We start from the raw sequence: 371,854 nt of genomic DNA, 5'->3' as shown, positions 1-371,854 counted from the left end.
GAGATGATTTCCTCGGGTTTGTAGCGCTTCGCGCCCATCGCTCTTCTCCTGCAGACAAGCCATTCTTTCACTCAGACTGGCTGCGTTCAAAGGGGACGGGTCATATCCCGACCAGGCGCCCTCGCGTTGGGAGATGGCCGAGCTCGAGGAAGAAGCGACCGTCGACACGTTCGACAAATTCATGGACGGTTCCGGGCCGTGATTCGCCATGAGGCCCGGTTAGGACCGCCAATGAACTGACAAAGCGCATACGCAGATTTGCGCGGCTCTTCGCACAGGCCGCAGGATTCCACAAATCATTGATATACTTGTGTTTTCTTGATTTCGCGATACCATTCGGGCATCATCTCAATCGCGAAAAGTCGCCATGTCGTCCAATCCAAAAGGCCCGATTTCCGGGCCCAATCCCCTGTGCCCTGAGCGCATGTCGCCTGAGGCGCGCCTTGAAGAAATCGGCCGCATCCTCGCTGGTGGCCTGGTGCGTGTTCTAGCCGACAAGTCCAGCTCTTTATCTGCCGAAACCGGAGACCGTTTCGTGGACTTACCGCCCCGAAAGAGCGGTGGTCGTCGCAGGAAACGTATCCGCATCGGAGGAATTGATGAAGCATCAGAGTAAGATAACACCGCCCGCGCCGGGCCAGGATGCAAGCCTGGATCAAACGGTCCTGTCGCGCCTGGCCGCCTTGAAGACCCTGTCCGTCAAGGAATTGAAAGCTGAGTGGGAAAACCTGATGGGCAGCTCAGCGCCCAACAACAGCCGCGCATTTCTGGAGGGCCGGCTCGCCTATCGCATTCAGGAACTGACCTACGGCGGGCCAGATCGTGAAACGCGGCGCATGCTCGATTTGCTCGCTGACGAGGTCGAAGGGATCGCTCGCCGCAAGCATCAGATCACGGATCCTCGCAATCCCGTCCCGGGCACGCAGCTCATCCGCGACTGGAACGGCGTCGAGCATACGGTGACCGTTTTGAAAGACGGGTTCGATTGGCAGGGTCGCAAGTACAAGTCGCTCTCCGGCATCGCTCGCGAGATCACCGGTACGCGCTGGAACGGCTACCGTTTCTTCGGCCTGCAAACCCGTTCGCGGGACGTGTGACCATGGACAGTAAAACAAGTCCGAACCGCCGCTTGCGCTGCGCGATCTACACCCGCAAGTCCACCGAGGAAGGGCTCGACATGGAGTTCAACAGCCTCGATGCGCAGCGCGAGGCTTGCGAGGCCTATATCGCCAGTCAGCGCTCCGAGGGCTGGGCCTGCCTGCGCGAGCGTTACGACGACGGTGGGTTTTCCGGTGGCACTCTGGACCGCCCGGCATTGAAACAGCTGATCGCCGATGTCGAAGACGGCCTCGTTGATGTGATCGTGGTCTACAAGATCGACCGCCTCAGCCGCGCCCTGATGGATTTTTCGAAGCTGGTCGAGCTTTTTGACCGGCACGGTGTGACTTTCGTGTCGGTGACCCAGTCCTTCAACACGACAACGTCGATGGGGCGGCTCACACTGAACATCCTGCTCAGCTTTGCGCAATTCGAGCGTGAGGTCACGGCCGAGCGGATCCGCGACAAGGTCGCCGCCTCGAGGAAGAAGGGCATGTGGATGGGCGGCTATGTCCCCCTCGGGTACGATGTCGTCGACCGCAAGCTCATCGTGAACGAGGCCGAGGCGGCGCAGGTGCAGCGGATATTCGGGCGCTTCGTCGAACTTGGGTCCGCCACCGTGCTGGTGCGAGAGCTCCGTCGCGAAGGGGCCCGCAACAAACAGGGGACGCTGATCGACAAGGGCTATCTCTACCGGTTGCTCAAGAACCGGGTTTATCGCGGTGAAGCCGTCCACAAGGGCAAACCCTATCCCGGGGAGCATGATGCCATCATCGACAAGGCCCTATGGGACCGCGCCCACGCCATCCTGCAGGAGAGTCCCCGCAAACGCGCCAACAACACCCGCGCGCAGACACCGGCGCTGCTAAAGGGTCTGATATTCTCTGAAACCGGTGCGGCCATGACGCCCACCACCACGAAGAAAGGCCCAAAACTCTACCGGTACTACGTGTCCATGGACGTGATCCGGAACCGAGATACCGGCGACGAGACCGCGCCAACGCGGCTGGCCGCCGGGATGGTCGAGGACGCGGTGGTGACCGAAATCCGCCGGATCCTGCAGACACCGGAGGTCGTCACGCAGGTATTGGCGGCGCTCAAAACCAAAACCGCCGAAATTTCCGAAGCCGACGCCTTGGGGGCGCTCCACGAGTTCGACACCCTCTGGAGCCAACTCTTCCCCGCCGAGCAAGCCCGAATTGTTCAACTCCTTGTTCGGCGCATCACGGTAACGGCCGCCGGGCTCGAGGTCGATATCCGGCGCGAGGGCATCGCCGGGGTCATCCGCGAGATGTTCGCCCCGCGCGAGATAGAGGCCGCCGCATGACTAATTTCAATGACACCATCCGCATTCTGATCCCTCTCAAGGTATGCAAGAAAAACGGGCGAGCGAAGATCCTGCCTCCCGCCGACCATGGACCGAGCGCGGATCAAGCGCAGGACCCGCACATCCTACGCGCCATCGGCCGGGCATGGGGCTGGCGGCGGCGCATGGAGGCAGGCGAGTTCGCCACGATCCAGGAACTGGCCGAGGCCGTCGGCTTGGCCGAACGCCATGTCAGCCGCCAGCTGCGCCTCGCCTATCTGGCGCCAGAGGTGCTGAAGCGCCTAACCTGCGGCCGCGAAGCGTCGTCGGTCAGTCTTTACGACCTGTGCTTTCTGGCGGGGGAGACATGGCAGGAGCAGGCTGAGCGGGCGTTTCGCTGACCCTCAATGAAAACTCGCCTGAAAGGACGTCGCGGTCAGCGAGACATGCGCGTCCAGCGGTGGGTGCAGCTCGAACGCCTTCGGCTCGCGCGCGAAGTTCCAGAGCCGGAACAGGGACCATTCCGAACGCCGCTCCTCGGCCACGGCCAGTTCATTGCGGCTGATGTGGAAGGGTGTGCGTTCCCAGCCATTCGTCGTCTTCACCTCGACTAGGCGCAGGCGGCCATCCGGCGCGAAGCTGGCGATATCATAGCCCGCACCATCGCCATCCTCCTCCGACACCCACCGAACCCTCCGCGCAAGGTCGTCGCGGCCCGCTGATTTAAGGGTTGCACGCTCGTGCGCTAGGACGCGCTCCTCACCGGCACGGCCGAGGGTGCGGTTTCTCTCGTCTCTCGCCGCGACATCGAATTTTCGGGCGATGTGCAGCATCTGCTCCAGCTCCTGCGGCGGCGGCTGGTTCGACAACGTGGGCGGCGGCCCGATCCAGATTGGCACGGCTTCGGCCAGGCCGGTCGGCGCTCCTGCACCCGCACGGCGGCCGAGCCACGCCGGGTTCAACGCCAGCCAGCGCGCCACGGCATCAACCAGCGTCATCTGGAAATTGAAAGCAGGCTTGTAGCCAGGGATCCAGTCCTCACCGAGCCCCTTCAGCACGGCGCTGATGTTCTGGTGCTTGAACTCGACCGATCCCTCAGATCTATCGTTCAGCAAAGGCAGTAGCGCCCGTCGATGCTCGGCCTTGTTGTAGCGGTGCCCAGCGATGTCATCGGCCAGCATCGCAAAGTAATCTGCGACGATCAGATCGTTTTCTTCGTCTGTCCAGGGCCCATTTGACATGCCGCCAGGCTATGAGCGGAAAGTCTCTTTGTCATCAGAGACTTCTCGTGGTCATTCGCGCCAACACGCACAACCACGCCGCCTTCGGGTGTCTCTGTTCGCATTAAAAGCGGTCGGACCTACTTCAACTGCGGCGCAACCCATTCCCAGCAACAACCTGAAAAGGCGTTACTTTTTGAATCCGTCCCGGTCCAGGTGAAGGGCGGGTGGAAAGAGACGCCGGGCTTTGGGAGACCAATTTCAGGCCAACGGCCAGTCTCCACAAGTCGGGTGCTTTCCTTAAACCCCTTTGAACCAAAAAGAAAAAAGGCCCACGCTGGGGCCTCGTCTCGGGTTCGCGAATAGTTTGTGGCGGAGGAGGAGGGATTCGAACCCCCGGGACGCGTAAACGCCCAACGGTTTTCAAGACCGCCGCATTCGACCACTCTGCCACTCCTCCGGCCGAAGGGTCCGGATAGCGGAGCGGCGCGCGGAACGAAAGGGGGGGCGTCTCAGAACCGCCGCGAGACCGTAAAACCCAGTGTTCGCGGACGCTGCGGCGTTTGCTGTGGGGTGACGTCGAAACTGAACGGGTTTCCGAAAGCGAAGGTGTTGGCACGGTTGTCCAAGAGGTTCATCGCGCGGGCCTCGACCCGCCAAGGGCCTCTCTCGCCCCCAAGGCGCAGGTCGATCCGCCTCACATCGTCCGAACGAGGGGACGTGCCCTCGGAAAAGAGGAGCGCGGACCCTTCCTGATATAGAGTATCAGCGGAGAGGGTGACGGACCATCCTTTGGTCTTGAAGGCTTGCCAATCAGCCGCGAGACTTGCGGCGAAGCGCGGGACACTGGGCAGCCGCGCGCCGGGTTCGGCGGCAAGGAAGGGGCTCGGCTCGGTAAGGGCAGCGTCATTGGCGAACATGGCACCTGAAAGAGCGAGCCGCTCGTGCAACTGCCAGTCAAATTCGAACTCTACACCGAAGACCTCGGCGTCACCTGCATTGCTGACGAAAGGCAGCCCTGAGGGAAGGAGCTGGTCGGTCTGGATATCCCTCCAGTCGAGATGGTAGGCCGATGCAGAAACATGGGAGCGGCCATCTCTCGCCTCGCGACGAATTCCAACCTCCTTATTCAGCACACGGTCGGAAAGGAATTGCGTGGGATCGCCCGGCAGGAAAGGATCGACCTGGTTGAGAAAATCGAGATCGCTGATCGCGAAGGCGAAATTCGTGGTGAACAGATCATCATCGCTTTGTTCGATGAAGGCCACCACGGGCGTATTGATGTTGAGGCCGCCGAGCCGCGAGGCGGCCTTGGCTTCGACATAGAAAACCGTCTGCGGATCCAAATCGACGGTGATCGCCGCGCGGGGCAGCAGGTCCCGTTCAGCCCTGTCATTGACGAGGCGGCTGACTCCGAAATTGAGGCTGCCCGACACGTTCAACTCTGCTGCAAGATCCGCATACTGGGCGCGAACACCACCGAGAAGCGTGATTCCGCTTGTGAAGTGGTAGCTGAACTCGCCGTAGATGGCGGCTTCGCGGTTGATGAGGTTGGCATCGGTCACGAAGGCTTCCGCGCGATTGAAGGCAACGAAGAGGTCCGTCTTCGCGGTTTCCTCCCGGCGGGAGGCATAGGCGCCGAGATGCCATGAAAAACGTCCGCGCTCACCTTCGATCCGCTGCTCGGCGTTCAGCGCGTCGATGTTCCGCGCTTCGGTGAACTGAATTGGGAGGATTGTCCCCTCGTCGAATTCTGTACCAAGGAGGATGGAGCTTGCGTCCTGGGTAAGGTTGGTCTTCCGCGCCGTGAAGCCGATCGAGGATCGGAGCGCGATTGCATCGCGGTCGTGCCGTGCTTCGAGGGACCAGAGGCGAAGCACGTCGCCATAGGGCTCGGCGTAAAGAGTCTGGCGGGTCAGGCCACCTGTTGCATACTGACTGTCGGCGAGTCTGACTTCGTGGATCGCAGCTGAAGAATCGAGCGCGGTCCGTTGGTCCGGCTGCCAGCGGAGCGCAGCTCTGAGGCCTTCGATCCTCGCGCTGTTGACGTCGTCCAAATTGCGCAGGCTGTCGTCAATGAAGCCGCCTCGGTCTTCGCGGTAGCCGCTGATGCGTGCTGCGAGCTTTCCCGAGACGAGGGGCAGGTTGAGGTAACCGGCGGTGTGCCAACTCCCTTCGCCGTCGGCGGTGCTCGCTTGTCCAGCCGCGATGGCGCCATGGACCGCCTTGGGATCAGGCCGGGCAGGGACGATACGCACCATGCCGCCAAGGCTGCTCGGACCGATTGCGGTGCTTTGCGGGCCTTTGAGAATTTCAACGCCAGCGACGTCGTACAGGAGAAGCTCTGGTGTCGTGTCGCTGAAAATAACAGGTACGGAGCCAATCAGTAGGCCGACGGTGGACTGGGTGCGGTCGGCGAATGCGCCATCGGACAAACCACGGATGAAAAGCTTGTTCCGTCCGGGTCCCAGATTGGTTGTCGTGAGTCCCGCTGTGACGCGGCCAAGGTCCTGGACCGTCTCGATCGACCGCGCATCGATCATTTTTGCAGAGACCTGCGAAACAGTCCCTGCATGGCCGGGGCGGAGGCGGTCCGGCTCATCCTCGGCGCGCACGAGGATGATGTCCTCGGGAATCTCGACGCCTGCGGGCAGGTCAGTGCGCCGCACTCCATCCTCGGTACGCGGCATGAGGATGAAAGCCCCTGGAGCAATCTCGTCCACGGTGTAGCGCGTCCCGGACAGGGCCTGGGCAAAGCCTTCCTCAGCGGTTTCGGGACCGAGCACCCAACCGCTCTCTTCGCTCGCAAGATCGACGCCGCCGAGCGAAAGCGACACTTGTCCCGAGCGCGCGATCTGTGAGAGCACCTCTGCCAAAGGGGAAGGGGGAAGCTGGAGGCTTCGCAGGGGCGGCTCCTGCGCGAACGCTCCCGCGACAAGCACGGACCACGCTGCCAGCCCCGACGCTGTCGCCCCAACGCCCCGCATGGCTACTCAGCAGGCGGATCGCTGGGAGCAGCGAGCGTGATGATGCCGGCCTCTTCGAAGGCGTCAACCCCGAAATAGGCCGAGAGCTGCTGCGCCGTTGCCGCAGGCGTGCTGAGCGAGAGGACGCCGCTGAAGCGGTTTGCCGGCGTCAGGCCTGGCGCGATCCGGAAAGTCTCACGCCCGAAATAGGTGTTCAGCGCGGCCGTGACCTCCGCGAGCGGAGCGTTATCAAATTCGAGGACGCCATCGCGCCAAGGTGCTATGGTCTCCAATGCCGTGTCGAGGACTTTCGGGGGAGCGGCGATCGTATCGGCAAGAAGCTGTCCCGGCACAAGCTCGATGCGCGTGCCTGTTTCGCCTTCATAGGCGACGCGGCCCTCGACCACGCCGACACGGGTTACAGCGGGGGTCTGCCTGATCTCGAATTCCGTACCCAGAACGCGGACCTCGCCTTCGGCAAGCGAGACGATGAACGGTCGTCCGTCTCCGGCGACATCGAAATAGGCCAGCCCCTTCAGCGCAGAGACGCGCCGCGTCTTCCGGTCGTAGTTGATGGAAAGGCTGCTGCCCGGAGCGAGGATGATCCTGCTGCCGTCGCCAAGCTCGGTCACCGAGCGCTCAAGGTCTGTCTCGGCGTAGATCTGCGCCTCGTACGGCTTGTCCGCAAACGGATTGAAGACCAGTGCCAGACCGAGGGCAACGATCCCAATCCCTGCAGCGAGCGCTGGCCACGGAACGGCAAGTCCGCCCGCCGCATTGTCGTTTGCCGGTTCGGCTTCCGCGTCCAGGGAGAGGCCGTCGAGGGAGCTGTCGAACGCTTCGACCAGCGCAAAGGCATCGTAGTGCGCAGGATCCGCCGTCAGCCAGTCGGTGAACGCCGCATCATCCGCGCGGCCATCACCCGCGGTCATCCGCGCGTGCCAGGCCAGCGCCGCTTCGCGGACGTGCTCGTCGATGCTCTGCCAGTCGCTCAGCTTCACGGGTTCTTCGGCTCCTCACCCTGATGACGGAGCGGCGGTGCGCCTGCCTCCATGCCGTCTCCCGAGAGGCGGTCGAGGAGGTGGCGCATGGCCTTCGCCACGTGTTTTTCGACAGTGCTGCGGCTCAGCCCGAGACGCTCTGCGACCTCGGCCTGAGGCAGGCCTTCCGCGCGGTGGAGGAGGAAGGCGTTGCGCACCGAAGGCGAGAGCTCGCGAAGCAGGGCCAGGACTTCGCCAAGCTCCTGCCGGGCCATCAGGGCCTGGTCGGCAGGCGGCGGCTGGTCCGGTCCCCGGCTGTCTGTCCATTCGCGTTCTCGGGCGTCGCGGCTCTGGTTGCTGCGCTGCCTGTCGGTGGCAGCGTTGAGCGCGGCCTTAACGAGGTAAGCGCCGGGGTTCTCGACCACTTTTTCTGCTGGAAGCTCCATCACCCGCAGCACCGCGTCCTGCAGCGCGTCCTCGGCATCGGCCCATGACCCCAAGCGGCGGGCGAGGATGCGCAGGGCCACCGGACGGTGGCGCTCGAACACAGCTATCTGAAGCTTCTCGGCCTCGCTCATGGCTCCGGCGTCGTTTCTTCCTGACGTGACAGGACCTGTCTCGCGCGTCTGCGTCAATTGCGGGTGAAGATTTCACAGGCAAGCCCAGCGGGGTGACGTAGGTCTGCGCCCGAGAAAAACATTCAGACACCGTAGAGGATTTGCGGCAAGCTCTCCGTCAACTCAGTGATCGCGCGGTTCAGGGGCTGTCTCGCGCGGAGTTGGGTAGGAGACGAGCATGGCGACCAGAACCGGATTTGCGCGGATCGCGCTGACCGTCATGGCCTGCATAAGCCTCGCTGCATGCGGCGGCGGTGGTGGAGGCGACACAGGGGGCGGCACCCCGCCGCCAACGGGGGGTGGAGGCGGAGGCCAGACACCGCCGCCAGCGCCGCAGCCTGCCTCGGACGCTTTCGAGACGGAGGACAAGACAGCCCGCTTCCTCGCGCAGGCGACGTTCGGTCCGACGCCTCAGGATATTGCCACTCTCACGGGAACCGATGCCGTCGACTGGATCCTGGCCGAGTTCGACAAGCCGGTAACGCTCAGCCTGCCGATCACGCAGGATCTGCGGCAGCGGGCGACGCAGACCTTTGACGGGCAGTTCTATACCGCCAGCAACACGAATGCGTTCTGGACCACGGCCCTGACGGCGGACGACCAGCTGCGCCAGAGGGTGGCCTTCGCACTCTCGGAAATCTTCGTCGTCTCGAACGCGCCCATGGGAGTCCTGTTCGACTACCCCGATGGCATTGCTTCGTATCATGACATTCTGAAGCGCAACGCCTTTGGCAATTACCGTGAGCTGATCGAGGAGATCACCTACTCACCGCCGATGGGGTTTTACCTCACCTATGCCTACAACCAGAAGGCGGACCCTTCGACCGGTCGGATGCCGGACGAGAACTATGCGCGGGAGATCCTACAGCTGTTCTCGATTGGCGTGGTGCCGCTCAACCGTGACGGCAGCGTTCAGCAGGGCGCGGGGGAGCTTTATGATAACACCGATATCACAGGCCTCGCGCGCGTGTTCACCGGGCTCGTCTTCGACGGCGAGATCGAGCGCTTCTTCGGCCGCGACGATGCGGCTTATGGCAACCAGGTGCTCGCGCGCCCGATGGTGACATGGGACGCGATCCACGAGGCCGGCGAGAAAAACTTCCTCGGCACGACGATCCCCGCAGGGACGAATGCAGCAGCCAGCGTCGATGCGGCTCTCGATACCATTGCGAACCATCCCAATGTGGCGCCGTTCCTTGCGCGGCAGCTGATTCAGCGCCTCGTCAGCAGTGATCCTGAGCCGGACTATATCGACCGGGTTGCGGCCGCTTTCGAGCAGGGCAGCTACGCCTTACCAGGAGGGACGCAGGTCGGCACGGGGAAGCGTGGGGACCTCAAGGCCACGGTCGCGGCCGTGCTGTTCGATCGCGACGCTCGTGACACGACGAGCATCGATCCGAACCGCTCGGGCAAGATCCGCGAGCCGATCATCCGTTTCACCAACTGGGCAAGGGCGTTCGGTGCAAACGTGGCACCGGAATACGTCCAGATACTCTGGTTCATCGACCGAACCGGGCCCTTGGGCCAGCATCCCTTCCGCAGCCCGTCAGTCTTCAATTTCTTCCGCCCCGGCTATATCGCGCCGGGTACGCAGAGCGGTGCAGCCGGCCTGACGGTCCCGGAGCTGCAGATCACGAACTCGGCGACCATTCCGGGCTACGCCAACTTCATGACCGCCTTCGTCTTCGGAGGGCAGGTCGGGAATGACACCTCCGGAATCGCGGATCTGTTCGCGCGCGAAGGGGTCACCGGGTATAATGATGCAGAGGCGCGGGCGGCGTTCCAGGCCGACCTCAGCGCCGAGGTCGCGCTGGCGGACGACATCCCTGCGCTGCTCGATCATCTCGATACGAAGCTGACCTATGGCCAGCTGACGCCCGAAACCCGCGCCCTTATCACCGAGGCGATCCAGGGCATCGATGTCTCCGGACCGGGTACGGATGAAGAGCTTCTGGTGGCGAGGATCGCAGTCCTGATGATCCTGACGTCCCCTGACTTCGTTGTGCAGCGCTAGGAGAAGGCCATGAGACTTTCGCGACGCAATTTCCTCAAGACCGCCACGGCTAGCGCAGCGGCGACCGGAGTGTCCTCGGCACTGCTCAACTTCACGGCGGCTCGGGCAGCGAACACGGCCGGGTACAAGGCGTTGGTCTGTGTCTTCCTCTTCGGAGGCATGGACCAGAACGACACGGTCTTCTCATTCGATCAGCCTACTTACGACCAGCTCGTCCAGACGCGGCAAAGCCTGTTCGACCAGTACCAAGGCGCGCGGGACCGTCAGTTCCTGCAGCCGCTGACGCTTTCCAACCAGGCGAGCTTCGGCGCGCGGGAGTTTGCTCTGGCGCCGGAGATGCCGGGGCTGCGGGGTCTCTTCAACCAAGGGAAGGCCGCGATCATTGGGAATGTCGGGCCGTTGATCCAGCCGACAACGGAACAGCAGTTTTTCGACAACTCCGTACCCCTCCCGGCGCGGCTGTTCTCGCATAATGACCAGCAGTCGACATGGCAGGCGAGTGCGCCCGAGGGCGCGCAGCTTGGTTGGGGAGGGCTGTTCGCCGATGCTGCGATGGCCTCCGGCCTGGGACAGGCAGCGCAGTTCTCGACCATAACGACGGGCGGCAATGAGCTGTTCCTCACAGGTAACCAGGTGTTCCCGTTCCAAGTCTCAAGCAGCGGGCCGGCAGAGTTTTTTGCCCTGAAGGATGCTGCAATGCGACGGAATGAGCCGGGTGGGGAGGAGTACTACCAGGTCCTCCGCCGTCACTTCACTGGGCTCGATTTTCAGTCCTCGAACCTCATTGCACGCGATATCAAGTCAGCCTTCGAGGCGACGGTCGTGAACAACGAGACCTACAACGCAGCGCGCGGAACCGTGGACAGGGTGTCGACCAGCTTCCCGGCGGGCAAGCTGGGCAGTGACCTGAAGGCGATTGCAGAGACAATTGCGATAAGGGGTGTGCTGAACGTTAGCAGGCAGGTCTTCTTTGTGGGGATCGGAGGCTTCGACACGCACTCGGCGCAGGCGCAAGACCTGCCGGGGCTGCAAGGCCAAATCGACGGAGCAATCGTGGCCTTCCAAGCGGCGATGGAGGAGCTGGGCGTCGACCAGGACGTCACGCTTTTCACGGCTTCGGATTTCGGCCGGACCCTTGCAGTCAATGGCGATGGCACGGATCACGGCTGGGCATCCAACCACTTTGTCGTCGGCGGCGCGGTCAATGGCGGACGCATCCTCGGCGATATCCCAGAGCCTGTTCTGGGTACGGAGTTCCAACCGGAAGCCGGACGCTTTGTGCCGTCGGTGTCGGTGGAGGAAATGGCCGCACCGATGGGGCGCTGGTTCGGCCTCACCGATGCGGAGCTGAACGCCGCGTTGCCCAACCTTGCGAATTTCGCAGGGCGCCCCGCGCTCAACTTCCTCGATCCTGATCCGCTATCTACCTGATGGATCGGGTCAGGCGCGAAAGAGGCCTTCGGTCTTTCGCGCGGACCCCGTACCCGGAAGGACCTCGCGTTCGACATAGCCCTCACTGATGCCGAGATGGTCGATGAGGACGGCCTTGAACAGCCCTTCGGTCGAGTTGGCGGGAAAGAGATCGCGACCCTGATACATGTCCTGGCTACGTAGGCCGGGCCAATCGCCGACGATCCTCCCGCCGCGCACCGCGCCGCCTGCGAGAAAGCTGGTGCCAGCCGTTCCGTGGTCGGAGCCGGCGCTGCCGTTCTCACGCACGGTTCGGCCGAATTCGGAGACAGTCATGACAACTGTGTCCTCCCACGCCGGGCCCATCGAGTCCTTCAATGTCGTGATCGTCCGTGCAAGGTCCTTGAAGAGGTTGCGTGAGCGGTAAAGAAGGCCGTCATGGTGGTCCCAGCCGGTCGATTCGAGGACGGCGACCCTCGGGCCATCGGCCATCGCCAGCATGGCGCCGACATTCGCCGCGGCGAGGGAGAGGTCCTTCCCCTTGTTGATCCGCATCGCGTCCTTGTTCGAGACATCCATCTCTGCCGCAGGCATCATGGCCGCCGCCAGCGTGTCCGACAGGACCTCATCGCCGGAATAGGCAAAGGCGAGCCGCGCGAGGAAATCATCGCTCGCTTTTGGCAGGACGCTCGGTGCCCATGACTGGACTTGCGCCTTACCCTGAAGAATGAGTGGCGCGGACATCCCCACGGTGAGGCCGAGCCGGTCCTTCGCATCACCCAGCCCGAGCAGCGCACGGTTCAGGAAGCCCGACGTGGTGCCAAACGGCTCGCCGGAGCCGTTCTCCAACAGGTTCTGGCCATCGAAGTGCGAGCGCTTGCGATAGCGCGTGGCGACAGCGGGAAGGGCGATCAGTTCACCCGAAGCATAAAGCTGCCTGAGCGGCGCAAGCTCCGGATGCAGGCCGAAGAGCCCGTCGAGCTTGACGACGCCATTCTCCTGGCCGGGTTTCGGCAGGCCCACGCGGGGACGGACAGCGTAGTATGCAGGATCGCCATAGGGCGGCAGGGCGTGCAGGCCATCCTGCGCACCGCGCTGGATGATGAGCACGAAGCGCTTATCGGTTGGCGCCTTGGCGAGGGTGACCCCGCCCATGGCCAGAACGCTGACCGCGCCAGCGGATTGCAGGAAAAGGCGTCTGTCGATCATCGCCTACCTCCTCTGGAATTCGCGCGAGGCGAGGACAAAAGCGATGGCATCGGTGCTCGAGGGTGCGCCGCGGACGACCTGGCGAATCTCTTCGCTCGCTACTGGCCCGATCGTCTGTTCAAGGACGTTCCGCGGATTCCAGCCCTTGCCGAGCTTCTTGCTGATCTGGCGCGACCACTCGATCCGACGCATCAGCGAGGCGGGGTTGAACCAGGCCGTCTCTTCGTCCGGCCAGCCCTGCGGCGAGGGCGCGCTGTGCAGCTTCTGGCCCATGATGTTCATGCCGGGCAGCAGGATCGGTGCCTCGGCATTGTCGGCCTGCAGGGCCCGGAAGGTCGCCACGGCGAAATCGTGTGGGGACTTCGCCTTTGGCAGGGGTTCGAGCCACGCTTCCTCCAGCTGGACCAGGGCGAGGCTGACCTGCGCGAGATCGCCATTGGTCTGCATGAAGACGTTGGCGATTTTGTTCACTGCGATCAGGGGAGGATTGTCATCAACGAAATGACGGCAGAGCTTGGTAGCGATGAAGGTCGCCGTGGAGGGATGGGCGGCGAGGTCATCGACCACCCGGCGCAGCTCCTGCGGCCCCTCTTCCTCGTAGGTCTTGCCGAGGACCGTTTTAGGTCCCGGCTCATGGACCAGAGGGAAGTACTCGCCGTAGCCGATCCGCCTGCTGAATTCCTGATTGGGGAACTTGTCCGCGAAGCGGTTCTTCACCCGCGCCATCTGCGGCGACATCAGCCCCCAGCCGGTGAGGATCTTGGCCAGCTCCTCGACATCCTCCTGGGTATAACCGCCATTGACCCCCAAGGTGTAAAGCTCGAGCGTTTCACGGGCGAGGTTTTCGTTGATCTTTGCCTTGCGCCGCTTGCCGATCGGCGAATTGGGGCCGAACGAGTTGCCGTTGTCGAGATATTCGACCATTCCTGGATGGGTGATCGCGGAGAAGGCAAGCTCGTTAAACGATCCGAACACGTACGGCCTGATCGCCTCGCGCTCATAAGCGTGGACGAGGTCCTTGGTCATCGCACGGCCAGCGGTCACGCTGAAATGGTTGGCCCAGAAAGCGACCATACGCTCAGCAAAAGGACGATTCGTCGTCACCTTTACGCGCATGGTTTCGAGGTCTTCGGCGCGCTGCTGCTTGCGCAGTTCCTGCTTGAAAGTTTTCCGTGTTTCCTGGCCGGAAAGGCTGAGCTTCGTCGTGATCTCTTCACTGGAGGGAAAGCGTTCGAAGGATTTTGGCAGCGGCACCGGGCCGATCTGTGCCGCGACCCAGCCTTGCGGGTCCTTGGCGATCGTCTTCAGCTCCCCCGGCCTCGGGCCGAGGCCGAAGCGATGGGCGGCAATGAACGCTGCCTTGCTGGTCATTCCGGCTCCCCTGACATCTGCCGAGCGATGTGATTGTCCCACGGAGAGGGGCTGTCCCGCAAGGGAAGCGATGTACCAAAGTGTAGAAGGGTAAACGGAAACTGGGCGGCCAGTCGATTTGACCGGCCGCCCAGTGTCCATGCGGGCTAGGCCGCGTCTTCAGTTCTCTCGACCTTGGAGATGTTGTTCTCCGGGCGCCGGTCGATGAGCTTGTTGTAAGGATCGACACCGCCGTGGGCGGGCTCCTCGTCCACCGTCAGGGTGATGGTTTGCTTGCCTGACACGATCTCTTGGCGTTCGAAAGCAAGGATGTGCTCATTGCCGTCTTTCACCTCACGCGGGTGTTTTGAGAACACACCGACATCCATCATCATGCTGAGCGGCTCTTCGGTTTCGTTGCCCGCGCCGTCCGCGACCAGCTTCTTTGCGTCGACGGTGAGGGTGACGTCCCACTTGCCGTCGGCGCGCTGTTCCGCCGTTGCGTCCGTGACATCGACATCCCAAAGGACGATCCGCTCGAAGAGGTCATGGATGAGCTCTTCGTGCTCCGGTCCCGCCTCGTCTCGGAGGATCGCGAGATAGTCGGTCGAGCGCGGATAGGGATCCGAGCGGTAGCCCCACTCCTCGATCATGCGCTTCAGCGAGCGGTTCACGACATCCTCGCCGATCTGGTCCTTGAGAAGCCACATCACGATCGAACCCTTGCGGTAGTGGATGTATTGCTGGTTTTCGACGAGATAGAGAGGCATCTCCTCGATTGGCTCGTTGGCCCTGCCCGAGAGATAGGAGTCGAGCTCGTAGCGCAGGAAACGGCGCATGTGCTCTGGGCCATAGAGGTCCTCCATCACAAGCAGCGCGGCATACTGAGCGAATGTCTCGATCAGCATGGTGCTGCCCTGGACCGAAGCCGCCGAGAGCTGATGGCCGAACCACTGGTGCGCGACCTCATGCGCGGTGACGTAGGTCACGGGATCGATGGCGTCAGGATTGCTTTCGTCGAGCTTGATGATGAAGCCAATGTTCTCAGAATACGGAACAGTGTTCGGGAAGCTCTGCGCGAAACTTGCGTAGGGGAACTCCTGAATTCGCATCTGCCGATACTGGAAGGGGGTGAAGACCTCGGTGAACTTGTCAAAGCTCAACTTCATGGCCTCGATCATCCGGTCGACGTTGAACGGATGCATGTCGTCGTAGAAGACCTGGAGCTTGATGTCGTCCATGCCATCAGGTGCTTCCCAGACGTCCTCCGAAACTTCGTAGCGGGCCGACTGGACCGAGTAGAAATTCTGGATCGGCACGTCCTGTTCGTAGACGAACGTCTTCCTGTCACCCTCCAAGCGCTCCTCGGCGAGATAGCCCGGAGCGATGGCGATCTGGTCGGCGTCTGTGGTGATCTCCGCGCGGAAATCGACCCAGTCAGCGCCGCCGAGGAGTCCGACATTGATGTAATACGGATCATCAATCGCCGGGACACGCGGAAGCTCGTCGAGGCCCCGCTTCCTGCGTTCCGAGCGGTCGGTCAGGATCTTGTCCTGTCCCCAGTCGATGGCAGCGAAGACGCCGGAATTGAGGAACGTGCCATTGCGCCGGACAGGGCTGTTCTGGCCGCTGTTGCGGAAGCCCTCATTGTCGATCTCGACGGTAGAGATCATGGTCCGCTTCTCGCCGGGCTGCAGCGCCGGTTCGAACCGGAAGACATAGTGGGCGAATTCCTCGTCGGCCTCCGCCAGCCTTGCCCCTTCCACCGTATGGTCGATGACGTTCACGTTGAAGCCGTAGTCGACATCCATCCGCTCTATCGGAGCGTCGGTGGTGTTCTCGAGCAAGTACTCGGTTGTCCCGACCATGCGCCGGTCATCAGGGAAGAGCTCGACGTCGACATCCACCGAGACGATCTGCGGTCGCGGCGCGAACTGGAATTGCCGGTACTTCTCCTCGAAGGCCTGTTGCCGGTCACGGTTCATCTCGTCCGTGCGGTACGTGTTCAGGACATTGGTGTTGTAGAAAACCCACGCGCCCGTCCCGGCGAAGGCCACGGTCGCAAGGCCAAGGGCTGCGGCCGAGCCTCCCTTGAGCCTGTTCGGGATCTGCCCGATCCGGTGACGGATCGGATCGAGACTGCCGCGGCTCCACAGGGCAAAGGTGATGAGACCGAGGATGACCGCAAACAGACCCCAGTAGATCGACATCGTGACCGTGGGCAGCATGTACGGACCGTAGCGGTTCATGTCCGAATAGACGATCTCGATGCCCCCACCGAGAGTGTAGAGGATGTGATCGAAACCGACCTGGCTCATCACGATCGAGACGACGAAGTAGGCGAGGATCACGCCGATCCCCAGCCACTTGTTGTTCGTCACCACTTGCACGAACAGGGCAAGCGTCGTCAGCAGGCCGAAGTTGACGACGAAAGTGAAGAACAGCCGCACCGCGTACTGATCGAGCTCGAACAGCGTATAGCCCCGCACGACTTGGGAGATCACTGCGGTCAGTGTGGCCACGGCGCACATCAGGATGAGCACGAAGATCACCGTCGCGTATTTCGCACCGACGAAGACCCAGGACGGGGTCGGCGTCGCATCGATGATCTCGTTGAACTTCACCGTCCGCTCACGCCAGACGAGCTCTGCGGTGTAGTAGACCGCGATGACGATCGGAACGAACGCAAAGGCGCCTTCGATCTGGTTCACCATCAGCCGGGTCAGCGGATAGCTGCTCGATCCGTACATGTTCTGCAGGAAGAACAGCGCGCCGACGGTGTTGAGAATAGAGAGCACGAGGACGATCCAGAACGCGACCGACCGGACGATGCCAGCGGTCTCGAACCGAAGCCTGCGGAAGAACTGTTGGAGGTTCGACGTGTAGAGCGGGGCGGGTTCGACCCTTGGCAGCTTCACGCGCTGGAGTTCGGCTCCCAGAGGGCTCTTCGACGGTTTCTTGAACCGCGCCAGTGAAGGCCCGCGAATGCCGCTCGGGAAAGCGAGGTTGAAAGCGAAAAGCGCCAGCGCCACGCCGCCCCAGATCAGACGGTTCTGGAGGAACAGCCCCGAGAGCTCGGCAACCTGCGTGTTGCGTTCGGCCGCGGTCCAGTAGCGCGTGACCTCGCCGTGAGCGACGATGCCGAACGGGTCGAGCAGCGCTGCGAATTCCCGCGCTTCCATCTCGCCGGCCATCGACAGCCCAACGAAGTATCCCACGAGAACGGTGACCAGCGCCACCCAGGTCGCGATCATCGAACGGGTCATGTTCGCCACGGTGAACATCAGCGTGCCGATGATCAGCATATTCAGAACACCGAACACGAGGTAGTAGTAGAGGACCGGGAAGAAGCTGTGCGGACCAACCTGCTCCTGATCGAGCCATGGCATGAAGGAGCCGATATAGAAGGCAAGCGGCACGGCGAAGAAACAGAGGCATGAAGCCAGCAATCCGCCGAAATAGCGTCCGATCATCATTGCCCGTGGACTGACGGGGAGAGAGCCGAAGACCTCGGCCGTTTTCAGCGATGCGTCACGTGTGACACCCGTCGCCATGAAGACCACGGGGATAAACAGCCCGAAGATCGACATGATGCTGATGGTCGTCGCGGCTGCAGACGGGGAGTTGATATTGACGGCGTCCGAGCTGCCAATCTGGAGCTGATCGACCGTGACGGCGCCGAAGACGAGCAGGAAGAACAGCGCGAAGACGGCAATGAACCCTGCGCCCCGCATCTGGTATGCGAGTTCGAAGCGGAAAATGGACGGGATCATCTTATGCGGCCTCGGCTTGCTGGCCGTTGTTGATGGCGCCGCGGATGGTCGCGAAATACACGTCCTCGAGGTTCGGCTCGACGGGCTCGAAGCCGTCGCCGGGGTCCGACACTGAATAGGCGCGGATGACGGTCTGGCCCTGGACGAGGCGTGCACTGACAACCTTGTGACGCTTCTGGTGCGCCTCGAGGTCAGCCTTTTCGATGACCTTGCGCCAGATCTTGCCGCGAACCGTCTCGACGAGTTCTGATGGCTGGCCCTTTGCCGCGATGCGGCCCTGGTTCATGATCGCCATGTCACGGCAGAGGTCAGCCACGTCTTCGACGATGTGGGTCGAGAGGATGACGACGACGTTCTCGCCGATCTCTGAAAGCAGGTTGTGGAAGCGGTTGCGCTCTTCCGGGTCGAGGCCTGCCGTCGGTTCATCGACGATGATGAGTTTCGGGTCACCGAGCAGCGCCTGGGCAATGCCGAAGCGCTGGCGCATGCCGCCGGAATAGGTCGAGGGCGCTTTCTTGCGCACGTCCCAGAGGTTTGTCTGACGCAGGAGCTCGTGGACGACTTCCTTGCGCTCTTTCCCGTTCGAGATGCCCTTCAGAACCGCGATATGGTCGAGAAGCTTGATGGCGGAGATCCGGGGATAGACGCCGAAATCCTGCGGCAGGTAACCGAGCTGCCTGCGCACGGGGTCGGGGTCCTTGAGGACGTCGATGTCGCCGAACTGGACCGAACCGCGGTCCGCACCCTGCAGCGTGGCGATCGTGCGCATCAGGGACGACTTGCCCGCACCGTTGGGGCCCAGAAGGCCGAACATGCCGAGGCCGATGTCGAGATCGACCCCGTCTAGGGCTTTGACGCCATTGGGATAAGTCTTGGTGAGCCCCGAAATCTTGAGCACTGGCCTGCCTCCTGCCGAATTGCCGAACGGTAACACATATCGAAAAGCGGTAAACCGCTTTCAAGGCAGGAAAGTGGCAATGGCTCAAATATTTGGCCTCACCGCCGCCAGGGCCTCGACATCGCCGCCGCAGATTTCCCTCTCATGGGTGACGATCGTCTCGATGGGCCAGTCCCACCAGGCGATCTGGGTGAGGCGCTCGATCTCTTCATCGCTGAACCGTCTACGGATCACCTGCGAAGGGTTGCCGCCGACCATCGCGTAGTCCGGGATCTCTCCGCGAACGACGGAACCCGCGCCGATGATGACCCCGTCGCCAATCCTCGCACCGGGCAGGATGGTCGCGCCTGATCCGATCCATACGTCATTGCCGATGACCGTGTCCGGCCCCGGATCGGGCATGGACGGGCGACCCGTGGCGTCACCCGGCGTGAAGATCATGAACGGATAAGACGATATGCCGTCATAGCGGTGGTTGGCCGAGGACGTGATGATCCTGACGCTGTCAGCAATCTGACAGAACCTGCCGATCGTGAGCTTCTCAGGCGAGAAATCATAGAGGTAGGGCGCAAGCCTCGCCGCCCAGTCCTCCGGCGGATCGAAGGCATGGGCGTAGCTGTAATCGCCGATCTCCATGCGTGGATGGTCGATGACGGCGTTGAGGAACACCGTTCCCTGATGGGTGCTGCCATCGGGCAGGGTCAGGGGATGCGTGGTCTCGGGCTTGGGGAAGCCGGGTGTGTTCGCAGACATGAAAAGTCCTTGGGCAGAATTCTGATCGAAAAGGCGGTCAGATCGCGGACTTGTTCATCGTCCCCTCCACTGGGCTAACTGAGAGATGAGGGCGTGCCCTCATCCCGTCAAGGCATCACTTACCCGGCTCGAACTTCTTCGCGCCTTCGATCAGGCTATCGACGACCGCAGGTTCAGCCAGCGTCGAGGTGTCGCCGAGCTGGTCAGGGTGGCCTTCCGCGATTTTTCTTAGGATACGGCGCATGATCTTGCCGGAGCGGGTCTTGGGCAGGCCGGGGGCGATTTGCATGCGGTCAGGCGTGGCGACCGGACCAATCTCGGTGCGGACGGCCTGCTTCAGCTCCTCGGCCAGTTCTTCGGTGGCTGCGACGCCCTGCTTGAGGATGACGTAGCAGTGCACGCCCTGGCCCTTGATGTCGTGGGGATAGCCAACGACGGCTGCCTCGGCAGTCGCGGGGTGGGCGACGAGGGCACTTTCAATTTCTGCCGTGCCCATACGGTGCCCACTGACGTTCAGGACGTCATCGACACGCCCGGTGATCCAGTAGTCGCCGTCCTCGTCCCGCCGCGCGCCGTCGCCGGTGAAGTAGCGGCCCGGATAGGTGGTGAAATAGGTCTGGATGAAGCGTTCCTGGTCGCCCCAGACCCCGCGGGCCTGACCCGGCCAGCTTTCCAGCAGCACAAGGTTGCCTTCCGTCGCCCCTTCGAGAATGTGACCGTCATTGTCGACCAGCGCCGGGACGATGCCCGGGAGGGGCTTTGTCGCGGATCCGGGCTTGTCCATGGCGTCGCCGGGGAGGGGGGAGATCATCACGCCGCCCGTCTCGGTCTGCCACCAGGTATCGACCACGGGGCAGCGTCCATCGCCCACCACGTCATGGTACCAGCGCCACGCTTCGGGATTGATCGGCTCGCCCACTGTCCCGAGCAGCTTGAGCGAGCCCCGGTCAGTTTTCTTTACGAACTCGTCGCCCTCGCGCATCAGGGCGCGGATCGCCGTTGGCGCTGTGTAGAGCTGGGCCACCCGGTGCTTGTCCACCACCTGCCACATGCGGCTGGCGTCGGGGTAGGTCGGCACGCCTTCGAACATCAGGGTCGTCACGCCATTGGCAAGCGGTCCGTAGACGATGTAGCTGTGCCCCGTGATCCAGCCGACATCGGCCGTGCACCAGTAGACGTCCTGCTCCTCCACCTGGAACACGAGCTCATGGGTGTAGCTGGCATAGGTCATGTAGCCGCCGGTCGTGTGGACCACGCCCTTCGGCTTTCCGGTCGATCCTGACGTGTAGAGGATGAAGAGAGGGTCTTCGGCCGCCATCTTCTCGGGCGGGCAGTAACGGGTGACGTCGTCCCGGCTCGTGTGCCACCACAGGTCGCGGCCATCCTCGAAGTTGACCTTCGCGCCGGTGACACGAACCGTCAGCACAAGGCGCACGGCCTCCCCTGCCGCCCCGGCCTTCTCGATCGCGGCGTCGACATTTTTCTTGAGCGGCACGGTCTTTCCGCCACGGCGCGCTTCGTCCGCCGTGATGACGGCCACGGCGCCGCAATCCTCGATCCGGCTCGCAAGGGCTTCGGGCGAGAAGCCCCCGAAGACGACGGAATGGACCGCGCCGATCCTTGCGCAGGCGAGCATGGCGTAAGCCGCCTCGGGGACCATCGGCATGTAAATGATGACCCGGTCGCCCTTCCGCACGCCGCGCGCCTTCAGGACGTTGCCCATCCGCGAGACTTCTTCGTGGACCTCGCGATAGGTGATCTTCTCGCTGACCGAGGGGTCATCGCCCTCCCAGATGATCGCCGTCTTGTCGCCCCGCCGCAGGAGGTGCCGGTCGAGACATTGGTAGGAGGCGTTGAGCACGCCGTCCTCGAACCACTTGATGTGGAAGTCTTTGGCGTCCCAGCTGACGTCACCGCTCTTCGTTGGCTCCTTGAACCACTCCAGCCGCTTTGACTGTTCGAGCCAAAAGGCTTGCCGGTCTTGGGGCTGTTGGCGTGTCGTCATGGGCGCGTCCTTTTCTCTCGGTCGTTCGTACAGGAGGAACCTATGCCCTCCTGCGCTGTCGTAAACTCTGTGCTGCAGTGCACCCGCGCGGTTTCGTCGAGGTGACGGCCCGAGCCACACGGCTTATCTCCTGCGCACGTTCCGGGAGTGTACCCATGGCAGACAACAAACGCGACACAGGCGGCCTTGCAGTGCCCACGCGGCGCTTGGGAAGGCTGGCGCGTTTTGGTGGCCTCGGCACGTCGATCGCCGGCAACATGCTGGTGGAGGGCGCCAAGACCATGGCGCGCGGCGAGCGGCTCGACCTCGAAAAGCTCCTCTATACCAAGGGCAACGCCGAAAAGGTCACCGACCAGCTTTCGAAGCTTCGCGGCGCGGCGATGAAGCTCGGCCAGCTCATGTCGATGGGCGGTGAGGACATGCTGCCGCCGGAGCTTGCGGAGATCCTCGGCAAGCTGCGCGAACAGGCGCACCACATGCCACCATCCCAGCTCCGCCGTGTGCTGAACGATGAGTGGGGGCGTGACTGGATGAAGAAACTCCAGAAGTTCGATCCCCGTCCGATCGCGGCTGCCTCCATTGGCCAGGTGCACCGCGCCGTGACCAAGGACGGCAGGGACCTTGCCATCAAGATCCAGTATCCCGGCGTGCGCGAGTCGATCGACAGCGACATCGACAATGTCGTTGCCCTGATCCGTATGACTGGCCAGCTGCCCAAGGACACCGACATGAAGCCAGTCTTCGAGGAGGCGAAACGCCAGCTCCACGAAGAGGCCGACTACCTGCGCGAAGGCAGATATATGCGTCGATTCAAGGAGCTCCTCGCGGATACGAAGCATTTCATCGTGCCCGATTTTTACGAAGAGCTGACGACGAAGAACGTGCTTGCCATGTCGTTCGAGCGTGGCCAGCCAATCGACGACCTTCAGCACGCGGACCAGGAAACCAAGAACGAAGTCATCACGCATCTCTTCGAGCTGGTCATCCGCGAGCTTTTCGATTTCAGGCTGATGCAGACGGATCCGAATTTCGCAAACTACCGCTACCGGCCCGAGGGCAAGGAGATTGTCCTGCTCGACTTCGGCGCAACGCGAGAGATCGACGAGGAGCTGTCCCAAGGCTACCGCAGGCTGGTCGCTGCGGACCTCACAGGCGACTGGACGGAGATTGACCGCGCAGCGCGGGGTATCAACCTCTATTCCGGGGAGTTGCCGCCCAAGGTCGAAGATGCGCTGGAGGACATTTTCCTCGCAGCCGTCGAGCCGATGAACACCGATGCGCCCTTCGACTTCGCCAACAGCGACGTGACGCTAAGGATGCGGGAGGCAGGCATACGCTTGCGGCAGGAGAAGTTCGCCCACACGCCGAATCCGGTCGCTCTTTTCCTGCACCGCAAGATCGGCGGCATGTATCTGCTGGCAGGACGCCTGGGCGCGAAGGTGAACGTGCGCGCGATCCTGAGAGAGCACGGATTTCACTGATCCTATCGTCGTGATCCCTTGCGGAGCCGCGTTAGTTCGTTTCATTTGAAACGATGCTGTCCGTCCTCGATCTTTTCCGCGTCGGTATTGGTCCCTCGAGTTCCCACACCGTGGGACCGATGCGGATCGCGCGCCGGTTCTTGGCCCAGCTTTCAAGAGAGGAGCGCGAGCGGATTGCCGAGGTCTTCGTAGAGCTTCAAGGTTCTCTCGCGCTGACGGGCGAAGGGCACGGGACGCTGACCGCGACGGCGCTCGGACTGATGGGGCAGGATCCCGAAACCTATAACCCGGAGGCGGGCGAAGCGGGCCTCAAGCGCATCGACGAGGAAGGCAAGCTCCGCCTGTTCGGCGAGCATGATGTCCCTTTTGTCTGGAAGCGGAATATCGACCTTGCGGGGCACATCATTCCCGACCTGCATCCCAATGGCATGAAGCTCCGCGCGCTTGGCCGGGATGGTGACGTGGTGGCCGAAGGCCAGTTCTTCTCCACCGGCGGCGGCTTCATTGCGTCGGAGACGCAGCTCAGGACGCCCGCCAAGGATGACATCATACCTACACGGAAGGAAGTCCCATATCCCTTCGCGTCGGGCAAGGAACTGCTGGAACTCTGCAAGCGTGAAGGGCTGACGATCGCCGAACTCGTCCTTGCCAACGAAGACGCCTATCGCGACCAGCAGGAAACCGCCCAAAAGCTCGACGCCATCGCGCAGGTCATGTTCGACTGCATCAATCGCGGCCTGAACACCACCGGCGTCCTGCCCGGCGGGCTCGGGGTGAAGCGCCGCGCGCCGGGCCTCTACAGGAAGGTCATGGACACGCCGCTCGCGAACGAGCCCGAGCGGCTGTTCGACATCCTCAACCTCTACGCCATGGCGGTGAACGAGGAGAACGCCGCAGGCGGCAAGGTCGTCACGGCACCGACGAATGGCGCGGCGGGGATCATTCCCGCGGTTTTGCGAAAGTATTGCGGCCCCGAGGACGCCACTGATGAGATGCGCCGGCGCTTTATCCTGACCGCAGGCGGCATCGGTCTCCTCTACAAGCAGCGCGCTTCCATATCCGGTGCCGAGATGGGCTGCCAGGGTGAGGTGGGCGTGGCCTGCTCGATGGCTGCGGCGGGTCTCGCCGCGGTCTGGGGAGGGACGCCGGAGCAGTGCGCCTGCGCGGCGGAGATCGGCATGGAACACAATCTCGGCCTCACCTGCGACCCGGTCGGCGGGCTCGTGCAGATCCCCTGCATCGAGCGCAACGCCATTGGCGCGGTGAAGGCGGTCAACGCCGCCCGCCTTGCGCTGCAAGGGGACGGGACCGGCAAGGTCTCCCTCGACCAGGTCATCGAGACCATGCGCCAGACCGGCCTCGATATGTCCAACAAATACAAAGAGACGAGCCAGGGCGGCCTCGCCGTCAACGTCATCGAGTGCTGACAGGGTCAGCGAAACCCGACCGGATTTCTTCGGTTTTGAGTGAACGGCTGAACCGCGGAGCAAACTACGTCGGCTAGATCCGTGGCACGTTGAATCGAAAAGGGGCGGGGGAGCGACAGATGGTCGGTCGTCGAGAAGCGCAGGGTACAGTCGACAAGTTTCAGCGATTGGCTTGCTACGAAGCCGTCAAACGCAACCGCATCGTCACGCCCGAAGACGTGACCCGGTGGTGCGCGCTGCCCATGTCCGATGTGCTCCGTCACCTTGGCTCTCTCAAGAACGAGGGCAAGATCGTCGAGAAAAACGGCGTCTTCAGCACCAAAGAACAACGCCAGGCCGGCTAGTCGATCACGAATTCCGATAGCCTGTGTCCCGGATCGGGATGTTGCGGATTCATGTCTTCGAGAACACCGCGCACGAGACGTCCGACGAGGGCGTTGCGGCGGGTCTTGCTTTCTGAAGGGACGACATACCACGGCGCATGAGGGGTTGAGCAGCGCTGTACCATGGTCTCATAGGCCGCCATGAAATCGTCCCAGTTCTGACGGTCGTCAAGATCGCCGGGGTTGAACTTCCACCGCTTGTGCGGTTTCTCCAACCGGTCACGCAGGCGCTCGCCCTGTTCCTCCCGCGAGATATACAGCATGCATTTGATGATGGTGACGCCATTCTGGGTCAGGTGCTCTTCGAAGGCGTTGATCTGGTCATAGCGCTTCTCGATCTCCTCCGCAGGGGCGAGGCTGCGGACCTTCACCACGAGAACATCTTCGTATTGAGAGCGGTCGAAGATGCCGATGAAGCCTTTTCTCGGCACGGCGTTGTGGACCCGCCAGAGGTAGTCCCGCGCCATCTCTTCGGCGGAGGGTTTCTTGAAGGCCTTCACCGTCATGCCCAGTGGCGAGGTCGCTTGGAACACCGACTTGATCGTGCCGGACTTGCCTGCCGTGTCCATGCCCTGGAGAACCAGGAGCAGCGCACGTGAACCTTCAGCATAAAGACGGTCTTGTAGCTCGTCGATCTTGACGGCGTCGGCCGCAACGGAGGCCGCGGCATCGTCCTTGTCGGGGAAGAGATCCTTGTCCCTCGTCGGACGGTCTTGAAGGGCGAAAGCCTCGCCAGGTCGGGCGATCAGAGCTTCTTGGACATGGGCGCACTCGGGCTGGTTCTTGGCCATCGAGAGAGGCTAGTGCGCGCAGCGAGCCTTGGCCAGCCTAACGCTCATGCGGAAGGTCGGCGTAGGTCCGCTCTTTTTCTTCGTCCTTGTAGATCAGCAGCCCGACCTGGTCGGCGACATGGCCGGGGCCCTTGTCAGAGGGGTGGTTCACACCGTCGATCACCGGCACGACCTCGAAATCGAAAGGGCTCAGGCCTTCGAGGCAAGCGGCGTTCACGCCCACCCGCTTCGGGTTCGAGCGCCGCTGATGGTGCGTGTAGATCCCGCAAGTGCCGCAGAAATAGTGCTTCGCCGTATGCGTGCCGAAACTGTAGAGCCTGAGGGTCTCGAAGCCTTGCCGCACCTTGAGGTCAGCGACATTGGCCGTCAGCGCCACGGCACCGCGCATCCTGCAATAGGAGCAGTTGCAACGCGTCGCGCTTTCCAAACCGCCGAGGAGCGTCACGTCGAACTTCACGGCACCGCAATGGCAGCGGCCTTCATAGGTCTCACTCATGGGTCTTCGAGCTACGCCAGTTCGCGGGTTCGTGAAAGCAGCGATGGCAGGCGTCTAGATGACACCGAGCTCCTTGCCGACCTTCGTGAAGGCCGCCACGGCCTCGCGTACCTGCTCCTCCGTATGCGCAGCGTTCATCTGCGTCCGGATCCGGGCCTGGCCGCGGGGAACGACCGGGAAGCTGAAGCCTGTGACGAAGACGCCCTCGTCGAGGAGGCGTGCCGCCATCGTCTGCGCCTTTTTGGCATCGTAGAGCATGACCGGGATGATCGGGTGCTCGCCTTCGAGAAGATCGAAGCCCGCTTCCGTCATAAGCGAGCGGAAAAGCCTGGCATTCGCGAACAGGCGCTTCCTGAGGTCGTCTCCTTCCCGGACCAGCTGCAGCGCCTTCCGCGCGCCTTCCACGAGGGCAGGGGCAAGGGCGTTGGAGAAGAGATAGGGCCGTGCCCGCTGGCGGAGGAGGTCCACGACCTCCTGCCGTGCACAGATGAAACCGCCCATGCCGCCGCCGAGGGCCTTGCCCAGCGTTCCGGTGATGATGTCGACCTTGCCCATGACGCCGCAATGCTCATGGGTGCCGCGGCCGCCGTCGCCCATGAAGCCGGTGGCGTGGCAGTCATCGACCATGACCAGGGCGCCGTACTGCTCCGCCAGTTCGCAGATACGGCCGAGCTGCGCGATGTAGCCGTCCATGGAGAAAACGCCGTCGGTGACGATCAGCTTCGTCCGCGCGCCCGCTGCGTCGGCAGCCTTCAGCTGCTCTTCCAGCGAGGCCATGTCGTTGTTGTCATAGCGGAAGCGCTGCGCCTTACACAGACGAACCCCATCGATGATCGAGGCATGGTTGAGGCTGTCAGAGATGATCGCGTCTTCCTTGCCGAGGAGCGGCTCGAAGACAGCGCCATTGGCATCGAAACACGCCGCGAAGGTGATCGAGTCCTCAAAGCCCAGCCATTCCGCGATCTCGCGCTCGAGCTTTCGGTGGATCTCCTGAGTGCCGCAAATGAAGCGCACCGAGGCCATGCCATAGCCATGCTCTGCCGCCCCTGCCTGCGCTGCAGCGATGAGGTCGGGATGGGCGGCGAGGCCGAGATAGTTGTTGGCGCAGAAATTGAGCACCCGGATTTCGCGGCCCTCATGGCTGAGCGTGACCTCGGGACCCTGCTTCGACGTGATCAGCCGCTCGGGCTTGGTCAGACCCTCGTCGTCGATCTCCTGCAGGGTGTCGCGGATGCGGGCGTAGAATGCGTCGGTCATGGCAGCCTTGTGCCCAAGCCGGGCGCAGTTGGCCAGCATCGGGTGCGCAACGTGCTGACGCATTCCTCCCGCTTTGCCTAGCGGACCTTCTCGCCTTTCGGGGCACGGGCGGCGGCGAAGAACGTCTTCCAGTTCGCGTTGCCGCCGGCCTGCAGGATGCCTGCGCGGTAGATCCGGCCCATGAAGGTCAGCATCATTGCCACCACCACGATCAGCATCGCTGTCGCGCCAAGGATCTCCCATAGCGGCGGCGAACCCGATAGCCGCAGCATCAACGCATAGTGCGTGTAGAATGGGATCCACGTGAAGATCCTTGCGAACAGCCCATTTGGATCCTCGATCACCGACATGATGAACGGCGCGGGCAGCAGCATGATGATCGTCAGCGGCGTCGACAGGCTCTGCGCATCCTGGATGGACGAGCAAAGCGCACCGATCGCGAGATAGATCGACGCGTAGAGCAGGTAGCCGAGCAAGAAGTAGAAGAAGAAGAGCGGCACCAGCGGGCTCGCCAGCATCACCTCCTTAAGTGTCGCCAGGACTTCGTTGCCCGCTCCCAAAATGCTGATCAGGGCAAAGCCAAGGCCGGCGAAGATCACCATCGGCGTGACCCCGACCAGGGCAAGGCCGATCAGCTTGCCGATCATCAGTTGCGAGGCTGACACGGATGACAGCAGCATCTCGACGATCTTGTTCGACTTCTCCTCGATCGTGTTGGTCAGCATCATGCTGCCCACCGAAAGGACCACGAAGAAAAGGATGTAGGTCAGGCCGAGCGGAAGGCCGAATTCAATCGTATCACGCAGGCGCTGGGCCTCGTCCTCGGCGCTCGATCCCGCCTTCACCTTGCTCAGGCCCGGGCTGAGGGCGTTGATCGCGGCCACGTCCTCGACGCTCAGGCCGCGCGCGACGAAGGCGTCGTTGCGCAGCTTCTCCCTGAACACCCCGCGCAGGAAGGCCCGCAATTCGTCATCTGCCATGTTGTCCGTCAGGTAGACCGCATTCGGACCATCCTCGGCACCGTAGCCTTCGGGAATGACAACGACTGCGGTCAACCTCCCGCCGCCGGGGATCTCTTTTTCGCCGCGCATGTAGGGGAGGTAAGCCGTTCCGATCGCCTGGTCGTCCGCATCGGGAGCGATTTCGACCAGCGGGTCGATCCTCCTGAAGTCCCGGCGCGGTTCCTCGAGGGGTGGGAGTTCCATCGAGGTCAGGGCGGCAAGACGCCTGCGGCCCTCGGCCAAGCCGCCAGCGGCGAAGAAGGCTTCGCGCCGCTCGGCATCCACGGGTCCGGGCGCGAAAGGGGGCTCCAGGGCTTCGGCATCGACAAGCCCGCTTGCCGTCAGCCCCATGACGAAGTCGTCCCAGCGCCCGATAATGGCGCGCTGGTGTTGTTCCTCGAGCGCTTCATCGACCACGTCTGCCCAACCGCCGTCGCGGTCAATCAGGACGAATGTCTTCGCGGCCTTGGTAGCGTCCTGCAGGAACGATGCGCTCGCGCCAAGGAGCGACATGACCGGAATGATCAGCAGGAAGAGGAGGAAGCCGCGGGTGAAGATATAGCGCCGGTATTCGTGACTGACGATCTCGAAAATGCCCCTCATGCCGCGTCCTCCTCGCCAGCGCCCGCAAAGCGGAAGAATATTTCGTGCAAGGAGGCCTCCTCCAGGCCGAAGCTTTTGACGGTGATCCCGAGTTCAAGACAGGCGGCGAGCACGGCCTGCATGTCGCTCCCTTCGCTGACGGTCAGGGCATAGCGGTCGCGGCCGATCGGGGTGATCGCCGTCACGCCGGCACGTCCCTGCAAGGGTGAAGGGTCGTCGGGCGTCGCAAGAATGATGCGCTGTTCATACGCCTCCCGCGCCTCGTCGATCGTCCCCTCGAAAACTTTCTCGCCGCCCTTGATCATCACGAAGCGGTCGCACAGCCGCTCGGCGTGTTCCATCGTGTGGGTCGAGAACAGAACCGTTGCCCCCTCGTCACGCAGGTCACCGATCAGGTCTTCGAGAAGCTTCTGGTTCACCGGATCGAGGCCCGAGAACGGCTCGTCGAGGATCAGGAACTCCGGCTCGTGAGTCAGCACCGACAGCAGCTGGATTTTCTGCGCGTTGCCCTTGGAAAGGGTTTCGATCTTGTTGTTCGCATACTGAGTCATGCCGAAGCGCTCGAGCAGCTCATGGGCCTTGGCCTTCGCCTTCCCGCCGGGAACGCCCTTGAGCCTGCCGAAATAGGCGATGATGTCGATCGCTTTCATCTTGCGATAGAGGCCCCGCTCTTCGGGAAGGAAGCCGACCCGCAACCGGCCCTTGCGCAGGTCGGTGCTACCGAACAGCTCGACCGAGCCGCTGGTAACGGGCAGGATATCCATCACCATACGGAGGGTTGTGGTCTTCCCCGCGCCGTTCTGCCCAAGGAAGCCTACGATCTCGCCCTTGTCGACCGAAAAGGAGAGGTCGGAGACAGCGCGGAAATCGCCAAACTCCTTCGTCACCCTGTTGATTGAGAGAACCATCTCACCCCGCCCCGTCCATTCACGCGCCCGTTTCCGGCCTGATACCGCAAATCGGTAAAACTGAGACCTAAGCATGTTGGAAAGGGATTACAGCCCCGAAAGGAGAAATGCCTTCCTCAGGCCGTCCGCTGTTCATCGCTCGGGTAGGGGATCACCATGCGGAACCTGAGCCCGTCGGGGGTCAAGGCGCGCTCCGTCTCCGCGCCCAGGGTCGATGCGCATTGCTGGACCAGAACGGAACCAAAGCGTCGGCTCTCCAGCGCGTCAGCCGGGATTGCACGACCTCCGACCGGCGCATCACCCGTGTACTCGTTCCATATAAAAGTGATCTTGCCGTCTTTCTGGGTGATGGCGACTTCGAGCTTGCCGCCGCGCTCTCCCAGCGGTCCGTGCTTCGCTGCATTCGTCGCGAGCTCGTACACCAGCATGGCGACCGGAGAGATCATCGCGCTTGGCAGCACAATATTTTCAGGCGAGTCGATGGAGACGGTGACCGAGCCGTTATCGGCAGGCCGCTCCATCCACGGCTTGAGAGCTGTGTTGAGAATGTCCTGCAACGGAACATTGCCGGAGCTCCCCTCGCTATGGCTGAGCTTCGCCGACAGGGCATGGGCCTCGGCCATGGCGATCGCCTGGGCTTCGAGCGTACTCGCGAGGCTCTGGACGTCAACGGCGGACTTGCTCGCGAGGCGGATCAGGGCGCGCATCACGGCGAATGCATTCTTTACCCGGTGATCCATTTCGGAGGCCAGCATACCAAGCTTGCGCTCGTGCTCCTTCTCCTCCGACATGTCCCAGTTGACCCCGAGCATACGCAGCGCCCGTCCGTCCTCGGCGCGGGCGACCACGCGCCCCCGCGCACCAAGCCATAGCTCCGGCTGGTTCGCGCCGCGGGCAATCCTGAATTCGGTGTGATACTCGACGTCATCGTCAAGAGCGGCCTCGACCGCCTTGCGCACCGCGGCTTCATCGTCCGGGTGCATCGCCTTGAAGATGCGCTCCACGGGCCAGGGCTGGGGCACGTCGTCCAGCTCGAAATAGGTGCCGACGATCGGGTCGCCGGTGACCGTCCCGCCTTCGATGTCCCATTCCCAGCTGCCCATTTTCCCTGCGGCGAGAGCAAGCGTCGCGCGGCTCGCAGCATCGTTTTGCGCCGGAACGGCTTTCGAAGGTGTGCGTCGCGACGCGGCCAAGGGGGTGTCTCCACGGCAGAACCACGCGCTTTCTCGATCGATGGCGCGCGCGTATGGGAAGGAGCCTAGCGGGAGCGAGATGCCTTAGCCAATCAGTTGGCTCAGGGCTCCGACAATGCTTTCGGATGGTGCTGGTTTGTCCAATGCCATCGCCGTCGGGAAGTCCCTGGCAATGTTGAGGTGACCGAGATGCGCCGAATGGAAGATCACGGGAACGCCTCGCTCGATCAAAACGCGCGCCAGCGGGAACACGTCCGTGTCTCCGAGGCGGATGTCGAGGATGGCAGCGTCGAAACCGTCCCTCGATGCAGAAAGCGCCGTGAAACCGTCATCGAGGCTCATAGCGGTCGTGACCTCGGCCCCTTCCTCTTCGACAACCTGTTGGATATCAAGGGCAATGAAGAACTCATCCTCCACCACGAGGATACGCCTGCCGGACAGCTTTCCCTGCTGGGTGGTGTTTCGAGTCTGGACATCGCTGACGGAAGACGCCGTCGACATTCATTCCTCTCCAATAGGCTGCGTCGGTCGTAATGCCCGACACCGATAAGAACTCTGCTGCCACGATCTAGTTCGCTGGCTACACTATCACATAATTATTTTCGACCCGTTCGATCGATCCCGCCTTTGCGTGACACGGCGGGCGCAGGGTAGGGTGCAGTATGGACCAACTCTCCTTCCCAGATGTTTCCGTGCTTGCGGCTCCCCTTTATTTGATCCTGATCGCAACCGAGATCTGGGTGCTGAGCCGCCTCGGGCGAAAGGAAGAGGTCACGAAGGACCTTTGGACCAACCTCGCCATGGGGACAGGCAACGCGATCGCCAGTGTCACCCTTTTCGGCGGTGTGGCGGCGCTTTTCCTCCTCGCCTGGGAGTTCAGGATCGCTGACCTCGGCATCAACGCTTGGTCCTTCCTGTTCGCGATGGTGGCGAAGGATTTCACCTATTACTGGGTCCACCGTTTCCAGCACAGGATCCGATGGGGCTGGGCCAGCCATGTCGTCCACCACTCGAGCCAAGGCTACAACCTGTCCACGGCGCTGCGCCAACCCTGGTTCAGCGTCACAACAGGAACCTATCTTCTGGGCCTGCCGTGGATCATCCTCGGCATCCACCCGGCGCTCTGGGCCTTCTGCGGCGGTTTGAACCTGTTCTACCAGTTCTTCATCCACACCCAGTCGGTGAAGAAACTACCGGGCTGGTTCGAAGCGATCTTCAACACACCCAGCCACCATCGCGTCCATCACGCGACCAACCCGAGATACCTCGATACCAACTACGCCGGCATCCTGATCATCTGGGACAAGCTGTTCGGGACCTTCGTTCCCGAGGACGATGCCGAGCCATGCAAGTTTGGCCTCGTCTCCAACATCTCGACGCAAAACCCGCTCCGGGTCGCGACTCACGAATATGTCGCCATCGCCAAAGACGTGACGAAGAAGGGGCTGACGCCGATCGAGCGCTTCCGTTACGCCTTCGCGCCGCCGGGTTACAGCCATGATGGATCGAGGCTTTCCACGGCTGAGATCAAAAGACGTGCAGGCGTCCGGTTGTCGGGCGGACAGAGTGCTTATATGGCCGAGGATCACGAAGCCGGAGCGCTAGAGCATTGAACGCCATCTTTCTGCTGATCCTTGCGATCCTCGACCTTTATAAACTCGTCCTGATCATCACCATCGTCATGAGCTGGCTGTTCACCTTCGGGGTGATCAACCGCTACAATCAGGTCGTCGATGCGGTCTGGAACGTCTGCACGGCGCTGACCGAACCGGTGCTGCGGCCGATCAGGAACATCCTGCCATCGATGGGCGGGCTCGACCTGTCACCCTTGGTGGTCTTTTTCGCGATCCTCTTCCTGCAGAATTTCATCCGCTACGACCTGATGCCGGCGCTCACCTGAGGACAGGCCCATGACCGCAGAACTGATCGACGGGAAAGCCGCGGCGGCTTCCCTCCGTCACGCCGTCGGCGAAGCCGCCCTGACCCTTCCGCGCAAGCCCGGCCTCGCCGTGGTGCTGGTCGGCGACGATCCGGCGAGCCAGGTCTATGTCGGCTCCAAGGAGAAGGCTGCGGGCAAGGCCAATATCGTCGGCTCTGTGCGCCGGATGCCGGGCTCGTCGACCCAGGAAGAGGTGCTTTCGGTCGTCCGGGAACTCGCCGCGGATGACCATGTCGACGGCATCCTCGTCCAGCTCCCGCTTCCCGAAGGTCTTGACGCGGACGAAATCCTCTCCGCCATCCCCGCCGAGAAAGACGTGGACGGGCTGACCGCGCCCAGCGCGGGCGCATTGGTGCTGGGGCAGGAGGGCCTCACCCCTTGCACGCCCCAGGGATCGATGCGCCTCATCAAGGCCGTCGAGAGCGATCTTTCGGGCAAGAAGGCTGTGGTTGTCGGCCGCTCGATCCTCGTCGGCAAGCCGCTCGCACTGATGCTGCTCGACGCCAATGCCACGGTGACGATCGCCCATTCGCGGACGAAGGATCTCGGCGCCGTGTGCCGTGAGGCGGACATCCTGTGCGTGGCCGTCGGGCGGCCCGAGATGGTGACCGCGGACATGATCAAGCCCGGTGCGATCGTCATCGATGTCGGCATCAACCGGATCGAGCGTGACGGTACGAGGAAACTGGTCGGCGATGTGGAGTTCGACGGAGCAAGAGAGGTCGCTGGCCACATCACCCCGGTCCCCGGCGGCGTCGGCCCGATGACCATCGCCTGCCTCCTGCGCAACACCGTTGTCGCCTCGGCGCGGCGGCAGGGTGTGCCTGTGCCCGAGGCGCTGCTCTAGGCAGCTTTCAGCAGGAACACCCCAAACCATTCGCGGGGGTCGGTCCAGACCCTTTCGACCTCCCAGCCGGCAGCCCTGGCGATCCGGTCCATGCTTTCGCGTGTGTATTTGTGCGAATTTTCCGTGTGGATCATCTCGCCCTTCTCGATGCTGATGCGCTCCCCACCGAGATTGATGGCCTGCGGCGCGAGGGCGACCACGCCCAGTTCCATCCGCGCTTCAGTGGGGTTCCAGAGAGCCACCGCCTCGAATTTCGACAGGTCCACGCCAGCATCAAGCTCCCTGTTCATTCGTTCAAGGACGTTGAGGGTGAACTGCCGGGTGATGCCCTCGCTGTCGTCATAGGCGGCGAGCAGGATATCCTCGTCCTTCACGAGGTCCGCGCCGATCAGGAACAACGCGCCCTTGCCAAGGCTCTCCCTGCTGCGCGCGAGAAAATCCTGCGCGCCGCCTGCTTCGAAGTTCCCAATCGTCGACCCCGGAAAGAAGCCCATCCGGCATTCATTCTCAAGGAAGCTCGACGGCAGCGCCACCGTGCCCGAAAAGTCACCGACCACGCCGTGCACTTCGGTGTCCGGGAAGAGGGAGCGCATCTTTTCGGCCGATGCCTTGAGGAATTCCTCCGCCACATCGATCATGACGTATACGGAAGGCTTGAGGGCGTCGACCAGCCGCTGCGACTTGACCCCGGCGCCTGAGCCGAACTCCGCGATCGCCGCACCGGGCGGGCAGAACTCAGGCAACTCGCCATAGACCGTTTCCATGATCCCGGCCTCGGTCCGGGTGACGTAATAGTCTTCGGTCCTGGTGATCGCCTCGAAAAGCTCCGAACCCACCGCATCGTAGAGATATTTCGGCGGAATGGATTTCTGGGGCTTGCTCAGCCCTTCACGCAGGTCGCGCAGGAATTCGTCGTTCACAGGTCAACAGGCCGGTTGCACGCCAGGATCGACGCAAGGGCAGAGGCTAACACGCAGGACCCCGAGGGCAACCGCCTGCCTCAGTTTCCGTAATATTCTTTGTACCAATCGACAAACTTGCCAAGGCCATCCTTGAGGCTCGTTTTTGGATCATAGCCGAGCAGGTCCCGCGCACGGCTGATATCCGCCCAGGTCCGGCGCACATCGCCGGGCTGCATCGGGAGGAAGTTCTTCTGCGCCTTTCGGCCCAGATGCTCCTCGAGATAGCCGATGAAGTCGCCAAGGCTCTCCGGTTGGTCGTTGCCGAGGTTGAAGACCCGGTGCGCAGGATCGCCGTCGGGCGGGTTGTCGAGCGAAGCGATGATTCCTGCGACGCAGTCATCGACATAGGTGAAGTCGCGGCCCATCTCTCCCTCGCCGAAGACATCAATCGGCTCGCCCGCCATGATCTTCCGGGCAAAGATCATGTAGGCCATGTCCGGGCGTCCCATGGGGCCGTACACCGTGAAGAACCTGAGACCGGTGAGCTTCAGGCCATAGAGCCGGGCATAGCTCTCCGAAAGGAGCTCGCAGCTCTTCTTCGTTGCGCCGTAAAAACTGACAGGGCTGTCCGTGCGGTCGTCTTCCGCGAAGGGGATCTTGGTGTTCGCACCGTAAACGGATGAAGACGAGGCATAGACCATGTGCTGGGGCTTCAGCGCACGCGCAAGCTCCAGCATCTCCGTCTGCCCTGCGATGTTGGAGTGGGTGTAGGAGCGGGGGCTCTCGATCGAAAACCGCACCCCGGCCTGTGCCGCGAGGTGGATGATCCGGTCGATGCCGAGGCCTGACAGCTTGTCCTGGATGGAGGGCTCGGCGATGTCGGCCTTGATGAAGGTGAAGCGGTCATGCTCCCGAAGCTGCTTGAGGCGCGTTTCCTTCAGGCCGACGTCGTAGTAATCATTGAGGTTATCGACACCGATGATGGTCTCGCCGCGGGCAAGGAGCGCCGTGGCGGTGTGGGAGCCGATGAACCCGGCGGCACCGGTGATGAGAATCGTCATGGTCGCCGTATCGCGCTTTCAGGGGGGAACTTTCGTCGTGAGCAGGACCGCAATAGGGCTTCTTGGCGGGTCGTTCAATCCGCCGCATTCCGGTCACCGCGCTCTTGTGCGCCACGCGATGAAGCGGCTCCATCTGCGAGGGATGCGGGTTCTCGTCTCGCCGCAAAACCCGCTGAAATCGGCTGGTGATTATGCGCCCCTCGAAGAGCGCATCGCGGCGACCAGAGAGATGATGCGTGGCCTGCCCAATGTCAGGGTCGAACCCGAGGCCGCCGAAGGGCCGACATTCGCTGTCGATTCGATCGCCAAACGGGTGCTCAGGGAACCCCACACCGATTTCATCTACGTCATGGGGGCGGATAGTTTTGCCGGACTGCATCGCTGGCGGCGGTGGCAGGCGCTGATGGAGATGGTCCCGATTGCCGTGGTCTCGCGCCCCGGTTTCCGGCTGGAGGCCTTGCAAAGCCCGGCTGCACGCGCATTCGCCAAGGCCCAGGTTCCCGAGCGCCTGGCGCTGACACTGCATCGTCGGACGGCCCCTGCCTGGTGCTTCCTGACCGGGCTCGACCGGGAAGAAAGCTCGACCGCGATAAGAGCGCGCGAAGACCCCTCCAAATTCGGCATGGAAAGTGCTACCTAAGGAACGCTCCCGCAGAGTGGAGTGCAAATCGGAGAAAAGTGCTGATTTCCCAGCAGAGTATGGGTGGCAAGGCTGCCCCGAACCCCGCCGAGATGGGCGACGCTGACGTCCCCGCCTTGGATATCACCGCCGCCGAGATCGTCAGCCAGGTCCTGACCCGGCTCGATGAGGAGAAGGCCGAGGAGATCGTCACCATCGATCTTCAGGGCAAATCGGATGTAGCGGACACTCTCGTCATAGCTTCGGGCCGTTCCCAGCGTCACGTCGGTGCGCTGGCGGACAAGCTTCTGCGCGCCCTGAAAGAGATGGGTGTGCAGGGCGTGAAGTGCGAAGGCCTACCGGCTGCCGACTGGGTGCTCCTCGATGCCGGCGACGTCATCGTGCACCTGTTCCGCCCGGAGGTTCGCGACTTCTACAATCTCGAGCGGATCTGGGCGCCCGAGCGGTTCGCTCCGGCGGCGCAGTAGTGCGTCTCCAGCTCCTCGCGATTGCGCGGGAGCAGAAGCGCGACCCCCTCGACGAGGCGGCGAAGGAATATCTGAAGCGCGCGGCGGGTGCCGCGCCCCAGCTCGGGCTGAAAGGCCCGGAAGAGCGCTTCATCGCCCCCGCCAAGGGTAATGATCCCGCGCGGGAAGCCGAAACCCTGCGCCAAGCCATCGCGGGCCAGGCCGTGCTGCTTGACGAACGGGGCAAGCAGATGTCCTCCCCTGAAATAGCCCGGATGATTGCCGCGAAGCGCGATGCGGGCGTGCCGGCGCTGGCTTTCTGCATCGGCGGCGCGGACGGCTTCGATCCGGCCTTCCGTGACGAGATCCTGAGGGCAGGGGGACAGGCCCTCGCTTTCGGGCGCGCCGTCTGGCCCCACGCCTTGTGCAGAACTATGCTGGCCGAGCAGCTCTACCGGGCTCTCGCGATCCTCGGCGGGCATCCTTACCATCGCGGACAATGATGATTCTCGTTCTCGCCTTCCTTTTGTCATCGATCCAGCAGCCCGATGAAGAATCGCGGCTCGAGGATCTCGAGCGCCAGATCGAGGAGCGCGAGCGCTCCGCCGAAGAGATCCGTGAGCGGACCGAGGAGATGGAGGACGCCCTCGATCGCCTTCGCGACCAGCTCGCGTCCACGGCATCGGCGCTGCAGGCCGCCGAAAGCCGGGCAACGGAACTCGAGCAGGACCTGCAGGACATCGAAGCGCGTGAGGCCATCGCTCTTGAAGAGCGCGATGCCCGGGCGATGGAGCTGAGCCGCGTTCTTGCTGCGCTCCAGAATCTCGAGCGCTCGAGGCCGCCTGCGCTCGTGGTGTCCCCCGATGATGCGCAGAGGGCGGCGCTGGCAGCCGTGACGCTGTCATCGATCAGCCCGCGGCTGGCCGAGATCGTCGAGGCTCGCAAGCAGGAGATCATTGATCTCGAACGGCTGCGCTCGGAGAAGCGCGCCGCTCGCCGCGCGCTCGATGACACCAATGCTTCGCTGGGCGAACGTCGCAGGCTGCTTCAGGGTCTCCTTGATGAACGCCAGTCCGCCTATCAGCAGGACCGCGCCGAGCTCGCGCGGGTGGAGGCGGAGGCCCGGCGCCTCGCTGCCGAGGCATCGAACATCCGGGAGCTCCTGCGCAGGCTGCGCGACCTGCCGTCCGCAGAGGAGGTGGTCGAGCGCTATCGCCAGAGCCGCCGTGACCGGCAGCTTCCGGGGACCTTCGCTGAGGCACGTGGCCGGCTCGAACGCCCCGTCGCCGGGGTCGTGACAGGACAGTTCGGCCAGCGCGACGAAGTGGGCGAGCAGCGTGACGCGGTGCAGATGACCACCCGGCCCGGTGCCGTCGTCACGGCTCCCTATTCGGGAATTGTCCAGTGGGCGTCGAATTTCGGCACCCTCGGCAACGTCCTGATCATCGATGTCGGCGACGGCTACACCAACATCTTCATCGGCCTCGACCGCTTTGTCGTCCGCAAGGGCCAGCGGGTGGGCGCGGGTGAGCCGGTGGGCGTCATGGCCAATGGCGCACAGGCGCCGAGCCTCCGCTTCCAGGTCAGGAAACGTGGGCAACCGGTGGATCCCACCCCTTGGTTCGAGCCTTCCTGAGAGCTGTCAAGATGACCGCAAGCGGCCTTGGTTCCGTTCCGGGCGCGACATTCCGCCTGAGAAGTTGTCCATATTTTACGGGACGAGGGTGTTCCGCTTGGACAAGCGGGGGTTCAAATGACAGATTTAAGAGCGCAGCAAGGTAGCCGTGCACCTATACCGGGTGCCCGAGCGACAGAAAGAGCGGCTAGGTGATGATGAAGCGATCGAAGATTGAGCTCGGCGACGGACGCCGGAGCGTTTCCTCCATGGCGATCGGTGCCGTCCTCGGCGGCGCGATCACGGCCGGCCTCCTTACGGCAGGCTTCGCGCGTTCCGCCTTCGACGCCGAGACCTTCCGCCAGCTCGACCTCTTCGGTGAGGCATTCGAGACAGTGCACCGCAACTATGTTGAAGAGCCTGACGACCGCGAACTGATGGAAGGCGCGATCGAGGGCATGCTCAATTCCCTCGATCCCCATTCGAGCTACCTGCCGCCACGTGATCTCGAGACAATGCAGGAGCAGACGCGTGGCACCTTCGGTGGCCTCGGTATCCAGGTGACCCAGGAGCGTGAAGGCATAGGCCGCGGCCTCGTTCGCGTCATCTCGCCGATTGACGATACCCCGGCCGCGCGTGCGGGTATCGAGCCCGGCGACCTGATCTTCGAAATCGACGGCAAGTCCGTGTTCGGCATGTCGCTGACCGAAGCGACCGACCTGATGAAGGGCGACAAGGGCACCGAGGTCACGCTGCGCGTTGCCCGCGAGGGCGTCGACGAACCCCTCGAATTCTCGTTGACGCGCGACATCATCACCGTGAACCCCGTCGCTTCGCGGGTGGAGCAGGACCGCTTCGGCTATATCCGCCTTGCGAGCTTCACCGCCCAGACGAACGGCAAGATGCTCGACGCGATCCGCGAGCTCGAAAAGGAAACCGGCGGACTCGAAGGCATCGTTCTCGACCTCCGCTCCAATCCGGGCGGACTTCTCGACCAGGCCGTGGCCGTGTCGGATGCCTTCCTCGATGGCGGTGAGATCGTTTCGACCCGCGGTCGCAGCGGGAAGGAATCGATGCGCGAGCTCGGCAAGAAGGGCGACGTCCTCGAGGGCAAGCCCATCGTTGTTCTCGTCAATGGCGGCTCGGCCTCGGCCTCGGAAATCGTCGCGGGTGCCCTGCAGGACCGCAACCGCGCGCTGATCCTTGGGACCAAGACCTTTGGCAAGGGCTCGGTGCAGACGATCCTTCCGCTCAATCGCGGCGATTCGGGCGCGCTCCGCCTGACCACGGCCCGCTACTACACTCCGTCCGGCCGTTCGATCCAGGCGCAGGGCATTGTCCCTGACATCGTCATGCCGATCACTCGTCCGGGTCAGGACGAGCCAGTCAAGCGCCGCTCGGAAGCGGACCTCGACGGTGCACTCGACGTGGACAAGGACGAACCCGTTGGCCTTGGCGAGCCGGGCGAGAACTCCTCGTCGGCCTCGGTGCAGGAAATCCTGATGGAAGGCCAGGAGGCTCTCCGCGAGAAGGAGCGCGAGGAAGAGAACGCCACGGCGCTCTTCATCGAGCCTGTCGAGTGCGAGGAAGGCAAGGATTGCCAGCTTGAGCGGGCGCTCGAACTGCTTGCCGACCAGGCGCAATTCGGCCAGCTCCTCGCCGATGCAGGTGCGATCCAGCGCTAGGAGAGGCGCGAAGACCAGCGTGAACGGGCCACAGCCGCGGCGGGTGATCCTCGCCGCGGGTTTTTCCGGTGAAGCGATCGAGCTCTCGGACGTTCGTGACGTCTGGAGCTGCGACCATGATGAGCTGCCCGGAGCCCGTCCGTTCGAGGCCCTGCGCGAAGCTGAAGCCTCGCTTCGGGAAGGCGACGTTCTCGCAGGTTATTTCGGCTATGAATGCGCGGTGGAACCGGAACCCGGTCTCGACCTGCCGCCACCGCCGCTCGGCGCGCCTGCGGCCTGGTTTGGCGTCTTCGGCAGGGCGCAGAGGGTGCAAGACGACCTTCCGCTCCCCGAACACATGCCCGCACCCTTGCGGCTTGATGAGGGCGACACGCCCGAGGCTTACGCGGAAAAGGCAAAGGACGTTCGTCGTCGGATCGCGGCGGGCGATGTCTTCCAGGTCAATGTTTCCCATCGTCAGTCTGCGGAGTTCGGCGGGGAGGGCCGTGTCATCGACCAATTGCCCTGGCGCGAAGCCCTGACCGCCCGTTTCGGCGCGCTGCTCGATCTCGGCGAGCACGCTATCGTCAGTGCATCGCCCGAACTGTTCCTTGCACTTGAAGGCCGCCGCCTTGCAACCGAGCCGATCAAGGGCACCCGTCCGAGGTCGGAGGACCCCATCGAGGACGCAAGGCTGCTCGAAGACCTGCTGGCTGATCCGAAAGACCGTGCCGAGAACATCATGATCGCGGATCTCATGCGCAATGATCTCGCCAAGGTCTGTGCCGACGGTTCGATCGCGGAACCCGAGATTTGCGGAGCGCGCAGCCTCGATCACGTCCACCACCTCTATTCGCGCATTGAGGGACACTTGCGCGAAGGTCTCCTCTTCGCCGACGCCCTCCGCGCAGCCTTTCCTTGCGGCTCGGTCACGGGCGCGCCGAAGCTCGCCGCGATGGACGCCATCGCCGCACTCGAAGGCGAGGGCAGGGGCGCCTATTGCGGCTCGGTCTTCTACACGGACGGCAAGCGCGCTGCCGCCAGCGTCGCGATCCGCACCGCGGTGATCGATGAGGAATGCCGAAGGCTCGATGTCCGCTCCGGCGGTGGCGTCACGATTCTTTCCGATCCGCACAAGGAATATATCGAAGCTCTCGACAAGGGCTATCTCTTCCGCATGCTGGCGGGTCGGTCATGATTCTCATCATCGATAATTACGACAGCTTCGTTGAAACCCTCGCGCGCTATGTCCGCGAAGCCGGGTTCGCGACCGATGTCGTCCGTAACGATCAGCTCACGGTGGAAGACGTGGCGGAGATCGCTCCTGGAGGCATGATCCTCAGCCCCGGACCCTACACCCCTGCGGAAGCCGGCATCTGCCGAGCCCTGCCGCCAGCCTTTCCCGATACGCCGATCCTCGGTGTCTGTCTCGGCCATCTTGCCATTGCCGAGGCTTATGGCGGCCGCACTGTGCGCGCCAGAACGCCGATGCACGGACGACCCTCGGCCATCAGCCATACCGGCGACCCGCTTTTCGCGGGTCTCGCCAATCCGTTTCAGGCGGGTCGCTACCACGCCTTGGTCAGCGATATTGCGGATACAGATCTTCGCGAGACTGCAAGGTCCGAGGATGACGAACTCATGGCCTTCCGCCATAATGCGCGACCGCATGTCGGCGTGCAATTCCACCCGGAGTCGATCCTCACACCCGAGGGCCGGAGGCTGCTCGGAAACTTCCTGGAGCTTTGCCGATGATTGCGCTTCTCGACGGCCAAAGGATTGACGGCGACGCGCCTGCGCTACCCGTCACCGACCGGGGGTTCCTTCTCGGCGACGGCCTGTTCAGCACGCTCCGTGTCGAGGGTGGCCGCGCGCTCCTGCTTTCCCGGCACCTCGACCGGTTGGATCAAAGCGGCGCCATTCTCGAGCTTCCAGTGGACCGCCACGCCATCGAAGCCGACATCGCCGCCGCCATCGAGGCCCATGGCGACGCGCCTGGCTCCATGCGCATCACCCTCAGCCGCGGAACAGGCCCGAGAGGCCTTCTGCCGCCGCCAGGACCCTCCGTGCGCCGCGTCATCACCATCGCTCCGGCAGGGCCGCGCCGCTGCGAACCGGTTTCCGCGATCGTCAGCACCCACCGCAGGAACGACTTTTCCCCGCTCAGCCGGATGAAAAGCCTCAGCTACCAGGACCAGGTTCTCGCGCGGATGGAGGCAGCCGGGAAGGGCGCCAGCGACGCCGTCATGCTCAACACGCGCAGCGAGCCGGCGAGCACGTCGATGGCCAACCTCCTTGCGCGGACGAAAAACGGCTGGGTCACCCCTCCTGTCTGTGCCGGGATCCTGCCCGGGATCGTCCGGGCGGTCCTGCTCGAAGCCCGCGAAGTCACCGAGGCTGCGATCTCGCAGGCGGACCTCGCATCCCTGCCGCTCGCCCGCACCAATTCTCTCGTCGGCGTCGAACCGCTGGCGCTGCAAGGCGGCGCCCTTCCCGACATCGAAGGTGTCCGGCGCTTGACGCAGGCCCTCGAGGCTGCCGAGAAAGCGGCGTCATGAAGAGCTTCACCTTCTCCGAAGAGCAGATCAGCAAGATCCTCGCATCGCTCATCGCTGATGAGCTGGCGCGACGGCACAAGCGCTATACCGAAACGCTGGTCCATTCGGGTTGGGGTGCCGAGACCAAGCTCGGCAAGGGCGGTATCGCCTTGACCCCGGAACAGCTCGAAGGCTGCGCCGCCCGCGCCACCGAGTATTTCGGCCGAGACCATGCCGACTTGCCCGCAGAGCCCGGCACCACCATCGGTGACTGGGCGCGCGAGCTCTCCAAGCTTGCGCGCGACGAGCTCATCAGTTTCAGCTTCTATCCCTCGACCCAGACGAACGAGGCCGCGACCCGCCACGCCGCCGACGACATGTTCCAGGACGGCGCGGCCGTGGCTTCGCTGCTTTCCGGACGCAGGCGGACGATCTCCATGGTTCCGCCGCACACGCTGCTCGGGCTCATCGGTGTCGTCATTGCACCGAATATCCAGCGCATCCCCGTGATCGACGCGCGGACCAAGACCCCGGACGAGCTGTCGGAGATGCTGCGCTTCGGTGATCTCGTTGTCGCCACACCGACGCTTTGGCGCTACCTCGCCGATACCTTGCCGGAAATCCCCGGCAACGTGCTCGCGCTCAGCTTCGGTGAAGCGCTGACCATGGATCTCGCCCAGAAGCTTCGCCAGCGCGGCCTCGGCGCGCTGCGGGAGCTCTACGGGTCGACAGAGACCGGCGTCATCGCATGGCGCGACAGCCAGTCCGAGCCTTTCATCCTGTTCGATCACTGGGACCGGGAGGGGGATGCCCTGATCCGTCAGCGTCCGGACGGGCGCACCCTGACGACCGTGCCGATGGATGAGATCGAATGGGAGGGGAAGCGTTCGTTCCGTCTCGGTCCACGGCGTGACGGCGCCGTGCAGATCGGCGCGGTGAACGTCTATCCGGCCCATATCGCGGAGATCATCGCCGAGAGCCCCGGTGTCGAGAAATGCGAGGTGCGCCTCAGCCGTCGGCCCGGATTTCTCGATCGCCTGATCGCCGACATTGTCGTCGCACCGGGTCTGGAGCCGGACCAGGACATGGCATGGGCTATCGACGAGTGGTGCCGGGAGCGTCTGCGTCCGGCCGAACGGCCACGGATCTACCATTTCATCCCGTCCGCCGACACTTGAGTCGAGCGGCTCTCTCAACCGATCCTTAGCGCGTCTCGGCTAGGCAACGTCCCATGCCGAAAAGACCGACCATGACCGCCCGCAGCCGCAGATGGTTCAGCGCTATGGACTGGTCGTTCCTTACCGTATTATTGATTGTTGTCCTCGCAGCGATACTCTCGTCTTAACCATAATTTGGAAGCTTCAGACTAAGCACACATGGCTAAGAGTGTTGGGAGCCTGTTCGTGCGTCGTCGTCTTTCCATTCTCTTAATCGATACATTCGTCCTGACCGGCCTCGCGCTCGTGGGCGCGTTCCTGTTCCGGTTGGAGACATCACCGACGCAGGCTGCGGAGAGCTCAGCCGAGGTGAAGCACCTCCAAGCGAGCACGGAGGTGACCGAAGCCCTGCCGCGCGGCGTCGTGCAGGTGAGCGCCCGCGTCGTGCCCGAGCCTTCGCGCGATATCATCATGCCGGGCGACCGCGTCGACCTCGCCAAGCGCCCGGGTGCCCCGGCAGTTCTTGCCGATGCGAGGGTCCTGTCGATCGAGCCGCCCCTGATGGAGGGGGACGACCGTCTGCACATCACCTTCGCGCTCGAGACCACCGACGCCTCTAGGCTTCGCGACATGCGTGAAGTGAGCCTCCTCTTCGTGCGCCTCGCGCAAGTCGGCACCAACGCGCCGGCGCAGGCTTCCTTCGAGCCCTTGCGCAAGAACGAGGTCCTCAACCTCCATTTCGAAGACGCCGGTTGGCAACGCCGCATCGAAGCATACTGAGCTTGCCGCGGGCGGCGGCTTTGCTTAGCCCTTGGCGCGTAGCCGCTGCCGGAGCCCGCCTTGCCCCAACCTCCCGTCCAGTCCGCCGCTGACCGTGCCGAAGCCGCGACGCCGCTCTTTCTCCTGAACCGGGACGACAAGCTCCCCGAAGGAGCGGAGCAAGCCGCCGCCCTCGCGCAGTTCAAGGGCGAGCTCGACCAGATGGCGATCACGCCTGCAGGGGTCCTGATCGGCGCAGGGGACGGCGACGAACCGCTGGCGCTCGGCACGGCAGGCGCGAAGTTGCCTGAGGGGGACTACAGGGTTGCAGCACTCCCGAAGGGGTTCGACGAAACCCTGGCGGCGCTCGGCTTCGCCCTCGGTGCCTATCGCTACGATCGCTATGGCAAGCCTTCGGAGCATCCGGTCCTGCTGATCGACGATGGTGGCCGCGCGGAGGCGGTCTCCCGCGAGGCGGCCACGGTGGGGCTCGGCCGCGACCTTATCAACACGCCGGCGGAAGAGATGGGCCCCGATGCGCTCGAAGATGAAGCGCGCAAGCTCGCCGACGCGTTCGGGGCCACGGTGAAAGTCCACAAGGGCGAGGGCTTCGCGGAGGAGTTTCCGCTGATCCACGCCGTGGGCCGAGCGGCGGCGATCGAGCCGCGCCTGATCGAGCTCGAATGGGACGGCGGCGGCGAGCATAGCTTCGCGCTGGTCGGTAAGGGTGTCTGCTTTGATTCAGGTGGCCTGAATCTCAAGCCGGGCAACGCCATGGCTCTCATGAAAAAGGACATGGGCGGAGCTGCGACGTCCATCGCGCTGGCCCGGCGGATCATGGAGGAGAACCTGCCGATCAAGCTGCGGCTCCTCGTTCCCGCCGTGGAGAACCTGATCTCGGGCAACGCCTTCCGCCCCGGCGATGTGTTCCGCAGCCGTCAGGGCCAGACCGTCGAGATCTCGAACACCGATGCGGAAGGCCGCCTGATCCTTGCCGACGCCCTGGCGCTCGCGACCGAGGGCAAACCAGACCGTATACTCACTCTGGCAACGCTGACCGGCGCGGCGCGGGTCGCCCTCGGCCCGGACCTGCCGCCGATCTACTCGACCGAGCCTGCATTCCAGCAGCGGGTCATCGACGCCGGAACGAGGATCAGTGACCCGCTCTGGCCGATGCCCTTCTGGGACCGCTATGGCAGCTATCTCAAATCCGACATTGCCGATGTGAATCACGCGGCGGATACGCCATTCGCCGGCTCGATCACTGCGGCGCTGTTCCTCAAGCGTTTCGTCGGCGATATTCCCTACACCCACATCGACACCTTCGCCTGGGTTCCCGCTGCGAGGCCCGGCAGGCCCAAGGGTGGCGACGTGCTGGCAATGCGTGCGCTGTTCCGTGCACTGCGGGAACAAGTTGCCGCGTGACCGGAGATCATCCTTGGGCGGCTCGGGCCGTCCGGGATGACAGGGCAGGGAACCGGCGACTCCGGCAACCTGCAAAACGTGTTGATGATGGCTCTTTCGCCTGACGGGCGAACATGCCTAAGAATCCATTCACACTGTTTAACGCGTTGTTAGCCATTTCGGTGGTGTGACAGTTGTTAACGCCACGAGTCCGACTCGCATCAGGGGACGCCCGCCATGAATGCCGCCATCAAAGGAAGCGTAATCGCCGTACTTGCTGCCCTCGTGGTCAGTGTGTCGGTGTTCCTTATGCAGAACGGCAGCGCGGACGTGCTGGGCGAAGGCACCCTGGCCATTGATCCCAACCTGGCCGTGACCCTCGGCGCGGTGTTCTTCGCCATCGGGGCCCTGATCTGGGCCCTGCGCGCGACCTCCGCATCGTCGCACCTCACCCGCGATTGGTCGAAGAGCCTCGCGCAGATGGAGGCGCAGCTCGAGAAGTCGGAGTCGATTCTCGCTAGTCATCCCGGCCTTGTCCTCGTCTGGGCCGAGAGCGATGCCGCGGTAAATGATGGCTGGGGTAACCCTCGCGTCCTCGGTGGTCCGGCGGCGCTGGCCAGTCTCATCACCTTTGCCTCCAAGGACCCCGAAGCCTTCTTCCGTCCGGCGGAGAGCCTTCTCGATGCTTTTGGCGACCTGCCGCTGACCGATGACCGTTCCTCGACCAAGACCGCGACCCTGCGCGAGAAGGTGCATCTTCTCCGCTCCGAAGGGCTCAGCTTCTCAGGATCGCTCGTCACGGAGGAGGGGCGTTCGATCGAGTGCGATGGCCGCGTCGCTGGCGATCAGGTCACCCTGTGGCTGACCGATCCCGCCGTGCGCCTCGCCGAGGAAGCTGGCGTCATGGGCCAGGCCCGTGACCGCGCCTCGGATCTCCACGGCGCGTTCAATGCCCTCGACAAGGCACCCATTGCCGCCTGGCGCCGCTCGCCCGACCTCAAGCTCGAATGGGTCAACAAGGCCTATGTGGAGATGGTCGAGGCCATCAACATGGAAGAGGTCATTGCCGAGCAGAAGGAAATCGACCCCGCCTGCGTGAAGGTGGCCGAGAAAGCCAAGACCGAGCATGCCCGCTCTGGCCGCAAGGCCGCCGACGACCTCATCCGCGTCAACATCCGCGGCCAGCGCCGTGTGCTGAGGATCATCGAGCAGCCGATGCACGCCTCGGGCGACCGGGTGTCGATGGCTGGTATCGCCATCGACGTGACGCGCGAGGACAAGGCCAATGAAGAGCTGCGTCGCCACCAGGAAGCGCACCGCCAGACCATCGACCAACTGCGCACCGCTGTCGCGGTCTTCGGCCCCAACCAGTCGCTCGAATACTACAACCAGAGCTTCGTCGAGCTCTGGGGCCTCGAAGAGGCGGACCTGCTGCACAAGCCGAGCCATGCGGAAATTCTCGACCGCCTGCGTCACCTCGAGAAACTACCGGCCCAGTCCGACTTCGCGGAGTGGAAACGCAAGCAGCTGACGATCTACACCGACGATGATGGCCAGCGTCCTGACGAAACGTGGAACCTCCCCTCGGGCCGAACCCTCCGCGTGGCCCAGGGGCGCCATGCGCTTGGCGGTGTGGCTGTCGTGTTCGAGGACATCACCAAGACCGTCAAGCTGCAGACGCTCTATCAGACGCAGATCAAGGTGCAGGCCGCGACCCTCAACAACCTGACCGAGGGCGTGGCCGTGTTCGGTGCCGATGGGCGCCTTGCGCTGTTCAACAAGGCATTCGAGGAAATGTGGGCACTCAGCGACGAACAGCTCGCCGATGCTCCGCACTTCGACAGTCTGGCATCGGAGTTTATTGCCCTCGCACCGCGCGCGACCGACGATTTCAACGACATGAAGCGCCGCATTGTCAGCTTTTCGCCCCAGGACCGCGCCACGCGCACCGGTGGGCCGTTCAAGCTGAAGGACGGCCGCTGGATGGCCTATGCCACCTCGCCGCTTCCCGATGGTGCGACCCTGGTCAGCTTCATCGACGTGACGGATGCGCAGGAGCGTCAGAAGGAACTGGAAGTCCGCAACCAGATCCTCGAAGAAGCCGACCGCATCAAGACGCGCTTCACCAACCACATTTCCTACCAGCTCCGTGACCCGCTCAACGTCATCAAGGGCTTCGCCGAGGTTCTCGAGAACGAGTTCGCCGGTCCGCTGACGGATCGCCAGAAGGACTATACCGCCGCGATCGTCGCCAGCTCCCTGAAGCTGCTCGATCTTGTCAATGACATCATCGACCTCGCGGCCGTGGATGCCGGGCAGCTCGACCTCGACATGGGCGAGGTGGACCTCCGTGAGCTGATGGACAACGCCAAGACCTATGCCGCGTTGAAAGCCGAGGACAGCCAGATCAAGCTTGTCATCGACTGCGACAGCAATATCGGCATGATCCGTGGCGACGAGCGCCGCCTCAAGCAGGTGATCTTCAACCTTCTCTCTAATGCCTTCCAGTTCACCGAGCCGGGCGGCGAAGTGACCCTCGGCGCGGAGCGCGAAGGCGAGATGGTCCGGCTCTGGGTCTCCGACACCGGGCGCGGCGTCACGCCCGCCGACCAGGCCAAGGTGTTCGAGCGCTACGAGGCGGCTGGTCCCGGCGCAGGCGCAGGCGTGGGGCTCGCCCTCGTCGACAGCTTCGTCAGCCTGCATGGCGGCTTCGTGAAGCTCTCGAGCCGCGAGGACGAGGGCACCACCGTGACCTGCCACCTGCCGGTGGATGGCGTGGTTCCCCAGCCCGACACCGCCAGCCTCGCCGCGGAGTGAGCCTGCGGCGACAGGCCCGTGCGCCAGCTGCCTGATTACGCTATGACATCACCCGGAGGCGAGGGCGCGACAGACGTCCAGCCGATCGGGAGGAAATCATGTTGAAGCGCATCGGCCTAGCTCTGGCCTCGTTCGTCCTTGTTCTCTGGGCGATCCTTGCCTTCAAGGCGAACAGCGACCGCCAGGCGAAGATCGAGCATCTTGGCAGCTATGGCCCTCCGGCAGCATTCAAGATCGAGCGTGACGCGTTTGGTGTTCCGTCGGTCTATGGCGCGACCGATGCGGCGGTGGCCTACGGTCTGGCCTACGCGCACGCCGAGGATGACTTCGAGACCATCCAGATGCGGATGGCGCCGATCGTCGGCCAGCTCGGTGCGATCACCGGGAAGGAGGGCGCGAAGATCGATTACGTCAATGAGCTCCTCCAGACCCAGAAAGTCGCAGCTCGGAAAATAGGTGAGCTGAGCGAAGAAGCGCGCGCCATGGCAAAGGCTTATGCCTACGGCCTCAACCGATATGCCGCGGACCACCCCGACGAGATCATCCGCCACCAGCTCTTCCCGGTCACCGAGCAGGACGTGATCGCAGGCTTCGTCCTGATCTCCCCCTTCTTCTTCGGCCTCGACGACATCATTGGCGACCTTGCCGAAGGCAATGTCCCGGAAGAGGCACCGGAAATCGCCCGCGGCTCGAACGCCTTCGCCATCGCGCCGACCAAGATGGCGGATGGCTCCACCGTCCTGATCTCCAACTCGCACCAGCCTTGGGAAGGCCCGCTCGCCTGGTACGAGGCGCGCATTGCGTCGGGCGAGGGCTGGTCCATGGCAGGCCCCTTGTTCCCCGGCGTGCCGTTCATCCTGATGGGGTATAATGAACACCTGTCCTGGACGAACACGGTCAACGTCCCGGACCTGACCGATATCTACAAGCTCACTCTCGACGACAGTGGCGACCGATACCTGTTCGACGGTGAGTGGCGGGACCTCGAGAAAACGAGTTTCTGGATCAAGGTGAAGTTCGGCCCGTTCCTCGTTCCCGTTCGCCAGACGGTCGAGCACTCCGTGCACGGCCCGGTCATGCGCAACGACAAGGGCGCCTATGCCTTCCGTTATGGCGGCATGGGCGAAGTGCGCCACTTTGAGCAATACTACCGCCTCAACCACGCCAAGTCCTTTGACGACTGGATGGACGCGATGAAAATGCAGGCAATCCCATCGACCAATTTCGTCTATGCGGACAGGGAAGGGAACATCGCCTATCTCTACAACGCGGCATTTCCGAAACGCGATCCGTCCGTCGATTGGTCGGGTGTCCTGCCGGGCGACGATCCGGCTTTGGTGTGGACGGAGTATGAGCCGTTCGACGCGATTCCTTCCTATGTGAATCCGGAGAGCGGGTATCTCGTCAATGCGAACAACACGCCTTTCCTTGCGACGGCCTCTGACGAAAACCTCAGCGAAGAGCGGTTCAGCAAACTCGTGGGCATCGAGGACAAGGTGACGAACCGCATCGTCCGGGCCCTGACGCTCCTCGAGAAGCATGAGGGCCCGCTGACCCATGCGGACCTTCACCGCATCAAATACGACACCGCCTATGATCCCGAGAGCCCGCTCGGCGCTAAGTTCGTAGATCTCGTCTCCGATGAGAACCTCTCCGAGTATGACGAGGAAGCCGCCGCGCTCCTACGCCAGTTCGACTATGACCTCGACGGTCGGGGGGCGGCAGATTCGCTGGCCGCGCTTGTCATCTATGACCTCTATCTCGGCATGCGCGGCTGGCACGCCATGCCCACCCATGAAGAGGCGATCACCGAGGCGGCGGATCACCTGCGCGCGACGTTTGGCAGGCTTGATCCTCCGTTCGAGAATCTGTCCCGGCTGCGCCGGGGCGAAAAGGACTTGCCGCTCACCGGCGGGCCCGACGCGCTGAAGGCTCTTTATTGGGGCTTCGACGAGGATGGCCGGCTCTATGGCCTCAACGGTGACAGCTATATCGCCTATGTGCGCTGGGACGCAGACGGGGGGTTGAGCGCCGAGACCATCTATCCCTTCGGCGCCGCGATGGGGCGTCCAGGCTCTCCCCATTACGCCGACCAGGCGCCACTGTTCGCAGAAGGGCGGATGAAGCCTGCGCCACTTCCCGACTGGCGGGAAGCCGCTGCGCTCGCGGGCAAGTAGACGTTTTTCGGCCTCTGGGGAGTTTCGCTTTCTTGGCCGGTCGTCCGCCATCCCGGAAAGCCGAAGGCTTATACGGATGACGGAGGAGGGGTCAGCGCGTTGAGCCACCCGTGGGTGGTTGTGGGAAAATCAGGTAACGGAGCGGACGCTAGGGCTCGCTTCTCGTATAATTTGTAGGCGGGCCTTTTGCGTCCGCTCCCGGTGTTTTTCTGCGAGGGCTCACAGAGCACTTTAAGCCCTCGGCCAGCGCCCAAGGGTTGTCATCCCAGGGCGATGGAACACCGCCCCGCTGCCAAACCGTGACGAACCCGGATTGTCCTGAAGAGCAGCAGGGACAGAGAGGATAGACTGGCTGGAGCGGAGGGGGATAAGTCTTCCCACCCGCGCTCCCCACGGCCTGGCATCCGGGGCGTTTGCGCCCTCCGGGAGGCGATCCAGTCTGTCCTAGCTCACGGCTCGGATCGGGCGGGGAAGGGCCGGGGCTTCGCGGCTCTTGCGTTCTTTTCTTGAAGTCGAGGGCTGGAATGCCAGCTGCGAGTGATAGGCGCAGTAGGGTTTGCCGCCGGTCGCGCCTTGGCCACAGAAGTGGAAGTCCTCCGACGCCGGATCACCAATCGGCCATTTGCATTGGTCTGTGCCGATCGAGCTCACGGTCAGCCGACTCGACCCAAGATCCGTGAGCGGAGGGAGGTCGCGCAGCACGCTTCGGACCGCAGGGCGCTCCGGCGCTTCCGATGCGGTCGCCACGGCCGCGGAAACCCTCGGTTCATGGTGCACGGCTTTCGGCTTTGCAGGTGCCGCTCGACCGGAGAGGCCGAGCCGGTGCACCTTGCCGATCACCGCGTTTCTCGTGACGCCGCCCATACGCGCAGCAATTTGACTGGCTGAATGCCCCTCTGCCCAGAGTTTCTTCAGCTCCTCAACACGCTCTTCCGTCCACGCCATCGGTCTTCCTCCTGGTCCTCCTGGGGTCCCAGACCGTGACCCTATATCTGGTAAGGCCGCAATCTGTGTCCCCATATGTTGTGACCTTTCGCGAAGCTCAGCACAAGATGAATGGTCACCGAGTTATTAAGGTCCAGATCTTGTCCGCGTCGTTTTTCTCCACAGATGAGGCTGTATCCTGCCTCCCATAGCGGTAAGGGGCTGGACCGCGACGGAAAGGTTTCCCCATGGCGCGTGACACTGCATCACCAGAGGCCGTTGAGGCTCCTGCCTTCGGCGAGAGACGATTCGGCCGTATGAACTGGCTGGGTCTGTGGACCCTCTACAAAAAGGAAGTGATGCGTTATCTGAAGGTCGCCGCGCAAACCGTCCTTGCGCCGATCATCACGACGATGCTGTACCTCACGGTTTTTCTCGTGGCCTTCGGCGCGGATCGCGACGTGACGATGGAAGGGCAGGTCATTCCCTTCGCCGCCTTCCTGCCGCCCGGCCTCATCATGATGGCGGTGCTGAACAACGCGTTCCAGAACGCATCGAGCTCCCTGATCATCGGCAAGGTTCAGGGGTCGGTGGTCGATATCCTGATGCCGCCGCTCTCCGCCGCAGAGCTGACCATCGCTTTCGTCATGGGCGCCGCCACGCGCGGCCTGATGGTCGGCTTCGTCACGGCCGTGACCATCGCGCTGTTCATGGTCGCGACGGGTGGGCCTTTTGGCATCCACAACGCCGCTGCGGTCATCTATTTCTCGCTGACGGCATCCATCATGCTGGGGGCGGTTGGCGCGATCGCCGGGATGTGGGCTGAGAAGTTCGACCAGCTGGCGCTCATCACCAACTTCGTCATCACGCCCCTGACCTTCCTGTCGGGAACGTTCTACTCGGTGAAGAAAGAGGGCCTGCCCGGCTGGGTCGAGGACGTTTCGTCCTTCAACCCGCTGTTCTACCTGATCGATGGTTTCCGCTATGGCTTCATCGGCGTCAGCGACGCGCCCGTAGCTAGAGGAGCTGTCATCTCGCTGGGGTTGTCATTCCTAGCCTGCGCCATCACCTACATCCTCTTCAAGCGCGGCTACAAACTGAAAGCATAGACCATGTTCGACGAAGCGCCCCGGCGAGGCGGCAGCTCCGATGATATCATCCTTCCCTTCCAGGTCGGCGAATCTGCGGTGCGCGGACGCCTCGTGCGCCTGGGTCCGGCCATCGACGACCTCCTGAAGCGTCATGATTTCCCCCTGCCTGTGCAGCAGCTGGTGGGCGAGGCCGCGGCCCTGGTCGCGATGCTCGGCGCTTCGCTGAAGTTCGACGGCAAGCTGATCCTGCAGGCCCATGGCGACGGTCCCGTCTCGATGGTGGTCGCCGATTACACCGTCGGCGGAGCCCTCCGCGCGACGGCAACGCTGCAGTCTGGCCATGAGGATGTGGCGGCCCAGGCCCAGGGACCGGAACTTCACTTCCTGCTGCGCAAGGGTCACATGGCCATGACCATTGACCAAGGCGCGGACATGGAACGCTACCAGGGCGTCGTTCCGCTCGAAGGCCCGAACCTCGCCAAGGCGACGGTGAAATACTTCGCGCAGTCGGAGCAGATCCCGACGGCGATCGAGCTGGCCGTCGGCCAGATCACGGATGCTGACGGCAACACGACCTGGCGTGCTGGCGGGATCATGGCCCAGTTCATGCCGGGCGAGGGCGGTACCCGCGAGCGCGGCGAGGAAGTGTTGATGGAGGCGGAGGACCACGACGCATGGAACCGAGCGGCGATCCTCCTCGACACGGTGAACGCGGACGAACTGCTCGATCCAACGGTCTCACCGGAGCAACTTCTCTTCCGCCTCTACCACGAAGACGGCGTGCGGGTCTTCGATCCGTCGACGGTGCACTTCGGATGCACCTGCAACCGGGAAAAGATTGCGGCCGTCCTGGCGCAGTACTCACGGGCGGACATCGATGACATGATCGAGGATGAGGCAATCGAGGTCACCTGCGACTTCTGCCGTGAGGTGTACCGCTTCGAGCTCGATGAAACCGGCGAGCAGTTCAAAGACAGCTAGGGCCGAACCCAGCCTGGGAAAAGAAAAAGGCGACGCCGCGGCGTCGCCTTTTTTGTGAATGGGCAGGCCGTTCAGGCGCGACGCTTTCTCCGTGCGATCTGGAGGGCAATCAGGCCCGTCGGCAGGAGAAGCGCACCTGCCGGAATCGGGACGGCCTGGACCGAGAAGGCGTCGATGTCGAAGCCGTCAGAGCTCCGCGTGTTCGAGAAGGTCGTCTGCGAAACGTCGATGAAGCGGATGAACGAAAACGGACCAGCACCGACATTGAACATCGAAGCTTGCAGGCTTGAGGTGCTGCCTTGGTTATCGACCGTTGTCACGAAGCTGAAGTTGACGCCGTCGGAAGAGACGTAGATCTCTGCTGCTTCATTGTGTGAGCTGCTGGCGCCGCCGAAGGTCACCTCGACCACGACGCCGTTGCCGGTAAACTGAGGATTGATCTCGAACGTCGCCGAGCCGCCAAGGCCGAGGGAGAAGAAGTCGCCGTCACCAGCCGTCGAGAACTCGACATTGCCGAGGTTGCGCCGGGCGTTATCCGTGGCGCAGGTGACGCCCGCTGGCGGCGTAAGGCCGATTTCGCAGTCCGCGGTGGCGTTTACGATTGCAGCGTTTGCAGAGCCGACCATGCCGACGACCGCTACTGTAGAATAGATAAGCTTTTTCATCATTTTCCCCCGGAGGGACTGTCCCGAGTCATCTCGGGAATCCCGCCTTCCAACGGAAAGATGTTAACTGAATGGCTCGAATACTTCAACCGGACATATCAATGCAGATAGATCCTTCTGCAGTGAAGTTCTCAGAAACGGCAGGGTTTCTTATCTTTGGTGTCATGCGCCGGCCAGCGGGATCCAGAGTGGCAAGCTGAGAAACGTTAGCACCGTCGTGACAGTCACATGGCCGGCGGTCAGCTCTGCGTTGCCGCCCAGTTCCTTGGCTAGGACGTAGCTCGACGCCGCGCCAGGGGCCGCACCGATGGCGGCCAGCACGACGATCACCTCGCGCGGCGCGGCGAACATGTGCCCGATGGCGATGAAGACTGCCGGGGCGACAATCAGCTTCAGGGCGACGGCGACCGCGAGAAGGCGCGGCTTCGCTCCGATGGCGGAGAAATCGAGCCCCGCGCCGATGGTCAGCAGGATGAGGGGAAGGGCGCCTCTTCCGACCAGCTCCGCCGTTTCGAGCAGCAGTGGAGCGCGCAGGACCGGGACGACGCTGGCGAGGGCACCCAGCGCGCAACCGACGATCAGCGGATTGGTGACGATCCTGAAGCCGACGCGGCCCGCGCTGACCTGACCCTCATTCGCTCCCCATACGGAGAGTGCCGCGACACAGAGGACATTGATGAGCGGGACGGTGGGCGCGAACACGATGGCGACCAGCGCGGCCTGCTCCGCTGAGAGGCTGGCCTGCGCCAGCGCGAGGATGACGAAACCGTTCCACCGCACCGCGCCCTGGAAGACACTGGTGAAGTCCGGCCCGGAAGCACGCAGCAGCGGTTTGAGCGCTACGGCAATGAGAGCCATCGCGAGGAAAGCGACCGTCGCCGCGGCAAGGAATGTCCCCGTGCCCATACCGCTGAAGCCTGCGCGCGCGATCGTCGCGTAGAGGAGCGCCGGGAGCAGGACGAGGTAGGCGAGCTTGTTCACTCCGGGCCAGAACTCGGCCCGCATCAGGCCCGATCGGCGCGCCGCCCAACCAAGGCCAATCGCCGCGGCGATGGGAACAAGACCGGAGAGAATGGGACTCAAGGCAGGATCCGTTCGTGTCGGGCTGGTCCCCACCAGGCGAGCGTGCAGCGGCGAGCCCGAAGGCCCGCCCTATGCGCAGTTTCAGAGGCCGAGCGAGCGATAGCTTTCGGCAATGTCCTTCAGCGAGACATAATAGGCCGCGGTACGCATGTCTTCGATCGCATCGACCGAGCGCCACGCTTCCCGCATGGTTTGGTAAGCAAGGCGCATGGTGTCATCGAGACCTGACCGGACGAGGTCAATCTCATCCGCACCCCGACCGAACTTCGCGACGAATTCCGGCGAAAACTTCTGTCCGGTCATCTTCTCGAGCTCCTGGAGAAGAAGCATCTTCTGCTTCTCGTCCTCCCGGCGCTGCATGCGACCGAAGCGGATATGGCTGAGGTTCTTGACCCATTCGAAATAGGAAACCGTCACGCCGCCGGCGTTGGCGTACATGTCGGGAATGATGACCACGCCCTTCTCGCGGAGGATGGTGTCGGCATTCGCTGTGATCGGGCCGTTCGCGGCCTCGATGATAAGCTTCGCTTGCACGTTGGGCGCGTTGCCGCGCCAGATCGAGCCCTCGACCGCAGCCGGGATGAGGATGTCGCAATCCTCTTCCAGCAGCTTGGTGCCATCGGTGATACAGGTACCATGGGGGTACCCACGGACGCCGCCGGTCTTGTTGATGAACTGCCTGAGAGCTTCGACATCGATGCCCTTTTCGTCGTAAATGCCGCCGTCACGCTCGGCGACGCCAATGATCAGTGCACCATCTTCTTCGGACAGGAATTTCGCAGCGTGATAGCCCACATTGCCGAGGCCTTGGACGATCACCCGCTTGCCCTCGAGATCGCCCTGCATCCGCGCTTCGCGGACGTCCTCGTCGTGGCGGAAGAACTCGTGCAGCGCGAACTGGACACCGCGCCCCGTCGCTTCGACACGACCGGCGATACCGCCAGCGCTCAGGGGCTTGCCCGTGACGCAGGCCAGGCTGTCGATGTCGGTCGGGTGCAGGCGGCGGTACTGGTCAGCCATCCATGCCATCTCGCGCTCGCCCGTGCCCATGTCCGGTGCCGGCACGTTTTGCGAGGGGTGGATCAGGTCACGCTTGGCGAGTTCTGAGGTGAACCGGCGCGTGATCCGCTCGAGTTCTTCCTCGTCCCAGTCCTTGGGATTGATGTTCAGGCCGCCTTTCGAGCCGCCGAAAGGCACCTGGACCAGGGCACATTTATAGGTCATTAGCGCCGCCAGCGCCTCGACCTCGTCCTGGTCCACGGACAGGGCGTAGCGGATACCGCCCTTGACGGGTTCCTTATGCTCGGAGTGGACGGCGCGGTACCCGGTGAAGGTGTGGATGTCCCCGCGAAGGCGGACACCGAAGCGCACGGCGTAGACCGAATTGCAGACCTTGATCTTGTGCTTCAGGCCCTCGGAGATATCGAGGTGCGCCGCGGCACGGTCGAACATGATGTCGACGCTCTCGCGGAACGTTGTTTCGCGTTCCAGTTCATCCAGTGCCATCGGGCTTCCTCACTTCTTCTTTTGGTTTCTTCTTTGGTTTGTTGGTCTTTGTCCGGTCTTAGTGCCGGAAGTGTCGCAGGCCAGTAAACACCATGGCGAGACCTGCATCGTCGGCAGCAGCAATCACTTCATCATCCCGCATGGAGCCTCCCGGCTGGATCACGGCCGTGGCGCCGGCATCCGCCGCAGCCAGAAGGCCGTCGGCGAAGGGGAAGAAGGCGTCGGAGGCGACCACCGAGCCTTTGACCAGCGGCTCCTTGAGACCCGCAGCCTCGGCGGCGTCCTGTGACTTGCGAGCGGCGATGCGCGATGAGTCGAGGCGGCTCATCTGCCCTGCGCCCACACCGACGGTGGCGCCGTCCTTGGCGTAGACGATCGCGTTCGATTTGACGTGCTTCGCCACCGTGAAGGCGAAGCGGAGATCCGCCATCTCCTTCTCGGAAGGCGCGCGTTTCGTGACGACTTTCAGCTCGTCTGCGAAAACGATCGTGTCATGGTCCTGCATCAGGAAGCCGCCGGCGATCGGGCGAAGGATCTTTCTCGGCTGGGCCGGATCGGGGAGTTCCGGAATCATCAGGAGGCGGAGGTTTTTCTTCTTCGCGAAGAGCTCTTTCGCATCCTCATCGATGCCGGGGGCGATCACGACTTCGGTGAAGATCTTCGTGATCTCTTCCGCAGCCTGACGGTCGATCCTCCGGGTCGATGCGATGATGCCGCCAAAGGCCGACACCGGATCGCAACGGAGCGCGCGGGTATAAGCCTCGGCGATGCTGTCGCCCGTCGCGACGCCGCAGGGATTGGCATGTTTGACGATCACGACTGCTGGCCGGTCGCGGAACTCCGCTGCCAGCTCCAGCGCGGCATCCGTGTCGTTGAGGTTGTTGTAGCTGAGCTCCTTGCCCTGGAGCTGTTCGGCGGAGAGAACGCCGATGCGCTCCTCCGCAGTCGTGTAGGAAGCGCTCTTCTGGTGCGGGTTTTCGCCATAGCGCAGGGTGCTGGCAAGGCGACCGACGGACCCCGTGCGGCGCGGCGGTTCTTCGCCTTCATGGAGCTGCTGGGAGATGAGGAGGTCGTACTGGGCAGTTCGTCCGTAGGCGATCGAAGACTGTTGCTTGCGGAAGGACCTGGTCGTGCCGCCTTCATCAAGCTGGGCGAGAAGCGGGACGTAGTCTTCGGGATCGGTGATGACGCAGACCCGCTCGAAGTTCTTCGCAGCGGCACGGATCATCGCCGGGCCGCCGATATCGATGGTCTCGACCAGCCCGGCCTCGTCAGCGCCCTTGCGGACGCTCTCTTCGAAGGGATAGAGATTGACCACCAGAAGGTCGATCGGCGCGATGCCGTGTTCCTTCATCGCCGCGTCGTCGATTCCCTCGCGGCCAAGCAAGCCTCCGTGAACGGAAGGGTGCAGGGTCTTGACCCGGCCATCCATGATCTCTGGGAAGCCGGTGACGTCGGAAACGTCGGTCACATCGAGCCCCGCCTCGCGCAGTGCCTTCGCCGTACCGCCGGTCGACAGCAGCACCACGCCGTGGCTTGAGAGCTTCTGAGCGAAAGGGATGAGTCCGTTCTTGTCGGAAACGGAGAGAAGGGCGCGGCGCGGCATGTGGCGGGCGGACATCGGGGGCAGCAAGCTCCTTGGGCGGTCGAGTTTCCGCGCTTGTGCTCGCCGTTTCGCTGCTTCGCAAGGGCGCTGCCGCACTTCGGCATGATCTAGTGCAAGGAGGGGTCCGGCTTGGCCGAAGCGGCTCAGACCGCCTTTTTGATGGCGTCGTTTGCTGCCTCTGCCGCGCCGACACCGGCAGCATCGGCTTTGAATTCCGGCACCAAGTGATGCACCGCTTCGAGCAGCGCGTCAGCCTTGCCAGAGCGGGCGTAGCGGATGACGTCGGAGAACCGGGGCACGAGGAGCGGTAGGTCGATCATCGTCGGGCTGGCCAGCAGCACGCCATCCGTACCTGTCTCGAGAAGCTTCTCGAGCGAGTGGAAGATTTCCTCGAACAGCTTCTCACCCGGCCGCAGCTTGGTGAAGGTGATGTCGATGTCCTTGTAGGGACGCAGGCCCGCGGCCTCGATCATGCGCTCGGCCAGCGTCACGATCTTGATAGGATCGCCCATGTCGAGGACGAAGATACGGCCGTCATTGCTGAGAACGCCGTTCTCGCTCTCAAGCGACGCTGCCTTGAGGACGAGCTTCGCCGCCTCCTGGGTCGTCATGAAGTAGCGCTGGACGTCGGGGTGCGTGACCGTCACCGGGCCGCCATTCTTGATCTGGCGGATGAAGAGGGGGGCCACGGAGCCAGTCGAGCCGAGAACATTGCCGAAGCGCACGGTGACAAACCGCGTATCGGTCTGGGCGACATCGAGAGCCTGGGCGTAGAGTTCGGCCAGCCGCTTGGTCGCGCCCATGAAAGAGGAGGGGTTCACGGCCTTGTCGGTCGAGATGAAGACAACCGTCCGTGCACCGAACTCGGTCGCAGCATCGAAGACGTTCTTCGCCCCGAGAACGTTGACCAGCGCCGCCGCACAGGGGTTCATCTCGACGATCGGCACGTGTTTCAGCGCCGCAGCGTGAAGGACCACCGAAGGCTTCGAGGCCTTGAAAAGGCCCATCACGTGGTCGCGCTGGCACACATCCACCAGCTGCGGGACCAGCACCTCGCCGAAGCCGTCCTCGGTCAGTTCCCGTTCGATGGAGTAGAGATTGAACTCGCCATTATCGGCAAGGATAAGTTGCCTTGGCCCGAGGCGCGCGATCTGTCGGCAGAGCTCGGAGCCGATCGTCCCGCCCGCGCCTGTGACGAGGACGCTCTCACCCTCGATCATCTGGCGGGTCATGGCGAGGTTCACCGAGCGGGGTCTGCGTCCCAGCAGGTGTTCACAGTCAAGATCGATTTCGCGACAGACCGGATCTTCATGCTTTTCCGCAGGTTGGCCAGCATTTTTCCTTCTATTCCAGAACATGCTGGCCTTCCCCATTCACAACCGTGCCCTATCAGAGTCGGTCACAATCCGAAAGCATTGATAGCGGTAGTTACAGTTTCAGACACATGCCTTTCGGTATGGTTTCCGATTCGTGATCATGCCGACGCCGACACCCTGAGCGTGTCGATGGCCTCGCGATAGCTGCCAAGGCCCGAGCGGAAGACGGCCGTGCCGGCCACCAGTGCATGTGCGCCGGCCGCAAGGACCTTGGGCGCGGTCTCTGCGTTGATGCCACCGTCGACCTCGAGGATGGTCTGCAACCCAAGGTCGTCAATCCGCCTACGGATATGCTCGATCCGGGGGAGGGACGCGCTGATGAACTTTTGGCCACCGAAGCCGGGATTGACCGACATCACGAGAATGAGATCGCACAGCTCGTAAAGGGGCTCGATGACCTCGAGGGGTGTGCCGGGGTTGATCGCCAGACCGGCCCTCTTGCCCAGATTGCGGATCGACTGCAGCGTTCTGTGAATGTGGGGATCGGGTTCGGGGTGAACGGAGATGATGTCCGAACCCGCCTCGGCGAAGGCTTCGATATAGGCCGGGTTCGGCGCGATCATGAGGTGCGTGTCGAAAGTCTTCTTCGACAACGGGCGAAGAGCCTTCACCACGTCGGGGCCTACCGTGATGTTCGGGACGAAGTGGCCGTCCATGATGTCGAGATGGATCATGTCGGCGCCGGCTTCATCGACGGCTTTCACCTCGTCACCGAGGCGGGAGAAATCCGAAGCGAGGATGGAGGGGCTGATGAGAACGGTCATGACCGCCCGGTAGACCTGTTAAGGCGCCGCGCCAAGGGTCAGGATGCGCGACCGGTGCCAGCGTCACCGCAGCCCGTCTCCTGAGCACGCCGGAGCGGGGCGCAAGCCTCGGGATGGCCGGCGCAGCAATCATTGACCAGCGCGTCGATCATGCTCGTCACCACCGGGATTTCGACCGTGTAGATGATGCTGCGGCCATCGCGCCGCTGGCTGGTCAGCCCGGCCCGGCACAATACGGTGAGATGCGCGCTCAGCGTGTTGGGCGCGACGTCGAGGCTGCGGGCGAGTTCACCGGCGCTGACCCCGTCGGGACCGGCTTGCATCAGCGCCTTGAACACGCCGAGCCGGGTCGGCTGGGCGAGGGCGTTGAGCTGGGCAACCGTGTCTGCTTCCGACTGGACCATGCGGCAGAATTGCGCGGGGTTGCAAAAGGTTGCAAGAACCCGTGACGATTCTGCGACAATTCAGGAAGCATTGAAATAATGGCGTCTGTGGACTAGCTGGCGCTGGTCGACAAGGAAGGCACGCACTTCATGGGTATCTTCGAGCGTTGTCTCAGCCTCTGGGTCGCATCCGCGATCGCGCTTGGCATCCTCCTCGGCCAGCTTTTCCCCGGTCTCTTCGCGGGCCTTGCGGGTCTCGAGGTCGCCAATGTCAATCTCGCAGTGGCGCTGCTGATCTGGGCGATGATCTATCCGATGATGATCGCGGTCGACTGGGCCGGGCTCAGGCAGGTCGCGAAGGAGCCCAAGGGCATCTTCGTCACGCTCGCCGTCAACTGGGTCGTGAAGCCCTTCACCATGGCCGCGCTCGGCGTCCTGTTCTTCCGTCATGTCTTTGCCGGACTCATCCCGCCTGCCGACGCCGAAGGCTATATTGCGGGCCTCATTCTGCTCGGCGCTGCTCCGTGTACGGCGATGGTATTTGTCTGGTCGCAACTGACCAAGGGTGATCCGAATTATACTCTCGCCCAGGTCAGCGTGAACGATGCGATCATGGTGGTGCTGTTCGCGCCGATCGTGGCTTTCCTTCTTGGCGTGACGGAGATTGCCGTTCCATGGACGACGCTCCTCCTGTCCGTCGTCCTCTATGTCGTCCTGCCGCTGACGGCGGGGGCCGTGACCCGGCGTGTCCTTCTCAGGAAAGGCGAGGGGGCCGTCCAAGCCTTCCAGGCGAGGCTCAGGCATGTTGGCCCAGCAGGGCTCATCCTCACCGTGGTCCTTCTGTTCGGCTTCCAGGGAAGCGTGATCCTCGAACGCCCACTCGTGATCGCGCTCATCGCCGCGCCCATCCTGATCCAGTCCTACGGCATCTTCGCCATTGCCTACGGTGCGGCCTTCGCGCTCCGTGTGCCTCACAGGGTTGCCGCGCCCTGCGCGCTTATCGGGACGTCGAATTTCTTCGAGCTTGCGGTGGCCGTTGCGATCAGCCTCTACGGGCTGGGTAGCCCGGCGGCCCTCGCCACGGTGGTTGGCGTCCTCGTCGAAGTGCCTGTCATGCTGAGCCTCGTTGCCTTCGCCAACAGAACCCGGCACCGCTTCGAGATCAATGAAGCCAAGGCCCGGAGGGAGCAGCCCGCAGAATGATCGTGATCCACCACAACCCCGACTGCGGCACCTCGCGCAATGTCGTGCAGATCGTGCGGGATGCAGGCTACGATCCCGTCATCATCGAGTATCTCAAGACCGGCTGGACCCGCCCGCAGCTCCTCGGCCTCTTCGCCGCCGCGGACCTGACCCTGCGTCAGGCGTTGCGGGAGAAACGTTCCCCTGCTGAGGAGCTGGGCCTCCTCGAAGAGGGCGTCTCGGACGAGACGATCCTCGATGCGATGGTCGAGCATCCGGTGCTGGTGAACCGGCCGATCGTCTGCTCGCCGAAGGGCGTAAAGCTCTGCCGTCCGTCGGAGACGGTGCTCGACCTCCTCGATCGATGGCCGGCCGGGCCCTACGAGAACAAGGAAGGCGAGCTCATCATAGACGCCGACGGCAGGCGGGTTCGATAACCCTGCCGCCCGCCAACCGGCGGAGCCTCCCTACCTGCCGAGGCCCGGCCAGGAACGATTTCCACCCCGCCGGGCACAACATTCCAAGAAAGACGCGAATTTTAGCGCCCGACCCGCTTGCATCCCTCGATCCCATGCGGCATAGGCGAGCGCTCAGCACCGGTAGCTCAGCTGGATAGAGCACGTGACTACGAATCACGGGGTCGGGAGTTCGAATCTTCCCCGGTGCGCCATTTCCCCTCTTTTGGTGTTTCGCTCTGCTTGGGTCCGTCTCATCGGGGTTAGTTTCGCCTGCGGCGGTCATCTGGCACTTCTGGGCGGTAGAAGAGCGCGTAATCCTGATCGGCGTAGAGGCGTGCGAAGCCATTGGCTTCAAGCCATGTGCGGCTGGGGTAGGGCTGGCTTTGTTCGATCACGATGGCCAGGGGACGCCCAAGACGCTCCATGCGCTGGAGGGCGGGCGACCACTGGGCCGTGTCAGTGCTGAAAAAGGCTTCGAGGGTTCCGACGCGCTGCCTGAACTCCGCCCGGTCGTGGCCCTTCACCGAGAGCAATAGGTAACGAAGCTCGAGCCCGATGCCCTGCGGGATGCCGCTGGGCTTATAGGGGGCATAGACGGCGCGACGGGTGAAGCCGGGAAGGTGGACATCCTGGACCGGGGCCACGATGACCGCCTTGGTATCTGTCCCTGTACGGATGGAATCTGTTACTCCTGCAAGCGGATGCGGATGCAGGAGGCGGAGGTCCGTCCCGTCCGCCGTAACCGACAGCAGCCCCTCCGGTCGGGAGCCGAAGTCGAAGGCTTTGGGGAGCGCGGGCAGGATGCATAAGGCCGAGACGGCTGCGAACAGCATCCCCCTGCGCCGGGGGTTGAGCGAAGCGGTGATGCTGCCGAGCGCCACCGGGACCAGCGGGGACAGCAGGACGCTTGCCGCGAGGATGAACTTGTACTCGTTCCGCCAGTGCGGGATCGTCACCACGACGTGGAGCGCGCCGAGGCCGAGGGCAATCAGCACAAAGAGCATCGTCTCGCGCCGTCGCTCTGGCCACTGATTGACGACGAGCCAGCCGAGAGCGGCGAGGGGGAGGGCGAGGCTGAACAGCGTATGGGGCACCTTGCGCAGGACGTAGTAGGAGATGTCGAGACTGACGCCTGTTCCTGAGACCCGGTCGCCTGTCACGATGGCGTAATAGATCACGAAGAGACCGAGCGCGCCGCCTACGAACAGTAACGTCCACAGAATGTCCGTGCGGAACTCCTTCAACGGCACCGCGGGCTTGGCGAGGAGCCCCGCGACGATCCTCGCCCCAATGACGCCAAGGCCCACCGGCAGGAAGAGCGGATACACCACGGCCAGCGCGAGAAGCAAGGTGGCGAGGAGCCCCGCCCGAGCCCGGCTCCCGATCCTGTCATCGGGCAGGAGCACGCCGAGCAGCATCGCCGTCAGGAGGACATAGGACAGCGACATCTGGTTGAAGAGGTAGAATTTGCGCAGGAACGAGGAATAGCGCGGATCGCCCGTCAGTGGGCTGAACGCTGTCTCCGGCGTGAGAAGCCTGAGGCCCGTTCCGACCGGGTTGACCGCGAAGGCCATGAACAACGGCGCCGAAGCCCGCGCGAGCAGGTCGCCGCCCAGCGCCTTCACCACAGAAACGGACAGCAGCGAGAGCGCGAGCAGGAAGGCGACATTCGACCAGACGAAGGCGCTGGCCGGAGCGAGGTCGAGCGCAAGGCTCGCCACCGCCTGGAAGGCATGGGCCGCCCACGGGTAGCCGTTGATGATCCCGGCCAACGCCATCTCCTCGGGGATGAGCGCACCGTTGAGAAACCCGTTGACGATATCCGAGTGCAGGAAATTGTGGGACCGAAGGGCGCGGGTGTTCTCGTCGAGGATGCCGACCATCAGCACGGCCAACGGCACCCCGGTCCCCAGCGCGTAAAGGGCCAGCGCCTTCCCGCGCGGCCAGACGAAAGCGCTCCTTTGCCGCCACAGGATGGCCAAGGCTGGAAGGGAGAGCAGGAGAACAACCCAAAGCGCGTCGCCGGGAGCGACCCCCGCCAGTCTCGCCGCGATGAAAATGGCCGCGACCACCACGGGCGAGAGCGCGACGGACATTCCCAGCCGCACCCAACCGGAGAACCCCTTGGTCAGGGGGGAGAAGCCGATCCACGCGCCCGGAAGCGTGACGATAGCCAGAAACGCCGCGACCCCGAGAATTTCACGCACAATCCCCTCCAGAACGCCCCGTGCCCGAAAGGCAGGGAACCCGGCGAGAGAGCAAAAGGCAAGCCTCTCCTGTGCCAATGTTCAAGCTCGCCACAGAGGAAGAGCATGACCTGCTCCAATAACGGCTTCATGCAGATGAAGTCATAGCTGCCGAAGACCCTCGTCAGGCTTCCCACTTCTTTGTAGCGTCAGGCACTGGGAAGGAAGACAGGGGGATGTCATGCAGCAGGCTGCAACTTGCAGCGTGCTAGTGGTCACAGGCAGCGCGCACAAGGCGCCTCTCGCAGATGGCGTGGACCCGCTGGTGATCGGCGGCCGGAGCATATGGGGTCCCGGAACCGGTCAACCCGAGAGGACGGGCGATCGCAGGGCGGCGGCACTGGTTCGCCAGAACTGCGCTATCGCCTTGCGGCCAGCGGGCGAATTGAGGGGGAGCGTGTGAGCAGGCCCGAACGCATCGATCGGCTTGCGCGTCCTGCGAAAACGCCGGGTGCCAAGGTCCGGGACATTGCCGAGGAGCGTGCCCGGTCAATGCTTCGCGAAGAGCCTGTCCTTTCCCTGATTGTCCCCATGCTGAATGAAGAAGAGATGGTCCCCGTCTTCCATGAAAGGCTGTCCGATGTCCTCGAGGGTATCGGAGAGACCTATGAGGTCATCTGCATAGACGACGGCTCCAGCGACGGCACTTTCGAGGCGCTTGCGGCCATCCACGCCCGCGACCGGCGCTGGAAGACGATCCGCTTCTCGCGCAATTTCGGCAAGGAGATCGCTCTCTCCGCCGGGATCAAACACGCCCGCGGCGCGGCGGTCATCCCGATCGACGCCGACCTCCAAGACCCGCCGGAGCTGATCGCCGAGATGCTCGAGAAGTGGCGGGAGGGTTACGACGTCGTCTGTGCCGTCCGCAGGCGGAGGGATGAGGACACTTGGTTGAAAAAGACTTCGGCGAGCCTGTTCTACCGTATCATGGGCCGGGTCACGAACATTCACATGACACCGAACGCCGGTGATTTCCGCCTCATGGATCGCCGTGTCGTCGCTGCGATCAACCGGCTGCCCGAGCGCAACCGCTTCATGAAGGGCCTTTTCGCCTGGGTCGGTTTCGAGCAGGCGATTATCGAATATGCCCGCCCCCAGCGCGCGGCGGGCAAGAGCAAGTTCAACTTCTGGCGGCTGTGGAATTTCTCCCTCGACGGGATTACCAGCTTCACCACCCTGCCGCTCAGGATCTCGGGCTATCTCGGCGGGGTCATCGCGACGCTGGCAATGGTCTACGGCGTCATCCTGATCGCCCGCCATGCCATCTTCGGCGCGGACGTGCCGGGTTACACCTCGATCATGGTCGCCGTCCTTGCCCTCGGTGGCCTGCAGCTCGTGATCCTCGGGGTCATCGGCGAGTATCTCGGCAGGCTCTACACGGAGACCAAGCGAAGGCCGCTCTACGTCATTGACGCGGCCCTCGGCTTCGATGAGCCGACCGTGCCGCCGGTCAGTGGTTCCTGATCGCGTCGATCAGTACGTCCTTGTCCATCTTGGAACGGCCATCGATGTCCAGTTCCTGGGCCCGTGCATAGAGCTCGTCCTTCGTCCGGTCCTCGAGGTTCGACGCCTTGCCGCCCTTCTCTGACGGGTTCATGTCGTCACTTGCTTGTGCGTTCGCGATGCGCGCCGCCTTCTCCTTGCTGGCACCGTCCTCGCGCAGGGCTTCGTAGGTTTCTTCGTCCTTGATGCTCGGTCGGTTCTTGTCAGCCATAGGTGCTCTCCTTTTTTGAAGGGAACACCGGAGGAGGCGCGAAGCTCCCGAAGTCCCGGCCGCGCTCCCGAGACATAACCATGTTGATAACCCGCGCTTGCCGGAACCCGCTTCGACCGGGAAACCTCGGGGCTCAGGATTTATCCGCAGTGTTTCAGGAGAACCGGCATGGCTGACGGCAGCGCAGGCTTTGAGCCGCAAGGCACCCAAACCGTCGCGGGCGAACGCCTGCGCCTCTTCATCGAACGGGTCGAGAACCTCGAGGAAGAGAAGAAAGAGATCATGGACCAGGTCAAGGAGGTCTATGCCGAGATGAAAGGCGAGGGCTACGATACCAAGGTCGTTCGCCAGATCGTTCGCCTCCGCAAGATGGACCGCGCCGACCGGCAGGAGCAGGAGGCGCTCCTCGATCTCTACCTTTCGGCCATCGGCGAAGCCTGATCAGGCGAACTTCTTATGAAAAAAAGCCCGGCGCGAGCCGGGCTTTTTTTGTCTGTTTCCTGGCTTCAGCGGCCCGGCGGGAGCGCGAGACAGTCCTGGCGCTGGCGCTTGAGCTGGTCGCAGACCGCTTCGGCTTCTCCGGCCGTCACCCTGGCGTAGCGGGCGCGGTAGAGGGTGCGGCCGCGGCTGACATTGGGAACGACGACACGGTCGGCGTTCGGCGCAATGCCGGAGATCTGGTTCGCCATTTCCGCAAGGCGGGCGAGGGCTTGGTCCTGCTTGCGGTAGGCGCCGACCTGCACCGACCAGTCCCGAGGATCGTCGGCATCGGTATCGCCCTGGCCGATCTCGGCCTCCGCAGTCACGTCGATGTTGGACACAGCCTGGGCGAGGACCTGGAAGTTGAGATCATCCGCCGTCACGAAGTCGGGGTCGAGGCTCGCGCTGGCCAGCGTCACATTGGTCAGGCCCGGCTTGAGCGCGGGGACCGGCGTGCGCAGATAGGCCGTCTTGATCCGGGAGGGGCGCGATTTGATGGCGGCGAAACTGCGGGTCAGGATATCACGCATGTGCCGGTCACGGGTCGCGCCTGACCGTCCGCCGAGGACCACGCCAATCAGCTTGTGCCCGTCGCGCTCGGCGGTAGTGGCGAGATTGTAGCCCGAGGCACGGGTATAACCCGTCTTCAGCCCGGTCGCGCCTTCGTAATAGAGCGCCACCTTGTTGTGCGAGCGGTAGGTCCGTCCGTTCCAGGTGAAGCTCTTCTTCTGGAAATACGGTTGGTACTGCGGGAAATCCTGGCGCAGACGCTGGGCCAGCTTGGCCATGTCGCGTGCTGTCGTGACCTGGCGGCTGTTGGGGAGGCCGGAGGCGTTGCGAAAGCTGGTCGAGCGCATGCCGAGATCCCGTGCCGTCCGTGTCATGCGGCGGGCAAACGCCACCTCGCTGCCGGAGACATGCTCGGCCACGGCCGAGGCGACGTCATTGGCCGACTTGATGATGAGGGCTTCGATCGCCGTCTCGACGTCGATCGTGGTGCCAGCCCGCAGGCCCAGCTTCGAGGCGGGCTGGCGTGCGGCGTAGGATGAAACCTTGATCTTGTCGTCGAGCTTGATGCGCCCCGCTTCGATGTCCTCGAACAGGACATAAAGCGTCATCATCTTGGTCAGGGACGCAGGGTAGCGGCGCGAGTCCGCGTAGCGTGAAAAAAGGACATCGCCGGTCCCTTCATGCATGACGAAGGCCGCGTATTTCGGGTTCGCCTGAGCGACGCCCCCGAGGCCAAGACCGGCCACCGCGATACAAAATGCTCCGACAACGCCAAGAAGACTGCGCATCAATCCAAATCCGCCCCGAAAACCCGAGAGTTAAGCTAAGCTCACCACGCTGTGATTGCACCTTGCAAAAGCGACACGATCACGGTTTCCAGCCTATGCGAAACGTCCTAATCAAAGTCTTAATGAGCCCTGCACAGAGCAGGCCAAATGCGGACTTGTGAGCGGGTCCAGAAAACACGCAAAACGTGTTTGTGCAGCGCAGCAAGACCCCTTGACGAAGCGCGAAACACTGCATATGTTGCAGCGCAGCATGAGGCGAATGGAGTTCATTCAGCGTTCATGCCGCTGGCCGCCGTCAGGGAACCTTTCAAGGGGCGGGGGTCGGTGAACCAAACGAACGAATTCACTGGAGTGACACCATGAGCGCCACGCGCAAAACCAAAGCGGCAGCTGAAGAAACGGTCTTCACCGCTGCCAACCAAGCCCAGACGACCATCAATGAAGGCGTCGAGCGCATGACCAAAGGCCTGAGCCAGATGGGCACCTTCGCCCAAGAGAACACCGAAGCTGTCATGCAGGCCGCTTCGACCGTTGCGAAAGGCTTCGAGAAAGTGGCTCAAGAGAACGTCGACTACGCCAAGTCGCAGTTCGAGACTGCTTCGGAGAAGTTCCAGTCGCTGACGAAAGCGAAAACCCCGCAAGAGTTCTTCGAAGCTCAGGCGGAGCTCTTCCGCGCTTCGATGGAAGCCCAGATCTCGCAGGCCAACAAGGTCAGCGACATGATGATTGCCACCGCGAAGGACGCTGCCCAGCCGCTTTCCAAGCGCTACAGCGCCCTCGTGGAGCTGATGCAGCAGCGCTAAGCGCCTGCCGCATCAGCGCACCAAGTTGCGTCGAACCCCGTCGGCCCCGCCGGCGGGGTTTTCTTTTTGGGGCCAATGCGAAAGGCCGGGCGGGGAAGCTTTGCGAATTTGCCCGAACCCTCCATAAAGGCGGCAACGTCTAGGGAGGGTCCTTCCGTGAGATCCATGCTTTCCGGCATCGCTGCCGCCGTTCTGTCGCTCTCCGCGATCGCCGAAGCGCAGGAAGTGCCGATCTATCCGGCTGAGGCGTTTTTCGAGACCGCGCGCTACCGCCTCGCAGGGCCGGGCGGTGCCTGGACCACAGATGGCCGCTACCTCCTGATGAGCTCGGACGAGACGGGTATCTTCAACGCCTACCGCTTCGATACCGAGACCGGTGAGAAGCAACCGCTCACCCGTTCGCGCGACCGCTCGATCTTCGTGGTCAGCTGGATGCCCGACGACCAGAGCTTCATCTATTCAGCCGACAATGGCGGGGACGAGCTCAACCACCTCTATCTCCAGCGTCCCGACGGTCTCGTTATCGACCTCACCCCCGGCAAGGACGTCAAAGCCGACTTTCTCGGCTGGGAGCGCGGCAAGCGCGGCTTCTTCGTCTCGACCAATCGCCGCGACAGCTCCGCCTTCGACATCTACCGCTACGATGCCTTCAGCCTCGATAGCGAGAGGTTGTTCGAGAACGACATGAAGCTGGGCCAGCTGACGGTCAGCCCGGATGGCACCATGGCCGCTGGCGTCCTCGAGAAGGGCGCGGCAGACAATGACGTCTATCTCATCGATCTCGACGGCAACGACGCGCCGCGCCTCTTGACCGAGCACGAGGGCGATATCAGCCATTCGATCAACGCCTTCGATCCGCGCAGCGAGCGTCTCATCATCGGCACCAATGCAGGTTCGGAGTTCGAGCAGGCCGTCGCCATCGACCTGCGGCGGGGCGCCAGCTCGACCCTGATCGCGGAGCCGTGGGACGTTTCCTATGTCAGCTATTCGCCCAGCGGCCGCTACCGCGTCAGCGCGATCAACGAGGACGGCACGACGAAGGCGACGATCTTCGACCGTATGCGGAACAGGGAAGTCCGCATCCCCGGCAATATCCGTCGCTCGAACCTCAGCCAGGTCCGCTTCACGCCAAACGAGCGCAAGGTCGCACTCCTCAGCAGCACCAGCGCCACGCCTGCCAATATCATGACCATGGATATGGGCGCTGGCGGCCGGGCGGAACAATTGACCGACGCCCTCCGAGACCGGATCGACCCCGATCACCTGGTCGAGGCAGAGGTCATCCGCTATCCGAGCTATGACGGGCTCGAGATCCCCGCGATCCAATACAAGCCACATGCGGCCAGTGCGAAGAACAAGGTCCCTGCCATCGTCCTCGTCCACGGTGGCCCCGGCGGGCAGAGCCGCGCCAGCTACAACCCGATGGTGCAACACCTCGTCAACAACGGGTATGGCGTCCTTGCGGCCAACAACCGCGGCTCGTCCGGCTACGGGAAGACTTTCTACCACCTCGATGACAGGCGCCACGGCGACGTCGATCTCAAGGACATCGTCGCGGCACGCGGCTATCTCGAAGATCTCGACTGGGTCGATCCGGACAAGATCGTCGTCATGGGCGGCAGCTATGGCGGATACATGACCATGGCCGCTCTGGCCTTCCACCCGGAGGTGTTCGATGCCGGCATCAACATCTTCGGCGTCACCAATTGGGAACGCACGCTCAGCTCGATCCCGCCATGGTGGGGCAGCTTTCGCACGCGCCTTTACGACGAGATGGGTGATCCGGCCACGGATCGGGAGCGTCACCGCCGCATCTCGCCGCTCTTCTTCGCGGACCAGGTCACCAAGCCGGTCCTGATCGTTCAAGGTGCCAATGACCCCCGCGTCCTGCAGGTCGAGAGCGACGAGATGGTCGAGGAGCTGCGCAAGAACGGCGTGCCGGTCGAATACGTTCTCTTTCCCGACGAAGGCCACGGATTCCAGAAGCGGGACAACCGCATCACGGCGTCGAAGGCCTATGTCCGCTTCCTCGACAGGCACCTCTACGGCGACGAATAAGCCGAGAGATCAGGGCGTCCGGCCCGCGGGGCGCTCATGCTCCGTCCCCAGTTCCTGATCGAGAACCTCGTGCAGTTTCTCGAACGCGGCGGAGTAGGGCTGCACCACGTCGCGCAGGAAACCGTCGTAAAGGTCGAAATTGATCGACGTCGCGCTGAAGAAGCCGGGCGCCGCCCGCATAGCTTCGAGGTCACAGGCGTAGTGGACGGTGACCTCGGTTCCGTCCACCTGCTCCGGCGCCGGCCTGATATAGGCGATGACCTGCACCGCTTCGGGATAGCGGTCTGATAGAACGACTGGCTTGGGCAGGAGGTCCGTCCGCTCCCTCATCGTCTTCAGGACCTGGCTCAGGCGCGCGATCGCCTCGGCCAGCTCTTCGTCGCGGATGATCCCGACACGATTATTTGCCTGCAGACGGTCAAGGCTGGGCAGTGCCGCGTTGCCGAGGCTGAAGATGAAGCTGCCGCCTATGGCCATGCACTCCTCATCGGTGAGTGTGCGTGGAGGCGTCTCTCCGCTCAGCAGTTCGAGCGCCGATCCCATCGCCTCCTGAACGGCAAGGCGCGCCGCCAGCTTGTCCCTGTAGACACTCGCTCCGGTCGAGAGCTCTCCATGCAGCTCGCTCAGGAAAGCCGCTTCCTCTGCCCGGTCCTGCCGCGCCGTGTTCCAGTTGCCGAGCTGGATGCCCGCGAAGACCCCGAAGACCACGATGCCGAAATCGATAGCCACTGCCAGCCAGTTCTGGCCTTTGACATGCTTGAACATGCGGCGCAGCAGCATCGGCCGGGCCTCCTCTTAGGAACCGCTAGCGCTAGCACAGTTTCGCCCAGCCCTTCAAAGACGTGCTGGCCGTCCCTATCTCTTGGACAACGAACCCCATCACAATCCACTGGCCGTTCCCGCATCCGTTAACCAACGGGTTGCGATGATGCGGCGAAGAACCAGATACTATCCTCCGACGGACATCGATATTCTCAGGGCGGCATGAGCGAAGAACGCGACGACGAACGCGGCTACGGCACGGGCACGATCACCAAAGCCGAGCCAAAGACGAAAAAGCCGAACCTCTACAAGGTTCTGCTGCTGAATGACGACTACACGCCGCAGGAATTTGTGGTGTGGCTGCTCGAGGCGGTCTTCAACAAGGACCGTGAGAGCGCGACCAGGATCATGCTGCACGTCCATCAGACGGGCGTCGGCATCTGCGGCATCTACACCTTCGAGGTTGCCGAAACAAAAGTGGCGCAGGTCCTTGAACTGGCCCGGCGCAACGAACACCCTCTTCAGTGCACGATGGAAAAGGAGTAGCCCATGGCCAGTTTCGCATCAGGTCTCGAACGGGCAATCCACCAGGCAATCGCCATGGCAACCGAGCGCCGTCAGGAGCTCGCCACCCTCGAACACCTTCTCTACGCACTTCTGGATGACCCCGACGCCAAGGCGCTTCTCGTCGCCTGCGCCGTCGATCTCTCGGAGCTGCGCGAAACCCTCACCGAATACATCGAGGACGACCTCGCCAACCTCATCGTCGAGGAGCTGGACGAGGCCAAGCCCACCACCAGCTTCCACCGCGTCGTCCAGCGCGCGCTGATCCACGTCGAAACGTCGGGCAGGGCGGAAGTCACCGGCGCCAACATCATCGTCGCCATTTTCGCCGAGCGCGAAAGCCACGCCGCCTATTTCCTGCAGAGCCAGGGCATGACCCGCTATGACGCGGTGAACTACATCTCCCACGGCCTCGCCAAGAACGGCGTCAGCCAGCCCAAGGCCCCCCGCGGGACCGAGGACGAGGAAGAGCCGCAGGCCAAGCAGGGCCCGGAGGCTCTCGAGGCCTACTGCGTCAACCTCAACGACAAGGCCCGCAAGGGCGACGTCGATCCGCTCATCGGCCGCCAGAAGGAAGTCGAACGCGCGATCCAGATCCTCTGCCGCCGGCGCAAGAACAATCCGCTCTTCGTCGGCGACCCCGGCGTCGGCAAGACCGCCATCGCTGAGGGCCTCGCCCGCCAGATCGTCGACGAGCAGGTGCCCGAGGTCCTGGCCGAAGCCACGATCTTCAGCCTCGACATGGGCGCGCTCCTCGCCGGCACCCGCTACCGCGGCGACTTCGAAGAGCGCCTGAAGGCCGTCATCAAGGAGTGCGAGGCGCACCACCACGCGATCCTCTTCATCGACGAGATCCACACCATCATCGGCGCAGGCGCGACCAGCGGCGGCGCGATGGATGCCTCGAACCTCCTCAAGCCCGCCCTCCAGCAGGGCACGCTCAAATGCATGGGCTCGACCACCTTCAAGGAGTACAAGCAGCACTTCGAGAAGGACCGCGCCCTCTCACGCCGCTTCCAGAAGATCGACGTCATGGAGCCGAGCGTTCCGGACACGATCGAAATCCTCCGCGGCCTGCGTCCTGCGTTCGAGAAGCACCACAACCTGACGTACTCGGACGAAGCGATCAAAACCGCAGTCGAGCTGTCGGCCAAATACATGACCGACCGCAAGCTGCCGGACAAGGCCATCGACGTCATCGACGAGGCTGGCGCCCGCCAGATGCTTTTCGACGAGGACAAGCGCGTCAAGGAGATCGGCACCCACGAGGTCGAGGAGATCGTCGCGGTCATGGCCCGCATCCCTCCGAAATCCGTCTCGAAGTCGGACACAGAGCGTCTCAAGGCCCTCGATGCCGACATCAAGCGCGTGGTCTTTGGCCAGGACGAGGCGATCGACCAGCTCGCCGCCGCGATCAAGCTCGCCCGTGCGGGCCTGCGCGAGCCGGACAAGCCCATCGGCAACTACCTCTTCGCCGGCCCCACCGGCGTCGGTAAGACCGAGGTCGCGAAGCAGCTCGCCAAGATGATGGGCGTCGAGCTCCTGCGCTTCGACATGTCCGAATATATGGAGCGGCACACCGTCAGCCGTCTGATCGGTGCGCCTCCGGGCTATGTCGGCTTTGACCAGGGCGGCGGCCTTCTGACCGATGCCGTGGACCAGAACCCGCACGCCGTCGTCCTGCTCGATGAGATCGAAAAGGCGCACCCGGAGATCTTCAACATCCTCCTCCAGGTGATGGACAACGGTCAGCTCACGGACAGCCACGGCAAGAAGATCGACTTCCGCAACATCATCGTCATCATGACGACGAATGCGGGCGCCGCCGATGCCGGGCGCATGGAGATCGGCTTTGGCCGTGGTCGTGCGCAGTCGGAGCAGGAGACGGCGATCAACAAGCTCTTCACGCCGGAATTCCGCAACCGTCTGGACGCGGTCATTCCGTTCGCGGGGCTGTCGAAGCCGATCATCGACCGCATCGTCGCCAAGTTCGTCCTCCAGCTCGAGGCCCAGCTCGCCGACCGCAACGTCACCTTCGAACTCACCGACGAGGCCACGCGTTGGCTCTCCGAGCGCGGCTTCGACGAGGAAATGGGCGCAAGACCGCTCGCCCGGACGATCCAAGAGCACATCAAAAAGCCGATCGCGGACGAAATCCTCTTCGGCTCCTTACGCCACGGCGGCGTCGTCCGCGTCACTCTGGGCAAGGACGAAAAACTCGCCTTCGAATTCATCCCCGAAGACCCAAGCCGGGTGGAAGAGCCGAACGGCGAAGGGCAGGGGGATGAAGAGGAGAAGGAGCGGGTGCGGTAGTAGTTGATCTGTGGGTATTTCAGAGCGCGACGCAAAAATACTATGGGGAAAGGCGGCAGGTCACTGCTCCAACCCGGGGTGTGGTCAATCTTGCATCGTTGATCTGCAGTCAGGCGCAGTGACTGTCGGCGAAATGGCGCACCAGATAGCAAGTAAAGCCTAAGCCAGTGACGGAGCCGTCGATCGCCGAACGCATTGAGGTCAGCTTCCCCGATGGCTGCCGGTTGTCCCTGCCTGCGGAGACGCCGGTGAAAAGACTCGCGGCCCTGATGAAGGCAATGCGCTCGTGAGCCTGAGCTTTCCGTCGGGAACGAAGGTGTGGCTTGCTGCTGGAGTGACGGACATGCGCCGCGGCTTCGACGGGCTGAGCGCTCAGGCCGCGACGGTCTTGAAGGAGAACCCTCTTTCCGGGCACGTCTTCGTCTTCAGGGGAAGGTCGGGCGATCGGGTGAAGGTGCTCTTCTGGGACGGTCAGGGGATGTGTCTCTTCTACAAGCGGCTCGAGAAGGGCAGCTTCGTGTGGCCGAGGGCGAAGGAGGGGAAGATCTCGATCTCGGGCTCCCAGCTCGCAACGCTTCTCGACGGTATCGACTGGCGGCTGACGCGAGTGCCGCCCGCGGTTCGCCAGCCCACCCGGGTGGTGTAGCCTCACCGCTTCGTCACCTTGCTCTTTGACATCGTTGATTCCATCGGGCGGCGAAGCGCTTCAAGTGTTGCGTATGCCGACGAAGCCTCCCTCCGATCTCCCCGAAGACGTCGGGGCCCTGCAGGGTCTGGTCGTCCACCAGGCGCTCGAGATCGAGAAGCTCAAGCACCAGCTCGCCATCCTTCGGCGGCACAGGTTCGGAACGAAGAGCGAAGGACTGGATCAGCTCGAACTCGGCATCGAGGATCTTGAAGAGACAGCTGCAGAAGCTGGCGCATCAGCCTCTTCGGACGACCCTGCCTCTTCAGAGAGTGCCGATCCGAAGAAGAAGCCAAGGCGCAAACCCTTGCCCGAGCACCTGCCGCGCCAGGATGTGGTCCATGAGCCGCAGAGCGCCTGTTCGGACTGCGGCAAGCCGATGAGGCACCTCGGTGAGGACATCCGCGAGGTTCTGGACTATGTCCCCGGACGCTTTGTGGTGCACCGGCACGTGCGACCCAAGCTGTCGTGCCGCGACTGCGGGACGATCGCCCAGAAGCCGATGCCGAGCCTGCCCATCGTGCGCGGCATGCCGGGTCCCGGCCTCCTGGCTCACGTGCTGGTCTCAAAGTACGCAGATCACCTTCCCCTCCATCGCCAGTCGCAGATCTACGGCCGGGAGGGCATCGATCTCGATCGCTCAACGATGGCGGACTGGGTAGGCCAGTGTTCGCGCTTGCTTCGCCCCCTGGTCGATACTATCGGGAAGCACGCACTGGGCGGCGAGGCGCTCTTCACTGATGACACGCCGGTGCCGGTCCTCGACCCTGGCCGGGGGCGCACCAAGACCGGGCGGCTGTGGACCTATGTTAGAGACGAACGACCTTGGGCGGGACCGGCACCACCTGCTGCCTTCTACCGCTACTCACCGGACCGGAAGGGCGAGAGGCCGAAGGATCACCTTCGCAGCTTCGAAGGCTTTATGCACGCCGATGGGTACGGCGGGTACGACAAGATCTACGGCAAGGAGATCGTCGAGGTGGCGTGCATGGCGCACGCCCGCAGAAAGTTGTTCGACATCGCCAAGAGCACGGGCTCACCTATCGCGAAGGAGGCGGTGGAGCGTATTGCAGAGCTCTACGCGGTCGAAAAAGAGGCTCGCGGCAAGAGCCCTGCCACCCGTGTCGCCATCCGCAAGGAGAAGGCCGAGCCGATCTTCGATGACCTCGAGGCCTGGCTGCACCAAACCCTTCCGCAGCTGCCCGGAAAGGGTGAGCTGGCCAAGGCCATCCGCTACACCCTCGGACGGATGAAGCGCATGCGGAGCTATCTTGAGCACGGAGAATGCGAGTTGGATAACAACACCGCAGAACGCTCTCTGCGCGGTATAGCCGTCGGACGGAAAAACTGGACCTTCGCCGGGTCCGACGTCGGAGGTGACCGTGCTGCTGCGATCTATACCCTCACCGAGACCGCCAAGCTCAATCGCGTCAATCCGCAAGCCTGGCTCACCGATGTCCTCACTCGCATCGCCGACCACCCGGTGAACAAGGTCCACGAGCTGCTGCCCTGGCACCTCGCGTCGGACAGTTGACGGTCATCACCGGACGGATACGGGCCGGTGGTCAGCTGTCCGTGACGGCTGCCTTCGTGCGTGAGCTGATGTTCGGCCGTGCGAGGGATCGTCTGCCACCGGTGAGGCGCGTCGCTCGTGGTTTGAGCTCCTTCAGACCACGGCGGACCCCTAGAATGAGAATCAGCAAGTGCCGTGGTCAGGCGGCGCGCCTCGTCCCCGCACCCCGCAAGCGGCCATCCGCGTGCGTCCTAAAGCTATCCGCCCTACAGCGCCGCGGAGAAACCAAGCGTCCGACCGGACGCCGGGCGGCCAGCCCGCCCCGTCGGAGGCGCCGCGCGCCGTGAGACACAACAAACCCTAGGCGGCCAGCCCGCCCGCCGGGAGACCAGAAAATGCCCCGCAACCACCGCCAAAAAGCCTCCCGCAAGAAACGCGACGAACGCATCAAGCGCGCCAATCTCGACGACCCCTTCAACGGCGACACCGAGGCCCTGAAGGCGCACCTGATCGCCAAGCTCGCGCACCACGCCCGCACCCTCGGCCGGGAGGAGCTCCTCCGCCGGGTGAGGGAGCGCGGCCTCGAACCGCCTGCCTCGGCGCAGGAGCTTCTCGATGCCTTGAGGGTCCGCCCCGACGACCCACCAACGGCGCTCGATCGACAAAATTGAAATCGCGGTTTCGCCGAACCATCCCCGCCTGGTGCAGATGAGGCACGATAGTCCCGTCGGCAGGCCAGCCGGAGCGGCTAACCGTTCAGGGCGCCGATCGTCGGTACCCCGCGCTGCAGGCCCTTGTCGTCCATGCCGTAGCCCACGAGAAACGCGTCGGCCGGTGCTTCGAAGAGGGCGTAGTCAGCATCGACCGGGACCGCGCGTTCCTTGTCCTTGCGGACAGCGACCGCGATCGCCACGCGGGCGGCCTTGCGCTCCCGCAGCATGGTCTGGCCATGGGCGAGGCTGCGCCCTGAATCGAGGACGTCGTCGACGAGGAGGACCGTGCGGCCGGCCAGATCCAGGGTGAAATCCTTCACCACGCGGACGAGGCCCGAACTTTCGCGGCCGTGGCCGTAGGAGGCGAGCTGCACGAAATCGATCTCCGGATCGGCGCCGGCCTTCACCAGCGCCCGCGCGAGGTCGGCTCCGAAGATGAACCCGCCTGTCAGGACCGGCGCGAGGACGAACCGCTTGCCCAGATCGGCGACGATGCTTGCGGCCAGCTCGTCAGCCCGTGCACGGATGTCCGCTTCGGTGAACAGGGTGCGCATGGGAAATGGGTCCTTCGTGGCGAAAGCGAAGCCATGCCACGCCGCGCCCTGTCGTTCCAGAGCCGATCTCGGAGGCGGAGATCGCGATGTGAGATTTCCGCTAGGAGGGACATTCGGACGCAGAGTAGGGTGCCTTCCTTGTGATGCAGGGAGGAACGACCATGAAACCGGGTATTCTCTTCTGGATCGTCGGCGTGCTGGCGCTCCTGTTCAACGGGTATGGCTGCTTCGATTACTTCATGACCGTCTCGGCGGGGACCGACTACCTCGCCTCCCAGGGCTGGTCCCAGGAACAGATCGCCTATTGGGAAGCCATGCCTGCATGGCGCGTCGCGCTCTGGGCGATCGGTGTTTTCTCCGGGCTTCTCGCGGCCATCCTGTTCCTGATGCGCAAGGCTTTCGCGGTTCTGCTCTTTGCCATCGGGCCGGTGGTGTTCGTCCTCAACCTCCTTGCCACGCTGTTCGATGGCGGCCCCGAGGTCATGGGAGCATCCTATTACGTCGCCAGCATGGTGGTCCTCGCGATCATCGTCTTTTTTTGGTGGTACGCCCGTCGCCAGAAGAAAAAAGGCGTCCTCGCCTGAGCGGTCGCGCAGGACTGTTTCCGCGGCGGGCTGCTGCGCGAACTTGTCAAATGCTAAGAAGCATCCACTGATGCCTGCGAAGCCTAGGTTTGCAGGAGGGACACCAGCATGGGCATTATCGATGAGTTCAAGGAGTTCGCGGTCAAGGGCAACGCGGTTGACCTTGCGGTCGGCATCATTCTCGGCGGTGCGTTCTCGACGATCGTGAAATCTCTGGTCAATGACGTCATCATGCCGCCGATCGGGTATATCGCTGGCGGTATCGACTTCGCGGATCTCTACTGGAACCCGTTGGGCGAGCGGTATGAATCCCTTGAGGCGGCGCGGGAGGCCGGCGCGCCGGTCATCGCTTATGGCCTCTTCATCAACAACGTCATCTCCTTCCTGATCGTCGCTTGGGCCGTGTTCCTGCTGGTCAAGGGCATGAACAGCCTGCAGCGCAAGGCGGAGGAAGAGCCGGAGGCAACGCCGGCCGAGCCTCCGAAAGAGATCCAACTCCTCACCGAGATCCGCGACGCGTTGAAATCGCAGTCCAACTGAGCAGGTGCAAAATGAGGCTGGCGGGGCGATTGAAACCCCCGCCGGACCCCGCTATGCGCCCGCATGGACCAACAGCACGCTGCCCAGCATCATGAGCGCATCCTGATCGTCGATTTCGGCTCTCAGGTGACGCAGCTCATCGCCCGCCGCCTGCGCGAAGACGGCATTTACTGCGAGATCCATCCGTACACGAAGACGGATGACGCTTTCCTGAAAGACTATGCGCCGAAGGGGATCATCCTCTCCGGTGGCCCGAAATCGGTGACAAGCGCCGATCGCCCGAACGTTTCCAATCTGCTTGGCTATGGCGTGCCTGTGCTCGGCATCTGCTACGGCCAGCAGGTGATGGTGAAGGAACTCGGTGGCGAGGTCGAAGTCTCCGGCGAGCGCGAATTCGGTCGTGCCGAGGTGAAAGCGACCGACCACTGCTCCCTGTTCCAGACCGTCTGGACAAAGGGCGGCAGCTACCCCGTCTGGATGAGCCACGGCGACCGGGTCATCAGCCTGCCGGAGGGCTTTTCCGTCGTCGGAACGAGCGAAAACGCCCCTTATGCGGTGATCGCCGACGAGGTGCGCCAGTTCTACGGCGTGCAGTTCCACCCAGAGGTGGTCCACACCCTCGACGGCGCGCGGCTGCTGTCGAACTTCACGCGCAATATCTGCGGTCTTTCCGGCGACTGGACCATGGCCGCCTTCCGGGATGAGATGATCGCGAAGATCCGCGAGCAGGTCGGCGACGGCAAGGTCATCTGTGGCCTCTCCGGCGGCGTCGACAGCGCGGTGGCGGCCGTCCTGATCCACGAAGCGATCGGCGACCAGCTGACCTGCGTCTTCGTCGATACGGGCCTGATGCGGATGGACGAGGGCAAGCAAGTCGTCGAGCTGTTCCGCAACAGCTACAACATCCCGCTGATCCACGTCGAAGCCGAGGGCCTGTTCCTCAGTGAGCTGAAGGGCGTCGACGACCCGGAGCAGAAGCGCAAGATCATCGGCCGTCTTTTCGTGGAGATCTTCGAGAAGGAAGCCGGCAAGGTCGAGGGCGCGAAGTTCCTTGCCCAAGGCACACTTTACCCGGACGTGATCGAGTCGGTCTCCGCGACCGGCGGCCCCTCGGTCACGATCAAGTCGCACCACAATGTCGGTGGACTGCCCGAGCGCATGGGCCTCGACCTCGTCGAGCCGCTGCGCGAGCTGTTCAAGGACGAGGTGCGGGCGCTCGGCCGGGAGCTTGGCCTTCCTGACGCCTTCGTAAAGCGCCATCCGTTCCCTGGGCCCGGCCTTGCGATCCGCATCCCTGGCGAGGTCGACAAGGAAAGTGCTGACCTCTTGCGCAAGGCCGACAAGATCTATCTCGACGCCATCCGCGAGGAGGGACTTTACGACGAGATCTGGCAGGCCTTCGCCGTGCTGCTTCCCGTGCGGACAGTCGGCGTGATGGGCGATGCGCGGACCTATGACCGTGTCCTCGGCCTGCGCGCCGTGACCTCGACTGATGGCATGACGGCGGACACCTATCCGTTCACGCATGATTTCCTGAGCCGGGTCTCGACAAAGATCATCAACAACTGCGTCGGCATTGGCCGCGTGGTCTACGACATCACGTCGAAGCCGCCAGGCACGATCGAGTGGGAGTGAGCCTCAGGGCTTGATATCGAAGTGGAGGACGTCCTCGCGCGTCCCCAGCTTCGTGTAGAGCGCGATCGCCTCATCGTCGCCGTGGTCAGCCTGCACGAAAATCGTCCAGGCACCACAAGCCTGCGCAATCAGGCGCAGCTCATCGATCAGCGCAGTTGCGATGCCCTTGCGCCTGTGCCGCGCATCAACGGCGAGATCGTAGATATAGATCTCACTGCGCTGCTGTTCGAACTTTAGCAGCTCATAGGCGCAGAGGCCGCCGACCACCTTGCCCTTCGCCAGCGCCGCGAGCGCGAAGAACGTCGGATCCCCGAGCCGCTCACGCTGGTAGGCAGCGCTCACTCCCTCCGCCGAATAGTTCCCAGGCTCCACGAACGCCTCCCCAAACATCCTCATCATCTTCCGGAAGAGAGAAACATCGTCCGGGCCAAGCCGTTTGATTTCAGCCATGGCGCACCTCCTCCCTGAAAGGTCATGATCCAGCGCCGAGGATCAACCATCACCGGCAGCCGCGGTTGACAGTCCGGGCGATGCAGGGTCCGGTATGCCGGTCATGGCAGAACCCCGGATCTCCGCGCGCGAGGCGGCTGCGAAGTCGAAGGCGCAGCTCATCGGCCTGTTCCTCGGGCCTGCAGTCTTTGTCGTCCTCATGCTCATCGGCGCTCCGGCGGAGCTTGGCTTCTCCGGTTGGGTGGTCGTCGCTCTCCTTTCGCTGATGGCGATCTGGTGGGTCACCGAGGCGATCCCCATCCCGATCACCTCGCTGTTACCGCTCGTGGTCCTGCCCATGTTCGGCGTGCGGAACATTCAAGAGGCCGCTGCGCCTTATGCCGACAGGATTATCATCCTGCTGCTTGGCGGCTTCATCATCGCAAAGTCCGTCGAGCGCTGGGGGCTTCATGAGCGCCTCGCATTGCTTACGGTCAGCCAAGCGGGCGCGAAGCCAGCCGGGCTGTGCCTCGGCTTCCTGATCGCTTCGGCGGTGCTGTCCGCGTGGATTTCCAACACCGCCACGACGATCATGCTGATGCCCGTGGCGCTCTCCGTGGCCCAGAGCCTTGGCGCGAAGAAGGGTGAGGGCGCACCGCTCGCGGTGGCTCTCTGCCTCTCTGTCGCCTATGGAGCGTCGATCGGCGGACTGGCCACGCCAGTGGGCACGCCTACGAACCTGATCGTCATCGGCGCGCTGGAGCAGGTCGGTGATGACCGCCTCGACTTTGCCACCTGGATGAGCTTCGGTGTCCCCACGGTCCTCCTGATGATCCCGGCGGCGTGGTTCGTCCTGACGAAGCTGTCAGGTCCGATCGGCACGCCTGCCGGCAACCCCCAGAAGGTCGTCCGCGAACGGCTCGAAGCCCTCGGTGACTGGACCAGGCCAGAGATCCGCACGCTGATCGTCTTCAGCGTGATCGCATTCTTCTGGATCTTCCGGCGGGCATTCATCCAGGACCTGACGCTCTTTGGTGTCGCACCTTTCGCGGGGCTCACGGACCACGTCATCGCCATAGCGGGTGCCATCGCGATGTTCCTCGTGCCGGCGGGCTGCAAGCAAGACCGGGGCGCGATGCTGCTCGACTGGGACACCGCGAAGGACATTCCCTGGGATGTGGTCCTCCTCTTTGGCGGAGGCCTGAGCATCGCCGCGGCGATGACCTCCACGGGCCTCGGCACTTACCTCGCGGACCAGATGGCGGGACTCACCTCGCTGCCCGGCGTGCTCCTGATCCTCGTCTTCGCGATGTTCGTGATCTTCTGGACCGAAGTGACATCCAACGTCGCCACGGCTGCAGCGCTCATGCCTGTGATCGTGGCGGTTGCTGCCGCGGCAGAGATGGACTTGGCAGCGCTTGCCATCCCGGTGGCGCTGTCGGCGTCCTGCGCCTTCATGTTCCCGATGGCGACTGCGCCGAACGCCATTGCGTTTGCTACCCACGAGGTTTCCATCGCGCGCATGGCGAGGATCGGGATCAAGCTCAACCTCATTGCCGTACTGATTATCACGCTGGTCGCTTCGGTGCTCACGCCCCTGATTATCCGCTAGCGCTTACAGGGGGCTGTTCCGGGTCATGGAGAAGGTGCTCGACGCTGGCCGGAAGCGGGGGGCAACTGACTGCCGGGGTTGGGGCCATCGGCGATCATCGCAGTCTTCTCTTCGGATCATGACCACCTAAGGTGTAAGACGTCTCCTTTCGTGCCGCGGCGCTCGCCCTTGCCTGCCGTGCGTGCTACTTCTCTTTCTGGTTTTTCCAGGGAGGGGCTGATGAAAGCCTGGCCGCGTTTTGTCGTCCTCGTGACGCTCGTTATCGCACTTTCGGTTCTGGTCGTGATCTATGGCTACAATTGGGGCCTCTGGGGGCTCGGGGCAGTCTTCGGCATGTTCCGGAACCCGATCGTGCTGGGGGCGCTCGGCATTGGTGCCCTTGGCAGCGTCGCCGCCGCCGGTGTCCTGCTTGCGCGCAGGAGTTTCCTCGCAGGGGTCGCTGCTTTCGCGGTCGCCCTGACGGCGGGCGGCCTTGGCTACCTGCCGATCTGGATGAAGGCGCAGGCGGAAAGCGTGCCGCCGATCCACGACATCACGACCGACTGGGTAAATCCGCCCGAATTCGTGGCGATCCTTCCCCTGCGCGCCGATGCCCCGAACCCGCCCGAGTATGACGGGACCCAGACCGAACAGCAGCTCGAAGCCTATCCGGACATCAAGCCTTTGGTGATGCAGAAGCCACTGCCCGAAGCGTGGGAGATCGCCATGGATGCGGTGAAGAAGGAAGGCCTGCGCATTGTCGCTGCCGAGCCTGCCGAGGGGCGGATCGAGGCCTATGCGACGGTGCCGCTCTTCGGGTTCAAGGATGACGTAGTTATCCGCCTGCGGAACGCTCACAATGTCGCTACCGTTGTCGATATCCGTTCCAAGTCGCGGGTGGGCAGGTCCGACCTCGGCTTCAACGCGCGACGGATCCGAAGCCTGCTCGCCGAGATGGAGAAGCAGGGCGGTCGCATCACCATGGAAGAAGACACTGTGCCCGAGGACGACGCGAACTAACTCGGGTTCCGTGCCGTCTCTCCGTAAAAGCCTCGATCGCAAGGCGAGTTTTCTCTACCGGCTGCCCTTCGGCTTCGCTTTCGAGGCAGCGGCCTGGCGCCACCGTGCGAAGCCCCTGCCGGACCTCCGATTCCTGATTGTCGCGCAGGGGCGGACGGGCAGCACGTTCCTCACGTCCAGTCTCAACAGCCATCCGCAGCTTGTTTGTGCCGACGAGATCCTCGATCGCCCCATGCTCCTCCCGCGGGCCTATGCCGAGAACCGCGCCCGTGGTGCCGGGGGCCTTGGATTCGGCTTCCACACGAAGCCGATGGACCACCTCGTCCGTATGCAGCGCGAACAGGATGTCCGCCGCTTTCTCTCGGCGATGCACGGCGATGGCTGGAAGATCATTCATCTCTGCCGCGCCCATCACCTCGCTCATCTCATCAGCTTGCAGGTCGCGAGAGAGAACCGGGTCTATCATGTCACGGAGAGCAAGCAGCTCCGCAAGAAGACCGTCTCCCTCGACCCTGACAAGATCACGCGGCGCGTGGCCGGCCGCGCCGATGCCATGGCGTGGGAGCGGAGGCTGCTGGAAGACATCCCCCACCTTGCCCTCGAGTACGGACGGGACATCAAGTCACCTGAGGTCCAGGACCAGACGCTCCTCCGTATCCAGAACTTCCTGGGGATCGAGCCCATGCCGACCTCAACGCCACTGAAGAAAGCGGTCACCAAACCGCTGTCCGATACTGTCGAGAACTGGCCTGAGGTCGAGCGGGCGCTCAGCGGCACCGAATACGCTTACCTGTTGACGGAGGCGGAAGGGGTAAAACCCTAGGCTTTGGCGACCTTTTTGGGTTCGTTGTCGTTGCGCGGCGGTTCGTCACGAAGGGTACGGAAGATCTGGTCCGCGCGCACGGAGCGTCGGTACTCGGTCGAAGCGAGTTTCTCGAGAAGCTCTCTGGTTTTTGACCTTTGATCAGTCATCCCTGCGACCCTGAACGATTTCCTTTACCGCTCATTAATGTGAGACGTGCGCCCTTGTCCTTAACGAAAGGTGAACCGCGTCGTCCCGGCAATCAAGAGCCCGTAAGTTAGAAAAGAACCGTTGCAGACTTGCCAACAACGACGCGTGATTTTGTTTCGAAATCGAATGCCCGCAGTTACTCCGCACGCACCTTGACGTAGGACCCTGGTGCGTCCTCGATCGGCGTCAGCTCACCGTCGCCGGGCCGTGGCGCAGGGATCTCGCCGCCGGACCTCTCGTTCAGCCACTCGATCCAGTAGGGCCACCAGCTGTACTGGTGCATCTCGGCATCGGCTTTCCAGGCATCGAGACTGTCGGGCAGGTTCTCATTGGTCCGGTAGTGGTACTTCTTCTTGTCCGGGTGGTTGATGACCCCTGCGATGTGGCCGGACCCAGCCAGCATATAGGTCACGTCGCCCCCGAAGAGCTTCGCCGAACGGTAGACCGAGTTGGGCGGCGCGATATGGTCCTTCTCGCCGGCCTGCATGAAGACAGGCGTGTTCACGGCGGTCAGGTCGATCGGCACCCCCTCGATCTCCAGCTCGCCCTTGGCCAGTTTGTTGTCGCGGTAGAAATTCTTGAGGTAATAGAGGTGGCACGCCTTTGTCATCCGCGTGCTGTCGGCATTCCAGTAAAGAAGGTCGAACTTCTTCGCTTCCTTGCCGAGATAATAGTTGTCGACGAAGGCCGACCAGATGAGGTCGTTCGGCCGCAGCATGTTGAAGGTCCGCGCCATGGCAGAGCCTTCGAGCACGCCGCCTGACGCGTCGATCTGCTTCTCGATGTTGGCCAGTTGCTTGTCGTCGATGAAGAGAAGGAGGTCGCCGGCCTCGCTGAAATCCGTCTGTGCGGTGAAGAAGGTCGCGGTATTGATCCGCTCATCACCCTGCTGCGCCATGTAGCCCAGCGTTGTCGCCAGCAGCGTGCCGCCAATGCAGTAGCCGATCGTATCGTAGCTCTCCGCGCCGGTGGCGCGGGTGACGGCTTCGAGGGCTTCGTAGACGCCTTCGCGCATATAGTCCGGGAACGACTTGTCTTTCAGCTCCGGCCCCGGATTCACCCAGGAGACGACGAACACCGTCCGGCCCTGGTCGACGAGCCAGCGTATGAAACTGTTCGAAGGCTGAAGGTCGAGGATGTAGAACTTGTTGATCCACGGCGGGAAGATCACCATGGGCCGCTCGGCCACGGTTTCTGTCGTCGGCTCGTACTGGATGAGCTGCATGAGGTCGTTCTGGTAGACGACCTTGCCCGGCGTGGTGGCGAGGTTTTCGCCAACCTTGAAAAAATCGAGATCGGCCTGCCTGATCGCCAGCTCGCCGTGGCCGCGCTCGAGGTCGGCCATGAAATTCTCGAGGCCCTTGATGAAATTGGCGCCCTTCGTCGCCATCGCCTCCTCGACCACGTCGGGATTGAGGGCGGGGACATTGGTGGGCGACATGGCCGAAAGGAACTGGTCCGCATGGAACTGCGCCCGCCGCTTGGTGGCGTCGTCGATCCCTTCGGCCTTGTCGATGGCCTCATAGACCCAGCGCGACAGGATCAGGTAGCTCTGCTTGACGAAGTCGAGGGCCGGGTTCTCCTCCCACGCCTTGTTCTGGAAGCGGCGGTCCGAAGGGCTCGGTTCGACGACCGGTTCGGCGTCCTTGTTGCCAGAGAGCTTCTCGGTCATGGTCGCGAAGAGCTTGGTGTAATTGTCCCACAGCGACATCTGCAGGTTCATCACCTTCAACGGGTCGGAGGTGATGGCGGTGACCACCTCGCTCGTCGCCTCGGCAACGTTCAGGGGGTCTGCCGGCTCGACGGTTCCGCGCAGGCCCCTGTCGATCCGGCGCTCGGCCGCATCGCGCAGGACCTCCTGCGCCTTGATGTTGATGTCGGCCATCGTCCGCGCGAGCTGGGCCATATCCGTATAAGGACCAAGATCGGCAGCGACAGCGCCTGCAAAGGGATTGTTCGCGGGCGGATTCTTCACCTGCTCGGCGGGGATGGGACCCTTCTTCGGGGCAGCTTCTTTCGGTGTGGACTTCTTGGGAGTGGCCTTGCTGACGCTGGCCTTTTTCGCATGCGCCTTGCGGGGAGCTGCCTTCTTCGCGGGCGCTTTCCGGGCAGGCGCCTTCTTCGCCGCGCTCTTCTTCGCGACCGCTTTTTTCGCGGCAGGCTTTTTCGTGGTCGGCTTGTCGTCGGCCATGTCGGCAGCCTTCTCGCTTGTGGCTTTGGTTGTCCTACGACGCGGAGGCGTCGTCGGCGCAGTGGTCTTTTGCGTCCTGGACATCGAAAAACCTCTTAATTTTTACCCGCTGGTCGTTTCCGACGAACATGTTCAAAAGCGAAGCAGGAGCTGAATGCAACCGGAAGGCTCAGATGCAGCGCACACTTTTCGTATTGGGAATCGTCATGCTGGCGTCGTGCGCTTCGAAACCTCCGGTCACGGAGGCTGAAGCCCGGTTCGAAAGGCTGGCCGAGGTGCGACAGAAAGAAGAGCGCTACCCGGTGCTTGTCCCACTCCCCGGCGAAGCGGCCGTGGTCGGCAGAGGCATTCCCGGCGAACAGGCAGGCGAGCTTCGCAGCGCAGCATCGGAATTCGAGGCCTTGCGCCAGCGCGCGGCGATCAGCGACGACCCGCTCTCCACCGACGCCACCGTGGCCGAACTGAAGGCTCTCATCGCGCAACTGAAGAGCCAGCAGGAGCTTGGACCGGCCATCGATGTCGGGGCGCTCGACTTCCCGACACCGCCGCCGCTGGATTGACGGGGGGAGGCAAGCCCTGTTCGCGGTCAGTCGATCAGGTCCAGGGCCGGATACTCCCATTCCCACGGCACGCCGGTCTCGCCCAGGGTTTCGCGGATGATCTTCGGGAAGCCCCGCTCGGCACGCACGTCATTGGCGAGGATTACCGTGCATTGCTGCCTCTCGATCAGGCACACAGCCATGTTCCCGGTGATGTTGTTGTGCCCGCCCTTGAAGAGGACCGTGCCCTGCGGGCCTTCAATGACATAACCGCCGATCGCGGCGGCGAGGGTCGGGTATTGCTCGTCCTCGGGCCCGTCTTCCTGCATCAGCGGGAAGAGCGACTTCGTCCGGATCAAGAAGGACGGCTTGGTCAGCTCTTCGCAGGAACTCTTGGAAAGACCCTCACAAGCTGCCATGGCGCTGAAGAGGCGCGAGACATCCTTGATCGTCGTGTCCATGGACCCCGAGGCCCGGACCTTGGATCGGTCATCATGGGGCTCGGGCTCACCGTTGATGTCCCAGCCATCGGCCAAGTTCTCGGCGAAGTCGTCCCGCCATATCAGGTCGGTCTTTTCCATGCCCAGCGGACGGAAGATCCGCTCTCGGAACTCTTCGCCGACATCAACACCAAGACCCTGTTCAAGCGCGAACTGGAGGAGGATGAACGCATCGCCTGAATAGCTGAACCGCGTGCCGGGATCGAAGTGGATGTCCACCGTCCCGTTGTCCCAGTTGAGCTCGCCTTCGAGCGTCACGAAGTTGAAGTTCCTGAACCCAGTCGTGTGGGTCAAGGCCATGCGCGGCGTGATCCGCCGCCAGCGCTCGTCATCCAGGGTCTCCCACGGCGCGTGTGTGTTCCGGAAGCCCTCATACTCAGGCAGCGGCTTGGGCAGCATTGCTGCGATGGGTCGGTCTAGCTCGAGGAGCCCGTCATCTACCAGCATGAGGACCAAATAACCGAAAGCCGACTTGGTCAGCGATGCTCCGTACATCACCGTTTCGGAGGTGAGGGGATCGCCAGCCTCGTTCCGTTCGCCCCGAGCCACGGTCAGCACCGTCTCCCGGTCCGCACCCGTCGTCGAGACAGCAAGACCTCGGGCGCCGGTCTCTTCCATGACCTCGGTCATGGTGTCGCCCAGCTGCGGCTCCGATACCGTCGCGCAGGCCGCGGTCATGGCGAGCACGCAAGCGCCCGCAGAAAGCATTTGGAATCCCACGCAATCCTCCCGGACCCGCAGTTGGGTAAGGCGTCGGAACCTTTCAACCTCGTCATGTGCTTGCCGCACCTGCGAAACGGCTGTTAGTGCAGGTCTGTCAGAGAGGAGGCCACCCCATGTCGCAACTTCGTCTAGCCATTGCCGGCCTTGGAACCGTGGGCACCGGCCTGATCCAGATCACGGACGAGGACCGCTTCTCCGACATGCTTCAGGTCATCTCGGTTTCAGCTCGGTCGAGGGACCGCGAGCGCGACGTGGACATTTCGCGCTTTGAATGGTTCGACGATCCCGTCGCCATGGCCTCCGCCGATGGCACCGATGTCTTCATCGAGCTGATGGGCGGCGAGGACGGCGTCGCCAAGGCCGCCATCGAAGCCGCCCTTCACGCGGGCAAGCACGTCGTCACCGCCAACAAGGCCCTGATCGCCAAGCACGGCCTCGCCCTCGCAAGGCTCGCCGAGGAGAAAGGCGTCGCCCTCCGCTTCGAGGCCGCCGTCGCGGGCGGCGTGCCCGTCATCCGTGGCCTGCGCGATGGCCTCTCCGGCTCGAAGGTCACGAAGCTCCAGGGCGTGCTCAACGGCACCTGCAACTTCATCCTCGCGGCGATGGAGGAAGGGCGCACCTATGACGACACCCTCGCCGAGGCCCAGCGCATCGGCTTCGCGGAGGCTGACCCCAGCTTTGATGTCGACGGCATCGACGCCGCGCAGAAGCTCGCCATCCTCGGCGCGCTCGCCTTCGGTGCCATGCCCAGCCTCGACCAGATTGCGCCGAAAGGCATCTCCACGGTCAGCCCCGAAGACCTTGCCGCCGCCAAGACCCTCGGTCTACGGATGAAGCTCGTGGCTGTCCTCCGCCGGGACGGGCAGGGCCTTGCCGCCCGCGTTGCCCCGGCGCTCGTGCCGCTGACCTCCGCGCTCGATATCGGAGGGGGCGGCGAGAACATCGTCGTTGCGGACTCAGACCCCCTCGGCCGCGTCGCTTTCTCAGGCCCTGGCGCAGGGCGCGGCCCCACCGCAGCGGCCTGCGTCGCCGATCTCGTCACCATCTCCCGCGGCTCCACAGGCCCGGTCTTCGCCCGCCCCACGGGCACCATCGACCAGAGCCCGGACGTCAGCCCCGACGCAGAGCCCGTGCCTCACTTCCTCCGCTTCGAGGTCGAGGACGTCCCCGGCGTCCTTGCTTCCCTGGCCGACATCCTCGCCAAAGAGAACATCAGCGTCGAGACCATCCGCCAGAGCCCTGCCGATAACGGCGCCTCCCGCGTCGAAGTCGTCATCACCACCCACGAGGCGCCCACCGCGGCGCTCCTCGAAGCTGCCAGGCATGCCGAGAGCCTGGATCACGTGCTCTCTCGGCCTTCCGTCTACCCCATTCTTCGAGAGGATACCTGACCAATGGCAGACCAGAACGCCTATCTAGACCGCATCCTGACGATTGAGCTCGGCCGCTGCACCGAGGCCGCCGCCGTCGCTGCCTCCACCATGATCGGTCGCGGCGACAAGATGGCCGCCGACCAGGCCGCCGTCGATGCCCTGCGCACCGCGCTCAACAAGCTCGACATTTCCGGCACCGTCGTCATCGGCGAGGGCGAGATGGACGAGGCGCCGATGCTCTATATCGGTGAGAAAGTCGGCCAGGGCGGGCCGGAGATCGACATCGCCCTCGACCCGCTGGAGGGCACGACCCTCACCGCCAAGGCCATGTCCGACGCCCTCGCCGTCGTCGCCATGTCCACCAAGGGCGGCCTCCTCCACGCGCCGGACGTCTACATGGACAAGATCGCCATTGGCCCCGGCTATCCCGAAGGCACGGTCGATCTCGACGCCACGCCGGAAGACAACATCCAGAGCCTTGCCAAGGCCAAGGGCGTCGATCCGAGCCAGCTCACCATCTGCTGCCTCGACCGCGAGCGGCACAACGACATCATCAATGCCGCGCGCAAGCTCAACGCCCGTGTCTTCCTCATCCCCGACGGCGATGTCGCCGGCGTCTTTCACGTGACGAACCCGGAAAACACCGGCGTTGACATGTATATGGGCTCAGGCGGCGCCCCCGAAGGCGTCCTCGCCGCTGCCGCCCTCCGCTGCGTCGGCGGTCAGATGCAGGGCCGCCTCAAATTCGCCGACGACGCAGAGCTCGCCCGCGCCGAGAAGGCAGGCATCACCGACCTCAACAAGAAATACGACCTCATGGACCTCGCCGGAGGCGATGTCATGTTCGCCGCCACGGGCGTCACCGACGGCACCATGCTCAAAGGCGTCAAATGGCGCGGCGACAAAGTCACCACACAGACGATGGTCATGCGGAGTAAGTCCGGGACAGTGCGTGTTATTGATGCTGTGAGCAAGGCGGATAGCTTTAATCTGGGGTATCGGGGGTGAGCGTAATCTGTCCCATATGTCGGAACAGTCTCGGAACGAAGTGCACGCGACTTGGCGTCCATGGACTAACCCATCGCTATGGATGCGATCGCTGTGGGGACTTCAAGATTGACGATGAGACGCTTGATGATTTTCAGATGGTATCTGGAGATCGTTTGAACGAGGTCACTCGTGCGTCGCTCAGCAGGTGGGTTCGACTTCGCCAGCACGTTGAGAATGGTCCGTTTCTCAGCGCACAACAGGTAGAGAGACATCGCAACGAGCCTGATTTGCCGCTTCCCCCCGAGCAGGCGAAAATTGCGATCGAGATTGTCGGCGAGTATTTCAAACGTTTCCGTAAGCCACTACCAAAGTTTGAGGCTGCGGACTTTGCTATTCTCGGACTGGTGGACTTGGGTCCGTTCGATGAGCTTTTCCACGATCTAAAATCTCGTGGCGTTGTGACCGGTTTTCGGTCTCAATCGCTTGGCGTAGAGTTTTCATTTTCAGAGATGGCGCTCACGGTTTCGGGCTGGGACGTCTTCGACGAAATCGTGTCTGGGCGGGTGACTGCTAGTCGCGGCTTCATCGCTATGAAGTTTAATGACGATACGCTCGAACAGCTTGTTGCCGCCCACATAAAGCCTGCGATCAAGAACGAACTCTCACGAGACCTCGTTGATACCCGAGATGACGCGCGAGCCGGCATCATCGACAATCTAATGCGTCAGCTAATTCGAGACTCTGCATTTGTCATCGTTGATCTCACTCATGATAACGCTGGTGCCTATTGGGAAGCGGGCTACGCCGAGGGGTTGGGTAAACCCGTGATTTATATTTGTGAGGCCGGGAAGTTCGCTCAGGCGCAAACTCACTTCGACACCAATCATTCAACGACAGTTTTATGGGAAAGTGGAAGCGAAGACAATTTCGTTGCCGAGCTCATTGCAACCATTCGACGCTCAATCGGAGACGACTGACGAACGCACCTCAGCAAAGGCGCTTACACGGAGTAGGGCGGAACGCGGAGCGATCCGCCTGGGCCTTTCCGCTGGCTCTGGTGGATGGATCGGACGGCGGATCGGTGGCGCGTTCCGCCCTACGCTGTGCTTCGTTCTTGAAATGTTCTTGTGGCGGCTTTACGGGGCGGGATGCCGAATTACCGCCGCATGTATGGAGAAGGGGGCACCTTCGCCTTCACCCTCTGCCTCGCCGACCGGCGGCGGCGTACACTGACGGACCGGATCGACATCATCCGCGAGGCCTATCGCGCCACATGCGCCGCGCGGCCGTTCCGGACCGAGGCGTTCTGTGTGCTGCCGGATCATCTTCATGCGGTGTGGACCCTGCCGGAGGGGGATACGGATTATCCGGGGCGGTGGCGCGGGTTCAAACTGCGCGTGACGAACGCCCTCGGCGAGCGCATCTGGCAACCGCGCTACTGGGAACACACCATCCGCTCAGACGAGGATTTCGCGAACCACGTCAATTACGTCCACTACAACCCGGTGAAGCACGGGCTGGTCCGCGACATGGATGAGTGGCCCCATTCGACATGGCACCGCTGGAAGCGCGAGAACGGCCTCACCTGGGAAATGCCGCCAGAGGACATGCACCTGTAGGGCGGAACGCGCAGCGATCCGCCGTCGGTGGTGATGCTGGCTGATGGATCGCATGGCGGATCGCTGCGCGTTCCGCCCTACGGCTCCGCACCCAAACCTTATCCCCGCCACCTGACCCTCTGCTAACCTCACCCCATCGCACCAGGCATGGGGATGGCCGGATCCGTCATCGGTCCGTCTGGTGCACCGGTCGTCTCCTGAGACCCATGGAGCGGGAACGCTCCGGGGGTCCTGACGGCATCGGTTGGGCGTGAGTTGATGTTCGGCCGTCCACCGGTCGCGAGGCCGCCGGTTCCGGCGCGGGGCGGGGTAGGAACCCTCGGACCGCAGCGTCAAAATCTAACCTCCAGCCGCGGTCACCCGCGCCGGGGTCCTCATCTTTGAAGCCCTACCGCTTCGCTGTTTGAGGGCAGACTGAATGCCCTGCCGCTTCGCCGCTTGAGGGCAGACTGAATGCCCTGCCGCTTCGCCGCTTGAGGGCAGACTGAATGCCCTGCCACTCCGCCAGTTGAGGGCGGGGGGACCACCGCCCAAGGTCGGCTTTTCGTGCTGCGTCCATTCCTGACAGGGCCCGCCATCCGCGCTAGCTTGGCGGGATGCCCCAGACCACCGACAACCTCGCCACCGACATTCTCAAATACTGGTTCGAGGAGCTTCCGCCTGAAAAGCACTTCACCAAGGACGAGAAGGTCGATGACGAGATCCGCCGCCGCTTTGGCGATCTGCATACGGATCTTTCGCGGGAGATTCCTGCCGACTGGCGCGCCACCCGCCACCGCAGGCTGGCGGCGATCATCCTGCTCGACCAGTTCAGCCGCAATCTCTACCGCGGCGACAGAAGGGCCTTCGCCCAGGACGCTGTTGCGCTTGATCTTGCCAACCAGGCGATCGCGTCCGGCGACCTCGACCACGTCCCCGGTCCGCGCGGCGCCTATATCGTGATGCCGCTGATGCATGCGGAAAACGTTACCGATGTGCGCCGCTCGATCACGCTCCTCCAGCGCATCGGCCAGCATGAGAACGCCCGCTATGGCCGGCTGCATCTCTACGTGATCGAGCGCTTTGGACGCTATCCGGGCCGCAATGGAGCGCTTGGGCGGGCGAACACGCCTGCCGAGGAAGCCTATCTCGCAGCAGGCGGCGGCTTCTGACATCAGCGCGACCTATAGCGCTCATCACAGCGAAGGGGTTGGCCAAATCGGTCACGCACCGTAACTCTGCGCCCAACAGTAACGCCAACAATGGAGGGAACCCCATGTCGTTCTCCGGCACCTACAACATCGAAATCAACACCCCGATGGGCAAGCAGGAAGGCACCCTGACCCTCGTCGAGGACGGTGGCGCGCTCACTGGCACCATGGCTGCGCAAGGCGACACCGCCGAAATCAAGAACGGCTCGGTCAATGGCGACAAAGCCATGTGGGACGTCGATGTCTCCAAGCCGATGCCGCTGACCCTGTCCTTCGAAGGCACCAAGGACGGCGACAACATCACGGGCAACGTCAAGCTTGGCGCTTTCGGCTCGTCGACCTTCACGGCGACCGCACAGTAAGCATCCTCGCAGATCACAAACTGCGCCAAGGTGGAGCCGCTTCCCGTGGGGGGCGGCTCTTTTCATGTGCATCCGGCCTTCGAAGGGGTTTGCCTTGGCAGGGCAGAATTTGTTACGCGCCCGATGGATTTGCCGAGGAACAAGCATGGCTGACGCATCGAACCCCGCCAGCAACTACTCCGCGACGAAGGAGGAGCTGCTCGAATACTACCGCATGATGCTGCTCATTCGCCGCTTCGAGGAGAAGGCGGGACAGCTCTACGGCATGGGTCACATCGGGGGGTTCTGCCACCTCTACATCGGCCAGGAAGCGGTCGTGACCGGCCTCGAGGCGCTCCGCCAAGAAGGCGACCAGGTCATCACCGGCTACCGCGACCACGGCCACATGCTGGCCTGCGGCATGGACCCGAAGGGTGTCATGGCCGAGCTGACCGGCCGCGAAGGCGGCTACTCCAAGGGCAAGGGCGGCTCGATGCACATGTTTTCCGCGGAGAAGAAATTCTACGGCGGTCACGGCATTGTCGGCGCGCAGGTGCCTATCGGCACCGGCCTGGCCTTCAACAACAAGTATCGCGGCAATGACAATGTGAGCTTCGCCTATTTCGGCGATGGTGCCGCGAATCAGGGCCAGGTCTTCGAAGCCATGAACATGGCGGAGCTCTGGGACCTGCCCGTGGTCTTCGTGATCGAGAACAATCAGTATGCGATGGGGACGAGCGTCAAGCGCGCCTCGGCCGAGACCCATCTCTACCGCCGCGGTGCCAGCTTCGGCATTCCCGGCAAGGAAGTCGACGGCATGGACGTTGTCGCCGTGCGCGAGGAAAGCCGCGAGGCGGTCGATCACGCACGCAATGGTGATGGGCCCTTCGTCCTCGAGATGAAGACCTATCGCTATCGTGGCCACTCGATGTCCGACCCGGCGAAGTACCGCACGCGAGACGAGGTCGAAGATGTGCGCTCCAAGTCCGACCCGATCGAGCGGTGCAAGGTGCGCCTGACCGATGCCGGGGTCTCCGAAGAGGAACTCAAGGAGATCGACAAGGAGATCAAGGCCGAGGTGAAGGCAGCCGCAGACTTTGCCCTCGAAAGCCCAGAACCTGATCCGAAAGAGCTTTACACGGACGTTCTGGCCGAATTCTAGACTGCCATGTGGCGACCGGTCTCGGAGTATGCCGAGCGTCGGCTTGCCGCGATGCTCTATGAGGGCGTGGGGAGCGAGGAGCTGTTCCTGCGCCCGTCTGGCGAAGCGGGTTTCGTCCCTGCAGACAGCCTGACAGCCCGTATCTACGCCGTGCCGCTGACCGTCTTCATCGGCGGAATTGCAGCCGTGATCCTCGAGCTCGCCGAGCCGAGGGTCAGGCACGGGGTGTGGGACCATTCCATCTTTCCCAGCGATCCGGTGCTCCGCTTGCGGAGGACAGGACTGGCTGCGATGGTGACCTTTTATGGTGCCCGCAGTGTCGCGGAGGATATGATTGCGGCGGTAAGAAAGAAGCACGCTGCGGTCACTGGCGTCACGGACAGCGGCGAGGCCTATCGCGCCAATGATCCCCAGCTTCTCAAATGGGTCCAGGCGACGGCAGCCTACGGTTTCATCGGAGCCTATGATCGGTATGCAGAAAACCTGCGCGATGCCGACTGGGACAGAGCCCTGGCGGAGGCCCGGCCCGTGGCTGAGGCCTATGGGGTGAGCGATCCGCCTATGTCGAGGCAAAAGCTCGATGCGCTGCTGGCGGACATGCTGCCGCGGCTCGAGCCATCGCAAACCCTGCACGATTTTTTTGCCATCATGCGCACCGCGCCCGCATTGCCGCAGCCGGGAAAGGCGCTGCAGCCGCTCTTCGTCCGTGGGGCGGTCTCCCTGCTTCCCCAGGCAATCCGGGAACGGATTGATCTGCTGGAGGGCGGCCTGCGACCGGGTGAGGAGGCTGTCCTGAAGACGATCGTCAAAGGCTCTCGGCTCCTGAGCCTCCGCAACCATCCCGCGGCGCTTCAGGAGAAACGGCTGGCTGTTCATCATCCCGGAGAGCGCGAAAGCGTTCCCTCAGGATGAAGGACGAGGAACCTCGCCAGAATCTCCGCCGCTTCCCTTCGCCCCCGCACTCCTCTAGACCGCCCCTTCGCTGAAGGATCCGAAGATCGATGACTGTCCACGTCCGTTTCGCACCGTCCCCGACTGGCAAGCTCCATGTCGGCAATGTCCGCGCCGCGCTGTTCAACTACCTCCTCGCCAAGGCGAATGACGGCGTGTTCCTGCTGCGCTCGGACGACACTGACCAGGCGCGATCGACGAAGGAGTTCGAGGACGGCATCCAGAAAGACCTGCGCTGGCTCGGTATTGTCTGGGACGAGTTCGCGCGGCAGTCGGAGCGGTTCTCCGTCTACGAAGATGTTGCCGAGCACCTGAAATCCGAGGGGCTTCTTTATCCCTGCTATGAGACCGCCGAAGAACTCGACCGCAAGCGGAAGCTCCAGCGCGCCCGTGGCCTGCCTCCGGTCTACGATCGCGCTGCGCTCGAGCTGAGCGAAAAGGACAAAGCGGCTCTCGAAGCCGAAGGTCGTCGGCCGCACTGGCGTTTCAAGCTCGCACAGCAGGAAGTGGGCTGGAATGACCTCGTCCGCGGCGAGCAGAAATTCGACACCGGGACGATGTCCGATCCGGTCCTGATCCGCGAGGATGGCGCATTCCTCTACACGCTGCCGAGCTGCATCGACGATGTCGATTTCGGCATCACCCATGTCGTGCGCGGCGAGGACCACGTCACGAACACGGCTGCGCAGATCGAAATCTTCAACGCGATCATCGCCTATCGCGGCGAAGGCCAGATCCCGACCTTCGCCCACCACTCGCTGCTGGTCGGCAAGGATGGCGAGGGTCTGTCGAAACGCCTCGGCTCGCTCTCGGTCGAGGGGATGCGGGAGGAAGGCATCGAACCCGAGGCCATCACCAGCCTCCTCGCCCGTCTCGGCACGAGCCAGCCTGTCGAGCCGGTGCTCGACATGGAGGAACTGGCGAAAGGCTTCAGCTTCGACATCCTTGGCCGCGCGCCTGCGCGCTTCGATCCTGAAGAGCTGAAGCTTCTCAATTCAAAGGTCCTGCACGAGATGCCTTACGAGCGCGTCGCGGACCGACTTAAGCGAATGGGCGTCAGCCAGAAGGTCTGGAATGCCGTGCGCGGGAACATCGACACGCTCAAAGATGCCGCCGTCTGGCGCGAGATCCTCGAAGGGGAGATTAACCCGGTGATCGCTGAGGAAGACCGGGAATTCTGCGCCGTCGCAGCAGACAAGGTCGGGGGAGTGACCGCCGACGCGGCAGGCTGGTCCGAACTCGTCTCCGAGCTGAAATCCGCCACCGGCCGCAAGGGCAAGGGCTTGTTCATGCCGCTCCGCAAGGCACTCACCGGCCAGACCAGCGGGCCCGAGATGCCCGACGTCTTTGCGCTGATCGGAAAAGAGAAAGCCGCCCGGCGCTTTCGCGGCGAGAGGGCTTAACTGATAGGGCGGTTCCGAGAGGAGGCGCCCATGAATAGCCCGTTCCCCGCGCATGAGCTGTCAGGCATCGATGCGCTCAGCACGACGATCGTCCCGCGCGCGCGCGACCTTGGCGGGTTTTCCGTCCGCCGCGCCCTGCCTTCGCCCCAGCGGCAGATGGTCGGGCCCTTCATCTTTTTCGACCAGATGGGCCCGGCTGAATTCGGCAAGGGAACGGAGCTCGACGTGCGCCCGCACCCGCATATCGGGCTGGCCACCGTGACCTACCTCTTTGACGGCCGGATCAGGCACCGCGACAGCCTCGGAACGACCCAAGACATCGAGCCGGGCGCGGTCAACTGGATGACGGCGGGGAAGGGGATCACCCACTCCGAGCGGACGCCCGATGACCTTCGAGGCAAGGTCCACAAGATGTTTGGCATCCAGACCTGGATCGCCCTGCCGAAAAACAAGGAAGAGGCGGACCCGGATTTCGTGCACCATCCGGAGACGGACCTTCCGCTTCTCTCCGGGGAAGGCATCGACGGCAGGCTCATCCTTGGCGACGCCCACGGAATGTCCTCCCCTGTGAGAACGGCGTCGGAAACGCTCTATGCCGATATCCAGCTTGCGCCTGGGATACTCCTGCCCCTGCCGGACAACCACGAGGACCGTGGCATCTACGTGGCCGAAGGCACGGTGCAGCTTGCCGACAAGGAATTCGGCGCAGCGCAGATGCTGGTTTTCAGCGACGGTGCCCATGCGATCAAGGCCGGGCCGGCCGGCGCGCGGGTCATGCTCTTTGGCGGGGCGGTGATGGATGGCCCCCGGCATATCTGGTGGAACTTCGTCGCCAGCGACAAAGAGATGATCGAGCAAGCCAAGCGGGAGTGGAAACAGGAAGGGCACGGACGGTTCCACCTGCCGCCGGATGACGGCCAGGAGTTCATTCCGATCAACGACTAACTCCCGTCTGTCGTCACCCGGACCTTGACGGAGGCCTTGCGACCTTTCTTGTCCACTGCGGCGAGCCGGTAAAAACCCGGCCCTGGCGGCTGCCACAGGACGTTTCCGGCCTCGTCGGCTGCCACCGGTTTTCCATCCGTATACCATAGGAGTTCGCCCTGCCCACGTCCGGCAAGGACGAAGGGCCCGCCATCGGCGCGAGGCCAGAGGGTGCTTCCATCGGGCGGAAAGATGATGATGGGCATCTCGCTCCGGGCCAGGCTTCGCAGTGTCTCGGGCGTTCGTGACTGCACACTGACTTCCGCGGCCAAGGTCACCGGACGCTCGATGGCATCGAAGGCTTCGAAGAGAACGGGGAGGGCTGTCTTGCGCCCTGTCGCTCCTGGCCGGGCGGCACCATCGGCACGGCCGATCCAGACGACCACGACATGTTCCTCGCTGACCCCGACGGCCCAGGCGTCGCGGAAGCCATAGGACGTACCTGTCTTGAACGCGATGCGCGGCGCCGAGCGCGCAAGGTCGGCGGGCATGCGGCCTTCGAGGGAGGGAGCGTCCCTTAGGATCTCAAGCACCTCGGCTGCTGCTTCTTGGCTGATGAGCCGAGTTCCGTTCGCGACGGGCTGGCTCTCATCACGACGGAGAGGCTTGACGATCCCGCCATCCCCGAGGGCTGCATAGAGCAGGGCGAGGTCCTCCGCTGTCAGCCCAAGCCCTCCGAGGGCGACAGCCAGCCCTTCCCCGGTATGCACCCCGCGCGGGACCGAGGCATCAATGCCGCCCGCGCGCAGTGCCCCGGTCAATCGCTCCGTGCCAAGAAGGTCGAGCAAGAGGACCGCAGGGACGTTCAAGGAGTGCTGCAGCGCTTCGGCTACGGTCAACTCGCCATGGAAAGAGCGACCGAAGTTCTGCGGCTCATAGGTGCCGAACCGCGACGGCAGGTCCGTGATCCGTGTCCCGCCCTCGACGAGTCCTTCCTGCATGGCGAGGGCATAGATCAGCGGCTTGAGCGTCGAGCCCGGCGACCGGTCCCGGTTTGTGAGGTCGAGCCAGCCGCCCGGACGGCGACGCGATGCCGATCCGACCGACGCGAGGATCGCGCGGTCCTCGATCCTGACGACGAGGCCCGCAGCCTGGACGGCCGGGCCTTCCCTCACGGCTGCTTCGCGAAGAATACGCTCGAGCGCAATCTGCGTCGGGCGCTCGATCAATGTTCCGACATGACCTCTACCGTCCGTGCGCGCTGATACGCGTTCTGCGAAGTGCCAGGCATCGCCGGGGAAAGGGAAGCGTCCTTGCGGCAACGGGTCGGTATGCGCCTCGGCCATGCGCTGTTCACTGAGGAAACCTCGCTCTGCCAGCTGGCGCAGGATAGCGAGGCGGGCTTCGGCAGCCGCTTGGGGGCGAAGGTCGGGCCGCCGGGCTTCGGGACTTTGGGGGAGGGCGATCAGGAGCGCGATCTCGCTATCGGTGAGCTGCTTCGGGTCCTTGCCGAAATAGGCGCGCGTGGCGGTGCGCAGGCCCTCGAGATTACCGCCATAGGGGGCGAGGGTGAGGTAGAGTTCGAGGATCTCCGCCTTGGTCAGGCGCCTTTCGATCTGACGGGCCCGGACCATCTCGACAAGCTTCGAACCCATCGTCCTTGGGCGTGGCTCCAGGAGGCGCGCGGTCTGCATGGTGAGAGTCGAGGCACCGGAGACGACCCTCCCCCTGCTGGCATTCGTCTTCGCGGCCCGGAGGACGGCGACGGGATCAACGCCCGGGTGGGTCTTGAAACGCTTGTCCTCGATCAGGAGCAGGGCGTCGATGAAGCGCGGGTCGATCTCCTCACTGTCGGCAGCGAGCCGCCACCTGCCGTCCTCGACAGGAAACGTGCGGAGTGGCAGACCGTCGCTGTCGTTCACGACGCGGGAAACCGCGATCCCTTCGATTGGCGGCGGGAAGGCGCGATCGAGACTGGCGAGCAGCGCGAAAGCCGCCGTCAGGCTCGTCCAGATGACCGCCATCAGCCTCACGGGCTGACCTGGAGCCTTGCCGATGCCGAACGCGCAAAACGGTCCGGGCGGTACATATCCTCCACGACGGCACCCGGGAAGGCGAATTCTCCGGGCGTCACGGCGCGAACAATATAGGCGAAGTGGAGAGGGTCAGCGCTCCGTGTGATGACGGACGCGACGAACCTGTCGTCGCCGGCTTCGGTGATGTCCGTCCGAGAGAGCGGATCGAGGAAATCATAGACCGCATTCGGCCCGGTGTCGCGGCGGTCGAGAATGGCTTCGATCTCGAACCCGGCCGGGAGAAGGTCGGCAATGACCAACTGGGCCTGCCTCGACGCCTCCGGTTCGACAGTCAGCGCGATGATGAACCTTTCGCCGCGCGCCACGCTCGATGGGTCTGCCGTGCTTCCATCGAGCTCGAGCAGGCGCTTGCGGACGCCGAGCCCCCTCGCCACGGGACCAGGCGGGGCGGTGGGAACGCCTCTCGTGAGCGCGGTGACGTAGATCGTCTCGTCCCCTTCATTGGTGAACGGAGCGTCGAGGTCGTCGGCCGGCGTCAGCACGGCGGCATTCACGAGGCTCCTGCCATACCGGATCTGCGCCTCGGTCCGACCGCTGGAGAGGGCGTGAGCCGCGCGGACGAGGAAAGCCTTCTCCTGCGTGGTCAGGCGTTCGACATCCGGGAAGCCGTCGTCAATCTGGTCGAGAAGCGAGACCGCGCGCTCGTCCTCTCTGGCTTCCGCGAAAAGGGCCATGACTGCGGCGCCGTCCCGGATCGGCGACTGGTACCAATCGCCGCCATTGCGGTAGCCGAGGGCGTCAAGCGTCCTGTCAAAAGCGTTCCGTGCACGTCCTTGGTCGCCAATGGCCGCAAGGCCCGCACCGATCTGGGCCCTGGCGAGGGGGCTCTCGATCTCGTCGATCCTGGCGTCATGCATGTAGCGCAGGCGGGAGCGGTCCACCCTGCCAGCCCTCGCAAGAACGTAGAGCGCATAGGCGGCACTGCGGTCGATCAGGCGCTCTCGTGTATCGGACGAGCGCCAGCCCCGCGGAAGCGAGCTGTCATATCCGTAGGCGCGGCCCGGCTCGCCCTTGCTGATCGGCTGGAGCGGCGCGTAGGCCCGGTCCATCGCGTCGTCAGGCACCGGCAGGCCCTGCGCCTTCGCGCGGCTCAGGAAGTCCACTGCGTAGGCGCCCAACCAGGGCGTCGCCCGCCGATCGCCGACACGCCACATACCGAAGGAACCATCAGGCCCCTGACGTTCGAGAAGCGTCTCTACAGCCCGGCGCAGGGTCGCGGTCTCTTCCGGCGTGCGCTGCGGCTTCAGCAGGATGGGGGTCGCGGAGCTGACGATCTGCTCGGTGCAGCCATAGGGATAGCGAACCAGCGATGCGGTCAGCGGCTGCAGGTCGATCGGTGACGGCGCTGCGGAGACGAGCAGTTCCGCCGAGCCTGCGAGCAAGCCATCGAAGACGCCCGTGCCGGGGGCGTAGCTTTCCCCGGGTGCCAGAGCGACGCGCCTCGTCCGGGTCTCCGGCAGGAATGCAGACCGGATCTCGATCGGGTAGCTCCGCGAAACCCCGAAGTCTCCGGGGCCATCGAGGCGAAGCTCTATTTCTGTCAAACCCGTCTGGGAAGCGGCGATCTCGACGCTGCGTTCGCTGCGCTCGCCCTGGTCGAGACTGATCGGGCTGAGAGACCCTCCCGCAGTGAGCGGGCTTCCTTGCGGTGTGAGGACTCGGGGAGCGTAGGAGCCGACCTGGCCCTCCACATTGTCCACTGTCAGCGTGGCGAGAGCGGTGTCGCCCGGGGCGAGGAAACGCGGCAGGACGAGCTCCGCGGGAACCGGGTCACGGACCGTGAGAGGCCTGGCGCCCGATCCGATCGCGCTGCGCGACCAGAGAACCGCCATGACACGCAACTCACCGTTGAAGTCTGGGATGTCGACCTCGATCTCGCCGCGACCATCGCGACCTAGCCGAACCGGGCCCCTGAAAAGAGCGACCGTCTTGGTGGGGACGACGGAGAGGCCGGCGCCGCCGATGCTGTCGCCGCCTGAGCGGAGCACGCCCATCTCTCCGGTGTCGGGGTCGAGCAGCCTTCCATAGTCATCGTAAATCTCGATCCCGAGGCGGGGCTTGCCAAAAAAGAAGGCGACGGGGTCGGGGGTCTGATGCTTCGTAAGGAGAAGGATGCCTTCGTCGACAGCGGCCATTGTGGCGAAGACGGTCTCGCCGTCAGCCTGCGGCCCCGCATCGATGCCGATGGCCAAAGGCTGTCCGGGCCTGACACGGTCTGGGATATCGAGGCTCACATCGAACGTTCGGTCAGCGGTATCGACAGGGATGTAGGCCGCGCCGATCGCTCGACGGGGGATCGGCTGCACGCCGGGCTCGCGCGGTGTGTAAACGCTGGCGAGGACATAGGCGCCGGCTCCCCATTCCTCCGAAACGGGCAGCGTCAGTTCCGTCCCGCCTTCCGGAACGTCGATGTGCTGGAGCGAGAGGACCGAGCCGCCCGCCACGACGACCTCTGCGGTTCCGGCATAGGGGGCCTGAATGGCGATGGTCACTTCGCCGCCCGTGGCGATGGGCCGATCGGGGGTCAGGACCCGGACGCTGTCCGGTGCTGGCGTGCCGTCAGCAGAGCGACCGCCGTAACCGACCCAGAAGTCCATTGAGGCGACATCCGTGCCGCCTTCGGAGAGGATGATCTCGTAATCGCCCCAATCAAGCTCCGGGCCTAAAATCGGGACCGGCCCGCTCACAGAGGTATCAAGAGCGCCCTCGGCAATCTTTACGATCCGCTCCGACCGGCGCCAGCGCCACTGCCCGCCTTCGTCCTGGAACCAGTCGTAGTCGTAGTCGCGGCGAATCAGGCGCCACCGGATCGGCAGCGCCGTTGCGGTGCCGAGCCTGTCGAAGGCAACCACTTCGAAGCGCACCGGATCCTCAGTCGAGGCACCGCCTTCGAAAAGCGAACGGATACCGACATAATGCTCTCTTGGCCGGTACGGGATCCGCAGGTCATCGGAGACGGCGCGGCCACCGGGCTCCTCCGCGGTGATGACGGTGCGCAGGCGAAGCGGAAGCACGGCGTCTTGACCTGCCTTTCCGGGGTCCAGCGGGAGCGTCGCGACGCCTTCGCCATCCGAAGTGGCCGGTGGCAGGTCGATGATCGTTTGCCTGAAGCCGCTCTTTGCAAGGCCGAAGCGGAATTGCTCGAAGCCCTCGAAGGGCGAAGGATCGGCTTCCACTCGGGCATAGCCGGTCACGCGCAGGCCCGATCCGGGAGCTCCGTAAAGAAAGCGCAGCCGCGCCTCGATCAGGCGTTGCTCGCCCGCGGTGAGGGGGGCCTCTGTGTCCGCTTCGAGTTCAAGGGCGAGACGCTGGGGAACAAAATCCTCAACGTTGAAGTCCACCTCGCCGACAACGCCCGAACCGTCGAGTTCCATTGAAAGGCGCCACACCCCTCTGCTGGCGGAGGAGGGCAGCGTGAACGGCGCGCTGAAGCTTCCTGCTTGACCCAGTCGATCAAACCGTTCGGTCAAGTAGAGCGTGCCATTCGGTCGATAGAGATTGAGCGCACCCGGCTGTCCGCTCGAGGCGTAGCCCGCGGCGTCCCTCAACAAAGCGGTGGCGTGGACGGTTTCGCCGGGACGATAGATGCCGCGATCGAGATAGAGAAATGCCCTGTCCCCGTCTCGGACCTGACGACCATTGACGGGCTGTGCCGAAAGATCGAGCGGCGCGCGGTCGAGATCGAGAAATGCAAAGTCTCCTGTCGGCCCCTCAATGGTCACGAGCTTCGGTCGATCCCCTTGTTCACCTGCCAGAAGCGGGGCGGAGAAATGAACACCACCCTCGCGATCGGTGTCTTCCGAAGCCAAAATTTTATTGCCCTGCGAAACCAAACGAACGGTAGACAGAGAAACCGGCTGCGCCGTTTCCAGGGACCGGACCGTGATGTCCAGCCCGGTGGCTCCGCGATACGCCACGGCGGCGAGGTCCGTCACAATGATCCACCGGCCGGCCCGAGCGGGGTTATACTCTCCGCGAAGCTCGGCCTCAGCGTCTCGGGCCTCGACGTAATAGGCACCTGCCTCCAGGTTTCCGACCGCTCGTTCGATTGGAAGGAGCGTGGTGGTCAGGGCATTGGTGGGCCCGGGCGTTTCCAGGACTCCTTCGTAGACGGGCGACGCGAGCTCGCCCGGTTCTTCGTCATAGGGCGTCCAGGAATAGCGACCCGCCTCACCCGTGAAGCCCTCTGTGATGGTTTTGAAGACGAGGGCACGGTCGGTGACATGGGTGATCCGGATCGAGACCTCATCGACATTAACGGTCTGGACGCCAAGGCCCCTTGCTTCTGAGCGAGGGAGGATGATGCCGTTGCCCGCGAAGCTGACGACCGGTGGACGGTCTTCGAATGTCAGCGAGACGGTCTCGTCGGTTTGGAGCTCGCCACCATCCGCGTCGGGCAGTCCGGCGAGGAGGGTGACCGTCGCAGTCTCGCCGTAGTCCAGACCCTCAATGCACAGCCTCTGACCCTGCACGGCCAAAGCAACCGAACGATCGGTAACAAGATAGGGAGCGTAGTCGACGTTCGGATCGAGCGCTTTGGTGAAGTGAAGACAGAGAGTCGGCTGCGGCGCGTCGGTATCGACGCTGGTCCGCTGGAACGCGAAAGCCGGCTCGATCTCCGCAGGCTGGTTGGTTCCGGATTGGGTCAGTTCCGACGGAGAGGTGCCATTTCCGGTTTGTCCGGGAGCTTCCATGCCTCCCGACGAGGGTCTGTCGCACGCCGCGAGGTTCAAAACCGCGCATAGGATCGCCGTCTGCTGCAAAAATTTCATGCTTGTCCCGCCCTGTCCTTGCCAGTTCGACGTTGCCACGCCGCCGAGTTTGATGGAAGCGACCGCGACTGTTGGAGGGCTCCATGGACTTTCTCGTAGCGCTTGCGTTCCAAGCTTCGCCTGGACTTACGGATTGGGAAGCAGAAGGGCGCGCAGCGCTCATGGCTGCGAAGGAAAAGCAGGTCATCGAGGGACCGGCGAAGAACGTCATCCTGTTCATCGCGGACGGCATGGACGTCACCACGTCGACCGCAGCGCGGATCCTGGCCGGCCAGCAGGCTGGCGGATCGGGGGAAGAGAACCTCCTGACCTTCGAAAGCCTGCCGTTCACGGGCTTTGCCAAGACCTACAACACCAACATGCAGGTGCCAGACTCAGCAGGCACAGCCACCGCGATCCTTTCCGGGCACAAAACCAAGGCCGGCGTCATCAATGTCAACCAGACGGTTCCGCGAGGCGATTGCGAGGCATCGAAGTCGGGACGTTTGCCGACGATTCTCGAAGTCGCACAGGACACCGAGCGGTCGATCGGCGTCGTCTCCACGGCGCGCCTCACCCATGCGACCCCCGCATCGCTCTACGCCAGCGCGGCGGACCGTGGCTGGGAAGCGGACCGAAACCTTCCCGAGGGCGTGGACTGCGAGGACATCGCCAGTCAGCTGATCGATGCGGCGCAGAACTACGAGCTGGTGGTGGCGCTGGGCGGCGGAAGGTCGAATTTCCTGCCCAAGGCAACACCAGACCCTGAATATCCCAACAGGACGGGCGCCCGTGAAGACGCACGCGACCTGATGGCGGGCTGGCGCGGGATCAGCCGCCGCCACAAGACGGTCACCACCCGAAGCGAGCTGCTCGAAGCGAGCAAGCGCGACAAGGTCCTTGGCCTCTTCGAGCCAAGCCACATGATGTATGAACACGACCGGACCGAGCGAGAAGCCGACGAGCCCTCGATCGCCGAAATGACTCGCTTCGCCATCGAACGCTTAAGCCGGGACAAGGATGGGTATTTTCTCCTTGTCGAGGGTGGCCGCGTCGACCATGCCCATCACAGCGGCAATGCCTACCGGGCGCTGACCGACGCCATCGCTTTCGACGAGGCGGTCAAGGTCGCCACCGAGATGACCGACCCTGAGGATACGCTGATCATCGTCACCGCCGACCACGGGCACACGATTTCCTTCAACGGCTACCCGCACCGGGGCAACCCGATCATGGGCGTCGTCAAAGGGCTGACCAGCGAAGGCGAGCCGTCCGAGCTGCCTGAACAGGCTGGCGACCAGCGGCCCTACACCACGCTCAGCTATGCCAATGGCCAAGGCGCGAAGGTGACACCGGCCATCGAAGGGCGTCCCGCTGGCCGTCCCTTCGTGGAAGAGGATGAGGCCCTCGATCCTGACTACAAGCAGCAGGCGCTGGTCCCGATGTTCTCGGAGACCCACGGTGGCCAGGACGTGGCGATCTATGCCCGTGGCCCGGGCGCGCATTACCTGACCGGCGTCAACGAGCAGAACTACATCTACTACGTGATGGAAGACGCTCTGCGTAAGTAGGCGGAAAATGATGATGACGGCGCGTGGCGGCTTCGCTATAGCGCCGGTCTTCGCGCGATTAGCTCAGTTGGTAGAGCGCTTCGTTTACACCGAAGATGTCGGCAGTTCGAGCCTGTCATCGCGCACCATTCGCAGCCGGTCCGCGCAAGCTTATCAAAACCTTCGCGGGAGGTTTTGAAGGCGGAGAATGCGGCTGCAGCCGCCAACTCGGCTCTCAGCATTGATGTCGGTCCGGCCGCGCCTGGTTTTTTGGTTTGTGGCCGCTACCGCTCGCTGTTTGAGTGGCGTCTCGGCTGCGCTCGCGAGCTCTCTGCGGAACCTGATTTGCTTCGGGCGCTTGGGCAGCGGGACCCAGCTTCGTGTCGGGTTGGCTAGACCGACCAGCGCGGCTGGGTTTGCTTCGGTCTGATTGCGGGTGCGCGGCCTTTGCCCAGCACCAGGTTCTTGCTGATCCCGAGGATGCCGAGGCTAGCAGCCAGGAAGGCTACGCCCTGGAGGAGCATGGCGGCGAGTTCCATAGAGCCGAGCTGTGAAGCCGTCATGGCGAGGGACTCGCGGACCGCTTCTCCGCTCGCGCCCGCGATCAGGACGAGAGCAATGGCCTGGATACGGCTCCAGATCGCTGCCCACATCGCCCCGAGGCTCCAGCCCACCGTCATCATGATCGCCATGCCGCGCTCGAGCCAACCGTCCAGCGAAGCCGGAAGGCCCAGCCCGTCGAGGGAGGCTGAGGCAACGGCTTCGACGCTCTCCGCTTTGCGCAGGTCATCGGGGAAATAGTCCGAGAAACCTGACCGCAGGATATCCCAGTATTCGGGCAGGCTCATGCCTTCATTGCCGATCAACACCGCCGCGGCGAGGGTCGCGGCGGAGAAGAACAGCATGGCGCCTTGAAAGTCCGAACGATCGGCCATCGGTGGTCCACTTCCGATACGTTAACGATCTCCCATGGCATTCGTTCGCTTGTCGCATTGCGGTTGCCGCTGGGAAGATTACATCGTCAACCCGCTTTGGAGGCTTCAGAGATGACCGAGACCAAGACCGCTGTCCTTGCCGGAGGCTGCTTCTGGGGCATGGAGGAGCTGATCCGCCACCAGCCAGGCGTCGTCAGCACGCGTGTCGGCTACACCGGCGGCACGCTCGACAAACCGACCTATAACGACGTGAAGACCGGCAAGACCGGCCATGCCGAGGCGATCGAGATCGTCTACGACCCGTCGGTGATGAGCTATGAGAAGCTGCTCCAGTGGTTCTTCCAGATCCACGACCCGACGACCAAGGACCGCCAGGGCAATGACATCGGCACGCAGTACCGCTCGGCGATCTGGTATCAGGATCAAGAGCAGAAAGAGACAGCGGAGAAGGTGATCGCCGCTGTCGAGGCGTCGGGCAAATGGCCGGGCAGGGTGGTGACGGAGGTCGCGCCGGCGCAGACGTTTTGGGAGGCGGAAGAATTCCACCAAGACTACCTGCAGAAATATCCGAACGGGTACACCTGCCACTACGTCCGCCCGGACTGGACGCTGGATGGGGCTGCAGCCTAACCGGTTAGCGCACCTAATCTAGTCATGGCGGCTGCAATCTCGCTTATTGCCTTCGCCCAGTTTGCGACTCGGTCTGCACGTGTCGGGTCTGCAGCTCGGCGTGGAACAACGGTAATTGAATTATTCGAGACCGGTCCGAGGTAGAAATTGACAGCTTGGACGGGTTTGAAAAAACGCCAAACGATCAACGATGTCGTAACTATGGCGCACCCGGTAAGGAGCATTCGCAGTCTTTCGTCGGTCATTGAATGGAATGCTTCCTGAACTCGGCTGAGTGGAAAGATAAACTGATTCGCCTCAGGCTACCTACGCCACGTACCGATCCTCACCCCTCAGGGCACGGAGGACCGCGACCCTTGCGGCGATGGTCGAGAGGCCGCCGAGGAGGATGGGGATCGAGAGGAGCCAGACCGCCGTTCCGGCGTCGATCGAAAAGGCGGGCAGGAAGCCGCCCGCGTCACCGGTGACCACTGCGAGGAACTTCGTCGCGAGCCATGCTGCCAGCGCGCCCACGCTTCCGCCGACGAGGCCGAGCATCAGGTAGCGGTTGCCAATCTGCTGGGCGATGAAGCTGTCGGTCGCGCCGACGAGGTGCAGGACCTCGACGATGTTCCGGTGCGCGGCGAGGCCAGCGCGCGCGGCGAAGACGATGACGGCGGACGATGCAAGGATCACCAGCACGAAGGCCATGAAGGCGAGGCCGCGGATACGGCTGGCGGCGGCGACCAGTTGGTCCGTCCACGCACCATGGTCGTTGAGACTGGCACTCGGCACCGCCTCGACGAGGGTCTGGCGCAGAGAGCCGAGATCGGCGCGCAGCTCGGGCGTCACATCGGCGGTGATGAGGACCGGCAGGGGAAGGTCGTCTGGCAGGTTGTCCATGCCTAGCCATGGTTCGAGCAGGGCTTCGGCTTCTTCCTGGGGGAGGCGGGTGACATTGCTGAGACCCTCGGTCGAGCGGAGAATCTCCTCGGCAGCGTCGGCGCCGATGCGGATCTCTTCGGGGGTCATGCCGCGCACCTGGACCGTGATCGTTCCAGTCAGCTCCCCGGACCAGCCGCTGACCGCAGCATCGACGGCGAAGAAGCCCGTGAGGGCGATGCCTGCGAGAAAGGCGAGGACCCCGATGACGATGGCAAGGGAGAAGCCACTGACACCGCTTTCGGGGATGATTGGCGTGTTGCCACTTTTCACGTCGGCGAGGCTGTCTTCGTAGTCGCTCACTGCGCCCCCTCCGGTTCTCTCGCTGGCGTCTCGTCGGGGATCGGACCGTGGAGGGTGACCTTCCCGTCCTTCAGCCTGAGGATATTCTGCTTGAGGCCCCGGACGAGGCCGAGGTCGTGGGTCGCGACGATGATAGCCGTGCCGAGACGGTTGAGCTCGAGCAGCAGGCGCATGATCTTCTCGCCCATCACCGGGTCGACATTGCCCGTGGGTTCGTCGGCAAGGATGAGGTCGGGCTTGGAGACCAGCGCACGGGCGAGAGCCACCCGCTGTTTCTCTCCGCCGGACAGCACCGTGGGCGGCGCGTCGATCCTGTGCGCAAGGCCGACCCAGCTTAACAGTTCGATTACGTCATCCCGATAACTATTAGGGTTAACGCCCAGCACGCGCATTGGCAGGGCCACGTTCTCGAAGGCGGTCAGATGATCGAGAAGGCGGAATTCCTGGAACACCACGCCGATCCGGCGCCGGAGTTTCGGCATTTCTTCGGACGGCATGTCCAGGAGATCGTTGCCGAAAACCTCGACTCGGCCCGTCGTGGGACGATGCGCCGCGTAAATGAGCTTCAGCAGGCTCGTCTTGCCGGCCCCCGAGGGCCCGGTAAGGAACCGGAAGTCACCAGGGCGCAGCGTAAAGTCCGTACCGCGCAGAACTTCGCGCACCCCATCATAGGTCAGGTGGACATCCTCGAACGTCACAATGGCCTGGGAATTCTGATCGGTCACCATAGACGGGGTTTGCCCGTTTTCGGAGGTGAAGTGCAATGACTCTTCCCGCATGGCGAGATGAACAGCCGGAATGGCACGAATTGCCGGAGCCCCGGCTGAGGAAAAAGCCCGAAGCACGTCCGGGCGCAGGCACTTCCCCTGCGAATCAGTTGCTGGCGATGCTGGAGGAGGCGAGCCTTCCCGGTGCCGGTCAGCGCGCGAAGAAACGGCTCCGCAAGCCCGATCTTCAAAAACTCAAGCTTCCGCCCGTGCCGTCGATGCCGAAGCTGCCGTCGATCCCTGCGCCTTCGCTGGCGCTGCCGAAGAAGCTGGCCAGCTGGCTCCTTGGTTGGTCGGTCGCGGCGATGGCGCTCAGCCTGTCCTATCTCACCTTCGAGACCCTCAACACGGGCTCGGTCGAGACGCCGGACAGGCCCGCGCTCGATTTCTCCGACGTGCAGACACGCTATGTCCAGTCGAGCGAGGGGCCTGCGATCGAGCTGTCGGGCGTGGTCCGCAATGAGGGCGACAGGCTTGTCGAGCCTGAAGTGGTGCTGCAGCTCGCAGGGTCCCGCGTCGCGATCGAGGAGCCCGTCCGCCTTGGCGGTGCGGCACTTCCTCCGAAGGCCGAACGTCCGTTCACGCTGCGGGTGGTGATCCCGGAGGGGGTGAAGACCGTTCGCCTGCTCCCGCCGGATACGGAGGCGGCTCGTCCGCGCCCGATGCCGTTGGTGTCGCCGGCCTGGACGGCGGAACCCAGCCTCTAGAACCGCTCAAGAAGGCTTTCGAGATATTCCCTTTCGGCCTCTCCGAGGTCGGGATCGCGGAGCCGTCGCCTGATCTGGGCAAGGAGTTCGCGGATGCGCTCGGGGTCGTAAAGGCCGAAATCTTCAGGGTCAGGACCTTCAGAGCCACTGAAAGCACGGCCCAGCGGATCGGAACCTTCACCCGGCTCATCGGTCGCTTCGCCGATCGCCTCGGCCAGTTCGGTGCCCGCATCACGGAGCTGTTGCAGGGCCCGTTCCTGCAGCGACTGCGCCATGCCGAGATTGCCGTTCTCGAGCGCCCGCGCCGCCCTTTCCATCGTTTCCTCGGCCCGCTCATAGCCTTCGCGCGCACCCTCGGTGCCTTCGGGCAGGTCTTCCATCAGGTCACGGAGGGAATCTCCAAGGCTGCGCTGCTGCCCGGGAAGATCACCGACGCCGCGGTCGCCACGGCGGGCCGAGAATGTCTCGTCGGCCAGCTCGCGCTGCTGCTGGATCAGGTCACCTGTGCCCGAAAGGGCGCCTTCGCCCGGACTCTGACCGCTTTCGCCGCCTTCGCCCGAGGGTTGGCCCTGGCCTTGGCCCTGTTGCCCCTCGGCCTGCTGCTGGCCCTGGCCACCGCTCCCCTGGCTGAGCTGGAGCTGCTGGAGGAGGGCTTCGAGCTGGGCGAGGAGGCTCTCGGCTTCCTCGTTGGCGCCTTGCTCGGCGAGCTCCTCCATCCGGCGGAGGATTTCGTCGAGATCGGCTTCGCCAAGCTCGGTATCGCCCTCCTGGGGCTCGGCTTCGGCGAAACCGCTTTCCGCCAGTGCACGGATGTAATCATTCATCGCCTGGCGCAGCTCTGCGATTCGCTGGGCGATTTCGCTCTGGTCCGCGCCGTTGCGCAGGGCCTGGCGGAGCGCTTCTTCCGCCGCATCAAGGCGAGCACGGGCATAGGCGAGGCCGTCATCCTCGAGTTCGAGGGCGAGGGGCCAGAGGGACTCGATGATGTCGGGCACATCGCGAACCTTGGCAGTGCTGACGGCTTCGGCCGTTGCCTTCAACATGAGGTGTTCGGACGGATCGACGTCGAAGAGGTCCGGGGCGATGACCATCGCGCCGAAGAGTTCGGCCGACCTGTTGAGGCTGCCCGGTGCCATGGCCAGCTTGCGCCGCTCTTCGATGACGGCCTTGCTCATCGGATTGTAGAACATGCGCTCGGGCATGGTGAAGGCGAAGGGCTCGCTCTCTGCCGTCTGGCCGAGGCCATCGGTCACGCGAAGGACGGCCTTCACCAGAAGACCCGCCCAGGGATGTTCCTCCGTGCCCGCCTCGACCTGCCGCTCGCCGGGCTGGCCAGCGAGGGAGGGGAGATTGACCCGGTCCGGGCTCTGGATGACCTTCTCTTCAGGCATCGGTGCGTCACGGGAGATGCTCTGGCCCGGCAGGAGCGAGAGGACCAGTTCACCGCTGGCCAGGGGGTAGTCGTCCTCGGTGATGACATCCATGCGGATCACGCCCGTGGAGGTGTCGGGCTCACCCACCAGCCGGACCGAAGGCTCCGTGTCCGCACTGACGTAGACATCGAGTTGCCGTTGCTCGCCGCCTGCTGCGACCGCCAGAACCCCCGGCGCATCGAGCGGCACCACCACCGCGCTGCCGTCATCGCCCGATGGCCTGATCCGGCGACGGCCTTCGCTTTCAGTGGTGTAGGTGATGACGCCGCGAACCGGGCGACCGTCTTCCCGGCGGAGACGGATATGGAGCTGGCTGCCCGCAGCGGCACCGAGCGCGCTTCGCTCTGCAGTCAATTTCAGGATGCGCGACGGCAGCTCCGTATACGCTGGAGGCTCGATCCAGGCATCGACAACCACTGGTGCCTGCACCGGGAAAGGCGGCGTAAGGCTGGCTTTCAGTCCATCAGTTTCGCCACGCGTCAGGAGAAGTGCGGCGAAGACGGCGAGGAGGGCGAAGTAGCGGATGCCGAAGCGGTCCACCTGTGCCGCGCTGACCCTCGGGAGGGGCGCCTTCGGTTCGCCGATCTCCTGGATCAGGCGCTCGCGTGAGGCGATCCAGAGCGGGTCATCCTGCGCAGAGGCGAAGTTGGTCGCCCATGCTGAATCGAGAATACCTGTCTTGAGGCCATTGCGCTCCTCGATGCGCCGCAGCGCCTCCGCCCGCCGGGGAAAGCGGAAGCGCCTGCTGCCCCAGCTCGCAAGGAACAGGAGCACGGCTCCCGACAGCACAAGGCCTGCCAGATGCCAGGCCAGCGGGAGCTGCGCGAAGGCACCGGTCCAGATGAGCGCGAAGATGAAGGCTGCCGCGATGACCAGCGGCATGAACGCGGGAACCGCGCGTTCCCATGCGAGAACGGCGAAGGCGCGCTGGAGGGGAACTGAAACCGGCAACCTCATGGACTGAAACTAGAGCACAGCGAGGTTCACAGCGAATGAGCGTTCCTTCACCGGGAGAGCTCCCGCACCGTGGCGACAAGGCGGTCGATGTCCTCGGGTGTCGAGAGGCGGTGATCGCCACCTTTTACGAGCGTCGTGGTCAGGGACGGTGCCTCGATCCTGTCCGTCAGTTCGAGGACGTGGCTGGTTGGCACGACGTCGTCCGCGAGGCCGTGAAGGATCCTGACCGGGCAGGGCAGATTGATGCTCTCTCCCATGATGAGGTTCTGCCTGCCATCGACGAAGAGGTCTCGGGTATAGGTCTCGGCGGGATGCCCGCTGGTCCCGGTGCGCAGGACGCCATCGGCTTCAAGGGTGGTGCGCTGCTCGCTTGAAAAGCGCGGATAGACGAGTTTTTCGGTGAAGTCCGGCGCTGGCGCGATGAGGACTAGGCCAGCCAGCTCCTCGGGATGCCGCAGTGCATAGAGAAGCGTGATCCACGCGCCCATGGAAGAGCCGACCAGCACCTTGGGACCCGGTGCGGCCTGCGTGATCGCAGTTTCGGCATCGGCGAACCAGCGGGAGATCGTGCCTTCTTCAAAGGCCCCATCGCTCTCGCCATGGCCGGTGTAGTCGAAGCGGAGGAAGGCGCGACCGTCCTTCGCGGCAGCATCGGCCAGCGCCTGCGCCTTGGTGCCAAGCATGTCCGAGGCATAGCCGCCGAGCCAGACCCCGGTCGGTCCTTTGCCTTCCTGCAAACGGTAGGCGATCCGGCCATTGGGGCCCTCGATGAATTGCGGGTCGTTGTTTTCCATAGCGCAGTGCCGTAGCCGCGGTCTGTCTCATACGTAAACGGGGCCAGCTTGGATTTCTCTCAGCATACGCTTCTTCAGGTCATCCCGAAGCTCGAGGGCGGGGGCGCCGAGCGCACGACGCTCGAAGTCGGCCGTGCCTTCGTCGAAGCCGGTGGGCGCTCGCTCGTGGTGTCGAGCGGTGGAGGCATGGTCGATGAGCTGGAGGCTGGCGGCTCGGCCCATGTCGAGATGCCAGTCGAAAGTAAGAACCCGTTCCTGATCGCCCAGAACGCGCGGGACCTCGCGGCGTTGATCGCGAAGGAAAAGGTCAGCCTGATCCATGCCCGCAGCCGCGCCCCGGCGTGGAGCTGCCTGCAGGCTGCGCGAAGAACCGGCATTCCCTTCGTGACGACCTACCATGGGGCATACAGCGCGAAATCGGCGCTGAAGAAGCTCTACAATTCCGTGATGGTCAGGAGCGACGCCATCATCGCGAACTCTCAGTTCACCGCGGAGGCTGTCGCCGCGCAATATGAGGGCAAGCCTTATTTCGACCGGGCGAAAATGGTGACCATCCCGCGCGGGGCGGACCTGTCCCGGTTCGATCCGGAGGCCGTCTCCGAAGAGAGGATCGAGACGTTCAAGACCCTCTTCGGGCCCGGTTTCCGCATCGTCCTGCCGGGGCGTTTCACCGATTGGAAAGGCCAGCGTGAGGTGGTCGAAGCTGCGGCGATCCTCAAGAAGCAAAGACCTGATATCCGGGCCACATTCCTGATGGTCGGCCGGATGGACGAGAAGCCTGACTATGTGGAGGAGCTGCGCGAGCTGGTCGACCAGCGCGGGGTGACGGGGTCCGTCCAGCTCATCGGTCCCACCAAAGACGTTCCGGCTCTCCTGCTCGCCTCGGACGTTGTGCTCTCAGCGAGCACCAGGCCCGAAGCCTTCGGCCGGGTCGCTGTCGAAGCCCAGGCGGCTGGTCGCCCGGTCATAGCGACAGCCCATGGCGGTTCTCTCGAAACCGTGCGCGATGGCGAGACAGGGATCTTGGTGCCGCCCGGCGACTCGGAAGCCCTTGCAAAGGCGCTGATACGTCTTCACGATCTTAACCCTGAGGAACGCGCCGAGATGGGCAGGCGCGGCATGATGCATGCACACCAAAACTTCACGACGGAGGCGATGACCGCATCGACTTTGTCGGTTTATCAGAAGCTTATTGGTGGGCTGGGAGATGGAACGAATGGCAAGGGGTCTTAGAGGCGCGTCCCGCGTTCTTGTCGTGAAACGTGAAGGCATGCGCTCCTTCGTGGAGGCCGAGCCCATCTTCCAGGCGATCCGCGAAGCCCATCCGGATGCCACGATCGACCTTGTCACCGGACCCGCGCTGCAACGGCTGGCCAAGACCGCGCCCTATTTCGACCGCGTCGTTGCCACCCGCCCGAATCTCGCCCCGCAGGAGCGCAAGGAATTTTCCCGGCAGCTCAAGCGTGTCGGTTACGGCATGGCCTATGACCTCGATGGGACAAAGGAATCGATGGAGCTGCGGGCCGCCATGCGCGGGTTCCGAGCGCCGACATGGGTCGGCCCGAAAAAGCCCGTCGACAGGAACAAGCGCCTCTTGGCCAACTCGGCCCTGATGGGTCCGGGAATGCGGAAGATGCTGCGTGACAGCGGCCTGCCGCTGGAAGAACGGCTGCCGAGGCTGAGCTGGATGGGTGAGGACACCAATGCTTCGGCCAATCTCGATCCGAGCTGGTTCGGGATCTCGGGCCCCTTCGGGCTGTTCGTTCCCGCTTCGAACCCTGCGCACCGCTGGCCGGCCGAGCATTATGGCGAAGTCGCCGCCGCCATGGGCGGGGAGGGGATCACGCCCGTCATCGTCGGCGGACAGGATCTTGGCCCGTTTGCCTATGACGTGATGCAGCACGCCGCCGAACTCAGCAGGGCCACCGGCCGCGCCGCCATCGACCTGACGGGCAAGGCGGACGCAGCGCAGCTCGCCGTCCTCGCCAGGCATGCTCGGTTCTTCCTCGCAGGGCCGTCGGAAGAGCTGCACCTGATCGCGGCTTCGGGCACCCCGGGCGTGGTCCTCGTGCCCGCGTCCGAGGACATGCAGAGCGACGCCCTTTACGGCCGCGAGGTCGTCAAGCTGACGGCTTCCAACATGAAAAACCTCACCTCGGACCTCGCGATCATGACCCTGCGCAATATGGGCCTGATCCGTGGCCAGTCAGCGACAGGCGGAAGAGCTTTCGCCTGACATTGTGTGATTGCGCTTGCGGTTTCGATTGAACGCTGGCTCAGGTTTCCTTATCTATTTGCGCGGCAGAATGCTGCCCGTGAATAAGCTATAGAAGGAGACCAGCTCATCGCACGCCGACCCATGAACATGACCCCGCCGAAGCAGACGGGGCCGAGAATGAACGAAAACATCCGCGCACCCAAGATCCTCGTCATCGACGAAGACGGTGAGAAACGGGGTCCGATGTCCCCGCAGGATGGCATGGAACTGGCGGCTGCGGCAGGTCTCGACCTCGTCGAAGTGAATCAGGGCGAGGTCCCGGTTTGCAAGCTGATGGACTGGGGCAAGCACAAGTACCAGCAGCAGAAGAAGAAAGCCGAGGCCAAGAAGAAGCAAAAGGTCGTCGAGATCAAAGAGATCAAGATGCGCCCGAACATCGACAAGCACGACTACGAGGTGAAGACACGGGCCATGCGCAAGTTCTTCGAGGAGGGCGACAAGGTCAAAGTGACCCTTCGCTTCCGTGGCCGTGAGATGGCGCACCAGGAACGCGGTATGGACCTTCTGAACAGGGTTCGTGAAGAGTTCGAGGACGTGACCAAGGTCGAGGCGATGCCAAAACTCGAAGGCCGCCAAATGATGATGGTGCTGGCGCCGCGCTAGGCGCGACCAGCATTTTCAGGATAAAGAGGCACCCCGAGGGGTGCCTTTTTTGTTGGCGGCCCGGCGCCGTTTTGCGAAGAGGCCGGCGGGCATACAGGGCTGCGAGGCATGCGGAAGATCTTCATCGCGCTTGGCGGACTGGCGCTGCCGGTCCTCGGGACCTGCGGCACCAAGACCTTCGACACCGAAGCGCGTTCGCCGCTCAATGACTGGGCGGCGACCTGCGAGGACTGGGACGACTGGGACAAGCCGGGCCCTGCCTTCACCATCCACGGTAACACGCACTACGTCGGCACCTGCGGAATCGGGGCGTTTCTCGTCGCCGGTGACCAAGGCCACATCCTGATCGACGGCGGGCCGAAGAATGGCGGCCCCCTGATTGCCGCGAACATCGAAGAGCTGGGCTTCAGCGTCGACGATGTCAAAATCATTCTTCATACGCACGAACACCACGACCATGTTGGCGGCCTTGCCGAGCTCAAGGTGGCCTCGGGCGCGCGGGTGATAGCGTCGAAGGCGGCCGCACCAGTGCTCGAGCGGGGGCAGGTGGGCGTTGATGACCCGCAGTCTGCTGTGCACGAAGCTTTTGCTCCTGTGGCTGTTTCTTCCACTGTCCGTGATGGCGAGACGGTCACGCTCGGCGCGCTGTCCCTGACGGCGATCGCAACGCCGGGCCACACGCCGGGGGCGCTCAGTTGGCAGTGGGCGTCCTGTGCAGACGGAGACTGCAAGACGATCGTGGTAATGGACAGCCTGTCAGCCGTCAGTGCCGAGGGTTACCGTTTTTCGGAACACCCTGAAGTGGTCGCAAGTTTTCAGGACAGTATCGAGCGGGTCAGTGGCCTTGATTGCGATGTTCCCCTGACGCCGCACCCCTCGGCCAGCGGCATGCGCGAACGGATCCTGCAGCGCGGCGAGCTTGCCATTCCCGATGGCTGCCGCGCCTATGCCGCGAAAGTTGGCGACGCGCTCGAGCGTCGGCTTGCGAAAGAAAAGGCGAACGAATAGCCGGGCTTTGGCGCTTCCGGCTGACTTCGGCTACGATGCCAGCTGGGTGTCAGGGGAGAGCCGCATGGCTGCAACCATCCTTCCGCAGCTTACGCTTGCAGGCGGCGTGATCGCCGTGACGGCGGTGATCCATGCTGTCTTCATCGTGATGGTCCGTGATTGGCTGCGCTTGTCAGAGCCGAGACCGGGCGTGATTGATGAGATCGTAAGCGTCATCAAGCTGACTTTCATCTCGCTCTGGCTGATCGCCGCGCATGTCATGTCGGCGGGTGTCTGGGCCTTGGTCTATCTCCGCACAGGCACCAGTGAGGACTTCGAAGCGGCCCTCTATTTTGCGCTCTCGACCTATACGACGCTAGGCTTCGGTGATGTGCTGGCCCCGCGGGAGTGGGAGCTGCTGACAGGATTCGCCTCGCTCAATGGCCTTCTCATGTTCGGCTTGACGGCGGCCGTTCTTGTCGATGCCGCGGCGAGGCTCCGGACGCCGCGTCGCTGATCAGCCCGCGGAGCACTGCTTCTCGGCAAGAGAGGTCCTGACCTGCGCCGCCAGTGCAGGGGGGATCCAGCGGCTCCAATGGACCTGGTAGATCTTTCCATCCTCGCCGCGGTTCACGTACTGCCAGCTCAGCTTTCCGTCGCGGTCCATCTGCAGGACGCGGCCGTGGTTCTGTTCCTCGACGAAGAGTTCGCCATCGGGTAGGAGTTCCGAGCGCCCCTGCGTTGCGGAACGAATATTCTGGACCCTGAAGGCTTCATCGAAGGGACGGGTCACCTCGTCCGTTTCAAAGTTATAGACCGGGAAATTGTTATGACCGGCAACGACATAGCGCGGCCCGTGCGTGTTCGCGCGGTTGTCGAAGACCGCGATTTCCCGCTCGTTCAGGACATCGACATCATGCTGCATCAGCCACGGCCCCTGCCGCCACCAGACAATCTCGTCTGTTGACGGACGGTAGAGCGCGACCGCGGAGAGATTGCGGATGCTGAGAAAGACGTCGCCCGCCTTCCAGTAGGGCCCGTCGCTGGCAACCGGCTGAATATCGTTGAGATGAAGGGGATCTTCGGGTTCCACAGCGGGTGCAAGGATGGCGTATTCACGACCCGACCTGGAGACGATTTCCGCCAGAGAGCGTTCTAGCAGGATCTCTCCTTCGGGGCTTATCTTGGTAAGCGAGTCATCCCGGAACTCGTCGCTCACTCCGTTGAGCCTATGTGGGTAGAGAACGCCGGGCACCCAGTAATTCCCTTGCGGATCTTTCTCGATTGCATGGTGGAAGGCACCGTCCACGAGCCACTCGATTTGCGAGCAGGCATCGAGCTTGACCATCGCCGTCGACATGCCCGTGAAGATGATAGAGCCATCAGGTTCGACAAGCGGGTGGACCATGCCGAAGCGAAGCCTGTCGCGATCAGGCTCGAGATCGATGGTCGGGATACGCCGTCTGGTCTGGGAGTGGACGTATTGTTCGTCGACGGAGTAGATGTTGAGCACCGAACCGTCGGTGAGATCCACGATCTCGACGATGTTGCGCTGCTTGACCGGATCGAACCGGCTGAGCGCGAGGAGGCCGGGATCGCCCGATGCCGGCACGAACCGCTCGAACCCTGAAGCGCCGCCGAACCGGTCATGGCGTTTCGCGTGCATCGGGTGGTGGTCGTTCCTGATCGAACGGATGACCTTCATGGTCTCCGACGGGATGCGCGCGAAGCTGACGGCCGCCCTGGCGATGAGGTTGTCGCCGCCTGTCGCGCCATGCTCCACGGCCGCGCCGTAGGCGACGAGGCCAAGGACGATCGCGACCCCGCCGAGGACCGCATGCCACGCCTGGAAGCGGAGGCTGCGCCACCGCATCAGAAATTCTTCCACAATGTCCCCCTGGCGTGAGCCGATATCTCCCTTCGGCGATTATTCAGCCGAACAGCGTATCTCCGCGAGCGCTTTTCGCAGTTCCGCGGCCTGCTCGGGAGGAACGAAACGGCTCCAGCGCAGGAGATAGACCTTCCCATCGCTCGCCCTGTTCACATACTGCCAGACGATGTTGCCTTCGGTATCGAGAGCGAGCGCCCGTCCGTAGTTCTGTTCCTCCACGAACAGGTTGCCGTCCGGGAGAAGCTCGGCGCGCCCTTCGGTGACGGTCCGGATGTCGTGGCGCTCGAAGCCTGCTTCGAACGGCGTTTTCGCGGTTTTGGTGCTCAGGTCGAAGAAGACGGCATGATTTGTGCCGAGGACTTTTCACCGCTCCGCAGCTGCGCGGTGTTGTTGTCGAAGACCGAAATCCGGTGGTCGTCGATGACGTCGACATCGTGCTGCATCATCCAGTGACCTTCCTGGTGCCAGACAAGCTGATCCGTCGAAGGTCGGTAGAGCCACACCGACGAGGGATGGCGGAGGCTGAGAAGCAGGTCGCCTTTTTGCCAATGCGGCCCGTCGTCGGTCACGGGTTGGACATCATTCAGGTGGAAAGGATCATCCTTTCTCCCGGCCGGGACAAGGGCTTGGTGCTTCAGGCCACTGGCGATCGCGATCTGGGCGACTGAGCGTTTCCAGAGAACTTCGCCATCCGCCGAGACCTTGACGATGGCATCGTCGGCGAAGGTGTCACTTTGCCCACGGATGGTGGCGGGATAGAGAACGCTCGCGGTGTAGAAACCGCCATCCTCTGCGGGCTCGATGGCGTGATGGAAAATGTCGTCGGCGATCCACTCGATTCGGGAGCACGCATCGATCTTCACGAGGGGCGTGTACATGCCGTGGAAGACGAGACCGCCCTCCGGGGTCGCCACGGGATGGGATAGGAAAAAGCGCGAGCGGTCCTTGTCAGTCTGCGGATCGACCCAGGGGATTCGGGCCTTTGTCGTGGCGTGGATTTTCGCCTCGTCCACCGAGTAGGTGTGGAGGACCGAACCGTCCCGAAGGTCGAGGACCTCCACGATCCCGCGCTGCCGGTCACCATCGAAGCGAGACAGGAGCAGGAGGCCTTCCTCCCCGGTGGCGGGGGCAAAGCGTTGGAAGCCTGATTGCCCGGAGAAGCGCTGCTGGCCCGACCTTGCGGGGTGGCTCCGGCCGGATAGGGCTTTGAGCACCGTCTTGGCGTCGACTGGAATGCGCGCAACGGCGAGGGCGCTCTTGGCGAAGGGGCCTGCTCGGTCGGGCTTCGTTATGGCCCTGTGGACGCCGGCACCGAAGCCGACGACCAGCAGCGCGAATGCTGCGAGCACCAGCAGCAATTGCCAGTACCGGAAGGAAACCTCCCGCCTCGTCATCAGGAACTTTTCCAGCATATCCCCCTGCCGAAATGCTCTGTCAGTATGGTCCAGTATGGTCTTGCATAGATCAATAGAGAAGAGGCGGCGACTGCAAACTACAAAGTGCTGAGCTGCTGGACGGCCCAAGAAGCCGCGTCGCGGACCTCTTCGGAGGCATCCTGCTCAAGGCGCTCAGCCTCGGTCAGGAGGGCCGGATTACCGCTGTTCCCCATTGCGATAAGGACGTTTCGGACGAAGCGGTCGCGTCCGATACGCTTGATCGGTGATTTGCGGAACAGGGCGCGAAAGCCCGCATCGTCGAGCCGTGAGAGATCGGCCAGGGGAGGATCCCGCAGCTCCTCGCGGGCGTGCAACCTGGCTTCGCGGCCGAGCCCCGCGAACTTGTTCCAGGGGCACACGGCAAGGCAGTCATCGCAGCCATAGATCCGGTTGCCCATCGCCTTGCGGAACTCCTCCGGGATCGGGCCTTTGTGCTCGATGGTGAGGTAGCTGATGCACCTGCGGGCATCGAGCTTGTACGCAGCAGGGAAGGCGTGGGTGGGGCAGACGTCGAGGCAGCGGCGGCAGGAGCCGCAATGGTCGACCTCTGCAGGGTCCGGTTCGAGGTCCATGGCGACGTAGATTGCGCCGAGGAAGAGCCAGCTTCCATGCTCGCGGCTGACGAGGTTGGTGTGCTTGCCCTGCCAGCCGATCCCGGCTTGCTGGCCCAGCGGTTTCTCCGCCACCGGTGCCGTATCGACAAAGACTTTGAGCTCGCAGTCCCAGGTTTCCGCGATCCAGCGGCCGAGCTGCTTCAGGCGCTTCTTGATGACATCGTGATAGTCGTCGCCTTGGGCGTAGACCGATATATTGGCCTTCGTCCGCTCAAGGAGCTTCGCCAAAGGGTCCTGGTCGGGACCGTAGGACATGCCGAGCATGATGACAGACCGTGCGTCCTTCCAGAGCTTCTTCGGCTGGGCGCGTTTCTCGGCTCGGTCCTCGAGCCATGCCATCGTGCCTTGACGGCCCTCAGCGAGAGCTTCGAACAGGTGCTCATGGACGCTGGCAGGGAGCTCGGCCCGCGTGAAACCGACAGCGTCAAAGCCGAGGTCCCGGGCCGTTTTCCTGATGCTGTCTTCCTTGCTCGTCACTCTTTCCCGACTGCGAGGAAGTGCGGATTGTCGAAACCGCGTTCTTCCTTGCCATAGCGCAGCGGGTCGCCGCGCTCCTGATTGTCGAAGACATAGACTTCGCCGCCTGCGGCGCGAAGAACGGCATGTGCCGCAGCCGTATCCCACTCCATCGTCCGGCCAAGGCGCGGATAGAGATCGGCGCGGCCTTCGGCGATGGCGCAGAACTTCAGCGAGGAGCCGGCGGGCATGACGTCGGTGACCCCAAGGCGCTCGAGCATTTTACGGGTTTCCTCGGAGCCGTGGCTGCGTGACGTCATGGCGATGGCGCCGCTTTCCGGCCGTTTGCGGGCCGAGATGGCCTGCGCATCGCCATGGGGCTCTCCCGACATGAAATCGTACTGACGGACAGATGCGCCTTGGCCCACTTCGCCGAAAAAGAGCTGACCGCGGGCCGGAGTCGTGACGACCCCGGCGACGGGTTCGCCGTTTTCGATCAGGGCGATATTGACGGTGAACTCATCGGTGCCGCCCACGAAATCCTTCGTGCCGTCGAGAGGATCAACCAGAAGGAAGCGCTCGGTTGCCTTGGGCACCTGGCCACCGGCGACGGATTCCTCCGCGATGACAGGGATGTCGGGAATTCTCGAGTTCAAGATCTCGAGAATGGCAGCCTCGGCACGCTCGTCCGCTTCGGTCACAAGGGAGCCATCAGCCTTTTCCCGGCTCTCCGCGCCACGGCGGTAGACCTCGAGGACAATGCGGCTTCCAGCGATGGCGGCTTCCACCATCGCGTCGTTGATCTGGTTCACCCGGAGACCCCCCTTACGAAAACATCTATATCGGCTGGCCGGTGCAGCTTTTGTCGCGTAGCAGCAATAGTGTGGGGTACGAAGCTTGCTTCGGGATAAATCTGACGGGCATTTCGCGCCTGCAAAACGTGTATCTAGGGGGCATTCCGCCTGATGTCGACGACCACAGCGGATGAAGTTCAAAGCGTTCGTCGCAAGCGCCGCGGCATCTCTCGTGAGATGTGCTCGGATATCGTCGCGACGCTTCAGGTCCTGATCGTCACGGGCGCCGCGGCCCTCGCGACGCCGTTCGCCACGCTGACGGAGCTTCCCGATGGCTTCCTCATCGAAGCACGACCGATCGTTCTCATTTCCGCGGGTTTCCTGACCAGCCTCGTCTATGTCGAGGCGTTGCGACAGGGCGGCTATTTCCGCTTCGACCAGATGCTCGATCCCTGGGGCACCGCGCGAGGCGTCGCGTGGCGATTCGCCCTGATCCTGCTCAGCCTGATCGCTGCCTGTTATGCACTCAACCTGCCGCAGCTTCTATCGCGGGGCTGGCTCGTCGCGTGGGCTGTCATCGGCATAGCCGGTGTCGTCGCCTCGCGCTTCCTCGTCGCCCGGATCCTTCGCAAGCTGTCGGCCAGCGGCGGGCTGCTTTGCCGTCGGCTTGTCTTTGTCGGCGCACCGAACCGGACCCAGTATATCGCCCAGCGCGCGGCAGCCACCGAGGCCAGCGTCGAGATCGTCCACAGCTTCGACCAGGCGGCGCTGGAGGACCCAGAGAGCGACGAATTCATCACGCTCCAGCACATGGTCGAGGACGGTATGGTCGATGACATCATCGTCTGTCCAAAGGGCGATGACGACGACAATTCGATGACCAAGATTCTGGACCAGCTCCGGCGCCTCCCTGTCCATGTGAGCCTCGGCCCGCACCCGATCTGGGTGTCGCGGGGCGGGCGGCTCGAGACAGTTGGCGAGGTCCCGACCTATGTCGTGCAGCGCCGACCGATCTCCGGCTGGGGCCAGTTCACCAAGATGCTGGAGGACAAGGTGCTTGGCTTCCTGCTGTTGCTGGCGCTCTCTCCGGTCATGCTGGCCTGCGCCATTGCCGTGAAGCTCGACAGCAAGGGACCGGTCTTCTTCGTCCAGCGCAGGCAGGGCATGGCGGGCGACATCTTCCCAATCATCAAGTTCCGCTCGATGCGCGTGATGGAGGATGGCGACGACGTCCAGCAGGCAACCGAGGACGATGACCGCATTACCCGTGTCGGCAGGTTCCTTCGCCGCACCTCGCTGGATGAGCTGCCGCAGCTCTTCAACGTCCTCAAGGGCGAAATGAGCCTCGTCGGCCCGCGGCCGCACGCCCTCAAGCATGACGAGTATTATTCCGCGCTGATCAAGGACTATGCCGCCCGCCACCGGGTGAAGCCCGGCATGACCGGCTGGGCGCAGGTCAATGGCTTCCGCGGCGAGACGTCCGAGCCCGAGAAGATGGAGGCGCGGCTGCGCTACGACCTCCAATATATCGAGAACTGGAGCCTTTGGTTCGACCTCAGGATCCTCGTCCTCACGGTGAAAGCCGTCCTGAAACCCCAGAACGCATACTGATCCGGCTTCACGCGATTGCGATCTTGTCAGGCCGCCCGTTCTGCTGTTGCGGCGGCTCTAAACAGACACTAAGAGCGCCCGGATTTCTTTTGCTAAAGGGCGCTCTCCTATGAAGCTGATGATCCTCGGCGGTGATGGTTTTTGCGGTTGGCCGACTGCGCTGCACCTGTCTGCGCGTGGCCATGACGTGATGATCGTCGACAATCTCTCTCGCCGGAAGATCGACATCGAACTCGAAGTCGAGTCCCTGACGCCGATCGCAAGCCTTTCGGACCGCCTCGCAGCGTGGGAGCGGGTGTCGAACAACAAGATCGAAGCCCGCGTCCTCGACGTCGCGAAGGACTATGACGCCTTCCGCGAGCTGCTGCTCGAATACAAGCCGGACGCCATCGTTCACTTTGCCGAACAGCGCGCTGCGCCGTATTCGATGAAGACCGCGAAGCACAAGCGGTACACCGTCGACAACAATCTCAACGCCACCCACAACGTGCTTGCCGCCATCGTGGAGTCGGGCCTCGACATCCACGTTGTCCACCTCGGCACCATGGGCGTCTACGGCTACGGCACCGCCGGCATGAAGATCCCCGAGGGCTACCTCAAGGTGAAGGTCGATGCCGGCGAGAATGGCGAGGTCGAGCAGGAGATCCTGTACCCGGCCAATCCGGGCTCGATCTACCACATGACGAAGACGCAGGATGCGCTGTTCTTCCAGTACTACGCGAAGAACGACCAGCTGCGGATCACCGACCTGCACCAGGGCATCGTCTGGGGCACCCAGACCGAAGAGACTCGCAAGGACCCGGCGCTCATCAACCGCTTCGACTATGACGGCGATTACGGTACCGTGCTCAACCGCTTCCTGATGCAGGCGGCAATCGGCTACCCGCTCACGGTGCACGGAACAGGTGGCCAGACCCGTGCCTTCATCCACATCCAGGACACCTGCCGCTGCGTCGAGCTTGCGCTTGAGAACCCGCCGAAGCGTGGTGACCGCGTTCACATCATGAACCAGATGGTCGAAACCCACCGTGTCCGCGACCTCGCGAAAATGATCGCAGATATGACGGGTGCGGAGATCGACATGGTCAAGAACCCGCGCAACGAAGCTGACGAGAACGACCTCCACGTCGAGAACAAGAACTTCATCGACCTCGGTCTCGAGCCGATCACCCTCGACAAGGGCCTGTTCGAAGAAGTTACCGAGATTGCCAGGAAATACGCCGACCGCTGTGACACCCGCCGCATTCCGTGTGCGTCGCTCTGGAACAGTGTCGACGGCAACCCGAACGGCTAAGTTCGGTAGGCAGATGAAAAGAAAAGCGGCCCTCGGGCCGCTTTTTTTGTTAAGTGGTGTTCATCGCCGCAGGAACGGCATGTTGGCTACAAAAGTTATGAAGACGTTGGTCGCCTAGAAAGCATCGGCACTATGACCCGCCTCTCACGGCCTCGCTGCGTTTTCGCGCAACATGGCCGGGAGTCCGTCGAACGGAAGATTCCTACCAGCTGGTGTTTTCGCGGAGAAACCCGTCTTTCCGGGCAAATGCGATGTCGATTTGACCCAGGGCTTTGTCGAGCGGCCGGAACATGCCGTCGAGAAGATCGTAGACAGCGAATCCCTGATCGTTCATGAAGCTTACGATGTCGAAAAAATCGGGATGATGTTCGCCCCAAAAGCGAAACATTGATGCTTCGAGGATCACCACATCACACTGCGAGAGCGTGCTCAAGCCGCCCTTGATCACGTCAAGATCAGCGCCCTGACAGTCTGTTTTCAACAGCACATGCCCGCTGAGGTCCTCATCTTTCAGTCGCTCGTCAAGCGTTGAAACAGGAACCTTGATGACGTTGTCATCCTCTTGGCTCCTTTTGTGCATCATTGATGAGCCGTACAGGTCTGAATGCTTGAGAAGCAGGGCCTCTCCAGACTGGGCCATCAGCGCACACCGATGGATCTCGTGATCATAACCAGTCAGCGCTTCTGCAAGGGGTTGCTGAAACTCGGGAAGAGGTTCGAAAACGATGTGCTTGGCGTTTTTGAACGCTTGATAAATACTTGGGGTGCCATTGGCAGCGCCGACATCGATACAAACAGTCGGATCGAATCCGGAGCGCTTTAGATGAAAGAAAAATTCAGGGAACGACCTAGTGGCCTTCGGCATATGAGAATCGGACATTTCAATCGTCTAGCATCGGTTTAGATGAACGTAAACAAAGTGTAGATTATACTCCTTCAGCCCCCACATGCCTTCCGTGGAACATCCGGAAGCGGAAGATCATGATCGCGAGGACCACACCGCCCATCGCTGCGAGGACAAGGAACATCTCAGCCGGGTCGACGCCTGCATTCCTGAACACCGAGGCGAGGATCGCGCCCATCGTCGCGAAGAGGCCATTGGTCATGTTAGCCACGCCCATGATCCGGGCACTGATTGCTTTCGGGGCATTGGCCTGGAAGCTCGACAGCATCGGCACTGCGAAGACGCCATTCGCGGCAGACGAAATCACGAACAGGGCGAGGAGGGGATAGCCCTCAGGGCCGAAGAGGTCGAAATCCCCGGTGAACGGGACGCGCGTGTACCAGTAGACGCCGAGCAGGGCGGCCATGCCGACGACCAGCGCCACGGCGCTCATCTGCTTGGGCTCGCGGATGCGCGGAGCAACCACGCCTGCGATGATCGAGCCGAGGCCTGCGCCCAGGGCGAAGAAGGCGTTGAGCAGCGCATAGTCTTGGTTCGAGCCGCCGAGCTGGTCGCGCATGAAGATCGGCATGTGTGCCAGCAGGAGCGCGCCGACGAGCCAGAAATAGCCGTTGGCGAGGATCGGGAAGAACACGCCCGGCGTCTTTGCAGCTTCCTTCGTGTACCGATAGGCGATCAGCGGGATGTTCCAGTGGACCTTTTCATTCCCTGGAGGCGGGGCAGGCGGCAGCTTCGCAGCGAGAGCCGCGCCGAGAACCGCCGCACCGATCAGCATGGCACTGACAATGGTGCGGCCATTCTCGACCTCGAAGAAATAGCCGCCGACGCCGAGGCCCGTGACAATGGCGATGAAGGTGCCAGCCTGCATGATCCCGTTGGCGCGGTTTAGCCGCTCCGGCGGGAAATATTGCGGCATGAGGGCAAAACGCACCGGCTGGAAGAACGCGGTCTGCGCCCCCATCAGGGCGAGGGTCAGGACCAGCGGCAGCGCCTGGCCCAGGAAGAACCAGAGCGCAGCCAGCGACATCAGGATCAGCTCGAGGAACTTGAGCCGCCGTGCCATCACGTGGCGCGGATACCTGTCGGCCATTTGGCCCGACAGCATGGCGAACATGAAGATTGGCAAAGTGAAGCCGATGGAGACAATCGTGCCAGCCTCGTTGGCAAGTTCGCCGAAGAAATAGAAGTCCTCGCCACGCGACACGCTCGCTGCCGCGATGATCGCGACGATCGTCGCGTTGCGCAGGCAGTTGTCAGCAAAGGCGCCGAAGACCTGTGCTCCGAAGAGCATCCAGAACCGCGGCATCGCTACAAGGGGCGGCTGTTCAGTACTCAGCTTGTTTCTCCGCCGCTTCCTCGAGCGCCTTCATGACCTCTGGCGCTTCGTAGTTCTCGTCATGTCTGGCGAGGACCGTATCGGCGGTGAAGACTCCGTCGGAGCCAAGCTTGCCTTGGGCGATGACGCCTTCGTTTTCGGCGACGAGCGAAGGAAGGATGCCGGTGAAGGTCACCGGCACATCTGCCACGCCGTCGGTCACGATGAAGGCCACTTGGTTGTCTGCCCCTGTCCTCAGGCTGCCCTCCGCGACGAGGCCAGCCAGCCGTACTTCCCTAGTGCCGAGCTCCTGCCGCGTCGGCATGGTCGATGGGGCATAGGCGTAGACCTGAGTCTGCGAAATGGCCACAAGAGAAAGGGCCACCGCCCCGGCAAACGCCGGGAGAACCAGGGTGAGGAAGAGCTTGCGCTGCCTGCGCTTTTCGTAGGGAGTCGCCATCTCAGCGGCCTCGGTTCTGGTAGGCGCGCAGGGCCCAGATCGTGAGGGCGGCAAGGGTTGTCGCCGAAATGAGCCAAGCCAGCGCGATGTAGGGAGCCATGTTCGGGGTCATGAGGCAGGCGCCTCCTCGAGCCGTGCGGAGGAAGCCTTGCGTTGCGGCGCTTTCTTCTTCGCAAGGACCGTGTGGATCCGCATCAGCAGGAAGAAAACGAACAGACAGGTGTAGCCGAGCGCCATGATGAGAAGCGGGGTCAGCATCGAGGCGGGCATGGATGGCCCACCCTCCCGGATGACGGTCGCCTTCTGGTGGAGGCTGTCCCACCAATCGACGGAGAACTTGATGATCGGCAGGTTCACAGCGCCCAGCATGGCTAGGATTGCCGCGGCGCGTGCCGCAGTGAACTCGTTCTCGATCACCTGCCAGATGGCGATGTAACCGAGATAGAGGAAAACAAGGACCAGGACCGAGGTCATCCGCGGGTCCCAGTCCCAGAAGACACCCCATGTCACCTTGCCCCAGAGCCCGCCGGTGATGATGGCGAGAACGGCGAAGGCGAGGCCCATGGTGGCGGCTTCCCGCGCTGCGATGTCGGCAAGCCTGTGTTTCCAGACGAAGCCGACGAGGCTCGCGACAGCGATCATGGCGTAGGTTTGCAGCGCCATCCACGCGGCTGGCACGTGGACATACATGATCCGGACGCTCTCGCCCTGGCGGAAATCCGGGGGCGAGAAGAAGAGGGCGATCACCGAGCCCAGGAGCAGCAGGACCGCTGCCGCAGCGCCGAACGGCAGGATCAGCGGCCGCGTGCGGCGCGTGAACACTTCCGGGTTGGCGAGCTTTTCAAGGGCGTTCGGCATGGTCGTCCGGTTATGAGTGTGCCATCCATTTAAGCAAGTCCATGCGTGGTTTCACGCATGTTGCGGTGTCGCGGTCAGGGACGTGAAACCCGGCCAAAGCAGGACCAGCCCAACGCCCCGCGCAATCATGAAAAGCAGGAAGGCTGCCCAGAGGCCATGATTTGCGAAGACCGGGATCAGCACGAAGGCCGCGGTGACATAGACGGCTCCGGAGGCGGCCATCGTATTCCTGAGCGCAGCGCCCCGCGTCGCGCCGATATAGACGCCATCAAGGTGGAACGCGATGGCGACGGCGAGCGGAGAGGCGATGACCCAAGGGTAGTAGTGCATTGCTTCTTCGGCCAGCGCCGCATTGCCTTCGCCCTTGCCGATGGCGATGCCGAGGATCTGGTCTCCGAACAGGCTCAGGACAAGGAGCAGCGCGAGGGTCAGCATCGCCGTCAGTTCAGCGGTCTTCTGCCACGCCGCGCGGAACAACTCTCGTTTGCTCTTGCCTGCGCCGAGGGCCTGGCCGACCAGGGTTTCCGCCGCGATGGCCGCTCCGTCGAGGAGGAGGGTCGCCGTCAGCACGATGTTCAGCAGCACATGATTCGCTGCAACAGTGAGGTCTCCGAACCCCGCGCCGAGGCGCGTGAAGCTGGCGATGACGAGGGTGAGGATCGCTGTCCGGATGAAGATGTCGAGATTGAGCGAGATCACAGCGCTCGCGCCCTCACGGACCTTGGAGAGGCTCCACCCTGTCTTCAGCCCGCCGCGCTTCGTCAGGACGAAGGATGCCGAGGCGCATGCGATCAGGAAACCGGAAAGCTCGGAAAGGGCTGTGGCCGCGGCCAGCCCGGCAATCCCCTGATCGAGGCCGAGGACGAAGATGATGCTGAGCACCGCGTTGATCGCAGCGGTGGATATGGTGACGAGCATGAGGAGCCCGGTGCGGCCCTGTCCGGTGAACCAGCCGAGCATCGCCGTGGTGGTCAGGGCAAGCGGGGCGGCGAGCAGGCGAATGCCGAGATAGGTCCGCATCGCCTCGCCTGCCCTTGCTGAGGCTTCGGAGCTTTCGACCAGCAACCAATGGGCGCCCGCAATAACCAGGGGCGAGAGGAGAAGCAGGATCAGTCCGATGGCGAAGCCTAGCCCCGCGCCTTGGACGAGGTGGGCCCGCAGCCTCGGCTCGTCATTCGCGCCGATGGCTTGGGCCGCGAGGCCCGAAAGGCTCATCCGCAGGAAGCCGAAGGTCCAGTAGAGGACTGAAATAACGGCGCCGGCGAGCGAAGCTCCAGCCAGCGCATAGGTTTCAGCACCGCGCGCGAGCACGGCGATATCGATCAGGCCGAGAAGGGGGGTGACGATCGCAGCCAGACTGGCTGGCCAGGCGATCGCGAAGGCCGAACGGAGGGTCGCCGGCTTCGGCGCGGCTCCCTCCACGGCGGGGTCTTAGAGACCGAAGTTGCCGAACTTCGACTTGAACTTCGAAACGCGGCCCTTGTCGGAGATCTTGGCAGGGCCACCGGTCCATGCCGGATGGCTGGTCGGATCGATGTCGAGATTGAGTTTCGCGCCTTCCGAACCGTAGGTCGAACGGGTCTGGAACGTCGTGCCGTCAGTCATGGTGACGGTGATGAAGTGGTAGTCCGGGTGAATGTCTTTTTTCATCGGTCGGTCGCCTTCAAGCGGGTAATCCAAGAACGGCGGCGGCTAGCTTAGGTTCGCTTCTCTGACAAGACCCGAATTGCCCGGAAACGCCCGCGAAAGCCGGCTCGTTCAGCCCGGAGGAGCCGTGCCGTAGGCGTTACCTATCAGGACGATCCCGGCGATCTGTGCACCGACGCTCGTGAGCACGTTCAGGCTGACGATGACGAACGCCAGGAGCGCCGCGCGCCATAGCTTCGCCCAGCGTCCAATCCGGCAGATCGCGCCGCGATAGGCGGTCTGGAAATCGATCAACATCGTGACGATCGCAAGACCCACTCCGTAAAGGGTCAGCAGCCCACTGGGCGTTACCATCATCAACGTCATGAAGACCGGCATGAGGCTTGTGCTCGGCACGATGACGGCGAAGAGCTTCCGTTGCCTCAGTGCGATCGGCGTCCGCTCTCCCCAGAAGGGGAACAGCACTGTCAGCAGCACCATGGTGATGATCTGAAGGATCGGAATGGCCCCGAAGATGCCGAGCACGGCTTCTTGCCCGACATCGCGATAGGTCATGCCCTCGGGGAGGACGAGGTGCGCTGCCTCGAACCCGGCGGCATAGGCTTCGATCATCCCGTCATTGCCGCCGAGCCACCAAAATTTGAGGGCCGAATAGAGGGCGAAGAATGACAGCCAGAGCCTGATCGACGGGGTGTACCGGTCTTCAAGGTCCGGGGAACGGGCAGCCTCGAAGTACCGGGCGGGATGACGCCACAGCACCGCCACGGTCTTCAGCCCCCGGACATTGAGTCCAAAAAGGTCCTCCAAGACGGTATCGAGCGAGAGCGACGCCTCTCTCTTCTTGGCGATCTCCCCAACCGGCGCGAGAGCGTTGGCCACGCTAGGGCTCCATGCGGAGGAAACGCGCGGCGTTGTCGTGGAGGATCATCTTTTTCTGCTCATAGGTCAGGAAGGGCGCGTCGTTGATGGCATTGATGCCCTCGTCGATGAGGCCGGGCCAGTTCATCTGGTCGGTTCCGTACATGATCCTGTCGACGAACCCGGCATCAACGAGACGCTTGAGGAATGCATGGTACTCCGCCCTCGTTGTCGCGATCTGCAGGACCCCGGTGTCGACATAGAGTTGCGGGAAGGCATAAAGCATCGCCAGAAGATCGTCGGTGAACGGCCATCCTGCGTGAATGGCATAGACGCGCAAGGTCGGGTGCCGCTTGAGGACCGGTTCCAGGCTCCGAGGGCTCTGCAGGACGAAGTCGGGATAGAGGTGCGGCGAGCCCGGCAGCCCGACGCCGATATGGATGCCGACCGGCACGTCCAGCTCGGCGGCCATCTGCCAGTAGGGTTCGAGAACCGGATCGTCGGCCTTGATCCCCCGGTACTGGGTCGTGATCTCGGCGAAGACCTCGAGGTCGCCATTGGCAAAGCCGGTGCGAAGCTGCTGCAGGCTGGGATCATCGGCTGATCCACCGAAAGCCGGGCCGGGAATGAAGAGGTCGGGCGCGGCGGCCATCCATTCCTTCCTCAGGGCTTCCGGGCCCGACAGGACACCGATTGCCTTGTTCCGCCGGAGCGCTTCGATCGTGCTGTCGCGGACTTCGGCATCCGTCATCGCGCCGACGATTGCATCGCCGCCGCAGAAATCACTGAAGCCGCGCGCAACGAATGCCCGCGGCCAGGGATCCCTCGGATCGTAGCGGGCATCGGCAGCAAGCCCTGCGCAAACCTTCTGGCCCGGCGGCCCGTTCCCATTCGCCCTGAACGCATGGAGGTGCATGTCGATGATCGGGCCGTCATACCGTGCTGCGGGGACCGCAGCGTCCGGCACGGCCGCGCAAGCCGCGAGCAGCATCCCCAGCGCCGCCGATAGCCATGTTTTCGCCATGACGAGTCTCTCCCTCATGGCGGGCATACGGGAACTTGCCGCCATCTCGAACGCTCTCGCGCAGTTCCGAGGGACTCCCGCGGAACCTCTCACGCTGCGCTGCCGTTGCCGCAACATGAGCGAGCACTGTGATCCGGAGGGCATCGAACTCGGCAAGGGGCGCGGCCGCAAGGCGGCTGTCCCTTGGGCTATCCCTCCAAAGGGGTGGATAGACATTGCGCTCAGGTTCTGGCGGGGCTTCAACTCCGACAACCTGACCCTCGTGGCCGCTGGGGTGGCCTATTACACGCTTCTTGCGCTCTTTCCCGGCATCGTTCTCTTCGTGTCGATCTACGGGCTCGTCACTGACCCGATCAACGCGGCCGAAGACGCCAGGGCGATCTCCAGCGTTCTGCCGCCGCTCGCCGCGGAGTTCGTTTACGAGGAGATGCGCCGGGTCGCGTCGGCAGGGACGGGAGGGCTCTCACTGGTCTCCCTCGTCAGCCTGCTCGTTGCGCTTTTCGGCGCGGGGCGGGCCATCAAGTCGATGTTCCAGGCCCTGAATGTCGCCTATGGCGAAAGCGAGGACCGCAATCTTCTCAAAATCAACGCGCTTGGCTTTGTTTTCACCTTGGGGTTCATCGTCGCTGGCGCCATCGTCCTCGCCCTTGTGGTGGCCTTGCCAGCAGCGCTCAAGGCGCTCCACCTCCCCTTGAAGACGGAGACGCTGATTTCGTTTGCCCGTTGGCCCGTGCTGTTCTTTGGCATGGTTGCAGCGACGTCGCTCCTTTACCGAATCGGCCCGTCCCGCCGGGATCCGCAGTTCCGCTGGGTCTCTGTCGGTGCCGTGGCGTCATCGATCCTGTGGCTGCTGGTCAGCTGGGGGATCAGCTTCTACGCCTCGAACATCACCGATTTCAGTGGCACTTACGGCGCATTCGGAGCGATCATCCTGCTGCAGACCTGGCTCTGGGCGACGGCGCTGGTGATTCTCATCGGCGCCAAGATCAATGCCGAGATCGAACACCAGACCGCCTGCGACAGCACGATAGGCCCCGACCGCCCGATTGGTGAGCGTGGCGCGTGGGTTGCTGACGAGCTCGGCAGGCGATTCGGTCCGGCTGCATCCGACAAGGCGCCGGAAAGCGCGCGGTTGCTGGATGACGGGGCTCCTCCCACAACCTGAGCGAGACTTAACAAGATAACACCTCTGTCAAGACTTGCGTGAAACGTGGCGTGGCTCTTGAAAGGAGGCTGAGGGCAGCTCTCTGGGTGGGATCGATGCGGCTTTTCATGCCAATGGTTTTTGTGGTGGCGGCGGGCACCCTCGCGACCGCTGTGGCAACCATCTGGCTCGGCTATGTCTTCCATCAATTCGAGGAGTTCCCCGCCGAGGGGGACCTGACCTGTACACCGGTGGTCGGGATCACTGGGGCTTCCGACATTGCGCCGATCCCGAATCGGAACGTCGCGTTTCTCTCGGTCCACGACCAGCGCGGCAAGGCCGAGCGCGGCGGCATTGTCCGCTTCGATCTCGATGACCCCCTTGATGACAGTTCCTGGCGTGACCGCACGGGCGGTCGTCCGCGCGCCTTCGTGCCCGGCGGCATCGACCTTTGGGAGGAGCGCCTGCCGAGCGGACAGCTCCGCCATCGGCTTTTCGTGGTGAACCATGAAGGGCCGGAGGTCCTCATCTTCGACGTTGATGCGCAGGGTGACCTGACGCTGGCGGAGCGGTTCTCCGACCCGCGCCTGACCAGCCCGAACGACGTCGTCGCGACGGGCCCGCAGAGCTTCTACGTCACCAATGACACCTCGGCAGGACGAGACACGTGGCGCGGCCGTGCGGATTTCCTTGCAGGCCTGCCGACGGGTCAGATCTTCCATTATGACGGCAACAGCTGGGCCGTGATGGCGGACGGTCTCCAGTGGCCGAACGGGCTGGCGCTCTCGCGTGATGGCGATCGCCTCTACGTCGCCGAAATGCGGGCCGAGTCGGTGCGCAGCTTCGACCGTGACCCGGCGACGGACCGTCTCGAGCAGTCAGGACGCATCGCGCTGGGTTCATTCCCGAACAATCTCTCCGTGGACGAACAGGACCGGCTCCTCATTGGCTCGGTTCCCCAGCCCTTCGCGTTCAAGGCCTTCACCGAAAGCCTTCGCGACAATGCGCCGAGCCAGGTCCTGCGGGTCGAAGGCGGCGAGACAGAGGTGCTCTTCCAGGACACGGGCCGCGAAATTTCCGCCGCGACAGCTGCGAGCATTGTCGGCAACCGGACCGTGATCGGATCGGCGGCTGACGAGAAGTTCCTGATGTGCCGGGCACCGGCGGCGGGCTGATCTGGGGCTTTGCCCTTTCTGCAGTGCAGCGTAGTCTGGCCTCCTGACGCAGGATTCAGGGCTCTCGATGAAATATATCTCCACCCGCGGCGCTTCACCTGAAGCGAACTTCGACACGGTCCTCAGGAAGGCCCTTGCCCCGGACGGCGGTCTCTATCTCCCGAAGAGCTGGCCGGGGCCTCGCGACTGGCGCGCGATGAAGGGCGCAAGCTTCCCCGAGATCGCAGCGGAGGTCCTGCACCTGTTCGCTGGCGACGAGATGAGCCGCGAGGAAGCAGGCAGGCTCACCGAAGAAGCCTTTGCAACGTTCCGGCATCCCGACGTCACCCCTGTCGTCGATCTTGGCGGCGAGAAGGTGATGGAGCTGTTCCACGGCCCGACGCTCGCCTTCAAGGATGTGGCGATGCAGCTCATCGCCCGCCTGTTCGAGCGGAGCCTCGAGAAGAGCGGCGGGGCGATGACCGTCGTCGTGGCCACCTCCGGGGATACTGGCGGAGCCGCCGTCTCCGCGCTTGCCAACCGGGAGCACCTGTCGATCTGCGCCCTTCACCCGCATGAGCGGATCTCGGGTGTCCAGCGCCGCTTCATGACCACGAGCGGCGCGCCGAATGTCCTGAATCTCGCTGTCGAAGGTACGTTCGACGATTGCCAGGCGATCGTGAAAGAGCTTTTCGCCGACCGGGACTTTGCCGCGGAGGTCTCCCTTGGAGGGGTCAACTCGATCAACTGGGCCCGCATCACGGCGCAGGTCAGCTACTACATCTGGGCGTGTCTGGCGGTCGAAGGAGACGATATCCATTTCTCCGTCCCCACCGGGAATTTCGGCGATGTCTTTGCAGGCTGGGTCGCCAAGAAGCTCGGCGCGCCGGTGGGCAAGCTCATCATCGCCGTCAACGAGAACGACATTCTCGACCGCGCGCTCCGGGTCGGGATCTACGAGAAGCGGGGGGTCCTGCCGACCTCGTCGCCTTCCATGGATATCGAGATCGCCAGCAATTTCGAGCGTGCGATCTTCGAAGCTTCCGGACGGAACGCCGAGATGACCGCGGACCTCATGGCGTGCCTGCGCGAGACGGACCGCTTCCGCCTGAGTAAAGAGCTCCGGGCGGAACTTGCGAAGGATTTCGTGTCCTACAAGGCGGGGGAGCCCGAAGTCCGGGCCGTGATGGCGGTCTTCGCCGCCCATTACGGCACGCTGCTCGACCCGCACACGGCGATCGGCATCCACGGCGCGCGCCGGGCGAGGGAGGATGCACTCGAAGGGCCGATCGTGACGCTCGCCACGGCGCACCCGGCGAAATTCCCGGAAGCCGTCGCCGCCGCGACCGGAAAGACGCCTGATCTCCCGGTGTCATCGGAGCAGCTGTTCTCGCAAGACGAGGTCTTCAGCGTCGTGCCCTCCGACACAGCCGCGGTGAAGGAAGCGCTGCGCGGCCTGAAATAGGTTTCGTTAACAGATCCTTGGCGTCAATCTTGCGTTTCGAGAGTTTCTGGCTCAATTCTGTCCCTCTGGGGCAATATAACGAAAGATGGATGCGGTATGGGCGATCTGGGCAACGCCTTCTCATTTGACCGCTACGCGGACCTTCTGGCGCGTCGGGCGGCGATGGACCCTTCGGGTTTCTCGACGGTGGAGACAGCGACTCTGGGCGCGCTGGCAGTGGGGGCTCTCGGGCTGTTCGTCCTGATCTTCGCGCGCCGGTCGGGGACCGCTGCCGCCGGCTTTGCGCTTGTTGTCCTGACCGCTCTTTCCGAGGCCGTGCTGTTCGGCGGGCTCGACTTCGTCACGCCGGGCACCAAGACGCTGATCGGCTCGCTGACGGCGTCCGCGCTCCTGCTCTTCGTTAATGCCGTCCTTCATACCGGACGGGAAAACCTGCTGGTCGCGGGGATTTCGGCGGTCGTGATCGGGATCCTCCTCAGCCTTGGCGGCGCGACGGTTGCCGGCTTCGGCTACGCTGCAGAGGCGCAGCTCGCCATGCTCGCGGCAACCGCTCTGTCTGCAGGGCTCCTGGTCTTCGCCATGGTTCGCGACCCGCGCGGCAAGGCATTCCTTGGTCTCAGCGTGCTCCTTGCGATCCTTGCTTCGCTGCTGATGATCGATCCGGTAGCCGGCAGCCTTCAAAGCATGATGCCGGTGGTCACGCCGATCGTGGCCGTGGCTGCGGGCATTCTCCTCGCGACGCTTTCCGCGCCGTTTGTCGCTGACGACATCCGAGTGCCGTCGCGCAGCGAACGGCGCGCGGCGGAGGCCGGTCAGTACCGGCCGGTCTCGCTCTTCAATGACGACGGGTCTGTGTTCGACGATGTGCAGCGCAGCCCCCGCGCGCGTGAGCCTCGGGAGCGCCCCGAGCCGCGCTTCAGTCGGCATGAGAGCCAGCCTGCGCAAGCCTTCGACGCGCCACCGACCTTCCCGCAGGAGCCTTACGAACCTGCTGCCTTCGAAGCGGCAGCCGCTGCGACCGCAGCGGGTTACGCCGAAAGCGGTGACCCGGTTTCGAACTACTGGCATCAGGACCCGGCAGGCGCCGTCCTCGAGGCTGAACATGACGAATACATCTGGGACGCGCTGGCCCAGCCCGAGGTGCGGGCAGGGGACGACGTCCTCCGCGCGCTGCATGTGCAGCGTGCGGATGATCTCACCCCGGAAGGCCTGCGCAGCCGTCTTGCGCCCGAGGCCCTGCGCCTGTTTGACGAGGAAGTGCTCGGCGGTTCCGATCCCGTTTCCGGGCCTTTCGACGTGACGCTCCAGACCGGCGATGCCCGGTTCCAATTCCGCGGTCGCCGCCAGGTCGACCACGACGGCGTCCTCATGCGCCTCGATGCGGCCGTGACGGGCATCCAGCCGCTTTCCGCCGACCAGCCCGCGCAGCTGGAGGCTCCGTCCTACGCCGATGTGCCGTCCCATTTCCGGCCGGTTGCACTCCTCCGTGACCAGACGATCTCGGGTTTCGAAATCGGCATGCCGCCGGGACCGCTTTCCGAGGACGTGGTCAAGGAGACCATCGATGAAGCGGCCTCGATCCTGAAAGACCTCATGCAGGCTGGCGAGGTGAAGGGCCCGTTCGCCATTCTCGATGCATCCGCCCTCGACCTGCGCCCTGGCCAGATTGCCGCTGCTGTCGGCAAGGCCGTGCGGGTGCATGAGCTGCCGCGCGGCGCGCTGCTGGTGGGTGTCCGTCTGCCTGCGAACAAGGACATGAAGTCCTTCGCGCTCATGGCTGATGATATCCGCAAGGCAGGGGGCGGCATTGCTTTCATCGTTGATGATCCCCGCGCCCGTCCGGTGAAAGGCATCCAGCCGCAGATGGTCTGGGTCGATGCGAGCGACGTGATGACCCGGAAGCGTGGCCGGAAATCAGCGATCGACGCCATCGCGCGGAAGTTCGAAGCCCCCGTCCTCGTCCGTGAGCTTCGCGATCCGGAGGATGCATCGGACGCCCGTGAGGACGGCGCGCTCTTCGGTGTCGGCAATGCCTTCCGTGCGCTGCATATCCCGCTTCCGGAACAGCGCGGCCATGGCAGCCTCGCCGCACCGCGCGGCGGGGTGTCCTCTCTCCGGGCCAACGGCCTGCGATAGCGAAGGGGTCAGTTCGGCCTGATGACCGGGCTGTCCTGCCCTGCGAACAGGGCCGGATCGCTGATACCGAGGTGTTTCAGCGCCTCGTCCCATGCATCGGCTGGCCCGCCGAAGACTCGGTCTTCAGTCGCATCGATGCTCAGCCAGTCGTTGCGCTTGATTTCGTTCTCGAGCTGGCCACCGTCCCAACCGGCATGGCCCATCACCAGGCGCCATTTCTCCGGCGCGCGGTCGGAGGTGCATATCGCCTCGAGCGCGTCCTTGGTTGCGGTCAGTCCGATATTCGGACCGATGACCACGGTTTCGTCCTGCTTGAAATCGAGGGTATGGAGCACCGCGCCGCGCTGCAGGTCCACGGGACCACCGAAGAACACCGGCGCCCGCTCGGCACTCTCGTCAGCGTCAATATCCATTTGCGAGACGACTTCCGCCACGGTGATCCCGCTCATCGGTTTGTTGACGACGACGCCGAAGGCATGCTCGTCGTCATGGCTGCAGATCAGGCAAACGGCTTGCTCGAAAGGCGTATCGGCCAGATGCGGCATCGCAACGATCAATTTGCCGACAAAACCCTTGCTCAGGTCGATGGAGGGGATCGTTGAATGGGCCATGATATCGAATTAGCCCGCTGGCGGGCGGGTTCCATGCGACAACTTTCACGCTTCAGCGTCTTGGCGGATTGCAGGCCGGGGGCTTGTTCCCGAGAGCGGCTGGGCGCATTCGAACGCCAACGCAACAACTCGCCAGATCCACGAGGAGAATGTCACGATGATCGAACCAGGACAGGCTATCCCTACCGTCCAGATCTTCGAAGCCACCGATGAGGGGCCCAAGCCGGTCACCACTGACGAAGTCTTCGGCGGCAAGAAAACCGTCCTTTTCGCCGTTCCCGGTGCCTTCACGCCGACCTGCTCGGCACGGCATCTGCCTGGTTTCGTCGAAAAGATGGACGAATTCAAAGCCAAGGGCATCGACCAGATCGCCTGCATGTCCGTCAATGACGCCTTCGTCATGAAGGCTTGGGCTGACAGCGCGAACGCCGACGGCATCGTCATGCTGGCCGATGGCAACGCCGCCCTTACCGAAGCGCTCGGCCTCGAGATGGACGGTACGGCCTTTGGAATGGGCAAGCGTTGCCAGCGCTTTGCGATGATCCTTGACGGAACCAAGGTCGAGAAGATCTTCGTCGAGGAGCCGGGCGCCTTCGAGGTGAGCTCGGCCGAACACGTCCTCGCGAACCTGTAGCAAATCGTTCACCCTGCGACCTCAGGGCCTTTGCTTTTTCCGCGGTCTCTGCTCATCTATAACAGATGATCGCGGACATCACACGCCGCGAGGGTTCGGCCCTCGCCCACAGGCAGCGGCTGCAGGCTTTCTTCAGCTCGCTGGTGGTTTCGCTCGGCGCATTCCTCGCAGCCTTGGCTTTCGTTACGGCTGTCGTCGTCAGTCTGCCGCTCATGATCGCTGCGAGCGCCACCTACCAGCCGTCGAGCCGGAAGCGCCGTGGCTGGCAGGAGCTGGAACCGGTTGAGGCCTAGGTTTCCGGACCCAAAACGGCGAAGCGCGCCCTGAGGCGCGCTTTTTTATTGGCGGTTTCCAGATGAAGTCCGGCATGACTGCCTCACCACGCACGGAACACGCGACGCAAGTGCCAAGCGCTGACACAGCCGGCGCTCAAATAGCCGCGCGGCCAGCGGGGCGGTAGCGCCCAGCGAACTTAAAGAAGCCCGTCGCCGTCCGGGTCCAGGAACTCGTGCAGGTGGACGATGAAATACCGCGTATGAGCGCTGTCGACTGTGGCCTGCGCCTTGGCGCGCCAGGCTTTTTCCGCCTCGGCCTTGTTCGGGAAGATGCCCACGATGTCGAGCTTGTCGAGGTCGCGGAAGCGGGCTTCGCGGGGGCTGGTCAGCTCACCGCCGAAAACGAGGTGGAGGAGTTGCGGGGATTCGGTCTCGCTCATCGAAGTCTCTTATTTCTGGATGGAGCGCAGGTCAGCAGGGAGGTGCGACAGGCGCTGGATGACGTGCGGATAGAGGCCGGGTGCGGCGCACACAAGCCCCGGCTGTTCGGGTTTCGGTCTGTCGAACCGCAAAGGGCGCCCCAAGTGGTCGCTGACCTTCGCGCCTGCCTCTTCGGCAATCAGGGCGCCTGGTGCGGCATCCCAGTCCGCCTTGGGGACCAGGGCCAGCGTTCCGTCGAAGCGGCCCGCTGCGACGCCTGCCATCCGGTCGCTTGTCGAGTTGCGGTAGTGGATATCCATGGAGGGCCAGCGCTCGGGCCAGGCCGGGTGGTCGAACATTCTCTTCTGGGCGAGCATTCGGCACGCTTCGAGCCCTTCGCAATCGGACGCCGCGATCGGCTTGCCGTTGAGGGAGGCGCCCGCCCCCCGTGCCGCGGCGAAGATCTCGTCGCGGGCAGGGGCGTAGATCACCGACGCAATGACGTCCTTGCCTTCGGTGATGGCGAGGCAGACGGTGAAGCCGTCCTCGCCCTTCACGAAGGCCCGCGTTCCGTCGATGGGATCAACGATGATGGTCCGCTCCCGCTCCAGGCGTGACCGGTCGTCCGCGCATTCCTCGGAGAGCCACCCATAGTCGGCACGGGCACCGTGCAGCAGCACTTCCTTGAGGATCTGGTTTGCGCGGAGGTCAGCTTCCGAAACGGGGCTGTGGTCGTCCTTCGCCCAGACATCGAGGCTGACATCGCGCCACATCGGCATGATGGCGTGTCCAGCCTCCACCGCCGCGCCGATCAGGGCGTCGCGCTCGTTCTCGAATGTGGGCAGCGCATTGCGCTTAATTGCCAGCAATGGTCATCCGTTCGATCAGCAGGGTCGGCGCGTTGACCGAACCCTTGCGCTTGAGGTCGTTCCCGGCAGTGATCGAACCCCACATGTCGAGGAGGTTTCCGGCGATGGTGATCTCGCTGACGGGATAGGCGATCTCTCCATTCTCAATGGCAAAGCCTGAGCAACCGACAGAATAATCGCCCGTATTTCCATTAATTTGGGGCCCGAACATATCGGTGACAAGGAGACCATTGCCCGCATCCCTTATCAGCTCTTCCGGAGACTTGGTTCCTGGCAGGAGGTCGAGGTTCGACGGCCCGGAGGAGGGCGCACCGCCTGTTCCGCGCCGGGCCCGGCCATTGGTCTCGAGACCGAGCTGCCGCGCCTGGGCAGAGTTGAGGTACCACTGGGTCAGGACACCCTTGTCGATCAGGTCGAAGGGCTCGCAGGTCACGCCTTCGCCATCGAAGGGCTTCGAGCCGAAGCCCCGTTTCCGCAGCGGGTCATCCCGGACGATGATGGTCTCGGGGAAGAGGCGCTCGCCGAGTTTGTCCAGCAGGAACGAGGTCCTCCGCGCGATTGCCGCGCCATTGGCCGCGCTCGCCAGCGGACCCAGCAGGGAGGCGGCCAGCCGCTGCTCGAAAATGACCGGAGCCTGCTGGGACTTCATTTTCCGCGGGTTGAGGCGCCTCACAGTGCGCTCGCCCGCCTCTCGCCCGACATCGCGAGGATCACGCAGATCGGATAAGTGCACCGCCGCATCGCTCTCATAGTCCCGCTCCATCGCCGTGCCTTCACCAGCGAGGACGGAGACGCCGACCGAATGCGAACCGCCGTGCTTGCGGCCAAAAAAACCGTGCGACGTGGCGAAGAAGCTTTCGCCTGCCGAAACCGATGCTCCGGCTCCGGAGGAGTTGGTGACGCCTTCCACTGCACGCGCCGCATCCTCGCAGGCCTTGGCCCGCTCGGTCAGCTCTTCCGTCGTCGGCTCGTAGCCATCGGAGAGATCGAGGTCGGGGAAGGGCGGCTTGGCCAGCCGGTCCTCGGGGGCGAGGCCGGCATAGGGGTCGGACGGTGCGAGCCGTGCCATCTGCACGACCCGCTCGACCAGCGTGTCGAGGGCATCCTCCCGGAAGTTCGTCGAGCTCACCGACGCCTGCTTGTCGCCGATGAAGACCCGCAGGCCGAGGTCCTGGTTCTCCGACCGTTCAACCTCCTCTGTTTCGCCCAAGCGCACGGACACGTTGGACGACAGGCTTTTGTAGAGCAAAGCATCGGCGGCATCGGCGCCTTGGGCTTTGGCTTTGTCGAGGAGGGCGGTGAGAAGCTTCTCGGGATCTGCGCTCATAAGCTGCGGCCTAAAGGTGCTCTCACCCTCTGACAAGTTGACGTTCCGCCCAATCGCGGGCACTTCATGTCGGTGACGCATGGGCGTCGCGCTCCCCCGCGGGAGACATCGCACAACACCAGCGAGGCCGAAGGCGCAACCACCCCGGAAACGCTCAGGCAACAGGACCGCGGAGGGGCCGTAAAGGCTGGAAAAGGGCTGGCAGGCCCTGCCGAAGGAGCAAGTGGGACGTCCCGTCCTGCCGAATCTCTCAGGCGCTCTTGAAAAGAGGGCGAGGACAGCCGGGGCCGAAGCGGAGGATACCCCTCTCGCGATGGAGGCCTACGCCCTGTGAGTGATGATACGAAAAAACTGCCGCTGAACGATCTCCATGAAGAGCTCGGCGGAAAGATGGTGCCCTTTGCGGGCTACTCCATGCCCGTCCAGTTCCCGACCGGCGTCAAGGAAGAGCATCTCTGGGTGCGTGAGAACGCGGGCCTCTTCGACGTCAGCCACATGGGCCAGGCGTTCCTCTCGGTGGAAAGCGGCAACCATGGCGAGGTCGCGGGCCTCCTCGAAAAGCTCGTGCCGGGCGAGATCCAGAAGCTTGGCAAGGGCAGGATCCGCTACACGCTCCTGCTCAATGACGAAGGCGGCATTCTCGACGACCTGATGGTCACGCGCTTGCCGGAAAACCTGGATCGCGAGGGCCAGCTCTTCCTCGTCGTGAATGCGGCAGTGAAGGAGCAGGACTACAAATATATCGAAGAGCAGCTCGGGGATCGCGCCAAGCTGGAGGTGCTCGATCGCTGCCTCCTCGCCATTCAGGGTCCGAAGGCCCATGAGGTGATCGCAGGATTCGATCCTGAAGCGGCCGAAATGCCGTTCATGTCGGTGCGTGCTTCCAAGATCGACGGGGTGCCGGTCCTTCTCAGTCGCTGCGGCTACACCGGTGAGGACGGCTACGAGATCTCCGTCGCCAACGGGAATGCTGAGAAAATCGCGCGCCTTCTTCTCGATGACGAGCGGGTGAAGCCTATCGGCCTTGGCGCGCGGGACAGCTTGCGCCTCGAAGCGGGCCTCTGCCTCTACGGCCATGACATGAACCCGGAGATCTCGCCTGTCGGCGCAGCGCTGACTTTCGCCATCGGCAAGCGGCGCAGAGAAGAAGGCGGCTTTGCCGGCGCGGAACGCGTGCTCCGAGAACTGAACGAGGGCTGTAGCCCCATCCGTGTCGGCATCAAGCCGTCGGGCCGTGCGCCCGCTCGCGAAGGCGTCGAGATCAAGACTGCTGACGGCGAGACCATTGGCAAGGTGACCTCTGGCGGCTTCGGCCCGACGGTGGAAGGCCCGGTTGCCATGGGCTACGTTCCCGCTCAGTATGCGGAGGAGGGCACAGACATCATGCTCGACATCCGCGGCAAGCTTCATCCGGCGCAGGTGGTGCGCCTCCCCTTCATCGAACCGCGCTACTACCGAGGGCCCAAGAAATGACGACCAAGTTCACCAAAGACCACGAATGGATCCGCGTCGAAGGCGACACGGCCACTGTTGGCATCACCAAGCACGCCGCCGAACAGCTCGGCGATGTCGTGTTCGTCGAGCTGCCTGACGTCGGCAAGAGCTTCAGCCAGGGCGACGACATGGCAGTGGTTGAATCGGTCAAGGCAGCTTCGGACGTTTACGCACCAGTGTCCGGTGAAGTCATCGAGGTGAACCAGTCCATCGTCGATGCCCCGGAGGGCGTCAACGACGCGCCCGAAGGCGACGGCTGGTTCGTGAAACTCAAGCTTTCCGACCCTTCGCAACTCGACGGCCTGATGGACGAAGCTGCGTATAAAGAACACGTCGCGAATGCCTGAGAAGGAGCCCAAGTCCAACGCATGGCTCTTTGGCATGCCGACGGGCTTTGCCATTGGCGTGGGTCTCGCGACGGCTACGGACAACGTCGCGTTCGGGTTTGTCTGGGGTATCGGCCTCGGCGTAGTGGTGAGCCTGATCCTCAGGGCCGTCGCCAAGATCCCCGGCGGGCCAAGAAATGAATAGAACGCCTGCGATCGCCATCGCCATTGCCGTCGGCACAGGCGTTGGGGTCGCTCTCAACGACTGGGTCGTCGGCCTCGGGACGGGTGCGGCGATAGCGATATTGCTCCTGCTGTTCAGCAGGCTGAAGAAATAAGCAGCGTCGATCCGGAACGCCGACAGCGAGACCCGCTGCGCACCGGCCGGATCGACTTTTAGTGTGGTGGAACCGAAACATGAGATACCTACCCCTCACCGCGCAGGATCGGCAGGACATGCTGAAGACCGTCGGTGCTCGGAACATCGACGACCTCTTCAGCGACGTGCCGAAGGACGCGCTGAACCCGAAGCTGAACCTGCCCGACCACAAGAGCGAGTTCGAGGTCGAACGGCATCTTGGTGCCTATGCCAGGATGAATCATGCTGCGGGCGACGGTCCGTTCTTCGCGGGGGCAGGGGCCTACCGCCACCACGTCCCGGCGACGGTGGACCACATCATTCAGCGCTCGGAATTCCTGACGGCCTACACGCCCTACCAGCCCGAGATCGCTCAGGGTACGCTGCAATACCTTTTCGAATTCCAGACGCAGGTTGCAGAGCTCACCGGCATGGAGGTCGCCAACGCCTCCATGTATGACGGCTCCACCGCGACGGCCGAGGCCGCGCTCATGGCGCGCCGGATCACCAAGCGGAAAAAGGTCATCATGGCCGGGGGCCTGCACCCTCACTATGCCGAGGTTGTCCGCACCAATGAAGAGCTGATCGGCGACACGGTTCTCCAGGCTCCGGCCACGCCGGGTGCCGGCGCGATCGAAGGCATGATCGACGACGAAACCTCCTGTGTCATCGTTCAGTCCCCGGACGTCTTCGGCTTCCTCCGCGACCTCGCAGGGATCACCGAGAAGGCCCATCAGCACGGCGCGCTTGTCGTCGCCGTCGTGACGGAAGCGGTTTCGCTGGGCCTGCTCAAATCACCGGGCAGCCAAGGCGTCGATATCGTCGTCGGCGAGGGCCAGTCAATCGGCAACGCGCTCAACTTCGGCGGTCCGTATCTCGGCCTCTTTGCTGCGCGCCAGAAGCATATCCGGCACATGCCCGGCCGCCTTTGCGGCGAAACGGTGGACACGGAGGGCAAGCGCGGCTTCGTCCTGACACTCTCGACCCGTGAGCAGCATATCCGCCGCGACAAGGCGACGTCTAACATCTGCACGAACTCCGGCCTGTGCGCACTCGCCTTCACGGTCCACATGTCGCTGATGGGCGGCAAGGGGCTGCGGGAAGTCGCGACGCTCAGCCACGAGAACGCCTGCAAGACGGCCGATGCCCTCGAAGCCATCGACGGTGTCGAAGTCCTGAATGACGCCTTCTTCAACGAGTTCACCGTCCGCCTGCCGAAGAATGCCGGCGAGGTGGTCGATCAGCTCGCGGACCAAGGCATCATCGCCGGCGTCCCCGGCACCCGCCTTTGGCCGGGCCGTGAGGAGACCGAGAACCTCCTCATCGTCGCCGCCACCGAGCTGACCCAGGACAGCGATATTGAAGCCCTCGCGGACGGTCTCAAGACCGCGCTCGCGGCATAAGGGGGATCATCTGATGACGAACGAAACCTTCACCGGTCACAAGGCCCTGCAGCTCGAAGTCCCGCTCCTCTTCGAGGAAGGCTCCTACGAGAAATGTGGCATCGACACGCCTGCACCGTCGGGTATCAAGAGCCGCCTTGGTGGTCATGGTGCTGACGAACAGGTCAACCTGCCGGCGTTCACCGAGCCGCAGGCGATGCGCCATTTCGTGCGCCTGAGCCAGAAGAACTATGCCATCGACATGGGGATTTTCCCGCTTGGCTCGTGCACCATGAAGCACAATCCGCGTCTCAACGAAAAGATGGCGCGCCTGCCGGGCTTCGCGGACATTCACCCCCTCGCGCCCGAAAAGACCGTGCAGGGCGCGCTTGCGCTGATCCATGAGTTGCAGGAATGGCTCTGTGAGCTGACGGGCATGCCCGCCGTGGCGATGTCGCCCAAGGCCGGGGCCCACGGCGAGCTTTGCGGCATGATGGCGATCCGCGCAGCGATCGAGGCCAAGGGCGAGGGCAAGACCCGGACCCGCGTGCTGGTCCCGGAATCTGCTCACGGAACGAATCCGGCCACGGCTGCGCAGTGCGGTTTTTCCGTGGACCAGCTTCCGGCTACGGAAGATGGCCGGGTCGACCTCGAGGCGATGAAGGCGAAACTGGGTCCTGATGTCGCGGCGATCATGGTCACCAACCCCAACACCTGCGGCCTGTTCGAACGCGACATTCGCGCCATGGCCGATGCGGTGCACGAGGCGGGCGGCTACTTCTATTGCGACGGCGCGAATTTCAACGCGATCGTCGGCAAGGCGCGCCCCGGCGACCTCGGCGTCGACGCGATGCACATCAACCTGCACAAGACGTTCAGTACACCCCACGGTGGCGGCGGTCCGGGCTCGGGCCCGACGGTCCTCTCCGAAGCGCTCCGGCCCTTCGCGCCGATCCCCGCGATCGTGAAGGAGGGTGATACGTATCGGATCATCGAGGAAGAGACAGGCGACTTTGCCAAGAGCTTTGGCCGCATGGTCGCTTTCCATGGGCAGATGGGGATGTTCGTCCGGGCCCTGAGCTACATGCTCAGTCATGGCGCCGACGGTCTGAAGAAGGTGGGCGAGGACAGCGTTCTCAACGCGAACTATGTCCGTGTGCGCCTCGCCGAGGAAATGACCCAAGGCTATCCGGGGCTGTGCATGCACGAAGCTCTGTTCTCGGACAAATGGCTGAAGGATACGGGCATTGGCACGCTCGATTTCGCAAAGGCGATGATCGACGAGGGTTTCCACCCGATGACCATGTACTTCCCGCTGGTCGTTTCCGGTGCGATGCTGATCGAGCCGACCGAGACGGAATCGAAGCAGTCCCTCGACGAGTTCTGTGATTCGCTCCTTGCCCTCGCACGAGCCGCGAAAGCAGGCGAGACCGAGCGGTTCAAGAACGCTCCGCGCTTTGCCCCGCGTGGCCGTCTCGACGAGACCAGGGCAGCTCGCAAACCGGTGCTGCGCTGGACGCCGCCGAATCCCGAGGCGATGGCGGCAGAGTAGAACTGCCCTGATCGGACCGGGCGGAGAAAGCTTCAGGGTGAGGGGGCCAACCCCTCACCCGATCGGGAAAGCTCGACCGGTCGTGCTTACAGAACCGGCTCGACGGAACCCGGACTCGTCGGTTGCGGGCCTACGATCGGGGGCGGCTGGCATTCGGCGAACCCCTGACGCCATCCGGCGGCATAGCTCGGCTGCAATCTGAACAGTTCCTCGTTCCGGAAGCTGCGATTGTCGAATGCCGCACGGCGCGCCTCAGCCGTGCGGCAGCCATCGGAGAAGCCTTCGGTGTAGTAGGGGCCTTCGACCAGCTCCTTCGGCGCACCTGCGCAGGCGGCCAGAAGGGCGGTGAGGGCGAGAATCACAAATGGGCGCATGACACTTCTCCTAGTGGGGAACCAGCCTAGGCCACCCATCGATGATGCGCCAGACCATGCTGTTAGCCGCTTGTTCAATAGCTTGAGCCTAATTCGCGCGCTTGCAGGTTGACGCGCGCGTTTCATCTGCTTTTTTCCGGCCTCGCTGCGCAGCTATGGTGCTAGCGCGGCCCGAAACGAAGGCGGTCCCGCTTGCTGAGTTTTCTCAAGATCTCCGGTCGCCGCCTTGTTCTGATGCTGGCCCTGGCAGCGCTGTGGCTGCTGCTTTCAGGGTATTGGAACAAGGCGACGCTTGTCGGCTTCGGCGCCTTCTCGGTCGCCGTCACGCTCTGGTTCGCCGACCGGGCGGAAACGATTGACCGCGAAGGCGTGCCTACATCGGTCTTCCCGCGCATCATCAGCTACATGGCCTGGCTGATCCTCGAGATCGGTAAGGCAAACGTGATGGTCGTGCGCGAGGTCGTCCGGCCGCAAATCCGCCTGGCACCCAAGCTGATCCGCGTCCCCGCCACGCAGCCTTCGGACCTGACCAAGACGATCTTCGCCAATTCGGTCACCCTGACACCGGGCACGGTGACCGTTGACGTGCGGGAGGACTGCCTCCTGATCCATGCGCTCGACGAAAGCTTTGCGGATATTGACGGGATCAGCGCGATGGGCGCGAAGGTCTCGCGGCTTGAAGCCGGAAAGGGGAGCTGATGTTCACCGCTGCCGCCGCTGCGATCATCGTCGCGATGATCATCATGCTCTTCCGCGCCATCGCGGGACCAACCGTCTATGACCGCGTTCTCAGCGTGAACAGCTTCGGGACCAAGACCGTGCTGCTGCTTGCCGTGCTCGGCTTCCTGATGGGGAGACCGGCCTTCCTCGACATCGCGCTGCTTTATGCGCTGATCAATTTCATCGCGACGATCGCGATCCTGAAGTTCTTCCGGTACGGACGGCTGTCCGCCTCGATGGCCGATATGGACCTTATCAGAGGGGATCGCCGCTGATGGAGCTTCTGCTCGACATCCTTTCCTGGCCGCTCCTGCTTGCCGGGGGTGCTTTGGTCATCCTCGGCGCTGTTGGTGTGCTGAGGTTTCCTGACTTCTACACGCGAACCCATGCAGCCGGTGTGACCGATACATTCGGTGCGGACCTGATCCTCCTTGGCCTCCTGCTGCAGGTTCCCGATACGATGACGGGGATCAAGCTGGTCCTGATCTTCCTCTTCATGATGATGACGAGTCCCGTGGCCACACACTCGATCGCCCACGCCGCTTATGCTGGGCGGGAGGCTCCGCTGACCGGTAAGTTGCTCCTCAGGCAGAACGTCCCCGTAGACATCACCGCGGACGGAGAGATCAAGGAGGCCGCGGAATGATGCTGCTTGCCGAGGCCGTCGCCCCCGCCAGCGAACTCCTCGCCGAAAGCGAGTTTCCCGGCCTGTCCGCTGCCTTTGCGGTGGAGATCTTCATCCTCGCCATGCTCGCAGCGACGGCGTTCGCCATGATCCGCATGCGCCAGCTTTTCGGTGTCGCGATGTTGTCGGGCATCTATTCCCTGCTGTCCGCCGCCTTCTTCGTTGCCCTCGATGCCGTGGACGTGGCCTTCACGGAGGCTGCGGTCGGTGCCGGCGTCTCGACCGTGCTCGTCCTTTCAGGGATCGCCTTGACCGCCAAGCGCGAACTCCCGGTGGACCGGGAACGGACCTTCCTGCCGCTGGCGATCGTGCTCGTCGTGGGCGCAGCGCTTGTCTATGCGACCATCGACATGCCGGCTTTCGGCGATCCGAACGCGCCGGCAAACGTCTATGTCGGTGCGCAATACATCGAGAGGACGCCTGAGGATATCGAGGTCCCGAACATCGTCACGGCCGTGCTTGCCAGCTATCGCGGCTTCGATACGCTCGGCGAGACGGTCGTCGTCTTCACCGCTGGCCTTGCCTGCCTTCTCCTGCTTGGTGCGGGGTCGATCCGAGGCGGCGGCCGCCATGACGACGAGGAGCACTGAACGATGGGCCACCTGATCCTTCGCGTCACGATCAAGCTGCTCTTCGCGCCGATCATTCTGTTCGCGCTCTACGTGCAGTTCCACGGCGATTACGGTCCCGGCGGCGGGTTCCAGGCCGGGGTGACCCTCGCTGCGGCCTTCATCCTCCATGCTCTCGGTTTCGGTCTCGATCGCTGCCAGAAGGTGATTCCGCCGGGCTGGTTGCCGGTTGGCATGGCCCTCGGTGTGCTGATCTACGCCGGAACCGGAATCTACACGATGCTGCTTGGCGGCAATTTCCTCGACTACGACGTGATCCAGCCCGACAGCCACCACCATGCAGGCCAGCATATTGGTATCATCGTGGTCGAACTTGGCGTCGGCCTCGCCGTGGCTGCGACGATGCTGCAGATCTTTTACGCTTTCGCGGCGCGCGAGCCTGAACCGATGGACGACGCCTGGTAATGCTCGAATTCATCCTTGCACGCTATAACTACTGGATCGTCATCTGTTTGATGATGACGGGTCTTTATATCGTCTTTGCACGGGGCAACCTGGTGAAGACGCTGATAGGCTTGAACCTGTTCCAGACCTCAGTCTTCATTTTCTACATCACCGTGGGGAAGGTCATCGGCGGCACTGCCCCGATCCTGATCGAGAACAAAAAGAAGGACGGCACCCACGGCGGAGACCATGGCGCAGGCCACGGCGAGAGCCATTCCGAAGCGCCGGTCGGTTTCGTTTCGTCGGACGAAGCAGAACATCTCGTCTCAGAGGGCGCTGCCCATGAGGCGACCGATCCATCCGTCACCAATCAAATCGGCTACGGGCAGCCGGGTGCGGGCGGGCAGGCGACGGAGAGCCTGCACCTGCAGCCGCCGGCCACGCCAGCGAACGAGCTGTTCAAGGACGTCGCTGGCGACGCTGCCCATGCCGCGGGAGCCAGCAGCGACGCCGCGGCGGCGGCGACTGATATCCTTTACTCCAACCCTCTGCCCCATGTCCTCATCCTCACGGCCATCGTCGTCGGGGTGGCGACCACGGCTGTCGGTCTTTCGCTCGCGGTTCGGATCCGCGAGGCCTACGGAACAGTGGAGGAAGATGACCTCGAAAGCATGGACAACGCAGCCGAAGTCGCAGAGGTCGCGCGCTGATGTTGCTCGATGACCTCCCCGTCCTGCCGGTGATCCTGCCGCTCGTTGCGGCACCGGTCTGCCTACTCCTCCCCAACAACCGGCTTGCAGGCTCCTTCGCGACCCTCGTTGCGTGGATCGCGCTCGTCCTGTCGGCGATGCTGCTCCACACGGTCGCGGTCGTCGGGCCCGTGGAATACGCGTTGGGCGGATGGGCCAGCCCGCTCGGGATCATCTACCGTGTCGACCTGGCCGGCGCGATCGTCATGACGCTCGTCGCCCTGATGGCATCCGTCACCTTTCCGTATGCGATCGAAAGTGCGCGGGAGGAGATTGTCCCCAGCCAGACCAGCGCCTTTTTCGCGATGTTCCTCATCGTCTTTGCGGGGCTCATGGGCGTGGTCGCAACGGGGGATGCGTTCAACGTCTTCGTCTTCCTCGAGATCAGTTCGCTCTCGACCTATACCCTCGTCGCCATGGGGGCGAAGCGGGATCGCCGGGCGCTGACCGCCGCCTTTACCTATCTGGTGCTCGGCACGATCGGCGCGACGTTTTTCGTCATCGGCCTCGGCCTTCTCTATCAGGTGACCGGCACCCTCAACATGATCGACCTCCATGATCGCTTGGCGGGGGTCGACAACAAGGTCGTGCGCGCAGGTTATGCCTTCATCCTGACGGGGCTGGGGCTGAAGCTCGCCATGTTCCCGCTGCACCGTTGGCTCCCCGCCGCCTACACCTACGCGCCCTCTCCAGTGACCGCGTTCCTTGCCTCCACCAGCACGAAGGTCGCGATCTACGCGATGCTGCGGTTCCTCTTCACGGTGTTCGGCTTCAATTTCGGCTTCATCGATGTCGCCTTCACCTTCTTCCTGATCCTCGGCCTGATCGGCATGTTCTATGCCAGCCTGATCGCGATCTTCCGCGAGGACGTAAAGATGATCCTCGCCTATTCCTCGGTGGCGCAGATCGGCTACATGCTCCTCGGGATCAGCTTCGCGACGGTGGACGGTGTGGCCGCGGCCCTTGTCCATGTGGTCAACCATGCGGTGATGAAGACGACGCTGTTCCTCGCTGTCGGTGCGGTCTTCTATGCCCTCGGCTCGCACAGGCTCTCCGCATACAGAGGGCTCGGCAAGCGGATGCCTGTGACCACGGCCGTCTTCCTGATTGGCGGGCTGTCCCTGATCGGCGTACCGCTGACCGGCGGCTTCATCTCGAAGTGGGTGCTGGTGGCTGCCGCATTCAACAGCGTTCTCGCTGTGCCCTCTCTTGTCATTGTCCTGATGATTGTTGCCAGCTCTCTGCTCGCGGTCGCCTATATCGGTCGGATCGCGTGGACGATGCTGCTTGAAGAACCTGTGGGCAGGCAGCCGAAACCGGTCCCGATGATGATGGTCGTGCCGATGGTCCTGATGGCAGCGCTGACGATTTATCTCGGCATAGATGCCGCGACGCTTGTCAGCCTCTGCCGGCAGGCTGCGGAAACGCTTCTCTCCACCGGCCTCGGTTTCGGAGGGACAAGCTGATGGCAGGTCTCTTCCAGCTCCTTCCGCTCGAGACGGCGGTGGTGGTCAGCATGGCCGCTCCGCTCGTCGCCTTCTTCGTCGTCGCGCTTCTCGACCGTTCGCCGAACCTGCGCGAGGCTGCATCCATCACGGCTGGCCTTGTTACGTTCTACTGTGCCGTGACGATTTTTATCGGCGTGGGCGACGGCGCGCGGCCGGAGATCGACATCGTCGAGATGCTTCCCGGCCTGTCGCTCAAGCTCGCGGTGGAGCCGCTCGGCGCGCTCTTCGGCCTGATTGCTTCGGGCCTCTGGGTGGTGAACACCTGCTATTCGATCGGCTATATGCGCGGTCATCACGAGGGTGGGCAGACGCGCTTCTACATGGCGTTCTGTGTTGCGATTTCCGCGGCGCTGGGCATTGCCTATGCGGGCAATCTTCTCACCTTCTTTCTTTTCTATGAAGCGCTGACACTCTCGACATTTCCGCTCGTGACCCATGAACGGGATGAGGCGGCGAGGGCAGGGGGGCGGGTTTATCTCGGCATCCTGATGGGAACCTCCATCGGGCTCCTGCTCCCGGCGGTGGTGTGGGTGTACGGCCTGACCGGGACGACCGATTTCGCGCTCGGCGGGATATTGGGCCAGGTCTCGGCCAACATGCCGCTGGTCTTCTCGATCATCGTCTGCCTTTTCGCCTGGGGCACGGCGAAAGCGGCGTTGATGCCGTTCCACCCCTGGCTACCCAACGCCATGGTCGCGCCGACGCCCGTCTCGGCTTTCCTGCACGCCGTTGCTGTCGTGAAAGCCGGGGTGTTCGGTGTCCTGAAGATCTCGATCTACACCCTCGGCGCGGTGGAGCTGAGTCAGTCGGCGGCCGCGGATATCATTACCTATGTAGCGGCGGCGTCGATCCTGATCGCCTCGGCCATCGCGATGACCCAGGACAACCTCAAGGCCAGGCTTGCCTATTCGACCGTCAGCCAGCTGAGCTACGTGACGCTGGGCGCGATGATCGCGAGCCGCTATGGCATTCTCGGCGGGGGCGCCCAGATCGCGGCCCACGCCCTTGGCAAGATGACCCTGTTCATGTGCGCCGGTGCCATCGCCGTCGCCCATCACAAGAAGTACATTTCAGAGATGCGGGGCCTTGGCCGGGTCATGCCTTACACCTTCACGGCCTACATCATCGGCGCCTGTTCAATCATCGGTCTGCCTCCCTTCGCAGGAACATGGCCGAAGTTCCTCCTGATGCTCGGCTCGATCGAGACCGGTGATGCGATCCTGGTCGGTGTGCTGATCCTCTCGAGCCTGATGAACATTGTCTACCTGCTGACGCCGGCCGTCCGCGCATTCATGGACCCCGTTCCGGGCAACCAGGCGGCCGAGATCAAGGAAGCGCCTGCCTTCTGTCTGTTCCCGCCCTGGTTCACAGCCATCGGCTGCCTTGTCCTGTTCTTCTACATGGGTGACATCATCCGGTACCTCGAACCCCTTGTGGAGGGTCTATGAGCGACGAACAGCACCCGGACATCTTGCCCGAGGAGCGCTCGATTTTCGAAACGCCGGGCTGGATCCGTTTCATGTGGTTCTTCGTCCCTGGCACGGGCTTGTTCTTTGCGCTGATGAACATCGTGCTGGCGGTCCTGCACAAGACCCACCCTCATTTCGGCTGGCTTTTTGACAAGAACCCGGTGTTCTACGGCATCGTCGGCTTTGTCAGCTTCTCCTTCATCGTTCTCGTCGGCCAGCACCTGCGCAAGATCGTAATGCGGCCCGAGGACTATTACGACGGCCCGGAGGCAACGATGCCCCGGATCAATACTGACGACGAAGTCCGCATGCGGTCGATCAGCCTCGGGGAGACTGACGAGTGATCCCCTTCCTTCCTGCAGAGACGAACCCAGCCATCATCCTGATGGTCGCCGGCGTGCTCATGGTCTTCTTCGGCCCGCGGGGCAGGGGCATCATCGGCGTGATCGCCGTGGCGCTCGGCTTCCTGCAGATGTATTCCCTTGGTGTCGGGCCAATGGGCGACGCCCAGATGTATGGCATCACGGAAGTCGCAGGCTATGAGTTCATTCCCCTCCGCCTCGACAAGCTGTCCGTGGTCTTCGCCACCATCTTCCACATCGCTGCACTGGTGAACGTCATTTATGGCTGGCAGGGCGCGACCAAGGTCGAAGCCTCCATGGGCATCGTGTATGCCGGCTCCGCCATCGGCGGGGCTCTGGCTGGTGATCTCCTGACCCTCTTTGTCTTCTGGGAAATCGCGGCGATCTCGTCCGTGTTCATCATCTGGGCCGGTGGCGGGCATGCTGCTTTCAAGGCTGGCATGCGCTACCTCGTGATCCAGGTGATGTCGGGGCTCTTGCTGCTGGCTGGCATCGCGCTGCATCTCGTGCGCGGCGGCAGCTCCGAATTCGGTGCGTTCAAGCTTGTGGGTGAGGCCGGCGTCGATCCGGTGGCGGCGCTCATCCTCTTCGCCTTCGGTATCAAGGCCTGCTTCCCGATCCTCCACACCTGGCTGCAGGACAGCTACCCCAAAGCCTCTGGTGTTGGCGCCGTCATGCTCTCCGCATTCACCACGAAACTGGCGATCTATGCGCTGGCGCGGGGTTTCGCCGGTACGGACATCCTGATCCCGATCGGCGCGACCATGACGGTCTTTCCAGTCTTCTTCGCCCTCATCGAGAATGACCTGCGCAAGGTCCTGGCCTACTCGCTCAACAACCAGCTCGGCTTCATGGTTTGCGCCATCGGCATAGGCACGCCCTTGGCGATCAACGGTGCCGCAGCTCATGCCTTCGTGCACATCACCTACAAGGCGCTCCTGTTCATGGGCATGGGTGCGGTGCTCCTCCGGACGGGGACGACCAAGGCGACCGATCTCGGCGGCCTTCACAAGTCGATGCCCTGGACCACGGCCTTCACCATCGTTGGCGCCATGTCGATCTCGGCATTCCCTCTGTTCTCGGGCTTCGTGGCGAAGTCGATGATAACCCTCGCCGCAGCCGAGGAGCATATGTTGCTCGCATGGCTCGTGCTGCTCTTCGCCTCCGCGGGTGTGCTCGAACACTCGGGCATCAAGATCCCGTATTTCGCCTTCTTTGCCCATGACCGCTTCGCGCCGAGCCTACGCAACGGCGCTCCGCGTCCGAAGGAGGCACCGCTCAGCATGCTGATCGCGATGGGCTTGGCTGCGTTCCTGTGCCTGCTGGTCGGCTTCTACCCGCCGGTTCTTTATGGCCTGCTGCCTTACGAGACGGACTATCACGCCTACACGCTGGAGCATGTGGCGACGCAGATGCAGCTCCTGATGTTTGCGATCTTCGCCTTCATGCTGCTCGTGCGGTTCAAGCTCTATCCGCCGGAGGTGCGCAGCGTGAACCTCGATGTCGATTGGTTCTGGCGCGTGCCGGGGCGCAAGGCACTCATGGCTGCCGTTCAGATGACGGCCGATGTCTGGCACGCCATTTGGGCTGCGCTGCGGGATATCACTGGCCAAGTCCTGAGCGGGATCGGGGCAGTTCACAGGCCCGGCGGGCTCCTCGCGCGGTACTGGACCGTGGGTTATACGGCGCTGACAACGGCGGCGGTGCTGGCGGTCGCACTACTGCTCGCATTCCTGTCCTAGCGGGAACATGACAGCGGGCCGCGCTTCTGCTAGCGGCCCGCAGCTATGTTGAAACTCGCGATCATCGGCCGCCCGAATGTCGGCAAATCGACCCTGTTCAACCGCCTTGCCGGGCGGAAGCTGGCCATTGTGGATGACCAGCCGGGGGTGACGCGCGACCGGCGGGACCTCGACATCCAGTTCGGTGACTTCGAAGTCCGCCTGATGGATACGGCAGGGCTCGAAGACGCCGCCGACGGCTCGCTCCAGGCGCGGATGCGCCAAGGCACCGAACGGGCCGTGGCCGAGGCTGATGTGGCCTTCTTCATGATCGACGCGCGCTCTGGCCTCACGAGCCAGGACAGGAACCTCGCCGAGATCCTGCGCCAGAGCCCGACCCCGGTCATCGTCGTGGCGAACAAGACCGAAGGCCGCGGCGAGGAAGGCGCCTATGAAGCCTACGAGCTCGGCCTCGGCGATCCCGTGGCGATCTCCGCCGAGCACGGCGAGGGCATGGCCGACCTCTACCAGGCGCTGGTCGAGACCGTTGAGAAGCACGGCATCGATCCTGACAAGGACGAAGAGGAAGAGCCTGAGTTCAAGCCCCTCCGGGTTGCCATCGTGGGACGGCCCAATGCGGGGAAGAGTACCCTGATCAACAAGCTCCTCGAGGAAGACAGGTTACTCACCGGACCGGAGGCGGGGATAACCCGCGACTCGATCGAGGTCGACTGGGTCTGGAACGACGGTGAGCGAGACTGGCCGGTTGCCCTCTGGGACACCGCCGGTATGCGGAAGAAGGCGAAGGTTCAGGACAAGCTCGAAAAGCTCTCGGTCGGTGATACCCTCCGTGCGGTGAGGTTCTCCGAAGTGACGGTCCTTGTCATCGACGCAACCACGCCTTTCGAAAAGCAGGACCTTCAGATCGCGGACTTCATCGAGAAGGAAGGCCGGGCGGCTGTCGTCGTGGTCAACAAGTGGGACCTCGTCGAGGACACCGACCGCGCGGCAAAGGAGCTGCGGCTTGATGCCCTGCGGGCCTTCCCGCAATTCGGCGGGGTGCGGGTCGTTTTCCTGTCCGGCCTGACCGGACGGCATATCGACAAGCTGATGCCGGCAATCGTCGACGCCTATCGCGACTGGAACGCCAAGGTAAAGACCTCGGAGTTCAACAACTGGCTCGAAGGTGTCATCGCGCACCACCCGCCGCCTGCCGTTGCGGGACGCCGGATCAAGATGCGCTATGGCTCACAGATCAAGACGCGTCCACCGACATTCGTCATCAAGTGCCAGCGTGCGAACGAGGTCCCCGAAACCTACCGCCGTTATCTCGTGAACTCGATCCGGGAGAGCTTCGACCTCGAAGGGACACCCGTGCGTGTCTTCCTGCGAGCGGGTGACAATCCCTATGCGGACAAGGCGAAGCGTAAGCATTAGGCTTTTCTAGAGCGCTTGCCACGGCTGGACCGTGGCACTCAGCTCCTGACGCTCAAGCTAGCTCTGGTGTTCCGAGATGGGCACCACGGTCGAGCCGTGGAGAGCGCTTGAGAAGCGGGCAGCACTCTGGGTCGGCCCAAGGTCCGGTTTCTCGAAGGACGGGGTGTCCGGGCGCGAGATTGGCCGTGCTCAGAGTATTTATTGTATGCGCGGACAAACCCGCGCCCGGCGGTGATTTTGCGAGAGGCTCACAGAGCGCTTTAAGCTCTCGGGCAGGTCCGGGGTCGTGACGTCCCGTCGCCTGCCTCACCGCCTCCGAAGCCAAAACACGGAACGACCGGTCCGGCCCGCTTTCCTTCGGAGAACGGAGCAGTTGTAGCATGGTGGGTGAGGGCGGGGATAAGCGGGTGTTCGCTGTCATTCCGGGGCAGCCCCGAACTTGATCCGGGTATGAGCCCGGAACCCATACTCGGCCCTGTTTGGGTTCCGGGCCCGCTCTTCGAGCGTCCCGGAATGACGGTGTGAGGGCCGTCATCCCGGCCGGAGCGCAGCGGAGAGCCGGGACCCATGGCCTGTTGTTTGAGCTAGGCGCTCCTGGTCGCTCTTTCGGCCATGGGTCCCGGATAATCCCCGGATCAAGTCCGGGGCTTTCCGGGATGACGGCGTGGGTAGGCTGGTCCGTGGACGAAGGGTGAATTGGTTATCGTTCCGTCTTACGAATCTCGTTGCTCGCTAGCAGCCTGCTCGGTCGATCTGGAAGCAGAGCTCAGGTGCGTCGCGAATCCATCGTAGCGAGTAAAAAAGAAGGCTAGAATTGCGGAGTATCCTACCATCAACGCTATCGATGAGACGACATACTCTGCTTTCATGACCTCAGCTGCAAAGTCCATACGAACGAATGCTGCGATAATGCGTACAGAGATGGTTAGCGCATGTATGACGACTCCAGACGATATTATCGCGACTGGGATAACAAGGACACGGGTAGCGATTCTGATTTTTCGCCATTTTTTCAAAGTGTGTTTGTCAGTGGCTGGAAACGATTGCTCATACCGAATGATTTCCAGAAGTGCGTGATAGAAAAAATAGTAGAAGACATATGACACTATCCCGGCAATGAGGAATAGGATCACCGAGAGACAGACGCTCAAGGCGGAGAGAGCGATGTCGATCATTTAAAGCTCCAAGCGGTCTGGTTCATCACCGCTTCAGCTCTCTAATCGCCCGCTCCAGCCCCTCGAGCGTCAGCGGGAACATCCGCCCGTCGAAGAGCTGCTGGGTCAAATCAATCGACGGGGCCCATTTCCAGCGATCCTCCGGGATTGGATTAAGCCAGACGGCTTTCTCGTAGATCTGCAGCAGGCGCTTCATCCAGATCGCGCCGGCTTCCTTGTTGTAGTACTCGACCGAGCCGCCGGGCATGGTGATCTCGTAGGGGCTCATCGAGGCGTCGCCGATGAAGAGGACCATGTAGTCGCTGCCATAGGTATGCAGAACGTCCCAGGTCTCGGTTTTGTCCGACCACCGACGGTTGTTGTCCTTCCACACGAAGTCATAGAGGAAGTTGTGGAAGTAGAAATATTCGAGGTGCTTGAACTCTGACCGCACGGCGGAGAAGAGCTCTTCGCAGAGCTCGATATAGGGGTCCATGGACCCGCCGATGTCGAAGAAGACCAGGAGCTTGACCGCGTTGCGGCGCTCGGGCCGCATCTGGACGTCGAGGAAGCCGTGGCGGGCGGTGGCGTCGATGGTGCCATCGAGGTCGAACTCATCCGCCGCACCCTGACGAGCGAAGCGACGGAGCTTGCGTAGCGCGACCTTGATGTTCCTTGTGCCGAGTTCTTTCTGGTCGTCGAGGTTCTTGAACTGGCGCTTCTCCCAGACTTTCACCGCGCTCTTGTTCTTCGAGGTGCCGCCGATGCGAACGCCCTCGGGGTGGTAGCCTGAATTGCCAAAGGGGGAGGTGCCGCCGGTGCCGATCCACTTGTTGCCGCCCTCATGGCGGCCTTCCTGCTCCTTCAGGCGCTCCTCGAGCGTCTTCATCAGCTCTTCCCAGCCGCCGAGCTTTTCGATCTGGGCTTTCTCTTCCTCGGTCAGGTATTTTTCGTTCAGGGCACGGAGCCAGTCTTCGGGCAACTCCCGGCCCTCCGGCACCATCTCGCCGAGGCTCTCGATGCCCTTGAAGGTCTCGCCAAAGACGGCGTCGAAACGGTCGAGGTGGCGCTCGTCCTTCACCAGCGCGGCGCGGGAGAGATAGTAGAAGTTCTCGACCTTCATGTCGGCGAGGTCGTGCTTCATCGCCTCGAGCAGCGTCAGGTATTCCCGGAGGCTGACGGGCACGTCGCGGGCTTTGAGCGCATGGAAGAACTTCGTGAACATGCCCTGGCGTAACAGCCACGGGGCAGGGGTGCAAAGGAGGCTTCGCGCCGCGCCCGTTCGTCCCTATCTCTCAGGGGTCAAAGGGAGGACACGATGGGCGTTGCTGACGAAGTCGACTACGAGATCCACGGCCACGAGATGCAATATGTCGAGGTCGAGCTCGACCCCGGCGAGAGCGCCGTCGCCGAGGCGGGCTCGATGATGTACAAGGATGCGTCGATCAGCATGACGACGGTTTTCGGTGATGGCTCTGCGCAGACGGGCGGCATTCTCGGCGGCCTGCTCGGTGCAGGAAAGCGGCTCATCACTGGCGAGAGCCTGTTCACGACCGTGTTTACCCATAACGGCAAGGGCAAGGCGCGGGTCGCATTTGCCGGGCCGTTCCCCGGCTCCATCCTCGCGATCGACCTGTCCAAGCACGGAGGAAAGCTCGTCTGCCAGAAAGACAGCTTCCTCGCCGCGGCGAAGGGCGTCCAGATCGGGATCGACTTCCGTAAGCGGATAGGGGTCGGGCTCTTCGGCGGCGAAGGCTTCATCATGCAGTCGCTCGAAGGGGATGGCATGGTCTTCGTGCATTTCGGCGGCGCGATCCGAGAACGAACGCTGGCGCCCGGTGAAGAGCTGCATGTCGACACGGGCTGTCTGGCAGCGCTGGAGCCGAGCGTCGACTACGACGTGACGCTGGCTGGCGGCGTGAAGAGCGTGGTCTTCGGCGGCGAAGGCCTGTTTTTCGTCAAGCTGCGTGGTCCGGGCAAGGTCTGGCTGCAATCGCTGCCGTTCTCGCGTCTGGCTGGCCGTGTGCTGGCGAATGCGCGGCCGAGTGGTCAGGGCGAGAGCTCGGTGCTCGGCGGTGTTGGTGATCTCCTGCGCGGCGACTGATGATGTCGGGAGACTGTCAGGGGCACGTTCCCGGCCCCTGTTGGCCTGCAGCTTGCCTGCACAATAAGGATTGTCGCAAAAGGTGTGTAGGGAGAGAGGAGCTGGGCTGTCGCCTCGCTTGGGTAGCCTGTGCCTGAGACTTCCCGCAGCATCCGGGCCTGGGGGCGCGAGACCTTTGGCGACCCAGAGACGCTGGCGCCGCTGGTGGAGCGCGCGCGGCTGGAGCTTGATGAGCTTGCCGCGGCGGTAGCCGCTGGTGAGCCAGATGCTGCCGTGAAGCTCGAGGCCGCGGACGTGGCGATCCTGTTGCACCGGATCGTCGGCATTCTCGGCGGTGAGCTTTCGGATGCGGTGGATGCCAAGATGGCGATCAACCGCGCGCGGCGCTGGAACGTCTCCGGCGATGGGACTGGTTCGCACATCCCGGGCGATTGACTTGCGCGCAGCTCCGGCGAAAGGCTCACGCAGAGCATGGAGAGCGCGATGCTGGGCGTCTGTTATTATCCGGAGCATTGGCCGCGGAGCCTCTGGGCGCATGATGCGCAGCGCATGGCGGAGCTTGGGATCGGCTTCGCGCGGATCGGGGAATTCGCGTGGGCGCTGATGGAGCCCGAGCCCGGACAGTTCGAGTTCGGCTGGCTCGACGACGCGATCGGGACGCTCGGCGATGCCGGGCTCAAGGTGATGCTGGGCACGCCGACGGCCACGCCGCCGAAATGGCTGATTGATAGCGTGCCTGATGTCCTGGCCTATGATCGTGATGGCCGGGTTCGCGGCTTTGGCTCGCGGCGGCATTATTGTTTCTCGTCGGGGAATTATCGTCGCGAGAGCCGTCGGATCACGGAGGTCCTGGCCAAGCGCTATGGGGGTAACGGAACCGTCAGCATGTGGCAGACGGATAATGAGTTCGGCTGCCACGACACGGTGCGCAGCTATTCACCGATGGCGCGGGATGCGTTCAGGCTCTGGCTCAAGGCCAAGTACGGCGACATCGGTGCACTGAACGAGGCCTGGGGCAATGTGTTCTGGTCGATGCTCTACCGGAGCTTCGACGAGATCGAGCTGCCGAACCTGACGGTGACGGAGGCCAATCCCAGCCACTGGCTCGACTTCTACCGTTTCTCCTCGGACCAGGTGATCAGTTTCCATAGGGAACAGGCAGCGATCATTCGCGAGCATGCGCCGGATGCTCTCATCACGCATAATGCCATGGGGCATTTTACCGACTACGACCATTTCGCTCTGGGTGCTGAGGTCGATATCCTGACCTGGGACAGCTACCCGCTGGGGTTCCTGTCGCAGAGCCGGAAGCCCGATGGTTTCAAGGCCGAATACCTGCGTCAGGGCAATCCGGACTTCGCAGGATTCCACCATGACCTTTATCGTGGTTGCGGCAAGTGGGCGGTGATCGAGCAGCAGCCGGGTCCGGTGAACTGGGCACCGGATAACCCTGCCCCCCTGCCCGGCATGTTGAAGCTGTGGAGCCTCGAAGCGCTGGCGCATGGCGCGGAGTTCACCGCGCCGTTCCGCTGGCGGCAGGCGCCCTTCGCGCAGGAGCAGAACCACGCGGGCCTTCTGCGCCCGGACGATCAGCCCGCGGCGGGGTATGGGGAGATTGCCGAGGTCCGGGACGTCCTGCCTGCGCTCTCTGACGCCAAAGGTGAGGCGAAAGTGGCGCTCGTCTTCGATTATGACAGCCTCTGGATGGCGGAGATCCAGCCGCAGGGGTCGGGTTGGCACACCCTCGATATCTGCATGGAATGGTACGCAGCTGCGCGGAGCCTTGGTCTCGATGTCGACGTGGTCGCGCCAGGCAGGGATCTATCAGCCTACGACATGGTGCTGGTCCCTGCTCTTCTTCATGTGTCGCAGGGAGCGCTCGATGCCCTGAAAGCGAGCGGTGCACGCATTGTCGTCGGGCCGCGCTGCGGTTCGAAGGATGAGAACGGCAATGTGCCCGAAGGGCTGGCACCGGGCAGGCTGCGCGAGCTCATCCATCTGACCGTGGCGCGGAGCGAGACGGTGCCGGGGCATGGTGGCAACGCAGGGGTCGGTGCGTGGCATGTCTGGCGTGACGAGGTGGACACAGCGCTTGAGCCATCGCTTCAGGACACGGAGGGTCGGCCAATCCTCTACCAACATGGCCGAGTGCGGATGTTTACCGCCCTACCCGATGATGCCTTGCTGCGCTTTGTCGTGAAGCAGGCAGCGAGCGACGCCGGTCTTGAGGTGGTGGATCTTCCGGAAGGCTTGCGACTACGCACGGGCCGTGGCCAGCGCTTTGCATTCAATTATGCGAAGATGCCGCGGTCCCTGCCGGATGGCGTGGGGCCTGCAGATGGTTTTACCGTCGGTGGACGGATGGTCCCGCCCGGCGGGGCTGCTGTCTGGGAGGCCTAGTGGGTTGTGACCGGCTGGGGTTCCTGTTCGGGAACCTCGGCGCTTTCGTCATCGGAGCCTGAAACGACATACTGATCGCTCAGCCAGCGGTTAAGATCGACATCGGCGCAGCGCTTCGAACAGAATGGTTCGTAGGCACCGCTCATCGGCTTTCCGCAAATGGGACAAGGCGGTTTCGGGGTCATCAGCATACCTCCGTCACGTCGAACGTGTGCTGCCCGCCTTGGGACAGCGACACGCGGGCGCCGAACACCTCTGCCAGTGCTTCGCTAGCGCCCTGTTTCTCCCAGACCTTTCGGGCCGGTCCTGGCAAGCTGACAGCAAATCGCGCCGTGCGGTTCCCGCTGAGCGAGAGATGCGCGGCGCAATAAGCCCGCCATGCGAGCATGTCCGGCGCGAAAACGCGGCCTTCGCGGACGCTGGCAAGCTCGGTCGCCTGTGTCAAATCTTCGAGAATCGAGCGGCGGTCGCGCCCGAAGAGGAGGAAGACCAGCCCTTCCTTCGTCGCCGCGGGTATGCTGACAAGGCCGCTGGTCTTCAAGATTGCCGTCAGTTGCTCACGGAGCATTTTCGGGACGCGCACGGCGGCCCGCGGGAGATCGAGCACCACTTGACCGCCAAGTGCGCGCAGGGTGATGGCCCGGCCGAGGGTGGCAAAGGCGGCCCTGCGAAGATGGTCTGCCGCGCCCTTCTGCGACTGGCCACCGATATGACCAAGGTCAACATCGATCGCGGTCAGCGCTTCGGTCTCGTCGATGACGAGACTGCCGCCGCCCTCGAGGCCGACGACCCGTTCGAGAGCCTCGTCCTCCGCCTCCGAGATGACCTCCCCCGTCCGGTCGATGGTCTCAACGTCGATGTGGTCCGGCAGGAACGCCTTGAGCTGCGCCGCAAGGGCCCCTGAACTCGTTCCAATACGGTCGAGATCCCGCCGGGCGAGGGTCGTGACGAGAGCCACGGCCGGATGGACCGGAACGGCCGGACCCGGAGCTTTTGCAGGCTTTGCGAGTTGTTCGCGAAGGGATTTCGGGATGTCTTCCTGTCCAAGAATGCCAGGCCTGGCCTCGGCCTCCGGCGTATCCGCGCGCAGGACAGCCGCGGGAAGACGGAGCGACGGCTTGTCGGTGAGGACCACGCGCTTGTCACCGATCGCTTCGCGGCGGACACCGGCGAGGATGAGCTTGCCCTCGGGGTACTGACGGTCTTTCACCGGCAGCATGGCTTCCATGCCACCACCGAGGTCGAAAAGCTGGCTGCCGAGGCGCTTGTCACGCTTGCCAGCACTGGCCCAGACGAGATCGCCCGCGTGGTAGCCGGAACGGGTGGCAAAGCGGTGGGCGAGGCGCAGGGCCCTGCCCTCCGCATCCATCAGCAGGCCGCGAACGCCAAAAGGTGTTTCTTCAACGAGGATCGAGGTGCTCACGCGCCCTTCCCCAATGCTGCGGCGAGACAGTTCTCGGCTTCGTAAAGAGGCAGGCCGACAATCGCCGTGTAGCTGCCGGTCACGCTGACGATGTGGGCGGCGAAAGCGCCCTGGATGCCGTAGCCCCCGGCCTTCCCCTCCCACTCGCCGCTTTCGAGATAGGCTTCGATATGGGCATCGGTCAGCCTGCGGACCTTCACGCGCGCTTCGACGACGCGCTTGCGCATCTCAGGCCCCGGGCCGGAGACGCACATGCCGGTATAGACCCGGTGGCTGCGTCCCGACATCAGGCGCAGGCATTGCTCGGCATATTCGCGGGTTTCGGCCTTGTCGAGCAGGCGCCGGCCAAGCGCGACGACCGTATCGGCCGTCAGGATGACGTCGCCGGGGAAACGGTCGCGGATGGCTTCGGTTTTTTCGACAGCGAGACGCTCGGCCAGCCTGCGCGGCTCTTCTCCGGGCAGCGGGGTCTCGTCGATGTCGGCGGGACAGATCTCGTCCGGGACGTAGCCGATCTGCTTCAGCAGCTCGCGACGACGCGGGCTCGCGCTGGCGAGAACAAGCCGGGGCACGACCTATTTGAAGCGGTAAGTGATCCGGCCCTTGGTCAGATCGTAAGGGCTCATCTCCACGAGAACCTTGTCACCCGCGAGGACGCGGATGCGGTTCTTGCGCATCTTGCCCGCGGTGTGGGCGATGATTTCGTGGTCATTGTCGAGCTTCACGCGGAAGTTCGCGTTGGGGAGGAGTTCCTCCACCGTTCCCTGAAACTCGAGCAGTTCTTCCTTGGCCATTGGCACCCTTGGTCACTTTTGGAAGCGGACATGTGCGCTGTGCTGGGGCAGCGGTCAAGTCGCCTTGCGCTGACAGTCACGCAAAGAAAAGGGCAGTCAGAAAGACTGCCCTTTCGTCGGTCGCTCTGTCCCTGCTCAGTCGATCCAGGCGACCTGCACACCTTCGCTGGCGGCGTTCTGCGCAATCTGGTCCTGCACGGCGGCGACGACAGCCGCCGTGCAGCCTTCAAGAGCGCGCCTGTCGGAACCGATGTAGTTGTCTTCGCAATACTCGCGGGCCGCGATCCACAAGCGCTTTTCAAAAGCCTCTGCGGCATCGGCGCTGGCGAGTTCTTCGAGAACGACGTCGATCGCGAACGTATCGAGTTCCTCGGCCTGTGCAGGCGCTGCCATGAAGCCGATAGCGGCGAGGGCCGCGGCGGCGGGAATAAAGGTTTTGAATTTCAACATTATAAGACTCCGACAAAGTGGGCGGTTGGCCCTGGAAAAGCTGCGATGACACCCCCTTGGTTGCTTCGCGTCATTGAGCTGTCATTCATGTGTCATATCATTGTCACGTAACTGACGCAAAACTTTTGCGTTGCTGACATGAAAAATTTCCGTGAACGCCGAAATATCGCACAAGCCGTTGTTTTCTCTCGAACAGAGCGATGATTGGGCATGCGAAGAAGGAGCCTTCGAGGCTCCGGACAGGTGAGAATTCCTGCGAACACCCGTCATGCGGGTGCAGATATGCAACAGTAGGAGGCTGGTTGCGGCCGCGACGGGCCTAGTCGAGGAAACGGGCCCGAATTTTCTGCGCGAGATCATCGCGCAGGCGGGCATAGGCCATGCGGAGGTCGAACTCGCTGCCACGGGTGTCCGTGGGATTCTCGACCTCCCAGAACTCGACCTTCGGGTGGACCTTCCGCGCTTCTGACGCCGCTTCATGGGTCAGGGCGATGACCACGTCGTACTTGTTGGTGTCGCACTCGCCGAATTCGCGCGGCTCGGTCGCGTTGGGCTGGTAGCCCTCTTCGCGCAGCGCGTCCTGCACGAAAGGATCGATTGCGCCCTTGTAGACACCGCAGCTTCCGACCTTGAAGTCCGGACCCAAGACCTTCCGCGCGACGGCTTCAGCCATGGGTGAGCGGACCGAGTTCATGTTGCAGGCAAAAAGAACAGAGCGTTCCATTACGCGGTCCCCCTGCCCATGCGCATGGCGAGGGAACAGATGAGTGTAAAGATGCGGCGCGCGGTTTCGAAGTTGGTTTCGATCTTTCCGTCGAGGCGCTCGATCAGCGTTTCCGTGCCTTCATTGTGGACAGCGCGGCGGGCCATATCGATCGTCTCGAGCTTTTCGGGCTGGGCAGCCCGGATGGCGTCGTAATAGTTCTCGCAGAGAAGGAAGTAGTCCTTGATCGTCCGGCGCAGGGGCGCAAGCGACAGGTGATGGGCGACCAGCTCCTCGCCGTTCGCATCTCGTATGTCGAAGATCAGCCTGCCGTCACGCTCGGACAGATGGAGGGCGTAAGGCCCGTCCCGCGTGGCGCCGGCCGGGGCGAAGACGTTGTCCTGCAACAGGTCGTGCATCGCCACCTTGCGCTCATGGTCGATGTCGCCGGCGGCCTGGCCCAGCGATTTCTCGTCGAGGACGACCTTGCTGAGGTGCTTGTTCTTCATGCCGTCCCCGAACTGCTCGAAGGATGATCTAGTCTATTCTTCCAAACGGAAAGTCACCGAAGCCGCGTGGCTCGGCAAGCCCTCGATCTCAGCAAGGGTCGCCGCAACAGGGCCGATCTCACGGAATGCCTTCTCCGGGCATCCGGTGACCGACATGCGCTTGACGAAATCGAGGACCGAAAGACCCGAGCTGAAACGGGCCGCACGGCTGGTCGGCAGCACGTGGCTCGGCCCGCCGACATAGTCGCCGATGGCTTCGGGCGTGTGGCGTCCGAGAAAGACAGCACCCGCATGGTCGATCAGCGGCAGCAGCGCTTCGGGATCGCGCACGCAAAGCTCAAGGTGCTCGGGCGCGATGATGTTCGAGACACGGGCCGCGTCGGCGAGGTCCTCGCACATGATGATGGCGCCCTGCTCCCGCCAGGCGGTTTCGGCGATCTCGCGCCGCGGGTGCTCCGCGAGCTGATCCTCGACGGCCTTGGCCACGGCACTGGCGAGGACTTCGCTACAGCACAGGAGGATCGACTGGCTGAGCTTGTCGTGCTCGGTCTGGCTGAGGAGGTCGGCGGCGATGTGGCTGGCTTCGATGCCGCCCTCGGCGATGACCGTGATCTCGGAGGGGCCTGCGATCGAGTCGATGCCGACATGGCCGAAGACCTGCCTTTTGGCTTCGGCGACATAGGCATTGCCGGGACCGACGATCTTGTCGACCGGTTTGATCGTCTCCGTGCCATAGGCCAGCGCGGCAACGGCCTGCGCGCCGCCGATCTTGTAGATCTCCGTCACCCCAGCCCGCTTTGCCGCGGCGAGGACGAGGGGGTTGAGCTTGCCCTCACGGGCGGGTGTCACGATGACGATGCGCTTGACGCCCGCGACCTTCGCAGGGATTGCATTCATCAGCACACTGCTGGGATAGGCAGCGGTGCCGCCGGGGACGTAAAGGCCGACCGCGTCGAGAGGCGTCCAGCGCCAACCCAGGGTCACGCCAAGGTCATCTATCCAGCGCCGATCTTCGGGACGCTGCCGGTCGTGGTAAGCCTCGATCCGGCGCGCGGCGATTTCGAGGGCGTCGAGCGCTTCTTTCGAGCACGCCGCGATGGCCTGCTCGACCTCCTGCTCGGTGACAGCGAGGCCACAGGAGAGATCAGTCCGGTCTAACTTCCGGGTCAGCTCGACGAGCTTGGCGTCGCCGCCCCCGCGAACATCGGCGATAATGTTCCGCACGCTGTCAGAAATTCCCGCAACGGCTGCCTCGTCCCGCTGCAACAGCGCGCGGAGCTTCGCTTCGAATCCCTCTTCGGTGGTATCGAGGCGACGCATGTCAGGCTGTCTCGTGTTTGGGGCGCCGCGCGGCGCGCCAGGGCGGCGAGACATCCTTCACGTTGACATTGATGGCTTCGACGTCGAGCGCGATCGTGCCGCCGCCCGCAAGGTTGAGGGTGATGGTACCGCCATTCTCGTCGCCGTCATAATCTGTACACAGAATGTCTATGAAGGCCTCCTTCGCCTCCATCCGCACACCGCGGGCCTTCACCGCTGTCACGTCATCGAAATGCACGCCGGTGCGCACGCGCAGGCCGGGGCTCAGGAAGCCCGGCTTCTTCTCCCACACATAGCGGTTGGCCATGAAGACGAAGCGGCGCTCGTCAGGCAGGTACGCAGTATCGCCAAGCTTCACGATTGCGTCCTGGAGAAGCGCGGAAACCGCCTTGAGGTCTTCCGCATCCGCAGCCATCAGGGCCAGGGGCTTGTACGCTGCCATTGTTCAGTCCTCGTCCTTCACACGCTCGATCAGAGCGCCGACGCCTCGGAGCTTGTCATCGAGCCGTTCGAAGCCGCGGTCCAGATGGTAGACGCGGCTGATCATCGTCTGGCCTTCCGCGCAAAGGGCGGCAATGACGAGGCTCATCGACGCACGCAGGTCTGTCGCCATCACTGGTGCGCCTTTCAGCTTCGGCACGCCGTGCACGGTGGCGGTCCGTCCGTTCACGTGGATATCCGCACCGAGGCGCGCAAGCTCGGGCACATGCATGAAGCGGTTCTCGAAGATGGTTTCGGTGATCTCTGCCGTACCCGAACCCTTGGCCATCAGCGCCATGAACTGCGCCTGCAGGTCGGTGGCGAATCCGGGATAGGGCTCCGTGATCACCGATTGCGAGACGGTCGGCGTGCCCCAGCGGGAAACCCGCAGTCCGCGCGGGTCATCCTCGAGCTTGAGGCCGCATTCTTCGAGGACTTTGGCCGCCGAGCCGAGAAGGTCGCGGCGGCCGCGTTCGAGCAACAGCTCTCCGCCGACGGCGCCGACAGCCATGGCGTAGCTGCCCATCTCGATCCGGTCCGCAAGAACCTCATGAGTCGCGCCTGATAGGCGGTCGACGCCATGGATGGTGATGGTATCGGTGCCGTCGCCTTCGATCTTGGCACCCATGGCCCGCAGGCAATCGGCAAGATCGACGATCTCGGGTTCACGGGCGGCGTTCCTGAGGATGGTCGTGCCCTTGGCGAGAGTTGCGGCCATCATCACATGCTCGGTGGCGCCGACAGAAACGAACGGAAACGCGATCTCCGCGCCCTTGAGGCCACCTTTGGCACCAGCGAGGACATAGCCCTCCTCGAGCTCGATCTCCGCGCCCATCTTGCGGAAGGCGTCGAGATGGAGGTCCACCGGTCGCGCGCCGATCGCGCAGCCACCGGGCAGCGAGACCTTCGCCTCCCCTTCCCGCGCCAGGATCGGCCCGAGGACGTTGAAGCTCGCCCGCATCTTCCGGACGATTTCATAGGGCGCGACGGTCGAGGTGATCGCCCCGGCGTCGAGGGTCAGGCGATGGCCGTCCCGCTCGGCCTTCACGCCGTGGTTCTCGAGCAGCACGAGAAGCTGGCGCACGTCGGCGAGATCCGGGACCTCATCGAGGACGAGCGTCTCGTCGGTCAGGAGGCAGGCCGCCATGACCTTGAGGGCGGAATTCTTGGCTCCGGCGATCTTGAGATCACCATACAGCTCACGGCCGCCGATGATGGCGAGTTTGTCCAAGGGTCAGTCCTTCTTCGCTTTGCGGCGGCGGAGATTGTCGCGCAGGGCCTGGGCGAGCTTTTCCTCGCGGGTCAGGTCCTTGGATTCCTTTTTCCTGGCGCCGGGTTTCGGGCGCTCCTCCGGGGTCTCAGCCATCGCCGGGAGATGCCACGGGCGGGAACGGTTCTCAAGGCGTCTGGGATGTCCTGTCCGACAGGCCGCAGGCGAGAGGTTTTCCACAGCCCTTTTCACCCGTTGACGTCAGCGAAATCCCCGTTCATTACGCGGGCCTTCGATGCTGCTGTAGCTCAGAGGTAGAGCACTCCCTTGGTAAGGGAGAGGTCGAGAGTTCAATTCTCTCCAGCAGCACCATTTCCTTTATCTCACGCGCCGCAGGCGCTCCGATGGGGCGGCGAAGTTTCGCCGGGCCGCGCTTGCGGCCTTGGGCGCTTCGATCTGAGATTGAGGATGAGGGCTCTGGCCAAGCTTGCATGGTGGTGAGAGGATTAGCGGATGTTCCTCGTTCCCATCCTTGTCGGCGTCGTGTCGGCCGTTGTTCTTCTGTTGGCTGCCTCGACCGTCGGGATGCATCGCGACCGGGGTTTTTATGCGGCGTTGCTGATCGCGATTGCCTTTTTCTATCCGGTTTTCTCAGCGGAGCGGTTGGCGTTTGACGAGGCTGCGCTGCACGGCGCCGTGGGGGCGTTGTTCCTCATGGCAGCTCTCTATGGCTATCGGTCAGGGAGCGGAGCGATCCTTTTCGCCGCTTTCACGGCCCACGCGGTGTTCGATTCGGTGGGTTTCGTGATGGATTTCCATGCGCCGATGTTCTGGGCCGAGCTGTGCATCGGCTTCGACATCGTCCTCGCTGTCGCCGCGCGGACCTTCCTTCGCAGGAGCTGAAGCGCAACGCGGCCCCCAAGCGCCTGACCGGTCGCCGGGCGGTCAGCCCGCCCCGCCGGAGCACCCACCGCGCGTGAGGCAGGCGAACCTTTTCACGCCAGCATCTTGTCGATGTCGAGGACCAGGATCGCGCTGGCGCCGAGGCGTTTGAGCTCTTCGAGGACTTCCCAGACGACTTCTTCGCGGCAGACAGTGTGCACCGCCACCATGTCCGGGCGGCCAGCGAGTTCGAGGATCGTCGGATTGTCCGCTGATGGCAGGACGGCCGAGATCTTCTCGATGGCCGAGCGCGGCGCGTTCATCATCACGTATTTGGCGTCACGGCTGCGCTGCACGCCTTCGATGCGCAGCTTGAGGGCCTCGGCGATCTTCGCCTTTTCCTCGCTGAGCTTGCCGCCGATGAGGAGGGCTTCGGAATTGAGGATCGTTTCGGCCACTGCGAGGCCATTGGCGTCGAGGGTACCACCCGTGCTGACGATATCGCAGACGGCATCCGCCACGCCCAAGCGCGGGGCGATCTCGTGGGCGCCGTTCATGACGACGCTTTCGGCACCCTCGACGCCGTTGTCCGCGAGCCATTTGTCTGTCAGCGCAGGATAGCTGGTAGCGATCCGCATGCCGTCGAGGTCACGCGGGCCGGAGTAATTCTTCTCTTTGGGCAGGGCGATGCAGAGGCGGCAGCGCGAAAAGCCGAGCTTCTGGACCATCGGCACCCGGTCCTGCAGGCGGCCGCCTGCCCGCTCTTCCTCGAAGACATTACCGCCGACGATGCCAAGATCGCTGGCACCGCTGGCCACGAGAGCGGGAATGTCGTCGTCCCGCACGAGGAGGATGTCGATCGGCAGCTCCTGCACGCGAGCATAGAGGCGGTTCTTCGACTGGCTGAGGGTGAGGCCGCAGCGCTTGAGGAGGTCGAAGGTATCGTCCGCGAGACGCCCCTTTTTCTGGACCGCCAGCCGCAGATGTCCTGATGCGTCAAAGCCTTTGGTCACGGGTGTCATTCTCGTCCTCGCGGTTTCCTGGCGCGCGGTTAGCGCCTTCACTCCACGAGGGCCAGTGCCGGATTGGTTCGAACCTGTTGCACCAAATTGCCGCAGTTTTCACTTGTCCATGCCATCCTCGCTTGGAACACTGAACCTGTCAGGACACCGAGCGGGGCGGGCCATGTTGGCTTCTGGATGCATTGCGGCGGCACTCCTCCTCTCAGGGGGCGCGGCCACGACGGCGAGCTCCCTCGATGTTGACGGCCTCTGGTACACCCCGGACAGGAACTCGATCATCGAAATCCGCGACTGCGGTGACGGAACGCCCTGCGGTGTGGTGGCTTGGGTCGATCCCGGGCATGGCGGGATGACTTGGGACGAGAACAATCCCAATGAGCATCTGCGCGGCCGGCACATGGTGGGCGTGACGCTTCTCCATGGGTTCGAACGCCGGGACGACGTCTGGCGGTCGGGCGCCATCTACAATCCCAAGGACGGGCGGACATACCGCGCGAAAATCCAACGCCTTTCGGATGATGCGCTCGCTGTTTCCGGTTGCTTAGGACCAGTCTGCAAAAAGCTGGTCTGGGAGCGCGCCGAGGGCGGTGCCGAAAAGCTCCCCGAGGCCGGCTCCACGACGGCGGAGGTGGCCTCGCTCTGAAGGAGGCCTTCTATGTCCATGACTGCGGAGCGGCTGGCTGGCCGAGGCGGTGTTTCCATGCGCCAGGTCCTGATCGGCCTCGCCCCGGTGACGGTGCTGTGCCTCATTCTCCTTTTCAATTCGGAGATCCTGATCTCCGAGCCTGAGCGCGGACCTGCGCCGGAGTATTATCCTTCTGTCTCCATCGTCTTCGTCTCGACAACGAGTGAGGAGCGGGATGTCACGGTCGAAGGGATCGTCGATGCCGAGCGCCGGGTCGCCCTGCGCGCCGATACGGAGAGCAAAGTCCTCGCCGTGGGCGTCAATCCCGGCGATCGGGTGTCCCGCGGACAGAAGCTTTGCCTGCTCGAAGACACGTCGACCGGCGAGCAGAAGGTGCTGTTCAATTCGATCGACGGCGTCGTTTCCTCCGTCAACGGAGCGAAAGGAACTGTCCTGGGCAAGGGCAGCCCCTGCGTGACGATCATTGATGACAGCACGCTCGTGGCCATGTCGGCCCTGCCGCCGCGCCATGCCGATATCATCGCCGCGGGCGACACGGCCCGCGTCATGGTCGGCGGGGTCGAAACGCCCAGCGCCGTGCGGATCGTCTATCCCGAAGAAAGCCCGAGGGACCTGACCAACCGGACCTTCGAGGTCGCCCTGCCCGAAAACACGGACAAGCGGGTCGGTGATGAGGCGGACATCAAGATCACCACGGAACAGGTGATGCCGACCCTCATCCCCTTCCGTGCACTGATGCTTCATCCGAGCAAGGGCATGATCGCGCGGGTTGTCGACGGCTCCGGTCCCGCGGGCGAGCTGAAGACCGTGCCGGTCACGCTGGTCGCTGCGGCGAGCGGCGGCTTCTATGTCGAGGGCCTGCCCACCGAAGCGCGGCTCGTCGTGCGGGGCTCGGAATCGATGCCAGTCGAGGACGGCGAGACGGTCCGGATCCGGCGGGTGGAATAGAGCCGCCTCCCCGATGGGAAGCGGCCCCCGTTGTCTCAGAGAACTTCGAAAATGCCCGCGGCACCCTGGCCGCCGCCGACGCACATCGTGCAGCAGACATATTTGGCACCGAGGCGCTTGCCGGCGATCAAGGCGTGCATGACCATTCGTGCACCGGACATGCCATAGGGGTGGCCGATGGAGATCGCGCCGCCATCGACGTTCAGGCGGTCCATCGGGATGCCTAGCTCGTCCGCACACGCCAGAACCTGGCTGGCGAACGCTTCGTTAAGCTCCCACAGGCCGATGTCATCCATCTTGAGGCCCGCACGCTCGAGCGCTTTCGGCACGGCATAGATCGGGCCGATGCCCATCTCCGCCGGGTCCGTGCCTGCGACGGTCATGCCGACATAGCGGCCGAGGGGCTGGAGGCCCGCTTTCTCGGCGGCCTTTGCTTCCATCATGGTGACCGCGGCTGCGCCGTCGGAAAGCTGTGAAGCATTGCCGGCGGTGATGTACTTGCCTTCCTTCACGCGCTGGCCGTTGGCGAAGACTGGCTTCAGGCCCTGGAGCCCTTCAAGCGTCGTCTGCGGACGGTTGCCCTCGTCCTTTTCGAGGGTGACTTCGACCTGGCTGACCTCACCGGTTGCCTTGTCCTTTTTCTCCATCGTGGCCGTCATCGGGACGATTTCGTCCGCATAGTGACCGGCCTGTTGCGCTTCATGGGTGCGCATCTGGGACTGGTAGGCGTACTCGTCCTGCCGCTCGCGGGAGATGTTCCACTTCTCCGCCACGATCTCCGCGGTCTCGATCATGGCCATGTAGGTGGCCGGGATCTCTTTCACGAGCCACTGGTTCGGGAAGATGATCTGTGCATCGGGCGTCTGGTTCATCGAAATCGACTCGACGCCGCCAGCGACCACCGTGTCCATGTTGTCGACAATGATCTGCTTGGCCGCCGTGGCGATGGCCATCATGCCCGAGCCGCACTGGCGGTCCAGCGTCATGCCCGGCACGTCGAAGCTGAGCCCGGCCCGGAGGGCTGCCTGCCGTCCTAGGTTCATGCCGCCGGTGCGGAGCTGCAGCGCCTCGCCCATGACGCAGTCGTCGATTTTGTCCGTAGGCACCCCTGCCCGCTCGACCGCGTGCTTGATCGCGTGCCCTGCGAGCTCGACCGCGCCGGTGATGTTGAAGGCGCCTCGATACGCCTTGCCGATCGGGGTCCGGGCGGCGCTGACGATGACAGCATCTCTCATGGGATTTCCTCCATTTTCAAAGTTGCCGCCGTTGAAGCAGTCCCTTGCCCCAACGTCCACAAAGCGATGCTTCTGGTTAGCGGGCGGGAAAGCCTGTTGTTCTATTATCGCAGTGAGGAAATTCACTTGCTGGGCAGAGCCATGACCGTCATTCGCAGCACCCTTCTGATCGGCCTCGTCGCCCTGGCCGGGTGCATCTCAAAGCCTGACGACACCTATATCCTGCCGGTCAAAGGCACGGCGGACAGCCAGGCCCTGGGCGAGGGCCTGCTGCTTTCGTCGGAGAAGCCGCTCAAGGTCGTCGCAGCACGCGGTGGCCAGGTGATCGAGGTTTCCGGCAAGCGCGGCGAGGATCGGACGGTGATCGTCGACCATGGCGGCGGCGTGCACACGACCTATTCCAACCTGTCCAAAGTGTCAGTCGCCCGTGGGGCGTGGGTTAAGGCCGGACGCAAGATCGGCAAGGTCTCCAAAGGCGAGAACGACCTTGCGACCTTCGGCTTCGAGATGAGCCTGGCAGGGACGCAGATCGATCCGCTGATGGTCATCAACGCCCCGGATCTCGAGCTGAAAGAGAAGCCGCCTGTGAAGGTGCGCTTTGAGGACGAGGCTGAGCCGAAGAAGCAAGCCTCCGACCCGGCCTATCCTCCGGGCTATGACAAATACGGCCCGATCCCTGGCTATAAAGGTCCGGGCACGGATCTCGTCTCTTCTGGGCCCCAGGAGAAGAGCGCCGAGGGCAAGTATCCTCCGGGCCATGACAAGTACGGCCCGATCCCTGGCTGGAAGCCCTGATTTGCCCTCGCGCCTTCAGTAGCCCATCACCTCTGCCAGCCGCGTCATGTGAAAGTCGTGATCGCCGAAGAGCTCGTTGGCCACGCGGACGCGCTTCATGAAGAAGCCGACGTCGTACTCGTCAGTCATGCCAATGCCGCCGTGGAGCTGGACCGCTTCGTTGGTGGCGAGGCGGGCCACCTGCCCGATCTTGGCCTTGGCGAGGCTGACCGAGGCGCCGGCGGCGTCGAGATTGTTGTCCAGCTCGTCGAGCGCCTGATGTGCGACGGCCTTCGCCATCTCAAGCTCCGTATAGAGATGAGCCATGCGGTGCTGGAGCGCCTGGAAACGACCGATCTCGGTGCCGAACTGCTTGCGCTGCTTGAGGTAGTCGAGGGTCATGTCGAAGGCGGCTTCGGAGTTGCCAACCATTTCTGATGCGAGCCCTGCGCGCCCGACATTGAAGATTGTCTCGAGGCCCGCGAGGCCCTGGTCGACCTGACCGAGGACTGCGTCGCCATCGACCTCGACACCGTCGAGCCTGATCCGGGCAAATCCTCGGGCGTCGATCGTCTTCATGCGCTCTTTCTCGGCCTTCGATGCGTCGACGAGGAAGAGGGTGATGCCCTCCTTGTCGTTATCCGACCCCGCAGTCCGCGCCGCGACGATGAGCTGGTCCGCAGCAAAGCCCTCGGCGACGAAGGTCTTCTCGCCAGAAAGCTTGAAGCCGTTGCCAGAGCGCTCGGCGCGCATGGAGATGTGGTGCGGCTTGTGCTTTTTCGCCTCGTCCGACGCGATGGCGAAGACGGTCTCGCCAGCCGCGATCTTCGGCAGGTGGGCCGCTTTCTGGTCATCGCTGCCGAGCTTGTTCAGCGCCGTGGCGGCCATCATCGAGGTCGCGATATAGGGGCTGGCGGCCAGGGTCCGGCCGAGCTCCTGCGCCACGAGGCCTGCACCGACATAGCCAAATCCGGTCCCGCCATGCTCCTCGGGCACCAGAATGCCTGCAAGGCCAAGTTCCGCCATCTCTTCCCAGAGGGCCTTGTGAAAGCCGGTCTCGATATCCTCGTCACGCAGGCGGCGCAGTTCGGAAATCGGAGACTTCTCTTGGGCGAACCCGCGGGCGGTCTCCTGCAGCATCTGCTGCTCGTCATTCAGGACCAGGGCCATGGCATTTCCTCATCGGTTTATCGTTGGCAGCACATTGCCCCAGCGCGCTACGCGATGGAACCCGCGGGTTGCGCACACGGGCGGCTTCGGCTCTTTCGTCGCCATGCAGAAGCGGCGCCGCAATTACCTCCGGGTCGAAAGGCCCCTCGCCGACCGGGCCGTGAAGGTCGATCCGGGCGTGCGGCCCTGGATGGTCTACGTTCTGACCGAGTCCGGGCGAAAGCGGTTCTCGATCTCGATGGCCAAGGATGTGGATGCGCGCGTCTTCAGGCACCGCGAGCTGATCGATCCCGCGCTGAAGGCGCGGACGCCGCTCCTTGTCCATACCGAACCCTTCGCTGACAGGCACACGGCGATCGCCCGGATGAAGCGGCTACGGCTCTGGTCGGTGCGGGAGCTCTGTAAGCTGATCGAAGAGAAGAACCCGGACTGGCGGGACCTGTCCGGGCCGGTCGAGGAGGCGTCGTGAGCAAGCCCTTCATCGCAATCGTGGGCGCGGGGCCCGCGGGCCTCATGGCTGCCGAGGCCGCCGATGCGCGCGGCGCGAAGGTGGCGGTCTATGACCAGATGCCCTCCCCTGCGCGGAAGTTCCTGATGGCCGGGAAGAGCGGTCTTAACATCACCCATACGGAGGAGCCGCAGCACTTCCTCGAGCGCTACCGCGATGCGCGGATTGCGGACATCGTGCGGGATTTCGGCGGAGCGGACGCCGTGCGCGGATGGATGACGGGTCTCGGGATCGCGGAGACTGTCGGCTCCACGGGCCGGGTCTTCCCGAAGATGATGAAGGCGTCGCCCCTCCTTCGCGCGTGGCTGGCGCGGCTCGAAGGTGAAGGCGTCGAGATCTGGCGGAAGCATCGCCTGACCGGATGGAATGGCGCGAAGGCGCTGACCTTCGAGACCCCTGACGGGGTGGAAACAGTCGAAGCCGATGCCGTGATCTTCGCTGCGGGAGGCGGGAGCTGGCGCAGGTTGGGCAGCGATGGCGCGTGGGCGGAGATCTTTGCTTCTGCGGGTATCGAGGTCGCTCCGTTCCGGCCATCGAATGTCGGCCTCCTCGTGCCGTGGTCGGAGCATATGCTAGAGCGCTTCGAGGGCGCGCCAGTGAAGAATGTCCGCATCACCGCGCCAAATGGCGAGGAGAGCCGGGGCGAGTTCGTCATCACAAAGAGGGGAATCGAGAGCGGCGGGATCTATCCGGTCTCTCGGGCTGTCGATGAGGCTGGGGGTGATGTCAGCCTGCTGATCGACCTGGTACCCGATCGGAACGCCCAGGAGATCGCGGAGAGGCTGTCGCGGCAGAACCCGAAGCAGTCCCTGTCGAACCGCCTGCGCAAGGCGGTGAAGATCGCCGGGGTCAAGGCGGCGCTGTTCCGCGAGGGCGTGCCGCGGGAGGTGCTGACGGATGACGCGGCCATCGCCGCCGCGCTGAAAGCCGTGCCTCTGTCTGTGAGCGGAACGGTCCCGCTGGACGAGGCGATTTCCACCCGCGGCGGCGTGCCATGGGAGGCCCTGAACCCGCACCTGATGCTGAAAGATGCGCCCGGCGTCTATTGCGCAGGCGAGATGATCGATTGGGACGCGCCGACCGGCGGCTACCTCCTCACGGCGTGCCTCGCAACGGGTTGGCTGGCCGGGGAGGGTGCTGCTGCGCAGTAGCCCCTCCCCAGCGATGGTAGAGGGTTAGCTCGGCAGTTCAAGGATCCGCTTGGCAATGATGTTGAGCTGTATCTCGCTGGTGCCGCCTTCGATCGAGTTGGCCCGTGTACGGAGCCAGCTCCGCGCGCGGTCGCCGTCCTTGTTGCGGTCGGTCTCCCATTCGAGCTCGTCCGAGCCGCCAATATCCATCATCAGCTCGTAGCGGCGCTTGTTGAGCTCCGTGCCGTAATATTTGAGAGCCGACGACATAGCGCCGAGGGAATCCCCCGCCTCGGCCCGGTCCTTGATCGACTTCATCAGCGTGAGGAACGCCCAGCCGTCGAGGTCTGCCTGCGCGGCCCGTGCACGGAGCATATCGTCCTCGATGGCGCCGTTCTCGTCGGTGCCCAGTTCCTGCGCGGCGATCTGACCGATGAAGCGGGTCGCGCCACCGCCGAACATTCCTGAGATCATCTCGCGCTCATGGGTCAGCAGGTATGTCGCCACGCGCCAGCCCTCGCCGATCTCGCCGACGACCTCGAGGCCGGTCTTCGGCACTTTCACGTCGTCGAGGAAAGTCTCGCAGAACGGCGAGCGACCCGAGATCAGCTTGATCGGCTTGGTCGAGACGCCTTCGCTCTCCATCGAGAAGAGCATGAAAGTGATGCCCTGGTGCTTAGGCCCGGAATTGTCCGTCCGCGTCAGGCAGAATATCCAGTCGGCCTGGTCGGCATAGGAGGTCCAGACCTTCTGGCCATTGACGAGCCAGTGGTCGCCCTTGTCCTCGGCCTTGGTCTTCAGCGATGCGAGGTCGGATCCTGATCCGGGTTCGGAATAACCCTGGCACCAGCGGATTTCGCCGCGGGCGATAGGCGGCAGGAACTTCGCCTTTTGCTCATGGGTGCCGAACTTCAGGAGGGCCGGGCCGAGCATCGAGATGCCGAAATTCTCGTGCGGAGGGAACGCCTTGATGCGTTTCATCTCCTCACGGAGGATCTCGTTCTCTTCCTTGGTGAGGCCGCCGCCGCCATATTCCTTGGGCCAGGTCGGGACGGTCCAGCCCTTCTCCGCCATGCGCTCGAGCCAGACCTTCTGGTCTTCGGACTTGAAGACCCACTTCTTGCCGCCCCAGCAGGCGTCATCGGCGGTGTAGTCGCCGCGCATCGACTGCGGGCAGTTCTCTTCCAGCCACGCGCGCGTTTCCTGCCGGAATGTCTCGAGGTCGGTCATGGGGTGTCTCCTCGCCAGAGTTTTCTCGTTGCGAGGAGTCTAAGCACGATCCTTGGCCGCTGGCCATGCGGCGGCAGGCGGCACTTGTCCGCCTACAGGTTGAAGGCCGAGCGGAGCGCCGCGAGCTGGCCAGCCGCGTCGTTGTCGAGGTCGCGCGCCTCTTCGGGAGCGAAGATCTCGCGGTCGAGGCGCGTGATCCTTCCAAAGAGCGTGTCGGTATCCTCGACCAGGGCGATCATCCGCTCGGGCAGCCCTGCGGTCAGGCCGCGCGACAGCGCGCCTCCTTCGGGCGCGCCGATGCGGTACTTCTCCTGCCGGGCTTCGTCCTCGTGCATCTCGCCATCACGCACGGCGCGGAGGACGAGGAGCCACGAGGCGATCTGCATCAGCCGGGTGGTGAGGCGCATCGACATCCCTGCATAGGCGAGTGCGGCTTCGCGCGGCAGCGTCCGGGCCTGGTGCTTGCCGTCCTCGTCGAGGTAAAGCGCGGTCTCTTCGACCAGTTCCATGCCACTGGCGAAGAGGTTGTTGAACAGTTTGGAGGTGACGAACGGCCGGATGCCGCCCTGCCCGTCGCCACTCTGAATCGCATGCAGTCGTTCGCTGTTCACACCTGACCCCTTAACCCTAGCCATCTCATCACGGTGCTCCGGCCCGGCCTCGTCAGGGGCCAGTGTGGAGCGATGCTGCGTCAGGAGCAACATCTGCGCCAAAGGTTTGGGCGCCTAGTTTTCAGGGTGTGGTGTAGACGCGTCGACCGTTGCGGATCACCGGCCCGTCGGCCTGCTGATCCGACCGGGCGCCTGCGGTGTAGACCTTAACGCCGCCGGGAACGCCTTGGGGTGAAAGCGCACGGACAAGGCGCTGGACCGAGGGGTCTTCGAGTGCCTCGGCATCCGCGTAGAGAAAGAGCGGGTGGGACAGCGGGTAGGCGCTGGAACGGATCGTGCCCCTCGATGGGACGACGCCTTCCAGGCTCAATGCTCGCAGGCCGTGAGACCGCTCGAAACCGGGGAAGCCCAACACGCCGACAGCGTCGCGCACGCCCCGGAGAGCCGCAGCGACGGCATCCTCGTTCTGTCCGGCGTCCAGCCAAGCTTCATCCCGGCGGGGCATGATGGCACGCTCGAACGCAGCGGGGTCTCGACGCTCCAATTCCGCGAGGCAATCGATTTGGCGGGCGCCCTCCGCAAGGGCCCGGTCGACGAAAATCTGGCGGGCGCCTGAGCCGGTCGGTGGGCCGAAAATCCTGATCGGGCGGTCCGGCAGGTTCGGATTGACGTCCTGCCAACTCTCATTGGGGTTCGGGACGAGGATACAATTGTCGTCCTCCGGCACATAAGCCGCCGAGGCGAGGAAGAGATCGCGGAGGTCAAGGGAAAGGCCGCGCCCACGGCGGGACTGCGCGAGCACGATAGCGCTGAGGCCGACATCGATTTCCGCCAGGGTGCGCCTGCCGAATGCGGCGCAGCGCTCCATCTGCAAAGTGGAAAGCCGTCGGCTCGTGCCGATCACCGGCGAAGTCTGGTAGTGACACAGCGTGTCGAACACCTGGTCGGTCGCCGCCATGCTGAAGGCTTCTTCGAGCGTGCGGGATGTGGGCCGGGTGCGTTCTTCTACCGCCATTGAAGCCTGCGGCGCCTGACCAGTGGCGGCAGCCGTGGCCGCGAAAATCAAGGCAAGAGGCAGGGTCAGGGCGGAAAGCATCATCCGGCGTCCCGGGCGGTTGCGTCTTCTGGGATCGTAGCGCTGAGATATTGCGAGAAGATATCCGCCACCCTTTTCTTGCGAACCGGCTTGTGAATGACAGCCTGGAATCCTTCTTCGATCAGCCCGTGGACGTCCTCGGGCGCAATATGGGCTGTCACAGCGACAATCGGGGTGTGCCGGTTTGGCCCCTCCCCTGCACGGATGGCCCTGGTCGCGGCGATACCGTCCATGACGGGCATGGCGATGTCCATCAGGATCAGGTCGAACGCCTCTTCCGAGGCGGCTCGTACGGCCTCGCGGCCATTCGTGGCCATCACCCCGCGTGCGCCAAGCATCTTCATCATCGCATCGACGACGAGGCGATTGGGTGTGTTGTCGTCCACCACGAGGACCAGCGGGTTGGCTTCGCGGCACCATGAAGCTCCGTGGACGGTATCGCCGACATTGAGTGGCAGGCGAACATCGAACCGGGTTCCCTTGCCGAGTTCGGTATGCAGGGCGATCTCGCCGCCCATGAGCTCTGTCAGCGTCTTGGTCAGCGAAAGCCCAAGACCGATCCCGCCGGCGACGGCGCTCTTGTGCTCTGGTTGTGAGGAGTAGCGGGTGAACACGGAGGATCTCCGCGCCTTGCTGATACCGATACCTGTATCTTCGATCACCAGAACGATGGACGTTTCGTTCTCGATGCGGGCGCTGAAGGCGACGTGACCCTGCTTGGTGAACCGGACAGCATTGTCGAGAAGGTTAAGGCAGACCTGACGCAGGCGGTTGGCATCCCCACGAGTGACGAGATCGTCGGGCACGTCGATCTCGACTTTGAAATCGAGCCCCTTGCGCGCGACATTCGGCGCGGGAATCTCCACCACGCCCTTCAGGTGTTCAGCAAGGTGGACCGGCTCGTCGGCCAGTTCCAGCTCGCCCTCGTCCAGCCTGTGGGTGTCGAGCATGGTATTCAGGGTGCTGAGGAGGTGGTCGGACGCGTTGGCGACTTCGGAAAGCAGCACATCGGTGCCGTCCTTTTCTTCGCGCAGGACGTCGCTCAGGCCGATGATGGCGTTGAGCGGCGTCTTCAACTCATGGCTCGCCGAACGCAGGAACTCGGCGCGCGCCCGGTTGGCCCGCTCGGCTTTTTCAGCGGCTGCTATGGCGTCGTTGCGGGCATCTACCATTTGGTTCAGCGCCATCGCCAGGCGCGAAACCATCGGTGCAAAGACCTTATTCGACAGCACGACCAGGATCGCGATGGCCAGGCCCCAGGTGGAAAGACCTGCATAGGATGCGACCCTGATGGCGCGACGTGCCTCCGCCTCGAGGACTTCAACCACCAGCGCATGGGTCTGCATGATCGTGCTGCTGCCTGACATGCGGATGTTGAGGATCAGTTCCCGCCGGTTCGTGTCCTCATCCAGCGCATCCCTCGCCAAACGGCACGCGCTTTGGGCGAACGCCTCGACCTGGGAGGCGAATGTCGGGGACCCGCTCGCATAGATTGGCGCAACGGCAGGGACATAGCGCGCAAAATGCCGTTCCGGGTCTGCGCCCGTCAGGAGCGCATGGTTGCGCTCCATTCGTTCGGCCGCGTCGAGGAGTTCCGCGCAGAGGAAAGGATCAGTGCACGCACTGGCCTCGGGATCGAGATTCGCGGCCAGGAAGGCGATCCGCTGGGACAACGTCGCCTGCTCGGCGGCAAGCGCGATGAACTCTGCGCGTTCCCGCTCCGCGGTGATCATCCTGAACTGGAGGAACGAAGCAGCGGTGACGACCAGTGCGACGGCGCACACGGCGGCACGGTATCGCCATGCGATACTGCGCCTCCAACTGTCTCCCTCGTGCCCCATCCCCTGCCTTTCGGCGGCCTGCCCTGCCGCGGCCCTCGCTTATGGGATGAAAAGCTTGCAAGACCTGTAAGTCAGAGGTGAGAATCCGATTCATCCAAAGGAGAAGCTATTGTCCCCGCACGCCTTTTTCGTTGGCAATGACGGTCGGCTCGAATGGCGGGACGCCGGTCCCCTGACTCCGGCAGCCTGCGAGGTTCTCATCGCTGTCGAAGCGGCAGGGGTGAACCGGCCGGACCTTCTCCAGCGCGCCGGCCTCTACCCTCCCCCCGAGGGAGCTTCCCAGGCGCTGGGGCTGGAGGTTGCCGGCATCGTCGAGGCGATCGGCGAGCAGGTCACGCGGTTCGCTCCCGGCGACCGTGTCATGGCTCTTGTTCCCGGAGGCGGCTATGCCAGCCACTGCCTGGCCGATGAAGGCACCGTGATGGCCATGCCCGACGCCTTCACCTTCGTCGAAGCCGCGGCGTTCCCGGAAACGGCTTTCACCGTGTGGACCAACGCTTTCGAGGCCGGTCGGCTGGCGAAGGGCGAGCGGCTCTTCGTCCACGGCGCCACGTCGGGCATCGGGACCATGGCTGCGTCGATCGCCACGGCGCATGGGATCGAGGTCTTCGGCACCGCCGGCTCCACCGGGAAGGTCGCTGCCGGAGAGCGGGCGGGCTTCACCAAGGTCTGGAACTACAAGGAAGAGGACTGGTCGACGGCGATGTCGGCGCTCGGAGGCTGCGATGTCGTTCTCGACATGGTGGGCGGTGACTATGTGCCGAGGAACCTTGCCATGCTGAAGGCTGGCGGCAGACATGTGTCGATCGCATTCCTCGGCGGGATCGAAGCGAAGGTAGGCATCATGGACATCATGCGGCGCCAGCTCACGCTCACCGGCTCGACCCTGCGGGCGCGCTCGAAAGAGGAGAAGGCGAGGCTGCGTGCCGTTGTCGAAGGAGCGCTCTTCCCTCTCATCGAGATCGGCAAGATCAAGCCGCTCGTGACCCTCGAACTGCCGATGCGCGAAGCTGACCGGGCCCATCAGGCGATGCAATCGGGCGAGCTTGTCGGCAAGGCGGTCCTCGTTAAGGATGAAAGCTTGCAGCCCTAACCCCTTTTCACCGGGTTCTGCCTTTCCGTGAGGGCGCGGAAGCTCTAAACGGTGCTCGCATTACATCAGGTTTGGCGGGGTTCTATGCGCGTGTTGCGAACGCTTTTTCTGGCTGGTTTGACGGCATTGCTGTCCCTCACGGGCGCGATGGCGCAAAGGCCGATTGGCGACGCGGTGGCCGCGACCGTCAATGACCACCCGATCTCCACCTTCGACGTGCAGCAGCGTGTCCGTCTGATGCTCGTGACTTCCGGTGGCCAGATGCCGCCGGGCGCCGAGCGCCAGTTCCAGGAACAGGCCCTGCGGGACCTCATCGAGGAAGAACTGAAGCGTCAGGAAGCTGCCCGCTTCGAAGTCGAGATTCCCGACTCCGAGATCGATCAGGAGCTCGCCCAGATCGCGGCCCAGAACGGTGGCTCGATCGAAACGCTGGCGCGGGAGCTGGCGGCTGCGGGCATCGCCATCGAGAAGCTGCGCGAGAAAATCCGCGCTGATAACGCTTGGCAGACCCTCGTGCGGGGTCGGTTCCGGAACCGCGTCAGCATCACCGACGGTGAGATTGACGACATGCTGGAAGAGATGCGGGCGGAGGCGCAGCAGGAACAGTTCCTGCTCTCCGAAATCTGCCTCCCTGTCGAGAACGAGCAGCAGCGCGACCGGATCTACAATGTCGGTATGCAGATGCTTGCGCAGATGCAGCAAGGTGTCCCGTTCCAGGCCCTTGCCCAGCAGTTTTCGGTCTGCCCGTCTGCCGCACGCGGTGGTGACCTCGGCTGGATGCGCGCGGCCGAACTCGACGAAGGTATGGGCGACGTGGTCCGCCAGCTGTCCGAAGGCAATGTCTCCACCCCGCTCGAAGCGGAGGACGGCGACATGCTCAAGCTGATCGCCCTGCGCGGGAAGCGTGAAGCAGCGGAGAAAGGCGATCCGTCCTACGAGCTCGCCTATGCCTCCGCTCCGCGCAACCTCTACACCCGTGAGGAGGCCGAGAAACGCCTCAGCCGCCTGCCCCTCACCAATGCGTGCAATGCAGACGGTCTGAGCACGGATCTTGGTGAAGGTGTTGGCGTCGAGCTGTTCCCGATGATCCCGATCGATCAGATCCGCGAGCCGTTCCAGAACGCGATCCTCGACCTTCGCCGCGGCGACCTGTCGGAGCTGCTCGAAGGGCCGCGTTACTACCACATGGTCTATGTTTGCGAGATGGACGAGGGGCTGGGCCTGCCCCGCCGCCGCGTCATCGAGAACCGCCTTGCCGCGCAGCAGTTCGAACTGCTCTCGCGCCGCTACCTGCGTGACGTCGAGCGCGACAGCGACGTGCAGATCCGTCTGTTCGAGGACAAAAACACCGAGCAGCAGGACTCCTGATGGTTGGCGGAAGCCCGCTTCCTCTCGCAGTCAGCATGGGGGAGCCCGCCGGCATTGGGACCGAGGTGCTTCTCAAGTGCTACCAGGCCTTGCGCAAGCCTGCCGCAGGCGGACGGATCCCTTTCTTCCTGATTGACGATCCTGCGCGCGTGGCAAGGATCACCCGCGAAGCGCATCTCGATTTCCACGTCGCGAGCATCGAGCGTCCGGCCGACACGGCGGAGGCCTTTGCAGAGGCCCTGCCCGTCCTGCCCCTCTCAGGCATCGACCCTGCGCCGCTCATGGCCGTCGAGGCTGGCAAGCCGAGCCCCGCCACCGCCGATGCCGTGACCGGGTCGATCAGGCGGGCGGTCGAACTCGCTCTCGCCGGAGAAGCCGGAGGCGTCGTGACACTTCCCATCCAGAAATCGGCCCTGCAAGACGCCAACTTTCCCTATCCCGGACATACGGAGTATCTGGGGGCGCTGACGAAAGGCGCGCCGTGGCCGGAGGGAGAGCCTCGCGGACCGGTGATGATGCTGGCTGCCGGCGACTTCCGCACCGTGCCGGTCACGGTCCACGTGCCGCTTCGCAGCGTTGCGGAGCAGCTCGGCACGGACACGATCATCCGTATCGCGCGGGTGACTGCGAACAGCCTCCGCCACGATTTCGGTGTCGCGCATCCGCGGATCGCTGTGGCCGGCCTCAACCCCCATGCGGGCGAGGATGGCCATCTGGGCACGGAAGACAGGGATGTGATCGGGCCGGCTATCGCCGCCCTGCGCGACGCTGGAATCGACGCCCACGGGCCCCATCCCGCAGACACGATGTTTCACGAGGAGGCGCGCCAGCACTACGATGCCGCCCTTGCCATGTACCATGACCAGGCCCTGATCCCGATCAAGACCGTAGCCTTTCACCAGGCGGTCAACGTCACCATCGGCCTGCCGATCGTCCGTACAAGCCCGGATCACGGGACGGGCCTCGCAATTGCGGGCAAGGGCGTCGCGCGTCCTGACAGCACGCTGAACGCCATCCTGATGGCCAGCCGCATGGCCGAAAGCCGCCGCCGTGTCCTCGCTTGAAACCCTGCCCGCCCTTCGCGACGTGATCGCTGAACACGGCCTTGCCGCAAAGAAGGGGCTGGGCCAGCACTTCCTCCTCGATCTCAACCTGACCCGGAAAATCGCGGGGTTCTGCGAGGCCGAAGAGGACGACACGATCCTCGAGATCGGCCCCGGCCCCGGCGGGCTGACCCGTGCGCTTCTCGAAACCGGCGCCCGCGTCGTCGCGATCGAACGCGACCGCAGGATCGTCCCGGTTCTCGAAGCACTCAATGACGCGACCGGTCGGCTGAGCTATGTCGAGGACGACGCGTTGCAGAGCGATGAGGCGGCGCTCGTGCCCGAAGGCGCAATCATCGCTTCGAACCTTCCCTACAATATCTCGACCGAACTCCTGGTGAAATGGCTGATTGCCGAACCGCGCTTTTGGCGGCGCATGGTGCTGATGTTCCAGAAAGAGGTCGGTGACCGCATCCTGGCGGAGCCGGGGAGCAAGACCTATGGGCGCCTCTCGGTGATTGCGCAGGCGGCCAGCCGTCCAAGGCTGGGCTTCCACCTCCCGGCCCGGGCCTTCACCCCGCCGCCGAAAGTCGACAGCTCGGTCCTCGTCTTCGAGAATGAGGGCCGCCCGGAGCACCTTCGGGAGCTGGAGCGGGTGACCCAGGCCGCTTTCTCCCAAAGGCGAAAGATGCTGCGGCAAAGCCTGAAGCCTGTATTTGGCGCAAAGCTGACGCCGGTTCTCGACGATTTGGGTATCCCGGAGACGGCGCGTGCCGAAACGGTGTCAGTCCCGAACTATGCACGGCTTGCGGCCCGCCTCGCCAGAGCGTGAGCCGAGTCGAAGTAACTGTTTCATCTTCATGCCGGATTTGTGTTATCCGCCTTGGCCACGAAGTGCCATTGCGGTGCTAGGCCGGATGGATGACCGGACGAATCCCACGCGATTTCCTCAGTGAGAGGCGCCAGACGGCGAAGGACCTTGAAGAAGTCCAAGCCAAAGCGCGGAAAGTTCTCGACCGCACCCAACGCGCTTTGGAAAGAACCCGGAACCTCCTCCGCGAGCAGCAGTCAGGTTGACCGCCGATCACGTTCTCTCAAGCGCATTTGGTAAGATAGAGACACCACCCGAAGCCCGCACTATATCCTATGTTAATGCAGGATATCGATCGCTCATATCAACGCCGAAAAGCCGTCTCCGCGGAGCGTGAAAAGCTCCGGCGGGAAACGGCTGCCCTTGTCGAGGAAACCAAGAAGACCCTCGCCAACACCAAAAGGTTGATCGAGAGCCTGCGCAAAGGCGAGGAAACGATCGGCGTCGAAGAAGAGGAGTGACCCGGCGCCTTATTCGACGCCGAGTTTTTTCTTGAGGATCTCGTTGACCGCCTGCGGGTTGGCCTTGCCGCCGGTCTCCTTCATCACCTGCCCTACGAACCAGCCGAGAGCTTTCGGCTTGTCCTTCACCTTGGCGACCTGTTCGGGGTTGGCGGCGATGATCTTGTCGGCGGCAGCCTCGAGGGCACCCGTGTCCGTCACCTGCTTGAGGCCGCGCTCCTCCACAATGTCCTTGGGATCCTTGCCTGCGTCCTCGTCCAGCATCAGTTCGAAGATCTGCTTGGCGATCTTGCCGGAGATCGTCTTGTCCTGGATCAGGTCAATCAGACTGCCGAGCTGTTCCGCCGAGATCGGGCTGTCGGTGATCTCCCGGCCTTCCTTGTTCAGGAGGCCGAAGAGTTCCGTCGTGACCCAGGACGAAGCAAGCTTGCCGTCACGGCCCTTGGCAACTTTCTCGAAGTAATCTGCCTTGTCCTTGTCAGCGACGAGCACAGCAGCATCATAGCCGGACAGTCCGTACTCCTCCATGAAGCGGTGCTTTTTGGCATCGGGAAGCTCGGGAAGACGCGCGCGGATCTCCTCGACGAATTCCTCTGAGAAGGTCAGCGGCAGCAGGTCCGGATCGGGGAAGTAGCGATAGTCATGCGCGTCTTCTTTCGAGCGCATCGTCCGGGTTTCGCCGGTCTTGACGTTGAAGAGCCGGGTCTCCTGGTCGATCTCGCCACCGCTCTCGAGGACCTGGATCTGGCGACGCGCTTCGTAATCGACGACCTGGCGGACGAAGCGGATCGAGTTGATGTTCTTCGTTTCCGTCCGTGTACCAAGGTAGGAGAAGTCACCGGTTTCCCGGAATTTCTCGTAATTCCCCGCACGGCAGACCGAAACGTTGACGTCGGCCCGCATCGAGCCTTGGTCCATGTTGCCGTCGCAGGTCCCGAGATAACGCAGGATGGTCCGCAGCTTGGAGAAGTAGGCCGCTGCCTCCTCCGCCGAGCGTAGTTCCGGCTTGGAGACGATCTCCATCAGCGCCACCCCGGAACGGTTGAGGTCGACATAGCTTTCTTTCGGCGAAAGGTCATGGATCGACTTGCCGGCGTCCTGCTCGAGGTGGAGCCGCTCGATGCCGACCTTGATCGTGCGGTCGGCGTCGAGCTCGACCTCGATCTCCCCTTCTCCGACGATCGGATCCTTGTATTGCGAGATCTGGTACCCCTGCGGAAGGTCCGGGTAGAAATAGTTCTTCCGGTCAAACCGAGACCAGGTGTTGACCTTGGCGTTGAGGCCAAGGCCGGTCTTGATCGCCTGCTCGACGCAGTACTTGTTGAGGACGGGCAACATGCCCGGCATGGCGGCATCAACGAGACTGACATTCTCGTTTGGCCCTGCACCATAGGCCGCGGAAGCTCCCGAGAAGAGCTTCGTTACCGAAAGGACCTGAGCATGGACTTCGAGGCCGACGACGACTTCCCAGTCGCCGGTTTCGCCGCGGAGAAGGTTTCTGTTCTCAGACATCGTTATTTCCACCACTCCGTAGGCTGCGCATCGAAGCCGATGGCTTCTTCGAGGGCGGCTGCGCCGCGGAGCATCGTCTCTTCACCAAAGGCCGGGGCGATGAGCTGGAGACCCAGCGGCAGGCCCTGCGCATCGAGCCCTGCAGGGACCGAAATCCCCGGAACCCCTGCGAGGTTGGCCGTCACGGTGAAAACGTCGTTCAGGTACATCTCGAGAGGATCGGACGACTTCTCGCCGAGGCCGAAGGCAGCCGAAGGCGAGGACGGCGTCAGGAGAAGGTCGACCTCCTCGAACACCTTCGCCATTTCATCCGCGATCTTTTTCCGTACACGTTGCGCGCGGAGATAGTAGGCGTCGTAGTAGCCTGCCGACAGCACATAAGTGCCGATCATCAGCCTGCGCTGCACTTCCTTGCCGAAGCCTGCGGCGCGGGTCTTCGAATACATCTCGTCAATATTGTCGTCATGGACGCGCAGGCCGTATTTCACGCCGTCATAGCGCGCGAGGTTGGAGGAAGCCTCCGCCGGAGCGACGATGTAATAGACCGGAAGCGCGTATTTCGTCAGCGGCAGCGAGACCTCGACGATCTCCGCGCCCTGCGCCTTCAGCAGGTCAGCGCCCTTTTGCCAGATCGCGTCAATCTCGGCGTTCATGCCGTCGAGGCGGTATTCCTTCGGAATTCCGATCTTCAGGCCTTTGACACCGCCCTCGAGAGCTTTCTCGTAATCCGGGACAGGACGGTCGATCGAGGTCGAGTCCTTCGGATCGTGGCCGGCCATCGAGGTTAGCAGGATAGCGGCATCCCGAACATCGCGGGCGATAGGCCCCGCCTGGTCGAGCGAGCTGGCAAAGGCAACGATGCCCCAGCGGGAACAGCGGCCATAGGTCGGCTTGATACCCACAGTGCCGGTCAACGACGCAGGCTGACGGATCGAGCCGCCGGTATCGGTGGCGGTGGCGCCAGCACAGAGCCGCGCGGCCACAGCAGCCGAGGAGCCGCCCGAGCTGCCGCCCGGCGTGAGCTTGGTGTCCTCGCCTTCACGGCGCCATGGGTTGATGACAGGTCCGTAGTAGGACGTTTCGTTCGACGAGCCCATCGCGAACTCATCGAGGTTGAGCTTGCCGAGAAAAACCGCGCCATCGGCCAGGAGATTCGCGGACACCGTCGATTCATAGGGCGGCACGAAGCCATCGAGGATGTGGCTCGCAGCGTTCGTCTCAATGCCTTCGGTGCAGAAGAGGTCCTTGATCCCGAGCGGGATACCCTCGAGCGGTCGCGCCTCGGCATCGGCAATGCGCTGGTCCGAAAGCTCGGCCTGCGCTTTCGCCTTTTCGGGCGTCAGGCGGACATAGGCATTAAGCGCCGCTGCACTCTCTGCACGCTGAAGATAGGCGTCGGTGACTTCGACAGCGGAGAACTCACGCTTGCCGAGGCCCTCGCGGAGCTCCGCGATCGTCTTGGTGGTCAGGTCGGTCATGACGAAGATTTGCCGGGGTTCATGTTCGCAAAAATCTGGTCGAGCGTCGCCGCGAGGGGCCGGTCGGACCAGCCGCCCTGCCCTGCGCGCAGGTTCTGCTTCCACTGCTCGTGGCTGGCCTTGAAGCTTTCGGGAATCTCATTGCCCTCGGACAGCTTCTCGCCAAGGCCCTGCACGGCATATTGCGACGTGATCGGAACATGGGCGATGACGCCGCTGAAGCCCTGCGCCTTGGCCGCTTCATCACCGAAGTCGAGCGCGTCGTAGACATAGAAGCAGACGATCTCGGTTTCGGCGGCTTCGCCAATGACACAGACCATCGCCTTGCCGTTCCGCTCGCCGTCGGAGAATGCGTAGGTGTCGCCAACCTTGAGCATCATTCCACCACCTTCGGCACGACGAAGAAGTGATCTTCCGTCTTCGGCGCATTGGCGACGATTTTCTCGGGCTGGCCACCGCCGGTATAACCCTCGGCGAGGACGTCCTCACGCATCGGCAGGGCTACGTCGACCGATGAGGTCATGGCTTCGACCCCTTCGACATCGACCTCCTGCAGCTGTTCGATCCAGCCGAGGATACCGTTCAGTTCGTTCATCAAGTGCGGGACGTCGTCGTCAGAGATGGCAATGCGCGCCAGCTTCGCGACTTTCTTCACGTCGGATTCGGAAAGGCTCATAGCCGCGTTCGCTACCGCAGTGCGGCACGCGTGAAAAGGGATAAGCGGGTTTTCGCGGTCCTCTCTGTCTTGGCGGGCCCTTCGCCCGTCAAAGCCGGCCGGCCTGGAGCCGCTGCAGGACGCTTCTGGTTGGCGCGAGGCGGTGATCGCCATGCAGGAAGCTATGGGCGCTGGTGGCAAAGTCGCTGCCTGCCATCTCTCCGGCAACGCTGATGAAATCGGCGCGGCTTCGCCCCGTTTCTGCGAAGCGCCTGTAGACCTCGCCGACGGTCTTCCCGGCATTCTCGGCCGTCATCCGGGTCAGCACCGCCCCGCAGCCATAGAAGGCCGCCCGGCTCCGGGATGCGACGAGGATCTCGTCGCGCAAGGCATCGCCGCAGTCCCTCCGGTGCCGGTCCGCAAGCTCCGGCGCTCCCGCCGCGCAAGCCTCGCCGCAGACCTGCAGGGCCTCGAGCGCCATCGCCTCGGCGAAGCCCTCGTGGAAAAAGCGGTTCTCGGTCGGCTGGCCGAGCGTGTACTGCCAGACATGGGCAAGTTCGTGGGCGAGGTTGCGGATGACCTGTCGCCGGGCGTCAGGGCTCGGATCGTCCCAGCTGCCGGAGAGACGAATCACCACCCGTTCAGGGTGCGCCTCCGCATCGATGATCCTCAATCCCTCGACATCGCCCGGACCTTCATAGTGCAGGTCGATGAAGGGAACCCGCGGAAGCTTGAGCAGGCCAGAGAGAACCTCGGCATGGGTGCTCACCTCGACCTCGATCCAGCCGGGCACTTGGTTCTCCGCGCTTGCATTCGCAGCCGGGGTGCGCAGAAGGAGCGCTATGGCGAACATGATCGACGCGCTCACCCATGTCACTGGCGCGCTCTTCGGCCTCGATATCGGGGTCAAAACCATCGGCGTTGCGGTCTCCGATCCAGCGCAGACCTTGGCGACCCCGCTCCAGACGATCAAGCGGACGAAATTCACGAACGATGTGAACACCCTGCTCGAATGGGCAGGCGAACGGAATATCACCGGCTTCGTGCTGGGCCTGCCGCGCAACATGGACGGGACCGAGGGTCCGAAGGCCCAGTCCGTGAAAACCTTCGGGCGCAACCTCGCGCGGCACACGGACCTGCCCATCGCGCTCTGGGACGAGCGCCTGTCCACCGCCGCCGCGGAGCGTGAACTCATCGGTCTTGACGTTTCCCGGGCGAAGCGGGCAGCGGTGATAGACAGCCACGCCGCCAGCTTCATCCTGCAGGGTGCCCTGGACCGGCTTCAGTCGATCAGGAATGAGGGGAGCCGATGAGGCACGTCACCGATATCGAGACCCTGGGCCGCGACGATCTCGACAGGATCCTCGAGGGGGCCCTGCTCTATGACCGGATGCTGTTGGAGGGCAAAGACATTGGTGATCCCCTGCGCGGCCGGCTGCAGTTCAACCTCTTCTACGAGAACTCGACCCGCACGAGCCTCAGCTTCCTGATCGCCGGCCGGAAGATGGGCGTCGAGGTCGTCAACGTCCCCGTCGCGGCGTCTTCCATCCACAAGGGCGAGTCCCTCCGCGACACCGTGCTGACTCTGGCCGCGCAGGGCGCGGACTTCCTTGTCCTCAGGGCCAGCGGCGCGGGTTCGATCGACGCGGCAAAATCATCGATGCACGAGATGGGCTTCGGAACATCGGTCATCAATGCTGGCGAGGGCGCCTTCGGACATCCGACACAGGCGCTCCTCGATGCGGCGACGCTCTACAAGGCCCTGCACCGCGAACCGAAAGATGGCCTGGGTGGCATCTCCATCGCGATCATCGGCGACCTGGTGCACAGCCGCGTCGCTGCGTCCTGCACCAGGCTCTTCGCCAAGCTCGGCGCGGAAGTGCGGCTTTGCGCGCCAGAAGACCTCCTGCCCCAGTGGGCCACCGACGGGGCGGCCCTTGTCACCACCAGCCGCGATGAGGCCCTCGACGGCGTCGATGTCGCCATGGCCCTGCGCATCCAGAGAGAGCGCTTCGACACGGACATCCCGCTCGATCCCGAAACCTATCGCTCCGACTACGGACTGTCGATGGAGGCCCTGAGCTTCGCCAAGCCCACGGCTTTCGTCATGCATCCGGGCCCGATGAACAGGGGTGTCGAGATCGACGACGACGTCGCGGACGACCAGTCCCGTTCCCTTATCCTCCAACAGGTGGCGATGGGTGTTCCGACCCGCATGAGCTGCCTGGCGTTCGCAGCAGAGCTATGATCCTTTTCGTCGCGATTTTCTCCTATCTCCTCGGCTCCGTTCCTTTCGGCCTGGTTCTCACCCGCATGGCGGGGCTGGGGGACATACGGAAGATCGGCTCGGGCAATATTGGCGCGACGAATGTCCTGCGGACAGGGCGCAAGGATCTCGCCCTTGCCACACTGCTCCTCGATGCCGGCAAGGCAGGGATCGCGGTGGTGATCGCGCGGATCGTCGGCGAAGGCGATCCAAGCTTCGCGGCGGTGGCGGGGGCCAGCGCCTTTCTCGGCCACTGCTTCCCGGTCTTCCTCGGCTTCAAGGGCGGTAAGGGCGTTGCGACCTATTTCGGAACGATCCTCGCCCTGTGGCCGCTGGGACTTCTGGTCGCGGCGGGGCTGTGGCTCGCGACGGCGGCGATCTTCCGTTTCTCGTCCCTCGCTGCGCTGGTGACGGCAGCGGCGATGCCCTTCGTTTTCCTCGGCTCTGGCCGTTTCACCCTGTTCCTCGGCGTCCTCTTCATGAGCCTCCTGATCTTTGTCAGGCACCGCGCGAACATCGAGCGCCTGATGGACGGGTCGGAGCCGAAAATTGGGAAGAAATGAAGCGCGACAACACGGCCGCGCGAGATAATTGCAGCGTTTCATGCTTGCGTCACAGTTGATTCTCGCGTCATGTGCGCTGCAACATAAATGGGCGAAACCGGGAGACAGCCTACAATGAGCGCCTCAGACATCCTCAAACTCATCAAGGATGAGAACATCGAGTTCGTCGATCTCAGGTTCACAGACCCACGTGGCAAGTGGCAGCACGTGACCTTCCACCAGGACATGATCGACGAGGACTTCTTCGAAGAAGGCTCGATGTTCGACGGCTCCTCGATCGCGGGATGGAAGGCGATCAACGAGAGCGACATGGTCCTGATGCCGGACACCAAGACGGCAGTCATCGACCCGTTCTTCGCCGCCAAGACGCTCTCGGTCTTCTGCGACGTGCTCGAGCCGTCGATGGAGCCCTACAACCGTGACCCCCGCAACACGGCCAAGGCCGCTGAAGCGTATCTCAAATCCACCGGAATCGGCGACACCGCCTATTTCGGCCCGGAAGCGGAGTTTTTCGTCTTCGACGACGTCCGCATCTCGACCAGCCAGGACCACATCGGTTTCATGATCGACAGCGGCGAAGGTCCCTACAACATGGACGCGGAGTTCGAGGGCGGTAACCTCGGCCACCGTCCCCGCGCCAAGGGCGGCTACTTCCCGGTGCCGCCGGTCGATAGCGAGCAGGACATGCGCTCCGAGATGCTCCGCTACATGAAGGGCATGGGCCTCACCCCCGAGAAGCATCACCACGAGGTCGCGCCGTCGCAGCACGAACTGGGCATGAAGTTCAGCACGCTGACCGACATGGCCGACCAGATGCAGATCTATAAATACGTCGTGACCCAGGTCGCCCACAGCTACGGCAAGACCGCGACCTTCATGCCAAAGCCGGTGTGGAACGACAACGGCTCTGGTATGCACGTCCACCAGTCGATCTGGAACAACGGCTCGCCAGTCTTCGCAGGCGACGAATATGCCGGCCTGTCGGAAACCTGCCTCTACTACATCGGCGGCATCATCAAGCACGCCAAGGCCATCAACGCCTTCGCCAACTCTTCGACCAACAGCTACAAGCGCCTCGTGCCGGGCTTTGAAGCTCCGGTGCTGCTCGCCTATGCGTCGCGGAATCGCTCAGCATCGATCCGTGTGCCGCACGTTGCCTCGAAGAACGCCAAGCGGATCGAGACCCGCTTCCCGGACGCCGCAGGCAACCCCTACTACACCTTCGCGTCCCTGCTCCTTGCAGGCCTCGACGGCATCAAGAACAAGATCCATCCGGGCGACGCCGCGGACGAGGATCTCTACGCGATGAGCGACGCGCAGCAGAACGACATCCCGCAGATCTCACGCTCGCTGCAGCAGGCCCTCGAAAGCCTCGACGAGGACCGCGCCTTCCTCACCAGCACGGGCGTCTTCAACGACGACCAGATCGACGGCTATATCGAGCTGAAGATGGAAGAAGTGCAGCGCTACAACTCGATGCCGCACCCGGTCGAGTTTGACATGTACTACTCGTCGTAAGGACGATCCCGATACGGACAAGGAAAAGAGCGCCCGCACGGGGCGCTCTTTTTCGTTCCGGCCCTGCCGCGAGAGCGCGGAGAGCGGGGTTCATGAAATGTCGGCCTTACGCTTTCAGGCAGCCTCGTCGGTCACCTGGTTCCGGCCGTTCTGCTTGGAGCGGTAAAGCGCCTCATCAGCACGCTTCAGCACTGTCGCCAGCTTGTCGCCTTCGTGCAGGATCGACACGCCGATCGACACGGTCACGTCGAGCGTCTGACCGTCATCGAGCTTCACCTTGTCACCGGACACGGCGCGCAGAACGCGGTTGGCAATCTCATGCGCAGATTCCCGCGGCGTCCGCGGCATGATGATCGCGAACTCTTCCCCGCCCGTCCGGCAGGCAAGGTCCGATCCGCGGACGGAAGTTGTCAGCCGCGCGGCGATTTCCTTGAGGATATGGTCGCCCGCATCATGGCCATAAGTGTCATTGACCATCTTGAAGTGGTCGATGTCGACCATCAGGCAGGCCAGCGGCTCACCCGATTTGTGTGCCTCTTCGACCAGGCGCGAGCCCTGGGCGCCTAGGAACCGGCGGTTATAAAGCCCGGTAAGCTGGTCCATGATCGCCATTTCCAGCGTCTGGTCGAAACTCGACCGCAGGTGCTCGATATGGCGCATCCGGCGCAGTTGCGTCCGAACGCGGGCGGCCAGCTCTTCCGAATCGATCGGAGTCATCAGGTAATCCGACACGCCGAGCTCCAGCGCGCGGACAACGTGGCGCGTTTCATCACGGCTGGCGATGGCCAGAAGCGGTGCAAGCCTCGTCATGTCAAAGGCACGAATCGCCGAGCACAGCCGCAAGGGATCGTAGCTCTCCATCGACAGGTCGATGAGAACGAGATCCGGCTCGCCGCGGCGCAGCGCCTCGAGCGCCATGCGCGCATCATTCTCGTAGACCACCGAAATATGCTTCGGCAGGTGCTCCGAACCCTGATCGAGGGCGGGAATCGATTCGCAGTCAGTGACCGCGAGAATCGTCGCGTGCTGCTCGTCGAACTTTGACAGGTCAGCCTGCGAAAGGACGCCCATCCGCGCGCCGGCCTCGTGGCGATGGCGCAGCTCATCCGTCATCTGTTTGAACCGGGTCAGGGATTTCACCCGCGCAAACAGCGCGATATCCTGGACGGGCTTGGTCAGGAAATCGTCGGCCCCGGCTTTCAGGCCCGCCACGCGGTCCGCCTGCTGGTCCAGCGCGGTGACCATAACTACCGGAATATGCCAAGTTTTTTCGTTTGCCTTGAGGCGTTCGCAGGTCTCGAATCCATCAAGACCGGGCATCATCACGTCCAGAAGGACGATATCGGGCTGCTGTTCCGCAGCGATCCTGATCGCCTCCTCACCCGAGAGGGCGGTCATGACTTCGAAATACTCGGCGCGGAGCTTGGCTTCGAGCAACTTCACGTTCGGCTCGAGATCGTCCACCACCAATACGCGGGCCGTCATAAGTGTCCTCAGGCGAACTCAACTGATCGCGTGAGGCTAGGACAAAACCCTTTTTACTTTCTCAAGAAACTCCGTGACGGAAATCGGCTTGGCCAAATAATCGTCGCAACCCGCAGCGCGGATACGCTCCTCGTCGTCTTTCATCGCGAAAGCCGTCACCGCAATGACCGGGATATCCCGGATCGAAGGCTCTGCCTTGATCTCGCGCGTGACGTCGAGGCCCGATTTCTCCGGCAACTGGATATCCATCAGGATCAGGTCGGGATGGTTTTCCTTGGCGAGACGCAGTGCCTCATTGCCGTCGCCCGTCTGCAGGATATTATAACCCTGCACTTCGAGAAGGTCGTGGAAGAGCTTCATATTCAGCTCGTTATCCTCGACCACCAAAATCGTCTTGGCTTGCGTGTCCATCGCTCGCGTCCGTCGTTGCAGCCCAAATCCCACCAGAAGTAGTTCTTTGGTCCTCTCGCCCCTAGATAATCGGCCTTGAATGGTCGAGCTTAACCTTCGGTTGATGGAGAGAGCATCGGAGTGAGATCGGAAACGCGGCTGTGCCTTGGCTGCGGCGAAGGCGTGACACCGGGGGTGGGAACCCACTGCCCCAGCTTCCGCGTGATCGAGCATACCGAACTCTCGAAGCTTTCAATCGCCCATGTCGATTGCGATGCCTTCTTCGCCAGCGTGGAGAAGCGGGACAATCCCGCGCTCCAGCACCAGCCGGTCGTGGTCGGCGGGCGCGAGCGCGGCGTCGTCGCTGCGGCTTGCTACATCGCCAGGACCTACGGCATCCATTCGGCAATGCCGTCCTTCCAAGCAAAGAAGCTCTGCCCCCACGCCATCTTCGTGAAGCCACGCTTCGAGGCCTATTCGGAAGCTTCCAGGAAGGTCCGCGCCGCGATGGAGGCGCTGACCCCGCTGGTGGAACAGGTTTCGATCGATGAAGCCTTTCTCGACCTCTCGGGAACGGAGCGCCTGCACGGACGCTCGCCCGCCGCCTCGCTCATCTCGCTCCAGCGCACCATCGAGAACGACGTGGGCGTCACCGTCAGTGTCGGGCTGAGCCACAACAAGTCCCTCGCGAAGATGGCTTCGGATCTCGACAAGCCTCGCGGCTTCGCCGTGATCGGGGCGGAGGAGACGCTGGCTTTCCTCGCACCAAAGGCTGTGAACTCCGTACACGGTGTCGGCAAGGCTTTCGCCGAGAAATTGCGTCGCGACGGGATCGAAACCATCGGCGATGTCCAGAAGCGCGAGCTTCGCGAACTGGTTGAGCGCTACGGCGAGGCAGGGATGAAGCTCCACGCACGCGCGATGGGCAAGGATCCCCGACGGGTGAAGACCGACCGGGCAACCAAGTCGATCTCGGGCGAGACGACCTTCTCTGAAGACATCAGCGACCAGAAGGCGTTGGAAGACAAGCTCTACGCCATGTGCGTGAAGGTCTCCCTCCGCGCGAAGGCAAAGCAATATGCAGGGCTCGTCGTCACCCTGAAGCTCAAGACCAACAGGTTCCGTTCACTGACGAGGCGCAGGACCCTGGGCGTCGCGACCAACCTCGCTGAGGTCCTGTTCGAGGAAGGGCGCGCGCTTCTCAGGGAAGAGCTGCAGGGCAGCGCCCGGACTTCCTACCGGCTTATCGGTATTGGTATCAGCGATCTCGTTCCTGCCGACTCGGCGCGGCAGGACCTTGCCTATCCGGAGAAACACGAGAAACTGCAGAAGAAGGAAGACGCTCTCGATGCCCTGCGCGCGCGTTTCGGCGACGCGGTGATCGGGACAATGCGTGACAGGAGAACCGCCAAGCGATGACGACCGTCGAAGAGAAGCTCAAGCGCCGGGGTTACGAGCTGCCCGAAGCCGCAGCCCCTTTGGCGAGCTACGTGCCCTTCGTGAAGACCCGCAACCTCCTCTTCGTCTCGGGCCAGCTTCCCATGCTGGACGGTGAGATCACGCAAGGAATCCTAGGCGATACGATGAGCACGGAAGAAGGCGCGAAGGCTGCCGAACTCTGCGCGGTGAACATCGTCGCGCAGCTCAGGAAGGCACTCGACGGCGACTTCGGCCGGATACGGGACATCGTGAAGCTCGAGGGCTTTGTCGCCTGCACGCCGTCGTTCACGGAGCACCCGGAAGTCATCAACGGCGCTTCGGACCTGATTGCCGAGCTGTTCTGCAGCCGCGGACAGCACTCCCGGACCGCTGTCGGCGTGAGTTCCCTACCCCGCGGCGCTGCCGTCGAGGTCGCTGCGATCGTCTCGATCGACTAGCTTCAGGACCTCCGCCGCGGCAGCATCAGCTGCGCTCTGAGAGCCGACGAGGCCGGGCAAAAGGCGGCGGAATGCCGACATCTGTTTCCGCCTGGCTTCGTGGTCGTTGAACAGGCGGACGACATCGGCGCAGAGCTGCGTGGACGTGCAGTCATCCTGCAACCGCTCTGGGATCACTTCTTCACCGGCGGCGACGTTCAGCACCGTGACATAAGGGGTCGTGATGACCTTCCTGGCCCAGTAGGCGGTGAACGAGCCAACCTTGTAGGTCACCACCATCGGCGTCGACGTCAGGGCCAGCTCTGTCGTCACCGTTCCCGATGCGGCGAGCGCGACGTCGCCTGCATCGAAGGCATCGAACCGCTCGTCGGGCGAGACGACGATCAGGTCCTGTTTCCAACTGCCTGTCGCGTGCTGGACCTGCTTCTTCACCGCATCCGCGACAATGATGGCGACCTTCAGTCCGGGGATCTTCTTTGCCGCTTCCGTCACGGTTTCCTCGAAGACCGGAAGCAGCCTCTTTACCTCCCCGTTCCGGCTCCCCGGCAGGGCCAGGAGCAGCGGGCTGTCACCGATGCCATACCGCGCCCGGAAGCCGGGCCCGCTGCGCGGCGTGCGCGCCACGCGCTGGAAATTGGGATTGCCCACGAAAACCGCGTGGCCACCATGCTTCTCGAAATAAGGCGGCTCGAACGGCAGAAGGCACATCAGAAGGTCGAACATATCCGCGGCCACCGCAGCCCGTTGCGGGCGCGACGCCCAGACCTGCGGCACGGCGAGCTTGGCGAGCTTCGTCTCTGGCGCGCGCTTCTTGATCTCGGCACCAGCCATCTTCGAGAATGCCCAGCTATCGATCAGGACGGCGACCTCGGGCTTTTCCCTCGCTGCCAGCCTGCCAAGCCGGGCGGACAGGCCTTTTGCGCGAGGTAGCGCAACGACTGCATCTCCCGGACCCATGACTGCTAATTTGTCTGTTGGCAGAGCGTTTTCCAGTCCCTCGGCTTTCATCAGGGGTCCGCCACCGCCAATGAAGCGCACGCCAGGCCGCGAAGCCTTGATCGACGCCATAAGCGCCGCGCCAAGCGCGTCACCGGAGGGCTCGCACGCGGTCACCAGGATCGTTGTCACTGCGGCAACTCCTCCGCACGGAAACCATAGACGAATAAGCCAGCCTCGTCTGCAGCCTCCCGGACAGCATCGCGGTCGACGACCAGCGCACGCTCAGCCATGACGGCGATCCCTGCAAGCCCTGCCGCAGCGGCTTTCTCAACCGTCCGCACGCCCAGGGTGGGAAGGTCGACCCGCAGCTCCTGCTCAGGCTTCGGGGTTTTCACGAGAACACCGACCTTTCGGCCCGCGTGCCCGGGCTCGAAGCCCTTGAGCTCCTCCGGCAGTGACGCGCAGCGATCAAGCATCGCATCGGTGCCCTCTGCCGCTTCGATCGCAAGGACGAATCCTCGCCTGACCACCGCGCCCTGCGCCACGTCGAACGGGCCAAGTGCGCCAACCAGCGCGGCTCCCTTCGCGATATCAGCAAGGTCCTCCGTAGCCGGAGCGTGCCTGCCGAGCGAACCAGCGGCCATCAACAGGCCGCCGGCCGCCTCTTCGGCCCCCACGACGGTGAAACCCTCCTGCTCGAAGGCGGAGACGATCACGTCGATGATCGCCCCGTCGCCCTTCCGCGCCGCCGAGACAACCTTGGGCAGCAGCGCCGCGCCGCGCCAGTCAGGACGCAAATCAGCGAAATTCGGGCGCAGGACCTGGCCAGCGAAACACACCGCATCGCAACCCTCCGCCTTGAGCCGCTTGATAACGCCGCCAACTTCCGCAATGCCCATATCGGCATGGTCGAACTTCGCAAACGCGTCCTTGTCCGCCGTGATCCGCACGACGAAGGGCGGCCTGCCAGCCGCTTTTTCGGCCTCGGCGATCCGTACAGGGAGCGCCCCGCCCCCTGCGATCAGGCCAAGCCGTTTCCAGCTTTTCTCTACGCCTTCGGAAGGCACAGGGAGCGGTCCTTGGCGGCACGCATGAAGGCGACGATCTCCATCACTTCCGGAATGTCGCCATAGGTTTCTTCGCAATCGTCGATCCGCTCCTGCAGCGTGCCCTCGTCCGCGAAGAGCATGCGGTAAGCGGCTCGAAGGGCGTGAATCGTCTTCCGCTCCATGCCCCGGCGCTTCATCCCGACGATATTCAATCCCTCGAGCTTGGCCCGGTTACCGAAAACCGACCCATACGGAATGACGTCACCCGTCAGGATCGCACCGCCGCCGACAAAGGCGTAATTGCCAATGCGCGTGAACTGATGGATCGCAACCAGGCCGGAAACGAAAACACCGTCACCGATCACGATATGCCCTCCGAGGGTCGCATTGTTCGCCATGATGACCTTGTCGCCAAGGATGCAGTCATGGGCGACGTGGCTGCCGACCATGAACAGGCAATCGTCGCCGACCACGGTCTTGCCCCCGCCGGCAACGGTGCCCGGGTGCATGGTCACATGCTCACGGATCTGGTTGCGCTTGCCGATTTCCAGCGTCGTCGGCTCACCCTTGTAGGAGAGATGCTGCGGTGGCGAACCAAGGACGGCAAACGGCATGATCTCGGTTTCCTCGCCCACGGTCGTGTGGCCAAGGACCACAGCATGCGGATGAAGCTTCACGCGGTCGCCGATTCTCGCATGGGGTCCGACATGGACGAAGGGCGCGATCTCGACGCCTTCGCCGATCTCGGCACCGTCCTCGACGATGGCACGCGGGTGAATTCCGGTCATTTCGGCTCCGTCAGCATGGCCTTGAACTCGGCCTCGGCAACGACAGCGCCGTCGACCTTGGCGACACCCTTGTATTTCCATACGGGCGGGCGTCGCGTTTCGGTGTGGACATGGAGCTCGAGCTTGTCGCCGGGGACCACCGGACGGCGGAACTTCGCCTTGTCGACGCCCATGAACAGGACAACCTTGCCTTCCGTATCGATATTGTCCGCATAAGCCGTATAAGCAGCCGCCGCTTGGGCCATCGCCTCGATGATCAGGACGCCCGGCATGACCGGCATCTCCGGGAAGTGGCCCTGGAAGAACTGCTCGTTGATCGTGACCATCTTCACGCCGACGGCGCCGCCTGTCTTGGTGATATCGACGATCTTGTCGATCATCAGGAACGGATAGCGATGGGGCAGGATATCCTTGATGCCTTTGAGGTCGAGGTCAGGAAGTCTTTCGTCCGTGTCTGTCATTTCTTTCCCCGTGCCAGCCGTCCAAGGGTGGCGGTTTCCTTCATCCATTGGCGCATCGGCTTGGCGGGCGTGCCGCCGACCTTCCCGCCTGGTTCGACATCCTTCATCAGGCCCGATTGCGCGGCTACCACCGCGCCGTTGCCGACCGTCAGGTGGTCCGCCATGCCGACCTGGCCGCCCATCATGACGAAATCTCCGATCACGCAGGATCCCGAAATTCCGGTCTGGCTCGCCACGAGGACGCCGCGCCCAAGGCGGCAGTTGTGGGCGATTTGGCAAAGGTTGTCGATCTTGCTCATGGCACCGATCACAGTGTCGCTCAGTGTGCCGCGGTCGACGGTTGTCTGGGCGCCGATATCGACCTCGTCGGCGAGCCTGACGGCGCCCAGCTGGGGCACGGCAACGGGGCCCGTCTCTCCAGCCGTGTAGCCGAAGCCCGCTTCTCCGACCCGTGCGCCGGAGAGGATACGGCAATTCCTGCCCACTTCCGCATGGGTGATCGAGGCGTTCGCACCGACAAACGTTCTCTCGCCGATGGTCACGCCGTGGCCGATCACGGCATGGGCGGAGATCACCGCGCCGGAGCCGATCGAGACGCCGGGACAGATCACCGCGGACGGGTGGATTTTTGCCCCCTCTCCGATCTCGGGCTTGCCCAATTCCTCGTCAGCCGTCTCGAACCGGCTCTCGAAAAGATGCGCAGCAATGCGCGAGAAGGCGAGCTTGGGTGAGCGAACTTCGAGCACGATCGGCGTGTCGGCAGGTGCCTCGTCGGCCTTGCCTTCCGGCACGATGATCGCAGCCGAGACGGCAATTTTGCCCTTGAAGCGCTCAGCGAAGACCAGGGCGCCGTCGCCGCCGGTGCCGCTCTCGGCGACGGTGGTGATGGTGCCGCCAGACCGGATCAGGGTCGCTCCACCGATCTCGGCGGCTTCCTCGCCAGTGAGTGCGCCTGTGAAGCGGAAAAACTGCGGATCAGGAAAAACCATGGTCCCTCCGAGACAAAAAAGGCGGACGCCCCGCGCCCGCCTTTGACGATGTTCCGACCGTTCAGTCCAGACGGGCTTACTGGGTTTGCTGTTGTTGCTGGGTCTGTGCAGCCTGCTGCTGCTGCTGCTTGGCCTGTGCGGCGGCGAGCATCTGGGCCTGCAGGTCAGGCTTCACGACCGCGACCGTGGTCAGCTTCTTGTTGAGCGCGGCGATTACTTCATCGGTGATGTCGCCCTTGTCGCTCGCGATCAGCACGGCCTGCTTTTCGAGCAGGACGTAGCCCTTCTTCTTCTTGAAGATCTCCTCGGCGATCGGCTCCCACGCCTTGGCGAGGTCGGAGATTGCCTTGGTGCGCGCCTGCTCGAGCTCGGTGCGGCGAAGCTGCTTGAACTGTTCGAGCCGCTGCGCGCGAGCCAGAAGCGACTGGTAGCGGAGGTTGAAGTCCTCTTCCGAGAGGCTCTCGCGCGTGTCGCGGAGCTGGTTCGTCTCTTCGTCGATCTTGGCCTGTTCCGGGCCGATCTCGCGGGCGACCTGCTCGGTGATCTCACGGAGCTGGCGGTCGATCGACTTGCCAGCGGTGCTTTCGCTGATGACGCGCTGCTGATCGAGGAACAGGATGCCGTTCTTTTGGGCGAAGGCTGCACCGCCTGCGGTGAGCATCGCGAGGGAAGCGAATGCCGCGGCGAAAATCCTGCTGATGTTCATAGTCTTGGTCCCTGCATTCAGTGAGAGCATCTCACGCTTGCCGGAAGGTCGGCGCGAAATCCACGGCAAACCGGCAAGCATTCCCGTTTTTCACGCGCGCCGGGTGAAGGGTCGGCGCGCTTCGCGTCAGAAGCGGCCGCCGGCGGAGAAGCGGAAGCTCTGGGGCCGGTCATACTCCTCGACGACCAAGGCTTCGGAGAGGTCAATCTGGATCGGTCCGAAAGGCGAGTTCCAGTTGATCGAGATGCCCGCCGTCACACGCGGAGCGAAATCGTCTTGCAGCGGATCATCGAGTTGCAGATCGTTATACGCGAGCCCGGCACTGTTCAGAACGAAAACGTTCTCCCCGCCGATCGTCACCGGATCGCCATTGTCATCGAAGGACTGCTCGTAGAAGTCAGGATCGAAGGCCTCGTCCGTGTCGAAAGTCGCGAGCGGCAGGCTCTCGTCACCGAAGAAGTTCCGGCGGTCGCTGTCGATGTTGAAAAGCTCGTCGTCCCGCTCGTTGGTCAGGCCGACATAGCCAGCATCGACGAAGAGCGAAGCCCTGACACCATAGCTCGGCGGCAGGGGGAGCGGCAGCAGGGCTTCGGCCGTGCCGATCGCATAGGCGCGGGCACCGATGGCCTGGCCACGGTTGCCGAACTGGCCGTTGACGTTGAACAGGCGCGGGCCGACGCCTGCAACGTCAAAGCCGCGGAAGCCGCGGTTGCCGCCGAGGAAGAAGCGGTCGTTGAGGCGCACGCCGTCATCATTGAAGCTGTCGATGTAACCGCCATTGAACTTCAGCGAACCGACCAGTCGTGCTGGCAGGCGGTGGTAGTAACCAGCGCGGATCGTCGAGCGGTGGAAGTTCACGTCACCGCCAAGTCCAGCGAAGCTCTGGGAAAGGGAAAGGTCGAAGCCGCCAGACGGCACGATCGGATCATTGGTCTTGTCGAGGCGGAACGTGTAGCCGAGCTGCGAGGTCGTAAACTCGCCATTCCGCTCGCAGTTGAGATCCCGCTGAAGCGCGGTGATGTTGCAGCGGTCGGTCTGGATGATACCGAGCACCGGGTTTCCTGATCCGTCCACGGATGGATCCCTGATGATCTCGAAATCCGACGGGTCGACCAGGGAGATATCCGGGTTCCCGTCATTGTTGGTGTCGGAAAAGATCGGCGTGCCATCCGGGTTCAGCCCCTCGATGCCGACACGCTGGCTCAGCTCGAGACTATCGAAGCGCAGGCCATAGTTCAGCAAAAGCGACGAAAACTCGGACGACGGAAAGCCGAGGCTGAAATTCGTGCCGAAGCTGTTCGAGACGAAACCCGCTTCCTCAAAGTCCGTCGAGTTGTAGAACAGCGATGCGCTGGCCCGCAGCGCGCGGCCGAGGAAGTAGCGTTCGGTTAGCGACAGCTGCGCCTGGTTCGTCCGCTGGGAAGCCTGGAGGTTCAGGAGGACATACTGCCCCCGGCCGAGAAGGTTCGACTGCTCGACCTGGATATTGAAGATGAAGTTGTCGTTCGAGCTGACGCCGCCGCCGATCTGGAAGCTGCCCGTCGGCTGCTCGGTGACGTTGACGTTGAGCACCGTTCGGTCGGGCGCCGAGCCCGGTTCCTCGACGATCTCCACCTCGGAGAAATAGCCAAGTCCCTTCACCCGGCGCTCGGAACGATCGATCAGCACACGGTTGAAGGCATCGCCTTCGACAAGGCGCATCTCGCGGCGGATCACGCGGTCGAGGGTCTGGGTGTTGCCGTTGATGTTGATCTCTTCGACATAGACCCGTGGCCCTTCATTGACGTCGAAGGTCACATCGACGGTCTTGGTCTCGGGGTTGAGGTCGAGGCGCGGGTTGACGTCGACAAAGGCATAGCCTGCGATGCCGGTCGAGAAGGTGATCGCCTCCTCCGCCTTTTCCAGAAGCTCCGAGTTGAAAGTCGTCCCCGTACGGATCGGCACCCGCGAGCGCAGGAGATCGCCGGGCAGCTTCGACAGGGTCGTGTTCACGTCGACATTGCCAAAAGTGTATTTCGGCCCTTCGTCCACGGTGAACGTGATGATGAAGTTTTTCCGGTCCGGCGTCAGCTCGGCCACCGCCGAGACCACCGAAAAGTCCGCATACCCGTTCTTGGAATAGAACTGGCGTAGCAGCTCCCGGTCGTATTCGAGACGGTCCGGGTCATAGTTGTCGTTCGACTCGAGGATGTTCCACCAGCGCGTCGGCGCCGTCAGGATCGCGCCGCGCAGCTCGGCATCGGAAAACGCCTCGTTGCCGAGGAAATTGACCTGTTTGATGCCCGTCTTCGGGCCTTCGTCGATCTCGTAGATCACGTCGACGCGGTTCTGCGGGAGCCGCTTGATCTTCGGCACGACCGTGGCGCCGAAGCGGCCAGCGCGGCGATAGACCTCGATGATGCGTTGCGCGTCAGCCTGCTGCTTCGCGCGGGTATAGACGGCGCGGGGCTCGAGCTGGATCTCCTCTTTGAACTTGTCTTCCTGCGTCCGCTTGTTGCCGAGGAAGATGACCCTGTTGACGATCGGGTTCTCCTGCACCGTGACTTCGAGCACGCCGCGGCGCGGATCGAAGATGATCGACGCATCTTCGAACAGGTTGGTGGCGTAGAGCGACTTGAGCGCAGCGTCGATTTCAAGGGAGCCCACCTGCATGCCGGGCTCGATCGGCAGGTAGGACCGGACCGTGCCGTCCTCGATCCGCTGGTTGCCGTTCACCTCGATAGTCCTGACGACCAGCGAATAGTTTTCCTGGACCTGCGGGCTGCCCTGCACGTTCGGCGCCTGGGCGGCGGAAGTGCCGAGACCGGACAGCGCCGTCCCGATGAGAAGAATACCAAGCGTCGAGATGCGCTGCACTTTAGGCTTCATCAAAATCTCCCAGCCGCCGAAACTCACGGCGCGACAAGACGCAACACGTCGTTGATGAGAACGAACACGATCAGCGTGAAGACGAGAGCGAGACCGACCCTGAACAGGGCCCCCTGCACCGCCTCGTTCATCGGTTTCCCAGCCACGGCCTCGTAGCCGTAGAAGAGAAGATGCCCGCCGTCGAGGACCGGAACGGGCAGAAGGTTGAGAAAGCCGACCGAAATCGAGATCAAAGCCGCCACTTGGGCGAAATTGACGATCGAAACGATCAGTCTGTCACCGAAGGAGGCTTCGCCCTCGGGGGTGAAACCGGAGCTTGCCGCTTGCCCGGCAAACTGCGCGATCCGCACCGGCCCGCCAATGTCCCTGGGGTCCTCGCGAAGGGTCAGGAGGCGGCCGAAATAGCGCGCGGTCAGCGAGATCGTCCTTCCGACCTCCCGCACGCCCTCCGCCACCGCGCCGACGGGCCCGAAGCGCCTTCGCTCCAGTGTCGCATTGCTGCCCTGCACACCAAGCAGGCCAGCCTCGATCTCATTGCCGAACCCGTCCACCATCGTCGTGCGGCGCGGCGTCGCTTTCAGGGTGACCACCTCACCATCGCGGTCGACGGTGAATGTGAGCTCTTCACCAGAAGAGAGTTTGATACGCGAGGCCATCGCCTCGAAACTGCGGACCTTGCTGCCGTTGAGCGTGAGGATCCTGTCGCCCGGCTGGAAGCCTGCTTCGTAGGCCGCGCTTCCCTCCTGCACCCCGGTCACGACGGGCTGCGAGACCGTCCGGCCGATCGTCATGAAGAGGAGCGCGAAGATCAGGACCGCCAGGACAAAATTGGCAATCGGCCCCGCCGCCACCACCGCCGCGCGTTGCCAGACCGGCCGGAAATGGAAGCAGACCTCTTTCTCCTCCTCGGAGAGACTGAACTCGAGCGCCTCGCGCTGGGAGTTGAACTGCGTCGTGCCCGCCTTGCCGTCATTGGCCTGCGTGCCGGCGGACGCAGCATTGGCGTCGCCGAAGAACTTCACATAGCCCCCGAGCGGGATGGCGGAGATCTTCCAGACCGTGCCATGGCGGTCGACCCAGCTCTTCAGGGTCGGGCCGAAACCGATGGAGAACGCGTCGATCTTGATACCGAACAACCGTCCGGTCTGGAAATGGCCGAGTTCGTGGATGAACACGATCAGTGGCAGCATCACGAGGAATGCCAGCACACTGACAGTCACAGCCTGGAAATTGCTCAGAAGCTGGTCGAGCATATTACGCCTTCAATTACCGCCTCTGGGCCAACTCTTCGACACGCGCCCAGGCCCTGTCCCGTGCCAGCTTGTCGGTCGCGAGGATCTCGGCGAGTCCCGTCCCGGCGTGATTGGATCGCACCGTTTCGAGACAATGTTCCGTCACGCCCGTAATGTCGAGAAATGGCAGATGACCCTTAAGAAAGGCTGCCACGGCGACCTCATTGGCCGCGTTGAGCACGCAGGTCGCCATGCCTCCTTCGTCGAGGCTCTCGCGCGCCAGCCTCAGGGCCGGGAACTGCTCCTCATCTGCCGGGAAGAAATCCATCCGCCCGACCTTTGTAAGATCAAGCTGCTCGGCGGGTGTGTTGATCCGGTCCGGCCACGCCAGCGCCGAGGCGACGGGAATCGTCATGTCCGGTGTGCCAAGCTGCGCGAGGACGGAGCCATCGACATAGTCCACCATCGAGTGGATCACCGATTGCGGATGCACGACGATGTCGATGTCTTCCTTGGGCGTCGGGAAGATGTAGGCAGCCTCGATCCGCTCCAGGCCCTTGTTCATCATTGTCGCTGAATCGACGGAGATCTTCGCCCCCATCGACCAGTTGGGGTGCTTCACCGCTTCGGCCGGCGTGATCTCCGCAAGGCTCGCGCGCTCCCGCTCCCGGAAGGGTCCGCCGGATGCGGTGAGGATCAGCTTCCTGATCCGGTGGGGCCGGTCGAAATCATAGACCTGGAAAATCGCGTTGTGCTCGCTGTCCACGGGCAGCAGCTTGCCGCCGCCCTTCTTGATCGCCGCCAGCACCGCATCGCCTGCGCAGACGAGGCATTCTTTGTTGGCAAAGGCGATATCCGCGCCCCGCTCCGCCGCGACCAGCAGGGGCTCGATCCCCGCCGCGCCGACGATCGCCGCCATGACCCAGTCCGCATCCATCGCGGCTGCGTCGAGCACGGCCTGCGTGCCTGCGCCGGACTTTATGCCCGTGCCGACGAGGCGCGCCGCCAGCTCTTCCCCCGCATGAGGGTTCGCAATCGCCGCGAATTCGGCCCTGCAGGCAATCGCCGCCTCGGCAAGCTCGTCGACCTTAGAGTTTGCGGTCACCGCGACGACCTCGATCTCCGCGTCGCGGGCTTCATTGGCAGCTTTGATGAGGTTGAGGGTGGTCTGGCCGACCGAGCCCGTGGCGCCCAAAATCGTCGCGCGTCGCTTCAGCATGCTCCGGCCACGTCCTCCCTGCCGTTGTGGTTACGAAACGCCTTGCAACAAAAGAACGATTGTTGCCAGAGCCAAGACGGCGAACAGGAACCCGTCGAGCCGGTCAAGCACCCCGCCGTGACCGGGAAACGCGCCCCCTGAGTCCTTCATCCCATAACGGCGCTTGAAATAGCTTTCGGTGATGTCCCCCAGCACCGCGGCGACCCCGATCACCATGCCAAGGAGCCATGAGCCGCCTGTCTCCTCGGGCTTGACGATCAAGGCCAGCGCCCCCGCCGCCACGCCCGCAAAAAGGACCGCGCCGATCGCCCCGGCCCAGGTCTTCCGCGGTGAGATCCGCGGCACGAGCTTCGGACCGCCAAGCGCCTTGCCGACGAAATAAGCCCCGCTATCCGCCGCCCAAACGGCGATGAACAGGAGCAGGGTCAGGAACTCGCCCTCCGGCGCATCGCGCCTCAGCCACAGCGCCGCAACGCATGGCACGATGATGTAGCCTGCACCCACCGCCGGCCAGCTCTGAGGATTGGGCTTCGGCCATTCGAGCGCCGTAGCGACCGCGCCACCTGCCAGCGCCGCAAGCAGCGCCCAGCCCGCCAGCCCCCCCGCTGCGAGATAGGCCGCGAGCGCCGTCGTCGCCGACAGGACGTAGAACCCCCGGCGCAGCTCCGCGCCGTCGACCATCCGTGTCCACTCGAACAGGAGGAAGATCGTCATCGCCGCGATCAGTGCCGCATAGAGACGCCCGCCGGCTAGCACCGAACCCAGCGCGAGAGGGATGAGAAACGCCGCCGTCAGGATGCGCGGCAGCAGGCCCGGCTCGCCGGGCTTCGGGTCGGCTTCGGATGTCACGGAGCCGTGGCGGCTTCGCCTTTCCGACCGCCATAGCGGCGCTCACGCCGCCGGAATACGTCAAGCGCTTCGGCAAGATCGTCCGTGCCAAAATCTGGCCAGAACTTGTCGAGGAAGACGAGTTCCGCATAGGCCGCCTGCCAGAGGAGGAAGTTCGAAATCCGGCATTCGCCGCTGGTTCGGATGACGAGATCGGGATCCGGCACCCCAGCGGTGTCGAGGTTCGCCGCGAGTTCCGCCTCACTGACGTCTTCCGCCTTCAGCGTTCCCGCAGCAACCTCCACCGCAATTTTCTGGGCAGCACGGACGATCTCGTCGCGGCCGCCATAATTGAACGCGACCTGCAAGATGAAGTCCGTGTTCTGAGCGGTTTGCTGCTCCGCATCCTCGCAGAGCTTGCGCAGGTCCGGAGGCAGGTTCGCATGGTCTCCCAGCACCCGGACTCGGACGCCTTCCTTGGCAAGCTCGTTCAGGTCTTCGCGGAAAAACCGGCGCAGGAGGCCGAGAAGGTGACGCACCTCCCAGTCGGGACGCGACCAGTTCTCGGTCGAGAAGCTGTAGAGGGTGACGATCCGCACGCCGAGCTCCCGCGCCGCGCGGACGGCGCGGCGGGCCGCTTCGACCCCCGCCCTGTGCCCTTCAAGGCGCGAGACGCCCCGGCGTTCGGCCCAGCGGCCATTGCCGTCCATGATGATGGCAACGTGCTGGGCATGGCCAGTCTCGCTGCCGTGCGCGGCAGGCGTGTCTTCGCCTTGCGTCTTCGGTGCGAGCATGCCTTGCCCCTCTCAGGATGCGTGAATGACCAGTCTCAGCGAGACATGGTTAAACTTGCATGATTTCCTTCTCTTTGGCGGCCTGCATTTCTTCCGCCTTCTTCACCTTTTCGTCGGTGAGCTTCTGGACGCGGTCCTGAAGCCTCTTCTTGTCGTCCTCGGGGATCGAATCGTCGGCCTTGATCTCTTCCATGCCGTCGCGGCGGACATTGCGGATCGCGACCTTCGCGGCTTCGGCATACTTGCCGCACATCTTGGCGAGCTCTTTGCGGCGCTCTTCGGTCATCGCGGGGAGCGGCACGCGGACGGTTTGCCCGTCGGTCACCGGGTTGAGGCCGAGGCCGCTCTCGCGGATGCCCTTCTCGACAGCACCGACGAGGCCCTTGTCCCAGACGCTGACCGTCAGGGTGCGCGGATCGGACACCGAAACCGTGCCCACCTGGTTGATCGGCATGTCGGAGCCATAGGCGTTGACCATCACCGGCTCGAGCAGGTTCACCGAAGCCCTGCCCGAGCGCAGGCCTGCATACTCGCTCTTCAGCGCCTCGAGAGCGCCGTCCATGCGGCTCTCGAGCTTCTTGAAATCGGGTCCTTCACTCATGGCGTGTCCTCACGTGCAGAATCTCTTGGGCCGCGGCTTATAACGCCCTGCACCCGAATGGGAAGTCAGGCAATGCGCGCCGATGGGCACCGCTCGACATGCCCGCAGCCCCGGCAGAGTGCCGCAGTCTTGGCGAAGCGCGGTTCTTCGCGCCCATCCGTGACCTGCGAGAAGCGCCTGTGCGCCTCGATGACGGCGTCGTCGTCCCAGAGTTTCACCTTGGAGAAGCTCTGCTCGCCACCTGTGAAGCGGATATAGGCGTAGGGGTTCACCGGTGGCCCGCCATCGCCGCGCAGGAGATAGGCATAGGCCGCGAGCTGCATCCGGTCGCCCTCGAAGACCCGGCCCTCCCTGCTCTTGGTCTCGACAATGGTGCGCTGCCCGTTCTTCAGCCAGACCTCGTCAGGCCGCCCTCGCACATGGACAGGCTTCTTCCTGACCAGCGTCTTCTCGGACATCGCCAGCGTCGCACCGCGCAGCTCTTCAGGCAGGTAGGCGTCATGATCGGACCGGCTGCCCCGGATAACGAGCCAGAGGAGGACGAAGCCAATCAGGCCCGCGATACCGAAGAGAACGGCGATCATCGCCCGGCGCCCAACAGCCAGATGGCGAAGAATGCCGCGGTCATCGCCGCGCAAATCAACCAGAGCTTCCAGCGAGCCGGACCTCTGCTTGGGGTCGTCACCCGCCGGTGCATCTCGGCATGGACGGCGTTCCCCTCACCCGCGCGCGCCCGCCACCGGGCAGAACGCCTGGCGCCATACTTCCGGTCGAACAGCAGCTGCTGCTCACAGCGGGAAAGCTGCGCAAGCTCAGTCGGAGAGACAGGACGACGGTCGCCGCGCATGGGATGACCCCGGAACTACGAGAACACGGGTATGACCTATGTTCTGGTTTTGGTCTAGTGGGGTCCGAGTTTTCGTCGGCTCCTGATAAATCCTTTGTATGCCGAACTGTATCCTGCCAATCTCAGGTTCGATAGGAGTGTCGTTCCATGTTTCGAGCCGCCTTGGCGACCATAGCGCTTTCCGCGTGCGTTTCCGCGCCGAACCTCGCGCAGCAAACAGGCTGCAGGCCACCCGCCGGTTGGGAGGCGGCGGCCCTGCGGGCAGAGGGCCAGATTCTCACCTTCGGCGAGACGCATGGCACCAAGGAAGGGCCTGCAGCGGTCGCCGAATATGTGTGCGCTGCAAGCGCGAAGGGTGGCGGCAAGACAGTGTTCGCCGTCGAGATCGGCAAGCGCTACGACGCCGCTCTTCAAGCTGCGCTGCAGGCGGATGATCCACGCAAAGCGCTCGTCGATGCCATGCCAGGCTTCTAGGAAGGCCAGGACGGCCGGGCGAGCGAAGCTGTCCTCGAGATGCTCGTCCGCATCGCCGAACTGAAACGCTCAGGCCTCGACATAGAAGTCGTGCCCTTCGTCAAGGTTTCGCCCGAAGCGATCAAGGCCCTGCAGAGCGGCGATCAGTCCCTGATGGAACAGGGCTACGCGGACGAAATCCTCTCCAGAACTAACGACGCAAACCGCACCATTGTCTTGGTGGGGAGCATTCATGCGGCGAAAGCAGAAGGACAATACCCCTTCGTCACCTTCCCGCCGATGGCCAGCTTGTTCCCCGACGGCTCGATCAGCCTGGACTTCGTCCATGACGGCGGGACGGCATGGACGATGCGCGATCGCGTAGGTGCCAGCCGCCCTGCGAAGCCCAGCCGCGTCCGCCCGTCGGAAATCGGTTATCCTCGGATCGTCTTTGACGAGGATCTGCTGCCTTTCTTCGACGGATATCTCTACGTCGGTCCATTGACGGCATCCCTGCCGGTGCTGATGGACTCCGAAGAAGGCGAATAGGCCAGCCTACCCGTTCACAACCGTCGTAAACTTCCCCTGCCCCGTCAGGGCACCGACGATCCCGTCCTTCAGGCTGAAGACCACGATGGGGATCTTGTTCTCGCGCGTCAGGCTAACGGCTGCCTGGTCCATCACCTGCAGGTCCTTCGAGAGGATCTCCTTGTAGGTGATCTCCTCGAAGCGCTCCGCATTCGGATCTTTCTTCGGGTCGGCTGAATAGATCCCGTCGACCTGGGTGCCCTTGAACAGCGCTTCGCAACCCATCTCCGCGGCGCGCAACGCGGCGCCCGTGTCCGTTGTGAAGAACGGATTGCCCGTACCGCCTGCGAAGATCACGATCCGGCCCTTCTCGAGGTGGCGGATGGCGCGGCGGCGGATATAGGGCTCGCAGATCGACTGCATCTCAATCGCGGACATCACCCGCGTATCGGCGCCGATCTTCTCCAGCGAGTTCTGCACGGCCAGCGCGTTCATGATCGTCGCGAGCATGCCCATATAGTCGGCGCTCGCCCGCTCCATGCCGTTCTCGGCCATGGAGAGGCCGCGGAAGATGTTGCCGCCACCGACGACCATGCAGACTTCGACGCCAAGTTCGGTCGCGGCTTTCACTTCCTTGGCGATCCGTTCCACGGTGTCGATGTCGATGCCGAACTCGCGGTCACCCATCAGCGCTTCGCCGGACACTTTGAGAAGGACGCGGCGGTAGAGAGGCTCTGCCATGTGGGGGTCTCCGAATTTTGGAGGCGGCTATCAGATTTGGTCCTGTCCCGCTACCGCCCTCGCCATGACGAGACGTTAGAAAAGAGCGGCAATTTTTCCTGGGCCCTCGCCCCGCGGCACAGGTCTTGATAGTCTTGCCTGGGGTCTGGGCCTTCGGGGTGTCTGAATGGAAAATCAAAAGCCTGCCGAGAGCAGAGGCATGCGCGCGCTTCGCGAGACCGAAGCGCGGCGGCTCGATCTGTTGCGGCAGATCGGGGAGCAGCGTGGCTCCCTCGTCCTCACTTACATCACCAGCTACCGCGATGGCTGGAACACCATGGTCCTGTCCGAGGACGTGCGGATCATCGAGCGCCACGTCGCCCGTGCGCGAGCCGACGGCGTGCGCAGGATCGACCTGTACCTTTCCACCTGGGGCGGGGATGCGACCATGCCCTGGGCGCTCCATGCCATGCTGCGCGACTACCTGCCCAAGGCGAAGATCGGTGTGATCCTGCCGTTCGAGGCCTATTCGGCAGGCACCGGCATCGCCCTCGGCGGCGACGAGATCATCATGGGCCTGCCAAGCGTCCTCGGTCCGACCGACACGCAGGCGTCGGGCTATTTCTGGCAGTCCGAGCCCACGGGCGGCGGGGTCTCATCCCTCAAGGGCTTCCTCGATATGCTCCGCGATTTCGACCTCAAGGGCCGGATTGATGACCGACAGATGCTCGAATGGCTGACCCGCAACGCGGACCCGCTCCTGCTCGGCGAGGTGTACCGCAAGTTCCGCGAGAACAAGCGCAAGATCATGAAGATCCTCGACAGCCGCCAGAAGCCGCTCAGCGAGAAAGAGAACAAGCGTATCGCCGATTTCTTCCTCTATGAGGTCGGCATCCACGCCCAGGGTATCCGCCGCCGCGAGGCCCGCGACGCTGGCGTCAGCTACATCACGGATCTTGAGCAGTCCGGCGTCGAGGCTCCGGTGGAGGAACTTTTCGACGCCTATTCCGAGGTCATGCAGCTGTTCACACCCTTTACCCGCCGTCAGCCTCGCGGCGGACCTGGCGGCTTCGAGCGCGACGTCGATCTCAACGGAGAGCATTCGGGCACGACCCCGGTGGTCATGATCGAGAGCCTCTACGAGACCAATGCCGCGTTCAAGGCCTTTGGGGTCGAGCGCCATTGGCAGCCGCCGCAGCTTCCGGGCGACCCTGCAAAGAAGACCGAGCAGGCGCCTGCGGAGAAGCCCGCAGCGCCGCAAGCTGCCATGTCGTGGACCAGTTCCGAGCGCCCCCGGCGTCGCACGCGATAAACGGCCGCTCGGTCAACTTCGACTTAACTCGAAGGCCCCTATCGCTTCCCTACCGAGCATAGGCTTGGATTTGACCGTCCGTTCGGTTAGGATCTCATCATGCCGAGACCTGCAAAAACCTCCGATGAAGAGCTTTTGGCCCAAGTGGTCACCGTGTTTCGCGAAGCGGGCTATGAAGCTGCCTCGCTGAGCCGTCTGAGCGAGGCGACCGGCCTCAAGCGCGCGAGCCTCTATCACCGCTTTCCCGGCGGCAAGGAGGCCATGGCGGAAGAGGCGCTAGCTTCGATGCTGCGCTGGGCTGATGCCAACATCCTGTCACCGCTGCGCGAGCCCGGCGATCCGCGGGAGAAGCTCGACCGCGCCGCCAGCGCCTTCTCCGAATACTACCGGGACGGTGCGCTCGCCTGCCTCATCAATCTCTTCGGCTCACCGGACGCAGCGCCCAAGAGCCTGACCCGCGGCGTCCAATCCGTCGTCTCCGCCCTGATCAGCGCGCTCAGCAATGTCCTCCTCGAAGCGGGCCTGCCGAGCGACGAGGCGCGCACCCGCGCCCTTCGCGGCGTGGTCCTCATCCAGGGCGCTCTGGTCCTCTCCCGCGCCTTCAGGGACACCGCGCCCTTCGAAGCGACGATGGCACGCTGGACCGACGAGCTCCTCGGCCCGGTCGAGGCTGGCTCTCCCCCGGCGAAAACCGAAGCGCCCAAGACGCCCATCGTCGACGTCCGCGCCGCCGTTGCCGCTCACCTCAAGGGCCGTATCGGCAGCTGACCGGGATTGCGTGGAGCCATCAGGCGGGCCTACCCTGCCCGGATGTTCCTCACCGCCTGCATCCCGATCCGCTGAGCCTGCGCCAGCCCCGAGACAAAAACCGGCCGCGCCGCGCGCCGGAAGCAGACGGTATCACCATGACCCTGACGATCCTCGTGCCCGATGGAGGCTGCCCGCTCCCGTGGCGAGCACACTACGACCGGCTTCAGGCCGCTTTGGCCAGCGCCAGCATCCAAACGCAGCCTGCCCCCTGGCCCGAGCTTCCCGCGACCGGAGCCGCCACGCCGCTCCTTGCCTGGGGCTACCACCTCGAAGCAGAGACCTGGGATCGAGCGCTCGGCGCACGCGACCCGGTGGCCCCCACGCTTAACGCGCTCGGCATCCTGCGTTGGAACAGCGACAAGAGATACCTGCGGGATGTCGAGCGAAGGACGCCGATCGTCCCGACGGTCTTCGCTGAGACCGTGACTGACGAGACTGCCAGGAGCGTCCGGCAGCGCTTTGGCCGTGGCCCGCTTATCGCCAAGCCCTTTGTCGGGGGCACTGCCTACGGCGTCAGGCGCGCGGAAGATGCGGCGGAGCTTGTCGGCGCGGAGCGCGTGCTGATCCAGCCGTTCCTCGACGAGATCACCGCGTTCGGGGAAATCTCGATCATGGTTTTCGCAGGCCGCTATAGCCACGCCGTTTTGAAGACTGCTGCGAACGGTGAATTCCGTGTGCAGAGCGACTTCGGCGGCAGGGTCGAAGCTTTCGAGCCGCCGGCCCCGGCAATCGGCGCCGCTATGGCCGCCCTCACCGCCTGTCCTGAACCGCCGGTTTATGCCCGCGTCGACCTCGTTCCGCACGGGGGCGGCTGGGCCGTGATGGAGCTCGAGCTGATCGAGCCGGAGCTGTTCCTCGACCACGCACCCGATCGCGGCGCAGCGATGGCGAAAGCCTTTGCCGAAGCCCTCCGCCAATAAAAAAGCCCGGGCACGATGGCCCAGGCTTCACAATTCCGTAGACGGAAGGCTTAGCTCTTGTTGAGGCTCGCGACTTCGGCGGCGAAGTCATCGTCTTCCTTCTCGATGCCTTCACCCAGCTCGAAACGGATGTAGCCCTTGAGCTCGGCGCCAGCATTCTTGACGACGTCCTTGATCTTGGTTTCGCCATCGATGACGAAGATCTGCTCGAGCAGGACGCTCTCTTCGTAGAACTTACGGATGCGGCCTTCGACCATCTTCTCGATGATATTGTCCGGCTTGCCCGACGCGCGGGCCTGTTCCGAGAGGACATCCTTCTCGCGCTGGACGACAGCCTGGTCGAGGCCTTCGATGTTCAGCGCTTGCGGGCGGGCGGCGGCGATGTGCATCGCGATCTGCTTGCCGACAGCCTGCAGGGCTTCCTTGTCGCCGGTCGATTCAAGAGCGACGAGAACGCCGATCTTGCCCTCACGGTCAGCGATCGGGGTGTGCAGGTAAGGCACGACAACGCCGTTTTCGACGGAGATGCCTTCGGCGCGGCGCAGGGCCATGTTCTCGCCGATCGTGGCCACCATGGCCGTGATCTGCTCATCGACCGTCTTGTCCGTACCCGGATAGGGGGCCGAACGCAGCTTGTCGGTATCGCCGTCGACGGTCAGGGCGATGTCGGCGATATCGCGGACCATCGTCTGGAACTTCTCGTTGCGGGCAACGAAGTCCGTCTCGGCGTTGACTTCAACCAGCGCGCCCTTGGTGTCGTCGAGGGCGTAGGCGACAAGGCCGTCAGCAGCCGTGCGGCCCGCTTTCTTCGCTGCCTTCGCCAGGCCTTTCGTGCGCAGCCAGTCGACGGCCTGCTCGACATTGCCGTCGTTTTCGACGAGCGCTTTCTTGGCGTCCATCATGCCTGCGCCGGTCATTTCGCGCAGTTCTTTCACCATCGATGCGGTGATCTGAGCCATTTCTGGTTCTCCTCGGAGGGGCGTGCGTGAGAGCCGCCCATTGGTGTTCGCTAATGGTGGCGCACGTCTGCGCCCAAGCCCGATTTGTCAAGGCGCGGTTCAGTAAGGTTCCGCGCCATCAGGATCGGGAAAGCGGTGCAGCCGGAAGTCTTCAGGCTGCACCAGTGAAGAGGCTCAGGCGCTCTTTTCAGCGACGGCTTCTTCGCTCTGCTCGACTTTCTCTTCGGCAGCGGCTTCGGCTTCCGTGGTCGGCTCGTCGGCGAGCAGGACTTCTTCAGCCAGCTCTTCCATCTCGCCGAGGTCTTCGCCGGACGCGACAGCGGCAGCGCCGAGACCATCAATGACCGCATCGGCAACGAGGTTGCAGTAAAGCGAGATCGCGCGCGAAGCGTCGTCATTGCCGGGGATCACGTACTGCACGCCGTCCGGCGAGCAGTTGGTGTCGACAACGGCGACGACCGGGATACCCAGCTTCTGGGCCTCCTTGATGGCGATCTGCTCCTTGTTGACGTCGATGACGAACATCAGGTCCGGAAGGCCGCCCATGTCACGGATGCCGCCGAGGGAAAGCTTCAGCTTCTCCGCTTCGCGGGTCATCATGAGCTGCTCTTTCTTGGTGAAGTTCGCAGTCTCGCTGTTCAGCGTTTCCTCGATCTCGCCAAGGCGCTTGATCGAGTTGGACACCGTTTCCCAGTTGGTCAGCGTGCCGCCGAGCCAACGGTGGTTCATGTAGTACTGGGCACAGCGCTCGGCTGCCTCGGCGATCGGCTGCTGGGCCTGGCGCTTGGTGCCGACAAACAACACGCGGCCACCGCCTGCCACCACGTCGCGCACTTTCTGCAGCGCCTGGTGGAGGAGCGGAACCGTCTGCGAGAGGTCGATGATATGCACGCCGCCGCGCTCGCCAAAGATGAACGGACGCATCTTCGGGTTCCAACGGTGAGTCTGGTGGCCAAAGTGGACGCCAGCCTCCAGCAGCTGACGCATGGAGAATTCAGGTAAGCTCACGATGTCTCCTTCGGTTGAGCCTCGGGCGATGGGGAAGCTTGCGCCACCGAAGGTCCACCGCCCTGTGGATTGATCCGCGCGCGATAAACGCGGCTCGGCTAAAAGGCAAGAGCCTATAGTCCCTTGTCAGCCCTTGCGTCGTACTTCTAAGGTTTTTCCACAAGGGGCTTTTCTATGGCCATATTCCACTTCGCCTTCGCAGCGATCGCTGCTGCCGTGACCGCTGCACAGGGCGCGCCCACGGCCGATGAAATCCTCGACGCCTACAACCACCATGATCGCATGGAGGCAGCCGCCCTGGCCCACATCGCAGCCGCCCCGTCGAGCTGCGCGATCCAGGCCGAGGTGGACACTTCGGGAGGACCGACCTCAAGTTCCATTGACGCGCGGCGCAAGCTCGTTGCTGCGAAGGCCGAGATCGAAGCGCTCCGCCCGATCTCATCTGTCCGCATGATCGCGCCCGAAGCCATCGAAGCGGACAAGCGCGGCATGCTCGAGCGGCACGAAGAGCTCCTCCGCCAGACCACCGGATGGGACCAGCGCAAGCGTAAGCGCCAGAACGGCATCGACACCGAAGTGAACAGGCTCCTTTCCGAGATGTGGTTCAATGCCATCTACGCGCGGCGGCAGAACCTCAAGCTCCTGATGGATGACTCTGCGCTCAAGCTCCAGAACCACCACGCAGTGTTCGCCAGCACCGCCTTCGGCGTGATCGGCAGGAAAGAAAAAGGCGGATCCTTCGTCTATATTCCGACTGCTGAGGACATGGAGTTCACAACGTCAACCATGCTGCGTTACCTCGACGAACTCCGCAAAGGAGTTCGCGAGAGAGAGCTCCTGCTGTCGCAGCTCAACGACGAAGAGCGCGCCGTGCTGGGACAAGCCCTTAAGTCGCAGATCGCCGCGCACAGGTCTTTCATCGCCGGAGAAGAAGAAGCCTACGCCTTGGCCAAAAAGCTGGCGGACGACATCGCTGCGCTCATCGACCAGCCCTATGACCGGGACCTCTATCAGCAGCTTTGTCTGCAGGCGGAGAATATTTTCTGGTCTGCTTCCGCGGACAGGGCCGCCAGCTATCGCGCTGTGAGGGACGCGGACGTCAAGGTCTTTCGGATCGTCGACGAGAAATTCACGCGCTCAGGGCGGTTGAAGTAACGTCGGCAACGGACAGAATACACCGCCAGCCATTGTGATGGGCGCAATCCGTTCTTACCTAAATGTTATGCAGACAACGGATACGAACGCCAGCGCCCACCGCCCGGCGCTGGAGCACTTTTTCGCGCGCGCATGGACGGCGCTTGAAAGCATCCCGAGGGTCGGCGGCGTGTTCCTATGGGCCCGCACGAGGCCGCTGCTCACCATCCTGATCTGGGGGGCGTTCGCCTCCACCATCGGCGCCGCGCTCGGCTTTCTTCCGTATATCGGGGGAGGCCTCAAATGGGGCATCCGGATCGTCAGCTTCGCCCTAGCCTTAGGCCTCGGCGTGCGCTGGGCCATGCAGGGGACGAAGACGCCTCTCATCAAGGACCGTGTCAACGCCCTTCCCGGCTGGGGCAAGGCGCTGGCAGGCACCGGCTTCGCCATCATCCTGATGGCCCTCGTCCAAACCTCAGCCTACACCGTAAGAGCGAATTTCGACCGCATCGCCACGGGCGACTGCTTCGATGCTCAAATCACGTCGATGGGTGCGGAAACCGAAACCCGCCGCTACGGCAAGACCCCGCTCTGGTCGATCGTCAATGTCGAGACTGGCGAAGCCCTGACCATCCGCACCGAGGACGTCGTCGTACCCCTCGGCCTCAGGATCGATAGCGCTGATCTCTCGGCCCAGCTCAACAGCAAGGCTGGCGACGGCCATACCTATCGTCTGTGCACGGTTGGCCGGAACATCTCCGCCACGGCAAGCTGGCTCAACCCGACCAAAGTCTTCTGGCGCGGCGAGCGCCCGTACGCGACGCGGATTAGCGAGCAACCGGTCGTTCAACCAGCGCGGCCATAAGCCTCCTTCATCCAAGCCTTCACCTCGGCGTCAAAATCCTTCGAGTTCTCCAACCGGACCCGGTGACTGCACATGGCGTTATAGGGCTCGAGCCGCCCGGTCGGCTCGTCCCCTTTTAGCGCGAGGCCGAGATCGATCCGCGTCCTCGTCGCCGGGGTGATCAGCGCGAACTGTTTCTTCCTCCGCAGGCTGACGCTGGCCTTTTTCGGTGCCACCTCGACATCCTCGCCGAGGCCCTGCGCATAGGCGAGGATCTCGTCATAGAGAGGGCGCAGCCCGGCCTTGGCCCCGGAATACTGCGCGGCAACGAGGTCCACCTCCCCCTCACCGCCCGTCTCCCGCGCCCTGGTCGCAATCAGGTTCGCAAAGCCGTGCCCGACCCCGTGGTCGGTCTTCAACATTCCCACGATCTCGCCATGCTTCTCGAGCCCGCTGGCGCGGATCAGCTTGATCCATTCATCGAGCGTTCTCCCGGTCTTCTTTGGGATGTTCGCCATCGTCGTCGCCAGCTGTTCTTCCGGTGTCGCCATGGTCCTGTCCTCCCCTTAGAGGCTGCTGATGGTCTCGAAGGACCAGTTCTCTGACTGGCTCGCCTTGGGTGCAAAAGGCGCCATCAGGCCCATCATCCACAGCATCATCCGTGTGCCGAAGGCCGGCTTGCCGTTGTCCGCCACCTGCCCGAAGGTGTTGACGATGAACGGTCGGCCCTGCGCCATGCCTCATGCGGTCTTCGTCCCCTCGCGCATGTCCCAGGCGATCAGCGAGAACCGCTCCCCGTCATCGAGCTCCTTCAGCTCATAGGTGACGGCGCACGGAGTATCCTCATAGCCTGTGAACTTGAACGTATGGGCGTAGCGATGCGGCGGATCGCACTCGAGCACCTCTCCGACGACGCTGCGGGACTGCTTTCTCCGCTGAGGACTACCAGGTGCCGGTGTTGTTCATCGACGCCCACGGCTCTTTCGGAGGCAGGTTTTCGCCGCGCTGGAGGAGCTCGATCGAGATCCCGTCGGGTGTTTTGACAAAGGCCATATGCCCGTCCCGCGGCGGCCGGTTGATGGTCACCCCCATCGACTGGAGGTGCTCGCAGACGGAGTAGATATCGTCGACCCGGTAAGCGAGGTGCCCGAAATTCCGCCCGCCGGAATACTCTTCGGGATCCCAGTTGTAGGTCAGCTCGAGCAGCGGTGCCTTGGCTGTCCTCGCCCGCTCCACATCGCCGGGAGCCGCAAGGAAGACCAGCGTGAACCGCCCCTTTTCGTTGTCATAACGGCCGGTTTCCACCATCCCGAGGCCATCGCAGAAGAACCGCATCGTTTCTTCGAGATCGGAGACCCGGATCATCGTGTGAAGGTATTCCATCGCGCGCCTCGTTCAGGGGTAGAGCTGCTCTGTCTCCCAGCCGTCATCGGTCTGCCGGAACAGCTTTCGGTCATGCAGGCGGAACGGCCGGTTGACCCAGAACTCCACGGTTTCGGGAATGACCCGGAAGCCCTTCCACCAGTCAGGTCGCGGCACATCCTTGCCCTCGAAGAGAGCCTCGTAGTCCGCCACTCGGGTCTCGAGGATATCCGGGCCCGACATCGGCCGGGACTGTTGGCTGGCCCAGGCACCGATGCGGGCGCCCCGGTCCCGGCGGGCGAAATACGCATCCGCCAGTTCGTCGGAGATCACTTCGGCCCGCCCGCGGATCCGCACCTGGCGCCGGATCGACTTCCAGTGGAACAGCAGCGCGCAGTTGGGGTTACGCTGCAACTGCTCGCCCTTGGCGCTGGCGAGGTTGGTGTAGAAGGTGAAGCCGTGATCGAGTTCCTTCAGCAGGACCATCCGGCTGTCTGGCTTCCCCTCCGCATCCACCGACGAAACCGCCATGGCGTTCGGATCGTTGATCTCGTGTTCCTTCGCAAGCGCGAGCCATTCCTTGAACAGCGCAAGCGGCTCCTCGTGGTCACCGAAGACATCGCCCTGGTCGGCATCGACGGAGAAGGCTTCCTGCGCCTTGGCCTCTTTGGCATAGTCCTCGGCGGTGGGCGTATCGGGGATCAGTGCCTCGGTGCCGGCTTCGGCCTCGGGCTTATCGTCAGACTCACTCATGACCGCTCTCCTAAGCGAGGCGCAGCATCACCGCTACCATTCCTTGAGCGGCTGGGGCTATGGAGAGATCATGTCGCACAATTCCTTCGGCCATCTTTTCCGCGTGACCACATGGGGCGAGAGCCACGGACCAGCCTTGGGCTGTGTCATTGATGGCTGCCCACCGGGCATCCCCTTCGATCTCGAACGCGTCCAGGCCGCTCTCGACCGTCGCCGCCCCGGCCAGTCCCGTTTCGTCACCCAGCGCCAGGAAGCCGATCAGGTCGACGTTCTATCAGGCGTTTTTGAAGATGACCGAACGGACGGTATTGTCACCACGGGAGCGCCGATCAGCCTGATGATCCGCAACACGGACCAGCGTTCGAAGGACTATTCCGAGATCCGCGACAGATACCGCCCCGGCCATGCCGACGTCACCTATGACGCCAAGTACGGTGTCCGTGACTACCGCGGCGGCGGCCGCTCGTCGGCAAGGGAGACTGCAGCCCGCGTCGCCGCGGGCGCTGTCGCGCAATTCGTATTAGATCAACTGTTCGGTAACGTTGCGATCCGCGCGGGGCTCGTCTCCATGGGGCCGCATGATGCTGCGGCACGTGACTGGGCCGCTGTCGATCAGAACCCGTTCTTCTGCCCGGATCCTCACGCTGCCAAGGCATGGGAGAAGGCCCTCGACGACGCCCGCAAGTCCGGCAATTCGCTCGGCGGCATCGTCGAAGCGGAAGCGACGGGCCTACCCGCTGGCCTCGGCGCGCCGGTCTACGGGAAGCTCGACCAGGACATTGCTTCCGCACTCATGTCGATCAACGCAGCCAAGGCTGTCGAGATCGGCGACGGCATGGCCGCTGGCCGCCTGTCAGGCGTCGAGAATGCCGACGAGATGCGGATGAAGGACGGCAAGATCGACTACCTGTCCAACCACGCAGGCGGCATTCTCGGCGGCATATCGACCGGTCAGCCGGTCGTCGCCCGCGTGGCGATCAAGCCCACCTCCTCGATCCTCACGCCTCGCAAATCGGTCACGGCGCAGGGCGAAGAGACCGAGGTCGTCACCAAGGGCCGCCACGACCCCTGCGTCGCCATACGCGCCGTCCCCGTCGTCGAGGCCATGATGGCCATCACCCTCTGCGACCATGCCCTCCGGCACCGTGGCCAAGTTGGCACTTTCCAGGTCTGATCGGCAGATCAGGTCTTCTAACCGGCGCGAAGAGGGTTAAATCTATCGCCATGAGCGACCAGAACCCCCTGCGTGACCGCATCCTGTCCCCCACCGTCAATGGCGGCGCCATTCTGCGCACCGTCATCCGTCTGGCTGTGGCCTGTCTCGTGGTGGGTGCGCTCCTCGCGATCCTGCGCCTCAACCCGATCCGGATGTGGCAGCAGCTCTACGAATGGATGCAGACAGGCCTGATCGATCTCTTCGGAACGGGCCTCGAAGGTCTCTCGCTGGTCGGAACCCTGATTGCGACAGGCGCGGTCATCGTCCTGCCGATCTGGCTCATCGGCAAGCTCCTCAGCCTGCGCAAGCGGTAACGGCGCTCAACCCCGGATAACCTCGAGGAACGTCTCGCCATAGACCTCGGCCTTGCGAAGGCCGACGCCGTACACTGCCAGCAGCTCCGCCTGACTGGTGGGCTGGCGCACGGCCATGTCGATCAGCGTCCGGTCGGAAAAAATCGTGTAGGCAGGCGCGCCCTTGGCTTTCGCCAGCTCCAGACGCTTCGCCTTGAGACGACCGAGCAGTTCCTCGTCAAAATCCGGCGGCACCACGATCTGGGTCTTCTTCAGGGCCTGCGTTGTCTCTTTCGCGCGGGTCTTCTTCAGCGAGACTGACCCGCCGGCGTTCAAGAATCCCCGCCCCTGGGGCGTGACGACGATCGAGCGGTACTCGCCCTGCATCTCGACATAGCCTTGAGCGAACAATTGCCCGACCAGCGACCGCCAGCTCTTCGCCGGACGCTTCGTGCCCCGCGCAAAGACCGTCAGGTCGTCATGCTTGGCCTTCAGCACCTTCTCCGTCTCCGCTCCGCGCAGCACGTCGATGAGGTGGGCCTGTCCATAGACCTCCCCCGTCTCCATCGCCGCTTCGAGGAACAGACGTGCATCAGCGGTGGCATCCTCCGTCTTCGGAGGGTCGATACAGACATCGCACTTCCCGCAAGGCTCGGTCCGCATCTCGCCGAAATAGCCGAGAAGCAGGTTCCGGCGGCAGGTCAGCGCCTCGCAATAGGCCGACAGGATATCGAGCTTGCGCTTCTCATGCCGCTTGATGTCTTCCGGCGCTCCGCCATCGTCGATCATCCGGCGACGGAACATGAGGTCCGAAGCGGAGTAAAGGAGGATCGCCTCGGCAGGCCGCCCGTCACGGCCGGCGCGCCCGATCTCCTGGTAATAGGCTTCGGGCGAAGCAGGCATATCCCTATGAATCACATAGCGAATGTCCGGCTTGTCGATCCCCATGCCGAAAGCGATCGTGGCGCAGACGACGAGGTCGGGCTCCGACAGGAAGCGGTTCAGCCGCTCGCCCCTCTCCTCGTCTGGCAGCCCTGCGTGATAAGCGATGGCGTTGTGCCCGGCGGCGGAGAGCTTCTCGGCAAGGTTCTCCGTGTTCTTGCGCGAGCCGCAATAGACGATCCCCTGCTGGCCCCGCCGTTCATGCAACAGCTCTTCGATCCGCTTGTCAGGGCCAGACTTCTCCTCGACGGAAAGCGTAAGGTTCGGACGGTCGAAGCCCGAGACGAAGGTCTCGACGTTCCCAGCGAACAGCCGCTCCACCATGTCCGCCCGCGTGTCCTCATCCGCCGTGGCGGTGAAGGCAGCCACCGGCGTTCCGGGCTTCAGGGTCTTGAGGTTCTCGAGCGCGAGGTATTCCGGCCGGAAATCATGCCCCCACTGGCTGATGCAATGGGCCTCGTCGATAACGAAAAGACTGACATCGGCCTTCGCCAGCGCCGCCTGCATACGCTCCGTCGCCAGACGTTCCGGCGACATATAGAGAAGCTTGATCTCGCCCGCGACCGCAGCCTTCCAGTCGGCGACGTTCTCCTCCCGCGTCCGCCCCGAATGCAGCATCCCGGCAGGCGCGCCGAAGCTCTGAAGCAGCGCAACCTGGTTCTGCATGAGAGCGATCAGTGGGCTGACGACCACGGCAAAGCCGGGACGCATCAGCGCCGGGACCTGGAAGCACAGCGACTTCCCCGCCCCGGTCGGCATTACGGCGAGCACGTTCTGGCCGGAAAGAAGCGCATCGACCACGGGCTTCTGCCCTGGCCGGAAATCCTCAAAGCCGAAGACCTCCCGCAGGGTTTCGCGCGGGTCCTCAGCCGTCTCGTCTCTCTCGTGAACCGCCACCATCGCGCGGGTGTGCCGGGATTTCCCGGTGGACTGCAAGAGTTGACAGGATGAATTCCGGAGGGGCCTCTAGCCGCAGACCTCGACCTTCGAGATCGCGAGCCGGAACGGCCCGTCCTTGCCATCGGCGAGGATGATCCCGAACTGCTCCGCCTTCGCAGGATCGAACGGCGGAGCAGGCACGTTGCGCCCGAACACCGTCGTCGGCATGTCTTTCAGCTTAGCCGCCAGCCCGCCCTCGCGAGGCTCCAGCTTCGCCCGGTAGGTCACTGCCCGGCCGCGATAGCGCGCGTCGCCCTGCAGGATCAGCTCATAGCCGCGGCCATCGCTTTCGGCCTCGAGCCTGATCTCGACGGCACCGGCGATCTCACCCGGCGAAAGCTGCCGCCTTATCGAAGAGAACCCCCCGCCATTCGTGTTGATCGTGCCTTCAAAGACCAGCGCTCCGTCCCGCACGGCGATCCCGCCCTCGGACCGTCCGCCCATCACCCCGTCATTGACGGTGAACCACTGAGCGGCCGCACCGCTGCCGAAATCGTCGAGTATCGCGCATTCCATCATCGGAGCTGGCCGTCCTTGCTTCCGCGCCTGTCAAAGGCCGCCTGCTGGATTTTGGCGTCCTCGCCCGACTGGCAAGTGACGCAGAGCCGCACCTCAGCCGCCGTCGCGCCCGTCATAACGGTTATCAGTGCCTGACGGTTCGCGAGGGTTCCAACCCGGCGAGCATCGGGGCAAACTTCTTCCATGCTCATCATCGATCCGAAAGTCTTCGACCCCGCCTCCATCGCGCCTGAGACCCAGGCCATGAATGACCAGATCGAGGCCTTCCTCGCCTCTCGCCCGACCATCATGGAGGTCGGCCCGGAGGTCGTCCGTGAGGTCCGGCGTTCAGGCGAAGGCGTCCTCGGCAAGCAGCCCGAACATGAGATGGCGCGCTGGGAGACGGCGAAAGCCCTCGGTCTGGAGGTGCCCGTCCGCGTCTTCCACCCCGGCGGGGATCTCAAGGGCATCTACCTCCACATCCATGGAGGGGGCCATGTCCTTGGCAATGCCGACCTTCAGGACCAGACCCTTGCCGCCATGGCGCAGAAGCTCTCCTGCGGTGTCGTCAGCGTGGAGTACCGCCTTGCGCCGGAGAATGTCTGGCCGGCGGCCCCTGACGACTGCGAAGCGGCTGCGGTCTGGCTCTTCGAGAATGCACAGGATCTCTTCGGCACTGACAAGATCGTCGTCGGCGGCGAGAGCGCGGGCGGCCACCTCTCCGCCGTCACCATCCTCCGCATGCGGGACAATCACGACAAACGCTTTGCCGGCGCGAACCTGATTTACGGCGTCTACGACATGTCAGGCACCCCGAGCGTCAAGCTCTGGGGCGAGCGCAACCTCATCATCTCCACGCCCATCGTGAACTGGTTCGCGGATCAGCTTTTCCCGCCCGAGCAGTTCCCGGACCTCGACAAGGAGGACGCGGCGATCTCCCCACTCTATGCGGACCTTTCAGGTCTCTGCCCGGCGATCTTCACGGTCGGCACGCTCGATCCCATCCTCGACGACACCCTTTTCATGGCGCCCCGGTGGCTTGCAGCGGGCAACCGCACCGAGCTTGAGATTTACCCCGGCGGTATCCACGCTTTCGACATGATTCCCGGCCTGCCCATTGCCGAGGCACAGAAGAAACGCACCTACGACTTCATCGCGAGCTGCTTCGCGTGAGCCTGCCGCTTGGCTTTCCCGAGCCGCAGATGGTCAGGGCGGGCGACGTGGATTTCTCCGTCCACGTCGCCGGACCGGAGGATGGCCTGCCGCTTCTCATGCTCCATGGCTGGCCCGAACTCGCCTTCAGCTGGGCGCCTCTCGTCCCTGCACTGACAAAAGCAGGCTGCCGCCTCTACATGCCCGACATCAAGGGCTTCGGCGGATCGTCCAAACCGACAGACGTGCCGGAATACCACATGGAGAAGATCGCACAGGACTACCGCGCCCTTCTCGATGCGCTCGACCTCGAAAAAGCCGTGGTCGTCGGCCATGACTGGGGCGGCGCCATCGCCTGGCCGATGAGCCAGCGCCTTGCGGACAGGTGCCTCGGCGTGGCGAGCTTCTGCACCCCTTATCCCGAGATTGCCCCGGCCCCACCGCTCGCCATCATGAAAAAGCGCTTCGGCGAGCGCTTTTACATCATACAGTTCCAGGACGAGGAGCTGCCCGACCGCGTCTTCGGCGGGCGGGAGGAGGAGTTCTTCCCTTTCATCTTCCGCCCCGGCCCGCCCCGTGAAACCTGGGGCAAGCTCATGCCCGGCGTCATGGCCCTGCCCGACCGTTTCGCCGAGTCGGACGGTCAGTACCCGGATGTCGTCGTGCCTAGCGAAGCCCTGCCGGTCTATGTCGAGGCTTACCGGAAGTCCGGCCACAAGGCGCCGACCATGGTCTACCGCGCCATCGATCTTCACTGGGAAGAACGCAAAGCCTTCGACCCGCCGATCACCGTCCCCGCCCTGATGGTCACGGCCAGCCGCGACCTCATGCTCCCGCCGGAAGCCTCCCTCGGCATGGAAGAGCGGATCGCCGATCTCTCACGAGCCGAGATCGACAGCGGCCACTGGATCATGTGGGAGAAGCCGGACGAATGCACCGACGCGCTGCTGGGTTGGCTGAAGGCGAAAGCACTCCTCTAGCCGCTGTCATTCCGGGACCTGTCCTTCCGGGGCCAGCGAAGCTGGGACCCGGAACCCAAACAGCGCTCCCTGTGACTTCCAAGCGTGAGGCTTCGCTCGCGCGGGAATGACAGCAAGACGGTGGCGCGACGCTCGTCGGCCTTCCGCGACACGCATCTCTCACCGCCCCCCGAAAACCCGCACCAAAACCGTCAGCACCACGCTGATCACCACGCAGGTCATCACAGGCAGGTAGACCTTCACGCCGCCGCGCTCGATCACGATGTCGCCCGGAAGGCGGCCGAGCGGGATCTGGGACAGCCAAGGCCAAAAAAGCCCGACGGCGACGATCACGATGCCGATGACAATCAGTGCCTTTTGCATACCCGTTCCCTATGGTTCGCAGAACCTGCCTGTTGAAGCCGCGCGCGGAACCTGCGATGCGTGCGGCTGTTTCGAACACTTATATGAGGGACCAGACATGGCCGACCAACCCGAGCGCATCACCATTCTCGCCCGTGAATTCAGCGCTGCCGCTCTCGAATTCCACCGCGGCAAGATGGCTGAGAAGGGCTACGTCATGGAAGGCTCGATCACGCCGCGGAAATTCCAGATGATCGAGGGCCATGACGCTCCGAAGGACCTGTTTGACGGCGACGTCCTCTTCGCCGTGACCTTCCGCAAGAAAGACGTCGAAGCGTAAGGCCTATCGCAGGATCGCTCCGGCTGATACCATCTCACACGCAGCGTCGTTCAGGGACCCCTCGCCGTGATCATTCGTTCTTTCGCTCTTGCCGCATCTCTCCTCGCCGTGACCGGCTGTGCTACGGTGTCGAAGATGACCATCGCCGACAGGCTGGAGAATCTGGGCCTGTCCCGAGACCGGTCGGTGTGCATGGCGGATGAGCTCGACGACCGGCTGAACGACGACCAGCTCAACAAATTCGCCCGCTTCACGGTGGAGCTCGACCGCGCCGATACGGCGCTCGAGGCGATTTCTTCGCTGCGCCAGATCGAAGATCCCCGCATCGCGCGGGCAGTGACGGCCTCGGCCTTCTCCTGCGCACTGAACTGACCCGTGCAGGGGCACGTCGACGGCAGCTTCGAGGGCGTCCGGGAGGTCCTCGAGCAAAGCATTGAAGCGGGTGAGAACCTCGGCGCGACTGTCTCGGTGATGATCGAGGGCGATACCGTCGTCGATCTTGCCGGCGGCTTCCAGGACAAGGCGAAGACCCTTCCCTTCACCACGGATACGCTGGCCTGCGTTTTCTCGTCGGGTAAGGCGGTCTGCGCCGCGCTGGTCATGGTGGCGGTTTCGGAGGGCAAGCTCTCTTACGACCAGACCGTCGCGTCGCTCTGGCCGGAATTCGGCCAGGCCGGGAAGCAGGACATCACCGTCGCCCAGGTGCTCAGCCACCAGGCCGGGCTGGCTGCTTTCGTGGAGGAGCAGGATCCGAAGATATGGCTCGACTGGGATGCGACCTGCGCCGCCATCGCGGCGATGGAACCCCTTTGGGAGCCGGGCACCGCGTCCGGCTACGGGCCACAGACCTACGGCTACATTGCCGGGGAAATCCTGCGCCGGGTCAATGAAGGTCAGTCGGTCGGCCAGCAGCTTCGCAAGCTGACCCGGGACGTGATCTGCGGCATGACCCTGAGCGAGGCGACCCGTGCGGCGCCGCTGGTGAAGCCGAAACAGGCTCCTGACCTAGGAGAGCTCAACGAGATCAAGAAGGCCGCCTTCCTCAAGCCCTGGTCTGCTCCTTCCGGGGTTTCACGGCAGGAATGGGCCGCAGCCGAGATTCCGGCGTCGAACATGCACGCCAATGCCCGCGGCCTCGCAGAATTCATGCAGCTCTTCGCCTTCGGCACGGGCCTCGGCCTCACCGCCAGCGATGAAGCGCGCGAGGAAGCGTGGAAAGAACGCATCCACGGTCCGGACAAGGTGCTGCCCTTCACCCTTTCCTGGGCCGCAGGTGTCATGCGTGAGACCGGCGAGATCTTCGGCGCTCCGCCAACAGCCATCGGCCATTACGGGTTCGGAGGCTCCTGCGTGATGGCTGACCCGGCAAGGGGGCTGAGCTTCGCCTTCGTGCCGAACAAACAGTCTCCGCACCTCGTCGCCGACCCGCGGGCAGTCGCCCTTATACGTGCCGTTTACCAAGCTGTGTCCTGAATCCCGGCAAGATCGTCATTGGACCCGCACCGTTCCGCTCAGCTAGGATAGCGGTTGTGCAGTCTGGGGAGCACTCGCCTTGATCATCGCGCCACTTGCCGCACTCGCGCTTGCCGTCGCTACGCTGAACCCGGAGTTCGAGGCATTCCGCCGCGACTTCCGCGACGACGCCATCGCCGCAGGCATCCACCCGGAGATCTACGACATCGAGATGGCGACGGTGGAGCCTCTCCCCGTCGTCCTCAAGCGCGATGCCAACCAGCCGGAATTCGTCCGTCCGATCTGGGAATATCTCGACAGCGCCGTTTCTGACCGCCGCGTCGCAGACGGCCGCAAGGCTTATCTCGAAAGCCGCGACACGCTGGAGATGATCAGCAATTCCTATGGCGTCGATCCGGGCGTCATCGCGGCCATTTGGGGACTTGAGTCTAATTACGGTCGGATCCTCGGCACCAATGACATCCTCTCCGCCCTGTCGACCCTTGGTTACCAGGGCCGGCGCCAGACCTTCGGGCGCCGGGAGCTGATCGCTGCACTGAAGATCCTGCAGGAAGGCTACGCCACCCGCGACCAGCTCAAGGGCAGCTGGGCCGGGGCGATGGGCCAGACGCAATTCATTCCGACAACCTACCTCGCTTATGCCGTGGACCAGAACAATGACGGCCGTCGCGATCTCTGGGGCGATCTCGAAGATGTCTTCGCTTCGACCGCCAATTACCTTGACGAGGCCGGATGGCGCACGGGCGAACCGTGGGGGATCGAAGTGACGCTTCCTAACGATTTCGACTATGCTGCTGCAGATGGGACCAAGGTCGCCGTCGTCGACTGGATCCGCGCGGGCGTGAAGGGCGCCCGTGTCGCCCTGCCCGACGCGGTGGACCTCGACACGCCAGCCAAGCTGCTCCTTCCGGCGGGTGCACGGGGGCCGGCGTTCCTGACGTTCAAGAATTTCGATGTCATCAAGCGCTACAATAACGCCACTTCCTATGCTCTCGGAGTCTCTCTCCTCAGTGAACGGATCAAGGGCTCGGAGGAAGGGCTTGTCGCGGACTGGCCACGCGATGACCGACCGCTCAGCCGATCCGAGCGCGAGGCGTTGCAGGCCCGGCTCGCTGAGCTGGGCTATAATCCCGGCGGTATTGACGGCGTGATAGGCCCCAACACGCGCCGCGCGCTACGGTCGTGGCAGAAGGCCCAGGGTCTGCCGGCTGACGGCTACCCATCCGCTGCGATGCTGGCCCTTCTCCTGGAAGCGTGAGCAGGCTCGGCGAGCCCGAGCTTGAGGAAGGCGAGGCCGGAACACTCCGTTCGCTGAGCTTCGGAGATATCTACTACTCGCCCGAAGACGGGTTGGCGGAAAGCCGCTACGTTTTTGTCGATGGAAATGACCTGCACCGGCGGCTCGAAAGCGTGGAAAGGGGGCAGGATTTTGTCGTCGGCGAGCTGGGGTTCGGCACGGGACTGAACGTTCTGGCCCTATGGCAGGCCTGTGCCGAGGTCCGTAGTGGCCCGCTCCATATCTGGAGCTGCGAAGCGTTCCCTCTGCACAAGGACCGCTTTGTCGAGATGCAGCGGCGGATCGCGGAGCGCTGGCCTGAACTTCGTCCCTATGCGGATCGGCTGGCTGCGCTCTATCCAGAGCCCTGCCCCGGAACGGTCCGTCTGGACCTTGCGCCGCATATCAGCCTGACCATTGCGTTCGGGGAGGCCGAGAAGGCTCTGGCCGCCGCTGACTTCAAGGCCGATGCGTGGTTCCTCGACGGCTTCGCCCCGTCCAGGAACCCCGCGATGTGGTCACCCGCTGTCATGGCGCAGCTTGCGCGCCTGTCGAAATCCGGAGCGACTGCAGCGACGTTCTCCGTCGCCGGCGGCGTCCGCGCTGCCCTAGAGGGTGCAGGCTTTGCGTGGGAAAAAGCGCCCGGTTTCGGCCGCAAGAAACATATGCTCCGTGCTAGGATCGATGAGCCGAACGGGGAACCTTCCGAAAACCCGTGGTTCGCAGCACCAGGTCCTGTGCCAGCGGGAAAGGTGGCGATCATCGGTGGCGGCATCGCCGGAGCGCATCTGGCCCATGCCCTCCACGCACACGACCGCGAAGCCGTGCTGTTCGACCCGCAGCCTGCAGGCGGTGCATCCGGGAACCCGGCGGGCCTGGTCATGCCGCGACTCGACGCCGACGACAGTCCAGCAGCCCGCTTCTATCGCGACGCCTTTCTCCATGCCGTGCGAACCTACCGGATCATGCCCGAAGCCTTCACGCCTTGCGGTGGGGAGATGGCTATCGACGATGCCAAGGCCGAAGGCATTGCCTCCCACGGACTATGGCCTGACGGTGCGCTTGAGTTCCATGGCGGCAGGGCGCTGGTGCGTGACGCGGGAGTTCTGAGACCGGAAGTTGCAGTCCGTACGCTGATGGCTGGGGTGCAACAGATCGCAAACACAGTCGTTTCGATCCATCAGGAGGACGCAAGCTTTGTTGAGACTGCGAATGGCGAACGGCACGGCCCTTTTGCCGCAGTCATTGACGCACGAGGCGCTGCGCACCAAGCGACGCAGGCTGACGCGGTGATGCCGTCCCTTGGACAGATCGATGTCTTCGATGGTCCGTGCCTCGATCGAATCGTCACGGATGGGTCCTATGTGGCGCCTCTCGGCAGCCAGCTCATCGCGGGCGCAACCTATGCGGCATTCGCGGGCGGCGAGGTCGGTCCATCGGCGGAGAATACGGAGGCAAACAGGGCATCGGCCGCGGCGTTGCTCGGACGACCCGTCGGCAACCACGTCAGTTCCCGTGCTGCACTTCGCGCGACGACGCAGGACCGGCACCCGATGGCAGGGCCGCTTTATGATACGGGTCGTGCGATCCACGCGTATCGTGGCCTCGCCAAGGGCTCGCGTCAGGATTATCCGCCTGCGCCCTATCGCAAAGGTCGCTACGTCCTTACGGGACTGGGCTCGCGCGGCCTTGTGACAGCTCCGATCCTTGCCGCGCATGTGGCGGCGCAGCTCTGCGGCGGGGTCTCGCCCCTGACCCGCGATGCGGCTGACATGGTGCATCCAGGGCGGTTCCTGGTTCGCGCCATCAAGCGCGGCAAGGTCAGTCCTTGAACACGCAAGCGTCGAAGCCCTCGGCCTCGACGGTATTCATCCGTGCCCGCACGGTGCCGGAGCGCTTGCGAACGTAAGGCCCCGGCGGGTCGACCCGCCATTCGTTCGGATTCGGCAGGACCGTGGCGAGAAGGGAAGCCTCGTACTTCGTCAGGTCCTTGGCTGACTTGCCGAAGCGCTCCTGCGCAGCGGCCTCCGCACCGAAGATCCCATCGCCCCACTCGGCCACGTTCAGATAGATCTCCATGATCCGGCGCTTGGAATAGGTCAGCTCCATCGGCACGGTGTAAGCTGCCTCGAAGACCTTACGTACAGGACCCCGGCCGGGCCAGAGATAGGCGTTCTTCGCGGTCTGCTGGGAAATGGTCGATGCGCCGCGCAGGGGCTCACCGTTCTTGTAGTCCTCCCAGGCGGCTTTCATCTCGCCAAGGTCAAAGCCGAGATGGCGGCAGAACTTGAAGTCCTCCGAAGCGATCACGGCACGGATAAGATGCGGCGAGATTTCGTCGAGCGAAACCCAGTCGTATTTGACCTCTTCGCCCTGCATCGAGCGCCAACCCATCAGCGTTGTGCCCGGCACCGGGAAGAAGCGGTAGAATGCGAGGAAGAACAGGCTGACGATGACAAGCCCGATGACGAACCGGACGCCGTATTTCAGCGCTGTCCAGACCGCGCCCATACCTAGGCCGCCGCCTCCGACACGCCAGGCTTGCCCGAAGCGCCCTGCGGGCTTTCAAGCCAGGCCTCGCAGCACATCTTGGCAAGTTTCCGTACCCGGAGGATATAGCTCTGACGCTCCGCCACCGAGATCACCCCGCGGGCGTCGAGAAGGTTGAACAGGTGGGAAGCCTTGATGCACTGCTCATAGGCAGGCAGGCAGAGCTTCGGCGCGTCTTCACGGAGGAGGTCGGCGCAGGCTTCTTCCGCTTCGGCGAACTGGCGGAAGAGAACCTCAGTGTTCGCTCGTTCGAAGTTGTAGGCGGACTGCTCGACCTCGTTTTGGTGGAAGACGTCGGCATAGGTGAAGGGCTTGCCCGTGTCGGGGTTGTGACCTCCATAGACGAGGTCGAAGGCGTTATCGACGCCCTGCACATACATGGCGAGCCGCTCAAGCCCGTAGGTGATCTCGCCCGTCACCGGCTTGCAGTCGAAGCCGCCGACCTGCTGGAAATAAGTGAACTGCGTCACCTCCATGCCGTCGCACCAGACCTCCCAGCCAAGGCCCCACGCGCCGAGGGTCGGGCTTTCCCAGTCGTCCTCGACGAAGCGGACATCGTGCTTGGTGCGGTCGATGCCGATGGCGTCGAGGCTGCCGAGATAGAGCTCCTGGATGTTCTCCGGGCTCGGCTTCAGGACGACCTGGAACTGGTAGTAATGCTGGAAGCGGTTCGGGTTGGCACCATAGCGGCCATCGGTCGGACGCCGGCAGGGCTGGACATAGGCAGCGTTCCAAGCCTTCGGACCGAGCGAGCGCAGGGTCGTCGCGGGGTGGAAGGTGCCCGCCCCCATCTCGAGGTCGTAAGGCTGCAGCACAACGCAGCCATGATCCGCCCAGTAGTGCTGGAGCTTCAGGATCAGGTCCTGGAAAGTGAGCGGTTCGGTTTTGGCGCTGCCCGTCAATCTCGTCTCCTGCGGTCCGGCAAAGACGCTCTCTAGCCGGTTACGCCGCGTCTGCAACGACCCTTTGGAAGCCGGTGATGCGGAGAATGAAGACCGACAGCACCGCCATGAGAGTCAGGACAACGAAGAAGAAGCAGTAGGCTTTGAAAACCATCAGGTGGGGCTCGTCGAGCTGCGGCCCCGGCACTGAGCCCAGGATTGCCGGGAAGGCGGTGCCCTGCAGCATGGGACTTCCGAACATCGCCGCTGCGAGGCCGAGCATGAGGAGAAAATGGGTCACGCTGAGGGTGCTGGGCATCAGCAGCGCAAAGCTGCCGCCTTCCCTGCGCGCAAGGAGGACGGCGAACCCCAGGACCACAAGGAAGAACGTGCCGAGACTGCCGGCAACGACCTCGATCTGGCCGGGCACGATCCCGCGCAGGAGGGCGGCGCCGAGGATACCGGGCACGAGCGCGGCGATGATGAGGGTCAGGGGAAAGAATAGAAGCGCGGGCCTGCGCAGTTTCAGGACGGTGCTCTGGACAGGACGCAGGAGCCGCGGCTCCGCATCGTCGTAGAGCAATCGCTCAGCCGAAGTTTCCTTCTCCCAGCCGTCTTGCATGCCCTGCCCCATTTGCCGCTTTTCGATATAACGCAGCGGCAGCCGCTTGGGAAGGGAGTCCCGCCCATCGGGATCGAAAAGAAGCGGTGACGCCGTTCTTGCCTCCCCCTGCGACAGCCCCTATCGCGAGAACCATGTCTGAACCGCGGATCATTACCGGGCTAAGCGAGATTGCTGACGCCTATGACGCTGTCCTTTGCGATGCATGGGGCGTCATCCATAATGGGCGCGAGCTTTTCCCCGGCGCGGCCGAGGCGACGAGCATGTTCCGGGCGGAGCGAGGACCGCTGGTAATCCTGACCAATGCGCCCCGGCCTTCCTCGGTGATCCCCGCCCAGCTCGACAGGCTCGGCCTGCCTCGGGACGCATGGGATGCGATCGTCACCTCTGGCGATGCGACCACCGAGGTCATCCGCGAGATGTCGGACAAGACCTTTTTCCGGATTGGCCCATCGAAGGACGATGACCTGTTCCGCGCCATCGACGTGAAACTGGCGGGCGCCGACGAGGCCGACGCAATCTTCTGCTCCGGCCTTGACGATGACCAGACCGAGACGCCTGAAGACTATCGCGGGCTTCTCGAGCCGCTGGCGAGGCGCGGCCTGCCGATGGTCTGTGCGAACCCGGACATTGTGGTGAAATACGGCGACAAGCTGATCTACTGCGCCGGTGCGATCGGGCAGCTCTACGAGGAACTTGGTGGGAAGGTCATCCTGGGCGGGAAGCCCCATGCACCGATCTACGAGCTGGCGAAGCAGCGGATGCGGGAGATCACCGGCAAGGTGCCCGAGCGCATTCTCGTCATCGGCGATGGCCTCGGCACCGATGTAAAGGGCGCGAATGACCAGGGGCTCGACTGCCTCTTCGTCGCTGACGGCATCTTCGCGGAGGAAGCGCGGGCAAATGGCAGCCTGTCGGCTTCCAAGCTTGCCGCGGCGCTCGAAGAGAACGGCGTCCATGCGGAATACGCCATGGACACGCTCGCCTGGTGAGCCTCGTCCGTGCACCCCTTTCCTGCCCCATCGGGCAGGACCTTCGCGGCATGGTCGCCGTGATGGGGAATTTGGACGGTGTGCACCGGGGGCATCAGGCCCTGATCGATGAAGCCCGCAAGCTGGCTGGCCGTTTGGGCAGGCCGCTTGCTGCCGTGACGTTCGAGCCGCATCCGCGCAGGGTCTTCAACCCCGACGCGCCGCCCTTCATCCTGACGCCGCTTCCCGCGAAGGCCGAACTGCTCGAGCACCACGGCTGCGCGCACGTCTTTGCCCTGCCCTTCAATGAAGAGCTTCACCGTCAGACTCCTGACGAGTTCATCAGCGGCGTGCTGCACGACACGCTGGGCCTCGCAGGGGTCGTGACCGGGAAAGACTTCCAGTTCGGCAAGGGCCGCTCGGGCTCCTCGGCAACGCTGGCGGAGATCGCGGGTCATCTCGGGATGCACTACGAGGCGATCGAACCCGTCGGGTCGAAAGGGGAGAAATTCTCCTCAAGCCAGGCCCGCGATGCCCTTCGCGAGGGCAGGCCAAAGGACGCGCGCGAAATCCTCGGCCGCGACTGGTTCGTCGATGGCGAAGTGACCGAAGGCCGAAAGCTTGCCCGGCAGCTCGGCTTCCCGACAGCCAATATTGCCCTCGGCGACGTAATCCGCCCTCTTTACGGCGTCTATGCCGTTCGCGCAGAGGTCGGCGGCGAGACCTTCCCGGCCATTGCCAATATCGGCATCCGCCCGACGGTGGACGGCAAGGAAGAGCGCCTCGAAGTGCATCTCTTCGACTGGGACGGCGACCTCTATGGCAAGACCCTGCGATGCCACTTCGTGGATTTCATCCGCGAAGAACGACCGATGGACGGACTTGATGCGCTGAAAGCGCAGATTGCGGCGGACAGCGACGAAGCGCGGCGAATGTTGGGCGCCTGACCACCTCTCCCTCCAGGAGAGCTTGAAGGCTGCGCGAGCAGGCTTCGGGTGAAGGCCGCAGCTCTCGCGATGCTCGCCCTCACCCCGCATCACAGACGCCGACCTCTCCCGGAGGGAGAGGTGAAACTGAGCGCCGTTTCACCGCTAGCCCTCGCGTCCAACCCCCGCTAAGCGCCCCGGTATGGCTGACGATCAACGTTCGAAGAACGACTACAAAGACACGCTCTTCCTGCCCGCGACGGACTTCCCGATGCGCGGCGGTCTTCCGAAGAAAGAGCCGCAGATCCTCAAGCGCTGGGAGGAGATGGGCCTCTACAAGCTGCTGCGCGAGCAATCGAAGGGCCGCGAGCCCTATGTGCTGCATGACGGCCCGCCTTACGCCAACGGCCACCTGCACATGGGCACCGCGCTCAACAAGACCATCAAGGATATCATTGTCCGCACCCATCAGATGATGGGATACGATGCCAACTACGTCCCCGGCTGGGACTGTCACGGCCTGCCGATCGAGTGGAAGGTCGAAGAGCAGTTCCGGGGCAAGGGCCGCAAGAAAGGCGACGTTCCGCCCTCGGAGTTCCGAACCGAATGCCGGAAATACGCCGCGAAGTGGATCGACATCCAGAAGGCCGAGTTCAAGCGCCTCGGCGTCGTCGGCGACTGGGACCATCCCTACCAGACGATGGACTTCGCCACCGAAGCGGCCATCGTGAAGGAGTTCCTGACCTTCGCCGAGAAGGGCCTCGTCTACAGGGGTTCCAAGCCCATCATGTGGTCACCGGTGGAGCAGACCGCTCTCGCCGAGGCCGAGATCGAGTACCACGATCATCAGTCCACGACCATCTGGGTGAAGTTCCCGTTCAAGGACGCGCCTCCAGGTCTCGAAGGTGCTGATATCGTCATCTGGACCACGACGCCCTGGACGATCCCGGCCAACCGCGCGGTCTGCTATGGGCCCGGTCTCTCCTATGGCCTCTACGAAGTGGAAAGCGTGCGCGAGGACCTCGACTTCGCGCCCTTCGCCAAGCCCGGCGACCGGCTGATCCTTGCCGACAAGCTCGCGGAGGAAGTTTTCGCTGCGGCGTTCGTCGCCCGCTACAAGCGGCTTGGCGATGTCTCGCCGTCGCAGCTCGAAGGCGCGAAGCTGCGCCACCCGCTCGAAGGGCACGCGAACAGCTACGATTTCGACGTTCCCATGCTGCCCGGCGACCACGTCACCGACGATGCCGGCACGGGTTTCGTGCACACAGCGCCCAGCCACGGCCAGGAAGACTATTTCGCATGGCTCGGTGCGGGCCTGCCCCTTGACGCGATCCCCTATACGGTTGGTCCTGACGGTGCGTATACCGACGAAGCGCCAGGCTTCGAGGGAATGAAGGTCTTCCGCACGGAGGGCAAGAAGGCCGGCGAGGAAGGCGATGCGAACCCTGAAGTCATCAAGGCCCTGACGGCGAAGGGGTCGCTTCTCGCCCGTGGCCGCCTGATTCACTCCTACCCGCACTCATGGCGCTCGAAAGCCCCTGTCCTCTTCCGCAACACGCCGCAATGGTTCATCCGTGTGGGAACGGGCGAGGGATCACTCCGCGAAACGGCCCTCAAAGCCATCGACGAGACGACTTTCTACCCGCCGTCGGGCCGCAATCGCCTGCGCGGCATGGTCGAGCAGCGCCCGGACTGGCTGGTTTCGCGCCAGCGCGCCTGGGGCGTGCCGATCGCGCTCTTCGTGGACAAGGATGGCGAGCCGCTCGTCGACGCCGACGTCAATGCCCGCATCGTCGCCGCTATCACCGAGAAAGGCGCCGATGCCTGGTTCGATACACCGGATGCTGAGTTCCTGGGCGACAAGTATGACCCGGCCGATTTCGAGAAGGTCACGGACATTCTCGATGTGTGGTTCGACTCCGGCTGCACCCACGCCTTCACGCTCGAAGCACGGGACGACCTGACCTGGCCAGCCGATCTCTACATGGAAGGCTCGGACCAGCATCGCGGTTGGTTCCAGTCATCACTGCTCGAAAGCTGCGGCACCCGTGGGCGTGCCCCGTACAAGGCCATTTTCACCCACGGCTTCGTCATGGACGACAAGGGCCGGAAGATGTCGAAATCGCTCGGCAATACGATGCTGCCGGACGAGGTGACGAACAAGTTCGGCGCCGACATCCTGCGGATCTGGGTGGCAAGTTCCGACGTGCAGGAAGACATCCGGGTGGGAGACGAGATCCTCGGCTCCGCCGTCGATGCCTATCGCAAGCTGCGCAATACGCTGCGCTATCTGCTTGCAGCACTCGATGGGTATACGGAGGACGAGGCGGTTGACTTTGGCGACATGCCGGATCTCGAACGCTACGTCCTGCATCGCCTGCAGGAAGTCGATGCGAAGATGCAGGCTAGCTTCCGCGCGTACAACTTCAAGGCCGCTTGGCGCGCCCTGTCGGAATTCGTGATCCAGGACCTCTCCGCCTTCTACTTCGACGTTCGCAAAGACTGCCTCTATTGCGATGCACCTTCATCGATGAAGCGGCGCGCGACGCGCACGGTCATGGCGACGCTGCTCGACGCGGTGACCCGCCTCCTTGCACCGATCTGTCCGTTCACGGCGGAAGAGGTCTATGACCACTTCCCCGCCGGGCTCGGCGAGAAAAAAGCCTCCGTGCACCTCCTCGCTTTTGCTTCGGTGCCGGAGACTTACCGGGACGAAGCCCTGGCCGAACGCTGGGCCAAGCTGCGCGGCATTCGCCGGGTCATCACGGGCGCCATTGAAGAGAAGCGCAACGAGAAGACGCTCGGTGCGAGCCTTGAAGCAGCGGCCGGCATCCATATCGAAGGCGACCTTGCGGAACTGGCCAAGGGCGTCAACTGGGCCGAAATCGCCATCACCTCCCAGGCCCGTCTCGGCGAAACTCCGGGGGCTTCTGATGCGTTCAGGCTCGGCGAGCAGCCGGGTATTTCGGTCGTGATCGAGAAGGCCGAAGGCAACAAATGCGGCCGGTGCTGGCGGGTCCTGCCGGAGGTCCCTGAGGAAGGCGCGCTCTGCGGACGTTGCAAGGAAGCCGTCGAGGCATGACGCCCGTGCATGCAGCGAAGGCGGCCCTACGCCGCCCCCTGTTCCGTCTGGGAATGATTATTGCCGGAGTGGCCCTGATCCTCGACCAACTGACAAAGCTCTGGGTTTTGCACGGTATCCGTCTGCCCTACCGCTTCCAGCGCAAGATCGAGATCAGCGGTATTTTCGACCTCACCTATACGGAGAATCGCGGCGTCAGCTTCGGCCTCTTCGCGGGCGGGATGTCCAGCCGGGTGCTTCTGTCGCTTCTGTCGATCATCGTATCCGGCTTCATCATTCGCTGGCTGATGACCATCCAGCGGCCGGTGACGGCGGCGGGTGCGGGACTGATCCTGGGCGGAGCGATCGGGAACCTGATCGACCGGGTTTTCTACGGTTACGTCGTGGACTTTCTCGATTTCTCCGGGCTTGGCTTTCCCTATATTTTCAATGTCGCCGACGCTGCGATCAATGTCGGCGTCGCCCTACTCCTCTTCGACGCGCTTTGGCTCGAACGGAAGGGCAAGGCGAAGGACCAGGCCGGGCTGTAGGGGTTTCCCTCGCACGCCCGTTCTTGTACCACCACGTTTCAATCTCACGGCAGGTGACCATGCGCATGCTCTCGCTTCTCGCTCTTTCGGCAGCCGCCCTCGCGGCGTGCAGCTCGGCTGGCCCGCTGGCCAACCGCAACGCGCCGGACGAGTTTGCTGTCATCACCAAGCCGCCGCTGACCGTGCCCCCGGACTATGCCCTGCGCCCGCCGCGGCCGGGTGAGACGCGGCCGGAGGAGCTATCCACGACCCAGCGGACGCAGCAGCTTCTTCTCGGTGACACGTCGAGCGAACCACCATCGTCGGGCGAGCTGGCCCTGATCGCCCAGATCGGTGCGCTGGATGTCGATCCGTCGATCCGTGCGATTCTTGCGGCGGAGAATGGCGGCCGGGTCGAGAAGTCGGAAAGTCTGACCAACCGGCTCCTCTTCTGGAACTTCCGCGACGGTGAGGTCGATGACAGCGCTGCGCCGCTGGTCGTCGAGGACCGTGAAGCCTGGCTCGAGCAACGCCGTCAGTCGATCGACTCCGTGACGGGTCCGGGCGCGACCGTGACCATTGCCCGCGATGAGCGCGGGGTCCTGCGCCTTCCCGGCGTCCGCTAGAAATCGCCCGGCGCCACCTGGGCACAGATGAGCCCGTGGCGGCGCCACATGTCGACCACGGCCTGACGATCGTCAAAGATAATGTCAGGTCGCGTCGTCTCTTCCAGAAGCCAACCCTCCTTGAGTTCGACGTCCGGGCGATAGTCCCGCCGCGCCCGCATCCGGGTGACCACCGTGCCGGGCGCGACATGGCGGTCGAGCCAAGCGTGGGTCTGTTCCCGCACCTCGTCGGACCGGCCTGACCAGATCTCCACCCGGTGCCCGGCAGCCAGCAGTTCGCGATAAATGGTGATCACCGGCGCGATTGGTCTGTCGTCCACGCAGGCACGAAAAAAGGCGGGCCAGTTACGGCGCCCGCCTTGGATATGGTGCCTGCGATGTTCGACATCTGCCAGTGTCCCGTCGAGATCAAAGATAGCGAACAGGACGGCTGCCTTCAGATCACGTCGGGGAAGAACCGGCGTTTGATGAGGATGCCGATCGCGCCCGCGAGAAGCAGCGGGCCGGTGATGACCCCGAGCCCGACAACGAGCGCGCCAGCGATACCGACGGCACCGACCGCAAGCCCGATGATGGCGGCACCGGCCGCGGTGACCATACCGACGAGCCCCATCAGCAGGGACACCACCGTGCTGGCAACGCCGAAAGCGGCTGCGTTGGTGAGTTCGAGGAAGCTCAGCTCTTCCACGGCGACGGCGGTTTCGCCGATCGCGGCATGGCCTGTGATGTAGAAAGTGACAGCGAGGCCGAGTGTGCCGACCAGGAACGCGCCTACCGCCGCGCCAAGGCCGTGGGCGATGCGCGCACGCGGGGCATCACCGTCTGTGTCTGTCTTGTCCGTCATAGATGTCCTCTTCCGTAACGGTCAGCTGGTGAAGCTTACAAAGTCTTCAAGGGGATTCGTGTGAATTTTTCGCCGGATTACAGTGCGAACTTATAGGCGAGGATTTTATAGCACAGTTTTGCGGCGAGGAAGTCGCATCCGTGCAGCTCAGGCCGCGGTGCCAGCTCCACGATATCCGCGCCGACAACGTCCGAAACCTCTGAAGCCCTTCGCAAAATTGGCATCACGTCATCCCAGAACATGCCGCCGGGCTCCGGCGTCCCGGTGGCGGGCATCAGGGAGCTGTCGAAGCCGTCAACATCGAAGGTTATGTAGACCTTCTTGCCTCTTAAAGGCTCCAGAGCCTTCTCGATGTCCCAATTCCGCTTCTCGCGGGCCCAGTTGATGGTGATGCGGTGCCTGTTCTCTTCGAGGAATGGCACCTCCGTTCGACTGATGTTGCGAATGCCGAAGCTCGTCAGGCTCACCCGCTCATCATCGAGGCAGCGGCGCATGGCGTTCGCGTGGGAGTAGTAGTCGCCGCGGAACATGTCGCGCAGGTCGGCATGGGCGTCGAACTGCAGGAGGTGCAGCTCGCCATATTTCTCGACCAGAGGCTTGATGGCGCCGGGGGTGATCGAATGCTCACCGCCGAGGGTCATCGGGAAAGCGCCCGCTTCGAGCGTATTACGGACGAGGCCTTCGAGCTGGCCCATGCCCTCCTCGATCGTCTTGGCGATGGGACCGGTCTCGATGATCTCTTCGTTGAAGCTGCGGATCGGCTCCTTCCAGAGTTCGTCGTCCCAGAGCTCGACCTCCTTCGCCGCACGAAAGATCGCCTGCGGAGCCTTTGCGGTGCCGCCTTCGTAGGAGACGGTGTCCTCGAGGCCGAAGGGAATGATGTGGACCCTGGGCGCGTCCTCAGGGGCCGCGATGCGGTCATGTTCGAACATCCAGTTGGTCATCTATCAATCTTCCTTAGAAACTGAGCACGCCGGGTAAATCGGGCTTAGCTCTAACAACTATCCCAGTTGAACGCGGCCTTCTCGAAGCGGCGATGGCGCAGATCGTCCCGGGCCATGAGGAAGTTCGCCATTCCCATGTCGCCCCACATGAAGATCTTGTCGCTCGAGAGTTGAAGGATGCAAATCTCGAGGTTCTCAAAATCGGGATTGAGCCTAGGATCGTCCTGCGTGAATTCAGCATGTCCGCCAAAGTAGATCTCTGGATCGGGCTCTGACGCCGTCTCCGCATCGTATCTCGCCCAAGTTGCGTCGCTGAAATGGTCCAAAGTATCGTCCCATAGGCCGTCGAACAGGTGAGAACTCAGATGGGGCTTCATCTCTCCCGTAACCGGCTTCAGTAGCAGGCCTTCGCGGAGAATCGACTGCCTTTGAAACGGGTGATGACTGGGCACCTCCACCGCGAACGGCTCATGGGACTTCAGCTCGCTAGTGTCGGCGTGATACACGACGCTGAAACCATTTTTTCCGTTGACGGAAATTCGCATCCAAAGATGTCGTCGTCGGCGACGAAAAATTGCAACAGACCGTCTCGCGGAAATGGATCGAGACTAGGCATTTCATCGAAGTTGACCTGCGCCAGAAGAAGTAGCGGTTTGCCAAGCTTGTCCGCAGGCAGAATTTCTCCTGACGGCCATGCAATAGGTCCGCCAACTCGTGACCGTGTCAGATCGGCGGACCCGGCTGGCTTGTCAGGCATAAGACCCACGAATTCTCGCGACAGATCTGACCGAATATCGCGAAATCGCTGGAGGCCGCCCTCATCGACCGGCGCATGAGGCTTGTTGCGATAGTCGACGCGAGCTGCGATGCCTCTGAGCCAACCCCAAAGGCTCATGGCCTACTCCAACCCCTTCCGAATATACGCAGGCAGAGCAAACGCCGCGGCATGAACCTCGGGCGTGTAGTAGCCCATCTCCAGCGGGTTCGCTGAGGTCCGGCGACGGAGCCATGTCTCGTCGTGCGGGTACTGAGCATCCGATGCAAAGCCGAGGGTCATCAGGCCACCGGTGTAGGTGGGGACAGCCGCGACGTAGAACTCGACATAGTCGAAGCTCTTCGACTGGCGCTCCTTGATCATCTTCGGCTCCCAGGGCTGCAGGAACGGCAAGCCGCCCTGCACGGTCAGGATGCCGCCGGGGGTCAGGACGCGCTTGCAGCCTGCGTAGAACTCCTCCGTGAAGAGAACTTCGCCGGGGCCGACGGGGTCGGTTGAGTCGACGATGACGACGTCGTATTTCTCGTCCGTCTCCTGCACATATTTCGCACCGTCGGTGATGACGATGTTCGTGCGCGGATCGTCGAAGGCGCCGTTGGAGGTCTCGGGGAACCACTGCCTGGCGAACTCGATGACATCTTTCTCGATCTCGACGAGGGTCGCGCTTTCCACCGATTTGTGGCGCAGGACCTCGCGCAGGATGCCGCCGTCGCCGCCGCCGATGATGAGGACGCGCTTCGCCTCGCCATGGGCGTAGAGCGGCACGTGGGTCAGCATCTCGTGATAGACGAATTCGTCCGAGGACGTCATCTGGATGATGCCGTTCAAGGCAAACATCCGTCCGTATTTCTCGTTCTCGAAGACGACGAGATGCTGGTGGTCGATCTCGTCGTCGAAGAGGATCTTGTCGACCCGGGCGGCGTGCCCGATGCCGTCTTCCATCTCCTCCTTGAACCAGAGCTCATCGCCGATTTTATGGATGTACTTTCCCATCAGTCAGCCACGCCTTCGCCGCGGTAAAAGGTCTGCACATTTGCTTCGGTTGCGGAGAAGTACCGCTTGAGGATGTCCACGGCCAGCTCGGGCTTCGCGTCGCCGCACATGAAGACGTCGAACGCTGCGTAGTCGCGCTCCGGCCAAGTGTGGACCGAGATGTGGCTCTCGGCCAGCACCGCGACGCCCGACAGGCCGCCCGACGGCAGGAAGGTGTGGATGTGGATGTGCAGCAGCGTCGCGCCGCACGTCTCGACGACCTCGCGGAAGGCCGCGTCCATCCGTTCCTTGTCCGTCAGGTTCTTCGCACCGACAAGATCGATGATGAGGTGCGTGCCTGCATAGACCTTGCCGTCGCGTTCGATGAAGTGATCGAGCGCATCATTGTCATGGTGCAGATCATTCGCTGCATCGTAGGCGGGCTGGAACTCAACGATTTTTGTCTGGCTCATCGGGTCAACTCCTCGGCGGCCATGAACGCGGCGCCGTTGCAAAGGGAAGGAAAAGGGTCATCGAGAAGCGCGGCTTCAACGAAACGTCCGTATCCGTTAAAGCCGGTGACCATACTTCGTCCGTAGGCACCGATCGTGCCGAACTCGATATAGTCGCCTGCCTCTGTCGTATCGGGCAGGAAGAACGGGCCGCGCATCTGGTCTGCGTCATCGCAGGTCGGCCCGTAGAGGCGGAAAGGCGTGTCGCCCTCCTGGTCGCGGCTCAGGTTATGCGCCGGGAAGCGCCAGCCGAGGTGAGCTGCGTCGTAAAGCGCTCCGTACGCACCGTCATTGATGAACAGCGCGTCGCCCTTCCGGCCCATGACGCGGACGATCAGGCTCTCCGTATCCGCCGAAAGCGCCCGTCCGGGCTCGCACCAGAGGCGCGCATTCCCTGACGAGGGAAAGTCCTCGAAGCGGGCCGCGATCTCGGCGAAATAGGCATCGAGCGCAGGCGGCTCCATGCCCGGATAGATCGCGGGAAACCCTCCACCGACATCGACAACGTCGACGATCACGCCTGCACGGCGCACGGCACGGGCCGCGCGCTCCATCGCGCCCGCAAAAGCAGCCGGGCTCATCGCCTGGCTGCCCACATGGAAGCAGACGCCGAGGCGCTCGGCATGGACGCGGACATCCTGGAGCAGCGCCGCATCGTCGGCCTCATCGGCGCCGAATTTCGAGCTGAGCGAGATCTTCGCGAGGTCCGAGCCGACTTGCAGGCGGACGCAGAGGGTCAGGTCCTTCGCATGGCCGGTGGCGCGCAGGATCTTCTCGAGCTCGTCCATCGTATCGAGCGAGAAGATGCGCACGCCATGGTCGCGATAGGCCTCGGCGATCGCCGCCTCCATCTTCATGGGGTGCATGAAGCCGATGGTCGCGCCCGGAGCATGCTCCCGCACGAGACGGATCTCGGTCAGCGATGCCGCGTCGAAATGGCTTATTCCTGACCCGTGCAGGGTCTCGATCAGCCATGGCGCAGGGTTCGCCTTCACGGCGTAAAGGACATCGCCCGGAAAATTGTCGAGGAAGAGCCTGGCTGCACGCTCCGCAAGCCGCGGCCGTCGGCAGACGACGGGCACTTCGGGCTGGAGCTCGGAGACTAGCTGCCGCGCGTTATCGAATTGGACCACCGCATGGGACCCCCGTGTGTAAGACGACTACGAGACGTCCCGTCCCCTGACCGTCGTTAGACATGAGTGCCGGACCCCGTGCAGTGGGCCCCAACTTCGGGGCTTTATTGGGATACGGCAGGTGGGCGCCGCTAGCGCCACTCGTCTGGAAAGTAAAGTTGTGATTTCGCGGGGTGCCTTCAATGGCGGAGCGCGTTACGCCTCTCTCATCTGGTCTAGGAAGGGACTTGGCCGATGAAGATTTCACGCCGCACCGCGCTTTTGGGAGGTGTCGTCGGAGGCGTCGGGGCCTGCGCCTCCGACCCGCAGATTCTCTCGTTCGAGAGCTTGCAAGACAATCTCGAAGAGACCTTCGCCTGCGGTGTTGCGAGCGGAGATCCCGATCAGGAATCGGTCGTCCTGTGGACGCGTGTGCATGGTGGCACGGGCTATATCCCCGTCGATGTCGAGGTTTCCGGCACGGAAGATTTCGCGAATGTGATCTGGCGGGACCGGACGAGCACCGATGCGTCACGGGATTTCACCGTGAAAGTGGTGGCCGACGGCCTTGAGCCGGGAAAGCATTACTACTACCGCTTCCGCGTCCTCGACCGCACAAGCCCCGTGGGGCGGACCAAGACCCTGCCCGAGCAAACCTATGGCGCGCGCTTTGCCGTGGCCAGCTGCTCGAACTTCCCGTTCGGTTATTTCAATGCCTATGACCACATCGCCCGGCAGGAGCCGCTGGATGCTGTCATCCATCTGGGCGACTACATCTATGAATATGGCCCCGAGGGTTATGGCGGCGCGAAGGGCGCAGCGCTTGGCCGGGTCCACGAGCCCCAGCGCGAGATCATCAGCCTCGAGGATTATCGCATCCGCCACCGGCAGTATAAGTGCGAGCCGGCCAGCCGCCGTATGCACGCAAGGCACCCGCTGATCGCGATCTGGGACGACCACGAGACTTCGAATGACAGCTTCAAGGATGGTGCGGAGAACCACCAGCCGGCCACCGAAGGCCGCTGGGAAGGTCGCAAGCGCGCCGCCCTGCAGGCCTATTACGAATACATGCCCGTGCGTGACCCACAGCCGGGACGGAAGCGCGAGAACCTCTACAGATCGTATTCATGGGGCAACTTCCTGACCCTCACAGCGATCGAGTCCCGCCTGACCGCGCGGACGAAACAGATTTCCTATTCCGAGGTCGTCCCGACCCTCACCTCGCCCGAAGCGGTCGAGCGCTTCCGGCGTGACGTGCTCGGCGATCCTTCGCGAGAACTTTTGGGGAATGAGCAGCGTCGCTTCGTCGAGGCGAGTCTCAAGCGTTCGGTCCAGAAAGGTGACAACTGGCGCCTGATCGCGAACCAGGTGCTGTTCGCAAGGGTCATCGCGCCCGATCTCGGCGAGTATGTCACCGAAGACGACGTCGCCCTGATCGAGCCGCAATGGCCCGAGATCCGGGATTTTCTTGCCTTCTCTGCCCTCGGCCTGCCCCTCAACACCGATAGCTGGGACGGCTACCCGGCTGCGCGAGAGCGATTCTACCGGGCCGCCGATGCGGCAGGCGCGCGGGACCTGATCGTGCTGACCGGGGACACGCACCAGTTCTGGGCCAATGACCTCAAGCGCGACAGCGGCGAGCATATGGGGGTGGAGATCGGCACGTCCGGGGTCACGTCGCCGGGTCCGTCGGCCTATCTCGGTGACAAGGCGTTCGATTTCTCGCTGCTCCTGCGCCGGGAGAACCCAGAAGTGCGCTACACGGATCCGGTGAACAATGGCTACGTCCTGCTCGAACTCGACGAGGATGGCGGGCGGGCGGAGTTCATCAGCATGACCACGATCGCCAGCCCGAATTACGGTGTCTTCCGCAGCGCGTCCTTCGACCTCGTGAAAAAGAACGGCACGGTGGAGTTCGCGAAGCCCTCCGGCCTCGGCTTCAAGGAGCGCGTCCTCTACCGTTGAGGAGCGCTCTACCCGAAAAGAAAAAAGGCCGCCCGAGGGCGGCCTTTTCTCATGGTATGGGTTGAGGTTACTGACCTGCGAGACGCTTGATCTCGGCTTCGACCTTCTTCTCGACGAGGCCCGGCAGGTTGTCGTCGAGCCACTGCTGCAGCATCGGCCGCAGCATTTCCACGACGAGCCCCTCGAGGGTTTGGCCCTGGGCGCTGTTGGTGATCTGGACCTGTTGCTTGAGGCTGGCGAAGGCCGCAGCGACCCCGCCGGCCTTCTGTCCGCTCATGAGCTCTGCCGTGACCTGTTCGGCGATCTGGTCGGCGGCGGATTCCTGGGCGGTCTTCTGGGCAGGGGCGGCTTTTGCTTCGGCGGTCTTGGGCATATTTTCCTTCACCTCGGCCTCTGGCGTAGCTCGGGGCGCGGCTTGCGGTGCCCTGGCGGGCTCGGGTTTTGGTTCTGGCTTGGTTCCGGCCACTGGCTTCGGCGCCTCGGCAATCTTCGGCCGGGGCGTCGTCACTGTTTTCGTGGCGAGGGCCTTGAAGTCAGCCGTATCGAACGGCGCGTCCGGATCGTCCTCGTCATCGACGGCAGGCTCTGCAACGGCAACGGGTTCAGGCGCTTTCTGCGGTTCCGGTTCCGGCTCGGCCGTCTTGGCGCGCGCCGGTTCCGGCGCAGGCGCACCCGACGTCACCTTCACCTCACGCTCCTCAGTTGACGGAGCCTCAGGCGCAGGTTTTTCTTCACGCAGATTGACCGTGTTCGTCGTGTCACGTTCGGGAGCCGCCGCAGGCTCTTCTTCCTCATGTATGATACGCCTGATGGACGCGAGGATCTCGTCCATACTCAATTCGCTTTGCGCCGCCGCCATGCCGCAACCTCTTCAACATTAAGGTTAGTGGCCTACCATCAGGCGGTTCGGAATCAGGGGCAAGAGTTTATGCACGTGAAAGTGGTAAACGACCTGCCCCCAAGGGTCAGAATTGAAAGGCTTGAGGCTTCTTGAACGCAGGGATCACGCCTGCCGGATGCGCTTCAAAGAGGCGCCGTTCACCGAACGCATCGCCTGAGCGGGTGTAGATCATGGCGTGGCCGACCGGTCCATCCATCATGATGCAGACGAGGCGACCCACATCCTCCTTCAGCTGCTTCAGGAGCGGCTTGAGATTTGTTTCCACACCGCCAGCAATGACAATGACATCATAGGGCCCCTGCGCCGGGCAGCCTTCGGTCAGCGGGTTTTGCATCACCACCGTATTATCGAGGCCGAGGTCGCTCAGGCGTTCCGAGGCATTGCTGACCACCGTTTCATCTTCCTCGACGGCAACAACCACGCTGGCGAGCTTGGCGAGGACCGCGGTGGAATAGCCGTAGCCACAGGCAATATCGAGAACGAGGTCGTCCTCCTGGACAGCGGCCTCGTTGATGAGCTTGGCGAAGTCGCGGGCCTTCAGCAGCCAGCGGCCCTCGAACAGAGGCACGTCCTGCTCGACATAGGCGAGGGCACGTTTGTCCGCAGGCACAAAGCGCTCGCGGGGCAGTTCCAGCATCGCGGCCTGAAGGCGGAAATCCGTCACGTCATTGGGCCGGACCTGGCTGTCGACCATGTGTTTGCGCGCTTTGGCGGTGTCCACGCTTGCCTCCTCACGGGGGTTCGAAATCACTGTTGGTCCGGGCTGATAACGATCTTCTCCACGAAAGAGAAGCGGGTGCTTGTGATCCTTGTTGCTCACGTATATGGACGGCCTTCGGACGGCGCCATGGCGGAGTGGTGACGCAGCGGATTGCAAATCCGTGTACCCCGGTTCGATTCCGGGTGGCGCCTCCAAATTTCCTAGATGTTTCGAGATACGAAATGATCACTGAACACATGTGATCAAGGATTGTGATCACTGTGATCACGGAATGTTCGCTACGCTGAGGGAGAACTCAGGGCGAGCTTGAGGATCGCGTTGAAGCGGCCTCGGACGGCTTTCTTCTCGGCTTGATGGGCGGCTGCTCCGGCGTGGGTCTTGGAGTACCCAGAGCGGCTCTTGAGGCCCCTCGAAGGAGCGTCTCTCGTGACTTACTGGTGGACCCGTCGGAGCTCGGACCAGTCGTCGGAAAGGTCGATGATAGTGGCTTCCATGTCAGTCCTTTGAACACGGCTGAGAGTTTGGTGAGGTCGTAGGAGTAGGTGTCTGTCGGTCTGAGGCCGCTACCGATCTCGTCGATACCGATGGTGAATAGCTGCATGACTTCGCGGGCGTAGTTCTCACACGCGACGTCGGCGTTCACGAGGAAATCCCGTCCAGGGAGATCAGGATCGCGGACAGGTTCCAGCACATGAACGCTAAGATCACCCAGGTAGTCCTCGATGACGTACTTCGTGACCATTACCCGAAGAACCACACGAAGGGCAGTGCCACGAGGTACAGCACGAGGGCGATGCAGAAGAGCGCTGCGGCAATCGGAGCGATCATCATCAGGCCCTCACCGAGCATCGCTATGGCGACTCGAATGTATTCCCATATCCACTTAATATCCTGCTTAATTTCATTTTCCGTGTAATGACTTACTACCCTAGCGCAGCGGCACAGGAATCGAGATGGTCCGGCGCGAGGTGCATGTAGTTCTCCGTGGTGTTGAGCGAGGTGTGCCCCATCCAGTGCATGATCCTGAGACTGTCGACACCAGCGATGGCCAGCCATGACGCACAGGTATGCCTACAGATGTACGGTGTAAAGTCGGGATCGTCAGCTTTCCCAATGGCTTCCCGCATGGTGTTCCAGTGAACACCGAACTTGTGGTAGTAGACAGGGAAGGGCTTCGGATGCCCCTTCGACTTGATCCAGGCGAGTGCCTCGACGGCGGACTGGGAGAGCGGGATGACCCTGCTCCCTGTCTTACCCTTCCTGAGGTGGATCGAGCCGCCCTTGATGTCGGACCACTGAAGATCGTCCAGCTCTGAGTGCCCCGGACGAAGCCCGGTGTGGCACAGGAAGGTGACGAGGTGCGCATACAGCTCGTCGTCGTTGAGTTTGAACCAAGCGATCACCCGGAGATACTCGGTGTCCTTATCGAGGTACGACACCCTGCCCTTTTCCTCCTTCTGTCGAGGGATGATCGGGACGTCCTGGATGATCTCTTGGTTGAGAGCATGGCGCAGGATCTTTGAGATGATACTCAGCTTACGGTTGATCGTCTTGTTCGAGTTGCCCTTCTCGCGGCACTCTTTGACGAGCGTCGTGAGCTTAGCATGTCGAATGTCCTTGAGCAGGACGTCCTTCTCGAAGTGGGAAAGAGCCTGCTTCATCGTGTTCGCGGTCGCGTCCCTCGACTTGCTGTCGCCCCAGAGAAACTCGAAGTTTTCCTCAGCGAAGCCGTGCAGGGTATGCTCCCCGCCTGACTTCATCTGCTCGGGCAGCGGTGGGAGAGGTCCGCCAGTCTTCCGAGCGTCACGCGCTGCGGTTTCCCATGCGACAGCTTCGGCCTCGGTGTCGAAGGTCGGACGGTGGTAGTCGCCCTTCCAACGCACTGCGGCCTGCCACTTCTTACCCCGTTTAGTCGCCATAGTTCAGGTCATCGACGAGCCCGCGTAAGAACGCTCGTCCCTCCGCAGTTAGCGAGATGATCCGTAGACGTTGGTCGTCCGGGTCTCGTTCTTGGCGCAAGAACCCGAAGCCCTTCTGGCCTCGATAGTCCTTGTCGAAGAAACGGCTCACGGTCCTCGACGACACAGCCGACGAGGTGCCGAGGAACTTCTGTACCTGAGCCTGAGAGCACCCCTCGTTGTTCGCGACGTAGAGAAACGCCTGGAGCTGGAAGAGGGTGATGTTGTGGTCAAGCTCGTAGATACGGGTTGTCGCTCTAAGCAGCGTCCGTTTGTCGGCTGTCCGCCGAGTTACGTTGTCGTTCATGTTCGATGTCTCCCTGAGACTGCGCGTATGCAGCCCCTTCTATGGTCGTTGCACCCTCGTCATAGACCGACTCCAACAGGCGGGGTACCTCAGAGTCGTAAGGCCGACCTGATGTTTCGCCAGTTGTCGGGCGACGAAGATCGGTGCCTTGACGTGGAGCGAGATCGAGGTGTGGCCGAAGGGTGTCCAGTGGTTGTTCCGTGCAAGGAACTTGATGAGACGAGTGTCCTTCTCGGAGTCGAACTCGTCGTGGACCTTGGCGAACGAGACCCGAGCGGCATTTACGACGCTCAGGTCCGTCCCCATGTGGTCGATCAGTGTGACCTTCATGACGTGATAGTCAGCTTACGCCGCGATAGCCGGGAGTTCAGCGCCGCGTGAACCGTCCGAGTTGACCTCGTAGGTGACGATCTCGACGACCTTGTCGTAGCAGCCTCCGGCATCTTCTCGGGCTTGATCGAGGCTCTGTGGGTAATCGGAGACCAGCTCGCCGTCCGAGGAGTCCATCGCGGCGTACCGACGCGGAGCGGTCTCACCGACGATCTCGTAGTAGTCCATTGACGACGCCCCGGTCTCCGCGTTGTGGAAGTTCCAGGCACCTGCGCGGCGCTCTTCGCGGACGATGATCCCGTTACCGTGCGACGGGAGCACTTCCTCAGGGAGCATCGAGGCGTTGTATGTAGCGTGGGCCTTGGCGTTCGCGAGGGATCTCTCCGTGAACACATAGCCGTTTTTCGGGTCCATCCGACCGAACATACGCGGCTCGGGGAGGCTGACGAGGCGTCTTGCAACTTCACTCGGGGTGAGGGTCGTGTGCGTCTTGGTGTCTTTGAACTGGACGTGATAGTAGTCACCAGTCGAGTCCGAGACTTCCGACAGGTAGGCGGCGAGTGCAGGACGAGATTTCTGTTCGCCGTAATCAAAAGAGGATCATGGTGGTCGCCTTGTCTCACGCCTTGTGGCGTCGCGGGGTGATGCCCCGATCAGGTCGACCGATCCATTCTCATTAGCCGGACCATCTGAAAAGACGCATCCTGACTAATCCAAGTTGTCAAAGAGCCACTACCCTGAGGTAGCGAGAAGAGCGACATGCGGCTAAGCCAGCGTCTATCCCCTTCCGTGACCGTCTGACTGCTCCGCTGTGTTTGCGTCGTTGCCGTCCGGTGAAACTGATATGTCGGATCGCTGATCTGATTGCAACACCTTTTTTCGAGGGGAGCCAACTTTTTTGTAGAAACCCAGTGTTTTTGCGGTGTCTAGACCCGAAAAAACTTTGGAGGTCTCTCCCTTGGCGTACCCGTTGTACACCCGGTGTCTTTATATAGCTCTATAGGTCATATCGAATAACGATAACTCGGTGCGGTCTCGGTGCCTGCCCGGTGTGGTCTCGGTGTGGTCTCGGTGTGGTCTCGGTGCTGTCCTGGTGCTGTCTCGGTGCTGTCTCGGTGTGGTCTCGGTGTGGTCTCTGTACCATATGTTGTGTGTTCTTAGGGTATAACTCGGGGTGAGGCACAATATGTAGTAGCTATGGACGAAACATCGGACTAATCCGATATTGATAAACGATAAATGTCAGGTTTACCTTACACCTGCAAAAAAAGCCGCTACCTTATCGAATAACGATAAAGCAACGGCTCTAGTGTGGTGTGTTCGGATATTCAATCCGATGAAAACCCAGTGTTCACAAGGGGTCTAGCCCGGTGTGTGATCAAACGATGTGACCACGGTGTATCTCCGGGAGGATCGAGGGGGCCAGGGGGGAAACCCCGCGACTCCATATCATAATTCCCCTCAGGGATATTCGGCCAATTTCAGTGACCCCACGCAAGGATCACTCCGTGCCCACCCTATGTTTCCCCCTGGGAGAGGCAGGGGGTGGTCAGCACGGGGATCACTCGGGGAGAACACGGGGTGTGGCCCTATGTCTTGCGCTCCCTGGGTGGGGGGCTGGTGGTGGCAGGCACCTTGCGCTCACACGGAGCACACCTTGCGCTCACTGGGAGCACACCTTGCGCTCACTGGGAGTGGCACCCTTCGATTCCACACGGTGATATACACGGTGTTAACACGGTGTTAACATGATGATATACACGGTGTTGTACTAAGAGTAGGGGGACTACCATTGTCCCCCCTACCCTCCTGCACTGCTTCAGTGTCGATACTGTGTCGACATGTTCATCGAGAACACAGTGTTATGCACTGAGTATAGTCCCCCTTTCCTGCTTCGCTGTGGGGACAAATACGTGTCGACAGTGATCAGCGTCGATTTCTTGAGCGTTTCCAATGCTTTCCTCGGGATTTACCCTTGAGTTGTCCGACATGCCTCATCAGCTTGTCGATCTCGGCGTCCCGACGTTTCTGCTGCTCCCGGACGACCTCCTGTTCGACGTTCCGGTCCATCCGGTCGACGAAGTAGGCGATAGCCAGGGCGAGCGCATCGAGGCGGTCATCGTGCTTCAGAGCGCCCTTCTCGTAGCAAATCCGGGTCATCTGGTGGATGAGCGTCTTCGACACCCGGCGCTCCGGTTCGTACTTCTGGACGGATTGCCAGTCATCCTCGATCACCTGAGGATCGACCACGAGCCTATGCCGAGCCATCACAGGTTCGATCACGTCGATGATCCTGCGTTCCTTCTGGGTCTGGCTGTACGGGGTCTCTTCGATGTCCACAGAGTATGTTCCCTGAGCGACACCTTTGAGAAGCTCCGTGAACATCCCTGCACCGAAATTAGGCTCGATGATGATCTTCTGGACCTTCTCCTTCATCGCGATCTGGATGAGCTTAGTGAGGGTCTCGGTGTCGTAGCCACCCTGGAAACCACCGCATTTCCGAACATGGATGAACCCGGAGAGCATCCCGATGACGGCATAGCCTGTCTCGTCGGCACCACGACCGGAGGGGTCGATAGCCATGATCTTCTCTTCGTATGGCTTCTGCTCGGAGCTGGCCCCTGCGAAGTGGAACATCCGGTCGCCAGCCATAGCCAACTCGGGGAGGCCCTTGACGATGAACTTGGGGTCCGGGAGCCAGTTGACGTTGATCGGAGCCTTGTCGATCTGGGTATCCATGATAACGAGGTCTTTGACCTTCAGCGGGAACCGCTCTTCGTCGGTCAGGCGCGTACTGAGCATGAACTGGAGCGCGAAGCCCGCCTTGCCGTAGTCCGCTTCCCTGATCCTCAGGTCTTCGCTGTCGAACCGCACAGGGTCCACAGGAGAGCCCTCTGGGAGCGTCTTCATCATCTCGACGATGATGGGAGCCAAGTCCCCGTTATACGCCTCAGCGGTCTTCTCTGAGGGAATACGGGCAGGCCAAATCCGTGTGGTAAACACCTCGCGGGACAGGTTGTTGTAGATCGAGTCTTCCGTCTGTGGAGTCCCGAGGTAGATGATCCGGGTCGTCGGCAGCGGCTTGATGATGGCCGAGAACTCTTTGATGCGCTCTTGGAGCTTCTCGCGCATGTCTGCCGTCGCGGAGTTCCCAGGAACCTCGACGTCGTCGGCAATGATGATGTCCGCACGCGAACCGGTGATCTGCCCGGTGATACCCGCCGACTTCACCGAGGGTGACTGGTCAGGAGTCGCAGGGCCGACGTCGAACTCGATCTTCGACTGGCGCTGGTCGTGCCGGGGGCGGAGGTGCCGCAGGATCGGGACGTCGTTGATGAGTTGCATCAAGAACGTCGAGAAGCTGTCTGCCCTCGCCTTGTTCGCTGAGACGATCAGAATCTTGAGCTGCGGGTCTTTCCAGAGAAGCCATAGGACGAACGCAGCGGTCAGGAACGACTTGCCGACACCACGGAACGCTTGGATCGCGATGTTACGCGGGCCGTTCTGTAGGAAGTGGCAGATGTCGTACTGAATGTCCGTAGGCTTTGGGAGGTTCAGCCTCTTCCAGATGACGTAGGCGAAGACCCTGAAATCACCCTTCAGACGATCTTCCGTCGACATACTCGTAGAATCCCTGAGATTGCCCGTGGAGGGGCCTTCAGAGACCAATTCGACTGTACCTACCTGCTCATCCTGAGCGCTCTCTGTGACGCTCTCAGGGGCCTTTATGACGGCCTTCTCCAGGCGTCTGGCTTTGCGTTCCTCGACGCGACACGTCTTGCATTTCCGGCGTCTCGGCTCGAAGTCATCCTGAGACTTCTCCAGGCCGCACGCCGTGCATTTCTTGGTGTTCTTCATGGGTCCACAAAAAATGCCCCCCAGGGCAAACCTGGAGGGCTTCACTACGCTAGCGTAGGGTTGAGTTAAAGGGCGAGCGCCGAGAGGCCCATCGCGCTGAGCTTGGGTAGAACCACGTCGACCTGCCCCGAGTTCAGTCCGAGCCATCCAAGGACGAACGCAGCGTACTGCACCGTCTCGATGGTCGGGACGATCCGCATACGGTCGCCATAGATGTACGGGTCATTGGGGTCGGGATCGGGAGGGGTGCCCACGATCTTACCGCCAGTGATACCGCCGCCAAAGACCATCGCCATACCGCCCCAGCCGTGGTCCGAGCCATCGCCGTTGACGTTCAGAGTACGACCGAAGTCTGACATGGTGAAGGTCAGGGTGTTGTCATGGACCTGCATACCACGAAGGTCACGGATGAAGGCTGCGATGTTATCGTTCAGGCCTTGTAGGAGGCCCGGAAGGATGTTTGGCTCGTTGCCGTGCGTGTCGTAGCCCTTCTGGGTGACACAGTAGATACGCTGGTCGGTGTCGTCGATAGGCTGACGAGCGATGATCTCAGCGATCTTCTGGAGGCTCTGGCCGAGAGGGTCTCCGGTGTACCCGGCGTCGAGCGTATGGGGAGTGCCATCGGCCTTCAGCATCGGGAGAGACATCGACGTGTTGAACTGCGCGATGATCGACAGCGAAGCGTTCTTCAGGTCGTACAGGTCTTTCACCGCGTCGGGCACGTCGACAGGCGCAGTGGCGTTCTTGAGGTCGTTGTAGCCCGTACCGCCAGAGTGCGTCGAACCGCCCACGAACGGCGCCACGGCTTGACCTCGATAGGACATCGAGAAGGCACCAAGGATCGTACCGTTGGGCCAGTTGCCGGGGTGATTCACGCCGAACGACCTGAGAGCCGTCGAACCGAGAAGCTGTTCAAGACCGTGACCGCCCCAACCAGGAGAACCCGGCGAACGGTTGAAGGTCTGGTTGTACGACTGCATCGAGTTGTGCGCGCCGAACAGAGCGAAGACCTGCTTCGTACCAGCCTCGAACTCGGCAGAGGCTGCATCACAGCCGATAGGACCAGCTTGGCTTGGGCGGTGTTCTCAGCCTCGCCTCGGGACGCGGCCATAGCGGCCTGCCGCTTCACCCGGGCTATCGAGAGGTCGCGGGATTCCTCTTCGATGGCGATCTGAGTTCGGAGTAGTTCGTCGTAACGATCCATGAATTTCCTTGGTGGTGGTGGTTGGCGGCTACGCTGTGGGGAGTATTCGCTACGCTAGGGGAATGAACACAGCAACGGAGAAATTCCCGATCACATTCTATGACCAGTCCGTAGCGTAATCCGAAGATAATCCGTGATCACACTAGGTTCTCTCTGCGTTATTCACTGCGCCAGCGTAGCGGATTGACGAAAAAAGGGGGCCGAAAATACCGGATTGCAAATCCGTGTACCCCGGTTCGATTCCGGGTGGCGCCTCCAGCTTTCTTCTCCCGACGCGACGTCTCCTGCGGCGATCTCTGCGTGGTCCTGCAGTGCATAAACGCTGGCACCACACCCTCAGGTTGCGCCACCCTGCCCGGTCACGGGCCAGAATGGCAATCTGAGAAAAAAAATCACCTCTCCTTCTTGAAATGGATTCCACATTTTCAATGTTTATCGATAAAGAGAGGCAGGGGAAAAAAGGAGTCCACCCATGAAGAGGGGTGCGTGGCTACGGCAGAGCGCCGTCGCCCTAGTCTTGGTCGCAGGTTGCGCGACACCGGGTCCGAAGCAGGCACTGGAACCGATCGAGGCAGAACTCGACGGTTGGGCGTCCGTGACGGCGGCTGAACCGGCTGCGCCAGTAACGGCCAACTGGCTCGATGACCTTCAGGATCCACAGGTCTCCAGGATCGTCGAACGCGCGGTGACCGAGAACTATGATATCCAGGCGGCCGGCATGCGGGTCCTCGCTGCGCGCAACCAGGCGCGGGTGACGCGTGCCGGGATGCTCCCCTCGCTGAGTGCGGGACTCAATGGCTCGCGCTCCGGTGGCCCGGTGGTCTTCAACGGCCAGCAATTCGCTGACCAGTTCCAGACCAACTTCGATCTCGGGGTGTCCGTCGACTGGGAGCTTGATGTCTGGGGCCGGCTGACCGACCGCACGCGGGCGGCCTATCTCGATGCGTCGGCGCAGGAGCTCGACTATGCCGCGGCTCGGCTGTCCCTCGCGGGCAATGCGGCGCGGAGCTATTACGACGTCACAACGGCGACCCTGCAGCGGCAACTGGCCGAGCGCGATGTCGAGACCGGCGAAGTCAACCTCCGGATCATCGAGCGGCGCTACGAGCGCGGGATTTCCACGAGCCTCGACCTGCGCCTTGCCCGATCGAGCCTCGCCACCTCGCGTGCGACGCTGAAATCACGCCAGCAGGCTGAACTGGAAGCCAAGCGCCGTCTCGAAGTGCTGCTTGGCCAGTATCCCTCTGCCACGGTTGCAAGCGCTGCGGACCTCCCCGACCCGAACGCCATCGCCGCCAGCGCCGGAGCGCTCGGCCTTGGCACGCCGGAGGAACTTCTGGCCCGCAGACCCGATATCGTCGCGGCCGAACGTCGTCTCAAGGCTTCGGGGCTCAGGGTATCCGAAGCGCGCAAGGCGTTCCTGCCATCCCTGTCCCTCAGGGCTTCGGCGACGGAAAACGCCCTCCCCGCCCAAGGATCAACGGTTGCGGAGTTCGAGGACCTGTTCGACTTCGACCTCCTCTCCAAGCGCCTCGTCGGCAACCTCACCCAGCCCATCTTCCAGGGCGGCCGGCTGATCGCCAATGAGCGCGCGGCCAAGGCCAACGCCCGTGCCGCTCTTTATGACTATGCCACCACGGCGCTGACCGCGTGGCGCGAGGTCGAGGACGCCATCGCGGCCGAAGACCTGCTGACCGCGCGCCAGGAAGCGCTCGAGCTGGCCTTCGAGGAGGCCAAGGCTGCCGAAGACCTGACCGAACGTCGCTACCTTGCCGGCACCACCAACATCTTCGACCTGATCAACGCGCAGCAGCGCCGGATCGCGGCCGAAGGACAACTCATCGACGCCAAGCGCGCGAGGCTGTCCAACAGGATCGACCTCTATCTCGCGCTGGGCGCGCCCTATCTACTGGAAAGCGAGCGACAGCTCGCCGTGGCTGAGGACACCGTGCGCAGCGGGGCCCAAAGCCAGGGAGACGTCTTATGATCCGGAAACTGGTTGTTCTTGGCGGGGCTGCAGGCCTCGCTCTGTTCTTCGTCGGTGGAATCGCGATCCTGGGCGCCATGCGCCCGGAGGTCGAAACCCAGATTCCGGAGCCGGTGGCCCCGATCGCCTTTGTGCAGGAGGTGACCTATGGGCCGCTCAATCTCTCGGTGAAGTCCCAAGGCGAGGTACAGCCACGCCGCGAGATCCAGCTTTCCGCGCAGATCGCAGGCCGGATCGAGGACGTGAGCGAGAGCTTCGCCAATGGCGGTGTCTTCGAAAAGGGCGAGACGCTCGTCACGATCGAAGATGCCGATTACCGTCTCGCGGTGACCCGGGCGCAGGCCCAGGTCGCTCAGGCGGAGCAACGCCTCGCCGTCGAGGAGGCAGAGGCCGCCCTCGCCGCCCGCGACTATGAAGAACTCTCCGGCGAGAGCCTGTCGGATGATCCGTCCCTTCTGGCCTTGCGCAAACCGCAGCTCGCCGCCGCCCGTGCAGAACTTGCTTCGGCGAAAGCCAACCTTGCCGATGCGCGCCTCGCGCTCCAGCGGACCCGCATCCGCGCGCCGTTCGACGGGCGTGTGCGCTCGGTGAACGCCGATGTTGGACAGTATGTCACACCGGGACAGGCCCTGGGCCAGATCTTCGCGACTGACATTGCGCAGGTACGCCTCCCACTCACGGACGCGGATCTTGCCAAGCTCGACCTGCCCTTCGCGTTCGAAGCCGGAGATGGCGAAGGGCCGCGAGTGCGTCTCTACGCCGACGTGGCAGGCCAGACCCGCGAGTGGTTCGGTCATGTCGCCCGTGTCGATGCGGCCATCGACAGCTCGACCCGCCAGATCGCGGCGATCGTCGAAGTCGAAGATCCCTATGGCGCCGGTGCGGATGACGGTTTCCCGCTGGCTTTCGGACTTTTCGTCAATGCCGAAATCTACGGCACCGAAGTCCCGAGGGCGACGGTCATCCCGATCCTCGCGCTGCAGGAAGATGGCACCGTTTTCGTCGTTGACGACGAAGACCGGCTGGTCGTGAAGACCCCCCGCGTCGTTGCGCAGGCCGGTGAAGGCTTCGTGGTCACTGAAGGTCTCGACGAAGGCGACCTTCTCGTCGTCAGCCCCGTCACCGTGAACGTCGGCGATGCGATCCGTCCGCTCTACGAGAACGGCGAAAGCGCTTCGCGCAAGCCGCCCGAGCCTGAGGCCGACGAAGAAGCCAGCGCGGCGCCCGCGGCTGCGACCGGCCAGACTGGAGCCAATCTGTGAACGGAATGATCAGCTGGTGGGCCCGGAACGGGGTCGCCGCCAACCTGCTGATGATCTTCATCTTGATCATCGGCACCTTGTCCTTCTTCACCCTAAGCCGAGAGGCCCAGCCCTCGATACAGCCCGAATCCGTCAGCATCAGCGTCGCTTGGCCGGGCGCCTCGCCCACCGATGTCGAGGAACAGATCATCCTCCGCATCGAGGAGGAACTGGCCAATCTCGACAACATCAAGGAGCTGAGCGCGACGGCCCGTGAAGGCAGCGCCTCGCTCACCGTCGAGATGAAGGAAGGCGGCGACATGGACGCCTTCCTCAACGAGGTCAAAGCGCGGGTCGACGGTGTCTCGAACCTTCCCCAGGACAGCTTTCCGCCAGTCGTGCGCCGGACGAATTTCGGCAACAACATGGCGTGGATCATGCTCGCCGGTGATGTCAGCGACAAGGAGCTGAACCGCATTGCACGGACGATCCGGAACGAGCTTGCCTCGATCCCCGGCGGCACCCCGTTGGTCGAGGTGCAGGGCCTGAGGAGCGAAGAAGTCTCGATCGAGGTCTCCGAAGAGCAGATGCGCCGTTACGGCCTGACCTTCGATGAGGTCGCGCGCGCCGTGCGCGGAGCGTCGTTGAACCTGTCGATGGGCGAAATCCGCACCGATAGCGGCAATATTCCGCTCGCCTCGCGCAACCTCGCCGACACCGAGCAGGAGTTCGGCGACATCATCGTGCGCCAGAACCTCGACGGCTCGGTCGTCCGCGTGCGCGATATTGCCAATGTGGTCGATGGCTTCCCGGATGCCGATTTCAAGTTCCGCATCGATGGGCAACGGGGCATGATCATCGAGCTGAACCAGCCGGAAAATGCCAACATCAAGACGATCATGCGTGCAGTGCGCAGCTATATCGATCGCAAGAATGCGGAGTTGCCTGAAGACGTTCGTCTCGAGCTGCTGTTCACGCTCGAAGAATTCTACGACGGCCGTATGCGGATCGTGAGCGAGAACGCAGTCCAGGGCCTCATCCTCGTCTTGATCATCCTCATGCTGTTCCTGCGTCCCGTCGTGGCCTTCTGGGTCGCTGTTGGCATCGCGATCAGCTTCGTCGGCACATTCATCTTCATGCCCATGGTCGGGGTCAGCCTGAACATGCTCTCGCTGTTCGGTCTCCTTCTCGTGATCGGCATCGTGGTCGATGACGCGCTCGTCGTGGGCGAAAGCATCACGAGGCAGGTGGAATTGGGCCGAACGGGAGTCGATGCCGCCATCATGGGCACACAGATTGTCATCAAGCCCGTGGTCTTCGCGGTGCTGACGACGATGCTCGCTTTCGCGCCGTTCCTGTTCATTGGCGGGATGTTCAAGGCCTTCCTCGCCGCGATCGCATGGACGGTCATCCTTGCGCTGACCTTCTCCTTGATCGAGAGCTTCCTTATCCTTCCTGCCCACCTCGCCCATCTCGGGCCGCCATCGGACAAGGGGATCCTGCGCTTCCAGCGCCGCTTTGCCGATGGCCTGCTTTGGTTCGCCGACCGCTTCTACAGGCCGCTGGTCCAGCTGGCGATCCATGCGCGTGCGATCACCATCGTCCTGTTCCTCGGCTGCTTCGCGACATCCGTTGCCCTTGTAGCGCAGGGCTGGATTCCGTTGAAGTTCAGCCCACAGATCGAGAATGATTTCCTGCAGATGAACATCACCATGCAGGAAGGAACCTCGTGGACGCGGACCCAGCAGGTCTACGACCAGATCATCGCTGCCAACGAAGAGCTCGACCGCGTCCTCGAAGAACGGACAGGCAAGGACGTTCTCAAGAGCACCCAGCTCTACGGATATCCGGGTGGCCTCAATGGCTTCAACGTCTTCGCGACGGCCGATGAGCGGGGCATGAGCATGGCGGAGATTTCCGACATCTACCGGGACCTCATCGGCCCCATCCCCGATGCTCAGGAAATCTCGCTCGAGAGTGATTTCGGCGGCGGTGCCAATCGCTTCATGCTGGCGATCGAGACCAATGATCTCGACCAGGCGGCGGCGGCGGCCGACGAGATCAAGGAGTATCTCCGCTCGGTGCCGATCCTCTACGATGTCCGCGACAACCTTCAGGCTCCGCTCGACGAGCTGCGCCTGAAGCTCCGTCCGGGTGCAGAACGCTTCGGCGTCAGCGTCCAGGATGTCTCGCGCCAGCTCCGTCAGGCCTATTACGGCGAGGAGGTCCAGCGCCTCCCCCGCGATGGCCAGGACGTGCGCGTGATGGTCCGCTACCCCAAGGAGACGCGGGAAAGTCTCGAAGGTCTTTACAACGACTTCCGGATCCGGACCCCCGACGGTCGCGAAATCCCGGTGAGCTCCGTCGTCGAGTTCGAGACCGGTCCCGCGGTTCGTTTCATCCGGCGCACCGACCGCAAGCGCTCGGTGATGATCTTCGCGCGGATCCGCGAAGGCGCCGATGCCGGTCCCCTGCGCCAGGAATTCTACGGCGAAATCGTGCCGCGTATCCTGTCGAAATACCCTGCCGTGGACATTGTCCGCCGCGGCGGCGACGAGGAACAGGCCGAGTTTTTCAGCGGCTTCCTCGTGACCATGGCTGCGGCCCTCTTCGGGATGTACATGCTGCTGGCGATCGCCTTCGGCAGCTACTGGCAGCCCCTGCTCATCATGTCGGCGATCCCGTTCGGCTATATGGGCGCGATCTTCGGGCACGCGATCTTCGGGATCGAGTTCTCGATCTTCTCCTTCTTCGGCATTGCAGCCGCCGCAGGGGTGGTCGTGAACGACAACCTGGTGCTGGTCGATTACGTGAACCGCCTCCGGGCGCAGGGAGCCGGAGCCTTCGCAGCTCTCGTCGAGGCAGGCACGGTGCGGTTCCGCCCGATCCTGCTAACCTCGGTCACCACGTTCATCGGCCTGCTGCCCATCCTCTTGGAGCGGAGCCTTGATGCCGAGTTCCTGAAACCCGTGGTCGTCAGCCTCGCCTTCGGCGTGGCCTTCGCCCTCTTTGTGACGCTGTTCTTCGTCCCCGCGATGTACGCGGTCGGTGCAGACATCGCCCGGTTCTTCCGCGGGATCTGGACGGGCAAGCGCCAGCCGAAGCTCGGCGAAGGCGACTCGACCAAAGGCATCCCCGACATCAAGGGCGCTCCGGGCCACCCTGCCGAATGACAGGAAAGTATATCTTTACCCGACGTTAACCTTACAGGTTCATTAGGAAAGGGTCTTCTTCTCCCAGGAAGACATACCCACCATACCCCCAAGGGACGGCTCTGCTTCTGCAGGGCCGTTTCTGGTTTCAGGGTCAAAAAAACCCCGGAATAGGCAAAGTTTGGGGTTTTCAGGGCCGAGTCGTTTCGCTATTCGCAGCCCTCATTCCGGTGTAGCTCAGTGGTAGAGCAAGCGACTGTTAATCGCTGGGTCGGGGGTTCGAATCCCTCCACCGGAGCCATCTGTTCTTCCCCTTTTCAATGTGCGGTCACTTGTCGCACCACCGTTGCGCGCAATCCGTTAACAGGATCCCCGCTCGCGTCGCGCCGGAGAAAGAGCGATTGATTTCCGCCGCGCCCTGCGCCACCAGAGAGGCACAGCCCCTATAGCTCAGCTGGTAGAGCAACTGATTTGTAATCAGTAGGTCGTTCGTTCGAGTCGGACTGGGGGCACCATTCTTTCCATGACTTAGGCGTTGATGTTTCTGATGGCTGAAGCCTGTTCCACTGCCCCGCTATCTTGAGATCCTCGGGTCTGATGGAGGGCTGCACCGATTTACTTGGTAAACGTCCGGCCACGGCCACTTTCTACGCCACCGGCCGTCGGCAGTACGGCTGTGTGCGGACTTGTAGTTCCAGCGTGGTGGATGCCCCTCCTTGGGGTGCCCGCACCCTTCGCCCTATCGGAGCTGTACGGATGGATGCGGAGTGGCATCCAAACGTGAAGGGCCGGTGACCGCTGCTGGGCGACGGCACTCCGGACACCACCAGTCGATCATCCGCCGGGTTTCTCTCCCAGGTCGTCCAGCGCTTCCATCCGGCGCGAGTTCCGGCGGATCGCGTCCAGCATGTCGCCTTCGCCGTCGATGCCAATTTCCTGCAGGATATCGGTCCGCATGGCGGCGGTCAGATCGGCAAGGGCTTGCATCACCGACTCGCCCTCGACATTGGTCATGTCACCATCCTTGAGGCCTTCAAGGAGGCGGTCGAGCACAGCGCAGAACTGGCGCACCGCAGCGCCGCTGCCGACGATGGCCAGTTTGTGGTTCAGCACCCGCAGCTCATCGATCAGGCGGGGGTCGTGGTTCGCCGTCTCGACGATCTCGGCCACCTTCTCGATGCAGGCCATATAGGTGTCGGCCTTCTGCTGCAGGACGATCACGCGGCCCTCCTTGCGCAGCTCCAGCTCCGTCTGCCGGTTCAAGAGAACCGCTGTCAGGTAGATCGTCGCGACGGCGCCGAGGAAGACGAGGACCATCTCCTGCGCAAACGGCAACGGCTCGCCCGCGAAATACATGGCACGGAACAATCCGTAGCCAGCCACGGCCAGAACGGTTGCCACAACAAGATAGGCGACGTCGCGGCGGGTGAAACTGCGCTTCATCGGAAAGCTTTCAAGATGTCTGGCGAATGTCCGGGGCGCGAAGCACGCGCCCCGGACAGCTTCAGTCGGCGTTGGTCGATACTGGTGCTTCAATGCCAAGCGCACGCGCCAGCCGGAGACGCATCGCCTGATGAACGACAATCCGCCGGGTGTTGCGCAGGTGGTCGGCCACCCGCCCGTCGGAGAGAGCCTCGCTATCGACCTGGTCATCCAGGAGCTTGGCACGGAGGACCGTCAGGGCACGGTCGATCATCTCGCCGAGTTCTTTCTCGGTCACACCCAGCATTGAGGCCACCCGGTCGCGAGGCATGTCCTCAATGAAGGAAAGGACAAGGGCGTGACGCCACCGCTGCGGAAGCTGCGACAAGGCGCGATGGACGGCCAGCGCCTCCTCGCGTTCTTCCAGCTCCGCCTCGGGAGAATGCGCCTGCGGATAGGGCACGACGTCCTCCAGCCGCGGAGCGTCATCAGGCTGGTAGAACTCGTAGAATTCCTCGTCCGCTGTGGTGGGGTCGGTGGCAGGTTCGGGCACCTCGTCTTCGAGCGAAAGGGCATCGGCGGGCAGGGTCCGGGCCACGCGGCGGGCTTCGGCCTCCAAGGTCTCGACGGTCAGCTTCAGGAGCCATTCGTCCACGGAGAATTCCGTTGGCCGCTCTTCGAAACGCTTGGCACCTTCTGCGAGAATAGCATCGATAGCGTCCTCGACACTCAGCGCGCCGGCAGGGATCGATCCTGAAGCCTCGAGGTAGCGCAGCTCGCGCCAGGCGTACGTCCAGACCCGGTCGAGATGTTGCTCGATCAAGTCAAAAAACAGCTGGCGGCGTTCCTGGGCCTGCACGTCGGCAGGCGGCTGGCGAAGCGCTTCCATGCGCTGGCGCCGACGGGTCTGCTGCCAGTGATACTCGCGGCGGACCTTCTCCATGTGACGGCGCGCCTGACGTTCGAGCTCTTTAGCAGCCTCGTTCAGCGCCAGGTCCAATTCCGCGGCCTCCTCATCGGCGAACAGGGTGCCCGATGGCAGCGAGAGGCGCAGCGACGCCCGGTACAGGTTCTTGTTTCCCCGCCGTTCCAAATGGGCTTCCATCCGCACGAGATCGGCCGGTACGCGCGCCAGTTCGCGCGATGAAAGTCCATCCACGAGGGAAGCGAGCTTGCGCTCGGCACGATCCCGTTCGGCCGAAGCAAGATTTTCGAATGCGAACTTCGTTTTCATCGTCTAGCGCTCCTTACGCCGGGTGTAATAATTCCTCTTGCGACCAGTGAGGCCGGACAGCAGACGCTCCCGGCCAGCAAGGCAGGCGGTCTGCTAGCCCCGCCCGTTCTCGGGCTCTAGGCTCCGCGCCCCACCCACGAATCAAACTTATCGTGAGGAGTGGCTTCTCGGGCTCCTGCCCCTGCTGATCCGGGGGGTCGGCCCCGCCCACGGCTTCTGATCTGGCTCTTGTTCCGCGTTCGTCAACGGTCGTGATCATCAGCCGTTTCTCGGATCCGTGACTTGCCCGAACTGACCCGTTCCGCCGGTGCCTATTCCTAGGGCTGGCATCAGCAGGCTTGACGGAGACGGGGAAAGAATCAGCTTCCCAGTCTCTCCTCCGCTATGGGTATCATCGCGGAAGCACCGGACGGCGCGGGGGGTCAGGGCGGAGGGATCACAGCGTCGAGCGTTTTGCAGGGCCATCCAGCCGGGCGTGCCGATTGTCGTTCTGGGCGGCGTTGTGCTAGGAATTTCCTAGGGAAATCCAAGATGACCACGATCACCAGGGACGTCCTCGCCGGCATCGACGCAGGCGGCACCACTTTCAAGATCGGGATCGCAGAGCCCGGCGGGCCGCTGCTCGCCCATACCCGCATCCCGACTACGACCCCCGACGAGACAGTGAAGCGTTCGATCGAAGCCATCCGGGGGTTGGCGGCTCAGGTCGGCGGCTCTGTCACGGCGGTGGGCGTGGCCGCCTTCGGACCGGTGGACGTGGATCCTGCATCAGGCAACTACGGGACCATCCTCTCGACCCCGAAGGCCGGCTGGTCGAACTTTCCGCTGAGGCAGAAACTGTCAACAGCGCTCGGCGTACCGATCCGCCTCGACAGCGACGTGAACGCGGCGCTCGAAGCCGAAATGCTCCGGGGCGCCGCGGTCGGCACGAGTTCAGCGGCCTATGTCACCGTGGGAACGGGTATCGGCGGAGGGATCTGCGCCAAGGATCGCTTTGCAGGCCGTCCCAAGCATCCCGAGCTCGGCCATATCAGGGTCAAACGGCACCCGGAGGACACGGACTTCGCCGGCACCTGCCCGTTCCATGGAGACTGCCTCGAAGGCATGGCTTCGGCACCTGCGATCAAGGCGCGCTTCGGTGAGCCCAAGGATATTCCGGGATCGGACGAGCGCTGGGACATTCCGGCATTCTACCTTGCCCAGCTGACCAATGCGCTGGTCCTGCTGTTCAGGCTCGAAAGGATCATTCTCGGAGGCGGCGTGATGGCTGCGGAGGGCCTTCTCGACCGTATCCGGGACCGGCACGCGGAACTGATGACCGGCTATGTCGAGGACCAACCTGCAGATCAGCTCATCGTGCTTCCAAGCCTGGGGCGTGACGCAGGGCTTTATGGTGCCCTGACCGTGGCAGAACGCTCTGCGTAAGGAACGGTTCAGCCCGTTGCGGCGCGGCGCTGTTCGTCGAGAGGAAGAGATGCGGGGATCGCAGCAGGGGCCTCAGCCTCCTTGTTCTCGATCGCAGCCTCATAGATCAGGCCACCGATGATCCCGGCAATCGCCATGCGCATGCCGTGGTCCGTCGAAAAGTCGCCGTTGATCTGGGTCTTGATGAGGAGGTAGCCGATGAAGCGGCGAACGAGGTCGGCGTCCGGCTTTTGCGGCTTGGTCCAGAACCCGTCCAGCGGCCCCTGATGGGTCAGCCCCTCTCCGTCATAGAGCGCGCGGCCGAGGCAAATGGTCGGGCAGCCCATCTCCACCGACGTCAGGCCAGCGGTCGAGTTGATGGTGATGGCACCCTCCGCACGCGGAAGGATCTGGCCGAGCACGCCGCCATCGACATAGACCACGCGGTCCTCGACACGGTGTTTCTTCGCCGCGATCTCGATGCACTTGCGGTGATCGTCGAGGTCGTGGTCGAGCGGGTGCGCCTTGAACATCAGCTTGGCATTGGCGGGCGCGTGCTGGGCAAAGCTTTCGATGACCGCATCGCAGAAATCGCCGAGCTTGCCGAAGCGGGAATGGTTGTAGATCTGGCTGTCGCCCGGACGCTGCAGCAGCGCAACGTAGAACGGGGCATCACCCTGCATGAGCGATTGCAGACGTTCGAGGCTCTTCTTCCGGCCACCGAAACGGTTGCGCAGGTAGCGGCGGATATGACCGACGCATTGCAGCCAGGGCGCATAGGTGAAGGCGTTCGAGTAGTTCGGAAACTGCAGCCAATGGAAGTAGAGCGCGAGGTTCGCGACACTGGTGCGGATCACATAGGCGCGGGTGTGCTTGCCCGTCGGCGTGGCAATCTTCCTGCGCGAAGCGAAGAGCGCGGGGAACGTCTTGATGTTCTCGAATTCGGAGAACAGAGACGAGTTGGCATTCACGCCGCCGCGCTCGAACGTGATCCAGTGCGGGCGGAGATAGCCCTGCTCGGTGACATAAATCCTCACACCAAGTGATCGCGCCACGTCCACCGCGATGCGGTGATAAAGCTGGCAGTCCGAGTGCATGATGACATCGGTAATGCCGCGCTCCTCGATCAGCTCGGCGAGCCATTCGCCCCATTTCTCGACCTTGTCGCGGAAACGGACAGCGGGGAACGAGCGCGACCAGCCCCATTCGTCGGCACCGTTGTGAATGACCTTGGTGACATCGGCGTGATACGCCGTCAGCTCCCGAGCGAGGCGCAGGTAGAATGGCCCGAACGGCCCTTGCAGCAACAGGAAGTGGCGTCCCCGAAGAGAACTTCCGTCACTCGGTGCTCGCATATCTTGCACGTCCCGATCGTGCCCGACGCGTGTCTGCCCCATAGCCCAGTTTTCCCCAATTGGGTGTTAGCTAGCGGTGCCCCCCGGTCATTAGCAATATGCGTCAGAGATTAATTCATCAGAAAATTCGGTATACCATGCGACTAGCTCACGGTCGCGGCGAAAATTTCTGCCAGCCTCCGGCGCGATCGCTCACCGATGGCTTCGATACTGAAATCATCTTCCATGGTCTGCTGCGCCGCCTTTCCCAGGCGCTGGCGGTGGGCCGGATCGGCCGCTGCGCGCTGCAGGCACTCGGCAGCCTGCGTGATATCCGGCTCAGCCCAGCTCTGCCCCTCGGCGAAGGGATAGTCTCCCGGCGCGAGCGGGCGGAGGTCATAGCGCAGCGGCATGCTGTTCGCTTCGGTCATGAAATCCGCATTGCCCGACCAGCCCGTCGCAATCGCGAGTTTCCCGCGGGCCATCGCCTGGGCGATGTTGAGACCGAAGCCTTCCGCCCGGTGCGGTGAGAGGAGGACGTCGATCCCCTCTTGGAAATCGGCCATGTCCTGTCCTGTGAAAACCTGATGCCGGACGATGACGTTCGGCATGGTCGCCGCTTCGGCAAAGACCTGCCGCGCGAGGTCACTGTCGAGGGGGCCGTGACTCTTGAGAACGAGGACGGCGTTGGCTGCCTCAGGGTCCGGGAAGGCCCTGCGGAAGGCTTCGATAGCCCCGGCAGGGTTCTTCCGCTTGATGAAGGAACGGGTGTCGAAGATCGTCGCGATGACGAGGGTTTCGGGGTCCTCGACCCCAAGTGCCTGCCTGCCCGCTTCCCGATTGCCGGGGGTCACGACGACGGGGTGCGGGATGAGTTGGACGGGCTTGTCGGTCCGCTCCCGGACGGCATCGGCGACAAACTGGCTGGGCACCCAGATCTCGTGCAGGTTGTCCGCTGCGCTGACCCAATTGGCCGGGAACGTCCTCAGCTCCCACGCCCAGTATCCGATGCGGTAGCAGCCATCTTTTTCCTTGGCCGGCAGCGCCTCCAGCGTACCGAGGGTCCGGTCAGCGTTGACGTGGAGGTAGAGGATGCGCGCATCGCCGCGATCATCGGCATCCTCGCCTTCGAGATTGACGAATCCCTCTGCGCGGATGGTGCGCCTGAGGACCGGAATGCCGGCGGCACGCAAGGCTGCCTCCTTGTTCCGGGCCGCTTCGCCAAGGCCGCTCTCGGTCTTGAGATAGCCGACCATCCTGACCGCCTCGGGCAGGGAGCCATCGACCGGGAGCGATGGGGTTTTGACAGGTTGCTCCACCGGCGCCCCCTCCCCTCGCTGGGCATCGACCGCACCGGGAACGAGTTCCGTCGGGAAGCCGTGCTGGGCGACGGCGCTTTGAGCAAACCATTCCGCATAGCGCTTACGGCCATCCTCCCGCGTCAGCGCGAACGCTGCCCGCAGGTCCGCCCGCATACGCCAGACTTCGTGCATCAGCCGGGTAATGCGGGCGCCGCTCTGGTCTTTCAGCTCTTCGGAGGGATGATTGTAGAGGACAGGATTGAAGGTGAAGATCGTGTCGAGATCCGCGTGCAGGGGTTCCGGCCAGACCCGGCGGTAGACCCTGCGCATGGCATCGACAATCCTCGTGCCGTCCGTATGCGTGCCATAGGCATAGGGCACTTTGCGCCAGGCGTCCTCGTCATGGCTCGCCAGCGCTGCCTTGTAGATCTCCAGAAGCTCGCGAGCATCCCCCGCCCCTTCGGCGGAGAAACGGTTCTGGTGGCGCGAGAAGACTTCAGGATCGTTGCGCTCGACACCGCTGAAATGGAAGAAGACAAGCGGATCGTCGCCTGCCTTCCATCCGTCCTCGGATTTGATGATCTCCCGCTCGTGCAGGTTCCAGTAGGCTGCGTTGTAACCCTTGTGGCGCAGGATCTCGGTCTGCTCCACGAAGGCCGGGGCCATGTCCATGAACTTCTGGTCGACGAAGAGGCCGCCGGGCAGGTTCGAGATGCAGCGCGTGCGCATGTGTGACGCCCACCAGTCGAGGAGCCCCCGCGTCTCGTAGGAATCCGCCATGGCCGCGAAACCGAGATTGTACGAACCCGTCTGCATGATCCGCCGGTCGTCAGGATCATAACCGTCATCGAGCGGCGCAAGAGCGTGAGGCGTCAGAATCAGCTCGGCACCCTGATCGAAAAACTGGCCGAGCTCTGCCAGCGGCTTCGTGACATAGATGTCCGGGTCCAGATAGACTGCCCGCGAGCCGGGCGTGCGGTCGAACAGATGCTGGAAGCAGAACGGCTTGATGGCCGTGTTGAACTCCATGATGTCGTAGCGGAACGCCATGTCCGCAAACGTATCGATGCCGAGATCCATCGCCTCGACAACCTCGAAGGGAAGCGAGGACGCGTCGAGATCATCAGGGATGACATCAGCGAGGAAGAGAATGAACTCCGCATCCGGATCCGCCTGCGTCAGGGAGGCGTGGAGCGTCCGCGCATAGGGCATGTAATTCGCGGAACAGATCGAGAAATAGACTGTCGTCATGAACCGATACGCTTGACGAGGTGGGGAAGGACCTTGCGGTTGATCCGGACGGCGGCCCTGCGGACAGGCTTGGGATACATGAACTTGAACCACTTGCCCCGCTCAAGGGCCTGGAGCGCGAAGACGGCCATCCGGCTTCGGAAGGTCTTGCGCTGGCGGTTCAGCTCCCAGGCTTCCTTTGGGATGAAGGCGGGCGGGATGTTCCACTCCCTGAAGCCGGTTTCCGCGAACCATAGCGCATAGGCCTTTGCCTCTTCCGGGTCGCGAATGTTGAAAGCGACCTGCAAATACGGCTTGCGCATCCACAGGTCTGCCATGACTGGCGAGATCAGCCGCTGGTTCCTGTGGTTGATACCTGTAGCACCCTGATTGAAGGGGCCTTTCTCAAGATCGAACACATCATCGAAGCTTACCCGCATGGGCGGGATCGCCTTGGCATAGACCTGGCGCGCAAGTGGCGGTATGGCTTCTCCGGTCGTGAACGATCCGTAGGCATAGCTCTTTTCGATGCCTGCCTCGGCCATCTCCTCGCGGGCACGCTTCAGCTCTGCGCGGTAGTTGTCGAACAGGGCTTTTCCATCCCCGAGGTCGTCCACGCTCACGCGGTCCTGATGCACACTGATGATGTCTTCTTTTTCTGGACGAACGCCGGAGAAGTGCATGAAGACCAGCGGCTGGCCGTTGACCGCGAAGCTTCCATCGCCTTCGCGGGTCAACGCGCGGTTGGCTAGGTTCCAGTACGCGACGTTATAGCCCCTATGGCGGAGAATCTTCGTACGCGGCAGGTAGGACGGCATGAGGTCGACATATTTCTGGTCGACGAAGATCCCTGCATCAAGATCGACCCGGCAGTCCGACAGCATCTTCCGTGCCCACCATCGGGTGAAGCTGACGCCCTCTTCCGTGTTTGCGATCCCGGCAAAACCGAGATTGTAGATCCCGGTGCGCATAATCTTCAGCTCGGTCGGATTGTGGACCATGTCGAGCGGTTCGCAGATATGCGGGGTGATCACGCCTTGCGCGCCAGCTTCAAACGCCGCATCCACTTCCGTCAGGGGGCGGAAGAGCTCGATGTCGGGATCGAGGTAGACGGCCGTTCTTGCTTCTTGCGCAAAGAAATGGAGGAAAGCGGCAGGCTTCAGCGCCGTGTTGAACTCGACGATGTCGTAGCGCATCGCCATGTCGTAATAGGTCGGAAGCCCGAGTGCCCTGCCCGGAATGACTTCCGCACCGACATACTCCGCGATCCTTCCGAGGTCTTCGGCTTCATCGGAGAGAATGACCCGGACCGGGGCATCGGGCATCTGTTCGCGCACGGAGCGAACTAGGATCCGGGCCTGCGGCAGGTAGTTCTTCGAGCAGATCGTGAAGAGCACCCGCTCGCCACGCAACGCTGCTCCAGCAGGATGCGGAGCCTCGGTGGTCAGGATGTCGTGCATGGGCATGGTTCGGCGCAGTGTTCCAGGTTACCGCGTCTGGCACAGGTCGCGAATGAAGTGAACTCCTTGGCATTGCGCGGTTTCGTTGGCGTTTCGGTGCGGAATGCGGCAGGGAACCCTGCCTATGAGCAAGGCGCCGATCCTCGTCCTCGATGTGTCCCGTTTCGTCTCCCGTCTCGAGCGCACGGCGCCGACCGGGATCGACCGGGTCGAGCTGGAGGCCGTGGAAGCGGCACTGACTTTGGGCGACGAAGCCCGGTTCATGGCGACGCGGGGCCGGCGTTCGTGGTTCATCGCCCGCGAACAGATCCGTGATGCGGCGACAGCGCTGAAAGCGCGGTGGGCTGCCGGCACCGAAGAGGGACGCGCCGCGGCCGGCAGGCTTTATCAATTCCTCGGCTCAGGCGCCCCCGCAGCGGCCTTCGAAGGGACGGCCCGACCTCCCGCGCCGAGGGTCGACGGCCCGCGAAGCGCGTCGGCCATCCTCCAGAGCCGCCGCGCCGAAGCCGAGCTCTCGAAGCCGGAACAGCCCGTCACCTACCGTAACGTCTCGCACCACCATCTCGACAAGGATGGCTTCCTGTCCGGGCTGAAAGAGAGATGGGCAGCGCGGATCGAGATCTACTGGCATGATGCCATCCCCATTCTCTGGCCGGAATATTCAAAGGAGGGCGACGCCGAGAAGCACCTGCGCAGGCTCAAGGGCATGCTGGGGAGCGCAGACCTGATCGAAGTGAATTCCTGCGCGACGCGCGATGAGCTGGCGGGCCTCGCCCAAAGGTTCGGCCTGCCATTGCCGGAGACGGTGGTCTCGCCGCTCCGTTCTCACCTCCCCGAACCGGGAACGGTGGAACCAGCGAAGGCTTCGCGGCCCTATTTCGTCACCGTGGGCACCATTGAGCCGCGCAAGAACCACCGGCTGTTGCTGGAGGTCTGGCGAGAGCTGGCCCGTTCTCTCGGCGAGCGGACCCCAGCCCTTGTCATTGCCGGTCGCCGCGGTTGGATGAACAGCGATACTTTTGCCCTTCTCGACCGCTGCCCGCTTCTCTCAGGCCATGTGCACGAGGCCCCTGACCTGCCCGACGCAGCACTGGCGAGCGTAATAGCAGGAGCCGAAGCGCTCCTGATGCCATCCTTCGCTGAAGGGTTCGGCCTTCCGGTTGTCGAGGCCCAGGCCCTCGGCACCCATGTGATCGCTTCGGACCTTCCGGTTTTCAGGGAAGTGGCCACGGCAGAATTCGATGCCGTCTCGCCGCTGGCGGGCGATGTCTGGCTGCAGCGCATCCGGTCCGTTCACGAGAAAGCAACTGCAGCACGGCAAGACAGGAGCTAGACGGGACTGGTCCGCGGGCCTAACCGCCTGCGCAACGCCCGGGGACAGTTGTGAATTCGATCTTTGATCAAGCCTCTAGCCGTTTCATCGCCTGGCTCGCCGAAGACGCCATCCCCCGGTGCGCGGGTCCTGGCCGGAACCCCGATGGCGGCTACTACGAAGCGCTGGACCTTGATGGCTCACCGATCTCCCCAGCACCGGTTCGGCTGCGTGTACAGGCGCGGCAGGCCTTCTCGTTCGCACGCGCCGAAGCGCTGGGCCTGATGCCCGGAGGTCGCGAGGCCTCCGACTATGCATGGCGGTTCATGGTCGATAAGGGCCTGAAGGCTCATTGCGACGGTTTCCCTACGAGCTTCATCCACGTCTTCGCTCCCGACGGCTCGGTCGCTGACGACAAGCGCGATACATACGACCATGCCTTTGTCCTCCTCGCAGCGGCCGAACGCCAGCGCGCATACGGTGATGACGAGGCCCGGAAGATCGAGAGCCTGGCCCACCAATTCCTTGACGCTCTTCGCTGTGGCCACGGCGGATTCGCCGAGGACGACCGGCGGTCGCTTCCCCGGCGCCAGAACCCGCACATGCACCTCATCGAGGCGGCCCTCCTGCGCAGGCGGGTTGGCGAGGACCCGTTCAGCGAAGCGATGCTCGGCGAGATCCGCGCGCTGTGGGGAAAGCATTTCTGGGACCCAGAAGCGGAGGTCATGCGCGAATTCTTCGCCGCTGACTGGAGCCTCCACCCCGAAAAAGGTGACCTTGTCGAGCCAGGGCACATGGCGGAATGGATCTGGCTGCTCGACGAGCACGGCTCTGCTTCCGAAGAGCAATTGCTCGCGCTCTGGGATGGCGCGCGCCGCCATGGCCTGCATCAGGAGCGGATGCTCCTTGCCGACTGCGTCGATCTTCGCACCGGGGAAGCCACCGAGGGTTGCCGGCTCTGGTGCCAGACAGAGCACATCCGCGCGGCTCTCGTCCTCGCCAGGGTCACGGGCGCCGAGAAATGGATCGATGAGGCCGGACGACTGCTCACAGGCTTCCAGGACATCTACCTGACCGGGATCGCCAAGGGATGCTGGCATGACCGCGTGGATTCCCGCGGCAAACCAATGTCGGACAGGACCCCGGCGAGCCTCCTCTATCATCTCATCACCCTCGCCGACGAAATCATCGAGATCCGCGACCGCTGACGCTGAAACGAACAGAAACCAACGAATGCTGGACGAGGAGGCTATCGGGCCTCTATTCCCGCGCGAAAGATTCTCAGGGGACCAAGCCATGCGCGTCGCAATGATCGGAACAGGCTATGTGGGCCTTGTGTCAGGAGCCTGCTTCTCCGACTTTGGCCATGAGGTCGTTTGCGTCGACAAGGACCGGGGCAAGATCGATCGCCTGCTCGATGGCGTCATGCCGATCTACGAGCCCGGCCTCGACAGCCTTGTTGCCTCCAACGTGGAAGCTGGGCGGCTGTCTTTCATCACCGACCTCAAGGAAGCCGTGCCCGGCGTCGATGCCGTCTTCATCGCCGTAGGCACCCCGTCGCGCCGCGGCGACGGCCACGCCGACCTCTCCTATGTCTACGCCGCCGCTGAAGAGATCGCGCACGCCCTTGACGGCTACACGGTGATCGTCACCAAATCGACCGTACCCGTCGGAACCGGCGCCGAGGTCGAGAAGGTCATCATGAAAGCCCGTCCGGACCTGAAGCCCGGTGTCGACTTCTCCGTTGCATCGAACCCTGAGTTCTTGCGCGAAGGCGCAGCCATTTCGGACTTCAAGCGCCCCGACCGGGTCGTGGTGGGTACGGAAGACGAGCGCTCCCGCGAGGTGATGGCAGAGCTCTATCGCCCCCTCTACCTCAACGAGACGCCGATGGTGTTCACCAGCCGCGCCACGTCGGAGCTCATCAAGTACGCCGCCAACGCCTTGCTCGCGACGAAGATCACCTTCATCAACGAGATGGCGGACCTCTGCGAAAAGGTGGGTGCGGACGTCCAGCAGGTGGCCAAGGGCATCGGCCTCGACAACCGCATCGGGAAGAAGTTCCTGCACGCAGGCCCCGGCTATGGCGGCAGCTGCTTCCCCAAGGACACGCTCGCGCTGACCAAGACCGCCCATGACTACGGCTCGCCGGTGAGGATCGTCGACGCCGTTGTCGAGGCCAACGACAAACGCAAGAAGAGCATGGCCGGCCGCATCATCGAGACCATGGGCGGCAGCGCCGAAGGCAAGACCGTGGCGATCCTCGGCCTGACCTTCAAGCCAAATACGGACGACATGCGCGACAGCCCCAGCATCGACATCATCAACATGCTCCAGGACGCCGGCGCCAGGATCCGCGCCCATGACCCCGAAGGCATCGAGGAAGCCAAGAAGGTGCTGAAGGATGTGACTTATTGCGACGGCCCCTACCACGCGATCGAGGGGGCCGACGCAGCCGTCATCGTCACCGAATGGGACGCCTACAGAGCGCTCGACCTCAGCCGCATGAAAGAGATGATGAAGGAACCGGTCCTCGTCGACCTGCGCAACGTCTACCGACCCGAAAAGGTACGCGAGGCCGGGTTCACGTATCGGTCGATCGGACGGGCGTAGGCGCTAAGACATGGCGATCATCAATCACACCTGGAAGTTCATCTTCGTGCACATCCCGAAGTGCGGCGGGACAACCGTAAGCCACGCGCTCGAACCTTTATGTACATGGCGAGACTTAGTTCTAGGCGGAACCGAATTCGGCGAGGTCTGCCAAGTCGCCTACCAGAAACGCTTCAATATCTCGAAGCACAGCCGTTCGAACGAGATTCGGTCAGTAGTCGGCGCCGCCCTATGGGAGCGGTATAGTACATTCTCGATCGTCCGGCATCCCGTCGCGCGAACAATTTCTACCTTCCGATACCTGAAGCATCATGCTGACACCTATCAGTTCATTGAAGAGTTCGACACGATCGAGGATTTCGTTTTGTCTGACCAATGGTCAAAATCAGGACCAGACAGAATGTTCTTGCCGCAACATACGTGGACTCACAGCCCGTCTGGGAGTTTGCTCGTCGATCGTTTTATCAAACTTGAACAGATTCAGTCTGGTCTGCTCGATTTTCTAGAAAAAACTGGAATCCCCCCCAACAAGATCAGCAAGATACAACTCGGGCATAAGAACAAGATGCCTTACGACCCAGAAGATTTAGCCCCGGATGTGGTCAAAGCTATACAGTCGAAATATAAAGACGACCTTGCTCTTTTCGGCTATTGGGACTGGACTTCCGGAGGGAATTGATAGTCATACGGAACACCGAAATCTCTCTTAATATGCCAAAGAACACGATACTCGTTTAAAAGAAAAGAAGAGAGAAATTTACGGTTAATTGGCTTCATCTCCTTTGAAAAAGTTCCCTCTTCATAGTCGTCAGTGAAATTGTTCTTTGTATGAGGAACTTCGAAGTTTTTTGGCTGTGAAATCATATACTGAGAAGCGAACCTCTCGAGACCTCCCGACAGGTTCTCGAGAGGAACAAAACATATGCGGTCAGCAGGTACGCTGTGGAGGATACCGGATCTGACGAGATAAAAGTCCAAATCGAAAAAGATGTGCGTTCGAGAGATAATTCTATGAGCTGAGGAAATTCTGCTGGCCTCACCTGTCCGAATGACATCCACGAGTTCGTCTGGAGTTCTTAGTTGGGCAAACGCTTGCTTGAGCGAGGCGTCAGTGGCTTCAGGATTAAGCCCCAAATTATGCCGATCCCAATTGAAAGCAGATATGAACCGCTCTATCGGATCTCTAACTGACACAACAAAAAAGCAATTTGAAAGCGTCTCCGCAACGATCTGCTGCAACAGCGGCAAGGCCGGAGCGACGTGAGCCTCAGTGAAGCTCAGATCATTGTTCTCAAACCATGAGATGATACTCTCGCCTGCAGTTTTCCCAACGTGAACGTAGACTAAATGTGTATCCCCAAAAACCGAAATATTAGTTTCTTTGTTAAATCGGTTCATCATATCAAGCCGATACTTTCTGAATCATCGTCATGATTAATCATGACGAACGACAAGGAAATTGAAATTAAATCTCAACGAGACGCGGAGACACTGTCCGGTGCCCCTTTTCGTATGGCGCACAGACCTTTTGATACCGGGCATACAATCCGAAGACTTTCAACAAAGATGTATAGCTAGAAGGATAGTTAAATGGAGAGGGGCACCGCTCATTAGACGGAGGTTTACGGTTTGTCTCGCGCAGAAAACCGGTCAAAAGTTCATCCGTCTCCGCCTCCGCCACCTCGCTCAGTGATCGGAATGAATTCTCGTTGTGCAGCCGATAGCGATAGAGCGGCTCACGCAGGAGCTCCGGCTCGGTAACGAGGCAGGCACGGAGGAGGAAGTCCCAGTCATGGCAATACCGATAGGGCTTGAAACCTCCAACTTCTGCGAGCAACTTTTTCCTGAATGCAAAGTTCCCCGTGCTGACCCCGACCTGCCAACGCGCCGCCGCCCAAGAGAAACTCGGCGACGAATCGATTGTCCGCGTCGGTGTGTACCTGAGGAAGTCCCCAAACACGTGGTCTCGAGCGAATCCTCCCGAGTGAAGCGACTCGACCTGCGTAACGACGAACTCCGCCCCAGAAGCCTCCATCAAACTCATGATGGACGACACGCGGCTCTCAGGCACGGGGTCATCACTATTGGCCAGAAAAATGACGTCCCCATCAGCAATCATCATGCCCCGGTTCAGCGCATAATGGGCACCTTGGTTTGTATCGTTCCGAACGACGTCGACGCACCGGAAGCGGTTCTTGCTTTCAGCGCGGCTGAGGAACTCCGACGCAATTTCAAAGCTGTTATCGGCCGAAGCATCATCAACCACGACCAGCGCTAGATCGTCGTAGTCTTGCTCCACAATCGACCGAAGAGTTTCCTCGACGTAAGCCGCGTGATTATAGAGCGGCACCACATAGGTGGCAGAATTATGCATCTTCAACCCCGGTAAAGACGTCCGACCGTCCCGCTGGTCCACGAAACAATCGTGCCATCTTTCTCATCGAACTGAAGCAGGCTGACATCATAATAACCAGGCGGGACCTCGGTCAGATCGAGGACAGCTTCGTAGCCCATCTGCCGCGACGTCGACCCATCCCATCCAAGGAAAGCAACAACATCTTCGCGGAACGTGTGCTGATCAACGAGCGCATAAAATGCTTCGCCTGAAATCTGATCGGTCAGGCGAAGATAAGTTGCGATTGGCTCACCAGTTTCTGACTGGCGCGGAGGAGAAGCCCAGCCACTGATACGACAGCGGTGTAACGTGCGAGCAATCGTGTTCACGAAACCTCGCGAACCGTTCAGGAAATCGACCGAAGCACGCAGCTCGTCGGCTTGGCTGTCTGCAGAGGCCAGGATAGCAGGCTCAAGGTTGGTTACGGGCTGAGCCGCGATGCTGAAATTCTGTTCGACCATCTTCCCGAGAACGGAGTTTTCCACTCGCAACCGCCTGTTTTCGTCGGTCGGGTCAGGATCAGCGGTATGGCTAACCCACGCGCGACGGTAGGCCTCCAGATAAGACTTCCCCGAGTCTCGGTCAGGCTCGAGATTCGCTCCTTCTGCCCATTCATTCCAAGAGTTGATGAACAACAGCGGTGGCTGCTCAGGCCGCTTCAGTGCGCGCCCGATAGCGATCTGGGACAGTCGCTCGAATTCCTCAGGGGTTGCACCATGGAAGATATGGGATGCAGTGCCTTTCCGGGCTGTATTGTCCCAGCGGGGCATGATCCCCGGATGGCAGGGAGCATCGTAATCCGGGCGCTTGGAGTAATTATCCACGTAGGACTTGTAGCTATAGATCTGGCCCTCGAATTCCGGATTCGCATCGAGTTTCTTCGGATCAATCGATTCTGCCGTCGCCGAGTGCGGAGGAAACTCGACCAAGGCATCGAAGCCGAAGGAAAGTGGATCGTCAAAGCCAAAGCTGGCAACCGCGCAGATGTAGAGGTCGGGGAAACCGGCGCGCCGGGCAGCATCCCGCCAGGCAGCAACAACACGCTGGGGATCACGCATGATCTCAACGCGATAGACCAAGAGAATAGGACGTCCACGATCTTTTAGATAATTCGGACTGCGGAAATGAGGGATCAACTCATCGATCAGCTTGATGTCTTCATCGGGATCGTGCTCCTGCTTCAGGATGACTTCTTGCTCGGACCCATCCCATCGCCTCGACCAAGTCTCGTTTGCCCAACACAGACAATACGGAAAGTCATCTCCGCCGACGCGCAACAGATCGTCGATGACCTCGGTCATCACCCTTTGACCGGAGAACCAGTAGTAATAGTAACAAAAGGCGTCGATGTTGAAGAGCTTCGCCAGATCTGCCTGGCGCTTTCTCGTTGCAGAAAGTCTAGCGTCATAGAAGCCCAGATCTGCTGGCTTTAGCGGCATGCCATGGCCAGGATAGTTGGGCTTTGCCTCGACAACGTTTGTCCATTCGGTGAACCCCTGTCCCCAAACGCGGTCGTTCACAGCCAGCGGGTAGAATTGAGGAAGGTAGAACGCGATAGTCTTCAGGTCTTCAATTTCGTGCTCCGTCCGCTCGTGCGGTCGGTCCCCGGACGGAAGAAAAACTTCGAAATCGTTTGGATCTGTCCACTGGCCTGACCGGTCGGGAAGAAACCCGGCCGTTTGCAGGAACTCATCGCGCGAGAGTTCAATCGACCGGCTTGTGGCCTGAGAGGCTTGCCACTCGGCGATCAAGGTCACAGACAAAGGCGATTCGACCGTGCCCCCGTTGACGCACCCGAGGATTGCGCGCCGGTTCGTTATGTTGTTGAGATCAATCTCTACGCCGAGGCGTCGCCCGTTTCCCCCTTCTGCCGACCGAAGATCCGCTCGTTCGAAGAGCCTGCTGATGACCGGAATCCGATTCTGTCCCAACAGGATCGAGAAACGAACCTCCTGGGGCGACACCTCAGCGAAGTCGCACCACCCTACGATTTCTTTGGCATCTACACTGTCAAGATGCACCGTCAGGCCTGCCCCACCATCGGCGCCCTTCACTTTGCCCATATCCCAACTCTCTCAATTCACGTCGTGGATCACGGCCGTAGCCCTAGGAGCAGTCGACATAGCCATCAAGGCATGTCCAGCCTCGACAGCGTATCAGGTTCTGCGAAGCCTGATCGGCTGATATTTTCGCAACATGGGTTCCGAATATTGCGACGCGAAGCCCCTTGGTCCAGAATAGGGATTCCACGTTGATGGCTCCGGAGGCGATTATCCTCCAGCCTGTCCGTTATGGGGAAAAGCGTTGTCGCTTCGATGTTTACCGCTTCTCATGCTTTTCGTATCCGCGTGTGCGGGAGGGCCCTCGCAAGGGAATTCGATCATTGCGGAATCGGTCGGAGAGCCTTTTACCCCAGAGAAGACCGTCACTCTGACGTGGAACTCAGCGCTAGGTGTCCCCTGTGGTCGTGTTTTGTCGTCTGAAGGTGCGCAGGTCTGGTGCAAATCGCCGAATGGCTGGCAACGCTTCAGGGACCTGGAGGAATCGTCCTTGAATGACCGGTAGTTTCTCAAGCCGGTGTGCAACGTCCCTTCGGGTTATCCATGCGCTCATTCTGCGTGAGATATCCGCTCGCTACGCCGAGTCGCGCGCAGGTTATCTGTGGGCCATCCTTACGCCGATCATATCGATCCTTACGCTGTACTTTGTCTTCGCGTTGATCCGCCAACGCGAGACGGAAATCCCCTTGCTCGCGTTCCTCGTTACGGGCTGGTTTACCTTCGGCTTTTACCAGTCGATGGTGTCGATGATCGCAAACAGCGAAGCAGCCAACAAAGCGCTGCTGATGCACCAAAACGTCACCCGGCTTGACGTCATAGCTTCGCGTGGCCTGCTGGAGGTCCTGACGACAGCGCTGTTCCTTTGCGTCGGAGGAGTGCTGGCCATGATGGTTGAGGAGGCATCACTCCCCGACGATCCTCTGCTCACCGCGCTGAGCTTTTTCAGTGCCGGCTTTGTCGGACTCTCCGTAGGGGTCCTGGTTTGTGCGATCATGACATACTTTCCGGTCGCGATGAACTTCATCAACCCCATCAATCGTCTTGGGTTTTTCATATCAGGTGTGCTGTTCACAACTTCGGCGTTACCGTCATGGACCTACGACTACGTGAAGTGGAATCCGATACTCCATTCCATCGAAGGTATGAGGCAGGGCTGGTTCGAAACTTATCAATCGCCGGTTCTTGATATAGCCTATCCGTACACGGTGGGCCTTCCGATCCTCATGATCGGCCTCTTCCTCGAGCGGCGAACTAGGAGAGGCATTCGGATTGGATAAAAAATATATTCGTGTTCAGAACGTTTCCAAGACCTACAAGACCAAGGCTGGATGGAACCCAGTCCTTAAAGAGGTCAGTCTGGAAATAACACCCGATGACCGGCTCGGAATCCTTGGGAGGAATGGAGCCGGGAAGTCGACTTTGCTCCGGATGATCGGCGGCTCGGAAACTCCCGACTCAGGGACTGTCGAACGGAGTATGACGGTTTCTTGGCCGGTTGGATTCAATGGCCACCTCCAGCCGGGAATGTCGGGCCGTGCGAACACGAAGTTCTGCGCGCGGGTCTATGGTGCGGATGTCGACGGCGTGGTCGACTTCGTGCGTGAATTCTCTGAACTCGGGACTTATCTCGAGGAACCGGTCAAATCATACTCCTCGGGCATGAAAGCGAGGCTTGGGTTCGCTCTCTCGATGGCGATCGAATTCGACTGCCTCCTGATCGATGAGGTCACTGCGGTTGGGGACGCCGCTTTCAGAAAAAAATGCAATGATGCTCTGGAGACGCTGAGCGAGAACCGTGCCTTCGTCTTGGTCAATCACGGCCTTCATGAAATTGACCGACTCTGCAATAAGGTCATTGTACTAGGCGTTGAAGATCGACCAGTGATCTCAACCAAGGTGCACAAATCGATCAAAGCTTATCAGCGCGCTCTCACAGAGGGGGTCTGGGAGCGGCCACAATAAGCTTGGAAGCATGGTGCTGATGCACGGACATTTTCACGACCCCAAGCCCGCCATGGCCAACGAGGGCGACAGGCATTCCCGGCTGTTCGCCCGGCTTCTTGATAAAGCGAAGCGCCGCCCCTTCCTCGCCTATCTGGCGGTGGCGGCTGTTGTTTTCGGGGTGTATTTCGGCCTGCTGCATCCTCCGATGTATGTCTCGACCACCCAATTCTCGATCAGGGGGAAGGACAGCGGCCAGCAGGCGTCGGTCCTGTCGGCCTTCATTCCGTCCGGGGGGTCTGGCGGGATTTCGGAAAGCATCGCGGTGCGGGAGTATATCCACTCGCCGCAGATGCTCGCGCTGCTTGACGAGCAGCATGACCTGCGGGGCCTTTATTCGCGGTTCCGCCTCGACCCGCTCAACCGCATCTCTGCGCGGGCATCGACCGAGGATTTCGTCGCTTTCTACCGCGACCGGGTGAAGGTCTCGCTGGACCGAGAGGCGAGCATCCTCAAGGTCGAGGTGCACTCCTACACGCCGGAGTCCGCCTTCGATGTGGCCAGATCGATTGTTCGGTTCAGCGAGGATTACGTCAACGACCTGTCCGCCCGGGTCCGGGAGGCGACCCTCGCCGATGCGCGGGAGGAGGTCGAGAAGGCAGGCGACGAAGTGCGCGATGTCCGGCTGGAACTCGCTGCCTTCCGCAACCGCTCGGGCGAGCTGGACCCGACGGCCAGCGGTGCCGCCACGGTCGGTGCCCTTGTCGGGCTCGAAGCCGACATCACGCGCCTGCGCGGGGAACTGGCTTCCCAGCTTGCCGTGACGCGGGAGGACGCGCCCCAGGTCCAGGTCATCAAGGCCCAGATCGCCAGCCTCGAAAGGCAGGCTGCCGACCAGCGCCGGGCCTTGGCAAGCAATGCGGAGGATGGAACCCTCGCAGAACTCCTTCAGGAGTATGAAGGACTCGTGATCCAGCGGGAGTATGCGGAGACCCGCCTCACGGCGGCATTGACGGCGCTCGACAACGCACGGCAGCTGGCTGACCAGCGCGAACGTTTCGTCGTTCCGATCGTGGCCCCGGTCATGCCGACCGAATCGACCGAACCTAGGCGCTTCGCAAGCTTCATGCTGGCGATGATCCTGGCGGTGATTGCCTATGGGATCGTTGCCTACACCATTGCAGGGATCAACGACCATGACCGCTAGCCTGCGCGTCGCCTTTGCCCTCCTCGTCGGGATGTGGGCCTTGCTTGGTGTGTCGGCCGCCCAGATCGGCACCGATGAAGCGTCCGCTGAGAGGCGGGTGCAGGAAGCGCTCGCCGATGTGTCGGGGGAACGTGCCCTCCCCGTCTTCGGCTCGCAGCTCTTCAATGGCCGTTCCGCCAGCACCCGCATGGCGACCGAACCCAATTACGAACTGCAGAAAGGTGACCGCATCGCGGTGCGGGCCTTCGGTGCCTACAACACGGACGTGGTCGAAGAGATCGACCAGAACGGGATCCTGTTCATCCCGGAGGTCGGGCCGGTTGAACTCGAAGGGCGCCGGGCGGGTGAGCTGCAGGCGGTGATCGAAGCTGCTGTCAGCAAGACGTTCACGGACAATGTCCGGGTCTACGCCACCCTGGTCGTGCCAGGGGCCGTCGGCGTTTACGTCACCGGCGATGTCAACAAGCCGGGCCGTTATCTTGGCGGGTCATCCGACGACGTCCTTTATTACCTGCAGTCTGCAGGTGGCATCAACACGACACGGGGCAGCTTCCGCGACATCCGGGTGATGCGCGGCGATATGCTGATCGCGCGGATCGACCTCTATGACTTCCTGTTCCAGGGGACGATGCCTGATGTCGACTTCCGCAGCGGTGACGTGGTTTTCGTCACTGGCCGTGGCCCTCTGATCGAGGCTTCAGGAGACGTGCTCGCTCCCTTCGCCTACGAGCTTCCCGCCATCGGCTTTGAAGGCGCGCGGCTCATCAACATTGCGCGGCCCGAGCCGGACGTGACCCACGTGGTCCTCTCCGGCGTGCGGTCTGGAAGGCCGTTTACGGAATACCTCACCATTGCTGATTTCTCGCGCGTCGAGCTCAAGGATGGCGATCGTGCGGAGTTCCGCGCCGATGCCTTCGGTCAGTCCATTGCCGTGGCCGTGCAATCGACTTCGATGGATGCGCAGGCGCTCTACGTCCTGCCGAGGGATGCGAAGCTTTCGGAGCTCCTGGCCATCACGCCGGTGGAGCCGGGCCGGGCCGACCTTCAGTCTATCCACGTCAACCGGGTCAGCGTGGCGCGGTCCCAGAAGGAGGCGCTGAACGAAGCCCTCGACCGGCTCCAGCGTGCCGTTGCTTTCACGCCGGGTTTCAGCGCGGAGAGCGCACAGGTCCAGCGCGCCGAGGCCGAATCGATCGCACGCTTCATCGAGCAGGCCCGTAACGCCGAGCCCGTCGGGACGATCACCGTGGTCGAGGATGGTCAGCTCGCTGACTTGACGCTCGAGGATGGCGATGTCGTCGTGATCCCTGACAAGACCGACGTGGTCCTCGTCGCTGGTGAAGTCGTCGCGCCGGGTGCTTTCGTCAAGGACGACCGGGACTCGATACGCGACTACATCAACCGCGCCGGCGGCTTCCAGCAGCAGGCCAACAAGTCCGACTTCGTGGTTCGCAAGCGCTCGGGCGCAGCGCTCAAGGTCAATGGCAGCTACATCCCGGAAGCGGGCGACCAGATCCTTGTCCTTCCGCGTACGGGTAACCGGGGCCTCCTGCTGGCCAGCGAGGTCACCCAAGTGATCTTCCAGCTCGCCCTGTCGACGGCTACCGTCGCGCGGCTCTAGGGCGGCGTGATGGCGGAGGCTTGGCGGCAGCGGATCGTCTCCGCCCACGGACTGTCGCCTGATGACGAGCTGCTGATCGGGATTGTCGCGCCCGGTGTTTGGCGGCGCAGGGCGCGGCTTCGCCAGCTTCTCGGCCCCGGCGTCCGATTCAGGTTTGGCAGTGTAGCCGGCGCGCACGCCGTGGCAGGATGGGGTCTCAAGGGCAGCGGCAAGGACCTCGCAGCCAAGCGCGGCCTTCCCTACCTTGCCTTGGAAGACGCCTTTATCGCGCGCCTCGGACCGGACGAGAGAATGTTCGGCCTTCTCGGCCTCATCGCTGACCCGGTCGGCATCTACTACGACGCCCATGCCCCTTCCCTCGTGGAAGAGCTGATCGCCGCTAGCCAAGATGCTCCTGAAACGGACGAAGACCGTGACCTGCTTGCCGCGATCAGGCAGGACGCAATCGGCAAGTTCAACAGCCTCGACCCCGAAGCGCTTGCCCAGGCCAATGAAGCGACCGATCACTACGACGCCATCGTGGTTGACCAGATCGCCGGTGATCTCTCCATACCCGGAGCCCTTGCCGAGGCGCACGACTTCGAACGAATGCTGGAAGCCGCCCTTGATGAACACCCCGGCGGGCGGGTGGCTGTGAAACTGCACCCCTATGACGGTGTCGGCGGGCGACGGGGTCACCTCGCTCAGCTTGCGGAGAAACATGGCCTCTCAGCCCTGCCGAAGCGTGCGCCGTGGCTTCGCTATGTACAGAACACGGAGCACGTCTATGTCGTCTCGAGCAATGCAGGTCTGGAAGCGCTGATCGGTGGCGCGAAAGTCACTTGCTTCGGCGTTCCGTTTTTCGGTGGCTGGGGACTTACGGATGATCGCCAGGCCATCGAGAGGCGGAAGGCCAAGCCTTCCCTCGCCCAGCTCTGCCGCGCGGTCTATGGCGCCTACGGACATTACTGGCTGCCAGGTGTTGAGCGGCAGGGATCGGCGCTTGAGCTTTGCCGCTTCATCTCGGCAGCCCAGCGTCATGCCACCACCTTCGGCGGCGGCATCGCCATGCATGGCGTGCAGAAACTGAAGCGCAGCCATATCGAGCCATTTGTCGCCTCGGTCGGACAGCCGCTCTCTGTGCACCCGGCGCTGACGCCGCAGCCGAATACCGACCATCGCAAAGCGGTCTGGGTTTCCCGGATCCTGAAGGATCAGGAGGCCGAGCGCGCCTGGAGGCGTGAAGATTGCCTTTACGCAGAGGACGGCTTCCTGCGATCCGTGGGCCTCGGGGCCGATCTGGTCCGGCCGAGCTCACTCATTTTCGACAGCCGCGGAATCTATCTCGACCCAAGCAAACCCAGCGATCTCGAATGTGCCCTTCAGGAAGCGGAGCTGTCCGAAGACCAGCTCCGCCGCGGCCGTCAGCTCACGAAGCTTCTCGGTGACACAGGCGTCAGCAAATACAATGTCGGGAACAGCGCACCTGTCTTCGATCCGGGAGGCAGGAACGTGGTCCTTGTGCCCGGGCAGGTCGAGAACGACGCCTCCATCCTGAGGGGGGCCGGCGAGGTCAGGACCAATCGGGACCTCCTTCTGGCCGTACGGGAGGCGCGTCCCGATGCGTTTCTCGTCTACAAGCCCCACCCGGATGTCGAGCTTGCCGGTCGGCCCGGGTTCGTCCCGCATGCGGAGGACCTCGCCGATCTCGTCCTGACGGAGACCAATCCATCAGCCGCGATCAGCATCGCTGACGAGGTGCACACAATGACGTCGCTCATGGGATTCGAGGCGCTGTTGCGCGGCAAGCACGTCTCGACCTACGGCTTGCCGTTCTACGCGGGATGGGGGCTGACCCAAGACCGGCTTCGCTCCGAACGCCGTGGCAGGCAGCGAACCCTCGAAGAACTCGTCTACCTGACGCTGGTGCACTACCCCTTTTATGTCAGCCCCCGGAAGGGAACGCCCGCGACGCCCGAGATGGTCATCGAAGAACTCGCACGCGGAAAGTTACAACCACCCAGCATTCCGGGCGGGCGAGCCGCGCTGAGGCTTTGGCGAAAGCTCAGCACTGCGCCGGACTACCTGCGGTGATCAGCCGTGTTCGGCGATGTCGTGGAGGTAGGTCTTGTAATCGTTCTTGAAGGCGTCGGCGAGTTTGATGAGATCGGCTTTGGAGATGAAGCCCTTGCGGAAGGCCACTTCCTCCGGACACGCCACCTTGAAGCGCTGACGGGCTTCGAGTGTCTGGACGAACTGGCTGGCCTGGAGAAGGCCGTCAAAGGTGCCTGCGTCAAGCCATGCGGTGCCGCGCGGAAGGCGGCTGACATTGAGTTGGCCCCGCTGGAGATACGCGTCGTTCACTGACGTAATCTCAAGCTCTCCTCGTGGTGACGGTTTCACTTTCTTGGCAATCTCGACGACGTCCTTGTCGTAGAAATAGAGCCCCGTCACGGCCCAGTCGCTTTTGGGCACGGATGGCTTCTCTTCGATGGAAATCGCCCGGCCGTCGGCATCGAACTCCACCACACCGAAGGCTTCGGGATCGGGCACGCGATAGGCGAAGACCACCGCGCCCTCCTCCACCTTGCCCGCCTTCTCCAGCTCGCCCGAAAGGCCTGCGCCGTAGAACATGTTGTCGCCGAGAGCGAGGGCGCAAGGTTGTCCGTCCACGAAGTCTTCACCGATGATGAAGGCTTCGGCGAGGCCGCGCGGCTCGTCCTGCACGGCGAAGGCGAACTTGATCCCCCACTGGCTGCCATCACCGAGAAGCTGCTTGTAGAGGTCCATCATCTCGGGCGTCGCGATGATCAGGATCTCTCGAATGCCGGCGAGCATGAGCGTGGTGATCGGATGATACACCATTGGCTTGTCATAGACCGGCAGCAACTGCTTCGAAATCGCGCGGGTGATCGGATAAAGGCGCGTGCCATGGCCACCTGCGAGGATGATGCCTTTCATGGGGTCAGTCTTTCTCTTTCAGAATGCGCGCCACGATCGAAGCTACGGGTTCGCGCCAATCAGGCAGGCGCACGCCGAATGCTTTTTCGAGGGCGGAGGAATCAAGGACAGAATAGGCCGGCCGCTTGGCGGGCGTCGGGTACTCCGATGACGGAATGTGTTCGACCGATGCGGTCGGCCCGCCGATTGCAGCCGACGCAGCGAAAATCGCCTCGGCGAACTCGGCCCAGACGCATTCGCCGCGTGCAGTCATGTGATAAGTGCCGTAAAGGTCCGGATCCGCTCCGGGACCGACCTTCTCAGCGAGGTCGAGCAGGGCTTCAGCAATATCGTGGGACGAGGTCGGCGCGCCCTTCTGGTCGGCGACAACCCGCAATTCGTCACGGTTCTCAGCCACTGCCAGCATCGTCTTGAGGAAGTTCTTGCCGAACGCTCCGTAGACCCATGCGGTGCGCAGGATCAGGTGCTCCGGGTTCGCGTGTGCGACAGCTTCCTCGCCAGCGAATTTCGACTTGCCGTAAACTCCGAGCGGCGAGACCGCATCCTGCTCGGTATAGGGACGGCTCGCTTCTCCATCGAAGACATAATCCGTGGAGATATGGATCATCGGGATGCCCTGTGCGGCGCTCGCCTCGGCAAGGTGGCGAGGGCCCGCTTCGTTACCCGCATAGGCTGCTTCGCGGTCGTTCTCGGCGTTGTCGACGGCCGTGTAGGCCGCGGCATTGATGAGGATGTCGGGCTTCACCCGCGCCAGCGCGCTCTCGACGCTCTCCCGGTCGGCGATGTCGAGCTCAGGGCGGCCCATGGCGGTGAGCTTGAGTCCGGAGCGCTTCTCCGCCGCCTCGACAAGGCTGCGGGCGACCTGACCGGACTTCCCGGCGACGAGGATCGTCAGCGCACTCATTTCTTGTCCACAAGGCCCAGGCGCTTGCCGTCATAGACCTTGGCACGCAGCGGCTCCCACCAGTCGCGGTTCGCGAGGTACCATTCGATCGTCTGCTGGATGCCGGTGTCGAAATTGTACTGGGCTTTCCAGCCCAGCTCTTCCTCGAGCTTTGTCGCATCGATGGCGTAGCGCTGGTCATGGCCCGGACGGTCTTGGACGAACTTGATCAGTTCGCGCCGAGGCGTATCGGTCGGGAGCAGCTGGTCGAGCGTATCGCAGATCGTATGCACGACCTGCAGGTTCGTCCGCTCATTCCGTCCACCGACATTGTAGCCTTCGCCAAGCCGCCCCTGGGTCAGGATCATGTAGAGCGCGCGCGCATGGTCATCGACATGGAGCCAGTCGCGAATATTCGAGCCGTCGCCATAGACCGGCAGCTCCTTGCCTTCCTGCGCGTTGAGGATCATCAGCGGAATGAGCTTCTCAGGAAACTGGAACGGGCCGTAATTGTTCGAGCAGTTAGACAGGACAACAGGGAGCCCATAGGTCCGGTGCCACGCCATGACGAGATGGTCGGAAGCCGCCTTCGATGCTGAATAGGGCGAGGACGGATCATAGGCGGTGGTCTCGTGGAAAAGGCCCTCCTCGCCTAGCGAACCGTAGACCTCGTCGGTGGAAATATGGTGGAAGCGGAATGCTTCCTTGTCCGCGTCACCGAGCCCCATCCAGTAGCCGCGCGCAGCTTCGAGGAGGTTGTAGGTCCCCATGATATTGGTGTCGATGAAAGCCTGACTGCCCGAGATCGAGCGGTCCACATGGCTCTCCGCGGCGAGGTGCATGACGTGGGTCGGTTGTTCGTCAGCGAAGAGTTGGTCCATCGCCGCGCGATCGCAGATATCGAGCTTCTTGAAGCTGTAGCGCGGATCGTCCGCAACCGAGTTCAAGGTGTCGAGATTCGCCGCATAGGTCAGCTTGTCGACATTGACGACTTCGGCATCGGTGTCATTGATCAGGTAGCGGATGACTGCCGAGCCGATAAACCCTGCGCCGCCGGTGACGATGACTTTCATCGCGTGTGTCCTCAACCTTGATAGGAGAAATAGTCTGGCAAATCGGCCAGTCGGGGATGTTTGGTGTCCTTCTCGGACAAGACCGGGTCGCGGTCGCCGAGGCCCCAGTCGATACCGAGGTCCGGATCGTCCCAGGCAAGGCCACGATCGGCTGCCGGATCGTAATAACCCGTTACCTTATACTGAACTTCCGTGTCAGCCTCGAGGGTGACAAAGGCGTGGGCGAAGCCAACTGGGACCCAGAGCTGGTGGCCGTTCTCCGCCGAAAGCTCGGCCTTCACATGCTGTCCGAAGGTGGGCGAGCCCTTCCGGATGTCCACGGCCACGTCCAGGATCCTGCCAGCCGTGCAGCGCACGAGCTTGCCCTGGGGCGATGGATCGATCTGGAAGTGAAGCCCACGCAGCACGCCGACCTCGCGGGAGAGCGAGTGGTTGTCCTGCACGAACGGACCCTCAATGCCGCCCTCGGCATAGCGGTCCGCGTGGAAGGTCTCCTGGAAGAAACCGCGATGGTCGCCGAAACGCGGCGGCTCCACCAAGATGACGTCGTTGATTGCAAGCCTAGTGAACATGGGCCCTCCCTGCCACTTCAGGGCCTAGTCAAAGGCGCGGGAAAGGCAAAGCCCTTCCCGCGATTTTTTGGTCAGTCGAAGGTTACGCCCGCGTTGGCGTGGAGGCGCTTGATGAGGTCCTCTCCGAGCGCGGCGGCCGGGGTGAAGATGCCGCCGGGGCCCTCGGGCCTGTCCTCGTTGAGACACCGGGCAGCCTCGGAGATCATTTTGCTGGTCGAACCGTAACCGGGGTCCTTGTCACCCTTCACCACGGTTTCGAAGCGCTCGCCGCCCGGGGTCCTGGCGATCACGGCGAGTTCGAAGAACCCGTTCTCGCGCTCCTCCTTGGAAGGGCCTTCGCCCGGCTTCGGTCCGTCGTCGCTGGCCATCGACTTGTCGGCGGCCATGGCTTCGGCCTTGGCCTTGCCTTCCTCACCGTCGCCGGTGGGGACCATCTCGTCATAGACGAGCCCCTCGCCATAGCTGTGCCCGGTCAGGAAATTCGTGCGGTGGACGTTCTTGGTGTTGATCGTCGCCATGATGAATGGCGCAAGCCAGGTCTTTTCCTCCTCGTCGTACCGCACAGCCTGCAGGTCCGGCTGCGGCGGTCCCTGGAAGCCAGGGCAGAGGGAGAACGGGTTTTTGAGGTCTTCGAGCACCTGCGGGTCGGAGAACGCGGCCTTCATCGTCGCCTTGAAGCTCGCCGCCGTGCCGCCCGAGAAGGTGCCTTTCATCTTGCGAACGAAGAGCTTCACGCGCTCTGCTGGAGCGCCGGTGGCCTCCTTCACCTTGTTTTCGAGGTGCAGCACGCCGCAATCCGACGGAATCGAGTCGAAACCGCAGGAAAAGACGATCCGGGCGCCCGAAGCCTTCGCCGCATCCTCCGACTCGCGGATCTTCTTCGCCATCCACGCCGGTTCGCCACATAGATCGGTGTAGTCGGTGCCAGTGTCGATGCAGGCCTTGAGCAGCTTGTCACCATAGAGCTGGTACGGGCCGACGAGGGTGATCACCGTCTTGGTGCTCTCAGCCATCCTCTTGAGGGCCGCCTCATCGTCACCGTCAGCCACGACGAGAGGGGCATCGATGCCCAACTCGTCGCGGACCTGCGCCAGCTTGTCTTCATTGCGGCCAGCCATGGCGAAGCTCTTGTGGCCGATCTTGCCCAGGTACTCGGCGACGAGGCGGCCGGTGAAGCCGCTGGCACCGTAGACAATGATATCGAATTCCTTGGCCATGATGTTCCTCCGTTTTGGTCCGGCGTGCGGAAGCGCGGCGCGAAACGCAAGACGTCAACTGTCGTCAGAATTATGCCGCTCGGAGGCCTCTGTGAGCGCAGAGGCGACGATACCCGTCAGCATCGCGACCAGGCCAATGCCGAGCACTGCGAAGGTGCCGGCGAAGAACCGGCCGACCCATGTCACCGGTACGGCATCGCCGTAGCCGACGGTGGTGAAGGTCACGACGCTCCACCAGATCGCCCGCGGGATAGAGCCGAAGGCTTCAGGCTGAACGTCCCCCTCGGTCAGATAGAGGATCGTCGACGATGCCAGCAGCAGCGCGAGCGCGAAACAGGCCGTCAGCAGGAACTCGAAACGCTTGGCGAGGAGTGCGCCGCCGAACTCGGCGAACGCCTTCTGCACCCTCGGCATCGCGGCAAGGCGCAGGAGGCGGAGAACGCGGACCAGTCTGAGGATCGGAATCCATCCTGGCGGCACGGCGATAAAGAGCGGAGTGACCACCAGAATGTCAGCGATGGTCGAGGGCCTGATGGCGTAGTGAAAGATCCCGCGAGCGCCACGAAACCGTGGGTTCAGGCCGATTGTCCAGAACCGCAGCAGCAGCTCGATGGCAAAGAGAGCCAAAATCACCTGCTCGACGAACAGGATCTCCGGGCCGAGCGCCGCCATCACCGAGGGCTCGGTGGTCAAGATCGACAGGAAGATCAGAAAACCAATAGCAAAAAGGATCGCCCAATTGACCGGGGAAAAGCCCCTGCCCGGCCATGCCTCGGGATCGAGCTGCCTATGTACCGCCTCGCGCAGCTTCCCCATCCTCGCTCCACTCCTCGTCCCGAGCTCGGAAGCCTAGGGCGATGCCGCGACCCACGCCAAGCGCCCAGCGTGCTTGCTGCCTCTCGGCACGCAAGTTACGACCTCAGCTTCGATCAACGAGTCGGGAAGGGCACCGGATGGGGAACAAGCCACGCAAGGGTTTGGTGACACCGCCGCGCGCCCGGCTCTGCCTGCGGGTCGGCGTGACCGGCCACCGGGCTCTGGAACCAGACCAACGCGAGAGGATCACGCGCCAGGTCGACGAGGTCCTTTCCGCCTGCACCCTTGCCGCGCAGACAGCCAAGGCGAAATCCGATGGCTGGGTCGTGGACGAACCTCCCCTCCTCCGCCTGGTGAGCCCGCTCGCAGCGGGGGCGGATACGCTGGCAGCCGAGCGCGCCACGTCTCTTGGCTGGTCCCTGCAAGCCGTCACCCCTTTCCCAGTGAAAGAATACTGCTCGGATTTCTCCGTAGACGAACGGCCTGTCTTCGACACCATGCTGGAAAAAGCTGACGCCGTGCTGCAACTCGACGGAGAGCGGGATACGCGGGAGCATGAGGCTTCGGCCTATCTCGCAGGCGGCCAGGTCGTGCTCGACCAATGCGACGTATTGCTGGCCATCTGGAACGGCAAGGCCGCGCGCGGCATCGGCGGAACCGCGATGATCATCGAGATCGCGCTGGCCCGCGGCGTGCCCGTCATTTGGGTGCATTCGGAGGATGACAAGCCCGTTTCCTTCGTCGCGCAAGACTTCTCCTCCGAAGGCAGCATCAGCGATGTCGAGAGCATCGTGACGTCGCTGCTCGTCCCGCCGGATGTCGATGGCGGCGTGCTGGATTTTTACGGTGAAAAAGAAAAGCGCGGAAATTACGGCTTGCTGTTCGATCTCTTCGAATTCGTTGTCGCAGGTCGAAAGATCCGTAACCTGCGTTTCCGTATGCCGCCCTATGTGAAACGGGTCGAGGAGGAATGGCGGCCTTATCTCGAAGGCCTCGCCAATATCGGCGGCACCAAGCTCGCGGCGCCTGCGGTGAATACGCTGATGCCGCGCTATGGATGGGCGGATGGCCTCGCGACCTATTACGGCTCTCTCTACCGCTCGTCCTATGTCGCGAACTACCTGCTATCCGGCCTCGCCGTGGGACTCGCGCTGGCGGAGATCGTCGTCGGCTTCGGCAAGGAAGTCTTCATCGCCCTTGAGACAGTGGTCATCCTCGCGATCGCAGCGATCACGATCCGCGGACGGAAGTCTCGCTGGCATGAAAAGTGGATAGACTATCGCCAGCTTGCCGAGCAGCTTCGCCATGCGCGGTTTCTCTACCTGACTGGCGCCTCTCTTGGCGCAGTGAGCCAGAGGCACGACTACGGTTCTGCGCCGGCCGGCTCGTGGGTCGAGTGGTACAACAAGATGTCCCTGCGCGAGCTGGGGCTGCCCGCGGCAGTCAGTGACCGCAACTATATCTCGAAGGTCCGGCAGCTCTTCATGGAGACCGAGCTTGAAAACCAGCTCGCCTACCATGAAGCCAATGCGCACCGTATGGAGCATCTTGAGCACCGCCTGCACAAGGTCGGGGACAGCCTGTTTCTTCTCACGCTCGTGACCTGCCTCGTCTTCCTGGGTTCTCACGCGGCGTATGAGTGGGGCGGGCTCAAACAGGCGAAGACCTTCAAATACGCAATCAAGGGCTGGGTTACGGTTCTGACTGCGCTCCTGCCCGCGATCGGTGCGGCCATGCTTGGCATCAGGGTGCAGGGCGAGTTCGGCTCTACGGCGGAGAGGTCTGAAGCCACCGCTGAGCGTCTTGAGGAGATCGCCAGGGATCTTGAGGAGAAGGAAGCCATCTCGTTCTCTTCCCTCAGGAGCTACGTGGAGGCCTCCGCCGAGACGATGTTGGTCGAAGTCGTCGACTGGCGCTTCGTCTATCGCGGCAAACCGATCTCCCTTCCCGCCTGACCCTCAGCGCTTGAACAGCGACACGGCGAGAAGCCAGCGGAAGAGCGCGAAGACTGCCGCCGGGACGAAGAGGAGCGTGCCCCAGAGCATGCTCGCCTCGACAGGGAGCGCGGAGAGCATTAGCGCAAGGTAGTAGACGACGCCAAGCCCAGTCAGCGCCGGGATCATCAGCCTCGCCATTTTCCTGAGCGGCGTCACAGAGAACAGCGCCTTGAGCAGCAGACCGGTCATCAGGAGCGCAACGGCAGTGGCGAAGCCCTTGCCGATCAGGAACGGCGTGTCCTGACGATTTTCGGCGAAGTCCATTGGCGTCGGTGCACGGGAAGCCATCGCGACAGGGGGCAGGTCGATCGGGACGGGCAGCTTCACCGCCGATTCAATGTGGCCGACGATCTGCTCTTCCTCCCCGCTCACCGCGCTCCAGACTCGCGCGGTGTTGTCCCGCGAGGCCGAGATGAGGATCGGCTCGCCCGGCCGGGCCGTGACGTCCCTGACCGCATCTTCGTGACCAGCCAGCGTCAGCAGCTCATCGCCTGAGCGGGCATCGAGAATATGGACAAGGCTGTCGATGCTCCCAACGGCGAGCTGGCTGTCCTTGCGGGTGAACGCCAGGCCAAATGCCTTTCCGGGCACGGAAGTTTGCATCAGGCGCGTGCCGGACGGATTCCAGACGATGACCGAGCCATTGTCTCCCGCGGCGGCGAGACGCGTACCCGCCTCGTCCCAAGCGACCTCGTTCCACGGGTCGGCCCTTCCGACGATCCTGATGAAGCGACGGCTCAGGGCGTTCCACAAGCGGACCGTCCCGTCTGCCGACGCCGAAGCCAGATACCGGCCGTCCGGCGAGAAGGCGAGCGAGCGGACATCGTCACTGTGCCCCGACATGGTGCCGAGCAGCTCCCCGCTTTCGGCATTGAAGACGCGGATATCGCCATCGCCCGATCCCGTGGCTATCGTCTCGCCGTCCGGTGAGAACTTTGCGACATAGACCGTCGCGCGGTGCCCATCGAGGACGAGGCGCTCCTTCTGCCCCGCCACGGACCAGACCCGTGCCGTGAGATCGCGGGAAGCAGTCACCACTTCCTCGCCATCAGGGCTGAAATCAGCGTGCCAGACCCAATTTTCGTGATTGGGGAACACGCCCAGCCCAACACCCGTATCAACACTCCAGAGCCGGGCTTGGCTATCGTCCGAGGACGTCACCATCAGCCTGCCATCACCTGAGATGGCTACGGAGTTGATATCCGCCCCCTCGATGCCCTCTACCTTCACCTCCTCAAGCGCGCTCGCATAGATACGCCCTTCGGTAATGATCGGTGCAATGAACAAGGCCCCGAAGAAGAGAAGCGTCAGGAACGATCCTGACAACAGCTTCAGCGAAGCGGCACCGCCCATCGCTTTGTCGGCGAGAAAGCTGACATAGCGCGAGAAGAAGGTCAGCAGGAATACAGCGCCGATCAGGACCGGCCTGAGGGATGGGAAAACGAAATCAGATGTGTAGGCAAGAGCACCAAAACCGGCAGTGATAAGCGCTGCCATCAGCAACGACCTGAACACCAACGCGAGACGGATATTCCGTCCAGTGACGGTATAGCGGCGCTTCGGAGCTGCAGCGTGCCGCGACTTGCGCTGAGCGGGTGCTGGTTTTCTCTTGGGCTTCGGCGCCGGTTCGGCCGGCCTCTCGGGTGGCGGAGCGGGCGTCGGCCGGCGCGGGGCACTGCTCTTCGCACCTTCAGCCACGGTCGCGATGAATTCCTTGAGCGACTTATCGTTCCGGCTGCCATGCCAACGGGTCAGGTCGTGGGTCTGGATCTGTCGAAACCCGAGTGGGATATCGACCAGGTCGACCAGCGCTGGATAGAGGCGGTCGTATTGCGCGCCTTCGTCAGCCTCGTCACAGACGAAGCGCGATGCCACGGACGTCCTCGACCAGACAACGACGACGACCCGGGCGGCGGTAAGATTCTGGGTGATCTCTTCGCGAAAACCGGCGCCGGTCTTGATATGGGGGTCCCACCATACCCTTAGGCCGGCGCGCTGGAGTTCTTCCGCAATAATGCGGACCTTCTCCTTGTCCTCCCGTGAATAGGAGACGAAGACGTCGACCATACTGCCCTCCCTGCAGCACAGTCTTAACCATGCGTCATTCTGTCATCAATGATCGGACGTGCAAAACAACCATCTTTGCTTATAGCAGGCGCAGCATTACGCTATCCATTTCTGCGCCGAAATGGATAGAAGGTTATCTTTTCTCATCTATTAGGCGCCGCGCGGAAATCAGGAGCGCGCGACACTGAGCCATTTGGCCTCGTCCCAGACCTCGAGGCCCAGCTCACGCGCCTTCTTTTCCTTCGAGCCGGCCTTGTCCCCTGCGACGACGATATCCGTTTTCTTGGAGACAGAGCTGACGACGCGGGCACCGAGACGGGTTGCGATGGCTTTCGCCTCATCGCGGGTCATCTCGGACAGGGAGCCCGTGAAAACGATGCTCTTGCCGGAAAGGGGCCCATCTTCGGCAACCGCTTCGGGGGGCTCGGGGTCGATCTGCGCAAAGAGCCGCTTCACGGCGGCGACGTTGCGTTCTTCGGCGAAAAAATCACGCAGGGCATCGGCCACCGCCTCACCCAGGCCGTCGATGGAAATCAGCTCGGCGCGGGCCGGACTCTCCGGATCCTGGAGCTTCTCCCCCAGTTCGAGAAAGGCCTCCTTGGAAGGGTAGCGCTGGGCGAGGAGATTGGCCGTGATCGAACCGACATGACGGATGCCCAGTGCGGCAATGACCCGGCCGAGTGGCCTTCTCCGCGCGGCCTCGATCGAAGCGAACAGGTTGTCGAGCGATTTCTGGTTCGTCACCTCGTCGGTCAGCACGGTTTCGCCCTTAACCGTCTTCTTCTTGTAGCTCTTCAGCGGTGACCTTCCGTCTACGTCGAAGGTACCGGCACGCTCACGCTCCTCGATCGTAAAAATGTCGGCAGGCTCGCGCACGATGCCGAGCCTGAAAAACTCCTCGATCTGCTTCTCCCCCAAGCCTTCGATGTCCATCGCGCCTTTGGAGACGAAATGCTTGAGCCGCTCCACCACCTGGGCCGGGCAGATCAGGCCGCCGGTACAGCGTCTCACCACATCACGCTCTCCTGTCCGCTCGTTCAGCTCACGGACGGCCGGCGAGCCGCAGGCAGGGCAGGTTTCCGGGAAGACGAAAGGCTTTGCGTCCTTTGGCCGCTTTTCGGGGATCACCCGCAGGACCTGCGGGATCACGTCGCCTGCACGCTGGATCTCGACCGTATCCCCTTCACGGACATCAAGACGCTCGATCTCGTCCTGATTGTGGAGGGTCGCGTTCGAAACGACGACCCCGCCGACCGTGACCGGCGCAAGCCGTGCGATAGGTGTCAGGGCGCCGGTCCGCCCGACCTGGATTTCAATCCGCTCAAGGATCGTCGTGGCTTTCTCGGCCGGGAATTTGTGCGCGATGGCCCATCTGGGCGACCGGCCAGCAAAGCCCAGTCTTTCCTGCCAGTCGAGACGGTTCACCTTATAGACGACGCCATCGATATCGTAATCCAGCGTCGCGCGCTGCTCCTCGATCCTGCGGTAGTGCTCCAGCGCTTCGTCCGTCGTCTCACAGATTTTTGCGAGCGGATTTACCGGGAATCCGAGTGTCTCGAGGACCGCGATGGAACCGGAGAAGGTATCAGCCAGCGGCTCGGAAAGTTCGCCAAGGCCATGAGTGAAGAACTTGAGCGGGCGGCTTGCTGTGATCGTGCTGTCCTTCTGGCGCAGCGATCCCGCAGCAGCGTTGCGCGGGTTGGCGAAGGTCTTCTCGCCTGCTTCCTCCAAGGCTGCGTTCATCGCCGCGAAGTCAGGCTTCGACATGTACACCTCACCGCGAACCTCAACGACATCAGGCGCGTTTTCGATCGTGTGCGGAATGCCCTCTACGGTCATGAGGTTTGGTGTGACGTCCTCGCCAATCGTGCCATCGCCGCGCGTCGCACCAGTGACGAGCCTTCCCTGCTCGTAGCGAAGGCTGGCGGAAAGACCGTCGATCTTGGGCTCCGCGACCATGACGACCGGCTCGTTGTCGTCGAGCCCGAGGAACCTGCGGACACGCTCGACAAAGTCGAAGACATCTTCATCCGTGAACGCATTGTCAAGCGAGAGCATGGGCCGGGCGTGGCGCACCTTCGGAAACCGGCCGGAGGGCACGCTCCCGACTTTCTCCGATGGGCTGTCCGGCCTCTTGAGGTGGGGGAACTGCTTCTCGAGCGCGAGGTTTTCGGCCCGCAGGGCATCATACTCCGCATCCGTCATGATCGGGTCAGCTTCCTCATAGGCCCGGTCGGCCTGTTCCATGAGGAGCGCAATCTCTTCGAGGCGCTTCGCGGCCTCGGCTTCGGTCATCGTTTTTTCGTTCATGACAGCCCTTAAGCCGCTTGATCCGCCCGCCCTGCATCGAGGAGCTTGGTTGCCGCAGCGCGCGCTTCGTCAGTTACCGTCGCGCCGGAGAGCATCCGCGCGATCTCCTCACGGCGCTCGTCATCGCTCAGCAGGCGAACATCTGTTTTGACAGTTTTCTTGCCGGCCTTTTCGACCTTGAAATGGCTGCGAGCCCGGGCTGCAACCTGTGGAGAGTGCGTGACGACCAGCGTCTGGGCATCACCAGCAATCTGGGCAAGACGTTCGCCGATGGCATCAGCCACGGCGCCGCCGACGCCTGAATCCACCTCGTCGAACACGATGACGGAACGACCGTCCTTTGCCGTCAGGATAGTCTTCAGCGCAAGGACGAAGCGACTGAGTTCGCCGCCGGAGGCAATTTGCTTCAGCGGACCGAACGGCGCGCCGGGGTTGGTCGAAACCTCGAATGCGACGCGGTCAAAGCCTCCTTCGCCCTGCTGGTCAGGGTTCGGATCGACCACGACCTTGAACTGTGCCTTGTCGAGCTTGAGCGGTTTCAACTCGGCCATGACAGCTTTCGAGAACTTGCCCGCAGCCTTCTGGCGCTTGGCCGAGAGCTCCTCTGCAACCTTCCGGTAGGTTTCCGCAGCCATCTTCTCCCGAGCCCGCAGTTCGCCGAAGCTCGCCTCGCCCTCGTCGAGCAGTTCGAGCTGCCTGCGGACCTCTTCCGCATAGGCATGGAGCAGATCGGGCGCGCGGCCATATTTCCGGCCTGCGGCGCGCAGCGCAAAGAGACGTTCCTCGGTTTCATCGAGCGCGTTCTCGTCGCGGACGAATGCCTCGGCAGCATCGAGCAAGGCCGACCGCGCCTCGGCAAATTCGCTCAGTGCCGCATCGAGCCTCGCGGTCGCCTTGGTCAATGGCTCGGCTGCATCCTCGTCCAGCCGCGACGCGGCGCGTTCGATCCGTCCGGCTGCGGAGGACACCTTCGCCTCGAGGCCGTCATCCCCGAGCGCGGCGATGGCCGAGGAGAGATCCTCCGAGACCTTCTCCGCCGCCATCAGCTTGGCGCGCTTCTCGGCCAGCTCGGCTTCCTCGCCCGGTTGCGGGTCGAGCTTCTCCAGTTCATCGGCAACAAAGCGGAGATAATCAGCCTCACGGATCGCGGCATCCTGCTGCGCCTCGCGCTCGGCAATTTCCTGTCGGATGGCCTTGAGGTCGCGCCAGGCCGTCCGGGTGGCGGAGAGTTGCTTCGTCAGCCCGGCATAATCGTCGAGCAATGTGCGGTGCACGGACTGGTCGAGGAACCCTTGGCTTTCGTGCTGGCCGTGGACCTCGATCAGGCTCTGTCCGATGCGGCGCAGCACGCTTACGGGTACGGTCTGGTCATTGACGAAGGCGCGAGACTTGCCATCGGCATTCTGCACACGGCGCAGGATGATGAGGTCGTCCTCGGCGGGGACGCCCGCCTCGTCCAGCAGGGCCCAGACGGGGTGGCTCTCGCCCACGTCGAAAACTGCCGAGACGACGCCTCGATCCGCGCCTGCGCGAACGAGACCCTTCTCGGCCTTCCCGCCCACGGCAAGACCGAGGCTGTCGAGGAGGATCGACTTGCCCGCGCCGGTCTCACCCGTGAGCGCCGAAAGCCCCCCGCCGAGGCGGAGGGTCAGGCGGTCGATCAGAACGATGTCCTGAATGGTCAGTTCGATCAGCATGACGCCTCGTCATACAGTCCGAACCGACCCTCGGGTCAACTGGCCTCAGCCCTGAGGCTCGTCCGGGGCGAAGACAACGCCCTCGTTCCACGTCGGGCGAACCGGATCGTTCGCGATCCGGGTCACGAGGCCGAAGGTCAGGTCCGAGAACTTCGCCGCGTCCTGCCAGTTTATGGGCAGGTTCAGGTCGTCCGACGGCTTGTGGTAGTGCGTGGACATGAAGGTCTGGAAGTTCTGGAGGTTCTCGCCCTCCATCCCGCTGAACAGGAACAGCGACGGGATGCCCTGCTGCACGAAGCGATAGTGGTCCGAGCGCACGAAGAGCGACATCTGCGGCACCGGGTCGGGCGAGGCGAAGAGATCAACTTCGTCGGCGGCCGCCTTGAACGGCTGCTCGAGCGAAGAGTACTCCATGCCGAACGCGATGATCGAATCCAGCGGGTAGACGAGCACCGGCATGTCGATATTGACGTTGGCCACCGGCGTGTAGCCAAGCTCTTCGACATTGCGCGCAAGATGCGCGGCGCCGAGAAGGCCCTTCTCCTCGCCCGTCAGGGCTGCGACAATCACGGTGCGGGCGTTACCGCCTTCTTTCGCGATCCGGGCGGCCGCCTCCATGATGATGGCCGTACCGGTCGCGTTGTCGAGCGCGCCGTTATAGATATCGTCCGTCTCGGGATCGTCGTCAGGGCACATGCCGACATGGTCAAGGTGAGCCGTCAGGACGACAGCTTCATCGCGCAGGTCCGGATCCGTACCCGGAATGACACCGACGACATTATATGCATTCACAGGCTCCGAACTGGCCGAGGTCTGGAGCATGGCCGTCGCATCGAGCTCGAAGCTCTCCGCCTCTCCGGCCTTCACTTTTTCGACGACGCTGTCGAAATCATAGCCAGCGTCCTCGATCAGCTTGGCTGCGGCTTCGAGGCCCAGCAGCGCCACCGGCATCGGCGTGTCGAAGCCTGCACCGAGGGTGATCTGCCCCGGACTGTCCGAGTTGGTGAAGCGGGCGAAGCGGGCAATCGCCCGGTCTGTGGCGTCAAGATAGAGAATGCCAACAGCGCCGCGCTTCTCCGCTTCCATACGCTTGGTATCGAAGCGGCGAAGGTGGACCGAGGACGGGTTGTCGTCGATCTGCGGCGCGCCCTGGAACATCATGACAATCTTGCCCTCGACATCGACGCCCTCATAGGCGTTGAGGCCAAGTTCGGGGGCGACGATACCGTCACCGACAAAAACGATGCCGCCGCTGGCTGCTGCGGAATACTCCTCGCCCATGCCATCAGACGGCGGATAGAAGGCCACCGTCTCCCCCTCGATCAGGTCGATCTCCGAGCCCTTGGACACAATCGTCAGCTCGCCTTCGATGCTGGACGGGTTTACCCGGTGCAGCGGAACTGGCTGGCGGTAGCCGGGTGCTGCGGGGTCGATGTCCGATGCTGCGTAGAAGGTGGAGACATATTCGGCAGCCTTGTCGAAGCCCGGCTCGCCGGTATCACGGCCCTCGAATTCATCCGACGCCAGCACGGTAACATGGTTCTGGAGCCGCGTGCTCAGGTCTTCGCCGTAGGGATTGACCGTGGCGCATGCGGCGATGCTGGCCGAGAGGAGCAGCGCAGCGGCTGCGCGGGGGAACGAGAGATTGGTCAAACTGACCTCCTGTGACGCGTATTCATCGCAAACCGATAAAGGCTGATAGCGGCGATCTTGAGCCGCGTCCATGCGCGGCAGGATGAAGCGTCGCCGCGCCGCGCCTCAGGCGTTACCTCCTTCCCATGAAGCGTAACGGCAAACAGGTGGCGAAACGGGACCTGCCCGAGAAGGTCTGCAAGACCTGCGGGCGGCCTTTCACCTGGCGGAAGAAGTGGGAGCGCGTGTGGGACGAGGTCCAGTACTGCTCCGACCGCTGCCGGCGCGAGCGCAAGAGGGAGACAGCGTGATGGGACTCCAGAGCTTTCCGCAAGACTTTCGTGCCGCCGTCTGGGGCGCGTCCGGCGGTATCGGCGCGGCCTTCGTCAAGCACCTCTCCGAAGATCCCGCTTGCGGCGAGATCGTCGCGCTCTCCCGCAGGCCATTGGAAGGCGACGCCCGCAGCATCACCTATGACCCGGCCAGTGAGTCTTCGATCCAAAAGGCCGCCGAGGAAGCGGCGGCGGGCCAGCCGCTTCACCTCGTCATCGTCGCGACGGGCACGCTGCACGGCGAGGGCTACAGCCCCGAAAAGGCGCTGCGACAGCTCACCGGCGATGCCTTTCTCGAAGTCATGCGCATCAACGCCCTGCTTCCGGCCCTCATTGCCAAGGCGAGCGTCAATCATCTCGACAAGGAACGTTCGGTCTTTGCCGCGCTCTCGGCCAGGGTCGGCAGCATTTCCGACAACCGTCTCGGCGGCTGGCATAGCTATCGCGCGTCGAAGGCAGCGCTCAACATGCTCCTTCGCAACATCGCCATCGAGGTCGCGCGGAAGAACAGGAACGCCGTGATTGCGGGCATCCATCCGGGCACGGTGGATACCTCGCTCTCCGAGCCGTTCCAAGGCAATGTGCCCGAGGGCAAGCTCTTCACCCCCGAATACTCCACCGGCGAGATGCTGAAGGTCCTCGACAGCCTGCAGCCGGAGCAATCGGGCAATTGCTTCGACTACTCAGGCAAGCGCATCGAGTTCTAGACCCGGCCGAGGACCATGCGCGGACATCCCGACCTCCTTCTCCCCAAATGCGTCCGGAAAAGGAAGCTTCGCCCCCGCAGGGCGTCGGCCAGCGGCCGCCCTGCCGGAGGCGCGACGCGCCGTGAGGCAAGAGAACAAACCATTCGAGAGGCTGATGGAGAGATTAGGCCTGGCTGCCAAGCTGCTGCCGCAGCTTTCTCGAGGTTCAAAACCCGCTCGGTCCCGCTGAGAGCGCGAGCGGAGCCGCAGAGCGGCGCAGTCGAGCCAGCGCTCAAATAGGAGGCCGGTCAGGCCGACGGTAGCGCCAACGAACAAAGCTCCGCGCCCAAACGCCCGACCGGGCGTCGGCCAAAGGCCGCCCCGCCGGAGGCGCCACGCGCCGTGAGGCAAGAGAACAAACCATTCGAGGACATGAAGAAGACTATGGGTCTAGCTACCGAGCGGCTGCCGCCGCATTCTCGGACTACAAAACGTCCCCCGGACGTTTTGTTTTCGCTTCGCGAAATCGTCCTCGAATGGTGCGCGTACCAAGGATCGAACTTGGGACCCCTTCGATGTCAACGAAGTGCTCTACCGCTGAGCTATACGCGCGTTCCATTCGGAGAGCCGCCAATAGCGAAACGGACCGGCAGGCTCAAGCCCTAAATCGCGCCTTTTATCCCGGCTTGTACCGGATCAGGCCCTCTTGCGCCGTCGTAGCCACGAGCACGCCATCGCGGGTGAAGATCCGGCCGCGGGCGTGCCCCCTTGCGCCGCCGGACCAGCCTGAATCCATCGCGTAGAGGAGCCACTCCCCGACGGGCGGGTCGGCATGCATCCATACGGCGTGGTCGATGCTCGCCGAGCGCAGGCCCTTGTTCGTCCAGTGAAGCCCGTGAGGCAGCATCGCCGTGCCGAGAAGCGCGAAATCCGAAGCATAGGCCAGCACGGCCCGGCTGACGGCCGGGTCGTCGGGCGTTGCTGCCTTGAGCCTGAACCACATCTGCTGCTCGGGGGCGGTCTTCTTGCCGTAAAGCGCATCCGTCGAGACCCGGCGCAGCTCGACCCCCCTCTCGCGCTGCATGAAGGCACGGAAGCCCTCGGGCAGGTGCGTGAGCTCCGGCGCGATCTCCGCATCGGAGCGCAAGTCCTCCGGGTCCGGAACGTCCGGCATTTCCTCCTGATGCTGAAGACCCTCTTCCTCGATATGGAAGGAGGCGATCATGTTGAGGATCGTCTCGCCGCCCTGCTTGGCGACAACCCGGCGGTTCGAGAAGCTGCCGCCATCACGATCGCGCTCGACATAGTAGATTACCGGGCGGGCATCATCGCCGGGCCGCACGAAGTAGGCATGAAGCGAGTGCGCCTTGCGCTCGGGATCAACCGTTCGGGAGGCGGCCATCAGGGCCTGCGCCACCACCTGCCCGCCGAAGATCCGGCCATGGGCTTCGGGATCGCGGGCACCCCGGTAGAGGTCACGGTCGATCGTCTCGAGATCAAGGAGTTTGAGAAGGGCTTGGGCTTGCTCGGTCATGGACATCGAGGTGCGCCGGATCGCGCGCCCGATCAAGTCCGGCAAGAGCCGCAGAAATCACCGAGGCTATGCAGACAGGCCGCCTGGACACCGAACGCGCCGGCGCCGGGGCATCAGCCTCATCGTCTCGTGTGGGTGGGATGATGGTGGAGAGGGCTGGATTCGAACCAGCGTACGCATACGCGGGCAGATTTACAGTCTGCTGCCTTTAACCACTCGGCCACCTCTCCATAGGCCGCCCGAGGGCGAAGCCGCGCACTAGCGAAATGAAATCGGACGCGCAACCGCTTCCTCTTCCTTCCTGAACAGATTTTCGGCAGGAGGCGCCGATGCAGAACAACCGCCGCTCCGAAAAGCCCCGGCAGGACGGGCCCGTCTGGCTCTATGGCCGCCACGCCGTGCTGGCGGCACTCAAGAATGCGCGCCGCGACCTCAAGCGGCTGGTGCTGACCGAGAACGCCGCCGCATGGCTGGCCGAGCAGCACAAGGTGCCAGGCTCCGCCGAAAGCCTGAAACCGCACCAGATTGACAAGCTGCTGCACCCCGGCGCCGTGCACCAGGGCATTGCCGGGCTCTTCTCCGACCTGCCCCGTGCGCGGCTGAAGGAAGCCTGCTCGGCCAGAACTGGCCGCCCCGTCGTCGTCCTCGACCAGGTGACGGACCCCCAGAACATTGGCGCCATCCTGCGCGTCGCAGCGGGCTTCTCGGCACAGGCCGTCATCGTCCAGGACCGGCGCACCCCTCCCCTCGCCGGGGCGCTGGCGAAAGCCGCGGCCGGGACGCTCGAGACCATGCCGGTCGTCCGTGCCGTGAATATCAGCCGTTCGCTCGAAGCGCTGAAGGATATGGGGTTCGAAGTCGCCGGTCTTGCTGGCGAGGGCGCTGTCCCCCTGCCCGAATTCGGGACGTCACGACCGCTCGCGCTGGTCATGGGGGCCGAGGGCAAGGGCTTGCGGGAGGGCGTGCGGGGACACTGCGATTCGCTCGTGTCGATCCCGCTCGCCGAAGAGGTGGAAAGCCTGAATGTCGCGACGGCCGCAGCCGTCGCGCTCTACGCCGTCACGAATCAGGTGGCCGGGACGCCTGGCGCGAGTTCGCCGGAGAGGAACTTGGCATAAACCGTCAGTTCCCCATCGCGCAGCTCGCCATCGCCATTGCCATCGGCCAGGGAGAAGGTTTCGAGGCGAGCATCCTGCCATGCTGACTGGTCGAGGCCGTCCTTCGCCATCACGCGCAGGTGGTAGTCGCGGCGGGCCACTGCATCGAGGGCCGCACGCTCCGCGGCGCCCATCGAATTCGGGATGTCCTCGGGAACCGGGATCCGGATCAGGCTCTGGCCATCGATGGGGATCTGACGGTTGAAACGGGCCAGCTGGGCGTAGACCACCCGCCGGGCGGCATATTCGTCTTCGTCGATGATGCCGTCGCGGTTGACGTCCACCTTCTCGAAGGCCCGCGCCGCATCCAGCATCGCGTCGGTCATCGGCACGGCATCCACGGCACCGCCAAACGGATTCACGACACCTTCGCCCAGCGAGGCGGAACCCATCGTCATCGTGGCAGTCACTGCCAGGGCCGTTATCAGTTTCATATTGCGCGTCTTCATCGTTGCACGCCTCCTGCCCGTACAAATGCAAGAGGCGTGCGATGATCGCGCAAATTCGAACGATCGTGAAAAGATTAACGCAGTATTACTGCATTCATCCTACGATTTCGTCGTCCGAGAAGAAGAAAGCGATCTCTTCCTTGGCCGTTTCCGGGGCATCTGAACCGTGCACCGAGTTGGCGTCGATCGATTCGGCGAACTCAGCGCGGATGGTGCCCGGAGCGGCTTCCTTCGGGTTGGTGGCGCCCATGACTTCGCGGTTTTTCGCGATGGCGTTCTCGCCTTCGAGCACCTGGACGACGACCGGGCCGGAAGCCATGAAGCTCACGAGGTCGTTATAGAACGGACGGTCCTTGTGGACGGCGTAGAACTCGCCAGCGCGCTCTTCGGAGAGCTTGATGCGTTTCTGCGCAACGATGCGCAGGCCGGCGGTCTCGAGCTTGTCGATGATCTTGCCGGTGATGTTCCGGGCGGTGGCGTCCGGCTTGATGATGGAAAGAGTGCGTTCGGTGGCCATGTCTGGTCCCTTGTTTGTAACGAAGTGGGGGCGCCATTACATGCGGGCTCTAGGCGCGGCAACCGGGAGAACGTGAGAATGAGTGACGAAGAACGCTGGCAGGGAATTGCGGTTTACAGTTTGTATCTGGTAGCCCTTTTCACGGGCGTCCCTGCCCTGGTCGGGGTCATACTCGCTTATATCTTCCGGGAAGACGCCGGGCCCGTCGCGCAAAGCCATTTCGAGCACCAGATTGGCCTCTTCTGGCGCGCGGTGTTCGGCAATGTCATCAACGGCATCATCTTCGCTGTCGGCGTGGCGCTGACCTCCACGGTGATCTTCTCGATCATCGGGATCCCGCTGATGATTGTCTCCGGGATCGTCTTCATCTGGCTCTGGCTGATGCTGCTGACCCGCTCGATCCGCGGAATCAGCAGGTTGAACCGCGGCGAAGGCTATCCCGTGCCGGCGGGTTGGGGGCTCTAGGCGCCCCCTCCCTCCATGAAACGACGGACGATCACCGTCATCGAGAGGAAGATCCAGAGCGTGTTGAACGCGATCAGCGTCGGGAGGAGCTTCCTCATCGACGCCCAGATCAGTGCGACAGACGTGCCGAGGGTCAGGACGTGCAACCACCAGATCTCGAACCCGAAGACGAGGCCGGGGACGATGACCGCGGCCTTGGTGCCCCAGGCAAGGAACTCGACTGTGTTGTACGCGGTCCAGTAGTCCCTTCGCAGCCACATGCGCATGCAATCCGCAATCGGCTGCCAGCCGACCACTGTGTAAACGACGATGGTGATGACGGTCGCGAGGATCGCGGCCAGCAGATACGGGTCCATCCGCCCGCGTTAGCCTGATCCGGTTACCAAGCCACCTGTCAGAGCGCCGCGCCGCGCCTGACGAAAGGCTGCGCCTTGCCGTAGACGAGGCTGCGCCACAGCCATTCGAGCGGGCCAAAGTGGAAAGCCCGCAGCCAGAGCGGCGACCAGACCAGCATGGCGATGAACGCGGCGATCGCGACGACCATGAGGAAAGCGAGCGACACCTCACCGTAAAGGCCACCGGCATGGCCTCCGGCAATCGTCGTGCCGATCAGGGAGCAGGCAATGTAGTTCGTGAACGCCATCCGCCCGACGGCTGCGACAGCGCCGAATTTAAGTCCCAGGCTGACCAGCGCCGAAATGAGACAGGCATAGCCGAAGGCCCCGATATACCCGTCGGACATCGCCATCCATGTGTTGAGGCTGAAGACCCTGAAGTCATAGCCCGAAGCCCGCAGCGCTCCGATCTGCACCCAGTCGAGGGCCCATGCCGCGCTCAGCGCCACCACCGCCAGCGGCAGGGTCAGGCGGAGCGGCCAGCGGCCTCGATAAAGGCCACCCTTGAACCCCGCCATGCCGAGGACCATCAGCGCGAGCGAGACGAGCCACATGCCTCCGAACAGGAAATAGAAGCCGATGAATCCGACCGCCTCCTTCGCCCTGAAGGCGATCTGGTCAGCGATGGAACCCTGCATGGCGTCGATCTCGGCCTTGAGCGTTTCCGGCGTAGGCTCCCAAAACATCGGTGCGAGCTTGTTATAGAGATCATCGTCGAAGGCAGGCCCCGCCGCAAAGATCCCCATCCACGCCGTCCCGAGTACCAGCATGACGAAGCCGAGCACGACAAGCAACCAAAGACGCATACGGACGAAAAACATGGCGAGCAGTCCTGTCACTCCGTAGATGAACAGGATGTCGCCGACCCAGATCAGGATCAGGTGGAACGCGCCGAAGACAATCAGCCAGAGATTGCGTTTCAGGAGGATGCGCCTCTTGTCATCTCTGGCGATCAGCCGCTCACTGATCATCAGCAGGCCCGCACCATAGAGCGCGGTGAAGGTCGTCCGCCATTTGTCCTCGACAAGGAATTTCTGGAGCAGGGCGATATGCTGGTCGAGTTCCGAGGCCCAAAGGGTGGGATTGCTGTAGTAAGCGAAGGGCATCGCCATCGCCTTGATGTTGACGATGAAGATCGCCATCACCGCGAAGCCGCGGAGCACATCGAGAAACGCAATTCGGTCAGCCCCGGTGACGGGCCCGCCGGAGGGAATTGTGCCGGACATCAGGCCCTCCCCGCCTTGATCCAGGTTAAACCTATCCTGCTGGCCCGAAGGGCGGAACCACGTTTTATCGTTTTTCGCCAAAAAAATGCAGCGCCAGCCGACGGCTATGGGGGCGTGTGCGGTGCTCTGCGATGTAAACAGCCTGCCAGGTCCCGAGCGCCAGCCGTCCACCCGCCACGGGGATCGAGAGCGTGGGGCTCGTCAGCGCGGCCTTGATATGCGCAGGCATATCATCAGGCCCTTCGGCCGAGTGGCGATAGCCGCCATGCTCGGGCGCGAGGCCGTCAAGCGCGTCCGTCAGGTCGCTGAGGACATCCGGATCGGCGTTTTCCTGGATGACGAGGCTCGCGGAGGTATGGCGGAGCAGGATCGTGAGGAGCCCATCCCCCGCACCTTCTGCACGAAGCCAGTCGCCGAGAGCAGGTGTCACATCGATGAACCCCCTGCCCCCGGTCCTGATTGTCAGTTCACCCAGCGACTGATGCATTCAGTCGAGTGGCGGAATACGGAGCACCTGCCCCGGATAGATCTTGTCGGGATCCGACAGCATCGGCTTGTTGGCTTCGAAGATCACGGGATACTTCGATGCGTCGCCATAATGCTCCTTGGCGATCTTCGACAGCGTGTCGCCGGGCTTCACCTCGTACATCGTGCTGGCCGGTTCCTTCTTCTCGTCCTCGATCTCAAGATGGCTCTCGACCTCGGCCACGCCCTCATTGTTGCCGGCCGCGACGATCATCTTTTCCGCCGTCTCGCGGTCGGGGACCTTGCCCTTGAGGACGACCTTGGTGTCCTTCGCTTCAGCTTCGACCTTGTCGGCTTTGAGATTGTTCTTCTTGAAAAGATTGGTGAACCAGTTGCCGTCGTCGCCGTCGGGCTTCTTGTCCTTGCCGCGGGTTCGCTCGAACTTGAAGAGCTCCATGTTGTCCTCCCATGGGTTCGCACCGGGAACTTAGGGTTTTCCGCCCCACCCGCCCAATCACGCCCAATCACGCCCGCAGGAGCGGCTGCTAGCGGCTCAGGAGCGGCGCCAAGGTCACGAACCACTCCATGACGGCGCGGCCGAACATCACGTCGAGAACAAACGTCAGTCCCATGACGATCAGCCCGGAAACCATGAACGGCGTGAGGGTTTCGAACTCCCCTTCTCCCTCGTTGGCACGGACGGAGAGGTAAGCGTAGCCGCAACAGGTGACGAGATAGCCGATGTAAACAGCGGCGCGAAGCGGTCCGTAAAGCTCGGAAGGCTCCACTGCTCCTCGTCCGACCACCTGGAAGCCCATGGTCACGATCGCGAACGCGGCAACGATCAGCGGAGCGAGCATCCCTGCGATGACCGGGTTCGCGGGCAAATTGATCCGCTCGGGGTTGGAGACGGCGTTGATGAGCGGCTTTTCCTTGATCGTCATGAGCTTGCTCCCAACCCTGACGGTATCAGGTCAGCCTGTTACGGCCAAGGATTGGGCGCAGTCTCTACGGCCAGAGCACCTCGGGGTTCTTCATCGTCTTGATCTCGAGAATGTTGTTGTTCGGATCCGCGATGAAGAAGGTCTCCTGCTCGTACTTGTCGCCTTTGAAGCGGCGGTAGGGCGGGTCGATATATTCAAGGCCCGCCTCGGCGATGCGCTCCTTGAGGGCATTGAAGTCCTCCTCGGACAGGTGGACCCCGAAATGCGGGACAAGGACATTGCCCATGTCGACGTCGTGGCGGACCGAGGGGAGCTGCTCCTCGCTCTGGTGCAGGGTGAGCTCATTGCCCCAGAAGTTCACGTCCTGCCAGCGACCCTCTTCGGAATTGCCGAGCGTGCAGCCGAAGACCTCGGTGTAGAACTTGACCGTCTCTTTGAGATCGCCTGCGGGAATGGCGAGGTGGACGATGGCGGACGACATGGCGGGCTCCCTGAGTTTTCCTCATGGGAGTACGAGACTCTCTCTTCTGCGACAAGCTGGCTCAAGGGAACACCGGAAGAACAGCACAAACAACCGCCCGTGGGCGGTTTTTTGGAGGAGGGAAGCTCGCACGCGGTCACCGCAGCGAAGATTGCTTCATGGCTTGCTGCAACGCAAAGGGCGCTACCCCCTACCGCGCGCTAGCGCCGGATCACCACACTCTTCCGAACGGCCGAACATCAGCTCAAGCCAAGAAGCGACCGAAGGCAGGCGGGGTCACGCGATAGCGCCTTCCCGCTCCGCCGGATGACACCGGCACAGACAGATCATCAGTCGACGGATCCTGAACTCCCGGCGTCTGTCCGTGGGGGGATTGTAGCGCAGGTGGATAGGGCGGGGATAACGTAGGGCGGGTGCGCGTTGATGCCGTTGATCCGCTCGCGCAACGGTGCCCGCACCCGCGCGCCAGACCGGCGAACATGGCACCGCGGCTGCCGGAACTGCCGCACACCGATCAAAGTTCACAAACGGGCAGCCGCCCTACGACGCGGAGCACCCTGCTCCTGACTTGTCAGCGCCGCTATTGGCGAAGCTCACCGCTCCGCCTTCCGGTACTTGATCCTACGCGGAACGTCCGCATCCGGACCAAGCCTGCGCTTTTTGTCCTCGATATAGGCTGCGAAGTTGCCTTCGAACCATTCGACGTGGCTGTTGCCTTCGAAGGCCAGAATATGCGTCGCGATGCGGTCGAGGAACCACCTGTCGTGCGAGATCACCACGGCGCAGCCTGCGAATTCGTCGAGGGCGGCTTCGAGTTCACGGAGCGTATCAACGTCGAGGTCGTTGGTCGGTTCGTCGAGGAGGAGGAGGTTCGCGCCCTCTTTCAGCATCTTGGCGAGCTGCACGCGGTTACGCTCACCGCCGGAGAGGTCGCCGACTTTCTTCTGCTGGTCCGCGCCCTTGAAGTTGAACCAGGTGCAGTAGGCGCGGGAGTTGACCTCGCGCTTCTCGCCCAGCTTGATGATGTCGAGGCCGCCGGAGATCTCCTCCCAAACGGTGTTGGAATCCGTGAGATTCTCCCTGGTCTGATCGATATAGCCGAGCTTGACCGTGTCGCCGAGGCGGATGGTGCCCTCGTCCGGGGTTTCCTTGCCGGTCAGCATCTTGAACAGGGTCGTCTTGCCCGCGCCGTTGGGGCCGACCACACCGACAATGCCCCCCGGCGGCAGCTTGAAGTCGAGGCCGTCGATCAGGAGCTTGTCGCCAAAGGCCTTCTTCAGGCCCTCCGCCTCGATCACCACGCCGCCAAGGCGTGGGCCCGGCGGGATCTGGATCTGGGCAGTGCTGACGTTCTCGTTGGCTGCCTGGTCGCGGAGCTTCTCATAGGACTGGATCCGGGCCTTGGACTTGGCCTGGCGGGCCTTCTGGCCCTGGTTGATCCACTCGAGCTCGCGGTCGAGGGTCTTCTGACGCTTGGCCTCCTCGCGCTCTTCCTGGGCGAGGCGCTTGGCCTTCTGCTGCAGCCAGCTTGAATAGTTGCCCTCGTAGGGAATGCCCTTGGCCCGGTCGAGTTCGAGGATCCAGCCTGTGACATTGTCGAGGAAATACCGGTCGTGGGTGACGAGGACGACGGCGCCCGGAAAATTGCGCAGGTAGTTCTCGAGCCATGCGACGCTCTCGGCATCGAGGTGGTTGGTCGGCTCGTCGAGGAGAAGGAGGTCGTTCTTCTCGAGGATCAGGCGGGCCAGCGCGACACGGCGCTTCTCACCGCCCGAAAGGTCCGTGACCGGCCAGTCTCCTGGCGGGCAGCGCAGGGCTTCCATCGCCAGCTCGACCTTGGAGTCGACGTCCCACGCGTCGAGGGCGTCGATCTCCTCCTGCAGCTTGGACATCTTCTCCATCAGCTCGTCGGAGTAGTTCTCCGCCAGCTCCATCGAGACGTCGTTGAATTCCTGCACCTTGGCCTTGATCTCGGCGACGCCCATCGCGGCGTTCTCGAAGACCGTCTTGGTGGGGTCGAGCTCGGGCTCCTGCGGCAGGTAGCCGACCTTGGCCCCCTCGGCGGCGTAGGCCTCGCCGGTGTATTCCTGATCGACGCCGGCCATGATCTTGAGCAGCGTCGACTTACCGGCGCCGTTCACGCCCACCACGCCGATCTTCGCGTCCGGGTAGAACTGCAGGTGGACGTTATCGAGGATCTTCTTGGCCCCGTAGGATTTGGTGAGGCCTTGCATGAAGTAGATGAACTGGCGTGCCATTGCGGGGCGGTCCTTTGGTGAACGCTGCAGGGAAAAGAGGGCCGCAGTTAACGCTCGCCGCCCCCCTGTTCAAGCGGATTGGGCGGGCCTTTCCGCGCTGAAATCCATGCATGACACGGACATGGCCAATGTGAGAAGGTTAACCGATAGAGGAGGGACAATCACGCTGAAAGCAATTCTGGGCGGCTTGGCCGCCGCGGCGGCGGTGCTGGAAGCAGCCAAGCCGCACTGCTGACGGATTTCGATCTGCCGAACCTGAGCTTCGAGATCGACGCGAAGCCTAACGGCAATCCGGTGACAATCACCGGGACCTCGAACGGTCTCGGCTTCTCCTTTGTCGGCACCAACTTTTCGCCGCTGGCATCGACGACCAATGCAACGAGCTATGTCGGACTTCCGGGCAAGTATGACGACATCCACACGGCGTCCGGCACATTCACCTTCGCCAAACCGATCGAGGGGCTGATCTTCGGGACGACCAATGACAGCTCGCAGATGGTGACGCTGCTGATGGATGGCACGGTCGTGGACCTTGGCGGCTCGCTCATCAATGTGGCTGGCGGGGTCCAGTATTCGGCGTCCTTTACCGGGGGCATCGGGCTTGTCGTCTTCTCCCAAGCTGTGTCCACCTTCTCGATGCAGGTGACGAACCCATTGGATGGTGTCGATTTTTCGGTCTTCGCCCTTGAGAAAGTGGGCAATCCGATCCCGGTTCCAGGCGCTGCGCTGCTGATGATCCCGGGTCTCCTGTTGCTGCGCCGGGCAAGAGCGCGGGCCTAGGCGCAGACCACGGCAAGGCAAAGAAAAACCCCCGCCTGTATTTGGGAAGGGCGGGGGCTTTCTGGTGCGGGCGGTGAGGCGCCCTTGGGAGCTTTGTGGGACGGCGGTGCGCCCCGGAGAGACTTGAGAACCTCAGGCGACACCCTTGCGGCCGCGCCTTGCGAAGAACGCTGCAAGCCCGGTGCCAAACAGCACGGCCCCGGCCGGGACAGGGGTCTCGGAAACCTTGATGTCGTCGAGGAAGCCGCCGAGTTCGTTCTCGCGCCCGCCTGCGGCAAACATCAGGGCATTGTCGCCAAGGGCCGCGGTGAAGACCATCGAGATGACCTGCCAACCGCCATATTGCGAACGGACACCGTCCACCGTCCCGAGAAGGGACCGGGCGTCAAAGCTCCGGTTGCCCTGCCCGCCATCGGTCAGGGTGCCGACAGAGACATCGATGCCGTTGTCATTCTGCCGGTTCGTCCGCGGCTGGTAGGCGAAAGTGACGGTGTATTGCTGTCCCGCCTGGAGGTTCATCAGGGCAGCCATGGCGGAGTTGGCACCCTCGCCCGGGTTCGGGTTGACCTGGAAGTCGCTGTCGAGCTCGACATACTGGTGGCCTTCATAAGCCGGGACGACCACGCCCGAGCGCTGGATCTCGATGCCTGCACCATCCACGGTTACGAACTGGCCGAAGACGTCATAGACGTTCCAGCGCCGCCCGATCTGGGTTCCTTCGAAGGTTTCGGTGAAAATGGTGGCGGCGTCAGCCACGCCGAGCGAGGCAATCGCGGTTGCGACAGCGGCAATCCGTTTCATCTGGGCACTCCTGCATAGCCGCGGCGCGGCGTTCCGCAGGAGGAGAAGCAATCACCGTACCAACGCGCTCGGCGCTGAATTCTGTCACAATTTGGCAACAAACACGCAGGATATGCTGCGGTCGAGCAAGGTAAAGATAGCATCTACCTCCCGAAACGACATGTTGCCTGTCCCGAAATATAACATCGGGCAAGAAACAGCATCAGGGAGACACCAGATGACCCGACTGCCTCTGACTTCTTTCCTCGCCCTCGGCGTGTCCGCCATGGCGCTCACCAGCGCCGCGAATGCACAGGACCAAGACGACGATGATGTTATCGTCGTCACTGCCCAGAAGCGCGAACAGAACATCCTCGAAGTCCCCTTCTCGGTGGACGCCCAGACCCAGGAAGATATCCAGCGCACGGGCTCGCAGACCCTCGAGGACATTGCGCGCAACGTTGCCAGCCTCAACATCCAGAACCTTGGCCCGGGCCAGAGCCAGGTTTCCGTCCGCGGGGTCTCGGCCGGCCAGATCGTGCGTGACCAGCCCGGCGTGAAAGAGCAGGTCGGCGTCTATCTCGATGAGAGCGTGATCTCGCTGTCGCTCTTCACTCCCGACCTCGACCTCTTCGACCTCAACCGGGTCGAGACGCTGCGCGGTCCGCAAGGCACCCTCTTCGGTTCGGGCTCGATCGGCGGCACGCTGCGCTACATCACCAACCAGCCGAACACCGAAGAGTTCGAGGCGATGGTCGAAGCCGATGTGAACACCATCACTGACGGCGGTGTCGGCGGCAGCCTCAAGGGCGTCGTCAACGTTCCGTTCTCTGACGACGTTGCCCTGCGCTTTGTCGCCTACCACACCGAATATGGCGGTTTCATCGACGCCCTGCGCGAGGACCCTTCCGCGGCCAATGGCTACCGCGTCGACGAGGACGTCAACTCCGGCAACCGCCAGGGCATGCGTGCCTCATTGGTCTGGAAGCCGACGGACAACCTGACCATCACGCCGCGCGTGGTCTTCCAGGAGATCGACGTCGACGGCTTCAACCGGCAGGAAGTCTTCAACGTCTTCGCCAACCCGTACACGACGACCCGGACGCCGATCCAGCTTGAAGAGCGCCAGCAATACCTCCTGCGGGACGAGCGTTTCTTCGATGAGACAATCATCAGTGACCTGACGGTTTCCTATGACTTCGCCGACATGGCGTTCATCTCGATCACCTCGGTCATGGACCGTGAGATCCTCGTCAGCCGCGACGCTTCGGCCCTCACCGGTTCGGTGTCGATCGACCTCGGTTACCCGGATGCAGCGGTCCTGACGCCGTCGAATCTCCGTGACACGACGGATCTCGACAGCTTCACCCAGGAGGTCCGCCTCCAGTCGACGACCGATGGAGGCTTCGACTGGCTGGTCGGTGCCTTCTATTCGAAGATCGAGCGCGACTATGCCCAGCGCCTTCCCACGCCGGGTTATGATGCGTTCACCGATCAGGTCCTTGGCGCAGGGACTTCGGACGCGGTCCGCAACGGCTTCGGCCCTGACAGCCCGTTCAACTCGGACCTGTTCTACGACCTGACCCAGTACGCCCTTTTCGGTGAGGCGACGCTGCACGTGAACGACGACTTCCGCGTGACGGCTGGCGGCCGTTATTACGACTTCGAGGAAGACCGCGAGATCACCACGGGTGGCCTCTTCGCCAATGGCGACTTCATGGTGATGGATTCGACGACCTCGGATGGTTTCAACGGCCGGGTCATCGCAGCTTATGACGTCAACGAAAACGTCACGGTCAACGCGCAGGTTTCGGAAGGCTTCCGCCTCGGCGGCGTCAATGACCCGCTCAACATCCCTCTGTGCTCGGCTGAGGACGAGGCGCTGTTCGGCAGCTTCCAGGCCTATGACGACGAGACGCTGGTCAACTACGAAGCCGGGCTGAAGTCGGACTTCGGCAGTGTCCGGTTCAATGCTGCTGCATTCTACACGGACATTTCGAACCTGCAGGTCACGCTCGATGCCGGCTCGTGCTCCTCGCGGATCGTGTTCAACGTTCCCGAAGCCCACACACGGGGTGTGGAGGTCGAACTCGGCTTCGAGCCCATCGACGGCCTCGACATCTCCTTCGCAGGCTCGTGGATCGAGGCAGAACTCGACAGCACCGTGACGCTCGGTGACGGGACACAGATTCCGGGGCTGTTCGATGGCGCGGAACTGCCTTCGGCTCCGCAGGTGCAGGCGGCCATCGTCGCGAGCTACGAGTATCCGCTCGACAGCTTCCGTCCGGGTTGGTCCGCGGTCGTCAACGGCTCGGTCCAGTACGTCGACGAGCAATTCACCCAGCCGGGTGACCAGGACCCGATCATCCAGCCCTTCTCCAGCGGCCTGCCCTTTGGCGGTGCCACGGGTAACGAAGTGACGGCACTGGATCTTCAGCTCCCGGACTACACCATCGCCAACTTCTCCTGGGGCCTGATGAATGACGATGGCTTCGAGGCCCTTCTCTACATCAACAACGCGTTTGACGAGAATGCGCTCCTGTCCTTCGACCGTGAGCGGGGTGGCCGTGCCCGCCTCGGCTTCCGGACGAACCAGCCGCGCACCATCGGCCTGACGCTGCGTAAGCGCTACTAAGCTCGTCCGTTATCGGATGAGAGAGGGAGGCCTTCGGGCCTCCCTTTTTTATGCGCGGAGGATGGGGCTAGCGAGATGGATAGCGCGCGCCACCGCCGCGTCTGCGCCATAGGGCGCGCCAAGAATCGCGAGGCCCGAACCCTTCATCCCCTTCCCGCCCTTGAGGTCGAAGCCGACCTCGCTGACCAGAGGCCCGCCATCGGCCATGCGTGCAAGGAGGTCCTTGTGCCGTCCCGCATCGAGGAGCGGGTACCAGACCATGACCGCAGCCTCCGGCCAGCGCTTGTGGATCTTCATTGCAAGATCGGCAGCCCGTCCGTACTCGTCCTTCACCTCATAGGGCGGGTCGATCAGGACAAGACCCCGCCGCGGCTCCATCGGCGTTAGCGCCACCGCGCCTTCATAGGCATCGCGGTTATGGACCGCCGCCCCTGTGCCCTTCATCGCCTTCTTCAGCGCCGCGTGCTCCTGCGGATGCATCTCCATCAGCACCATGCGGTCCTGCTCACGAAGCAGCGACGCGGCGACCATCGGCGAGCCTGGATACGCCGTCTCACCGTAATGGGTACGGATCATCCTGAGCGCATCGTTGATGGCCGAGCCCTTGGGCGGGTCGAGCAGCGTGATCCCTTCCGCCGCCTCGCCGGTCTTCAGCGACTCCTGTGAGGTCAGGTCATATAGCCCCCGCCCCGCATGGGTCTCTAGATAGCTGATCCCCCGATCTTTCTTCGTCAGAAGACGGATCAACTCCGCCAGCACGAAGTGCTTGTGCACGTCGGCAGGATTCCCGGCGTGATAGGCGTGCTGGTAGGAGAGCATTGCTCAGTCTTCTGAGGGCGGTTCGACGGGTTCCAGAGCGAAGACGATAAGAAGGTCTTTTGACACTTCCACCGTCGGCTGATCTATCGGGATTGTGCGGATCGCATACTGTCGTTGAGTACCAGCGCCAACAGGCGCGAACATGTCGTTGAGCCGCATCTCCGGTAGATAGTAATCATCAATGTTCGGCGGTCGGATCTCCAATATCGATCCGGCCCGGCTTCCGGAAGTGGAAGCGATGAGGTCGGCTTCTCTGCGCGCTTTGGCGAGGACAGCGGTGAGCGCCGCTGCTTCGGCTGCCTCCTTATCGGAGGCAAAGAAGCTCATGAGTTCTACCGAACCTCTGACCTTTTCCGAAGCCAAGGACATCAGATTGCCGGCCTGAAGGGCTGGCTGCCCTTTAATGTCCAGCGATACCGTGGCGACGTATTCTCCGGGCGCGCAGACCCTATCAGCATCGTAGCCAAATACCTCCTTGCACCTTTCGTCCGGACGCGGGACGATCGAAATGTCGTCGGTTTCAATGCTGAATCCGGTCAAACCTTCAAGCGCTGGAATCGCTGCGCGTAAATCATCAAGCTGCGCTGTCAGCTCGATCAGTGTACTATCTTGCGTATCGCCAAACCCAACGACACTAACCTTGATGAAAAAGGAATCAGCGGGAACACTAACCTTCTCATCGACTGAGACGTAGAGCTTCCGCGTGTCAGCCTCAGGCAAGCATCCTACCAATCCTAAGCACAAAGCGGCGCCAGCGACTGCCCTCAAACACATGTTTTCTCTCCCCTATCAGAGAGACACTGGCACAATTGGAGAGGTCGGCCAAGCGCGCAGGACAACCGACGTCAGCGCTGGAACGTCTCACGGACAATCAGCTCGAGATTTTCCCGGTCCACCTCATCGAAGGTCCCCACATCCGGGCTGTCGATGTCGAGGACGGCGATCAGCTCGCCTTCTTTCGTCCGTACGGGAACGACGATCTCGCTGACAGAGCGGCTGTCGCAGGCGATGTGGCCTTCGAACTCGTGGACATCGTGGACGACCTGCGTCTCGCCCGTCCGTGCCGCAGCGCCGCAGACGCCGCGGTCGAACGGGATGCGCAGGCAGCCGAGGGTGCCCTGATACGGCCCGACGACGAGCTCGCGCTCCTTCTCCGGGTCGACGAGGTAGAAACCCGTCCAGATATTGTCCGGGAAGGCCTGCGCCAGCAGGCAGGAGACGGTGGCCATACGCGCGGTCAGGTTCGGCTCGCCTTCGAGAACGGCGGCGATTTCCCTGGCGGTCTGGCGGTAAAGTTCGGCTTTGCTCATTCCACGAGGCTAAAGCGCAAGGGCGGCAGGTCTGCAACGGCAACTTCGACGCGGTCCCCAGGCTCGAGCGCGCCAATACCCGCAGGGGTGCCCGTGAAGATCAGGTCGCCAGGACAGAGGTGGAAGTAGCGCGAGAGCTTCATGATGATCTCCGGCACGCTCCAGATCATGTCTGAAAGGTCTGCCTGTTGCCGCGTCTCGCCATTCACCGACAGGGTGATCGGCCCGCGGTCGAGCAGCCCTTTCGCTGGTGCCAGCCGCCCGAGCACCGCGCCGTCATCGAGCGCCTTGGCGAGGTCCCAGGGCCCGCACCGCTCCTTCGCCTCGTTCTGCAGGTCCCGGCGGGTCAGGTCACAGCCGCAGCCATAGCCGTAGATCGCCGCGATCGCCTCCTTCTCCGAAAGCGCGGTGCCGCCATCCTTCAGGCCGACCACCAGCTCGCCCTCATAGTGAAGGTCGTCCGTAGCCAGAGGATAGGGGATCTCACGCGCCGATGTCGCCGCATGGGCGGGCTTGGTGAAGAAGACCGGCGGCGTGGTCTTCGGGTCGCCGCCCATCTCGCGGGTATGGTCAGCGTAGTTCTTGCCGATGCAGAAAATCCGGCGGATCGGAAAACGCTGGCCGTCCGTGGTGGCCACGCTTGGCTGACTGACTGTGAACATCGGCACGCCTTAGACAATCTGCCAGAAACTTACGATCATCGCGCCCAGCAGGGCAAAGAAGAACAGCGAGTGGTAGACGACCCCGACAAATACGGTCGTCGCGATCGACTTGCGCCAGCTGCGATGAAACGCTCCGCGCAGGCCCATCAGGTAATAGAGCGGGACACCCACGAGGAAAGCCAGCGCGCCAGCCTCTGACGGCAGCAGGAAACCCGTCCAGATCGTCAGCGTCATCACCACGAAGGCAAAGGCGTGAGTCTGGATCGCCAGCAGCAGGTGGTCGTAGACGAGCGCGTCGCGCCCCCTGATGAACACGGTGCCCAGGACCGCCATCAGCGGCACGAAAAGCAGCAGCAGGAAGGGGATGACCTCGTTCAGCGCATTGTTGAACGCCGCGGGGTTCTGCATGGTCTGGATCAGCGCATCGCCGAGGCGCTCGCTGGTCATCTCGCGGCCAAGGAAGGTGAAGCCCTCGCCCACCGAGACGCGGGAGCGGAGCCACTCCTTCTCTTCCTCCGTATAGGTCAGGTCGTGGGCTTTGATGAGGAAGCCGCCATAGGGGACGATCTTCGGCGCGTCCTCCATCTGGGAATCGATCTCGTCAGCCTGTGCCTCGTCGATGACGCCTTCGTCGAGAAGAGCCTGGGCAACGTCGCTGCGGACGGTTTCGACATCCTCGCGAAAGTCGCCGCGGACTGTTTCGATGTCCGCTCGGAAGTCTGAAAGCGGCCCCGCTTCCCGGTCATCGCCGGCAGCATCGGCTGGCACCGTGTCGTCACGAGACCCGACCTGCGTGGCCTCTGAGTTTTCGCCATTGCCAATGGTGAGGTTCGCGATCTCCTCGTCGTCCTCGGTGACACGGAACTGGATGTTGCTCTCGGAGATGTCGGTGTCCTCGGGGACGAGCTGGAGGACGAAGATGTTCCGGTCGGTCAGCCAGAGCGTCGCGAAAAAAACGAAGGTGACGACGAAGAAGAACCTGACCGGTGGGGTGAAGGGCGAGCGCTTGCCATGGGCATACTGGTGGACGTGGCTGCCCGGCCGCGACAGGGAGCTGCGCACGGTGCGCAGGAACTTGCCGTCGAGCGCCGCGACATTGGCCACGGTCTCCCCCGCCAGCCTGACGATCGAGCGGCGGCAATCATCGTTCTTCTGGCCGCAGGCATGGCAGTAGGGCCCGAAGATCTGCTCACCGCAGGCAAGGCACGCGTTGTGCTCGGCCTGCCCGCCGCCCCCGTCCGACATGGTGGTGCTGCTCATGACCCCTGATCCTCAGTCCCGACACCAGCTTGCAGCAGAATCCGCAAGGACGCCAGTTTCGGTTCAGTCCTTGTTCTCGGGAAGCTGGATCCGCACGCCGCTGCCGCCATTGTCGGTCTGGGGCGTACTGCCCTCGGGAAGGACGATACGCACGCCATCATTGTCCCGGTAGCGCCGGCCTCCCCGGCGCCAGCGGCGGTCGCGGTAATAGGGATCGTCGTAGTAACGCCAGTAGCGGTCATCGGTGACCGGCAAACCGCGCGCGGCATTCTTTGCCGCGATTTCGCCCGCCAGATAGGCCGCCTGGTCGAAATCCGCGCCGCATTTCGATCGGAAGAAGGCAAGTCGCTTGGCCCGCCCGCCAATGGCCCAGGTATCTGTGTCCGCATCGAGGCCGCGCAGGAACCAGTCTTCATCAGCGCAGACATATGGGACCCGGCTGTCGGGACTGACGCAGGCCGCAGAAGCAAGGCAAGCGATGAGAACGAGAGAGCGGCGCATGGGACCCCCTGATAGCCTGTGCCTTCCCTCCCCCATTCCGTCGCGGGCGGCAAGCATCCCGCTCAGGATTTCCGCCCGGCATAGAGAGTTTGTCCGCAGGCGGGCGTCGGTCCTTCGGCGACGTCGTAGCCCTCAAGCAGCGTCTCGCGGACGTAAGGATCGGGGTGGTAGGCGAGGAATGTCCGGCTACCCTCGCTGACGCCGCCGCGGACAACGATCTGTCCGGCATCGTAGCGCTGACGTTCGGAAGGGCTCAGTTCCTTCGACTGCTCATCGCCGTGGACGGTGAAGATGAAGACGCCGCCGGGCTTCAGCACGCGCAACATCTCGTCGCGCCAGTCGAGATGCGCCCGTTCGGAGAGATGGGTGAAGATCGACACGGCAAAGACCACGTCGAAGCTCTCTGCCGCGAAGGGCAGCGGCGGTTTCGGCTGGTTGATGGCGAACCTGCCGCCGAGATTGTCGCGGCACCACTGGACCGAGCCCGCGTCGATATCGACGCCCGTATAGGCGTAGCGGTCGACCAGGTGCACGGCGAGGCGCCCGAGGCCGCAGCCCCATTCGAGCACCTGCGGCGCATCGACAGTGCTATGCCGCTCGATCGCCTCCGCGATTTCCTTCGCGTTCCGCGCGCCCCACTCCCGGAAGGACTGGAAGCTCGGCGTGCCATAGGTGCGCTGGACGAGCGCCGCCGGAGGAAACCGACACTCGGGGTGCTGCATCTGGTAAGCAGCGTTCGCGCTTGCATATTCGGACACGCGGCGCTGGCCATAGACCCAGTCCACGATACCAAGAAGGCCAAGCCGCCGCGCGAAGGCGACGAGCTCGGACTTGTAAGAAAATTTCGGACCCGGTCCGCTCACGGATTATCCGAGAACGTCCTTGGTCGCCTGGGCGAAGATGTCGAGGCCTTCGTCAATGATCTCATCCGAAGCGACGAGCGGCACGTGGGTGCGGATGACCTGCGCCTTCTTGCCCGCGGTCAGGGTGAGAAGGCCCAGTTCCCGCGCACGCCCCTGGATCTTCGCCGCGGCGTCGGAGTTCGGCTGCATCGGATCGCCGTCCTTGACCATTTCGACCGCAGCCATGGCGCCGACGCGGCGGACATCGCCGAACACGCCCTTGCCGACACCGTCGGCCAGCTCTTTCCAGCGGGCCTCGACTTTGGCGCCGATTTCCTCCGCACGCTGGATAAGCCCTTCTTCCTCGATCACGTCGAGGACAGCGATCCCCGCAGCACAGGCGACGGGGTTGCCGCCATAGGTCGATCCCATGCCACCCGGCGCGATCTGGTCAAAGAGGTCCGCCTTGCCGACGACTGCCGAGAGCGGGAAGCCGCCGGCGATCGACTTCGCGCAGACGAGGAAGTCCGGCTCGACGCCCGACTGCTCGATCGCGAACATGGTGCCGGTCCTCGCAAAGCCGGTCTGGACCTCGTCGGCGATGAACATGATGCCGTGCTTGTCGCAGATCTCGCGGAGGCCCTGCAGGAATTCCTTCGGCGCAGGCACGAAACCGCCTTCGCCCTGCACCGGCTCGATCAGGATCGCTGCGACATCGGAGGGCGCGATCGAGGTTTCGAAAATGTGTTGCAGGCAATTGAGCGCGCCTTGGCTCGACATGCCCTTGTATTCATGCGGGTACGGAGCGTGATAGACGTCGCCCGGAAGCGGGCCGAAGCCTTCCTTGTACGGACGGGCCTTGCCTGTGAGTGCCGTGGCGAGAAGCGTGCGGCCGTGGAAGCTGCCCTCGAAGCTGATGAGGCCCGGACGGCCCGTGATGCGGCGGGCGAACTTGCACACGTGCTCGGTGGCTTCCGAGCCCGAGTTCATGAACATCGTCTTGTAGTCGGAACGTCCGCCGCCAGCCTGCTTGACCAGCTTGTTGAGGCGCTCGGCCAGCTCGATGTAGGGCTCGTACTGAGCGACCCCGAAGCAGGTGTGGACCACCTTTTCCATCTGGTCCCGCGCGGCCTGCATCACCTTGGGGTGGTTATGGCCCACATTGAGGACGCCAATGCCCGCGATGAAGTCGATGTAGCGCTTGCCTTCGACATCCCAGAGCTCGGCTCCGCGGGCCTTCGCTGCATAGATCCCCGACTTGGACGGAAGGCCAGCGGGACATGCCGCGTTCCGGCGAGCGACCAGGAGTTCGTTGGTGGGATATTCGTTCGTGCCTGCGTCTGCCATCGGGGCCTCCTTCTTGTCCTCCATCCCCTCTGCTCCGCTTGGAAGCGGCGTTCAAGGGGTCTGGACGAAGGAGCCCCGAGGTTCTTGCGGGCCTAGAACCGGCCCCGCACCGTGAGGCGGGCATTGAGCGGTGCCGCGACCGTTGCCTGGTGGGTGCTGTGCGAGGTCGGGAAGTAGAGCTCGTCCGTCAGATTCTCGACATTGAGCTGTAGGCGGAGTTTCTCCGAAACGTCGTAATAAGCTGCGGCGTCGACCCGCGTGAAGCTCGGCAGCACCGCGCTGTTCGAGTTGTTGATGAAGCTCTCGTCCTGATAGGTCGCCCCGACACCGACACCGAATTTCTCGGTGATCTGGAAGGCGTTCCACAGCGAGAACATGTTCTCCGGCAGCTCGCGCGGGGTCAGCCCCGTCGGGCCGTTGCGATCGACGATCTCGCCATCGAGATAGCTGTAACCGCCGGAGATGTACCAGCCTTCGACGATCTCGCCCTTGAGCTGGAGCTCAAAGCCTTGCGTTTCCGACTCGATGACGTCGAGGGTCTCGGGGTCATTGTCCGCGACCTGAGGCGAGCTCTGCTCGATCTCGAACACCGCAGCGGTGAGGCTGAGATTGTCGAGAAAGTCCCATTTGATGCCCGCTTCGAGGTTCGAGAACTCATCTGGGTCAAGAGCATTGTTGTTGCCGTTGATATTGGCGAACTGCTCGCCCGAGCGCGGCAGGAAGCTCTCGGAATAGCTTGCATAGAACGACAGGTTCGACTGCGGCTTGTAGACGAGCCCCAAACGCGGCGAGACGCGCTCATCGAGACGCTCGCGGGTTTCGTTCGCCGGGACGTTGAGGACCTCGATGTCGAAGCTGTCATAACGCAGGCCAAGCACGAGGTCGAACTGCTCGGTCAGCGCGATTTCGTCTTGGGCGTAGGCCGAAAACACCGTGACATCGGCTTCGGTGTCATCATTGAGGTCCGCGGTGAAGTCGTTCGTGGTCGTCAGGCCATTCGCATTGACACCCACCCCGCCACGCAGGTTCAGCGGACGCTGGATGATGAAGAACTCCACGTCATCCTGGGTCTGGTCCCAGAAGGCATTGAACCGGTCATTGTTGTTGACCGTGTCGATATATTCGACGCCAGTGACCACCGTGTGCCCGATGCTGCCGGTCTGGAACTCGCCGATCAGGTCGCCCGACAGGATCAGGTTCTGGCGCTGGGTCGTGTCGACATAGCCATCGAGGCCGACGACGCCCGGCGCATTCGCCTCGTCATAGCTCGAGGCATAGAAGTTGGCGTAGGACTTGTCATAGTCGCCATAGAACGCGCTGAACCGGCCCTTCAGGTTGTCCGCTAACTGATGTTGCAACGTCGCGCGCCAGAGGTGGGCTTCCAGCTCCGAAGAGTTCACCTCTGGATCGCCGAAGACGATGTCCTCGAACGCCTCGACCGGGCGGCCATCCGCACCCGTCGGAATGCCGCGGTCGATGAAGCGCTGGTGGTCGACATATTCATAGGAGAGGTCGAGCGTCGTGACCGGCGAGAGCTGGAACTTCGCTGTCGGGTTGATGCCGATACGCTCGCCATCGAAGAAGTCCCGGTGGTTGTCGAGGCTTTCGTACATCGCGTTGATGCGGAAAGCGGAGTTCTCGCCCGTGTCGAAGTTCTGGTCGATCCAGAGGTCATAGGCCCCGAAGCTGTTCGCCGAGGCGCGATACTCCGTGAACTGCTCACCGATCGTGGCCTTCTTGGTCACGCGGTTGAGAATGCCGCCCGTGCCGCCGCGGCCGAAGAACAGCGCGTTCGGGCCGCGCAGGATCTCCACCTGCTCGAGGTTATAGAGCGGGCGGTAGTACTGAACGTCGTCACGTACGCCATCGATGAAGAAATCAGCCGTCGAACGGACGCCGCGGAACACGATAGCGTCGCGGTGCCCCTCGCCCTGCGAGTTCGAAACGCCGGGCGTGTAGTTGATGATCTCACCGATCGAGGTGAAGCCGCGCTGGACGATTTCGTCCGAGGTCACGATCGAGAGGCTCTGCGGGACCTCGATGATCGGGGTCGGCGTCTTCAGCGCGTTAAGCTCGTTGGTGGAGAGATACTTCGCATTGACGATGATGACGTCGGCGGCGGCGTTGGCGCTCGCCGCGGTGGCGGTAGCGGTAGCTGAAGGCTCCACGGCTGCCGATGCGAGGGCGATGGCGCTGGTGGTGACGAGAGCAGACAACATGATGGTAGCAAATCCTGCGATTGAGAACGGTTCGCAACTGCCCCACCTGCGACTGAGTGTCAACAACAATGCGAACGATTCTCAGAAGAATTTGCAACGCCGATGACAGGCCGCCGCACGGCCCGAACCGCCGGACGGGACACCGTGTTCGCGATCCAGTGACACTGTCTTGGACAACAAGGAGGCTCCGTGCTGTTCCACCGCTTCGACGACATCGACATCCCGCGCCTGGGCCTTGGCACCTGGCAACTCCAGGGGGACGACGCCTATCGCATCGTCAGCAAGGCCCTGGAGATCGGCTACCGGCATATCGACACGGCTGCAGTCTACGAGAACGAGGAAGAAGTCGGCCGCGCCATCGCCGAAAGCGGCCTCAAGCGCGAGGATATCTTCCTGACCACCAAGCTTTGGTGGAAGGACATTCGCGACGGCAAGAGTGCCGAAGCCATGGACAAGTCATTAGACCGTCTTGGCACGGACTATATCGACCTGATCCTCAACCACTGGCCGGTGCCGGGCATGGAGATCAAGCCGCAGGTCGAACCGCTGGCGGAGATCAAGAGCGCAGGCAAGGCCCGGCTGATCGGTGTCTCTAACTACACCCAGCAGCAGCTCCTCAAGGCGGTGACCGACTGCCCCGAACGCCTCGCCAATATCCAATGCGAGTACCATCCCATGCTGAACCAGGATCCGGTCCTCAAGACCGCCCGCGGCTTCGACATGCTGTTCACCAGCTATTCCCCGATTGGCCAAGGCAAGGTCCTTGCCAATCCGGCGATCAAGCGCCTTGCGGAATGGAACAAGAAAGACCCGGCCCAGATTGTCCTGCGCTGGCATTTGCAGCAGGCGAATGTCGCCGCGATCCCGAGAACATCGTCCGAAGAGCACCTGAAGTCGAACTTCGACATCTTCGACTTCGAGCTGTCCGCCGAAGACATGAAAACCGTTTACGGACTGATGCGTCCCGATGGCCGATTGATTGACCCGGACTGGGCTCCTGAGTGGGACACTGGCACAAGCGAAGCCGCCTGACGCTTCGCGGGGTTGCACCCGTAAGGCAATGGACGAACATTCGCGGCGGGAGCGGACGCTCCAGCCGTTCTTCTTCGGAGTGCACATGCGCGATAGCTTCAGCAAAACCCCTCCCCCGGAAGGCCCCCTGCTCGGCTGCAAGGACTTCGAAAGCGCCTGTATCTCGCGCCGGATCGCCCAGCCCGACGAGATCGACGAGCTCGGCCACGTCAACAATTCCGTCTATGTCCGGTGGGTGCAGGACGCTGCCGTGGGCCATTGGCAGGCGGTCGCCGACGAGGCGACGAAGGCCGCCGCGATCTGGGTCTGCTCGCGCCACGAGATCGACTACAAGGACCAAGTCCGGGAAGGTGAGGAGGTCGAACTCCGCACATGGCTTGGCACCGCCAGGGGCGCTCGCTTCTCCCGCCACTGCGATATCAGGAAGAAGGGCGCCTCCCGGCCCGCCGCCGTCTGCGAGACCCAGTGGGTGCTCCTCGACCGCGCCACGGGCCGGCCTCGCCGCGTGGAGGCGGGAACCATGGAGCTGTTCGGCCTCGACCCTGCGGACCACAGCGCCCGGTGATTGCCTGACCTCCCCCTTATGGAGTGAAGTATCCTCGTTGCTGAAGGGAGGCTCCCATGACCGAGGCATTCGAAGACCCCCGCTGGCAGGCGATCAGCGCCGTCTCGTTCGATCCCGAATGCACAGCCTTCCCGTTCTCTGCCAGACTGGCCCGCGACAATGGCTGGAGTCCGCTCTTCGCCAACCGCGTGATCGAGGAGTATCGCCGCTTTGCCTATCTCGCCGTGGTGGGCGGGCGTGAGGTCACCCCTTCAGACGAAGTCGACCAGGCCTGGCACCTTCACCTCTGCTACACCCGGCACTACTGGGGCGAGTGGAAAGAAGCTCTCGGCACGGAGCTGCACCACGGCCCCACCAAAGGCGGCAAGACGGAGAACAAGCGCTACCGGGACAATTACGACGCCACCCTTGCTCTTTACAAGGATCTTTTCGGTGAGGAAGCGCCGTCGGACATCTGGCCGGCACCTCAAGAGCGCTTCGATCGCGCGCGGCACTTCCGCCGCATCGACATGAGCGACACGCTGGTCCTCTCGAGAAGCAGGCTCGCCGCCACCGGCACCGCGGGCGCGGTCGCTGCCGGGGCGCTGGCTCTCGCCGCAGCAGCGCCGGTGCCCGGTGCCGGGGAAGGCATACCGAAAGACCTTGTTGTCATCCTCGGCATGTCCATCCTCTTCGTCCTTATCATCGCCATTGCGCTGAGAGGCGGAAAAAAGGGCGGTGGCGGCGGAGGCACCGGTTGCAGCGGAGCAAGCTCGGGCAAATCCAGCGGCGACGGCGGAGGTGATGGCGGCTCTGGCTGCGGCGGGGGCTGCGGAGGATGCGGCGGCTAGGCGCTTGCCGCCCCGCGAAGGCTCACCTATCCAACCCGGATGGCTTTTGAATCGACTTCCACCTACGTCGCCACCGATGACCTCAAGGTCGCGGTCAACGCAGCCGTTACGCTGGAGCGCCCGCTCCTCGTCAAGGGAGAGCCGGGGACCGGCAAGACCGTCCTTGCGAAGGAGGTAGCCGAAAGCCTCGGCGCACCACTGATCGAGTGGCACGTGAAGTCCACCACCAAGGCGTCTCAGGGCCTCTACGAATACGACGCCGTGGCCCGCCTGCGCGACAGCCAGCTTGGCGAGGAAAAGGCGACCGACGTCGCCAACTACATCAAGCGCGGCAAGCTGTGGGAGGCGTTCACCTCGGAGACGCGCCCGGTTCTCCTGATCGACGAGATCGACAAGGCCGATATCGAGTTCCCGAACGACCTCCTGCAGGAGCTCGATCGCATGGAGTTCTTCGTCTACGAAACCGGCGAGACGGTGAAGGCGAAGGTCCGTCCGATCATCATCATCACTTCGAACAACGAGAAAGAGCTGCCCGACGCGTTCCTGCGCCGCTGCTTCTTCCACTATATCCAGTTCCCGGATGCCGAGACGATGAAGGACATCGTCGATGTCCACTATCCCGGCATCAAGCAGGATCTCGTGCGCGAGGCGCTGACTCGCTTCTACGCCTTGCGGGAGACGCCGGGCCTCAAGAAGAAGCCGTCGACGTCAGAGCTTCTCGACTGGCTCAAGCTGCTGATGGTAGAGGATGTGGACCTCAGTGTGCTGAGGGAAAAAGACCCGCGGAAGGCCATCCCGCCGCTGCACGGCGCCCTCCTCAAGAACGAGCAGGACGTCCATCTGTTCGAGCGGCTCGCTTTCCTCGCCCGCCGCGAAGGGCAGTAGCGCCCTGCCGGATGCCAAGACAAAAAAGGCCCGCCCGAGAGATCCGGCGGGCCTTTCTTGTGTGGACCACCAGGCACCCAGGATGACGCCCGGTGCTTCCTGACTAGCGAAGCTTCTTCGCGATGCCTTCCATCGTGTCGCTGAGCGCCGCGACACGTTTCTCAGCCACCGCATCGTCCGATGACGGAGAAAGCTCTTTGGCCAGCCCGGCGATCTGGGCCGCGAGTTCGCGGTCCTTGGTGCCGTTCTCCATCGCCTGCTTGGCGAGCTTCATCAGCGCCACGGCGTCGGAGTGTTGCGCTTCGGCGAGGCCGCCGTCCCGCTCCAGCTGGTCGAGATAGGCCATGGCGACGACCGGGTGGTCGGGCCAGGTGACGGGGAATTGCTGCTGCGGGTTGAAGGTGCCGCCCATGTCGGCCATCTCCGCCGCCGCGATCTCGTTCTCCGTCAGGAACTCGGACGGCGTGAGCTCGAGGACATCGAGGCCACGGATGATCTCGGTGCCGTAGATCTTGCCGCCATACCAGTAGGTGGACCAGTACCCGCCGATCACCATGCGCTCGTCATGGATAGGGCCACGGTCGAAGAAGGCGATCTCCTTCGGGTTCTTCGTGTCGGTGAAGTCGATCACCGAGAGGCCGCCCTGGTACCACGCCTGGGCGAAAATATCGCGACCGGGGACCGGGACGACAGAACCGTTATGCGCGACGCAGTTCTCCTGCTCGGATTGCGGAGCGTCGATCTTGTAGTAGCTCGCGAATTCGAGCTTGCCGTCATTGATCTCGTAGAACGCATCAGCGCCCCAGTTCTTGGGATCCGACGCGCGGCAGCGCGGCTGCGTCCCGCCGCCCCATTCGTCCGTGAACAGGACCTTCGTCCCGTCGTTGTTGAAGGTCGCCGAGTGCCAGTAGGCGAAACCTTCGTCCGAGACATCGTCAATCCGCTTGGGGTTCAACGGGTCGGAGATATCGAGGATGATGCCGTTGCCCGAGCACGCACCCGCGGCCAGCTCGAGAGACGGAAACACGGTGATATCGTGGCACTGGTTCGTCTCGGAGGTCCGCTGGGTGCCCTCGCCATGGTCGCCGCCCTGCCACAGGCCTGCGATCCGTCCCTCGTCATCGGCGAAAACACGGGGGCTGGAAGTGATCCGTGCACGGCTGGGATTGCGGACGGGGATCTCGATCACGTCGATCGAGAAATAGGCCGTCCGGTCATCGCCCGGCACGTAGCCGACGCAGCCTTCGAGTTCTTCCTCGTCCCGCGCACCGGCGGTGCCGGAATTGTAGACCACGATGCGACGACGGTCGGCGGAGACCACCGAATGGGTGTGCGAGCCGCGGCAGGTCTGGACCTGCCCCACCTGCTTGGGTTGCTCGAGGTCCGAGATGTCGAAGATCCTGAGCCCCCGGAACCGGTCCTTGCTGACGTCCTCACTGATGCCTTCAAGGCCGCAGTCGACCCGGCCACGGGTCTGCTCCACGGACATGATGAGCAGGTCGCCGACGATCGACACGTCGCCCTGCCCGCCGGGACAGACGACGGAGCTCACTAGGGTCGGGACGCCATCCTCGCCGAGCTTGTAAATGTTGAAGCCGTGATAATTGCCCGCGACGAGAATATCGTCCTGGAACGCCATATCCGTGTTCCAGAAGCTGAGCAGCGGCCAGCGCTCGCCCCATTCGGTCTTGGCATCGGTGCCGTCTTCGTTCTCGCGGCTATCGTCCTCTTCGCTCGGCTCAGGCTCCTTCACCGGAGGAAGGTTCGATGGGTTCTCGGGATCGAAGAAGCCGCGCGGCTTCGGCAGCGATGCGACGAGCTTCACGTTCATCGCAGCCTCGCCTGCGTCGCGGAAACCCGCCGACAGGCCCACGCGGGGATCCGTCGAAAGCTGCGAGAGCACGCCGTTCATCCGCGTGATTTCCGCCTTCTGGTCGTTCACCACATCGCTGATGAAATCGTAGAGCACCGGATCATAGGCCGAGCCAGGCTTCGCCAGCAGGTCGTTCACCATGCGGACCGCGCCTTCATGGTGCGGGATCATCAGGGTCAGGAACTTCCGGTCGAACTCCGTCCCCTCGAGCGTCGCCAGCTCTTCCATGTCCTCCTCGGACGCCATACCCATAGCCGCGTGGTCCATGTGCATGCCATCGCCGTGCATCATCTCGACAGGCTCACCGCGATCCTCAAGCCAGGTCTTCATGAAGGCGATCTCGTCAGCCTGGGACTTCTTGATGCGCCCGGCGATGTCGAGGATGTCTTCATTGTTTGTGCGATCGTCGACCAGCACGGCCATATCCACCGCCTGCTGATGATGAGGGATCATCATCTGCATGAACATGACGTCGTCCTTGGTGTAGCTCGTATCGGCAATCTTCACCGCGTCTTCGGCCGAGAGCTCGCGAACGTCCTGGCCGGGGGCGCCGGGCTGGACAATCGGTGCGTCCTGAGCCTGGGCGATGGCAAACAGGCTGGTGGCTGCGAGCAGCGATGCTGCACAATGAAGGTGGCGAGATGCTTTCACGAGGGGAACTCCTTCACGCGATCGACTTACCGAAAAACGGCATGGTGAGCGTGTATCGGCGGTTCGTCCACTGCTCAAACCCCGTCAGCAGCGCATGGGCGTCATTAATGGCGACAGACCCGCGACATTGAAAAGCCGCCTTTCCAATGCTTAAGGTAGGCCTCGGGATGGTCAGGGTGTTGTCATGAGCCGTTTTCTTGCTCTTCTTTTCGGTATTGTCGGTGCGCTGGGCGCAAGCCAAGCGCCTGAATTCACGCAGCAATACCTGCAGAACCTCAAGGGCAGCGTGGATCGGCTGACCGAGGTCGTCGCCCGCTTCGACGAGGATGCGATGCGTTCGGACATGACCCGGAGCGAGGCGCTCAACTACTGCCTCACCGACAGCCGCCCCGATGGCGCCATGTCATGCAAGGGCCGCGCGGAGGACGTGAAGGACTTCGAGCGCTATTCGCAACAGCTCGCGAACCTGCAAGCAGCCGACGAATGGCGGCGCCCGATCTACCTCGTCCGCAATTACGACAAGAAGATCGCCGAAAGCACGCTCGAAGAGTTCAAGCCGGCCGTGCCCGCAACGCTGCCCGGTGCTGCTTACGCCCTCGCGGGATTCGCGCTCTTCTGGGGTGGCGCTGCTCTGATCCTCGGCCTCATCACGGCGCCCTTCCGCCGCTACTAGACGTTACTTTCGCCAGGGACGGACGGCATGGCCCATCTTGCGGCCCGGCCGCGCCTCGCGCTTGCCATAGAGCGTCAGATCGACTTCGGGATCGGCGGCAAGCTCGTCCCAAGCCTCGATCTCTTCGCCGATCAGGTTCAGCATCTCCATCGGACGTACCGTCTCGGCATCGCGCAGGGGCCAGCCGGCCACGGCCCGGATCTGCTGTTCGAACTGGCTGACCGAGCAAGCTTCGAGCGTGTGGTGCCCTGAATTATGCACCCGCGGGGCCATTTCATTGGCCAGCAGCGTCCCGTCACAATCGAAGAACTCGACCGTCAGCACGCCGATATAGTCGAGATGCTCGAGTACCTTGCGCACGGCCTCGCGGGCCTGCTCCTTGACCGAGGCCGAGGCCTCCGCAGGGATCACGCTTCGCGCGAGGATGCCGTGCTTGTGCTGGTTCTCGCAGAGGTCGAAATAGGCGATCTCTCCGTGCACCGATCGTGCAGCGACAAGGCTGACCTCCCGCTCGAAGCGCGCCATGGCTTCGAGGATCCAGGGACCACCGCCAAGCTCGGCCAGGACCGCTTCGGGATCCTCGTCACCCTGCAGGCGGGCCTGACCCTTGCCGTCATAACCGAAGCGACAGGTCTTGAGGATCGAGGGTCCCGCCTTCGGCAGCGCCTTCGCGAGATCCCGCGCATCCGCAATCGGCCAGAAATCGACCGTGCCGATCTTCAGCTTACGGAAGAGGTTTTTCTCCCGCACCCGCTCCTGGCTCGCCTCCAGGGCGCGGGCATTGGGCCTGAGCTCGACGCCCGCCTTCGTGACCGCGGCGGCGGTGGACGCGGGGACGTTCTCGAACTCATAGGTGACCACGTCGCAGCCCCGCGCGAATGCCTCGACTGCCGCTGCGTCTTCATAGGCGCCATCGACGCGAATGGTGGCGAACTGCCCCGCGGGAGACTTCTCCACCTCAGGGCCATAAACCGCGACCTTGAAGCCAAGCTTGGCAGCAGCGCTGGCGAGCATCCGGCCGAGCTGACCGACGCCGAGAATGCCGATCGTCCTTCCCGGTTCGAGCATCAGATAACCGGCGCGTCCGTTTGCGGAGCTTCGAGCACCGCGTCCGTTTGCTTCTGCCGCCAGCTCTTGAGACGGAGGCTCAGTTCGGCATCCCCCAAAGCGAGGATCGAGGCGGCCATCAGGCCAGCGTTCTTAGCGCCCGCCTCACCGATCGCCAGCGTTCCGACCGGCACACCGCCGGGCATCTGCGCGATCGAAAGGAGGCTATCCATGCCCGAGAGCGCTTTGGACTGCACCGGCACGCCGAGCACTGGCAGGGTCGTCATGGAAGCGACCATGCCCGGCAGGTGGGCCGCGCCCCCCGCACCGGCGATAATCACCGAGAACCCTGCGTCTTCCGCGCCGGTGGCAAAGCGGACAAGGCGGTCGGGCGTCCTGTGGGCCGAGACCACGAGGTCTTCATGGCCCACGCCCAGCTCATCGAGGATTTCCGCTGCGCGCCGCATGGTGGGCCAGTCGCTGGTCGATCCCATGATGATGGCCACCGGCCGTTGATCCTGCACCATCGCTCGCTCCTCCGGCAAAGGGGGCTGTTAGCGGCTGCGGGATAGTGGGGCAAGCGCACCCGGAGAGACGGTCGCTACTGCGGCGGTGGAGGCGGCTGCGGCAGGTCGACATCGTGGCGGTGGTTCCAGATCTCGACGATCTTCCCCTCGTCATTGAAGCGGAAGACGTTGATGATCGGCACGTCCTTCACCGCGAACATGCCCATGGCCTCGCCCTGTTCGTTCGGCTCGAAGCTCATGGTCCAACGATTCACGACCATGTCGTCTTCAGCGACTTGGTAGTCAATCTTGCCGGTCACTGTGCCTATGCTGTGAAAAAAGTCCGCGATCCGCTTCTGCTCGATCGCGGCTTCGGTCTAATTTTTTCGCTCGCCGATATCGTGCACGACGTAGGTGTCGGCAACGTAGTTCGCATAGTTCTCGGTCTTGGTATCGCCGCCGAACCAGAGGTCTTCATAGAAACCGCGTGCCTGCGCCTTGTTTCGCTCGACCACCGGCTTTTCGTGATCGTCCGCGTGGGCCGGGCCAACAATGGCGAGCGCGCTGACGGCGTAGAGTATCCGGCGCATGGGACTCCCTTTCCCTGTGTGACCGCAGGACTATAGAACCCGCACCGGTGCGTCCGAAAACCTTAGGCACAGCCGGAGCTGCACTTTTTCTTATACGTCAGCCCGCAGCGACCTGATCCGCGCGATCAGCCCGCTGGTCGAACGGTCATGCTCCGCGTCGGCCTCACCCTTCAGTTCAGCCAAAATTGGCTTTGCCAGCACCTTGCCGAGCTCGACGCCGAACTGGTCGTAGGAGTTCACGCCCCATACCGCGCCCTGGACGAAGATCTTGTGCTCATAAAGAGCGATCAGGGCACCGAGGGTTTGCGGCGTCAGCTTCTGCATCAGGATCGATACCGAAGGCCGGTTCCCCGGAAACGCCTTGTGCGGTGCAAGGCGGTCCGCCTCTTCGTCCGAAGCCCCCTGCTCTTTGAGCTGCGCCCGCGCCTCGTCCTCTGTCACGCCGACCATCAGCGCTTCGGGCTGGGCCAGGAAATTGGCGAGCAGCTTCTCGTGGTGGTCGCCGAGGGGGTTGTGGGAGATCGCAGGCGCGATGAACTCGCACAGGATCTCGGTCGTGCCCTGATGGATCAGCTGGTAGAACGCATGTTGGCCATTGGTACCTGGCTCGCCGAAGACAATCGGCCCGGTCTCGTAAGTGACCTTCGATCCGTCGAGCCTGCGGCCCTTGCCGTTCGACTCCATGTCCGCCTGCTGGAGATAGGCGGGCAGCCGCGACAGTGACTGGTCATAGGGCAGCACCGCCACGGCGGGCATGTCGAGGAACGTCCGGTGCCACAGGCCCACGAGGCCCATGACGATCGGCAGGTTCTCGCGGAGCGGCGCCTCTTCGAAGTGCCTGTCCATGGCATGGGCACCGGAGAGGAGGTCCTCGAAACTGTCCCAGCCCACGGTCAGCGCGATCGGCAGGCCGATGGCGCTCCACAGCGAATACCGCCCACCTACCCAGTCCCAGAACCCGAAGACGTTCTCCGGGTCGATCCCGAATTCCGCCGTAGCCTGATGGTTGGTCGAAAGCGCCACGAAGTGCTTTGCGATATCCGCCTCGCTGCCTCCCTGCTTCAGGAACCAATCCCGCGCCGAACGCGCATTGGTCATCGTTTCCTGCGTCGTGAAGGTCTTCGATGCGATGGTGAACAGCGTCCTCTCGGGGTCGATCCTGCGCAGCACCTCCGACAGGTGCGTGCCGTCGACATTCGACACGAAATGCACTTCCCGCCCATCGATGTGATAGGGGCGCAGCGCCTCCGTCACCATGACCGGGCCAAGGTCCGACCCGCCGATACCGATATTCACCACCGTGGTCAGCGGCTTGCCGGTCGCACCCTTTCGCTCGCCGGAGGTCACGGCGTCTGTGAAGGACTTCATCCGCTCCCGGACCGCCTCGATCTCGGGCATCGGGTCTTTACCGTCTACCGAATATTTCCCGTGGCGGTTGTCGCGAAGGGCGACATGCAGGACCGCCCGGCCTTCGGTCTCGTTGATGGCCTCGCCCGCGAACATCCGCCGACGCCTTTCCTCGACGCCCGTTTCGCCGGCGAGGGCGAAGAGCGCATCCATGGCCCTGTGCGTGACGCGCGTCTTCGAGGCATCGAGGAACAGGCCCGCGGCCTCGAAGGAGAGCTGTTCGAACCGGTCCTCATCCTCCGCAAACAGATCGCGCAGCCGGGCCTGGCCGTCGGTGGAGCTCAGCGCGGAGAGGTCTTCCCACGCTTTCGTCTTGGTGGGGTCCATGGCGCTCGAATCTCCCGCTTAGCTGTCGGCGTATTTCACCGAGCAGCCATAGGGCTTCGAGACCTTGGTGACCACCTCTCCGCCGTTTTTCATCTGCTGGAGGGCCGTGCTCACATAGTTCTGAGCATGCTGGATATCCTCGGGATCGGCCGTGGGGATGGTATCGATAGCGCCATTGTAGCGGACGATCCCCTCGCCATCGATGATGAACATGTGCGGCGTTGTCTTTGCCCCATAGGCCCGCCCCATGGAACCGTCCGCATCCAGAAGAACATGGGCCGGCTGCGCGCCGCGGGCTTCATTGAGCTGCTTGGCGCGCGCCGCATCCGCATAGCCTTGCTTCCCTTCGGCCGAAGAGATCACTTGGATCCAGACGATACCCTCGGCGGCGGCACGCTTCTGGAGCAGCTGGATGTTATTCGAATTGTAGTGCTTCTGTACGAAGGGGCAGCCGTCATTCGTCCATTCGAGAACGACGGTCTTGCCGTCGAACTGGCCAAGGCTGATCTCGGTGCCTTCGGCGCTCATCTCGGAGAACGCAGGCGCTGGCTGGCCGGGAATCGCACCGACAAGGGCCAGAAGGCTGACGAAAGCGTTGAGCATCAGGTTCTCTCCAGTGTTTCCTCGAGACGGTCGAGCGTCAGGATCTGGGGCAGGATCTCGGTCTCGCCCTTGCGGTTATAGTAGAGATAGAGCGGAACGCCGCTTCTGCCCTGCCGTTCGATCGCAGCGGTGATGACCGGGTCCGGGTTCGTCAGGTCCGCCACCATGAACACCGTCCCCGTGCGCGCGAAGAGCGCCTGGCCTTCGGGGGAGTCGAGCACCACGCGCTTGTTGTACTGGCAGGTGACGCACCACGCCGCGGTGAAATCCACGAAGACCGGTGTGCCCTCCGCCTGCAGGGCCGCAATCCGCGCCTCGTCATAGGGCTCCTTGGCGAGGGAGCCGACATAGGCAGGACCTTCCGCCGTCTTGAGCATGGCCAGGGGCAGAAGCGCCGCGGTTAGCGCCAAGGCCGCCGCGAGCTGGAGGGGCCGTGCCCCGCCCTTCTCCTGCGCGAGGCCGAAGAGCCAGCCTCCGAAGGCTGCGAGCACGAAAGCGATGCCGAGGGCCAGCACACCCTGGGGCCCCGCCTGAAGGCTCACCACCCATGTCAGCCAAGCCACGGTGCCGAACATCGCGAAGCTGAACACCTGCTTCAGCCGCACCATCCAGGCCCCCGGCTTCGGCAGGGCCTGCACCAGCTGCGGCACGACCGTGAGCATCAGGTAGGGCAGCGCAAGACCAAGCCCAAGGGCAAGGAACACGGCGATCGCCGCAACCGGCGGCGCGCTGAGGGCAAAGCCGATCGGCAGGCCAAGGAACGGCCCGATGCACGGCGCGGCGACCACCACGGCCAACAGCCCGGTGAAAAACGAGCCCTTCAATCCCGGCTTCCGGGTGAGGCCGGAGCCTGCTCCCTGTACGGAGGTTCCCACCTCGAAGAGCCCGGCAAGGTTGAGCCCGATCAGGAACACCACGACGGCAAAGAAGCCGACGGCCACGGGTGACTGGAGGTGGAAGCCCCAGCCGAGCTGTGCGCCTGCGCCCCGCAGCGCGAGAAGCAGCCCCGCCATTGCCGCGAAAGTGACGAGCACGCCGGCGGTGTAGGCCAAGGCATCCTTCTGGATGGTGCTCCGGTCGGCCCCGCCGAGCTTGGCGACGCTCGCGGCCTTAAGGAACACGATGGGGAAGACGCACGGCATGGCGTTGAGGACGACGCCGCCAAGAAGCGCGAACAGGAAGACCAGCGCGATGTTGCCCGCTCCCCCCTCCGTCGCCCCAGAGGCGCCGGAACCCAGCGAAGCGAGGATCTCCGGGCTCGCCACCGGGGCTGCGCTCTCCCGCGCCAAAATCTCGACGCCGACTTCCTGTCCGTCCATGTCGAGGACGAGGACGCCCGCGATCTCCTCAGGCTTCTCCAGCCGGAAGTCGATGCCGGGAGTCATCGACAGGTAGAGCGCACCTTCATGCCGGTGCTGGGCCTGCGGAGCCGAAGGCTCGATGGTGCCGCCGCGCTCGGGAAAGAAAAACGCCTTCCCTGTCGGCGCGCCTTCGATGCGCAGGACGACGTTCTCCCCGTCCATGGCCCACTGCGCATCGAGGCCGAGATCACGCGGCAGAGCGCTGCGCGCAGTGCGGATCCGCGCGGACTGCGCCGGCATGTCCGCCGCGCTGGCCATCACCGGGATGGTCATTGTCAGCTCGGCGCTCTCGGGGATGCAGACGTCGAGGCAGATCAGCCACTCGGCAAGGACATCGAAGCGCGCCGTCGAGCCGGGCTCGGCATCGTCCGGCACCTCGAGAGGGACAAGGAAAGTCGGGCTGCCTTCGTGGCCGAAATTCGTCAGCGGCCCCAGTGGCAGGCGATGGGGCAGCGGATAGCCGATTTCCCCGGCCTCCCAGCCTTCCGGCAAATTCCAGCGAAGCTCCAGCGGGAGACCGCTATCGCCCGGGTTCTTCCAGTAGACGTGCCAGCCCTCGTCCAGCTCCTGCGCCAGCGCGACCCACAGGGTGTCGCCCGGCACGGCGGCTGACTTCTCGGCTATCAGGCGCGAGGAGGCGTGCCCTGTCTCCACCACCGGCCCCGTCTGGGCCTGGGCGACGGCAAAAAGGGCAAAAACGGCAAGAACGGCGCGCAACATGGCCCTTGGTTCGGTCATGAAGAGGGTTTGGTTGCAGTTGGGCGTTTGTTCAAGTGACGACCCTGTCGCCCTTCTCATCACCTGTCATTCCGGGGCCAGCGAAGCTGGAGCCCGGAACCCGAACAGCGCTGCGTATGGATCCCGGTCTCGGTCTCCAAGCGCCCCGGGATCTGCTCCCTCACCCCTCAGGCAAATTCTCCAGGAAGAACCGCACTGCGTTCCCGCCCATCACCTTGCGGATGTCATCATCCTCCATCCCAGCATCCATCAGGGCCTGGGTAATCGCGGCCAGCTCGCTCGCATCGAGCTCGGTCGTCACCGTGCCGTCAAAGTCCGAACCCAGAGCAATATGGTCCACACCGAACCTGTTGGCGCCCCACATGATCGCATCGGCAATCCCGGCGGGCGAGGCGTCGCAGGTGACGTCTTCCCAGAAGCCGACGCCGATCAGCCCCCCGTCCTCAGCAATCATCTCCATGGTCTCATCGGAGATGTTCCTCGGGCTCGGGCAGTGCCCGTCAAAGCCCGTGTGGCTGACGATCAGCGGGCCTGCACCCATGGCGAGGACCTCGCGCACGACCTGTTCAGAGCTGTGGGCCACATCGATGATGATGTCCTTCTCGCGCATCCGGCTGACAGCGGCGCGGCCGAACTCCGTCAGCCCCTCACCGCTCGTCCCATGCAGCGAGCCGCCGAGCTTGTTGTCGAAGAAATGGTGCAGCCCCATCACCCGGTACCCGGCATCAAACAGCCGGTCGATATTGGCGAGGTCGCCGTCGAGGGCGTGAGAGCCTTCGGTGCCGAGGATGGCGGCGACACCGCGTAACGACACAGGAGTTGTTCCGCCGTCGGCGGAAAGCACCTCCAACTCGATGCCGCCGGTCCAAATCCTGAGGAGTTCATCCAGGTCGGCGGAAGTGCGAACAATCTCGAGGGGAGCCAACCCATCGCGACCGACTTGCGAGTCCTCCGCAAACCCCGCCAGCTTCTCCGCCTGATAAATCGCCCGCTCCGTCCGGCTGTCCCAGGTCCTCCGCGGCCAGCGCTGCGCCATCGCGAGAGTCCGGATATTGTCCGTGGACCCATCGTTCTCGTCGTAGTTCTGGCCCTTCGGCGTCTTCGTCACCGCCGTGAACATCTGCAGGAACACCCCGCCTTCGCGCAAGCGCGGGATGTCGACATGGCCGTAGTCGTTCCGTTTCAGCAGGTCCCGGTTCCAAAGGAGACTGTCCGCATGAAGATCCGCCACCGGGATCGTCGCGTGCAGCGCCCTCGCCTCCTCGGAAATCTCATAAGGCGCGTGCGGCACCACCGGGTTCATGCTGGCATCCACCCGAGGCGGCGCGAGCCAGAGGAAAAGGATCAGCGCGAGGCCCAGAAACCCCAAGATGCCGGCAATGATGCGGAGAATGAGTGTGCCCATGGAGCGGGTTTAGCATGTTCTACCCATCTGTCATTCCGGGATGCCTGCAAGGCAGGCCCGGAACCCATAGAACGACACGGTATGGATTCCGGGCTCGATCTTCGATCGCTCCTGAATGACATCAAAGGACCAATGCATCGTCATGCCACCATCTACGGTATATTCCGCACCCGTGACATAGCTGGCATCATCGGACACGAGGAATGCCGCCACTGCCGCAATCTCCTCGTGGTGGCTGACGAGGCTGAGGGTAGGGGCCGCCCGGAAGGCCGGAAGGGAGCAAAGACAGCAAAACTGCGTGGCCCTCGCGGCAATGCGACGGCGCGCCGTCATTGATTATCGCGCCGGAACCGTTACGTCCCGGTCACGGATTGAACCAAAAGGAGAGACGCACCATGGCCGTCAGCCTTCCCCCGCTTCCCTATGAGCGCGATGCCCTGGCCCCGCACATCAGCCGGGACACGCTCGACTACCACTATGGCAAGCACCACCAGGCCTATGTCGACAAGACCAACGCCGCCATCGAAGGCACTGACATGGCGGACGACGACCTTGTCACGATCGTGAAAAAGGCGGTCGGCAAGGACCAGGGCCTGTTCAACAACGCCGCCCAGGTGTGGAACCACACCTTCTACTGGCACTCGATGAAGCCCGGCGGCGGCGGAAAGCCCGCTGAAGGCTCGAAGATCGCCAAGATGATCGACGACAGCTTCGGCAGCTACGACAACTTCCGCAAGGAATTCGCGGATGCCGGCGCGACGCAGTTCGGCTCGGGCTGGGCATGGCTGGTGGAGAAAGGCGGTAAGCTGGAAGTCCGCAAGACCCTGAATGCCGAAACGCCGCTGACTGACGACGGCGCGACGCCGCTCCTGACAATGGATGTCTGGGAGCACGCTTACTATCTCGACTACCAGAACGCGCGTCCGGCCTATATCGACCGGTTCCTCGACCATCTCGTGAACTGGGACTTCGCCGAGAGCAATCTGGGCTGAATTCCGTCAGCAAACTGACAGGGAAAGCCCTGCCGGAAGGCGGGGCTTTTTTGTCGAGTTATCTACTCCGCAGTCAGACTGTCATAGACTGTCTCGACGAACCTGTCTTCGGAGATAAAGCCTCCGGTCCTGCTTTCGGCATAGGCGGAAGCAGGCTTAGCAGCCACGATCTCCGATTTCGATTTGCCATCATCGATCATGCGCTGAACCCGGTCGCGGATAGCGACCAGCATGTCGTGATAGGCTTTGGCGCCAGCCTTGTCGGTCAGCCTGCCATGGCCAGGGATGATGACCGTGTTCTCGTCCGACATCTCCCAGGTGGTCCGCGCCGCCTCGATCGCTCCGTTGATCGAGCCTCCTCCGGCGAGGTCGATATAGGGGAAGCTGCCCATTGACTCTTCGAACATGGTATCGCCGGTGTGGATGACATTCGCCTTTTCGAACACGACGATCGCATCACCATCGGTGTGCGCGTTCGGGATGTGCACGGCACGGACAGTATCGCCATTGATGTGAAAGCTTTGCTGCTTGGAAAACGTCACCACAGGGGCATTGGCAGGGTTCTGCCCTTCAAGGACGCGGGTCCGGACATTGTCATGACCAAAGATCAGCGCACCCGCCTCGCCGAGATTCTCGTTCCCTCCGGTGTGATCGCCGTGATAGTGTGTGTTGAGGACGAAATCGATGTCGTCACCGGAGAGCTCGCGGACCTTGGCGATGATCTTGCCGGTCAGGGGCGCGAACTGGTCATCGATGATGAAAACCGCGTCGTCCCCGAAATGAAGGCCGATATTCCCCCCTGCGCCGTAGAGGACATGGACACCCGGCGCGGCTTCCTCGCTGGTGATTTCGACGGAGGAGAGGTCCCGCTGGGCAAGGGACAGGCTGGCCAGCGCCGTCAGCGCCGAAATGGTGAGCGTCATGGGAAACCCCTTTCTCGTGGGATGCAGTTAGCGCAAGGAACCCCTCGCAGCGAAGCTTCGAAAGCATGTTATCCGCGCACGGGTGTTTTACCGCATGCGGCGTTCTGTTGGCGAACACCCCCTTTGTCCTGCCCGGCGGCCGGATCAATCCGGACCGCATGCTGCTCGACGGTCAAGCCGTCGACCTGAGCCGACGTTTCAGCAAGCAAGCAAGCAAAGCCGATTGCTGCCATCGGCCATGCGCCCTGTTGCTCGTGGAGACCGGGGCCGCGAAAGGCCGGACCATCAGGAGCTGGCCACCGCTTCGGACCGACCTGCGCAATGCCGGTGCGACGGTGGTTGACCGGGAAATCGTGCGGGACGGCAACGTCATCACGTCACGCAAACCGAGCGATATCGATGCATTCGTCAGCGAGATCGTCGGAGCCGTGAGGGCCGATACCCATACGAAATGGCCGGGCACTATGCCCGGCCACTCAAGCTCTCGGGGGGTCCGGAGAAACGCGCTGTTTAGTTGGTTCGTCCGTAGTAGGACGTCACTTCATTGCGGAAGGACGTGTCGGCAAAGTTCGGCCAGTTGTCCTTGTCGAAGCCCGGTGCGTTCTCGAGTTTCTCTTTCGGAATGTCGAGCACAAGACGTTCCTTCGCCGTATCGACCGTGAACTGATCGAAAGGGATTGCAAAGAGCTTGTCACCAATACCCAGGAAGCCGCCGAAGCTCAGAACACCATACTCGATACGGCCGTTCGACATATCGATCATGATGTCTTCGAGCTTGCCGATCTTCTCGCCCTGGGCGTTGACGACTTCGTCACCGGTCAGGCTGGTGGCGGAAAGCACTGGTTGCATAGCATCCTCCTCATCGTTGCTAGTGTCTCGCTAACGTTCTGGATTCGCTCGCGTTCGCCTTCTGGGTGCGCGGACACCCCAGTTTCGCGCAGCTGTGAAAGCGCGCTTGGGTTCGGGCGTGCCTTCGCCTAAGGAAGCGGCATGGACCAGGATACCCTCGCCCCCCGCGCGACAGGCTTTACCCGTCATGGGCCGGAAGGCTTCGAAGGAATGCGCAAGGCTGGCCGTCTCGCCGCGGAATGCCTCGACATGCTCACGAAAGAAGTGCGGCCCGGCGTCGAGACACAGAAGCTCGATGACCTCGCCTACCAATTCATCCTCGATCATGGCGCGACCTCCGCGACGATCGGATACCGCGGCTATCGCCACGCTCTGTGCATCTCGCCGAACCATGTGATCTGTCACGGCATGCCCTCGTCGAAGACGTTGAAAGACGGCGACATCGCCAATATCGACGTCACCGTGATCGTCGACGGCTGGCACGGCGATACGAGCCGGATGTTCTATGCGGGCGAGCCCAAGGTAAAGGCCAAGCGCCTGGTCGATGTCACCTTCGAATGCCTGTGGAAGGGGATCGAGGTCGTGCGGCCGGGGGCCAATCTCCGCGATGTGGGCCGGGCTATCCAGACCCATGCGGAGGGACACGGTTTCTCCGTGGTGAGAGATTTCTGCGGCCATGGTCTCGGGAAGGTCTTCCACTGCCCGCCTAATGTCGTCCACTATGAGCAGTACACGGATCGTGACGGCATCACCCACACAGCGCCTGACATCGTCCTAGAAGAAGGGATGTTCTTCACGATCGAGCCGATGATCAATGCCGGCAAGCCCGAAGCCAAGATGCTGCGCGACGGCTGGACCGCCGTGACCCGTGACAAGTCCCTGTCGGCACAGTTCGAACACTCGATCGCCGTGACGGAGGACGGCTACGAGGTCTTTACGAAATCGCCCGCTGGCCTCGACCGGCCGCCCTATCCGGCCGGATGAGCACCACGCGGCTTGACGCCAAGAGCCTGCAGGCCGGCCACCGCGACCGGTTGCGCAAGCGGTTCATGGCTGGCGGTGCGGACAGCGTGCAGGACTACGAACTGCTCGAACTCGTCCTGTTCAACGCGATCCCCCGGCGGGACGTGAAGCCGCTGGCGAAGATCCTGATACGCGAATTTGGGAATTTCGCGGATGTCATCAATGCACCGGAAGAACGCTTGCGGACGATTTCCGTCGCCGTCGATGGCAAGCCGCCGCTCAAGGTTTCAAACCGGGTGCTCGCCGAGTTTGCGCTCAGCCGTGCGTCGGCCCTGAAGCTGACATCTGCGAACCTCCTCAATCGCGACCTGATGTCGAGCTACAAGGAGTTGATTGCCTATTGCCGCTCGGCCACCGCCTATGAGCCGGTGGAGCAATTCCGGATTTTGTTCCTCAACAACAAAAACGCCCTGATTGCAGACGAAAAGCAGCAGACCGGAACGATCAACCACACGCCGGTTTATGTGCGCGAGGTCATCAAACGGGCCCTGACCCTCAACGCGGCGGCGATCATTCTCGTGCATAACCACCCCTCGGGCGACCCAACGCCTTCGCGGGCGGATATCGAGATGACGGCCAGGATCGTGGAGGCTGCGAAGTCGGTGGACCTCGTCGTCCACGACCACCTCATCATCGGGCGTGGCTCCGAAGTCAGCTTCCAGCAGCTGAAATTGATGTGATCCGACCCGGCACGGTTCTTGCGGAGGACGGGCTGCCGGGCTTTGCATGTCCGCAGACCGAACCTCGGAGGAGCCAGATGGCCGATAGCATGAACGCCGCCCGCGTGCGCATCGCCGTGGCACAGCTCCTATACCAGAAGGGGATCGACGTCGGCTCGCTCTACCATGCACTGGGGATCGATCCGGCGGACGCGGACAGCGACGCGCTCAGCCATCTCGCCGGGGTGCTCGACGGGATGGAAGCAGCGGCGAAGGCGATCCGGGACCACGGGCTCGAAGGATGGTCGAAACCGAAGTGACCGAAACCGACCTCGCTCGCTTCCAGAAACGGAGTGTCAGCCTGTCAGGCCACCGGACATCGGTCTCGCTGGAGCGGGCTTTCTGGGCTGTCCTCGAAGCGGCTGCGAAGAGACGCGACCTGTCTCTTGCCGGGCTGATCGGCGAGATCGACCGGGCACGGGCCGAGGACCAGAATCTTGCTTCGGCCCTGAGGCTGTTTGCCTTGAAAGAGGCGCAGGGCCGACACGCCCATTGAATCACGGCCAACAAAAAAGGCCCGCGGCAAGCGGGCCTTTTTCGTGCGATCGGTCGGGCCCGGCAAAGCCAGGCCCGGACCTCATCTTAGATCATGGCTTCCGTGTCGCCGACAATCCGAGTCGTGGCATTCCGGTTCTTGGCCCAGGCTTCCGGGGTCGAACGCGGATCGATCGGACGCTCCTTGCCGTAGGAGACGGTCGAGATGCGGGTCGGCTCAACGCCGAGACCAACGAGGAATGCCTTGGCAGCTTCAGCACGACGCTCACCGAGGGCGAGGTTGTACTCACGGGTACCGCGCTCATCGCAGTTACCTTCGATGCGGATCCTCAGGTCGGCGTTTTCCGGCATCATCAGGAATGCGGCCTGACGGCGAAGAGTCGCCTGGGCTTCCGGGGTAAGGTTATACTGGTCGTAGCCGAAGAAAACGCGGTGCCCGACGTTTTCTTCAAGCTCCATCTGGGCCATCTCGAGTTTCGACATGGCCGGCTCTTCGATCACCGGCTCTTCGACGACTTCGATGACTTCTTCCTCAGTCGTTGCGCAGGCTGCGAGAAGGGCCACAGAGGCGAGAATGCCGGTGGTCCCCAGAACGTTGAATTTCATGGCTTTGCTCCGTTGCCTTTCTTCCGGGACGAACCCCCGTCCCGCCCTGACGCAGCTTGAAGACGCCCCCAAGCCTTGCCATTCCCTTTTCACGAGACCACGGGTTAGCGTGCTTCGCTAACCGATCCGTGGCACCACGTGGTTAATTTTAGGTCACGCTATCGTCTAACGCTTCCCTGTTCAATCATCCTGCGGCGAATTTGTTAACCATCAATCGAGGCGCGGAGACCAGGCCGGATCCGACGCCTCGGTTGGCGTCGGGATACGGCGAAGATTTTGCCCCGTCAGATCAACGGCAAAGAGACGCACAGGCCCGCCAGGATATTCTTCCCGATGGAAGGCCAAAACACGGCCATTCGGTGACCAAGTCGGGCCCTCGACGAGATAGCTCTCGGCCAGAAGACGCTCACCAGAACCGTCAGGCGCCACGACGCCGATGTAGAAACGGCCCTTGTGCTGCCGCGTGAAGGCGATGAGGTCGCCCCGCGGGCTCCACACCGGCGTGCCGTAGGTGCCTTCGCCGAAGGTGATTCGGCGCTGCTGCGAGCCATCGGCATTCATGACGTAGACTTGCTGGCTGCCACCGCGGTCGGAAGCGAAGGTGATGTAGCGGCCATCCGGCGACATCGACGGCGACACATCAATTGCCGGGTTCGACGTCAGACGGTCGAGCTTGCCCGAGATCGGGTCGAGATAGGCGACGTCCGAATTGCCGTTGAGGGCGAAGCTGACGAGCAGCTTGTCGCCGTTCGGCGTGAACCGCGGGGCGAAGGTCATGCCCGGAAATTCGCCGACCTCGCGCTGAACGCCGGTCTCGATGTCGAAGAGGTACACCTTGGCGGGACGGTCCTCGAAGAAGGCGAGATACGTGATCTGCTGCTCGTTCGGCGAAAAGCGTGGCGTCAGGACGTCATAGTTGAGGCCGCCGGTCAGGGTCTGCGGATTGTAGCCGTCCTGGTCCATGATCGTCAGGCGCTTGGTACGGTCCGTCTTGGGTCCGGTTTCCGAGACATAGACGATGCGGCTGTCGAAATAGCCATCCTCGCCCGTGAGCTGGGAATAGACGAAGTCAGAGACCTTGTGCGCAGCGCGGCGCCAGTTCTCTCGCGGGGTCTTGTACGCGACCGAACCGACCTGCTGGTTGCCGACGACATCCCAAAGACGCGTGTTGATCTGCACCCGGCCATCGCCAAGGTCCATGACCTCGCCGGCGAGAAGGACGCGGGCCCCGATCACGCGCCAGTCGGCGAAGCGCGGGGTGACGTTGATGTTCACCAGCTCTTCGATGAAGGCATCTTCGCTGATCGGCGCGAGAAGGCCCGAATTGGTGAGGTCGTTGCGGATCACCTCGGCCACGCTCTCGCCCAGGTCGGCGTCCGTCGAGCTCAGATAGTCCGGAATGGCGATCGGCATCGGGTCCGTGCGGCCCCGGGTGATGTCGATCTCGACCTGCGCCGATGCCGCCACCGGCAACATGAAAGCAACAAGAGCCAGAAGAGCGTGTCTCAGCATCGGTTGGTCGAACCTCTCTCGTGGAAACCCCGGTCGGGGTGGTAGCGCGACGCGCTAAAGCAGAAAACCGTCAATTGTGTTCACGTCACAGGTTTGACGAAACGGTCACATCACGCCGAGCGGCGTGAAGTTCAGGGTCATCTCCGACCACACGTAGTAGCGCTCCTCCGGCAGGTAGTCGTAGGGCGCGCATTTCACGACGGCCTGAAGCGCGCGATCGCGCGTGGTCCGCCACCAGCTGTTGTTGGAGAGCGCGATCTGGCGGGCGTTCAGGACTTCGGGCTGGCCGATGAGCTGCCCCTCGGGGTCGAGATTGAAGCGAATGCGGACGACGAGCTTCTCAGCGTTCGGAACACCGGTCGGCTGGTCGAAGCACTCCTCGGCCATTTTCTGGCGGATGAGGTCGATCTCCGAAGCAGTCAGGGTGTCGCCGAGACCGATCTGTTCCTGGTCGCGCAGGCCCTCTGCGTCAGCCACTTCAGCGGGCGCGCCCTTGTCCGGCTCGTCCTCGAGATCGACGAGCGCCTCGTCGAGGCCGGAAAAGAAGTCGTCTTCCTCGGCAGGCTGGGGGTCAGGCTCGCGCTTCGGCGGGTCTTCGCGCTTGGGCTCTTCGCGCGGCGCGGGGTCTTCGGGCTCTTCCTTGACCTCGGGTTCCGGCGGGGTCGGATCTTCCGGCTGCGGAACGGGGATAGGGTCCGGCATCGCGACTTCCTGGATGTCGTCGCGGGGGTTCGGCGGTTCCTCGGTGACCTCTTCGGACTTCTGGTCAGCCTTCACCGAAAGGAGGTCAGCGAACTCTGCCTCAGAGAGAAGTTCGACAGGCACGACAGGGCGGTAGACGACGTCCGGGACGCTCAAAAACGGCGCAATGATGAAGCCGCCGGCGAGAATGCCGACGTGCAACAGCGCCGAAAGAAACGTCGCGTAGCGCATCCCGCCCCTGCCCTCAGAGGTTGTCGTTCACGAGGCCAATTTTCGAGTACCCAGCCGCCTTCAGCCTGCCCATGACCTTGGCGACGTCGTCGTAGAGCACCCTTTTGTCTGCACGCAGATAGATTGTCCCGTCATAGCCGGTGCCGGCAATGGCCTCGAGCCGGGTGACGAGTTCGTCGTAGGGGACTTCGGTTTCCTGCACGAAGATCTCGCCATTCGCCGTCACCGAAATGGTGATCGGCTCGACCTGCTCGGTCAGCGCTTCGGCCTCGGTTTCGGGGAGCTCGACCTCGACCCCCACCGTGAGGAGCGGCGCGGCGACCATGAAGATGATGAGCAGCACGAGCATCACGTCGACCATCGGGGTGACGTTGATCTCCGCCATCGGCGTGCCCGCTGTGCGGCGTAGCTTGCCATTGCCGAGACCTGAGCCTCCGCCGCCGGGAAGAAGTCCGCCCGCCATCGGTTAGCGGCTCCCGTCAGCCTGGCGGCTGAGGATCGCGGTGAACTCGCCGGTGAAGCCTTCGATGCGGTTGACGTAGCTGTTCAGCGCCGCGGTGTAGCGGTTGTAGCCAACGACCGCCGGGATGGCGGCGACGAGACCGATGGCCGTCGCGAAGAGCGCTTCGGCAATACCCGGCGCCACCACAGCGAGGTTGGCGTCACCTGTCTGGGCGATGCCCTGAAACGAGTTCATGATGCCCCAGACAGTGCCGAAGAGGCCAATGAACGGCGCGACGGAACCGATGGTCGCAAGAACGGGGAGCTGGCTGCCCGCGCGTTCGATTTCGCGAGTCGCTTCGGCCATCATGCGGCGCTCGGCCCGCTGGACCGATGACGGCGCGAAGCCGCCTGCGGGGACGCTTTTCGCAAACTCGTCCATGCCAGCGACGAAGACCCGCGCCATCGGATGGTCGAGCCGGTCCTTCAGGCGACGGTAGAGGTCATCGAGCGGACGGCCCGAATAGAATTGCTCCTCGAACTTCTTCGCCTTGCTGCGAAGTCTCGAAAAGGTGAGCGACTTGTCGATGATGATCGCCCACGACCAGACACTGGCGATGGCCAGCACGATCATGACGGCTTTGACCACCGGGTCGGCCTGCATGAACATGGCGACTACGCCAAACTCCGTGCCGATCGCGCTTTCGGCGACGACCTGTTCTTCCATCGCTGACTCCTGAATTCACCCTGACGCGGCATACGCCGCCTTCCTTAACCATCCCTACACGAGGTCGCTCACCATTTCGAGCGGTGAAATTGGTTCTTTCGGGCTTTCCATCCTCGTGAATTCGACGTGCGCACCACGCTTTTCCCATGGCGGTTTCCGCCATACGTATCGCGCTACGATAAATGAGTGAGGACCTTATGGTAAAAGCCACCGCCGCAGCCCTGGTCGCGTTGACCGCTTTCGGGGCCGGAGCCGTCGCCCAGGATGTGGAGCGCATCGAGCGCGGGAACCTGATCCTCGAAAATGTGCCGGAGACCCCGCCCAGCGTCGCGCAGTCCCTGCAGCAATACCAGAACACCCGCTCCGCCGGATTCCAGGGCTTCGACGCCGACGGCGAGGGCATCTACATTTCGACGCGCTTCGGTGAGACGGCCCAGATCCACGCGGTCGAAAAGCCGATGGCGATGCGCGAGCAGCTGACCTTTGCCAAGGAGCCGACCAGCGGCGCTTCGCCCTCGCCCACCGTGCCGGGACAGTTCGTCTTCGCCCGCGACAAGGGCGGCGATGAGAACTACCAGATCTACCTCTTCGACCGCAGCACCGGACAGAGCACGATGCTCTCGGACGGCGAGGGACGGAAGACCGGCGGCACCTGGTCGAAGGACGGCCAGCGCGTCGCCTGGACCAAGACCATGGACGGCCCGACCAAGGGCATCGTCATCGCCGATATCGACAACCCAGAGGGCCGCGAGACAGTTTTCACTGGCGACGGCTGGTGGGGGGCCTCGGATTTTTCCGAAGACGGCGATTCTCTGATCCTGTTCGAATATGTCTCGATCAATGATTCGAAGATCCACCTCCTCGATCTCGAAAGCGGGGAAGTCTCACAGATCAATCCGTCCGATGAGCCGATCTCCTATGGCGGCGCACAGTTCGCTGCCAATGGCGGGCACCTCTACTTCACCTCGGACGAGGGGTCGGAGTTCCGGAACCTGTTCCGCTACGACCCGGAGACAGGAGAGAAAGAGAACCTGACGGCGGGTATCGACGCCGATGTAGGCGGCTTTGCCCAGTCAGAGGACGGACGGTACTATGCTTTCGTGGTCAATGACGAGGGCCGCTCGAAGATCCATGTGCGCCAGTCGCGGAACGACCGGGACGTCCGTGTACCTGATATTCCGGCCGGCGTGATCGGAGGGCTCGAATTCTCGCCGACGGAGAATGTGCTGGGCTTCTCGCTCAATGCCGCGACCTCTCCGACGGATGCCTATAGCTTCAAGGTCGGCTCGCGGGGCGAGCTCAACCGCTGGACAAAGAGCGAGGTCGGCGGGCTCGACACCTCGGCGTTCGTGGAACCAGAGTTCTTCCGCTATGAGAGCTTCGATGGGATGGAAATCCCGGCGTTCATCTACAAGCCCAAAGGCGAAGGCCCCTTCCCGGTGATCGTGTCGATCCATGGCGGGCCCGAAGGCCAGTCACGGCCGACCTTCAGCCCGACATACCAGTATTGGGTGAACGAGCTGGGCGCAGCGGTCGTCGTGCCCAATGTCCGCGGCTCCACCGGGTTCGGCAAGTCTTACGTGAAGATGGACAACGGCATGAAGCGGAAGGACTCGGTGAAAGACATCGGTGCCCTCCTCGACTGGATCAGCCAGCAGGAAGACCTCAACGAAGACAAGGTCGTCGTCTACGGAGGGTCCTATGGTGGCTACATGGTCCTCGCCTCGATGGTGGACTACAATGACAGGCTCGCTGGCGGTGTCGATATTGTCGGGATCTCGAGCTTCATCACCTTCCTCGAGAACACGGCGGACTATCGCCGGGATCTTCGGCGTGCGGAATATGGCGACGAGCGTGATCCTGAGATGCGCGCTTTCTTCGAAGAGATCGACCCGCTGAACAACGCCGACAAGATCACCAAGCCGCTCTTCATCATCCAGGGCCTCAACGACCCGCGGGTGCCGGCATCCGAGGCCGACCAGATCCTCGCAGCGGTCCGCGCCAATGGCGGCGAGGCCTGGTACATGGGCGCAAAGGATGAAGGCCACGGCTTCCGGAAGAAAACCAACCGCGACGCGATGACCGAAGCGGTGGTGATGTTCTTCAAGCACGTGTTCGAGGAGTGAAGCCCGCCGGCGCCCTCAGCTCAAAAGGCCGAGGGCGTAGCCCCTCAGAACCGCCGAGACACGATCGCCGACATCGAACTTCTTGAAGATACGTCGGACATAGGTGTCCACGGTGTTGGCGCTGAGGCCCAGGATTTCCGCGATGACGGCGTTGCTCTTCCCCCGCGCGATCCAGTTCAGGATCTCCTGCTCACGCTCGGACAGCGCCGCTGCCTTTGGCAAGTGCTTCGCCAGGAGCTCGCAATACCGAAGATGCGCGGCCTGGCAGATATATTGGAGCTCGATGATCTGCCCGGTCGAGAGGGTGCGTTGGTCCTGCCCGCAGCCAAGGCCGACATAGCCGTCACGGCCATGGGGCCCGAAGACGGGGACGGCGAGTCCATCGCCGAGATCGGCACGCTCGAGTTCGTCGAGATACGCTTTCTCTTTCTCGGACAGGTCGAAATGCCGACCGGCATCCGACCACCAGAACGGCCTGCCCGCGGAGAGCGCGCGGCGGGGAATCGGGTCGGTGAGGTAATATTGCTTATCTTTATACCTCTCCACCCACTCCTCCGGAAAACCTTCCGTGATGACCGAAACATAGGGGGAATGATCGAAAGCACCCGGCGGCGGCATGTGGTGATAGCTCATCCGGGTAATGCCGCGCCGCTTGATCGCGTCGATGGTGAATTCAAGCAAGTCCTTGGAATGATTGCGGGACAAAGTATCAATAGCGAATTGAACGACAAATGGCACAGGAGAAATTCCGTAGAAGAAAAGGCACGAATAAACCTGAGTTAATACGGTGCGTCGCCTCGACCAATCCTGTAACTCAGTAAGCCCGTCCCGGAAACGCGGGACGTGAATTTCTCACATCCCAAAAGCATATCGGAGGTTCATTTGACCGATATGCTCGGGGTGAGGATCAAGGCCCATGAAACGGGAAACGCTGCGGCTCGTGGAAGCCGGCATCGAAATCGAGGAGCGCGCGCAAGCGCCGGGCACTGAGGAACGTCCCACGGACGATGTTCTTCCGCAGATCGATGCGATCATCGCCCGTTGCCTCAACGCGCCAGAATCCTGCCAAGCGCACAAGGAACTCTTCTCTCTTTACACGGAGCTTCACAAGAGACTATCGGCTGCGGGCGAAGGGATAAGCGCCCTACAGGAACGGGCGAGCCTCGTCGCCGCGCAGTCGGAAATTCTCGACGCTTCCGCCTCCCTGCCCGCGAGAACCGTGGTCGACGTGACCTACAAGCTGGCACTATGGCGCCTGGACTACCATCGCAGCCGTGACGAGGTCTGGCCGCGCGGCGACATCGTCGCGGCCGCTGTTCTCGAGGACCTGATCGCCATAACCGGCGAGACGGATGCCCGTTTCGTCGAGGACGAGCACGAGGACTAGCATTTTTCATGCTGCAGGCGCTAAGAGCGGCTTTTCTCGCCTCTCCTCAAGGAGCCTGACATGTCCCTTACTGTCGCCGTCGTCGGAGCCACCGGAATGGTCGGGCAGGAGGTCCTCGCGATCCTCGCCGAGCGCCTTTTCCCGGCCGATGAAGTCCATGCCCTCGCCTCCCGCAACTCGCTGGGCCGCGAAGTGAGCTATGGCGACAAGACACTCAAATGCCAGGACCTCGACCAATACGATTTCAGCAAGGCGACGATCGCGATCTTCGCCGCTGGTGGTGACGTATCGAAGGAGTACGCGCCGAAAGCCGGCAAGGCTGGCTGTATCGTGATCGACAACTCGTCGGCCTTCCGTCTAGACCCTGACGTTCCGCTCGTCGTCCCGGAAGTGAACCCCGACGCAGTCGAGGGTTTCGTGAAGAAGAACATCATCGCGAACCCCAACTGCTCGACGGCGCAGCTCGTCGTTGCGCTCAAGCCGCTCCACGACCGCGCGAAGATCAAGCGGGTCGTGGTCTCGACCTACCAATCCGTGTCCGGAGCAGGTAAGGACGCAGCCGACGAGCTTTTCCGCCAGACCAAGGGCATCTTTGTCGGCGACGACGCGACCTCGGAGAATTTCACCAAGCAGATCGCCTTCAACGTGATCCCGCACATCGATGTCTTCATGGACGATGGTTCGACCAAGGAAGAATTCAAGATGACGGCGGAGACGAAGAAGATCCTCGACCCGTCGATCAAGCTGACGGCCACGGCCGTCCGTGTACCGGTCTTTGTCGGCCACTCCGAAGCGGTGAACATCGAGTTCGAAAACGAGATCTCAGCCGAAGAGGCGACGAGCATCCTGCGCGAGGCACCGGGCTGCCTCGTCGTCGATAAGCGCGAGGATGGCGGCTATGTCACGCCGGTGGAGTGCGTCGGTGACTTCGCCACCTTCATCAGCCGGATTCGCGAGGACCCGACCGTGGAGCACGGGCTGAACCTCTGGGTCGTTTCCGACAACCTGCGCAAAGGCGCGGCGCTCAACGCCGTGCAGATCGCGGAGCTCCTGCTCAATCGCGGCCTCCTTGGCGACAAGGTGCAGATGCACTGATCTCTTGCGGTGATCGCACCGGGCGGTGTCTTCTGACCGATGGACCAGAAGGAACCGCGCCATGCTGATCACCGCCGTCGCCGCTCTCGCACTCCAGGCCCAGACGCCGCCGTCATGCGATGCAGAGGCATACCGGCAGTTCGACTTCTGGATCGGAAGCTGGGATGTCTACGCGGCGAACGACCAGAAGGTCGGCACGAACGTCATCACTTCGGAAGAGAGCGGCTGCCTGCTGGTGGAACGCTGGACCAGTGCGCAGGGCGGCACCGGACAAAGCTATAACTTCTACGATCCTTCGACGGACAAATGGCGGCAGCTCTGGGTCAGTGCCGGTTTCCTGATCGACTATGATGGCGGGCTCGACGAAGACGGTGCGATGGTGCTCGAAGGCACGCTGACCCCGCGCTCGGGCCAGGGTGCGACACCGTTCCGCGGACGATGGACCCCGATGGAAGACGGCAGCGTGCAGCAGACCTTCTGGACCCACGACACCGACACCGGGACTTGGAACGTGTGGTTCGACGCGAACTACCGCCGCAGCACCGACTAGCGAACGGGTGGCGGCACAGGCGTGTTCACTCCGTGAAGCCATTCCGGAGGTCGCATGGCCCAGATCGAAAAACTGAACGCGAACGAACACCAACCAAGCAGCCACGGCGAAGCCCTGGCGATGTCGAACGGCGAGATGGCCATGCGCGTCTGGAACGAAGGCCCGGTCGGCAACAAGGGCGAGCACGCCTCGGGCTACGAAACAATTGGCTACGTGATCGACGGAGAAGCCAAGCTGCATTCCGATGGCACGACCATCCACCTGACCAAGGGTGACAGCTGGCGCGTGCCGAAAGGCGTCAAGCATTGCTACGAGATCGAGGAGAGCTTCCACGCAATCGAAGTCACGAGCCCGCCTGCCCGAAGCGCGGCGCGAGACGGCGCGCACAAGACGTCCGTCACCTAAACGGTCCTTCTTTCCCAAGACCGTCAGTGTCGGGAAAGGTCAACACGTCCCTGACCGATGAATGCGCTATTCACTTTCTCGACACCGGCCGGTGTCCTGACGGCCCTTGCCCTGACCGCAGGGGTCATCCTGCTGGCTGGCATCAGGCTCTCTGCGGTCGCCGACAAGCTGGCCGACCGCACAGGTCTGGGCGAAGCGCTCGTGGGCAGCGTCCTTCTGGGAGCAGCGACATCGCTCTCTGGACTGACGACATCGGTGTCCGCAGCCTGAAACGGGTTTCCGAGCCTCGCTGTGTCGAACTCGCTGGGCGGGATCGCCGCCCAAACGCTGTTCCTCGCCGCGGCAGACATCGCCTACCGCAAGGCCAACCTCGAGCACGCTGCGGCAAGCCTCGAGAACATGCTCCAGGGTACGGTCCTTCTTGGCGCCCTGTCATTGGTGGTGATGGCGGTGGCCGCGCCGGGACTTGAAGTTGCCGGTGTCCACCCCGTCAGCGTGATGGTGGTCGGCTTTTACGTGCTCGGCCTCAAGGTCACCCAGAGTGCGCGGGACGTACCCGGATGGCAGGCCAAGATCACGGCCAACACGCGGCAGGACGAGCCCGAGACGGATGCCGGGAAACTGAGCCTCTCGCGGTTGGTCATCAGCTTCTGTGTTCTCGCAGGGATAACCGCCGTCGCTGGATTCATGGTCAGCCGTGCTGCGGAGGGGGCGATCGAGGTCTTCGGGTTGTCGGAGTCGATCGCCGGAGCGTTCCTCACCGCAATCGTAACGTCACTCCCTGAACTGGTGACTACGGTGGCCGCGGTCCGGCGCGGAGCGTTGACACTTGCGGTCGGTGGCATCATCGGCGGCAATGCCTTCGACGTCCTGTTCATCGCAGCGTCGGACGTCGCCTATCGCGAGGGGTCGATCTACGCCGCGATCGGGAACCAGCAGCTTTTCCTGACCGCTGTGGCGATGGCGATGACCGCAGCGCTGTTGATGGGCCTCCTGAGGCGGCAAGAGAAAGGTCCCGCGGGACTCGGCTTCGAGACCGTTCTCGTGATTGCGCTCTACTTCGCGGGCTCTTCGATACTGGTGATGCGCTGATAGCCGCCGGGAATGGCGTCCGCGCTCTTGAAGGTCAGCATGAAGATCGTACCGCCGAGAGCGAGGACGCCAAGCGTCACGCGGCCCCAGACGGGACGGCGGCGGAACACATATTTGCGGTTGGCGAGGTCGGACATGGCGGCCTCCCTGTTGTCACTGAACAGACAGAAAGGTCGCCGAGAAATAAGGCAGCGATAGGGCAGGCTCGGGGCACGGACGATCCGTGCCCTGCCTTGATCGCTAAGAAGCGGTTACCCGCTTATGCTGCAATGTACTGACCGCCGTTTTGCGACAGGGTCGCCCCGGTGATGAAACCGGCCTCGTCGCTGGCGAGGAAGGCGACCGCCGCCGCAACCTCTTCAGGCTGACCGAGGCGTCCTACCGGGATGCCTGCGACGATGGAGTCCAGGACCTCCTTCTTCATCGCACCGACCATCTCGGTTTCGATGTAGCCTGGGGCAATCGCGTTCACAGTGATCCCCTTGCGCGCGCACTCCTGCGCGAGGGCGCGGGTGAAACCTAGAATGCCTGCCTTCGCCGCCGAGTAATTGCATTGGCCGAACTGGCCTTTCTGGCCATTGATCGAGCTGATGTTGATGATCCGGCCATAGCCGCGGTCACGCATCCCGTTGATGACCGGACGGGTCATGTTGAAAGCGCTGTCAAGGTTGGTCGAGATCACGACAGACCACTGTTCCTTGGTCATCTTGTGGAAGGCACCGTCGCGGGTGATGCCGGCATTGTTCACCAGCACCGACGTGCCACCGAGCTCGCTCTCGATCCGGCCGATCGTCTCCTCGCAAGCCTCGAAACTGGAGACATCGCACTGATAGACCTTGATCCCGAGTTCGTCGGCAGCCTTGTTCGCCGCCTCGGTGTTACCGCCGTAGATCGCCGCGACGTCCATGCCCTCTTCTTTCAGGCGCTTGGAAATGGCGTAACCAATACCTCGGGTCCCGCCCGTGACGATGGCAACTTTGCTCATACTGTCCTCCACGTTTCAGATGCGCGGCTCTCTCGCCGCTAAAAACCTTCGGGCGACCCTTAGCGGGCAATGGGATGATGGCCAGTGGCGAGCGCAGTTGTCCGGGACATTTGAGCGCGATCAGCGCTCACCAGTCGAGAAGCCGACGCTGATGCCGCATTCCTCGGGGAGCGGCTGGCCGGTCCGGCCGTCCTCCACGCCAAAGCCCTCCGCCACCGCACGTTGGCGCTGCTGTTCCGCGAGCAGTTCGTCGCATCGCTCGAGGTCGGCGCCCCGCTGCTCGCGCTTGAGGGCCATGAAATTCTTCACGCAGCGATCACGGGCTTCGTCGCTATCGCGGGTCTTGCAGAGGTCATAGGCCTCCGCGAGATCCAGCCTGTCTGCAGTCGTCGAGCAACCTGGCATCAGGAAAAGACCCGCCGAAGCGATAATGTAAGCGGCAAGGCGCATGGAACCCCCGGACTTGGATCGCCTGCTTTATGCTCGATCGCCGAGCGATCAGGAAGCGTCTTCCTGCAGCTTGGCCTTGGCTTGCGCCACGCAGACGGACTTCAACCGGGGATCGGGCTCGTCGGCGCAGGCCCTCGCGGCTTGGGCCGAGATGTCGCGATCATAGCTCGCGCAGCCCGACACGGCTGCCGCTGCGGCGAGAGCCGCGACGATGGTGACGATCGAGAGTTTCTTCATAGCGGAGCGCCTCCTCGGAATCGTTGGTCCGGAGCCCTCTTGATCGAAGGTGCGGCGCACACGCAACCACGCTGACGGAGATGTCAGAAGAACAAATGGCCCGGGCCGCACCAAACCTATGGCACGGCCCGGAAAATCGCTCAGTGCATGCGCTCGACGCACATGGCGACGCCCATGCCGCCGCCAATGCAGAGGGTCGCAAGGCCCTTGTCGGCCTCGCGGCGCTTCAGCTCGTGCAGGAGCGTGGTGAGGATACGGGCGCCGGATGCGCCGATCGGGTGGCCAAGGGCGATAGCGCCCCCATTGACGTTGACCTTCTCGGGATCCCAACCGAGCTCCTTGCCGACCGAGAGAGCCTGGGCGGCGAAGGCCTCATTGGCCTCGATCAGGTCTAGATCGTTGATCGACCAGCCAGCCTTCTCGAGCGCAAGACGCGATGCCGGGGCCGGGCCGATACCCATGATCGCCGGATCGACGCCGCAATGGGCGAAGCTGGCAATACGCGCCAGCGGGGTGACACCGCGCTTCTCGGCTTCTTCCAGGCTCATCAGCACGAGCGCCGAGGCGCCATCATTGAGGCCCGAAGCGTTGCCCGCCGTGACCGAGCCATCCTTGGTGAAGGCCGGGCGAAGGCCGGCCAGCTTTTCGGCCGTGGTGCCAGCACGGATATACTCGTCCTTGTCGAAGACGATGTCGCCCTTGCGGTTCTTGATGGTGACCGCGGTGATCTCGGCATCGAAGTAGCCCGCTTCCTGGGCCGCGGCGGCTTTCTGCTGCGACAAAGCGGCGAACGCGTCCTGCTCTTCGCGGCTGATGCCGTATTTCGCCGCGAGATTTTCGGCCGTCTGGCCCATGTGGTAGTCGTTGAAGGCGTCCCAGAGGCCATCCACGATCATCGTGTCCACCATGGTCAGCGGGCCCATCTTGGTGCCGTTGCGCATGTTCTGCGCGTGCATGGAAGCCGACATGTTCTCCTGGCCTCCGGCAACGATGATCTTGCCGTCGCCGTTCTTGATGACCTGCGCGCCGAGCATCGCCGCGCGGAGGCCGGAGCCGCAGACCTGATTGATGGTCATGGCAGGCCGCTCCTGCGGGACACCGCCCTTCATCGAGGCTTGGCGGGCCGGGTTCTGGCCGAGGCCAGCGGTGAGCACGTTGCCCATGATGACTTCATCGACATTCTCGCCGTCGACTCCGGCACGCGCGAGCGCCTCCTTGATGACCGCGGCACCAAGATCAGGCGCGCTCACTGGTGCGAGCGTCCCTCCAAAACTGCCAATCGCAGTCCTCGTGGCACTCGCAATCACAACATCGTGGCTCATGAACATCTCCTTCACTTGGCAGGTGCACAACGCATTCGCAGCAAATCACGGCCTGCCAAGGCTTTTCTATTTTGTCACACTAGGCTATCGCTGGTGTCCCTGGCGATAGAGGCGGATCATATGGCTCTCGAACAACCCAACCAGCCCGATGGCAAGCCCGAACCGCAGGATGGCGAGCCGATAGTCATCAAGAAGTATGCAAACCGGCGGCTCTACAACACCGAGAGTTCCACTTATGTGACCCTCGAGACGCTGGCCGCAATGGTGCGTCGCGGTGAGAATTTCGTCGTGGTGGACGCGAAATCAGGCGAGGATCTGACCCGCGCCGTGCTCGCGCAAATCATCTTCGAGCAGGAAACCAAGGGGCAGAACCTCCTGCCCGTCCGTTTCCTGCGCCAGTTGATCGGCCTTTATGGCGACAACCTGCAGAGCTTCGTGCCGAGCTATCTCGAAGCCTCGATGGAAGCCTTCCGCAAGAACCAGGACGCGATGCGCCAGTCCTTGTCCGAAGCGTTCTCGGCCCCCCAAGGCGGGATGCAGATCTTCGAGAACGCCGCACGGCAGAACATGGCGCTGTTCGAGCAGGGCATGGCGATGTTCGGCCTCAAGGTCCCGCAGCACGGCGGCCCGCATGGCGGAGGCGCCCCGGCCAAGGAAGGCGAAGTCGAAGCCCTACGCGAAGAGATCGAGCGGTTGAAGGCCGAGCTGGCGGCGGCGAAGAAGTAAGCCGCGCTAGGGCTGTCTCTTCACCACGCGGAACTTCAAGCTACGGAACGCGAAGCTGATCCACAGCATTCCGCGCAGCAGCGTCAGGAAGCCCGGCGGATAAACTCCCCGGAAATGTGTCGCGAAGTAGAGGTTCATCGACTGCTTCTTGCGACGTTCGATTTCCAGCGGCGAGACTTCGCTCGAGCTTTTGTGATGAATGACCTCGACACCGGGAACATAAACAGCGGTGCCGCCGAGTTTGTTCAGCCTCAGGAAGAAATCCACGTCCTCGACATGGAGGAAGAACCTCCGGTCCATGCCGCCAAGGGCCTCCCACGTGGCGCGGGGAACGAGGAAGCAGGCGCCTGAGAGGCAAGGCACCGGTGTCGGCTTGTCGAGCTTGGGTGCCTCGTGTTCGTTGAAACGGCGAAACGCCGGATGGCGCGGCGCGATCCTGTAAAGCCGGGTCGCTTCAACGAAAGCGTTCCACGGGGTCAGGATGGCCCGGCGGGAGCCGCGCTGCTCCTGGCCGTCGGGATCGCAGAGCCTTGGCCCTGTCGCCCAATGCTCAGTTGCCTGACGTTCGCCCGCCGCCCGGAGCTGTGCCGCCGCTTCGATCGGCAGGATGGCATCGGGGTTGAGGAACAGGAGGTGCGTGCCCCTTGCTTGCTCTGCGCCGAGATTGCAGCCTGCCGCGAAGCCGATATTTCCATGCCCGGTCAGAAGCGACATGCGCGGCTCCGCCTCCGCCCGCTTGGCAAGCTGGTCGGTGACCTCTTTCGGGTTGCCGTTATCGACGACGATGACTTCGCCCACTCCCCCCGCGGAGAGTGCGCTTTCAAGGCAGCGCCAAAGGATAGCGCCTGTCCGGAAGCTGACGATCACCACAGAGATCATCAGGACCGCTCCGCCGCGACAGCCTTGAGGCCGCAGACCGAGAGAACGGTCGCCGACCAGGTGTAGACGCTCCACAGGTCGGTATCGATCGTCACGAAGACGAGGAGGACCGCGCCCAGTGCAGCGATCGCCGCTGCCACGTCAGGTCGCCATGTCCGCCTCAGCAACACCTGCGCACCGAGAACGACCGCTGCCAGGGTCAGTCCGTATCCCAACAGCCCGAATTCGTAGAGGATCTGGATCGGGACGTTGTGCGGATGGGCCGAGACGAGAGAGACATCCGTGCCGCTCGCAAGGGCGATCTTGCCGAGTTCCGGCGAGAGCGTATGGGTGGCACGGGCACCTGCGCCAAAGAGCGTGCGCCCCTCGACCCAGAGGTCGAGAACCTGCCGCCAGATAATCAGCCTATGGACGGTCGAGTCCGGCAGCGCGGTGATCTGCGCAAGCCTGTCGACACCGGGCAAGAAGGCGGCAAGGGCGAAGGGAGCTGCCAGCGCGCCGCCCCAAAGAGCGATGAGCGCCTTCAGTCCGACCACCTGCCGGAGTCCCGTCACGGCAAAGGCGACGATGCCTGCGATGAGAGCGACGCCGTTCGCAAGAATGCCCCCAGCCGCGGCCCCGAAGCCCGCAATCAGACCGGTACTGCGCACGATCGCCCTGCCCCTCGCCTGTCGCGAAAGCGTCAGCACCGCTGGGGGCAACATGAGAAGGATGAGGCTGAGCCCACGGGCCGAGCCGATCGCATCCTTCGCCGGGAGGTTCTCCGGCGGCACGGCTTCCCTGATCGCATTGCCGAATGCGATATCGATCGTGACAAGGAGGAGTGCCGCGAAAACACCGAGCGCAAAGATGGGCGCCTCCACGACCCGGAAGCGTAGCATCTGTATACTGACGAGGACGAGGATTGCATGCCCGGCAACGTCGCCGGGACCGCGCGGCGACGGGGTCCAAAGGAGGGTCACGGCGGCCCAACCGAGAAGGGCGAGAATGAACCAGCTCCAGCGCGGCAGGTCGAGCCACGCGCGCGGCTGGCCTAGCGCCAGAACCCCGGCAGGGAGCCAGAAGGCCAGCTGCACGATCCAGAGCGCCCGGAACGAGAAAAGCAGCGTCGGTGCGAGCGCCGCCGCTGCGAAGATCATCCAGACGCGCCAGAAACTTCCGGTCACCGAAGATCTGGAGGCGTCGCTTCCTTGACCAGTTCGTCAATGGCCTGATCGAGGGAGATGGTGCGGTTTTCCTTCGAGCCGAGGCGACGGATCGAGACCGTCCGCTCTTCGGCTTCGCGGCCACCGCAGACGAGGATAGCGGGCACCTTGGCATTGGAGTGCTCGCGAACCTTGTAGTTGATCTTTTCGTTGCGGGTGTCCGCCTTGGCGCGCAGCCCGACCTTGGTCAGCGCCTCAGCAACTTCCTGGGCGTAGGCGTCAGCGTCGGAGGTGATGGTCGTCACCACGGCCTGGGTCGGCGAGAGCCACAGGGGCATCCGGCCTGCATGGTTTTCAATCAGCATGCCGATGAAACGCTCCATCGATCCGAGGATGGCGCGGTGGAGCATCACAGGGCGCTGCTTGGAGCCGTCCTCGTCGATGAAGGTCGCATCGAGGCGTTCGGGAAGCAGCGGGTCGAGCTGGAGCGTGCCGCACTGCCACGACCGGCCGATCGCGTCGCGCAGGTGGTATTCGAGCTTGGGCGCGTAGAAAGCCCCCTCGCCCTCCAGCACCTCGTAGTCGAGCCCGGCATCGGTGAGGGCATCGCCCAGCACCCTTTCCATACGGTCCCACTCTTCATCGGTCCCGATCCGCATCTCCGGCCGGGTGGCGAGCGCGATGCGGACGTCTTCGAAACCGAGATCTTCGTAAACGGACGATGCGAGCGCGCAGAACTTCTTCGTCTCCTCGGCGATCTGGTCCCAGCGGCAGAAGATATGCGCGTCGTCCTGGGTGAACTGGCGCACACGCATGATGCCGTGAAGCGCGCCGTGCGGCTCGTTCCGGTGGCAGCAGCCGAACTCGGCCATGCGCATGGGCAGGTCACGGTAGGACTTGATGCCCTGATTGAAGATCTGCACGTGCGCCGGGCAATTCATGGGCTTGAGCGCCATGAGCTTGGCGTCCGGATCGAAGGTCGCCCCGTCGCTGACCGTATCCGGAACATCGTCGGGGACGACGAACATGTTCTGGGAATACTTGCCCCAGTGGCCCGATTTCTCCCACAGCTTTGCGTCGATCAGCTGTGGGGTTTTCACCTCGACATAGCCGTCATCGTTCAGCCTGCGTCGGATATAGGCCTCGAGCTCCACCCACATTGTGTAGCCATTGGGATGCCAGAAGACCGAACCCTGCGCCTCGTCCTGGAGGTGGAAGAGGTCCATTTCCTTGCCGAGCTTGCGGTGGTCGCGCTTCTCGGCCTCTTCGAGGCGGTGGAGGTATTGCTTGAGCTGCTTCTCGTTGGCCCAGGCCGTGCCGTAGATGCGCTGCAGCACGGCGTTGCGGTGGTCGCCGCGCCAGTAGGCACCTGCCAGCTTCATCAGCTTGAACGCCTTGCCGATATGCTTCGTGGACGGAAGGTGCGGACCACGGCAGAGATCGTACCAGTCGCCGTGGTGGTAGACCTTGATCTCCTCGTCCTCTGGCAGGTCGCGGATGATCTCGGCCTTGTAGTGCTCGCCCAGCGCTTCAAAGCGGGCAATCGCCTCGGCGCGCGGCCAGACTTCCTTACGGGTGGGAAGGTCGGCGTCGACGAGCTCTTTCATTTTCTGTTCGATCTTCTCGAAATCCTCCGTCGAGAAGGGTTCGTCGCGGGCGAAGTCGTAGAAGAAGCCGTCCTCGATCACCGGGCCGATCGTCACTTGCGTGTCGGGGTACAGGGCCTGCACCGCCTGGGCCAGGAGGTGCGCGGCGTCGTGGCGGATGAGTTCGAGCCCCTCCTCGTCGTCCCGGGTCACGAGTGCGACCTGCGCGTCCTTCTCGACGACGTGGTCGAGATCCATGAGCTCACCATCGACCTTCATGGCGATGGCCTTCTTGGCGAGGGATTTCGAGATGTCGGCAGCGATGTCCGCGCCGGATACGGGGTGGTCATAGGCGCGTTCTGCGCCGTCAGGTAGCGTGATGACTGGCATGATGGTCTCTGTCGTACAGAAGAACGGTGTGCGCCGCACCTTTCCCTGAGGTCAAGGCTTGGCGCGGATTCCGGCGCTGAAAAGGGACTCAGGGAACCGGGTCGTAGCCCCATGTCCCGCCGGGGCGGCAGTTGCCGAGCCGCTTGGCTGTCAGCCGCGCTGCTTTCAGCGGCGGGTGCTTGGCGAAAGCTTCGAGCGCATAGGCGGAGCATGTCGGCTCATGCCGGCAGCGGACCCCGACGAGGTGGAGAAACGGGCTGAGCGTATAGCGGTAGGCGATGATCGCGCCTCGGGCCGCCCGGTCAAGCAGCATCCCTGGCCTCGGCTTCATCGAGGGCATCGACCACAGCGCCGAAGACCAACAGCGTCGAGGCGTGCCGGGCCGGATACTCCGCAATCGGCCTCAGCACGTCGAGCGAGGAGAAGCGTCCCGTTGGCGCTGGTCCGCCTTCACGCAGCATCTTCTCCATCACCGGCTGGAGGGCCCGGAGCTCTTCGGCTGTCGAGCCGTTCAGCAGCCCCGACAGCAGCGACGAAGATGCCTGTCCCAAGGCGCAGGCTTTCACCCTGAGCGCATGGTCGCGGACGACACCGTCTTCCAGGAGGAGATCCACTTCGACCTCCGAACCGCACACCTTCGAGGTCCTGCGGCCCTGCCCGGAGGGGGCATCCAGACGAGCTGCAGGGGGGAGCGAGGCTGCGGCTTCGAGCAGGCGGTTCGAATAGAGATCATCCATCGCCCAAGAGATAGGCGATCAAAGCGCCGAAAAGAAGCCCGTCGGCCTCCGCACCGGCGAAACTGTAAGGGAAAGCGATCACTCCGCTGGCGGCTGGAAGATTGCGAGGCGATTGCCCTCGGGGTCCTTGAACCAGGCGAAGCGGCCCCTGTCGCCGGGGATATCGATGGGGCCGACCTCGATTTCACCGCCCGCGGCCTTGATCTTCTCGCAATGAGCGTCGCAATCGGCGACCTGCATGTAGACCATGACGTAGTTGTGCGGCTCATGGCCAAGCGCGGTGATGGCGCCGTCGATGCCGCCCTCGCCGGTGGAGACTTCGGTGCTCAAACCTGTGTCATGGCCGGACCAGCCGAAGACGTCCCGGTAGAATGCAACGGTCCTGTCGCGGTCCTTGCAACCGATATCGAAACGGACAACCGGATTGGCCATGGCGGGATCCCTCCAACTGCAGGGGAGGAGCTTCGAACGGCCGGTGCGAAGCTACAACCGCGAACCGCAGGTCAGCCTCGCCGCCAGGTCGCTCCGCCAGGGTTGTCCTCGATGATGATGCCTTCGGCTGAAAGCTGGTCACGGATTTCGTCGGCTCGAGCGAAATTCTTGGCCGCCCGCGCTGCGGCCCGTTCGGCCAACAGCGCGTCAATTCGCGCATCGTCCGCGGAAGCCCCACCCTTGAACCAGGCCGCTTCGGTCTCCCGCATCAGGCCGAGGAGCCGCCCTGCGGCACGCAGGCCCGACTTGGCCTCGGCATCGCCTGCCTGTGCTCTCTCACGCAGCTCATGCATCGCGGCAAATGCCGCGGGCGTATTGAGGTCATCGCTCAATGCTTCGAGGACGGATGAGGGCACATCGCCCGGCTCCGCGTCGCCTGCCGCGCGAT

At 63.0% G+C, this 371,854-nt stretch carries 370 protein-coding genes, 9 tRNA genes, 1 pseudogene and 2 riboswitches (1 of these 382 running past the window's edge); of the genes and pseudogenes, 175 read left to right on the top strand and 205 right to left on the bottom strand.

What is annotated here, in order from left to right; all coding sequences use genetic code 11:
• A partial coding sequence (locus tag IE053_RS14530; RefSeq protein WP_229786231.1) for a hypothetical protein occupies positions 1-210 on the bottom strand: 210 nt, incomplete at its 3' end.
• Positions 211-599: 389 nt separating this feature from the next.
• Here IE053_RS14530 and IE053_RS13625 point away from each other — a divergent pair.
• The 3 genes from IE053_RS13625 to IE053_RS13615 are packed head-to-tail and all read left to right on the top strand — an operon-like array spanning position 600 to position 2,805.
• Positions 600-1,097 carry a DUF2924 domain-containing protein gene (locus IE053_RS13625; protein WP_189576884.1) on the top strand — a complete coding sequence of 166 codons (498 nt, stop codon included), beginning with the start codon at positions 600-602 and terminating at the stop codon, positions 1,095-1,097.
• Between the two features lie 2 nt (positions 1,098-1,099).
• A complete protein-coding gene (locus IE053_RS13620) occupies positions 1,100-2,425 on the top strand; it encodes a recombinase family protein (protein ID WP_189576882.1) in 1,326 nt (441 codons plus the stop codon).
• The gene (locus IE053_RS13615) at positions 2,422-2,805 is read left to right on the top strand and encodes a ParB/RepB/Spo0J family partition protein (RefSeq protein ID WP_189576880.1); all 384 of its coding nucleotides are present in this window, start codon (positions 2,422-2,424) and stop codon (positions 2,803-2,805) included. The genes IE053_RS13620 and IE053_RS13615 overlap by 4 nt, the downstream gene beginning before the upstream one ends.
• A 3-nt stretch (positions 2,806-2,808) precedes the next feature.
• Here the strand turns inward: IE053_RS13615 and IE053_RS13610 are convergent, their stop codons facing one another.
• From IE053_RS13610 to IE053_RS13590, 5 genes are all read right to left on the bottom strand, one after another.
• On the bottom strand, positions 2,809-3,645 hold the full coding sequence (locus tag IE053_RS13610) for a protein NO VEIN domain-containing protein (protein WP_189576878.1): 837 nt from the start codon (positions 3,643-3,645) through the stop codon (positions 2,809-2,811).
• Between the two features lie 349 nt (positions 3,646-3,994).
• Positions 3,995-4,084: transfer RNA gene (locus IE053_RS13605), tRNA-Ser, on the bottom strand.
• A 52-nt stretch (positions 4,085-4,136) separates the two neighbouring features.
• Positions 4,137-6,461 carry a TonB-dependent receptor gene (locus IE053_RS13600; RefSeq protein ID WP_189576876.1) on the bottom strand — a complete coding sequence of 775 codons (2,325 nt, stop codon included), beginning with the start codon at positions 6,459-6,461 and terminating at the stop codon, positions 4,137-4,139.
• A gap of 152 nt (positions 6,462-6,613) precedes the next feature.
• Positions 6,614-7,591, bottom strand: coding sequence for a FecR family protein (locus IE053_RS13595; protein WP_189576874.1), 978 nt, complete (start codon positions 7,589-7,591; stop codon positions 6,614-6,616).
• Positions 7,588-8,148, bottom strand: a complete 561-nt coding sequence (locus IE053_RS13590; RefSeq protein ID WP_189576872.1) for an RNA polymerase sigma factor — start codon at positions 8,146-8,148, stop codon at positions 7,588-7,590. The genes IE053_RS13595 and IE053_RS13590 overlap by 4 nt, the downstream gene beginning before the upstream one ends.
• 217 nt (positions 8,149-8,365) lie before the next feature.
• Here IE053_RS13590 and IE053_RS13585 point away from each other — a divergent pair, with 217 nt between their 5' ends.
• Together IE053_RS13585 and IE053_RS13580 are read left to right on the top strand one after the other, a co-directional pair.
• A complete protein-coding gene (locus IE053_RS13585) occupies positions 8,366-10,201 on the top strand; it encodes a DUF1800 domain-containing protein (RefSeq protein WP_229786230.1) in 1,836 nt (611 codons plus the stop codon).
• Positions 10,202-10,210: 9 nt separating this feature from the next.
• The gene (locus IE053_RS13580) at positions 10,211-11,632 is read left to right on the top strand and encodes a DUF1501 domain-containing protein (RefSeq protein ID WP_189576870.1); all 1,422 of its coding nucleotides are present in this window, start codon (positions 10,211-10,213) and stop codon (positions 11,630-11,632) included.
• Positions 11,633-11,641: 9 nt separating this feature from the next.
• Here IE053_RS13580 and IE053_RS13575 read toward each other — a convergent pair whose 3' ends face one another.
• The 6 genes from IE053_RS13575 to acs form a co-directional block, all read right to left on the bottom strand.
• Positions 11,642-12,820, bottom strand: a complete 1,179-nt coding sequence (locus IE053_RS13575) for a DUF1501 domain-containing protein (protein ID WP_189576868.1) — start codon at positions 12,818-12,820, stop codon at positions 11,642-11,644.
• 3 nt (positions 12,821-12,823) lie between these two features.
• The gene (locus tag IE053_RS13570; RefSeq protein WP_189576866.1) at positions 12,824-14,191 is read right to left on the bottom strand and encodes a DUF1800 domain-containing protein; all 1,368 of its coding nucleotides are present in this window, start codon (positions 14,189-14,191) and stop codon (positions 12,824-12,826) included.
• A 146-nt stretch (positions 14,192-14,337) separates the two neighbouring features.
• Positions 14,338-17,943, bottom strand: a complete 3,606-nt coding sequence (locus IE053_RS13565; protein WP_189576864.1) for an ABC transporter permease/M1 family aminopeptidase — start codon at positions 17,941-17,943, stop codon at positions 14,338-14,340.
• Between the two features lies 1 nt (position 17,944).
• Positions 17,945-18,841 carry an ABC transporter ATP-binding protein gene (locus IE053_RS13560; RefSeq protein WP_189576862.1) on the bottom strand — a complete coding sequence of 299 codons (897 nt, stop codon included), beginning with the start codon at positions 18,839-18,841 and terminating at the stop codon, positions 17,945-17,947.
• An 84-nt stretch (positions 18,842-18,925) separates the two neighbouring features.
• On the bottom strand, positions 18,926-19,594 hold the full coding sequence (locus tag IE053_RS13555) for a CatB-related O-acetyltransferase (RefSeq protein ID WP_189576860.1): 669 nt from the start codon (positions 19,592-19,594) through the stop codon (positions 18,926-18,928).
• A 115-nt stretch (positions 19,595-19,709) separates the two neighbouring features.
• Positions 19,710-21,599 (bottom strand): acetate--CoA ligase, encoded by a 1,890-nt coding sequence (acs, locus tag IE053_RS13550; RefSeq protein WP_189576858.1) that lies wholly within the window; start codon positions 21,597-21,599, stop codon positions 19,710-19,712.
• A 155-nt stretch (positions 21,600-21,754) separates the two neighbouring features.
• Between acs and IE053_RS13545 the strand changes: the two genes are divergently transcribed.
• From IE053_RS13545 to IE053_RS13535, 3 genes are all read left to right on the top strand, one after another.
• Positions 21,755-23,080, top strand: a complete 1,326-nt coding sequence (locus IE053_RS13545; protein WP_189576856.1) for an ABC1 kinase family protein — start codon at positions 21,755-21,757, stop codon at positions 23,078-23,080.
• A gap of 53 nt (positions 23,081-23,133) precedes the next feature.
• On the top strand, positions 23,134-24,507 hold the full coding sequence (locus tag IE053_RS13540; protein WP_189576854.1) for an L-serine ammonia-lyase: 1,374 nt from the start codon (positions 23,134-23,136) through the stop codon (positions 24,505-24,507).
• A gap of 119 nt (positions 24,508-24,626) precedes the next feature.
• A complete protein-coding gene (locus IE053_RS13535) occupies positions 24,627-24,851 on the top strand; it encodes a hypothetical protein (RefSeq protein ID WP_189576852.1) in 225 nt (74 codons plus the stop codon).
• Here the strand turns inward: IE053_RS13535 and IE053_RS13530 are convergent.
• The 7 genes from IE053_RS13530 to IE053_RS13500 all read right to left on the bottom strand — a co-directional run bounded on the left by IE053_RS13530 (position 24,848) and on the right by IE053_RS13500 (position 31,640).
• Entirely contained in the window at positions 24,848-25,681 is an 834-nt protein-coding gene (locus IE053_RS13530) for a PPK2 family polyphosphate kinase (RefSeq protein WP_189576850.1), read from the bottom strand. The genes IE053_RS13535 and IE053_RS13530 overlap by 4 nt on opposite strands.
• A gap of 37 nt (positions 25,682-25,718) precedes the next feature.
• Positions 25,719-26,177: a GFA family protein gene (locus IE053_RS13525; protein ID WP_189576848.1), complete on the bottom strand. Its 459-nt coding sequence runs from the start codon at positions 26,175-26,177 to the stop codon at positions 25,719-25,721.
• Positions 26,178-26,231: 54 nt separating this feature from the next.
• Positions 26,232-27,434, bottom strand: a complete 1,203-nt coding sequence (locus tag IE053_RS13520; RefSeq protein WP_189577035.1) for a glycine C-acetyltransferase — start codon at positions 27,432-27,434, stop codon at positions 26,232-26,234.
• 77 nt (positions 27,435-27,511) lie between these two features.
• Positions 27,512-29,038 (bottom strand): ABC transporter permease, encoded by a 1,527-nt coding sequence (locus IE053_RS13515; RefSeq protein WP_189576846.1) that lies wholly within the window; start codon positions 29,036-29,038, stop codon positions 27,512-27,514.
• Positions 29,035-29,946 carry an ABC transporter ATP-binding protein gene (locus IE053_RS13510; protein ID WP_189576844.1) on the bottom strand — a complete coding sequence of 304 codons (912 nt, stop codon included), beginning with the start codon at positions 29,944-29,946 and terminating at the stop codon, positions 29,035-29,037. The genes IE053_RS13515 and IE053_RS13510 overlap by 4 nt, the downstream gene beginning before the upstream one ends.
• Before the next feature lie 116 nt (positions 29,947-30,062).
• Positions 30,063-31,139, bottom strand: a complete 1,077-nt coding sequence (locus IE053_RS13505; protein WP_189576834.1) for a sensor histidine kinase — start codon at positions 31,137-31,139, stop codon at positions 30,063-30,065.
• Between the two features lie 84 nt (positions 31,140-31,223).
• Positions 31,224-31,640: a response regulator gene (locus tag IE053_RS13500; RefSeq protein ID WP_189576833.1), complete on the bottom strand. Its 417-nt coding sequence runs from the start codon at positions 31,638-31,640 to the stop codon at positions 31,224-31,226.
• 161 nt (positions 31,641-31,801) lie between these two features.
• On the opposite strand from IE053_RS13500, the gene IE053_RS13495 reads away from it, so the two are divergent.
• From IE053_RS13495 to folD, 3 genes are read left to right on the top strand one after another with little or no spacing between them, the layout of a single operon-like run.
• A complete protein-coding gene (locus IE053_RS13495) occupies positions 31,802-32,752 on the top strand; it encodes a sterol desaturase family protein (protein ID WP_189576831.1) in 951 nt (316 codons plus the stop codon).
• The gene (locus IE053_RS13490) at positions 32,749-33,039 is read left to right on the top strand and encodes a YggT family protein (protein ID WP_189576829.1); all 291 of its coding nucleotides are present in this window, start codon (positions 32,749-32,751) and stop codon (positions 33,037-33,039) included. Before IE053_RS13495 ends, IE053_RS13490 begins: the two co-directional genes overlap by 4 nt.
• A 10-nt stretch (positions 33,040-33,049) precedes the next feature.
• Complete coding sequence (folD, locus tag IE053_RS13485) at positions 33,050-33,925, top strand: bifunctional methylenetetrahydrofolate dehydrogenase/methenyltetrahydrofolate cyclohydrolase FolD (RefSeq protein WP_189576827.1); 876 nt, start codon at positions 33,050-33,052, stop codon at positions 33,923-33,925.
• On the opposite strand, the gene egtD is transcribed toward folD, so the two are convergent.
• Positions 33,922-34,845, bottom strand: a complete 924-nt coding sequence (gene egtD / locus IE053_RS13480; RefSeq protein ID WP_189576825.1) for an L-histidine N(alpha)-methyltransferase — start codon at positions 34,843-34,845, stop codon at positions 33,922-33,924. The two genes, folD and egtD, sit on opposite strands and share 4 nt — an antisense overlap.
• An 80-nt stretch (positions 34,846-34,925) precedes the next feature.
• Positions 34,926-35,888, bottom strand: coding sequence for an NAD-dependent epimerase/dehydratase family protein (locus IE053_RS13475; protein ID WP_189576823.1), 963 nt, complete (start codon positions 35,886-35,888; stop codon positions 34,926-34,928).
• A gap of 37 nt (positions 35,889-35,925) precedes the next feature.
• Here IE053_RS13475 and IE053_RS13470 point away from each other — a divergent pair, with 37 nt between their 5' ends.
• The 13 genes from IE053_RS13470 (at position 35,926) to IE053_RS13410 (ending at position 51,104) form a co-directional block, all read left to right on the top strand.
• Positions 35,926-36,528, top strand: coding sequence for a nicotinate-nucleotide adenylyltransferase (locus tag IE053_RS13470; RefSeq protein ID WP_189576822.1), 603 nt, complete (start codon positions 35,926-35,928; stop codon positions 36,526-36,528).
• Positions 36,529-36,620: 92 nt separating this feature from the next.
• Positions 36,621-36,995: a ribosome silencing factor gene (rsfS, locus tag IE053_RS13465; protein WP_373302890.1), complete on the top strand. Its 375-nt coding sequence runs from the start codon at positions 36,621-36,623 to the stop codon at positions 36,993-36,995.
• Positions 36,995-37,477 (top strand): 23S rRNA (pseudouridine(1915)-N(3))-methyltransferase RlmH, encoded by a 483-nt coding sequence (locus tag IE053_RS13460; RefSeq protein ID WP_229786227.1) that lies wholly within the window; start codon positions 36,995-36,997, stop codon positions 37,475-37,477. Before rsfS ends, IE053_RS13460 begins: the two co-directional genes overlap by 1 nt.
• Complete coding sequence (locus tag IE053_RS13455; protein WP_189576820.1) at positions 37,474-38,610, top strand: murein hydrolase activator EnvC family protein; 1,137 nt, start codon at positions 37,474-37,476, stop codon at positions 38,608-38,610. Before IE053_RS13460 ends, IE053_RS13455 begins: the two co-directional genes overlap by 4 nt.
• 197 nt (positions 38,611-38,807) lie before the next feature.
• Positions 38,808-40,274, top strand: coding sequence for a S41 family peptidase (locus IE053_RS13450; protein WP_373302889.1), 1,467 nt, complete (start codon positions 38,808-38,810; stop codon positions 40,272-40,274).
• 19 nt (positions 40,275-40,293) lie between these two features.
• Positions 40,294-41,451, top strand: a complete 1,158-nt coding sequence (locus tag IE053_RS13445; protein WP_189576818.1) for an anthranilate synthase component I family protein — start codon at positions 40,294-40,296, stop codon at positions 41,449-41,451.
• Positions 41,448-42,008: an anthranilate synthase component II gene (locus IE053_RS13440; RefSeq protein WP_189576816.1), complete on the top strand. Its 561-nt coding sequence runs from the start codon at positions 41,448-41,450 to the stop codon at positions 42,006-42,008. Before IE053_RS13445 ends, IE053_RS13440 begins: the two co-directional genes overlap by 4 nt.
• Positions 42,005-42,811: an aminotransferase class IV gene (locus IE053_RS13435; RefSeq protein ID WP_189576814.1), complete on the top strand. Its 807-nt coding sequence runs from the start codon at positions 42,005-42,007 to the stop codon at positions 42,809-42,811. Before IE053_RS13440 ends, IE053_RS13435 begins: the two co-directional genes overlap by 4 nt.
• Positions 42,808-43,968 carry an acyl-CoA synthetase family protein gene (locus IE053_RS13430; RefSeq protein WP_189576811.1) on the top strand — a complete coding sequence of 387 codons (1,161 nt, stop codon included), beginning with the start codon at positions 42,808-42,810 and terminating at the stop codon, positions 43,966-43,968. The genes IE053_RS13435 and IE053_RS13430 overlap by 4 nt, the downstream gene beginning before the upstream one ends.
• Before the next feature lie 225 nt (positions 43,969-44,193).
• On the top strand, positions 44,194-44,727 hold the full coding sequence (locus IE053_RS13425) for a hypothetical protein (RefSeq protein ID WP_189576809.1): 534 nt from the start codon (positions 44,194-44,196) through the stop codon (positions 44,725-44,727).
• Between the two features lie 60 nt (positions 44,728-44,787).
• Positions 44,788-46,131, top strand: coding sequence for a leucyl aminopeptidase family protein (locus tag IE053_RS13420; protein ID WP_189576807.1), 1,344 nt, complete (start codon positions 44,788-44,790; stop codon positions 46,129-46,131).
• A gap of 216 nt (positions 46,132-46,347) precedes the next feature.
• Complete coding sequence (locus IE053_RS13415) at positions 46,348-48,927, top strand: sensor histidine kinase (RefSeq protein ID WP_189576805.1); 2,580 nt, start codon at positions 46,348-46,350, stop codon at positions 48,925-48,927.
• A 98-nt stretch (positions 48,928-49,025) separates the two neighbouring features.
• Positions 49,026-51,104: a penicillin acylase family protein gene (locus tag IE053_RS13410; RefSeq protein WP_189576804.1), complete on the top strand. Its 2,079-nt coding sequence runs from the start codon at positions 49,026-49,028 to the stop codon at positions 51,102-51,104.
• A 444-nt stretch (positions 51,105-51,548) separates the two neighbouring features.
• On the opposite strand, the gene IE053_RS13405 is transcribed toward IE053_RS13410, so the two are convergent.
• On the bottom strand, positions 51,549-52,049 hold the full coding sequence (locus IE053_RS13405) for a GcrA family cell cycle regulator (protein WP_189576801.1): 501 nt from the start codon (positions 52,047-52,049) through the stop codon (positions 51,549-51,551).
• Between the two features lie 227 nt (positions 52,050-52,276).
• On the opposite strand from IE053_RS13405, the gene IE053_RS13400 reads away from it, so the two are divergent.
• Complete coding sequence (locus IE053_RS13400; RefSeq protein WP_189576800.1) at positions 52,277-53,137, top strand: ABC transporter permease; 861 nt, start codon at positions 52,277-52,279, stop codon at positions 53,135-53,137.
• Between the two features lie 3 nt (positions 53,138-53,140).
• Positions 53,141-54,100: an Hsp33 family molecular chaperone gene (locus tag IE053_RS13395; RefSeq protein WP_189576798.1), complete on the top strand. Its 960-nt coding sequence runs from the start codon at positions 53,141-53,143 to the stop codon at positions 54,098-54,100.
• 71 nt (positions 54,101-54,171) lie between these two features.
• On the opposite strand, the gene IE053_RS13390 is transcribed toward IE053_RS13395, so the two are convergent.
• The 7 genes from IE053_RS13390 to IE053_RS13360 form a co-directional block, all read right to left on the bottom strand.
• On the bottom strand, positions 54,172-54,768 hold the full coding sequence (locus IE053_RS13390) for a VPLPA-CTERM sorting domain-containing protein (RefSeq protein WP_189576796.1): 597 nt from the start codon (positions 54,766-54,768) through the stop codon (positions 54,172-54,174).
• 159 nt (positions 54,769-54,927) lie between these two features.
• Positions 54,928-55,848 (bottom strand): AEC family transporter, encoded by a 921-nt coding sequence (locus tag IE053_RS13385; protein ID WP_189576794.1) that lies wholly within the window; start codon positions 55,846-55,848, stop codon positions 54,928-54,930.
• Between the two features lie 81 nt (positions 55,849-55,929).
• On the bottom strand, positions 55,930-57,354 hold the full coding sequence (locus IE053_RS13380; protein WP_189576792.1) for a Glu/Leu/Phe/Val family dehydrogenase: 1,425 nt from the start codon (positions 57,352-57,354) through the stop codon (positions 55,930-55,932).
• Positions 57,355-57,412: 58 nt separating this feature from the next.
• Positions 57,413-58,975 carry a bifunctional phosphoribosylaminoimidazolecarboxamide formyltransferase/IMP cyclohydrolase gene (gene purH / locus IE053_RS13375; protein WP_189576790.1) on the bottom strand — a complete coding sequence of 521 codons (1,563 nt, stop codon included), beginning with the start codon at positions 58,973-58,975 and terminating at the stop codon, positions 57,413-57,415.
• 128 nt (positions 58,976-59,103) lie between these two features.
• Positions 59,104-60,192 carry a UDP-N-acetylglucosamine 4,6-dehydratase family protein gene (locus tag IE053_RS13370; protein ID WP_189576788.1) on the bottom strand — a complete coding sequence of 363 codons (1,089 nt, stop codon included), beginning with the start codon at positions 60,190-60,192 and terminating at the stop codon, positions 59,104-59,106.
• A gap of 242 nt (positions 60,193-60,434) precedes the next feature.
• Positions 60,435-61,100: a ribulose-phosphate 3-epimerase gene (rpe, locus tag IE053_RS13365; RefSeq protein ID WP_189576786.1), complete on the bottom strand. Its 666-nt coding sequence runs from the start codon at positions 61,098-61,100 to the stop codon at positions 60,435-60,437.
• A 38-nt stretch (positions 61,101-61,138) separates the two neighbouring features.
• A complete protein-coding gene (locus IE053_RS13360) occupies positions 61,139-61,504 on the bottom strand; it encodes an ArsR/SmtB family transcription factor (protein WP_189576784.1) in 366 nt (121 codons plus the stop codon).
• A gap of 129 nt (positions 61,505-61,633) precedes the next feature.
• Here IE053_RS13360 and arsB point away from each other — a divergent pair, with 129 nt between their 5' ends.
• From arsB to IE053_RS13345, 3 genes are all read left to right on the top strand, one after another.
• Entirely contained in the window at positions 61,634-62,686 is a 1,053-nt protein-coding gene (arsB, locus tag IE053_RS13355) for an ACR3 family arsenite efflux transporter (RefSeq protein ID WP_189576782.1), read from the top strand.
• Positions 62,683-63,102 carry an arsenate reductase (glutaredoxin) gene (arsC, locus tag IE053_RS13350; RefSeq protein WP_189576780.1) on the top strand — a complete coding sequence of 140 codons (420 nt, stop codon included), beginning with the start codon at positions 62,683-62,685 and terminating at the stop codon, positions 63,100-63,102. The genes arsB and arsC overlap by 4 nt, the downstream gene beginning before the upstream one ends.
• Positions 63,103-63,258: 156 nt before the next feature.
• Positions 63,259-63,335, top strand: a tRNA-Arg gene (locus tag IE053_RS13345).
• A gap of 48 nt (positions 63,336-63,383) precedes the next feature.
• Here the strand turns inward: IE053_RS13345 and IE053_RS13340 are convergent.
• Entirely contained in the window at positions 63,384-65,330 is a 1,947-nt protein-coding gene (locus tag IE053_RS13340; RefSeq protein WP_189576778.1) for a hypothetical protein, read from the bottom strand.
• Between the two features lie 438 nt (positions 65,331-65,768).
• Between IE053_RS13340 and IE053_RS13335 the strand changes: the two genes are divergently transcribed.
• A complete protein-coding gene (locus IE053_RS13335; RefSeq protein WP_229786226.1) occupies positions 65,769-66,833 on the top strand; it encodes a glycosyltransferase family 2 protein in 1,065 nt (354 codons plus the stop codon).
• On the opposite strand, the gene IE053_RS13330 is transcribed toward IE053_RS13335, so the two are convergent.
• The gene (locus tag IE053_RS13330; RefSeq protein WP_189576776.1) at positions 66,820-67,083 is read right to left on the bottom strand and encodes a DUF7218 family protein; all 264 of its coding nucleotides are present in this window, start codon (positions 67,081-67,083) and stop codon (positions 66,820-66,822) included. The genes IE053_RS13335 and IE053_RS13330 overlap by 14 nt on opposite strands.
• A gap of 168 nt (positions 67,084-67,251) precedes the next feature.
• Here IE053_RS13330 and IE053_RS13325 point away from each other — a divergent pair, with 168 nt between their 5' ends.
• Positions 67,252-67,524 carry a DUF2312 domain-containing protein gene (locus IE053_RS13325; protein WP_189576774.1) on the top strand — a complete coding sequence of 91 codons (273 nt, stop codon included), beginning with the start codon at positions 67,252-67,254 and terminating at the stop codon, positions 67,522-67,524.
• Positions 67,525-67,589: 65 nt separating this feature from the next.
• On the opposite strand, the gene IE053_RS13320 is transcribed toward IE053_RS13325, so the two are convergent.
• Positions 67,590-68,861 carry a D-alanyl-D-alanine carboxypeptidase gene (locus IE053_RS13320; protein WP_189576772.1) on the bottom strand — a complete coding sequence of 424 codons (1,272 nt, stop codon included), beginning with the start codon at positions 68,859-68,861 and terminating at the stop codon, positions 67,590-67,592.
• Between the two features lie 359 nt (positions 68,862-69,220).
• On the opposite strand from IE053_RS13320, the gene IE053_RS13315 reads away from it, so the two are divergent.
• The gene (locus IE053_RS13315; protein WP_189576770.1) at positions 69,221-69,664 is read left to right on the top strand and encodes a phasin family protein; all 444 of its coding nucleotides are present in this window, start codon (positions 69,221-69,223) and stop codon (positions 69,662-69,664) included.
• A gap of 165 nt (positions 69,665-69,829) precedes the next feature.
• Positions 69,830-71,722 carry a S9 family peptidase gene (locus IE053_RS13310; protein ID WP_189577018.1) on the top strand — a complete coding sequence of 631 codons (1,893 nt, stop codon included), beginning with the start codon at positions 69,830-69,832 and terminating at the stop codon, positions 71,720-71,722.
• Positions 71,723-71,731: 9 nt separating this feature from the next.
• On the opposite strand, the gene IE053_RS13305 is transcribed toward IE053_RS13310, so the two are convergent.
• Positions 71,732-72,502 (bottom strand): hypothetical protein, encoded by a 771-nt coding sequence (locus IE053_RS13305; RefSeq protein WP_189576768.1) that lies wholly within the window; start codon positions 72,500-72,502, stop codon positions 71,732-71,734.
• 204 nt (positions 72,503-72,706) lie between these two features.
• Here IE053_RS13305 and clpS point away from each other — a divergent pair, with 204 nt between their 5' ends.
• The 6 genes from clpS to IE053_RS13280 all read left to right on the top strand — a co-directional run bounded on the left by clpS (position 72,707) and on the right by IE053_RS13280 (position 78,230).
• Complete coding sequence (clpS, locus tag IE053_RS13300; RefSeq protein ID WP_189576767.1) at positions 72,707-73,030, top strand: ATP-dependent Clp protease adapter ClpS; 324 nt, start codon at positions 72,707-72,709, stop codon at positions 73,028-73,030.
• A 3-nt stretch (positions 73,031-73,033) separates the two neighbouring features.
• Positions 73,034-75,361 (top strand): ATP-dependent Clp protease ATP-binding subunit ClpA, encoded by a 2,328-nt coding sequence (gene clpA, locus IE053_RS13295; RefSeq protein WP_189576765.1) that lies wholly within the window; start codon positions 73,034-73,036, stop codon positions 75,359-75,361.
• 167 nt (positions 75,362-75,528) lie between these two features.
• On the top strand, positions 75,529-75,651 hold the full coding sequence (locus tag IE053_RS14605) for a hypothetical protein (RefSeq protein WP_268249067.1): 123 nt from the start codon (positions 75,529-75,531) through the stop codon (positions 75,649-75,651).
• A complete protein-coding gene (tnpB, locus tag IE053_RS13290; RefSeq protein WP_373302875.1) occupies positions 75,648-76,007 on the top strand; it encodes an IS66 family insertion sequence element accessory protein TnpB in 360 nt (119 codons plus the stop codon). The genes IE053_RS14605 and tnpB overlap by 4 nt, the downstream gene beginning before the upstream one ends.
• Positions 76,008-76,080: 73 nt before the next feature.
• Positions 76,081-77,580, top strand: a complete 1,500-nt coding sequence (tnpC, locus tag IE053_RS13285; RefSeq protein ID WP_189576763.1) for an IS66 family transposase — start codon at positions 76,081-76,083, stop codon at positions 77,578-77,580.
• 374 nt (positions 77,581-77,954) lie between these two features.
• Positions 77,955-78,230 (top strand): hypothetical protein, encoded by a 276-nt coding sequence (locus tag IE053_RS13280; protein WP_189576761.1) that lies wholly within the window; start codon positions 77,955-77,957, stop codon positions 78,228-78,230.
• Between the two features lie 77 nt (positions 78,231-78,307).
• Here the strand turns inward: IE053_RS13280 and IE053_RS13275 are convergent, their stop codons facing one another.
• Positions 78,308-78,826, bottom strand: a complete 519-nt coding sequence (locus IE053_RS13275) for a phosphoribosyltransferase (RefSeq protein ID WP_189576759.1) — start codon at positions 78,824-78,826, stop codon at positions 78,308-78,310.
• A 161-nt stretch (positions 78,827-78,987) separates the two neighbouring features.
• Between IE053_RS13275 and IE053_RS13270 the strand changes: the two genes are divergently transcribed.
• The 3 genes from IE053_RS13270 to guaA all read left to right on the top strand — a co-directional run bounded on the left by IE053_RS13270 (position 78,988) and on the right by guaA (position 81,585).
• Positions 78,988-79,410, top strand: coding sequence for a hypothetical protein (locus IE053_RS13270; RefSeq protein ID WP_189576757.1), 423 nt, complete (start codon positions 78,988-78,990; stop codon positions 79,408-79,410).
• A gap of 108 nt (positions 79,411-79,518) precedes the next feature.
• Positions 79,519-79,950: a large conductance mechanosensitive channel protein MscL gene (mscL, locus tag IE053_RS13265; RefSeq protein WP_229786225.1), complete on the top strand. Its 432-nt coding sequence runs from the start codon at positions 79,519-79,521 to the stop codon at positions 79,948-79,950.
• Positions 79,951-80,013: 63 nt separating this feature from the next.
• Positions 80,014-81,585 carry a glutamine-hydrolyzing GMP synthase gene (guaA, locus tag IE053_RS13260; RefSeq protein ID WP_189576755.1) on the top strand — a complete coding sequence of 524 codons (1,572 nt, stop codon included), beginning with the start codon at positions 80,014-80,016 and terminating at the stop codon, positions 81,583-81,585.
• A gap of 3 nt (positions 81,586-81,588) precedes the next feature.
• Here the strand turns inward: guaA and IE053_RS13255 are convergent, their stop codons facing one another.
• Positions 81,589-82,035 (bottom strand): AAC(3)-I family aminoglycoside N-acetyltransferase, encoded by a 447-nt coding sequence (locus tag IE053_RS13255; RefSeq protein WP_189576753.1) that lies wholly within the window; start codon positions 82,033-82,035, stop codon positions 81,589-81,591.
• Positions 82,036-82,138: 103 nt separating this feature from the next.
• On the opposite strand from IE053_RS13255, the gene IE053_RS13250 reads away from it, so the two are divergent.
• The 3 genes from IE053_RS13250 (at position 82,139) to IE053_RS13240 (ending at position 85,448) form a co-directional block, all read left to right on the top strand.
• Entirely contained in the window at positions 82,139-83,626 is a 1,488-nt protein-coding gene (locus tag IE053_RS13250; RefSeq protein ID WP_189576751.1) for an SLC13 family permease, read from the top strand.
• Positions 83,627-83,845: 219 nt separating this feature from the next.
• Positions 83,846-84,625, top strand: coding sequence for a DUF1499 domain-containing protein (locus IE053_RS13245; RefSeq protein ID WP_189576749.1), 780 nt, complete (start codon positions 83,846-83,848; stop codon positions 84,623-84,625).
• Between the two features lie 10 nt (positions 84,626-84,635).
• On the top strand, positions 84,636-85,448 hold the full coding sequence (locus IE053_RS13240; protein ID WP_189576748.1) for a hypothetical protein: 813 nt from the start codon (positions 84,636-84,638) through the stop codon (positions 85,446-85,448).
• On the opposite strand, the gene IE053_RS13235 is transcribed toward IE053_RS13240, so the two are convergent.
• Together IE053_RS13235 and IE053_RS13230 are read right to left on the bottom strand one after the other, a co-directional pair.
• Positions 85,445-85,597, bottom strand: a complete 153-nt coding sequence (locus IE053_RS13235; protein ID WP_189576746.1) for a hypothetical protein — start codon at positions 85,595-85,597, stop codon at positions 85,445-85,447. The genes IE053_RS13240 and IE053_RS13235 overlap by 4 nt on opposite strands.
• Positions 85,598-85,773: 176 nt before the next feature.
• Positions 85,774-87,828, bottom strand: a complete 2,055-nt coding sequence (locus IE053_RS13230; RefSeq protein WP_189576744.1) for a PHA/PHB synthase family protein — start codon at positions 87,826-87,828, stop codon at positions 85,774-85,776.
• Positions 87,829-88,001: 173 nt separating this feature from the next.
• Here IE053_RS13230 and IE053_RS13225 point away from each other — a divergent pair, with 173 nt between their 5' ends.
• Entirely contained in the window at positions 88,002-88,388 is a 387-nt protein-coding gene (locus tag IE053_RS13225) for a hypothetical protein (RefSeq protein ID WP_189576742.1), read from the top strand.
• 26 nt (positions 88,389-88,414) lie between these two features.
• On the opposite strand, the gene IE053_RS13220 is transcribed toward IE053_RS13225, so the two are convergent.
• Complete coding sequence (locus IE053_RS13220; RefSeq protein WP_189576740.1) at positions 88,415-89,587, bottom strand: serine hydrolase domain-containing protein; 1,173 nt, start codon at positions 89,585-89,587, stop codon at positions 88,415-88,417.
• Between the two features lie 116 nt (positions 89,588-89,703).
• Here IE053_RS13220 and IE053_RS13215 point away from each other — a divergent pair, with 116 nt between their 5' ends.
• From IE053_RS13215 to IE053_RS13170, 10 genes are all read left to right on the top strand, one after another.
• Positions 89,704-90,981, top strand: a complete 1,278-nt coding sequence (locus tag IE053_RS13215) for a homoserine dehydrogenase (RefSeq protein WP_189576738.1) — start codon at positions 89,704-89,706, stop codon at positions 90,979-90,981.
• A 3-nt stretch (positions 90,982-90,984) separates the two neighbouring features.
• Positions 90,985-91,971, top strand: coding sequence for a class II fructose-bisphosphatase (gene glpX / locus IE053_RS13210; protein WP_189576736.1), 987 nt, complete (start codon positions 90,985-90,987; stop codon positions 91,969-91,971).
• A 155-nt stretch (positions 91,972-92,126) separates the two neighbouring features.
• Positions 92,127-92,930 (top strand): hypothetical protein, encoded by an 804-nt coding sequence (locus tag IE053_RS13205; protein WP_189576734.1) that lies wholly within the window; start codon positions 92,127-92,129, stop codon positions 92,928-92,930.
• Positions 92,931-93,101: 171 nt separating this feature from the next.
• A complete protein-coding gene (locus tag IE053_RS13200) occupies positions 93,102-93,572 on the top strand; it encodes an REP-associated tyrosine transposase (protein ID WP_189576732.1) in 471 nt (156 codons plus the stop codon).
• Positions 93,573-94,168: 596 nt separating this feature from the next.
• Positions 94,169-94,723, top strand: coding sequence for a DUF924 family protein (locus tag IE053_RS13195; protein ID WP_189576730.1), 555 nt, complete (start codon positions 94,169-94,171; stop codon positions 94,721-94,723).
• A gap of 104 nt (positions 94,724-94,827) precedes the next feature.
• Positions 94,828-95,124: a hypothetical protein gene (locus tag IE053_RS13190; RefSeq protein ID WP_189576728.1), complete on the top strand. Its 297-nt coding sequence runs from the start codon at positions 94,828-94,830 to the stop codon at positions 95,122-95,124.
• Positions 95,125-95,269: 145 nt separating this feature from the next.
• Positions 95,270-96,265, top strand: a complete 996-nt coding sequence (pdhA, locus tag IE053_RS13185) for a pyruvate dehydrogenase (acetyl-transferring) E1 component subunit alpha (RefSeq protein ID WP_189576726.1) — start codon at positions 95,270-95,272, stop codon at positions 96,263-96,265.
• A gap of 6 nt (positions 96,266-96,271) precedes the next feature.
• A complete protein-coding gene (locus tag IE053_RS13180) occupies positions 96,272-97,177 on the top strand; it encodes an oxygenase MpaB family protein (protein WP_189576724.1) in 906 nt (301 codons plus the stop codon).
• Between the two features lie 89 nt (positions 97,178-97,266).
• Positions 97,267-98,619 carry a glutamate--tRNA ligase gene (gene gltX, locus IE053_RS13175; RefSeq protein WP_189576722.1) on the top strand — a complete coding sequence of 451 codons (1,353 nt, stop codon included), beginning with the start codon at positions 97,267-97,269 and terminating at the stop codon, positions 98,617-98,619.
• Positions 98,620-98,649: 30 nt separating this feature from the next.
• A complete protein-coding gene (locus IE053_RS13170; RefSeq protein ID WP_189576720.1) occupies positions 98,650-99,564 on the top strand; it encodes a pirin family protein in 915 nt (304 codons plus the stop codon).
• Here IE053_RS13170 and pbpC read toward each other — a convergent pair.
• A complete protein-coding gene (gene pbpC / locus IE053_RS13165) occupies positions 99,561-101,567 on the bottom strand; it encodes a penicillin-binding protein 1C (RefSeq protein ID WP_189576718.1) in 2,007 nt (668 codons plus the stop codon). The genes IE053_RS13170 and pbpC overlap by 4 nt on opposite strands.
• 5 nt (positions 101,568-101,572) lie before the next feature.
• The gene (locus tag IE053_RS13160; protein ID WP_189576716.1) at positions 101,573-106,333 is read right to left on the bottom strand and encodes an alpha-2-macroglobulin family protein; all 4,761 of its coding nucleotides are present in this window, start codon (positions 106,331-106,333) and stop codon (positions 101,573-101,575) included.
• A 161-nt stretch (positions 106,334-106,494) separates the two neighbouring features.
• Here IE053_RS13160 and IE053_RS13155 point away from each other — a divergent pair, with 161 nt between their 5' ends.
• Positions 106,495-107,961 carry an alkaline phosphatase gene (locus IE053_RS13155; RefSeq protein ID WP_189576714.1) on the top strand — a complete coding sequence of 489 codons (1,467 nt, stop codon included), beginning with the start codon at positions 106,495-106,497 and terminating at the stop codon, positions 107,959-107,961.
• A gap of 52 nt (positions 107,962-108,013) precedes the next feature.
• Positions 108,014-108,089 (top strand) — tRNA-Val (locus IE053_RS13150).
• A 243-nt stretch (positions 108,090-108,332) separates the two neighbouring features.
• On the opposite strand, the gene IE053_RS13145 is transcribed toward IE053_RS13150, so the two are convergent.
• The gene (locus tag IE053_RS13145; RefSeq protein WP_189576712.1) at positions 108,333-108,875 is read right to left on the bottom strand and encodes a hypothetical protein; all 543 of its coding nucleotides are present in this window, start codon (positions 108,873-108,875) and stop codon (positions 108,333-108,335) included.
• Between the two features lie 111 nt (positions 108,876-108,986).
• Here IE053_RS13145 and msrA point away from each other — a divergent pair, with 111 nt between their 5' ends.
• Positions 108,987-109,505, top strand: a complete 519-nt coding sequence (msrA, locus tag IE053_RS13140) for a peptide-methionine (S)-S-oxide reductase MsrA (protein ID WP_189576710.1) — start codon at positions 108,987-108,989, stop codon at positions 109,503-109,505.
• Between the two features lie 306 nt (positions 109,506-109,811).
• Here msrA and IE053_RS13135 read toward each other — a convergent pair whose 3' ends face one another.
• Together IE053_RS13135 and ftsE are read right to left on the bottom strand one after the other, a co-directional pair.
• Positions 109,812-110,729 carry a cell division protein FtsX gene (locus tag IE053_RS13135; protein ID WP_189576708.1) on the bottom strand — a complete coding sequence of 306 codons (918 nt, stop codon included), beginning with the start codon at positions 110,727-110,729 and terminating at the stop codon, positions 109,812-109,814.
• A complete protein-coding gene (gene ftsE, locus IE053_RS13130; protein WP_189576706.1) occupies positions 110,726-111,457 on the bottom strand; it encodes a cell division ATP-binding protein FtsE in 732 nt (243 codons plus the stop codon). Before ftsE ends, IE053_RS13135 begins: the two co-directional genes overlap by 4 nt.
• A gap of 35 nt (positions 111,458-111,492) precedes the next feature.
• Between ftsE and IE053_RS13125 the strand changes: the two genes are divergently transcribed.
• The gene (locus tag IE053_RS13125; protein ID WP_189576704.1) at positions 111,493-112,203 is read left to right on the top strand and encodes a hypothetical protein; all 711 of its coding nucleotides are present in this window, start codon (positions 111,493-111,495) and stop codon (positions 112,201-112,203) included.
• Here the strand turns inward: IE053_RS13125 and IE053_RS13120 are convergent.
• Together IE053_RS13120 and IE053_RS13115 are read right to left on the bottom strand one after the other, a co-directional pair.
• The gene (locus tag IE053_RS13120; RefSeq protein WP_189576702.1) at positions 112,200-114,593 is read right to left on the bottom strand and encodes a DUF4175 domain-containing protein; all 2,394 of its coding nucleotides are present in this window, start codon (positions 114,591-114,593) and stop codon (positions 112,200-112,202) included. The genes IE053_RS13125 and IE053_RS13120 overlap by 4 nt on opposite strands.
• A 47-nt stretch (positions 114,594-114,640) precedes the next feature.
• Entirely contained in the window at positions 114,641-115,387 is a 747-nt protein-coding gene (locus IE053_RS13115; RefSeq protein ID WP_189576699.1) for an alpha/beta hydrolase, read from the bottom strand.
• Between the two features lie 48 nt (positions 115,388-115,435).
• Between IE053_RS13115 and IE053_RS13110 the strand changes: the two genes are divergently transcribed.
• The 5 genes from IE053_RS13110 (at position 115,436) to IE053_RS13090 (ending at position 119,772) form a co-directional block, all read left to right on the top strand.
• Positions 115,436-116,620, top strand: coding sequence for a glycosyltransferase family 4 protein (locus tag IE053_RS13110; protein ID WP_189576697.1), 1,185 nt, complete (start codon positions 115,436-115,438; stop codon positions 116,618-116,620).
• A gap of 37 nt (positions 116,621-116,657) precedes the next feature.
• Positions 116,658-117,623 (top strand): glycosyltransferase family 9 protein, encoded by a 966-nt coding sequence (locus IE053_RS13105; RefSeq protein WP_189576695.1) that lies wholly within the window; start codon positions 116,658-116,660, stop codon positions 117,621-117,623.
• 123 nt (positions 117,624-117,746) lie between these two features.
• Entirely contained in the window at positions 117,747-118,268 is a 522-nt protein-coding gene (infC, locus tag IE053_RS13100) for a translation initiation factor IF-3 (RefSeq protein WP_189576693.1), read from the top strand.
• Positions 118,269-118,376: 108 nt separating this feature from the next.
• Positions 118,377-119,276, top strand: coding sequence for a subclass B3 metallo-beta-lactamase (gene bla, locus IE053_RS13095; protein ID WP_189576691.1), 900 nt, complete (start codon positions 118,377-118,379; stop codon positions 119,274-119,276).
• Positions 119,277-119,340: 64 nt separating this feature from the next.
• Positions 119,341-119,772 (top strand): ion channel, encoded by a 432-nt coding sequence (locus tag IE053_RS13090; protein ID WP_229786224.1) that lies wholly within the window; start codon positions 119,341-119,343, stop codon positions 119,770-119,772.
• Here the strand turns inward: IE053_RS13090 and IE053_RS13085 are convergent, their stop codons facing one another.
• The 5 genes from IE053_RS13085 to cysQ all read right to left on the bottom strand — a co-directional run bounded on the left by IE053_RS13085 (position 119,773) and on the right by cysQ (position 124,464).
• Positions 119,773-121,143 (bottom strand): arylsulfotransferase family protein, encoded by a 1,371-nt coding sequence (locus IE053_RS13085; RefSeq protein ID WP_189576689.1) that lies wholly within the window; start codon positions 121,141-121,143, stop codon positions 119,773-119,775.
• A gap of 39 nt (positions 121,144-121,182) precedes the next feature.
• Positions 121,183-121,473: an arylsulfotransferase family protein gene (locus IE053_RS14600; protein ID WP_189577009.1), complete on the bottom strand. Its 291-nt coding sequence runs from the start codon at positions 121,471-121,473 to the stop codon at positions 121,183-121,185.
• On the bottom strand, positions 121,470-122,558 hold the full coding sequence (locus IE053_RS14595) for an arylsulfotransferase family protein (protein WP_189576687.1): 1,089 nt from the start codon (positions 122,556-122,558) through the stop codon (positions 121,470-121,472). The genes IE053_RS14600 and IE053_RS14595 overlap by 4 nt, the downstream gene beginning before the upstream one ends.
• 80 nt (positions 122,559-122,638) lie before the next feature.
• On the bottom strand, positions 122,639-123,673 hold the full coding sequence (queG, locus tag IE053_RS13070) for a tRNA epoxyqueuosine(34) reductase QueG (RefSeq protein ID WP_189576685.1): 1,035 nt from the start codon (positions 123,671-123,673) through the stop codon (positions 122,639-122,641).
• Positions 123,670-124,464: a 3'(2'),5'-bisphosphate nucleotidase CysQ gene (gene cysQ, locus IE053_RS13065; protein ID WP_229786223.1), complete on the bottom strand. Its 795-nt coding sequence runs from the start codon at positions 124,462-124,464 to the stop codon at positions 123,670-123,672. The genes queG and cysQ overlap by 4 nt, the downstream gene beginning before the upstream one ends.
• Positions 124,465-124,617: 153 nt before the next feature.
• Here cysQ and IE053_RS13060 point away from each other — a divergent pair, with 153 nt between their 5' ends.
• Together IE053_RS13060 and IE053_RS13055 are read left to right on the top strand one after the other, a co-directional pair.
• On the top strand, positions 124,618-126,057 hold the full coding sequence (locus IE053_RS13060) for an undecaprenyl-phosphate glucose phosphotransferase (RefSeq protein WP_189576683.1): 1,440 nt from the start codon (positions 124,618-124,620) through the stop codon (positions 126,055-126,057).
• 109 nt (positions 126,058-126,166) lie between these two features.
• On the top strand, positions 126,167-127,351 hold the full coding sequence (locus tag IE053_RS13055; RefSeq protein ID WP_189576674.1) for an NAD-dependent epimerase/dehydratase family protein: 1,185 nt from the start codon (positions 126,167-126,169) through the stop codon (positions 127,349-127,351).
• Between the two features lie 202 nt (positions 127,352-127,553).
• On the opposite strand, the gene IE053_RS13050 is transcribed toward IE053_RS13055, so the two are convergent.
• From IE053_RS13050 to IE053_RS13015, 8 genes are all read right to left on the bottom strand, one after another.
• Positions 127,554-128,231 (bottom strand): FkbM family methyltransferase, encoded by a 678-nt coding sequence (locus IE053_RS13050; RefSeq protein ID WP_189576672.1) that lies wholly within the window; start codon positions 128,229-128,231, stop codon positions 127,554-127,556.
• A gap of 46 nt (positions 128,232-128,277) precedes the next feature.
• A complete protein-coding gene (locus IE053_RS13045; RefSeq protein ID WP_189576670.1) occupies positions 128,278-129,561 on the bottom strand; it encodes an MFS transporter in 1,284 nt (427 codons plus the stop codon).
• Between the two features lie 19 nt (positions 129,562-129,580).
• Positions 129,581-130,030 carry a cytochrome c maturation protein CcmE gene (locus tag IE053_RS13040; RefSeq protein ID WP_189576668.1) on the bottom strand — a complete coding sequence of 150 codons (450 nt, stop codon included), beginning with the start codon at positions 130,028-130,030 and terminating at the stop codon, positions 129,581-129,583.
• A 108-nt stretch (positions 130,031-130,138) separates the two neighbouring features.
• The gene (locus IE053_RS13035) at positions 130,139-130,888 is read right to left on the bottom strand and encodes a heme ABC transporter permease (RefSeq protein ID WP_189576666.1); all 750 of its coding nucleotides are present in this window, start codon (positions 130,886-130,888) and stop codon (positions 130,139-130,141) included.
• Between the two features lie 51 nt (positions 130,889-130,939).
• Positions 130,940-132,310, bottom strand: coding sequence for an MATE family efflux transporter (locus IE053_RS13030; protein WP_189576664.1), 1,371 nt, complete (start codon positions 132,308-132,310; stop codon positions 130,940-130,942).
• A 9-nt stretch (positions 132,311-132,319) separates the two neighbouring features.
• The gene (rpmE, locus tag IE053_RS13025; RefSeq protein ID WP_189576662.1) at positions 132,320-132,538 is read right to left on the bottom strand and encodes a 50S ribosomal protein L31; all 219 of its coding nucleotides are present in this window, start codon (positions 132,536-132,538) and stop codon (positions 132,320-132,322) included.
• A gap of 108 nt (positions 132,539-132,646) precedes the next feature.
• Positions 132,647-133,414: a hypothetical protein gene (locus IE053_RS13020; RefSeq protein ID WP_189576660.1), complete on the bottom strand. Its 768-nt coding sequence runs from the start codon at positions 133,412-133,414 to the stop codon at positions 132,647-132,649.
• A 1-nt stretch (position 133,415) separates the two neighbouring features.
• Positions 133,416-134,435 (bottom strand): amidohydrolase family protein, encoded by a 1,020-nt coding sequence (locus IE053_RS13015; RefSeq protein ID WP_189576658.1) that lies wholly within the window; start codon positions 134,433-134,435, stop codon positions 133,416-133,418.
• 97 nt (positions 134,436-134,532) lie between these two features.
• Here IE053_RS13015 and IE053_RS13010 point away from each other — a divergent pair, with 97 nt between their 5' ends.
• The 4 genes from IE053_RS13010 to IE053_RS12995 all read left to right on the top strand — a co-directional run bounded on the left by IE053_RS13010 (position 134,533) and on the right by IE053_RS12995 (position 140,316).
• On the top strand, positions 134,533-135,582 hold the full coding sequence (locus IE053_RS13010; protein WP_189576656.1) for a YihY/virulence factor BrkB family protein: 1,050 nt from the start codon (positions 134,533-134,535) through the stop codon (positions 135,580-135,582).
• A gap of 95 nt (positions 135,583-135,677) precedes the next feature.
• Positions 135,678-136,736: an SMP-30/gluconolactonase/LRE family protein gene (locus IE053_RS13005; protein ID WP_189576654.1), complete on the top strand. Its 1,059-nt coding sequence runs from the start codon at positions 135,678-135,680 to the stop codon at positions 136,734-136,736.
• A gap of 67 nt (positions 136,737-136,803) precedes the next feature.
• Positions 136,804-138,180, top strand: coding sequence for a threonine synthase (gene thrC, locus IE053_RS13000; protein ID WP_189576652.1), 1,377 nt, complete (start codon positions 136,804-136,806; stop codon positions 138,178-138,180).
• A gap of 96 nt (positions 138,181-138,276) precedes the next feature.
• On the top strand, positions 138,277-140,316 hold the full coding sequence (locus tag IE053_RS12995; RefSeq protein WP_189576650.1) for a hypothetical protein: 2,040 nt from the start codon (positions 138,277-138,279) through the stop codon (positions 140,314-140,316).
• Between the two features lie 8 nt (positions 140,317-140,324).
• Here IE053_RS12995 and IE053_RS12990 read toward each other — a convergent pair whose 3' ends face one another.
• On the bottom strand, positions 140,325-140,927 hold the full coding sequence (locus IE053_RS12990; RefSeq protein WP_189576648.1) for a YqgE/AlgH family protein: 603 nt from the start codon (positions 140,925-140,927) through the stop codon (positions 140,325-140,327).
• Between the two features lie 157 nt (positions 140,928-141,084).
• Between IE053_RS12990 and IE053_RS12985 the strand changes: the two genes are divergently transcribed.
• Positions 141,085-141,561, top strand: a complete 477-nt coding sequence (locus tag IE053_RS12985) for a peroxiredoxin (protein ID WP_189576646.1) — start codon at positions 141,085-141,087, stop codon at positions 141,559-141,561.
• A 65-nt stretch (positions 141,562-141,626) separates the two neighbouring features.
• The gene (locus tag IE053_RS12980; RefSeq protein ID WP_189576644.1) at positions 141,627-141,854 is read left to right on the top strand and encodes a hypothetical protein; all 228 of its coding nucleotides are present in this window, start codon (positions 141,627-141,629) and stop codon (positions 141,852-141,854) included.
• A 179-nt stretch (positions 141,855-142,033) separates the two neighbouring features.
• On the opposite strand, the gene IE053_RS12975 is transcribed toward IE053_RS12980, so the two are convergent.
• Genes IE053_RS12975 through IE053_RS12965 form a run of 3 tightly spaced genes read right to left on the bottom strand, consistent with a single transcriptional unit; the run spans position 142,034 to position 144,452 of the window.
• Entirely contained in the window at positions 142,034-142,276 is a 243-nt protein-coding gene (locus IE053_RS12975; protein WP_189576642.1) for a DUF4170 domain-containing protein, read from the bottom strand.
• Positions 142,277-142,285: 9 nt separating this feature from the next.
• Entirely contained in the window at positions 142,286-143,125 is an 840-nt protein-coding gene (locus IE053_RS12970; protein WP_189576640.1) for an inositol monophosphatase family protein, read from the bottom strand.
• On the bottom strand, positions 143,112-144,452 hold the full coding sequence (locus IE053_RS12965; RefSeq protein ID WP_189576638.1) for a TldD/PmbA family protein: 1,341 nt from the start codon (positions 144,450-144,452) through the stop codon (positions 143,112-143,114). The genes IE053_RS12970 and IE053_RS12965 overlap by 14 nt, the downstream gene beginning before the upstream one ends.
• Positions 144,453-144,541: 89 nt before the next feature.
• A riboswitch (glycine riboswitch) is annotated at positions 144,542-144,632 on the top strand.
• A riboswitch (glycine riboswitch) is annotated at positions 144,633-144,743 on the top strand.
• A 39-nt stretch (positions 144,744-144,782) separates the two neighbouring features.
• Here IE053_RS12965 and gcvT point away from each other — a divergent pair.
• From gcvT to gcvPB, 6 genes are all read left to right on the top strand, one after another.
• Complete coding sequence (gcvT, locus tag IE053_RS12960) at positions 144,783-145,925, top strand: glycine cleavage system aminomethyltransferase GcvT (RefSeq protein WP_189576636.1); 1,143 nt, start codon at positions 144,783-144,785, stop codon at positions 145,923-145,925.
• Positions 145,922-146,293, top strand: a complete 372-nt coding sequence (gene gcvH, locus IE053_RS12955) for a glycine cleavage system protein GcvH (RefSeq protein ID WP_189576634.1) — start codon at positions 145,922-145,924, stop codon at positions 146,291-146,293. Before gcvT ends, gcvH begins: the two co-directional genes overlap by 4 nt.
• Positions 146,286-146,477 carry a hypothetical protein gene (locus tag IE053_RS12950; RefSeq protein WP_189576632.1) on the top strand — a complete coding sequence of 64 codons (192 nt, stop codon included), beginning with the start codon at positions 146,286-146,288 and terminating at the stop codon, positions 146,475-146,477. The genes gcvH and IE053_RS12950 overlap by 8 nt, the downstream gene beginning before the upstream one ends.
• Positions 146,470-146,610: a hypothetical protein gene (locus IE053_RS12945; protein ID WP_189576630.1), complete on the top strand. Its 141-nt coding sequence runs from the start codon at positions 146,470-146,472 to the stop codon at positions 146,608-146,610. The genes IE053_RS12950 and IE053_RS12945 overlap by 8 nt, the downstream gene beginning before the upstream one ends.
• Positions 146,611-146,689: 79 nt before the next feature.
• Positions 146,690-148,033 (top strand): aminomethyl-transferring glycine dehydrogenase subunit GcvPA, encoded by a 1,344-nt coding sequence (gcvPA, locus tag IE053_RS12940; RefSeq protein ID WP_189576629.1) that lies wholly within the window; start codon positions 146,690-146,692, stop codon positions 148,031-148,033.
• 13 nt (positions 148,034-148,046) lie between these two features.
• Entirely contained in the window at positions 148,047-149,564 is a 1,518-nt protein-coding gene (gene gcvPB / locus IE053_RS12935; RefSeq protein WP_189576627.1) for an aminomethyl-transferring glycine dehydrogenase subunit GcvPB, read from the top strand.
• Between the two features lie 86 nt (positions 149,565-149,650).
• Here gcvPB and IE053_RS12930 read toward each other — a convergent pair whose 3' ends face one another.
• Positions 149,651-149,938: a hypothetical protein gene (locus tag IE053_RS12930; protein WP_189576625.1), complete on the bottom strand. Its 288-nt coding sequence runs from the start codon at positions 149,936-149,938 to the stop codon at positions 149,651-149,653.
• 192 nt (positions 149,939-150,130) lie between these two features.
• Between IE053_RS12930 and IE053_RS12925 the strand changes: the two genes are divergently transcribed.
• From IE053_RS12925 to der, 11 genes are read left to right on the top strand one after another with little or no spacing between them, the layout of a single operon-like run.
• Positions 150,131-150,637 carry a Na+/H+ antiporter subunit E gene (locus IE053_RS12925; protein ID WP_189576624.1) on the top strand — a complete coding sequence of 169 codons (507 nt, stop codon included), beginning with the start codon at positions 150,131-150,133 and terminating at the stop codon, positions 150,635-150,637.
• Positions 150,637-150,933, top strand: coding sequence for an MrpF/PhaF family protein (locus tag IE053_RS12920; RefSeq protein WP_189576622.1), 297 nt, complete (start codon positions 150,637-150,639; stop codon positions 150,931-150,933). Before IE053_RS12925 ends, IE053_RS12920 begins: the two co-directional genes overlap by 1 nt.
• On the top strand, positions 150,933-151,304 hold the full coding sequence (mnhG, locus tag IE053_RS12915; protein WP_229786222.1) for a monovalent cation/H(+) antiporter subunit G: 372 nt from the start codon (positions 150,933-150,935) through the stop codon (positions 151,302-151,304). Before IE053_RS12920 ends, mnhG begins: the two co-directional genes overlap by 1 nt.
• The gene (locus IE053_RS12910; protein WP_229786221.1) at positions 151,301-151,933 is read left to right on the top strand and encodes a DUF4040 domain-containing protein; all 633 of its coding nucleotides are present in this window, start codon (positions 151,301-151,303) and stop codon (positions 151,931-151,933) included. The genes mnhG and IE053_RS12910 overlap by 4 nt, the downstream gene beginning before the upstream one ends.
• A 3-nt stretch (positions 151,934-151,936) precedes the next feature.
• Positions 151,937-152,377 (top strand): Na(+)/H(+) antiporter subunit B, encoded by a 441-nt coding sequence (locus IE053_RS12905; protein WP_189576620.1) that lies wholly within the window; start codon positions 151,937-151,939, stop codon positions 152,375-152,377.
• The gene (locus IE053_RS12900) at positions 152,377-153,066 is read left to right on the top strand and encodes a sodium:proton antiporter (RefSeq protein WP_189576618.1); all 690 of its coding nucleotides are present in this window, start codon (positions 152,377-152,379) and stop codon (positions 153,064-153,066) included. Before IE053_RS12905 ends, IE053_RS12900 begins: the two co-directional genes overlap by 1 nt.
• Positions 153,066-154,571, top strand: coding sequence for a monovalent cation/H+ antiporter subunit D family protein (locus tag IE053_RS12895; protein ID WP_229786220.1), 1,506 nt, complete (start codon positions 153,066-153,068; stop codon positions 154,569-154,571). The genes IE053_RS12900 and IE053_RS12895 overlap by 1 nt, the downstream gene beginning before the upstream one ends.
• Complete coding sequence (locus IE053_RS12890) at positions 154,571-156,061, top strand: proton-conducting transporter transmembrane domain-containing protein (RefSeq protein WP_189576615.1); 1,491 nt, start codon at positions 154,571-154,573, stop codon at positions 156,059-156,061. The genes IE053_RS12895 and IE053_RS12890 overlap by 1 nt, the downstream gene beginning before the upstream one ends.
• Entirely contained in the window at positions 156,058-156,426 is a 369-nt protein-coding gene (locus IE053_RS12885) for a hypothetical protein (RefSeq protein ID WP_189576607.1), read from the top strand. The genes IE053_RS12890 and IE053_RS12885 overlap by 4 nt, the downstream gene beginning before the upstream one ends.
• The gene (locus tag IE053_RS12880) at positions 156,423-158,186 is read left to right on the top strand and encodes a Na(+)/H(+) antiporter subunit D (protein ID WP_229786219.1); all 1,764 of its coding nucleotides are present in this window, start codon (positions 156,423-156,425) and stop codon (positions 158,184-158,186) included. The genes IE053_RS12885 and IE053_RS12880 overlap by 4 nt, the downstream gene beginning before the upstream one ends.
• 45 nt (positions 158,187-158,231) lie before the next feature.
• Positions 158,232-159,602 (top strand): ribosome biogenesis GTPase Der, encoded by a 1,371-nt coding sequence (gene der, locus IE053_RS12875; protein WP_189576605.1) that lies wholly within the window; start codon positions 158,232-158,234, stop codon positions 159,600-159,602.
• A 713-nt stretch (positions 159,603-160,315) separates the two neighbouring features.
• Here the strand turns inward: der and IE053_RS12870 are convergent.
• Together IE053_RS12870 and IE053_RS12865 are read right to left on the bottom strand one after the other, a co-directional pair.
• A complete protein-coding gene (locus IE053_RS12870) occupies positions 160,316-160,777 on the bottom strand; it encodes a hypothetical protein (RefSeq protein ID WP_189576603.1) in 462 nt (153 codons plus the stop codon).
• Positions 160,778-160,802: 25 nt separating this feature from the next.
• Entirely contained in the window at positions 160,803-161,981 is a 1,179-nt protein-coding gene (locus IE053_RS12865; RefSeq protein ID WP_189576601.1) for a vWA domain-containing protein, read from the bottom strand.
• Positions 161,982-162,074: 93 nt separating this feature from the next.
• On the opposite strand from IE053_RS12865, the gene IE053_RS12860 reads away from it, so the two are divergent.
• The 3 genes from IE053_RS12860 to IE053_RS12850 all read left to right on the top strand — a co-directional run bounded on the left by IE053_RS12860 (position 162,075) and on the right by IE053_RS12850 (position 165,260).
• Complete coding sequence (locus IE053_RS12860; RefSeq protein ID WP_189576599.1) at positions 162,075-162,860, top strand: TIGR00266 family protein; 786 nt, start codon at positions 162,075-162,077, stop codon at positions 162,858-162,860.
• Positions 162,861-162,989: 129 nt separating this feature from the next.
• Positions 162,990-163,295 (top strand): dATP/dGTP pyrophosphohydrolase domain-containing protein, encoded by a 306-nt coding sequence (locus IE053_RS12855; protein WP_189576597.1) that lies wholly within the window; start codon positions 162,990-162,992, stop codon positions 163,293-163,295.
• A 48-nt stretch (positions 163,296-163,343) separates the two neighbouring features.
• Positions 163,344-165,260, top strand: a complete 1,917-nt coding sequence (locus tag IE053_RS12850) for a beta-galactosidase (protein WP_189576595.1) — start codon at positions 163,344-163,346, stop codon at positions 165,258-165,260.
• Here IE053_RS12850 and yacG read toward each other — a convergent pair.
• The 11 genes from yacG to IE053_RS14590 all read right to left on the bottom strand — a co-directional run bounded on the left by yacG (position 165,257) and on the right by IE053_RS14590 (position 172,305).
• A complete protein-coding gene (yacG, locus tag IE053_RS12845) occupies positions 165,257-165,445 on the bottom strand; it encodes a DNA gyrase inhibitor YacG (protein WP_189576593.1) in 189 nt (62 codons plus the stop codon). The genes IE053_RS12850 and yacG overlap by 4 nt on opposite strands.
• The gene (locus IE053_RS12840; RefSeq protein WP_189576591.1) at positions 165,445-166,683 is read right to left on the bottom strand and encodes a ribonuclease E/G; all 1,239 of its coding nucleotides are present in this window, start codon (positions 166,681-166,683) and stop codon (positions 165,445-165,447) included. The genes yacG and IE053_RS12840 overlap by 1 nt, the downstream gene beginning before the upstream one ends.
• Entirely contained in the window at positions 166,680-167,255 is a 576-nt protein-coding gene (locus IE053_RS12835) for a Maf family protein (RefSeq protein ID WP_189576589.1), read from the bottom strand. Before IE053_RS12835 ends, IE053_RS12840 begins: the two co-directional genes overlap by 4 nt.
• A 3-nt stretch (positions 167,256-167,258) precedes the next feature.
• Positions 167,259-167,477 (bottom strand): translation initiation factor IF-1, encoded by a 219-nt coding sequence (gene infA / locus IE053_RS12830; protein WP_173199280.1) that lies wholly within the window; start codon positions 167,475-167,477, stop codon positions 167,259-167,261.
• A 135-nt stretch (positions 167,478-167,612) separates the two neighbouring features.
• Positions 167,613-167,927, bottom strand: a complete 315-nt coding sequence (locus IE053_RS12825; protein WP_189576587.1) for a UrcA family protein — start codon at positions 167,925-167,927, stop codon at positions 167,613-167,615.
• Between the two features lie 319 nt (positions 167,928-168,246).
• Complete coding sequence (locus IE053_RS12820; protein ID WP_189576585.1) at positions 168,247-168,651, bottom strand: arsenate-mycothiol transferase ArsC; 405 nt, start codon at positions 168,649-168,651, stop codon at positions 168,247-168,249.
• On the bottom strand, positions 168,651-169,139 hold the full coding sequence (locus tag IE053_RS12815; protein WP_189576583.1) for a UPF0262 family protein: 489 nt from the start codon (positions 169,137-169,139) through the stop codon (positions 168,651-168,653). Before IE053_RS12815 ends, IE053_RS12820 begins: the two co-directional genes overlap by 1 nt.
• 33 nt (positions 169,140-169,172) lie before the next feature.
• Entirely contained in the window at positions 169,173-170,459 is a 1,287-nt protein-coding gene (gene hisD / locus IE053_RS12810; protein WP_189576581.1) for a histidinol dehydrogenase, read from the bottom strand.
• Between the two features lies 1 nt (position 170,460).
• Positions 170,461-170,901 (bottom strand): DUF2948 family protein, encoded by a 441-nt coding sequence (locus IE053_RS12805; RefSeq protein WP_189576579.1) that lies wholly within the window; start codon positions 170,899-170,901, stop codon positions 170,461-170,463.
• 3 nt (positions 170,902-170,904) lie between these two features.
• Positions 170,905-172,170 (bottom strand): UDP-N-acetylglucosamine 1-carboxyvinyltransferase, encoded by a 1,266-nt coding sequence (gene murA, locus IE053_RS12800; protein WP_189576577.1) that lies wholly within the window; start codon positions 172,168-172,170, stop codon positions 170,905-170,907.
• Between the two features lie 3 nt (positions 172,171-172,173).
• Complete coding sequence (locus IE053_RS14590) at positions 172,174-172,305, bottom strand: hypothetical protein (RefSeq protein ID WP_268249066.1); 132 nt, start codon at positions 172,303-172,305, stop codon at positions 172,174-172,176.
• A gap of 141 nt (positions 172,306-172,446) precedes the next feature.
• Here IE053_RS14590 and IE053_RS12795 point away from each other — a divergent pair.
• Together IE053_RS12795 and IE053_RS12790 are read left to right on the top strand one after the other, a co-directional pair.
• Positions 172,447-172,521, top strand: a tRNA-Thr gene (locus IE053_RS12795).
• A gap of 141 nt (positions 172,522-172,662) precedes the next feature.
• Positions 172,663-173,052: a hypothetical protein gene (locus tag IE053_RS12790; protein ID WP_189576574.1), complete on the top strand. Its 390-nt coding sequence runs from the start codon at positions 172,663-172,665 to the stop codon at positions 173,050-173,052.
• Positions 173,053-173,144: 92 nt separating this feature from the next.
• On the opposite strand, the gene hisG is transcribed toward IE053_RS12790, so the two are convergent.
• Positions 173,145-174,053 carry an ATP phosphoribosyltransferase gene (gene hisG, locus IE053_RS12785; RefSeq protein ID WP_189576572.1) on the bottom strand — a complete coding sequence of 303 codons (909 nt, stop codon included), beginning with the start codon at positions 174,051-174,053 and terminating at the stop codon, positions 173,145-173,147.
• Between the two features lie 163 nt (positions 174,054-174,216).
• On the opposite strand from hisG, the gene IE053_RS12780 reads away from it, so the two are divergent.
• Together IE053_RS12780 and IE053_RS12775 are read left to right on the top strand one after the other, a co-directional pair.
• Complete coding sequence (locus IE053_RS12780) at positions 174,217-174,696, top strand: DUF2147 domain-containing protein (RefSeq protein ID WP_189576570.1); 480 nt, start codon at positions 174,217-174,219, stop codon at positions 174,694-174,696.
• Positions 174,697-174,708: 12 nt separating this feature from the next.
• Positions 174,709-175,647 carry an efflux RND transporter periplasmic adaptor subunit gene (locus IE053_RS12775; protein WP_189576568.1) on the top strand — a complete coding sequence of 313 codons (939 nt, stop codon included), beginning with the start codon at positions 174,709-174,711 and terminating at the stop codon, positions 175,645-175,647.
• A 35-nt stretch (positions 175,648-175,682) separates the two neighbouring features.
• Here the strand turns inward: IE053_RS12775 and IE053_RS12770 are convergent, their stop codons facing one another.
• Positions 175,683-176,882, bottom strand: a complete 1,200-nt coding sequence (locus IE053_RS12770; protein ID WP_189576566.1) for an acetyl-CoA C-acyltransferase — start codon at positions 176,880-176,882, stop codon at positions 175,683-175,685.
• A 126-nt stretch (positions 176,883-177,008) separates the two neighbouring features.
• Here IE053_RS12770 and IE053_RS12765 point away from each other — a divergent pair, with 126 nt between their 5' ends.
• Positions 177,009-177,677 (top strand): M23 family metallopeptidase, encoded by a 669-nt coding sequence (locus IE053_RS12765; RefSeq protein WP_189576564.1) that lies wholly within the window; start codon positions 177,009-177,011, stop codon positions 177,675-177,677.
• A gap of 15 nt (positions 177,678-177,692) precedes the next feature.
• Here the strand turns inward: IE053_RS12765 and IE053_RS12760 are convergent, their stop codons facing one another.
• On the bottom strand, positions 177,693-178,826 hold the full coding sequence (locus tag IE053_RS12760) for an acyl-CoA dehydrogenase family protein (protein ID WP_189576563.1): 1,134 nt from the start codon (positions 178,824-178,826) through the stop codon (positions 177,693-177,695).
• On the opposite strand from IE053_RS12760, the gene IE053_RS12755 reads away from it, so the two are divergent.
• Both IE053_RS12755 and IE053_RS12750 read left to right on the top strand, forming a co-directional pair.
• Positions 178,825-179,295: a GIY-YIG nuclease family protein gene (locus IE053_RS12755; protein ID WP_189576561.1), complete on the top strand. Its 471-nt coding sequence runs from the start codon at positions 178,825-178,827 to the stop codon at positions 179,293-179,295. The two genes, IE053_RS12760 and IE053_RS12755, sit on opposite strands and share 2 nt — an antisense overlap.
• Positions 179,292-180,485, top strand: coding sequence for a TIGR03862 family flavoprotein (locus IE053_RS12750; RefSeq protein WP_229786217.1), 1,194 nt, complete (start codon positions 179,292-179,294; stop codon positions 180,483-180,485). The genes IE053_RS12755 and IE053_RS12750 overlap by 4 nt, the downstream gene beginning before the upstream one ends.
• A 24-nt stretch (positions 180,486-180,509) precedes the next feature.
• Here the strand turns inward: IE053_RS12750 and IE053_RS12745 are convergent, their stop codons facing one another.
• The 4 genes from IE053_RS12745 to IE053_RS12730 form a co-directional block, all read right to left on the bottom strand.
• Positions 180,510-181,694 carry an acyl-CoA dehydrogenase family protein gene (locus IE053_RS12745; protein WP_189576559.1) on the bottom strand — a complete coding sequence of 395 codons (1,185 nt, stop codon included), beginning with the start codon at positions 181,692-181,694 and terminating at the stop codon, positions 180,510-180,512.
• Positions 181,695-181,786: 92 nt separating this feature from the next.
• Positions 181,787-182,305, bottom strand: a complete 519-nt coding sequence (locus tag IE053_RS12740; protein WP_189576557.1) for a DUF1465 family protein — start codon at positions 182,303-182,305, stop codon at positions 181,787-181,789.
• Positions 182,306-182,426: 121 nt separating this feature from the next.
• A complete protein-coding gene (locus tag IE053_RS12735) occupies positions 182,427-183,404 on the bottom strand; it encodes a PstS family phosphate ABC transporter substrate-binding protein (protein ID WP_189576555.1) in 978 nt (325 codons plus the stop codon).
• Positions 183,401-185,242 (bottom strand): ATP-binding protein, encoded by a 1,842-nt coding sequence (locus tag IE053_RS12730; protein WP_189576553.1) that lies wholly within the window; start codon positions 185,240-185,242, stop codon positions 183,401-183,403. The genes IE053_RS12735 and IE053_RS12730 overlap by 4 nt, the downstream gene beginning before the upstream one ends.
• Positions 185,243-185,351: 109 nt before the next feature.
• Here IE053_RS12730 and IE053_RS12725 point away from each other — a divergent pair, with 109 nt between their 5' ends.
• The 5 genes from IE053_RS12725 (at position 185,352) to IE053_RS12705 (ending at position 190,078) form a co-directional block, all read left to right on the top strand.
• Positions 185,352-186,335: an NAD(P)H-quinone oxidoreductase gene (locus IE053_RS12725; protein ID WP_189576551.1), complete on the top strand. Its 984-nt coding sequence runs from the start codon at positions 185,352-185,354 to the stop codon at positions 186,333-186,335.
• Between the two features lie 84 nt (positions 186,336-186,419).
• Complete coding sequence (locus tag IE053_RS12720; protein ID WP_268249065.1) at positions 186,420-187,703, top strand: peptidylprolyl isomerase; 1,284 nt, start codon at positions 186,420-186,422, stop codon at positions 187,701-187,703.
• Positions 187,703-188,767 carry a 4-hydroxythreonine-4-phosphate dehydrogenase PdxA gene (gene pdxA, locus IE053_RS12715; RefSeq protein WP_189576547.1) on the top strand — a complete coding sequence of 355 codons (1,065 nt, stop codon included), beginning with the start codon at positions 187,703-187,705 and terminating at the stop codon, positions 188,765-188,767. The genes IE053_RS12720 and pdxA overlap by 1 nt, the downstream gene beginning before the upstream one ends.
• Complete coding sequence (gene rsmA / locus IE053_RS12710; protein WP_189576545.1) at positions 188,754-189,578, top strand: 16S rRNA (adenine(1518)-N(6)/adenine(1519)-N(6))-dimethyltransferase RsmA; 825 nt, start codon at positions 188,754-188,756, stop codon at positions 189,576-189,578. Before pdxA ends, rsmA begins: the two co-directional genes overlap by 14 nt.
• Positions 189,579-189,898: 320 nt before the next feature.
• Entirely contained in the window at positions 189,899-190,078 is a 180-nt protein-coding gene (locus IE053_RS12705) for a hypothetical protein (RefSeq protein ID WP_189576543.1), read from the top strand.
• Positions 190,079-190,087: 9 nt separating this feature from the next.
• Here the strand turns inward: IE053_RS12705 and gatB are convergent, their stop codons facing one another.
• The 5 genes from gatB to IE053_RS12680 form a co-directional block, all read right to left on the bottom strand.
• The gene (gene gatB, locus IE053_RS12700) at positions 190,088-191,590 is read right to left on the bottom strand and encodes an Asp-tRNA(Asn)/Glu-tRNA(Gln) amidotransferase subunit GatB (protein ID WP_189576540.1); all 1,503 of its coding nucleotides are present in this window, start codon (positions 191,588-191,590) and stop codon (positions 190,088-190,090) included.
• 2 nt (positions 191,591-191,592) lie between these two features.
• The gene (gene gatA / locus IE053_RS12695) at positions 191,593-193,068 is read right to left on the bottom strand and encodes an Asp-tRNA(Asn)/Glu-tRNA(Gln) amidotransferase subunit GatA (protein ID WP_189576538.1); all 1,476 of its coding nucleotides are present in this window, start codon (positions 193,066-193,068) and stop codon (positions 191,593-191,595) included.
• Positions 193,065-193,448 (bottom strand): hypothetical protein, encoded by a 384-nt coding sequence (locus tag IE053_RS12690; protein ID WP_189576536.1) that lies wholly within the window; start codon positions 193,446-193,448, stop codon positions 193,065-193,067. The genes gatA and IE053_RS12690 overlap by 4 nt, the downstream gene beginning before the upstream one ends.
• Entirely contained in the window at positions 193,445-193,744 is a 300-nt protein-coding gene (gene gatC, locus IE053_RS12685; RefSeq protein ID WP_189576534.1) for an Asp-tRNA(Asn)/Glu-tRNA(Gln) amidotransferase subunit GatC, read from the bottom strand. The genes IE053_RS12690 and gatC overlap by 4 nt, the downstream gene beginning before the upstream one ends.
• Positions 193,745-193,832: 88 nt before the next feature.
• Complete coding sequence (locus IE053_RS12680) at positions 193,833-194,576, bottom strand: basic secretory protein-like protein (protein WP_189576532.1); 744 nt, start codon at positions 194,574-194,576, stop codon at positions 193,833-193,835.
• Between IE053_RS12680 and ruvX the strand changes: the two genes are divergently transcribed.
• The 4 genes from ruvX (at position 194,575) to glnA (ending at position 198,070) form a co-directional block, all read left to right on the top strand.
• Positions 194,575-195,036 (top strand): Holliday junction resolvase RuvX, encoded by a 462-nt coding sequence (gene ruvX, locus IE053_RS12675; RefSeq protein WP_229786215.1) that lies wholly within the window; start codon positions 194,575-194,577, stop codon positions 195,034-195,036. The two genes, IE053_RS12680 and ruvX, sit on opposite strands and share 2 nt — an antisense overlap.
• On the top strand, positions 195,033-195,971 hold the full coding sequence (locus tag IE053_RS12670) for an aspartate carbamoyltransferase catalytic subunit (protein ID WP_189576528.1): 939 nt from the start codon (positions 195,033-195,035) through the stop codon (positions 195,969-195,971). The genes ruvX and IE053_RS12670 overlap by 4 nt, the downstream gene beginning before the upstream one ends.
• Positions 195,968-196,552 (top strand): glycerol-3-phosphate 1-O-acyltransferase PlsY, encoded by a 585-nt coding sequence (gene plsY / locus IE053_RS12665; RefSeq protein ID WP_189576526.1) that lies wholly within the window; start codon positions 195,968-195,970, stop codon positions 196,550-196,552. The genes IE053_RS12670 and plsY overlap by 4 nt, the downstream gene beginning before the upstream one ends.
• 114 nt (positions 196,553-196,666) lie before the next feature.
• A complete protein-coding gene (glnA, locus tag IE053_RS12660; protein WP_189576524.1) occupies positions 196,667-198,070 on the top strand; it encodes a type I glutamate--ammonia ligase in 1,404 nt (467 codons plus the stop codon).
• Positions 198,071-198,184: 114 nt separating this feature from the next.
• Here glnA and IE053_RS12655 read toward each other — a convergent pair whose 3' ends face one another.
• Together IE053_RS12655 and IE053_RS12650 are read right to left on the bottom strand one after the other, a co-directional pair.
• The gene (locus IE053_RS12655) at positions 198,185-199,555 is read right to left on the bottom strand and encodes a PleD family two-component system response regulator (protein WP_189576522.1); all 1,371 of its coding nucleotides are present in this window, start codon (positions 199,553-199,555) and stop codon (positions 198,185-198,187) included.
• 36 nt (positions 199,556-199,591) lie between these two features.
• Positions 199,592-199,966, bottom strand: coding sequence for a response regulator (locus IE053_RS12650; RefSeq protein WP_189576520.1), 375 nt, complete (start codon positions 199,964-199,966; stop codon positions 199,592-199,594).
• A 120-nt stretch (positions 199,967-200,086) separates the two neighbouring features.
• Here IE053_RS12650 and IE053_RS12645 point away from each other — a divergent pair, with 120 nt between their 5' ends.
• Together IE053_RS12645 and IE053_RS12640 are read left to right on the top strand one after the other, a co-directional pair.
• Positions 200,087-201,364, top strand: coding sequence for a DNA polymerase IV (locus IE053_RS12645; RefSeq protein WP_229786214.1), 1,278 nt, complete (start codon positions 200,087-200,089; stop codon positions 201,362-201,364).
• Complete coding sequence (locus IE053_RS12640; protein ID WP_189576518.1) at positions 201,361-201,822, top strand: RidA family protein; 462 nt, start codon at positions 201,361-201,363, stop codon at positions 201,820-201,822. The genes IE053_RS12645 and IE053_RS12640 overlap by 4 nt, the downstream gene beginning before the upstream one ends.
• Here IE053_RS12640 and lpxB read toward each other — a convergent pair.
• From lpxB to IE053_RS12575, 13 genes are all read right to left on the bottom strand, one after another.
• Positions 201,772-202,950 carry a lipid-A-disaccharide synthase gene (lpxB, locus tag IE053_RS12635; protein ID WP_189576516.1) on the bottom strand — a complete coding sequence of 393 codons (1,179 nt, stop codon included), beginning with the start codon at positions 202,948-202,950 and terminating at the stop codon, positions 201,772-201,774. The two genes, IE053_RS12640 and lpxB, sit on opposite strands and share 51 nt — an antisense overlap.
• Positions 202,947-203,828: an LpxI family protein gene (locus IE053_RS12630; protein ID WP_189576514.1), complete on the bottom strand. Its 882-nt coding sequence runs from the start codon at positions 203,826-203,828 to the stop codon at positions 202,947-202,949. Before IE053_RS12630 ends, lpxB begins: the two co-directional genes overlap by 4 nt.
• Positions 203,810-204,598 (bottom strand): acyl-ACP--UDP-N-acetylglucosamine O-acyltransferase, encoded by a 789-nt coding sequence (gene lpxA, locus IE053_RS12625; RefSeq protein ID WP_189576512.1) that lies wholly within the window; start codon positions 204,596-204,598, stop codon positions 203,810-203,812. The genes IE053_RS12630 and lpxA overlap by 19 nt, the downstream gene beginning before the upstream one ends.
• Positions 204,595-205,059, bottom strand: a complete 465-nt coding sequence (fabZ, locus tag IE053_RS12620) for a 3-hydroxyacyl-ACP dehydratase FabZ (RefSeq protein ID WP_189576510.1) — start codon at positions 205,057-205,059, stop codon at positions 204,595-204,597. The genes lpxA and fabZ overlap by 4 nt, the downstream gene beginning before the upstream one ends.
• On the bottom strand, positions 205,056-206,048 hold the full coding sequence (gene lpxD / locus IE053_RS12615; RefSeq protein WP_189576507.1) for a UDP-3-O-(3-hydroxymyristoyl)glucosamine N-acyltransferase: 993 nt from the start codon (positions 206,046-206,048) through the stop codon (positions 205,056-205,058). The genes fabZ and lpxD overlap by 4 nt, the downstream gene beginning before the upstream one ends.
• 76 nt (positions 206,049-206,124) lie before the next feature.
• On the bottom strand, positions 206,125-206,754 hold the full coding sequence (locus tag IE053_RS12610) for an OmpH/Skp family outer membrane protein (RefSeq protein ID WP_189576505.1): 630 nt from the start codon (positions 206,752-206,754) through the stop codon (positions 206,125-206,127).
• Positions 206,755-206,880: 126 nt separating this feature from the next.
• Positions 206,881-209,622 (bottom strand): outer membrane protein assembly factor BamA, encoded by a 2,742-nt coding sequence (gene bamA, locus IE053_RS12605; protein ID WP_189576503.1) that lies wholly within the window; start codon positions 209,620-209,622, stop codon positions 206,881-206,883.
• A 23-nt stretch (positions 209,623-209,645) separates the two neighbouring features.
• Positions 209,646-210,875, bottom strand: a complete 1,230-nt coding sequence (locus IE053_RS12600; protein ID WP_189576502.1) for a M50 family metallopeptidase — start codon at positions 210,873-210,875, stop codon at positions 209,646-209,648.
• 13 nt (positions 210,876-210,888) lie between these two features.
• Positions 210,889-212,073, bottom strand: coding sequence for a 1-deoxy-D-xylulose-5-phosphate reductoisomerase (dxr, locus tag IE053_RS12595; protein WP_189576500.1), 1,185 nt, complete (start codon positions 212,071-212,073; stop codon positions 210,889-210,891).
• A 30-nt stretch (positions 212,074-212,103) separates the two neighbouring features.
• Entirely contained in the window at positions 212,104-212,922 is an 819-nt protein-coding gene (locus IE053_RS12590; protein WP_189576498.1) for a phosphatidate cytidylyltransferase, read from the bottom strand.
• Positions 212,919-213,695 (bottom strand): isoprenyl transferase, encoded by a 777-nt coding sequence (locus IE053_RS12585; protein ID WP_189576496.1) that lies wholly within the window; start codon positions 213,693-213,695, stop codon positions 212,919-212,921. The genes IE053_RS12590 and IE053_RS12585 overlap by 4 nt, the downstream gene beginning before the upstream one ends.
• Before the next feature lie 49 nt (positions 213,696-213,744).
• Entirely contained in the window at positions 213,745-214,296 is a 552-nt protein-coding gene (frr, locus tag IE053_RS12580; RefSeq protein WP_189576493.1) for a ribosome recycling factor, read from the bottom strand.
• A gap of 65 nt (positions 214,297-214,361) precedes the next feature.
• Positions 214,362-214,880: a CRISPR-associated protein Cas4 gene (locus tag IE053_RS12575; protein ID WP_189576491.1), complete on the bottom strand. Its 519-nt coding sequence runs from the start codon at positions 214,878-214,880 to the stop codon at positions 214,362-214,364.
• A gap of 410 nt (positions 214,881-215,290) precedes the next feature.
• Here IE053_RS12575 and IE053_RS12570 point away from each other — a divergent pair, with 410 nt between their 5' ends.
• Both IE053_RS12570 and IE053_RS12565 read left to right on the top strand, forming a co-directional pair.
• Complete coding sequence (locus tag IE053_RS12570; RefSeq protein WP_189576490.1) at positions 215,291-215,617, top strand: hypothetical protein; 327 nt, start codon at positions 215,291-215,293, stop codon at positions 215,615-215,617.
• 39 nt (positions 215,618-215,656) lie between these two features.
• Positions 215,657-216,145, top strand: coding sequence for a hypothetical protein (locus tag IE053_RS12565; protein ID WP_189576488.1), 489 nt, complete (start codon positions 215,657-215,659; stop codon positions 216,143-216,145).
• 6 nt (positions 216,146-216,151) lie between these two features.
• Here IE053_RS12565 and pyrH read toward each other — a convergent pair whose 3' ends face one another.
• Positions 216,152-216,865 carry a UMP kinase gene (gene pyrH, locus IE053_RS12560; RefSeq protein WP_189576486.1) on the bottom strand — a complete coding sequence of 238 codons (714 nt, stop codon included), beginning with the start codon at positions 216,863-216,865 and terminating at the stop codon, positions 216,152-216,154.
• A 199-nt stretch (positions 216,866-217,064) separates the two neighbouring features.
• Between pyrH and IE053_RS12555 the strand changes: the two genes are divergently transcribed.
• From IE053_RS12555 to IE053_RS12545, 3 genes are all read left to right on the top strand, one after another.
• Entirely contained in the window at positions 217,065-218,156 is a 1,092-nt protein-coding gene (locus IE053_RS12555) for an SDH family Clp fold serine proteinase (RefSeq protein ID WP_189576484.1), read from the top strand.
• A gap of 99 nt (positions 218,157-218,255) precedes the next feature.
• Positions 218,256-218,924 carry a TetR/AcrR family transcriptional regulator gene (locus tag IE053_RS12550; protein ID WP_189576482.1) on the top strand — a complete coding sequence of 223 codons (669 nt, stop codon included), beginning with the start codon at positions 218,256-218,258 and terminating at the stop codon, positions 218,922-218,924.
• A 137-nt stretch (positions 218,925-219,061) separates the two neighbouring features.
• Positions 219,062-219,886, top strand: coding sequence for an ATP-grasp domain-containing protein (locus IE053_RS12545; protein WP_189576480.1), 825 nt, complete (start codon positions 219,062-219,064; stop codon positions 219,884-219,886).
• Between the two features lie 50 nt (positions 219,887-219,936).
• Here IE053_RS12545 and tsf read toward each other — a convergent pair whose 3' ends face one another.
• Complete coding sequence (tsf, locus tag IE053_RS12540; protein ID WP_189576478.1) at positions 219,937-220,845, bottom strand: translation elongation factor Ts; 909 nt, start codon at positions 220,843-220,845, stop codon at positions 219,937-219,939.
• A 174-nt stretch (positions 220,846-221,019) separates the two neighbouring features.
• Positions 221,020-221,853, bottom strand: coding sequence for a 30S ribosomal protein S2 (gene rpsB / locus IE053_RS12535; RefSeq protein WP_189576476.1), 834 nt, complete (start codon positions 221,851-221,853; stop codon positions 221,020-221,022).
• Positions 221,854-222,027: 174 nt separating this feature from the next.
• On the opposite strand from rpsB, the gene IE053_RS12530 reads away from it, so the two are divergent.
• Together IE053_RS12530 and IE053_RS12525 are read left to right on the top strand one after the other, a co-directional pair.
• Positions 222,028-223,008 (top strand): hypothetical protein, encoded by a 981-nt coding sequence (locus IE053_RS12530; protein ID WP_189576474.1) that lies wholly within the window; start codon positions 222,028-222,030, stop codon positions 223,006-223,008.
• 67 nt (positions 223,009-223,075) lie between these two features.
• A complete protein-coding gene (locus IE053_RS12525; RefSeq protein ID WP_189576472.1) occupies positions 223,076-223,852 on the top strand; it encodes a hypothetical protein in 777 nt (258 codons plus the stop codon).
• Here the strand turns inward: IE053_RS12525 and IE053_RS12520 are convergent.
• Genes IE053_RS12520 through pdxH form a run of 5 tightly spaced genes read right to left on the bottom strand, consistent with a single transcriptional unit; the run spans position 223,834 to position 225,946 of the window.
• On the bottom strand, positions 223,834-224,382 hold the full coding sequence (locus IE053_RS12520) for a DUF4287 domain-containing protein (RefSeq protein ID WP_189576470.1): 549 nt from the start codon (positions 224,380-224,382) through the stop codon (positions 223,834-223,836). The two genes, IE053_RS12525 and IE053_RS12520, sit on opposite strands and share 19 nt — an antisense overlap.
• A 15-nt stretch (positions 224,383-224,397) precedes the next feature.
• Complete coding sequence (locus tag IE053_RS12515; RefSeq protein WP_189576468.1) at positions 224,398-224,568, bottom strand: hypothetical protein; 171 nt, start codon at positions 224,566-224,568, stop codon at positions 224,398-224,400.
• Positions 224,569-224,571: 3 nt separating this feature from the next.
• Positions 224,572-224,733 (bottom strand): SRPBCC family protein, encoded by a 162-nt coding sequence (locus IE053_RS12510; protein WP_189576466.1) that lies wholly within the window; start codon positions 224,731-224,733, stop codon positions 224,572-224,574.
• 40 nt (positions 224,734-224,773) lie between these two features.
• Positions 224,774-225,214 (bottom strand): VOC family protein, encoded by a 441-nt coding sequence (locus tag IE053_RS12505; RefSeq protein ID WP_189576464.1) that lies wholly within the window; start codon positions 225,212-225,214, stop codon positions 224,774-224,776.
• A 12-nt stretch (positions 225,215-225,226) separates the two neighbouring features.
• Positions 225,227-225,946: a pyridoxamine 5'-phosphate oxidase gene (gene pdxH / locus IE053_RS12500; RefSeq protein WP_189576462.1), complete on the bottom strand. Its 720-nt coding sequence runs from the start codon at positions 225,944-225,946 to the stop codon at positions 225,227-225,229.
• 70 nt (positions 225,947-226,016) lie between these two features.
• On the opposite strand from pdxH, the gene aroC reads away from it, so the two are divergent.
• A complete protein-coding gene (gene aroC / locus IE053_RS12495) occupies positions 226,017-227,120 on the top strand; it encodes a chorismate synthase (RefSeq protein ID WP_189576993.1) in 1,104 nt (367 codons plus the stop codon).
• Between the two features lie 50 nt (positions 227,121-227,170).
• Positions 227,171-227,476, top strand: a complete 306-nt coding sequence (locus tag IE053_RS12490; RefSeq protein ID WP_189576460.1) for a DUF6460 domain-containing protein — start codon at positions 227,171-227,173, stop codon at positions 227,474-227,476.
• Between the two features lie 6 nt (positions 227,477-227,482).
• Here the strand turns inward: IE053_RS12490 and recQ are convergent, their stop codons facing one another.
• A complete protein-coding gene (gene recQ / locus IE053_RS12485; RefSeq protein ID WP_189576458.1) occupies positions 227,483-229,297 on the bottom strand; it encodes a DNA helicase RecQ in 1,815 nt (604 codons plus the stop codon).
• 66 nt (positions 229,298-229,363) lie between these two features.
• Positions 229,364-229,855: a CIA30 family protein gene (locus tag IE053_RS12480; protein WP_189576456.1), complete on the bottom strand. Its 492-nt coding sequence runs from the start codon at positions 229,853-229,855 to the stop codon at positions 229,364-229,366.
• A 183-nt stretch (positions 229,856-230,038) separates the two neighbouring features.
• Between IE053_RS12480 and IE053_RS12475 the strand changes: the two genes are divergently transcribed.
• Complete coding sequence (locus tag IE053_RS12475) at positions 230,039-231,007, top strand: alpha/beta hydrolase (RefSeq protein ID WP_189576454.1); 969 nt, start codon at positions 230,039-230,041, stop codon at positions 231,005-231,007.
• Entirely contained in the window at positions 231,004-231,966 is a 963-nt protein-coding gene (locus IE053_RS12470; RefSeq protein WP_189576452.1) for an alpha/beta fold hydrolase, read from the top strand. Before IE053_RS12475 ends, IE053_RS12470 begins: the two co-directional genes overlap by 4 nt.
• Positions 231,967-232,125: 159 nt before the next feature.
• On the opposite strand, the gene IE053_RS12465 is transcribed toward IE053_RS12470, so the two are convergent.
• Positions 232,126-232,329 carry a DUF2905 domain-containing protein gene (locus IE053_RS12465; RefSeq protein ID WP_189576450.1) on the bottom strand — a complete coding sequence of 68 codons (204 nt, stop codon included), beginning with the start codon at positions 232,327-232,329 and terminating at the stop codon, positions 232,126-232,128.
• Between the two features lie 97 nt (positions 232,330-232,426).
• Between IE053_RS12465 and IE053_RS12460 the strand changes: the two genes are divergently transcribed.
• The 5 genes from IE053_RS12460 (at position 232,427) to mnmC2 (ending at position 237,229) form a co-directional block, all read left to right on the top strand.
• Positions 232,427-232,648 (top strand): AMP nucleosidase, encoded by a 222-nt coding sequence (locus IE053_RS12460; RefSeq protein ID WP_189576448.1) that lies wholly within the window; start codon positions 232,427-232,429, stop codon positions 232,646-232,648.
• Between the two features lie 66 nt (positions 232,649-232,714).
• Positions 232,715-233,020 carry a hypothetical protein gene (locus tag IE053_RS12455; protein ID WP_189576446.1) on the top strand — a complete coding sequence of 102 codons (306 nt, stop codon included), beginning with the start codon at positions 232,715-232,717 and terminating at the stop codon, positions 233,018-233,020.
• 3 nt (positions 233,021-233,023) lie between these two features.
• Positions 233,024-234,121 carry a serine hydrolase domain-containing protein gene (locus IE053_RS12450; RefSeq protein ID WP_189576444.1) on the top strand — a complete coding sequence of 366 codons (1,098 nt, stop codon included), beginning with the start codon at positions 233,024-233,026 and terminating at the stop codon, positions 234,119-234,121.
• Positions 234,122-234,200: 79 nt separating this feature from the next.
• Positions 234,201-235,379, top strand: a complete 1,179-nt coding sequence (locus tag IE053_RS12445) for a lytic murein transglycosylase (RefSeq protein ID WP_189576442.1) — start codon at positions 234,201-234,203, stop codon at positions 235,377-235,379.
• On the top strand, positions 235,376-237,229 hold the full coding sequence (gene mnmC2, locus IE053_RS12440; protein WP_189576440.1) for a tRNA (5-methylaminomethyl-2-thiouridine)(34)-methyltransferase MnmC2: 1,854 nt from the start codon (positions 235,376-235,378) through the stop codon (positions 237,227-237,229). Before IE053_RS12445 ends, mnmC2 begins: the two co-directional genes overlap by 4 nt.
• On the opposite strand, the gene mtgA is transcribed toward mnmC2, so the two are convergent.
• Genes mtgA through IE053_RS12425 form a run of 3 tightly spaced genes read right to left on the bottom strand, consistent with a single transcriptional unit; the run spans position 237,219 to position 239,450 of the window.
• Entirely contained in the window at positions 237,219-237,908 is a 690-nt protein-coding gene (mtgA, locus tag IE053_RS12435; RefSeq protein WP_189576439.1) for a monofunctional biosynthetic peptidoglycan transglycosylase, read from the bottom strand. The genes mnmC2 and mtgA overlap by 11 nt on opposite strands.
• A gap of 2 nt (positions 237,909-237,910) precedes the next feature.
• Positions 237,911-238,849 carry a glycine--tRNA ligase subunit alpha gene (locus IE053_RS12430; RefSeq protein WP_189576436.1) on the bottom strand — a complete coding sequence of 313 codons (939 nt, stop codon included), beginning with the start codon at positions 238,847-238,849 and terminating at the stop codon, positions 237,911-237,913.
• A gap of 40 nt (positions 238,850-238,889) precedes the next feature.
• Positions 238,890-239,450, bottom strand: coding sequence for a hypothetical protein (locus IE053_RS12425; RefSeq protein ID WP_189576434.1), 561 nt, complete (start codon positions 239,448-239,450; stop codon positions 238,890-238,892).
• Positions 239,451-239,584: 134 nt separating this feature from the next.
• On the opposite strand from IE053_RS12425, the gene IE053_RS12420 reads away from it, so the two are divergent.
• From IE053_RS12420 to IE053_RS12400, 5 genes are all read left to right on the top strand, one after another.
• Positions 239,585-240,442: a TIGR01459 family HAD-type hydrolase gene (locus tag IE053_RS12420; protein WP_189576433.1), complete on the top strand. Its 858-nt coding sequence runs from the start codon at positions 239,585-239,587 to the stop codon at positions 240,440-240,442.
• Positions 240,439-241,368, top strand: a complete 930-nt coding sequence (locus IE053_RS12415; RefSeq protein WP_229786212.1) for a bifunctional riboflavin kinase/FAD synthetase — start codon at positions 240,439-240,441, stop codon at positions 241,366-241,368. Before IE053_RS12420 ends, IE053_RS12415 begins: the two co-directional genes overlap by 4 nt.
• Before the next feature lie 181 nt (positions 241,369-241,549).
• A complete protein-coding gene (gene ileS / locus IE053_RS12410) occupies positions 241,550-244,429 on the top strand; it encodes an isoleucine--tRNA ligase (RefSeq protein WP_189576432.1) in 2,880 nt (959 codons plus the stop codon).
• Positions 244,426-244,959: a signal peptidase II gene (gene lspA / locus IE053_RS12405; protein ID WP_229786211.1), complete on the top strand. Its 534-nt coding sequence runs from the start codon at positions 244,426-244,428 to the stop codon at positions 244,957-244,959. Before ileS ends, lspA begins: the two co-directional genes overlap by 4 nt.
• 59 nt (positions 244,960-245,018) lie before the next feature.
• The gene (locus IE053_RS12400; protein WP_229786243.1) at positions 245,019-245,564 is read left to right on the top strand and encodes a DUF3035 domain-containing protein; all 546 of its coding nucleotides are present in this window, start codon (positions 245,019-245,021) and stop codon (positions 245,562-245,564) included.
• On the opposite strand, the gene IE053_RS12395 is transcribed toward IE053_RS12400, so the two are convergent.
• From IE053_RS12395 to IE053_RS12360, 8 genes are all read right to left on the bottom strand, one after another.
• A complete protein-coding gene (locus IE053_RS12395) occupies positions 245,561-245,980 on the bottom strand; it encodes a phosphatase domain-containing protein (protein WP_444544089.1) in 420 nt (139 codons plus the stop codon). The genes IE053_RS12400 and IE053_RS12395 overlap by 4 nt on opposite strands.
• A 20-nt stretch (positions 245,981-246,000) precedes the next feature.
• Positions 246,001-246,408 carry a hypothetical protein gene (locus IE053_RS12390; RefSeq protein WP_189576429.1) on the bottom strand — a complete coding sequence of 136 codons (408 nt, stop codon included), beginning with the start codon at positions 246,406-246,408 and terminating at the stop codon, positions 246,001-246,003.
• Positions 246,409-246,485: 77 nt separating this feature from the next.
• Positions 246,486-247,352: an agmatinase gene (gene speB, locus IE053_RS12385; RefSeq protein ID WP_189576428.1), complete on the bottom strand. Its 867-nt coding sequence runs from the start codon at positions 247,350-247,352 to the stop codon at positions 246,486-246,488.
• Positions 247,353-247,402: 50 nt separating this feature from the next.
• On the bottom strand, positions 247,403-247,897 hold the full coding sequence (locus IE053_RS12380; protein ID WP_189576427.1) for a DUF1963 domain-containing protein: 495 nt from the start codon (positions 247,895-247,897) through the stop codon (positions 247,403-247,405).
• Positions 247,831-248,109 (bottom strand): DUF1963 domain-containing protein, encoded by a 279-nt coding sequence (locus IE053_RS14735; protein WP_505856253.1) that lies wholly within the window; start codon positions 248,107-248,109, stop codon positions 247,831-247,833. Before IE053_RS14735 ends, IE053_RS12380 begins: the two co-directional genes overlap by 67 nt.
• 141 nt (positions 248,110-248,250) lie before the next feature.
• Positions 248,251-249,120 carry a polyamine aminopropyltransferase gene (gene speE / locus IE053_RS12370; RefSeq protein WP_189576423.1) on the bottom strand — a complete coding sequence of 290 codons (870 nt, stop codon included), beginning with the start codon at positions 249,118-249,120 and terminating at the stop codon, positions 248,251-248,253.
• On the bottom strand, positions 249,120-249,572 hold the full coding sequence (speD, locus tag IE053_RS12365) for an adenosylmethionine decarboxylase (protein ID WP_189576421.1): 453 nt from the start codon (positions 249,570-249,572) through the stop codon (positions 249,120-249,122). Before speD ends, speE begins: the two co-directional genes overlap by 1 nt.
• The gene (locus tag IE053_RS12360; RefSeq protein WP_189576419.1) at positions 249,569-250,744 is read right to left on the bottom strand and encodes a type III PLP-dependent enzyme domain-containing protein; all 1,176 of its coding nucleotides are present in this window, start codon (positions 250,742-250,744) and stop codon (positions 249,569-249,571) included. Before IE053_RS12360 ends, speD begins: the two co-directional genes overlap by 4 nt.
• Positions 250,745-250,978: 234 nt before the next feature.
• Between IE053_RS12360 and IE053_RS12355 the strand changes: the two genes are divergently transcribed.
• Complete coding sequence (locus tag IE053_RS12355) at positions 250,979-252,688, top strand: alkaline phosphatase D family protein (protein WP_189576417.1); 1,710 nt, start codon at positions 250,979-250,981, stop codon at positions 252,686-252,688.
• Between the two features lie 67 nt (positions 252,689-252,755).
• Here the strand turns inward: IE053_RS12355 and IE053_RS12350 are convergent, their stop codons facing one another.
• Positions 252,756-253,520, bottom strand: a complete 765-nt coding sequence (locus IE053_RS12350) for a DUF2497 domain-containing protein (RefSeq protein WP_189576415.1) — start codon at positions 253,518-253,520, stop codon at positions 252,756-252,758.
• A gap of 133 nt (positions 253,521-253,653) precedes the next feature.
• The gene (locus IE053_RS12345) at positions 253,654-254,310 is read right to left on the bottom strand and encodes a protein-L-isoaspartate O-methyltransferase family protein (RefSeq protein ID WP_229786210.1); all 657 of its coding nucleotides are present in this window, start codon (positions 254,308-254,310) and stop codon (positions 253,654-253,656) included.
• Positions 254,311-254,430: 120 nt separating this feature from the next.
• Here IE053_RS12345 and IE053_RS12340 point away from each other — a divergent pair.
• Positions 254,431-254,504, top strand: a tRNA-Cys gene (locus tag IE053_RS12340).
• Positions 254,505-254,605: 101 nt separating this feature from the next.
• Here IE053_RS12340 and IE053_RS12335 read toward each other — a convergent pair.
• The 7 genes from IE053_RS12335 to IE053_RS12305 form a co-directional block, all read right to left on the bottom strand.
• Complete coding sequence (locus IE053_RS12335) at positions 254,606-255,052, bottom strand: DUF1800 family protein (protein WP_189576413.1); 447 nt, start codon at positions 255,050-255,052, stop codon at positions 254,606-254,608.
• 181 nt (positions 255,053-255,233) lie between these two features.
• Positions 255,234-256,229, bottom strand: coding sequence for a tyrosine-type recombinase/integrase (locus IE053_RS12330; protein WP_189576411.1), 996 nt, complete (start codon positions 256,227-256,229; stop codon positions 255,234-255,236).
• The gene (locus IE053_RS12325) at positions 256,219-256,575 is read right to left on the bottom strand and encodes a MarR family winged helix-turn-helix transcriptional regulator (RefSeq protein WP_189576409.1); all 357 of its coding nucleotides are present in this window, start codon (positions 256,573-256,575) and stop codon (positions 256,219-256,221) included. Before IE053_RS12325 ends, IE053_RS12330 begins: the two co-directional genes overlap by 11 nt.
• A 39-nt stretch (positions 256,576-256,614) precedes the next feature.
• A complete protein-coding gene (locus IE053_RS12320) occupies positions 256,615-256,905 on the bottom strand; it encodes an FAD-dependent thymidylate synthase (protein WP_189576407.1) in 291 nt (96 codons plus the stop codon).
• A gap of 15 nt (positions 256,906-256,920) precedes the next feature.
• Positions 256,921-257,319, bottom strand: a complete 399-nt coding sequence (locus IE053_RS12315) for a hypothetical protein (protein ID WP_189576399.1) — start codon at positions 257,317-257,319, stop codon at positions 256,921-256,923.
• A gap of 1,512 nt (positions 257,320-258,831) precedes the next feature.
• Entirely contained in the window at positions 258,832-260,526 is a 1,695-nt protein-coding gene (terL, locus tag IE053_RS12310) for a phage terminase large subunit (protein ID WP_189576397.1), read from the bottom strand.
• A gap of 302 nt (positions 260,527-260,828) precedes the next feature.
• Complete coding sequence (locus IE053_RS12305) at positions 260,829-261,743, bottom strand: DUF1501 domain-containing protein (RefSeq protein WP_189576395.1); 915 nt, start codon at positions 261,741-261,743, stop codon at positions 260,829-260,831.
• 696 nt (positions 261,744-262,439) lie between these two features.
• On the opposite strand from IE053_RS12305, the gene IE053_RS12300 reads away from it, so the two are divergent.
• From IE053_RS12300 to IE053_RS12280, 5 genes are all read left to right on the top strand, one after another.
• Positions 262,440-263,954 (top strand): efflux transporter outer membrane subunit, encoded by a 1,515-nt coding sequence (locus tag IE053_RS12300; RefSeq protein WP_189576393.1) that lies wholly within the window; start codon positions 262,440-262,442, stop codon positions 263,952-263,954.
• A complete protein-coding gene (locus IE053_RS12295; RefSeq protein WP_189576391.1) occupies positions 263,951-265,216 on the top strand; it encodes an efflux RND transporter periplasmic adaptor subunit in 1,266 nt (421 codons plus the stop codon). The genes IE053_RS12300 and IE053_RS12295 overlap by 4 nt, the downstream gene beginning before the upstream one ends.
• Positions 265,217-265,221: 5 nt before the next feature.
• Positions 265,222-268,368, top strand: a complete 3,147-nt coding sequence (locus tag IE053_RS12290) for an efflux RND transporter permease subunit (RefSeq protein ID WP_229786242.1) — start codon at positions 265,222-265,224, stop codon at positions 268,366-268,368.
• Between the two features lie 205 nt (positions 268,369-268,573).
• A tRNA-Asn gene (locus IE053_RS12285) sits at positions 268,574-268,648 on the top strand.
• Positions 268,649-268,786: 138 nt separating this feature from the next.
• A tRNA-Thr gene (locus tag IE053_RS12280) sits at positions 268,787-268,862 on the top strand.
• 319 nt (positions 268,863-269,181) lie between these two features.
• Here IE053_RS12280 and IE053_RS12275 read toward each other — a convergent pair.
• Positions 269,182-269,790, bottom strand: a complete 609-nt coding sequence (locus IE053_RS12275; protein WP_189576387.1) for a hypothetical protein — start codon at positions 269,788-269,790, stop codon at positions 269,182-269,184.
• 61 nt (positions 269,791-269,851) lie between these two features.
• Positions 269,852-271,003 carry a sigma-70 family RNA polymerase sigma factor gene (locus tag IE053_RS12270; RefSeq protein ID WP_189576385.1) on the bottom strand — a complete coding sequence of 384 codons (1,152 nt, stop codon included), beginning with the start codon at positions 271,001-271,003 and terminating at the stop codon, positions 269,852-269,854.
• 531 nt (positions 271,004-271,534) lie between these two features.
• Between IE053_RS12270 and IE053_RS12265 the strand changes: the two genes are divergently transcribed.
• Positions 271,535-272,428, top strand: a complete 894-nt coding sequence (locus IE053_RS12265) for an ROK family protein (protein ID WP_189576383.1) — start codon at positions 271,535-271,537, stop codon at positions 272,426-272,428.
• Between the two features lie 8 nt (positions 272,429-272,436).
• On the opposite strand, the gene IE053_RS12260 is transcribed toward IE053_RS12265, so the two are convergent.
• The 3 genes from IE053_RS12260 to IE053_RS12250 form a co-directional block, all read right to left on the bottom strand.
• Positions 272,437-273,714 carry a capsular biosynthesis protein gene (locus IE053_RS12260; protein ID WP_189576382.1) on the bottom strand — a complete coding sequence of 426 codons (1,278 nt, stop codon included), beginning with the start codon at positions 273,712-273,714 and terminating at the stop codon, positions 272,437-272,439.
• A gap of 191 nt (positions 273,715-273,905) precedes the next feature.
• On the bottom strand, positions 273,906-276,293 hold the full coding sequence (locus tag IE053_RS12255) for a glycosyltransferase (RefSeq protein ID WP_189576381.1): 2,388 nt from the start codon (positions 276,291-276,293) through the stop codon (positions 273,906-273,908).
• Positions 276,290-277,732 carry a hypothetical protein gene (locus IE053_RS12250; protein ID WP_189576379.1) on the bottom strand — a complete coding sequence of 481 codons (1,443 nt, stop codon included), beginning with the start codon at positions 277,730-277,732 and terminating at the stop codon, positions 276,290-276,292. Before IE053_RS12250 ends, IE053_RS12255 begins: the two co-directional genes overlap by 4 nt.
• Positions 277,733-277,856: 124 nt before the next feature.
• Here IE053_RS12250 and IE053_RS12245 point away from each other — a divergent pair, with 124 nt between their 5' ends.
• The 4 genes from IE053_RS12245 to IE053_RS12230 all read left to right on the top strand — a co-directional run bounded on the left by IE053_RS12245 (position 277,857) and on the right by IE053_RS12230 (position 282,336).
• The gene (locus IE053_RS12245) at positions 277,857-279,065 is read left to right on the top strand and encodes a glycosyltransferase family 4 protein (RefSeq protein WP_189576377.1); all 1,209 of its coding nucleotides are present in this window, start codon (positions 277,857-277,859) and stop codon (positions 279,063-279,065) included.
• Between the two features lie 50 nt (positions 279,066-279,115).
• Positions 279,116-280,252: an AGE family epimerase/isomerase gene (locus IE053_RS12240; protein WP_189576375.1), complete on the top strand. Its 1,137-nt coding sequence runs from the start codon at positions 279,116-279,118 to the stop codon at positions 280,250-280,252.
• A gap of 88 nt (positions 280,253-280,340) precedes the next feature.
• Positions 280,341-281,657: a UDP-glucose dehydrogenase family protein gene (locus tag IE053_RS12235; protein ID WP_189576374.1), complete on the top strand. Its 1,317-nt coding sequence runs from the start codon at positions 280,341-280,343 to the stop codon at positions 281,655-281,657.
• A gap of 10 nt (positions 281,658-281,667) precedes the next feature.
• A complete protein-coding gene (locus IE053_RS12230; RefSeq protein WP_189576372.1) occupies positions 281,668-282,336 on the top strand; it encodes a sulfotransferase family 2 domain-containing protein in 669 nt (222 codons plus the stop codon).
• Here the strand turns inward: IE053_RS12230 and IE053_RS12225 are convergent.
• The 3 genes from IE053_RS12225 to IE053_RS12215 form a co-directional block, all read right to left on the bottom strand.
• Entirely contained in the window at positions 282,306-283,058 is a 753-nt protein-coding gene (locus tag IE053_RS12225; RefSeq protein ID WP_189576370.1) for a sulfotransferase family 2 domain-containing protein, read from the bottom strand. The two genes, IE053_RS12230 and IE053_RS12225, sit on opposite strands and share 31 nt — an antisense overlap.
• A 64-nt stretch (positions 283,059-283,122) precedes the next feature.
• Positions 283,123-284,031 carry a glycosyltransferase family 2 protein gene (locus IE053_RS12220; RefSeq protein WP_189576368.1) on the bottom strand — a complete coding sequence of 303 codons (909 nt, stop codon included), beginning with the start codon at positions 284,029-284,031 and terminating at the stop codon, positions 283,123-283,125.
• 2 nt (positions 284,032-284,033) lie between these two features.
• On the bottom strand, positions 284,034-286,115 hold the full coding sequence (locus tag IE053_RS12215) for a glycosyltransferase WbsX family protein (protein WP_189576365.1): 2,082 nt from the start codon (positions 286,113-286,115) through the stop codon (positions 284,034-284,036).
• A gap of 491 nt (positions 286,116-286,606) precedes the next feature.
• On the opposite strand from IE053_RS12215, the gene IE053_RS12210 reads away from it, so the two are divergent.
• The 5 genes from IE053_RS12210 to IE053_RS12190 are packed head-to-tail and all read left to right on the top strand — an operon-like array spanning position 286,607 to position 292,954.
• Positions 286,607-287,389: an ABC transporter permease gene (locus IE053_RS12210; RefSeq protein ID WP_189576363.1), complete on the top strand. Its 783-nt coding sequence runs from the start codon at positions 286,607-286,609 to the stop codon at positions 287,387-287,389.
• Entirely contained in the window at positions 287,382-288,074 is a 693-nt protein-coding gene (locus IE053_RS12205; RefSeq protein ID WP_189576361.1) for an ABC transporter ATP-binding protein, read from the top strand. The genes IE053_RS12210 and IE053_RS12205 overlap by 8 nt, the downstream gene beginning before the upstream one ends.
• A gap of 10 nt (positions 288,075-288,084) precedes the next feature.
• Entirely contained in the window at positions 288,085-289,260 is a 1,176-nt protein-coding gene (locus IE053_RS12200) for a KpsE/RkpR family capsule polysaccharide export protein (RefSeq protein WP_189576359.1), read from the top strand.
• The gene (locus IE053_RS12195; protein WP_189576357.1) at positions 289,250-290,881 is read left to right on the top strand and encodes a polysaccharide biosynthesis/export family protein; all 1,632 of its coding nucleotides are present in this window, start codon (positions 289,250-289,252) and stop codon (positions 290,879-290,881) included. The genes IE053_RS12200 and IE053_RS12195 overlap by 11 nt, the downstream gene beginning before the upstream one ends.
• A gap of 9 nt (positions 290,882-290,890) precedes the next feature.
• Positions 290,891-292,954 (top strand): capsule polysaccharide biogenesis protein, encoded by a 2,064-nt coding sequence (locus IE053_RS12190; protein WP_189576355.1) that lies wholly within the window; start codon positions 290,891-290,893, stop codon positions 292,952-292,954.
• Here the strand turns inward: IE053_RS12190 and rfbA are convergent, their stop codons facing one another.
• From rfbA to IE053_RS12160, 6 genes are all read right to left on the bottom strand, one after another.
• Entirely contained in the window at positions 292,955-293,821 is an 867-nt protein-coding gene (gene rfbA, locus IE053_RS12185; protein ID WP_189576353.1) for a glucose-1-phosphate thymidylyltransferase RfbA, read from the bottom strand.
• A 4-nt stretch (positions 293,822-293,825) separates the two neighbouring features.
• Positions 293,826-294,725, bottom strand: a complete 900-nt coding sequence (rfbD, locus tag IE053_RS12180; protein ID WP_229786209.1) for a dTDP-4-dehydrorhamnose reductase — start codon at positions 294,723-294,725, stop codon at positions 293,826-293,828.
• Entirely contained in the window at positions 294,722-295,777 is a 1,056-nt protein-coding gene (gene rfbB, locus IE053_RS12175) for a dTDP-glucose 4,6-dehydratase (protein WP_189576351.1), read from the bottom strand. The genes rfbD and rfbB overlap by 4 nt, the downstream gene beginning before the upstream one ends.
• A gap of 11 nt (positions 295,778-295,788) precedes the next feature.
• Entirely contained in the window at positions 295,789-296,349 is a 561-nt protein-coding gene (gene rfbC / locus IE053_RS12170) for a dTDP-4-dehydrorhamnose 3,5-epimerase (protein ID WP_189576349.1), read from the bottom strand.
• A 71-nt stretch (positions 296,350-296,420) separates the two neighbouring features.
• Positions 296,421-297,566: a saccharopine dehydrogenase family protein gene (locus tag IE053_RS12165; RefSeq protein WP_189576347.1), complete on the bottom strand. Its 1,146-nt coding sequence runs from the start codon at positions 297,564-297,566 to the stop codon at positions 296,421-296,423.
• A gap of 54 nt (positions 297,567-297,620) precedes the next feature.
• Positions 297,621-298,382, bottom strand: coding sequence for a potassium channel family protein (locus IE053_RS12160; RefSeq protein ID WP_189576345.1), 762 nt, complete (start codon positions 298,380-298,382; stop codon positions 297,621-297,623).
• Positions 298,383-298,519: 137 nt separating this feature from the next.
• Between IE053_RS12160 and IE053_RS12155 the strand changes: the two genes are divergently transcribed.
• A complete protein-coding gene (locus IE053_RS12155; protein WP_189576343.1) occupies positions 298,520-300,337 on the top strand; it encodes a DUF4231 domain-containing protein in 1,818 nt (605 codons plus the stop codon).
• Positions 300,338-300,340: 3 nt separating this feature from the next.
• On the opposite strand, the gene IE053_RS12150 is transcribed toward IE053_RS12155, so the two are convergent.
• The 4 genes from IE053_RS12150 to IE053_RS12135 all read right to left on the bottom strand — a co-directional run bounded on the left by IE053_RS12150 (position 300,341) and on the right by IE053_RS12135 (position 308,106).
• Positions 300,341-302,446: a toll/interleukin-1 receptor domain-containing protein gene (locus tag IE053_RS12150; protein WP_189576342.1), complete on the bottom strand. Its 2,106-nt coding sequence runs from the start codon at positions 302,444-302,446 to the stop codon at positions 300,341-300,343.
• A 168-nt stretch (positions 302,447-302,614) separates the two neighbouring features.
• Positions 302,615-304,756, bottom strand: coding sequence for an NAD-dependent DNA ligase LigA (gene ligA / locus IE053_RS12145; RefSeq protein ID WP_189576340.1), 2,142 nt, complete (start codon positions 304,754-304,756; stop codon positions 302,615-302,617).
• An 8-nt stretch (positions 304,757-304,764) separates the two neighbouring features.
• On the bottom strand, positions 304,765-306,453 hold the full coding sequence (recN, locus tag IE053_RS12140; protein WP_189576338.1) for a DNA repair protein RecN: 1,689 nt from the start codon (positions 306,451-306,453) through the stop codon (positions 304,765-304,767).
• A 45-nt stretch (positions 306,454-306,498) separates the two neighbouring features.
• Complete coding sequence (locus IE053_RS12135) at positions 306,499-308,106, bottom strand: M28 family peptidase (RefSeq protein WP_189576335.1); 1,608 nt, start codon at positions 308,104-308,106, stop codon at positions 306,499-306,501.
• Between the two features lie 125 nt (positions 308,107-308,231).
• Between IE053_RS12135 and IE053_RS12130 the strand changes: the two genes are divergently transcribed.
• Both IE053_RS12130 and IE053_RS12125 read left to right on the top strand, forming a co-directional pair.
• Positions 308,232-308,396 (top strand): DUF2256 domain-containing protein, encoded by a 165-nt coding sequence (locus tag IE053_RS12130; RefSeq protein WP_189576334.1) that lies wholly within the window; start codon positions 308,232-308,234, stop codon positions 308,394-308,396.
• Positions 308,396-309,124 (top strand): SDR family NAD(P)-dependent oxidoreductase, encoded by a 729-nt coding sequence (locus tag IE053_RS12125; protein ID WP_189576977.1) that lies wholly within the window; start codon positions 308,396-308,398, stop codon positions 309,122-309,124. The genes IE053_RS12130 and IE053_RS12125 overlap by 1 nt, the downstream gene beginning before the upstream one ends.
• Before the next feature lie 516 nt (positions 309,125-309,640).
• Here the strand turns inward: IE053_RS12125 and IE053_RS12120 are convergent.
• The 3 genes from IE053_RS12120 to IE053_RS12110 form a co-directional block, all read right to left on the bottom strand.
• Positions 309,641-309,715, bottom strand: a tRNA-Val gene (locus IE053_RS12120).
• A 64-nt stretch (positions 309,716-309,779) separates the two neighbouring features.
• Entirely contained in the window at positions 309,780-310,637 is an 858-nt protein-coding gene (locus IE053_RS12115) for an acyl-CoA thioesterase (RefSeq protein WP_229786208.1), read from the bottom strand.
• A 144-nt stretch (positions 310,638-310,781) separates the two neighbouring features.
• Positions 310,782-310,867: transfer RNA gene (locus tag IE053_RS12110), tRNA-Tyr, on the bottom strand.
• Positions 310,868-310,966: 99 nt separating this feature from the next.
• Here IE053_RS12110 and IE053_RS12105 point away from each other — a divergent pair.
• Positions 310,967-311,755 (top strand): TrmH family RNA methyltransferase, encoded by a 789-nt coding sequence (locus IE053_RS12105; protein WP_189576330.1) that lies wholly within the window; start codon positions 310,967-310,969, stop codon positions 311,753-311,755.
• Here IE053_RS12105 and IE053_RS12100 read toward each other — a convergent pair.
• Together IE053_RS12100 and ndk are read right to left on the bottom strand one after the other, a co-directional pair.
• Positions 311,704-312,228: a hypothetical protein gene (locus tag IE053_RS12100; RefSeq protein WP_189576328.1), complete on the bottom strand. Its 525-nt coding sequence runs from the start codon at positions 312,226-312,228 to the stop codon at positions 311,704-311,706. The genes IE053_RS12105 and IE053_RS12100 overlap by 52 nt on opposite strands.
• A gap of 109 nt (positions 312,229-312,337) precedes the next feature.
• Positions 312,338-312,760 (bottom strand): nucleoside-diphosphate kinase, encoded by a 423-nt coding sequence (gene ndk / locus IE053_RS12095; RefSeq protein ID WP_189576326.1) that lies wholly within the window; start codon positions 312,758-312,760, stop codon positions 312,338-312,340.
• A 78-nt stretch (positions 312,761-312,838) separates the two neighbouring features.
• On the opposite strand from ndk, the gene IE053_RS12090 reads away from it, so the two are divergent.
• Positions 312,839-313,225: a hypothetical protein gene (locus IE053_RS12090; protein WP_189576325.1), complete on the top strand. Its 387-nt coding sequence runs from the start codon at positions 312,839-312,841 to the stop codon at positions 313,223-313,225.
• Here IE053_RS12090 and IE053_RS12085 read toward each other — a convergent pair.
• The 7 genes from IE053_RS12085 to ettA all read right to left on the bottom strand — a co-directional run bounded on the left by IE053_RS12085 (position 313,222) and on the right by ettA (position 318,994).
• Positions 313,222-313,581 carry a hypothetical protein gene (locus IE053_RS12085; protein WP_189576323.1) on the bottom strand — a complete coding sequence of 120 codons (360 nt, stop codon included), beginning with the start codon at positions 313,579-313,581 and terminating at the stop codon, positions 313,222-313,224. The genes IE053_RS12090 and IE053_RS12085 overlap by 4 nt on opposite strands.
• Before the next feature lie 38 nt (positions 313,582-313,619).
• A complete protein-coding gene (locus IE053_RS12080) occupies positions 313,620-314,846 on the bottom strand; it encodes a DUF418 domain-containing protein (RefSeq protein WP_189576320.1) in 1,227 nt (408 codons plus the stop codon).
• A 64-nt stretch (positions 314,847-314,910) separates the two neighbouring features.
• Complete coding sequence (locus IE053_RS12075) at positions 314,911-315,333, bottom strand: secondary thiamine-phosphate synthase enzyme YjbQ (RefSeq protein ID WP_189576319.1); 423 nt, start codon at positions 315,331-315,333, stop codon at positions 314,911-314,913.
• Positions 315,334-315,768 (bottom strand): peptidoglycan-binding protein LysM, encoded by a 435-nt coding sequence (gene lysM / locus IE053_RS12070; protein WP_189576317.1) that lies wholly within the window; start codon positions 315,766-315,768, stop codon positions 315,334-315,336.
• An 88-nt stretch (positions 315,769-315,856) separates the two neighbouring features.
• Positions 315,857-316,255, bottom strand: a complete 399-nt coding sequence (locus tag IE053_RS12065; RefSeq protein WP_189576315.1) for a hypothetical protein — start codon at positions 316,253-316,255, stop codon at positions 315,857-315,859.
• 64 nt (positions 316,256-316,319) lie between these two features.
• On the bottom strand, positions 316,320-316,736 hold the full coding sequence (locus tag IE053_RS12060) for a VOC family protein (RefSeq protein WP_189576313.1): 417 nt from the start codon (positions 316,734-316,736) through the stop codon (positions 316,320-316,322).
• Between the two features lie 593 nt (positions 316,737-317,329).
• Positions 317,330-318,994 carry an energy-dependent translational throttle protein EttA gene (gene ettA, locus IE053_RS12055; RefSeq protein WP_189576311.1) on the bottom strand — a complete coding sequence of 555 codons (1,665 nt, stop codon included), beginning with the start codon at positions 318,992-318,994 and terminating at the stop codon, positions 317,330-317,332.
• Between the two features lie 294 nt (positions 318,995-319,288).
• On the opposite strand from ettA, the gene IE053_RS12050 reads away from it, so the two are divergent.
• Positions 319,289-319,774: a hypothetical protein gene (locus IE053_RS12050; protein ID WP_189576309.1), complete on the top strand. Its 486-nt coding sequence runs from the start codon at positions 319,289-319,291 to the stop codon at positions 319,772-319,774.
• Between the two features lie 132 nt (positions 319,775-319,906).
• On the opposite strand, the gene IE053_RS12045 is transcribed toward IE053_RS12050, so the two are convergent.
• Positions 319,907-320,575: a hypothetical protein gene (locus IE053_RS12045; protein WP_189576307.1), complete on the bottom strand. Its 669-nt coding sequence runs from the start codon at positions 320,573-320,575 to the stop codon at positions 319,907-319,909.
• Between the two features lie 217 nt (positions 320,576-320,792).
• Between IE053_RS12045 and IE053_RS12040 the strand changes: the two genes are divergently transcribed.
• The gene (locus tag IE053_RS12040) at positions 320,793-323,189 is read left to right on the top strand and encodes a TonB-dependent receptor (RefSeq protein WP_189576305.1); all 2,397 of its coding nucleotides are present in this window, start codon (positions 320,793-320,795) and stop codon (positions 323,187-323,189) included.
• Between the two features lie 48 nt (positions 323,190-323,237).
• Here IE053_RS12040 and rlmJ read toward each other — a convergent pair whose 3' ends face one another.
• The 9 genes from rlmJ to IE053_RS11995 form a co-directional block, all read right to left on the bottom strand.
• Positions 323,238-324,008, bottom strand: a complete 771-nt coding sequence (gene rlmJ, locus IE053_RS12035) for a 23S rRNA (adenine(2030)-N(6))-methyltransferase RlmJ (protein ID WP_189576303.1) — start codon at positions 324,006-324,008, stop codon at positions 323,238-323,240.
• 3 nt (positions 324,009-324,011) lie between these two features.
• Complete coding sequence (locus IE053_RS12030) at positions 324,012-324,728, bottom strand: SIMPL domain-containing protein (RefSeq protein WP_189576301.1); 717 nt, start codon at positions 324,726-324,728, stop codon at positions 324,012-324,014.
• Positions 324,729-324,853: 125 nt separating this feature from the next.
• A complete protein-coding gene (gene msrC, locus IE053_RS12025) occupies positions 324,854-325,318 on the bottom strand; it encodes a free L-methionine (R)-S-oxide reductase MsrC (protein WP_189576299.1) in 465 nt (154 codons plus the stop codon).
• Positions 325,315-325,980 (bottom strand): fumarylacetoacetate hydrolase family protein, encoded by a 666-nt coding sequence (locus IE053_RS12020; protein ID WP_189576298.1) that lies wholly within the window; start codon positions 325,978-325,980, stop codon positions 325,315-325,317. Before IE053_RS12020 ends, msrC begins: the two co-directional genes overlap by 4 nt.
• Before the next feature lie 9 nt (positions 325,981-325,989).
• The gene (locus IE053_RS12015) at positions 325,990-327,240 is read right to left on the bottom strand and encodes a DUF3667 domain-containing protein (protein ID WP_189576296.1); all 1,251 of its coding nucleotides are present in this window, start codon (positions 327,238-327,240) and stop codon (positions 325,990-325,992) included.
• Between the two features lie 63 nt (positions 327,241-327,303).
• Positions 327,304-327,741, bottom strand: a complete 438-nt coding sequence (locus IE053_RS12010; protein WP_189576294.1) for a hypothetical protein — start codon at positions 327,739-327,741, stop codon at positions 327,304-327,306.
• Positions 327,742-327,803: 62 nt separating this feature from the next.
• Positions 327,804-328,604, bottom strand: coding sequence for a class I SAM-dependent methyltransferase (locus IE053_RS12005; RefSeq protein WP_189576292.1), 801 nt, complete (start codon positions 328,602-328,604; stop codon positions 327,804-327,806).
• Positions 328,605-328,607: 3 nt separating this feature from the next.
• The gene (locus tag IE053_RS12000) at positions 328,608-329,930 is read right to left on the bottom strand and encodes an aspartate aminotransferase family protein (RefSeq protein ID WP_189576290.1); all 1,323 of its coding nucleotides are present in this window, start codon (positions 329,928-329,930) and stop codon (positions 328,608-328,610) included.
• Between the two features lie 92 nt (positions 329,931-330,022).
• Positions 330,023-332,149, bottom strand: coding sequence for a TonB-dependent receptor (locus IE053_RS11995; RefSeq protein WP_189576288.1), 2,127 nt, complete (start codon positions 332,147-332,149; stop codon positions 330,023-330,025).
• Between the two features lie 189 nt (positions 332,150-332,338).
• Between IE053_RS11995 and IE053_RS11990 the strand changes: the two genes are divergently transcribed.
• The 4 genes from IE053_RS11990 to IE053_RS11975 are packed head-to-tail and all read left to right on the top strand — an operon-like array spanning position 332,339 to position 335,461.
• Complete coding sequence (locus IE053_RS11990; RefSeq protein WP_189576286.1) at positions 332,339-333,181, top strand: aldo/keto reductase; 843 nt, start codon at positions 332,339-332,341, stop codon at positions 333,179-333,181.
• Positions 333,182-333,209: 28 nt separating this feature from the next.
• Entirely contained in the window at positions 333,210-333,746 is a 537-nt protein-coding gene (locus IE053_RS11985; protein WP_229786207.1) for an acyl-CoA thioesterase, read from the top strand.
• A 56-nt stretch (positions 333,747-333,802) separates the two neighbouring features.
• Positions 333,803-334,576, top strand: a complete 774-nt coding sequence (locus IE053_RS11980) for a glycine-rich domain-containing protein (RefSeq protein WP_189576284.1) — start codon at positions 333,803-333,805, stop codon at positions 334,574-334,576.
• A 39-nt stretch (positions 334,577-334,615) separates the two neighbouring features.
• Positions 334,616-335,461, top strand: coding sequence for an AAA family ATPase (locus tag IE053_RS11975; RefSeq protein ID WP_189576282.1), 846 nt, complete (start codon positions 334,616-334,618; stop codon positions 335,459-335,461).
• 103 nt (positions 335,462-335,564) lie between these two features.
• On the opposite strand, the gene IE053_RS11970 is transcribed toward IE053_RS11975, so the two are convergent.
• The gene (locus IE053_RS11970; RefSeq protein ID WP_189576280.1) at positions 335,565-337,985 is read right to left on the bottom strand and encodes a DUF305 domain-containing protein; all 2,421 of its coding nucleotides are present in this window, start codon (positions 337,983-337,985) and stop codon (positions 335,565-335,567) included.
• 184 nt (positions 337,986-338,169) lie between these two features.
• On the opposite strand from IE053_RS11970, the gene IE053_RS11965 reads away from it, so the two are divergent.
• Complete coding sequence (locus tag IE053_RS11965) at positions 338,170-338,658, top strand: DUF2937 family protein (protein ID WP_189576278.1); 489 nt, start codon at positions 338,170-338,172, stop codon at positions 338,656-338,658.
• A 3-nt stretch (positions 338,659-338,661) separates the two neighbouring features.
• On the opposite strand, the gene IE053_RS11960 is transcribed toward IE053_RS11965, so the two are convergent.
• The 9 genes from IE053_RS11960 to IE053_RS14640 all read right to left on the bottom strand — a co-directional run bounded on the left by IE053_RS11960 (position 338,662) and on the right by IE053_RS14640 (position 346,975).
• Positions 338,662-339,726: a 5-(carboxyamino)imidazole ribonucleotide synthase gene (locus tag IE053_RS11960; protein ID WP_189576276.1), complete on the bottom strand. Its 1,065-nt coding sequence runs from the start codon at positions 339,724-339,726 to the stop codon at positions 338,662-338,664.
• On the bottom strand, positions 339,726-340,232 hold the full coding sequence (gene purE, locus IE053_RS11955; protein ID WP_189576274.1) for a 5-(carboxyamino)imidazole ribonucleotide mutase: 507 nt from the start codon (positions 340,230-340,232) through the stop codon (positions 339,726-339,728). The genes IE053_RS11960 and purE overlap by 1 nt, the downstream gene beginning before the upstream one ends.
• Positions 340,233-340,306: 74 nt before the next feature.
• Complete coding sequence (locus IE053_RS11950; protein WP_268249071.1) at positions 340,307-340,561, bottom strand: nuclear transport factor 2 family protein; 255 nt, start codon at positions 340,559-340,561, stop codon at positions 340,307-340,309.
• A gap of 27 nt (positions 340,562-340,588) precedes the next feature.
• Positions 340,589-340,801, bottom strand: a complete 213-nt coding sequence (locus IE053_RS11945) for a hypothetical protein (RefSeq protein ID WP_189576270.1) — start codon at positions 340,799-340,801, stop codon at positions 340,589-340,591.
• A 90-nt stretch (positions 340,802-340,891) separates the two neighbouring features.
• On the bottom strand, positions 340,892-342,535 hold the full coding sequence (gene pgi / locus IE053_RS11940; protein ID WP_189576268.1) for a glucose-6-phosphate isomerase: 1,644 nt from the start codon (positions 342,533-342,535) through the stop codon (positions 340,892-340,894).
• Positions 342,536-342,553: 18 nt separating this feature from the next.
• Positions 342,554-343,138 carry a redoxin family protein gene (locus IE053_RS11935; protein ID WP_189576266.1) on the bottom strand — a complete coding sequence of 195 codons (585 nt, stop codon included), beginning with the start codon at positions 343,136-343,138 and terminating at the stop codon, positions 342,554-342,556.
• Entirely contained in the window at positions 343,138-345,237 is a 2,100-nt protein-coding gene (locus IE053_RS11930) for a protein-disulfide reductase DsbD family protein (RefSeq protein WP_189576264.1), read from the bottom strand. Before IE053_RS11930 ends, IE053_RS11935 begins: the two co-directional genes overlap by 1 nt.
• A 160-nt stretch (positions 345,238-345,397) precedes the next feature.
• A complete protein-coding gene (locus tag IE053_RS11925; RefSeq protein WP_189576262.1) occupies positions 345,398-346,642 on the bottom strand; it encodes a dipeptidase in 1,245 nt (414 codons plus the stop codon).
• A 30-nt stretch (positions 346,643-346,672) separates the two neighbouring features.
• The gene (locus IE053_RS14640) at positions 346,673-346,975 is read right to left on the bottom strand and encodes an SDR family oxidoreductase (protein ID WP_189576260.1); all 303 of its coding nucleotides are present in this window, start codon (positions 346,973-346,975) and stop codon (positions 346,673-346,675) included.
• A 62-nt stretch (positions 346,976-347,037) separates the two neighbouring features.
• Between IE053_RS14640 and IE053_RS11915 the strand changes: the two genes are divergently transcribed.
• Positions 347,038-347,634, top strand: a complete 597-nt coding sequence (locus IE053_RS11915) for a superoxide dismutase (RefSeq protein ID WP_189576258.1) — start codon at positions 347,038-347,040, stop codon at positions 347,632-347,634.
• Between the two features lie 62 nt (positions 347,635-347,696).
• On the opposite strand, the gene IE053_RS11910 is transcribed toward IE053_RS11915, so the two are convergent.
• Positions 347,697-348,557: an MBL fold metallo-hydrolase gene (locus IE053_RS11910; RefSeq protein WP_189576256.1), complete on the bottom strand. Its 861-nt coding sequence runs from the start codon at positions 348,555-348,557 to the stop codon at positions 347,697-347,699.
• A gap of 68 nt (positions 348,558-348,625) precedes the next feature.
• Positions 348,626-348,790, bottom strand: coding sequence for a hypothetical protein (locus tag IE053_RS14515; RefSeq protein WP_229786206.1), 165 nt, complete (start codon positions 348,788-348,790; stop codon positions 348,626-348,628).
• On the opposite strand from IE053_RS14515, the pseudogene IE053_RS14700 reads away from it, so the two are divergent.
• Positions 348,716-348,919: pseudogene (locus IE053_RS14700) on the top strand (DJ-1/PfpI family protein); the annotation flags it as partial. The gene IE053_RS14515 and the pseudogene IE053_RS14700 sit on opposite strands and share 75 nt — an antisense overlap.
• Before the next feature lie 148 nt (positions 348,920-349,067).
• Here the strand turns inward: IE053_RS14700 and IE053_RS11900 are convergent.
• A complete protein-coding gene (locus IE053_RS11900; RefSeq protein WP_189576254.1) occupies positions 349,068-349,406 on the bottom strand; it encodes a PRC-barrel domain-containing protein in 339 nt (112 codons plus the stop codon).
• 141 nt (positions 349,407-349,547) lie between these two features.
• On the opposite strand from IE053_RS11900, the gene map reads away from it, so the two are divergent.
• The 4 genes from map (at position 349,548) to IE053_RS11880 (ending at position 351,644) form a co-directional block, all read left to right on the top strand.
• Positions 349,548-350,390 carry a type I methionyl aminopeptidase gene (gene map / locus IE053_RS11895; RefSeq protein WP_189576252.1) on the top strand — a complete coding sequence of 281 codons (843 nt, stop codon included), beginning with the start codon at positions 349,548-349,550 and terminating at the stop codon, positions 350,388-350,390.
• On the top strand, positions 350,387-351,109 hold the full coding sequence (gene radC / locus IE053_RS11890) for a RadC family protein (protein ID WP_189576250.1): 723 nt from the start codon (positions 350,387-350,389) through the stop codon (positions 351,107-351,109). The genes map and radC overlap by 4 nt, the downstream gene beginning before the upstream one ends.
• A 77-nt stretch (positions 351,110-351,186) precedes the next feature.
• Entirely contained in the window at positions 351,187-351,408 is a 222-nt protein-coding gene (locus IE053_RS11885; RefSeq protein ID WP_189576248.1) for a hypothetical protein, read from the top strand.
• Positions 351,390-351,644: a ribbon-helix-helix domain-containing protein gene (locus tag IE053_RS11880; RefSeq protein ID WP_189576246.1), complete on the top strand. Its 255-nt coding sequence runs from the start codon at positions 351,390-351,392 to the stop codon at positions 351,642-351,644. The genes IE053_RS11885 and IE053_RS11880 overlap by 19 nt, the downstream gene beginning before the upstream one ends.
• Positions 351,645-351,730: 86 nt before the next feature.
• Here IE053_RS11880 and pal read toward each other — a convergent pair whose 3' ends face one another.
• The 5 genes from pal to tolQ all read right to left on the bottom strand — a co-directional run bounded on the left by pal (position 351,731) and on the right by tolQ (position 355,862).
• Positions 351,731-352,249 carry a peptidoglycan-associated lipoprotein Pal gene (gene pal, locus IE053_RS11875; protein WP_189576244.1) on the bottom strand — a complete coding sequence of 173 codons (519 nt, stop codon included), beginning with the start codon at positions 352,247-352,249 and terminating at the stop codon, positions 351,731-351,733.
• A 210-nt stretch (positions 352,250-352,459) separates the two neighbouring features.
• Complete coding sequence (tolB, locus tag IE053_RS11870) at positions 352,460-353,761, bottom strand: Tol-Pal system beta propeller repeat protein TolB (RefSeq protein ID WP_189576242.1); 1,302 nt, start codon at positions 353,759-353,761, stop codon at positions 352,460-352,462.
• 105 nt (positions 353,762-353,866) lie between these two features.
• Positions 353,867-354,694, bottom strand: a complete 828-nt coding sequence (tolA, locus tag IE053_RS11865) for a cell envelope integrity protein TolA (protein WP_189576240.1) — start codon at positions 354,692-354,694, stop codon at positions 353,867-353,869.
• A 13-nt stretch (positions 354,695-354,707) separates the two neighbouring features.
• Positions 354,708-355,157, bottom strand: a complete 450-nt coding sequence (gene tolR / locus IE053_RS11860) for a protein TolR (RefSeq protein WP_189576238.1) — start codon at positions 355,155-355,157, stop codon at positions 354,708-354,710.
• 3 nt (positions 355,158-355,160) lie between these two features.
• Positions 355,161-355,862 (bottom strand): protein TolQ, encoded by a 702-nt coding sequence (tolQ, locus tag IE053_RS11855; RefSeq protein ID WP_189576236.1) that lies wholly within the window; start codon positions 355,860-355,862, stop codon positions 355,161-355,163.
• A gap of 182 nt (positions 355,863-356,044) precedes the next feature.
• Here tolQ and IE053_RS11850 point away from each other — a divergent pair, with 182 nt between their 5' ends.
• Positions 356,045-357,988: a S9 family peptidase gene (locus IE053_RS11850; RefSeq protein WP_229786205.1), complete on the top strand. Its 1,944-nt coding sequence runs from the start codon at positions 356,045-356,047 to the stop codon at positions 357,986-357,988.
• A gap of 15 nt (positions 357,989-358,003) precedes the next feature.
• Here IE053_RS11850 and IE053_RS11845 read toward each other — a convergent pair whose 3' ends face one another.
• Positions 358,004-358,669 (bottom strand): helix-turn-helix transcriptional regulator, encoded by a 666-nt coding sequence (locus tag IE053_RS11845; protein ID WP_189576234.1) that lies wholly within the window; start codon positions 358,667-358,669, stop codon positions 358,004-358,006.
• 235 nt (positions 358,670-358,904) lie between these two features.
• Between IE053_RS11845 and IE053_RS11840 the strand changes: the two genes are divergently transcribed.
• The 6 genes from IE053_RS11840 (at position 358,905) to IE053_RS11820 (ending at position 362,517) form a co-directional block, all read left to right on the top strand.
• Complete coding sequence (locus tag IE053_RS11840) at positions 358,905-359,375, top strand: hypothetical protein (protein ID WP_189576232.1); 471 nt, start codon at positions 358,905-358,907, stop codon at positions 359,373-359,375.
• A 60-nt stretch (positions 359,376-359,435) separates the two neighbouring features.
• Positions 359,436-360,470, top strand: coding sequence for an aspartate-semialdehyde dehydrogenase (locus IE053_RS11835; protein ID WP_189576230.1), 1,035 nt, complete (start codon positions 359,436-359,438; stop codon positions 360,468-360,470).
• A gap of 61 nt (positions 360,471-360,531) precedes the next feature.
• Positions 360,532-361,020: a hypothetical protein gene (locus tag IE053_RS11830; RefSeq protein ID WP_189576222.1), complete on the top strand. Its 489-nt coding sequence runs from the start codon at positions 360,532-360,534 to the stop codon at positions 361,018-361,020.
• Positions 361,021-361,074: 54 nt separating this feature from the next.
• Positions 361,075-361,425, top strand: a complete 351-nt coding sequence (locus IE053_RS11825; RefSeq protein ID WP_189576220.1) for a cupin domain-containing protein — start codon at positions 361,075-361,077, stop codon at positions 361,423-361,425.
• Between the two features lie 57 nt (positions 361,426-361,482).
• Positions 361,483-361,695, top strand: a complete 213-nt coding sequence (locus tag IE053_RS14510; RefSeq protein WP_229786204.1) for a hypothetical protein — start codon at positions 361,483-361,485, stop codon at positions 361,693-361,695.
• Positions 361,696-361,716: 21 nt separating this feature from the next.
• Positions 361,717-362,517, top strand: coding sequence for a sodium:calcium antiporter (locus tag IE053_RS11820; RefSeq protein ID WP_229786203.1), 801 nt, complete (start codon positions 361,717-361,719; stop codon positions 362,515-362,517).
• Here IE053_RS11820 and IE053_RS11815 read toward each other — a convergent pair.
• The 5 genes from IE053_RS11815 to IE053_RS11795 form a co-directional block, all read right to left on the bottom strand.
• On the bottom strand, positions 362,481-362,654 hold the full coding sequence (locus tag IE053_RS11815; protein WP_189576218.1) for a hypothetical protein: 174 nt from the start codon (positions 362,652-362,654) through the stop codon (positions 362,481-362,483). The two genes, IE053_RS11820 and IE053_RS11815, sit on opposite strands and share 37 nt — an antisense overlap.
• A 122-nt stretch (positions 362,655-362,776) precedes the next feature.
• On the bottom strand, positions 362,777-363,502 hold the full coding sequence (phbB, locus tag IE053_RS11810) for an acetoacetyl-CoA reductase (RefSeq protein WP_189576216.1): 726 nt from the start codon (positions 363,500-363,502) through the stop codon (positions 362,777-362,779).
• 120 nt (positions 363,503-363,622) lie between these two features.
• Positions 363,623-363,952, bottom strand: coding sequence for a hypothetical protein (locus tag IE053_RS11805; RefSeq protein ID WP_189576214.1), 330 nt, complete (start codon positions 363,950-363,952; stop codon positions 363,623-363,625).
• 48 nt (positions 363,953-364,000) lie between these two features.
• Positions 364,001-364,189, bottom strand: a complete 189-nt coding sequence (locus tag IE053_RS11800) for a hypothetical protein (RefSeq protein WP_189576212.1) — start codon at positions 364,187-364,189, stop codon at positions 364,001-364,003.
• 140 nt (positions 364,190-364,329) lie between these two features.
• Entirely contained in the window at positions 364,330-365,511 is a 1,182-nt protein-coding gene (locus IE053_RS11795; protein WP_189576210.1) for an acetyl-CoA C-acetyltransferase, read from the bottom strand.
• 120 nt (positions 365,512-365,631) lie between these two features.
• Between IE053_RS11795 and phaR the strand changes: the two genes are divergently transcribed.
• Complete coding sequence (gene phaR, locus IE053_RS11790; protein WP_189576208.1) at positions 365,632-366,237, top strand: polyhydroxyalkanoate synthesis repressor PhaR; 606 nt, start codon at positions 365,632-365,634, stop codon at positions 366,235-366,237.
• A gap of 6 nt (positions 366,238-366,243) precedes the next feature.
• On the opposite strand, the gene IE053_RS11785 is transcribed toward phaR, so the two are convergent.
• The 7 genes from IE053_RS11785 to cysS form a co-directional block, all read right to left on the bottom strand.
• Entirely contained in the window at positions 366,244-367,116 is an 873-nt protein-coding gene (locus tag IE053_RS11785) for a glycosyltransferase family 2 protein (RefSeq protein ID WP_189576206.1), read from the bottom strand.
• Positions 367,116-368,282, bottom strand: a complete 1,167-nt coding sequence (locus tag IE053_RS11780; RefSeq protein WP_189576204.1) for an O-antigen ligase family protein — start codon at positions 368,280-368,282, stop codon at positions 367,116-367,118. Before IE053_RS11780 ends, IE053_RS11785 begins: the two co-directional genes overlap by 1 nt.
• Positions 368,279-370,237, bottom strand: coding sequence for a threonine--tRNA ligase (gene thrS / locus IE053_RS11775; protein WP_189576202.1), 1,959 nt, complete (start codon positions 370,235-370,237; stop codon positions 368,279-368,281). Before thrS ends, IE053_RS11780 begins: the two co-directional genes overlap by 4 nt.
• Before the next feature lie 88 nt (positions 370,238-370,325).
• A complete protein-coding gene (gene yidD / locus IE053_RS11770; RefSeq protein WP_189576200.1) occupies positions 370,326-370,550 on the bottom strand; it encodes a membrane protein insertion efficiency factor YidD in 225 nt (74 codons plus the stop codon).
• Entirely contained in the window at positions 370,540-370,974 is a 435-nt protein-coding gene (locus IE053_RS11765; RefSeq protein ID WP_189576198.1) for an iron-sulfur cluster assembly scaffold protein, read from the bottom strand. The genes yidD and IE053_RS11765 overlap by 11 nt, the downstream gene beginning before the upstream one ends.
• Positions 370,975-371,052: 78 nt before the next feature.
• On the bottom strand, positions 371,053-371,406 hold the full coding sequence (locus tag IE053_RS11760; RefSeq protein ID WP_189576197.1) for a VOC family protein: 354 nt from the start codon (positions 371,404-371,406) through the stop codon (positions 371,053-371,055).
• Positions 371,407-371,477: 71 nt separating this feature from the next.
• Positions 371,478-371,854, bottom strand: the end of a protein-coding gene (gene cysS, locus IE053_RS11755; RefSeq protein WP_189576195.1) for a cysteine--tRNA ligase. The gene runs 994 nt beyond the window's last position; only the last 377 of its 1,371 coding nucleotides appear in the window; its start codon lies beyond the right edge, outside the window — the gene reads right to left on this strand; the stop codon is at positions 371,478-371,480.

The organism is Parvularcula lutaonensis (assembly GCF_014651915.1).
Classification (GTDB): Bacteria; Pseudomonadota; Alphaproteobacteria; order Caulobacterales; family Parvularculaceae; genus Parvularcula; species Parvularcula lutaonensis.
The sequence above is the reverse complement of the archived record's forward strand: the minus strand, read 5'-3'. Positions and strand labels throughout refer to the sequence as shown.

Bases quoted from the DNA above. Each gene is read 5' to 3' on its own strand.
- IE053_RS12000 (WP_189576290.1), bottom strand. From the start codon at position 329,930: ATGGCAGACGCAGGCACGAACGAATATCCCACCAACGAACTCCTGGTC.
- glpX (WP_189576736.1), top strand. From the start codon at position 90,985: ATGGCAGACCAGAACGCCTATCTAGACCGCATCCTGACGATTGAGCTC.
- IE053_RS12670 (WP_189576528.1), top strand. From the start codon at position 195,033: ATGAGGCACGTCACCGATATCGAGACCCTGGGCCGCGACGATCTCGAC.
- IE053_RS11765 (WP_189576198.1), bottom strand. From the start codon at position 370,974: ATGGATGATCTCTATTCGAACCGCCTGCTCGAAGCCGCAGCCTCGCTC.
- IE053_RS12760 (WP_189576563.1), bottom strand. From the start codon at position 178,826: ATGGCCCTGGTCCTGAATGACGAGCAGCAGATGCTGCAGGAGACCGCC.
- IE053_RS12010 (WP_189576294.1), bottom strand. From the start codon at position 327,741: ATGCGCCGCTCTCTCGTTCTCATCGCTTGCCTTGCTTCTGCGGCCTGC.
- IE053_RS11975 (WP_189576282.1), top strand. From the start codon at position 334,616: ATGGCTTTTGAATCGACTTCCACCTACGTCGCCACCGATGACCTCAAG.
- IE053_RS13010 (WP_189576656.1), top strand. From the start codon at position 134,533: ATGAGCGAGCACTGTGATCCGGAGGGCATCGAACTCGGCAAGGGGCGC.
- IE053_RS13565 (WP_189576864.1), bottom strand. From the start codon at position 17,943: ATGATCCCGTCCATTTTCCGCTTCGAACTCGCATACCAGATGCGGGGC.
- IE053_RS13625 (WP_189576884.1), top strand. From the start codon at position 600: ATGAAGCATCAGAGTAAGATAACACCGCCCGCGCCGGGCCAGGATGCA.
- IE053_RS12965 (WP_189576638.1), bottom strand. From the start codon at position 144,452: ATGAGCGCAGATCCCGAGAAGCTTCTCACCGCCCTCCTCGACAAAGCC.
- IE053_RS12460 (WP_189576448.1), top strand. From the start codon at position 232,427: ATGGCCGACCAACCCGAGCGCATCACCATTCTCGCCCGTGAATTCAGC.
- IE053_RS12315 (WP_189576399.1), bottom strand. From the start codon at position 257,319: ATGGACCCGAAAAACGGCTATGTGTTCACGGAGAGATCCCTCGCGAAC.
- clpS (WP_189576767.1), top strand. From the start codon at position 72,707: ATGAGCGAAGAACGCGACGACGAACGCGGCTACGGCACGGGCACGATC.
- IE053_RS13320 (WP_189576772.1), bottom strand. From the start codon at position 68,861: ATGCGCAGTCTTCTTGGCGTTGTCGGAGCATTTTGTATCGCGGTGGCC.
- IE053_RS12525 (WP_189576472.1), top strand. From the start codon at position 223,076: ATGCAGACAACGGATACGAACGCCAGCGCCCACCGCCCGGCGCTGGAG.
- IE053_RS12065 (WP_189576315.1), bottom strand. From the start codon at position 316,255: ATGACGATCAAGGAAAAGCCGCTCATCAACGCCGTCTCCAACCCCGAG.
- IE053_RS13215 (WP_189576738.1), top strand. From the start codon at position 89,704: ATGTCGCAACTTCGTCTAGCCATTGCCGGCCTTGGAACCGTGGGCACC.
- IE053_RS14640 (WP_189576260.1), bottom strand. From the start codon at position 346,975: ATGACGGCGCGCCGTCGCATTGCCGCGAGGGCCACGCAGTTTTGCTGT.
- IE053_RS12655 (WP_189576522.1), bottom strand. From the start codon at position 199,555: ATGACGGCCCGCGTATTGGTGGTGGACGATCTCGAGCCGAACGTGAAG.
- IE053_RS12505 (WP_189576464.1), bottom strand. From the start codon at position 225,214: ATGGAATACCTTCACACGATGATCCGGGTCTCCGATCTCGAAGAAACG.
- IE053_RS12575 (WP_189576491.1), bottom strand. From the start codon at position 214,880: ATGATCGCCGTTCTCTTCGGTATCGCGGGCCTGATTGGCTTCGTCCTC.
- IE053_RS12565 (WP_189576488.1), top strand. From the start codon at position 215,657: ATGCTCGTCCGCATCGCCGAACTGAAACGCTCAGGCCTCGACATAGAA.
- pdhA (WP_189576726.1), top strand. From the start codon at position 95,270: ATGGCTGACGCATCGAACCCCGCCAGCAACTACTCCGCGACGAAGGAG.
- IE053_RS12380 (WP_189576427.1), bottom strand. From the start codon at position 247,897: ATGCGAATTTCCGTCAACGGAAAAAATGGTTTCAGCGTCGTGTATCAC.
- IE053_RS13580 (WP_189576870.1), top strand. From the start codon at position 10,211: ATGAGACTTTCGCGACGCAATTTCCTCAAGACCGCCACGGCTAGCGCA.
- IE053_RS11900 (WP_189576254.1), bottom strand. From the start codon at position 349,406: ATGCAACCAGTGCTTTCCGCCACCAGCCTGACCGGTGACGAAGTCGTC.
- IE053_RS12480 (WP_189576456.1), bottom strand. From the start codon at position 229,855: ATGATGGAATGCGCGATACTCGACGATTTCGGCAGCGGTGCGGCCGCT.
- ndk (WP_189576326.1), bottom strand. From the start codon at position 312,760: ATGGCCACCGAACGCACTCTTTCCATCATCAAGCCGGACGCCACCGCC.
- rfbA (WP_189576353.1), bottom strand. From the start codon at position 293,821: ATGAAAGGCATCATCCTCGCAGGTGGCCATGGCACGCGCCTTTATCCG.
- IE053_RS12530 (WP_189576474.1), top strand. From the start codon at position 222,028: ATGGCCATATTCCACTTCGCCTTCGCAGCGATCGCTGCTGCCGTGACC.
- gcvPA (WP_189576629.1), top strand. From the start codon at position 146,690: ATGAGATACCTACCCCTCACCGCGCAGGATCGGCAGGACATGCTGAAG.
- IE053_RS13035 (WP_189576666.1), bottom strand. From the start codon at position 130,888: ATGCCGAACGCCCTTGAAAAGCTCGCCAACCCGGAAGTGTTCACGCGC.
- IE053_RS12680 (WP_189576532.1), bottom strand. From the start codon at position 194,576: ATGTTCGCCATAGCGCTCCTTCTGCGCACCCCGGCTGCGAATGCAAGC.
- IE053_RS12290 (WP_229786242.1), top strand. From the start codon at position 265,222: ATGATCAGCTGGTGGGCCCGGAACGGGGTCGCCGCCAACCTGCTGATG.
- speE (WP_189576423.1), bottom strand. From the start codon at position 249,120: ATGGGAAAGTACATCCATAAAATCGGCGATGAGCTCTGGTTCAAGGAG.
- IE053_RS12210 (WP_189576363.1), top strand. From the start codon at position 286,607: ATGACCGGTAGTTTCTCAAGCCGGTGTGCAACGTCCCTTCGGGTTATC.
- IE053_RS13230 (WP_189576744.1), bottom strand. From the start codon at position 87,828: ATGGCCGACGACAAGCCGACCACGAAAAAGCCTGCCGCGAAAAAAGCG.
- IE053_RS13615 (WP_189576880.1), top strand. From the start codon at position 2,422: ATGACTAATTTCAATGACACCATCCGCATTCTGATCCCTCTCAAGGTA.
- IE053_RS13280 (WP_189576761.1), top strand. From the start codon at position 77,955: ATGCCCCGCAACCACCGCCAAAAAGCCTCCCGCAAGAAACGCGACGAA.
- IE053_RS11830 (WP_189576222.1), top strand. From the start codon at position 360,532: ATGCTGATCACCGCCGTCGCCGCTCTCGCACTCCAGGCCCAGACGCCG.
- IE053_RS12230 (WP_189576372.1), top strand. From the start codon at position 281,668: ATGGCGATCATCAATCACACCTGGAAGTTCATCTTCGTGCACATCCCG.
- arsC (WP_189576780.1), top strand. From the start codon at position 62,683: ATGATCGTGATCCACCACAACCCCGACTGCGGCACCTCGCGCAATGTC.
- IE053_RS12420 (WP_189576433.1), top strand. From the start codon at position 239,585: ATGTCTGAACCGCGGATCATTACCGGGCTAAGCGAGATTGCTGACGCC.
- IE053_RS11805 (WP_189576214.1), bottom strand. From the start codon at position 363,952: ATGCGCCTTGCCGCTTACATTATCGCTTCGGCGGGTCTTTTCCTGATG.
- IE053_RS13450 (WP_373302889.1), top strand. From the start codon at position 38,808: ATGAAGCGATCGAAGATTGAGCTCGGCGACGGACGCCGGAGCGTTTCC.
- IE053_RS12155 (WP_189576343.1), top strand. From the start codon at position 298,520: ATGGGGAACAAGCCACGCAAGGGTTTGGTGACACCGCCGCGCGCCCGG.
- IE053_RS12870 (WP_189576603.1), bottom strand. From the start codon at position 160,777: ATGATCGACATCGCTCTCTCCGCCTTGAGCGTCTGTCTCTCGGTGATC.
- IE053_RS12115 (WP_229786208.1), bottom strand. From the start codon at position 310,637: ATGACCGAGCAAGCCCAAGCCCTTCTCAAACTCCTTGATCTCGAGACG.
- IE053_RS13585 (WP_229786230.1), top strand. From the start codon at position 8,366: ATGGCGACCAGAACCGGATTTGCGCGGATCGCGCTGACCGTCATGGCC.
- IE053_RS12165 (WP_189576347.1), bottom strand. From the start codon at position 297,566: ATGGCCAAGGAATTCGATATCATTGTCTACGGTGCCAGCGGCTTCACC.
- IE053_RS11980 (WP_189576284.1), top strand. From the start codon at position 333,803: ATGACCGAGGCATTCGAAGACCCCCGCTGGCAGGCGATCAGCGCCGTC.
- IE053_RS13170 (WP_189576720.1), top strand. From the start codon at position 98,650: ATGAATAGCCCGTTCCCCGCGCATGAGCTGTCAGGCATCGATGCGCTC.
- rfbC (WP_189576349.1), bottom strand. From the start codon at position 296,349: ATGTTCACTAGGCTTGCAATCAACGACGTCATCTTGGTGGAGCCGCCG.
- IE053_RS11985 (WP_229786207.1), top strand. From the start codon at position 333,210: ATGGACGAACATTCGCGGCGGGAGCGGACGCTCCAGCCGTTCTTCTTC.
- IE053_RS12515 (WP_189576468.1), bottom strand. From the start codon at position 224,568: ATGGCGCAGGGCCGACCGTTCATCGTCAACACCTTCGGGCAGGTGGCG.
- IE053_RS13125 (WP_189576704.1), top strand. From the start codon at position 111,493: ATGACTCTTCCCGCATGGCGAGATGAACAGCCGGAATGGCACGAATTG.
- IE053_RS13435 (WP_189576814.1), top strand. From the start codon at position 42,005: ATGATTGCGCTTCTCGACGGCCAAAGGATTGACGGCGACGCGCCTGCG.
- gcvH (WP_189576634.1), top strand. From the start codon at position 145,922: ATGACGACCAAGTTCACCAAAGACCACGAATGGATCCGCGTCGAAGGC.
- phbB (WP_189576216.1), bottom strand. From the start codon at position 363,502: ATGAGCAAAGTTGCCATCGTCACGGGCGGGACCCGAGGTATTGGTTAC.
- IE053_RS12745 (WP_189576559.1), bottom strand. From the start codon at position 181,694: ATGACCGACCTCGAGACATTCCGGCAGGAAACGCGCGCGTGGCTGGAA.
- IE053_RS12400 (WP_229786243.1), top strand. From the start codon at position 245,019: ATGCGCATGCTCTCGCTTCTCGCTCTTTCGGCAGCCGCCCTCGCGGCG.
- IE053_RS12335 (WP_189576413.1), bottom strand. From the start codon at position 255,052: ATGGTCACGAAGTACGTCATCGAGGACTACCTGGGTGATCTTAGCGTT.
- IE053_RS12860 (WP_189576599.1), top strand. From the start codon at position 162,075: ATGGGCGTTGCTGACGAAGTCGACTACGAGATCCACGGCCACGAGATG.
- IE053_RS12475 (WP_189576454.1), top strand. From the start codon at position 230,039: ATGCTCATCATCGATCCGAAAGTCTTCGACCCCGCCTCCATCGCGCCT.
- IE053_RS12705 (WP_189576543.1), top strand. From the start codon at position 189,899: ATGCAGGATATCGATCGCTCATATCAACGCCGAAAAGCCGTCTCCGCG.
- map (WP_189576252.1), top strand. From the start codon at position 349,548: ATGGACCAGGATACCCTCGCCCCCCGCGCGACAGGCTTTACCCGTCAT.
- gcvPB (WP_189576627.1), top strand. From the start codon at position 148,047: ATGACGAACGAAACCTTCACCGGTCACAAGGCCCTGCAGCTCGAAGTC.
- IE053_RS12060 (WP_189576313.1), bottom strand. From the start codon at position 316,736: ATGTCGTCCGCCATCGTCCACCTCGCCATTCCCGCAGGCGATCTCAAA.
- IE053_RS12325 (WP_189576409.1), bottom strand. From the start codon at position 256,575: ATGAACGACAACGTAACTCGGCGGACAGCCGACAAACGGACGCTGCTT.
- IE053_RS12085 (WP_189576323.1), bottom strand. From the start codon at position 313,581: ATGGACCCGTATCTGCTGGCCGCGATCCTCGCGACCGTCATCACCATC.
- infA (WP_173199280.1), bottom strand. From the start codon at position 167,477: ATGGCCAAGGAAGAACTGCTCGAGTTTCAGGGAACGGTGGAGGAACTC.
- IE053_RS13530 (WP_189576850.1), bottom strand. From the start codon at position 25,681: ATGGCCAAGAACCAGCCCGAGTGCGCCCATGTCCAAGAAGCTCTGATC.
- mtgA (WP_189576439.1), bottom strand. From the start codon at position 237,908: ATGGGCGCGGTCTGGACAGCGCTGAAATACGGCGTCCGGTTCGTCATC.
- IE053_RS11840 (WP_189576232.1), top strand. From the start codon at position 358,905: ATGAAACGGGAAACGCTGCGGCTCGTGGAAGCCGGCATCGAAATCGAG.
- IE053_RS12270 (WP_189576385.1), bottom strand. From the start codon at position 271,003: ATGAAAACGAAGTTCGCATTCGAAAATCTTGCTTCGGCCGAACGGGAT.
- thrS (WP_189576202.1), bottom strand. From the start codon at position 370,237: ATGCCAGTCATCACGCTACCTGACGGCGCAGAACGCGCCTATGACCAC.
- IE053_RS13055 (WP_189576674.1), top strand. From the start codon at position 126,167: ATGAAGCTGATGATCCTCGGCGGTGATGGTTTTTGCGGTTGGCCGACT.
- mnhG (WP_229786222.1), top strand. From the start codon at position 150,933: ATGGAGCTTCTGCTCGACATCCTTTCCTGGCCGCTCCTGCTTGCCGGG.
- frr (WP_189576493.1), bottom strand. From the start codon at position 214,296: ATGAGTGAAGGACCCGATTTCAAGAAGCTCGAGAGCCGCATGGACGGC.
- IE053_RS12895 (WP_229786220.1), top strand. From the start codon at position 153,066: ATGTTGCTCGATGACCTCCCCGTCCTGCCGGTGATCCTGCCGCTCGTT.
- IE053_RS12570 (WP_189576490.1), top strand. From the start codon at position 215,291: ATGTTTCGAGCCGCCTTGGCGACCATAGCGCTTTCCGCGTGCGTTTCC.
- IE053_RS13370 (WP_189576788.1), bottom strand. From the start codon at position 60,192: ATGACCCGCCAGATGATCGAGGGTGAGAGCGTCCTCGTCACAGGCGCG.
- purE (WP_189576274.1), bottom strand. From the start codon at position 340,232: ATGGTGCAGGATCAACGGCCGGTGGCCATCATCATGGGATCGACCAGC.
- IE053_RS12045 (WP_189576307.1), bottom strand. From the start codon at position 320,575: ATGAAACGGATTGCCGCTGTCGCAACCGCGATTGCCTCGCTCGGCGTG.
- plsY (WP_189576526.1), top strand. From the start codon at position 195,968: ATGATCCTTTTCGTCGCGATTTTCTCCTATCTCCTCGGCTCCGTTCCT.
- IE053_RS13060 (WP_189576683.1), top strand. From the start codon at position 124,618: ATGTCGACGACCACAGCGGATGAAGTTCAAAGCGTTCGTCGCAAGCGC.
- IE053_RS12355 (WP_189576417.1), top strand. From the start codon at position 250,979: ATGAAGATTTCACGCCGCACCGCGCTTTTGGGAGGTGTCGTCGGAGGC.
- clpA (WP_189576765.1), top strand. From the start codon at position 73,034: ATGGCCAGTTTCGCATCAGGTCTCGAACGGGCAATCCACCAGGCAATC.
- IE053_RS13410 (WP_189576804.1), top strand. From the start codon at position 49,026: ATGTTGAAGCGCATCGGCCTAGCTCTGGCCTCGTTCGTCCTTGTTCTC.
- IE053_RS13395 (WP_189576798.1), top strand. From the start codon at position 53,141: ATGTTCGACGAAGCGCCCCGGCGAGGCGGCAGCTCCGATGATATCATC.
- IE053_RS12225 (WP_189576370.1), bottom strand. From the start codon at position 283,058: ATGATGAACCGATTTAACAAAGAAACTAATATTTCGGTTTTTGGGGAT.
- ruvX (WP_229786215.1), top strand. From the start codon at position 194,575: ATGATCGACGCGCTCACCCATGTCACTGGCGCGCTCTTCGGCCTCGAT.
- IE053_RS13305 (WP_189576768.1), bottom strand. From the start codon at position 72,502: ATGCTGCTGCGCCGCATGTTCAAGCATGTCAAAGGCCAGAACTGGCTG.
- IE053_RS12190 (WP_189576355.1), top strand. From the start codon at position 290,891: ATGGCGGAGGCTTGGCGGCAGCGGATCGTCTCCGCCCACGGACTGTCG.
- IE053_RS12865 (WP_189576601.1), bottom strand. From the start codon at position 161,981: ATGTTCACGAAGTTCTTCCATGCGCTCAAAGCCCGCGACGTGCCCGTC.
- gltX (WP_189576722.1), top strand. From the start codon at position 97,267: ATGACTGTCCACGTCCGTTTCGCACCGTCCCCGACTGGCAAGCTCCAT.
- IE053_RS11835 (WP_189576230.1), top strand. From the start codon at position 359,436: ATGTCCCTTACTGTCGCCGTCGTCGGAGCCACCGGAATGGTCGGGCAG.
- IE053_RS12195 (WP_189576357.1), top strand. From the start codon at position 289,250: ATGACCGCTAGCCTGCGCGTCGCCTTTGCCCTCCTCGTCGGGATGTGG.
- IE053_RS12945 (WP_189576630.1), top strand. From the start codon at position 146,470: ATGAATAGAACGCCTGCGATCGCCATCGCCATTGCCGTCGGCACAGGC.
- gatC (WP_189576534.1), bottom strand. From the start codon at position 193,744: ATGAGCCTTTCCGAATCCGACGTGAAGAAAGTCGCGAAGCTGGCGCGC.
- IE053_RS13145 (WP_189576712.1), bottom strand. From the start codon at position 108,875: ATGGCCGATCGTTCGGACTTTCAAGGCGCCATGCTGTTCTTCTCCGCC.
- IE053_RS12820 (WP_189576585.1), bottom strand. From the start codon at position 168,651: ATGGAACGCTCTGTTCTTTTTGCCTGCAACATGAACTCGGTCCGCTCA.
- IE053_RS11915 (WP_189576258.1), top strand. From the start codon at position 347,038: ATGGCCGTCAGCCTTCCCCCGCTTCCCTATGAGCGCGATGCCCTGGCC.
- ileS (WP_189576432.1), top strand. From the start codon at position 241,550: ATGGCTGACGATCAACGTTCGAAGAACGACTACAAAGACACGCTCTTC.
- thrC (WP_189576652.1), top strand. From the start codon at position 136,804: ATGAAATATATCTCCACCCGCGGCGCTTCACCTGAAGCGAACTTCGAC.
- mscL (WP_229786225.1), top strand. From the start codon at position 79,519: ATGGGCATTATCGATGAGTTCAAGGAGTTCGCGGTCAAGGGCAACGCG.
- IE053_RS12015 (WP_189576296.1), bottom strand. From the start codon at position 327,240: ATGAGCAGCACCACCATGTCGGACGGGGGCGGCGGGCAGGCCGAGCAC.
- IE053_RS13200 (WP_189576732.1), top strand. From the start codon at position 93,102: ATGCCGAATTACCGCCGCATGTATGGAGAAGGGGGCACCTTCGCCTTC.
- IE053_RS12985 (WP_189576646.1), top strand. From the start codon at position 141,085: ATGATCGAACCAGGACAGGCTATCCCTACCGTCCAGATCTTCGAAGCC.
- IE053_RS13510 (WP_189576844.1), bottom strand. From the start codon at position 29,946: ATGGTTCTCTCAATCAACAGGGTGACGAAGGAGTTTGGCGATTTCCGC.
- IE053_RS13270 (WP_189576757.1), top strand. From the start codon at position 78,988: ATGAAACCGGGTATTCTCTTCTGGATCGTCGGCGTGCTGGCGCTCCTG.
- IE053_RS12850 (WP_189576595.1), top strand. From the start codon at position 163,344: ATGCTGGGCGTCTGTTATTATCCGGAGCATTGGCCGCGGAGCCTCTGG.
- IE053_RS12020 (WP_189576298.1), bottom strand. From the start codon at position 325,980: ATGTTCACAGTCAGTCAGCCAAGCGTGGCCACCACGGACGGCCAGCGT.
- IE053_RS12905 (WP_189576620.1), top strand. From the start codon at position 151,937: ATGGGCCACCTGATCCTTCGCGTCACGATCAAGCTGCTCTTCGCGCCG.
- IE053_RS13610 (WP_189576878.1), bottom strand. From the start codon at position 3,645: ATGTCAAATGGGCCCTGGACAGACGAAGAAAACGATCTGATCGTCGCA.
- IE053_RS12300 (WP_189576393.1), top strand. From the start codon at position 262,440: ATGAAGAGGGGTGCGTGGCTACGGCAGAGCGCCGTCGCCCTAGTCTTG.
- IE053_RS13415 (WP_189576805.1), top strand. From the start codon at position 46,348: ATGAATGCCGCCATCAAAGGAAGCGTAATCGCCGTACTTGCTGCCCTC.
- IE053_RS12215 (WP_189576365.1), bottom strand. From the start codon at position 286,115: ATGGGCAAAGTGAAGGGCGCCGATGGTGGGGCAGGCCTGACGGTGCAT.
- tolR (WP_189576238.1), bottom strand. From the start codon at position 355,157: ATGGCGGGCGGACTTCTTCCCGGCGGCGGAGGCTCAGGTCTCGGCAAT.
- IE053_RS14510 (WP_229786204.1), top strand. From the start codon at position 361,483: ATGAATGCGCTATTCACTTTCTCGACACCGGCCGGTGTCCTGACGGCC.
- IE053_RS12825 (WP_189576587.1), bottom strand. From the start codon at position 167,927: ATGTTGAAATTCAAAACCTTTATTCCCGCCGCCGCGGCCCTCGCCGCT.
- rfbB (WP_189576351.1), bottom strand. From the start codon at position 295,777: ATGAAAGTCATCGTCACCGGCGGCGCAGGGTTTATCGGCTCGGCAGTC.
- msrC (WP_189576299.1), bottom strand. From the start codon at position 325,318: ATGAGCAAAGCCGAACTTTACCGCCAGACCGCCAGGGAAATCGCCGCC.
- IE053_RS12390 (WP_189576429.1), bottom strand. From the start codon at position 246,408: ATGACGGACAAGACAGACACAGACGGTGATGCCCCGCGTGCGCGCATC.
- rpe (WP_189576786.1), bottom strand. From the start codon at position 61,100: ATGACCGTTCTCATCAGCCCCTCCATCCTCGCTTCGGATTTCTCCCGC.
- infC (WP_189576693.1), top strand. From the start codon at position 117,747: ATGAACATGACCCCGCCGAAGCAGACGGGGCCGAGAATGAACGAAAAC.
- IE053_RS13160 (WP_189576716.1), bottom strand. From the start codon at position 106,333: ATGGAAGCTCCCGGACAAACCGGAAATGGCACCTCTCCGTCGGAACTG.
- tsf (WP_189576478.1), bottom strand. From the start codon at position 220,845: ATGGCTCAGATCACCGCATCGATGGTGAAAGAACTGCGCGAAATGACC.
- IE053_RS12080 (WP_189576320.1), bottom strand. From the start codon at position 314,846: ATGTCCGGCACAATTCCCTCCGGCGGGCCCGTCACCGGGGCTGACCGA.
- dxr (WP_189576500.1), bottom strand. From the start codon at position 212,073: ATGCTGAAGCGACGCGCGACGATTTTGGGCGCCACGGGCTCGGTCGGC.
- IE053_RS12610 (WP_189576505.1), bottom strand. From the start codon at position 206,754: ATGAACATCAGCAGGATTTTCGCCGCGGCATTCGCTTCCCTCGCGATG.
- rlmJ (WP_189576303.1), bottom strand. From the start codon at position 324,008: ATGCTCTCCTACCAGCACGCCTATCACGCCGGGAATCCTGCCGACGTG.
- IE053_RS12245 (WP_189576377.1), top strand. From the start codon at position 277,857: ATGAGCAAGGCGCCGATCCTCGTCCTCGATGTGTCCCGTTTCGTCTCC.
- lpxD (WP_189576507.1), bottom strand. From the start codon at position 206,048: ATGGTTTTTCCTGATCCGCAGTTTTTCCGCTTCACAGGCGCACTCACT.
- IE053_RS11825 (WP_189576220.1), top strand. From the start codon at position 361,075: ATGGCCCAGATCGAAAAACTGAACGCGAACGAACACCAACCAAGCAGC.
- gatA (WP_189576538.1), bottom strand. From the start codon at position 193,068: ATGACCGACCTGACCACCAAGACGATCGCGGAGCTCCGCGAGGGCCTC.
- IE053_RS11925 (WP_189576262.1), bottom strand. From the start codon at position 346,642: ATGGGCACACTCATTCTCCGCATCATTGCCGGCATCTTGGGGTTTCTG.
- msrA (WP_189576710.1), top strand. From the start codon at position 108,987: ATGACCGAGACCAAGACCGCTGTCCTTGCCGGAGGCTGCTTCTGGGGC.
- IE053_RS12980 (WP_189576644.1), top strand. From the start codon at position 141,627: ATGATCGCGGACATCACACGCCGCGAGGGTTCGGCCCTCGCCCACAGG.
- IE053_RS13120 (WP_189576702.1), bottom strand. From the start codon at position 114,593: ATGAGGTTGCCGGTTTCAGTTCCCCTCCAGCGCGCCTTCGCCGTTCTC.
- rpmE (WP_189576662.1), bottom strand. From the start codon at position 132,538: ATGAAAAAAGACATTCACCCGGACTACCACTTCATCACCGTCACCATG.
- IE053_RS13250 (WP_189576751.1), top strand. From the start codon at position 82,139: ATGGCAGAACCCCGGATCTCCGCGCGCGAGGCGGCTGCGAAGTCGAAG.
- IE053_RS11800 (WP_189576212.1), bottom strand. From the start codon at position 364,189: ATGAAGAAACTCTCGATCGTCACCATCGTCGCGGCTCTCGCCGCAGCG.
- ettA (WP_189576311.1), bottom strand. From the start codon at position 318,994: ATGGCACGCCAGTTCATCTACTTCATGCAAGGCCTCACCAAATCCTAC.
- IE053_RS12130 (WP_189576334.1), top strand. From the start codon at position 308,232: ATGAAGCGTAACGGCAAACAGGTGGCGAAACGGGACCTGCCCGAGAAG.
- IE053_RS13570 (WP_189576866.1), bottom strand. From the start codon at position 14,191: ATGACCAGCAAGGCAGCGTTCATTGCCGCCCATCGCTTCGGCCTCGGC.
- fabZ (WP_189576510.1), bottom strand. From the start codon at position 205,059: ATGACAGACACGGACGAAAGACTTCCTGACCTCGACCTCAAAGGCATC.
- IE053_RS13525 (WP_189576848.1), bottom strand. From the start codon at position 26,177: ATGAGTGAGACCTATGAAGGCCGCTGCCATTGCGGTGCCGTGAAGTTC.
- IE053_RS13155 (WP_189576714.1), top strand. From the start codon at position 106,495: ATGGACTTTCTCGTAGCGCTTGCGTTCCAAGCTTCGCCTGGACTTACG.
- IE053_RS11965 (WP_189576278.1), top strand. From the start codon at position 338,170: ATGAGCCGTTTTCTTGCTCTTCTTTTCGGTATTGTCGGTGCGCTGGGC.
- IE053_RS12040 (WP_189576305.1), top strand. From the start codon at position 320,793: ATGACCCGACTGCCTCTGACTTCTTTCCTCGCCCTCGGCGTGTCCGCC.
- IE053_RS12790 (WP_189576574.1), top strand. From the start codon at position 172,663: ATGTTCCTCGTTCCCATCCTTGTCGGCGTCGTGTCGGCCGTTGTTCTT.
- IE053_RS12125 (WP_189576977.1), top strand. From the start codon at position 308,396: ATGGGACTCCAGAGCTTTCCGCAAGACTTTCGTGCCGCCGTCTGGGGC.
- IE053_RS11885 (WP_189576248.1), top strand. From the start codon at position 351,187: ATGGCCGATAGCATGAACGCCGCCCGCGTGCGCATCGCCGTGGCACAG.
- pal (WP_189576244.1), bottom strand. From the start codon at position 352,249: ATGAAATTCAACGTTCTGGGGACCACCGGCATTCTCGCCTCTGTGGCC.
- IE053_RS12255 (WP_189576381.1), bottom strand. From the start codon at position 276,293: ATGACGACAGTCTATTTCTCGATCTGTTCCGCGAATTACATGCCCTAT.
- IE053_RS13520 (WP_189577035.1), bottom strand. From the start codon at position 27,434: ATGACCGACGCATTCTACGCCCGCATCCGCGACACCCTGCAGGAGATC.
- IE053_RS13310 (WP_189577018.1), top strand. From the start codon at position 69,830: ATGCTTTCCGGCATCGCTGCCGCCGTTCTGTCGCTCTCCGCGATCGCC.
- IE053_RS13330 (WP_189576776.1), bottom strand. From the start codon at position 67,083: ATGGCTGACAAGAACCGACCGAGCATCAAGGACGAAGAAACCTACGAA.
- IE053_RS12350 (WP_189576415.1), bottom strand. From the start codon at position 253,520: ATGGACGAGATCCTCGCGTCCATCAGGCGTATCATACATGAGGAAGAA.
- IE053_RS12770 (WP_189576566.1), bottom strand. From the start codon at position 176,882: ATGAGAGATGCTGTCATCGTCAGCGCCGCCCGGACCCCGATCGGCAAG.
- IE053_RS12995 (WP_189576650.1), top strand. From the start codon at position 138,277: ATGGGCGATCTGGGCAACGCCTTCTCATTTGACCGCTACGCGGACCTT.
- IE053_RS13455 (WP_189576820.1), top strand. From the start codon at position 37,474: ATGATGATTCTCGTTCTCGCCTTCCTTTTGTCATCGATCCAGCAGCCC.
- IE053_RS13405 (WP_189576801.1), bottom strand. From the start codon at position 52,049: ATGGCGTGGACGGAAGAGCGTGTTGAGGAGCTGAAGAAACTCTGGGCA.
- IE053_RS13090 (WP_229786224.1), top strand. From the start codon at position 119,341: ATGGCTGCAACCATCCTTCCGCAGCTTACGCTTGCAGGCGGCGTGATC.
- IE053_RS12295 (WP_189576391.1), top strand. From the start codon at position 263,951: ATGATCCGGAAACTGGTTGTTCTTGGCGGGGCTGCAGGCCTCGCTCTG.
- lpxA (WP_189576512.1), bottom strand. From the start codon at position 204,598: ATGACCGGAATTCACCCGCGTGCCATCGTCGAGGACGGTGCCGAGATC.
- IE053_RS12975 (WP_189576642.1), bottom strand. From the start codon at position 142,276: ATGAGCGAGACCGAATCCCCGCAACTCCTCCACCTCGTTTTCGGCGGT.
- pgi (WP_189576268.1), bottom strand. From the start codon at position 342,535: ATGGACCCCACCAAGACGAAAGCGTGGGAAGACCTCTCCGCGCTGAGC.
- purH (WP_189576790.1), bottom strand. From the start codon at position 58,975: ATGTCCGCCCGCCACATGCCGCGCCGCGCCCTTCTCTCCGTTTCCGAC.
- IE053_RS12990 (WP_189576648.1), bottom strand. From the start codon at position 140,927: ATGGCCCATTCAACGATCCCCTCCATCGACCTGAGCAAGGGTTTTGTC.
- IE053_RS12815 (WP_189576583.1), bottom strand. From the start codon at position 169,139: ATGAAGAACAAGCACCTCAGCAAGGTCGTCCTCGACGAGAAATCGCTG.
- IE053_RS12600 (WP_189576502.1), bottom strand. From the start codon at position 210,875: ATGCTCGACCAGCTTCTGAGCAATTTCCAGGCTGTGACTGTCAGTGTG.
- IE053_RS13440 (WP_189576816.1), top strand. From the start codon at position 41,448: ATGATTCTCATCATCGATAATTACGACAGCTTCGTTGAAACCCTCGCG.
- tolQ (WP_189576236.1), bottom strand. From the start codon at position 355,862: ATGGAAGAACAGGTCGTCGCCGAAAGCGCGATCGGCACGGAGTTTGGC.
- IE053_RS13325 (WP_189576774.1), top strand. From the start codon at position 67,252: ATGGCTGACGGCAGCGCAGGCTTTGAGCCGCAAGGCACCCAAACCGTC.
- IE053_RS12690 (WP_189576536.1), bottom strand. From the start codon at position 193,448: ATGATGCTCAAGGTTGGCGACACCTACGCATTCTCCGACGGCGAGCGG.
- glnA (WP_189576524.1), top strand. From the start codon at position 196,667: ATGAGCGCCTCAGACATCCTCAAACTCATCAAGGATGAGAACATCGAG.
- IE053_RS12755 (WP_189576561.1), top strand. From the start codon at position 178,825: ATGGCATTTCCTCATCGGTTTATCGTTGGCAGCACATTGCCCCAGCGC.
- IE053_RS12100 (WP_189576328.1), bottom strand. From the start codon at position 312,228: ATGAAACTGATAACGGCCCTGGCAGTGACTGCCACGATGACGATGGGT.
- IE053_RS13430 (WP_189576811.1), top strand. From the start codon at position 42,808: ATGAAGAGCTTCACCTTCTCCGAAGAGCAGATCAGCAAGATCCTCGCA.
- der (WP_189576605.1), top strand. From the start codon at position 158,232: ATGTTGAAACTCGCGATCATCGGCCGCCCGAATGTCGGCAAATCGACC.
- rsfS (WP_373302890.1), top strand. From the start codon at position 36,621: ATGGGCGACGCTGACGTCCCCGCCTTGGATATCACCGCCGCCGAGATC.
- IE053_RS12075 (WP_189576319.1), bottom strand. From the start codon at position 315,333: ATGCATCAGTCGCTGGGTGAACTGACAATCAGGACCGGGGGCAGGGGG.
- IE053_RS11930 (WP_189576264.1), bottom strand. From the start codon at position 345,237: ATGACCGAACCAAGGGCCATGTTGCGCGCCGTTCTTGCCGTTTTTGCC.
- IE053_RS12520 (WP_189576470.1), bottom strand. From the start codon at position 224,382: ATGGCGACACCGGAAGAACAGCTGGCGACGACGATGGCGAACATCCCA.
- IE053_RS12090 (WP_189576325.1), top strand. From the start codon at position 312,839: ATGAGTGACGAAGAACGCTGGCAGGGAATTGCGGTTTACAGTTTGTAT.
- IE053_RS13275 (WP_189576759.1), bottom strand. From the start codon at position 78,826: ATGCGCACCCTGTTCACCGAAGCGGACATCCGTGCACGGGCTGACGAG.
- IE053_RS12640 (WP_189576518.1), top strand. From the start codon at position 201,361: ATGACGACCGTCGAAGAGAAGCTCAAGCGCCGGGGTTACGAGCTGCCC.
- IE053_RS11760 (WP_189576197.1), bottom strand. From the start codon at position 371,406: ATGGCCAATCCGGTTGTCCGTTTCGATATCGGTTGCAAGGACCGCGAC.
- IE053_RS12730 (WP_189576553.1), bottom strand. From the start codon at position 185,242: ATGGGGCACGAGGGAGACAGTTGGAGGCGCAGTATCGCATGGCGATAC.
- IE053_RS13590 (WP_189576872.1), bottom strand. From the start codon at position 8,148: ATGAGCGAGGCCGAGAAGCTTCAGATAGCTGTGTTCGAGCGCCACCGT.
- IE053_RS12890 (WP_189576615.1), top strand. From the start codon at position 154,571: ATGGCAGGTCTCTTCCAGCTCCTTCCGCTCGAGACGGCGGTGGTGGTC.
- folD (WP_189576827.1), top strand. From the start codon at position 33,050: ATGACCGCAGAACTGATCGACGGGAAAGCCGCGGCGGCTTCCCTCCGT.
- IE053_RS13315 (WP_189576770.1), top strand. From the start codon at position 69,221: ATGAGCGCCACGCGCAAAACCAAAGCGGCAGCTGAAGAAACGGTCTTC.
- IE053_RS13255 (WP_189576753.1), bottom strand. From the start codon at position 82,035: ATGGCTGAAATCAAACGGCTTGGCCCGGACGATGTTTCTCTCTTCCGG.
- IE053_RS12425 (WP_189576434.1), bottom strand. From the start codon at position 239,450: ATGCAAGACGGCTGGGAGAAGGAAACTTCGGCTGAGCGATTGCTCTAC.
- guaA (WP_189576755.1), top strand. From the start codon at position 80,014: ATGGACCAACAGCACGCTGCCCAGCATCATGAGCGCATCCTGATCGTC.
- IE053_RS11785 (WP_189576206.1), bottom strand. From the start codon at position 367,116: ATGATCTCTGTGGTGATCGTCAGCTTCCGGACAGGCGCTATCCTTTGG.
- lysM (WP_189576317.1), bottom strand. From the start codon at position 315,768: ATGGAGCTCTTCAAGTTCGAGCGAACCCGCGGCAAGGACAAGAAGCCC.
- IE053_RS12160 (WP_189576345.1), bottom strand. From the start codon at position 298,382: ATGGGGAAGCTGCGCGAGGCGGTACATAGGCAGCTCGATCCCGAGGCA.
- terL (WP_189576397.1), bottom strand. From the start codon at position 260,526: ATGTCGACGGAAGATCGTCTGAAGGGTGATTTCAGGGTCTTCGCCTAC.
- IE053_RS12320 (WP_189576407.1), bottom strand. From the start codon at position 256,905: ATGAAGGTCACACTGATCGACCACATGGGGACGGACCTGAGCGTCGTA.
- IE053_RS12650 (WP_189576520.1), bottom strand. From the start codon at position 199,966: ATGGACACGCAAGCCAAGACGATTTTGGTGGTCGAGGATAACGAGCTG.
- recQ (WP_189576458.1), bottom strand. From the start codon at position 229,297: ATGGTGGCGGTTCACGAGAGAGACGAGACGGCTGAGGACCCGCGCGAA.
- hisD (WP_189576581.1), bottom strand. From the start codon at position 170,459: ATGCGTCGCCTCGATACCACCGAAGAGGGATTCGAAGCGAAGCTCCGC.
- ligA (WP_189576340.1), bottom strand. From the start codon at position 304,756: ATGAACGAAAAAACGATGACCGAAGCCGAGGCCGCGAAGCGCCTCGAA.
- IE053_RS13500 (WP_189576833.1), bottom strand. From the start codon at position 31,640: ATGTCGACGGCGTCTTCCGTCAGCGATGTCCAGACTCGAAACACCACC.
- IE053_RS13360 (WP_189576784.1), bottom strand. From the start codon at position 61,504: ATGGTCCAGTCGGAAGCAGACACGGTTGCCCAGCTCAACGCCCTCGCC.
- IE053_RS12900 (WP_189576618.1), top strand. From the start codon at position 152,377: ATGCTCGAATTCATCCTTGCACGCTATAACTACTGGATCGTCATCTGT.
- ftsE (WP_189576706.1), bottom strand. From the start codon at position 111,457: ATGGTGACCGATCAGAATTCCCAGGCCATTGTGACGTTCGAGGATGTC.
- IE053_RS12235 (WP_189576374.1), top strand. From the start codon at position 280,341: ATGCGCGTCGCAATGATCGGAACAGGCTATGTGGGCCTTGTGTCAGGA.
- IE053_RS12465 (WP_189576450.1), bottom strand. From the start codon at position 232,329: ATGCAAAAGGCACTGATTGTCATCGGCATCGTGATCGTCGCCGTCGGG.
- IE053_RS13050 (WP_189576672.1), bottom strand. From the start codon at position 128,231: ATGTCCGATTCTCATATGCCGAAGGCCACTAGGTCGTTCCCTGAATTT.
- yacG (WP_189576593.1), bottom strand. From the start codon at position 165,445: ATGACCCCGAAACCGCCTTGTCCCATTTGCGGAAAGCCGATGAGCGGT.
- IE053_RS13575 (WP_189576868.1), bottom strand. From the start codon at position 12,820: ATGATCGACAGACGCCTTTTCCTGCAATCCGCTGGCGCGGTCAGCGTT.
- IE053_RS12490 (WP_189576460.1), top strand. From the start codon at position 227,171: ATGAGCGACCAGAACCCCCTGCGTGACCGCATCCTGTCCCCCACCGTC.
- pyrH (WP_189576486.1), bottom strand. From the start codon at position 216,865: ATGGCAGAGCCTCTCTACCGCCGCGTCCTTCTCAAAGTGTCCGGCGAA.
- tolA (WP_189576240.1), bottom strand. From the start codon at position 354,694: ATGCGCTACGCGACGTTTCTTTCGGCGCTGTTGCACGTCGGCATTCTC.
- IE053_RS13040 (WP_189576668.1), bottom strand. From the start codon at position 130,030: ATGGCGACTCCCTACGAAAAGCGCAGGCAGCGCAAGCTCTTCCTCACC.
- speD (WP_189576421.1), bottom strand. From the start codon at position 249,572: ATGAGCCAGACAAAAATCGTTGAGTTCCAGCCCGCCTACGATGCAGCG.
- IE053_RS13105 (WP_189576695.1), top strand. From the start codon at position 116,658: ATGCGCTCCTTCGTGGAGGCCGAGCCCATCTTCCAGGCGATCCGCGAA.
- IE053_RS13245 (WP_189576749.1), top strand. From the start codon at position 83,846: ATGAAAGCCTGGCCGCGTTTTGTCGTCCTCGTGACGCTCGTTATCGCA.
- yidD (WP_189576200.1), bottom strand. From the start codon at position 370,550: ATGCTGCTTGACCGGGCGGCCCGAGGCGCGATCATCGCCTACCGCTAT.
- radC (WP_189576250.1), top strand. From the start codon at position 350,387: ATGAGCACCACGCGGCTTGACGCCAAGAGCCTGCAGGCCGGCCACCGC.
- IE053_RS11910 (WP_189576256.1), bottom strand. From the start codon at position 348,557: ATGACGCTCACCATTTCGGCGCTGACGGCGCTGGCCAGCCTGTCCCTT.
- IE053_RS13620 (WP_189576882.1), top strand. From the start codon at position 1,100: ATGGACAGTAAAACAAGTCCGAACCGCCGCTTGCGCTGCGCGATCTAC.
- hisG (WP_189576572.1), bottom strand. From the start codon at position 174,053: ATGACACCCGTGACCAAAGGCTTTGACGCATCAGGACATCTGCGGCTG.
- pdxH (WP_189576462.1), bottom strand. From the start codon at position 225,946: ATGAGTGAGTCTGACGATAAGCCCGAGGCCGAAGCCGGCACCGAGGCA.
- IE053_RS11960 (WP_189576276.1), bottom strand. From the start codon at position 339,726: ATGCTCGAACCGGGAAGGACGATCGGCATTCTCGGCGTCGGTCAGCTC.
- rfbD (WP_229786209.1), bottom strand. From the start codon at position 294,725: ATGAGTGCGCTGACGATCCTCGTCGCCGGGAAGTCCGGTCAGGTCGCC.
- IE053_RS12265 (WP_189576383.1), top strand. From the start codon at position 271,535: ATGACCACGATCACCAGGGACGTCCTCGCCGGCATCGACGCAGGCGGC.
- IE053_RS12330 (WP_189576411.1), bottom strand. From the start codon at position 256,229: ATGGCGACTAAACGGGGTAAGAAGTGGCAGGCCGCAGTGCGTTGGAAG.
- IE053_RS13045 (WP_189576670.1), bottom strand. From the start codon at position 129,561: ATGCCGCGGTTCTGGATGCTCTTCGGAGCACAGGTCTTCGGCGCCTTT.
- IE053_RS14595 (WP_189576687.1), bottom strand. From the start codon at position 122,558: ATGCTGGAAAAGTTCCTGATGACGAGGCGGGAGGTTTCCTTCCGGTAC.
- IE053_RS12275 (WP_189576387.1), bottom strand. From the start codon at position 269,790: ATGAAGCGCAGTTTCACCCGCCGCGACGTCGCCTATCTTGTTGTGGCA.
- IE053_RS12555 (WP_189576484.1), top strand. From the start codon at position 217,065: ATGCGCGCGCTTCGCGAGACCGAAGCGCGGCGGCTCGATCTGTTGCGG.
- IE053_RS12550 (WP_189576482.1), top strand. From the start codon at position 218,256: ATGCCGAGACCTGCAAAAACCTCCGATGAAGAGCTTTTGGCCCAAGTG.
- IE053_RS11935 (WP_189576266.1), bottom strand. From the start codon at position 343,138: ATGCTCAACGCTTTCGTCAGCCTTCTGGCCCTTGTCGGTGCGATTCCC.
- recN (WP_189576338.1), bottom strand. From the start codon at position 306,453: ATGCTGATCGAACTGACCATTCAGGACATCGTTCTGATCGACCGCCTG.
- IE053_RS12780 (WP_189576570.1), top strand. From the start codon at position 174,217: ATGTTGGCTTCTGGATGCATTGCGGCGGCACTCCTCCTCTCAGGGGGC.
- phaR (WP_189576208.1), top strand. From the start codon at position 365,632: ATGGCTCTCGAACAACCCAACCAGCCCGATGGCAAGCCCGAACCGCAG.
- tnpC (WP_189576763.1), top strand. From the start codon at position 76,081: ATGCCGACGAAGCCTCCCTCCGATCTCCCCGAAGACGTCGGGGCCCTG.
- IE053_RS13380 (WP_189576792.1), bottom strand. From the start codon at position 57,354: ATGGCACTGGATGAACTGGAACGCGAAACAACGTTCCGCGAGAGCGTC.
- gatB (WP_189576540.1), bottom strand. From the start codon at position 191,590: ATGTCTGAGAACAGAAACCTTCTCCGCGGCGAAACCGGCGACTGGGAA.
- aroC (WP_189576993.1), top strand. From the start codon at position 226,017: ATGTCGCACAATTCCTTCGGCCATCTTTTCCGCGTGACCACATGGGGC.
- pdxA (WP_189576547.1), top strand. From the start codon at position 187,703: ATGGTTGGCGGAAGCCCGCTTCCTCTCGCAGTCAGCATGGGGGAGCCC.
- IE053_RS13475 (WP_189576823.1), bottom strand. From the start codon at position 35,888: ATGACGATTCTCATCACCGGTGCCGCCGGGTTCATCGGCTCCCACACC.
- IE053_RS13555 (WP_189576860.1), bottom strand. From the start codon at position 19,594: ATGTCTGCGAACACACCCGGCTTCCCCAAGCCCGAGACCACGCATCCC.
- IE053_RS14590 (WP_268249066.1), bottom strand. From the start codon at position 172,305: ATGGCTGAGACCCCGGAGGAGCGCCCGAAACCCGGCGCCAGGAAAAAG.
- IE053_RS13225 (WP_189576742.1), top strand. From the start codon at position 88,002: ATGCAGCGCACACTTTTCGTATTGGGAATCGTCATGCTGGCGTCGTGC.
- IE053_RS12775 (WP_189576568.1), top strand. From the start codon at position 174,709: ATGTCCATGACTGCGGAGCGGCTGGCTGGCCGAGGCGGTGTTTCCATG.
- IE053_RS12930 (WP_189576625.1), bottom strand. From the start codon at position 149,938: ATGCGCCCATTTGTGATTCTCGCCCTCACCGCCCTTCTGGCCGCCTGC.
- IE053_RS12920 (WP_189576622.1), top strand. From the start codon at position 150,637: ATGTTCACCGCTGCCGCCGCTGCGATCATCGTCGCGATGATCATCATG.
- IE053_RS11945 (WP_189576270.1), bottom strand. From the start codon at position 340,801: ATGCGCCGGATACTCTACGCCGTCAGCGCGCTCGCCATTGTTGGCCCG.
- lspA (WP_229786211.1), top strand. From the start codon at position 244,426: ATGACGCCCGTGCATGCAGCGAAGGCGGCCCTACGCCGCCCCCTGTTC.
- IE053_RS13180 (WP_189576724.1), top strand. From the start codon at position 96,272: ATGTGGCGACCGGTCTCGGAGTATGCCGAGCGTCGGCTTGCCGCGATG.
- IE053_RS13195 (WP_189576730.1), top strand. From the start codon at position 94,169: ATGCCCCAGACCACCGACAACCTCGCCACCGACATTCTCAAATACTGG.
- IE053_RS13495 (WP_189576831.1), top strand. From the start codon at position 31,802: ATGGACCAACTCTCCTTCCCAGATGTTTCCGTGCTTGCGGCTCCCCTT.
- tolB (WP_189576242.1), bottom strand. From the start codon at position 353,761: ATGCTGAGACACGCTCTTCTGGCTCTTGTTGCTTTCATGTTGCCGGTG.
- IE053_RS13015 (WP_189576658.1), bottom strand. From the start codon at position 134,435: ATGAGGGAGAGACTCGTCATGGCGAAAACATGGCTATCGGCGGCGCTG.
- speB (WP_189576428.1), bottom strand. From the start codon at position 247,352: ATGACCAACTGGATGTTCGAACATGACCGCATCGCGGCCCCTGAGGAC.
- IE053_RS12220 (WP_189576368.1), bottom strand. From the start codon at position 284,031: ATGCATAATTCTGCCACCTATGTGGTGCCGCTCTATAATCACGCGGCT.
- bamA (WP_189576503.1), bottom strand. From the start codon at position 209,622: ATGAAGCCTAAAGTGCAGCGCATCTCGACGCTTGGTATTCTTCTCATC.
- IE053_RS12950 (WP_189576632.1), top strand. From the start codon at position 146,286: ATGCCTGAGAAGGAGCCCAAGTCCAACGCATGGCTCTTTGGCATGCCG.
- IE053_RS12720 (WP_268249065.1), top strand. From the start codon at position 186,420: ATGCGCGTGTTGCGAACGCTTTTTCTGGCTGGTTTGACGGCATTGCTG.
- IE053_RS12805 (WP_189576579.1), bottom strand. From the start codon at position 170,901: ATGGCAGCGTACAAGCCCCTGGCCCTGATGGCTGCGGATGCGGAAGAC.
- IE053_RS11995 (WP_189576288.1), bottom strand. From the start codon at position 332,149: ATGTTGTCTGCTCTCGTCACCACCAGCGCCATCGCCCTCGCATCGGCA.
- IE053_RS13545 (WP_189576856.1), top strand. From the start codon at position 21,755: ATGGCAGACAACAAACGCGACACAGGCGGCCTTGCAGTGCCCACGCGG.
- bla (WP_189576691.1), top strand. From the start codon at position 118,377: ATGCGGAAGATCTTCATCGCGCTTGGCGGACTGGCGCTGCCGGTCCTC.
- IE053_RS12585 (WP_189576496.1), bottom strand. From the start codon at position 213,695: ATGCTCGCACCGAAGACGCAAGGCGAAGACACGCCTGCCGCGCACGGC.
- IE053_RS14515 (WP_229786206.1), bottom strand. From the start codon at position 348,790: ATGGCAGCAATCGGCTTTGCTTGCTTGCTTGCTGAAACGTCGGCTCAG.
- IE053_RS11815 (WP_189576218.1), bottom strand. From the start codon at position 362,654: ATGTCCGACCTCGCCAACCGCAAATATGTGTTCCGCCGCCGTCCCGTC.
- IE053_RS13540 (WP_189576854.1), top strand. From the start codon at position 23,134: ATGCTGTCCGTCCTCGATCTTTTCCGCGTCGGTATTGGTCCCTCGAGT.
- IE053_RS12545 (WP_189576480.1), top strand. From the start codon at position 219,062: ATGACCCTGACGATCCTCGTGCCCGATGGAGGCTGCCCGCTCCCGTGG.
- IE053_RS13190 (WP_189576728.1), top strand. From the start codon at position 94,828: ATGTCGTTCTCCGGCACCTACAACATCGAAATCAACACCCCGATGGGC.
- IE053_RS11850 (WP_229786205.1), top strand. From the start codon at position 356,045: ATGAGTGAGGACCTTATGGTAAAAGCCACCGCCGCAGCCCTGGTCGCG.
- IE053_RS12885 (WP_189576607.1), top strand. From the start codon at position 156,058: ATGAGCGACGAACAGCACCCGGACATCTTGCCCGAGGAGCGCTCGATT.
- IE053_RS13515 (WP_189576846.1), bottom strand. From the start codon at position 29,038: ATGAGGGGCATTTTCGAGATCGTCAGTCACGAATACCGGCGCTATATC.
- IE053_RS12910 (WP_229786221.1), top strand. From the start codon at position 151,301: ATGATGCTGCTTGCCGAGGCCGTCGCCCCCGCCAGCGAACTCCTCGCC.
- IE053_RS13400 (WP_189576800.1), top strand. From the start codon at position 52,277: ATGGCGCGTGACACTGCATCACCAGAGGCCGTTGAGGCTCCTGCCTTC.
- IE053_RS12735 (WP_189576555.1), bottom strand. From the start codon at position 183,404: ATGATGCTTTCCGCCCTGACCCTGCCTCTTGCCTTGATTTTCGCGGCC.
- IE053_RS13115 (WP_189576699.1), bottom strand. From the start codon at position 115,387: ATGGAAAACAACGACCCGCAATTCATCGAGGGCCCCAATGGCCGGATC.
- IE053_RS12250 (WP_189576379.1), bottom strand. From the start codon at position 277,732: ATGCACGACATCCTGACCACCGAGGCTCCGCATCCTGCTGGAGCAGCG.
- IE053_RS12200 (WP_189576359.1), top strand. From the start codon at position 288,085: ATGGTGCTGATGCACGGACATTTTCACGACCCCAAGCCCGCCATGGCC.
- arsB (WP_189576782.1), top strand. From the start codon at position 61,634: ATGGGTATCTTCGAGCGTTGTCTCAGCCTCTGGGTCGCATCCGCGATC.
- IE053_RS13535 (WP_189576852.1), top strand. From the start codon at position 24,627: ATGGTCGGTCGTCGAGAAGCGCAGGGTACAGTCGACAAGTTTCAGCGA.
- IE053_RS12105 (WP_189576330.1), top strand. From the start codon at position 310,967: ATGCAGAACAACCGCCGCTCCGAAAAGCCCCGGCAGGACGGGCCCGTC.
- IE053_RS13235 (WP_189576746.1), bottom strand. From the start codon at position 85,597: ATGACTGATCAAAGGTCAAAAACCAGAGAGCTTCTCGAGAAACTCGCT.
- IE053_RS13390 (WP_189576796.1), bottom strand. From the start codon at position 54,768: ATGATGAAAAAGCTTATCTATTCTACAGTAGCGGTCGTCGGCATGGTC.
- IE053_RS11795 (WP_189576210.1), bottom strand. From the start codon at position 365,511: ATGAGCCACGATGTTGTGATTGCGAGTGCCACGAGGACTGCGATTGGC.
- IE053_RS12305 (WP_189576395.1), bottom strand. From the start codon at position 261,743: ATGCAGTCGTACAACCAGACCTTCAACCGTTCGCCGGGTTCTCCTGGT.
- IE053_RS13005 (WP_189576654.1), top strand. From the start codon at position 135,678: ATGCGGCTTTTCATGCCAATGGTTTTTGTGGTGGCGGCGGGCACCCTC.
- IE053_RS12150 (WP_189576342.1), bottom strand. From the start codon at position 302,446: ATGGTCGACGTCTTCGTCTCCTATTCACGGGAGGACAAGGAGAAGGTC.
- acs (WP_189576858.1), bottom strand. From the start codon at position 21,599: ATGACGACACGCCAACAGCCCCAAGACCGGCAAGCCTTTTGGCTCGAA.
- IE053_RS14735 (WP_505856253.1), bottom strand. From the start codon at position 248,109: ATGCCTGACAAGCCAGCCGGGTCCGCCGATCTGACACGGTCACGAGTT.
- pbpC (WP_189576718.1), bottom strand. From the start codon at position 101,567: ATGGCGGTCATCTGGACGAGCCTGACGGCGGCTTTCGCGCTGCTCGCC.
- IE053_RS11880 (WP_189576246.1), top strand. From the start codon at position 351,390: ATGGTCGAAACCGAAGTGACCGAAACCGACCTCGCTCGCTTCCAGAAA.